The organism is Acidimicrobiales bacterium (genome assembly GCA_033344915.1).
Lineage (GTDB): Bacteria > Actinomycetota > Acidimicrobiia > Acidimicrobiales > Aldehydirespiratoraceae > JAJRXC01.
Genome location: JAWPML010000001.1, coordinates 4118491 through 4481363 on the forward strand (window position 1 = coordinate 4118491; position 362873 = coordinate 4481363).

374 protein-coding genes, 1 tRNA gene and 1 pseudogene (1 of these 376 running past the window's edge) are annotated in these 362873 nt (G+C 68.3%); 198 read left to right on the forward strand and 178 right to left on the reverse strand.

The genetic code is table 11. The features are described from left to right. Positions 1-431, forward strand: partial view of an NAD(P)/FAD-dependent oxidoreductase gene (locus R8F63_20010; GenBank protein ID MDW3220895.1) — the 3' portion only. The gene continues 850 nt to the left of window position 1, outside the view; the window shows 431 of its 1281 coding nt (coding positions 851-1281); the start codon falls outside the window, past its left edge; it ends in the stop codon at positions 429-431. Here R8F63_20010 and R8F63_20015 read toward each other — a convergent pair. From R8F63_20015 to R8F63_20025, 3 genes are read right to left on the reverse strand one after another with little or no spacing between them, the layout of a single operon-like run. Further along, positions 404-1501 (reverse strand): alcohol dehydrogenase catalytic domain-containing protein, encoded by a 1098-nt coding sequence (locus R8F63_20015; GenBank protein ID MDW3220896.1) that lies wholly within the window; start codon positions 1499-1501, stop codon positions 404-406. The two genes, R8F63_20010 and R8F63_20015, sit on opposite strands and share 28 nt — an antisense overlap. Beyond that, positions 1501-2760 (reverse strand): amidohydrolase family protein, encoded by a 1260-nt coding sequence (locus tag R8F63_20020; protein ID MDW3220897.1) that lies wholly within the window; start codon positions 2758-2760, stop codon positions 1501-1503. Before R8F63_20020 ends, R8F63_20015 begins: the two co-directional genes overlap by 1 nt. Positions 2761-2779: 19 nt before the next feature. After that, a complete protein-coding gene (locus tag R8F63_20025) occupies positions 2780-3583 on the reverse strand; it encodes a class II aldolase/adducin family protein (GenBank protein MDW3220898.1) in 804 nt (267 codons plus the stop codon). Positions 3584-3644: 61 nt separating this feature from the next. Here R8F63_20025 and R8F63_20030 point away from each other — a divergent pair, with 61 nt between their 5' ends. Further along, on the forward strand, positions 3645-4490 hold the full coding sequence (locus R8F63_20030) for a GntR family transcriptional regulator (GenBank protein ID MDW3220899.1): 846 nt from the start codon (positions 3645-3647) through the stop codon (positions 4488-4490). A gap of 19 nt (positions 4491-4509) precedes the next feature. On the opposite strand, the gene R8F63_20035 is transcribed toward R8F63_20030, so the two are convergent. After that, positions 4510-6183: a class I adenylate-forming enzyme family protein gene (locus R8F63_20035; protein ID MDW3220900.1), complete on the reverse strand. Its 1674-nt coding sequence runs from the start codon at positions 6181-6183 to the stop codon at positions 4510-4512. Between the two features lie 102 nt (positions 6184-6285). On the opposite strand from R8F63_20035, the gene R8F63_20040 reads away from it, so the two are divergent. Genes R8F63_20040 through R8F63_20055 form a run of 4 tightly spaced genes read left to right on the forward strand, consistent with a single transcriptional unit; the run spans position 6286 to position 10259 of the window. Then, the gene (locus tag R8F63_20040; GenBank protein ID MDW3220901.1) at positions 6286-6894 is read left to right on the forward strand and encodes a carboxymuconolactone decarboxylase family protein; all 609 of its coding nucleotides are present in this window, start codon (positions 6286-6288) and stop codon (positions 6892-6894) included. Further along, the gene (locus R8F63_20045; GenBank protein ID MDW3220902.1) at positions 6891-7802 is read left to right on the forward strand and encodes an SMP-30/gluconolactonase/LRE family protein; all 912 of its coding nucleotides are present in this window, start codon (positions 6891-6893) and stop codon (positions 7800-7802) included. The genes R8F63_20040 and R8F63_20045 overlap by 4 nt, the downstream gene beginning before the upstream one ends. Next, a complete protein-coding gene (locus R8F63_20050; protein MDW3220903.1) occupies positions 7802-9427 on the forward strand; it encodes a FadD3 family acyl-CoA ligase in 1626 nt (541 codons plus the stop codon). Before R8F63_20045 ends, R8F63_20050 begins: the two co-directional genes overlap by 1 nt. A gap of 10 nt (positions 9428-9437) precedes the next feature. After that, positions 9438-10259 (forward strand): thioesterase family protein, encoded by an 822-nt coding sequence (locus R8F63_20055; protein ID MDW3220904.1) that lies wholly within the window; start codon positions 9438-9440, stop codon positions 10257-10259. On the opposite strand, the gene R8F63_20060 is transcribed toward R8F63_20055, so the two are convergent. After that, the gene (locus tag R8F63_20060; GenBank protein MDW3220905.1) at positions 10220-10906 is read right to left on the reverse strand and encodes a TetR/AcrR family transcriptional regulator; all 687 of its coding nucleotides are present in this window, start codon (positions 10904-10906) and stop codon (positions 10220-10222) included. The two genes, R8F63_20055 and R8F63_20060, sit on opposite strands and share 40 nt — an antisense overlap. Positions 10907-10981: 75 nt before the next feature. Between R8F63_20060 and R8F63_20065 the strand changes: the two genes are divergently transcribed. From R8F63_20065 to R8F63_20100, 8 genes are all read left to right on the forward strand, one after another. Continuing rightward, positions 10982-11857 carry an SDR family oxidoreductase gene (locus tag R8F63_20065; GenBank protein ID MDW3220906.1) on the forward strand — a complete coding sequence of 292 codons (876 nt, stop codon included), beginning with the start codon at positions 10982-10984 and terminating at the stop codon, positions 11855-11857. Further along, positions 11854-12681, forward strand: coding sequence for an SDR family NAD(P)-dependent oxidoreductase (locus tag R8F63_20070; protein MDW3220907.1), 828 nt, complete (start codon positions 11854-11856; stop codon positions 12679-12681). The genes R8F63_20065 and R8F63_20070 overlap by 4 nt, the downstream gene beginning before the upstream one ends. A gap of 61 nt (positions 12682-12742) precedes the next feature. Continuing rightward, on the forward strand, positions 12743-13576 hold the full coding sequence (locus R8F63_20075) for a mycofactocin-coupled SDR family oxidoreductase (protein ID MDW3220908.1): 834 nt from the start codon (positions 12743-12745) through the stop codon (positions 13574-13576). Then, positions 13573-14571 (forward strand): Rid family hydrolase, encoded by a 999-nt coding sequence (locus tag R8F63_20080; GenBank protein MDW3220909.1) that lies wholly within the window; start codon positions 13573-13575, stop codon positions 14569-14571. The genes R8F63_20075 and R8F63_20080 overlap by 4 nt, the downstream gene beginning before the upstream one ends. After that, on the forward strand, positions 14568-15785 hold the full coding sequence (locus R8F63_20085) for a PLP-dependent aminotransferase family protein (GenBank protein MDW3220910.1): 1218 nt from the start codon (positions 14568-14570) through the stop codon (positions 15783-15785). Before R8F63_20080 ends, R8F63_20085 begins: the two co-directional genes overlap by 4 nt. Continuing rightward, positions 15782-16603, forward strand: coding sequence for an ABC transporter ATP-binding protein (locus tag R8F63_20090; GenBank protein MDW3220911.1), 822 nt, complete (start codon positions 15782-15784; stop codon positions 16601-16603). Before R8F63_20085 ends, R8F63_20090 begins: the two co-directional genes overlap by 4 nt. Beyond that, on the forward strand, positions 16600-17496 hold the full coding sequence (locus R8F63_20095) for an ABC transporter permease (protein MDW3220912.1): 897 nt from the start codon (positions 16600-16602) through the stop codon (positions 17494-17496). The genes R8F63_20090 and R8F63_20095 overlap by 4 nt, the downstream gene beginning before the upstream one ends. Positions 17497-17586: 90 nt before the next feature. Next, a complete protein-coding gene (locus R8F63_20100; protein ID MDW3220913.1) occupies positions 17587-18840 on the forward strand; it encodes a hypothetical protein in 1254 nt (417 codons plus the stop codon). A 71-nt stretch (positions 18841-18911) separates the two neighbouring features. Here the strand turns inward: R8F63_20100 and R8F63_20105 are convergent, their stop codons facing one another. Then, positions 18912-19664 (reverse strand): N-acyl homoserine lactonase family protein, encoded by a 753-nt coding sequence (locus R8F63_20105; protein MDW3220914.1) that lies wholly within the window; start codon positions 19662-19664, stop codon positions 18912-18914. 19 nt (positions 19665-19683) lie between these two features. On the opposite strand from R8F63_20105, the gene R8F63_20110 reads away from it, so the two are divergent. Continuing rightward, a complete protein-coding gene (locus R8F63_20110) occupies positions 19684-19989 on the forward strand; it encodes a DUF1905 domain-containing protein (GenBank protein ID MDW3220915.1) in 306 nt (101 codons plus the stop codon). After that, positions 19986-20366, forward strand: a complete 381-nt coding sequence (locus R8F63_20115; protein ID MDW3220916.1) for a nuclear transport factor 2 family protein — start codon at positions 19986-19988, stop codon at positions 20364-20366. Before R8F63_20110 ends, R8F63_20115 begins: the two co-directional genes overlap by 4 nt. 15 nt (positions 20367-20381) lie before the next feature. On the opposite strand, the gene R8F63_20120 is transcribed toward R8F63_20115, so the two are convergent. Both R8F63_20120 and R8F63_20125 read right to left on the reverse strand, forming a co-directional pair. Then, positions 20382-21680: an acetyl-CoA hydrolase/transferase C-terminal domain-containing protein gene (locus R8F63_20120; protein MDW3220917.1), complete on the reverse strand. Its 1299-nt coding sequence runs from the start codon at positions 21678-21680 to the stop codon at positions 20382-20384. Positions 21681-21690: 10 nt separating this feature from the next. After that, positions 21691-23061 (reverse strand): DUF222 domain-containing protein, encoded by a 1371-nt coding sequence (locus tag R8F63_20125; GenBank protein MDW3220918.1) that lies wholly within the window; start codon positions 23059-23061, stop codon positions 21691-21693. 142 nt (positions 23062-23203) lie between these two features. Between R8F63_20125 and R8F63_20130 the strand changes: the two genes are divergently transcribed. Then, positions 23204-23280, forward strand: a tRNA-Met gene (locus tag R8F63_20130). A gap of 115 nt (positions 23281-23395) precedes the next feature. Here R8F63_20130 and R8F63_20135 read toward each other — a convergent pair. Beyond that, positions 23396-24442 (reverse strand): serine/threonine-protein kinase, encoded by a 1047-nt coding sequence (locus R8F63_20135; GenBank protein MDW3220919.1) that lies wholly within the window; start codon positions 24440-24442, stop codon positions 23396-23398. An 18-nt stretch (positions 24443-24460) separates the two neighbouring features. Here R8F63_20135 and R8F63_20140 point away from each other — a divergent pair, with 18 nt between their 5' ends. Together R8F63_20140 and R8F63_20145 are read left to right on the forward strand one after the other, a co-directional pair. Further along, positions 24461-24925, forward strand: coding sequence for a hypothetical protein (locus R8F63_20140; GenBank protein MDW3220920.1), 465 nt, complete (start codon positions 24461-24463; stop codon positions 24923-24925). 124 nt (positions 24926-25049) lie between these two features. Then, positions 25050-25430 (forward strand): hypothetical protein, encoded by a 381-nt coding sequence (locus R8F63_20145; GenBank protein MDW3220921.1) that lies wholly within the window; start codon positions 25050-25052, stop codon positions 25428-25430. Between the two features lie 431 nt (positions 25431-25861). On the opposite strand, the gene R8F63_20150 is transcribed toward R8F63_20145, so the two are convergent. From R8F63_20150 to R8F63_20160, 3 genes are all read right to left on the reverse strand, one after another. Continuing rightward, positions 25862-27046, reverse strand: a complete 1185-nt coding sequence (locus tag R8F63_20150; protein ID MDW3220922.1) for a tyrosine-type recombinase/integrase — start codon at positions 27044-27046, stop codon at positions 25862-25864. A 69-nt stretch (positions 27047-27115) separates the two neighbouring features. After that, entirely contained in the window at positions 27116-27322 is a 207-nt protein-coding gene (locus R8F63_20155) for a helix-turn-helix domain-containing protein (protein ID MDW3220923.1), read from the reverse strand. 5 nt (positions 27323-27327) lie between these two features. Next, entirely contained in the window at positions 27328-28410 is a 1083-nt protein-coding gene (locus R8F63_20160; GenBank protein MDW3220924.1) for a peptidoglycan DD-metalloendopeptidase family protein, read from the reverse strand. A 569-nt stretch (positions 28411-28979) separates the two neighbouring features. Between R8F63_20160 and R8F63_20165 the strand changes: the two genes are divergently transcribed. The 12 genes from R8F63_20165 to R8F63_20220 all read left to right on the forward strand — a co-directional run bounded on the left by R8F63_20165 (position 28980) and on the right by R8F63_20220 (position 39440). Then, on the forward strand, positions 28980-29519 hold the full coding sequence (locus R8F63_20165) for a hypothetical protein (GenBank protein MDW3220925.1): 540 nt from the start codon (positions 28980-28982) through the stop codon (positions 29517-29519). Next, positions 29486-30325: a hypothetical protein gene (locus R8F63_20170; protein ID MDW3220926.1), complete on the forward strand. Its 840-nt coding sequence runs from the start codon at positions 29486-29488 to the stop codon at positions 30323-30325. Before R8F63_20165 ends, R8F63_20170 begins: the two co-directional genes overlap by 34 nt. After that, positions 30322-31020 (forward strand): SAF domain-containing protein, encoded by a 699-nt coding sequence (locus tag R8F63_20175; GenBank protein MDW3220927.1) that lies wholly within the window; start codon positions 30322-30324, stop codon positions 31018-31020. The genes R8F63_20170 and R8F63_20175 overlap by 4 nt, the downstream gene beginning before the upstream one ends. A gap of 1 nt (position 31021) precedes the next feature. Continuing rightward, positions 31022-31813, forward strand: a complete 792-nt coding sequence (locus R8F63_20180; protein MDW3220928.1) for a hypothetical protein — start codon at positions 31022-31024, stop codon at positions 31811-31813. After that, on the forward strand, positions 31810-33123 hold the full coding sequence (locus R8F63_20185; GenBank protein MDW3220929.1) for an ATPase, T2SS/T4P/T4SS family: 1314 nt from the start codon (positions 31810-31812) through the stop codon (positions 33121-33123). Before R8F63_20180 ends, R8F63_20185 begins: the two co-directional genes overlap by 4 nt. Next, positions 33120-33977 (forward strand): hypothetical protein, encoded by an 858-nt coding sequence (locus R8F63_20190; protein MDW3220930.1) that lies wholly within the window; start codon positions 33120-33122, stop codon positions 33975-33977. Before R8F63_20185 ends, R8F63_20190 begins: the two co-directional genes overlap by 4 nt. Further along, entirely contained in the window at positions 33974-34933 is a 960-nt protein-coding gene (locus R8F63_20195; protein ID MDW3220931.1) for a type II secretion system F family protein, read from the forward strand. Before R8F63_20190 ends, R8F63_20195 begins: the two co-directional genes overlap by 4 nt. Positions 34934-35013: 80 nt before the next feature. After that, a complete protein-coding gene (locus R8F63_20200; protein ID MDW3220932.1) occupies positions 35014-35229 on the forward strand; it encodes a hypothetical protein in 216 nt (71 codons plus the stop codon). Between the two features lie 2 nt (positions 35230-35231). After that, positions 35232-35639: a TadE/TadG family type IV pilus assembly protein gene (locus tag R8F63_20205; GenBank protein ID MDW3220933.1), complete on the forward strand. Its 408-nt coding sequence runs from the start codon at positions 35232-35234 to the stop codon at positions 35637-35639. Beyond that, positions 35636-36055 carry a TadE/TadG family type IV pilus assembly protein gene (locus R8F63_20210; protein MDW3220934.1) on the forward strand — a complete coding sequence of 140 codons (420 nt, stop codon included), beginning with the start codon at positions 35636-35638 and terminating at the stop codon, positions 36053-36055. Before R8F63_20205 ends, R8F63_20210 begins: the two co-directional genes overlap by 4 nt. Further along, on the forward strand, positions 36052-36468 hold the full coding sequence (locus R8F63_20215; protein MDW3220935.1) for a Tad domain-containing protein: 417 nt from the start codon (positions 36052-36054) through the stop codon (positions 36466-36468). The genes R8F63_20210 and R8F63_20215 overlap by 4 nt, the downstream gene beginning before the upstream one ends. Continuing rightward, positions 36465-39440, forward strand: coding sequence for a LysM peptidoglycan-binding domain-containing protein (locus tag R8F63_20220; protein MDW3220936.1), 2976 nt, complete (start codon positions 36465-36467; stop codon positions 39438-39440). The genes R8F63_20215 and R8F63_20220 overlap by 4 nt, the downstream gene beginning before the upstream one ends. A 115-nt stretch (positions 39441-39555) precedes the next feature. Here R8F63_20220 and R8F63_20225 read toward each other — a convergent pair whose 3' ends face one another. From R8F63_20225 to R8F63_20235, 3 genes are all read right to left on the reverse strand, one after another. Continuing rightward, on the reverse strand, positions 39556-44271 hold the full coding sequence (locus R8F63_20225; protein MDW3220937.1) for a type ISP restriction/modification enzyme: 4716 nt from the start codon (positions 44269-44271) through the stop codon (positions 39556-39558). A 230-nt stretch (positions 44272-44501) separates the two neighbouring features. Next, positions 44502-44807, reverse strand: a complete 306-nt coding sequence (gene ssb, locus R8F63_20230) for a single-stranded DNA-binding protein (GenBank protein MDW3220938.1) — start codon at positions 44805-44807, stop codon at positions 44502-44504. Beyond that, entirely contained in the window at positions 44804-45196 is a 393-nt protein-coding gene (locus R8F63_20235) for a hypothetical protein (protein MDW3220939.1), read from the reverse strand. The genes ssb and R8F63_20235 overlap by 4 nt, the downstream gene beginning before the upstream one ends. A gap of 147 nt (positions 45197-45343) precedes the next feature. On the opposite strand from R8F63_20235, the gene R8F63_20240 reads away from it, so the two are divergent. From R8F63_20240 to R8F63_20265, 6 genes are read left to right on the forward strand one after another with little or no spacing between them, the layout of a single operon-like run. Further along, positions 45344-45607 (forward strand): hypothetical protein, encoded by a 264-nt coding sequence (locus R8F63_20240; protein ID MDW3220940.1) that lies wholly within the window; start codon positions 45344-45346, stop codon positions 45605-45607. Then, the gene (locus R8F63_20245; GenBank protein MDW3220941.1) at positions 45607-46305 is read left to right on the forward strand and encodes a hypothetical protein; all 699 of its coding nucleotides are present in this window, start codon (positions 45607-45609) and stop codon (positions 46303-46305) included. The genes R8F63_20240 and R8F63_20245 overlap by 1 nt, the downstream gene beginning before the upstream one ends. Continuing rightward, complete coding sequence (locus R8F63_20250) at positions 46293-47573, forward strand: hypothetical protein (GenBank protein ID MDW3220942.1); 1281 nt, start codon at positions 46293-46295, stop codon at positions 47571-47573. Before R8F63_20245 ends, R8F63_20250 begins: the two co-directional genes overlap by 13 nt. Beyond that, positions 47570-49078 carry an SCO6880 family protein gene (locus tag R8F63_20255; GenBank protein ID MDW3220943.1) on the forward strand — a complete coding sequence of 503 codons (1509 nt, stop codon included), beginning with the start codon at positions 47570-47572 and terminating at the stop codon, positions 49076-49078. Before R8F63_20250 ends, R8F63_20255 begins: the two co-directional genes overlap by 4 nt. Then, complete coding sequence (locus R8F63_20260; protein ID MDW3220944.1) at positions 49075-50397, forward strand: DUF87 domain-containing protein; 1323 nt, start codon at positions 49075-49077, stop codon at positions 50395-50397. Before R8F63_20255 ends, R8F63_20260 begins: the two co-directional genes overlap by 4 nt. Beyond that, complete coding sequence (locus tag R8F63_20265; protein MDW3220945.1) at positions 50387-50686, forward strand: hypothetical protein; 300 nt, start codon at positions 50387-50389, stop codon at positions 50684-50686. The genes R8F63_20260 and R8F63_20265 overlap by 11 nt, the downstream gene beginning before the upstream one ends. On the opposite strand, the gene R8F63_20270 is transcribed toward R8F63_20265, so the two are convergent. Beyond that, entirely contained in the window at positions 50687-51082 is a 396-nt protein-coding gene (locus R8F63_20270; GenBank protein ID MDW3220946.1) for a DUF2510 domain-containing protein, read from the reverse strand. It abuts the gene before it with no gap. A gap of 356 nt (positions 51083-51438) precedes the next feature. Between R8F63_20270 and R8F63_20275 the strand changes: the two genes are divergently transcribed. The 4 genes from R8F63_20275 to R8F63_20290 all read left to right on the forward strand — a co-directional run bounded on the left by R8F63_20275 (position 51439) and on the right by R8F63_20290 (position 56296). Beyond that, a complete protein-coding gene (locus R8F63_20275) occupies positions 51439-52467 on the forward strand; it encodes a hypothetical protein (GenBank protein MDW3220947.1) in 1029 nt (342 codons plus the stop codon). A 235-nt stretch (positions 52468-52702) separates the two neighbouring features. After that, positions 52703-53446 (forward strand): hypothetical protein, encoded by a 744-nt coding sequence (locus R8F63_20280; protein ID MDW3220948.1) that lies wholly within the window; start codon positions 52703-52705, stop codon positions 53444-53446. After that, positions 53443-55545 (forward strand): type IV secretory system conjugative DNA transfer family protein, encoded by a 2103-nt coding sequence (locus R8F63_20285; GenBank protein MDW3220949.1) that lies wholly within the window; start codon positions 53443-53445, stop codon positions 55543-55545. Before R8F63_20280 ends, R8F63_20285 begins: the two co-directional genes overlap by 4 nt. A gap of 70 nt (positions 55546-55615) precedes the next feature. Beyond that, positions 55616-56296, forward strand: coding sequence for a hypothetical protein (locus tag R8F63_20290; protein ID MDW3220950.1), 681 nt, complete (start codon positions 55616-55618; stop codon positions 56294-56296). 74 nt (positions 56297-56370) lie between these two features. On the opposite strand, the gene mobF is transcribed toward R8F63_20290, so the two are convergent. The 5 genes from mobF to R8F63_20315 all read right to left on the reverse strand — a co-directional run bounded on the left by mobF (position 56371) and on the right by R8F63_20315 (position 62807). Beyond that, on the reverse strand, positions 56371-60309 hold the full coding sequence (gene mobF / locus R8F63_20295; GenBank protein MDW3220951.1) for a MobF family relaxase: 3939 nt from the start codon (positions 60307-60309) through the stop codon (positions 56371-56373). A gap of 199 nt (positions 60310-60508) precedes the next feature. Continuing rightward, positions 60509-60838 (reverse strand): hypothetical protein, encoded by a 330-nt coding sequence (locus R8F63_20300; protein MDW3220952.1) that lies wholly within the window; start codon positions 60836-60838, stop codon positions 60509-60511. A 316-nt stretch (positions 60839-61154) separates the two neighbouring features. Next, positions 61155-61496, reverse strand: a complete 342-nt coding sequence (locus tag R8F63_20305; protein ID MDW3220953.1) for a single-stranded DNA-binding protein — start codon at positions 61494-61496, stop codon at positions 61155-61157. Between the two features lie 538 nt (positions 61497-62034). Continuing rightward, positions 62035-62265, reverse strand: coding sequence for a helix-turn-helix domain-containing protein (locus tag R8F63_20310; GenBank protein ID MDW3220954.1), 231 nt, complete (start codon positions 62263-62265; stop codon positions 62035-62037). Next, the gene (locus R8F63_20315) at positions 62262-62807 is read right to left on the reverse strand and encodes a zincin-like metallopeptidase domain-containing protein (GenBank protein MDW3220955.1); all 546 of its coding nucleotides are present in this window, start codon (positions 62805-62807) and stop codon (positions 62262-62264) included. The genes R8F63_20310 and R8F63_20315 overlap by 4 nt, the downstream gene beginning before the upstream one ends. Positions 62808-62962: 155 nt before the next feature. Between R8F63_20315 and R8F63_20320 the strand changes: the two genes are divergently transcribed. Continuing rightward, the gene (locus R8F63_20320) at positions 62963-63763 is read left to right on the forward strand and encodes a DUF1883 domain-containing protein (GenBank protein ID MDW3220956.1); all 801 of its coding nucleotides are present in this window, start codon (positions 62963-62965) and stop codon (positions 63761-63763) included. A 246-nt stretch (positions 63764-64009) separates the two neighbouring features. Here the strand turns inward: R8F63_20320 and R8F63_20325 are convergent, their stop codons facing one another. From R8F63_20325 to R8F63_20345, 5 genes are all read right to left on the reverse strand, one after another. After that, the gene (locus R8F63_20325; GenBank protein ID MDW3220957.1) at positions 64010-64369 is read right to left on the reverse strand and encodes a single-stranded DNA-binding protein; all 360 of its coding nucleotides are present in this window, start codon (positions 64367-64369) and stop codon (positions 64010-64012) included. A gap of 545 nt (positions 64370-64914) precedes the next feature. Continuing rightward, entirely contained in the window at positions 64915-65136 is a 222-nt protein-coding gene (locus R8F63_20330) for a hypothetical protein (protein ID MDW3220958.1), read from the reverse strand. Further along, the gene (locus R8F63_20335) at positions 65133-66020 is read right to left on the reverse strand and encodes a zincin-like metallopeptidase domain-containing protein (protein ID MDW3220959.1); all 888 of its coding nucleotides are present in this window, start codon (positions 66018-66020) and stop codon (positions 65133-65135) included. Before R8F63_20335 ends, R8F63_20330 begins: the two co-directional genes overlap by 4 nt. A 269-nt stretch (positions 66021-66289) precedes the next feature. Continuing rightward, the gene (locus tag R8F63_20340) at positions 66290-66721 is read right to left on the reverse strand and encodes a hypothetical protein (protein MDW3220960.1); all 432 of its coding nucleotides are present in this window, start codon (positions 66719-66721) and stop codon (positions 66290-66292) included. Between the two features lie 427 nt (positions 66722-67148). Continuing rightward, the gene (locus tag R8F63_20345) at positions 67149-67697 is read right to left on the reverse strand and encodes a discoidin domain-containing protein (protein ID MDW3220961.1); all 549 of its coding nucleotides are present in this window, start codon (positions 67695-67697) and stop codon (positions 67149-67151) included. 349 nt (positions 67698-68046) lie between these two features. On the opposite strand from R8F63_20345, the gene R8F63_20350 reads away from it, so the two are divergent. The 5 genes from R8F63_20350 (at position 68047) to R8F63_20370 (ending at position 71919) form a co-directional block, all read left to right on the forward strand. Continuing rightward, entirely contained in the window at positions 68047-68700 is a 654-nt protein-coding gene (locus R8F63_20350) for a thioredoxin domain-containing protein (GenBank protein MDW3220962.1), read from the forward strand. A gap of 71 nt (positions 68701-68771) precedes the next feature. Continuing rightward, positions 68772-69371: a vitamin K epoxide reductase family protein gene (locus R8F63_20355; protein MDW3220963.1), complete on the forward strand. Its 600-nt coding sequence runs from the start codon at positions 68772-68774 to the stop codon at positions 69369-69371. Between the two features lie 408 nt (positions 69372-69779). Then, on the forward strand, positions 69780-70646 hold the full coding sequence (locus R8F63_20360; protein ID MDW3220964.1) for a cytochrome c oxidase assembly protein: 867 nt from the start codon (positions 69780-69782) through the stop codon (positions 70644-70646). 44 nt (positions 70647-70690) lie between these two features. Continuing rightward, the gene (locus tag R8F63_20365) at positions 70691-71035 is read left to right on the forward strand and encodes a BlaI/MecI/CopY family transcriptional regulator (GenBank protein ID MDW3220965.1); all 345 of its coding nucleotides are present in this window, start codon (positions 70691-70693) and stop codon (positions 71033-71035) included. Positions 71036-71037: 2 nt separating this feature from the next. Next, on the forward strand, positions 71038-71919 hold the full coding sequence (locus tag R8F63_20370) for a M48 family metalloprotease (GenBank protein ID MDW3220966.1): 882 nt from the start codon (positions 71038-71040) through the stop codon (positions 71917-71919). Between the two features lie 15 nt (positions 71920-71934). On the opposite strand, the gene R8F63_20375 is transcribed toward R8F63_20370, so the two are convergent. Then, positions 71935-72897 carry a hypothetical protein gene (locus tag R8F63_20375; protein ID MDW3220967.1) on the reverse strand — a complete coding sequence of 321 codons (963 nt, stop codon included), beginning with the start codon at positions 72895-72897 and terminating at the stop codon, positions 71935-71937. Positions 72898-72998: 101 nt separating this feature from the next. On the opposite strand from R8F63_20375, the gene R8F63_20380 reads away from it, so the two are divergent. Continuing rightward, positions 72999-73262, forward strand: a complete 264-nt coding sequence (locus R8F63_20380) for a hypothetical protein (protein MDW3220968.1) — start codon at positions 72999-73001, stop codon at positions 73260-73262. An 82-nt stretch (positions 73263-73344) separates the two neighbouring features. Here R8F63_20380 and R8F63_20385 read toward each other — a convergent pair whose 3' ends face one another. Further along, positions 73345-74001, reverse strand: coding sequence for a CPBP family intramembrane glutamic endopeptidase (locus tag R8F63_20385; GenBank protein MDW3220969.1), 657 nt, complete (start codon positions 73999-74001; stop codon positions 73345-73347). 127 nt (positions 74002-74128) lie between these two features. On the opposite strand from R8F63_20385, the gene R8F63_20390 reads away from it, so the two are divergent. Both R8F63_20390 and R8F63_20395 read left to right on the forward strand, forming a co-directional pair. Then, complete coding sequence (locus R8F63_20390; protein ID MDW3220970.1) at positions 74129-75160, forward strand: undecaprenyl-diphosphate phosphatase; 1032 nt, start codon at positions 74129-74131, stop codon at positions 75158-75160. Next, positions 75157-75681, forward strand: coding sequence for a hypothetical protein (locus tag R8F63_20395; protein MDW3220971.1), 525 nt, complete (start codon positions 75157-75159; stop codon positions 75679-75681). The genes R8F63_20390 and R8F63_20395 overlap by 4 nt, the downstream gene beginning before the upstream one ends. Before the next feature lie 21 nt (positions 75682-75702). Here R8F63_20395 and R8F63_20400 read toward each other — a convergent pair whose 3' ends face one another. Both R8F63_20400 and R8F63_20405 read right to left on the reverse strand, forming a co-directional pair. Continuing rightward, a complete protein-coding gene (locus R8F63_20400; GenBank protein MDW3220972.1) occupies positions 75703-76491 on the reverse strand; it encodes a DUF305 domain-containing protein in 789 nt (262 codons plus the stop codon). Positions 76492-76617: 126 nt separating this feature from the next. Then, entirely contained in the window at positions 76618-76881 is a 264-nt protein-coding gene (locus R8F63_20405; protein MDW3220973.1) for a hypothetical protein, read from the reverse strand. A gap of 155 nt (positions 76882-77036) precedes the next feature. On the opposite strand from R8F63_20405, the gene R8F63_20410 reads away from it, so the two are divergent. The 4 genes from R8F63_20410 (at position 77037) to R8F63_20425 (ending at position 81497) form a co-directional block, all read left to right on the forward strand. After that, a complete protein-coding gene (locus R8F63_20410) occupies positions 77037-77378 on the forward strand; it encodes a metalloregulator ArsR/SmtB family transcription factor (GenBank protein ID MDW3220974.1) in 342 nt (113 codons plus the stop codon). Between the two features lie 335 nt (positions 77379-77713). Continuing rightward, positions 77714-78415: a methyltransferase domain-containing protein gene (locus tag R8F63_20415; GenBank protein MDW3220975.1), complete on the forward strand. Its 702-nt coding sequence runs from the start codon at positions 77714-77716 to the stop codon at positions 78413-78415. Next, complete coding sequence (locus tag R8F63_20420) at positions 78412-80883, forward strand: heavy metal translocating P-type ATPase (GenBank protein ID MDW3220976.1); 2472 nt, start codon at positions 78412-78414, stop codon at positions 80881-80883. The genes R8F63_20415 and R8F63_20420 overlap by 4 nt, the downstream gene beginning before the upstream one ends. Further along, entirely contained in the window at positions 80880-81497 is a 618-nt protein-coding gene (locus R8F63_20425; protein ID MDW3220977.1) for an isoprenylcysteine carboxylmethyltransferase family protein, read from the forward strand. The genes R8F63_20420 and R8F63_20425 overlap by 4 nt, the downstream gene beginning before the upstream one ends. Before the next feature lie 459 nt (positions 81498-81956). Here R8F63_20425 and R8F63_20430 read toward each other — a convergent pair whose 3' ends face one another. Genes R8F63_20430 through R8F63_20440 form a run of 3 tightly spaced genes read right to left on the reverse strand, consistent with a single transcriptional unit; the run spans position 81957 to position 84759 of the window. Further along, positions 81957-82445 (reverse strand): signal peptidase II, encoded by a 489-nt coding sequence (locus R8F63_20430; protein MDW3220978.1) that lies wholly within the window; start codon positions 82443-82445, stop codon positions 81957-81959. Next, on the reverse strand, positions 82442-84376 hold the full coding sequence (locus R8F63_20435) for a cation-translocating P-type ATPase (GenBank protein MDW3220979.1): 1935 nt from the start codon (positions 84374-84376) through the stop codon (positions 82442-82444). The genes R8F63_20430 and R8F63_20435 overlap by 4 nt, the downstream gene beginning before the upstream one ends. Further along, on the reverse strand, positions 84373-84759 hold the full coding sequence (locus R8F63_20440; protein MDW3220980.1) for a metalloregulator ArsR/SmtB family transcription factor: 387 nt from the start codon (positions 84757-84759) through the stop codon (positions 84373-84375). The genes R8F63_20435 and R8F63_20440 overlap by 4 nt, the downstream gene beginning before the upstream one ends. A gap of 112 nt (positions 84760-84871) precedes the next feature. Here R8F63_20440 and R8F63_20445 point away from each other — a divergent pair, with 112 nt between their 5' ends. The 4 genes from R8F63_20445 (at position 84872) to R8F63_20460 (ending at position 88277) form a co-directional block, all read left to right on the forward strand. Next, positions 84872-85573, forward strand: coding sequence for a helix-turn-helix domain-containing protein (locus tag R8F63_20445; GenBank protein ID MDW3220981.1), 702 nt, complete (start codon positions 84872-84874; stop codon positions 85571-85573). Positions 85574-85626: 53 nt separating this feature from the next. Beyond that, entirely contained in the window at positions 85627-86511 is an 885-nt protein-coding gene (locus R8F63_20450; protein MDW3220982.1) for a sterol desaturase family protein, read from the forward strand. A gap of 113 nt (positions 86512-86624) precedes the next feature. After that, positions 86625-87647 carry a DMT family transporter gene (locus R8F63_20455; protein ID MDW3220983.1) on the forward strand — a complete coding sequence of 341 codons (1023 nt, stop codon included), beginning with the start codon at positions 86625-86627 and terminating at the stop codon, positions 87645-87647. 300 nt (positions 87648-87947) lie between these two features. Next, the gene (locus tag R8F63_20460) at positions 87948-88277 is read left to right on the forward strand and encodes a YnfA family protein (GenBank protein MDW3220984.1); all 330 of its coding nucleotides are present in this window, start codon (positions 87948-87950) and stop codon (positions 88275-88277) included. Between the two features lie 23 nt (positions 88278-88300). Here R8F63_20460 and R8F63_20465 read toward each other — a convergent pair whose 3' ends face one another. The 3 genes and pseudogenes from R8F63_20465 to R8F63_20475 all read right to left on the reverse strand — a co-directional run bounded on the left by R8F63_20465 (position 88301) and on the right by R8F63_20475 (position 90117). Further along, positions 88301-88723, reverse strand: coding sequence for a hypothetical protein (locus R8F63_20465; protein ID MDW3220985.1), 423 nt, complete (start codon positions 88721-88723; stop codon positions 88301-88303). Further along, positions 88703-89653, reverse strand: a pseudogene (locus R8F63_20470) (NAD(P)/FAD-dependent oxidoreductase). The gene R8F63_20465 and the pseudogene R8F63_20470 overlap by 21 nt, the downstream one beginning before the upstream one ends. A gap of 164 nt (positions 89654-89817) precedes the next feature. Then, positions 89818-90117, reverse strand: a complete 300-nt coding sequence (locus R8F63_20475) for a thioredoxin family protein (GenBank protein ID MDW3220986.1) — start codon at positions 90115-90117, stop codon at positions 89818-89820. 54 nt (positions 90118-90171) lie between these two features. Here R8F63_20475 and R8F63_20480 point away from each other — a divergent pair, with 54 nt between their 5' ends. Then, positions 90172-90606, forward strand: a complete 435-nt coding sequence (locus R8F63_20480; protein ID MDW3220987.1) for a heavy metal-responsive transcriptional regulator — start codon at positions 90172-90174, stop codon at positions 90604-90606. 484 nt (positions 90607-91090) lie between these two features. Here R8F63_20480 and R8F63_20485 read toward each other — a convergent pair whose 3' ends face one another. After that, a complete protein-coding gene (locus tag R8F63_20485; GenBank protein MDW3220988.1) occupies positions 91091-91717 on the reverse strand; it encodes a helix-turn-helix domain-containing protein in 627 nt (208 codons plus the stop codon). An 18-nt stretch (positions 91718-91735) separates the two neighbouring features. On the opposite strand from R8F63_20485, the gene R8F63_20490 reads away from it, so the two are divergent. From R8F63_20490 to R8F63_20500, 3 genes are all read left to right on the forward strand, one after another. Continuing rightward, a complete protein-coding gene (locus tag R8F63_20490) occupies positions 91736-92239 on the forward strand; it encodes a hypothetical protein (GenBank protein MDW3220989.1) in 504 nt (167 codons plus the stop codon). A 369-nt stretch (positions 92240-92608) separates the two neighbouring features. After that, a complete protein-coding gene (locus tag R8F63_20495) occupies positions 92609-93079 on the forward strand; it encodes a hypothetical protein (protein ID MDW3220990.1) in 471 nt (156 codons plus the stop codon). A gap of 17 nt (positions 93080-93096) precedes the next feature. Beyond that, positions 93097-93477, forward strand: coding sequence for an XRE family transcriptional regulator (locus tag R8F63_20500; GenBank protein MDW3220991.1), 381 nt, complete (start codon positions 93097-93099; stop codon positions 93475-93477). 636 nt (positions 93478-94113) lie between these two features. On the opposite strand, the gene R8F63_20505 is transcribed toward R8F63_20500, so the two are convergent. Continuing rightward, positions 94114-95232 carry a site-specific integrase gene (locus R8F63_20505; protein MDW3220992.1) on the reverse strand — a complete coding sequence of 373 codons (1119 nt, stop codon included), beginning with the start codon at positions 95230-95232 and terminating at the stop codon, positions 94114-94116. A gap of 225 nt (positions 95233-95457) precedes the next feature. Here R8F63_20505 and R8F63_20510 point away from each other — a divergent pair, with 225 nt between their 5' ends. From R8F63_20510 to R8F63_20520, 3 genes are all read left to right on the forward strand, one after another. Further along, on the forward strand, positions 95458-96120 hold the full coding sequence (locus R8F63_20510) for a hypothetical protein (protein MDW3220993.1): 663 nt from the start codon (positions 95458-95460) through the stop codon (positions 96118-96120). 50 nt (positions 96121-96170) lie between these two features. Continuing rightward, positions 96171-96692 carry a hypothetical protein gene (locus tag R8F63_20515; GenBank protein ID MDW3220994.1) on the forward strand — a complete coding sequence of 174 codons (522 nt, stop codon included), beginning with the start codon at positions 96171-96173 and terminating at the stop codon, positions 96690-96692. 94 nt (positions 96693-96786) lie between these two features. Continuing rightward, positions 96787-97116, forward strand: a complete 330-nt coding sequence (locus R8F63_20520) for a hypothetical protein (protein ID MDW3220995.1) — start codon at positions 96787-96789, stop codon at positions 97114-97116. A gap of 104 nt (positions 97117-97220) precedes the next feature. Here R8F63_20520 and R8F63_20525 read toward each other — a convergent pair whose 3' ends face one another. The 8 genes from R8F63_20525 to R8F63_20560 all read right to left on the reverse strand — a co-directional run bounded on the left by R8F63_20525 (position 97221) and on the right by R8F63_20560 (position 106099). After that, complete coding sequence (locus R8F63_20525) at positions 97221-98432, reverse strand: cytochrome P450 (protein MDW3220996.1); 1212 nt, start codon at positions 98430-98432, stop codon at positions 97221-97223. After that, positions 98429-99148 carry a PaaI family thioesterase gene (locus tag R8F63_20530; GenBank protein ID MDW3220997.1) on the reverse strand — a complete coding sequence of 240 codons (720 nt, stop codon included), beginning with the start codon at positions 99146-99148 and terminating at the stop codon, positions 98429-98431. The genes R8F63_20525 and R8F63_20530 overlap by 4 nt, the downstream gene beginning before the upstream one ends. Then, positions 99145-100035 carry an alpha/beta fold hydrolase gene (locus R8F63_20535; protein ID MDW3220998.1) on the reverse strand — a complete coding sequence of 297 codons (891 nt, stop codon included), beginning with the start codon at positions 100033-100035 and terminating at the stop codon, positions 99145-99147. The genes R8F63_20530 and R8F63_20535 overlap by 4 nt, the downstream gene beginning before the upstream one ends. Beyond that, positions 100032-102095: an MMPL family transporter gene (locus R8F63_20540; protein ID MDW3220999.1), complete on the reverse strand. Its 2064-nt coding sequence runs from the start codon at positions 102093-102095 to the stop codon at positions 100032-100034. Before R8F63_20540 ends, R8F63_20535 begins: the two co-directional genes overlap by 4 nt. Before the next feature lie 113 nt (positions 102096-102208). Further along, on the reverse strand, positions 102209-102769 hold the full coding sequence (locus tag R8F63_20545) for a TetR/AcrR family transcriptional regulator (GenBank protein MDW3221000.1): 561 nt from the start codon (positions 102767-102769) through the stop codon (positions 102209-102211). 32 nt (positions 102770-102801) lie between these two features. Continuing rightward, positions 102802-104442 carry an MDR family MFS transporter gene (locus tag R8F63_20550; protein ID MDW3221001.1) on the reverse strand — a complete coding sequence of 547 codons (1641 nt, stop codon included), beginning with the start codon at positions 104440-104442 and terminating at the stop codon, positions 102802-102804. Next, on the reverse strand, positions 104411-105643 hold the full coding sequence (locus tag R8F63_20555) for a cytochrome P450 (GenBank protein MDW3221002.1): 1233 nt from the start codon (positions 105641-105643) through the stop codon (positions 104411-104413). Before R8F63_20555 ends, R8F63_20550 begins: the two co-directional genes overlap by 32 nt. Before the next feature lie 39 nt (positions 105644-105682). Further along, entirely contained in the window at positions 105683-106099 is a 417-nt protein-coding gene (locus R8F63_20560; protein ID MDW3221003.1) for a hypothetical protein, read from the reverse strand. A gap of 101 nt (positions 106100-106200) precedes the next feature. On the opposite strand from R8F63_20560, the gene R8F63_20565 reads away from it, so the two are divergent. The 3 genes from R8F63_20565 to R8F63_20575 all read left to right on the forward strand — a co-directional run bounded on the left by R8F63_20565 (position 106201) and on the right by R8F63_20575 (position 107668). Then, positions 106201-106650 (forward strand): hypothetical protein, encoded by a 450-nt coding sequence (locus R8F63_20565; GenBank protein ID MDW3221004.1) that lies wholly within the window; start codon positions 106201-106203, stop codon positions 106648-106650. 349 nt (positions 106651-106999) lie between these two features. Further along, positions 107000-107332: a type II toxin-antitoxin system RelE/ParE family toxin gene (locus tag R8F63_20570; GenBank protein ID MDW3221005.1), complete on the forward strand. Its 333-nt coding sequence runs from the start codon at positions 107000-107002 to the stop codon at positions 107330-107332. Positions 107333-107347: 15 nt separating this feature from the next. Further along, positions 107348-107668, forward strand: coding sequence for a helix-turn-helix transcriptional regulator (locus tag R8F63_20575; protein MDW3221006.1), 321 nt, complete (start codon positions 107348-107350; stop codon positions 107666-107668). A gap of 296 nt (positions 107669-107964) precedes the next feature. On the opposite strand, the gene R8F63_20580 is transcribed toward R8F63_20575, so the two are convergent. The 3 genes from R8F63_20580 to R8F63_20590 all read right to left on the reverse strand — a co-directional run bounded on the left by R8F63_20580 (position 107965) and on the right by R8F63_20590 (position 111108). Next, positions 107965-109137, reverse strand: a complete 1173-nt coding sequence (locus R8F63_20580; protein ID MDW3221007.1) for a site-specific integrase — start codon at positions 109135-109137, stop codon at positions 107965-107967. Positions 109138-109323: 186 nt separating this feature from the next. Further along, positions 109324-110019: an ABC transporter ATP-binding protein gene (locus R8F63_20585; protein ID MDW3221008.1), complete on the reverse strand. Its 696-nt coding sequence runs from the start codon at positions 110017-110019 to the stop codon at positions 109324-109326. 6 nt (positions 110020-110025) lie between these two features. Next, positions 110026-111108, reverse strand: coding sequence for an FtsX-like permease family protein (locus R8F63_20590; protein MDW3221009.1), 1083 nt, complete (start codon positions 111106-111108; stop codon positions 110026-110028). 200 nt (positions 111109-111308) lie between these two features. Here R8F63_20590 and R8F63_20595 point away from each other — a divergent pair, with 200 nt between their 5' ends. The 7 genes from R8F63_20595 to R8F63_20625 all read left to right on the forward strand — a co-directional run bounded on the left by R8F63_20595 (position 111309) and on the right by R8F63_20625 (position 118307). Further along, on the forward strand, positions 111309-112463 hold the full coding sequence (locus tag R8F63_20595) for a sensor histidine kinase (GenBank protein ID MDW3221010.1): 1155 nt from the start codon (positions 111309-111311) through the stop codon (positions 112461-112463). Further along, a complete protein-coding gene (locus tag R8F63_20600) occupies positions 112460-113080 on the forward strand; it encodes a response regulator transcription factor (protein ID MDW3221011.1) in 621 nt (206 codons plus the stop codon). The genes R8F63_20595 and R8F63_20600 overlap by 4 nt, the downstream gene beginning before the upstream one ends. 278 nt (positions 113081-113358) lie before the next feature. Then, the gene (locus tag R8F63_20605) at positions 113359-114024 is read left to right on the forward strand and encodes a TetR/AcrR family transcriptional regulator C-terminal domain-containing protein (protein MDW3221012.1); all 666 of its coding nucleotides are present in this window, start codon (positions 113359-113361) and stop codon (positions 114022-114024) included. Position 114025: 1 nt separating this feature from the next. Next, positions 114026-115237 (forward strand): NADH:flavin oxidoreductase, encoded by a 1212-nt coding sequence (locus R8F63_20610; protein ID MDW3221013.1) that lies wholly within the window; start codon positions 114026-114028, stop codon positions 115235-115237. Further along, on the forward strand, positions 115234-116046 hold the full coding sequence (locus tag R8F63_20615) for an SDR family NAD(P)-dependent oxidoreductase (GenBank protein MDW3221014.1): 813 nt from the start codon (positions 115234-115236) through the stop codon (positions 116044-116046). The genes R8F63_20610 and R8F63_20615 overlap by 4 nt, the downstream gene beginning before the upstream one ends. A gap of 8 nt (positions 116047-116054) precedes the next feature. Continuing rightward, on the forward strand, positions 116055-117260 hold the full coding sequence (locus tag R8F63_20620) for a family 1 glycosylhydrolase (protein MDW3221015.1): 1206 nt from the start codon (positions 116055-116057) through the stop codon (positions 117258-117260). 21 nt (positions 117261-117281) lie between these two features. Next, complete coding sequence (locus tag R8F63_20625) at positions 117282-118307, forward strand: DUF2804 domain-containing protein (protein MDW3221016.1); 1026 nt, start codon at positions 117282-117284, stop codon at positions 118305-118307. A gap of 608 nt (positions 118308-118915) precedes the next feature. Here the strand turns inward: R8F63_20625 and R8F63_20630 are convergent. From R8F63_20630 to R8F63_20695, 14 genes are all read right to left on the reverse strand, one after another. Beyond that, positions 118916-120199 (reverse strand): IS256 family transposase, encoded by a 1284-nt coding sequence (locus R8F63_20630; GenBank protein MDW3221017.1) that lies wholly within the window; start codon positions 120197-120199, stop codon positions 118916-118918. Between the two features lie 28 nt (positions 120200-120227). After that, positions 120228-120701: a hypothetical protein gene (locus tag R8F63_20635; protein MDW3221018.1), complete on the reverse strand. Its 474-nt coding sequence runs from the start codon at positions 120699-120701 to the stop codon at positions 120228-120230. 577 nt (positions 120702-121278) lie between these two features. Continuing rightward, the gene (locus R8F63_20640) at positions 121279-122067 is read right to left on the reverse strand and encodes a discoidin domain-containing protein (GenBank protein ID MDW3221019.1); all 789 of its coding nucleotides are present in this window, start codon (positions 122065-122067) and stop codon (positions 121279-121281) included. Further along, entirely contained in the window at positions 122064-122264 is a 201-nt protein-coding gene (locus R8F63_20645) for a hypothetical protein (protein ID MDW3221020.1), read from the reverse strand. The genes R8F63_20640 and R8F63_20645 overlap by 4 nt, the downstream gene beginning before the upstream one ends. 23 nt (positions 122265-122287) lie before the next feature. Continuing rightward, a complete protein-coding gene (locus R8F63_20650; GenBank protein MDW3221021.1) occupies positions 122288-122494 on the reverse strand; it encodes a heavy metal-associated domain-containing protein in 207 nt (68 codons plus the stop codon). Continuing rightward, positions 122491-122931, reverse strand: a complete 441-nt coding sequence (locus R8F63_20655; GenBank protein MDW3221022.1) for a heavy metal-responsive transcriptional regulator — start codon at positions 122929-122931, stop codon at positions 122491-122493. Before R8F63_20655 ends, R8F63_20650 begins: the two co-directional genes overlap by 4 nt. Further along, entirely contained in the window at positions 122931-125069 is a 2139-nt protein-coding gene (locus R8F63_20660) for a copper-translocating P-type ATPase (GenBank protein ID MDW3221023.1), read from the reverse strand. The genes R8F63_20655 and R8F63_20660 overlap by 1 nt, the downstream gene beginning before the upstream one ends. A gap of 63 nt (positions 125070-125132) precedes the next feature. Further along, complete coding sequence (locus R8F63_20665) at positions 125133-125336, reverse strand: hypothetical protein (GenBank protein ID MDW3221024.1); 204 nt, start codon at positions 125334-125336, stop codon at positions 125133-125135. After that, a complete protein-coding gene (locus tag R8F63_20670; GenBank protein ID MDW3221025.1) occupies positions 125333-125854 on the reverse strand; it encodes a DUF305 domain-containing protein in 522 nt (173 codons plus the stop codon). Before R8F63_20670 ends, R8F63_20665 begins: the two co-directional genes overlap by 4 nt. A gap of 273 nt (positions 125855-126127) precedes the next feature. Beyond that, positions 126128-126409, reverse strand: a complete 282-nt coding sequence (locus R8F63_20675; protein ID MDW3221026.1) for a metal-sensitive transcriptional regulator — start codon at positions 126407-126409, stop codon at positions 126128-126130. A 430-nt stretch (positions 126410-126839) separates the two neighbouring features. Continuing rightward, positions 126840-128198, reverse strand: coding sequence for an MBL fold metallo-hydrolase (locus R8F63_20680; protein MDW3221027.1), 1359 nt, complete (start codon positions 128196-128198; stop codon positions 126840-126842). Then, a complete protein-coding gene (locus R8F63_20685) occupies positions 128195-128740 on the reverse strand; it encodes a signal peptidase II (protein ID MDW3221028.1) in 546 nt (181 codons plus the stop codon). Before R8F63_20685 ends, R8F63_20680 begins: the two co-directional genes overlap by 4 nt. Next, positions 128737-129126, reverse strand: coding sequence for a DUF302 domain-containing protein (locus tag R8F63_20690; protein ID MDW3221029.1), 390 nt, complete (start codon positions 129124-129126; stop codon positions 128737-128739). The genes R8F63_20685 and R8F63_20690 overlap by 4 nt, the downstream gene beginning before the upstream one ends. A gap of 17 nt (positions 129127-129143) precedes the next feature. Beyond that, on the reverse strand, positions 129144-132101 hold the full coding sequence (locus R8F63_20695) for a heavy metal translocating P-type ATPase (protein MDW3221030.1): 2958 nt from the start codon (positions 132099-132101) through the stop codon (positions 129144-129146). Positions 132102-132288: 187 nt separating this feature from the next. Between R8F63_20695 and R8F63_20700 the strand changes: the two genes are divergently transcribed. From R8F63_20700 to R8F63_20710, 3 genes are read left to right on the forward strand one after another with little or no spacing between them, the layout of a single operon-like run. Next, entirely contained in the window at positions 132289-133008 is a 720-nt protein-coding gene (locus R8F63_20700; protein MDW3221031.1) for an ABC transporter ATP-binding protein, read from the forward strand. Next, positions 133005-134489: an ABC transporter permease gene (locus tag R8F63_20705; protein ID MDW3221032.1), complete on the forward strand. Its 1485-nt coding sequence runs from the start codon at positions 133005-133007 to the stop codon at positions 134487-134489. The genes R8F63_20700 and R8F63_20705 overlap by 4 nt, the downstream gene beginning before the upstream one ends. Positions 134490-134491: 2 nt before the next feature. Beyond that, complete coding sequence (locus R8F63_20710) at positions 134492-134791, forward strand: hypothetical protein (GenBank protein MDW3221033.1); 300 nt, start codon at positions 134492-134494, stop codon at positions 134789-134791. Here R8F63_20710 and R8F63_20715 read toward each other — a convergent pair. Both R8F63_20715 and R8F63_20720 read right to left on the reverse strand, forming a co-directional pair. After that, positions 134763-135710 carry an alpha/beta hydrolase gene (locus R8F63_20715; GenBank protein MDW3221034.1) on the reverse strand — a complete coding sequence of 316 codons (948 nt, stop codon included), beginning with the start codon at positions 135708-135710 and terminating at the stop codon, positions 134763-134765. The two genes, R8F63_20710 and R8F63_20715, sit on opposite strands and share 29 nt — an antisense overlap. Then, positions 135686-136345 (reverse strand): ATP-binding protein, encoded by a 660-nt coding sequence (locus tag R8F63_20720; GenBank protein ID MDW3221035.1) that lies wholly within the window; start codon positions 136343-136345, stop codon positions 135686-135688. The genes R8F63_20715 and R8F63_20720 overlap by 25 nt, the downstream gene beginning before the upstream one ends. Before the next feature lie 82 nt (positions 136346-136427). Here R8F63_20720 and R8F63_20725 point away from each other — a divergent pair, with 82 nt between their 5' ends. Genes R8F63_20725 through R8F63_20735 form a run of 3 tightly spaced genes read left to right on the forward strand, consistent with a single transcriptional unit; the run spans position 136428 to position 137946 of the window. After that, positions 136428-136751 carry an SHOCT domain-containing protein gene (locus R8F63_20725; GenBank protein ID MDW3221036.1) on the forward strand — a complete coding sequence of 108 codons (324 nt, stop codon included), beginning with the start codon at positions 136428-136430 and terminating at the stop codon, positions 136749-136751. 29 nt (positions 136752-136780) lie between these two features. Continuing rightward, positions 136781-137398 (forward strand): class I SAM-dependent methyltransferase, encoded by a 618-nt coding sequence (locus R8F63_20730; GenBank protein ID MDW3221037.1) that lies wholly within the window; start codon positions 136781-136783, stop codon positions 137396-137398. After that, on the forward strand, positions 137395-137946 hold the full coding sequence (locus R8F63_20735) for a LemA family protein (GenBank protein ID MDW3221038.1): 552 nt from the start codon (positions 137395-137397) through the stop codon (positions 137944-137946). Before R8F63_20730 ends, R8F63_20735 begins: the two co-directional genes overlap by 4 nt. A 31-nt stretch (positions 137947-137977) precedes the next feature. On the opposite strand, the gene R8F63_20740 is transcribed toward R8F63_20735, so the two are convergent. From R8F63_20740 to R8F63_20765, 6 genes are all read right to left on the reverse strand, one after another. After that, a complete protein-coding gene (locus tag R8F63_20740) occupies positions 137978-139270 on the reverse strand; it encodes an APC family permease (GenBank protein ID MDW3221039.1) in 1293 nt (430 codons plus the stop codon). A 100-nt stretch (positions 139271-139370) separates the two neighbouring features. Continuing rightward, positions 139371-139556 carry a hypothetical protein gene (locus R8F63_20745; protein MDW3221040.1) on the reverse strand — a complete coding sequence of 62 codons (186 nt, stop codon included), beginning with the start codon at positions 139554-139556 and terminating at the stop codon, positions 139371-139373. Between the two features lie 162 nt (positions 139557-139718). Then, positions 139719-140549: a prolipoprotein diacylglyceryl transferase gene (gene lgt / locus R8F63_20750; protein ID MDW3221041.1), complete on the reverse strand. Its 831-nt coding sequence runs from the start codon at positions 140547-140549 to the stop codon at positions 139719-139721. 168 nt (positions 140550-140717) lie between these two features. Next, on the reverse strand, positions 140718-141614 hold the full coding sequence (locus R8F63_20755) for a hypothetical protein (protein MDW3221042.1): 897 nt from the start codon (positions 141612-141614) through the stop codon (positions 140718-140720). A gap of 21 nt (positions 141615-141635) precedes the next feature. Continuing rightward, positions 141636-141899, reverse strand: coding sequence for a hypothetical protein (locus R8F63_20760; GenBank protein MDW3221043.1), 264 nt, complete (start codon positions 141897-141899; stop codon positions 141636-141638). 36 nt (positions 141900-141935) lie between these two features. Further along, the gene (locus R8F63_20765; GenBank protein MDW3221044.1) at positions 141936-142118 is read right to left on the reverse strand and encodes a hypothetical protein; all 183 of its coding nucleotides are present in this window, start codon (positions 142116-142118) and stop codon (positions 141936-141938) included. Positions 142119-142184: 66 nt separating this feature from the next. Between R8F63_20765 and R8F63_20770 the strand changes: the two genes are divergently transcribed. From R8F63_20770 to R8F63_20790, 5 genes are all read left to right on the forward strand, one after another. Continuing rightward, entirely contained in the window at positions 142185-143585 is a 1401-nt protein-coding gene (locus R8F63_20770) for a multicopper oxidase family protein (protein MDW3221045.1), read from the forward strand. Between the two features lie 219 nt (positions 143586-143804). Continuing rightward, positions 143805-144973 (forward strand): IS3 family transposase gene (locus tag R8F63_20775; protein ID MDW3221046.1). Its coding sequence is split into 2 segments (ribosomal slippage): positions 143805-144077 and positions 144080-144973, totalling 1167 coding nucleotides; the frame shifts between segments, so codons are not numbered across the junction. Between the two features lie 80 nt (positions 144974-145053). Further along, the gene (locus R8F63_20780) at positions 145054-145356 is read left to right on the forward strand and encodes a ferric reductase-like transmembrane domain-containing protein (protein ID MDW3221047.1); all 303 of its coding nucleotides are present in this window, start codon (positions 145054-145056) and stop codon (positions 145354-145356) included. Between the two features lie 66 nt (positions 145357-145422). Continuing rightward, positions 145423-145686, forward strand: a complete 264-nt coding sequence (locus R8F63_20785; GenBank protein ID MDW3221048.1) for a type II toxin-antitoxin system prevent-host-death family antitoxin — start codon at positions 145423-145425, stop codon at positions 145684-145686. 1 nt (position 145687) lies between these two features. Next, on the forward strand, positions 145688-145936 hold the full coding sequence (locus R8F63_20790; GenBank protein ID MDW3221049.1) for a hypothetical protein: 249 nt from the start codon (positions 145688-145690) through the stop codon (positions 145934-145936). A 108-nt stretch (positions 145937-146044) separates the two neighbouring features. Here the strand turns inward: R8F63_20790 and R8F63_20795 are convergent, their stop codons facing one another. The 7 genes from R8F63_20795 to coxB form a co-directional block, all read right to left on the reverse strand. Then, on the reverse strand, positions 146045-146476 hold the full coding sequence (locus tag R8F63_20795) for a TlpA disulfide reductase family protein (GenBank protein MDW3221050.1): 432 nt from the start codon (positions 146474-146476) through the stop codon (positions 146045-146047). A 134-nt stretch (positions 146477-146610) separates the two neighbouring features. Continuing rightward, positions 146611-147480 (reverse strand): heme o synthase, encoded by an 870-nt coding sequence (locus R8F63_20800; protein ID MDW3221051.1) that lies wholly within the window; start codon positions 147478-147480, stop codon positions 146611-146613. 10 nt (positions 147481-147490) lie between these two features. Further along, the gene (locus R8F63_20805; protein MDW3221052.1) at positions 147491-148252 is read right to left on the reverse strand and encodes a pentapeptide repeat-containing protein; all 762 of its coding nucleotides are present in this window, start codon (positions 148250-148252) and stop codon (positions 147491-147493) included. A gap of 113 nt (positions 148253-148365) precedes the next feature. Then, complete coding sequence (locus R8F63_20810) at positions 148366-148926, reverse strand: heme-copper oxidase subunit III (GenBank protein ID MDW3221053.1); 561 nt, start codon at positions 148924-148926, stop codon at positions 148366-148368. Beyond that, on the reverse strand, positions 148927-149118 hold the full coding sequence (locus R8F63_20815; protein ID MDW3221054.1) for a hypothetical protein: 192 nt from the start codon (positions 149116-149118) through the stop codon (positions 148927-148929). It abuts the gene before it with no gap. Next, a complete protein-coding gene (locus R8F63_20820) occupies positions 149115-150944 on the reverse strand; it encodes a cbb3-type cytochrome c oxidase subunit I (GenBank protein MDW3221055.1) in 1830 nt (609 codons plus the stop codon). Before R8F63_20820 ends, R8F63_20815 begins: the two co-directional genes overlap by 4 nt. Positions 150945-150989: 45 nt before the next feature. Beyond that, entirely contained in the window at positions 150990-151706 is a 717-nt protein-coding gene (gene coxB / locus R8F63_20825) for a cytochrome c oxidase subunit II (GenBank protein ID MDW3221056.1), read from the reverse strand. Between the two features lie 243 nt (positions 151707-151949). Here coxB and R8F63_20830 point away from each other — a divergent pair, with 243 nt between their 5' ends. Continuing rightward, entirely contained in the window at positions 151950-152678 is a 729-nt protein-coding gene (locus tag R8F63_20830; protein ID MDW3221057.1) for a M56 family metallopeptidase, read from the forward strand. Then, complete coding sequence (locus tag R8F63_20835; protein ID MDW3221058.1) at positions 152675-153055, forward strand: BlaI/MecI/CopY family transcriptional regulator; 381 nt, start codon at positions 152675-152677, stop codon at positions 153053-153055. Before R8F63_20830 ends, R8F63_20835 begins: the two co-directional genes overlap by 4 nt. Before the next feature lie 38 nt (positions 153056-153093). On the opposite strand, the gene R8F63_20840 is transcribed toward R8F63_20835, so the two are convergent. Genes R8F63_20840 through R8F63_20850 form a run of 3 tightly spaced genes read right to left on the reverse strand, consistent with a single transcriptional unit; the run spans position 153094 to position 154583 of the window. Then, positions 153094-153399 (reverse strand): TlpA disulfide reductase family protein, encoded by a 306-nt coding sequence (locus R8F63_20840; protein ID MDW3221059.1) that lies wholly within the window; start codon positions 153397-153399, stop codon positions 153094-153096. Further along, positions 153400-153657: a redoxin domain-containing protein gene (locus R8F63_20845; protein MDW3221060.1), complete on the reverse strand. Its 258-nt coding sequence runs from the start codon at positions 153655-153657 to the stop codon at positions 153400-153402. A 23-nt stretch (positions 153658-153680) separates the two neighbouring features. Next, complete coding sequence (locus tag R8F63_20850) at positions 153681-154583, reverse strand: cytochrome c biogenesis CcdA family protein (GenBank protein MDW3221061.1); 903 nt, start codon at positions 154581-154583, stop codon at positions 153681-153683. A 44-nt stretch (positions 154584-154627) separates the two neighbouring features. On the opposite strand from R8F63_20850, the gene R8F63_20855 reads away from it, so the two are divergent. From R8F63_20855 to R8F63_20885, 7 genes are all read left to right on the forward strand, one after another. Then, a complete protein-coding gene (locus R8F63_20855) occupies positions 154628-155194 on the forward strand; it encodes a TlpA disulfide reductase family protein (GenBank protein ID MDW3221062.1) in 567 nt (188 codons plus the stop codon). Further along, positions 155191-155925 (forward strand): hypothetical protein, encoded by a 735-nt coding sequence (locus R8F63_20860; protein MDW3221063.1) that lies wholly within the window; start codon positions 155191-155193, stop codon positions 155923-155925. The genes R8F63_20855 and R8F63_20860 overlap by 4 nt, the downstream gene beginning before the upstream one ends. A gap of 86 nt (positions 155926-156011) precedes the next feature. Beyond that, positions 156012-156257: a hypothetical protein gene (locus tag R8F63_20865; GenBank protein MDW3221064.1), complete on the forward strand. Its 246-nt coding sequence runs from the start codon at positions 156012-156014 to the stop codon at positions 156255-156257. Positions 156258-156364: 107 nt separating this feature from the next. Continuing rightward, on the forward strand, positions 156365-157798 hold the full coding sequence (locus tag R8F63_20870) for a hypothetical protein (protein MDW3221065.1): 1434 nt from the start codon (positions 156365-156367) through the stop codon (positions 157796-157798). Positions 157799-158092: 294 nt separating this feature from the next. Next, positions 158093-158710 carry a ferric reductase-like transmembrane domain-containing protein gene (locus tag R8F63_20875; protein ID MDW3221066.1) on the forward strand — a complete coding sequence of 206 codons (618 nt, stop codon included), beginning with the start codon at positions 158093-158095 and terminating at the stop codon, positions 158708-158710. A 294-nt stretch (positions 158711-159004) separates the two neighbouring features. Further along, on the forward strand, positions 159005-159289 hold the full coding sequence (locus tag R8F63_20880) for a hypothetical protein (protein MDW3221067.1): 285 nt from the start codon (positions 159005-159007) through the stop codon (positions 159287-159289). 609 nt (positions 159290-159898) lie between these two features. Then, a complete protein-coding gene (locus R8F63_20885; GenBank protein ID MDW3221068.1) occupies positions 159899-160345 on the forward strand; it encodes a hypothetical protein in 447 nt (148 codons plus the stop codon). 28 nt (positions 160346-160373) lie between these two features. Here the strand turns inward: R8F63_20885 and R8F63_20890 are convergent, their stop codons facing one another. Genes R8F63_20890 through R8F63_20910 form a run of 5 tightly spaced genes read right to left on the reverse strand, consistent with a single transcriptional unit; the run spans position 160374 to position 165509 of the window. Continuing rightward, entirely contained in the window at positions 160374-161549 is a 1176-nt protein-coding gene (locus R8F63_20890) for a class I SAM-dependent methyltransferase (GenBank protein ID MDW3221069.1), read from the reverse strand. Position 161550: 1 nt separating this feature from the next. Beyond that, positions 161551-162786 (reverse strand): class I SAM-dependent methyltransferase, encoded by a 1236-nt coding sequence (locus R8F63_20895; GenBank protein MDW3221070.1) that lies wholly within the window; start codon positions 162784-162786, stop codon positions 161551-161553. A gap of 11 nt (positions 162787-162797) precedes the next feature. Beyond that, on the reverse strand, positions 162798-163823 hold the full coding sequence (locus R8F63_20900) for an SDR family oxidoreductase (GenBank protein ID MDW3221071.1): 1026 nt from the start codon (positions 163821-163823) through the stop codon (positions 162798-162800). 16 nt (positions 163824-163839) lie between these two features. After that, on the reverse strand, positions 163840-164616 hold the full coding sequence (rfbF, locus tag R8F63_20905) for a glucose-1-phosphate cytidylyltransferase (protein MDW3221072.1): 777 nt from the start codon (positions 164614-164616) through the stop codon (positions 163840-163842). After that, complete coding sequence (locus R8F63_20910; GenBank protein MDW3221073.1) at positions 164613-165509, reverse strand: glycosyltransferase family 2 protein; 897 nt, start codon at positions 165507-165509, stop codon at positions 164613-164615. The genes rfbF and R8F63_20910 overlap by 4 nt, the downstream gene beginning before the upstream one ends. Positions 165510-165701: 192 nt before the next feature. Between R8F63_20910 and R8F63_20915 the strand changes: the two genes are divergently transcribed. From R8F63_20915 to R8F63_20935, 5 genes are all read left to right on the forward strand, one after another. Further along, positions 165702-166061 (forward strand): BlaI/MecI/CopY family transcriptional regulator, encoded by a 360-nt coding sequence (locus R8F63_20915; GenBank protein MDW3221074.1) that lies wholly within the window; start codon positions 165702-165704, stop codon positions 166059-166061. Positions 166062-166169: 108 nt separating this feature from the next. Continuing rightward, entirely contained in the window at positions 166170-166943 is a 774-nt protein-coding gene (locus R8F63_20920) for a M56 family metallopeptidase (GenBank protein MDW3221075.1), read from the forward strand. Positions 166944-167125: 182 nt separating this feature from the next. Then, entirely contained in the window at positions 167126-168649 is a 1524-nt protein-coding gene (locus tag R8F63_20925; protein MDW3221076.1) for a CopD family protein, read from the forward strand. Beyond that, positions 168646-169032 carry a cytochrome c gene (locus R8F63_20930; GenBank protein ID MDW3221077.1) on the forward strand — a complete coding sequence of 129 codons (387 nt, stop codon included), beginning with the start codon at positions 168646-168648 and terminating at the stop codon, positions 169030-169032. Before R8F63_20925 ends, R8F63_20930 begins: the two co-directional genes overlap by 4 nt. A gap of 730 nt (positions 169033-169762) precedes the next feature. Continuing rightward, positions 169763-170422, forward strand: a complete 660-nt coding sequence (locus R8F63_20935) for a hypothetical protein (GenBank protein MDW3221078.1) — start codon at positions 169763-169765, stop codon at positions 170420-170422. 62 nt (positions 170423-170484) lie between these two features. On the opposite strand, the gene R8F63_20940 is transcribed toward R8F63_20935, so the two are convergent. From R8F63_20940 to R8F63_20950, 3 genes are all read right to left on the reverse strand, one after another. Beyond that, complete coding sequence (locus R8F63_20940; GenBank protein MDW3221079.1) at positions 170485-170964, reverse strand: DUF305 domain-containing protein; 480 nt, start codon at positions 170962-170964, stop codon at positions 170485-170487. Positions 170965-171262: 298 nt separating this feature from the next. Further along, a complete protein-coding gene (locus R8F63_20945; protein MDW3221080.1) occupies positions 171263-171445 on the reverse strand; it encodes a hypothetical protein in 183 nt (60 codons plus the stop codon). Positions 171446-171541: 96 nt separating this feature from the next. Next, positions 171542-172111, reverse strand: coding sequence for a cytochrome c biogenesis protein CcdA (locus tag R8F63_20950; GenBank protein MDW3221081.1), 570 nt, complete (start codon positions 172109-172111; stop codon positions 171542-171544). 64 nt (positions 172112-172175) lie between these two features. On the opposite strand from R8F63_20950, the gene R8F63_20955 reads away from it, so the two are divergent. After that, positions 172176-172556: a heavy metal-responsive transcriptional regulator gene (locus tag R8F63_20955; protein ID MDW3221082.1), complete on the forward strand. Its 381-nt coding sequence runs from the start codon at positions 172176-172178 to the stop codon at positions 172554-172556. A 61-nt stretch (positions 172557-172617) separates the two neighbouring features. Continuing rightward, on the forward strand, positions 172618-172929 hold the full coding sequence (locus tag R8F63_20960; GenBank protein MDW3221083.1) for a YnfA family protein: 312 nt from the start codon (positions 172618-172620) through the stop codon (positions 172927-172929). 108 nt (positions 172930-173037) lie between these two features. On the opposite strand, the gene R8F63_20965 is transcribed toward R8F63_20960, so the two are convergent. Both R8F63_20965 and R8F63_20970 read right to left on the reverse strand, forming a co-directional pair. Continuing rightward, positions 173038-174390, reverse strand: a complete 1353-nt coding sequence (locus R8F63_20965; GenBank protein ID MDW3221084.1) for an NAD(P)/FAD-dependent oxidoreductase — start codon at positions 174388-174390, stop codon at positions 173038-173040. A 252-nt stretch (positions 174391-174642) separates the two neighbouring features. Beyond that, positions 174643-174942 (reverse strand): thioredoxin family protein, encoded by a 300-nt coding sequence (locus R8F63_20970; protein ID MDW3221085.1) that lies wholly within the window; start codon positions 174940-174942, stop codon positions 174643-174645. Between the two features lie 54 nt (positions 174943-174996). Between R8F63_20970 and R8F63_20975 the strand changes: the two genes are divergently transcribed. From R8F63_20975 to R8F63_20995, 5 genes are all read left to right on the forward strand, one after another. After that, positions 174997-175437, forward strand: coding sequence for a heavy metal-responsive transcriptional regulator (locus R8F63_20975; GenBank protein ID MDW3221086.1), 441 nt, complete (start codon positions 174997-174999; stop codon positions 175435-175437). A 352-nt stretch (positions 175438-175789) separates the two neighbouring features. Then, the gene (locus R8F63_20980; protein ID MDW3221087.1) at positions 175790-176104 is read left to right on the forward strand and encodes a metalloregulator ArsR/SmtB family transcription factor; all 315 of its coding nucleotides are present in this window, start codon (positions 175790-175792) and stop codon (positions 176102-176104) included. Continuing rightward, the gene (locus R8F63_20985) at positions 176104-177030 is read left to right on the forward strand and encodes a cation diffusion facilitator family transporter (protein ID MDW3221088.1); all 927 of its coding nucleotides are present in this window, start codon (positions 176104-176106) and stop codon (positions 177028-177030) included. The genes R8F63_20980 and R8F63_20985 overlap by 1 nt, the downstream gene beginning before the upstream one ends. Next, positions 177027-177641 (forward strand): isoprenylcysteine carboxylmethyltransferase family protein, encoded by a 615-nt coding sequence (locus R8F63_20990; GenBank protein ID MDW3221089.1) that lies wholly within the window; start codon positions 177027-177029, stop codon positions 177639-177641. Before R8F63_20985 ends, R8F63_20990 begins: the two co-directional genes overlap by 4 nt. Further along, positions 177638-178426 (forward strand): cation transporter, encoded by a 789-nt coding sequence (locus R8F63_20995; GenBank protein ID MDW3221090.1) that lies wholly within the window; start codon positions 177638-177640, stop codon positions 178424-178426. The genes R8F63_20990 and R8F63_20995 overlap by 4 nt, the downstream gene beginning before the upstream one ends. A gap of 1096 nt (positions 178427-179522) precedes the next feature. On the opposite strand, the gene R8F63_21000 is transcribed toward R8F63_20995, so the two are convergent. The 3 genes from R8F63_21000 to R8F63_21010 form a co-directional block, all read right to left on the reverse strand. Beyond that, entirely contained in the window at positions 179523-180044 is a 522-nt protein-coding gene (locus R8F63_21000) for a VOC family protein (protein MDW3221091.1), read from the reverse strand. An 84-nt stretch (positions 180045-180128) separates the two neighbouring features. Further along, positions 180129-180908 (reverse strand): DUF981 family protein, encoded by a 780-nt coding sequence (locus tag R8F63_21005; GenBank protein ID MDW3221092.1) that lies wholly within the window; start codon positions 180906-180908, stop codon positions 180129-180131. An 11-nt stretch (positions 180909-180919) separates the two neighbouring features. Further along, positions 180920-181486, reverse strand: a complete 567-nt coding sequence (locus R8F63_21010) for a YceI family protein (GenBank protein ID MDW3221093.1) — start codon at positions 181484-181486, stop codon at positions 180920-180922. A gap of 101 nt (positions 181487-181587) precedes the next feature. On the opposite strand from R8F63_21010, the gene R8F63_21015 reads away from it, so the two are divergent. Continuing rightward, positions 181588-182073, forward strand: coding sequence for a MarR family transcriptional regulator (locus tag R8F63_21015; protein ID MDW3221094.1), 486 nt, complete (start codon positions 181588-181590; stop codon positions 182071-182073). A 213-nt stretch (positions 182074-182286) separates the two neighbouring features. On the opposite strand, the gene R8F63_21020 is transcribed toward R8F63_21015, so the two are convergent. Then, the gene (locus tag R8F63_21020; GenBank protein MDW3221095.1) at positions 182287-184464 is read right to left on the reverse strand and encodes a LuxR C-terminal-related transcriptional regulator; all 2178 of its coding nucleotides are present in this window, start codon (positions 184462-184464) and stop codon (positions 182287-182289) included. Positions 184465-184580: 116 nt separating this feature from the next. Here R8F63_21020 and R8F63_21025 point away from each other — a divergent pair, with 116 nt between their 5' ends. Genes R8F63_21025 through R8F63_21035 form a run of 3 tightly spaced genes read left to right on the forward strand, consistent with a single transcriptional unit; the run spans position 184581 to position 185919 of the window. Further along, positions 184581-184823 (forward strand): hypothetical protein, encoded by a 243-nt coding sequence (locus tag R8F63_21025; GenBank protein MDW3221096.1) that lies wholly within the window; start codon positions 184581-184583, stop codon positions 184821-184823. A gap of 9 nt (positions 184824-184832) precedes the next feature. Further along, positions 184833-185540, forward strand: coding sequence for a DUF4386 family protein (locus R8F63_21030; GenBank protein MDW3221097.1), 708 nt, complete (start codon positions 184833-184835; stop codon positions 185538-185540). A gap of 46 nt (positions 185541-185586) precedes the next feature. Next, entirely contained in the window at positions 185587-185919 is a 333-nt protein-coding gene (locus R8F63_21035) for a 2TM domain-containing protein (protein MDW3221098.1), read from the forward strand. Here R8F63_21035 and R8F63_21040 read toward each other — a convergent pair. Together R8F63_21040 and R8F63_21045 are read right to left on the reverse strand one after the other, a co-directional pair. Then, positions 185905-186726, reverse strand: coding sequence for an IS3 family transposase (locus R8F63_21040; GenBank protein MDW3221099.1), 822 nt, complete (start codon positions 186724-186726; stop codon positions 185905-185907). The genes R8F63_21035 and R8F63_21040 overlap by 15 nt on opposite strands. Positions 186727-186767: 41 nt before the next feature. Beyond that, positions 186768-187046: a transposase gene (locus R8F63_21045; GenBank protein MDW3221100.1), complete on the reverse strand. Its 279-nt coding sequence runs from the start codon at positions 187044-187046 to the stop codon at positions 186768-186770. A gap of 175 nt (positions 187047-187221) precedes the next feature. On the opposite strand from R8F63_21045, the gene R8F63_21050 reads away from it, so the two are divergent. From R8F63_21050 to R8F63_21070, 5 genes are all read left to right on the forward strand, one after another. After that, positions 187222-188214: an alpha/beta hydrolase gene (locus tag R8F63_21050; GenBank protein MDW3221101.1), complete on the forward strand. Its 993-nt coding sequence runs from the start codon at positions 187222-187224 to the stop codon at positions 188212-188214. 70 nt (positions 188215-188284) lie between these two features. After that, positions 188285-189019 carry a DUF4386 domain-containing protein gene (locus R8F63_21055; protein ID MDW3221102.1) on the forward strand — a complete coding sequence of 245 codons (735 nt, stop codon included), beginning with the start codon at positions 188285-188287 and terminating at the stop codon, positions 189017-189019. Between the two features lie 4 nt (positions 189020-189023). Beyond that, on the forward strand, positions 189024-189353 hold the full coding sequence (locus R8F63_21060; protein MDW3221103.1) for a 2TM domain-containing protein: 330 nt from the start codon (positions 189024-189026) through the stop codon (positions 189351-189353). Next, the gene (locus R8F63_21065; protein ID MDW3221104.1) at positions 189350-190087 is read left to right on the forward strand and encodes an SDR family oxidoreductase; all 738 of its coding nucleotides are present in this window, start codon (positions 189350-189352) and stop codon (positions 190085-190087) included. Before R8F63_21060 ends, R8F63_21065 begins: the two co-directional genes overlap by 4 nt. A gap of 134 nt (positions 190088-190221) precedes the next feature. Continuing rightward, entirely contained in the window at positions 190222-190692 is a 471-nt protein-coding gene (locus tag R8F63_21070; protein MDW3221105.1) for a DUF6328 family protein, read from the forward strand. 60 nt (positions 190693-190752) lie between these two features. Here the strand turns inward: R8F63_21070 and R8F63_21075 are convergent, their stop codons facing one another. After that, complete coding sequence (locus R8F63_21075) at positions 190753-191166, reverse strand: VOC family protein (protein MDW3221106.1); 414 nt, start codon at positions 191164-191166, stop codon at positions 190753-190755. Positions 191167-191241: 75 nt separating this feature from the next. On the opposite strand from R8F63_21075, the gene R8F63_21080 reads away from it, so the two are divergent. Beyond that, on the forward strand, positions 191242-191841 hold the full coding sequence (locus R8F63_21080) for a PadR family transcriptional regulator (GenBank protein ID MDW3221107.1): 600 nt from the start codon (positions 191242-191244) through the stop codon (positions 191839-191841). A 21-nt stretch (positions 191842-191862) separates the two neighbouring features. On the opposite strand, the gene R8F63_21085 is transcribed toward R8F63_21080, so the two are convergent. Further along, positions 191863-192663, reverse strand: coding sequence for a VOC family protein (locus R8F63_21085; GenBank protein MDW3221108.1), 801 nt, complete (start codon positions 192661-192663; stop codon positions 191863-191865). A gap of 111 nt (positions 192664-192774) precedes the next feature. Between R8F63_21085 and R8F63_21090 the strand changes: the two genes are divergently transcribed. The 4 genes from R8F63_21090 (at position 192775) to R8F63_21105 (ending at position 195644) form a co-directional block, all read left to right on the forward strand. Next, entirely contained in the window at positions 192775-193494 is a 720-nt protein-coding gene (locus tag R8F63_21090) for a DsbA family protein (protein ID MDW3221109.1), read from the forward strand. A gap of 41 nt (positions 193495-193535) precedes the next feature. Then, positions 193536-193793, forward strand: a complete 258-nt coding sequence (locus tag R8F63_21095) for a Rho termination factor (GenBank protein MDW3221110.1) — start codon at positions 193536-193538, stop codon at positions 193791-193793. A gap of 61 nt (positions 193794-193854) precedes the next feature. Beyond that, positions 193855-194733 (forward strand): hypothetical protein, encoded by an 879-nt coding sequence (locus tag R8F63_21100; GenBank protein ID MDW3221111.1) that lies wholly within the window; start codon positions 193855-193857, stop codon positions 194731-194733. 2 nt (positions 194734-194735) lie between these two features. After that, on the forward strand, positions 194736-195644 hold the full coding sequence (locus tag R8F63_21105) for a hypothetical protein (protein ID MDW3221112.1): 909 nt from the start codon (positions 194736-194738) through the stop codon (positions 195642-195644). A gap of 7 nt (positions 195645-195651) precedes the next feature. Here the strand turns inward: R8F63_21105 and R8F63_21110 are convergent, their stop codons facing one another. The 3 genes from R8F63_21110 to R8F63_21120 are packed head-to-tail and all read right to left on the reverse strand — an operon-like array spanning position 195652 to position 198407. Then, a complete protein-coding gene (locus R8F63_21110) occupies positions 195652-197709 on the reverse strand; it encodes a copper-translocating P-type ATPase (protein MDW3221113.1) in 2058 nt (685 codons plus the stop codon). A 60-nt stretch (positions 197710-197769) separates the two neighbouring features. Further along, positions 197770-198069, reverse strand: a complete 300-nt coding sequence (locus R8F63_21115; protein ID MDW3221114.1) for a hypothetical protein — start codon at positions 198067-198069, stop codon at positions 197770-197772. Between the two features lie 20 nt (positions 198070-198089). Next, positions 198090-198407: a ferredoxin gene (locus tag R8F63_21120; protein ID MDW3221115.1), complete on the reverse strand. Its 318-nt coding sequence runs from the start codon at positions 198405-198407 to the stop codon at positions 198090-198092. A 136-nt stretch (positions 198408-198543) separates the two neighbouring features. On the opposite strand from R8F63_21120, the gene R8F63_21125 reads away from it, so the two are divergent. Genes R8F63_21125 through R8F63_21135 form a run of 3 tightly spaced genes read left to right on the forward strand, consistent with a single transcriptional unit; the run spans position 198544 to position 201185 of the window. Next, positions 198544-198903 carry a hypothetical protein gene (locus R8F63_21125; protein MDW3221116.1) on the forward strand — a complete coding sequence of 120 codons (360 nt, stop codon included), beginning with the start codon at positions 198544-198546 and terminating at the stop codon, positions 198901-198903. A 15-nt stretch (positions 198904-198918) separates the two neighbouring features. Beyond that, positions 198919-200256, forward strand: coding sequence for a class II fumarate hydratase (locus tag R8F63_21130; protein ID MDW3221117.1), 1338 nt, complete (start codon positions 198919-198921; stop codon positions 200254-200256). Then, the gene (locus tag R8F63_21135) at positions 200253-201185 is read left to right on the forward strand and encodes a pseudouridine-5'-phosphate glycosidase (protein ID MDW3221118.1); all 933 of its coding nucleotides are present in this window, start codon (positions 200253-200255) and stop codon (positions 201183-201185) included. The genes R8F63_21130 and R8F63_21135 overlap by 4 nt, the downstream gene beginning before the upstream one ends. Before the next feature lie 112 nt (positions 201186-201297). Here R8F63_21135 and R8F63_21140 read toward each other — a convergent pair whose 3' ends face one another. Next, positions 201298-202176 carry a patatin-like phospholipase family protein gene (locus tag R8F63_21140; protein ID MDW3221119.1) on the reverse strand — a complete coding sequence of 293 codons (879 nt, stop codon included), beginning with the start codon at positions 202174-202176 and terminating at the stop codon, positions 201298-201300. 30 nt (positions 202177-202206) lie between these two features. Then, on the reverse strand, positions 202207-202671 hold the full coding sequence (locus R8F63_21145; GenBank protein MDW3221120.1) for a hypothetical protein: 465 nt from the start codon (positions 202669-202671) through the stop codon (positions 202207-202209). A 96-nt stretch (positions 202672-202767) separates the two neighbouring features. Between R8F63_21145 and R8F63_21150 the strand changes: the two genes are divergently transcribed. Continuing rightward, entirely contained in the window at positions 202768-203484 is a 717-nt protein-coding gene (locus tag R8F63_21150; GenBank protein ID MDW3221121.1) for a transcriptional regulator, read from the forward strand. Here R8F63_21150 and R8F63_21155 read toward each other — a convergent pair whose 3' ends face one another. The 3 genes from R8F63_21155 to R8F63_21165 form a co-directional block, all read right to left on the reverse strand. Beyond that, complete coding sequence (locus R8F63_21155) at positions 203485-204459, reverse strand: IS481 family transposase (protein MDW3221122.1); 975 nt, start codon at positions 204457-204459, stop codon at positions 203485-203487. It abuts the gene before it with no gap. 265 nt (positions 204460-204724) lie between these two features. Continuing rightward, positions 204725-205126: a group III truncated hemoglobin gene (locus R8F63_21160; protein ID MDW3221123.1), complete on the reverse strand. Its 402-nt coding sequence runs from the start codon at positions 205124-205126 to the stop codon at positions 204725-204727. Continuing rightward, positions 205123-205503, reverse strand: coding sequence for a VOC family protein (locus tag R8F63_21165; protein ID MDW3221124.1), 381 nt, complete (start codon positions 205501-205503; stop codon positions 205123-205125). The genes R8F63_21160 and R8F63_21165 overlap by 4 nt, the downstream gene beginning before the upstream one ends. A 193-nt stretch (positions 205504-205696) precedes the next feature. On the opposite strand from R8F63_21165, the gene R8F63_21170 reads away from it, so the two are divergent. From R8F63_21170 to R8F63_21225, 12 genes are read left to right on the forward strand one after another with little or no spacing between them, the layout of a single operon-like run. Then, a complete protein-coding gene (locus tag R8F63_21170) occupies positions 205697-206104 on the forward strand; it encodes an Rrf2 family transcriptional regulator (protein MDW3221125.1) in 408 nt (135 codons plus the stop codon). Further along, the gene (locus R8F63_21175; protein ID MDW3221126.1) at positions 206101-206934 is read left to right on the forward strand and encodes a YwiC-like family protein; all 834 of its coding nucleotides are present in this window, start codon (positions 206101-206103) and stop codon (positions 206932-206934) included. The genes R8F63_21170 and R8F63_21175 overlap by 4 nt, the downstream gene beginning before the upstream one ends. Before the next feature lie 24 nt (positions 206935-206958). Beyond that, positions 206959-207681: an iron-sulfur cluster repair di-iron protein gene (gene ric / locus R8F63_21180; protein MDW3221127.1), complete on the forward strand. Its 723-nt coding sequence runs from the start codon at positions 206959-206961 to the stop codon at positions 207679-207681. Then, positions 207678-208106, forward strand: a complete 429-nt coding sequence (locus R8F63_21185; GenBank protein MDW3221128.1) for a cupin domain-containing protein — start codon at positions 207678-207680, stop codon at positions 208104-208106. Before ric ends, R8F63_21185 begins: the two co-directional genes overlap by 4 nt. After that, positions 208096-208530: a PAS domain-containing protein gene (locus tag R8F63_21190; protein ID MDW3221129.1), complete on the forward strand. Its 435-nt coding sequence runs from the start codon at positions 208096-208098 to the stop codon at positions 208528-208530. The genes R8F63_21185 and R8F63_21190 overlap by 11 nt, the downstream gene beginning before the upstream one ends. Further along, a complete protein-coding gene (locus R8F63_21195; protein ID MDW3221130.1) occupies positions 208530-209639 on the forward strand; it encodes a hypothetical protein in 1110 nt (369 codons plus the stop codon). Before R8F63_21190 ends, R8F63_21195 begins: the two co-directional genes overlap by 1 nt. Beyond that, positions 209639-211891 (forward strand): molybdopterin oxidoreductase family protein, encoded by a 2253-nt coding sequence (locus R8F63_21200; protein MDW3221131.1) that lies wholly within the window; start codon positions 209639-209641, stop codon positions 211889-211891. The genes R8F63_21195 and R8F63_21200 overlap by 1 nt, the downstream gene beginning before the upstream one ends. Then, positions 211888-212496 carry a 4Fe-4S dicluster domain-containing protein gene (locus R8F63_21205; protein ID MDW3221132.1) on the forward strand — a complete coding sequence of 203 codons (609 nt, stop codon included), beginning with the start codon at positions 211888-211890 and terminating at the stop codon, positions 212494-212496. Before R8F63_21200 ends, R8F63_21205 begins: the two co-directional genes overlap by 4 nt. Positions 212497-212510: 14 nt before the next feature. After that, positions 212511-213032, forward strand: a complete 522-nt coding sequence (locus R8F63_21210; protein ID MDW3221133.1) for a Rieske 2Fe-2S domain-containing protein — start codon at positions 212511-212513, stop codon at positions 213030-213032. After that, on the forward strand, positions 213029-213238 hold the full coding sequence (locus R8F63_21215; protein ID MDW3221134.1) for a DUF6755 family protein: 210 nt from the start codon (positions 213029-213031) through the stop codon (positions 213236-213238). The genes R8F63_21210 and R8F63_21215 overlap by 4 nt, the downstream gene beginning before the upstream one ends. Beyond that, positions 213231-213863 carry an HPP family protein gene (locus R8F63_21220; GenBank protein MDW3221135.1) on the forward strand — a complete coding sequence of 211 codons (633 nt, stop codon included), beginning with the start codon at positions 213231-213233 and terminating at the stop codon, positions 213861-213863. The genes R8F63_21215 and R8F63_21220 overlap by 8 nt, the downstream gene beginning before the upstream one ends. Continuing rightward, entirely contained in the window at positions 213860-214279 is a 420-nt protein-coding gene (locus R8F63_21225) for a group III truncated hemoglobin (GenBank protein MDW3221136.1), read from the forward strand. The genes R8F63_21220 and R8F63_21225 overlap by 4 nt, the downstream gene beginning before the upstream one ends. Before the next feature lie 43 nt (positions 214280-214322). Here the strand turns inward: R8F63_21225 and R8F63_21230 are convergent, their stop codons facing one another. From R8F63_21230 to R8F63_21245, 4 genes are read right to left on the reverse strand one after another with little or no spacing between them, the layout of a single operon-like run. Next, positions 214323-214622 (reverse strand): putative quinol monooxygenase, encoded by a 300-nt coding sequence (locus R8F63_21230; GenBank protein ID MDW3221137.1) that lies wholly within the window; start codon positions 214620-214622, stop codon positions 214323-214325. Positions 214623-214680: 58 nt separating this feature from the next. After that, positions 214681-215451, reverse strand: a complete 771-nt coding sequence (locus R8F63_21235; GenBank protein ID MDW3221138.1) for an SDR family oxidoreductase — start codon at positions 215449-215451, stop codon at positions 214681-214683. A gap of 35 nt (positions 215452-215486) precedes the next feature. Beyond that, on the reverse strand, positions 215487-216065 hold the full coding sequence (locus R8F63_21240; GenBank protein MDW3221139.1) for a MarR family winged helix-turn-helix transcriptional regulator: 579 nt from the start codon (positions 216063-216065) through the stop codon (positions 215487-215489). A gap of 7 nt (positions 216066-216072) precedes the next feature. Further along, positions 216073-216618, reverse strand: a complete 546-nt coding sequence (locus R8F63_21245; GenBank protein ID MDW3221140.1) for a hypothetical protein — start codon at positions 216616-216618, stop codon at positions 216073-216075. 301 nt (positions 216619-216919) lie between these two features. On the opposite strand from R8F63_21245, the gene R8F63_21250 reads away from it, so the two are divergent. Next, entirely contained in the window at positions 216920-218479 is a 1560-nt protein-coding gene (locus R8F63_21250) for a long-chain-fatty-acid--CoA ligase (protein MDW3221141.1), read from the forward strand. 44 nt (positions 218480-218523) lie between these two features. Here the strand turns inward: R8F63_21250 and R8F63_21255 are convergent, their stop codons facing one another. Continuing rightward, the gene (locus tag R8F63_21255; protein ID MDW3221142.1) at positions 218524-220026 is read right to left on the reverse strand and encodes an alpha/beta hydrolase domain-containing protein; all 1503 of its coding nucleotides are present in this window, start codon (positions 220024-220026) and stop codon (positions 218524-218526) included. 113 nt (positions 220027-220139) lie between these two features. On the opposite strand from R8F63_21255, the gene R8F63_21260 reads away from it, so the two are divergent. The 3 genes from R8F63_21260 (at position 220140) to R8F63_21270 (ending at position 224564) form a co-directional block, all read left to right on the forward strand. Next, a complete protein-coding gene (locus R8F63_21260; GenBank protein ID MDW3221143.1) occupies positions 220140-220496 on the forward strand; it encodes a helix-turn-helix domain-containing protein in 357 nt (118 codons plus the stop codon). 122 nt (positions 220497-220618) lie between these two features. After that, positions 220619-221155: a hypothetical protein gene (locus R8F63_21265; GenBank protein MDW3221144.1), complete on the forward strand. Its 537-nt coding sequence runs from the start codon at positions 220619-220621 to the stop codon at positions 221153-221155. A 121-nt stretch (positions 221156-221276) separates the two neighbouring features. Next, positions 221277-224564: a bifunctional proline dehydrogenase/L-glutamate gamma-semialdehyde dehydrogenase gene (locus R8F63_21270; protein MDW3221145.1), complete on the forward strand. Its 3288-nt coding sequence runs from the start codon at positions 221277-221279 to the stop codon at positions 224562-224564. A gap of 90 nt (positions 224565-224654) precedes the next feature. Here R8F63_21270 and R8F63_21275 read toward each other — a convergent pair whose 3' ends face one another. The 3 genes from R8F63_21275 to R8F63_21285 all read right to left on the reverse strand — a co-directional run bounded on the left by R8F63_21275 (position 224655) and on the right by R8F63_21285 (position 227689). After that, a complete protein-coding gene (locus R8F63_21275; protein MDW3221146.1) occupies positions 224655-225134 on the reverse strand; it encodes a prepilin-type N-terminal cleavage/methylation domain-containing protein in 480 nt (159 codons plus the stop codon). A gap of 88 nt (positions 225135-225222) precedes the next feature. Next, the gene (locus tag R8F63_21280) at positions 225223-226479 is read right to left on the reverse strand and encodes a type II secretion system F family protein (protein MDW3221147.1); all 1257 of its coding nucleotides are present in this window, start codon (positions 226477-226479) and stop codon (positions 225223-225225) included. A gap of 1 nt (position 226480) precedes the next feature. Further along, positions 226481-227689 (reverse strand): PilT/PilU family type 4a pilus ATPase, encoded by a 1209-nt coding sequence (locus R8F63_21285; GenBank protein ID MDW3221148.1) that lies wholly within the window; start codon positions 227687-227689, stop codon positions 226481-226483. 45 nt (positions 227690-227734) lie between these two features. Between R8F63_21285 and R8F63_21290 the strand changes: the two genes are divergently transcribed. After that, on the forward strand, positions 227735-229453 hold the full coding sequence (locus tag R8F63_21290) for an ATPase, T2SS/T4P/T4SS family (GenBank protein ID MDW3221149.1): 1719 nt from the start codon (positions 227735-227737) through the stop codon (positions 229451-229453). Here R8F63_21290 and R8F63_21295 read toward each other — a convergent pair. Beyond that, positions 229446-230492, reverse strand: a complete 1047-nt coding sequence (locus tag R8F63_21295; protein ID MDW3221150.1) for a hypothetical protein — start codon at positions 230490-230492, stop codon at positions 229446-229448. The two genes, R8F63_21290 and R8F63_21295, sit on opposite strands and share 8 nt — an antisense overlap. Positions 230493-231064: 572 nt before the next feature. Further along, positions 231065-231568, reverse strand: coding sequence for a hypothetical protein (locus tag R8F63_21300; protein MDW3221151.1), 504 nt, complete (start codon positions 231566-231568; stop codon positions 231065-231067). Positions 231569-231712: 144 nt separating this feature from the next. Here R8F63_21300 and pilM point away from each other — a divergent pair, with 144 nt between their 5' ends. From pilM to R8F63_21315, 3 genes are read left to right on the forward strand one after another with little or no spacing between them, the layout of a single operon-like run. Beyond that, complete coding sequence (gene pilM, locus R8F63_21305; GenBank protein ID MDW3221152.1) at positions 231713-233344, forward strand: pilus assembly protein PilM; 1632 nt, start codon at positions 231713-231715, stop codon at positions 233342-233344. Then, a complete protein-coding gene (pilO, locus tag R8F63_21310) occupies positions 233341-233982 on the forward strand; it encodes a type 4a pilus biogenesis protein PilO (protein ID MDW3221153.1) in 642 nt (213 codons plus the stop codon). The genes pilM and pilO overlap by 4 nt, the downstream gene beginning before the upstream one ends. After that, positions 233982-234260 carry a hypothetical protein gene (locus tag R8F63_21315; protein MDW3221154.1) on the forward strand — a complete coding sequence of 93 codons (279 nt, stop codon included), beginning with the start codon at positions 233982-233984 and terminating at the stop codon, positions 234258-234260. The genes pilO and R8F63_21315 overlap by 1 nt, the downstream gene beginning before the upstream one ends. Before the next feature lie 19 nt (positions 234261-234279). Here the strand turns inward: R8F63_21315 and R8F63_21320 are convergent, their stop codons facing one another. The 3 genes from R8F63_21320 to R8F63_21330 form a co-directional block, all read right to left on the reverse strand. After that, positions 234280-235335, reverse strand: a complete 1056-nt coding sequence (locus tag R8F63_21320) for a hypothetical protein (protein ID MDW3221155.1) — start codon at positions 235333-235335, stop codon at positions 234280-234282. A 9-nt stretch (positions 235336-235344) separates the two neighbouring features. Beyond that, positions 235345-235794, reverse strand: a complete 450-nt coding sequence (locus R8F63_21325) for a universal stress protein (GenBank protein MDW3221156.1) — start codon at positions 235792-235794, stop codon at positions 235345-235347. 86 nt (positions 235795-235880) lie between these two features. After that, on the reverse strand, positions 235881-237638 hold the full coding sequence (locus R8F63_21330; protein ID MDW3221157.1) for a sodium:proton antiporter: 1758 nt from the start codon (positions 237636-237638) through the stop codon (positions 235881-235883). 132 nt (positions 237639-237770) lie between these two features. Between R8F63_21330 and R8F63_21335 the strand changes: the two genes are divergently transcribed. The 4 genes from R8F63_21335 to R8F63_21350 are packed head-to-tail and all read left to right on the forward strand — an operon-like array spanning position 237771 to position 240980. Further along, positions 237771-238181, forward strand: coding sequence for an Hsp20/alpha crystallin family protein (locus R8F63_21335; protein MDW3221158.1), 411 nt, complete (start codon positions 237771-237773; stop codon positions 238179-238181). A 52-nt stretch (positions 238182-238233) separates the two neighbouring features. Then, the gene (locus tag R8F63_21340; protein ID MDW3221159.1) at positions 238234-239553 is read left to right on the forward strand and encodes a hypothetical protein; all 1320 of its coding nucleotides are present in this window, start codon (positions 238234-238236) and stop codon (positions 239551-239553) included. 6 nt (positions 239554-239559) lie between these two features. After that, positions 239560-240510 carry a DUF808 domain-containing protein gene (locus tag R8F63_21345; protein MDW3221160.1) on the forward strand — a complete coding sequence of 317 codons (951 nt, stop codon included), beginning with the start codon at positions 239560-239562 and terminating at the stop codon, positions 240508-240510. A gap of 53 nt (positions 240511-240563) precedes the next feature. Beyond that, positions 240564-240980, forward strand: a complete 417-nt coding sequence (locus R8F63_21350) for a DUF1330 domain-containing protein (GenBank protein ID MDW3221161.1) — start codon at positions 240564-240566, stop codon at positions 240978-240980. Here R8F63_21350 and R8F63_21355 read toward each other — a convergent pair whose 3' ends face one another. From R8F63_21355 to R8F63_21365, 3 genes are read right to left on the reverse strand one after another with little or no spacing between them, the layout of a single operon-like run. Beyond that, positions 240981-242516: an AMP-binding protein gene (locus tag R8F63_21355; protein MDW3221162.1), complete on the reverse strand. Its 1536-nt coding sequence runs from the start codon at positions 242514-242516 to the stop codon at positions 240981-240983. Positions 242517-242541: 25 nt separating this feature from the next. Continuing rightward, positions 242542-243399 (reverse strand): TauD/TfdA family dioxygenase, encoded by an 858-nt coding sequence (locus R8F63_21360; protein ID MDW3221163.1) that lies wholly within the window; start codon positions 243397-243399, stop codon positions 242542-242544. 13 nt (positions 243400-243412) lie between these two features. Beyond that, entirely contained in the window at positions 243413-245413 is a 2001-nt protein-coding gene (locus R8F63_21365) for a hypothetical protein (protein MDW3221164.1), read from the reverse strand. A gap of 77 nt (positions 245414-245490) precedes the next feature. Between R8F63_21365 and R8F63_21370 the strand changes: the two genes are divergently transcribed. Beyond that, entirely contained in the window at positions 245491-246147 is a 657-nt protein-coding gene (locus tag R8F63_21370; GenBank protein ID MDW3221165.1) for a nitroreductase family protein, read from the forward strand. Further along, positions 246144-246644 (forward strand): PPOX class F420-dependent oxidoreductase, encoded by a 501-nt coding sequence (locus R8F63_21375; GenBank protein ID MDW3221166.1) that lies wholly within the window; start codon positions 246144-246146, stop codon positions 246642-246644. The genes R8F63_21370 and R8F63_21375 overlap by 4 nt, the downstream gene beginning before the upstream one ends. 21 nt (positions 246645-246665) lie before the next feature. On the opposite strand, the gene R8F63_21380 is transcribed toward R8F63_21375, so the two are convergent. The 3 genes from R8F63_21380 to R8F63_21390 are packed head-to-tail and all read right to left on the reverse strand — an operon-like array spanning position 246666 to position 249673. After that, the gene (locus R8F63_21380; GenBank protein ID MDW3221167.1) at positions 246666-247463 is read right to left on the reverse strand and encodes an enoyl-CoA hydratase/isomerase family protein; all 798 of its coding nucleotides are present in this window, start codon (positions 247461-247463) and stop codon (positions 246666-246668) included. Positions 247464-247482: 19 nt separating this feature from the next. Next, on the reverse strand, positions 247483-248280 hold the full coding sequence (locus tag R8F63_21385; protein MDW3221168.1) for an aldolase/citrate lyase family protein: 798 nt from the start codon (positions 248278-248280) through the stop codon (positions 247483-247485). 22 nt (positions 248281-248302) lie between these two features. Then, the gene (locus tag R8F63_21390) at positions 248303-249673 is read right to left on the reverse strand and encodes an MFS transporter (protein MDW3221169.1); all 1371 of its coding nucleotides are present in this window, start codon (positions 249671-249673) and stop codon (positions 248303-248305) included. Between the two features lie 60 nt (positions 249674-249733). Between R8F63_21390 and R8F63_21395 the strand changes: the two genes are divergently transcribed. Together R8F63_21395 and R8F63_21400 are read left to right on the forward strand one after the other, a co-directional pair. After that, positions 249734-250123, forward strand: coding sequence for a nuclear transport factor 2 family protein (locus R8F63_21395; protein ID MDW3221170.1), 390 nt, complete (start codon positions 249734-249736; stop codon positions 250121-250123). 42 nt (positions 250124-250165) lie between these two features. Beyond that, positions 250166-250966, forward strand: a complete 801-nt coding sequence (locus R8F63_21400) for an SDR family oxidoreductase (GenBank protein ID MDW3221171.1) — start codon at positions 250166-250168, stop codon at positions 250964-250966. A gap of 84 nt (positions 250967-251050) precedes the next feature. On the opposite strand, the gene R8F63_21405 is transcribed toward R8F63_21400, so the two are convergent. Further along, positions 251051-252142 carry a sulfotransferase gene (locus R8F63_21405; protein ID MDW3221172.1) on the reverse strand — a complete coding sequence of 364 codons (1092 nt, stop codon included), beginning with the start codon at positions 252140-252142 and terminating at the stop codon, positions 251051-251053. Positions 252143-252144: 2 nt separating this feature from the next. After that, on the reverse strand, positions 252145-253311 hold the full coding sequence (locus R8F63_21410; GenBank protein MDW3221173.1) for a DUF1214 domain-containing protein: 1167 nt from the start codon (positions 253309-253311) through the stop codon (positions 252145-252147). 19 nt (positions 253312-253330) lie between these two features. Between R8F63_21410 and R8F63_21415 the strand changes: the two genes are divergently transcribed. Together R8F63_21415 and R8F63_21420 are read left to right on the forward strand one after the other, a co-directional pair. Continuing rightward, positions 253331-254164: a TauD/TfdA family dioxygenase gene (locus R8F63_21415; GenBank protein ID MDW3221174.1), complete on the forward strand. Its 834-nt coding sequence runs from the start codon at positions 253331-253333 to the stop codon at positions 254162-254164. Then, a complete protein-coding gene (locus tag R8F63_21420; GenBank protein MDW3221175.1) occupies positions 254161-255147 on the forward strand; it encodes a pyridoxal-phosphate dependent enzyme in 987 nt (328 codons plus the stop codon). The genes R8F63_21415 and R8F63_21420 overlap by 4 nt, the downstream gene beginning before the upstream one ends. A gap of 20 nt (positions 255148-255167) precedes the next feature. Here R8F63_21420 and R8F63_21425 read toward each other — a convergent pair whose 3' ends face one another. After that, the gene (locus R8F63_21425; GenBank protein ID MDW3221176.1) at positions 255168-255752 is read right to left on the reverse strand and encodes an XRE family transcriptional regulator; all 585 of its coding nucleotides are present in this window, start codon (positions 255750-255752) and stop codon (positions 255168-255170) included. 80 nt (positions 255753-255832) lie between these two features. Between R8F63_21425 and R8F63_21430 the strand changes: the two genes are divergently transcribed. Continuing rightward, on the forward strand, positions 255833-257416 hold the full coding sequence (locus tag R8F63_21430) for a bifunctional NAD(P)/FAD-dependent oxidoreductase/class I SAM-dependent methyltransferase (protein MDW3221177.1): 1584 nt from the start codon (positions 255833-255835) through the stop codon (positions 257414-257416). 5 nt (positions 257417-257421) lie between these two features. Here the strand turns inward: R8F63_21430 and R8F63_21435 are convergent, their stop codons facing one another. The 3 genes from R8F63_21435 to R8F63_21445 are packed head-to-tail and all read right to left on the reverse strand — an operon-like array spanning position 257422 to position 259896. Continuing rightward, positions 257422-257919, reverse strand: coding sequence for an SRPBCC family protein (locus tag R8F63_21435; GenBank protein MDW3221178.1), 498 nt, complete (start codon positions 257917-257919; stop codon positions 257422-257424). Between the two features lie 5 nt (positions 257920-257924). Further along, the gene (locus tag R8F63_21440) at positions 257925-258263 is read right to left on the reverse strand and encodes a metalloregulator ArsR/SmtB family transcription factor (protein MDW3221179.1); all 339 of its coding nucleotides are present in this window, start codon (positions 258261-258263) and stop codon (positions 257925-257927) included. Between the two features lie 46 nt (positions 258264-258309). After that, on the reverse strand, positions 258310-259896 hold the full coding sequence (locus tag R8F63_21445; GenBank protein ID MDW3221180.1) for an MFS transporter: 1587 nt from the start codon (positions 259894-259896) through the stop codon (positions 258310-258312). 51 nt (positions 259897-259947) lie between these two features. Here R8F63_21445 and R8F63_21450 point away from each other — a divergent pair, with 51 nt between their 5' ends. Together R8F63_21450 and R8F63_21455 are read left to right on the forward strand one after the other, a co-directional pair. Beyond that, entirely contained in the window at positions 259948-260532 is a 585-nt protein-coding gene (locus tag R8F63_21450; GenBank protein MDW3221181.1) for a TetR/AcrR family transcriptional regulator, read from the forward strand. Positions 260533-260587: 55 nt separating this feature from the next. Further along, entirely contained in the window at positions 260588-262804 is a 2217-nt protein-coding gene (locus R8F63_21455) for an S-layer homology domain-containing protein (protein ID MDW3221182.1), read from the forward strand. Here the strand turns inward: R8F63_21455 and R8F63_21460 are convergent. Next, positions 262707-263726, reverse strand: a complete 1020-nt coding sequence (locus tag R8F63_21460) for a sterol desaturase family protein (GenBank protein ID MDW3221183.1) — start codon at positions 263724-263726, stop codon at positions 262707-262709. The two genes, R8F63_21455 and R8F63_21460, sit on opposite strands and share 98 nt — an antisense overlap. Before the next feature lie 60 nt (positions 263727-263786). On the opposite strand from R8F63_21460, the gene R8F63_21465 reads away from it, so the two are divergent. From R8F63_21465 to R8F63_21475, 3 genes are read left to right on the forward strand one after another with little or no spacing between them, the layout of a single operon-like run. Next, positions 263787-265259 (forward strand): FAD-linked oxidase C-terminal domain-containing protein, encoded by a 1473-nt coding sequence (locus tag R8F63_21465; GenBank protein MDW3221184.1) that lies wholly within the window; start codon positions 263787-263789, stop codon positions 265257-265259. Next, complete coding sequence (locus R8F63_21470) at positions 265256-266173, forward strand: FAD-binding protein (GenBank protein MDW3221185.1); 918 nt, start codon at positions 265256-265258, stop codon at positions 266171-266173. Before R8F63_21465 ends, R8F63_21470 begins: the two co-directional genes overlap by 4 nt. Next, on the forward strand, positions 266173-267327 hold the full coding sequence (locus tag R8F63_21475; protein ID MDW3221186.1) for a heterodisulfide reductase-related iron-sulfur binding cluster: 1155 nt from the start codon (positions 266173-266175) through the stop codon (positions 267325-267327). The genes R8F63_21470 and R8F63_21475 overlap by 1 nt, the downstream gene beginning before the upstream one ends. Here R8F63_21475 and R8F63_21480 read toward each other — a convergent pair. After that, on the reverse strand, positions 267315-268343 hold the full coding sequence (locus tag R8F63_21480) for a histone deacetylase family protein (protein ID MDW3221187.1): 1029 nt from the start codon (positions 268341-268343) through the stop codon (positions 267315-267317). The genes R8F63_21475 and R8F63_21480 overlap by 13 nt on opposite strands. An 18-nt stretch (positions 268344-268361) precedes the next feature. Further along, positions 268362-270704 (reverse strand): glycoside hydrolase family 3 N-terminal domain-containing protein, encoded by a 2343-nt coding sequence (locus R8F63_21485; protein ID MDW3221188.1) that lies wholly within the window; start codon positions 270702-270704, stop codon positions 268362-268364. Positions 270705-270838: 134 nt separating this feature from the next. On the opposite strand from R8F63_21485, the gene R8F63_21490 reads away from it, so the two are divergent. After that, positions 270839-273250 (forward strand): glycoside hydrolase family 3 C-terminal domain-containing protein, encoded by a 2412-nt coding sequence (locus R8F63_21490; protein MDW3221189.1) that lies wholly within the window; start codon positions 270839-270841, stop codon positions 273248-273250. Between the two features lie 4 nt (positions 273251-273254). Here the strand turns inward: R8F63_21490 and R8F63_21495 are convergent, their stop codons facing one another. The 3 genes from R8F63_21495 to R8F63_21505 all read right to left on the reverse strand — a co-directional run bounded on the left by R8F63_21495 (position 273255) and on the right by R8F63_21505 (position 276742). Next, positions 273255-273920 (reverse strand): response regulator transcription factor, encoded by a 666-nt coding sequence (locus R8F63_21495; protein MDW3221190.1) that lies wholly within the window; start codon positions 273918-273920, stop codon positions 273255-273257. A 9-nt stretch (positions 273921-273929) separates the two neighbouring features. After that, positions 273930-274337, reverse strand: a complete 408-nt coding sequence (locus R8F63_21500; GenBank protein ID MDW3221191.1) for a response regulator — start codon at positions 274335-274337, stop codon at positions 273930-273932. A gap of 80 nt (positions 274338-274417) precedes the next feature. Next, positions 274418-276742 (reverse strand): sulfatase-like hydrolase/transferase, encoded by a 2325-nt coding sequence (locus tag R8F63_21505; protein ID MDW3221192.1) that lies wholly within the window; start codon positions 276740-276742, stop codon positions 274418-274420. Between the two features lie 54 nt (positions 276743-276796). Between R8F63_21505 and R8F63_21510 the strand changes: the two genes are divergently transcribed. After that, the gene (locus R8F63_21510) at positions 276797-277252 is read left to right on the forward strand and encodes a YiiD C-terminal domain-containing protein (GenBank protein ID MDW3221193.1); all 456 of its coding nucleotides are present in this window, start codon (positions 276797-276799) and stop codon (positions 277250-277252) included. Here the strand turns inward: R8F63_21510 and R8F63_21515 are convergent. From R8F63_21515 to R8F63_21530, 4 genes are read right to left on the reverse strand one after another with little or no spacing between them, the layout of a single operon-like run. Continuing rightward, the gene (locus R8F63_21515; GenBank protein ID MDW3221194.1) at positions 277209-278501 is read right to left on the reverse strand and encodes an amidohydrolase family protein; all 1293 of its coding nucleotides are present in this window, start codon (positions 278499-278501) and stop codon (positions 277209-277211) included. The two genes, R8F63_21510 and R8F63_21515, sit on opposite strands and share 44 nt — an antisense overlap. Beyond that, complete coding sequence (locus tag R8F63_21520) at positions 278498-279292, reverse strand: methyltransferase domain-containing protein (protein MDW3221195.1); 795 nt, start codon at positions 279290-279292, stop codon at positions 278498-278500. Before R8F63_21520 ends, R8F63_21515 begins: the two co-directional genes overlap by 4 nt. Before the next feature lie 55 nt (positions 279293-279347). Further along, a complete protein-coding gene (locus R8F63_21525) occupies positions 279348-280712 on the reverse strand; it encodes an 8-oxoguanine deaminase (protein ID MDW3221196.1) in 1365 nt (454 codons plus the stop codon). After that, positions 280705-281202, reverse strand: a complete 498-nt coding sequence (locus R8F63_21530) for a helix-turn-helix domain-containing protein (GenBank protein ID MDW3221197.1) — start codon at positions 281200-281202, stop codon at positions 280705-280707. Before R8F63_21530 ends, R8F63_21525 begins: the two co-directional genes overlap by 8 nt. A gap of 69 nt (positions 281203-281271) precedes the next feature. On the opposite strand from R8F63_21530, the gene R8F63_21535 reads away from it, so the two are divergent. The 10 genes from R8F63_21535 (at position 281272) to R8F63_21580 (ending at position 296279) form a co-directional block, all read left to right on the forward strand. Then, positions 281272-282537: a M20 family metallo-hydrolase gene (locus R8F63_21535; GenBank protein MDW3221198.1), complete on the forward strand. Its 1266-nt coding sequence runs from the start codon at positions 281272-281274 to the stop codon at positions 282535-282537. Beyond that, positions 282530-284287 (forward strand): hypothetical protein, encoded by a 1758-nt coding sequence (locus R8F63_21540; protein ID MDW3221199.1) that lies wholly within the window; start codon positions 282530-282532, stop codon positions 284285-284287. The genes R8F63_21535 and R8F63_21540 overlap by 8 nt, the downstream gene beginning before the upstream one ends. After that, positions 284284-285270 carry an N-carbamoyl-D-amino-acid hydrolase gene (locus R8F63_21545; GenBank protein MDW3221200.1) on the forward strand — a complete coding sequence of 329 codons (987 nt, stop codon included), beginning with the start codon at positions 284284-284286 and terminating at the stop codon, positions 285268-285270. The genes R8F63_21540 and R8F63_21545 overlap by 4 nt, the downstream gene beginning before the upstream one ends. After that, positions 285267-287927: a molybdopterin cofactor-binding domain-containing protein gene (locus R8F63_21550; GenBank protein ID MDW3221201.1), complete on the forward strand. Its 2661-nt coding sequence runs from the start codon at positions 285267-285269 to the stop codon at positions 287925-287927. The genes R8F63_21545 and R8F63_21550 overlap by 4 nt, the downstream gene beginning before the upstream one ends. After that, the gene (locus R8F63_21555; protein MDW3221202.1) at positions 287906-288946 is read left to right on the forward strand and encodes an amidohydrolase family protein; all 1041 of its coding nucleotides are present in this window, start codon (positions 287906-287908) and stop codon (positions 288944-288946) included. The genes R8F63_21550 and R8F63_21555 overlap by 22 nt, the downstream gene beginning before the upstream one ends. Beyond that, a complete protein-coding gene (locus tag R8F63_21560) occupies positions 288946-290442 on the forward strand; it encodes a pyridoxal-phosphate dependent enzyme (protein ID MDW3221203.1) in 1497 nt (498 codons plus the stop codon). The genes R8F63_21555 and R8F63_21560 overlap by 1 nt, the downstream gene beginning before the upstream one ends. Before the next feature lie 12 nt (positions 290443-290454). Then, complete coding sequence (locus R8F63_21565; GenBank protein ID MDW3221204.1) at positions 290455-291537, forward strand: PLP-dependent lyase/thiolase; 1083 nt, start codon at positions 290455-290457, stop codon at positions 291535-291537. A 4-nt stretch (positions 291538-291541) separates the two neighbouring features. Further along, positions 291542-292999, forward strand: coding sequence for an FAD binding domain-containing protein (locus R8F63_21570; protein MDW3221205.1), 1458 nt, complete (start codon positions 291542-291544; stop codon positions 292997-292999). Then, complete coding sequence (locus tag R8F63_21575; protein ID MDW3221206.1) at positions 292996-295236, forward strand: xanthine dehydrogenase family protein molybdopterin-binding subunit; 2241 nt, start codon at positions 292996-292998, stop codon at positions 295234-295236. The genes R8F63_21570 and R8F63_21575 overlap by 4 nt, the downstream gene beginning before the upstream one ends. Before the next feature lie 155 nt (positions 295237-295391). Then, positions 295392-296279, forward strand: a complete 888-nt coding sequence (locus R8F63_21580; GenBank protein MDW3221207.1) for an AbiEi antitoxin N-terminal domain-containing protein — start codon at positions 295392-295394, stop codon at positions 296277-296279. A gap of 97 nt (positions 296280-296376) precedes the next feature. On the opposite strand, the gene R8F63_21585 is transcribed toward R8F63_21580, so the two are convergent. Genes R8F63_21585 through R8F63_21595 form a run of 3 tightly spaced genes read right to left on the reverse strand, consistent with a single transcriptional unit; the run spans position 296377 to position 299942 of the window. Next, positions 296377-297612, reverse strand: a complete 1236-nt coding sequence (locus R8F63_21585; GenBank protein MDW3221208.1) for an alcohol dehydrogenase catalytic domain-containing protein — start codon at positions 297610-297612, stop codon at positions 296377-296379. Positions 297613-297645: 33 nt separating this feature from the next. Next, positions 297646-298611, reverse strand: coding sequence for a sulfurtransferase (locus R8F63_21590; GenBank protein MDW3221209.1), 966 nt, complete (start codon positions 298609-298611; stop codon positions 297646-297648). A gap of 11 nt (positions 298612-298622) precedes the next feature. Continuing rightward, positions 298623-299942: an O-antigen ligase family protein gene (locus tag R8F63_21595; GenBank protein MDW3221210.1), complete on the reverse strand. Its 1320-nt coding sequence runs from the start codon at positions 299940-299942 to the stop codon at positions 298623-298625. A 97-nt stretch (positions 299943-300039) separates the two neighbouring features. Here R8F63_21595 and gnd point away from each other — a divergent pair, with 97 nt between their 5' ends. The 3 genes from gnd to R8F63_21610 are packed head-to-tail and all read left to right on the forward strand — an operon-like array spanning position 300040 to position 302838. Then, positions 300040-301062: a decarboxylating 6-phosphogluconate dehydrogenase gene (gnd, locus tag R8F63_21600; GenBank protein ID MDW3221211.1), complete on the forward strand. Its 1023-nt coding sequence runs from the start codon at positions 300040-300042 to the stop codon at positions 301060-301062. After that, positions 301062-302438, forward strand: a complete 1377-nt coding sequence (zwf, locus tag R8F63_21605; GenBank protein ID MDW3221212.1) for a glucose-6-phosphate dehydrogenase — start codon at positions 301062-301064, stop codon at positions 302436-302438. The genes gnd and zwf overlap by 1 nt, the downstream gene beginning before the upstream one ends. A gap of 19 nt (positions 302439-302457) precedes the next feature. Then, complete coding sequence (locus tag R8F63_21610; protein ID MDW3221213.1) at positions 302458-302838, forward strand: DUF6027 family protein; 381 nt, start codon at positions 302458-302460, stop codon at positions 302836-302838. Positions 302839-302856: 18 nt separating this feature from the next. Here the strand turns inward: R8F63_21610 and R8F63_21615 are convergent, their stop codons facing one another. Continuing rightward, positions 302857-304299, reverse strand: coding sequence for an ABC transporter substrate-binding protein (locus R8F63_21615; GenBank protein ID MDW3221214.1), 1443 nt, complete (start codon positions 304297-304299; stop codon positions 302857-302859). A 78-nt stretch (positions 304300-304377) separates the two neighbouring features. On the opposite strand from R8F63_21615, the gene R8F63_21620 reads away from it, so the two are divergent. After that, positions 304378-304992 (forward strand): TetR/AcrR family transcriptional regulator C-terminal ligand-binding domain-containing protein, encoded by a 615-nt coding sequence (locus R8F63_21620; GenBank protein MDW3221215.1) that lies wholly within the window; start codon positions 304378-304380, stop codon positions 304990-304992. Between the two features lie 70 nt (positions 304993-305062). Continuing rightward, positions 305063-306481 (forward strand): carotenoid oxygenase family protein, encoded by a 1419-nt coding sequence (locus tag R8F63_21625; protein ID MDW3221216.1) that lies wholly within the window; start codon positions 305063-305065, stop codon positions 306479-306481. Here the strand turns inward: R8F63_21625 and R8F63_21630 are convergent. Continuing rightward, a complete protein-coding gene (locus R8F63_21630) occupies positions 306473-307456 on the reverse strand; it encodes an LLM class flavin-dependent oxidoreductase (GenBank protein ID MDW3221217.1) in 984 nt (327 codons plus the stop codon). The two genes, R8F63_21625 and R8F63_21630, sit on opposite strands and share 9 nt — an antisense overlap. A gap of 122 nt (positions 307457-307578) precedes the next feature. On the opposite strand from R8F63_21630, the gene R8F63_21635 reads away from it, so the two are divergent. The 5 genes from R8F63_21635 (at position 307579) to R8F63_21655 (ending at position 312093) form a co-directional block, all read left to right on the forward strand. Beyond that, the gene (locus tag R8F63_21635) at positions 307579-308376 is read left to right on the forward strand and encodes an arylamine N-acetyltransferase (protein ID MDW3221218.1); all 798 of its coding nucleotides are present in this window, start codon (positions 307579-307581) and stop codon (positions 308374-308376) included. An 87-nt stretch (positions 308377-308463) separates the two neighbouring features. Next, positions 308464-309888 (forward strand): AlkA N-terminal domain-containing protein, encoded by a 1425-nt coding sequence (locus R8F63_21640; GenBank protein MDW3221219.1) that lies wholly within the window; start codon positions 308464-308466, stop codon positions 309886-309888. Beyond that, on the forward strand, positions 309885-310382 hold the full coding sequence (locus R8F63_21645) for a methylated-DNA--[protein]-cysteine S-methyltransferase (protein MDW3221220.1): 498 nt from the start codon (positions 309885-309887) through the stop codon (positions 310380-310382). The genes R8F63_21640 and R8F63_21645 overlap by 4 nt, the downstream gene beginning before the upstream one ends. Positions 310383-310403: 21 nt before the next feature. Next, positions 310404-311183: a class II aldolase/adducin family protein gene (locus R8F63_21650; protein MDW3221221.1), complete on the forward strand. Its 780-nt coding sequence runs from the start codon at positions 310404-310406 to the stop codon at positions 311181-311183. Position 311184: 1 nt separating this feature from the next. Continuing rightward, positions 311185-312093 (forward strand): alpha/beta hydrolase fold domain-containing protein, encoded by a 909-nt coding sequence (locus tag R8F63_21655; protein MDW3221222.1) that lies wholly within the window; start codon positions 311185-311187, stop codon positions 312091-312093. 82 nt (positions 312094-312175) lie between these two features. Here R8F63_21655 and R8F63_21660 read toward each other — a convergent pair whose 3' ends face one another. The 6 genes from R8F63_21660 to R8F63_21685 are packed head-to-tail and all read right to left on the reverse strand — an operon-like array spanning position 312176 to position 321612. Next, on the reverse strand, positions 312176-314344 hold the full coding sequence (locus tag R8F63_21660; protein ID MDW3221223.1) for a malate synthase G: 2169 nt from the start codon (positions 314342-314344) through the stop codon (positions 312176-312178). 60 nt (positions 314345-314404) lie between these two features. Next, the gene (locus R8F63_21665; GenBank protein ID MDW3221224.1) at positions 314405-316678 is read right to left on the reverse strand and encodes an arylsulfatase; all 2274 of its coding nucleotides are present in this window, start codon (positions 316676-316678) and stop codon (positions 314405-314407) included. 27 nt (positions 316679-316705) lie between these two features. Then, on the reverse strand, positions 316706-317209 hold the full coding sequence (locus R8F63_21670; protein ID MDW3221225.1) for a hypothetical protein: 504 nt from the start codon (positions 317207-317209) through the stop codon (positions 316706-316708). After that, the gene (locus tag R8F63_21675; GenBank protein ID MDW3221226.1) at positions 317202-320042 is read right to left on the reverse strand and encodes a 2Fe-2S iron-sulfur cluster-binding protein; all 2841 of its coding nucleotides are present in this window, start codon (positions 320040-320042) and stop codon (positions 317202-317204) included. Before R8F63_21675 ends, R8F63_21670 begins: the two co-directional genes overlap by 8 nt. Positions 320043-320044: 2 nt before the next feature. Continuing rightward, positions 320045-320317: a sarcosine oxidase subunit delta gene (locus R8F63_21680; GenBank protein ID MDW3221227.1), complete on the reverse strand. Its 273-nt coding sequence runs from the start codon at positions 320315-320317 to the stop codon at positions 320045-320047. Further along, entirely contained in the window at positions 320317-321612 is a 1296-nt protein-coding gene (locus R8F63_21685) for an FAD-dependent oxidoreductase (GenBank protein ID MDW3221228.1), read from the reverse strand. The genes R8F63_21680 and R8F63_21685 overlap by 1 nt, the downstream gene beginning before the upstream one ends. 148 nt (positions 321613-321760) lie before the next feature. Between R8F63_21685 and R8F63_21690 the strand changes: the two genes are divergently transcribed. Next, positions 321761-322459, forward strand: coding sequence for an HAD-IA family hydrolase (locus R8F63_21690; protein ID MDW3221229.1), 699 nt, complete (start codon positions 321761-321763; stop codon positions 322457-322459). Here R8F63_21690 and R8F63_21695 read toward each other — a convergent pair. Then, complete coding sequence (locus R8F63_21695; protein ID MDW3221230.1) at positions 322447-323487, reverse strand: TIGR03857 family LLM class F420-dependent oxidoreductase; 1041 nt, start codon at positions 323485-323487, stop codon at positions 322447-322449. The genes R8F63_21690 and R8F63_21695 overlap by 13 nt on opposite strands. Here R8F63_21695 and R8F63_21700 point away from each other — a divergent pair. Together R8F63_21700 and R8F63_21705 are read left to right on the forward strand one after the other, a co-directional pair. Continuing rightward, entirely contained in the window at positions 323486-324190 is a 705-nt protein-coding gene (locus tag R8F63_21700; GenBank protein MDW3221231.1) for a hypothetical protein, read from the forward strand. The two genes, R8F63_21695 and R8F63_21700, sit on opposite strands and share 2 nt — an antisense overlap. Before the next feature lie 3 nt (positions 324191-324193). Further along, complete coding sequence (locus R8F63_21705) at positions 324194-325402, forward strand: MFS transporter (GenBank protein MDW3221232.1); 1209 nt, start codon at positions 324194-324196, stop codon at positions 325400-325402. On the opposite strand, the gene R8F63_21710 is transcribed toward R8F63_21705, so the two are convergent. From R8F63_21710 to R8F63_21730, 5 genes are all read right to left on the reverse strand, one after another. Next, complete coding sequence (locus R8F63_21710; protein ID MDW3221233.1) at positions 325372-326217, reverse strand: ATP-binding cassette domain-containing protein; 846 nt, start codon at positions 326215-326217, stop codon at positions 325372-325374. The genes R8F63_21705 and R8F63_21710 overlap by 31 nt on opposite strands. Continuing rightward, positions 326214-326987 carry a hypothetical protein gene (locus R8F63_21715; GenBank protein ID MDW3221234.1) on the reverse strand — a complete coding sequence of 258 codons (774 nt, stop codon included), beginning with the start codon at positions 326985-326987 and terminating at the stop codon, positions 326214-326216. The genes R8F63_21710 and R8F63_21715 overlap by 4 nt, the downstream gene beginning before the upstream one ends. Beyond that, positions 326984-327541, reverse strand: coding sequence for an RNA polymerase sigma factor (locus R8F63_21720; protein ID MDW3221235.1), 558 nt, complete (start codon positions 327539-327541; stop codon positions 326984-326986). The genes R8F63_21715 and R8F63_21720 overlap by 4 nt, the downstream gene beginning before the upstream one ends. Position 327542: 1 nt before the next feature. Next, entirely contained in the window at positions 327543-328442 is a 900-nt protein-coding gene (locus tag R8F63_21725; GenBank protein ID MDW3221236.1) for a sterol desaturase family protein, read from the reverse strand. A 350-nt stretch (positions 328443-328792) separates the two neighbouring features. Then, on the reverse strand, positions 328793-330415 hold the full coding sequence (locus tag R8F63_21730) for an S-layer homology domain-containing protein (GenBank protein ID MDW3221237.1): 1623 nt from the start codon (positions 330413-330415) through the stop codon (positions 328793-328795). A gap of 118 nt (positions 330416-330533) precedes the next feature. Here R8F63_21730 and R8F63_21735 point away from each other — a divergent pair, with 118 nt between their 5' ends. Beyond that, on the forward strand, positions 330534-330989 hold the full coding sequence (locus R8F63_21735) for a nucleoside deaminase (GenBank protein MDW3221238.1): 456 nt from the start codon (positions 330534-330536) through the stop codon (positions 330987-330989). Between the two features lie 12 nt (positions 330990-331001). Here R8F63_21735 and R8F63_21740 read toward each other — a convergent pair whose 3' ends face one another. Together R8F63_21740 and R8F63_21745 are read right to left on the reverse strand one after the other, a co-directional pair. Then, positions 331002-332090 carry a glycerophosphodiester phosphodiesterase family protein gene (locus R8F63_21740; protein ID MDW3221239.1) on the reverse strand — a complete coding sequence of 363 codons (1089 nt, stop codon included), beginning with the start codon at positions 332088-332090 and terminating at the stop codon, positions 331002-331004. Positions 332091-332100: 10 nt separating this feature from the next. Further along, entirely contained in the window at positions 332101-332895 is a 795-nt protein-coding gene (locus tag R8F63_21745) for an exodeoxyribonuclease III (GenBank protein ID MDW3221240.1), read from the reverse strand. A 36-nt stretch (positions 332896-332931) separates the two neighbouring features. Between R8F63_21745 and R8F63_21750 the strand changes: the two genes are divergently transcribed. Next, entirely contained in the window at positions 332932-333744 is an 813-nt protein-coding gene (locus tag R8F63_21750; GenBank protein ID MDW3221241.1) for a class I SAM-dependent methyltransferase, read from the forward strand. Here the strand turns inward: R8F63_21750 and R8F63_21755 are convergent. Next, positions 333741-334226, reverse strand: a complete 486-nt coding sequence (locus R8F63_21755) for a proteasome activator (GenBank protein MDW3221242.1) — start codon at positions 334224-334226, stop codon at positions 333741-333743. The genes R8F63_21750 and R8F63_21755 overlap by 4 nt on opposite strands. Positions 334227-334292: 66 nt before the next feature. Here R8F63_21755 and R8F63_21760 point away from each other — a divergent pair, with 66 nt between their 5' ends. Continuing rightward, on the forward strand, positions 334293-334721 hold the full coding sequence (locus tag R8F63_21760; GenBank protein MDW3221243.1) for an SRPBCC family protein: 429 nt from the start codon (positions 334293-334295) through the stop codon (positions 334719-334721). Between the two features lie 2 nt (positions 334722-334723). On the opposite strand, the gene R8F63_21765 is transcribed toward R8F63_21760, so the two are convergent. After that, entirely contained in the window at positions 334724-336547 is a 1824-nt protein-coding gene (locus R8F63_21765; protein MDW3221244.1) for a hypothetical protein, read from the reverse strand. Then, a complete protein-coding gene (locus R8F63_21770; protein MDW3221245.1) occupies positions 336544-338586 on the reverse strand; it encodes an alpha/beta fold hydrolase in 2043 nt (680 codons plus the stop codon). The genes R8F63_21765 and R8F63_21770 overlap by 4 nt, the downstream gene beginning before the upstream one ends. Positions 338587-338620: 34 nt before the next feature. On the opposite strand from R8F63_21770, the gene typA reads away from it, so the two are divergent. Continuing rightward, entirely contained in the window at positions 338621-340477 is a 1857-nt protein-coding gene (typA, locus tag R8F63_21775) for a translational GTPase TypA (protein MDW3221246.1), read from the forward strand. Here the strand turns inward: typA and R8F63_21780 are convergent. From R8F63_21780 to R8F63_21795, 4 genes are read right to left on the reverse strand one after another with little or no spacing between them, the layout of a single operon-like run. Then, the gene (locus R8F63_21780) at positions 340474-341082 is read right to left on the reverse strand and encodes an RDD family protein (protein ID MDW3221247.1); all 609 of its coding nucleotides are present in this window, start codon (positions 341080-341082) and stop codon (positions 340474-340476) included. The two genes, typA and R8F63_21780, sit on opposite strands and share 4 nt — an antisense overlap. Continuing rightward, the gene (locus R8F63_21785) at positions 341079-341732 is read right to left on the reverse strand and encodes an RDD family protein (protein ID MDW3221248.1); all 654 of its coding nucleotides are present in this window, start codon (positions 341730-341732) and stop codon (positions 341079-341081) included. The genes R8F63_21780 and R8F63_21785 overlap by 4 nt, the downstream gene beginning before the upstream one ends. Beyond that, the gene (locus R8F63_21790) at positions 341729-342922 is read right to left on the reverse strand and encodes a cytochrome P450 (GenBank protein MDW3221249.1); all 1194 of its coding nucleotides are present in this window, start codon (positions 342920-342922) and stop codon (positions 341729-341731) included. The genes R8F63_21785 and R8F63_21790 overlap by 4 nt, the downstream gene beginning before the upstream one ends. A 6-nt stretch (positions 342923-342928) precedes the next feature. Further along, entirely contained in the window at positions 342929-343306 is a 378-nt protein-coding gene (locus R8F63_21795; GenBank protein ID MDW3221250.1) for an FKBP-type peptidyl-prolyl cis-trans isomerase, read from the reverse strand. Positions 343307-343460: 154 nt separating this feature from the next. Here R8F63_21795 and R8F63_21800 point away from each other — a divergent pair, with 154 nt between their 5' ends. Further along, positions 343461-343733, forward strand: a complete 273-nt coding sequence (locus tag R8F63_21800; GenBank protein MDW3221251.1) for a hypothetical protein — start codon at positions 343461-343463, stop codon at positions 343731-343733. Here R8F63_21800 and R8F63_21805 read toward each other — a convergent pair whose 3' ends face one another. The 4 genes from R8F63_21805 to R8F63_21820 are packed head-to-tail and all read right to left on the reverse strand — an operon-like array spanning position 343734 to position 347800. After that, the gene (locus R8F63_21805; protein ID MDW3221252.1) at positions 343734-344615 is read right to left on the reverse strand and encodes an aldo/keto reductase; all 882 of its coding nucleotides are present in this window, start codon (positions 344613-344615) and stop codon (positions 343734-343736) included. Between the two features lie 16 nt (positions 344616-344631). Further along, the gene (gene yihA, locus R8F63_21810; GenBank protein ID MDW3221253.1) at positions 344632-345228 is read right to left on the reverse strand and encodes a ribosome biogenesis GTP-binding protein YihA/YsxC; all 597 of its coding nucleotides are present in this window, start codon (positions 345226-345228) and stop codon (positions 344632-344634) included. A 16-nt stretch (positions 345229-345244) separates the two neighbouring features. After that, entirely contained in the window at positions 345245-346843 is a 1599-nt protein-coding gene (locus R8F63_21815; protein MDW3221254.1) for an alpha/beta hydrolase domain-containing protein, read from the reverse strand. 15 nt (positions 346844-346858) lie between these two features. Further along, on the reverse strand, positions 346859-347800 hold the full coding sequence (locus tag R8F63_21820; protein ID MDW3221255.1) for a haloalkane dehalogenase: 942 nt from the start codon (positions 347798-347800) through the stop codon (positions 346859-346861). Positions 347801-347836: 36 nt separating this feature from the next. On the opposite strand from R8F63_21820, the gene R8F63_21825 reads away from it, so the two are divergent. Next, entirely contained in the window at positions 347837-349090 is a 1254-nt protein-coding gene (locus R8F63_21825) for an aminotransferase class V-fold PLP-dependent enzyme (GenBank protein ID MDW3221256.1), read from the forward strand. Between the two features lie 18 nt (positions 349091-349108). Here the strand turns inward: R8F63_21825 and R8F63_21830 are convergent, their stop codons facing one another. The 5 genes from R8F63_21830 to R8F63_21850 form a co-directional block, all read right to left on the reverse strand. After that, positions 349109-350185, reverse strand: coding sequence for a DUF2855 family protein (locus R8F63_21830; protein ID MDW3221257.1), 1077 nt, complete (start codon positions 350183-350185; stop codon positions 349109-349111). A 34-nt stretch (positions 350186-350219) separates the two neighbouring features. Then, complete coding sequence (locus R8F63_21835) at positions 350220-350912, reverse strand: YceH family protein (protein ID MDW3221258.1); 693 nt, start codon at positions 350910-350912, stop codon at positions 350220-350222. A gap of 9 nt (positions 350913-350921) precedes the next feature. After that, the gene (locus tag R8F63_21840; GenBank protein MDW3221259.1) at positions 350922-352094 is read right to left on the reverse strand and encodes a DUF6596 domain-containing protein; all 1173 of its coding nucleotides are present in this window, start codon (positions 352092-352094) and stop codon (positions 350922-350924) included. A 74-nt stretch (positions 352095-352168) separates the two neighbouring features. After that, entirely contained in the window at positions 352169-352525 is a 357-nt protein-coding gene (locus R8F63_21845; protein ID MDW3221260.1) for a YciI family protein, read from the reverse strand. A gap of 94 nt (positions 352526-352619) precedes the next feature. After that, positions 352620-354650 carry an ATP-dependent helicase gene (locus tag R8F63_21850; protein MDW3221261.1) on the reverse strand — a complete coding sequence of 677 codons (2031 nt, stop codon included), beginning with the start codon at positions 354648-354650 and terminating at the stop codon, positions 352620-352622. 44 nt (positions 354651-354694) lie between these two features. Here R8F63_21850 and R8F63_21855 point away from each other — a divergent pair, with 44 nt between their 5' ends. Then, positions 354695-355339 carry a hypothetical protein gene (locus tag R8F63_21855; GenBank protein MDW3221262.1) on the forward strand — a complete coding sequence of 215 codons (645 nt, stop codon included), beginning with the start codon at positions 354695-354697 and terminating at the stop codon, positions 355337-355339. Between the two features lie 15 nt (positions 355340-355354). Here R8F63_21855 and R8F63_21860 read toward each other — a convergent pair whose 3' ends face one another. Further along, a complete protein-coding gene (locus R8F63_21860) occupies positions 355355-356782 on the reverse strand; it encodes a sigma-70 family RNA polymerase sigma factor (GenBank protein MDW3221263.1) in 1428 nt (475 codons plus the stop codon). Between the two features lie 184 nt (positions 356783-356966). On the opposite strand from R8F63_21860, the gene R8F63_21865 reads away from it, so the two are divergent. The 5 genes from R8F63_21865 to R8F63_21885 all read left to right on the forward strand — a co-directional run. After that, positions 356967-357224 carry a DUF1272 domain-containing protein gene (locus tag R8F63_21865; GenBank protein MDW3221264.1) on the forward strand — a complete coding sequence of 86 codons (258 nt, stop codon included), beginning with the start codon at positions 356967-356969 and terminating at the stop codon, positions 357222-357224. Positions 357225-357232: 8 nt separating this feature from the next. Next, the gene (locus tag R8F63_21870; protein ID MDW3221265.1) at positions 357233-359905 is read left to right on the forward strand and encodes an adenylate/guanylate cyclase domain-containing protein; all 2673 of its coding nucleotides are present in this window, start codon (positions 357233-357235) and stop codon (positions 359903-359905) included. Between the two features lie 57 nt (positions 359906-359962). After that, positions 359963-361999, forward strand: a complete 2037-nt coding sequence (locus tag R8F63_21875; GenBank protein MDW3221266.1) for a hypothetical protein — start codon at positions 359963-359965, stop codon at positions 361997-361999. Next, the gene (locus R8F63_21880) at positions 361992-362390 is read left to right on the forward strand and encodes a hypothetical protein (protein MDW3221267.1); all 399 of its coding nucleotides are present in this window, start codon (positions 361992-361994) and stop codon (positions 362388-362390) included. Before R8F63_21875 ends, R8F63_21880 begins: the two co-directional genes overlap by 8 nt. A 45-nt stretch (positions 362391-362435) precedes the next feature. Then, positions 362436-362873: hypothetical protein (locus R8F63_21885; protein ID MDW3221268.1), on the forward strand; the 438-nt coding region annotated here is incomplete at its 3' end.

Sequence of the window (362873 nt, forward strand, 5' to 3'; positions counted from 1 at the left end):
TGGTCGGCGACGATCTGGCGGTCGGTGCCCACCCGGATGTGTTCGTGATCGGGGACCTCGCCGCGAGCCCCACCCCCGACGACCGACCGCTGCCGCAGGTCGCCCCGGTCGCCATCCAGGGCGGTCGCCACGTGGCGGCCGTGATCGGTGCCCGGATCGGCGAGACCGACCCGCCGGGCCCGTTCGTCTATCGGGACAAGGGGTCGATGGCGACGATCGGCCGCCACGCCGCCGTGGCCGAGCTCCCGAACGGGATGCGGTTCAGCGGGCCGCTCGGGTGGCTCGCCTGGCTCGCGCTGCATCTCGTGATGCTGATCGGCTTCCGTAACCGAGCCAATGTGCTCGTCAACTGGGCGTGGAACTATGTCACCTACGACCGCGGCAGTCGCGTGGTCATCGGCCGTCAGGCCGTCGCGTCGACACCCACGTAGATGCGTTCGGGGTCGCCGGACGCGAGGACCCCGACTGCGGCGGCGGCGTCGTCGAGCCCGTACACGTGGGTGCGGAGCGCGCCGAGCCCGGGCTGGGCGGCCAGCAGCTCCAGGGCGCGGTGATAGGCGGGTCGGCCGGCGGAGCGGGCTCCCTGGATCCGGATGGCGCGCAGGACCACCTGGTCGACGTCGAGCGCCGCGGCGGTGCCGTGCTTGAGGCCGCCGAGCACGACGGTCCCGCCGTCGGTCACCGCGTCGATGCCCTGCATCACCGGCTCGACCGCGCCGGCGCTCGTGTCGACGACGACGTCGACGCCGTGTCCGTCGGTCACGTCCTTGACCACGGCGACGAGATCCTCGGCCTGGACGTCGACCGTGCGGTCCGCGCCCAGCTCGAGTGCGGTCTCCAGCCGGCGACGATCGTTCGCCGTGCCGGAGATGACGATCGTGCCGGCGCCTGCGGCCCGGGCGGCCACGACGCTGCCGAGGCCGCGCTGGCCGGCGCCGAGGATGAGGACGGTCTGGCCGGATTCCAGCCCTGACCGTCTGACCGTCCACTCGTAGGAGGTCCCCAGCGCGTTGAACAGCGTGGCGGTCCCCGGGTCGAGGTTCGCCGGCACGCGGTGGACGACCGAGAGTGGGTGCAGCGCCATCAGTTCGGACCACCCGCCCCACAGTCCGGGGGCGGCCGACATGGGTACGAAGCCGTAGGCCAGCGGTCGGGTGGGCCAGCCGCGACACGAGACGTACTCCCCGGAGAGGCACGGTGGACAGCTTCCGCACGGGATGCTCGGTTCGATCGCGACCCGATCGCCGGCCTCGACGCCCCATCGCGCGGCGGTGGCGTCGCCGATCTCGTCGATCACGCCGACGACCTCGTGGCCCGGGATCAACGGTCCGCTCGGCCAGGCCGACCCGGTGAACGACCCGTCGAACTGTTCGACGTCGGTGCCGCAGAGCCCGCAGGCCTCGACCCGCAGCCAGGCCCACTCGTCGGTGGGCAGGGCCGGCCGTTCGACGTCGAGCGTCTGGATCTCGTGCGGGCCGGTGAGGACGGCCGCGCGGACCATCACCAGCTCTCGGGATCGGCGACGACCGCGTCGGGCACCGGATGCCGGTACAGCTCCGACGCGTTCTCCCAGGTGATACGGCGTCGATCCGCCTCGGGCAGCCAACCGATCTCGTGCTCGACGACCTCCTGCGTTCGAGGCCAGGTGGAGTCACAGTGGGGATAGTCCGATTCGAGCAGGATGTGGTCGAGGCCGATCCGCTCGCGCTGCACGAAGGCCGACGGGTCCTCGACGGCGCAGAAGTAGAAGTTGCGGCGGAACACTTCGCTCGGGGTGAGTTCGTCGGTCCACGTGCCGTACATGTCGTGGTAGCTCAGCATGTGGTCGAGCCGGTCGATCAACCCGGCCACCCATCCGATCCCGCCCTCGGACAGGCAGATCTTGAGGTCCGGATGGCGCACCGGGGCGAGTGAGTAGAGCCAGTCCACGGCCGCATAGATCGCGTAGGCGAAGAACAGCACGCCGACGACGTCGGGTGGCGCGTCGTCGGAGGTCGACGGCGACGCGCCGGCCGAGCCGATGTGGAGGTTGATGACCGTCCCGGTCTCGGCGCACGCCTGCAGGAACGGCTCCCAGTGACCGGAGTGCAGGCTCGGGAATCCGAGCTTGTCCGGCGCCTCCGAGAAGGTGACCGCCTTGAAGCCCCGGTCCGCGTTCTCGCGAATCATGTCCGCGGCGACCTCGGGGTCGAGGAGCCACGGGATCTGGCACGGGATGATGCGGTCGGGGTAGGGCCCGGCCCAGGCTTCGAGGTGCCAGTCGTTCCAGGCGCGCACGGACGCCATCGCGAGCTCGCGATCGTTCGTCACGGTCTGGAGCCGCTGACCGGCGAAGCCGGGCAGGAACGAGGGGAAGTTGACCGAGGCGTACACCCCGTTGACGTCCATGTCCGCGATGCGGGCGTCGATGTCCCAGGCACCGCGGCGCATCTCGTCGAAGCGGGTCGGCTCGAAGCCGTACTCGGAAACGGGCCGCCCGACGACGGCGTTGAATCCGACGTTGGGAAGTTCGTTGCCGTCGTAGAGCCAGGTCTGTCTGCCGTCCTCGGTTTCGACGACGCGCGGGGCGCGCTCGGCGAGGTGGGCCGGGATCCGGCCCTCGAACGTGTCCGGTGGCTCGACCACATGGTCGTCGGCCGAGATGATCAGGTGACGGCGGGGGGCCGGCGCCGGCTCGGGGAGGAAGGTGACGCTGCGGTCCTCGCCGGTCGATGCCTGCGTGAACGAGAGGTCCTGGGCGAGATCGTCGATGCTGCGCATGGTTCGTGCTCCGATGCCGTCAGTCGAGAACGTCGGGTTCTTGTCGGATGAGTTGGCGGGCCAGTCCGTCGAAGTACAGATCGGCACCGCGTTCCATGAGCGAGACCTTCATCCCCGCGACGAGGCCCGGGTCGAGCGGAAGCGGCTCCCGGCCGCTGCGCATGACGTCGAGCGACATCCGGCAGGCCCGGTCGATGCTCGCGGCACGATAGGTGGCCTGCTCGATCGTCTCGCCGGTGATGATCACGCCATGACTGGCGAGGACCACGACGCTGGCGTCGCCGATGCGTTCGGCCAGGTCGGCGCCGAGTTCGGCACTGTCGATCTCGCCGGTGTATTCCGCGACGAGGCCCAGGTCGCCGTCGAACATGCTGGCGGTCTGGTTGACGAGATCGGGCAGGACGCCGATCGCGGCGAGCACGCACACGTGGTACGGGTGGTTGTGGATGACGACCCGCGCGTCGGGGCGGACGCGATGGAGTTCGGTGTGGATGTGGATGGCCGGGGTGACGTCCCACTTGCCGGCCACGATGTTGGCGTCGCCGTCGACCTCGCAGATGTCGCTCGCCGCGATCTCGCGCCACCACAGGCCCCACGGATTGACGAGCATCGTGTCCGTTCCCTCGCGCTGCCACGTGATGTGTCCGGCGAGGTTCTCGGCGAAGCCTTCGCGGGCGAGCCATCGGAAGGCCAGCGCCAGCTTCTGTTCATCCGTGAGGTCCCGCCCGATGCCGGGCGACACACTCGGTGACCACACGGCGTAGCCGCCCTCGCGCACGAGTGTCGGGTCGGAGGCGGGAGCGTCGTTCGTGGTGGATGTCATCTTCTATATGATTTGCGTTTAACATGGCGCTGTCAACTCCCGCCCGTCGAAGGCCAACCCGATGACCGATTCCGTCGCCGACTCCACCGGTTCCGAGCCGATTCTCGCGGTCCCCTCGATCCACGGCGATCGCGCCAACGGTGGTCGCTATCGCGCCCCGCACGTCGCCGACCTGGTCGTCGCCGAACTCCGTCGCCGGATCCTCGACGGCGAACTCGCCGACGGCGACGAGCTCCCTCGCCAGGAGGACCTGCTCGCGGAGTTCGGCGTCTCGAAGCCGTCGATGCGCGAGGCGTTGCGGATCCTCGAGTCCGAGGGGCTCCTCTCGGTCCGTCGGGGGAAGGTCGGCGGCGCCATCGTGCACCGACCCGGCGAGGACAACATCGCGTACGTCCTCGGCATGGTGCTGCGGAGCCTCGCCACCCCGGTCGACGACCTGTCGATGGCGCTCAACCTGCTCGAACCCCAGTGCGTCGCGCTCTGTGCCGCCCGCGAGGACCGCGCCGAGGCGGTGGTCCCGCAACTGCGGGCCGTGCAGGACGAGGCCGCGGCCTGCATCGAGGACATGAGTCGCTTCACCGTGGTCTCGCGGCGGTTCCACGAGGAGATCGTCCGGCTCTGCGGCAGTCGCACCCTGACCCTGGTGGTGGGGGCGCTCGAGTCGGTCTGGTCCGCGCATGCGGAGGCGTGGGTCGATCTCCATCAGCGCGATGGTGAGCTGCCGGACCTCGCGTATCGCCAACAGGGACTCGACGACCACGCGGTGCTGCTGGACCTGATCGAGGCCGGCGACGTGAACGGGGCGGTGGCCGAGGCGCAACGTCATCTGGCCTGGTCGCCCGTGTACACGATCGACGAGAACCACTCCGTCTTCCCGAGCCTGCTCAGCGGCCGCCGCGAGGCCTGACGAATCGGGGCCGCCCGATTCAGCCGAAGCGCGACTCGACGTCGGCTGCGATCTGACCCTTCGCGATCTTGCCGCCGCTCGAACGGGGCAGCGCATCGAGGACCACGAGGATCTCGGGCCGGATCTCCTTGGGCGTCGCCCGTTCGTCGAGATGAGCAAGGAGCTGATCGAGGGTCAGGTCGGCCCCCGACGTGAGCTCGACATAGACACCGACCCGCTCCCCGAACACCTCGTCGGGCACGGCGACGGCCGCGCTGAGCCCGATGTCGGGGTGGGTGTTGACCTCGTCCTCCACCTGCGACGCCGAGATGTTCTTCCCGCCGCGGATGATGAAGTCCGAGATGCGACCGGTGACGGACAGGTAGCCGTCGGCGTCGATCGAGCCGACGTCGCCCATCAGCATCCAGCCGTCGGCCGTGAAGAGGTCCCGGTTCGCCTCCGCATCGAGATACCCGAGGCAGGTCGCCGGCCCGCGACAGGCCGGACGCCCCTCGCCGGGAAGGTCCACGGGTTCGAGCGTGTCCCGGTCGAGCAGGCGCACCTGCATCTCCGGAACGATCCGACCCGCGGTGAGCAGCCGTCGGTCGAGCGGGTCCTCGGGGGTGGTGCCCGAGAGCACGCCGGTCTCGTTGGAGCCGTAGAACTGGAGGACCGTGCAGCCGCTGCGCGTCTCGAACTCCTCCGCCCGCTCCCGGGGGACGGCCTCGCCGCCGGTGTACATCGACCGCAGCGTGGTGAGATCCCGGGCGTCGAACGACTCGTCGTTGAGCATCATGAGGAACTGGGTGCTCACGCAACAGATGACCGTCACGCCGTGGCGCTCGATCATCTCCAGTGCGTGCGTCGTCGAGAAGCGGCGGGACACGACCGTGGTCGCGCCGAGCACCAGGGGTGTGTAGTGGGCCGTCCACAGGCCGAATCCGAACGGTGCGGGGACGAGCGACATCACCACCTCGCGGTGTCCGTCGCCGCTCCCGAGGCCGCCGAGCCGCGCCGCGAGATCGTGGAAGTAGAGCCATCGGTTCTGGAAGTGCAGCACGCACTTGGGAAGCCCGGTCGTGCCCGACGTCGAGTTGATGAACGACAGGTCGTCGGGGCCGATCCGCCGATCGTCGATGTCCGTCGCCCGGGGCGCGGTCGTCGCCGCGCCGTTCACGACGATCTCGCCGGCGGGCTCCGCCTCGAACACCGGGACCTCGATGTGGGTCGCGAGATCGAGGCCGTGGTCGGTGAGCGCACGGCGGAGTTCACCGCCCATCGCATCGCCGTGGCCCGCGAGGGTGACGAGGGTCCGGGATCCGGTCGATCGGAGGAGGTGGGCGACCTCGCGGGCGTTGGCCCGGGCGCCGATCCCGACGGTGATGACGCCGGCCTTCTCGAGCCCGAGGTACACGGCGTGCACGGTCGCCGAATCGGGGATGAACGCGCCGACGCGGGTGCCCGGTGCGAGCCCTTCGGCGATGATCACGTCCGCGACGCGGTCGCTTGCTGCGTCGAGGTCGGCCCAGGAGAGCCGGCCGTCGTCGCCGATGTAGGCGATGTCGTCGGGTCGTTCGGCCGCGTGACGGCGGAGATGGTCGACGAGCGTGACATCGCCCCACCACCCGGCGTCGCGGTAGGCGACGGCGTCCGCGGGATCCACGGCATTGCGAAACACCGGCTCGCCCCCCTTGTCCATCAATGATTTAATCATCTATATGATATTTGCATATCGGCCACGGGCTGGCGAGAATGACGCACCAGGGGGAACGATGAACGATCACAGGGAACGGCGCTAGTGGCTCGCCTCGACCCGATGGACTTCGACGACCTCGAGGACGAACACGCGGTCCTCTTCGACGCGTTGCGGGAGTCGTACGGACAGCTGCCGAGCAGTTTTCTCACGCTCGGTCGGATGCCGTTGCTCCTCGACGCCCTGTCGCGGATGGCGATCGCGACCCTCGGTGAGGGTCGGATCGACGTGGGCCTCAAGTGGATGGTCTCCCACGTGGCGAGCCGCGCCGCGGGGTGCAGCTACTGCTCCGCCCACACCGGCTATCACGCGGCCGAGACCGCCGGTGTCCCCGTCGAGAAGGTCGAGGCACTCTGGGGATTCGAGACGAGCGACCTGTTCGAGGAACGGGAGGTCGCCGCCCTACGGGTCGCCCGCGATGCCGCCCTCACGCCGAACCAGGTCACCGACGAGCACTTCGCGGACCTCAAGCGCCACTTCACCGACGACGAGATCGTGGAGTTGATCGCACCGGTCGCGATGTTCGGTTTCCTCAATCGCTGGAACGACACCTTCTCGACCGACCTCGAGCAGGAGCCCAGCTACTTCGCGGCCCAGCACCTCTCCGAGGGGGGCTGGGAGGCCAAGCCTCCGTCCGCGCCGGCGGCGCCCGATGATCGGGAGCGACCATGACGAGCGGTGTCGAGGTCGTCGCGACCGGATTCCGCTTCCCGGAGGGGCCGTCCGTCGCGCCCAACGGCGACATCGTCGTCGTGGAGCTCGCCGGTGGACGGGTCTCGCGGGTGACCCCCGACGGCGAGGTCTCGACCTTCGCCGTCCTCGGTGGGTCGCCCAACGGTTCGGCCTTCGGGCCGGACGGCAACCTCTACGTCTGCAATGGCGGCGGACGATGGGCCGCGGAGACGTCGACGGGCGGATCGGTCGGGCCGGCCGACGGTGACAGCCTCATCCAACGCGTCACCCCGGACGGCCGCGCGACCGCGCTCATCGCCGCCGTCGGGGATCGGCCCCTCAACGCCCCGAACGACATCTGCTTCGACGCGGACGGCGGGTTCTGGTTCACCGATCCCGCCTGGCCCGACCACACCGGCGAGACGCCACCCGGAACGATCTGCTGGAGCGACACGGATGGCCGGGTCGTCGACGCCCATACCGGGCTCGAATTCCCCAACGGGCTCGGCGTGACCCCCGATGGCGCGACCCTCATCGTCGCCGAATCGCGGACCAACCGGCTGGTGGCCATGGCGATCCTGGGCCCGGGCCGGCTGGGAGAGCCCCGCCATTTCGCCGACCTTCCCGGCGGGTTCCCGGACGGCTTGTGCTTCGACGCCGAGGGCAATGTGCTGTGCGCCGGTCACGGGGCGGGAAGCGTCGTGGTGTACCCCGCCGCGGGCGGCGCGGCGATCGAGACGATCACCTTCGATGATGCCGACATCACCAATGTGTGCTTCGGCGGGCCGGACATGACATCGCTCTTCGTCACCGAGTCCGACGGTGGGCGTCTGGTGCGCGTCGAGCGCGAGGTGCCCGGCATGGTCCTGTTCCCGGACCGGGTGCTGCGAGCAGGAGGTGGTGACTGATGCGTGGTGACCTCGAGTGGGGGACCATCCCGCGGATGCTGGCGGAGTCGGTCGAGCGTCATGGTGACCGCGAGGCGCTGGTCGACGGTGAACTCCGCCTGACCTATCGCGAGCTCGGCGATCGCGTCGACATGGCCGCGAAGGCCTTCCTCGCCGAGGGGCTCGAGGTCGGTGACCGCGTCGCGATCTGGGCGCCGAACATCCATCAGTGGATGGTGGCGGCGCTCGGCGCACTCTCGGCCGGCGGTGCGATCGTCCCCCTCAACACCCGGTACAAGGGCGAGGAGGCGGCCTACATCCTGGCGAAGTCCCGCTCGTCGGTGTTGTGCACCGTCAACGGCTTCCTCGGCACCGACTATGTGGCACAGCTGCGCGCCGCGATGGGCGCGGCGGCCGACGACCGCCCGGTCGAGGGCCTTCCGGAGCTGCGCCGGATCGTGCTCCTGTCCGGAGACCCGGTCGCCGACACGACGCCGTGGGACGCCTTCCTCGGCCAGGGTGACGGTGTCACCGACGAGCGACTCGCCGAGCGGCAGGCCGAGATCGGCCCGGACAGCCTCAGCGACATCCTCTTCACGGCCGGGACCACCGGCAAGCCGAAGGGGGCGATGCTCACCCACGGTTCGACGTTGCGTCAGTTCGCCGACTGGACCGAGATCATCGGTCTCGGGGCGGATGACCGCTACCTGATCGTGAACCCCTTCTTCCACGTGTTCGGGCTCAAGGCGGGGTTCACCTCGGCCCTGATGCGGGGCGCGACGGTCGTCCCCATGGCGACGTTCGACATCGACGAGGCACTGGCGATCGTCGAGCGGGAGCGGATCACCATGTTCCCCGGCCCGCCCACGATCCACCAGGCCGTGCTGAACCATCCGCGCCGCGACGAGTTCGACCTCTCCTCGCTGCGCCTGTCGACCACCGGCGCGGCGGATGTGCCCGAGGAGATGATCCGGCGCATGCGCGAAGAGCTCTCCTACGAGGTGGTCGTGACCGGCTACGGGCTGACCGAGTGCACGGGCGCCGCCACGATGTCGCGTCACGACGATCCGATCCCGAAGATCGCCCTGACGTCAGGTCGCCCGCTCCCCGGCCTGGAGGTGCAGATCGTCGACGACGACCTCAACGAACTGCCGCGGGGCACGCAGGGAGAGATCGTCATCCGGGGCTACGGCATCATGCTCGGCTACTTCGACGAGCCCGAGCAGACGGCGACCGCGATCGACCCGAGCGGCTGGCTCCGGTCGGGCGACCTGGGCGTCATGGACGACGAGGACTATGTCTCCATCACCGGGCGCAAGAAGGACATGTTCATCGTCGGGGGGTTCAACACCTATCCGGCGGAGGTCGAAGGCGTCCTCCTCACCCACGAGGCGATCGCCGAGGTCGCCGTCGTCGGCGCGCCCGACGAGCGCCTGGGTGAGGTCGGTATGGCGTGGGTGATCCTCCGCAAGGGCGCGGCGGTCGAACCCGAGGAGCTCATCGACTACGCCCGCGAGCGTCTCGCCAACTACAAGGTGCCCCGCTACGTCGAGTTCGTCGACGAGTTCCCCGTGAGCGCGGCGGGGAAGGTCCTCAAGCGGGATCTGGTCGAGCGTGCCGCCGAGCTGCTGGCGGATCGGGCCTGACGGGTACCACATGGGAACCGTGACCTTCGGCGAGGCAATCGCCGTGCGATCCGACGGCGACGGTCGGTTCACGGTGTCGGTGCCGCCGTCGTGGACGGCCGGCGACCTGGCCCCCGGGGGTCTCGTCGCCGCCCAGCTCCTCGCAGTCGGAACGGCGTTGGTGGACGACCCGGCGCTGCCGCCCCGCTCGTTCACGACCCAGTTCCTCCGCGCGGTGTGCCGGGGGTCGTACGAGGTCGAGGCGGAGGTGCTTCGCCGCGGCCGTTCCACCGCCAACGTCGGCTTTCGGGCGGTCCAGGACGGTGCCGTCGTCGCAACCGCCCACGGCGTGTTCGCCGGCCCCCGCTCCGGGCCCGAGTTCGCCGAGATCGCCATGCCCGATGTCGCGCCGCCCACCCCGGGCCGTCCGACAGAGGGCTACGTGCCGCCGTTCGCCCGCCCCTACGCCGACAATGTGGTGATCCAGGAGCGGCTGGGCCCACCGGCGCTGTCGGGTTCCGCCGGGCCGATGGAGAAGGCGGGCTGGGTCGGGTTCGCGGCCGCCCATCCCCTCGATGCCGCCGGGTTGGCCATGATGGCCGACGTCGGGATGATGCCCTGGTGGGGTCGACTCGAGGAGCCCTACGGAACCGCGGCGCTCGAATGCACGGTGCAGTTCCGCGGACACCCGCCCGACGGGGATCCCGGTGACCTCGTGCTCATGCACTCGCGAACCGGGCTCGTCCACGATGGCTATCTCGACTGGGACTCCTGGATGTGGAGCGATGACGGGACCCTGCTGTGTCAGGCCCGTCAGCTGCTCGTCGTGGTCGGAGCCGTGCCATCCGAGTAGCCGTGCTCGTCCATCCGCAACATGCGGCGCCAGACCATCGTGAGGCGCTCCGTGGCGCGTTCCAGATCGATCCCGTCGCCGAACACGAACCAGAGGTAGGCGCACCGCTCCGTCACCGCGCCGAGCGCTTCGGCGGTGAAGGGGATGTCGTCGATCTGGGGAATGAGGTCGGCCGCCATCCAGCGGCGCAGGGCCCGCTCGGTCCGCGCCCGGCTCTGCATCTGGCGGGAAATGATCACCTCGCGGGCGAGCGCGTTGCTCATGGCGGCTTCCTCGAGCATCGCCCAGAAGCGCGCGTTGCGGCGGAAGGCCTCCAGGTAGAGCCGGTTCGTCTCCTGGATGCTCTCCATCGGCGAGACGCCGCGCGGCCGCTGGGGCGAATCGAGCACTTCGGCCTCGACGGACTCGAGGACCACCTCGAACACCTCTTCCTTGGTGTCGAAGTAGGTGTAGAAGGTGCCGACCGCGACTTCGGCCGCGTCGGTGATGTCGGTGATCCGGGTGTTGTGGTAGCCCCGCTCGTTGAACACCACGAGGGCGGCATCGACGATCGCGGCACGGGTTCGTCGCGCTCGGTTGCTGAGGTTGGCCGGGTCGTCGCCGTCGCTTGTTCCGCTCGTCGACCCGTCCGAGGACTTCGGGTTCATGCGATTGACAGAGTAGCGCGAGTGAGGAATAGTTCAAGAGATGAATCTTTCTTCAGAAAAGGGGAGTGAGCCGCGTTGAGCCCACGAGTCGTGATCGTCACCGGTGCGTCGAAAGGCTTCGGCATGGCGGCGAGCCAGGAGCTCGCCCGGCGAGGCCACACCGTCGTGGCCACCATGCGTTCACCCGACCGGGACGGCCCTGCTGTTCGGGAGGGGTTCGAGGACCTCATCCATGTCGCACAGCTCGACGTGACGGACGGCGAGCAGACGACCGCGGTGGTCGACGACACGCTCGAACGCTTCGGCCGCATCGACGCGATCGTCAACAACGCCGGCTACGGCCTGTACGGCACCGTGGAGGATGTCGGCGTCGATGAGGTGATGCGCCTGATCGACACCAACCTGCTGGGCCAGCTGCGCCTGTGCCAGGCGGTCATCGGCCCGATGCGGGAGGCGGGCCGGGGCACGATCGTGAACGTGGCCTCGGCCGGCGTCTACATCGTGGCGCCGCTGACCGGTCTCTACTCGGCGTCGAAGATGGCCGTCGCGGCGATGACCGAGGCACTCCGCCTCGAAGTGAAGCAGTTCGGGATCCACGTGGTCTCGGTCGAGCCCGGGATGTATCGCAGCGACTGGCAGTACGGATCGCTCGACGTGTGCCGCCGCCTCGAGAACGAGGAGAGCGCCTACCAGGAGGCGTCGATGCGCGCCCTCGAAGCCTTCCGGGAGATGGGCGAGACCCGCCCGGGCACGGCGACCACGGGGGCCACGATCGCCGACATGGTCGAACTCGAGCAGGAGCCGCCGCTGCACGTGCCGGTCGGCGACGACGCCTACCGCCTGCGCGAACAGCGACGGATGCTGACGGACGAAGCATGGGAGCAGATGATGCTGCAGGGACCGTTCTTCCACGAGGGCTCCAGCGAGGGCTTCGCCGGGTACAGCGCATGAACGCCGAGGCAACGCCGTCGGTCGCCATCGTGCTCGGCGCGACGACCTCGGTCGGCCGCGCCGTCGCCGCCCGACTTGCCGAAGCGGGAGCGCGGCTCGCACTCGTCGGCGTGGCCGGTGTGGAGACCGCGTCGGACCTCGAGGAGGTCGCCTCCGGGTTGAAGGGGCTCTCGGGCGAGGCAATGACCACCGAGCTCGCGCCCCGCGACCGCGCCGGATTCGAGTCGTTCTTCGCCGCGGTCGCGGACCGACACGGACAGCTCGACGCACTCGTCACGGTGCCGGGCGCGCCCCGGCCCGTTCCGGCCGATCAGATGTCCGACGCCGACTGGGACGACGCGATCGACGGCTCGCTCAGTGCGACCTATTGCGCCTACCGGGCGCTGTTGCCCCACTTCGAGTCCACCGGCCGGGGCCGGGTGGTCAGCGTGGTGGGTGACGAAGGCCGACGCGGTGCGGGCGGCGCCAGCCACATCGCGGCGGGCCACTGGAGCATCATCGGCTTGGCGAAATCGGCGGCGCTCGAGATGGCCGAGTCCGATGTCGCCGTCAACGTCGTCACCTCCACGGCGCTCGACGATCCGCGCTGGCAGGACGATGCGTACCAGCGCTACGCCCACGCCACCGTGGGTGAAGACACCGCGACGACCGACCGCGACTCCACGGCCGCCGCACTGGGTCTGCGTCACCCCACGACGCGCCCCTTCGTGTCTCCGGAGGCGGTGGCGCGCGCCGTGATGATGTTCCTCACCCAGCCGGACAACACCATGACCGGCTCCGTGCTCGACCTGAGCCAGGGCATGGCTGCGCTCAACACCGCATGAGCACGACCCTCCACACCCGACAGCACCGCACCCGGCAGCACCGCACGAGGAGAGACGTTCGATGAGCCGATTCGACGACCAGGTCGTCGTCATCACTGGTGGCGCCAAGGGGCAGGGGCGCTCCCACGCGGTCGCCTTCGCCGAGCGGGGCGCCGACGTCGTGCTCTGCGACATCGCCGCGCAGATTCCGTGCGCGTCGGCCATGGGCACGATCGAGGACCTCAACCACACGCGTGACCTGGTGGAGGCGACGGGCCGTCGTTGCGTCGCCGTGCAGGCCGACACCCGCGATGCCGCTGCCATGCGCGACCTGGTCGGAAAGACGATCGCCGAGTTCGGCAAGATCGACGTCTTCGTGGCCAACGCCGGCATCGCCGCCTTCGGTCCCATCGCCTCGATGCCCGACGACATGTGGTTCGACGTCGTCGACGTCAACCTCAACGGTGTCGCCAACGCCGTGCGCGCGGTCGTCCCCCACATGATCGAACGGGAGCAGGGACGGATCATCGCCACTGCCTCGATCGTCGGTCGCGAGGGCGGGCCGAACAACGCCAACTACGCCGCGTCGAAGTGGGGCGTGATCGGGCTCGTGAAGTCGCTGGCGATCGAGCTCGCACCTCACGGGGTGACGATCAACGCCCTGTCGCCGATGTCGGTGTCCACCGACATGTGCCACAACGACAAGACCTACACACTGTTCCGTCCCGATCTCGCCGCGCCGACCACCGACGACGTGCGCGACACGTTCGCCGGGCTCAACCCGATGCGGGTCCCCTGGCTCGAACTCGAGGACAGCACCAACAGCGTGCTGTTCCTCGCGTCGGACGAGGCGCGCTACATCACCGGCACGTCGCTCGACGTCGCCGGCGGCTGGAACGCCAACCACTGCGCATGACGAGCACCTCCACGGCCGACCGCGGGGCCCGGATCCCGTACTGCAGCGACGAGATGCTCGCGCCCCACGCCGAACTGCTCCAGACGATCACGACCAACTTCGGCTTCGTTCCGTCCAGCTTCCGCACGCTCGCCTACAAGCCGAACCTGCTGCGCGCCGTCGGCGATCTCAGCGCCGCGGTCATGAGCTCCGACAGTCTCACGCCGGCACGGCTGCGCTGGATGGTGTCCTACGTCTCGAGCCGCGCCGCCGGATGCACGTACTGCTCGGCCCACACCGCCTACAACCTCGCGGAAGTGTGCGACGTCGACCACGAGACGCTCGACGAGCTGTGGACCTTCGAGGTCAGCAATCGCTTCACCGAAGCCGAGCGTGCCGCGCTGCGGGTGGCGGTGGCCGCCGGGGGCGTCGGCAACGTCACCGACGAGCAGATCTCGGCCCTCGCGGACCACTACGGACCCGAGGAGATCGTGGAACTCGTGGCCGCCATCTCGCTGTTCGGGTTCCTCAACCGGTGGAACGACACGCTCGGCACACCGCTGGAGGACGGGCCCGACCACATGGTCGAACTCCTCGGCGGCGGGACGTCGCGCGCCGCTCGAGGCTCGGCAGGCTCGGCGGCAACGGATCAGGCGCTTCGCTCCGGATCGTTCATCTTCGTCAACGGTCAGTTGGCGCTCGACGACGCCGGTGAGATCGTCGGCCCCGGGGATGCCCGGGCCCAGGCCGAACGGTGCCTGCAGAACATCGCCGATGCGCTCGCCGCCCACGGTGCGTCCCTCGGTGATCTGGTCAAGCTCACGTGCTTCGTCCTCGACGCCGACGACTTCCCGGGCTACGCGGCCGCGAAGGCGGCGCTTCTGCCCTCGGCGGAGGTCTCCAGCACGACCGTCGTCGTCCGCGATCTTCTGATCCCGGGTGCGCTGCTCGAGATCGACGCCATCGCGGCTGCCCCTTCCGCATCCGCGCCGTCCACCACCGGAGAACTTCCATGAGCCGTGACATCGCGAGCCTGTACGCGCCGGCCGCCGCCGGCGGACCCCCGCTCTTCTTCCCGACCCCCGAGCGTCCGATCTTCTTCAACTTCGATCAGGGCAATCCGGACCCGGCGACGTATCCGCTCGACCTGCTCGAGCGGCTCTCGCACGAGGTGCTCGAGGAGGCGGGCGGCGACGCGCTCAGCTACTTCGATCCGGACACCGGCTACGAGGAGCTCGTCTACGGCTTCCGGGGTCTGCGGACTGCTCTCGCCGACCGACTCAACGAGCGCGACGGCCGCGAGTTCGACGCCGACAACGTGATCCTCACCTCGGGTGCGGTCCAGGCGCTGTCGCTCGCGGCGCGGGCGTTCGCCGGGCCGGGCGACGCCGTCTTCGTCGAGGCCGTCACCTTCCCGTACGCGTCGTCGTTCCTGGCCGGCACCGGAGCCGACGTCGTGGCCGTCCCGGTCGACGCCGACGGTCTCGATGTCCACGCGCTCGCCGACGCGATCGACGCGGCGGCGGCTCGCGGTCTGCGCCCGAAGCTCGTCTACACGATCGCGACGTTCCAGCTGCCGACGGGGATGTCGATGCCCCCCTCGCGCCGCGAGCGCCTGCTCCAGCTGGCCGATCGCCACGACCTCGTCGTCATCGAGGACAACGTCTACTACGACCTGCGCTACGACGGAGAGCCCCCGCCGACGTTGCTCAGCATGGACGAGACGGGGCTCGTCATGCAGTCGGACAGCTTCTCCAAGACGGTGGCGCCCGGGTTGCGCCTCGGTTGGATGGTGGGGCACCCCGACGTGATCGGCGGTCTCGCCGCGGTGCGTGAGGACCTCGGCGTGAGTCAGTTCCTCGCCCGGGTCATGGCCCGCTATCTCGAAGGTGGCCACCACGGCCCCCAGGTGGCGACCCTCCGGGACGTCTACCGGGCCAAGCGGGACGCGGCGGTCACCGCCCTGCACGAGCACTGTTCGGAGTATCTGACGTTCCGGGTGCCCGAGGGCTCGTTCTTCCTCTGGCTCGAGCTCGGCGACGGCGTCGACTGGGACCGGGCGGCCGAGGCCGTGCAGCGCGAGGGGGTCTTCTGTCGCCCCGGTGAACGGTTCACCGACGACGGCTCGGGTCGCCAGTTCCTCCGCCTCGCCTTCAGCCTCCCGAGCGTCGACGAAATCACCCAGGGCATCGCCGCGCTGGGTCGAGCACTGCGAGACTCCTCCACATGACCGACATCACTCGCCCGAAGATCTCGGCTCGTTCCGTGGAACGGGTCTTCGCTGCGGAGACCGACAATCCGGTCCACGCGCTCGGACCGTTCGACCTCGACATCGCCGAGGGGGAGTTCTGCTGCATCGTCGGCCCGTCCGGCTGCGGGAAGTCCACCTTCCTGCGCATCGTCGCCGGCCTGCTCCGGCCGTCGGCCGGCGCCGTCGAGGTCGACCTCGCCGGCACGTCGAAGACCCCGATCGCCATGGTCTTCCAGGACTACGGCATCTACCCGTGGAAGACCGTGGAGGCCAACGTCCGCTTCGGGCTCGAGGTCGGCGGCATGTCCAAGAAGGAGGCGCGCGAGCGGGCGCTGTTCTGGCTCGGCCGGCTCGGGCTCACCGAGTTCCGCAATGCCTATCCCGACAAGCTCTCCGGCGGCATGCGCCAGCGCGTCGCCATCGCCCGGGCCCTCGCGGTCGAGCCCGAGATCCTCCTGATGGACGAACCCTTCGCCGCGCTCGACGCCCAGCTTCGCCAGATCCTCCAGGAAGAACTCCTCGCACTCTGGGAGGCGGACAAGCGCACGGTGCTGTTCATCACCCACAGCCTCGAGGAGGCGATCGTGTTGGGCGATCGCGTGCTCGTGATGACGGCTCGGCCGGGCCGCATGCTCGAGTCGGTCCAGGTGCCCTTCGATCGGCCCCGCACACCCGAGCTGCGGGCCGAGCCCGAGTTCAACGAGTTCAAGGCCGGCCTCTGGGACCACCTGAAGCTCCAGGTCGAGCAGTACCTCAACGAGTTGCGCACCGTCGAAGAGGAAGGTGACGAGCGATGACGAGCACGGACCCGAACACGCACGTCGACAAGCGGGGCCCGCGCGTCCTGCGGCGCGAGCCCGGCGTGGCCGAGATCAAGCCCCGCGCCCATGTGCGCAACCGCAAGGCCGCGGAACGCGCCCTCGCCGTCGGCGTGCCCGCCGTCCTCCTCCTCATCTGGCAGCTCGCCCACCACTACGAGTGGAACCTGCTCGGCTACTGGAAGATCGATCAGCGCTTCTACGCGTCCCCCTACGAGATCGTCACGTCGGAGAAGCTCCGCGAGGCCGACTTCTGGCGCGACGTGTGGACCAGCACCCGACGGATGCTCATCGGATTCGCGCTCGGCGCCGGTGCCGGGGTGTTCATCGGCCTGACCATGGGGATGTCCCGGCTCATCCGGGCGGCGCTCGATCCACTGCTCACCGCGCTGTACACCGTGCCGAAGCTCGCTCTGCTGCCCCTGTTCCTCACCATCTTCGGCTTCGACGAGCGCCCCCGGGTGATGCTCATCGCCGTGACGGTCTTCTTCTTCGTCTGGATCTCGACGATGGCCGCGATCATGGCGGTGCCCGAGGGCTACCGCGAGGCCGCCATGAGCTTCGGCGTGAGTCGATGGCAGATGTTCCGACACGTGCTGTTGCCGGGGTCGTTGCCCCAGATCTTCGTCGGGCTCCGTATCGCGGCCGGCGTCGCGGTGCTGATCCTCATCGGCGTGGAGCTCGTCATCCCGAGCCAGGGCGGCATCGGATCGTTGATCGAGCGGGGCCGCACACTCCTGATTCCCGAGCTCACCTACGTCGGCATCGCGCTCGCCGCCCTGCTCGGGCTGCTGTTCACCCTCGTGGTCCGATGGATCGGCCGACTGCTGATCCCCTGGGCCCCCGAGGACAACGCGCCGGGGCAGGGCTAGCGGCCCGGCGTCGACGACAAGGACTCGGTCCACCCGGACCGAACAAGACCGTGAAGTTCCACGGACACGAACCAAGAGAGGGAGAAAACCATGAGGGGAACGAGGAAGGACTGGTGGCTCAAGATTTTGGGCCTCCTACTTGTCTTCGCGGTCATCGCCAGCGCGTGTGGTGATGACGACGAGGGCTCGGATTCGGCATCCGGGGACGACGCATCGGATTCGTCCGGTGACGACTCTTCGGGGGATGACTCGTCCGACGACGGGACCGGCGACGGAACCGCTGACGACGGTGGCGACGATCCGCTGGCCGGCTGCGGCGAGGGTGCCGTCACCGACCTGAGTCCGGACCGCGAGGTCGCCCGCTGCGAGCCCGGCTACCCGGCTCCGCAGCCGTTGGAGGAGCGCGCCAGCGTTCGTCTGGCGACGAACTTCTGGGGGTTCGAGTTCACCGCGCCCTACGTCCTCGCCCTCGAGTTGGGTGAGTTCGAGAAGGAGAACCTCGACGTGGAGGTCGTGACCGGCGTTTCACTGGCCGACGGCATCGTCCAGATGGAGGATTGCACGGTCGACATCACCGTCGGTGGCACGGAGGCGTCGCTGCACAACGGCATCGCCGCCGGCCTCACCGTCAAGCAGGTGATCGGGAACTACTTCCCGCCGGACGCCGGTGACACCAGCATCGACCAGACGGGTCTCTGGGCCCGGGCCGACGCCTTCACGGACCCCGAGAACCCGGACCTCACGGAGCTGCGGGGCACGACCCTCGGCACCGCCGTGGCGCTCGGCTCGGTGATCAACTACCCGATCGGCCTCGCCTTCCAGGAGGCGGGTGTCAGCCTGCTCGACCTCGACATGGAAGTCATCCCGTCCGCCGACCTGCCGTTGGCGCTCGAGAACGGCGCCGTGCAGTCCGCCTGGGTGCTCGATCCGATCTGGCTCCAGCTGGCCGACAACCCGGACTACGTGCTCGTCGCGACCCAGCCTCCGGGCGAAGCGCTCGGTGGGCTCTATGCGTCTGCGTGCTTCCGTGAGGACCGCCGTGAGGTGGCCGTCGCGTTCATCCGGGCGCTGATCCGGACGATGAACACGTACCTCGCCGAGGGCTACAAGACGAACAACGTCGAAGAGCTCCAGGTGCTCGCCGATGTCGCCGACATCCCGCTCGAGTCGTTCACCGGTACGCCGGAGACGCTGATGGACTGGGAGATGGGCGAAGGGACGTCCGAACGAGCCCAGGGCTTCTTCATGGAGTACGGCGTGCTCGAGTACGACGAGATCATTCCCGAAGACCAGGTCTACGACCGGTCGATCTACCTCGAGGCCGTGCGAGGCCCCGAAGGCTGATCTGAATTCCCTCCACCGGATCGCCGCCCGGGCTTCGGCCCGGGCGGCGGTCTCGGCGGGTGTTCACACGATCAGCCGAGCCGCTCCGGGAGCTGGGCGAACGTCGCCGGGTCGTGCCCGGGAACGAGCATCGCGCCGCCCTGGCGGAGCGCCCGCAGCCGCTCGATGCTCGCCGCCTGTTGCGCATGATCGTGTCCGATCGGGGGCAGCGGGCCGCCGTCGATCGTGGTGCTGAAGTAGGCACAGTCGGCGCACAGCACCACCTCGTGGTCGCGGAGTCGGACCCGCAGTGACTGGTGGCCCGGCGTGTGGCCCGGCGTCGGGATGCACACCACCCGGCCGTCGCCGAACACATCGTGCTCGCCATCCAGGTGCACGATGTCGTGGCCGAGGTCGTAGTCCGACGGGTTGAACGAGTTCGCCGCGGCGAGGTCGTCGTCGAACCCGGCCTGCCACTCGTCGCGTTGCACGAGCACGCGGGCGTCGGGCAGCTGGGCCAGACCTCCGACATGGTCGAAGTGCAGGTGCGACAGGATGACGGTGCCGACGTCGGTCGGGTCGACGCCGGCCTCTTCGAGTCGTGCGCCGATCAGGTCGTCGGGGCCCACGCCGAGGCCGAAGAAGAGCTCCACGACCTCGCGGGCCGGTCCAGCGGCGGTCAGGTCGCGGTGCATACCGCAGTCGAAGAGGGCGAGATCGCCACCGTGACGGATGAGCCAGGCCGGCACCGGGATCTCGATCGGCGCGTCGTCGCCGCCCGCCTCGAACATCGATCGACCGGCTGTGAGGGTGCCGCAGGCGAGGGGTTCGATGGTCACGTCCATGCCCACTACCGTCCCACGGATGGACGCCACCTTCGAGTTCTCGGCGGAGCTCTACGAGTGGGACGCCCGCGACGATTCGTCGTGGGTGTTCGTCACCCTGCCCGCGGATCTCGGCGAGGACATCCGGGACATGGCCCTGCCTCGGCGAGGGTTCGGCTCGGTGAAGGTGCGGGTGCGGTGCGGGTCGAGTGAGTGGCGCACGTCGGTGTTCCCCGACTCGAAGTCCGGCTCCTACGTCCTACCGCTCAAGAAAGCGGTCCGGACAAAGGAGAAGATCGACGTGGGTGACACTGCGGCATTCGAGATCGACGTGGCGCCCGAATGAGCGCGACCGGTCGGGCGCGGCGCGAGGCCGTCGTCATCGAGCACATGGCGTCCGAGAACGTGCAGGACTGGGCCCGGACGATGGCCACCTTCGGTCACCCCCGCTACGAGCTGCCCGGGGGCGAGATCCACGACGGCGCCGAGGACGTCATGCGTTACTGGATCGAGGGGCGCACGCTCGTGCCCGATCAGCGCAACGAGCTCATCGAGCTGACCCATCTCGACGAGCGGCGGGTGCAGATCGAGTTCTGGCTGCGGGGCACGCCGACGGCGAGCGGTCGTCCCTTCGAACGGCGGCTCTGGGCCATCTTCGACTTCGGCGACGACGACCTGATGGTCAACGAGCGGGTGTTCCTCGAGCCGCCCGACGAAGCCTGAGCCGGCTCGGCTCGATCAGTTCGGCCAGTCAGCGGCCTGTTCGAGCAGGTCGTCCCGGAAGTCGGGGTGGGCGATCGCGGCAAGGGCGAGCGCCCGTTCCCGCACCGACTGTCCGGCCAGCTCGGCCGCCCCGTACTCGGTGATGACGACGTCGACCTGATGGCGGGGCGTGGTGACGATGCTGCCGGCGGCGGCGACGCCGGCGATCCGCGAAACCCGTCGGCCCTCGACCTCGGTGGTGGACGGCAGGCAGATCAGGGAGCGGTCCGAGAGCTCCAGTCCGGCTCCCGCGATGAAGTCCTCGTGTCCGCCGATGCCGGAGAACTGGCGACCGTCGATCGTGTCGGCGATGACCTGGCCGGCGAGATCGATGCTCATCGCGCCGTTGATCGTGATCATCTCGCGGTTGCGGCTGATGTTCTCCGGCGAGTTGACTACGTCGACCGGCAGGAAGCGCACGGCGTCGTTCCCGTCGAGCCACTCGTAGAGCTCGTCGGTGCCGGCGGCGAACGTGGTGACGGCGAAGCCGTCGAACTCGCCCTTGTGGTCGTTGGTGACCTTGCCGGCCTTGCACAGCCGCATCAGCCCTGTGGTGAACATCTCGGAGTGGATGCCGTAGCCGCCGCCGGGCCCGTCGGCGAGCAGCGCCGCCACCGTGTTGGGGATGCCGCCGATCCCGGTCTGGAGCGTGGCGCCATCGGGGATGTAGGCCGCCGCGATCCGGGCGATGGCGGCATCGACCTCGCTTGCCTCCTTGTCGGCGAGCACGAACGGATTCGCATCGCCGGCGATGACCACGTCGACCTCGTCGACATGCAGAGCGTGACGGTGCTCGGGCGGCAGCCCGATGGTGCGGGGGAACGCCGCGCTCGTCTCGACGACACAGAGCCGCTCCGGGTCGGCCGCGGCGCGACGGAGTTCCTCGACGGACGCGCCGGCGTGCAGCGAGAGGCTCATCCAGCCGTCGGCGTCGGGCTCGGTCGCCGCGGTGGCCATGACGCGGGGTCGGATCTGCTCGAGCAGGGGAGCGAAGCGCCGGAAGTCGGCCGGCACGAACTGCACGTCGGCCCCGGCGTCGAGCAGGAACCGCTCGGCCGGGCCGAAGAAACCGCTCCGCAGGCGCACGCCGGGGCGCAGGAACAGCTCGTAGAGGTCGGGGAGCAGGGCGCCCGACACCTCGAGGTCGGTCCACCCATCCCGGGCCGCGAGGGCGTGGAGGAACTGGCCGGGCACGCCGGGGCCCAGCGGCACCGCCAGGGTGTCGGTCGGTCGGATGAGTTCGACCGCGTCGGCCGGCGAAATGGGGTCAGGCATGACCCTCTGCCTACTCGGGACGCTGGTCGCGCGACAGGGACCTTCGTTCCTTTCGGGTCCGATCGGTGTGGCGGGGCGTGGACGCCGACGTCCCCGCGGGGACGCCGGCTCGGGCCCGCGCTCGCAGGCAATGTTCGGTCACGACCGCCACCGCGAAGTGGAAGTCGAGCCCGTCGCGGTGCCAGCGGCCCGCGGCCGGTGCGGTCGACGTCGGGGGGATGTCGGACGCCGAGCCGGCGAGTGGCGGGGTGATGAGCGACTCGCCGTCGGGGTCGCGCCACGCCACGCCGCCGGCGGTCAGTTCGACCGTCCACCCGCCCTCGTGCACGAGCCGGTGGTGGAAGCCGCACAGGCTCACGAGATTGGCCAGCTCGGTGGGGCCGTGGTCGGCCCAATGGATGATGTGGTGGGCGTGGAGCCACGAGTTCACCCCGCAGCCGGGAAAGCGGCAGCTGCCGTGGTCCCGGCGGAGCAGCGCCCGGCGGAGGCGACGGTTGAGCACCCGGGTCTCCCGGCCTTCGTCGCAGCCGTGTCCTTCGTGGTCGATCACCACCGAGGAGCGGATGTCGCATGCCCAGCGCCGGGCGATCTCGGGGTCGACCGCCTGACCGCCGAGGGTGCACACGCCGTCGCTCGGCTCGTCGGCGATCGCGGAGAGGGTCTCGGTGTCGACGACGAGGCTCAGCCGGCCGACGTCGCCGCGCTCTGCGGCAGCCGGCGCGGCGGCCAGGGCCTGCTCGGCGATCTGGAGCAGCGCGTCGACGCGGACGGCGGCGAGCCCGCCCCGTTCCGCGATCACCTCGGTCCGCCGCCGATCCGACCCCGACACCGCCTCGTCGATGATCCGGGTCGCGACGACCTCGACCGCGGCCGCGATCGTGTCGATCATGTCCCTCGGCGCCTCGATGCGCAGCGTGCCGGTGCCGCGGTTGCCATCGCCCCGCACGCACCGTCGGCGTTCGAGGGCGCCGCGCGGATCGTCCTCGTCCAGCGAGCGGATGACAGCCGACACCAGCCGGTCGAGTTGGGCGCCGGTGGCGTGGCGGGCCTGCTCGACCCAGTCGGCATCGTCCTCCCCGCAGGCCACCCGGGTGATGGCCCGCACCTTGCTGTAGGAGAGCTCGCCCGCCGAGAACGCCGAAGCGGCCACCGGAAGGGCCTGCAGCGCACGAGCGACCCGCACCTTTTCACGGGCCGTGTGGAGCGAATCGCCGCACTTCCACGACAGCCATTCGGCGCACGAGCGGGCGCCCCAGGTGCGCCAACCCTCCCGTTCGTCGTAGTCGGCGATCCAGCCGAGAAGCTGGGCGGTGGCCGCCGCCAGGTTGCCGCTCCACGAGGTGATCTCGGTCTCCAACCGCTCCAGTGGGATCTCGTCCATGACCGCTCCGTTTCATTGTCGTTGCAGTCGAAACTACCGACGGGGTGTGACACTCTCCGGCGGCGAAAACGTCCCCGCGGGGACGTCCCCGCGGGGACGTCGGAGGTTGTTGACCGTGCCCTTCGCCGGTATCTTCCTCAGTCGCGGGGTGGAGCAGTCTGGTAGCTCGTCGGGCTCATAACCCGAAGGTCGCAGGTTCAAATCCTGCCCCCGCCACCACTCAGAAGGCCCGGAAACTAGCGGTTTCCGGGCCTTTCACGTTCTTCGGTTCGGCGTGTGCCAATCGTAGATCTCACAGAAAGCTCACACCTCAGCAACTGGAGAGCCACACGAATCAATTCCCTAGCTTCTCGAAAATGCTCCTGAGCCGGCCTCCAGCGGCCCGCAAGTAGCCATCATCCGAACAGTGCTTGACGATCCGGTTGCCGGAAACGGCATGTCGGACATCGATGTTCGCTAGCGCAGCAGTCGTACCCGACGCCATGCAGACCGTGAGGTCAGACGGGTCATCGCTCGTCCAGCATCGAAGGTGGCCGGGGTGAGGCTGATTCTCCCTCCAGGATCGAGCAGGCGTTGCCCCGGCTCCGAGGTCGCTCTCAAATGACGTCATCGATGGGTAGCGGTCGCAGGGCATTTCCGCAAGCGCCCGCTCGATCCGAGACGCCAGTCGCTGACTGATGTGTGGCGCAAGGTCGCGGAGCGGCGTTGGGGGCCGCCCGGTTCGAGCGGGGTAGAGGTCTTGCCGCGTCCTGCTCGCGGCGAGGTCCTCGTGCGGATAGACCCCGGTAAGAAGCTGATAGGCCGTGGCTCCGAGCGACCATATGTCTGACTGGACGGTCGCCGGCCCGCCCGTGAGCAATTCTGGTGCCGCCGTTACAGGAGTTCCTTCCGGAGGAGCCTCGCCGTTCGCATCCAAGGGATGAGCGAAGCCGAAGTCTCCGACCATTGCCGAGCTCGTTGCGGACCAGAAGAGGTTCGCGGGCTTCACATCCCGGTGCACGATGCCGCCGTCGTGTGTACGAGCGAGTCCTCGCGCGGCGCCTCGAACGATAGCCACTACCTCCCGGACCGAGAGGCGAGGTAGGTGGCCCGCCCCCTCAAGGGACCCGCTTGTGGCCAACTGAGTGGCCAGGTACGGGATGCCAGCATCGACGTCCGCGTTGAAGATGCTCAATACATATTCGCTGTCGAGGCGAGTGAGCATTGTGGCCTCCTGCCATGGCCAGCTACCGAGTTTCGCTGGATTGAGAAGCTTGAGCGCAACCACACGGTCGTCCTGATGGGTATCAATGGCCTCGTAGACGTCGCCATACGTTCCACTGTCGATGTAGCGCGTCACCTCATACCGGTTGGCGAAGAGATGCCCCGTTGGAAGCGCCATGTGGACGACAATAGGACGGTGACAGTGGTCGTCGGTGCCTGGGTAGTGATGAAGAAGGTGCGCGGCGACAGATATCCCACTGTTGCCGTCGCCGTGTTGACCGGTGCCCGCAATGCTCCGACTCTCATCGAGGAGTTCGCCCTCGTCCCGCAGGGAGAGGACCTATCGGCGAGAGTCACTGATCTTGGTTCGGCTTTCTCGAACCGAGTCGAAGGCCTGAATGCGGACGTAGTCGTAGTTCGCCGAGCCGATCGTCCACAGCGGCCGTCCAACACCGAGGGTCCGCGTGAACGGCTCCTGGCGGAGGGTGCCCTGGCCTATGCCGCGGCCTCCTCCGGGGCAGACGTTGTCCTCTTGTGCGGTCGAGACCTTGCTTCGCAAGCGGGGACGTCGAAGGCATCGCTTGATGAGGAAGCAGAGGCCATGTTCGGAAGCGGACCCAAGGAGTCCGTTGCGGCTGCACTCGCCGTACTTGGCGTCTGACCTAGTCCGACCCCTGCCGAGTTGTAGCCGACGCCGACGCTATGTCCTGATCGTCGAGAAGAAGGGTGAGGATGATCTGGGACTGTTCGGCTAGAGCTGCTTCCAGTTCCTGGAGCGCCTGAGCATGGAGCTCGCTGGACCGTCGCTGCCGTTCGACGACTCCCTGCAACAAGATCGCGGCATCCCTGAAGCGCTCGGCCTTCACCTCGGCATCGCCTACCATCTCGAGATCTCGAACGCGGTTCTCGAGGCCACCAAGCCGAGACCGGAGCGAGCCATCCCCGATTGGGAGCGAATCGCCGTCGAGAGGTCGACCCTCGTTGTCAGCGTGGATGAGAATTCGAGGGCGATGGGGTTGTGGCCCGACTATGCCGCTGAGCTTTCCGGAATGGAACATCTGGCGGACGGTGCTCGGCGAGCATCCGAGCGCGTCAGCCGCCTCACGCACAGTGATGCAGGCCTGACTCTCTGCCATAAGCATGAGAATACGCTAGATAGCCACTGAACAACAATTCTATCGTGTGCGACTACGCTAAGGTCATGCTATGGCGACGATGGATCTACTCGAACTAGCAGATCACATCACCACGCGGAACGCTGATCTACTGAGTAGCGACGGTTGCGCTGCGGCACTCGACGGCGTGCTGTCTGCAGCTGCCGCAAGTGGGGCGCGGTGCCTTGCTGGGGCGACCTCGGCGGGCCATGCAATCTGCGGTGCAGCCGTTGTTCGGTCGAATGGTCGTCTTCGCCTCTGGAGGTCGGGAGATGCCGGGCCGGTACTCGTGGTCGACGGAGTCACTGCGTCAAGGATCGCGGTACAGGTCGTCCAGCGCCGGCTCGAGCATCGCGGACTGGCGACCTTCGCCCACGTGATTGGTCTAGTACAGCCCGTCGAGAGCTCAGCTAAATGCCCGGGATCGGAAGACGCTGGGCTCTTCACTGAGCACGATCGTTGGAGACGCGCGGAAACGGTTGCGTGACTGATCGCGTGGGCCCAGCGGCGATGAACCGCTGGCCGAGTGCCTCATCGAGCTGCTCGCCGATTGCGGGGAAGAGGTGGCCGTAGGTGCCGAGGGTGACGTTGATCGTCGAGTGGCCCATGCGTTCCATGATCGCTCTGGGGTGGGCGCCCTCTGCGATGAGGAAGGCGGCGTAGGTGTGGCGCAAGTCGTGAAACCTGGTGTCTCGGGGCAGGCCGGCGCGAACCACTGCGGGCTTGAAATGGCGGGGGTACCAGTTGGAGTGGCGGAGGGGTCCGCCGTCGGGCCCTTCGAACACGAGGTCGTTCTGCTTCCTGGCGGCGAGGTACGGGACGAGCATCTCGACCACCGGTGTGGGTATGCCGACTGAGCGCCGGGAGTAGGTCTTGGTGGGGCCGATGTTGAACTTTCCGTGCGCCTCGTCGGCTGACTCCGAGACCTCGACGCGGCGGCGTAGGAGGTTGATGCGGGACACCCGGAGCGCGCCGATCTCGCCGGCGCGGAGTCCGGTATAAGCGGCGAAGAGGATGAGGAGTGCGTAGTCGGGATACCCACCGTCGCGATGGGAGGCACCGCGCCGGAGCGGCGGTGGGTCCCTGATCTCCTCGGCGAGAGCCCACACCTGGTCTTCGTTGAGGAAGACCATCTCCGATTTGGCTTTCCTGGGCGCCTTGATGTCTTCGACCGGGTTGGTCTTCACTACGCCGTTGCGGATGGCGAGCTTGAACACGAGGCGCATCACGTCGCGGATGTTGCGGACGGTCCCGGCGCCCTTGCCTTGGTTCGTCAGGTTCGACATGAATGCCAGGACCTCGGCGTGATCGATCGATGCCATGGGCCGATTCCCGAACTCCGGGAGCAGGTGGTTCCGGACTATGGAGTCGTAGCTCTCACGCGTCTTGGGCTTCAGGTGGGTGGTCGTAGCACTCCACCTCTCGGCCCACTCGCCGAAGGATTGGCGACCGAGTTGAGGGTCGACCCAATCGTGACGGACCAGGTCCGCCTCGACGGTGTTGGCGTAGCGCTGGGCGTCGGTCTTGCGCTTGAACGTCTTCGTGCGCTGGCGGCGATCAGGCCCGCGGTAGACGACCTCGTACCGAGTGTGGCCGGCGGGTGTGGTTCGCTTCCGGATGCTCGCCATGGCTCTGGTCTCCTGCTGCTATCTGATCTGCGGAACGTACGTGAGGACTGTGACAGGCGGCTGAGGCGATCAGTCGAGGTGCTGCTGCTCGATGCGCTTGGTGGCGATCCACTCGGCCACGTCGTCCGGGTGGAAGCGGACGAACTTGCCGATCTTGTGGAAAGCGATCCGCCGCTCTTCGACGAGGCGACGCACGTAGCGCTCGGAGACGTCGAGCTGCTGAGCGAGGGTAGCGATATCGATCAGCGAGGTGACGCCGTCATCACTGGTCTGCATGGCCGTCACGGCTGGGCCTCCTCGGGTGCGTCGGTTGGTGTGATGCCGGCGCGGTCGAGCCAGGCCGGCCAGTCGGTCGTCGGGCGTCCTTGCACACAACCGGCTGCTGGGGCGACGGCGGGGTTGATCGGGGTCTGGCGTGCGATGGCGAGCAGGAGTGGTTGTGGGCAGACGGCAGCTCCGTCGACTCGGATGCCGAGGTGGAGGTGCGGTCCTGTCGTGTTGCCGGCCCCGAGGGTGCCCGGTTGACCGCCGGAGAGTCCGACGAGAGTGCCCGCGCCGACGACCTGGCCCGCTCGGACGGCGAGCTGTGAGATGTGGCAGTAGGTATAGACCGCGCCGTCTACCCCGGCGAGGTTGACCGTCGTGCCGCAACGGTTCGGGTCTGTTGGGTACACGCCGGCCGGTGCTGCGTTGGTGATCGTCCCTGCGGTCATGGCGAAGAGGGGAGTCCCAACCGGGAGACCGAGGTCCCATGCCGGGTAGTCGTGATGCGGTGAGACGAGCTGTTGGTTGTCGACGAGTTGTGGGTTGACCGGGAGGGCGTAGCCGGCGATGGGAAGCGCCGCCGAGGCGAGCGGCCCGGTGTAGGCGTCTGCCCACTCGAGGACCGCGTCCACGTACTCGTCGGACCTGTTGTAGTCGAGGATCGCTGCTTCGATGTCGACGATGCGGCCGTCGGGGCAGAGGTGACGGCGCATGGCGGCGACCGCGTCGTGGATGTTGTGGGGGTCGGCGATTCCGTCGCCGTTGCGGTCGGTTCCAAAGATTCGCCAGCTGGAGGGGATGAACTGGAACGGACCGACGGCGCGGTCCCACACGGTGTCGCCGTCCAAGCTGCCGTCGTCGGTGTCTGGGATGCGAGCGGTTCCGTTGCTGCCGTCGAGCGCGATGCCGATGATCAGCGGTCGGGCGACCCCTTCAGGACCGATCGACGCTCCCGCGAAGCGTCCGTGGTCGGACTCGACCTTGCTGATGCCGGCCATGACCGTCCAGGGCAGACCGTCGCACTGCTGTGCCTCGGCGATGAAGAGCTGGAGGAGCAGCGACGGTATGTCGGCGACCGCCTCATCGGAGGGGCTGGACACCGTCACCGACGCTGCTGCTGAACCAGCGCCGGCAGCGACAGTTACCAGGCCGACAAGGGCAAAGGCACCGATCATGAGGATCAATGCGAGGGCGGCGGCAACGCCGCCGATCAACTTCACCGCTGCTCTCCGCTGTTTTCCATGCCCACCCAGGGACACCTGACGAGAGCGAGCGCGACACGCGACCGGTCGTGATCTGGGCGGCGAGGTTCGAGAAGTCGTGAAGCGTTGTCGCGTTCGCGCTCATCCGATGTCCCTGGTCAAACGACAGGAGGTCGATAATGCAAGTTAAACTTGCGACCAGTAGTTGCGTTCACATACCGTGGCGATGTGACCGCTTCTCAACGCACTCCATCGATTCGTCCGAGAGTTCCGACGGCCAAGTCGATCGATGCTCTGCGGGCTCATCACGTTGGGTCTTGCCTCACGGCGGACCTTCTCTGATGCGGTGCCGCCCCTCGATTGTCGTCGTTCTTTGTGCCCTGGCGGTCGCCGCCTGCTCCTCCAGCGATCCGTCGGAGTCGTTGGCAACGTCGACGACGGAGGCGGTTACGACTACGGATCCCTCGGTGTCAACACCAGCGCCGACGGACGCGCCGACAACGACGCCAACAGTGGTGCCGACGCTCGCTCCTGAACCGACCGAAGCTCCCGAGGACGAACCGATCGAGACGGTCATTGCCGGCCGTATCCGTGGATTCTTCGATGCCCGTGAGGCAGCTAACGCCGGCCCGGTCCCCGATCCCGCCGACCCGGCGCTTGCAGAGGTCGCTGCGGGGGAGGCTTTGGCGTCGGCTGCCGCCGAGACGCAACGCCGCCTTGACGACGGGCGTGCTATCCGAGCGGGAGAGCAGGCGCTCGCCGAGATATGGGTGGGCTCGGTTCGGTTGGATGACGACACGGCCCAAGCCGCAGCCTGCTCGGTCGATGACGGTGTCATCTACGAGGTCGCGACGGGTGACGTGGTCAACGACGACGTCGTGACTCACAGCTACGTCGTTGATCTCCAGCTGTCTGGTGATGCCTGGAAGGTAATCAGAGTCGTGCGGCTCCAGCAGTGGGAGGGGGTGGCGGGATGCGCGTTGGCGCGCGGGGATTTCCCCTTCTGATTGCTGTGCTTCTGGTCGCCGTTGGCCCGGCGAACGCGGCCGACGAAGGCGAGGTCGGTGTTGTCGACAACGTCGTGCAGGTCATTGCTGTCGCCACGGTTGAAGGCGTCAGCTGGGGCAGTGACGACAGCTGTACGTACGAGGTGGTCATCGACGATGACCTTGCCGTAGGCGTCTACGGGATCGACTTGGAACGGCTCTACTCCGACACCGGACGTTGGCTACGTCTGACCTGTGACGGTGAGGTCGTCGTGGTCGACGGGCGGTTCGTAGTTCCAGAGGTGGATGCCTTCACCATTCCCGACCTGCTCGAGCAAGCGATGCGGACCCTCGACCCGCCGAGTCCGACCTGGAGGGCGAGCCCCGATGGAGTGACAGTGCCGATGGTCGCACAGCTCCCGACCTGGCTATGGGTCGACACTGCCTACTGGAATGGCACATTCACAGCACGCGCTGCGACACCGAGCGGGCGCATGTGGGCCGAAGCGCACGCCGTTCCGGCTGCCGCGACATGGTCGCCGGGTGATGGATCCACTGTGGTCTGCTCCGGACCCGGATCGCAGTGGACCGCCGCTAACGAGGAGCCGGAGTGCTCGCACACCTATCGGCACTCGACGGCTGGCACGAGCGGCTTCCGTGTCACCGCGACGGTCGAGTTCGAGGTCTGGGGATCGACGAGTCTCAACCCGACCGCAGCCCTACTGGGGACGATCGCTCGCACTGCGGCCCCGATCACGGTCGAAGTCGCCGAGATCCAAGCGCTCGAGACCAACGGGCGCCTAGTGGAAGAACAGGTAGACCGATGACGACGCAGCTCCGCGACCAGAAGTTGGCGAACGGACACGCAAGAGGCGAAGCCCACTTCGACCTCGCCCCAACGGTGGGGTCGGCGGGCCGGCGTCGCCTGCCCGAGATCGCCGGGGGCATCCTCGTCGTGGCCGTGTGCGCTCTCGCCGCTCTGTGGTGGCAGACAGCATCGACCGAACAGCACCCGGCGCTCGCACTGCGCAGCTCAGTGGAGCGGGGACAGGTGATCACGGGCGACGACCTCCAAATCGTCGGGATCGGCAGCGACGACACGCTCGCTGTTCTGACCGAACCCGAGGCCGGTCTGGTTGTCGGCAGAGTCGCACGCACCGACCTTCCGGCAGGAGCGCTCATCACTGCCGAGCAGTTCAGCGACGGGTCGCTCATCACTGCCGGTCAGGGCGTTGTCGGTCTCTCGCTGGAGCCCGGCCAGTTCCCATCACTGTCGCTGTCGGCCGGCGACGCCGTGGCCGTTGTCCTGACGCCGGCGGCGGGCGATCCAAGGGCCTTTGACGGCGTCACGGTCGAAGCCGCCGTGCTCGTCGATCGGGCCACCGTGGTAGAGGTCAGCCAGGTCGGGGTACAGGGGAACCTGTTCGCGGCCATTCAGGTCGGCGAGGACGATGCGGCACGCGTCGCCTCCGCGGCATCGGCCAACCGCGTCCGCCTCATCCAGGTCGCCGAGGAAGGATGAGATGAGTCTCATCTGTCTCGCCTCGGCCAAGGGATCGCCCGGCGTCACCACCACCGCGCTCGGACTCGCCGCCGCCCTACCCGTCGATGCTGCGCACCGCAAGCTCCTTCTCGAAGCCGACGCAGCAGGTGGCGCCCTCGCCATCCGGTACCAGCTCGGGCGCCTACCGGGCCTGGTGACCCTCGCGGCCGCGGGTCGACACGGGTTGAACCGGGAGGATCTGTGGAGCCATACCCAAGGGATCCCCGGCGGGCTCCCGGTCGTCGTCGCCCCGGAGCGTGCCGACCGCACGATGTCGATCCTGGACACGAGCGGCGCTCGTCTGGGGCACTGGCTCGCCGAGCTCCCCGACGTCACCACAGTCGCCGACGCCGGCCGGCTCGCACCGCAACCAGGCGGCTTGGTTGCCACCGCCGATCTGGTGCTGCTGGTGGCCCGTCCAACAGCCGAGCAGGTCCACCCCGGCGCCGCGCTCCTCGACGCGCTCACCGACGCCGGGTGCTCGGTCGCATGGCTACTGGTTGGATCATCCCCTCATCCAGCTGCCGAGGTCGAGCGCTTCACCGAACATGCGGTCGCCCGAGTTCTTCCCGACGACGCGCGAGGAGCAAGCGCACTGCTCGCCGGCAACGTGACCGGCAACGCCAGCCGTCGACCGCTACTTCGTGAAATCGCCGCGCTGGCCCGAGACCTCGCCCCGGTCCCCATCCCGGACGAGAAGTCCACGCCTACCGGCGAAGCGACGTCACCACGCAACGAGACCACGCCGCTGACGATGGAGGCAGTCGGATGAGTTTCGACTCCGCGCTGGTCAACCGTCTGCACTCAGGTGTTGGTGAAGCGCTCGACGAACGCGACGCCGCCGACGAGGTCGCCGGTCGGCGCCCGCTCGGCCACGACGACCGCCGCCAATTCGCCCGTCAGCTCATCAGTCGCCAGCTCGCCGAGCTCGATGCCGAGCGCCTCGGTGGCGGAACCGAACCAGTCACCGACGACGAGGCGCGACGCCTCACCACCGCAGTACTGAACCGTCTCTTCGGAATCGGACGCCTCCAGGCCTACATCGACGACCCGCAGTGGACCGACATCCATGCCAACGGCTTCGACGAGGTCTGGCTCACCGCTCAGGACGGCTCGGTTGTCGCCGGCGAACCGGTCGCCGATACCGACACCGAGCTGATCGAACTCATCCAAACCCAAGCCCGCAGGGGTCGTTCCGAGCAGCGCTGGGACCCTGCCTCGCCGGAACTCGACATGCGGCTCCCCTCGGGTGACCGCCTCCACGCCATCGCCTGGGTCTCGGGTCGGCCGTCGGTCTCGATCCGACGCCACAACTTCGATATCAGTCGCCTCAAGCAGCTGATAGGCCTGGGCACGATCTCCGAGTCGCTGTTCCACCTGTTGCAGGCGATGGTGCGGGCCCGCTTCAACGTGATCGTCGCCGGCGGCACCGGCGCCGGCAAGACGACCCTGTTGCGCTGCCTCCTCAACGAGGTTGCGCCGACCGAGAGAATCATCACCGTCGAGGACTCCCTCGAGATCGGTCTCGAGCACTTCGCCACCCTGCACCCGAACCGCGTCGACCTCGAGGCACGCGAAGCCAACCTCGAAGGCGTCGGCGAGTTTCCCATGCACCGCCTCGTGCGATCCGGTCTACGAATGCAGCCCGACCGGGTGATCGTCGGCGAGGTCCGCGGCGCCGAGGCCCTTCCGATGATGCTGGCCATGTCGCAGGGCAACGACGGCTCGATGTGCACCATCCACGCGGACTCCAGCCTCGGCGTGTTCACCCGACTCCAGATGTACATGGCAATGACGCCCGAGCGATTCGACGTCGAGGTCACCAACCTGATGATCGCCAACGCCGTGCATTTCGTGCTCCACCTCGGTCGCCTCGACAGCAACGAACGCGTGGTCACCAGCGTCCGTGAGATCACCGGCGCCGACGGCCCGATGGTCACGTCCAACGAGGTCTATGCACCCGACAACACGGGCCGGGCCATGCCTCGCTTCACGTTTCGTGACGCCAACCTCGGCCGCCTCGAACGGGTCGGTTTCGATTCTCGTTGGCTCAGCCCCGACATGGCCGGGTGGCAGCGATGAGCCTCCTGATGGCGGCCGCCGCCGGCACCGGCATAGGGCTCGGCGTCCTGTTGATCGTCGCCGGACTGCGAGGCCAGCGGATCCTGCCCGGCCTCGACCGGCTGTTCCCCTCGGCGACAAACGTCGAGACGGCTGCGGCATGGTGCGGGGCGGCGGCGATCACTGGCATCGTCGTCTACGCCCTCGTCGGTTGGCCGGTCGCCGCCGTCCTCGCCGCCGGAACCGTGATCTGGCTACCCCGACCGCTCGCCGCCCGCACGAACCGCGACACCGCAGTGGCCCGCACCGAAGCGATCGCCTCCTGGGCCGAAATGATCCGCGACAACATGGCTGGCTCGGCTGGCCTGGAACAGGCGCTCATTGCGTCCGCCCATGTCGCACCGGCGGCCATCGCCCCCGAGCTTCGGCGCTTCGCTGGCCGAATCGACCGGATGCCCCTGGTCGACGCCCTTGGCCGCCTCGGCGCCGAGGTCGATCACCCCTCGGCCGACCTGGTCGTCGTAGCCCTCGTCAACGCCGCTCGCATGGAAGCCCGCGAACTCGGACCGCTGCTCGGACGGCTGGCCGACACCATCCGTGCCGATGTTCGCATGCGTCTACGTGTCGAGGTCGGTCGGGCCCGCATCCGCACTTCGGCCCGGATCGTGGTCGCCACCTCGGTCGCGACGATCGGGTTCCTCTTCGTGTTCTCCCGCCAGCTCCTCGAGGCCTACGACTCCCTTGCGGGCCAACTCTGGTTGCTCGTCGTCGCCGGGGTCTTCGCGCTCGGAGGCTGGCTGCTGTCCAGCTACGGACAGCTCGAGATGCCAGAACGGTTCTCGGCCCGCACCTCCCGCACCGTGGCCAGGCAATGAGCGCCGTCGTCATCGCCGCCCTCGGTGCTGGCATCGGCGTCGGGCTACTGCTCGTCGTCCGCGGCCTGCAGCCGCACCCGGCGCCACTCGACCGCGTCACCGTTCACCTCGATCGGCCGGGAGTGTCGATCGCCACGCTGCGATCCGGCGAGCTGGACGAGCCTGAACTGTCGGGGATCCAGGCCGCCCTCGGCGCAGGTGGACTTGCCCTGATGCGCATGGTCGGCATGGCCGAGCGACCGAAGCTCACCGAAGCACTCCGCGTCCTCGACAAGTCGGTCGAACGACATGCCTACGAGAAGCTTCTTGCCGCCGGAGCGGGCTTCGCCCTTCCTGTCGTCGCGTCAGCCGCGCTGGCCACCAACGGCACCGGCCCATCACCTCTGGTCGTCGCAGTGATCGCCTTGGTACTGGCTGCCGGCGGCTTCTTCTACCCCGACCTCCCTCTGGCCGAACGTGTCGCCGCCCGCCGGCAGGCGTTCAAGCATGCCTTCAGCGCCTACCTCGATCTCGTCACAATCCTTCTCGCCGGCGGTGCCGGCATCGAGTCCGCTCTCGAAGGCGCCGCTGAGGCCGGCGACGGCTGGGCGTTCGCCGAGATCCGTCGCTCGCTCCGTCGGGCACGTCTCACCCGACGAAGTCCTTGGGAGTCCTTCGCCCAACTCGGCGATGAGCTCGGCGTCAACGAACTCAGCGAACTCGCCGCCACGGTCTCCCTCGCCGGCGACCACGGCGCCCGCGTGAAGCAGTCCCTCATTGCCAAGGCCGACGCGCTGCGCACGGCCCAGGCCGCCGACCTCGAAGCCAACGCCGAAGCTCGCACCGAGAAGATGATCGTTCCTGTCGTCGTCATGATCCTCGGTCTGGTCCTGTTCATCGCCTTCGGCGCCGTCGACGCCATATCCGACGGCGGCGCCAGCCAGTTCGCTCCCACCACCCCCACACAAGAGGGATGACCAGGAAGCGAGACCCAGCCACCCAACCTCGCCGACACCGTGTCGGCGACCCGCGAAAGGAAACAAGAACCATGCAGGCGATGCGTGACTACATCGATTTCATGCAACTGGCCGTCGAGTACAACATGACTCTCCTCGGCGTTGACATCCGCGACGAACGCGGTGCCATCTCCACTGAGATGGCGGTAGTGATCGCCGCCATGGTGGCCATTGCCGTCGTCCTCGGCGGGATCTTCATCGCCAAGGCGCAGAGCAACGCCAACAACATCCCCGACACCGTGCCGGCCCCCGCCTGACGGTGAACCGGAACCATGCCCGCATCAAACGGGTACGGCACAGCGAACGAGGGGCCACGGCCACCGAGCTGGCTGTCCTCATGCCTGTGCTGATACTGCTCGTCGTGCTCCCGGTGCAGGTCGGCCTCTGGTGGCACGCGAAACAAGCCGCCGAGACCGCCGCCGAGGAGGCCCTCGACGCGGCCCAGGTTGCCAACGCCACCACCGCCGACGGACAAGCCGGCGCGCACGCGATACTCGGCCAGGCAGGCAACCTCCGCAACGTCTCGGTCGACGTCAACCGCAGCACCGACACCGTGACCGTCGCCGTTCACGGCGACCTCGGCTTCAGCATCTTGCCCGGTGCCTGGTCGGTCACCGCCCGAGCCGTAGGCCCCGTCGAACGCTTCATCCCCGAGGACGAACGATGAGGCGCCGAGGCGAGCGCGGTGCCGTATCGACCGAGTTCGCCGTCGTCATGACCGGGTTCCTCACCGCGTTCATGCTCCTCATCGTGTTCGCCGGCCGGGTCGCCCAAGCCGAGAACGACGTCCGCAGCGCCGCACACGAAGCCGCTCGAGCCGCGAGCTTGGCCGGGTCTCCGGCGCAGGCCGATGCCGACGCCCGTCAGATGGCCGAGGCCAACCTCAGTAGCTCCGGGCTCAGCTGCAGCGACGGGCTCGACGTCGCTGTCGGGCTCGGCCAGTTCCAACCAGGTGGGTGGGTGAGCGTCACCATCACCTGCGGCGCGTCGTTCTCCGACCTCGCCAGCCTCTCGGTCCCCGGCACCCGCAACTTCACTAGCACTGCCACCGAAGTGATCGACACCTACCGGAGCCACCCATGACCTGCCACTCCCACCATGGCGATCGGGAGCGAGGGGCGGTCAGCATCTTCATCGCCGTCCTCGGTGTCGCGTTCCTCATTGTCGCCGGTCTCGCTGTTGACGGCGGCCGCAAACTCGGCGCCCTCTCCGAAGCCCGAGATATCGCCGACAACGCGGCCCGGGCCGGCGCCCAGCACATCGACACCGACGCCTACCGCAGCTCAGGCATCGCCTATCTCGATCCCGGACCCGCCAACCAGGCCGCGGGCGAGTACCTCGCCGCCATCGGCCACACCGGAACCATCACCGTCACCGACGACACCGTGACCGTCACCGTGCAGCTCCGGGTCGACACCCAATTCCTCCCCGGCCCTTGGACCGTGACCGCGACCGAATCTGCCACTGCCGTCCTCGGCGTCCAAGGAGCACCATGATCCGCCGAATTGCCGAACTCATCCGGGGCACTAGTTCGCTCGTCGCCATTGCAGCGCTCACGATCGGTATCCCGGCCGTGCTTTGGCAGCTCGGTGGACTACCTGGCGTCCGCATCCTCGGCACCCTTGGTGACCAGCTCGCCTCCGATACAAGCCGAACTGAAGCACTTCTGTCGGGAACCCTGCTGATCGTCGCTTGGGTCTGCTGGGCACAGCTCGCCTACGCCATCGCCATCGAGTTCGTTGCTGCCGCACGTGGCCAGACTTCACGACAAGCCGCCATACTCCCCGGACTCCAGGCGCTCGCCGCCAGACTCGTCACGTCACTGACCCTGATCTCGAGCTCGATGCTTCCGACCGTGCACGCGGTCGCCGCAGCTGCCCCCCTTCAGCCCGTGATGGCCAGCCCGAGCGAAGTGACGTGGGACGTCGGCACCATCGAGGAGCTCTGGCCGACCAGCGAGACCCGTCCCGCTGAGTCCGCCGTCGCGACCAAGTCCTTCGTCGCCGAGACCCGAGACACGTTCTGGAGTATTGCCGAAGCCACCCTCGGCGATGGGCTGCGCTGGACCGACATCCGAGACGCAAATCTCGGCCGCACCATGCCCGACGGCACGGTCATCACCCTCGGAAGCGAGACGGTCGAGGCTGGATGGGATCTCCGCCTGCCTACCGACGCGGTGCTGCCGCTCAGCGACGAGACGGACGTGGCCGCACCAGTCGAAGTCGACGTGGAACCCGGCGATCATTTCTGGGCCATCGCCGAGAAAGCCATGACCGACGCCTGGGGCCGCGAGCCCAGCGACACCGACGTTGCTCTCTACTGGGCCGACGTCGTCGAGCTCAACCACGACCAGCTCCTCCCACCCGACGACCCCAACTTCATCTACCCCGGCCAGGTCTTCGAGCTGCCCGCGGTGCCCGCCGACCCGTTGGCGCCCGAACAGTCAGCCGTGGAGCCGCTACCGCCGGAGGTCGAGGAGCCCGCGGCACCCGAACCGGCAATCGTCGAACCCGCGGCCCCGACACCAACGGCTCTCGAGGCGCCGACCACAGCTACGGCCGAAGAGGCGAGACCCTCACCGACAGCCCTCTCTGACATATCGATTGACCAGGGCTCGGAATCCTCGGCGCCGTTCGTTGCGCTCGGCGTCGGTGCTCTTGGCGTGAGCGCTGGCGCGTTGGCACTCACGCTTCGCCGACGTCGCGCTCACCAAGCCGCAAGACGCGAGCCGGGAACCCGAGTCGACGAAGCACCACTCGAAGCGGTGGAATACGAGGCTGCCATCCGACCGATCGCCGACACCGAGGCGGCACGCTGGGTCGAGGCAACCAACAAATTCCTCACCCACCGGTTGGCCCAGGCCGACGAGGCCGTGCTCCCCGCCATCATCGCAATGCGAGCCGGTCAGTTCGGCGTCGAGGTCCTGCTCGACGACCCGTGCGATCCACCGGTCGGATTCGTGCGTACGCCGGAAGGGCCGACCACGTGGCGGCTCGACGCTGATCTCAGCTTCGGCGACCTCGAAGCCGAAGCTGCGGGAGCACACCCCTACTCGCCCGGGTTGCTCCCCGTTGGGCGAACGACAGCCGGTGACCTCCTGGTCGACTTCGAACAGCTCGGCGCGCTCTCGCTCGCCGGCCAACCCGAGCGCATCGCAGCTTGGCAACGGGCACTGGCGGTCGCAGCGACTGCAACACCATGGAGCCACGACTGCGAGGTTGTGGCGATCGGCATGCCCGACGACATCTCGCACCTCCCTGACGTGACCGTCCCACCCGACCCGGCTGCGTGGACCCGTGCCTGCGTTGCGGAGATGACGAAGCTCAACGATCGACTCGCCGATTCCCCCTACCGCCAGCGAGTCGCAACCGGTGAAGTCTTCCACCCCCGAATCGTCCTCATTGGCCCCGACCATGACGACGTCGCCCGTCAACTTGGCGATGCGGCGGCGCTCGTGAACACGCCACTCGCCGTTCTCGCAGTCGCAGAACTGCCGGGGGCTGAGAAAGTCCACTTCACCGATGATGGCTGCGTACTCGAACCGTACGGCCTCGCCTTCGAGCCACTTGCCTCGCAGCCGTCGGAGCCAGTGTTGTTGGGCGAGCTGCTGGAGAATGCCGAGACGGAGCCGCAGGCTGCTGCGCCCGACGAGACCGAAGCTGTCCCGCCCGAGAACGGCGAGCTTGAGAGCAATACGGACATCGTCGAGCGGGTCATGGCGCCACGACCGATCGAGGTCGGGATCCTCACCCGACAGCCCAAGGTCCATGGGCTCGAGAAGGAGATCCCGACCAAGCAGCTCTCGGTGTTGTGCTACCTCGCCTACCACCGAGACGTCTCCTCGCAACGACTCCGAGACGCCTTCTGGCCAACGGCGACGAACCGCTCCACCGCTGACAACGCACTCAGCCAGCTCCGAACGGCTCTCGGCACCGGCGACGACGGCGAGCAGCGCCTCACGGCCGCCACCAACACGGGGAACTACGAGCTGAGTGATGAGGTCGGCTGCGACTGGACCCGAGCCTCCGCGCTCATCACTGAAGCCAAGAAGCGTTCCGACGAGGATGCCGCGGATCTCCTTGACGCGGCGCTCAGCGTCCTCAGCGGCAGCCCAGGCGCCGACTGCGCCCCAGGTTCATTCGACTGGCTGAATGAGGATCCGTCGGTGTACCGCCGAATCGAGAGCGAGGTCGTTGATGCCAGCCACAGGCTTGGAGAGATTCTCCTCGACCAAGGGAGGGCTGATCAGGCTGCCGAGGCGGCGGATCGCGGACTCATCCTCGTGCCCGGACACGAGGCGCTCTACCGGATCAAGCTTCGTGCCGCGACCGCCGAGAGAGCGTTCGACGAAGTCGAGTTGCTGTACAGCGAGCTCTGCGCTCGCCTCTCCGATGGGGGTTGCTGGGAAACGCCGGACAAGGAGACAGAAGCGATCATCGCCGCCGCCAGGCTTCAGCGAGCGAGTTGATCAGACGGTTCGGAGATGCCGCGACACCCCTCATCATCGGGTTGGTCCAGCGGAGGGTCTATGGGCACTCCGTCGGCCTCGCAAACCGTAGGGCGTAGGCAGGCAAGCGGGCGATTTACAGGGCCAGCTTGGGCAGAGCAGCGATGATGTCGAGTGTCTTCATCGAGACGGTGACGACCCGCCCGACGAGGTCGAGGATGTAGGTGGGGTCGTCGTGCTCGGTGGCCCAGTCGTTGGGGTCGTTGGTGATGCCGGATGCCTTGTCGGTCTTGATTCGCCACGACTCCATCACCCAGGCAATTGCGGAGCGCGATCCCAGTTCGTAGCCATACGCCGCCTCCGGGATGCCCTCGATCGTGATGCGGTCGTTGTAGACGATCCGGGTCCGGTCGTCGACCTTGGCCCCGGTCGCCGGGTCCGTGACCTTCGGGTGCTTCATCTTCGTGATCCGGTAGGCATCGGCGCTGGCGGGGTCGAACCCGTCGGCGGTCACGAAGGTCAGGTCGGGCCACACCTCAACGTCCTCGTACTCAGTGTGAAGCGTGGCCAGCCCGCGGCCAGCGTTCGAGAATCCCCAGAAGCCCTCGGCTGTCGGCACCTGCGGGATACGTGGAAGCGACTTCTTCAGGTCGGCAGCGAAAGCGGTGCGATAGGCAGGTGAGTGCAGGATGCCGTAGACGTAGAAGAAGATGTCGTCCTTCTCGATCGTCTGATCCAGTGCGCGGTACACGCCCAGGGCGTGGTCAGTGACGTTGTGCTGCCACCCAAGCTCTGGCGTGAAGAGCCCAGGGGGCTGGTCGGACGCCGAGCTAGGCGGATCGAAGACTCGGTGGGCGAGCATGAGAGTGGCGCTTGAGGCGTACAGCCCGGAATCGATCACGCGATTTGTCATCAGGGCGGAGAAGGGCGGGGCCATCGAGCCCGGCGGGGGAACACAGATCGCCAGGGTGGCGGCGGCTCGGTTGGGGTACAAGCGCCTTGCGAGCGACGAGCGGTTCACGAGGGCAGGAGCCGCGTTCACCGATCGCGGGTGGAACGGCCGGTAGAGTCCCTCCAGGACGTCGATGTCCGTGCGAGGGTCGTAGGGACGCCCACTTGCCAACCGGCGGTAGTCCCGATCGGTCCACTTGAACAGCCTCTCGGAGCGGAGCTCAGATGGGAGCGTCGCTTCGGTAAGTCCGGCGCGAACTGCGTCATTGAAGACGTCGATCATCGCGGCCTGCCGGATCAACAACTGGGACTCCGAGCTGCTGAAACTCCAGGCATCTCTCCCTGTCTTAAGCCCTGTCGACCGAAGACCGAACAGGGATGGCCCTCCGTCCTCCGGGAGTGCAGACAGGTGCTCGGTGAACGAGTCGGATCGCTGGTTGATCCAATCGCCGTACACGTTGGGTGCCAGCGTCTCCCATGGCTCCTCGGCGATCGAAGGAGGTCTATCGACGGCGGGCAGGATCGACTGTGCCAGGGTGCTGAGCTTCTCGTCTCTGGTGAGACGTTCCCCGATCTCTCGGTAGTGGAGCACAGCACCGGAATCGGCCGCTGCGCCGGGTTCCTTCACCATCAGCGAGATGGCCACCGTCGCTTGGCTCCCAGCATCGAAGATCTTCCCTCCCTCCTTCCGCCAGTCGCTCTTGCGCTGGTTGCCGCGAAGGTTGAAGACGTAGAGGTGGTGGAACTCTTGAGCGACGGATAGCCGAAAGCCATCGAACGTGTTGTCATCGATGAACCCGCCATTGGTCACGAAAGCGACGATGCCTCCGTGCGGCGACCTGAGCAGCCGGTCAGACGCCCACCGGAACGCGCGGACGTACGAGTCATAGAGGCTGTTCTTGAGCTTGGCTGTCGATCGGTTGGCATAGGTCGACGTGATCGAGGCGTCGAGCTGTGGGTACTTGAGGTTGGCGTTGTCATCGTTGGCTGATTCCTGCCCGGCTGAGTAGGGCGGGTTGCCGAGGATCACACGGATATCGAGCTTCCGTTGGGCGACGGCGCGCTCGTTGTTGACCGGGAATACGTCGAGCGCGCCAGACCCTTCCCCGGCTTCACCGAGCTGGAACGTGTCGGCGAGGACGATGCCGGGGAACGGCTCGTAGCCCGGATCGGTGCTGCCGAGGCGGGCGGCCTCCTGCCGGTAGGTGGCCTCGATATTCACTGCGGCGATGTAGTAGGCGAGGAGCAGGATCTCGTTGGCGTGCAGTTCGCCAGCGAACTTGCGGGCCAGGTCGTGGGGCTTGATGAAGCCGGACTGGATCAGTCGCGCAATGAAGGTCCCGGTGCCGGTGAAGGGGTCGAGGACATGCACCCCCTCGTCGGACAATGACGCTCCGTCGAAGTGCTCGTGTAGGGCGGCTTCGACGGCGCGGATTATAAAGTCGACGACCTCAATGGGCGTGTAGACGATGCCGAGAGAGTCGGCAACCTTGGGGAAGGCGATCTTGAAGAACCGGCCGTAGAGGTCCTTGATGATCTTCTGACGGGCTTCGCCATCGTCCGGATGGATGCCCTCGACCCGGCGCTGGATCGAGCGGTAGAAGCCGTCGAGCTTTTCCGTCTCGGCCTCGAGGTTGTGGGCGTCGAGCACCTCGGCGATCCCTGTCATTGCCTGCGAAACCGGGTTGGCGGTGGCGAAGGAGTCGTCGCCGAACAGAGCGGTGAAGATTGGGCGAGTGATGAGGTGTTGGGACACCATGCTGACGGCGTCGTCGTCGCTGATGCCGTCGTTCAGGGTGGCCCGCAGCTCCGTCACGAACTCGTCGAACGACGTTTTCGCCGCCGGCTGGGCCGCGAGGATCGAGCGGATCCGGGTCTCGTGGCTGGCGGCGATGGCGGCGACGTCGCGGGCCCAGTCTTCCCAGTAGGTGCGTGTGCCGACCTTGGCGACGATCTTCGAGTAGATCGCCCCGGTCCACTCCTCATAGGTGAACATCGACCCCTGCTCGATGTCGGGTCCGTCGACGGGGACGACCACGACCTTGCCGTCGGGATCGGGGCCACCTGTGCCGAGAGCGATCTGGTTGATGTAGGCGTTGAACCGCTCGTCGTGGGCGCGTAGCGCCTGGAGTACTTCCCAGACAGCGTCGTAGTCCTTGTTCTTGTCCAGCGCCGTCGCCGGGTCAAGACCTGCTGGAACTGCGACGGGGAGGATGACGTAGCCGAGCTGCTTGCCGGGCGGCTTGCGCATCACGCGCCCGACAGCTTGGACGATGTCGATTCGGGACTTGCGGGGGGTCAGGAACATCACCGCGTCGAGCGCCGGGACGTCAACACCTTCAGTGAGGCACTTGGCGTTGGTGAGCACGCGACACTCGCCCTCGGGCGGGGTCTCCTTGAGCCAGCGGATGTCGGCCCTACGGGACGAGATCTTGTCGGTGCCGTCGACGTGGCGAGTCGGGACTCGCAGAGGAGCGATGTCCTCGCCGTCAGACTCGAGCTGGTCGAAGTAGGCCTCGGCCACCTGGTCGAACTGGGAGGCGAACCGCTCGGATTCTTTGATGTTCGACCAGAACGCCACGGCTCGCTGCATCGGCATTTCACCTGGTCTGAATCCGGCGCCGCCCTGGCCCGGGAGCTTGGCCAGGGCCGAGAGGCAGCCGACGAAGCGGGCCACATCCGGCAAGGTCATGATGCCGTCTCCTTCGGAGAGGAGCTGCTGGAACGAGTTGGAGATCGCCGTTTCGTTGACGGCCAGGATGAGCACTCGGTAGTCAGCCAAGAGGCCCTGCTCGACGGCCTCGCCGAAGCCGAGCCGGTGGAGCTCGGGACCGAAGAAGTCAGCGTCGTCCATGCTCGCGAGCACGGCGTCGTGCTCCGCGGCGGCGTCTCTCGCGTTGGGCTTGAACAGGCGGGGCGTGGCGGTCATGTAGAGCCGTTTCGCTGCCGGTATGCGGGTGTCATCGTGGACGATCGAGAACACCTTGTTGGCCTCGCCCACCGATGCCACCCCAGCCGTGCGGTGGGCTTCGTCGCAAATCACCAAGTCGAAGACCAGGCCTGTCTCGCTCTGCAGGGTTTCGATGACCTCGATCGACTGGTAGGTGGAGAACACCACCGTCATCGTCCCGTCGTCGGGCTCGTGGACGTTCGCCTCGACCAGCGCCGAAGGGTCCGTCGTGGCCGGGATCACCACGTCGTGGGTCGTGGCGTTGTCAGCCGTGTCGGCCTTCCCCGCCGTCGCATCCGAACACACGGCGAACGGCCGAATCGCCACGGTCGCCTCGGCGGTCCACTCCTTGAGCGACTGGGCGACAAGCGCGATGGACGGAGCGAGGAACAGCACCGACTTGCCGGGACCCGCCACATCTTCTGCGATCCGCAGGGCGGTGAAGGTCTTTCCGGTGCCACAGGCCATGACCAGCTTGCCCCGGTCGTATTCGGCCAGGCCGGCCCGCACCTTCTCGACCGCGACCTCCTGGTGAGGGCGAAGGACGTGGCGGGCGGTGGCTTTCAGGCCCTTCGGGTTGGTGATGTCGTAGGTCGACCAGTCAACGGTCATCGCGTCGAGGTGGTCGACACCGAGCCGCTCGATTGGAATCGTGTGGCCCTCGAGGGCCTCTTCGGCGTGTTTCGACCACTTGTCGGTGGTCGATACGATGATCCGCCGTGCCCAGTGCGCTTTCGAGGACTCCGAGATGAACGAGTCGACGTCGCCCTTGTCGAGGGTCGCCTGGGGGTCGTAGCACTTGCACTGGATGGCGATGAGCCCGCCATCGGGCGCTCTGGCCACCAGGTCGACGCCGATGTCTACCGTGGTCTTCCCCGGCCACTCCTCCCACAGCCACACGTCGGTGAACTGCTTGGCGAAAGTCCGGTCGGTCCTGAACGCGTGGGCCATCAGCTCCTCAAACCGGTCCCCCTTTTGCTTCTCTGTCGTGGAGCTGGCCCTCAGCCGATCCAGTACCTCTTCAACCGGCGTCAACTGTCAAGCCCTCGGTTCGCACCATCGAACGAGTCTGGCACGGCTGGGAGTACTGAGCGTGCAGTCTCCAAGCGTGACAGAAGAGATCCGTCGGCCCTAGCGTCGCCTAAGCGACTTCCGTCCCCGATCGCCGCCGGGGCCGCAGGTCAGGGGCCTTCGAGGAAGTCGACCTCGGTGGCAGTGACGAGGTATCGAGTGCGCTTCTCGCCCGTCGTCGGGTCGGCCCACTGCTTCTGGGTGAGCCGGCCGGCGACGAGGACGTGACGGCCCTTGGCGAGGTGCTGGTAGCAGACGCCGGCGAGGTGGCCCCAGGTGTCGACGTCGATCCAGAGGCGGCCGGCCTTGGCGCCGCTGCGGCCTGAAGCGAGTCGGAACGAGCAAACGACGCTGCCGTTGGCTTCTTTGCGAACCGGATCGTCCTCGAGCCTGCCGGCGATGGTGATGTGGTTCATGGGGTGTTCCCTTCGTTGGAGATGCCGGGAAGTTCGAGCTGAACTGATGGCGATGGCGCCCCCTGGCGGCGTGTACGACGCCGTGTCGGCTCAGCTGCTTCAGGCGGTCGAGCGCCGAGCGAGCTGACTCGGCGGAGTCGTTCGATTGCAGCTACGACTTGGTCTCGTTCGAAGCCATCGCCGCCGCTGGCCAAGAGATCGAGGTCCGCGCCGAGCTGGCCCGGTGGCCTGGGTAGATCGCCGAGTAGTCCGAGGACCTTGTCGAGACGCCCGGGGACTGGCGGGTCGCCACGGCGGATGCCGTCATAGATGGCGACGAGCTGGCGGGCGGGCTCGGAGATCCTGGCGAGGTCGATGACCTTGGCGTCGAGGCTGTGTTCGGTGTCCATGTCGAGTCCAGGGACCTGGGATTTCGGCAAGCGCGACGAGATCGCAGGAGTTCTCTGTCGCGTTCGGGTCGGGTTGGTGTCCCTGGTGGGGTGTCTCAACGAGAAGGAGGTCTGCACGTGGCTCGATCATTCGGTGGCGTTGGCGGAGTGCTGGCGCAGGTGGATGCAACACCCGATAACGGATTCCCGGGGGCCGATCTGGCCCAGGATGTTCTGAACTGGCTGATGTGGCTCGGCCTGGCCGGGTCGCTCGCGTCGCTGCTGATCGGCGGTGCCGTATGGGGGCTGTCGCAGGTCACGGGCAACTCGATGCAGGGCGGTCGCGGTCGGGTGTTCGCCCTCGGCGGTGCAGCTGGTGCAATCGTCGTCGGACTCGCTCCGACGATCGTCGACGAGCTGTCGGGGCTGTGATGCGACGGCTCCTCCGCAGACTGCGCCTTCCTCTCGCACTCGCGATCGTGGGCTACCTCGGATACTTCTTCGGGCAGGAAGACTCGGTCACGCGCATCGAGAACAGCCCGCCGACATCGCTGGGCTCGGAGATATCGACGCAGTCGACCATGCCGTCTTCAGCATCCGCGGATGGAGTGCTGCAGGACGCTGGCGTCCCGACGCCGCCGGATTCCGAGTTCGCTCCAACGGAGGAAAGTACCGTCACCGCCGCGCTTCGGTTCCTCGAGCTGACCGAGGACGTTGTGGCGATGACGCCGGTCGAAGGGGCGGCACTGCAGCGGTCGATCTCGACCGAGGCATCGGCCGATCGTCTCGCTGCCCAGGTTGAGGCCACGCTCGCCGACGTCGAGCTCTCGGTGCCTGGCGGGTTGACCGCCCATGTGGCACCGCTCGGTACGTCGGCTCGTCCGGCAGGCGACGGGTGGGAGGTCTCGGTCTGGTACGTCGAGGTGCTCGTCTACGGCGACGAGTTGGCCGTCGAGCAGTGGCGCACAGCCACCTACACCGTCGAGTGGGAAGCGGGGGAGTGGCGCATGGCCGATCTCGTATCTCGTGATGGGCCCACGCCGGTCCGGCCAGCCTCGACCGTTGCGTCGCCCGCAGCGGAGCTCATCTCTGAAACCGCTGGGCTGAGCGACGAGGGGTGGGGCTCGTGATCCTGGCCATCGACCTCAACCCGATCGACGACGTGATCGACGGCGTCGGCGGCCTCATCGGTGGCGCCGCCGAGGCAGCCGGCGAGTCCGTCCTGAATCTCGTGGTCGAGTTCGTCTTCGGCCTCATCGCCGATGCCGTCACCGCGGTGACTGACTCGATCATCACGGCCATGAACGCCACAACCGGTGTCGACCTCGACGGCGGCTTCTTCAATGCGGTGACGCCGATCCGTCAGGTCGTGCTCGGCATGTCGATGGCGTTGCTCCTTGCCTTCTTCCTCGCCGCAGTGATCCGATCGCTTGCCGCCGGCGAGCCAGGCGCGATCATCCGCACCGCTCTCGTGGACGTGCCCGCCTCGATCCTGCTGATGGTGATGTCAGTAACGGTCGCCTGGATACTGATCAGGATCGTCGACGCCGCGTCGCTGGGCGTGACCGGCGATGTCGGTGAGGCGATGGGCGAGTTCTCGGCCTCGCTGGCCGCCGTCAACCTGCTCACCGGCGCGGGGCTGCTCGGGATCATCTTTGGTCTGCTGTTCGTGATCGGCGCCCTGCTGGTGTGGCTGCAACTCTTGGTGCGCTCGGCCCTGATCTACATCCTGATCGTGCTCGCCCCGCTCGGCTTCGCCACCCGGGCGCATCCCGGCACCCGACAGATCGCCCGCCGCACCATCGAGATGGGCGTGGCGCTGATCCTGTCGAAGTTCGGCGTCGCCGTGGCCTTCGGTGTTGGCGCAGCGGGGATCGAGTCGAGCAATGGGATCGGAGCAGGCGAGGAGGTCGACCTCGCGGGCATGATGACCGGAGTTGCCGTCATGTTGATGGCGGCGTTCATGCCCTGGTTGATCTGGAAGGCCTTCCCGCTCGTCGAAGCGGCAACCGCAGCGGCCGGTGTGGAACGTGCCCCCATGCGATCGGCAGTGGCCGGCGCATCGATGGCGGTTGCGGCGACGGTTGGGATCTCCAAGCTCGCCGGCACCGGAGGAGCCGGTGGAGCCTCGGGGGCAACGGGTGGCGTCGGAGGTGCTGGCAGCTCGCTCGGAGCGGTGCCTGTCATCGGCGGCGGAGGATCGAGTCCTGGATCTGCGGCGCCGTTCGGCTCTCCTCGCTCGGGCGGTCCCAGGTCGGGCGGTGGAGCGGCATCGGGCGGCGGGCCGGTGGTTGTGTCGGCGCGGCAGCCGCAGGAGTCGACGACTCCGGCATCCGGAGCCGGTGGATCGGATAGTGGACAGGCACCGCCCCTCGGCAGCGAGAGGCGTCAGGTATGACCACGACGTCGGTTCGCGAACCCCGCCGGTTTCGGCTGTCGCCGGTCGATCGCACCGGATGGATGTTCGGGCTCGGTCTGGTGCAACTGCTCGTTATCGCCGTCGGCGTGACACTGGGTGCGGTAGCGATGGTGCTCGTCTCGCCGCTGGCCGGAGTGCTGGTGCTGGCGGTCGCAGCGGGTCTTGGAGCAGCCCGAGTCGGCGGCGAGTCAGTCGTCGGCCAGCTCCCGCTCGGCGCGCAGTGGCTCAAGACGAGGACACGACCACCTGCCACCTGGTTCGAGCCGGTTCCCCTGTTGGGAGGCGATGGCGACGTGTCGCTTCCCCCACCGTTTGAGGATCTCGACGTCCTGATCGTTGACGTAGCCCACCTCAGCCTGGGGCCGCCCGGGACGCGGGCGGTGGTCACTCACGACACTCGGGCCGAGACGGTCGCCGCCACGCTGCGGGTGACGGGCCGGCAGTTCAGCCTCGTCGAGCCGATCGAGCAGGAGTGGCTCGTCGATGCTTGGGGCCGGTCGATCGGTGCGTTCGTGTCCGAACGCAACCCCGTGGTCAGCGTGCGCTGGGCGCAATGGGCCGCGCCGGCCGGGCTCGATGAGCACCGGACGTGGCTGGCCGAACAGATGGCCGCCGACCCGCTCGACGACGTGCGAGCCGCCTACGAACGACTGCTCCGAGAAGCCGGCTCGCACACCACGCGTCACGAAGTGCTCGTGACGGTGACCCTCGCCGTGGGCAAGGTGCGCAAGAAGCGGGACGAGACGGACCGACTCCACGCCGCCGTCGAGGCTCTCCTCACCGAACTGCGCCTCTTCGGGCACCGCCTCGAAGGCAGCGGGCTGACCGTCTCCGGAGTGCTGTCACCGTCGGAGTGGGCCCGGGCGATGCGACTCCGACTGGATCCTTCGCAGCGGATGGTGCTCGACACCCGATCCCGAAGCCTCGGCGAGACCGCAGGAGCGACAAGTCCCAGCAACGCGATGCCCTCGGCCACCACGAGCACCTGGTCTGCGTGGCAGACCGATGGCGTCTGGCATCGAGCGTTGCGGGTTACCGAATGGCCCCGCCTCGACGTCGACGCCGCGTGGTTGTCCGACCTCATGCTTTACGCCGGTTGTGTTCGGACCATGGCCGTCGTTCTCGAACCGCTCTCGCGGTCGAGAAGCCAGCGGACCGTCGTCCGCGACTCCGCCAAGATCGAATCCGATGCCATGCACCGAGCCGAGAAGGGGTTCCGGGTCGGCGCCCACCATCGGCGAGCACGCCAGGCCGTCGAGGAGCGAGAAGAGGAGCTCGTCAGCGGCTGGGGCGAATTCGTCTACGTCGGCATCCTGGTCGTCACCGCATCAACCCTGGAGGACCTCGACGACGCCGTTGCCGAGCTGACCCAGATCACTGGGTCACTCGGCATGGAAACCAAGCCGCTCCACGGCCGCCACGACCTGGCGATGGTCGTCACCTTGCCCGTTGCCCGAGGCGTCGTCCCGAAGGAGTGGCTGTGACCTCCCTGCTCAGCCGTTGGCGCACGCCCGGACTTCGGCTACCCCGGCACCGGGCCACCAACGCCCACGTCAGCGCCCTCTACCCGTTTCACGCCGGCGTCGGCCTCGGCCCGCGAGGCATCTACGTGGGCGAAGACGTCTCCGCAGGCGGCACCGCGTGGTGCTATGACCCGTTCCAGGCCTACACCGACGGGCTCATCACCTCGCCGAACATTCTCGTGCTCGGCATGGTCGGGTCGGGTAAGTCATCCGCGGTCAAGACCTTGCTCTACCGGTCGATCGGTCTGCTCGGATCCCCGGGCGGGCGTCCGCGTTGGTGCGCAGTTCTCGACCCCAAGGGCGAATACGGGCCGCTCGCCGACGCGCTCGGACTCGCCCGCATTCGTCTCCACCCCGGGGGACAGACCCGCCTCAACCCGCTCGACGCCGGCCCGGCCATGACCGACGTCGACGAACTGCGGACTCGACGCTCGCAGATGGTCGCTGCCCTCGCCGCTTCAGTGCTGCACCGGGAGCTGACCCCGCTCGAAGACGCTGCCCTCGGCTGGACGGTCGACGCCGTCACCAGCGAGCGGTCCGGGCCAGAGCCGACGCTCGCCGATGTTGTTGACCTGCTGGTCAACCCAACCGACGATATGACCCGACGAGCCCAGGCTGAAACGGCCCGGGACCTCGCACGCGACATCCAGAACGTCCGCCACGCCCTCGGCAAACTTCTCGACGGTCAGCTCCGTGGGATGTTCGACGGCCACAGCACCGAGCGGCTCGACTGGACCGGTCGAGGCGTGGTCATCGACCTTTCGGCCGTTCACCAGGACACAGCGGCACTCACCGCCGTGATGATCGCAGCGACGGGATGGCTGCAGTCGCTCCTCGCCGCTCCGGAGTCGGACCACGTTCCCCGGCGAGTCCAGGTGCTCGAGGAGATCTGGGCGCTGCTCGGCTCCGAGCGTGTGGCGAAGTACTACCAGTCGTGCCAGAAGCTGGCGAGGTCCTACGGGGTGGCCAACATCAGCGTCGCCCACCGGATCGCCGACCTCAGGGCCCAGTCCGACGACGGCACCTCGGCAGCGAAGGTGTCGATGGGAATCCTCGCCGACACCCAGACCCAGATCTTGTTCCGTCAATCCAGCGATCAGGTCTCGGAGGCGACCGAGATGCTCGGACTAAGCACGTACCAGGCCCAGCTGCTCCCCCAGCTCGTGCGGGGCCGGGCTCTGTGGCGGGTCGGAGACCGAACCGCCGTTGTCCAGCACCGCATCGGGTCGGCCGAATGGGCGATCTGCGACACAGACCAGAGGTTGAACCTTGATCGATGACCTTGCTCCCGACATGGTGCCGACCCGGCCGCTGCGCAACTGGCTCCTCGCCTGGCAGCTCTGGACCGGCGACCCGCCTCTGGTCATTGCTCGCGGGTTCGGGCTTGATGCAGTGCTCGTCTCCGAGCTACTCGCCGACGGGCATCCACGGATGCTGTCCGTCGATGTGGCCGATGCCGTCGCTGACGCCCTCGACGTGCCCGCCGATCGGGCTTTCGGTCGAGGCGGATGTGATGAAATGTGGTCCGAGCTGCCTGAGAGACTGGCCTCGGCGCTGCGTCACTTGTGATCAGCCGTCGACGTGCTCGGTCCACCGCAGGCCGTTCCACCACCGCCACTCATATAGTCCCGATGGATCGCTGGCCCATCCGGCACGAAGCCGGGAGGCCGCCCGTCGGCTGATCCGACGAGGCCGTCGACCCGCGACGATGTCGGCCGGAGCGAACCCGGCTCGGGTGAGCTGGTTGCGGTAGACCCGCACGAGCTGGCGCGCCGCTGCATGCGCTGCGGGCGTCCACCTGTCGAGCGGGAGTCCAGCGAGCCAGTGGCCGTAGGCCACGTGGTCCGAGCTGAAGCCGTGGCCATCGCGTCGGACGGCACCGTCGCACACGGACGCGAGATAGCGAACGGCGACAACGGCGGTGGCATGGCGTGGCGAGATGGGTCGGTAGGGAGTCATCGGCACGCGCACGTCCTCTTTTCCATCTGGGGATAGTTGCGAAGCACTGTGACAGGACTGGGATACGCACTCGTGCCGTGGCATTGAGCGACGAAGTAGTGATGCCGATCTGACCACCGAGCACGCCCCAAGGAAGCGTCGGTTTGGGTCGTTCTGGCGCCTTGGCATCCCGAGCGAGGGCTGGTGACTCGCTCGCAAGGGGGCTCATTGGCGTCACCGTCAGCACTCCGCAGCACCACGCCGCAGCGCCACACGTCCGAAGACCGCGCTGGGTCACGAACTGCAAGTTCGGCGTGAACCGCGTCGGTAGGATGTGGTCCCCCGCTGCCGAGCGAGGCGAGGGCACACGCCGAAGGAAACCAATGTCGGATCAGATCGAGGCTGCCTACTACTACCCCGCCCCGTACTGGCACCCAGACGAGAGCGGCTGGATCAAGACCCTGCTCCTCTTCTTCGACGAGATTGACATCCTCCTCCCTGGGTACATGTACGGGCGTCACCACGTTGCCGACCCGAGCATGGCTATTCCGCTCGAGGAGCTCGGTCTGCTGCGCGTCCTCGAGCCCAAGACTTGGGTCACGGGCGACATCGCCCTCAAGCTTGCAGAGGTGATGGTGGAGCTCCTTACCGCCGGCGTCTTCGACGACCTGCCCGAGACTCAGCACTTTGCTGAGCTGTCGCAATCCCGAATCGGCTACGGCGCTGACGTAGAGCTGGCGGACATGCTGGTCGAAGAGTTGGAGGCGAGGGCGCTGGCCAGGCCCAGCGAGGACGGGGTATCCATCCCGCTGCACCCTGTTGTTCGAACGACCATTCTCGTCCTACTCGGACAGCTGGCAAGACTGGCCTCTGCCTCGCAGAACGTCGTCATGAACCCCACGACAGGTCATGGCGCTGCCGTCGCGGATCTGGTGGCGCTCCTCTCACGTGAGCCGCTGCCGTCGGCCCACAGCGTTGTGTCGCTCGATCTGGAGCCGGTCACGTTCGATCTTGATCCAGTCCCGCTGGACGAAGTTCTCGAGTTTCGAGCGAGTCACGGGCCAGAGCACAAGACATACATGCGTGACCTCCGGCGGTTCCTCGCCGAGCTTTGCACCGTCCCCGAGAAGGGTGACCGGATGCAGCTTCTGCTCGAGCGTCGACAAGAGCTTGCCGATAACGCTCATGATCTCCAACGCAGCTCAAGGGCCGCACTTGGTCGGAATCTATCGTCGTGGTCTCTGGGCCTGGCGGGCGCCGCTTGGAGCGCCGCCTCCGGTGATCCGATTGGGATGGCGTTGGGCACCGCGGGCTTGGTCGTTCCGCAGGTCGTCGGTGCTGCCCTTCCCGAGCCTCAGCCCGTGGCCGCGTACTCGTATCTGTTCAGCGCCCAGCGGCAATTCGCCCGCTGACCGCCCGAGTCGCGGGAGCCGCGGCGAGATTTCGCCGGAATTCCTGGCGTTGATCGGACTAGTAGTTCCGCACTCCGTCTCGAGACAGCGAGTCGGGTTTCAGGTCGCAGATACCAACGAAGTAGGTGGACCGGTAGGTCGCTGACCAGTTTGTTCGCCGGAATCCCGAAGTGGTAGCCGGGCCGGTAGGAGGAGCCGTAGGTAGTCCGGGAGGTGGGTTTCGCACGGTTCGGTCATGGCCGAACGTGTGGATCTTCTGGGGTTGCTTGACACCGAGTGGGAGCAACTCGTCGAGTGCCCGTCGACCCGTCGGCGGCTTCGCCGCTGGCAGGTCGACCAGCCGCCGCTGCGGGGCGTCGTCGACCTACCGAACCTCCTCCAGCGGGTCGACGGAGCTGAGCTCGACGAGTCGACCGAGATGGTGTGGGCCCTGCTCGAAGTGGTCAGCCGGAGCGATGAACTTGCAGCCCGCACGGTGCTCCAGGTGATTGTCCCCGGCCTGGCAGGCGAGATGGGATGGTTGGTGTCATGGGCACGTCGAGTTGCTCCCGACATGCTTCGCGACGGCGAGATGGACCAGCTGGTCGTGATCGCTGGTGTCGAAGCTGTCCGGCACGCTGCGGGCACCCGGCGAGCATGGCCGATCTCATCGATGCTGCGCCGGGTCCATCGGACGTTGGTGAGGGAGACCCGTGCGATCGAGGCCTGGCTGCGGTCCACGACCGTCCTCGATGAGATGTGGGCTACCGCGTCGCCGGAGAATGGCGGGGTCTCTCCTGGGACGGCGCTGCTCGACGTCCTTGTCCGAGCCTGCGGCGCCGGGGTCGTGTCGACGGATGAGGTGCGGTTGCTTTGGCTGATGGACGTCGAGGGCTACACGACCGCCGAGCTCGCTCCGGACCTCGGGATCTCGCCTCGGGCGGTTGCTCAGCGTCGGCTTCGTGCCGAGCACCGCCTGATCGACCTCCTCGCGTCATGACCGAACGTTCCCGGTCGGCGCCGCTGGGAGGGGACGAAGCTGTCGTTGCGTTGATCGTCGTGGTCGGGGTCCTGTGCGCAGTCGTGTGGAGCGGTGCTCAGGTTGCTTCGTTGTTGTCGACCGGGCACTTCGTGCGCGCCGGCCTGGGTGATGCGATGAGCGCAGCGATCCGACTTCCGGACAACGCTGTTCAGCCGGCCGGTGCGTGGAGCGACCCGGCGGTCAGCGGGCACCTGCCCGGACCCTTGCTGTATTGGGCGTCCACCGCGCTTGTCGGGGTGGTTGAGCTGGCGGGGGCGGTGTGGATGTGGCTCAAGCTGTTCTCGTCGTCGATCGGTACCAAGCAGCGGACTCGCCTCGGCGTGCAGGTGGGGGCTCGGCTCGCCGCTCGCGCCGACCTAACGCCGCTGATTGTGGCCGGGCCTGAGGTCGGCCGCTTCGTGTTCGGGTGCCTCGACCAGCGCACGCTGCTCGCAACCGAGAACGGCCAGCCGAGCAAGCGGCGCCGACCCAACAAGCGCGTCGGCCGCCGCACTGCGGTAGCCATGATCGGCCCATCTCAGTCCGGGAAGACCAGCGCAGTGGTGGCCGGCATCCTCGACTGGAATGGACCGGCGCTGCTGTCATCGGTCAAGAACGATCTATTCGACGAGACCATCGCCCGCCGCCGGCAGCTCGGTGATGTCTACGTGTTCGACCCGATGCGGACCATCCCTCGCCTCCCCGATGGCGTGAAGCGGGTTGGATGGTCGCCCCTGCACGCCGCCCGCACGGTGTCCGGCGCGATCGAGATCTCGACAGCGCTTCTCGACGCCGCGCCCAAGGACGGTGTCACCAACGGCAGCTACTGGACCTCGAAGGGCCAAGCGCTGCTGTGGCCAATGCTGTTCGCAGCCGCGCACGACCCCGACCTCACCATGGCCGACGTCGTACGGTGGCTCTCATCTCAGGACGGCAACCCCCAGCCACCAACGGGTGGTCCCGGCGGGAACGGCGCCCCGCAGGTTGACCCTGACCAGTTTGGTGAGATCCGAACGATCCTGCGCCACTACGCGGCTACGGGCGAGGAGCGGGTCGCGATCCAGGCCAAGCACACCCTCGATCAGTTCGACGGATTCTTCCGCCTCGACCACCGCACCCGTTCCGACATCTACTCGACGTCCCAGACCCTCGTGCAGCCCTGGGAGGATCCGAACATCTCCTACGCCTCCTCGCCCGCCGTTGGTCCAGTTGCCGACCTCCGCCAGGTGCTCGAGGGCGCCAACACCCTCTACGTATGCACACCGCTCAAGGACGCGTCGAGGTACTCGGTCGTGTTCGGCGGTCTCCTCGGAGCGCTGTTGCGGGACCAGGCCTACGACGTCGCCAACCGATACGGCAAGCGGCTCCCTGGGCTGCTGTGCATCATCGACGAGGCCGGCAACACACCACTTCGGTGGTTGCCTGAGGTCGCTTCGACGTGTTCGGGGATCGGGGTGCAACTCGTCACGGTGTGGCAGTCGAAGGCACAGATCGACGCCACCTACCAGAACCAGGCCGACCCGATGCTCACCAACCACGCCACCAAGATCTTCTTCGCCGGCGCGTCGGACACCTCGACGCTGCGGTATGTCACCTACCTCGGTGGAGAAGAGGAGGTCACCCAGCGGACGGCGAACGCCGACGCCCACTTCGGCGGGTACAGGCGCGGTGTCGGCGACAGCACTGTGCATCGACCGCTGCTGCCAGCCGAGGTGCTCCGGCAGGCCGAACCCGGCCACGCGATCCTCTTCCATGCCACCCACCCGCCCGCACACATCCAAGGCAGATGGATCGGCGACGACGCTCGGCTGGCTCGTATTGCTGCAGGCGCGGAACCGAAGCCGGAGATCGTCTTGGACGACGAGCTGAAAGCGGCGCTCGAGCACGACGCGACACCGCCGATAGAGGTGCTCCGGCATCTCGTCTCGTCAAGGGCTGCGTCCCATGGAGGCAGTTCGCCGGAGCCCACTCGGGGCTTGCACCCCTGGCCGTCCAACGTCACAGCCACTGATTCCAGATCGGACCCGCCGCCGACCGCGTTGGCACGTAAGAGCCCCGAAGGCCGTCACGGTCGGTAGAGGAAGGGGACCGTCGCCCGACGCGCTACGTCGGCATCGCGGGGCTAGGTGCTGTGCGAACATGGTCGGCATGGATGACCAGCGGGCCCTTGATCAACTCGACGCCCTCATCGCCAAGGGCGAGGCCGTCCCCTTGCGCCCCGCGGGTGAGCAGTGGACGAGCGGAGAGCGGCGCGTGGAACCCCGGCCGTATGCCGAGTGGCGCTCGCAGAGCCTTGCCTTCGCTCGATCAATCCTCCGCGACGGTCACACCTACCTACTCGAACTTGAACGAGTTACCGAGCCCACGATCACGAATGACAATCAGGACCCGCAGGCGGACCAGCGCGAGAGCGGCGTCGGCGTCCTCCAGGCGATCCGGGAGGACGTGGCCAACGGTTACCTCTCCGACTTCCGGAGCCTTATCGCCGCTGAGGTCTTCACCGACTTCCTAGACATGGCCGACCATCTCCTTGGCGCCGGCTACCACCACGCTGCGGCGTCGCTGGCCGGCGCTGTGTTGGAGGACAGCCTTCGCCGAGAGCTGACCGCGCGGGGAGTCAAGGCCACGGGCAACCTCGAATCGATGAACCAGATCGCCCTCGACCAAAGGGTCTACGGACCGCTTGTCTTCAAGCAGGTCAAAGTTTGGATCGACATCCGCAATGACGCCGACCACGGCAACTGGGACAAGGTCGAGGCCGAGCGGGTCGAGTCGATGGTGCGGGATTTGCCCGGGTTCCTGACTCGCGACCTTGGCACGGCTGGCTGATCTATTTCGACTGTTCTTGAACCTCTACCGATCCCGGGGGAATACAGGGTGGCCCGAAGTGAAGCGACGGGGTACTAGCGATCTTGGGCGAGGTGTGTGCTCAGCGTGGGTTGGAGCGCTTGAGCTGCTTCGAGCCATGCGGCGCGAAGCGGTGCCTGGCCGGGTTCGGGTCCCAGTGCTGGGTTGAGCTGGCTGAGTGGCCCGTCGGCTGGTGTCTTGCCGAGCGCGGCATGGCGGAAGGTCTCGATGATCGTTGCCCGGTGGTCCCACAACGGGTTGCTGCCGGGGTGCTCGTCGAGGGCCTCGATGAGGTAGGGAGCGGGGTTCTCGACGGCGGCTCGGATGCGGGGCTCGAGGGCCGTGTCGGTGACAGCGATCTGGTGGCGGATGGTCGCGAGTGCTTCGGGAGTTCGGGCACTGGAGCTGGCGAGGTGTTCGAGGGAGGCGAGTCGCTCTCGGCTCGTGGCGTGTTGTCGTTCGGCGTCTGTGAGGCGTCGGCGGGCGAGCTCGAATCGGTCGGGGTCGTGTCGTCGCGACCGGGGTGTGCTGGCCGCCTGAACTTCTGCGCGGGCGGTTGCGAGGTCGATCTCGCTACGGCGGTGCGTGTAAACCGCAAGTTTGTAGTCGTGGCGGAGGAGTCGGGCGTCGGGTGCGGGTTTTTGGTGGGCTTGGGCGACGAGTTCGTTGCGTCGTCCTGCCAGCTCACTGGTGCGGATGTCGGCGAGGTGCGCTGCTTGAGCGTCGAGGAGCGCGCGACGGGTGTCGTCGTGGTCGGCTCGCTGCGAGGCTGGCGCCCCTGCTGTGGGCGGGTGGGACAGGAGTGTGCTGGCGTAGTCGGGATCCCAGCGCGCCCGGTAGAGGGCGTGGCGGGTGGCGGCGTCATCCCACAGGGCCGGGTCGGGGTGGTCGTGTCGCGGGCCGAGGGCTGCCTCCAGTGTTGGCGACGGGTCAACGGTGGCCAGCCGGGTGATGCGTGCGGTGACGATGGTGGCTGCTTGGCGAGAGATGGCGTCAGTAGTGGCTTCTAGCTGAGCGAGTGGGCGGTTGGTGGCCTCGAGGATGGCGGCGATGTCGGGTGCTCGGGTGGTGGCGACTTCGGAGGGTCGAGTCTTGTCGAGTTGATGAGTGAGGGCTTCGATTGGGTCGTCGTGTCTGGGGTCGATTCGGGGGAGCCGGGGGTCGGTGTCGGTAGTCGAGGGTTCTCGGGTGATGGTGTAGAGGCGGGCGTCGTGGGTGCCTCGGGTGAGTCCGACGTAGACGGCGTCGGGTTGGCTGGTCTCGGTGGCGAGCATGCGGCCGGCGGCGTAGGTGTCGCCCTGGGCGGCGTGACTGGTGAGGGCGTACGCAGGGGCGATGCCGCCGGTGACGCCGGGGCGGATCTCGGTGGTGAGCCAGTCGCTGGGCACGTTGATCGAGCCGCGGTGATCGAAGTCGACGGTGAGGTGGGTGTCGTCAATGGCGGTGATGGTGCCGGTAGTGCCGTTGCGGATGTAGTTCTTCGGGTCGCCTTCGGGGTGGAGGTGGCGGTTGGCGGCGCGGGCGATGACGTGGTCGCCGACGTGGAAGGTGGCTTCGCCGATGGTGACGCCGGGTCCGGTGAGCGTGCCGTCGGATCGGAGCAGGGCTTGGGCTCGCGCGTTGAGAGCGCGGCGTTCGGTGTGGTGTTCGGCGATCATGCGGCTGGGCCGGTCGGAGTGGATCTGTTGGTCGAGGTACCAGTCGGCGGCGAGGGCGTCGAGGAGCTCGCCGGTGTTGGGGGCGGTGACGATGCGTTGGTTGGCGTCGAGGCGGGCGATGGCATCGGCGACGCGGCCGTTGCGGTAGTCGGCGTTGGCGAGACGGACGTCGGTCATCTCAGGGGCGGATTGGCGGCGGTTCTCGACCAGGGTGGGGGTGCGGTTGGGGTGCCGGGCGACGAGCTCGGCCCACATCCCACCAGCGTCGACCGAGGAGTGTTGGTGGGGGTCGCCGATGGTGCGCATGGCGGCGCTGGCGGTGTCGACGTGGTGGGCGAGGCGGGCGTGGTGGCGGTTGCCGAGAGTGGAGGCTTCGTCGACGATCACAACGCTGCGCTCGCTGAGAATGGGGTCGGGGGCGGTGTCGAGTCGGGTGACGAGCCCGGCGACGGTGCGTGACGGGATGCCGGTGGCGCGTTGGAGCACCTCGGCGGCGGTGCCGTTCACGGCGGCGCCGATGACCTTGTAGCCGGCGGCTTCCCAGGCTCGGGCGGCGACTTCGAGAGCGGCGGTCTTGCCCGATCCCGCGGGGCCGACGACGGCTTGGTGGCGGTCGCCGGATCCGCAGATGGCATGGATCATGGCCTTCTGGTCGTCGCCGAGGGGGTGGCCGCTGGCGGTCTCCCACCTCGCGATCTCGGTGTCGATGGTGCGGGCTGGGACGACTGCGGTGTGGGTGTCGTGGCCGGACTGGTAGCTGTTGGCGATGGCTTTTTCGAGGCGGATCATGGTGGGGGTCGTGTAGAGCTGTCCGCCGACGCCGACCGGTTTGTGGTCGCCTGCTTCGAGGGGGATCGCTTCGACGGAGTGCAGCCAGGCGTCGGCGTGGTGTTCGACCTCGTCAGCTGAGAGGCGCCCACCGGCGTGGTCGACGGTGGTCTGGATGACGTCTCGGCGGTCGAAGATCGCCTTCTGTTCGGTGACGCCTTCAGGTCCGGCGAGGTGTCGGCGGAGCCGGTCGGTGTCGGCGGGGGTCCAGAGTCGTGTGGGCGGGGCGGTGGTGGCGGCGTGGAGTTCGGCGGGTCCGAAGCCGTGGGTGGCGAGGCGTTCGGCCCAGGCTTGGCGGAGGGCGGTGGGGTCGGTGCCGGTGGTCTTGCCGGCGCGGGTCATCAGGGCGGCTTGTTGGCGGGCGCGGGTGGAGTGGCTGCCGAGTTCGTTGGTGAGATTGAGGATCTGTTGGCGGCGGGTGGACATGGCCCGGATCGCTTCGTCGCTCACGCCTTCGACGTTGGCGATCCCTCGGTGGGTGGCGGTCCATGCGATTCCCTGCCGGTTGCAGGCGTGCTGCATCTCGGCCTCGGCGAGGTAGCCGGCGGTGGTGGCGTGCACGAATAGGCCGCGGCCGTCGAGGGCCTGGACGCGGCCGTCGGGGCCTGTGCCCATGTTGGCGATCACGACGTGTTCGTGGAGCTGGGGTTCGAGTTCTCGGTTGGTCGAGTGCCGGTAGGAGGCGGCGATCATCTCGCCAGCGGGTTCGGAGCCTCGGCCTCGGCGAATCCACACGGCGTTGGCCTCGAGGTATGCGAGCCCTCGGGCGACGCCGGCCTCGAAGGCCTCCTCGACGAGGGCCTGAACCTCGGGGCTGCCGGTGGCCCACAAGATCGACAGCGACTTCGGCGCCGAGAACGTGACGTCGTAGGCCATCACGACCTGGGGGACCTGCCGGTCGGCGATGAAACGCTCCACCTCGGCGCGAGTCGCCATCCACTGCCCATCGAGCTTCTCCGCCGACAAGTAGGTGCCCGACCGGGCACCAGTAGATGATCCTGAGCGGCCAGTAGATGGCGCCTCGGGCGCAGTAGATGGATCGTGTTCGGCCTGTTCAGCTGCGGTGCGACGAGCAACGCGCCGGAGGTAGGCGTCGGCGACGCCGACGAGCTTGGCGGCCTCGGTCATCGTCAAAAGCTCGGCCGGATCACCGTCGCGGTCGGCCCTCGGGTGATGCTTGGCTCGCCCGGCGGACCCGGTCGCCGCTACCAGCTGGTCGCCGGTGAACGGGTCCTGGCCGAGAAGGACGCGGCTGAACTGTTGCGGATCGACTGTGTCACCGAGGGCTTCGGCTCCGACGCCACGCCAGCGACCGGCCTGTTCGGGTGCATCCGAGTAGTAGCCGCCTTGGCCGGTGGCCGATCCGCTCAGTGCGGGTGCAGGGTCGCCTTTCGTGCCGGGGCGTGCGCGGTCGCCGTCGATCCCGCCTTCGAGGTAACTGACGATGTCTCTGGCGGCGCCCTTGGTGCGGTCGGCTCGAGCGCCGAGCGCCGTGACGCTCACCAGCACGGCGGCCGCCGACGAGCTGAGGTTTGCATGCCCTATCCAGGGACACCTCGACGGCATGAACGCGACAGCGAGCATCGCCGACTTCGAGCGTGGGAGTCACCTACTGGTACCCGGAGGTTCTCGGAACCTCCAGATGTGTCTCGGCGCTTTCTTGGAGGGCAGTAGATGCTGGGCCGGCGGCGGATGTGGGGGTCGGGCGCTACTCGCGCCCGTCGAGCGCGGTGACTCGCTCGGGTGGGTACTGGGGGGCGTCGGCGTCGGTGCGGATGAGGCGCACGATGTCCTTGCCGATCCGTCGGTCATACATCGGGGCTTGGCGAACGCCATGGCGTCGAGCGAACTCTTCTGCTTCCGCGACGCGGTGCGGCTGCTTCTCGAGTCGGTTGGGTTGACGGCGGAGGCACTCGGCGAGCGGTCCCCGGCGGAACGATGCGGCGACGTCGGCCTTCTCCAGGAGGTAGTGAACGGCGTCGTTGTCCCACGGATCGTCGCCCCGCGGGTTCGGGTAGGTCGTCGGCGCTTCGGGCATGGGTGTCTCCGTGGATCGGTTTGGTTGATGACGGGGGAGTTGGTTGCGTTCGACTACTGCCAGGGTTCGACCGCAGACCCACAGCAGTTCGTTGAAGAGGTCGACGGAGGGGGAGGACGAGCCGGATTCGATGCGGGCGATGGTTGAAACCGGCTTGTGGACGAGCGCGGCGAGTCGCCGCATCGAGAGGTTCGCCTGCTTTCGTGCTTTGGCAAGCTCATTCGCGGATCGGAACACTGTTGCATATTCGCCTACAGTTTCCGTACTGTCAATCGCGGATGAGAGCGGGCCCGAGCTGGCCCACCCCCGATCTTGGTCAGAAGGCTTCTTCGCCGGGCTTGGGGTCGTCGCTGGTGCGGCGGGGCCCGTCGAGGTAGGTGACCTGGTTGGCGATGACTTCGTAGCGTTCCCGGTTGTTGCCGTCGTTGTCGGTCCAGGTGTTGTGGTGGAGCCGGCCGGCGATGGCGACGTGTCGGCCCTTGGTGAGCCACTTGGCGTCGTTCTCGCCTCGGGTGCCGAAGCTGACGATGGTGATGAAGTCGGCGCCATCGGTGTTGATGCGGTCGACGGCGATCCGGAACCGGCAGATCGGGTTGCCCTTGGGGGCGGTGAGCTCGGGGTCGGCGGTGAGTCGGCCTATGAGGGTGATGTGGTTCATGGTGGGGTGTCTCTCCTTCGTTGGGTGGTGCCCTTGGTGGGCTTGTTGAGCCGGCCAAGGCCTCGGGGTGTTGAGCGGGCGGTCCAGGACGCCCGGAGGGCGAGCGAGGAGATTCCGGTGGACCTCGGAGCCGAGCGGAGACGTGTCGGAGCGTCCCCTTCAGGGGCGGTGAGAATGCTGGAGGCGGAATACCGCAGCGGTCCTTGACCGGCCGCGACCCCCGGGCAGCGTGTCGGATCACCCAAAGCCCACCTGAGGGCGTCCACCTCGAAGCGCACCAGACCTTCGGCGTGAAGCTCCATCCTGTTCGGTCGATGCTGCGCTGCTGAACGTTCGCGTTCGTTCTTGGGCGACCGCATGCTGGGGCTGGGCTATCGAACGCACGCGGTGAGGGCGTCGTCGCCCGGTGGCATCGTCGGGGGCCGTGCAGGAGCGCGGCTACGGGCTTGCGGGCACGGTCGTGGCATCGACGGCTGCCGACTCGCAGAAGCTGGGCCCGGCGCCATTCGGTGCGGGCGGTCGTTGACTGGCTTGTCGCCTACTGGTGGTCGGGCTGGTACCAGTGGTCCCAGATGTTGGCGGGGTGGAGGCCGAGGGCGACGGCGGCGCGGTCGGCTTGGGTGTCGGTGAGTCCTCGGAGCTGCCAGCGCCACACGGTGCGAGTGGCGACACCGACCTGGCGGGCGAGCTGGGCGACGGGCGGGTTGCCGGCGGAGGCGAGGAGCGGCGCGAGCGGCCACCGGACGAGGGTGAGGGTTTCGGCGGTCATGCGCTGACCTCTTCGAGCACGTCGCTGTCGACGGTGTCGGGCTGGGAGGCGTCGAGGTGGTCAACGGCGGCCAGGGCTCGGGCGGCGACGATGAACAGGGTCTCGGGATCGGCATCGAGGATGCGGAGCCAGTGGGCGAGGTAGGAGGCGTGGTCCTCCCGGGCGGTGGGGGTGATGCCGAGGTGTGCACATGCGATGGCTGCGCCGAGCTCGGCGACAAGTTCCTCTGCGGCACAGGCGTCGTCACCGAAGCGGCCGGTGAGGTCTCGGGCGAGTCGGGTCGGGTGTCCGGTCCAGTGGCACAGCCCGTGGGTGGAGGTGCTGTAGAAGCCGGCGGTGTCGACGAACTGGTGCCGGTCGGGGAGCTCGATCCGGTCAGGCTGGGGGAGGTAGGCAGCGTGGTTGTGGCCGTAGGTGATGGCGGCACCTGTCCCGGCGATCCAGGCGTCGGCTCGGGTGTCGCGGTCTGCGCTGGTGGTCAGCTGGTGGTGGGGTGGGGTCCAGCCGTCGACCTGGGCGCCGTTGAACACCGGGTACACCATGGGGACGAGCCGGCGGCCGGACTCGTCGACCTGGTCGGCGTCGACCTGGTTGCGGCGGGCGGGGACCCACTGACACAGCGGGCTCAGACGAGAAGTTGTTCGTGTGTGGAGCGAACGTCAGTTCGACTGTCGGTGGACGCCGGTACGATGGTCGGATGGGGAAGTTCATCTATCAGGATCTTGGTCAGCGGTCGCGTGGGGACGTCGTTGAGGTGACGCTGACGAAGGGTGCGAATGTTCGGCTGATGGATCCGGCTAACTATCGCAGCTTCCAACGTGGGGAGAAGCACCGATTTGTCGGTGGGCTTGCGAAGAAGTCGCCAGTTCGGCTCGAGATCCCGTCGAGCGGCCACTGGTATGTGACCGTAGATACGCAGGGCCTGCGCAACGGCACGCAGGCGAGTTTCAGGATCATCAAGGCCTCCGCGCTGAGACCGTTGTCCCCGATTCGGGATCGCCGCCAGCAACTTGCGGAGCTGGTCGACAACGCTGCCGATGTCGGGCCGGGTGGCGGCGGGCGAGAGTTCGACGTGTTCGTGTCGCATGCTGCTGAGGACAAGGAAACGGTCGTCCGGCCACTCGCTCACGCGCTCCAGGAACGTGGACTGTCCGTCTGGTACGACGAGTTCGAGTTGCGAATTGGAGACAGCCTGCGCCGGAAGATCGACAGCGGTATCGCTAGGAGTCGCTTCGGACTTGTTGTGCTGTCGAAGTCGTTCTTCGCCAAGGGCTGGCCGCAGTATGAGCTCGACGGCCTTGTCACGATGGCGGTCGGAGGGAAGCAGGTGCTCCTCCCGATCTGGCACGAGATCTCGAAGGACGAGGTCATTGATCGAAGCCCATCGTTGGCTGACAAGGTTGCTCTTCGCACCGCCGACTATGGAGTCGATGAGATCGCTGATGAAGTGGCTGCCGTGATCCTGAATAGCGCGATTGGCTCGGGAGACCCTGCGTGATCACTCAGTCCTCCGCCGGCCGGTTGGCCGTCGGGCAGATGCGGCGTAACTGACGGCGACCTGATCGATCACTGCCGTCTCAGCTGGGCGAGCACGGCGGATGGTGCGATGCGGGCGATCAGCGCAAGGAGCGTGGCGGAGTCGTAGGCGAGGTGTGTTTGAAGCGTTCGGTCGTTCATGGCATCTCGTTTCTGTGCGCGAGAGGGCCGGGCCCGAGGTGGTACTCGAGCCCGGCGCTGGCGCTGGCTAGAAAGGCTCCTGTCCTGGCTCGTACTCGGCCGGTTCGGCCGGCTCGGTGGAGGCTTTCGGGGCGTCCAAGTAGCCCACCAGCGCCGCCACGACTTCGTAACGCTCTCGGGGCTTGCCGGTGTCCTTGTCGGTCCACTGGGAGTGGGAGAGGCGTCCGGTGATCGAGACGAGTCGGCCCTTGGCGAGGTAGGTGTGGTGCTGTTCGGCTGGGGCGCCGAAGCACTTGATGGGGATGAAGTCGGCGCCTTCGGTGCGGCCTCGGTCGACGGCGAGTCGGAAGGTGCAGATGGGGTTGCCGTTGGTGGGTTCGAGTCGGGGGTCGGTGGCGAGTCGGCCGACGAGGGTGATGGTGTTCATGGTGTGTGCCTTTCGGGTTGGTGCCCCTTGGTCGGGGTGTTCGGGGTGGCACAACCGCCGGGTGTGAGCGGAGACGCAGCCCGAAGGGCCGGAGACCTTCTTCGTCGGGGCCTAGCGAGGCCGAGCGCAGTGAGGGGACCCGTCAGGGCCGAGTGGTTTCGGCGAAGGGGGTTGCGGTGCAGCGGTCCCGGCGGAGCATGACGCATCGATTTCTCCGGTCCGAGGAGGTTCCGGCCAGTGCGCGCACCGTTGGGCACGGTCTCGATCGGGTGTCTCGTTGGCTCCCGACTCGGTTCCATCAGCGGTGGGTGTCAGGCTGTTCGAGCGAAGGGCGGTTCGGCGCGCTGGTGGCGGCGGCGGTCCCTGGTCGGGTGCTTCGGTTCGGCGAACAGCATCACGGCTCGCATTTGGGTTTGGTGTTGATCGGCGGTGCCGTGGCCGCGCTGTGGGCAGACGGTGCCGGTGACCCCGAGGCGTGCGAGATCATGGCGGTCGTGGGTTGTACTGGGTGCCCGACCGGTGGGTGCCGGCCAGGTCCGACCAATTCAGGCGAGCGTGTACCAGTGGTCTGGCCAGAGGCATGCGGGGTGTGTGCCTATGGCGATGGCGGCCCGGTCTGCTTGGTCTGCGGGGATGCCGTGGATGATCCAGCGGTGCACGGTGCGGCGGCTGACGCCGATCTGTTGAGCGAGGCTCTCGATTGTGGAGGCTTGGGCCTCGATGGCGAGCGGTCGGAAGGGGAGGCGGGGGCTGGCGGGGCGGCTCATGCTGCCGCCTCGTCGGTGTCGGTCTTGGCGGGCTGGGCGGCGGTGTCGAGGTAGTCGACGGCTCGTTGTGCAGCGGCGGCGGTGCGGAACAGGATCCTGGGGTTCTCTCCGAGCAGGTCGATCCAGTGGGCGAGGTAGGCAGCGTGGTCTTGTCGGGGCTGGGTGCTGATCCCGAGGCGGGCAGCAGCGATGGCGGCGCCGAGCTCGGCGACGAGTTCCTCGGTCGCATACGCGGGGATTCCGAAGGCCGAACGGAGGTCGAGCCGGTCGAGGCGGGAGCGGTGGCCCGTCCAGTGAATGTGCTCATGCAATGACGTCGCCAGGAATGCCTCGGCGTCGTCGAACTGGTCGGGGTGGGGGAGGTAGATGCGGTCGGGTGTCGGGGCGTAGTAGGCGCGGTCGCCTCCGTAGACGACGTCGGCACCGATGGCCGCGAGCCAGGCATCGGCGGGGGTGGAGGTGGTGGGTTCGGGTTGGGGTTCGTGGCCGTCGACTTGGTGGGCGTTGAAGACGGCGTAGACCTTGGGGACGAGCCGCCGCTCGATGGTGTCGCCTTCGCCAGTGTCGGACTCGCTGCGCTTCTTGGGGGTGACCCATTTGATGACGTAGGCGGCACGTTCGCCTTTACGGACCTGGGCGCCTGTCTTGCGGTACTGGTTGAAGGTGGCGTAGTCGGCGGTCGGGAATCCTCGTTCGACGGCGTCGAGGAACAGGGCGATGGTGTTCGATCCCTTGTAGGGGGCGCCGGTGGTGGCGTTGCGGGCGTTGAGGAGTCCGGCGATGCCGTGGGTGTGCCAGGGCATGGACCATTGGCCGTGTGATCCGGTTTGGATCATGTCGACCAGTCGGGCCGTGACGGCGGTGGTGTGGTCGGTGTAGTTCATTGGTGATCGTCTCCGTTTGGTTCGTGATGCGGACGCAGCGCTGCGCTGCGTTCGCTGGAAGCGATCCCGCCGGGAGGGCCCGCGGTGTCAAGCCCTGGCCTTCGGCCGCCGGGCCGGAAGCTGGTGGCTTCGGTCCGTAGGGCCGGGTGATGGCGAATGGGCTTGATGCCAGAAGCGGGCCGTCACGGCAGCCGGCTACGGCGACCTGACACGGCTGTGACGCGTGGAAGCCGACGACCGATCCTCCGGTCGCCGACTCCGGCTGGTGGTTACGCCGCTGCCCGGTGGAGGGCTGCGAGGTCGACGGCGTGGGCTTGTTGCATCGACATCGGCCACTGACGGGTGATGCGCTCGGGTACCAGTCCGACGCTTGACCACAGGCTGATGCAGGGGTCGGAGTCGGGGTGGCTGGGCTCGATGTCGAAGGTTCCGAATCCGAATCGGTCGAGCCGGCTGAAAGTCCGGATCAGTGGTGACTGGATGCCGGTGCCCTTGCCGAGACCGATGGTGGTGCCGAGCTCGAGCGTGTTGTGGACCATCCATGCGTCGCTGGGCTCGGCAGCGAGGTGGTCGAGGAGGACGGTGGCGGTTGGTCCGACGGGGAGCCACCAGAGGCGCCGGTATGGGTGACCGATATGGACGTCGCCTGGTCGGGGGTCGGTGCGGTCGATGAATCGGGTGGCGATGTGCGGGATGTGCATTGGGTGGCTCCTTGCCGCTGTGGCCTCCGAGTGGAGAGGGCGAGCCCCGACTTCCCCGACGAGGCTCGCCCTCTGATCGGTCCCCGGTTCGATCCGGGGTTCGGCTGTGGAGCCGTCAAGCCGTGCGGAGTTGGCGGGCGGAGCAAGGTGGAGCCCCTGCAGCGCAGCGAAGCGGAACGACCTTCGCAGTCCGGGGGCCCGCATGGCAGGGTCCACCAACAGCCGAACCCAGCTGTTCGACCGGATGCCGTGGAGCACGTGCTCGCCGGGACGGCAACAGCCACCGAGCAGGCGTGCGCGTGTAGGAGTGTCCCTCGCGTCGTCGACCACGACGGCCGCCATGCAGCGACACCACTCCCGGCGGACCGGTCTGTCGGGTTGACCGCCGGCTCGAACCTGTCTGCTGCCTGGCGGCGACTGCGTACGGTCAGTCGGAGCCGTAGATCTCGATCTCGGTGGCGCCGGTGTTGCCGCCGGTGGTTTGCTCGGCGTCGAAGCGCAGGATTTGACCGGTTGTGGGTTCGTCGAGAACGACAGGATAGGGGCCCGCAGGGAAGGGTCCGAGGGTGGTGCCGTCGATCGTGACGGTGAAGGTCTCGGTGATGGCTGAGCCGTCGGTCATTTGGCGGGTGCGGTAGGCGACGGCAGTGATCGGTTCATCTTGACCGAGGTCCAGCTCGATCGAGGCGTTGTCGCCATCGCCCGCAGTGGACCATTCGGTGGCGGGGTTGCCGTCGATGGCGTTCGCAGCTGCGAACGTGTCGGAGAACTCCGAGCTGACGTCAGTGATGGTGGCTGACGTGGCGATGTTGGCGCCAAGACCGGAGTCGATAGCTGGCGGAGTTGTGAATGTCACAACGTCGCTTCGGTAGATCGCACCCGCAGCGTCGGAGCCTTGCAGGACGTAGCGGTACTCGGTTTCGGGGGCGAGGCCGGTGAGCAGCGGTCCGTGATCGTTGTGTGCTCCGCCCTGCATATCGTTGTCGACCGCGATGGAGCCGAAGGATTCGTCGACGCCGAAAATGACCGAGCAGGCAACGGGACGGTCGTGTCGACTGTGAGGGTCGCGGTTGTCGCTGATGGGTCGAAGTCGATTGCGATTTCGCTGGCGAGAATCGGTTCGATGGGTCGGACCGTGGCGGATGAGTCGTCGCTTCCGCAGCCGGCCTGCCTGTGGCGCAGCAGGGCGGTTCGGGGTCGTGATTCTTCGTCGGTGACGCCCGTTTCGCCGTCATGTCATACAGACTGTGCGACATGAATCGAATCCGACCCTTTGTATCGCTGGCGCACCGTGTTCGTTGTGAGTTCGACGGGGAGCTGGGTCGATGAAGAAGAACTTGGTGCTCCCTCTGTTGATGGTGGTTCTCGCTGTCGCTGCGTTGGTGGTGGCGGCGAACGCTGGAGGAGACGGCCCGTCCACTCAGGCGGGCGACGTGGTGATTGCTGGGGGCGACGCCCAGCTGGTCCGCGCCGACAGTCATCGAATCTCGGAGGCCCCGGTGGACTCGGTGGAGTTCGTGGAGTTCCTCGACTTCGAGTGCGAGGCGTGCCGCGCTGCTCACCCGGCGGTTACGGAGCTGCGTTCGCTGTATGGCGGTGAGGTCTCCTTCGTTGTGCGGAACTTTCCGTTGCACAACAACTCTGAGGCTGCGGCTCGTGCTGCGGAGGCTGCAGCTGCGCAGGACATGTTCGTCGAGATGATGGACTTGTTGTTCGAGACGCAGCCGGAGTGGGGGGAGAGCAGCAGCTCACAGGAGGAGGTGTTCGTCGGCTTTGCCGAACAGCTTGGTCTCGACATGACGCAGTTCCGCGAGGTATACGACGATCCTGCGACGCTCGAGAAGGTCCGACGCGACAAGGCTGACGGTCAGGCGCTGGGAGTGGAGGGAACCCCGACGTTCTTTCTGGATGGCGAGAAGCTCGAGCCGTCGAGCTTCGAGGATCTGGTAACGGCGGTTGAGCAGGCGATCGGCGCGTGACGGAAGCGGTCGTGGCCGACCGACCTTCCTCGGGTCCGGCGGCACGAGCCGTCGAGCCGGGACCAGCGCAGGTGGCGACGGCACACGAGAACGTTGGCCTGGCCTGGTTGTTGTCCGCCGGTGGGCTCGTTGGGTTGGTCGCGTCAGCGACGCTGTTGATCGAGAAGATCGAGCTCCTGGCGAACCCGGACTATGTGCCGAGCTGCAGTATCAACCCGATTCTCAGCTGTGGCTCGATCATGCGCACATCCCAGGCGGAGGTCTTCGGGTTCCCGAACCCGATCCTGGGCGTCGTCGGGTTCGCCGTCGTGGTGACGGTCGGAGTTTCGCTGCTCGCCGGCGTTGCGTACCCCAAGCGGTTCTGGCTCGGGCTGCAGGCCGGAGCAACCCTCGGGTTCGTGTTTGTGCACTGGTTGATTTACCAGAGCCTGTATCGGATCGGCGCGCTCTGCCCGTACTGCATGGTCGTGTGGTGTGTGACCGCTGCCATCTTCTGGTACGTCACCCTCCACAATCTTCGTACCGGTGATGCCACCCGACGCAGGTTCACCGGCCGGGTGGTCCGGGTCGGCGCCGAGTTCCATGCCGTGGTGCTGACAGGTTGGGTGCTGGTGGTGGCAGGCCTCATAACCGTCAGGTTCTGGGACTACTGGTCGACGTTGTTGCGCTGACTCGCGGCGAGGTCACCGCCCGATTCGGGTCGAGTGGGCATAGCGAATGACCCGGCGACATACTTGCAAAGTGCGACAGACTGTACGAGAAGTGCTGCGGGGTGTAACCGGGGTTCAGGCAGTGATAGCGCTTCTTGCGATCGCTGTCGTGTTCGTCGTCGCGGGCGTGGTCCTCAGCGCGTCGCGAGACGACGACCCGCCCGCGAGTCCCTCGGCGGCTGTACCGGTCGCGGAATTGCCGGCGGTGGAGCCCGAAGTGGGTGAAGGCGTTGCGGGTGACGGCTCAGGGAGCAGTGTGACCGCCATGGTCGCCGGGTTCGGCTTGATCGGGCTGTGGGTCGTTGGTGGAGGTGTGGCCTTGACCAGGGCTCGGCACCGTCGGGTCGGTGAGTCGGAACGGATGGCGAGATGACACCGGTGGTGGCAGTTGCGGACTCGCCGTGGGTTTGGGAAGCCCGTCCCGACGTGTGGCTGTTGGTCGCGGCGGCGGCCCTCGGCTATTGGTGGTCGCTGAGTCGGCTCCGCCCGCAGCTGCCGGGCCCGCCTGATTTGCCGGGCCGGGGGGTGCGGGCGAGGTTTGCCGCCGGGGTCGTGGTGTTGTGGGTCGCCGTCGACTGGCCCATGGATCGACTCGGTGATGACTATCTGTTCAGCGCTCACATGGTCCAGTTCGTCATGGTGACGCTGGTCGCGGCACCACTCTTGGTCTCCGGCGTCCCGACCTGGCTTCAGGTCGAGCTGGTGCGGCCCGTGGCCCGTGTGGTTCGTTTTCTGGGGAGAGGCCCGGTTGCTCTTGGATTGTTTCAAGTGGTGTTGGTCGCGACGCATCTGCCCAGCGTGGTGGAGCTCTACACCTCGAACTCGTTGGTGCATTTCTCGCTTCACGCGCTGTGGTTGCTGAGCGGATGCCTGTTCTGGCTACCGATCCTGGGTTCTGAACCGGTTGTCGAGCCGCTACGACCGCCACTCAAGATCGTGTATCTCATCGGGGCGACCATCGTCCCGACTGTCCCCGCTGGCTTCTTGACTTGGACCGAGACTGCGTTCTACGACTCGTACGCGACGGCACCACGGGTGTGGGGCATCTCTGCGGTGACCGACCTTCAGCTCGCGGGCGTCGTCATGAAGATCGGCGGTGGCACGATTCTTTGGCTGTTCATCCTCTGGCTGTTCGCATCTTGGGCGTCTGAGGAACGCAGCTCATCAACGTCGCGCACCTCCGCACCGGTGACCGACCAGGCGCCCACCCATCGACCCGACGCAAGCTGCGCCTAAACTCGCCACCTGATGGAACGAGGTGGACGATGAGCCGACGGCCCATGGGTAGTCTGGAGGCAGCGGTGCTCGACGTTCTCTGGAGCATCGACGACCCGCTCAAGCCGGGCGATGTCCTGGACCGACTCGACATCGATCCGCCGGTGGCGTACTCGACGGTGCTGACGATCTTGCGGCGCTTGTGGAAGAAGCGCCTGGTCACCCGGACCAAGGTCGGCAAAGCCTACCTATATCGGCCGACACGGTCTCGTGAGGAACAGGTCGCCGATGCAATGGCTGAGGCATTCGCCGCAGCGACCGATCCCTCCGTCGCCCTCGGCCATTTCGTCGAGCATCTGTCGCCCGATCAGACCACTGCGCTGAAGCGGCTCCTTGGTCGCCGCCGATGAGTTTGCTGGTTATCGGCATCGGTGTGGCCTTGTTGACGGTGCCCGCGCTCAGTGCGAGAAGTGCGCTCGGCCCCACGGCACGGGTGCGGACGGCATGTGTGTCTGCGACAATCGGCATCTCGCTACTCGGCGTCGGCACCCTGCTCACGGCCAGCCCTTTGCTGCTGTCGTGGCACGACCAGGGCGAGGTGTCCGCAGTCGGTCTCGGACATCTGTCGCCCGGTGGACCGTGGGCCTGGTCGGCCGCCGGTGTGCTCGGCGGCGTCGGAGCGAGCGGGCTCTTGTCGTTTCTTCGCCAGAGCGGACGCGCCCGACGTCGTGCGAAACTGCCGCCGTGGGCTGCGACCGCGCTGCTGCACGATGAGCTCGCTGGCGTCGAGGTGCGGGTCGCGCCGACGCTCGAGCCGGTCGCCTTCGCGGTTCCCGGCCGCGATCGCCATGTCGTGGTGTCCGAATCGGTTACCCGGCTGGCCGCACCCGAGCGCCGAGCAGTCCTGGCCCACGAAGGTTCCCACCTCCGGCTGCGCCACCATCGCCACCTGCTCGTGCTGGGGACCTACCAGCGGATCTGGGGCTGGGTGCCCGGCGTGCGAGCAGTGGTTGCCGCTCACCGGCATTCGATCGAGCAATGGGCCGACTTGGACGCCAGTCGCCATCCTCACGTCGACTCGCAGGCGATGTCGCGGGCCCGTGCCCAGCTGGGCGCCTGCGACGGCGTCGGGGGAGTCGACCACCAAACCGGGAGCGATGAGCTTTCACCCGAATCGTCGCGTCATGCCCTTGTTGGCGTCACGGGCTTCATCGCCGCCTTGGTCGCCGCCGGCGCATACAGCCTCACCCACACCGTCGGCGATATCACGGCAGTCATGGCCGCACTTCACTGACGACTACCTGGCCGGCTACCCGACGATCTCATCGAGCGCGGCCGTCAGCTCCTGCACCGAGGCGACGTTGTCCCACCGCGACGTGATCGTGCCGGTCGAGTCGACCAAGAACACCCACGGCTCAGCAGCACGTTCGGTGCCTTGGGGAGCGACCCAGTCCGCGGCCGCCTGATTGAGCACACCGCCTTCGAAGTCCTTCCAGACCTCGAGGTGCACGAACTCCACTCGGTCGCCATACTCGGTCTCCAACCGGGCGAGCTCGTCGGTGATCGGGCCGCAGAACCGGCTGACACAGAACACCGGCGTCGTCACGGTCACCATCACGGGGCGGCCCGCATCGAGGGCATCAGCGATGGTCGTCTTGTGCAGACCCGGGTCCGGGAGCTCCTCGTCGAAGCCGAGGCGAGAGTCGATCGACTCCGGAGCCACCGACGGGTCGCCCGGGAGGGGCTGCACGGTACGAGGCGCCGCATCTCCGGCCCCGGGCACCACGGAGTTGGCATACACCTCGAACAGCGTCGACGTCGTGAACACTTGACCGTCAACACTCGCGTCGACGGTCACCTCCCACACACCGGGAGCCGGGAACCGGATCGGCGTCGTGGCGTAGACACCGCGTACGCCGGCGGGAGGGGCGAAGGTCGGTTCGTCGCCGGTCACCTGCTCTGTGCCTGGAATCGGGAGGAACCGTGCAGAGGTGGGGGCGGGTGCTACGACAGGATCTGATCCGCTCGACGGCTCCGATTCGCCGGTCGGTCCGTCCCGGTGTGCGAAGCTCAGCTCGATGTCACCCAGAGCGACGTCGCCTCGATCACGGGCGAACAGCCCCACGATGAAGCGTTCGGTGCGCTCGGGGCTCACATCGAAGCTGGCCACAGCGGCGATCAGCTCCTGCGACGGACCGGGGCCGGATTCGGCACCGGTGCCGCACGCGACGCTGACCGCACAACACCCGACAAGCAGGGCGAGACGCTTCACGAGCCACACGATTCGTTGTGGGAAGTCGCCTTCTCTATCGCCACTAGCTCGCTTCGGGCCGCGCTCCGCTCAGAAGGACAGCCGGCGCGAGTGGCGATGTCGTGAAAGAAGTGGGCCCGATCGAGGGACAGCCGATCTACGGAGCCCTCGTCGGCACGTCGGGTCAGACGCACGATGATCGAGTCGCACTGCTGGTGCAGATCCCGCTCCTGCGCGGACTCACCCTCGGCAGCGACACGATCAGCACGGTTATCGGGGACCTGCCGCCATGCCCGCACTCCCAAGGCAGCCCCGACCGTGCTACCAACCGCTACCGCGAGCACGTCGAGACCCGTCACCGGAACCAGCCGGGAAGCGTGAACTGATGAGTGAACATGGAACCAAATCGTACAGTCTGTCGCAGTTTGGTACTCGGGGCTGTGGCGCTTGTGGCGCGATCGCCGTGACTCACCAGAGGAAAGCAACAGTGGTGGCGTTGAAGGCGGCGTGGGCCCAGATCGGTGCCGCCAAGCCGCCGGTGCGCCGAGCCAGCCACGCCAACGCCAACCCGATGGCCAACAGGCCCGGGAACTGCACCATCTGGAAGTGGCTCGCGGCAAACACGACCGCGCTCACCCACACTGCGCCCCGATCGCCGATGCTCTGGATCAGCCCACCCAGAAGGACACCGCGAAACAGCAGCTCCTCTGCTACCGGCGCAACGGCGATCACCCCTGCCGCAATGGCGAACTTCTCGAGACCCGAGACGTCTCGGAAGAGCGTCTCTGCGGGCCCGGAGATGTCCAGCTCCACACCCGCTGCAATCAGCGGGAGATAGATCCCGGGAACGACGAGAACCTGCACGGCCACACCGATCAGCATCGACTTCGCGATGTCGGCGAACGTGATAGCGAACCCGAAGTCGGCTCGGACGTCGCCCGAGCCGAAACGACGACTGGCCACGACCGCGGTTGCCACGAAACCGGTCCACAGTCCGACTTGGCTCAACAGCAGTGAGACGCTGCCGTCCGCAGTCGAACCAGCGACGATCGCGACCGTCGAGCCGAACGCGGCGAGCGACACGGCCGACACCCAGCCCACAAATGCCAGCCACGCCGGCCACATCCTCGCCCCTGTCGCGTGGTTGGGGTCCGAGACCGGCAAGAGGTGTCGCAGCGAGCGACTCACCACCGGCGGTCGCCGGCTGGAGCTCCGGCGTTCGATCGGAGGTCGAGAGCACACATCGCGCAACATGCTACAGTCAGTAGCACAACACCCCCTGCGTGGTAGACGGTCGGATCCTTTGGTACAGCAGCGAAACTCGATCGCGAGCAGAGCGCTGGCGCGACGTGAAGGCCCCGCCGGCCATCGAACGGTCCGGCGATGGTGCGTGGGAGCGTTGGTCATCGGTGTACTCGTGGCTGTAGCGGCGAGCGCGGCCGCCGAGGCCGGGGACGCGGAGCTCTCCACGAGCGAGGCGCTGGTGCTCGGGATGATCGAGGGGGTGACCGAGTACCTCCCTGTCAGCTCCACGGCTCACCTTGCGATCACCGAAGTTCTCCTTGGTCTCACCAGCACGCCGGAGGGCAAAACCGCCGCTGACTCGTATGCGATCGTCATCCAGGTCGGCGCGATTGCCGCCGTGCTCGGCTTGTATCGTCGCCGCGTCGTCACGCTCGCTCGAGGCGTGCTCGGATTCGACCGGGCAGGGCGGCGACTGGCGCTCGCGATCCTCACCGCGTTCGTGCCGGCCGCGGTGGTGGGGTTGGTGGCGGGTGATGCCATCAAGAACAATCTCTTCAGTACCTGGCCCATCTTGGCCGCGTGGGTTGTCGGCGGCTTGGCGCTCTTGTGGCCACGACTCACCACCACATCGGCCACCCGTCCGCTCGAGGAGCTGTCCATCGGGGCCGCGGCGATCATCGGTGCGGCCCAGGTCCTGGCGCTGTGGCCGGGAACGAGCCGCAGCCTGATCACGATCATCGCGGCGCTGGCGGTTGGCATGGGTCTTCCTGCCGCAGTGGAGTTCAGCTTCTTGTTGGGATTGGTCACACTCTCGGCCGCCACCGGCTATGAGTTGCTCAGCGGTGGCGACGCAATCACAGCCACCTTCGGGTGGCGTAGCAGTATTGTCGGGGTCGCTGCTGCGGCGGTCACCGCGTGGTTGGCGGTGACGTGGATGGTCGCCTACCTCCAACGTCGACCGCTGTCGATCTTCGGCTGGTACCGGATCTCGATCGCCTGTGTGGTCGCTGTCGTCGCGTTGGCCACGACACAGCTATGACCGTCGCGCTTCGCCGGTGCCTTGGCGCACTGGCCCTGGTCATCGGGGTCGGGCTCGGTGGTGCGTTGCCGGCCGCGGCCCACGGCGATCCGGAGTTCTCCGGCGACGTCGGGCCCTTTGCCGTGGAGGCGTTCGACGAGGAGATCGCGGGGACCGACCTGCTGTACACAGTCGTTGTCAACGATCCGTCCACTGGACTCCCGGTACGGGGGGCCAGGGTCGAGGTGAATGCCGTTAGCGAAACGAGACAAGTCGGACCGCTGGTCGGCAACGAACTCGGCGGTGCCTACCAGGTCCTCCTGCCCGAGCTGGGTGAGGAGGCGTGGTTGATCACGGTTCGCATCGTGGTCGCCGGCGACGCAGTCACCTTCGAACACGAGCTCAACTCTGGGGCCCAGAGCGAGCCCCGGTGGCGCACGGCCGTCGTCGCTGCGGGCATGGTGATCGCCGGCGTCGCCGTGCTGACCTTCGCCCGAGTGGTTCGTCGCAAGTCTGGCATCGTCGGGCCCCGCAGCTCGTGACGTCAGGCAGTGGGCGACAGCTCAGCCGCCGTCGTCGTTGTCCATGTCCGACTGCGATGGGTCCATGTCCATCTCACCCATGTCTGCTGCGTCGGGTCCGAAGTCGGCAACGAATCCGGCCGGTGACGAGGGCAGTCCGGCTGCTTCGCGGGCGAATTCCATCTCGGCGATCTCCGAGGCTTGGATGCGCGCCATCCGTTCTGCGGTGTCGACGACCCAGGCGTCTTCGGCACGGCTCGCAGCGTCCTGGGCCATGGCCACGCCGCCGGCATGGTGATCGCTCATCAAGGCCAAGAACAGCGCATCGGTCTCGGGGCCCTGGGCGTCGCGGAAGGTCTCGAGTTCTGCGGCATCGGCCATGCCGGGCATCGCGTCGGTGCTGGGAACCGACATCCCCATCCATGCCATTGGCTCTTGCTCGCGCGACGCGGGATCGAATCCCCACATGCCGAGTCGCATCTGCATAAGGCCGATCTCGTAGGACTGTGATCGGATGATCTCGCGGGCGAACGCATGGACCGACGGCTCGGACCCGTTGGCCAGCTGGATCATCGAGAGCTGCACCGCCTGTTCATGATGCGCCGACATGTCATAGAGGAACCCGACATCGGCGGAGTCGCCCGGCGGGGAGTCGCCCTCGCGTACTCCGATGAAGTAGCCGATACTGCCGGCGAGAAACATGAGCGCGATGACCCCGACCATGCGCTGACCGGGCGTCGTCGGCAGCAGCCGGCGCAGACCCGAGACGCGAGCTTCGTGATCGAGCGCCGGCGGCGATGCATCGGAGCGGTCAACGTCGGTTGTCGTCAATGTTTCTCCAGAGGGTCATGGCGGACCGGCCGAGGTCGACACCGGCGCGGCCACTACGAACACGACGAAGGATGCTCTCACGCATGGTGCTGCGTTCCTTCGTGACTTCGGCGATGCGGCCGGTCGTCACCGTGCATCGTCGAGGATCGCCAGCGCGGCCGCCAACCCGCAGTTTGTCAAGCGGACACGACCTGGCGCACCGTTGGAACCGACCCGTTCGACCGCCAACCCGGCGTCGATCAACTCCTGAACCCCGGCACCGAAGCCCGGATCGGCGACGAGGTGGTCCGGGCGTTCGGGCGACAGCAGCGAATCGAGAAGCCGGCGCTGGGTGCGAGCGACCCGCAACTGACCTTCCGAGGGGTGCTCCCGGTTCAGTGATGAACTCATCGCCGTCGCTCCATCCTTCCTTCGATGCTTCTCGACTACTATTACACAGTGTCGCAACAAGCTTCCCTCAGCCATCATTGACTTTCACCGGAAGACAACATACCTTCACAGATATGAAGGTAAATACGGACGTCGAGAGGTGTGCCGAGCGCCGTGTGGACGCCAGCCGGGTTGCGGCGGTGGCGGAATCGCTGGTGGACGTCGACGAAGCTGCCGCGTTGGCCGAGATGTTCCGACTGTTGGGCGATCCGACGCGGGTGCGGATCTTGTACGCCTTGTTGGAGGCCGGCGAATTGTGCGTGTGTGACATTGCCGCAGTGGTGGACACCTCCGAGACGAAGGTGTCTCAGGCGATGCGCTTGCTGCGGTCAGCAGCAGTGGTGCGGAATCGCCGAGATGGGCGCAACATCATTTACCGCCTCGACGACGCCCACGTCCGTCTGCTGTTGGATCTATCGCGCGAACACGTCGCCCATGGCGAGGACGGCGAACGGTGAGGTGGCGAGCACCGCAACCGATCGATCAACGTATCGACGAGCTCACCGCAGACGCACGCCATCGCGTGCGTGCGGGAGAGGTCGAGGCCGCGTGGGAGAGGCTCGGTGACGCGCACGTGCTGTCCCAGCCCTGGGCGCGGTCTCATCTGCGTGTGCACGGCTCGATGCTCGGTGTGGGCTGGCGGACCCGAGATGCCGGTGAGATCGCGGGGCAGCTCTTCCGGCTGCTGGTCGCCGTCCCGGGGTCACTGACGGGCCGCTATCCAGCCGGGAACTCGGGCCGATCCGATGTGTCGGCCTTTGCTCCGGTACCCGTTCGCGAGGATCTGGCCGACGTGCTCGCCAACGCCGATGCTGAACCGGCGGCGGAGGTACTGGAGCCGTCAGAGGTGCGCAGTCTCTATGACCGGCTGGCCCCGGTCTATGACTTGCTGTCGAGTCCCTACGGCTGGTTCGGGTCGAAAGGACTCGCCGAGCAGGCCATCGAGGAGCTTCGCCTCCAACCCGGCGACACGGTCGTGGACTTGGGTACCGGCACCGGCCGCAACCTGCCGAAGCTTGCCGCTGCGGTTGGCCAAGCCGGGACCGTGGTGGGGGTGGACCTGTCGCCCGGGATGCTCGAACGGGCCCGGCGGCGAGTCTCCGCCGTGGGCTCGAACAACGTGGAGCTGATCGAGGCCGACATGGCGGCCTTCGACCTGCCCTCTGGCACTGATGCGGTGGTGTCGTCGTATGCGATGGAGATGCTGCCCGACTACGACGAGGTGATCGCACGGCTTGCCGAGCAGCTGCCCCCCGGAGGCCGTATCGCCGTCAACGGCTTGCGCGATCCCGAGCGCTGGCCGGAGTGGGTGGTGCGGGTGGGATCGGCGCTGAGTCGCCCGTTCGGAGTCTCCGAGGCCTACCGGTCACTCCGGCCGTGGGAAGCCATCGATGCCCACGCCATCGACGTCGTGTACGAGGAAGCATGGGCGGGAGCCGTCTATCTGGCGGCCGGCTCCGCACCGGGCCAACGGAGCGGGGAGGACGTCGAGTGAGCGAGAACCTTCAGCTCGATCTCGATGTAGTGCTTCCGCACGCGCACGACGCGCAGGACCGCTGTGTGGCCGACCTGGTCAACTCGTTGCAGCGCCTCGACGGTGTCGACTCGGTGCACGTCATTGTCGACGACACCGCCGCTGATGGTTCCGCGCCCGTTGGCTCGGCGACGCTGTGTCTTCATCTCGCTTCGGGGGCGGTCTCGATCCAGCGCCTCACGGACCGAGTCCGCGCTACGGGCGCCAGCATCGACGGCCGATATGGGCATGTCGTCGGACGGGTGGATGGAGTGGGCAACACGAGCCGGGCGGCGGCGCTGACTGCGCAGCTCCGGTCGGCCGTCGGTGTGGTCGATGCCGCGGTGACAGTCGAAGGCTTGGCGCGCGTCGAGTACGACAAGGCAGCAACCGACGAAGCTGCCATCCACGTCGCGCTCCGACACTTGGCTCCACGCTCCCGGTCGGCTCCGCAGGGGCCCGATCCGGATCACGACGATGAAGATGACCATGACTCCGATGACGGGCATGACCATGGCCATGGCGCGAGTCGGGTCGAGTTGGGTGCTGCCCTGGTGTCGTTGGTGGTCTACCTGGTGGCGCGGGGCCTGGATTGGTTCAGCGACCTCGACGCCTCGGTCACGGTCCTCTATGTCGTAGCTGCGGTGGTGACCGGTCTCTTCGTTGCCCGCGATGCCTGGTTGTCGGTGCGATCTCGCGTGTTCGACATCGACCAGTTGATGCTGATCGCCGCGGTGGGGGCCGCGTTTATCGGGCACTGGTCGGACTCGGCGCTCCTGCTGGTGTTGTTTTCCTTGGGACATGCCCTCGAGGGCTACGCCATGAACCGGGCCCGCAGTGCCATCGAAGCGCTCGGCGACCTGGCCCCCGCAACGGCGCGCCGACGAGAGAACCCCGAAGCCGAAATCCCGGTCACTGATCTCGTCGTTGGGGATGTAGTGGTCGTGCGGCCCAACGAGCGGATCCCCGCCGATGGGGTGATCGTCGCCGGCGAGACGGCCATCGACGAGTCCCCGGTCACCGGCGAATCGGTCCCTGTCGACAAGACCGCCATCGCTGACCCCACCGACGCGCTCGCCGGGGTCGACACCATCGAAGCGCGGCATCGAACCTTTGCCGGGACCCTGAACGGGCCAGGCGCGATCGAAGTCATGGTGCTGCGTGTCGCCGCCGACTCGACGCTCGCCCGCGTGGTCCAACTCGTCGCAGAGGCCGAAACGCAGATCTCGCCCACCCAGCGGTTTACCAAACGCATCGTCCGAGTCTTCGTCCCCTCGGTTCTGGCCCTGGTCGCCGTGCTGTTGGTTGTGCCGCCGCTGGCCGGGGAGGCGTTCACTGATTCCTTCGCCCGGGCCATGGCCGTCCTGGTGGCCGCCAGCCCGTGCGCGCTCGCCATCGCCACCCCCAGCGCCGTGTTGGCCGCAATCGCCCGAGCCGCACGCGCCGGCATCCTGGTCAAGGGCGGCGGACCGCTCGAGGCGCTCGGCACCGTCGACGCCATCGCTTTCGACAAGACCGGCACCCTCACCGAAGGACGCCCACGCCTCACCGACATCAAACCCTCCGACCCCGAAGCCGAAGGCGATCTGCTGAGTATCGCGCTCGCGGTCGAGCGACTCAGCGATCACCCCATCGCTCGGGCCATCACCAACGGCATCGAACCCCGACTCGACGACGAGCGCATCCCAACCGCCACTGACGTCACCGCAGTCAACGGCAAGGGCATCACCGCCACCGTCGACGGCGAAACCGTCAAGATCGGCAACCTCGCGCTCTTCGAAGGCACGGATGTCCCCGACGGCATCCGCACCACCCAAGACGTGCTTGAATCACGCGGCCGCACCACCATGATCGTGGCCCACGGGCCCCGCTTCCTGGGGGTGTTGGGTGTTATGGACACGCCTCGCGACGACGCCGGGCGTGCGATCGAAGCGCTGCGAGCGCTTGGTATCGACCGGATCGTGATGCTGTCGGGCGACAACCAACGCGTCGCGACCGCCGTCGCGTCCCATGTCGGCATCACCGAAGCCAACGGGGGGCTCCTGCCTGCCGACAAAGTCGACGCCGTCAACGGACTCGCCGCCGCCGACGGGGTCGCCATGGTCGGCGACGGCGTAAACGACGCCCCCGCACTCGCGGCCGCCAACGTCGGCATCGCCATGGGCGCCGCCGGCAGCGACGTCGCCCTTGAAACCGCCGACATCGCTCTGCTCGCCGACCGCCTCGCCGGACTGCCCACCGCCGTCGGCCTCGCCCGCCGAGCCAGCCGCACCATCAAACAGAACCTCTACTTCAGCCTCGGCGTCGTCGCCGTCCTTATCCCGCTCACCATCGCCGGCGTCGGCATCAGCATCGCTGTCATCGCACACGAAGGCAGCACGCTCGTCGTCGTCGCCAACGCGCTACGCCTGCTGAACTACCGCGACCCTCAACAGGACCCGACGGCATGAACACCATTGCGCTTGCGCTCCTCGCCGTCTGGTTTGTGGTCGTATTCATCGTTCGCTCGGTCGTGCAGAAACGCGCGACGGGGGACTCGGGCATCCGACCCGGAGCGTTCGCCGAAGACGCATCCGGGATCGAGCGGGCCGCCTACCTGCTGCTGGTGGTTGCCTTTGCCGGAGCCATCGCCGCCCCAGTCGCGGCCATGGTCGGTATCGACCCGCTCACTGACAACGACCTCGTCCCGGTCGTGGGCCTCGTAGTCTCAATAGCCGGGATCGGGGCGACGTACCTGGCGCAGCTGGGCATGGGCAGTGAATGGCGGATCGGTATCGATCGGACCGAGGTCACCGGACTGGTAACAGGAGGCGTGTTCTCACTGGTCCGCAACCCGATCTTCACCGCCATGATCTTCACCGCTGCGGGCTTCACCGCCATGGTCCCCAACGTCATCGGGGTCTTGGCTGTGGTCTGCCTGGTGGTCGCGATCGAGCTCCAGGTCCGCTTCGTCGAGGAACCACACCTGCACCGACTTCATGGCGACGTCTACGGGGGCTACGCGTCTCGGGTCGGCCGCTTCGTCCCGGCGCTCGGCCGGACCCCCGGGCGGGAGCAGCGATGACGGTCAGCAGGTTCCGCGTCGAGGGCATGGACTGCGCCGCCGAAGAACAACTCATCCGGATGCGTCTGGCCCAACTCGACGGCATCGATCACGACTTCCTTGGCGTCTCTCGCGCCCTGTGCTCCCTGCGAACCCGGTGGGGATTTCGACCAGGGCCGAGACAGCCATCTTTGGCTCCCTGGGTCGATACGAGTTCGCATCGGAAGGGCGCACGCGTTGACTGATTGACCACGGCCGCGCTGAGCGTCGAGGGCCACGATCACATGAGACAGTCGTGATGGCGGTGTCGGCGTTTGGGGTGTTGTTCGCCGTTACGTTCGCGGTTGGATTCGGTGCCAGAACGTTGCTGCAGGAGCGGCGCGGGTGACAGCGGAATCCGGGCCGGGTCAGTGCGCTCGGCACTCGGATCGAATGGTTCGCCGGGTGGAAGCTCGTGGTAGCGCTGGTCGCAGCTGTCTGTCATGGGGTGTCCGCTGCTTCGTGTGGTGCGGCGCGCCAGTCGGTGATGGCGAGCGCGAGGGCTCCGCAGACGATTGCGATGTCGGCGACGTTGAAGGTGGGCCACCAGCCGGTGTGGAGCATGTCGACGACGGTGCCGGCTTCGGAGCGGTCGGCCACGTTGGCGAGCGCTCCGCCGATCACAACACCGGCGGCGATGGTGCTGGGGAAATGGCCGCGCCAGGCCGCGATGCCGATGGCGATGGCGAAGACTCCGGTGAGGGTGAGGATCAGCCATGCCGGCGCGGTGTTGCCCAACCCGAATGCGACGCCGGAGTTGTGAGAGAGACGGAGGTCGAGAGGGCCTGGCAGATCGATGTCACTGTCGGCGAGAACGATGCTGGCCGCAACCTTGGTGCCGATGTCGAGACCGAACACCACTGTGGCGGTGAGGATCAGAGCTGTGCGCTTATGGCGCCGTGCGGTGGGATCGAGAGTTGGGTGGGTCATTTTCGGGTGAGGCGGAGGCCGTTGGCGATCACGGCGAGCTCGGAGAGTTCGTGGGCGAGCACAGCGATTGGCAGCGTGAACACGCCGGCGAGGGCTCCGGGGACGAGGATGGCGAGGATGACGAGGCTGAGCGCGATGTTTTGGGCGACGACGCGGCGGGTGCGCCGTCCGATCCGGAGGGCTTCGGTGAGTTTGGACAGGTCGTCGGCCATGAGCGCGACGTCGGCGGTCTCGAGGGCGACGTCGCTGCCGGCGGTGCCCATCGCGATGCCGACTGACGCGGCGGCGAGCGCGGGGGCGTCGTTCACGCCGTCACCGACCATGCCGACGTGCCCATGACGGGCGAGTTCGGCGACGATGCGCGACTTGTCGTCTGGTTTCAGATGGGCTTGCACTTCGTCGATGCCGACCTGGTTGGCCACTGCGGCAGCGGTGCGGGCGTTGTCGCCGGTGAGCATCACGATGCGTTCCACGCCTTCGCTGTGGAGATCTCGCAAGGCGTCGCGGGCTTGGGGTCGGACCACATCGGCGATCCCGATCACACCTACCACCCGGTCGTCTACGGCGACGACGATGGCGGTCTGGCCGGCGGTCTCGAGCTCCTGAACCCGTTCTTGTAGCCCGTTGAGCGCGAGGCCTCGGTCCTGCATCAGGGTCGGTGAACCCACAAGGTAGCGGCGCCCGTCAGCGGAGGCTTGGGCGCCGGCACCGATCAGCGCTTCGAAGCTGTCGCCAGCCGACGGGGTGGCGAGGCCGAGCTCACGCGCTCGGATCATCACGGCCATGGCAAGGGGATGCTCGGACCGTTGCTCCACCACCGCGGCGGCGGCGAGCACCGACTCGTCGGTCTCGCCTGCGGCGGCCACGATCTCCACGACGCGGGGTTGGCCTTGGGTGAGGGTCCCGGTCTTGTCCAAGGCCAACACGGTGAGCCGGGCCAGTTCTTCGAGGTAGATGCCTCCCTTGATGAGGATGCCTTTGCGGCTGGCGTTGCCGATGGCGGCGACGTAGGTGACCGGGATCGAGATGACCAGCGCGCACGGTGCGGCGGCGACGATCACCGTCGCGGCCCGAGCGACCCACTCGGACCAGTCCGCGGTGAACGCCCCTCCGCCGACCGCCACCAGGACTCCGACGAGAAGCACCGAGGGGGAGTAGATCCGGGCGAAGCGGGTCATGAACTGCTCGCCGCGGCCCTTGGCTTCCTGCGCTTCGCTGACCAGGTCCACGATCTTGGCCAGGGTGTTGTCCGCCGATGTGGCGGTGGCGTCCACGACGAGCGCGCCGGTGGTGTTCAGCGTTCCGGCGAATACCTTGTCGCCGGTCTGTTTGTCGACTGGGACCGATTCGCCAGTGATGGCGGCTTCGTTGAGTGCGGAGCGGCCCTCGATGATGGTGCCGTCGGTGCCGATCCCTTCGCCGGGGCGGACCAGGAACCGGTCGCCCACGATGAGGTCGGCGACGTCGATCTGTTCCTCTGTGCCGTCGCGCAGCCGGGTGACCTGTTTGGGGGCGAGGTCCATCAGCGCCTTGATGGCGTTGCGGGTGCGGTCCTCGGTGAACTCTTCGAGCGCTTCGGAAATCGAGTATAGGAACGCCAACGTGGCGGCCTCGCCCCACTCGCCGAGCCCACCCGCGGCGAGGGTGCCGACGGTCATCAACAACTCGATGCCAATCGAGCGTTCGCGGATCAGGTCCTCGAGTGCCTCGAGCGCGAAGAACCGCAACCCAGCCACCGTCGCCGCGACATACAGCCCGGTGACTACCGCGGTCGACGCGTCGAAGCGGCCTGCGACGAAGCCGATGAGGAGCAGCAGCCCGGCCAGTGCCGACCAGCGCACCTCTCGGCTCTCCCACAAACGCTCGGCGCCGTCGTCATCGTCGTGGTCGTCGTCGACATCGACGACTGGCCCGGCGTCGGTGCCGTTCATCGTCGGTTCCGGTAGTTCGGGCACAACGAGATCTGCACACCCGAGCACGCCAACAGCTCTGAGCCGGCGCGCAACACGGCGACGACCTCGGGTCGGGCGATGCGGTAGAAGACCTGACGGCCCTCGGGCCGATCGGCTACCAACCCGCATCCTTTCAGACACTGCAAGTGCCCCGAAATATTGCCTTGGGATCCGTCCAACCGCTGGACCAGGTCGGTAACGCGCAGTTCGCCGTCGTCGAGCTGGTTCAGGATCGCCAGCCGCATCGGATCGGCGAATCCCCGAAACAGCTTGGCGGCCAGGTGTGCGTCAGCGGGGCTTTCGAGATCGGCGTCAGCCAATGGTGGCGTCGCGGTTTCGCCGTCTGAGTTAAGTATCGGCATAGAGCGATGATAACGGCTGCTACCGTTGAATATATGCGGCGCAGCGTAACGTCGATCACGCGCACGGTGCGCAATGTCTGAGGAGGGCGCCGGGTGGGGCGGTGTCGTCTCCATGGGGTCGTGGTGGCTGCTGTATCGCGGCGTGTACGGGCCGACTCGACGCCACGCCCATCACGCAGTGCAGATCATCTCTTCGAACGCCTCGGTAACTGTCCGCCACGGCGCCGGAGATGAGATCGCCGCCTCGACCGTCGTCGTTCCGTCCGATCTCGCCCACGAGATCAGCTCATCGGGCTTCGCAACGATGGTGTTCGTCGATGCCGACAGCACGGCGGGCCGCCAGCTCGGCGCCCGTTGTGAAGGCTCACCCATCAGCCTCGATCTGCCGGTGCCGTCTGGGTCCAAGCGCAGTGAAGCGATCGTCTCTGGTGTCCTCGCCCTCGTCGATGACGCGCCGAACCCCGCCCCAGGCGGCGCCGCCGTTGTGAGTAGCGGTGTCGCAGCCGCGCTCGCGGAGCTGGCCGACGCCCCGGGCGCGGGTTCGGTCGTCGAGTTCGCCGCCCGCAGCGGACTGTCGCCCAGCCGGTTCTCGCAGCGGTTCGCACGCGAGGTCGGCATCCCGATGCGCAGGTACCGGCGATGGGTGCGGATGCTGCATGCCATCGAGGCTCTCAGCACCGGCGCGTCACTGACCACCGCCGCGCACGAAGCGGGCTTCACCGACAGTGCTCACCTCACGCACACCTTCCGCGACCACTTCGGAATGGCCCCGTCTGACCTGCTGGCCTCGTCGCGCTTTGAGCCGCCCTCGTAGGCCGCGGCATCTGCGTACAAGACAATCTGGCAGCCGCGACTCATGCTCATTTCATGCATGCAACTCCGGCCACCGGCCATCCGCCGCTCGTCACCCTCGTTCGCCACGCTCATCTGCCGTTGCTTCTCGTCGGCGCGAACGGCGCAGTGCTGTGGGGCGCCGCCGGACGCGACCTGGTGGTCGTGGCTGTCGTCGCCGTCGCGCTCAGCTGGACGTTCGTCGCCGAACGCATCGCACCCTACGATCGAGCCTGGAACATCGACCGAGGCGACACCGGTCGTGATCTCGCATACGCCGCGCTCAACGAGACGCTCAACGCCGTGAGCGTCATTGCGCTGCCGCTCTTGGCCACTCGGGTGACCATCGTCGACTTGTGGCCCCGCGAGTTGCCCTTCGTGATCCAGGTCATCGCCGCCGTGCTCGTTCTCGACGCGGGCATCACCTTCGCCCACGCCGTCAGCCACCGGATCGGATGGCTCTGGCGGTTCCACGCTGTGCACCACAGCGTCAGCCGGTTCTACGGGTTGAACGGCCTCATGAAACATCCTCTTCACCAAGCGATCGAGATGACCGCCGGCATCGCACCGTTGCTGCTCGTCGGCATCCCCCAACCCGTCGCGGTGGCGCTCGCTGGCTGCGTCGCCATTCAACTCCTCGTCCAGCACGCCAACATCGACTACGCAACAGGGACCCTCGGGGAATGGCTCGCCGTCAACGCCGGACATCGTCTCCACCACCTTCGCTACCCCGGCGAGGGCGACGTCAACTTCGGACTCTTCACCCTCTTGTGGGACCGCGTCATGGGCACCTACCGGCCAGCCAGCTCGACGGGTGAGCTCACCTCCGACGATCTCGGCGTCGCCGGTCAACCCCACTACCCGAACGGCTTCAGAGACCAACTCGCCGAACCGTTCCGACGCACCGCGCCCACTTCGTGATCAATTGGGGTTCCTCCGATCACGCCCGCGGTACAACACTTCTGACAGACCCACCCGAGCTGACGGGCCGGCGAGGGCCACAGAGGCAGGATGCGAGGTGCGAGAATGCGGTCGTGAATCGGATCGGTGTGACTCGCTGCCTGCTCGCCGCAGCGTTGTTCGGAGCATCGGCACCAGCAGCATCGAAGTTGTCGGGAGACGTCCCGACCTTGGTGCTGGCCGGGCTGTTGTACCTCGGTGCTGGTTTGGCGGTCCTTCCGGCGGTTGTTCGCCGACCCCCGACCTGGCAGGCGGTGCAGCGTGATTGGCGGCCGGCGTCTGTAGCAGTGATCGCTGGCGGCGCAGTGGGGCCCGCACTTCTGATCGCAGGGCTGGCACGCACATCGGCAGCCACGGCGTCGATCCTGTTGAACCTGGAGCTGGCCGCCACGGTGTTGTTGGCGGCCACGATCTTTCGAGAGCATCTCGGGCGGCGTGTCGCTACCGGCGCAGCTCTCGTGACGGGGGCCGGGATGATTCTGGTTTGGGAACCCGGCGCTGAAGTGAGCGTCGGGGCCCTGCTCATTGCTGCGGCGTGCGTCGCCTGGGGTCTTGACAATGGCGTCACCGCCAAGATCGATCAGCTCGGCCCCGAACACGTCGTGCTGCTGAAAGGAGCGATCGCAGGCGCTGCCAACCTGATGCTCGGTCTTGCCTTCGCCGATGACACAGCCGGAATCAGCGCCGGTGCGGTGGTCGCGGCCCTGGCCGTGGGCGCGGCCGGCTACGGCGCATCGATCGTCTTGTGGGTGAAAGGCGCCCGCGACCTGGGCGCAGCCCGCGGGCAGGTCATCTTCGCCACCGCACCGTTCATCGGTGTGTTCATTGCGTGGGTTGCTCTCGGCGAGGCGGTGGCCTGGGTGCAACTGGTCGCGGTCGCGCTGGCCGCTTCAGGAGTTGCGATGTCCATTCAGTCATCGCATGAACACGGGCATTCCCATGAGAAGGTCGAGCACGAACATGAACACAGCCACGACGACGACCACCACGACCACTGTCATGACGACCCAGCCCAGGTACGCCACACCCATCAGCCGCGGATGCACACCCATCCGCACGTCCCAGATCTTCACCACCGCCACTCACACCACGAGTGAGTCGGTCGAGCGACTGGGGTTCATCAGGTCGGCCAAGTCGCTGGGTCTGACCTTCGCCGACATTCGTCGGGTGTTGCAGTTGTCTGACACCGGCGAGAGACCGTGCAGGCGGGTCGAGTCCATGGTGGCCGCCAAGGTCATGGAAATCGACCAGCGGATCGAGGAGCTGCAAGTACTGCGAGACCGACTGTGCTCGCTCGATACTGCGCCGGGGCGTCGAGGCGTCCGTGTGCCCGATCATCGAGCACGCCGCTTGACTCTCAGGGCGAGTTTGGACGCGACGGTCCGAGGAACGCGCCGGTGACGGTTGGACGATCGTTGGCGCTCTTCGCGCTCGCGGCGTTGGCCGAGATTGGGGGTGCCTGGTTGGTGTGGCAAGGTGTGCGCGAGGATCGCGGCCTCGTCTGGATTGGTGCAGGGATCGCTGCGTTGGGTGCGTATGGCTTCGTGGCCACTTTCCAATCCGAGAACAACTTTGGACGGATCCTGGCGGCCTACGGCGGGATCTTCGTCGCGGGTTCGCTGGCGTGGGGTATGGCTGTCGATGGTTTTCGCCCCGACCGCTTCGACCTGATCGGCGCTTTCGCATGCCTGCTGGGAGTCGCGGTCATCATGTACGCGCCACGATGAACTCGGTGGCAGAAATGGTTCTGTCAGAGCATTGAGCCGAGGTCGGCGGTGACGGTGGGGTAGGCGGCGGTCATGGATTTGAGTTGGCGGGTGGTCAGGTCGAGTTTCATGGCGAGGGCGCAGAAGTTGATGAGTTCGCCGTATTCGGGTCCGAACATGTGGGCGCCGACGATGGTGTTGGTGGTCTTGTTCACGAGGATCTTGACCGCGGCGATGGTTTCGCCGATGCGGTAGTTCGAGTACCAGCCGCTGGTATCGGAGTAGCGGACGTCGAGGTCGATGCCTTGGGCTCGGGCATCTTCTTCGAGGAGGCCGACGCGGGCGAGTTCGGGGATGGTGAATACCGCGGTGGGGACGCCGTCGTAGTCGGGCACGGTGGTCGTGCCCTTGAGCATGTTTGACGCGGCGACCTTGCCTTCGAACACAGCGACCGGCGTGAGCGCCATGCCGGGAGTGTCGGCCGCATCGCCGGCTGCGTACACGGCGGAGTTGGTAGTGCTCTGGAGATGGCCGGCCACGTCCACACCGTTTCCTCCGTAGGCGACGCCGGCCGCGTCAAGGGCCAGGCGAGACAGCTGAGGGACCCGTCCGGCGCCGTGGACAACGAGGTCGGTCTCGATGGTGGTCTCGGCTCCGGCTCGTTCGACGGTGACTCGCTACCCTGACGGCTGAGGCTCGATCACGGTGACGACGCTCTCACGTTGGACATCGATGCCGACCTTGGCGCCACGGGTGATGAGGAGTTCGACAAGGTCGGGGTCGAATCCCTTGAGGGGTCGCTCACCGCGATCGACGATGATGGGGCGGCTGCCGGCGCGGGCGGCGATGTGGGCGAACTCGAATGAGATGAAGCCGCCGCCGATGAAGAGGATGCGGGCGGGGAGTTCCTCGAGGTTCAAGAAGTCGGTGCTGTCGATGAGTTGGTCGGCGCCGGGGAATCCCAGTGGTTTGGGTCGGGCGCCGGTGGCGATCATGAAGTGTGACGAGTTATGCACAGCGCCGTCGATGTCGACGGTGTTGGTGCCGGTGAAGGTGGCGGTGCCATAGAGGGTCTCCACGCCGTTGCCGGTGAGGCCACGTTCCATGTTCTGGGGGACGGGGTCGGTGAAGCCGCGTTTGTGTTTCATGAGGTCGGCCCAGTTGATCGCCAGGCCGCTGTTGTCGATGCCCTTGCCTTGCATAAGTCGGGCGCTGTCGATGATCTCGGCGCCGCGTCGCAGGATCTTCTTGGGGTCACAGCCCCGGAGGGCGCAGGTGCCGCCGTAGGGGAGTTCGTCGACGATTGCGGTCCGCCAGCCGGCAGCCGCGCACTTGTTGGCCGCCTCGACGCCGGCCATGCCCGCCCCGATCACGATGAGGTCATAGGGAGTGGTCATGACAGGGTCCTTCGGTGAGAAGGATTGGATTCTTGGCCGTCAGCGCTCACACGAGGCACCGCGCGGCTGCGCTGGTGCGAGCGGCCGAGCCCGACAGCGGTGTCCCGCAGCAGACACCGAGCCCGGCCGCGCCAAGAGCAACAAGGCTCGCAGAGCTTTCTCTCTCAGCCACGAGACAACACTTCGCGCAGTTGTTCGATCGTCGGCGAGCCGGCCGGGCCGTCGGGCGTTTGGTACACGCGGCACGACAGCCCGACTGGTGCGTCAGCGTCGGCGAAGATGTCGTGGCCGTCGACGAGGATGCTGGGTGATCCGCGGAACCGGGTCTCCTTCGCTGCCTCGGGGGTGTCGACGATCCGGCGTGTGATGTGGAGATCGGGCCGTTCGGCCGCCAGGGTGCGTAGGTGGGCATCGGCCTTGAGCCAGTTCGGGCAGTCCTCGAAGTAGACCAGTGTCACGTCCATGTCTCGACGATAAACCTTGAACCACGGATCAAGGTCAAGGAGTATCGTGTGAGGATGTTGATCGGCGAGTTCGCGGAAGCACTCGGGGTCCCCACCCAGACAGTCAGGTTCTACGAACGGCGCGGCCTGCTGCCGCGGCCGGAGCGGGCGCCCAACGGTTACCGGCTCTACGACGAAGTCGCTCTCCAGCGCGGCAGTTTCATCAGATCGGCCCAAGCGGCAGGGCTGACCCTGGCTGAGATCGGCAGCATCATCGACATCCGCAACGAGGGGGCTGCGCCGTGCACCCACGTGGGTGCGCTGCTCGAAGCGAAACTGGCCGACGTGCGGGAACGGCAACGCCAACTCGCAGCCCTCGAAGGCGAGCTCAAGCACTTGTTGAACCGCAGCGAACTCCTCGACCCCGCCGACTGCGGCGACGACGACGTCTGCCACATCCTCAGTGCGAGAACCGGTCTCTCGTCACCAGATGTTGCATCGAGGCTATGAATCGCCATCTGTCGATGAATGAGTTGGCAGCGAATCGCTATCCAGCGTCACATCATTCGCCTCGGAGCTAACCGCCGTACATAGCGTCGCTCTTGGCGCCACTGGCTCCTGTTGTTCGTCGCCGCCGGGCACGTGGCAGGAGGTCGGGCGGCATCGATCCGGTCCCGGATCGCTACGGCTTCAGTGCGGGATGTGCCAGCCGGGTGCCAGCGGCGGCGTTCGGTGCCGCTGAGGGGGTCATAGCCGGCGTAGTCGACGATGTAGAAGCGGTGGTTGCGTTGCGCGAAGTAGGACATCGCCACCCATCGGCTCTTCGGGTCGCCAACCCGAAGATCACGACAGTGCTGCGGGCGGGATTATCGGGTGCCGGAGAGTTCTCACCCTCCACCCTTCGACCGATCGGTCTGCCGGATTCCGGATGGGTCTGGGGCGCTCGGCCCTGAGCAATACCGGGACGACTCGGCGCGTACCACGCTCGGTGCGGTCAGTCCGCGGCTGGCCCGAGGTAGGTGTGACACATACGAATGAGTTCGTCGGTGGCGTGCTCGTCGGCGATGAGTCGGCCGTCGTGCACGCACGCCTCGACGCTCGAGACGAGGATGCGGACCCTCGTGCCGACCTGGGGTGAGGTGTCGCCGAGTCGCTGTAGGTGCCACACCATCTCGTCGACCATGATCTTCCGGAGCTCGTCGAGGCGGGCATCGAGGGCAGCCGTGCGGGGCGCCCGCCACAGCAGCTCGTCGAGCTGCGGGTCGTCGTTCATCTCGGCAACGGCGGTGACCAGGATCCGACAGAGGTCGGCGAGATCCGGCTCCTCGGCCCGCAGCAGCGGAACGAGCTCGGCCAACTCGGCCATGGCCTCGTCGAGGTGCCGTTCGGCGACGGCGACGACCAGGGCGTCCTTGTTCGGGAAGTACTGGTACAACGATCCGACCGAGACTCCCGCGGCTTCGGCGACGTGATTCGTGGTGGTCGCGTGGTAGCCGCGCTCGGAGAAAAGGCGAGTGGCCTCGTCGAGGAGGCTGGCGACGAGGCGACGTGACCGCTCCTGGCGTGGGCGTTTTCGTGGTTCGGCGTTGCGCCACGAATGCGAGTTGTCACATACGAGCATTACTCACATAGTGTACTCATGCGAACCATCGTCGTCACCTCCGAGTTCAACGCCCCGGCCGAGGTCGTCTGGTCTGGCATCCAGACTCCCCACGCGTTCGTCCACATCGCCAACGGCATGCTCCGCTTTCCTGCGGCATCGCGCCTCGACGGCCCGTGGAAGGTTGGCCAGACCATCGTTGGCTGGACGTTTCTGTTCAACGTCATGCCGTTCTCCAAGCATCATCTCTCGGTCGCCTCGATCGACAACGAAACCCGGACGCTCGTATCTGACGAACACGGCGGCCTGCTCCGGCGCTGGCACCACTCGCTGCACGTCGAGTTCCTGGCCGATCAGCGGTGCCGCTACACCGACACCATCGAGATCGACGCCGGCCCGCTCACCCCCGTCGTCGCCGGCTACGCCCACGTCTTCTACCGCTACCGACATTGGCGTTGGAAGCGGCTGGCCCGCCTACTCGCAGCAGCCAATGCAGCGGCGACAAGGGCGTGTGGCTCGGAATCCGCAAACGCCACTGCTTGACGCTCGAGCGCCGATGACGGTGCCCGACGCCGGCATCGACGTCAAAGACTCGGCACATTGGCCGGCGCCGGGCAAACAGGCCGCATCGAACCATCGCCACCGACCGCCATGACCGGTCGCATCGCGCGTGGCACGCATATCGCTCACGCCACCGGCACCGGCCGACCCGTCCGGGTTCGGCACTTCTGCCGCTGCTGGGGTCGGGCGGTTGATTGGCGCCCATACCGTCCGGGCGGTGTTCGGGGGCGGCGGAGTTGCGGGCGCGGGTCGTGTTCGAGGCCGAAGGGCGGCACAGCGCCGGGCGGAACCCCACCTCCCGATCCCAACATAACCTTGACAGCATAATGTAGTCGACGTTATGTTTGTAGAGTGTCGCCTGTCCGGGTCGAGTTCCACCCAATGTTCGCGAGTCAATACGAACAGCTGGCTGGGCTCGCTTCGGATTCCGATACGCATCTCGAGTTGTTCGGCGACGTGACAGCGTTGCTTAACGCGCTCGAAGAGTTCGGTCACGACGTTGAGGAGGACAATCATCACCCCGACGCAATCAGCCATCCCATTGTCACTTCTCGCTATCGCACCTTCGCCTTGCGGCGAACTCCGCCGACGACGGCCACGCCGTATGCCGACTCGCCGCCGGTCCTGCGGATCCCGTACGTCTGGTTCATCGACCAGGCCACGGGCGACGAGGTTGCGGTCGTGATGCTGGTGGGTGACAAGACGACTTCGGGCAACGACTGGTATCCCGCAGTTGTCAACAAGATCGACAACGCAAGCATGGTCACCGACTGGGAACGGACCCACCCCGACCACAAGGCGACAATCAGGAGGACACGATGACTGCTACGAAACCACCGATGGTTCCCGACGCCGACGAAGACTTCACCGACGAAGACTTCGCAACCGCAACCGACCGAGTCAAGGCCACTCGAGACGCTGCTCTGGCCGACCCCAATGTCGCTGGCATGGTTGAGGCCAAGACGGCGGCTCTCGCACGCAGGGTTGACACCCTGGCGGCGCTCCGTAAGGCGCGTGGGCTCACCCAGGCACAGCTGACCGAGGAGCTGGGCATGACTCAAGGCGAGGTGTCGCGTCTGGAACGGCGAGAGAATCTGCACCTTGCGACGTTGGCCCGGTTCATCGAAGCGACCGGCGGCAAACTGAAGATCACCGCGGTCTACAACGACGACGAAGTCGAGGTCGGAATCGGCGACACAGTCGAGCCCGAACCGGCATGACCATGGCCGTACTGCCCGGACACACTTCGTGGAGCGAACTGCGGCATGGCCGAAGCGAACAGCCAACAGCGTCACCGGCTGCTCGATTCGATCTCGACCTCGGACAGCTCATCTACGACCTGCGGACCGAGGCAGGGTTGAGTCAGCGGGAGCTGGCTGAGCGGATGGGAACAACGCATCGATGATCTCGCGTCTGGAGGAGGGCGGTGACGCGAAGAACCGGATCGATACCCTCGCCCGAGTGGCCACAGCGTTGGATCGGCATCTCGTGCTGTCGACTGACGCTGTTCAGTTGGCGTGAGAAAAGCTCACAGAAAACTCACGGGACAGACGTAAACAGGAGGGAACGGCGGGTTGCAGCGGGGAACACCGACACCGCTCGAAACGGCCGCGGAGCTGGGCAAACGCCCGTTCTTGCAGGTCAGGCGCCCGATACGAGAATCTGTCTCAACGCTCATAACCCGAAGGTCGCAGGTTCAAATCCTGCCCCCGCCACCACTCAGAAGGCCCGGAAACCAGCGGTTTCCGGGCCTTTGTCGTTGTCTGGTCGAGGTGGGCGTCTACCGTGTCATCTACCGACGCTCGACCGCGTAGGCCTGTGACCTGCGTGTTTGCGAGGCTGGGGACGGTAGATGTCTACCGGCTGGTGGTGATGAGGTCAGCGAACGCGGCGGCGGCCGCGGCGCCCATGCCGGGTAGCAGGTGTTGGTAGGTGTGCATCGTGAACCCGGGGTGGGCGTGGCCGAGTCGTTCGGAGACGACCTTGATCGGGACACCGGCGGCGACGAGCAGCGACGCGTGGGTGTGGCGCAGGTCGTGGAACCGGATCCGTGGAAGGTCGGTCTTGGCGACGGTGCGGTTGAACAGCTGGCTGATCGATTCGGGTGACACCGCGATGTGGCGCTGGTTGAGGAACATCGCTGTCGCCGGGTGGATCTGTGCGCCCTCTTCGACAAGGCGTTGTCGCCAGTGTTTGAGCACGTCGAGCGTGCCGGTGTCGAGGTCGACGCGGCGCCGGCTCGTTCTCGTCTTCACGGGGGCTTCGATGGTGCGGCCGCCGGTCACTTGGCGGGTGCGAGCGATTGACACGGTGGCGGCGTGGGTGTCGAGGTCGCCCCAGTTGAGGCCGGCGAGCTCACCGCGGCGGAGTCCGGTGTGGGCGACGAGGTGCAGCGCCGGGAACAGTCGATGGCGCCTGACGATGTCGAGGTAGCTGGCGAGCTGGGATGCAGTCCAGATGGCGGGGATGGTGGAGCGGGTGTCGGGCCTCGGTGGCCGTGCCCGGTGGGCGGGGTTGGTGTCGAGGAGTTCTCGGTCGATGGCGAGGTCGAGCGCGTTGGCGAGTACCCGGTGGACTTCGAGCACGGTCTTGCGTGACAGGGCCTGCCCGTTCTTGCCGCCACGAACGGAGAGGTCGGTGTAGGTGGCGTCGAGGTCGGCGGGTCGGAGCCGGTCGAGTCGCTGCTGGCCGATGCGGGGGTTGATGTAGCGGTCGATCATCCACCGGTACCGGTTCCGGGTCGGATGGGTCAGGTCGCCTTTCGAGGGGAGCCACACGTCGGTGAGGAACCCGGCCACCGTCGAGGGACACGCGGCGGCTGGTCGGGCGGCGTCGATGCGGCTACGGATCGCTTCGGCATCGGATCGTGATGTGCCGGCGGGGTGCCAGCGTCGGCGTTCGCTGCCGCTGATGGGGTCGTGGCCGGTGTAGGCGACGACGTAGAAGCGGTGGTTGCGGTGCACGATGTAGGACATCGCCACCCATCGGCTCGTCGGGTCGCCAACCCGAAGAGGATGCTCGCCGGGCTTGGCTGGCAGACTGGGTTGGTGTCGGAGCCTGTGCGCAATCGCTGCCGTCCTGCGGAGTTGACCGAGGGTGATGTCGCTGCGGCCATCGAGCGTATTCGAGCGAGTGATGGCGACGTTGCGGCTGAGGCGGAGCATGTCGTTGATTCGTTGACGTGGGGCGAGGGTCCGGGCGTGATCCGTCAGTCGGGGCTGCAGGAGTGGCTCTGGTACGTGGTGCCGACGAAGTATCTGACTGATGAGGTCGGCTACATGGGTCGGTTCGCCGAAACGGCAGCCGTGCTCTTCGATGAGCTCGGACTCGACGGGTATGCGGCGATCTGTCGGTCGGAGGAGACCGCCAAGGTCCATGAGGCGTTCGACCGATCGGATGCGGCCGGCCGGTCGGCGCTGAGGAAGGCGATCGAGCGATCCGGTATCGACCCGCCTGATCTCGACGACTTCGCGTGGTCGTCGGTGATGCGGTCCGAAGATGCTCAGGCCCGGTCAGCGGTCGAGACCGCGTTGGAGGACGCGATAAACACCGGGGAGATGACGGTCGGGGCCAAGGGTTGGCGTGGCGTTCAGGCGCGGGTGTGCGCCGCCGTCCTCGAGGGCGACCACCCGGTGATCCCCGGTCAGTCGTGGCGCACGGCGATCGTGACCGAGCGCATCGAAGCGTGGGTGTCTGCTGCCGAGCGCCGCAGCCCCAAGCTCTTCGAGGCTCGAGCACAGATCGCGTACCGGCTTCTGCATCCCGTTGAGCAACCCCCTGAGGCGGACGCAGCGGTTCGCCCGTTGGTGTGGCTGTTGGAGCGGTGGGGTGATGAGCAGCCGTTGACCCAGGCCGGCTACTGAAGCCTGCCTTCGTCCAGTCGCTCCAGGCCGACCGCCCGTGGCAGGACCCGTTGCCGCTCGATCGGCCGGTCAAGAACGAACTCGATGACCGGGTGCTACTCGACCTTCGAGAGTGGCTGCAACGAATCGGCGCGGTCCGCAAACACAAGGCGAGCCTGCGCAGAACACCGTTCGGCCGGGAGATCGCCACCGATCCTGCGGGAGCCTGGCGGGCGTTGACCAGGAAGCTCGTGGGCGGCGACGAGTGGGAGAGATTCGTCGCCGAGACCGGCCTGCTCTTCTTCCTCGCCCAGACCGAACCGATCTCGGACAACGCGGCACCGGTCTTCATCCGCAACTGCGCAATCGAGATGGGCTGGCAGATCACCCGCGACGGAATCAGCGGACCCCCGCCGCTGCGCGACGTGTCCTGGACCTTCATCGACGCCCGACATGTCTGGGACGCCTGGGCACTCACCGTGACGTCCGGCGACTGGGGCAACCGCCGGATCTCGCTCACCGATGCCGGTCAGGCAGCAGCACTCGGCTACCTGCGTCATGTTGCTGCCGGTCCGAATGACACGCCATGGTGAGCAAGAACCGTGGCAGCCGGCTCGATTCGGTGCCGAGGTTTGGAAGGAACGGTTCAGGCGGGAGTGGTCGTTGTGGGATCTCTGGTATTGCATCGTGATCGAACTCGACCACGACGACGATCCCGACGGTCTCCGGGAGGTCTTCATCGATACGACCCGATCACCCGGGTACGGGTCGGGACGTGACGGCGAGGCGAAGCTCAACCATCTCGACGATCTCATACAGCGTCTGGCCGAGGTCAACCGTCGAGACCTTCCCGGCCCCGACGACTTCGCCGACACACGTGTCGTCAAGCGCGCTCGGGACCAGGTCGCCGGCCGGGTGCCGATCGGAATGGCGCGTCGAGACCGAACCGATGCCCAACACGCCCCGAATCCGGTTCGCAGCAGGGGCCCGTTTCGGTTGGGACGCCTTCCCGTGTGACCCGGCCCGCTTCTACGAACGCCTGCGACCGGTTGCCGATGGCAAGAGCCATGTGAACAAGTACACGAGTGAGCGGAGAGAGCTGTTGGTGGTCGGACGGACGCTCAGCCGACGGCGACGTTGAGTTGGTCGAGGCCGCGCAGCGTGAGTCGGTCTCGCCAGGCGGGTTCGGTGTCGAGGAGTTCGATCGTGTTGAAGCGGTTCAGGAGCTTGTTGAGAACGGCTTGGCCTTCCATGCGGGCGAGGTTCGCGCCGAGGCAGTAGTGGATGCCGGTGGCAAAGCTCATGAGCGGTATCTGGCTGCGGGTGATGTCGAATTCGTTCGGATGGTCGATCTTCGACGGGTCGCGGTTCGCGGCGGCGAGAAGAGTGATGACTGCGTCGCCCTCCCTGATCGTGTGGGAATGGAGCTGGACGTCTTCGAAGGCAACCCTGAGGTCGAGTTGCACCGGTGACTCGAATCTCAGGACCTCATCGATGGCCGACGGGATGAGTTCGGGGTCTTGCCGGAGTTTGGCGAGCTGGTCGGGTCGACGAAGCAGGGTGTTGACGGTGTTGCCGATGAGATTGGTCGTGGTCTCGAACCCTGCGGCGAAGATGAGGATCGCGGTCGCGATGAGCTCCGATTGAGACAGCCGGTCGCCGCCATCGCGGAGTTCGATGAGGGCGCTGAGGAGATCGTCGCCGGGGTCCTCCTGACGGCGAGCGATGAGGTCGGTGAAGTAGTCGGCTTGTTGCTGTCCTGCTGCGTTGGCGGTAACCATCTCTTCTTCGGTGACGTCGGGCTCGATCGACTTCGCCGCGGCGAGGGTGAGCGGGCGAAAGGCGTCGCGTTCGTCCTCGGGCACGCCGAGAAGTTCGCCTATCACGCGTACCGGCAGCGGGAACGCAAGGGTGTCCATGAGATCGACTTCGCCGGCTTCGGCGATGGCATCGAGGATGTCGTCGCACATTGTCTCGACGTTGTCGCGTAGGCGTTCGACGCGGCGAGGAGTGAACTCGCGAGCGACGAGCCCTCGCAGTCTCGTATGGTCCGGCGGGTTGAGCAGCAGCATGCTGTCGCGTGCGAACTTCAGGCGACTGCGGGGAGCACCGCCCGGGAGCAACGTCATGGGCTTGTCGGGGTCGCTCTTGCCGAAGCGTGGGTCTCGGAGCACGTTGTGGCAGTCGTCGTACCGGGCGAGAAACCAGATGTCGGCGAGTTCACTCCGGGCGATGGGCGCTTGTTCTTGGAGTTGGGCGTACAGCGGGTAGGGGTTTCTACGCCCCTCCGGCGTGGTCATGATCTCGAGGATGAGTTCGTCGGGCGTGCTCACGGTCGGGTGTCCTTTTCGATAGGGGGTTGGTCGATGAGGGCTGCGAGTTGGTCGAGTTGGACGGCGATGAACAGCGCGGTGGATTCGACGAAGAGACCTTCGGGGCTTGTGCCGGTGCACTCGATGTAGAGCTTTCGGCCGTCCCGTCGGTTCAGGCGAGCTCTGAATTCGAGCGGTGTGGCGAGTGGGCACGGCGCCCGGTATCTCAGGGTGAGCTCGCCGGTGAATGCCATGGTGCCGATGATCGGCAGAAGCCCACCGATGGTCTCGTCGACGCAGGCCGCGACGATGCCGCCGTGCCCACGCCCGGGGGCGCCTTCCCATCCGGGGCCAAGAACGATCGTGCCCACTGCCTCGTCACCGTCACGGCTGATCCGGAGACCCATGCCGAGCGGGTTCGCCGATCCCGACACCGGCGAGTCGTGGAACAGATCGACGAACGCGCCGTCCTCGACGGCCTGTCCCAGTGAGCCGCTGTCCAGCGCGGCCGCGAAGCGCGGACTGGCCATCATCTCGTCGAGACGACCTCTCGCGGGCTGCGCCTCGATCTGGGAAGAGAGTTCGTCGGCGGCTGCAGCGATCCGGTGCAGGTCCGAGATGTCCACGCGGTGCGACACGATGGCATGAGAGAGACGCCGCATGGCGGCTGCGGCTCCGATGCGGGCGGGGAGATCGGGATGATCGTCGGCGGAGGCATCCAGAGAAGAGGCGGTCATGGGCGCTCGGCTTTCGTGTCGGGGCTGAGGCCGGAAAGGAATTCGAGGACTGCATCGACGAAGTGGTCGTTCTGGTCGCCGGCGACCATGTGACCGGCGTCCGCGACGTCGACGAACCGCGAGCCCGGAACGATGTCGACGAACTCGCGTACGGCTTCGGGCGAAACCATGTCGCTTTGTGCGCCCCGCACGACCAGGGTCGGGACCCGCACCCGGGCAGCGGCGTCGAGCAGCATCGCTCGGATCGCGTCGCTCCGTTCGGTCCCTTCCTGTGAGCTGAGGATCTCGTCGGCTCGACCTTCGAGGAATCTGATGTCCCAATGCCAACGCCAGCGATCGTCCGGTCCATGGCGCAGGACCTGGCGCAGCCCGTCGGGGGAGTCTGGTTTGGGACGACCGGTGTAGTCGGCGATGACCTGCGAGGCGTCATCAAGGGTGTCGAAGCCTTCGGGATGCGCGGCCATGAACCCGACGATGCGTTTCACGCCGTCGAGTTCCATGCGCGGCGTCACGTCGACGAGTACCAACGCGCGGTAGAGCTGGGTGACTGAGCGTCCCTGAGCGATCAGGGCTGACATTCCGCCGAGCGATGCACCCACTACCACGGGAGGGCGGGAGAACCGGTCGATCAGTGCTTCGACGTCGTCGCCGAAGTGGTCCCAGTCATAGGAAGACTCAACGGGCCAGTCACTGTCACCGTGACCGCGGTGATCCACAGTCACGGCGTGCCAGCCGGCGCGGACGACCGCGCGGGCGGCCTCGTCCCAGGCCCGGCGGCTCTGACCGGCCCCGTGCAGAAACACCACCGGAGGGTCGTCAGGGTCGCCCCACAAATCAGCGGCCAGTTCGAGGCCGCCGCCGCTCAGCCGGATGGGTTCAGGGGTCATGACACCAGCTCCGGTTCAGGTGGGTCGACAGAGCTGAGCTCGGGATCCTGGTGGACAGCGCCTTCGATGTTGATCTGGGGGGTGAGCCGATCGAGCCACGACGGGTACCACCAGTTGGCTTTGCCCATCAGTTCCATCGTGGCGGGCACGAGAAGGGATCTGACCAGGGTGGCGTCGAAGAAGATGGCGGTCGCCAGGCCGATGCCGAACAGCTTCGTGGTGCGATCCTCAGCGAGGGCTGCCGATCCGAAGACGGCGACCATGATCGCGGCTGCGGCAGTGATGACCCGTGCGGTGGCGGCGAGGCCGTCGGCAACGGCGGTGGCGTTGTCGCCGCTGCGAACATACTCCTCACGGATCCGCGACAGGAGGAAGACTTCGTAGTCCATCGAGAGCCCGAACAGCACCGCGAACAACAGCATCGGGATGAACGACTGGATCGGGCCGGTGGCGTCGAGACCGATCAGATCCTTGCCCCACCCCCACTGGAAGATCGCGACCATCACTCCATAGGCGGCGCCGATCGACAGCAGGTTCATGACTGCGGCTTTGATGGGGATGACGATCGATCGAAACACCACCATCAACAACAGGAACGACAGGCCGATCACGGCGGCGATGAACACCGGCAGCCGGTCGGCGAGTGTCGTGCCGAGGTCCTCGAAGACGGCGGTCACCCCACCTACGTGGACCACCAAGCCGCTGCTGTCGATGCTGGGGATGACCCCAGAGCGCAACCGGTCGAGCAGTTCGCGGGTGGCTTCGTCCTGGGGCGATGTCGTCGGGAACACCGACGCGATCGCGGTGTCGCCGGCCGCGTTCACGGTGATCGGCGACACGGCAGCGACGCCACGCTCAGCCGCGATGGCATCCATCGTCGTTTCGAGCGGTGTCAGATCTCCGCCGGCGGGAAGTTCCGCAGCAACGAGGAACGGCCCGTTGAATCCGGGACCGAACCCCTCGGCAAGCAGGTCATAGGCCCGCCGCGAGGTTTGGGAGATCGGGTCGCTGCCCGCGTCGGCGCTGCCGAGCCGCATCGAGAAGACCGGAATCGTCAACGCGACAAGCAGCAGCGTGCCCACGATGGCGAATGGCCAGGGGCGGTGCTGAACCATCCGGCTCCATCGGAACCATCCCGAGTTTCGATGCGCGGACTCGTCCCGATGCAGCCCCGGGACGCGCCACGAGTCGATTCGGTGCGCGACCAGCCCCAGCGTGGCCGGAACCAGGGTGAGCGTTGCGGCGAGTACCACGACAACGGCGACGCCGACTCCGACCGCGAGGGCTTGCACGATCGGAACTCGCATCAACAACATTCCCGAGAGTGAGATCACGACGGTCAGCCCGGCGAACACGACGGCACGCCCGGACGTGTCCATGGCTCGACCGACTGCGTCGCCCACGGCGAGGCCTTCATGCAGAGCGGCGCGGAAGCGGGAGACGATGAAGAGGGCGTAGTCGATCCCGACGCCGAGACCGACCAGAGTCGCGAGCCGAGGACCGAAGTCGGAGAGCTCCATGGCGTTGGCCAACACGTCGAGGATCGACAGCGCGACACCGAGTGAGAACAGCGCTGTGATCAGCGGCAGGCCCATGGCGACGACCGACCCGAACGACACCAACAACACGATGACCGCGACCGCAAGACCGATTCGTTCCGAGCGACCGCCCGGCCCCTCGATCTCACTGAACTGGATCGCCCGTCCCCCCGCCTCGACCTGCAGCCCGTCGCGGTTTGCGTCGGCGACCAGAGCCTTGAGGTCGTCGATCACCTCGTCGGGAAGTTCGGTGCCGCGTTGATCGAACTGAACCGTCGCGAAGCCCACGGTGGCCTGCTGAGAGATCGTCCTGCTGTCGGTGGCGTAGGGGTCGCTGACCGAGTCGACATGATCCAGCAGTGCGAGAGCGGCGATCAGCGCGCCTACCTGCTGGGTGACGTCGGGCGCGCGAACATCCGCAGCGGCAAACACGATGTCGGTTGTGTCGCCGGAACGCTGGGGAAATCGATCCTCCAACAGATCGAACGCTTGCTGGGACTCGGCGCCGGGTACTTCGAACACCAAGCTCGTCTCGCCGCCCACGCTTCGCCCCAGAACGACCGCGACGATCAACACTGCGACCCACGTTCCGATCACGAGCCAGCGATGACGCGCGCACCACCGTCCAAGCCGGTTCATTCCTCGGATTCCAGGCCGTGGAGCACGAGATCCATCACCGACGCTGCGACCTCGGTGGCATCGAAGGCCGGGACCTCGTCTCGGGCATCGATGATGTGGTGGAGGCCGCTGATGATCACCGCCCCGTAGAGAACCGATGTGGCGACGTCGACATCGACTGACCTGAGGTGACGATCGGCCGCCCCATCGGCAAGCAGTTTTGCGACGGGCCGATGAAAGGCCGATTGCACGGCCTCTGCGATGTGGGGAAGACGATCGATCCGACCAAGTTCGGCCAACAGGACCTGGCAGGTCGCGGGGTCGTTCGCCATCGCGGTGAGCTGCGCCGCGACCAAGTCGCCCAGACGCTCCTTGGCGGTTCGTTCGGTTGCGATCGCCTCGGCAGCAGCGGCCGCGGTGCGGTCGAGCCAGTCTTCGAGAAGAAACGTGAGGACCTGCTCCTTCCCTTCGAAGTAGTAGTACAGCGTCGAGGTCGGAACGCCGGTGACCTCGCGCAGCGCTTCCATCGTTGTTCCGTCGAATCCCCGTTCGGCGAAGACCGCTGCCGCGCCTCGCATACTCGTTCGCATGTCATCGGAAATCGGTCGCATCACATCACCTCGTCGTTTGTGGTCTGTTTGGTGGGGCCACGCTCGCGGTCGACGAATGCCGACGCGCGAAGGGGGCGTTCCTCGAGAAGGAACGAAATCGCCAGCGCCAACAGCGCGACCGGCACGGCCGCGAGGAAGACTTCGCCGATCGTGTCAGCGAGCGCGGCACGCACATCGGCCCGCAGCGCAGGATTGAGCGCCTCTATCTGCTCGGGACTGTTGGCGAGTCGTCGAGCGCTGAGACCAGAAGGCAGACCGCCCGAGGCAACAGCCTCGAGACGTGGTCCGAGTCGGGACGCGAGGATCGTGCCGAAGATGGCCACACCGATCGACGCACCGAACGAACGCGAGAACGAGACCAGCGATGTCGTCACCCCGAGATCTCGAAAATCGACCGCGTTCTGGCTGGCCATGGACGTGATCGGCATGACCGTGCCCATCCCCGCACCGAGCAACGCCATCAGTGCACCGACCTGCCACCCGGAGGTTGCGGCGTCGAGGCGGCTGAGGGCCGCGACCACTGCGACAATGGCCGACGTGCCGACGATGAGGTAGCGCTTGTAGAGCCCGGTGCGGGACATGGCCCGGCCGGCCACGATGGACGCTGCGGTCACACCGCCCATCAAGGGGGCGAGGAGCAACCCCGAGTTCGTCGCGGACACGCCGGTGACGCCCTGCAGGAACAGAGGAAGAAACACGAGACCGCCGTACATCACAGCTCCCACGAGCAAAGCGATCACCACACTGACAGCAACCGGACTCTCGGCGAGCAGTCGAAGCGGCAACAACGGTGCCGGCACCCGTCGGCAGTGGATGGTGAAGAACCCGGCGAACAGCACGCCCACGACGAACATGCCGAGGATGGTGGAAGACGTCCAAGCGTACCGATCGCCACCCCACGCCGACACGAGTACCAGCGACGCGACGGACACCACCAACAGCGCCGCGCCGGCAAGGTCGAGCTTGGCCCCTTGGTCCTCCACGTCGTAGCGAAGGACCCGATCGGTGAGTATCAGTGCGACCGCACCCACCGGGACGTTCACGTAGAAGATCCAACGCCATGACGCGTTGTCGACGAAGAACCCGCCCAGCAGTGGACCCATCACTCCGGCGACTGCGAACACGGCGGTGAAGTAGCCCATGTAGCGGCCGCGTTCGCGCGGCGAGACGAGATCACCGATGATGACGAACGGCATGGACATGAGGCCGCCGCCGCCGAGACCCTGCACACCTCGAAACACGATCAGCTGCACCATCGACTGCGCCAGCCCCGACAGCACCGAGCCGATCAGGAACAACACGATCGCGGCCTGGAACGTGCGGCGGCGGCCGATGTGGTCGCTGATGCGTCCGTAGAGCGTGGTCCCGATCGTGGTCGTCAGCAGGTACGACAACACAACCCACGACAGCTGATCCACGTTGCCGAGATCGCCCACGATGGTCGGCAGCGCAGTCGCCACGATCGTCGAATCCACCGACGCGAGAAACATGCCCGCCATCAAGCCGCTGAAGGCGACCAGCACTCCCCGGTCGATGGCGCCCCCCGTCGGCGCGTCCGCCTCGGATCCGCTGATCACCATGAACGTCGGCCCCGGCGAGATCGGACGGTCACGCCGTGACCGGAATCGAAACGAAGCCACGGAGTATCGGGTTGTGCGTAGCCTCGGCCGGCCCGGTCGGCTGAAGTCGGAGTCCGTGGGCGAGTAGCGCCTCGAGCGCGGCGCGAGCCTCAAGTCGGGCGAGCTGAGCACCGAGGCAGTAGTGAATTCCGTGGCCCAGGGCCAGGTGCTCGGCGGTGTCGCGCTCGATCCGGTAGGCGTCCGGTTCCGAGAACACCGTGTCGTCCCGGTTCGCAGCCGCAAAGAGCAGGAAGACGTTTGCTGCCGCGGGAAGGTGAACGCCGCCCAGCCTGCATGCTCGCGTTGTCTGACGGAAGAGGCCCTGCACCGGGCCGCCGTGGCGCAGACCTTCTTCGACCGCAGCGGTGGCCAGATCAGGTCGGTGTCGAAGCAGTTCGAACTGATCGGGATGATCCCACAGCGAATGCTGCAGGTTGCCCAACAGATTCGTGGTGGTCTCGTTGCCGGCGACGAGAAGCAGAATGCAGAACATCACCACCTCGATGATGGAGAGCTCTTCTCCCTCAGGAGTGGCCTGAGCGATCGCGCTGATCAGGTCGTCGCCCGGGGCTCGGCGGCGTTGGTCGGTGACGTTGGTGAAGAACTCGAACATCTCGGCGAGGTCGCCGCTCACCGCGTCGACATCGACCTGTGCCGCGAGCGAGCCGACGAGGGCGTCGGACCAGCGCCGAAAATCTGCCTGTCGGTCGGTGGGAATGCCGAGCACCTCGGCGATGAGTCGCACCGGAAGCGGCACCGCCAGATCGCGAACGAGATCGGCGTCGCCGCTTGCGATGCTCACAGCGAGTTCACCCACGAGGTCATCGGCAAGCGCTCGGGCTCGCGATTCCCATGAAGCGATCGACTTCTTGGTGAATGGGCGCGACACGATCCGGCGCAACAGCGTGTGGTCCGGCGGGTCGCTCGCAATCAGCACACGCGAGCCGAAGAGCCGATCGAGCCCGATCGCAGTGGCCCGACCCTCGCTGCCCGCCGGCCCGACCCGACCCGACATGAACGCCTCGTAGCCGCGTTCCGACGAATACAACGATGGATGATGAAGCCCCTCGATCACATCGCGGTGACGAGCCACCAACCAGGTGTCGTTGCGTTCGTCGTAGGCAACACCAGTATTGCGGAGGTCGGCGTACGCCGAATACGGATCGCTGATCACCAACGGTGAGAACAGGTCTGGCAGATCTGGATGGGGTTGCGTTTGCATCGACGGCAATTTCCTCGTGTGGAGTGGTGAATCCGGCGGTCAGTCGGTGCTGTCGGGGCGTCCGCTGACAGGTTCCGCAATCGTTTCCACGATCGCCGTCGTGCGGTTCTGCAGCCGATGAGAGAGGTCCCGGTGGAACCACTGGGCGATGCGCGAGGGCGATGCCGACACCAAGATGCGATGCGCACCGAAGTGTGACAGCGCCGAGTCCACGGCTGCGGTCACATCGGAGCCGCCGACCTCCCCGCTGACCCCCACCCCCAACAACTCGAGCCGAGTCGTGGTCTCGGTTAGGCGAGCGTCCGCTTGATCTCCGCAAGCGACGATGAAGACCTCGACGGGCGGATCGCTGTGTACGTAGGCATTGACTCGCTGCGCCAACCCCTCCTGAACGAGTTGATCCGTCGACACGACAAGAAGCTTGATCACCTTCGCCAGCCCTTCTGGATCCGTCATCGAGAACTCGGTATTGGAAACATATTACAAGTTACAGTTCCGAGTCCTCGCGAGCAAGCGCTGCTTCTCGGATCCTGAGCAACCGCGCCAAGACCGTCCCGATGCTCAACACGCCCCGCATACGGTTCGAAACGCTGGCCCAGTTCGGTTGGGACGTCTTCCCGTCGGATCCGGCCCGCTTCTACGAGCGTCTGCGACCGATCGCCGATGGCAAGAGCCATGTGAACAAGTACAAGAGCTTCGACGTTGTCGACCGGCTCGTGACGCGGCTCGCTGATCTCGACGGTCCGCGCCGCAAGCTCGTCGACCGGGTCAGCCTCTACCGTGCGTTTCACACCGCCGTGCTCGTGCTCGCCGACCGCACTGACGACAGCCACGGAAACGTCGGCGAGGCCCGGACCACCGCATGGGAAACGTACCTCGCGCTCGACTGGCGCGGTGCCGGCGTCGAGCCGGCCGCATACTGGCGCGACATCTGCGCCCTGCTGATCTGGGACCCTACGCCCTCGACTACAAGGCCGAGACGACTGGTTCACCCAGGTCCACGGTGACGAGATCGGACTCATCGCTCAGATTCTCCAGGAGCTCGAAGGCGAGCTGCGCGCGGCGATCCTCGACTGGGAGGCTGACCGTGCCTTCGAAGCCGTGGCGCACCTCTAGCTCGCAACCGGACACTCCGACGGCTTCGTCTATGCAGCGAGAGGGCTCGGTTCGCGATCGTGGCAGCCGATCGTCGTCATGGCCGAACACGCAATCGGATCAGGTGACCGGGAGACGGCGGGAGCGGTCTTCGATGCGGCTGACCAGCCGGGTTTCCACCAGAGCCTACTCGTCGACCACCGCGCCAGCCTCGGACTCAACGTATGACCGCTCTTGCGTTATCATCGCTTTGATGCGATGATGGCGGTGGCCGGGGTCGAGGCACACGACGAGATTGTCGCGTGGCTCGACTCGCTCACCGAAGCTGATTGGCAACGCGTGTCGGTGATCATCGATCGACTCGCTGAGTTGGGATCGCGGGCTCGGATGCCGTTGTCGAGGAGTCTCGGTGACGGACCGTTCGAGCTGCGGTTCACCCTCGGTTCGGCAGCACGGCGAATCACCTACCGGTTCACCAAGGACGGCCGGATCATCTTGCTGGCCGCGTTTCGCAAGCAACGCAACAACGAACCGACCGGGGTAGCTCGAGCCCGCACGGTCGCCGAGGAATGCGCGAAGCGCTTCCCCTACTAGAAGAGGAGAACGACGATGGCCAACTACTCCCGATGGGAAGACATCAAGAACCGCAAGGGCACCCCGTCGGCCGAGACACGCGCTGGGGCCGAGCAGGACCTCGACCTTGGTCAGCTGATCTACGACCTGCGCACCGAAGCCGGCCTTTCCCAGCGGGAGCTCGCCGAGCGGATGGGGACGACCCAGTCGGTGATCTCCCGACTCGAGGAAGGCGGCGGGGCACGCAACCGGGTCGATACCCTCGCCCGCGTGGCCAAGGCGCTTGATCGGCACCTGGTGCTCTCGTTTCCGGCCGAGGTCCCCGACACGCTCACCGATGCCGTCCAGGTCTCCTGAGACGGCGTCGAAAAGCTCACAGAAAACTCACGAACCAGTGGGAAACAGCGGGGAACAGCGGGGAACACCGGGCACGACCGCCGGGGCTCGAGACCGCTCCTGAGCTGGGCAAACGCCCGAGTCGGCTGGTCAGGCGGTAGTTGCCCGAAGTAGTCCCAGCGTGCTCATAACCCGAAGGTCGCAGGTTCAAATCCTGCCCCCGCCACCAACTTGTGAGTGAAGGCCCAGGTCAGAGACCTGGGCCTTGCTCGTTGCTTGCGCCTTCTACCGGGTTCCGGGGGTGTTCTCCCGGGCGTTCAACCGGCTTTCACGATCTTGGGGTTTTCGCTGGCCCCGCCAGGGCTGAGGAGCGCTTCGAAGGTACGGGCCGCGTCAGCGCCCATGCTGGGGAAGGTGTGCTGGTAGGTCTCGACGGTGAACACGAACTGGGCATGACCCAGCCGTTCGGACACGACCTTCGGGTTGATGCCAGCGGCGAGGAGCAGGCTGCCGTGGGTGTGGCGTAGGTCGTGGAGCCGGATGACCGGTACGGGGGCACGGCGCACGATGCGGTCGAAGGTCTGGCTCAGCGAGTGCGGGTGGACGCGTCCACCGCTCGCGGTTGTGAACATCCAGTCGGGATCCTTGACGCCGGTGGCGGTGTACTCGGCGGCCTGGAGTGCCCGCCATCCGGCGAGGACCGTGAGGGTGGTGGGGTCGAGGTCGATGCAGCGGCGGGAGTTGGCGGTCTTGCCGCGCGTTTCGTGGAGCTCGTAGCCGACGGCGACGAGCCCGCGGTTGATCGACAGGCGGGCGTGCTTGAGGTCGAGGTCGCTCCAGCACAGGCCGAGCAGTTCGCTGCGCCGCAGACCGGTGTTGGCCGACAGCCACAGGGCGGGGAACAACCGGTGTCCGGCCGCAGCCCGCAGGAACGCTTGGAGCTCGTCGGAGGTCCAGGCGTGCTGTTCGATGCTGGGTATGGCCCGCAGCCTGGGCGCTGAGGCGGCGAGGGCGACGTTGCGGTTCACCAGTCCCCGTCGAACGGCGTGGTCGAGCGCTCCGCGGATGATCAGGTGCACCTCATAGACGGTCTTCGGTGAAAGGGGCCGGGTGCCGTCGCTGGGGTGCAGCATCGAGTCGTAGAGCCGTTCGAGGTCCTGGGGGCGGAGTCGGCGGAGCCGCTTGCGCCCGAGCGCCGGCAGGATGTGTCGCCGGGTCTTGTGGACGTAGCTGCGGTGGGTGCTCACCTTCAGCTCGAGACGCTTGACCGGGAGCCAGTGGCTGGTGAGATAGGCGCCGAAGGTGAGCGAGCGGACCTCATCGTTGCGGCCGTCGCGGTCTGCTGCGAGCCGGGCGACGAGCGCTTCGGCCTCGGTGCGATCGGTGCCGGCGGGATGCCAGCTGCGCCGTTCCTTGCCTGTGACAGGGTCGAGTCCTTCGTAGATGACCGCGTAGTAGCGGTCGCGCTTGCGGGCGATGTGTCCTTGCATGGCGGGGCCTCCTCGTTCTGCCGGATCCGGGCGGTCCGGACCCCGGTAGAACGATCGGTAGAACCATCGCGACCCCATGTCGAGAGGCAACGAAGGTTCACGTCAACCGGCGGGTGGGGCGTGCGAGTGCGTGGTTGCGCAGCGGTAGAACGCGCTTGCCGCACGACGCAGATGGAGGCGGTCCCGTTAGAGCGGCGCGGCGTCCCGGTCTGTGGCTGGGTGGAGCGCTCCGTCGGCCAGGCGCAGGGCATGGTCTGGGTCGTGGAGCTGGTGGGGAGCGTGGGTGACCACGACGGTCGCGGTTTGTCGGGTGGTGGTGAGCTCGGCGAGGAGAGCCATGATCTCCCGCCCGCGGGCATCGTCGAGCGCTGCGGTGGGTTCGTCGGCGAGCACGACTGAGGGGTTGCCCATGAGTGCTCGGGCGATCGCGACGCGTTGGCGTTCGCCGCCGGAGAGCTGTCCGGGTCGGTGGTGGAGCCGGTCGCTGAGCCCGACGGTGGCGAGCAGGTGGTGGGCCTGGTCGCGGTCGTCGGTGGTGATCTTGCCGTCGAGGTGGGCGACGAGCTCGAGCTGTTGGATGGCGGTGAGGGATGGGAACAGGTTGGCGCTCTGGAAGATGAGGCCGATGTGGTCGCGTCGGACGGTCGCTCGGCGCCGGTCGGGTGCTTCAGAGAGGTCCTCGCCGTCGATGAGCACCTGCCCCTGGTCGGGTAGGCGCAGGAGGCCGGCGACGGCGACGAGGGTGGACTTGCCGGACCCGGACACCCCGGTGACCGCGATGAGCTCGCCTGGCCCGACGGTGAGTTCGGTGTCGTTGAGGATCGTGAGCTGGTCGGGGCCGTCGGCGACGGTGACGTGGATGTCGTGCAGTTGGAGTGTCATGGGTCCTCAGGGCTGGGAGGTGAGGGCGATGGCGGGATCGACGCGGGTGATGCGTCGGAGCGCGACGAGGCTTCCGAGCATCCCGGCGACGATGAGCAGGACGGCGGAGGAGATCAGTGATCCGGCTTCGAGTCGGAACGGCACCTCGCCGCCGATGAGTGAACCGGCTGCGACCGCGACGGCCATCCCGAGCGCGGTGGCGGTGGTGATGATGATTGCGAGCTGGCCGAGCGCGTCTCGCACGACATAGCTCGTCGAGGCGCCGAGTGCCTTCAACAGGCCGATCTGGTGGGTGCGTTGCACGGTCCAGACGGTGAAGAACGCGCCGACCACCAGCGCGGAGATGAGGACGAGGAACGTCCGGATCAACGACATGGTGGCACTCTCGGCCGCGAAGCCTGGTGAGCCGTCGTAGGCACCGGCCTTGGTGTAGAGGTCCATGCCGCTCTCGTCGGCGATGGCTTGGAGATCGACGTCTCCCGGGTCGCGCAGCGCGACGGCGTTGAACCGGTCGCGGTGGTTCTCCCCGTAGACGAGGTTCTGCCAGGTGTCGAGCGAGGTGAACGCGAGCGACACGTGGCCGTAGGAGCCGCCATAGGTGAAGCCGAGCACCGGGAGCGTGATGTCGGGCCCGACCACGGTCAGCTCGTCTCCGATCTCGATGCCCTCGTCGGCGAACGCGTCGCTGAGCACCAGACCCCCTGCTTCGAGTGCGTCGTCGCCTCGTTCGTCGGCAGCGAGGAAGCTTCCCGGTGGGGTGCCGAGCAGTGCCAGGTCCACCGTTGCGCCGTCGGGGGTGCGGGCGTTAAAGAACGACAGGCCGACCGGCGCCGCATCGTCTCCGAGGCGGTCCTGCCAGGGTGCGAGCTGGTCGGGGCCGAGGCTGGACCGACTGAACTCCGAGCCTGAGCCCTCTTGGAACGCCACGTGGGTCAGAGGGAGTCGTCGCAGGCCCGAGATGCCGTCGTCGACGAGGCCGGTTGCCAGGCCGGACAGCAGGCCGGCCAGCAGCGACACCAGGGCGATGACCGCACCGACGAGCGCGAAGCGGCCACGGGCGACGAGCAGATCTCGCAGGGCGAGGTACACGGGCGAACCTTTCAGCGATAGGACGGAACGTGCTACGCATCGTGGCGGCGACCGCGGCAGATCGACATCAACCCGGGTGTTGGTCGCGAACCATCCGAAAGGATGACCCTGCGCAAGGCGTGGGGGGCTGGGCCGTTCGTAGGCTGGATCGAGTGGTTGACGACGAAGCTGGGGTCGCTGGGCAGAACAGGTCGCTGCGCATGCTGCGAGTGGTCCAGCACGTGCTGTTCACGGCCATGGTCGCGCTCGGATTGCTCCGGTCCGCGTTCGATACTGGGGTCACGGCGGGCGAAGCGACCATGGGTGCCGCCCTCCTCGGCTGGTACTGGGCGGGCTGGGCGGCGGCCCGGCGGTGGCGGCGACCCTCGCCACGGACGTGGCTCGCCACGGTGAGCGGCTTGTGCCTTGCTGCGGTGTGGGTCTCGCCTGACTTCGCCTGGGTGTCCTTCGCCGTGTTCGTCGCGTTCGCCACCACGCTCGCACCGGGCCCGGCGGTTGCCGCCATCGTGGCCATGGCAGCGGGGACCGGTGCGATCTTGGTCGGCCGCTGGCCCGATGATGGGCACTGGGCGGCGCAGATCGTCGGTCCGCTGGTCGGTGCTGCGGCTGCCGGCGCGCTCGTCGCCGTCGGCCGCGTCGCCGCCTCTGAGACTGCCGAGCGCCAACAGCTTCTCGATGAGCTCCTCGCCACCCGTGACGACCTGGCCCGAGCGAACCTCGCAGCTGGGGCCAGGGAGGAACGAGAGCGTCTCACGGGCGAGATCCACGACACCCTGGCCCAGGGATTCACCTCCGTGGTGATGGCCGCTCGGCGGGCACGCCGAGCGTTGGAGGACGACAAGGCCGCTGCCGCGGTCGCCGAGGTCGACCACATCGAGGAGTTGGGCCATGCCGGCATCGAGGCGGCTCGGCGTCTCATGGGCGCCATGGCACCCGTCGAGCTCGATGATCGCACTCTCCGTTCGGCCCTGGCGCTGCTGACAGTCCCCGACCCGCGAAGCGGTTCACCGGTCATCGACATCCGTTTCGACGGGGATGATGAGCCCCTGCCGGTCGAGATCGAAGGAGCGCTCCTGCGGATAGCCCAAGAAGCGCTGACCAACGCACGTCGTCACGCGCAGGCCCACCGGGTGGTCGTCACCCTCACCTGTCAACCCTCGACGGTGAGCCTCGACATCGTCGATGACGGCGCGGGGTTCGACGCGGATGCCGTCGCTGGCCGAGGGTTCGGGCTCTCCAGTATGCGCGCCCGGGCCCAACAGCTGGGCGGAACGCTGCACGTGGATGCTGAGCCGGGCCGCGGCTCGACCATCAACGCGACGATCCCGCTCCCACACGGGTCAGGAACACGATGATCCGCATCGTGGTTGTCGACGACCACCCTGTCGTGCGTGCCGGGCTGCGCACGGTCCTCGACGCAGCGGACGACATCGACGTCGTGGGCGAGGCGCACGACCACGACACTGCGGTCTCCACGATCACAGAGCTCGAACCCGACGTCGTGGTGCTCGACGTGCACCTTGGAGCCGGTCCGAGTGGACTCGACGTGCTGCGAGAGGTCCAACGATCCCAGGCCCGCCCGCGCGTGCTGGTCGTCACCGTCTTCGACAACGACATCGACATCGATGCGGCGATCGAGGGCGGTGCCGCCGGGTACGTCCTCAAAGATGCGCCCGAAGTCGACCTGATCAGCGCCGTTCGGGCCGTCGCCGCCGGCCACCAGCCCCTCGATCCCCGAGTAGCCGCCAGAGTCGTGACCAGGTCGGTGCGCAACCCCGACGTCCCCTCGCCACGAGAACTGGAAGTTCTCGCTGCGGTTGCCGACGGTCTTGACAACGCCACCATCGCCCGCGACCTCTACATCAGCCAGGCCACGGTCAAGACCCACCTGGCCAGCGTGTTCGCCAAGCTCGGTGTCGTCTCCCGCACCGGTGCGGTCGCCGAGGCACGCCGCCGGGGTCATTTGCGGTGAACCGCGCGCATCGACGCGGTGGGCACCGCCCGCGACCTGCACTTCGCCACCAACCCGAGAAAGTGCCGGCCATGCTGGGACTCAGTGGCAGATCCCGTTCGACAGTCTGACGTGAACCGCCTGGGTCTGATGGAGGCTCGGACGTGTGCGCATTGGGAGGGCCCTCTGGGGACGGCCGTCGGTGGGGCCGGGGAACGCCCGACCGGCCGAATGGGTCGCAAGCCGCTCCAGTCCGTCCGTCGCAATTTCCGAATGATGATTCGGATAAGATTGGCCTCATGAATGCGACGCATCCGATTGCAGCGCCGGCGCGACGGGGCCGGCCCCCGAAGGTGGGGCGCGATCAGATCGTGGATGCCGCAGCCCGAGCTGGCTTGGACTCGTTCACGATGCAGGGCCTGGCCGAGGACCTCGGAGTCTCGCCTGCCACCCTGTACTCCCACGTCGCTGGCCGCGACGAGGTCATCGGGTTGGTCGAGTCGAGGCTCGACCACGCGATCCGGGGGTTCGCGACCGAGGCTACGGAGTGGCGCGGCTGGCTTACCGACTTTGCAGGCCTGGTGCGCCGCGAGTTTGGTTCGTCAGCTTCGACGCTGCTGACCGCCAACCGTGACGAGGCGTCGATGCGCATCGACGTCGGCGAACCGGGCCTGCGGCTGTTGATGGCGGCCGGGTTCAGCTCGGTCGAAGCCGCCTACGCGGTGTGGCTCGTCGTTCGAGTCGCGGTCACCTCGTCGAGCGGTGCTGAGGCGAGCTTCTCCCGGTTCCTGGAGCCCACCGCCGAGCTGGTCGATGCCGCGGCAGACGCGGACACGTTCGCGGCGTTGCGTCAGGTGCACGACGACCTCACCACCTCCGACGTGCAGGACACCTTCGCGTTCGACCTGGAAGTCGTGTTGGACGGCATCGCCGCCCGCCTCGAACGAGCAGCAACAGGAGACTGACATGGACACCTCTACTCGCGCGCCCGCCGCCGACGCGTTCGCGCCGGCCCGGCTCGGCCCGCTGACGCTCCGCAACCGGATCATCAAGGCCGCGACCTTCGAGGGTGTGATGCCACGGGGCGCCGTCACCGACGAGCTGATCGATTTCCACACCGCCGTGGCCCGGGGCGGCGCCGCGCTCAGCACCGTGGCCTACTGCGCGGTGTCGATGGGGGGTCGGGTGAGCAGCGACACGATGGTGATGACCGAGTCGCTCATCGGTGACCTGCAGCGCCTCACCTCCGCGGTACACGCCGAGGGTGCGCTGGTGTCGGCACAACTCGGTCACGCCGGGCTCGTCGCCCAGTCCCAGTCGAGGCGCCACCCGAGCCTGGCCCCCTCTGGCCGGTTCAGCGCACCGGCGATGGGGTGGGTCAAGGGCGCGACCCGCCGGGACCTCGACGAGGTCGTGGCCGATTTCGAGCGCGCGGCCCGCGTCGCGATCGACGCCGGGTTCGACGCGCTCGAACTCCACCTCGCCCACAACTACCTGCTGAGCTCGTTCTTCAGCCCCAACCTGAACCGGCGCCGCGACGAGCTCGGCGGCAGCATCGAGAACCGCGCCACGTTTCCTCGACGGGTCGTCGACGCGGTACGAAGGGTTGCCGATGGCAAGGTGGCGGTGTTGGCGAAGTTCAACATGGCCGACGGCGTCGAGCGTGGCCTGTGGCTCGACGAGAGCCTGCAGTTCGCGCAGCTGCTCGAGCAGGACGGCGCGCTCGACGCGCTGGAGCTGACCGGCGGCAGCTCCCTGCTCAACGGCATGTACTACTTCCGCGGCGACGTTCCCCTCCGGGACTTCGCCGCCGCGCAGGGCCCCATCGTCGGGCTCGGCGTGCGCGCCTTCGGTCGCCGCATCCTCCCGGAGCTCCCGTTCGAGGAGGCGTTCTTCCTGCCGTTGGCGCGGCAGTTCCGTCGGGAGCTCGACATGCCGCTGATCCTGCTCGGTGGCATCAACGAACGGGCCACGATCGACGGTGCTCTCGCCGAGGGCTTCGAGTTCGTCGCCATGGCGCGGGCGCTCCTCCGGGAACCGGACCTGGTCAATCGGATGGCGACGTCGGCGAACGCGGTGGGGCTGTGCGTGCACTGCAACAAGTGCATGCCCACCATCTACGCCGGGACCCGCTGCGTCCTCGCGACCGATGCCAACCGGGAGGAATCGGCCCGATGAGGCGCCTCAGTGGACGCGTCGCAGTCGTCACCGGAGCGGGCAGCGGCATCGGCCGAGCCACCGCCATCGCGCTCGCCGAGCGAGGGTGCGCGATCGCGGCGATCGACGTGCGCCCCGACGGCGCCGAGGAAACCGCGGAGCAGGTCCGCTCGCTCGGCGCCCGGGCGAGCGTGCACCTCGCCGACGTGCGCGATCCGAAGCGCATGGACGAGCTCCCGACCGAGGTCGAGGGCTCGCTCGGTCCGTGCCAGATCCTGGTCAACAACGCCGGGGTGACCGCCGCCGGCGCGTTCACCGACGAGACCCTTGACGATCTGCGCTGGATCGTCGACATCAACGTGTGGGGCGTGGTGCACGGATGCCGTCCGTTCCTACCGATGCTGCAGCAGGCCAACGAGGCACACATCGTCAACATGTCGAGCATGGTCGGGCTCCTCGGTCTACCCCACAACGTGTCGTACTCGCTCACCAAGGGCGCGGTGCGTGCGTTCAGCGAGGCGCTGCGCGGGGAGCTGGTCACCACGCAGGTGGGGGTCACCGTGGTCTTCCCCGGCGCGATCCACACCAACATCACCGCCGGCGCGCGGGGCGGCCAGGCCGCTCGGCTCGCAGAGATGGGCCAGTCCCGTCTGGCGCCCTACGTCTTGCGGCCGCCGTCTGCGGTCGCTCGCAGGATCGTGTCGGCGATCGAACGTGACCGTGCACGTGTGGTGGTCGGGCCCGATGCCCACGTCGTGAGCGCACTCGCCCGGGTGCTGCCCGGCCGATCCGGCCTCGTCGGCCGTCTCACGAACCGTCTCGACCGATGATGTCGGACATGGACTTCCCCGCGTTCGCTGTCGCCTGCGGCGAGGAAGGCTCCGACCCGCTCGTCCTGCACGAGGGACAGGTCGTCCGCGTCGACCAGTACCGCGCCAGCGGACATCTCGAGCACCTGGATTCGGACCTCGCCGATGTCGCAGGACTCGGGGTTGAGGTGTGGCGCTACGGCATGCCGTGGCGCGAGACGGAGACCGCGCCTGGGGTCTTCGACTGGACGCTGTGGGACCGTGCGCTCGAGGGGTGTCGGCGCCACGGGCTCGACCCGGTGATCGACCTGTGCCACTTCGGGCTGCCCGACCACTACGGCGGGTTCTGCGACGACCGGTGGGTCGACGGCTTCGCCCGTTACGTCGAGGCGTTTCTGGCCCGCTATGCCGAGCCGCGCTGGTTCACGCCCGTAAACGAGCCGGGCATCACCGCCATGTTCTCCGCGCTGCTCGGCATGTGGAACGACCGCCGCGTCACCGCCGACGACTACTTCGTCGCGCTGGGCAACGTCGTGCTCGCGAACCTCGAGGCCCTGGCCCGCATCCGAGCCGACCGCGACGGCTGGTGGATCGGGTCCGAAGGGTTCGGCTGCGAGCTGTCCGACCCCGACGACGAGGCCGGCGTTCGCGCCGCTACCGGTGCCCGTGACCTGCAGCAGGCCGTCTGGGATCTGCACCTCGGCGTCGCACCGGGCGGTATCGCGGCGCGCCTGACCGATGTCGTGGCCGACTCGGTCCAGTCGCGCATCGAGGCCCTCGTCGGCGTCGTGCCGCCCGACCGGATCATCGCCGGCCACGACATCTACCCCGTCAGCGTCACCGCGCACGGAACACGTGCCGAGCGGCCGCTGTCGATCGCCGATCGCGTCGGCGCGTACGACGCCGAGGCCTCCGCTTGGTACGAGCGCTACCGGGTGCCGTTCTGGGTGTCGGAGACCTCCAACCTCGGCCTCCCGGTCGACCAGGCCAGCGAGTGGCTCGCCGCGCTCACCGCATCGCTCGACACCCTCGCAGCGCGCGGCCTGCCGGTGCGGGGGGTCTGCTGGTACAGCCGAGGCGACCAGTACGACTGGAACACGGCGCTGACCGTACCGATCGGAAGCGTGACCGAGGTCGGACTGTTCGACGCCCAACGGAACCCACGCCGAGTGGCGCAGCACTACGCCACGCTGGCCGGCCGACACCCCCGAAACGAACGGGCGAAGCAGCACTGAGCCCTTGAAAGGAATGGCGACGTGACCCACGAGAACGAGCTCACCACCGAGATCGACCTGTGCACGCCTGACGGCAGTCGGCTGAACCGTGCCGCGCTGGGTTGGTCTCGCCGACCGTTGCACCGGGCGAACCTGGACGGCTGCTTCGGCATCAACAAGCGCTGGGACTACTGGGCGATCCTGGCCGGTGAGCTCGTGGTGTCGTCGGTCTACGCGGACATCGACCACTTCGGCCTGGGCGACGTCTGGTGGGCCGACCTGGCCGCGGACGAGACGGGAGGAAACGGCATCATCACGACCGATCCCGGTGCGCTCGTCCTGCCCGACCGCCCCGGAACTGCTCCGCTACGCATCGAGCGGGACGGCTTCGCACTGGAGATCGTCGACGAACCCGGAGCGACACGCTTGCGCGGGTCGTGGACCGAACACGACGGGACGCCAGGCACGCTCGACGTGTCGATCGAACTACCCGAGCACCACGAGTCGCTCAACGTCGTGATCCCCTGGAACGACGAGCGATTCAACTACACCTCCAAGCACCAGGCCCGACCCGCTACAGGCGAGCTCTCGGTCGGTGACCGGCGCTGGGAGATCGGCGGCGATGGCTCGGACGCATGGGGTGTCCTCGACGTCGGGCGCGGCCGCTGGCCATCAGAGATCAAGTGGAACTGGGGTGGCGGCGCCGGCCGGTGCGGCGACCACGTCGTCGGGTTGCAGTTCGGCGCGAAGTGGACGGAGGGGTCGGGCTACACCGAGAACGGCCTGATCGTCGACGGCCGGCTCACCAAGCTCGGCCGCGAGCTCGACTGGACCTACGACTGGGACGAACCCCTCAACCCGTGGCGCGTCGTGGACCCCGGCGGGCAACTCGATGTGACGCTCCAGCCCCGCTACGACAAGCACACCAAGCTCCCCGGACGCGACCAGGGATCGGAGACCCACCAGGTCTTCGGCACCTGGTCGGGCCGCATTCGCACCGACGACGGCCTCGAGATCGAAGTCCACGACATCCAGGGCTTCGCAGAGGAAGCACGACAGGAGTGGTGATCGACTCTGGCAGGGGGGCCGTCGGGTTCACCTCCGATCCGCGGCGCACAATCGTGTGCCCGACTCGAGAGCCGCCCGCCGGAGCGAGTGGCGGCCGGAAGGCGAACCGGCGTGGGTGGCGCAACCAGAAACCCGGTTGACGGGCTCAACCCGAAGATCGACCAGCACGCGCCACAGTGCGTCCCCAGCTCGACCCAACGACCGACCACTCACCGGCGGCGGCGCCCATGCTCTTCATCCAAGCAGACCTCGAGCGATGGGCCTGCCCTTCTACTGTTCCTTCTACTGTGCGGCGCGGGACAGGGGTGTACGGGTTGGCACGACAGGGATAGAGTGAGCGGCGAAACGCCAGCTCAAGGGCACGATCTGGTACGCATCGGTACGGGATGAGATTTCGATCGGAAATCTCATAACCCGAAGGTCGCAGGTTCAAATCCTGCCCCCGCCACCAACGAAATGCCTGTTCAGAAGGGGTCTCGCTCCGGCGGGGCCCCTTCTGCGTTGGCGGCCATCTACCGAGGATCTACCGGGTGGCGATGTGCTGGCCCGGTTCATGCTTTCCAGGTTGGGGTCTGTCAGATTTTCTGTGTAAGCGGCCGTGATGGTGTTCATCGGATGTGGTCGGCGATGCGGTCGCCGTAGTGCACGGTGAGGGTGTTCAAGATGGCCTTCCAGCCGCTGATCCTTCCGGTCATGTTCTCACGGTTCTTCTTGCGGGTCGTGGCGACGAGGTAGAGGACCTTCATCGCGGCCTGTTCGTTGGGGAAATGCCCGCGGTGGCGGACAGCTCGTCGGAACCGGGCGTTGAGCGATTCGATGGCGTTGGTGGTGTAGACGACTTTGCGCAGATCGGCGGGGAACTCGAGGAGGGGCATGAACTCGGCCCAGCTGTTCTCCCACGCTCGGATCATGGCCGGATACTTCTCGCCCCACGTTTCGGCGAAGTCCGCGAACTCGGCCTCGGCTGCGGCGACGGTCGGCGCGGTGTAGATCGAGCGCATGGCTTTGGTGATCTTGGACCAGTCGGCCTTGGATGCGTAGCGGAGGCTGTTGCGGACCATGTGCACGACGCAGGTCTGCACGGTGGCGTCGGGCCAGGTCGTGCGAATCGACTCCGGCAGGCCTTTCAGCCCGTCGCAGCACACGATCAACGCGTCCGCGACGCCTCGGTTCTTGAGCTCGGTGAGCATCGTCGCCCACTGCTTCGCGCCCTCGCCGCCGGTGGGGCCGAGCCACAGACCGAGGACGTCGCGTTCGCCGGCGAGGTTGACGCCGATGGCGACGTAGACGGGGCGGTTGGCGACCTGGGCGTCGCGAACCTTGATCACGATCGCGTCGATCAGCAGCACCGGGTAGATCGGGTCGAGGGGCCGGTTCTGCCAGGCGGTGAGGTCCTCGACGATCTCATCGGTGATCTTGCTGATGGTCTCCCGGCTGACCGTGGTGTCGTAGATCTCCTCGAGATGGGCCTGGATCTCACCGGTCGTGAGCCCCTTCGCATAGAGCGAGATGACGTTGCCCGACAGGCCATCGAGGCGGCGTTGATGCTTGGGGATCGTGACCGGAGCGAACGTGCCCTCCCGATCACGCGGCACGTCGAGATCGACCTGGCCGATCTCGGTCGTCACCCGCTTCGGCGTCGTCCCGTTGCGACTGTTGCCCGACCCTCGGCCCTCCACGGCGTTACGTTCATAGCCAAGATGATCTGTCATCTCGACCTCGAGCCCCTTTTGGAGCACCTGACGGACAAGCCCGGTGAGCAGCCCGCCGTCGCCAGTGAGCTCCACTCCCTCGGCGCGGGCCCGTTGCACGAGCAGCTCGGCCCAGTCCTTCATCGCCGCCTCATCGGGCAACGCGTTCGCCGGCACCGCCGGCAGATTCTGATCAGTCATCGACATGATCCTTCCCCGCCCACAGCACTCAGCTGCGGACGCTCAGATCACGCCCGATACACAAAAGTCCTGACAGACCCTGGATGGCGGCCAGGTCGATGGCGTGGGCCTGCTGCAGCGTGGTGGGCCACTTGGCGACGCTGCGCCGGGGTACGAGGCCGACGGTGCGGTAGAAGCTGACGCAGGGGTCACAACCTGGACCGGGTTCGACATCCCAGTATCCGAAGCCGAAGCGGGTGAGCCGGTCGATGGAGCGGATGAGTGGGCTGTTCTTGCCGGTGCCCTTGCCGAGTCCCAGTGAGACTGCGAGTTCCGTTGCCGTGGTGACCTGCCAGCTCGAGGTGCCGTCGCTACCAGTGGTGAGGTGGTTGAGGACGCAGGTGGCGGTTGGCCCGATGACGGGCAGCCACCAGCGCCGCCGGTAGTTGCCGTCGATTGCTACGTCGCCGGGCGAGGACTCGGGTCGGTCGATGAACCGGGTGGCGATCTGGTCGATGTTCATGGTGGGGCTCCTTGGGGGTGTTGTGCCTCCGATGGGTTGAGGGCGAGCCCCGACTTCCCCGACGAGGCTCGCCCTCAGATTCGGTCCCCGGTTTCGGTTCCGGGGTTCGGCTGTGGAGCCGTTGAGCCGTGCGGTGTCGGTGGGCGGAGCAAGGTGGAGCCCTCGCAGCGCAGCGAGAAGGAACGACCTTCGCAGCCCGACGGCCCGTGGGGCAGGGTCCATCAACAGCCGAAGACCCGCACCGATGGACGGGGCGAGGGGAGCGGCTCGTTGTGGTGGTCGGGCGGGGTCCTCAGCGGTTAGGAGGTGCCTCGGCCGAGGCGACGTCCATGTCAGGCGGTTGTCCAGCGCCGCGCAGGTCCCCGGAGGGCTCGGACGACATGGAGCAGCAACACAGCCGACGACATCACTCCACGGCCAGCGACCGACACCAAGCAGGAATCGACAAGCCGGCTCACTCGACGCGGACTTGTGGGTGGGGCGAAGTCGGGAATGCCGAAGTCGGGGTATGCCGCGTCATCGAGACCGTCGGCCGGTACCTCTCGAATGGCCCACCTGCGGGACTGATTCGACGCGATCAGACCGAGGCGTAGATCTCGATCTCGGTCGCTCCGGTGTTGCCGCCGGTGGTTTGGTCGGCGTCGACGCGGACGATCTGTGCGGTGATGGGTTGATTGAGGACGGCGGGTTCGGTCCCGGCGGCGTACGGGCCGAAGGTCTGGTCGTCGATGGTGACCGTGAACGTGTCGGTGATGGCGGTGCCGTCGGTCATCTGGCGGGTGCGGAAGGCGATGGCGGTGATGGGTTGGGGCCGGCCGAGGTCGATCTCGATGTAGGCGTTGTCGCCGTCACCGTCGGTGGACCATTCGGTGCCGAGGTCGCCATCGACGGCGTTGGTTGCGGTGAATTCGTCGGAGAACTCGGAGCTGACATCGGTGACGGTGCCGGTGGGGGCGATGTTGGTGCCGAACGCGTTGTCGGCGGCGGGTGGGGTCCTGAACGTCATTGGGTCGCTGCGGTAGATGGTGCCGGCGGCGTCGGAGCCTTGCAGGACGTACTGGTATTCGGTGTCGGGTTCGAGCCCGGTGAGCAGGGGGCCGTGGTTGTGGTGGGCGCCGCCTTGCATGTCGTTGTCGACGGCGATGGAGCCGTAGGTGTCGTCGGTGCCGTAGATGACGGCACAGGCGACGGGGATGTTGGTGTCGACGCTGAGGGTGGCGGTGGTGCCGGAGGGGTCCACGGCGATGTCGATGTCGGAGTCGAGGATGGCTTCGATGGGTTGGATGCTGGCGGTGTCGTCAGTTCCGTTGCCGCAGCCGGCGAGGAGAAGTACCGCGGTGGCGAGGGCGATTGCTGGTCGGGTCATGTCACAGCCTTGCGGATGGTGGTGCGGGCAGCGTGGAGTGTCTTGGCGAAGCGCCTGGGGTTGGTGCCGTTCTCGGCGGCGGCATGGGCGTAGGTGAGCCCGCAGACATCGACGAGCCAGAGCGCGTGGGTTTGGTCAAGGGGGAGGGTCGAGCAGGCAGCCGATGTCGGTGAGATCGAGATGGCAGAGCTCAGCATTCATGGTCCGGTCCGGCTGGGGCTCATGTGATGGTGTAGCCGGCGTCGGCGATGGCGGCTTCGATGGCGCTGGGGTCGCCGCCGGTGATGGTGACGGTCTTGGTGTCGATGTCGATGGTGACGGTGTTGACACCGTCGAGGGGGGTGACGTGGTTTTCGATGGCGCGTTTGCAGTGGTCGCAGCTGATGTCGGGGACGGTGTAGGTGTAGGTGCGGGTGTCGGCGCTCATTGGCTGGGTTCTCCTGTGGGTGTCGGGGGGTGGGGGTGGCGGTGGGTGTGGATGACTTGGCATCGGTTGGGGTCGGTGCAGTCTCCGGGGTCGAGTCGGGCCGCTCGTTGGGCGAGGTCCAGGAGTTGTTTGCGGGCGGTGTGGAGTTGGTGGATCTGGTGGTCGATGCGGGCGAGGTGTTCGTCGAGCAGGGTCTGGGTGTGGTGGCAGGTGCGGGCGCCGGTGTCTTTGAGCTCGAGGATGGACTGGATCTCGGCCAGGGTGAGGCCGGTGGCTTGGCTGTCGCGGATGAACTGGAGGCGTTCGAGGGCGCTGGGCGTGTAGTCGCGGTAGCCCGACGGGGTGCGCTGCGGTTCGGGCATGAGGCCGATGGATTCGTAGTAGCGGACGGTCTTGGTGTTGACGCCGGCGGCGTCGGCGAGTTCTCCGATGCGCATCATCTCGTCCGAGGAGCTTCCAGCTGGGGCGGGTTGGTGGCGGGTGGGGTGGGGTCGGGGTCGGGGAGCGGTTGGGGGCGGAGGTCGAGACGGCGTAGCAGTTGGGCGTTGGCGGCCACGATGATCGTTGATGCGCTCATCGCGACGGCTGCGGCGGCTGGGGGGAGGGTGAGGCCGGCGAAGGCGAAGACGCCGGCGGCGATGGGGATGGCCAAAAGGTTGTAGCCGGTGGCCCAGACGAGGTTCTGGATCATCTTGGTGTAGGTGGCCTTGGAGAGGTCGATGACACCCGTGACGCCGCGGGGATCGCTGGAGGCGAGGACGACTCCGGCGGATTCGATGGCGACGTCGGTGCCGGCGCCGATGGCGATGCCCACGTCGGCCCTGGCCAGGGCGGGGGCGTCGTTGACGCCGTCGCCGACCATCGCCACGGTCAGACCCCGCGCTTGGAGCTCGGCGACTTTGGAGTCCTTGTCCTGGGGAAGGACTTCGGCGAACACCTCGTCGATGCCGAGCTGGGCGGCGACGCCGTCGGCGACCTGTTGGGCGTCGCCGGTGATCAAAACCACCTGCTTGCCCCGCTCGTGGAGGGCGTCGACCGCGACCTTGGACTCGGGGCGGATCTCATCGGCCAACGTGAGCGCACCGACCACGGCGCCGTCGCGGAATACGTAGAGAACCGAGCCCCCGGCGCGGCGCCACTGCTCGATGGTGGCCTTGAGCTCGCCGGGTTCGTCGGCCTCGAGGTACTCGAGCAGGGCGGGGCCCCCGACCGCGATCTGATGGCCGTCGACGGTGCCCTGAACGCCTCGCCCGGTCAGCGCGCTCAGGTCGGTCGCGGCGGGCACGTCGCCTCGTTCGTGGCCGGCGGTGACGATGGCCCGGGCAATGGGGTGTTCACTGTCGGCCTCGACGGCCGCGGCCAGCGCCAGTACCTCGTCGCTTTCCCAGCCATCGGCGGCGGCGTGGTCGACGACGGCGTGGTTCCCCTTGGTGAGTGTGCCGGTCTTGTCGAACAACACGGCGTCGACCGTGCGCATGCGCTCGAGGGCCAGCCGGTTCTTGACCAGGATCCCGGCCCGGGCCGAGGTGGCGGTCGAGATCGAGATCACCAGCGGTATCGCCAGACCGAGGGCGTGGGGGCAGGCGATCACCAACACGGTCACGGTCCGGATCACACCCTCGGAGCCGTCGCCGGCGAGCAGCCAGGCCACGAGGGTGACGACTGCGGCGGTGGTGGCCAGGTAGAACAGGGCTGCGGCGGCTCGGTCGGCCAGGGCCTGGGCCCGCGATTGTGAGGATTGGGCGTCGGCGACGAGGCGCTGAATGCCGGCCAAGGCGGTGTCGTCGCCGACGGCATCGATGCGCACTCGTACCGAGGAGTCCGTCGACACCGTGCCGGCCACGACCCGGTCGCCGTCGCTGCGGGTGACCGGGCGCGATTCCCCCGTGATCGTCGATTCATCGAACGCGGCCCGCCCGTCGATGATCACCCCATCGGCGGGGACCCGGCCGCCGGGGCGCACCAACACCACATCGTCGACCGCCAGGTCGACGATGGCCACCTCCTCGACGGAGTCGCCGGTGACCCGTTCGGCGGTGTCGGGCAACAACTCGGCCAGCGCCGCCAAGGCCCCTTGGGCCTGACCGATGGCCTTCATCTCCTGCCAATGGCCCAGCAACATGACCACGATGAGCGCCGCGAGCTCCCACCAGAAGTCCAGGTCGCCCCACCCGAGCGACGCCGCCAACGATGAGCCGTAGGCGACGGTGATGGCCAGCGCGATCAACAGCATCATCCCGGGCTGACGATTGCGGACCTCCGCGACGCCGCCGGCCAGGAACGGGTTACCGCCCCACAGGTAGATGACGGTTCCGAGCACCGGGGCGACCCAGGCGGCCCATGCGCCGGCGATCGAGTAGTCGAACCATTCCTGGATCTGCTCGGAGAACACCAGGACCGGCACCGCCAACATCAGGTTCCACCAGAACAAGCGCCGGAACATCTCCGGGTCATGGCCCGCGTGCTTGTCGTGCCCACCACGACCCTCATGGCCCGCCTGCCGGTCGCCGGTGTGGCTGTGACCGACGGCGTTGGATGCCTGTTTCTGGTGGTCGTGGTCGTCGGTACTGGCCATGAGAACCTCACCCCGGTAGAGGAACGGCGGGGCTACCTAGGTTGTTGTACACCTTCCACCGAACTAGAAGGTCAAGGCCAAGACTGCCTCGATGCCGAGGCGCTTACGTGGCCCGGTGGCCTCGGCATCGGTGGTGAGGGGTCGATCGGCCGCGTCGACGCCCGGGCGTCCGAGCAGGTCCGGCGATTCGAGCCTTGAATGACGGACGCGGTCGGGGGCAATGAGCCGGTAGCTCGTGGCCGGCTGGGTCGTGGTCTCGGTCGTCAACAGCTCCGGTCGCTCGCTCCCGCGAAGTCAGGGATCGGGCGGGCTTCCGCTTCGGTGGTGGTGGCTGCGGGGCCGTTGGCGTCGATGTCGGCGATGAGCCAATCCATTTCGTCGATCTCGCGTTGTTGGGCCTCGATGATGCTCACGGCGAGTTCGCACACCCGCAGATCAGTCAGTTCGGCTCGCTCGCTAGTGAGAATGGCGATGGAGTGGTGAGGGATCATGGCCCGCATCCACGACTCGTCCTGCACCGTTGTCTGGCTGCGGACCAGCCCGAGCGACCCGGCGAAGACGGCCACCGCAGCAACGGCGACGCCAATGTTGACTTTGGTGTCGCGATACATGGACAGCATGAAGCCGAGCATGATCACGGCCATCGCGGCGCCCATCAGCAGGGCCATGTAGGCCCTGGTCTCGCTCCAGCGGACGTGATCCCAGGCGTAGGTGTTCAGGTACATGAGCCCGAACATGACCACCGTGGAGGTGGCGATCATCGCCGCGAACCGCGCGTAGCTCATTGAAACCCCGCCTTGGTGACCCGTGTCGGAGTCGCCTCGGTCCGGGTGTTCTCCCTCTGACGGCTCGTGGGTGACGTTGATGGGGGTCGGTTGTTCGGTGGCGTCGGACATGGCAGCCTCCTGGATCGGCCGATTCTTCTAGCGACCCCGGCGGTCTACCCACAGAACCCCTTGGCGAAACGACATGCTGTAGAAGTTCGACGATCGGTCCACATGTGGTGGGTCAGAAACTGCGGCCGGTTGCTCGTGTGGGGTATCGCGAACGACGTCGGTTCAGCTTCGGAGGAGGCGTTCGATGGCGGCGGTTGCTTCGTTGATCTTGGCGTCGAAGGCGTCGTCGCTCTCGTTGGCGGCGTCGTGGACGCAGTGGCGGAGGTGTTCGTCGACGAGTCCGATGCCGACGCCTTGGAGGGCCTTGGTGACCGAGCTGATCTGGGTCAGGACATCGATGCAGTAGGTGTCCTCGTTGATCATGCGTTGGAGTCCTCGGACTTGGCCTTCTATGCGGCTGAGCCGATTCAGGTAGTCGTCTTTGGAAAGTGCGTAGCCCGGCATGACAGCGGAGACTTCCTAGGTGTTGGTGCGATAGGTCTGATGCGGCGTGCGTCGGGCGCGCCGCGGGGTGTGCGGGTGGCAGTGCCGGCGACGAGCGTTGTGAGCTCTCGGCGCTTGCGGCACAGGGTTTCGAGATGGGTGTCGATGCGGGCCATTGTGGCCTCGATGGGGGCGACGTCGGTGGAACACGGCGGGTTGATGTTTTCGAGGATGTGAATGACGGTGGCGATCTCGTCGAGGGTGAGAACCGCGGACTGGAGTGAGCGATGAGCCGGACGCGGCCGATGGCGGTGTCGGGATAGTCGCGATACCTGCCGCGGGTGCGTGGTGGTTCTGAGAGAACCCCTGAGGTTTCGTAGAAGCGGAGGGTCCGGGGGGTTTCGCCCGTGGCCGTGGCGAGGTCGGAGATCAACATGGCGGTGGCATCGGGTCAGGTGAGTTGGATGGTTTCGCCGTGGGTGGGGACGTGGGTGGCCCACTCGAGGTCGTCGTGGAGGGTGCGGCGGAAGGTGTCGGCGGCGGTGGGTTCGCCGTGCACGATGAAGGCCCGTTTGGGGGATCGGTGGGTGGAGGCGAGCCAGGTGGTGAGCTCGGTGGCGTCGGCGTGGGCGGAGAGGTTGTCGAGGCGGACGGTGCGGGCTCGGACGGGGATGTAGTCGCCGAAGATCTTGAGCCGGTCGGTGCCGTTGAGGAGGGCGTCGCCGCGTGTGCCGGCGGCCTGGTAGCCGACGAGGGCGATGGTGGATCGGTGGTTTGGGGCGACGGTTCGAAGGTGGTGCAGGATGCGGCCGCCGGTGAGCATGCCGCTGGCCGACAGGGCGATCATGGGCCCGCGTTGTGGGGTGAGTTCTTTGGATTCGTCGGCAGTGCGGATGTAGGTGACGCCGCCGCACATCTGCATGCATTGGGTGTCGGTGAGGCGGTGTTCGTCGGGGTGGGCGCAGAACAGTTCGGTGGCGTTGATGGCCATGGGGCTGTTGAGGTAGGTGGGGACCTCGGGGATCCGTCCCTCGGAGCGGAGCTGGCTGAGCAGGTGGAGGATGGTCTGGGCTCGGCCGACCGCGAAGACCGGTATCAGTAGGGTGCCGCCCCGGGCCATGGTGTCGGTCACGATCTCGGCGAGGTCGTCGGCGGGGTCAGTGTCGGCGTGGCGGCGGTTGCCGTAGGTCGACTCGGTGACGACGTAGTCAGCCGACGGAGGCGGGGCGGGCGGTTTCATGATCGGGTCGTCGGGACGGCCGACATCGCCGCTGAACGTGATCGAGGTGGTGCCGTCGTCGAGGCGAATGCTGGCCGAGCCGAGGATGTGACCGGCCGGGCTGAAGCGGGCTTCCACACCGGACGCGGGATGGAACGGTTCGTCGTAGGGGTGGGGGCGGAGGCGGCCGATCGCGGCCTGCGCGTCGGCGGTGGTGTAGAGGGGGAGGGCGGGGTCGTGGCGGCTGGTGCGGTGCTTGTTGTGATAGCGGGCGTCTTCTTCGTGGAGATGGGCCGAGTCCCGCAACAGAATCTCGGCGAGTCGGGCGGTGGCGGGGGTGCACCAGATCGCCCCGGTGAATCCGTCGCGCACCAAGGCGGGGAGGTAGCCGGAGTGGTCGATGTGGGCATGGGTCAACACCACGGCATCGATCGAGGCCGGGTCGACCGGAAATGCGTCCCAGTTGCGCTGTCGAAGCCGTTTGAGGCCCTGGAAGAGGCCACAGTCCACCAGGATCCGCTGGTCAGTGGCGTCGACGACGAAGCGTGACCCGGTGACGGTCTCGGCGGCGCCCCAGAAGGTGACTCTCACGTCGCGACCCTTGCGATGCGCGTGGACCGCTTCGAGCTCGCCGCGAGCGTGACCAGTCCGGCCACGATGGCGACATCGGCGAGGTTGAAGGTGGGCAGCACCGATGAAGCGATCCAGTCGACCACCGCATGGTCGGGGAATCGGGGTCGGTGCAGGAATCGGTCGGCGAGGTTGCCGAGCGCGCCCCCGACCACCAGCCCCCACCCCAACGCAGCCAGGCGGGAGCCCGGCTCGAGTAGCGAACGAACCGCCATCGCCACCACTGCCACCACGGCACCGATCAGAAGCCAGCCGGGAAGTGGGAATCCCATGAGCGCACCCCGGTTGGCGACCAGGCGGAACCACAACGGCCCCGGACCCTCGGCGGGGCCATCGAAGAGCGCGCCGACCGCGAGGTTCTTGGAAGCCTGATCGGCGATGACGACCATCAGCACCACGGCTGCGGCCATCACGGGCGGACGACCGACGGCTGTGCCGCGGGTCCAGGGATGGTTTCGATCCCCAGCTGCGAGCCCGAGTTCGGGGCGATGAGCGTCGTTCATGTGGCCGAGTCGCCGTTGACGGTCTCCAGCGCGGCGCGCAGCTTGTCGGCGGCGTTGTCGGCGAGGGCGCTGAGGGCGGGGTTGGTGATGATGTCGTGGGGATCCGCGGCCGAGATCGCGGTGCCGTGCTCGGTGGCTTCGAGGACGACGTTGCAGGGCAGGACGAGGGCGGCGCCGGGGTCGGCTTCGAGGGCTTGGTGGGCGAGGTGGGGGTTGCAGGCGCCGAGGATCTTCATCGGGGGTCGGTCGATGTCGAGCTTGGCCTTGAAGGTGGCGGCGATGTCGATCTCGGTCAGGACCCCGAAGCCCTTGGCGGCCAGGGCGGCACGCACCGCGGCCTCGGTCTCGGTGATGCCGTGGCGGCTGTGGGCGGTGATGGCGGGCATGGTGTCGTCCTCTGGGTTCAGTGGTGGGCGTGGTGATCGCCGGACTGGCCGGCTTGCCCTGCGTAAGCGTCGGGGTCGGCAGTGAAGGTGGCGTGGCAGTGCTGTGAGCAGAAGTGGTAGGTGTGCCCGTCGTGGTCGGCGGTGGCCGCAGCGGTGTTGGGGTCGATGGTCATGCCGCATACCGGGTCGGTGACCTGTTCGGTCGGTGCCGGCGTGGTGTCGTCGGTGCCGGTCTCGACGATCGGGTCGCCTGCGGCGGGGACCTTGGTGGTCTCGATGGGGTGGGGGTGCCAGCGACGGAGCCGGCTGGCGTTGCCGACCACGGAAAGGCTGGAGGCGGCCATGGCGGCGGCGGCGATCATGGGGCTGAGCTGGACGCCGATGACGGGGTAGAGGACGCCGGCCGCGATGGGGATGCCCACGCCGTTGTAGATGAAGGCCAGGAACAGGTTCTGGCGGATGTTGCGCATGGTGGCGCGGCTGAGGGTGATGGCGGTGACGACGCCGTCGAGGGCGCCCGAGATGAGGGTGATGTCGGACGATTCGATGGCGACGTCGGTGCCGGTGCCGATAGCGAAGCCGACGTCGGCTTGGGCCAGGGCGGGGGCGTCGTTGATGCCGTCGCCGACCATGGCCACGATGCCGCCTTCGTCTTGGAGGCGGCGAACCTCGAGCGCCTTGTGCTCGGGGAGCACTTCGGCGAGGACCCGTTCGACGCCGACCTGGCGGGCGATGGCGGCGGCGGTGCGTGCGTTGTCGCCGGTGATCATGGCCACCTTGATCCCGAGCGCCCGGAGGGAGGCGATCGCGGCGGCGGACTCTTCTTTGACGGTGTCGGCGACGGCGACCACGCCGCCGGGGGCGCCGTCGACGGCGACGAGCATCGGGGTGCGGCCGGCCTCGGCGAGACGATCCATCTCGGCGGTCAGTTCGGTGGTGTCGATGTGGGCGTCGTCGAGGAGGCGCTGGTTGCCGATCAGGAGCTCGTGGCCATCGACAATGGCGCGGATGCCTTTGCCGGTGATGGAGTCGAACTCAGCCGCGCCAACCAGGTCGAGCCCCCGGTCTCGAGCGCCGATGACGATGGCCTGAGCCAGGGGGTGCTCGGAGGACTGTTCGGCCGAGCCCACCAGCCGCAACAACTCGTCCTCGTCGATGGTGCCGGTGGTGACGATGTCGGTGAGGGCGGGTTCGCCTCGGGTGATGGTGCCGGTCTTGTCCAGCACGATGGTGTTGATCTTGTGCGCGGTCTCCAGCGCCTCGGCGGAGCGAATCAGGATGCCGTGCTCGGCGCCCTTGCCGGTGGAGACCATGATCGACAGCGGCGTTGCCAACCCGAGAGCACAGGGGCAGGCGATGATCAACACCGCCACCGCGGCCACGAGCGACAGGGTGAGCGCGGGTTCGGGTCCGACGGTGAACCACACGGTGAAGGTCGCCACCGCGATGAACATCACCGCGGGGACGAAGTAGGACGACACCAGATCGGCGAGGCGCTGGATGGGGGCCTTGGATCCCTGGGCCTGCTCCACGAGCTTGATGATCTGGGACAGCATGGTGTCCGCGCCGACCTTGGTGGCCTCGAACCGGAACGCGCCGGTCTGGTTGATGGTGGCCCCGATCACCACGTCGCCGGCCTCCTTGGTGACCGGGATGGACTCACCGGTGACCATGGATTCGTCGAGGGTGGAGCGGCCGTCGACGATGACCCCGTCGACGGGGACCTTCTCGCCGGGCCGGACCAGCACGATGTCACCGGGTAGGACCTCATCGATCGGGACCTCGACCTCGGCGCCGTCACGGATGAGCGTGGCGGTCTTGGCTTGGAGGCCGATCAGCTTGCGAATGGCCTCGCCGGTGCCGGCCTTGGCCCGCACCTCCAACAGCCGGCCGAGCAGGATCAGGGTGATGATGACCCCGACCGCTTCGTAGTAGACCTCGCGGACGTCCTCGGGCACGGCGGATGGGACCAGAGTCACGAGGAGGCTGTAACCGAACGCGGCGATCGTGCCGATCGTGATCAGGCTGTTCATGTCGGCGGTTCGGTGCCGTAGCGTCAGCCAGCCGGTCCGGTGGATCGGCCAGCCCGTGTAGAACATGACCGGGGTGATCGCCGCCAGCTGGAACCACCGGTTCAAGAGAAACTCGGGAACCCAGGTGGCGCCGAACAGATCGACGGTCATGACCGCGAACACCACCGGCGCCGACAGCACCGCGCCGAGAGCGACCCGCCACGAGAGGTCGCGGATCTCGGCCTGACGTTCAGCTGCTTCGGTGTCTTCGGTGTCGGCCGACCCCGGCGCGGGGCGGGGCACCAGCCGATAGCCGGCATCAGCGACGACAGCCTGCAGTTCGGCGGCGGTGACCTGGGTGGGGTCGTACTCGACGGTGGCTCGCTCGGTCCCGAAGCTGACGTCGACCCGGTCCACACCGGTCAACTCACCGAGCACCGACTCGATGTTGACCACGCACGACGCGCACGACATGCCTGACACCCGGAACTCGACCTGCTCGGTGGCCACCGTCGCCTCCGTCGACGGCCCGACGCCGACCGCGGCTGCGACCTCGTGGCTGCCGTTGGCAGGCGCGCCAGCCCCGTCGGACGGTTCGACGACCAGGGTGCCGTGAATCATGTTCATCCCACAGGCAAAGTCGAACTCTCCGACCTTGTCGGGGGTGAACTCGAGCGTCGCAGTCCCGAACGCAGGCAACGTCTTGGAAGCCCCGAAGTCAGCGAACACCACCCGCGAGGTGCAATCACCCGACTCCTGACGATCGAAGTTGAGTCGCAACGGGACGCCTTCGGTGACCCGGATCACATCAGGCGAGTAGCCGCCCTTCACCGATACATCGACCTCCTGCACCCCGCCGACCAGCTCGGCCCGACGGGCTGTCTTGGGCCCGAAGAAGAACCACCACAAGAACCCCGCGACCGCCACGGCACCGATGATCACACCGACTTCGGCGAGTCCCATGCCAATACCTCCTAATCGAACCAGCTAGTATACCCTATAGGGGTAGTGGGTATAATCTCCAGCGCGTTGGGTGATGGTCGCACCGTATTGGCGGCCGACCAGCCGAGGTAGAGCCTTTGGTCCCTACCCCTATGGGGTATTTGGGGAAAGACTGGGGGACGATGTGAGAGGCCGTGACCCGATGAACATGGATTCGACAGTCACCAGAACCGGTGCAGCCTCGTCGGTGCGGACCGCCGCTGACGCCGGCGTGGACCCATCGGTGGACCGAGAGGCGGGAGTGCTCGACGCGTCGGGGGTGTGGAAGGCGTATCGGCGGGGGTGGTGGCCTCGGCGGCGAACGTTGCAGGTGTTGAAGGGCGCTGACGTGCGACTCGAGGCGGGTGAGGTCGTGGGGTTGGTTGGGGAGAACGGGTCGGGCAAGTCCACGCTGATGAAGGTGCTGGTGGGTGACCTGGTGGCCGATGTCGGGGTGGTGGAGCGCGCAGCGAGCTTCGGCTACTGCCCACAGGTTCCGGTGCTCTACGAGCGGCTGACTTGTGACGAGCATCTCGACCTGTTCGGCGCCGCGTACGGGTTGGCGACGGGTGATCTGGCCCGGGCCCGCGAGCAAATGTACGACGATCTGGACTTCGCCCGATTCGCCGAAACCCGGGTAGAGGAGCTCTCCGGGGGGACGCGGTCGAAGCTGAACCTGGCGTTGGCGATCTTGCACGACCCCCAGCTGCTATTCCTGGATGAGCCCTACGCGGGGTTCGACTGGGACACCTATCAGCGCTTCTGGGACCTCACCGCGCAACGCCGTGACGCGGGCGCCAGCCTGTTGATCATCAGCCACTTCATCGCGGATGAGGAGCGCTTCGATCGGATCTATGACCTGATCGACGGGCGCACGGTGCCGCGATGACCACCACCGTCGGCTTCAGTAGCCGGTGGTTGGCCGAGTACTGGCGCCGACCCCTCAATGTCGTGTTGTTGGTCGCGGTGCCGGTCGTGTTCGTGACCCTGTCGGCCGGCGCGCTGGCGGACTTCGCCGACATCTTGGGCGGCGCTGCTGACGTGGGCGAGGTCGAGGCAGCCACCGCCGGCTGGGCGGCAGCCGTGTTAGCCGGCGTGGCCGGGTTCTTCCATGTCTCGCAGTCCCGGGACGCGGACCGGCGGCTGGCGGCGGCCGGCGCCGGGGCGGGCCGCGTGGTTGCATCTCGACTGGTATCGACGCTGACCCTGGCCGCGCTGGCCTCGGTCGGCGCGCTCATCGCGCTGGCCGCACGTACCGATGTGGCCGGCACCGGGCGAGTGATCGGCGCTACCGCACTGTTCGCGTTGACCTACACCGGGTTCGGGGTGCTGGTGGGGGCGCTGGTGCGCTCGGAGCTCAACGGCTCGTTGATCGTGGTCTTCGCTTGGATCTTCGACGTCTTCTTCGGCCCCGCCATGGGCGGCACGGCCACCGTGCTGAGGCTCTTCCCTCTCCACTTCCCGACGTTGGTTGTCACCGATGTCGCGTCGGGCCACAGCGGGGCACTGGGTGACCTGGGCCTGTCGCTGCTGTGGGCCGTGGCGGCCATGACCGCGGCCACGGTTGCGCTGGTGGCGACCACCCGTCCCCACGAGCAGGCCACCCGGCAGCGGAGCCCGGCCCGGCGGCGAGCGATGGCTGGGTTGGGTGCTGCGGGCCGTCAGCTGCAGCGCATGCCAGTGATGTGGATCCTCATCATCGGTCTGCCGGTCGCGTTCATCTCCGTCTCGATCGCCGTCACCCCCGAAGACCCGACCCCGGTCGAGCTCGTCGAGGGTGGCCGACGGGGGCTGTCGATCATCTCCATGGCCGATGTCCACGGGGCGATCATGGTCCCGATCACAATCGGATTCCTGGCCTCGCTGGCCGGGCTGTTCGTGATCCTGGACTCCGCGGAGGCCGACCGGCGCCTGTCCCTCACTCGGTTCCGGCCCGGTGAGATCCTGGGTGTCCGCATGACCGTCATCGGCGCCGCGGCGCTGGTGGCGACCGCGGTGTCGATCGCGGTCACCGCCGTCAGCTTCGATGCGGTGAGCTGGCCCATCTTCATCGGCGCCAACGTCCTGGTCGCGCTCACCTACGCCACCATCGGCGTCATCGTCGGGCCGGTCTTCGGTCGCCTCGGTGGCCTCTACCTGCTCTTGGTGTTGCCGTTCATCGACATCGGCCTCGCGCAGAACGCCATGTTCGACGCGGCCCCGCCCGCCTGGGGCGCCTACATGCCGGCTCACGGAGCCGTCCGGGTGATGATGGACGGTGCTTTCACCCCCACCTTCGACGAAACCGGGGCCCTGGTCGTCGCGCTGGCATGGCTCGGCGGGCTGGCCGCCATGGCTGCGTTGGTGTTCCGCCGGGTGACCGTGAGATGACGATGGAGACGCTGGTGGAGGCCATGGCCAGGCTCGAGACGGCCGGGTACCGCGGTGCGTTCTCGGCTACGCCCGACGGGCTGCGCTGCCCGAGCTGTGGGGATGCACATGACCCGGGCGACGTGGGGATCGATGAACTGGTGCGGTTCGAGGGTGAGAGCGACCCGGGCGATGAAGTGGCCCTGTTCGCGCTGCGCTGCGGGGGCTGTGGCGCCACCGGGACCTATGTCGTCGCGTACGGCCCGATGATCGAGCCCGACGAGGCCGAGGTCGTCAGTCGACTGGTCGATCGCCGCTGGTGAGCTGATCGATACAGGAGCCCGGGTCGGTAGTGGGGAGCTGGTGATCGGCTCCTGCGACGACGGTCATCTCGACGTCGGGGTGTGCGTGAAGGAGCCGGGCTACGTGGTGGCGATCGCCGACTGGATCGCGCTCGCCCCACACGAGCCGCAGTTGGGTGGGTCCGTGATCGAGGCGCGCGAGCAGTCGGGTCCAGTCGGTGTCGATGACGAGGTGGCGCATGGCGTCCCGGTAGGCGGGCCAGGTGTGGAGGGGAACCGCGCGGGCGACGGGGATCGGGAGGCGGGGTTCGGCGGCGACGGTGAGCCACCCGGCCGCGCGGCGGTGCCGGCAGCTGAGGGCGCACGCCCGTTTCGCCAGGTCCGTATCGAGCACGAACAGCCGAGCCATCGTGCTCCCCGAGATCCGAGTGCGAGCGGCACTCTGGGAGGGGTAGACCGGGGCACCCCAACACACCACCCGCACCACTCGGTCGGGGTGACGGGCCGCCCACCGCAACGCCAGTGACGACCCCATCGAGTGGGCCCCGACCATGACGCGGTCCGCCGAGAGCGCGCCCGTTGACTCGGCCAGCTCGTCGAGCGCATCGAGATGCGCCTCGACGCTGAATGCAGTCCGTGCCTCGTCGAGAGACCGGCCGAACCCCAACAGATCAGGCACCACCACCCGATGACGCTCGGCCAGGCGGTCGAACCCGGCGCCGAAGATGTCGCCGGTCGATACCAGGCCATGCAACAACATGATGGCGGTGGCACCGTCGCCGCCGCTGCGGGCCCAGAGGCGACCCCAACGCCGACCGGCAAGGGTCGGGGGTTCCCAGGTGCGCACAGCCGGCGAGGAGAGGTGCCGTGCCGTCCACGCGGTCATGCCGAGGACACCAGCGGTGCCGGCGGCGCTCAGGAGTATTCGGGGATGCAGCATGCAGGGAGCTCGGCGGCGATGGCGCCTAGGGCTCGTTGGGCCTTGGTCGGGAAGTCCACGGTGGCGTCGACGATGGTGCGGTTCGGGTGGTGGTGCCAGGCGTCGGCGATGCGGGCATCGATCTCGGCTGCGGTGTCGGGGTCCTCGGTCCGCAGTGGGTTCGAGTGGTCATAGCCCTTGTCCTGACCCGGCGTCCGCAGGTGGATCACGGCCGCATAACGCGCCCGCTCTGCGTCGACCGTGACGGCCATGTCGGTCTCGAAGTCGTTGCGTCCGCCGGGCCAATAGGCGATCCCGTCGAGCGTGCCCCGATCACACAGCACCACCGCTGCGGTCCGATGCTCGAGGTGGAGCCGTTCGAGCTGGCGCTGCACGCAGAAGATGGCGCGTTGCGCGGCGCGACGGGCCGGCAACGACGTCAGTCTCGGGAACCCGCCCCCGAAGACGATGCCTGCGGCCTCGGGCAGGATCACCACATGGCCGCACAAGCTGCGCCGCGCCATCTCCAACACCGCGGTCTTGCCCGCGCCGGGCCCACCGGTCACCACCACCAGGCGAGGGTCATGGCGCCGCGTTGCACACGGACACGAACCCGCACAAACGTCGACCGCATCGGACCCGGACCGCATGTTCATCCTGCCACCATTCCACCAGATAGGGGGTAGGGGTAGGGACCAAAGGCTCTGTCGGTTCGCGGGTTTCCCAATGAGAGTGATGGTGGAACTGCACTTCGCCTTCACGAAAGGAAAACGATTTCGAATGGTCACCCTGCTTGGAATTCTCGCCGATGCCGGCGATGGCTGGGATCACATGGGAGGTTGGGGAGGGGGGTGGATGTGGCTGTGGGGTGTGGCGATGATGGCCCTTTTCGCAATGCTGCTCGTGTGGCTCGTCCGGGTCTCGGGCGCCGGTCCGGCGTCGCAGGAAGGACCTCTACCGAGGGATCCTTCGGACCGTGCCCGCGAGATTCTGGCCGAGCGCTACGCCCGCGGTGAACTCTCGACCGAGGAATATCGCGAACGCGTCGGCGAGCTCCAATGAACGCCGGTGACTCACCCGCTCAGGACGCGGTGACTGCGCGCTATGACCGGATCGCCCGGTTCTACGACCTGTTCGACAAGCCGATGGACCTCCTCGGGGTCGGTCGCCGACGCAAACGCCTCCTCAGTCACGCCGAGGGCAACACACTGGAGGTGGGTGTTGGTACGGGCCGCAACCTGGGCCTGTACCCCGACGGAGTCGAGCTGACCGGGATCGACGTGTCGGCCAACATGATGGCTCGGGCACGAGGGGTCGCCGAGCGGCTGGACCGCCCCGTCGGCCTCGATGTGGCTGACGTTCAGGACCTGCCGTATGAGGATGCCTCCTTCGACACCGTGACAGCGACCTGTGTGTTCTGCTCGGTTGCCGACCCTGTCGCCGGGTTGCGCGAGGTGGCCAGGGTGGTGCGCCCTGAGGGGCAGGTACTACTGCTCGAACACGTCCGACCTCGCAACGCAGTGCTCGGCTGGTTGGCTGACCGGATCGCCCCGGTCGTCGCCCGGCTCATGGGTCCCGAGATCAACCGGCGAACCGAGGACAACGTCGCCGCGGCCGGGCTCGACATCGTCGAGGTTGGCCGCTGGGGCGTCTGGCGTGAGATCCATGCCAGGTCCACCGGGCGCCCCGAGGAGGTCGATCCGTCGTGATCGTCGCTGGTGTGGTCGTGGCTGTCGTCGTGGTGGCCGTCGTATGGGCGTGGGTCATGTACAACCGCATGATCCGGGGCCGTACTGGGGTTGATGGCACCTGGGCGCAGATCGAGGTGGAGCTGGCTCGGCGTCATGACCTGATTCCGAACCTGCTCGAGTCGGTCCGTGGCTACGCCGCCCATGAACGCTCCACATTCGACTCCGTCACTCGGGCGCGTGCGAATGCTCTTGGCGCGACAGGGCCGGTCGATCGAGCCGAGGCGGAGCAATCGGTGTCCGAGGCGCTGGGTCGCCTGCTCGCGGTGGCTGAGTCCTACCCCGACCTGCAAGCCGATCGGAGCTTCGCCGCGCTCCAAACCGAGTTGGCCGCCACGGAAGACCGCATCGCTGCGGCGAGGGCGGCGTACAACGACGCGGTGCTGGGATTCAACACCATGATCCAGCGGGTGCCGATGAATCTCATGTCTGGCGCGATGGGGATGGTGACCGTCGCATACTTCGATCTAGGCGCCGAGCCGCGCGACCCGATGGGCGTCCGGTTCTAGTTGTTGCCGACGTGATCTCTGCCGGGGCCGATCACATGTCCATGTGGCCGGATGCGTCGGTGTGTGAGCGCATGAAGAGCCGCTCGGCGGCGACGATCACGGCGATGGCGGCGAGTGAGACATAGATGATCAACATGTCGGCGCTGGCTTTCACCCACACGAACGCGGCCAGCACGACAACGTCGAGGACGATGGCGGTGGCGACGATGGCGGGGTTGACGTCGATGCGGCTTCGGAGGTGTCGCAAGATGCCCCAGTGGATGGCGATGTCCATGATCAGGTAGAAGATCGCGCCGAGCGCAGCGATTCGGCGTAGGTCGAACGCGACGGTGAGGGCCATCGCGAAGGCGATGGTGTACACCATCGTGTGGACCCGGATGGGGCCGGGCATGCCGAAGTGGCGATGGGGAACCTCCTTCATGCGCGAGAGCATGGCCAGCATGCGCGACGCGGCGAAAACGCTGGCGATGACGCCCGACGCGGTGGCCACTACGGCAATGCTGACGGTGAACCAGAGCCCGGCGTCGCCGAGTGCCGGTTCGGCGGCGCGGGCCAGGGCGAAGTCCTCGGCGTCGATGATCTCGGTGATGGTGAGGTTGCCGGCGACGGCGATGGACAGGACCAGGTAGAGGGCCGAGCAGATGGCGATCGAGATGACGATGGCGCGGCCGGTGTTGCGATGGGGGTCGACGATCTCGCCGCCGCTGTTGGTGATGGTGGTGAATCCCTTGTAGGCCAGGATGGTCAATGCGACTGCGGCGAGGAATCCGTCGAATGTCGCTGATCTCCCGCCCGTGGCGCTGCCGTTTGTGAAGTTCCCGCTGCTCGCGTACCAGAGGCCCACGATGGCGAAGACGGTGAGACCGATGACCTTGACGGCCGCCATGGCGCCTGCCGTGGTCTGGATGAGTCGGTTGCCGGCGATGTTGACGAGGAACGCGACGGCGAGCAGTCCAACGCCGAGCGCAGGTATCCAGAAATCCGTCGAACCGAGGTCGACGATCTGGAGGACGTACGCCGCGAACGTCCGGGCCACCAGACTCTCGTTGATGACCATGGATACGTACATGAAGAGTGCGAAGACGCCGGTTGCGGTCCCCAGCCCGTACTGCTCCTTGAGGAACATCGCGACGCCGCCGGAGGAGGGGAAGGCGTTGGAGAGCTTCACGTACGAATAGGCGCTGGACGCGGCGACGACTGCGGCCACCAGGAAGGCCAATGGGAACAGGTCACCGGCCAGACCGGCGGCCTGGCCGGTGAGTGCGAAGATGCCCGCGCCGATCATCACGCCGGTTCCCAGCGAGACCGCTCCGGTAAGGGTCAACGAGTCCGGCGCTGCGTCGTCGTGCCTGCCATGGTCTGTGGGACCCGGTTGTTCGGAAGGGTGGTCGTGGCTCATGGATCCCCGGTGATGCTCGGTGGGTCTATTGACGCTCCACGGCCTCGCCGGCATCCACTGGGCGGTCGGTGACCTGCTCCGCCGAGCTGCGCCCGAGCCAGAACACGGCCGCGACCATGGCCCCGCACCCGATCAACGCCAGAGCAAGGGCCCAACCGAGGCCCCAGCCCAAGATCAGCGCTGCTGTGGCGGCGGCTACCAGCAACCACATGTGGGTCGCACCTGTCATGTGTTTCACGATCTGTACCTCCTCGATTCGGGCGGACGGTTTCGCCCACAACACGACTGTAGATACCATTAGGGGGTAGGGGTAGAGACGAAGGTCCTTGTGGCGGATCCAAGGGCACTGGTTCGACGAGTTGCCATGCGCGTCTCAACCGGATCGAGAATCGGTCGCGGCCCGATTCGAGGCCGTGACCGGGTCTGCGGGCCGACCGTTTCGCAGCAGCCAGCCTCCGGCGACGATGATTCCCGCGACGCTCATCCAGATGTTGATTCGGATGCCGGCGAGCTCGGTTGCGGGATCGACGCGGATGGTCTCGAGCCAGAGTCGCGCCGTTAGATATCCGACGATGTAGACGGCGAGCAGCGCCCCCTTCCGCAGTCGGCCCGTCGCCCCGATCCAGATGAGAAGGGCGACGAGTCCGAGGTTCCAGAGAGACTCGTAGAGGAAGGTCGGATGGAACGCCTCTGAATTCGCGAACTCTGCCGGCCGGTGTTCTGGATCGATCTCCACGGCCCAGGGAAGGTCGGTTGGCCCGCCGAAGAGCTCTTGGTTGAACCAGTTCCCGATCCGACCGATCGCCTGCGCCAGTGGCAGAGCGGGCACGACCGCATCGAGCAGTGTTGGACGATCCCATCCCTCGCGACGGATGAAGTACAGCCCGACGAGAATGCCGGCGGCCATTCCCCCGGGGATTCCGAGGCCGCCCTCCCAGATCTTGAACGGCTCGGCGACACCCTCGTCGAATCGCCAGTCGGTGACCACGTGATACAGGCGGGCTCCGACGAGTCCTGCAGGAACCGCCCACATCGCGATGCGGGAGATGTCGTCGGGGTCCCCGCCGGCAGCGCTCCAGCGCCGTTGTGCGAGCCAGACCGCGGCGAGAACCCCGAGCGCGATCGCGAGTCCGTAGACACGCAGGGTGAGGGGTCCGAGCTCGAACGCCTCGCTGGGCGGACTCGGGAGCGAGGCGAAGATCATGAGGTCTGACTTTCAGGACTAGCCGCCGAGGAGGTCGGGGCGGACGACGCGCAACAATCGGACATGCTGGGACACTACGACACTGTGTCGTAGTTCAGTCGTCGGCCTCGGACGCGGTGGAGTACCTCCGATCCGCGTCTGAAGTCTGGGAGCCTCGGGTTGGAGCCTTCACGGTCGGTCCGGAGGGTCGTAGGCCTGCTCCCAGCTCCTGCCGCCATCGGAGCTGTGGAAGATCGCACCGCCGTGGACGGTTGCCCACCAGTCACCGTCGGGATCGACGTAGAACGTCTCCACCTCGTCGCCGGATTCGAGCTCTGCTGTCTCGGTCCAGGGGCCCTCGGGTCGTTCGGCGCTCCAGATTCGGCCGTCTTCGGCGGCGCCGATGATGTCTCCTGTGGAGGTCCATTCGATCTCGACGAGTGACGGCGCGGTGTCCAGGCGGGTCCAGGTCATTGCCCGGTCAGCGCTGGCCCAGACGACGCCGTCGTAGTCGGGGGCCAGCTGCTGGTCAGGGTCGTCAGGGTTGACCGCAAGGTCGCGGGCTTCGACTGCACCGAGCTCTGACCAGTCTCCGCTGGCCTGGTCGAGAAACCAGATCCGGCCGCCGGTCTCGGCCGCAAACAGACCGATGTCGGTCGGGACGAGCGCGTGGAAATCGGCTGCGCCGAGCAGGCCGACGATCTGCCAGCTCTGCCCGCTGTCGATGCTGCGGGCGAGACCGAGGAACGGCGGACGGCCCTCGACTCGGTAACGCTCGATCAAGAGGTTCGGATGACCCGAAGCGATCAGGGTGTCGGCCTCGGCCGCCATCGCCATGAGGTCGTGCTGTTCATCGCCGACCAAGACGGCGCGATTCTCACCCTCGATACGGTAGAGCCCCGTGTGGCTGGCGACCAACAGCTCGCCGTCCGGCTCGAGGACGAGGTCGTGGATGTGACCGAGGTCTCCAGCCTGGGCAACCCTGACCGGGTCGTCGGATCCGCAGCCGGCGGCGACGATCACCATGACCAGCACGAGAGGAACGAAACGGGCCGGCACGGGAACCGCCGGTCGACGAGAGGTCATGGGGCTGTGTCGTCCGTTGGATCAGGAGGTGAGATCATCGAGTCGCTCGGTCAGGCCGTCGACGCCGAGGGCGCCGACGTGCGTCGTCGTTGCGCCGTCGGCATCCATGAACACGAACGACGGCTGGGTCGAGATCTCGAAGTCTCGCCAGACCGATCCATCCGAGTCGACCGCGTGCTCGAATGCACCAACATCGAACGTGTCGATGAACTCGTCTATTGCGGACAGGTCATCTCGCCCTGCGACGCCGACGAAGTCGACCCGGTCTCCGTAGATTCTGTGCACCTCTGCGACCGCAGGGGCTTCCGCTCGACACGTCGGTCACCACGGAGCCCAGAACCACAAGAGGGTGTCGGTGCCTTCCAGGGAGTTGAAGTCGACCTGGCCGCCGGTCGCGGTGGAGACGAGACGCTCGGTCGCCGCCGCATCGCTCGGTTCGTCGGCGCCACATGCAGTCGCCGCGAGCAGTGCGAGGGCGGTGAGCAGGAACCAGGGTGATCGCACGGCGGTGATCCTAACGGCCTACTACAGCCAGTCGTAGGCGGCGCCGGAAGACATTAGGTTGGTGCCGTGAATCGATCGGGCGTTGCCGCTGTTGTCGCTGTCGCGCTCGGAGTGGCCGGAGCCGTCTACTACGCCCTCGGGGACCCGTCCGAGCCGGGAACTGGCGATCGCGCGGCTGTGCTGGCGGACTTCGCCGGAGCCTATCCGCTGTCGCTTTCGGCATCGGGGGAGATCAGGGAGTTCGACCTCGTCGCCGAGCCGACCACGCTCGCGCTGGCGGACGGCATGGATGTCGAGGCGTGGGCCTACAACGGCAGCGTTCCGGGCCCGGAGATTCGTGTCGAGTTGGGCGACACAGTGGTTGTCAACCTCGACAATCAACTCCCACAGGCCACGTCGATCCACTGGCACGGTGTTCGCGTCCCGAACGCGATGGACGGCGTCCCTGGAGTCAACCAGGCGGCGATCGAGCCGGGCGGTGCGTTCCGCTACGAGTTCGTGCCCAAAGACGCCGGCACGTTCTGGTTTCATTCGCACAACAGAGGGTCTGAGCAGATCGAGCGGGGGCTGTACGGAAGCCTCGTGGTGGTCGACCCGGACGAGCCTCACTACGACCAGGACCTCGTGTGGATGATCGACGATTGGTTGCTCAACCGCGATGGCTCTCTCTTCGAGGGATTCAACGAGATGCCCGACATCACCCACAACGGTCGGTGGGGCAACGTCGTCACGACGAACGGGGTCGTCTTCCCGACCCTGACAGCGCGGCCGGGCGAACGCATCCGGGTTCGGATGGTCAACGCCAGCAATGCGAGGGTGATGGCGCCCGTGTTCGACGGCGTGGCTCCCCGGGCCATAGCGGTCGACGGAATGCTGGCTCGCGAGCCCTTCGACGGAAACGGTGTTGTTCTTGCTCCTGGCAACCGGGTCGACATCGAGTTCGAGATGCCCGACGGGCCGGTCCGGGTGTCCGAGAGCTTCAACGGCGAAGGATTCGACATCGCAACGATCGATCCTCACGGTGCTCCGGTCGCAGCTGTCGGGCAGGTCGTGTCGCCGGTGAACCGGGAAGTCCCCGAGACCGCCGCGCTCGCTGACCTCGAAATCGACCACGAGTACTCGCTCGACTTCCTGGCCGGCATGATGTCGCCGCAGTGGGGATTCAACGGTCGCAGCTACGCCGACGCCGAGACGCTCACCATCGAGTCCGACCGCATCCACACCTTTCGGCTGAAGAACGACTCGCAGGCCCTCCACCCGATTCACTTCCATGGCCAGTTCTTCATGGTCACGGCGATCGACGGCGAACCCATCGACGAGGGGCACTTCCGTGACACCGTTCTCGTGTATTCGAACCAAACCGTCGACATCGCAATGCGGGCCACCGATGAAGGGCTGTGGGCAGTGCACTGCCACATCCAGGAGCACGCGGAAGCCGGGATGATGACTCTGCTCGAGGTCCAGTGAGGTCGTGCCCGACTCGATGTTCTGGGTTGGCGGTAGAGCGTGCTGATTTCCGGTCCGATCCATCAGGAATGGGTAGTCCAGCCGATGACGATGAACGCATCCACCTCTTCGTTGGTTCTCTTGGATGCTGACCGATAGCACTTCGAGGCGCTGGGGTCTGCCGCGGTTGGAGGTGACAACTGATCTGGCTTGCTTCGGCGGGCCTGGAAGGATGTCACTATGCCCAAGCCCTATCCGAAGGAGTTCCGCGACGACGTCGTGCGGGTCGCTCGCCAACGCGGTCCGGGAGTAACGCTCGAGTCGGTCGCCGAGGATTTCGGGATCCACGCGATGACGTTGTCGAAGTGGATCCGCCAAGCGGCGATCGATGCCGGCGAGAAGACCGGCGTCACCTCCGCGGAAGCGAAAGAGAATCGGGAGCTGCGCCGCCGGGTGAAGCTCCTCGAGCAAGAGAACGAGGTGCTGCGCCGTGCGGCTGCGTATCTCGGGCAGGCGAACCTGCCCCCAAAATGATGTTCCCGGTCGTTCGCGACCTTGCCGCTGACGGGATCCCCGTCACGGTGACGTGCCGGGTGTTGAAGCTGTGTCGCCAGCAGTACTACCGCTGGCTCGATCAGCCGTTCACCGATGCCGAGCTCGATGAGGCCTATGTGGCGAACGCGGTGTTCGACGCGCATCGCGACGACCCGGAGTTCGGGTATCGGTTCCTCGCCGATGAAGTCCGCGCCGCCGGCCACATCGACGTCGGTGACCGAACGGTGTGGCGCATCGCCAGCGAGAACGGCTGGTGGTGCAGCTTCGGCAAGAAGAAGACCCGCAAGAAGTCATCGCCAGCGACGGCTGCGCACGACGATCTGGTCCGCCGCGAGTTCTCAGCCGATGGCCCGAATCAGGTGTGGGTTGCGGACTTGACGGAGCATCGCAGCGCCGAAGGCAAGATCTACTGCTGCGCGATCAAGGACCTGTGGTCGAACCGGATCGTGGGCTGGGCCATCGACGAACGAATGAAGGCCCGCCTCGTGGTCGCTGCGATCGAGATGGCCGCCGCCCGGCGAGGCGATGTCGCCGGCTGCATTCTGCATTCGGACAGGGGTAGCCAATTTCATTCACGGAAGGTCCACCGGGCACTCACGAGGCATCGCATGGTCGGCTCGATGGGCCAAGTCGGCACTGCGGCCGACAACGCCGCTATGGAGTCCTTCTTCTCGCTACTGCAGAAGAACGTGCTCAACACCCGCCGCTGGGAAACTCGCGACGAGCTTCGCATCGCGATCGTCACCTGGATCGAACGCACCTACCACCGCCGCCGACGCCAACCCGCCCTCGGCCGATTGACCCCCGAAGAATACGAAACCATCATGACCCCACCCGCGGCCCTCGCCGCATAACCAACCTGTCACCTCCAACCGCGGCAGACCCCTGGGACGATCACCGCCGTGGCGGTCGCCCAGCGGATGCGCTGTGGGCGTTGCCGTGCGCGCCGGAGTCGGCCCGTGGTCTGCTGCGTTGGCGCCGCCAGCTCGCCATCTGGTTCGCCCTGACCGCGACACTACACGCAGTGTTGATTCTCGACGGCTGGGCTCGCTGGAGCCTCCGTCGCTTCCTTGGCTATGAGTTCATTCCCCAACTCGGCCGCGAGGCCCGCCTCGAACCCGGCTTCGGACTGGCCGACCTCGTCGGCTCGGTAGCCCTGCTCCTCGCTCTCGTCCTCGGAGCCACCTCCTCGGATTGGGCACTGCGACGAATGGGCCGACCCGCCTGGACCTGGTAGACGTCTCGTGCTTGGGCGTCTCGCTCGCGGGTTGCCTTCAACCCCACATGTGCTTCATTGAAGCACATGTCTGAAGTTGGGATCCGTGCGCTCAAGCAGAACGCGTCGGCGGTGGTCGCTCAGGCTGTAGCTGGGGAGACGGTGACGATCACGGATCGTGGCCGTCCTGTTGCTCGGATGTCGGCGATTCCGAAGTCGCGTATACGAGGGTTGATCGACGAAGGAAGTGCTCGACCGGCGCGCGACAGGTTGATCGATCTGGCGGCCCCCGAGCCCGGGCCCGCCATGTCGCGCGCGCTGTTGGAGATGAGAGACGACGAGCGGTACTGAGGTGGCGTTCTATGTTGATACGTCGGCGTTGGTCAAGTTGGTGGTAGCCGAGCCAGAGACAGTCCACGTCACGCCAGCGGTGTTCGAGAGTGCTGGCAGGCTTGATCCGTCCGGGCTGCGGTCGCTCGACGCGATTCATCTCGCTTCAGCGCTCGACCTTGGCGACGACCTCGACGGACTGATCACCTACGACGACAGCCTGGCAGATGCAGCGGTCTCGAACGGTGTCCCCGTCGTGGCGTCTCGATGACTAGTGCCAGGGATGTCGCGTTGTTCAATGGCATCCAGCACCCTGGAGCGGCTTTCCACAAGCACCCGAGGGCCGGTGGCGAGCCGTGCGCAACGGCCGCGCAATCGTTCAGCTCACCGCCGCGAGCAGCTCCTCAAGGCGGTCTTCGGTCAGGACGCCGTCGTGGCGGGCGACGAGTCGGCCGTCGCGCCCAACGATCAGAGTCGCAGGAAGGCCGACCAGGTCAACGAGCGCTCCGATGCTTCCGTCGGCATCGAGAAGATTCGGGTAGGGGACGGCGAACTCGCGGATGAACTCGTCAGCGTCTTCACGACGGTCTTCGCTTGCCACACCGAGAAACGCCACCGAGCCCTCAAGTTCGACGGCCGCAGCGACCAGGATCGGCATCTCGGACCGGCAAGGTGCACACCACGAGGCCCAGTAGTTCACCACGACCGGCATGCCGTCTAACGACGCAAGGATGCGACGGAACTCGTCGGCATCCGCGTCCGCCGGCGCGCCGGCTGGTGGCACGCTGCCGGCAACCGGCGCCGCGAGCATCCGCTGCGTGCCCGCCGCTTCGCCACAACCCGCCGCGACAAGACCCAAGCAGAGCGCAAGGCCGCACGCAGCCAGCCGGGAGCCCGCATCCCTCGGCCACGCCGCAGCATCGGTGGGCGAGGTGCGGGGATGGTTCAAATGCCCGACCAGACGCCCTGTGCCCCGACGGCCGCGAATACGACCGCGAGGTAGGTGATGCTGACCCGGAAGAAGCGCATGGCCCGCTCCTCATCGAGCTGATACGCGGCGGTGATGAACCACACGCCAGCGGCGATCGCACCGATGCCATATACGGCGCCAACGTCGTCTCCAGACATCGGGGTCAGTGACACGAGAACGGTCGCCCACGTGTAGAGGCGAATCTGGCTCAAGGTGCGGTCGATCCCCGCCACGACCGGGAGCATCGGTACACCGACCCCGCGATAGTCCTCGCGGTAGTGGATGGCCAACGCCCAGAAGTGTGGCGGCGTCCACAGACAGACGACGAGGAAGAGCGCGAATGCCGCCGAGGACAGTTCGCCAGTCACGGCGACCCAGCCGACCAACACCGGAACTGCGCCAGCAATGCCACCTATCACGATGTTCTGCGCGGTGCGACGCTTGAGGATCATGGTGTAGACCACGACATAGAAGCCGAGCGCACCCGTCGTCAGCCACGCGGCAGCGGCGCCGACCTGCCACCACAGTACGCCGTGACCAAGCGCCCCGAGCGCGAGTCCGAAGACAAGCGCGTTCGTGACCGGGATCGCGCCGGTCACGAGTGGTCGGCTCGCCGTGCGCTCCATCGCAGCGTCGATGTCGCGGTCCCAGACCATGTTCAACACGTTGGCGCCGCCCGCCGAGAGCGTCCCACCAAGTACCGTCGCGGCCACCAGAGCCGTCCCTGGCCAACCGGGGGCGGCCAAGACCATGACCGGGACCGTCGTCACAAGCAGCAGTTCGATGATTCTCGGTTTGGTCAGCGCGACATAGTCGCGGACGCTGGACGTGTGCGTGGCGGTCACGGCGTCCACCTCAGGCCGCCAGCACGACCAACTTCGCTCGCATGCCCGCGTCCCAGTGCGCGCCGCGTCCTTGGAAACATCCGATCTCCCATGTGCCGAGTGCGTCGTCAGGGATCGTGATGGTGACTCGTGCGATCTCCCCGGCGCGGCGCACCACCATGAAACCGGCGTGCGCTTCGCCGTCGTCGTCCGCGTGCTCCTCGCCGTCCATGTCCGTGTCGCTCATGTCCGTGTCGCTCATGTCCGTGTCGCTCATGTCCGTGTCGCTCATGTCCGTGTCGCTCATGTCCATGTCGTCCGCGTGCTCCTCGCCGTCCATGTCCGTGTCGCTCATGTCCATGTCGCTCATGTCCATGTCGTCCGCGTGCTCCTCGCCGTCCATGTCCGTGTCGCTCATGTCCGTGTCGCTCATGTCCATGTCGCTCATGTCCATGTCGCTCATGTCCATGTCGCTCATGTCCATGTCGCTCATGTCCATGTCGCTCATGTCCATTCCCGCGCCCATGAACATTCCCGCACCCGGTGGCTCCACCACTGGTGTCAATCCTTCGAAGAGATCGTGTTCGAATCCGTTGGGGTAACCGAGAGTGGTGGTCTGCAGATTGCGCCCGACCATGAACTCGTGCTCATTCGCACCCTCGTTCACCAACACGAACGTGATCGTCTCGCCGGCCACGACTTCGATGACGTCGAGACCGAAGTTGAACTCGGTGAGGTCGATCACGACCTCACCAGTCGCATCCGGACGGACGACGACCTCATCGCCGCCCATGCCACAGCCTGCTCCGAAGAGGGCAGACACTGTCGTCACTGCCGTTATCGCTCTCATACGCATCGAACCACTCCTCGGAATTATGCGCGGGAGTCAGATGCCCCCGTTCGTTGTCAGATCAGGTAGAGCGCGGGGTAGAAGAACACCCACACGACGTCGACGAAATGCCAGTACTTCACACCGGCCTCGACCGGCCACGGATCCTCGTCGTAGCGGCCACGGCGAGCTCCGCCGGCGACGATCCCCAAGAAGATCAGGCCCGTGACGACGTGAAACGCGTGAACTCCGGTCATCAGGAAGAAGATGGAGCCGTACTCGGTTCCCGGTGGGAACGCGTCGAAGGCCTCAGTCCACTCGATCGCGACACCGCCTAGGAACACGGCTCCGAGCAAGAGGGTCAGGCCGAGGTACCGGGTCGTACCGGCGCGGTCGCCGTGCGATGCCGCGTGCTCCGCCCGGAACGCGGTGTAACTGGAGGCAAGGAGGATCGACGTGATGACCAGCCCGATGGTCTGCGACACGTGTTCGTCGACTTCGGTGCCAAGCAGAGCGAATCGTGTGGCGAGAATTCCGGCGAAGAGCATCAGCTCGGATGCCATGAATAGCCAGAGTCCGACTCGGTTGAGCCGCAAGCGGCCATAGGTCGGCGCTGCGGGAACGACGGTGGAAGTCATTCAGCTCACCGCCCTGATGTTCATCAACTGCATGAACGAGCGAACGATCAGGCCGGCCTTTGCCAGACCGAGGACGGTGAGCCATACAAAGAGCCCGGACCACTCGCCCACGCTGGCGACGTACTCGATCAGCGTCAGCGCGGCGAGAAGCAGGACGGTCTGTGCGCCCGGTGACTCTCGAAGCCGGGTCATGAGAACTCACCTCCAGCGGCGCTTCCGGCCGCGTTCAGGTCGGCATGGACCGAGTCGGGCTCGCCGTAGCCGTAGGGATCGGCCAGTACGACGGGCTGCGTCTCGAAGTTCTCGTGCGGGGGCGGCGATGGGATCTGCCACTCGAGTGTTCGGGCACCCCACGGGTTCACAGGAGCGGACTCGCCGCGGCGCCAACTCATGATGAAATTCCACAGGAAGATGACAAAACTCGTTCCGAGGAAGAATCCGCCCAGAGAGACGGCACGGTTCGCATCCTCCAACTCGGGCGAGTAGTCGGCGACACGCCGGTTCATGCCTTGGATTCCCAACGTGAACATCGGGAGAAAGGTGGCGTTGAACCCAATGATCATCCACCAGAAGTGGACCTTGCCCAGCCGGGCGTTCATCATGCGCCCGGTCATCTTGGGGAACCAGTAGTAGATCGCACCGAACAGACCGAAGATGCCGCCGCCGAGAATCACGTAGTGGAAGTGGGCGACGACGAAGTACGTGTCCTGCAGTTGGATGTCGACAGGAACGTCGGCCAAGAAGACGCCGGTGACACCTCCGATCAGGAAGTTGAATAGAACGCCAAGCGAAAAGAGCATCGGCACGGTGAACCGGATACGACCCAACCACAGCGTGCCGAGGGCGCTTAGGAAAATCAGGCCGGTGGGTATCGAGATCAGCTCGGTCGTTGCGAGGAAGGGCTTTCGAAGCGCCTCAGGCATACCACTCGTGAACATGTGGTGGGCCCACACGATCGAACTCATTCCCATGATGCCCAGCAAGCCGCCCACTGCCCAGCGATAGCCGAACAGCGGCTTGCGGCTGAAATGCGAGATGGTTTCGAGTGTGATCCCGAACGCCGGGATGATCATTATGTAGACGGCCGGATGTGAATAGAACCAGAACACGTGTTGATACAACAACGGCTCGCCGCCCGATGCAGGGTCGAAAAATATCGTGCCTGCAGTACGGTCGAGAATCACCAGCAGCATAGCAAGGCCGATGAACTGGGTGAACACCAGAGCGAGAATCGCGGTGACGAAGATCGACCAGACAAAGATCGGCAGCCGGGTCCAGGTCATGCCCGGCGCGCGCATACCGACGACGGTGACGATGATGTTGAGGGCGCCGATGATCGAGGACAGCCCGAGCGTGAAGAACGCGAGGTTGAAGAAGAGCCCACCGGTGTCCGACTCAACCGACAGAGGGGCGTATCCAGTCCAGCCCGTGTCGTACCCGCCGGCAAGGAAGGAGGCGGTCAGGGCGACGAGTACGGGTGGCACGAGCCAGTACGACAGAGCGTTGAGTTTGGGGAACGCCATGTCGTCGGCGCCGATCATGATAGGGACGACGTAGTTGCCGAAGGCGCCCACCGTCGCGGCGACGGCCACGAACACCATCATTGTGCCGTGCAGGCTCATGATCGAGTTGTACTGGTCCGACCCAACCAGGTCTTCACCGGTGCTCATGAGTTCGTATCGCATGAGCATGGCGAAGAGACCCGCCAGAAAGAACATGAAGAGGAAGGTGATGAGGTACTGGATGCCGATCACCTTGTGGTCTGTGTCGAAGTCGAAATACCGATGTTTGCCAGCCGCCGTGTAGCTGGCCGGTTCTCGACCGAACCAGGTCCGGACCCAGTACCGCCATACTCCGACTCCGAGCAGCCAGCCGGCGACGCCGAAGAGCCAGGCCCCGGCGGTGACGGACTCGACCTCCCACGCGGCTGAACCAGACGCGGCCCGTACTGACATGATGAGGACCGCCCCAATGAGGAATCCAACGGCGCCGCCTACGACGCCCCATATCACTCTCATGTGCCGATTCCTCCCCCGGTCGGGTCCGGTGGCGGGGCCGGGTGACTAGCCATTGACGAACGCCTCGAACTCTTCTTGGGTGACGACTTCAACCTGGGTCCACATGCGAGCGTGGCCAACGCCACACAACTCGGCGCATTGGACCCGCAACAGGGACTCGTCAGAGAACGAGCCGAGCTTCTCGGCTGTGACCATCGTGGTGGTGATGGTGCCCGGGATGGCATCGATCTTGATACGCATGGCGGGAATCCAGAACGAATGGATGACGTCGGTCGAGGTGACCCGGAACATGACCCGCGTGTCGATCGGGAGGACCAGGGTGCCTCGGGTTCGGCGATCGGAGTCGACGTAGATGAACTCCCAGCTCCAGCGCTCGCCCTGGACGTCGATGATGACCTCCGGTTCGGGCTCGGCCCTCAGTTCGTCGAGTCCGGTGAAGCCCGGCGTGATGATGACGAGTACCGCCAGGGCGCTCGTGATGAGCACCCACGCCGAAACGAAGGGACGATTGTCGCGGATCGGCGCTCCATCCTCGTCGGCTCCTCGATCCCGGTCTCGGAAGACCGCATAGCCGCCCATGACGAGAACGAACGCCATGACGGGGATCGAGAGGTAGAGCAAGAAGTCGAAGGCGTCATCGGAGATCCGTGCTTCTCGCGAGGCACCAAAGGGATGGATCTCGGTGTTGCCGGCGACGACAAGCCCGATCACCGACAGGATGACCCACGACACGCCAACGATCAGGTTTCTGCGGGTCGCCATCGTTACCCCCCCTACGTGGAGCTAACCGCGGGGATGGCGCCACGTCAACTACAACCTGTAGTTGACGTGGCTCGAACCCCGGCCGGTCTTCCTCCTTGCCGCGAGTGAGGAGTCGGCTATCTTGACTTGTACCGCCGACGGGAGTGGACCGTGACCGTCCAGTTGATCACAGCGACCATGACGCTCCTACTGCTACCACGTCTCGCGCGGCGTGCAGGTGCGGCGGGAACCACGGTGCGACTGATGTCGGTCTGGGCGCTGATGCTTGGCGGCTTCCTCGCCGTCGTGACCCTGATGGCGTGTGCCAATGCGCTTCGGGGCGACTCCGGAGCCGGGGCAGCGCAGCGCCACCTCATTGGCGGCGTACCGGCGGTCGGCTGGGTGAGCCTCGCTATGGCCACGTCCGCGCTCGTATCGGCGCCCCGCACAATTGCGTTCGCGGCGAGGAGGCGCCGATGGATCCGACGCGAGCTTCACCACCTTCCGCGGCGGCGCATCGACGACATCTCGATCGCGCCCATCGACCGCAGCGATGTGTACGCGATGGCGGTGCCCGGCGACGACGAGTGCGTTCTCGTCTCGCAGGGGGCACTGGTCCAGCTGTGCGACGACGAGCTGCGGGCCCTCATTCACCATGAGCAGGCGCACCTGCGGATGGGCCACCACCGAGACCTTCTCCTCGCACGCGTCGCGGAGCGTTCGTGCTGGTTCGTGCCCGGAATCCACCGGGCTGCTGCGACGTTGCGCCTCTCGCTCGAGGTCTCGGCGGACGCAGCGAGTCGGCAACAGCTTGGCGTCGCCCCGATCTCCGGCGCGCTACGTCTCGCAGGGGAACCGTCGGGCTCTCCCCGACGGTTGGCCGTCGACGCGTCACGGAGTCGCTATTGGGGCGTACTTGCAATCGCTGTCATGATGGGAGTCTCGCTGTTTGCCATCAGTGCGGAATTCACTTGGTTGATGGGGGGCCCATGACTCGCGGCGCGAGCTCCAGGCGGCGGGGGAGTGGGGAGTTGGAGGCGTTGGTCTTGCGGTCGCTCTGGCGACTCGATTCGTGGGCGACTCCGGCACTGGTGCTCGATGCCATCCCCGACCCGTTGGCGCACACCACTGTGGTCACGGTCCTCCGCCGCCTTCACCAGAAGGGGGAGCTCGATCGTCGCGCTGTGGGGCGGACCCACGAGTACCGGCCACGACTGACGTCGGAAGAACGCACGGCCGGGGCGATGGCCGAGATTCTGCGGGCGGCCGACGATCCGGCACTAGCGCTCAACCATTTCGTCGCCGGCCTCGATGTCGGCAATCGATCGATCCTGCGCCGCCACCTCAGGTCGCGGCCTCCGGCCAGCTGACCTTGGCGGCGGCGTCGGTTCTTGCGCAGCAGTAGTGGTCAGGAACTGATGTAGTCGTCGATGTTTCCTTCGAGCCAGCTGCGGCTCACCACGCCTGTGGTGCTGTCGGCGATCGTGCCGTCGGGGGCGATGAAGAACGTGCTCGGGGTGCTCGTGACCTCGTAAGCGCTACTGATCTCGCCGGTGCGATCCATGAGGAACTGGTAGTCGAGGCCGTACCTGGCCACGAAGTCGTCGACTGCGGCGTCGGGTTCTTGGATACTGACCGAGAGAACTTCGAAACCGTGAGCGTTGTGGATGTCGTAGGCCGCCCGCAACTCGGGGGCACTGGCGTTGCACGCCACTCAATAGGTGTGCATGAAGGTGACGGCGACCGGTTGTCCTCGGTAGTCGCTGAGGCGGACCGTCTCGCCTTCGGGCGTTTCGAGCTCGAAGTCGGGCGCGAGCGCAGCGACCTGGTCGTCGGATCCTCCCGCGAAGAGGACGATCCCGGTCACCGCGAGGACGATCACGGCCGCGGCGGCCCAGCGGATGCGCTGTCGGCGTTGTCGTGCGCGTCGGGCGGCCTCCCGTCGTGCCCGTTTCGTTTGTTTGTTGGTCATGATGCTCCCATCGGGTCGCGTGGTCATGTGCGGCTTCGGGTCGCGCCGACGTCGGGATCGGTCGAGGCGGCGGGCGGCGCGGCCGCGGTGGTCTGGCTGCGGAGCCGGGTGAGCGCAACCACCGTGGCGATAGCGAGCGCGGCCAACAGGGCCAGCCGTTGGGAGCCGACGGACTGAATGGTCTCGACGAACCAGAGGCGGATGTCCTCTGCGGTCTCGATCACCGGGTCGGTGTCGAGGTTGCCGTCATAGACGGCGAGTTCCCATCGTCCGTACCAGATGGCGTATGCGCCGGCTGCCACCATGAGGATGCCGCCGACGCGTGGGGCGATGCGTGAGAGTCGTCGCATGTGGTTGGCCACGGTGCTGTGGGCGAGCGCGGAGGCGACGCTGAGCACCAGGATGATGATGCCCATGCCGAGGGCGTAGGCGATGTAGGTGGCCAGTCCCTCGGCGGTGGACTGAGAAAGCGCGGTGCCGGTGACGGCGAGGAATGGTCCGATCGTGCACGACAGTGACGCGACGGCGTAGGTGATCCCGTAGCCGACCATCACCTTCGGGCTGTTCGCGCCGGTCGAGAACCGTGGCCCGCGGATCGCAAGCGTCGGTTTCCAGCCCACCGCCATGGCCAACCCGGCAACGACGAGCAGCCCGCCGATGACGATCGTGACCCAGGGGAGCTGGCGCCGGGCCTCTCCCGCGATGCTGTCGATGATGAGCCCGACCGAGGCGAACACGACGATGAACCCGACCGAGACCGCGGCGGCGACACCGACCGCACGCAGGATTCGCTGGTCGAGGCGGTCGTGCACCTGGTCACCGGCAACGAACGCGCCGATGTAGGCGGGGAGCAGCGAGAACCCACACGGGTTGAACGTCGCGACCATGCCTGCCGTGAACGCCAGCGCGATCGGGCCGCTGATCATCGAGGTGACCTCTGCACCCGGCAAGACTACGACAAACTGTCGTAATGACGAGCGCGACCCCCGACGGCGAGGCCGAGAACCGATTGACGACGCGACGGCTTGCGGTGGTCGCGATCGTCGTCGCGATCGCGGCGTGGGCGGGCTGGACCGCGCTGCGTGAACCCGATCTGCCCGACTTCGTCGCGTCGGGCGACCCCATGGAGCTGCCAGCCGACGGTTCCTTCCCGTCGGTGGGCCTCGATGAATTCGAGGCGATCCTTGTCGGCCAGCGAGGCCGACCGGTGGTGGTCAACATCTGGGCGTCATGGTGCGCGCCATGCCGAACTGAAATGCCATTGCTGCAGTCGGCCGCCGACACCTACGCGGGTGAAGCCGTGATCCTGGGGATCGCGTCCAACGACGACCCCGACGCGGCACAGGACTTCCTCCGAGAGCTCGGGCTCAGCTACCCGAACGTCTACGACACGACCGGCGAGATCCGAGTCGCCCTGGGTCTGACCGCCTACCCCACCACCTATGTCTTCGACGCCGACGGAACCATTCGCGCCCGGGTCGACGGCGGTATCTCCGAACAGCGGCTCGCCGGCTTGATCGAGGATGCGCTCGGGTGATCGACTACGGCCTCCTCGTCAGTGTGATCATCGCCTTCGGCGTCCCGTCGCTGCTCATGTGGTGGTGGCCGTTGGACACTGCGCCGCTCGCCGCATCAGGCGCCGAGCCACCCGGGTTCCTCGACGTCGCCGTCGGCCCCGCGTTCGCCGGACTGGCAGTCGGGCGGCTGGTCACCCTTGCCCTGGACGACCCCAACTCGCTCGGCAGCCTCTCGGACATGCTGATCATCCGCAGTGGCGTGGAGTTCTGGCCCGGCGTCATTGGCGCGGCCGCGGTGATCGCTTGGACCGAGCACCGATCAGCTGTCCCGCGCCTGAGTCGCGTGGCCGCGATCGTGCCGCTGGCGATGGTCGGCTACGCCGCCTACGAGGCAGCCTGCATCTTCCGCGATGGCTGCTTCGGTCCCGCGAGCGATGTCGGGCTGAGCCCACCCGGAGTGTCGTCCACGATGTTTCCGATTGGATGGGTCATGGCCGCCGTGCTGATTGTCGCCGCGGTCGCCGTTCGAGAGCTCGCGGCTCGAGTTCGACCGCCGGCCGTCGTGGTCGCCGCAGCAACGGTCGCGGTTGCAGGTGTTCGTGCCGTTGGTTCGATCTGGCTCCCGCACGTCGGTGATGGCCTGACCCGCCAACACGTCACCTCGATCGTGGTCACCGTGACCGCTCTTGCCGCGCTTTGGGTCCTCACCGCGTCCGCTCGTCGCCACCAGCCGAGCACGCCGTCGAGTTGACGGTCTCGTGACTCGGCGATGACTCAAGGATGTGGGGCCGGCAGTCGATGGGACGGGCAGAAGGCTCGACACGGGAGGTTGATGCCATGTTGGACACGGTGAAAGGGAAGTTCGCCGCTGCGCTTGCGATGGTCGCCTGCTGTGGGCTGTCGATGGCCATCGCGCTCGGCCTCGTTGCCTTCAGCTCCACGCTTCTCATCAGCGGAGTGGCCGTTGCAGTGGCGGTCGGGTGCGTGCTCTTCATGATGGCGTTCGGCCACCGCCATCATCGACCCGCTCCCGACGTCGAGGCGCCGGTCAGCAACACCGAACTCGACGCGGCGAGCCGCTGATCCCGGCAGACCAAGCCGAAGACGCCCTTGACATTCCACCTGAGAGGTAGCTCTACGCTCCAGGCGTGAGGTCCGATGCAGAACAGCGCAGGTCCACACTGATTGTCGTGGGCGCTCTCGTGGGCTTTGCGACGGCGTTGTTCGGCGTCTACTGGGACGATGCCTGGCACACCGATCGCGGTCGCGACGATCTGTTCAGCCCGCCTCACCTCAGCCTCTATGCAGGCGTCGCCGTGGTCGTCGCGGTCGTCATCTGGTGGGCATGGCAGCGCCGCGGTGACCGCGCCGTGGCTTCGGGGCCGGTCGGGCTGGCTGTAGCAGGCGCGATGTTCACGCTGGCGTCTGCGCCGGTGGATGAGTGGTGGCACCAGGCCTTCGGGCGCGATGCGGTGCTGTGGAGTCCACCGCATCTCGCGGCTGTGGCAGGGACGATCGCCCTCGGTACGGGAGTGGCGTTCATTGCCACGGCGCGAACCGGTGTCGGCAACACTCTCGTCGGGGGAGCGGCGGGGGCCGCGGTGATCGGCGCCTGGCAGGTCCTGGTGTTGGAGTACGACACCGACGTCGCCCAGTTCTCGCCGCTGTGGTACCTGCCGGTGATGGCCACCGGCCTTGCCGCGGCGGCCATCACCGTGCAGGCCGCGGGATCGCACCGGGTTCGCTGGCCGGCGACGTGGGCCGGCGTGGTCTTCACGCTGGCCATGGCAGGGGTGTACGTCGGATTGGACTCGGCCGGGTTCTCCACGCCCGTCGTTCCGTTGGTCCTCCCTGCGCTCGCGGTCGCGGATCTCGGCCGACGCATGCAATGGGTGATGCCGCTCCGGACGGCGGTCTTCGTCGCCGCGCTGTTTGCCACCTATTGGCCCTACCTCGGTGCCGTGCCCGGCGGCGTGCAACCCACGCTCGGCGACGCGGCCGCGGGAGCCGTGCTCGCCGTCATCGGGGTGGCTGCCGTTCTCGTCGTGATGGATCCCGCGGCCCGTTTCGCCCTCCGCCGCGCCCCGGTCACCGTCCTGATGGCTCTCGCGGTTGTCGTCACCACGTCGACGGTCGGCCCTCCTCGCGCTGAAGCGCACGATCCCGGTCAAGGCGACGAGGTCACCGAGGTGACCCTGATCGCCGAGGTCACGGATCGAGTCGTCAGCGTCGAGGTTGTCCTTGCCGGAGACGGAGACGCCGGTGAACCGGTTCGCGTCGTTGCCCGTCGCGCCGGCCGCACGCTGACCGGACCGCTTGCGGCGACGCCGAACGGTTGGACGGGTCGGGTCGACGTCGATCAGGACGGCCGATGGTTCGTCTACGTCGAAGCACGACGGGGTCAACAAGATGTCGAGGCCTGGATACCCGTGGTCGCCGGATCGACGAGTACGGCATCCAAGGAAGCCGCGATGTACGTAGTGGACACTGACGACGCGGTCACCTCGGCGCAGACGATTGCCGGCCTGATACTGGTCGCGCTCACCGCCGCGTTGCTCGGCCGCATCGCTGCGGTGGTACGCGCGGCACTCTTCGCACGAGTGACGGTCGCAGGCTCGAGCTGAGCTGCCGGATGAATCGGCGGATCGGCGCAGATCGCCGAGAGGGGGCCATCGGTCCCCGGGAGCTACTACAGTCAGTCGTAGTGGGTGACGTTTCGTCGGGAGAAAGGACTCCGCAGGTTGTGCAAGACCAAGGGGAGACCCCGAGGCCGCGCCCGGGCGAGGTCGGGCGCACTCGACGCCCGGTCCAGCGGCTCGAGCCGACGGCGGCGCCTTGGCCGCCACGTCGTTGTCGCCGGTAGCTCAGCCGGCCTCGTCTGGATCTTCTGGACAACCCGACCGGACTGGGTTTCCGAGATGCGGCTGTGGAAGGCCGTGGGTGACGCCGCCTTCGTTCTGCTCGTCGCGGCACTAGCCGTCGGCCCCATCGCCACGCTCGCGCCCTCGGCCCGTGGTCTGCTGCGGTGGCGCCGCCAGCTCGGCATCTGGTTCGCCCTGACCGCAACACTGCACGCCGTGCTGATCCTCGACGGCTGGGCTCGCTGGAGCCTCCGTCGCTTCCTCGGCTACGAATTCATTCCCCAACTCGGCCGCGAGGCCCGCCTCGAACCCGGCTTCGGACTGGCCAACCTCGTCGGCTCGGTCGCCCTGCTCCTCGCTCTCGTCCTCGCAGCCACCTCCTCGGATTGGGCACTGCGACGAATGGGCCGACCCGCCTGGACCTGGCTCCACCGACTCGCCCACACCGTGCTGATTCTCTCACTCCTGCACGGCAGCTACTTCTTGTTCATCCACTTCACCGAGTCGTTCCACAAGGCGCCACCGCCCGACCTCGACTGGTTCCGCATCCCCTTCCTGTTGACCGGCGTCGCCGTCACCGGCCTCCACATTCTCTCGTTCGGTCGGAACGCGCAGCCGGAGCAAGACGCAGCACCCGTCATCGGCCGCAACGGACCCCAGCGACGCCGTTCATGAGCCCGACAACTGTGGGTCGGTCGACTGGGTGCGGCGCAGTCGTCTGGATCTCCGTCGTCGAGGTTACGTCGGTGCTCGCAGTGTCCGTCGACACCGCCGCCGCACAGGCGGGCGCAGAAGAGGCACGGGACCGTCCGGGTTCGTTGGCTCTGCTCATCGTGTCGTTGATGTTGCTGATCTGGGTGGTCGCTCTTGGGATTTCCATCCGTCGTGCCCGCAATCGGGGGTCCGGAGTGCCGCGCCGCACGCGTGACTAGCTTCGATCGGGACCGGCCAGACGGGGGATGGTGGGGGATGGAGGACAACAGCGAGCAGATCGAAGCCGCGGTGGCGTTCGTCGACCTCGTGAGCTTCACCGCGTTGACCGATGTGCACGGTGATCACGTCGGCGCCGATGCAGCGGTGGCCATCGAACAGTCCGCCGTTCGGCGGTCCGGTCCGCTCGTGAGGCTGGTCAAGGCTACAGGCGACGGCGTCCTGGTCGAGGCAACGAATCCGGCCGATGGGCTGCGAGTGGCCGGCGAGATCGTCGAGGACGTCCACGAGCTCGGTCTCGACGCCCGCGCCGGCGTTCACTAGGGACCAGTCGTGGCCCGCAACGGCGACATCTACGGCTCCACCGTCAACCTCGCATCTCGTCTGGCATCCCTCGCACAACCCGGCATGGTTATGGTGACGCGGGTGGTTGCACGAGCGGTCGGCGAAACGCCCTTCGCAGCTGTTCCGCGAGGCCCAACTCAGGTGAAGGGTCTCCATGACCCCGTCGAGACATTCCTGGTGGACCCGTGCAACCACGAGGGGAAGTGGGTCATCGATCCCGTGTGTGGCATGCGTCTCGACGCCGCGACTGCGCAAACGGGACCAGGGCCGACTCTGGACGGCTACGGATTCTGTTCGCCCGCGTGTGTCGCGCTCTTTGCGGAAGACCCGAGCCGCTACCCCTCGGTCGAAGCGACGAACCGAGCTGATTGAGTCCCATCGGCATCGTGGATTGAGCCAGCGCCGACTTCAGGACCAAAGGCCCGTGATCTTCCGCGTTCCACATGGTCTGCTCAGGGTATGAATCATGCACACGTCCGGATACTTCGAGTCGGCGCGGCGCTCGCGACGTTGGCTGTCCTGGCGGCAGCCTGCGGCGAGGACGATCCGCTCGCTGTCTCCGATGAGAACAGTTGTGAACTTCAAGCCGTGGATGATGCCACGGCCTCCACGGTCGATGACCATGAGGACGACGCTGTCGTCGATGACCACGACGCGGATGTGGTGGTGAGCGTCGACTATGTGGTGGAGATCGACATGCTGGAGTTCGGCTACAGCTGTGATCTCCCGAGACTCGATCTCGGGACTGTTCTCGAAGTGCGAATGACGAACATCGGTGCGGTGGAGCACGAGGCGGTGTTCGGCGATCTCGCTGCGCAGAACGCAGCCGAGGCCGAGATGGCCGATGCCTCGACTGCGGCGTCGGACCATGACGGGCACGGAGGCGATCACGGCTCACCCACGCTCGTGCTGGCACCCGGCGAATCCGGATCGATCGTCGTGACGATGGAGGAGCCCGGCGACATGATCATCGGTTGCCATGTGCCCGGGCATTGGGACGCAGGCATGCGAAGCGACTATGTCGTGTCCGCATGACATCTCATCGATGCCGGCCGGCTGCCGATCAGACGCCGATGAGTTCGGCGCTGAGTCCTCGTTCCTCGAGTTCCTGTTGGATCTCGTCGAGATAGATCGGGTTCATGGCAACGACGAGGTCGGGCTGGTAGGTCGCGAGGAAGTCAGGCGCCACGATCTCCTGTCCGGTTCCAGCCATGAAGAACCCGTGTTTCGCCGGGTTGATGTCCACGGCGAATTGGATGTCGTTTTCGCGCAGCCCTGTCAGGAACGACACACCCTTGGAGCCGGCCCCCCAGATCACCACTCGTTGGCCCTCGTCCACGGCAGCGCTCACTCGGTCGCGCCACTGTCTGCGGACGGTCGTCACTCGCCGGCCGTATTCCTCCGCGCTCGCGATCAGCTCGAGAAGTTCGGCCCCGCCCGACGGGGAGTGAGACGGGGGCCCATCGGGGGATGGCCGTGCTTCGATGACGACGTACTGGTCGTCGTACTCGTGGGTGATCTTGATCGGGTCGAATCCCGATGCGCGAAAGAGGCGGGCGAGTGAGCCCGCCGTGAAGTACGAGCAGTGCTCGTAGTACACGTCCCAGAATGCCACCTCGTCGAAGACACGCTGCACGTCCGGGAGTTCGAAGAGGACGATGACGTCGGTCCGAGCGCCGATGGTCTGTCGCAGTGAGCGCATGAAGTCACCGACGGAGGCGATGTGTTCCAGCGTGTGGCGACAGACGATTGCCGACACGTCGTCCGTGATGTCCGGCACCGGATAGAAGTCGGGTATCCATTCGAAGCGGTCCGGTTCGGCAACGTCGATGCGTCGGGGCTCGAGCGCCGGGTCCACGCCGACCGCCCGTCCGACTCCCGCCTCGACCATGAGTTGCAAGAACTCGCCCATCGAACCGCATCCGATCTCGAGCACGGTTCGATCAACGAGGTCGTAGTCCTCAACCCAGCGGGAGGCGAGTGCGCGGGCGAATTCGACGAACCGAGGTGAACACCCCTGCGTTTCCTCGTAGCGAGCTGAGTACTCCGACAACGTCGGATCAAATGTGGCGTTGAAGACGAACCCACAACCTTGACAGACGGTCAAGGTCATGTCGCCGGTGGGAAACGCCGCGGCGGCGGTTGCAGAGTCGAGGAGAAGGCAACTGTTGCCCGGGATACCGGACTGGGAGTCGATGAACCGGAGTTCAGTCGCCGCGCACGCAGGGCATGTCGTCATCTCAGTCGCCTCCGATGATCTGTGGTTGGGGAACGGGAAGGATGAACTGGCCTCCACCGGTCGTGTAGTCCCGTTGTTGCGCGATGATCTCGTCTCGGAAGTTCCAAGCAAGAAGTAGGACGAAGTCCGGTTTGTCCGCGACGAGGGTGCTGACGTCGCGAATCGGTTGGTGAGTGCCGGGCATGAAGAGGCCTTGCTTGTAGGTGTTCCGATCGACGACGTACTCGATGAGGTCGGTGCCGAGATCGGCGGTGTTCAGCAGCGTTGCGCCCTTTGCCGCGGCTCCGTACCCGGCGATTCGAGCACCGTTGGCGCGAAGTTCGATCAGCAGTTCTCGCAAGTCGCGAATCAGCGACGACACTCGCCTACCGAACTGCGCGTAATACTCAAATGAGCCTAGGCCCGCAGCTTCTTCACTCGCGACGCGGTCGAGAAGACGTGCAGTCGGCTCTTGATGGTGACCGATGTGCCAACGAAGTGTGCCGCCGTGCAGGTCGGGGAAGTACTCGACGTCGTTGAGCCAGAGACCATGACGACGCATCTGCCGGTCGATCGACATGCAGGAGTGGTAGTAGAAGTGCTCGTGGTACACGGTGTCGAATGCGCAGCGTTCGATGAGGTCCTGCACGTTCGGGTTCTCGATGTGGATCACGCCATCCTCGGCAAGGAGCAGCTTCATCCCCGCCGTGAAGTCATTGATGTCGGGAATGTGCGCGAACACGTTGTTCGCGATGATGACGTCCGCTCGCGGTCCACGCTCGACGAGCCGCGCGGCCAGCTCCCTCCCGAAGAACTCGGCCATGTTGGGTACGCCGGCCGCGGTGGCGGCTGCGGCCTGGTCCGGCGCGGGATCAATCCCGAGCGCAGAAACACCGGCATCGCAGAAGTTTCGGAGCAGATACCCGTCGTTGCTCCCGATTTCGACGACGAAGCTGCTCGAGTCGAGGTGGCGTTCTTCGATGAGCGCCTCGGCGTGGGAACGACTGTGTTCGAGGAGTTCGTCGCTGAAGGACGAGAAGTACAGGTAGTTGTCAACGAACATCGTTTGGGCCGGTACGTCTTCGGTGATCTGAACCAGGGCCGACTCGGGACAGAAGGCCAAGCGAAGTGGAAATCGAGGTTCCGGCTTCGCGAGGTCCTCCTGACGCAACAGTGCATCGGCCAATGGCGTGACGCCGAGGTCGAGAAACTCACGGAGGTCAGTGCTCCCGCTGCTGCGGCAGGCTTCGATCGGCACGGCGGTACTCCTCAACTCGTCTGTCTGCGGCGAAGATCGGGGCCCAGAGTCTGTGCCTCGAGCATCCCGGCGATGCGCTTCACCCTCATGAAGCGGTCGCCCTCGAGGTCGTCGAGGGACAGCCCGTACCGCCGGTATGCCCCAGCCAGTTCCTCGACACCGCGCCGAACCGTCCACTGTGGCTTGAACGATGGCACGAGGGCAGCGAGCTTCTCGCCGCTGACGCGATAGTTGCGTGGGTCGTCGAACGCATCGTTCGACAACTGCACTTCACTCCCGTTCACGACCTCGGCCACGATCTCCGCGACATCTCGTATCCGGTAGTTCTCGCTGCTCGCACAGACGTTGAAGGCCTCGTTGTGGACGACGTCGCGGGGAGCCGTCGCCAGCGCGAGAAAGGCCCGCACGATGTCTTCGATGTGCACGAGCGGCCGCCACGAGGTTCCGTCGCTCTTGAGGTAGACGTATCCGGTGGTGACCGCGAATCCGGTGAGGTTGTTGACGACGAGGTCACCGCGAAGCCGTGGTGATGCGCCGTACGCGGTCGCGTTTCTCAGGTAGACCGGACTGAACGTGTCGTCGGCGAGCTCCGCGAGGTCTCTCTCCGCCAGGACTTTCGATTCTCCGTAGGGCGTGACGGGGTTGAACGGTGCGGACTCGTCGATGAGCGTGTCACCCTGGGCGCCGTAGAGGCTGCACGAGGACGACTGCAAGAAGCGTGCGACGCCAGCCTCCTTCGCCATCTCTGCAACGGCGATCGTCGCGCGGTGGTTGATGGCGAACGTGGACTCCGGGTTCAGATCACCGAGCGGATCGTTGGAGATGGCCGCAAGGTGCACCACCACGTCGACGTCGGCGAACAACTCCAGATCAACATCGCGTGCATCGATGGAGAATTCACGAGGGGGGACCGGTTCGTCTCCGAGCGTGCAGCCGCGAAAGAGCATCGAGTCGACGCCGACGACGTCGTGACCGGCTGCCTCGAACATCGGCACGAGCACAGTGCCGATGTAGCCGTCGTGGCCGGTTACAAGCACCCTCATCGGGGGCCTCCTAGCGATCCCAGAGCTTCCACGGCGCGTCTCCCTGCCAGAGTTCCTCGAGCAACTTCTTGTCACGAAGGGTGTCCATGCACTGCCAGAAGCCTTCGTGGCGGTATGCCATCAGCTCACCGTCCGCAGCCAATCCCGACAGCGGCTCTCGTTCGAACATCGTTTCGTCGCCCGAGATGTAGTCGAACACTCCGGGTTCGAGTACGAAGAACGCTCCGTTGATCCAGCCTTCACCCGTCTGCGGCTTTTCGCTGAACTCGACGACCTTGTCGCCATCGATCTCCAGATGTCCGAACCGGGCCGAAGGCCGGGTCGCCGTCACCGTGCAGAGCCGTCCGTGCGACCGGTGAAAGGCCAGAAGGGCGTCGAGATCGATGTCGCTGACGCCGTCACCCCACGTGACCATGCAGGTCGACTGGCCGAGATGGGGTTCGAGCCGCTTGATTCTGCCGCCGGTCGCGGTGTGCAGACCGGTATCGACGAGATCGACGGTCCAGTCCAGACCAGGCGCGCTGTCGCCGTGCGAGACAACGGTCCCCGCACCGAGGTCGACGGTCACGTCACCCATGGTGGCGGCGGCATCACGGAACCACCGTTTGATGTAGTCGCCCTTGTAGCCGCACGCAACGACGAACTCGCGGTGTCCGTAGTGGGCGTAGTGCCGCATGATGTGCCAGAGGATCGGAACCCCTCCGATCTCGACCATGGGCTTCGGTCGCCATTGCGTCTCCTCCGAGAATCGGGTGCCGAGGCCACCGGCCAGGATGCCGACCTTCATCGGGACCCCCCGATCGATTGAGCGACCCACGACTTGACTTCCCCGCCCATGATGCGTGGGCGCCGATCTGACATCAGCCAGGCGATCAGTCGCCGCGCGACCGTGAGGCGATCGCGTGCCGGAATCGGCGCTCGGACGGTAGCCGCAAGCAGCGCGGCGGCGAGCCGCGCCACTGGCATCGGCGCCCCTCGTGCGCGGCGGTCGAACCAGTTGCGACGGGAGACGGCATCAGGGTTCGCCGGAACGGAGGATCTCGGGTGTCGACGACGAAGGAAGGCCTCGGGGACCTGTGTCAGTCTGCCTCGTAGAGCCAACTCGAAGATCAGTGCCTTGTCGGACCCACCGAAGCCGCGGATGAGTCCCGTGTCGAGAAGCAGACTCCGGCGGCAGAGACCGAAGACTGGGTGGCACACGTGGAAGTGACTTCTCACAGGATCTGCGAGTAGATCCGCTATGCGGTCGACCGGATTGGTGGCATCGCTCCATATGGCGGTTTCGGGAGCTCCCGCCCGGGCGCCCTCTTCGTCGATGTAGTACGAGGTGCCGTAGGCGACTGCGATGTCCTCGGTCTGATGGGCTCGTACGTATCCTGCGAGAAGATCTTCCGCCCAGACGTCATCGGCCGCCAGCCATGCGAACAGGTCACCGTCGCTCTCCGTAGCGAGGATGTTGAAGTTCGCAGCCGCTCCGAGGTTCTCCGGTTGGCGGATGACGCGGATGGACGGCTCTGCTGCCGCGATGCCACGCACAATGTCGAGCGACTTGTCCGTGGAGGCGTTGTCCGAGACCACGATCTCGTCGGGCCTGCGGCTTTGCCCAAGAAGGGACGCCAAGGCTTCCTCGACGTAGTCTTCGGCGTTCCATAGCGGTACCCCGATCGACACGGTGGGCATGACTCTCCTGGTTGGACTCGTGGGCAACGCCACGATCGATACTACGACAATGTGTCGTAGCGTCCTCGTCGGCACCGGGCGGATATTGTTGAGGTGCTCGAGTCGGGTTCGATGATCGTCGGTTGTCGCGTTGCTCGAGGCTGCGCCGATGATCGGAGGACCTGTAGCCTCGGCGTCGGATAGGAGGCTTGGATGACTCTCAGACGTCGCGCGATGGGCGCGCTCGAAGAGCACGTGATGGACTACCTGTGGGCAGTCGACGCTCCCGCGTCAGCGGCGGATGTGCAGCACGCCGTTGCTCCTGAACTCGCCTACACCACGATGACGACCGTGCTCACACGACTGGTGGACAAGGGCCGGTTGGAGCGCGCTCGTGTCGGACGCTCGTTCGTCTACTCGCCGGTGAGGTCGGAGGCAGAACACCGGGCCGCGACGATGACCGACACACTCGGAGCGGCCGTCGATCGCACCGCGGTGCTGAGCAGGTTCATCGACTCCCTCGCGACGGACGACGTTGATGTCTTGCGCCGAATCCTGGACGAGGACCACTAAGTGTCGGGGGCGCTCGTCCTGCCGACACTGGTCGCCGGAACCGGTGGGATCGTCGCCGGCCTGATCCGATGGCCCGTACGGCCGATGCTGGCGGTCAGACTGCTGACCATGGTGGCCGTTGTCGTATCGGTGACCGTCATGGGCGTGCTGGTCCTCGTTGCCGCGGGGTTTGCGGCTCGCGTGTCGCTGCTGGCTCCGGTTCTCTCATCGTGCCCGGTCATCCCGGACCACCACGAGATGGGTTACTTCGAGGGAATGTCGGCATTGATTCTGCTCCCTGCTGGACTTCTCCGGGCTCTCATGGTGCGGCGGCGCTGGCGTCGCGCCGTCAGTTCTGCCGACGGTCGCCGGTTCCGCATCGTCGACGATGCCGAGTTCATTGCGTTCGCGGTCCCAGGCGATCCGGGCTGTGTGGTCGTTTCGCGCGGACTGCTCGATCGGCTCGAGCCCCGAGAGCGAAAGGTCGTCTTCGCCCACGAGCGAGCTCACCTTCGGCTCGGCCACCACCGGTACCTGTACGCCAGCGAGCTCGCGGCGGCGCTGGTCCCGTTCCTCATTCCGCTCGCGGCACAGATACGTTTGGCGACTGAGCGAAGTGCCGACGAAGCCGCCGTCGATGCCCTCGAGGGCGATCGGCGGCTTGTCGCCCGTGCCCTCGCCCGGGTCGCACTCAGCCGTCCGAGTCATGACCGGCTCGTCGCTGCGTTCGGCGGAAGTTCGGTACCGCTGAGGGTGCAGGCGCTCATCGGGCCACCGCGGCACCCATCACTGGGGATCGTTGCGGCAGTGGCAGTGGCGACAGTAGCCATCGCCGCGGCGGTTGCAGGCGTCGTCCAGCTCCACCACTTCGCGGAGTTCGTCGGCCACCTCTGCGGGTTCTGAAGGCCTTGTCAGCCTCGGAGTGTTCGGTCGGCGGGTGACGCCGCGTTCACGACAGCCTGTCGTATCATTCCCGGGCACAGGCCAGGGGCGGAGTGCCTCCGAGACAGCCGGCCAACCTTCAATCTCTTGACGAGGTACTCGTGAAACTCTCCCTCCGCCTGCTCGGCGCATTGCTGCTCCCTGTGGCGGCCGTCATCGTTCTCGCAACTCCGGCGGCGGCTCACACCGGGTTCGAGTCGTCGGAGCCGAGCGACGGTTCGACGGTCGATCAGCCTGTCGAGATCATCACGCTCGTCTTCAGCGGCGAGGCCGAGCCGACCGGGGAGGGATTCCAGATCCTGGACTCGTCCGGCGTGGTGCGCGAGCCCACGCAGGCAACCACCGCCGACGGGCTCACATGGACACTTCGCTTCGATCCGGCGCTCGTGGATGGCACGGTAGGCGTTCGCTGGATGGTCAAGGCGCCGGACGCGCACCCGATCGAAGGGAGCTTCAGCTTCACGACCACAGCCCGCTCTGCCGCGAGCGAACTGGATGGAGGCGCCAACGACGAAACGGCGCAGGCCTCGACAGGCGCCTCGCTCGGTGAGGCGCCCGCTGAACCAGCCGAAGTGGACCTCGACAGCTTCTTGGCAACCGACGCCTCATCGTCCGCCGTTGCGCAGCAGGTGGGCGCCGCCGCTCGTGTGGTCACGCTGATCGGAACACTGATCGGCGTTGGCGCGCTGGTCTTCGCAGCGGTCGTCCTGCGCGGTCACCACCGCGATGTCGCCTACGTCCTCTACTGGGTGCGACGGGCGGGCGTCCTCGTCGTCCTCGGAGCAGCCGCTGAGCTCGTAGCCCAAGTAGCAGTTGAAGGCGGAGGCGAGTGGACCGCGCTGTCGTCGCCGTCCACCGTCGCCGCGGTGGTCACGGCGCCCTTCGGCATAGCCGTCGCGCTGCGCATCGCTGGCGGTCTCGCGCTGACATCGGGAGCCGACCTCTACATCGCCCCGGTCGAGTTCGCCCCGGATCCGGTCGTCGCGATAAAGGAACTCGTTGGCGTCGGGGCCGGATCCCGCAGCGCCGGGGGGACGATCGGTGACGATGCGACGCGACCCGCCCTGGCGTCCGGGATGTCCGAGCCGTACGTCCACCAGGGTGATCACGCGTGGCGGCCGACGATCGACTCCGGTTGGGCCGTTGTCGGAGCGCTCGCGCTGGTGGGTTCGCATCTGTTCGACGGCCACACCGTGACCACGGGGAGCCGGGTCTGGACCGGGTTTGCGGATGTGGTTCATGTCGCCGGTGGCGCGGTGTGGGCCGGCGGGGTGCTGATGCTGGTGGCCGTGCTCTGGCGGCGTCACCGCCGCGGCCATGCACCTCGTTCGCTGCAACTCGCGATGCGATTCTCGGTCGTCGCGACGTTGGCGCTCGTTGTGGTGGGGGTCGCCGGCTTGGCCCTGACCGTGATCGTGCTCGACTCACCGTCGGAGCTGTGGGCCACCGAATGGGGGCGGACCCTGCTGATCAAGACGCTTCTCGTGGCTGCTGCCGCATGTGCCGGCGGCTACAACCACAAGGTTCTGATCCCTGCGATGGAACGCGCCGGAGACCACCCCGATCTCGCGCACCGCTTCCGGCTCGTGGTCAGCGCCGAAGCCTTGGCGCTCGTGGGCGTGGTGATCGCCACCGCCCTGTTGATGGGCGCGGCCTCCACGCCATGAAGGCGCTTCTCCCCACCACGGTGATCGTGGCAGCGGCACTCGTTGTCGGTCTCGGCGGCTGTGGCTCGGGTGACGGCGATACGGCGGCGGTGGCGGGTCCGGGGTCCATCCAGTTGGGCGCGGAGGTCTACGCCCAGACGTGTGCATCGTGCCACGGAGCCGACCTCCAAGGCACCGACAAGGGCCCGTCACATCTGTCGATCGTGTACGAGCCCAATCATCACACTGACGCGTCCTTCCGCAACGCCATCGCCAACGGTGCCGCGCAACATCACTGGAACTTCGGCGACATGCCGTCGATCGACGGGCTGACGGGCGAGGAGGTCGACGCGGTCATCGCGTTCGTACGCGCCGAACAGGAACGGCAAGGTTTCGAGCAGTAGCCGTAGTGTGGCGACGTGCGCCGCCAAGATCCGGATCGCCTTGCGGGACTCGACCGATCGTCGCTCGTCGTGTTCGCAATGGCGATCGCAGTCTTCGCTGTGGTCCTCGTTGGTAGTTCGTGGGCTGACGGAGAGCACAGCGCCCTTCGGGATCCATTGAGCTACTTCGGCTCGGACGGCGCCCCTGCGCCAACGTTCTTCGCCGTGTCGCTGGGGGTGCTCGGTGCTGCGATCAGTTGGATGGGGTACCGATGGCTGCCGAGGGGCCTGGGCGTCGGGTTGGTTGTCGTCGGTGTGTGTGCAGCGCTGCTGGCGATCCTGCCCCTCGACTGTTCACCGGTTGACGACGTCTGCGAGGTGGTCATCAGAGCTGGCGCCGACTCCGCCTCTCACGACCTGCACGGGTACGTGGGCTTCGCTCTCCACCTCGCGGTTGTGGCGACCTCCGGCGCAGCCGCACGTTTGCGGCCGTTCGGAACCAGTCGCGTCGCCGCAGCTGGAGTGGTCGCTCTCCTCCTGGCGAGCTTGCTGCCGCTCGTTCTGATTGCGGTACGTCCCTTCGGAGCGGGTCTCGGTACCGCTCAGATCGTCGGATTCTCAGCAGCTGGCCTTCTCGCGTTGGTAGCCGGCACGAGATTTGAAGGTGATCCCGCTGGAGCGTAGGGTCGAAGGCGTGTCTAGAGGAGGCCCCGTGTTCCAACGCCGCAGTATCGTTGTTGTGCTCTCGCTCATGTTGTTCGCCTCAGGGTGCGAGTTGGCCGACTGGGACGTCGGGGGCGCTGAGCGGGAGTTCTACTGCGACCCGACCGACACGGAGATCAACGACGGCCACGGTGAGGGACACCAGGGCGGAGCTCACTTCCCCTACGACGAACCCAAGGGGCCGTTGACGTCGACCGAGTGTCTCGCACTCGACATCCATCTCACGAACGCCGTCGAGTTCGCAGAGCAGTTCCCGACGGCTGGCGACGCCGAAGATGCAGGTTGGTTCCGACTTGCTCCCTGGATCCCGGGCCAAGGAACCCATCATCTCGACCCGAGCTATGGCATCCCGACTTCCTTCGACTGGAGCCGCCCGACGATGTTGATGTATGACAGCAATCGCCGGAGCGGGCAGCTGACGGGGATGGTCTGGGCGGTCAACACAGGGAGCGGAAACCCGCCCCCCGAAGGCTTCGCCGGCAGCAACGATCACTGGCACGCGCACCAGACGCTGTGCTATCGCAACGGCACCATCGTCGGCGACAACACCACCGACGCCGAGTGCGCCGCTCTGGGTGGGACCAATGTGGACTCCTCGGGCATCTGGCTCCTCCACGTCTGGCTTCCGGAATACGACGGCTGGCAGGCCACGGACATTTTCAACAAGGAACACCCGGGCATCAACTGAGCCGAGCGGTCGGCGCCCGCGGAGGCCTGCAGTCGTTCGAGGACGCGGCCGTCTTTCCGACCTCAGTTCCCGAACTGGCCAGCGCAGGTCCGGCTACTCGATCCGGTGAAGTCGGGCACCGGTCGCGCTTCGGCTACCTCGACCGAGTCGGCCGGTCCGTTGCTCGCGATGTCGTCGATGAGCCAGTCCATTTCGGCGATCTCACGACGCTGGGCTTCGATGATCTCGACCGCCAACTCGCAGACCCGCAGATCCTCGAGCTCTGAACGTTCGCTCGTGAGAATCGCGATCGAGTGGTGGGGAATCATCGCTCGCATGTACGACTGGTCCTGCACGGTCTCCTGACTCCGGACCAGCCACAGAGCCCCGGCGAAGACCGCGATCGACGCCAAGACGATACCGATGTTGATTCTCGCGTCCTTGAACATCGACAACATGAATCCGAGCATGATCACCGCCATTGCGGCGCCCATCACGAAGGCCATGAAGAAGCGGGTCTCGCTCCAGCGGACGTGGTCCCATGCGTAAGTGTTCAGATACATCAGAGCGAACATCACTGCAGTCGACGTGGCGATCATCGCTCCGAAGCGCCAATAGCTCACGTGCACCCCAGATCCGGACTGCGCCGATTCGTTTTCCTCGGTATCGGCGCGTCGCTCGGCCGCGGCAGGTTGATTGTCGTCTCCGAAACGGGGCTGACCGTCGCTGGCTACGTCCATGATGACTCCTTCGTGTCGATTGAAGGAGGCAATACCCGGGCGGCCGTCGGCCTAAACGACACAATGTCGTAGTGGCAAACGGTCCTTCTTGCTTGTAGCGCGAGCCGTGAAGGTTCTCGCCTCAGACGGGGAAGAGGTCTTCGAATGTGTTGGAAAAGATCGAGAGGAGGACGAACCAGGTTCCAACGATGAGGAGGACCCAGCCTCCCCAGCGTTTGATGGTGGGTGTGGCGGCGCCGAGTCGCTCGACGGTGGCTACTTGGCTGATGGACACGGCGACCGCGGCGCCGAGGATGAGGATCACGAGGGTGGCGGCCGCGACGACGTAGGCGAGCAGGGCGGCGTCGAACCCACCGGCCGAGAGCGCTTGGACGGCCAGACCGGCCGTGATGGGACCCGTTCAACCGAACCCGGCAGCAAGATACGCGAACCCGAACACGAAGAATCCGGCGACCGGGCGTCGGCGCCGCAACGCCGCTTGTCGGCCGAGCAGGCGGTGAACAGCAGGTTCGAACCGGCGGAGGTTCGCTCTGATGATGCCGATCTGGATGAGGCCGAAGATGATCAGGCCCCCACCGACAACACCACGCAACGTTCGCCCAGCCAACGAGTCGAACGTGACCGAACTAGCCAGTCCGGCGCCACCGGCGGCGATGACCAGACCCAGCATGATCACGAAGGTCGCAGCGCCGCCGGCGATCCAGATGGCCCGTCCGACGGCGCGGCGGACCCGGACCGACCCGGGGTCGCCTGGTCGGCTCTCTCTGATCAGCAGGGTGGCGAGGAGCGGGAACGAGCAGGGCGAGAAGAATGATGCGACACCGGCGGCCGCCGCGAGGCCGACCAGGCCGATGCCGCTTCCTCTCGGGAGGTCGAAGCGGGGGTAGGCGACATAGCCGACGAACCCGGCCAACCCGACGGCGACGATGGCGAGCACGAGCAGTGAGTAGCGGATCGGAGATCTGTCCATGGGGCCAGCTTGCACCCCGCACCCAGGTGCCGGGTCAAGTGCTGTGCCCCCTAATGTCGACTGCATGTGGATCAGCGAACTGGCAGAACATGCAGGTGTCGCGGCTCGGACTGTTCGGTTCTATGAAGAGCAGGGCCTGCTGACGAAACCCGAACGAACGCACGCGGGCTACCGAGACTACGACGACGCAACGGTCGAGCGACTGCTGTTCATCAAGTCGGCCAAGTCGCTCGGGCTCACGCTCTTCGATATCGGTCGGGTGTTGGAGTTGGCCGACACCGACGAACGGCCATGCGGGCGCGTCGAAGCCATGGTCGACGCCAAGGTTGCCGAGATCGACCAGCGGATCGTGGAACTGCAAGTACTGCGGGCGCGGCTGTGCTCGCTGGATGCATCGCAGGGCGGCGAGGCGTCCGTCTGTCCGATCATCGAGCACGCGAGATGAGTTTCACGGCCAGCTTCGACGCGACGGTCCGAGGGTCACGCTCGTGACGGTTGGACGGTCCTTGGCGCTCTTCGCGATTGCTGCCCTGGCCGAGATCGGCGGTGCGTGGCTGGTGTGGCAAGGCGTTCGCGAGAATCGCGGGTTCATCTGGATTGGCGCAGGAATCGCTGCGTTGGGTGCCTACGGCTTCGTGGCCACCTTCCAGCCCGAGAACAACTTCGGACGAATCCTCGCGGCCTACGGTGGAGTATTCGTCGCCGGATCCCTGGCCTGGGGTATGGCTGTCGAGGGCTTCCGACCCGACCGCTTCGACGTGGCCGGCGCGACGGCGTGCCTGCTGGGAGTGGCGGTCATCATGTACGCGCCACGATGAACGCCGACGGGCCGGGGCTACCCAGCGGACCTCGATTGGACGAGGACGGGCGCCGGATCGTCGCGTCGACGTTCCTATTCGAACAGACCGCGCTCGCTTGCACGCTTGTCAGAGCATCGAGCCGAGGTCGGCGGTGACAGTGGGGTAGGCGGCGGTCATGGATTTGAGTTGGCGGGTGGTGAGGCCGAGTTTCATGGCGAGGGCGCAGAAGTTGATGAGTTCGCCGTACTCGGGTCCGAACATGTGAGCGCCGACGATGGTGTCGGTGGTCTTGTCGACGAGGATCTTGACCGCAGCGGCGGTTTCGCCGATCCGGTAGTTCGAGTACCAGCCGCTGGTATCGGAATAGCGGACGTCGAGGTCGATTCCCTCGGCGCTGGCGTCTGCCTCGAGGAGGCCAACGCGGGCGAGTTCGGGGATCGTGAACACGGCGGTGGGGACGCCGTTGTAGTCGGGCACCACGGCGGAGTCCGTGAGCATGTTCGACGCGGCGACCTTGCCTTCGAACACAGCGACCGGCGTGAGCGCCATGCCGGGAGAGTCGGCGGCATCGCCGCCGGCGTACACAGCTGGGTTGGTGGTGCTCTGGAGGTGGCCGGCAACGTCCACACCCTTTTCGCCGCAGGCCACGCCGGCCGCGTCGAGGCCCAGTCGGGACAGCTGCGGGATCCGGCCGGCGCCGTGGACAACGAGGTCGGTCTCGATGGTGGTCTCGGTTCCGGCTCGTTCGACGGTGACTCTCAAACCTGACGGTTGAGGCTCGATCGCGGTGACGACGCTCTCGCGTTGGACATTGATGCCGACCTCGGCGCCCCGGGTGATGAGGAGCTCGACGAGGTCGGGGTCGAACCCTTTGAGCGGTCTGTCGCCGCGGTCGACGATGACGGGGCGGCTGCCGGCACGGGCGGCGATGTGAGCGAACTCGAACGAGATGAAGCCGCCGCCGACGAAGAGGATGCGGGCGGGGAGTTCCTCGAGGTTCAAAAAGTCGGTGCTGTCGATGAGTTGATCGGCGCCGGGGAATCCCAGTGGTTTGGGTCGGGCGCCGGTGGCGATCATGAAATGTGACGACTCGTGCGCTGCGCCGTCGATGTCGACGAAGTTGGTGCCGGTGAAGGTGGCGGTGCCGTGGATGGTCTCCACGCCGTTGCCGGTAAGGCTCCGCTCCATGTTCTGGGGGACGGGGTCGGTGAAGCCGCGTTTGTGTTTCATGAGGTCGGCCCAGTTGATCGACAGGCCGTCGTCGTCGATGCCTCTGCCCTGCATCAGTCGGGCGCTGTCGATGAGCTCGGCGCCGCGTCGCAGGATCTTCTTGGGGTCACAGCCCCGGAGGGCGCAGGTGCCGCCGTAGGGGAGTTCGTCGACGATGGCGACTCGCCAGCCTTTCGAGGCGCATTTCTTGGCGGCCTCGACGCCGGCCATGCCCGCGCCGATCACGATCAGGTCATAGGGAGTGGTCATGGCAGGGTCTTTCGGTCAGAAGCAATGGATTCTTGGCTGTCAGCGCTCGCACGAGGCACGGCGCGGCTGCGCTGCTGCGAGCGGCCGAGCCCGACCGCGGCGACGGCGAGGCCGGCGATGATCAGAAGCCAACTGCCAAGGCCGGCGCCGGAGAGAGCTCCGAGAATGCCGGCCGACAACAACAGCGGTATTCCGCAGCAGACACCGAGCCCGACGGCGCCAAGGGCAACAAGGCTCGCAGAGCTTTCTCTCTCAGCCACGACACAACACTTCGCGCAGTTGTTCGATCGTCGGCGCGCCGGCCGTGCCGTCGGGCGTTTGGTACACCCGGCACGACAACCCGACCGGTGCGTCGGCGTCGGCGAAGATGTCGAGGCCGTCGACGAGGATGCTGGGTGATCCGCGGAACTGGGTCTCCTCGGCTGCCTCGGGGGTGTCGACGATCCGTCGCGTGATGTGAAGATCGCGCCGTTCGGCCGCCAGGGTGCGTAGGTGGGCATCGGCTTCGAGCCAGTTCGGGCAGTCGTCGAAGTAGAGCAGTGTCACGTCCATTTCTCGACGATAAACCTTGAACCACGGATCAAGGTCAAGGCGTATCGTGTGAGGATGTTGATCGGTGAGTTCTCGGACGCACTCGGGGTCCCTACCCAGACAGTCAGGTTCTACGAACGGCGTGGCTTGCTACCGCGCCCGGAGCGGGCGCCCAACGGTTACCGGCTCTACGACGAAGTCGCGCTCCAGCGCGGCCGTTTCATCAGATCGGCCCAGGCGGCAGGGCTGACACTGGCTGAGATCGGAAGCATCATCGACATCCGCAGCGATGGGGCTGCGCCGTGCACCCATGTCGGTGCGCTGCTCGAAGCGAAACTGGCCGAGGTGCGGGAACGCCAACGGCAACTCGGGGCACTCGAAGGCGAGCTTGAGCACTTGTTGGAGCGCAGCGAGGTCCTCGACCCCGCCGACTGTGACAACGACGATGTCTGCCACATCCTCCATGCGGGAATCGGTCTCCCGTCACCGGGTGTTGCCGGGAAGTCACAGCCATGACCGACGATGGTTCCGTCGTCGGCGAACGGCGACCCGGACGTGCTGGGCGACGCCGAATTTGTTTCAGCCGAGCAACGCCCTGATCGCAACACGGTCGCCCGAGTCGTCTCGGCACACTTCGGCCCATCGTGCCGGAGTTGCGTTCGTCAGCGCAGCCGAGCAGGCGGGGATGCCGGTTGCTTCGTTGACGCGGCTCAGCGCGATGTAGTCCATGGCGCTCGCGGGTTCGAGGTCCGGTGCGCCGTTGACGAACTAGGCGGAGCACTATACCTTCACACATATGCAGGTATCAGAGGTATCCGGGTTGGATGGGTGTGCAGTTGCGGTGACCGATGCGGCTCGGGTTGCGGTCGTGGCGGAATCGCTGATCGATGTCGACGTGGCGTCTGATCTGGCGGAGTTGTTCCGATTGCTCGGTGACCCCACACGGGTGCGGATCTTGTATGCGTTGTTGGAGGCGGGCGAGTTGTGTGTGTGCGACCTGGCCGAGGTGGTGGGCACGTCGGATACGAAGGTGTCGCAGGCGCTGCGCTTGCTGCGTAGCGCGGGGGCGGTTCGGAATCGTCGTGATGGCCGCAATGTCTTCTACCGGCTCGATGACGCCCATGTCCGCATGCTTCTCGACGTCTCGCGTGAGCACGTCTCCCACAAGCACGGGGGCGAATAGTGGGTGGCGATCACGACCACGGAACCGGGCTGGCTCGCGCGGGCGAACGTCATCGCGGCCGGCTGCTGGCGGCGTTCGTCATCATCGGCGGGTTCTTCGTCGTCGAGGCGGTTGCCGGGTTTCTGACGAACTCACTCGCGTTGTTGTCCGATGCCGGACACATGCTGACTGATGTGATCGGGATCGGTATGGCGCTGGCCGCGATCCAGTTGGCGTCGCGTTTCGAGGCCCGCTCGGCCACAGTCCGGTCGAGCCACACGTTCGGTTTGTACCGGTTGGAGATCTTGGCGGCGTTTGTCAATGCGCTGCTGCTGTTCGGTGTCGCGATCTGGGTGCTCATCGAGGCCGGCCGCCGGCTCTTCGACGAGCACGAGGTGCTCGGGGTGCAGATGCTCGTCGTCGCCATCCTCGGCCTCATCGCAAACCTGGTCGCGTTTGCGTTGCTGCGAGAGGGTTCGAAGGAGTCATTGAACGTCGAGGGCGCGTACCTCGAGGTGCTCGCCGACACCGTCGGATCGGTCGGCGTCATCATCGCCGCAGTGCTGCTGGAGGTATTCGGTTGGGGCTGGATCGACCCCGTCATCGGCGCGCTTATCGGACTCTGGATCCTCCCGCGCACCTGGCGCCTCGGACGCCGAGCCGTGCGAGTGCTGCTCCAGGCCGCGCCCGATCATGTCGACCTCGATGAGCTGGCCGACAGCCTCGAATCGATCGACGGAGTCGTCGATGTCCATGACCTTCACGTGTGGACCTTGACCTCGGAGATGGACGCCGGATCCGCCCATCTCGTCACCGTTAGCGGTGTTGAAAGTCATGGGGTGCTCGATCAGGCCCGTCATCTGCTCGAACACGACTTCGGGATCGTCCACGGAACGTTCCAGGTCGAGCCTGACAGTCATGTCGGCTGCGAGGAGGTGGCCTGGTGAACACTGCTGCCCTCGTTCTGTTCGGTGTCTGGTTCGTGGTGATCTTCGTGGTGCGGTCCTTGGTGCAGAAGCGTGACACCGGTGACTCCGGCATCCGACCGGGAGCGTTCGCTGCGGATGCATCGATAGTGGAACGGGTTGCGTACGTGTTGTTGCTCGTTGCGTTCGCTGGTGCGGTCGGCGCGCCGATCGCAGCGATGGCCGGTGTGGAGCCCCTGTGGGACAACGATGCGCTGCGGTGGGTTGGCGTGGTCGTCGCGGTCGCGGGTATCGGTTTGACCTATGCAGCTCAGGTCGGGATGGGGAGCGAGTGGCGGATCGGGATCGACCGCACCGAGGTCACCGGCCTGGTGACCTCTGGCGTCTTCGGTCTCGTCCGCAACCCGATCTTCACCGCGATGATCTTCACCGCGGTCGGTTTTGCGGTCATGGTGCCGAACGTGATCGCTGTCATTGCCGTGGTGTGTTTGGTGGTGGCGATCGAGATGCAGGTGCGCTTCGTCGAAGAGCCGCACCTCCGCCGGCTGCACGGGACTGGATATGGGCAGTACGCGGCGGAGGTGGGCCGGTTCGTCCCACTGATCGGCCGCGCCGCGGGGGCTCGTCGATGACGGTCAGCCGATTCCGCGTCGACGCCATGGATTGCACCGCTGAGGAGCAGCTCGTCCGTATGCGCCTGGGCGAACTGACCGGCATCGAGCAGGTCGCCGTCGATCTCGACGCCCGGCAGGTGGCAGTGCAGCATCGCATCGAAACCGACGCGGTCGATGCTGCGCTCCAGTCACTCGACCTGGGCACGACGCACCTCGGCGACGGCGGCGAGCTTGATGCTGTCGCCGACAGTGGCCGTGAGCGGCCGGCGCTCGTGTTTGCGTTGGTTGTGAACGCGCTGTTCTTCGTCGGCGAGCTCACCGCAGGGCTGGTGAGCCGGTCGATGGGTCTCGTGGCCGATGCCCTCGACATGGGTGCTGACGCTGCGGTCTATGCGTTGAGTCTTCTCGCTGTTGGCACGAGCACGGTTCGGAAGAACCGGCTCGCTCGAACAAGCGGCTACCTCCAGTTCGGCCTGGCCGTCGTCGGGCTCGGAGAAGTTGTCCGCAGGTTCGTGAGCGACGACGCGCTGCCCGAGGTCGGGCCGATGATCGTGGTGTCGCTTCTGGCGCTGGCAGGCAACGTCGCCACACTGGTGGTGTTGCGAAGAGTCCGCTCTAGCGAAGCTCACTTCCAAGCGAGCTGGATCTTCACGGCCAACGACATCAAGGTCAACGCCCTCGTCATCTTCGCCGCGATCGTCGTGGCGTTCACCGACAGCTCGGCACCCGACCTGATCGCAGGAGCAATCATCTTCACCATCGTCGCCAACGGCGCCCGTCGGATCCTGAAACTGGCGAACTGACCCTCACGAGCCAGGGGGACCCCCGCTGCGCCAGTCGGCCGAGTTCTCTTGGTCGCGAGCGTGATCAATCAGCTGCAGTTGGGCTTGCCCTTTCCGCGGACCGGAAGCGCACCGCCCGCGCTCACCTTCAAGCGTAGGACGCCGAGCGCCGCGGCGCCGTACGATGGCAGCGTGAAGGTGTCGCTGCTCACTTCGATGATTGTCCGACCTGGCGGACTGCGGCGGACCGCCTGGGCCAACTCGCTGACGAGATCCCCGGCTTCGACGTCGAGCGAGTTCTCGTGGATACACCCGAGGCGGCCGAGCGGACCCGTTTCCGGGGTTCGCCCAGCATCCACGTCAACGGAACTGACCTGTTCGCCGATCCCGAGGCGCCGGTCGGTCTGTCCTGCCGCATCTACCAGACGCCCGATGGAGCAGCCGGGTCACCCACGATCGATCAACTCCGACGGGCGCTCGAATCAGCCCGTCTTTCGATGACGCCGCCCGGCAGCGGTTGCGTCGACAGGGCTGCCGACGGGTGACCGATGCCGACTGACCTGGGCGACGCCCTCGCCGCGATCGAGCGCTGTTGGCACTCTGAGTGGCCGACACCTGGAAGTGGCGGCTTGCCGCCGAGAACGGCATCCATGCAACACAGATGCAACGGCATATCGGCAAACAGCGGAGAACAACGGTCACGGCCGCGCAGCAGCCCGAGCGTCACAAGCCCCGACCTGTCAGGCGAAACCCCGAAAATCGTTGATCTGGCAAGGGTTGTGGAGAACAGTCTCAGAGGGCTCATAACCCGAAGGTCGCAGGTTCAAATCCTGCCCCCGCCACCAAAGCTCCTGGTCAGAAGGGCCGCATCTCGGTGCGGCCCTTCGCCGCGTCCCGCGATCTCACACCCAGCCTGTTGAGATCCGTCGTCCGCACGGCTTCTGAACAGCAGATTCGTCCGCGACCTTCGGACTGGTTGCCCGACGAAACCGCGGCCCTCGGCTCTCCCAGCCACGTCGTCTGTCGTGGGCTGGGTCGCAGCGGGAGGGCGTCTACAGGAGCCCGGTGACGGGCGCCACCGTCGACGCCCAGGGGGATCCCGGTTCGATGAAGGCGGTCATGACGGTGCCTCCTCGATGTCGGCCACGACAGTGCTGGCGGTGGGCACGCCCGACCAGCGGGCGAGCTCGCCGGCGAGGTCGAGGTGCTCGACCGGGGCCGTGTGCTCGAACTCGCCCCAGGCGTCGCGGGGCAGCATCCACATCAGCTCGAACTCGTTGCCGTCAGGGTCGGCGCCGTAGATGCTCTTGGTGGCGCCGTGGCTGGACTCGCCGGTGTAGGCGCCGGCATCGAGCAGCGTTTGGCGGGCGGCGGCCAGCTCGTCGATGGTGTCGAGCTGCCAGGCCAGGTGGTAGAGGCCGTTGGCGCCGCGCCGCTTCGGACCGGACGCAGTGCCGACGCCGAACAGACCGAGGTCATGATGGTTCCCCGAACGCAAGGAACGAAGGAAAGCGGCGTTGGCGCGGGGCTCGCGGGCGATGACCTCCATCCCGAACACGTCGGTGTAGAAGCGCACCGACCGTTCGAGATCGGCGACGAAGAGCACTGCGTGGTTGAGGCGAACGGGGGAAACGGCCATCGGATGGCCCCTTTCTGTGGAGTTGGGTGGACCGGGTGTCAGCCGGTCCACCGCAGTTGCTGTCGGCTGTCGGTTGTGCGTGGATCACATGGTGTCGACCGCGAGACCGATGTGACTGAAGTAGTTGAATGCGCCGAAGAGCAGGAAGATCCACCCAGCGATGCTCAGCGTCCAGCCCGCGATGACGCGAGCTCGATCATTGCCTGCGATCGCGCTCGGTGTGGCGAGAGCGCCGACGCTGGTGAGGGCGTAGAGGCCCGAGATGAACGTCGGCTCGAGCCATGGGTGAAGCCCGGCGACCCAGCCGCTCACCGGCTCTTGGGGCGGCGCCGTGAAGAGCTGGTTCGACATTCCGGCCGCCGCGATGGCCAGGAGCGACAGGCCAGCGCCGATGATGACCGGCGCCATCGGCCGAGCGATGGCCGCGGCTCGCGCGATCACATCACCGTCGTCGAGAAGCTGTCTGCCGCGACGCCACGCGAAGGTCGCGACCGCGAGCAGCATGAAGCCGAACAGAAGGGCCGGTTCTCCGAAGATGATGTTGTCGAAGGAGAAGTCCGGCGCCAAGGGCCACGTCAGGGTCATGTGCAGACCCGTGGTGACAAGGATCGAGCCGAGCACGCCGAACGCCAGGGCATAGCCATCAGCGGAGGTGTCGGAGCGGTTGGTGAGCAGATCACGAGCGAGCCGGACGAGCAGGACGAGACCAGCCCCAGCGGCGAGCGCCATGATCGTGTTGTAGGTCGGGAGGTTCTCCCAGTCGATGACGAGGTCGGACTGCGCCAGGACCGAGCCGCCAGTGCCAATTTCGTACCTGTCAGTTCCTTTCTCGGGGGCGGCGGGTGGAGCGGAGGCTCGCTCCACCCGCCTGGTGGTCAGTTGGCGTCGCTGATGCGGATGGCGGACACCTCGAACTCGAGGGTGACCTTCTCGCTGACGAGGACGCCGCCGGCTTCGAGGGGGGCGTTCCAGCTGAGGCCCCAGTCCTTGCGGTTGACCTTGGTGGCACCTTCGAGGCCGATACGGGTGTTGCCGAAGGGGTCGACGGCGGTGCCGGTGTACTCGAAGTCCACGGTGACGGGCTTGGTGACGCCCTTGATCGTCAGGTCGCCGGTGACCTGGTAGTTCTCGGCGTCGACCTGCTCGACGGCAGTGGAGGTGAACCGGATCTCGGGGTGGTTCTCCATGTCGAAGAAGTCGTTGCTCTTGAGGTGGCCGTCGCGATCGGCGTTGCGGGTGTCGATGCTCTCGGCCTTGATGGTCAGCTCGACGGTGGAGTTCTCGGGGTGCTCGGCGTCGAAGTAGCCGGAGCCGTCGAACTCGTTGAAGTTGCCGCGGACCTTGGTGACCATGGCGTGGCGGGCGACGAACCCGATCCGGCTGTGGGTCGGATCGATCGTGTAGCTGCCGGTCAGGCTGGCCGGGGCGGTGGTGGTGCTCATTGTCGTGTTCTCCTCAGTTGGTTGATGTCTCACCTAATTGGTGGACACATCATCTACTAACTCGGATGACATGTCAACTATTCCGCGGTATGGTGATTTCCATGGACGACGTCAAGTGGCTGAGCGAGCGTGAGGAGCAGGCGTGGCGGGGCCTGCAGTTGATGCAGATGCGCCTCGAGCGCGAGCTCGCCCGTCAGCTCGCCGTCGACTCTGGGCTCTCCTACCCGGACTATCTGGTAATGGTCGCGCTCACCGACCGGCCCGACGGGCGGATGCGGCTCTTCGAGCTGGGCAGCTTCCTCGGCTGGGAGAAGAGCCGGCTGTCCCACCACGTCGCCCGCATGGTCAAGCGTGAACTCGTGGACAAGGAGCCCTGCGATGACGACCGCCGCGGCGCGTTCGTCGTGATCACCCACAAGGGCCGGGCAGAGATCGAAGCTGCCGCCCCCGGTCACCTCGCCACGGTTCGCCGTCTCTTCGTCGACCACCTCGACACAGATCAGCTCGACCAGATCGCCGACATCGCCGAGACCGTGCTCGCATCCCTCGACCTCGACGAGTGCGACCCCACCAAGCGTGCGCACTGAGAAGGGAGCAAGACGTGACCGGCACCGAACGATGGCCCTCGATCCTCGTCGGTGAGTGGCAGGACACTCGCGGCACGCTGCCGCTCTATCCCAGCAGGTGGTGGGCAAGATGTGACTTGCCAACGAGTCGCTCCTCAACGACTGGGTGGAACTCCAGCCGGTACCTGACCACCCGAGGGCTCTCGACGAGGTCGCTGCCGAGCTTGGGCGCGGTCAGAGGAGACCGGCGTCGCGGGCGGCTTGGACGGCGGCCTTGCGGTCGCCGGTGCCGAGCTTGCGGTAGATCGCCCTGCAGTGGGTCTTCACGGTGTTGAGCGAGACGTAGAGCTCGTCGGCGATCTCGCGTTGGGACATCGCGGAGGGGAGATAGCGCAGGACGGCGAGTTCCCGGTCGGTCAGGTCCTCGACGAGCGCGGGCGCGACCGGTTGCGGTGTGCTGACCTGGTGACGGGCCTCGACGCGGGCGAGGTACCGGCCGGCGATGCCGGGGTCGGGGCACTGGTCGATGACGCGTCTCGCCTCGGCGATGAGGTCGGCGCCGTCGGGATGGTCGTGGTGACAGAGCACGTCGCCGCCACTGGCGAGGGCGTAGGCGTGCGTGATGCGTTCGGGTGAGCGGCGGGCGAGTTCGACGCCCCGTCGGGCTGCGGTGACGGCGTCGTCGGCCTCGTCGGTGGTGCGGGCGACGACGCTGTGGGCGAGTGCGGTCTGGGTGAGATCGCCGAGCCCGTGTCGGGTGGCAACGTCGATGGCGCGTGCGGCCTCGGCATGCGCGGCCGAGGTGTCGTTGCGTTCGATGTGGGCGACGGCGGAAAGGACGGGGGCGACGGCTTGGACGAAGGAGTGCCCCTCGTCGGGCGCCGTGCGTTCGGCCTGCTCGAGGAATGGGCGGGCGCCGTCGAAGTCACCGGCCCAGACATAGGCCCCGCCGAGGGTCATGGCCTGGGTCGACTCGAACGGTTCGTCAGCGGCGCGAGCTTCGGCGAGCGCGTCGGCGACGTTGCCGGTCGCCAGGTTGGTCATGATCGCGAGCGCAACGATGAGCCCGGCTTCGTCATCGCCGGGGTCCAGGCTGCGGGCCCGCTCCAGGCACCGATGCGACTCGGCGAAGCGTCCGGTGAAGAACGCGATGTAGCCCTGGACCACGAGCGCGCCGGCGTGTTCTTCGGCAAGGGGTCCGAGCCGGGCGACCTGGTCGGCGACGGTGCGGAGCTGGCCTCGGTTCATCAGGTCGGTGGCCTCGTCGTAGATGAGGTCGGCCGCGATGGCCAGCTCCCCGGCGGCGAGGTAGTGCTCGACCGCGTCGTGGGCGTCGCCGTGCTCGTGATGCCATCGCGCGGCCTGCCGGTGGGCGTCGGTGAGGTCGAGGGACGATTGGTCGGCGTCGAGGCGGAGGACGTCGCCGAGGAGGTGGTGGTAGCGGAACCAGGTGCCGGTGCGGTCCAGGCTGATGAGCAACTGATTGTTCGCCGCCGTCTCGTGCAGCCATCGGGCGCCGTCGCTCGTGCCGCAGACGGCATCGATGAGCGGCCCGCACATGCGATCGAGAATCGCGGTGCGCATCATTCGCGTGCGGTCGCCTTCGTCGACCTGCGACAGGTACTCCTCGGTGAGGTAATCGACCACGAGACGGTCGTCGCCCTGGAACGCGTGCACGAAGTCGTCGTGGTCGTCGCTGGCCCGCAGCGACAGTCCGGCGAGCACCAGGCCGGCCGCCCAGCCTTCGGTGCGTTCACAGAGTGCGTCGGCGTGCTGAGCAGTGATGTCCGGGTCGGCGTCGCGGAGCAGCAGTTCGGCTTCGGTCGGCGCGAAGTTCAGCGCGTCGGCGCGCACTTCGACGAGCTGGGAACGCACCCGCAGCCTCGAGAGCCGGATCGAGGGATCGAGGCGGGTCGCCAGCACCAGCATGAACGTCGGTGGCGCCAGTTCGATCAGGGACTCGATCGCGTCGTCGATGGCCGGGTTCGCGACCAGGTGATAGTCGTCGATCACCAGGGTCGCCGGGTCTGCGCCGGCGAGGGCATTGACGAGCCGCTCCAGCAACGGCCCCGCGTCGCCGGCAGCGGACGCGACAGCTGGGCCGACCGTCTCGGCGATGTCGGGCACGAGGCCTGCGAGGGCACCGACAACGTGACCCCAGAAGCGGGCCGGATCCCGGTCGGCCGGGTCGGCCTGAAGCCACGCGCCGTCGTCTCTCGCCGCCTGCCAACCTGCGAGCAACGTCGACTTCCCGGATCCCGCCGGCGCACTGACCAGCACCACCCGAACCGCAGGATCGGCCACCGCAGCATCCAACACGGTGTGCAGCCGCGGCCGGGCGATCAGCTGCGCCGGCAAGGTCGGCGCGCTCAGCTTCGTCGCTACGAGATCGCTTCCACCGGCCGCCTCCATGACCGCAAGCGTATTGGGCGACAGGCGTGCGGAGCAGGCTCGGGGGTGGATCTCACCCGGGTGAGATCGAGCGACGAGCGAAGACCCATCACCCCCTCCTCCATGACAGTGGCGCCATGAACGAAACGATCACCTACGAGATCGTCATTCGAGGCAACGCCAGCGAACGAGTGCTCGGTGCCCTTCGGGACGACTTCACGATCGAAGCCACCGACGCCGGAACCACTCGGCTGACCGGCCCGATCCGTGATGCCGCCCACCTCCACGGCGTCGTCACCCATCTGACGTCGCTCGCGATCGACATCGTCAGCTTCTGGCCGACCGAACCCGACGTCCCCCAACCCGACCAATCCACCTGAAAGGAAACCATGACCACCACCACCACCCACAACCCGACGAGCGAGCAGCTCGACTCGTCCCGAGCCGGCGCGATCGGCGCTCTCATCGCCGCCGCGACCTTCGTGTTCGGCATCGCCCTGCTCGTCACGAGCCTGAGCGGCTACACCGAAGGCGCCACCACGCCGGCCGAGTCCGTCGACTTCCTCGTCGGCCATCAGTCGACGCTCTTCGTCTGGTACCTCGTGATCTTCCTGGTGTTCGGCGTCGCCATCATCCCGCTGGCCCGCACGCTGCATCGACGCCTCGCCGACATCAGCCCGCAACTCGCCGACATCGGCACCGTCTTCGCCTACATCTGGGCCGGCCTCATGTTCGCCACCGGCATGATCTCCAACATCGGCATCACCGCCGTCGCCGACCTCGACGAAACCGACCCCGCCGCAGCCGAAGCGCTGTGGTCGAGCATCGACACCGTCACCGACGGTCTCGGCGGCGGCAACGAGCTGGTCGGTGGGGTGTGGATTCTGCTGGTGAGCCTCGCTGCCTGGGGCACCAAGCGTCTCCCCACGGGACTCAACGTGCTGGGCATCGTCAGCGCCGCCGCCGGGCTCATCACGCTCGTCCCGGGCCTGTCCGATGTCGGGATTGTGTTCGGGCTCGGATCCATCGCATGGTTCGCCTGGACCGGCATCGTCCTGCTCCGCCAGCCGGAGCCAAGCCGGACCCTGACGGCCTGAGACGCGATCGTCCGCGATGCGAACTCCCAACGAGAGGAACGAACCCATGTCCACCGACGAACGAGAGGAAGCGGCCAGGCGGTACGTCGAGCAGCTTCTTGCGTTCCACGCCCACGCCGGCATGTTCGCCATCGGCGTGCTCGTCATGTTCGCCGTGAACCTCCTCACCAACCTCTCCGCCGGGCTCGCCGGTGACTGGTCGGCCTGGTGGTCCGCCTGGGCCCTCATCGGCTGGGGCGCCGGGATAGCTGTCCATGGTCTCGTCGTCCGGCTCAATCGACCGTCGCTTGCGTCATCGACCTGGGAGCAGCGACTGATCCAGAATGGCGTTCCCCCGCTACGTGAGACAGGGGTGGTTGTCAGTTCATGCTGCTCGTGAGGCAGCGTAGGTCTCAGCGGGGGTGCGGTGCTCGAGCCCGGCCTGGTGCCGGGCTCGGTTGTAGAAGGTCTCGATGTAGTCGAACAGGATCGTGCGCAGTTCGGAGCGGGTGATCTGGCGCCAGTCGCCGTGAAGGTGTCGGATCTCGCGCTTGAGTGCGGCCCAGACCGACTCCATCGCTGCGTTGTCGAAGCAATCGCCGGTCGAGGAGTACGAGGCGCGCAGGCCCCAGTCGGCGAGACGGTTGGAGAACTCCACCGCGGTGTATTGGGCGCCTCGGTCGGCGTGGTGGATCAGCTCGGCGTCGGGGTCTCTGCGGGCGAGCGCCATGACGAGTGCGTTGACGACGAGGTCGGTGGTTTGGCGTTCGCCCATCGACCAGCCGGCGATCCCTCGATCGTGCAGATCGACGATCCCCGCGAGGAACAGCTTGCCATCGAGGCAGCCGAACTCGGTGATGTCGGCGACCCAGCGCAGGTCTGACGCCTCGGCGGTGAAGTCCCGCTCGAGGAGATCTCCGGCCGGTGCCGTGTTCGCGCCGCGCCGCCACTTCTTGCGGCTGTGCGCGCCGACGAGGCCGAGCTCGGCCATGATCCGCGCGACCCGCTTCTCGCCGACGCGAATGCCGGCTCGGCGGAGCTGACCCCAGACTCTCGGTGAGCCGTAGGTGCCGCGGGACTGCCGGTAGATGTCGACGATCTCGTTGGCCAGGTAGGCGTCGTCAACGAGCCGATCCGACACGGCGCCGCCGGTCCAGCGATAGTAGGTCGCCCTCGGCAGCTCGACGAGCTCGCAGAGCTTGTTCACGTGATGGTCCGCTCGATGGTCGTCAACGAACCAGCAGCGGGTCACCGGTTCGTCTCTCTCGCGAAATACTGCGCCGCCTTGCGAAGGATCTCCTTCTCCTCCTCGACCTCGACGACGCGTTTGCGGAGCCGGATCAGCTCCGCGCGTTCGTCCTCATCGAGGCCGCCCGCGTCACGAGCTTCGAACTCGTTGACCCAGGCGGCCAACGACCCATCGGCGATGCCGAGCGATCGCGCGATCTCGACTCGTGGCCGATCCGAGCGGCGATACAGCTGCACCGCCTCGCGACGGAACTCCTCAGGATATCGATGTGTGCCCATCGTGGACTCCTTCCCGGGAACAGTCTCCCAGGCTCAGATGCCTCACGAAACGGGGGAACTCCAGAAGGTGCTCGACGAATGACCGCCTGACTCTCTCCCTTTCAGGACCGAACCTGTCCGCAATGGTTCGTACCTTGATCTGCAGTTACCCATCAAGCGAATGAAGAGGAATGTCATGACCGAACGAACCGATTTCCCCGCACCCACCATGATCCCGGTCAACGGGGTGGAACTCGAGGTCTTCGAAGCCGGCCGGGAGCACGCCGGCAACCCGATCGTGCTGTGTCACGGCTGGCCCGAGCACGCCTACTCGTGGCGCCATCAGATCCCCGCCCTCGCCGCCGCCGGCTACCACGTCATCGCCCCCAACCAGCGGGGCTACGGCAACTCGTCACGGCCGGCCGAGGTCACCGCCTACGACCTCGAGCACCTCACGGGCGATCTCGTCGCCCTGCTCGATCACTACGGGTATGACGACGCAACCTTCGTCGGCCACGACTGGGGCGCCAACGTCGTGTGGGGGCTCGCCCAGCTACACCCCAGCCGCGTCCGCAGGATGATCAACCTGAGCCTGCCCTACCAGGAACGGGGAGAGCAGCCCTGGATCGAGTTCATGGAGACGGTCTTCGGTGACGACTTCTACTTCGTCCACTTCAACCGCCAGCCCGGTGTCGCCGACGCCGTCCTCGACGACAACGTGGAGCGATTCCTGAGGAACCTGTATCGCAAGAACGTGCCGGTCGCGGAGCCCGAGCCCGGGATGATGATGATCAACCTCGCCCGAGCCGAAGCGCCGCTGGGCGACCCGGTGATGAGCGACGACGAGCTGGCCGTGTTCGTCGCCGCCTTCGACGTCGCCGGGTTCACGGGCAGCATCAACTGGTACCGGAACATGGACCGGAACTGGCACCGCTTCGCCGACGTCGATTCGGTCATGCATCAGCCGGCACTCATGATCTACGGGGACCGGGACTCGATTCCGCGGTCGGAGAACCTGTCCGACTTCGTACCGAACGTCGACATCATCGGCCTGGACTGCGGTCACTGGATCCAGCAGGAGATGCCGCAGGAGACGACGGACGCGATCCTGGGCTGGCTACGACGTCAGGAGGACCGTCCGGTCGTCGAACCGGTCGCCTCGGCCTCAGCGGCCGGCGGTGGTCGGTAGCGCGGTGGTTGACGTCGTACTTAGTACGGCTATAGTTGGTCGTACTAAGTACGACACGTGAGGAATGGCAATGACCACAACGATCTCCCCCTCGAAAGCGAGCGAAGGTTCGATCAGCCGTCGAGGCGCCGCACTGACCGCCGGAGTCGGCTACGTGCTCCTGTTCGGGCTCGCGATCTTCGCCAACTTCTTCGTCCGAGAGGGCCTGGTCGTCAGCGACGATGCTGCGGCGACGGCGGCCAACATCGCCGAGTCGAACACGTTGTTCCGATTCGGACTGCTGGCGTTCGTGGCCATCTTCCTGATCGACATCGTCGTCGCGTGGGCCATCCACATCGTGTTCCGGCGAACCCACCACGACCTGTCGCTCGTGGCTGCATGGTCACGCCTCGTCTACACCGTGTTCCTGGGCGTCGCGGCAATCTTCTTCTTCCAGGCACTCGCGTTCTACGACGCCACCGTCGTGGGCGATGTCATCGACGTTGCCGAACGCAACGCTCAGGCGCTCGTCGGACTCGAGCTGTTCAACGCCACCTGGCTCATCGGCCTCGCCGCCTTCGGGCTCCATCTCATCGTTCTCGGAACGCTCGTCGCCCGATCGACCGAGACGCCGCGCTGGCTCGGCCTCGTGATGATCGTCGCCGGCACCGCCTACATCGTCGACACCACCGCCTACACGGTGCTCGCCGATTACGCCGACCACGCCGACACCTTCCTCGCGATCGTGTCCGTGCCGTCGATCATCGCCGAAGGCTGGTTCGGTCTCTGGCTGCTCACCCGGGCCCGCCGAACCCTGACGGCCTGAACCGATGTCCGCCCAACCCCATGCATCGAGTCCCCTCGATCACGCCCCCGTCGAACGAGAGGAAGCGGCCAGGCGGTACGTCGAGCAGCTTCTTGCGTTCCACGCCCACGCCGGCATGTTCGCCATCGGCGTGCTCGTCATGTTCGCCGTGAACCTCCTCACCAACCTCTCCGCCGGGCTCGCCGGTGACTGGTCGGCCTGGTGGTCCGCCTGGGCCCTCATCGGCTGGGGCGCCGGGATAGCTGTCCATGGTCTCGTCGTCCGGCTCAATCGACCGTCGCTTGCGTCATCGACCTGGGAGCAGCGACTGATCGACAAGGTGCTCGGGCGATGACCGCCCCGCGCTCGCACGGGCAGCAGAGCCGCCGTGCCCTGGTCACCGGCGCGGCCAGTGGGATCGGCCTCGCCCTGGCGACATTGCTGTCCCAGCGCCACCACCAACTCCATCTCGTCGACATCGATGCGGATGGGCTGGCAGCCGCAGCGGCAGCGACCTCAGCCGCAACGGCCACTCCTGGCAACGTCGCTGACGCCGCGACGATGCAGGACCTCGCAGACGAGATCGGCCCGGTGGATCTCCTCGGTCTGAACGCGGGCGTGATCAGCACGACGATGGGGGCGCCGTGGGAAGCGCCACCCGACGAATGGGATCGCGTCCTCGGGGTGAACCTCCTCGGGGTCGTCAACGGCCTGCGTTCGTTCGTGCCGTCGATGCTCGAGCGAGATACGCGAAGCAACATCCTGATCACGGCGTCGCTCGCGGGCGCCGCAACCTGGCCCGGTGGCGGTCCGTACGCCGCCTCCAAGCATGCGGTCCTCGCGGTCGCCGAACAAGCCGCCCTCAACCTGGCCGGGACCAACATCTCGGTAACCGTGCTGTGCCCTGCCCTGGTGCGCACGGGTATGTCCGCCGGCGGCGCCGACCCGGCCGAGGTGGCTGCCGAGGCCCTGCAGGCGGTCGAACAGGAGCGGTTCGCCGTCGTCCCCCTCGAGTGGACATCGGCTATCGAGCGCCGGGCGAAGACGTTGGGCGACGGAAGCCGTCCCACCGCACCGGAACCGAGCTGACCGGTCTCGATCGAGAAGGCCTCGTCGTCCGCACGGGCGGCGGGTTTGGCGCGGTGCGAGCCGGGGTAGGCCGGGTGTCACCCGAACGAGGAGGCCGAGATGCGGACGTTCGCACGCAAGGCGATGGTGCGGCGATGAAGGCAAGCCGCGAGGACGCCACCGACGACGACGTCGACGAACAGTTCCTGGCGCTGCTGGAAGGTCTGCGAACGTCACTCCCCGGGGTGCAGGTGCTCTTTGCCTTCCTGCTCACGGCACCGCTTCAGGGCAAGTTCTCCGAGCTGTCGGACGGGCAACGTGGCGTTTTCGCCACGGCGTTCTACGCCGCGGGTCTCTCCTCGGTACTGCTCATCGCGCCGAGCGTGCACCAGCGCATGCGAGCGCCCATTTCCGGGATCCGGCGCCGCACCCGACGCCATGTGGTCGTCGCCACCTGGCTGACGATCGTCGGAACCGGGTTCATGGGTGTGGCGGTTGCCGCGACGACGTACCTCGTGTCGGATCTCGTCTTCGGGACAGCCACGAGCGTGCTCGCCACCACGGTTCTCAGCTCGACCCTGGTCTGGAGCTGGGTGTATCTGCCGCTCGTGGCGTTCCGCCGCTGATGCGTGCGCCGGACGCCAGCGCAGCGTCGTGATGGAGGACCGGATGGCCGTCGGCGCGGGTCAGCTCACGGACGCGACGAATTCGGGTGAGAGGTGGAAGAGTTCGAACTGGATGAGATCCGGATCCTTGAACGTGAGTACCGAGCCGTACTCGCGGTCGACGACGGGGGTGTGGGTGACGCCGAGCCGCGCGAAGTGCTCCTGCCACTCGACGAGTTGGTCGCGGCTGTCGACTTCGAGGCCCATGTGGTCGAACCCGGTCCGCACCGGGTCGAAGGTCTCGCCGGCGTTGGCGTCGTGTTGCTGGAACTCGATGGCGTTGCCGTCGGGGAGCTCGAGGAGCACGGCTCGCCAGGTGTCCTCTTCGAGGGTCGTGAGTTGTGGGAGTCCGAACACCTCCTTCCACCAGGCTGCGGTCTTCTCGCAGTCCCGGACCGAGAACGAGATGTGGGACACGCCGTTGAAGGTTGGCATCGGACCTCCGTGGTTGCAGACTTCCTCCGAATCGGAGCACCTGGGTAGTATGCTCCGAACCGGAGGAAAGAGCAAGTGGCTGAACTGACGACGACGTCCTACGCGATTCTCTCGCTGCTCGGGATCCGCGACTGGACGACGTATCAGCTCGCTCAGCAGATGGATCGCAGCGTCGGTCGCATGTGGCCGCGGGCGGCGAGCGTCGTCTACGAGGAACCGAAACGACTCGTCCGCCTCGGCCTGGCCGAGTCGCGCAAGGAGTACACCGGCAAGCGGGCGAGCACGGTCTACTCGATCACCGCCGACGGCCGCGACGCGCTCGCCGCGTGGCTGGCCTCTCCGGGTGCGGCGCCGAGCGTCGAGTTCGAAGCGTTGCTGAAGGTGGCCTTCGCCGACAACGGCTCGGTCGACGCCCTGCGCGCCAACCTCGCCGCGGTGCGAGCCCACGCCGAGGCCGAGGTCGAGTACGCCGACCAGCGTCGCCTGGAGTACCACGAGTCGGGGGGTCCGTTTCCGGACCGACTCCCCGTCATCGCGCTCGCCCATCGCTTCTTCCAGGAGCAGAACCTGGCCCTGCTGCGCTGGGTCGAGTGGGCGGAGACGGCGGTCGACGAGTGGTCGGGCGTCACGCCCGAGACCGGCGCGAGTGTGCCGCCGGGCGCGTTCGAGCGGTAGCGCGCCCCGGCGCTCGCGTGCTCAGAAGTCGGCGGGTGGGGTCTCCGGCTGCATCACCGAGAAATTGCCGCCGGCGGGGTCGTGGGCGACCACCATCGTGCCCACGCCGGGGATCGGCATGGCCGGCATGACGATGCTTCCGCCGGCCGCCTCGATCCGCCCGACCGTGGCGGCGACGTCGGCGACGCTGAAGTAGGTGGCCCAGTGGTTGGGCACCATCTCGGGCACCTCGGGGGCCATCTGCATGATGCCGCCGAGCCCCTCGTCGTTGGTGCCGCCCGCGATCAGGTGGTAGCCGGGCATGGCCGCGCCGGACTGGTACTCCCAACCGAAGACGGCGGCGTAGAACGGGAGTGCGGCATCGACATCGCGGGTGTTGAGCTCGGCCCAGCTGTAGGTGTTCTCGACATTGCCGACCTCGGCCCCGATGTGGTCGACGGGCTTCCACACGGAGAACGCGGCGCCTGTCGGGTCGGTGTAGATGGCCATCTCGCCGGCCGTCATCACCTGCATGCCCGGCATCATCACCGACCCGCCGTTGGCGGTGACCTTCTCGGTGGTTTCGGCGACGTCGGCGGTGGTGATGTAGGTGTTCCACACGGCGGGCATCTCGCCCATGCCGGGCGGCTGCCCGCCCAGCCCGGCGACGGCCTTCCCGTCCTTGCGGAACATCACGTAGACCCGATTGCCGTCATCGTCGAGCTGATCCTCGGACTCCCAGCCGAACACCGATGTGTAGAACTGCGCCGACGCGTCCACGTCGGGGCTCATCAGGTCGACCCACGACGGGGTACCGGGCTCGTGGGACGCGAAATCGACCATGGGGGTGCTCCTGGGTGAAGGGGGTGTGGCGTCAGCCTGCCGAAGGGGTGTGACATCCGCAAGGGCAACGCGCCGATGTTTCAGTCGGCGCATTCCGGGAACAACGAGAACATGGACGACATCACGCCCGACCCCGCTCGCCGCCCGGTCGACCACGCGATCGTGGTCTACAGCGACATCGCCTGCCCGTGGGCCCACGTTCTCGTCCACCGCCTCGACGAAGCACGTCGTGAACTCGGGGTCGACACCGAGGTCGCCGTCGACCATCGGGCGTTCCCGCTGGAGCTGTTCAACCGTCAACCGACGCAGAAGGCGCTGCTCGATGCCGAGATCCCCGTGCTGGCGGAGCTCGTGCCGGCCGCCGGGTGGTCGCCGGACGGCGCCGAGCCCTGGACCTATCCGGTGTCCACCCTGGCCGCGCTCGAGGCCGTGCAGGCCGCCAAGGCCCAGGGCCGTGAGCTCAGCGTCGCGCTCGATCTCGCCCTGCGCCGCGCCTTCTTCGAGGCGTGGGCGTGTGTCGGCGTCCACGGTGTCGTCATGGACATCGCGGCGGGCGTCGACGGCCTCGATCAGGAGAAACTCTGGTCCGACCTCGGTCGGCCGGGGCCGCGTTCGGAGGTCTGGGACAGCTTCCGGGTCGCCCGGGAGTCCGCTGACATCGCCGGCAGCCCGACGCTCGTCCTTCCCGACGGCACGATCCATCACAACCCCGGGATCGACTTCGAATGGGACGGCGAAGACCCCGATCGCGAACTGCGGATCCTCGAGCATGATCCCGACGCGGTGCGCCGGCTGGTGGAACAGGCCGCCGCCACGAGAACCGTCGACTGACCAGCGCGACAAGACACAAGCCACGAGCAAGGAGCACCCGCATGGCACCCCCGACCGATCACGGTCCCTCCATCAAGGACGACGAGCAGTACGAGAGTCTGCGTGAGGACGGCATGAGCAAGTCCAAGGCCGCGGCGATCGCGAACAGCGACCGTGAGGAGACGGCCCGCAAGGGCGGCGAATCGCCCCCGTACGAGGAGTGGACCAAGGAGGAGCTCTACGACCGAGCTCGCGAGCTCGACGTCGACGGACGGTCCGACATGACGAAGGACGAACTCATCGACGCGCTCAGGAGCTGATCGCGACGTCGCGCGCGGCGCGCGGTTGAAGCGGTCGACGGTCGCCCGGTACGTTCCGAGCGTGCCTCAGGCCCGCCGTGTCGCCACTGTCGTCGTCAGCTTCCTCGCCGTGGCGCTGATCGCGACGGCGTGTGACCCGAACCCGGAGCCCGAGACGGCGTGCACGGTCGGCGCGAACGGGGGCAACCCCGTGATCGTCGTCGGCGGCACGTTCAGCCCCGGCTTCGCCAACGAGGCGTTCCTCGGGAACAGCCTCGAGGCCGCAGGGTTCACCCATTGCATCTTCGAGCTCAAGGGCGACGACGACCTCGGCAATCTCCCGGGCACGATGCCGATCGAGATCTCCGGCTATGCGCTGAAGCTCTTCATCGAGGACGTGCTGGACTGGTCCGGTGCCGATCAGGTCGACCTCGTCGGCCATTCGCAGGGAGCGCTCGCGGCACGCGCCGCGGTCGCGCTCTACGGCGCGGAGGACGACGTCGACAAGCTGATCTCGTTGGCGGGGCCGAACACCGGCACCGACGCCGCCGCCCTCGTCGAGCTGCTCGTCGGCCCAGTCCTCGCGCCGTTCGGTGTCGACTGTGACGACGTGGCCCCCTGCCATCAGATGCAACAGGAGTCGGACTTCATCGAGATGCTCAACGCGGGCGGCCTCACGCCGGGCGATGTCGACTACTACGCGTTCACCACCGACAACGACGAGCTCGTCTGGTACTGGGGCACCGGCCCGCTCGGGCTCCCCGTGGTCCGTCACGACAATGCCGAGCTCGGCCCGGGGGCGACCAACCTCGACGTCGACGACATGTGCCTCGTCCGCGTCGTCGGGCACCTCGGGATGATCGTCGATCCTGTGCCGATCCACATGGTGATCGACGCGCTGAACGGTGACCCGATCGACGTCCCGCTCGCCACCTGCCTCCTGCCGCCGGTCGTGATCTGACCATGCCCGCCACGGGAGAGGCGGCGCGCGCGCGGCGGTTGGGAGCGGCGCTCGAACCGGTGATCGGGCAGGTCTACTTCTCTCCGGAATGTCATGCCCGGTACGGGCTGCTCGGCTTCGATCCGTCGCCGGGCGAGGCGAACGGCGTGGCGCTGCCCGATGGCCCGGCGTACTTCACGAGCCGGGGGTCGGTGATGGGGCAGGTGCGCGGCGAGGTCGTGGCGTCCGCGTTCGGGGTCTTCGACCCTCGTGTCGTGATCCCCGCCGTCGAGCGGGGCTGGTCACTCACCGACGCGGACACGATCTGTGAGGCCCGCGACGCCGGGGCGCTCGACCAGCTCGAGCGGATCCTCGGCCCGGACCCGGTCGGCCGCGAGCGCGTGGAGGTCCTTCTCCTCCGGGCGACGAACGACCTGCGGATCGGTGGCCGCCCGCTGGCCGCAGGCCTCGTGGGTCTCGCCGACCCCGACCATCCGCTGGGGACGGTGTGGCGCCGCGGCGACCTGCTGCGGGAGTTCCGGGGCGACAGTCATACGGCTGCGTGGGTGAGCGCCGGTCTCGATGCGGTTCAGATCGGGCTGCTGACGGAGCTCTACTGGGGGCTGCCGATGCGCAGCTACGCGCGCACCCGCGGGTGGGCCGACGCCGACTTCGACACCGCGTTCGACGCGCTCCGTTCGAGCGGCGACATCGACGCCGACGGGCGGTTCACCGACCGGGGACGTGAGCGACGCGAGGAGATCGAGCGCCGAACCGATGAGCAGATGGTCCCGGTGCTCGACGTGCTCGGCGACGACATCGACGAACTGATCGCGTTGCTCGAGCCGTGGGGTCGCGCGATCCGGGCGGCGGCGGGCTATCTGGCGGCGGGTCCCCACGATCTCGCCGCCCAGACCGGCGCGGCCGAGTAGACGACGGCTACGCGGGTCGGAGGTCGAGTCGGCGGAGAAGCTGCGCGTTGGCCGCGACGACGATCGTGGAGGCGCTCATCGCGAGGGCAGCCGCCGCCGGGGGCAAGCTGATTCCGGCGAACGAGAATGCGCCGGCGGCGATGGGGATGGCGAGCAGGTTGTAGGCGGTCGCCCAGACCAGGTTCTGGACCATCTTGCGGTAGCTGGCGGTCGAGAGGTCGATGACCCCGGTGACCCCGCGTGGGTCGTTGGAGGCGAGCACGACACCGGCCGATTCGATCGCGACGTCGGTTCCGGCGCCGATCGCGATCCCGACGTCGGCTCGGGCGAGCGCGGGGGCGTCGTTGACGCCGTCGCCCACCATGGCGACGGTCAATCCGCGGCTCTGGAGCTCGGCGACCTTGGAGTCCTTGTCCTGGGGCAGGACTTCGGCGAACACCTCGTCGATCTCGAGCTGGGCGGCAACGCCGTCGGCCACCTGTCGGGCGTCGCCGGTGATGAGCACGACGCGTTTGCCCTGTCGATGCAGCGTCTCGATCGCGATCCGCGACTCGGGCCGGATCTCGTCGGCGAGGGTCAGCGCGCCGGCGACGCGGCCGTCGTCCAGGACGTAGAGGACGGAGCCGCCGTCGTTTCGCCATCGGATGAGGGTCGGGCCGAGCTCCGGGGGTTCGGGAGCGCCGGACGACTCGAGCAGTGCCGGTCCCCCGACCTGGATCTCGTGGCCGTCGACCATTCCCCGCACGCCGCGCCCGCTCGACGCGGTGAGGTCGGTGGCTGCCGGCAGGTCTTCGCGGGCGGGCCCCGCCGTGATGATGGCTCGCGCGATCGGGTGCTCGCTCTCGATCTCCACCGCAGCCGCCAGGGCCAGGACCTGCTCTGCGCTCCAGCCGTCGGCTGCCGCGTGGTCGACGACCGCGTGGTTGCCCTTGGTCAACGTGCCCGTCTTGTCGAACAGGATGGCGTCGACCGTGCGCATCCGCTCCAGCGCCAGCCGGTTCTTGACCAGGATGCCGGCCCGTGCCGATGTCGCCGTCGAGATGGCGATCACCAGCGGGATCGCGAGTCCGAGCGCATGGGGGCAGGCGATGACCAGAACGGTGACGGTTCGGATCACACCCTCGGCGGGGTCGCCGGCCACGAGCCATGCGGCGAAGGTCACCACGGCGGAGCCGGCGGCGAGATAGAAGAGCGCCGCCGCGGCGCGATCGGCGAGGGCCTGGGTGCGGGATTGGGAGGACTGTGCGTCGGCGACGAGCCGCTGGATGCCGGCCAGGGCGGTGTCGTCACCCACCGCGTCGATGCGGACGCGTATCGACGAGTCCGTCGACACCGTGCCGGCCACGACTCGGTCTCCCTCGCCGCGGGCGGCGGGTCGGGACTCGCCGGTGATCATGGACTCGTCGAGCGCAGCGCGGCCGTCGACGATGATCCCGTCGGCCGGCACCCGGGATCCGGGCCGAACGAGGACGACGTCGTCGACGACCAGGTCGGCGATCGCCACCTCCTCGACCGCGTCGTCGGACACCCGCTCCGCTCGATCCGGTAGCAGTGCCGCGAGCGCGGCGAGCGCGCCCTGGGCCTGACCGATCGCCTTCATCTCCTGCCAATGGCCCAGCAGCATGACGACGATGAGGGCGGCGAGTTCCCACCAGAAATCGAGCTCGCCCCAGCCGAGCGACGACGCCAGCGACGACCCGTAGGCGACCGTGATCGCCAACGAGATCAGGAGCATCATCCCCGGCTGCCGGTTCCGGAGCTCCGCGACGCCACCGGTGAGGAAGGGTCGGCCGCCCTGGACGTAGATGACGGTGCCGATCAGCGGAGGTATCCACGATGCCCACGGCGCGTCGATCTCGTAGCCGAACCATTCCTGGATCTGAACGGAGAACACCAGCACGGGCACGGCCAGCGCGAGGTTCCGCCAGAACAGACGTCGGAACACGTCCGGATCGTGTCCGGCATGGCGGTCGTGGTGATGGTGATCGTGGTGGTCGTGGTCGTTCATGTCGCTCACCGCCCGATGGGTCTCGTCGCCGTTGTCTCCCGGTTGTACACCTTCCATCCAACTAGAAGGTCAAGCGCGGAGAAACGACGCCACGGTGGGCGCTGACGGACGAACGAGTCAGGTCGGCAGCGAACGGATGACGGCGATGTCGTCGGCCGACACCGCGGCTCCGTAGGCGGCGGCGTAGAGACCCCGGTGCCCGCCGCCGGCGTCGAGCGCATAGAGGATGGCTTCATCGCCGGGGTCACTCGCGCCCTCGAACCGGACGATCTCGTCGACGTGCATCGCCGACGGCTCGTAGACCGCGCCGCATTCGTCGCACTCCAGGAGCTGCTGGTCGTTGGCGCGATAGTCGATGTGGTACCCGGCGTCGCGCAGTCGGTCGATTGCCTGGCTCAGTGTCTCCATCGGTGCCATCGAGCCACCTCCTGGCGTGCTCAGACGCCGCGGGCGTCGATCGACGCCTGGTTGAACGGTTCGAGCATGATGCACTCGCCGGGGCATTCCTCCGCGGCCTCGACGGCATCGCCGATGAGCGCGTCCGGAACCCGCGCGACCCCCGCCGCCATGTCGGGGCCGTGCCCCTCGCCGGACTCGCCGTCGAACACGATCCGCTTGTCGAAGTGGGCGGCTTCCTCCTTCACGACCCACAGACCGTCGTCGCGCGCCTCGAACACATCGGGACAGATCTCCGAACAGATGCCGTCGCCGGTGCAGAGGTCCTGATCGATCCAGACCATCAAGGTGGTTTCCATGGTTCCTGTTCTGGTCGGCGTCGAGCGGCCGATCCGGTCCCATTCTGGTGCCGTTTCGGTGCATTGTCAGGCCGCGCCGCCGAGGACGCCGCTTCGGGCGGATCGGCCGTCGGCGGCGCCTTGGTAGTGTCGCCCCGTGAACGTCTTCTGGTCCGGCGCCCGTAGTGCGAGAGACGCACTGGTCGAGGACCAACACCGGCCGCTTCCGTGCCGGGCCCCGTTGTGGCGCCTGATCCTCGAGGAGATCGCCCTCCTCGCTCGGCGGATCGGCCGCTGGAAGGTGTGGTCGGCGGCGGGAGCGGTGTTCGTGGTGGTGCTGGTCGTCGAGGTCGCCCTGTCGAGCGAGACGCCCGGGCCGGAACTCGCCGACTGGTGGCGCTGGTCGCTCGCCGCGGCGCTCTCGGTGGTCACCCTGTGCGTGTGGGCTGTCGTCCACGCGGTCCGTCGGACGCGCTCGGCGCCGGTGACGCCCGCGGAGCGAACCGGTGGGCGTTGATCGGGAGGAGACGCGATGTCGGAACTCTGGGGCGGCGAAACGCGAAAGGCGATCAACAACTTCCCCATCTCGGGGGAGTCGGTGCCGACGGCGGTCGTCCGCTGGCTCGGGCGCCTGAAGTCCGCCGCCGCGACCGTCAACGCCGAGTTGGGCCTGCTGGACGGCGACATCGCGCGGCGGGTGTCCGCCGCGGCTGACGAGATCAGCGCCGGGCACCACGACGACCAGTTCCCCGTCGACGTCTTCCAGACCGGGTCGGGCACGTCGACGAACATGAACGTCAACGAGGTGATCGCAACGCTCGCCGGGCCGGACGTGCACCCGAACGACCACGTCAATCTGGGGCAGAGCTCGAACGACGTGTTCCCGACCGCCGTGCATCTCGCCGCAGTGGACGCGGCGACGACGGAACTGATTCCGGCCTTGCGTTCGCTCGAGCGATCGCTCGCCGCGAAGTCGGCGGAGTTCGGCGATCTCGCCAAGGCCGGGCGGACCCATCTCATGGACGCCGTGCCCATCACCCTCGGGCAGGAGTTCGGGGCGTTCGCCCAACAGATCCGGCTCGGCATCGACCGGGTCGAGGCCGTGCTCTCGCGCGTGGCCGCGGTCCCGTTGGGCGGCACCGCCGTCGGCACCGGGCTCAACACCCATCCTGATTTCGCCGCCCGGGTGCGAGAGACACTGGCGACCCGGACGGGGATCGAGTCGACCGAACCGGCCGATCGGTTCGAGGCGCAGAGCAGCCGGGATTCGCTGGTCGAGCTCTCCGGCGCGCTCAAGGTCGTGGCCGTCTCGCTGACCAAGATCGCGAACGATCTCGCCCTCCTGGCGAGCGGGCCGCGCGCCGGGCTCGGCGAGATCACGCTGCCCGAGCTCCAGAAGGGGTCATCGATCATGCCGGGCAAGGTGAACCCGGTGATTCCCGAGGTGGTGCTCCAGGTGGCGGCCCAGGTGATCGGCAACGACACCGCCATCTCGATCGGGGGCATGCAGGGGAACTTCCAGCTCAACGCCCGCGTTCCCCTGATCGCCCGGAACCTGTTGGGCTCGATGCGGATCCTGTCGAGCGCGTCGAGCATTCTCGCGTCGCGCTGCGTCGACGGGATCGTGGCCAACCCGGCGCGGCTGGAATGGCTGGCCGACCACACACTGGCATCGGCGACGGCGCTGAATCCGATCGTGGGGTACGACGTGGCGAGCGAGATCGTCGCCCTGGCCGAGCGGGATGACCTGTCACTGCGGGAGGCCGCGCTCGCGTTCGACCTGACCGCGGCGCAGGTCACCGATCTGCTGGACGCGCGCCGGATCGCTCGGGGCAACCAGGTCGACGAGCCGGGAGATGCGAACGAATGAACATCCCGATCGCCGGCCCCCACCCCGACCTCGTGATCGCCGACGAGGTGGCCGCAGCCCTGAAGGACGGCGCGCCGGTCGTCGCGCTCGAGAGCACCATCATCAGCCACGGCATGCCGTTCCCCCAGAACGTCGAGATGGCCACCGAGGTCGAGCGGATCATCCGCGCCGGCGGTGCCGTCCCCGCGACGATCGCCGTGCTCGACGGGCGGCCCCGGATCGGGCTGTCCGCCGACGACCTGCACCTCCTCGCCACGAGCGCCGACGTCGCCAAGGTCAGCACCCGTGACCTGCCCTATGCGATCGCCCGGGGCATCCATGGCGCCACGACCGTGGCCTCCACCATGCGGCTCGCGGCGCTCGCCGGCATCTCGGTGTTCGTGACCGGCGGCCTGGGCGGCGTGCACCGCGGCGCCGAGCGGACCTACGACGTCAGCGCCGATCTGACCGAGCTGTCGCGGACGAACGTCGCCGTGGTGTCGGCCGGCGTGAAGTCGATCCTCGACATCGGCCTCACCCTGGAGGCACTCGAGACGCTGGCGGTGCCGGTGGTGGCCTTCGGTACCGACGAGTTCCCGGCGTTCTTCTCGCGAGCCAGCGGCCACGCGGCACCGATGACCCTCGATTCGCCCGCCGATCTTGCCGCGCTCATGGCGGCCAAGTGGCGGCTCGGCCTCGACGGCGGCGTGGCGATCGTGAACCCGATCCCGGTCGCCGACGAGATCCCGGCCGAGGAGATCGGCGTGATCATCGAGCAGGCGCTGGTCGACATGGAGGCGAACGGCATCCACGGCAAGGATGCCACCCCCTTCCTGCTCGGCCGCATCGTCGAGATCACCGCAGGGGCGAGCCTCACCGCGAACATCGCGCTCGTCGACAACAACGCCCGCCTCGGCGCCCAGGTCGCCTGCGAGTACGCCGCCCTCTGACCCTCCCCCCTTGCGTTCTCCCCCCCTTGCGTTCTGGGTGAACGGGGGCGAATTCCAGCCCTCCGTTCACCCAGAACGCAAGGTTCCAACGCCAGAACGAGAGGGGAGGGCCTCAGGCGTTGGCGTCGCTCTTCGGCGCGTGATGGCGGTGCAGGGAGAGGAACCGCTCCGGATCAGGAAGGTGGTGGTTGCCGCTCTCGAACCAGTCGCGGGTGACGAACTGAGCGCGGGTGATCAGTTCGTCGGCGTGGCCGAAGTCCGTCGAACTCACGGTGAGCGGGCACAGGGGAGGGACGACGATCATCTCGACCCGGTCCGACAACTGAGCGACCTCGACGATGAGCCGCTGCTCGAGCATCAGGGTGAGGGCATGCGTCGCGGCCGTGAGCGGCGATCTCGGTGCATGGTCCAGGGCGCACGCGAATCCCGCCGGGACGATGACCACGCGGTCGGCACCCAACGCCACGGCCTGGGACACGGCGGTGTTGTCGGCCACCCCGCCGTCCATGAGCGTGCGCCCTTCCCGTTCGACTGGCGGAAACACTGCGGGCAGCGCCGCACTCGCCAGCACAGCGGACACCGCGTCACCGGTGGACAGCAAGACTTCTTCGCCGCTCAGTACGTCGGTCGCGATGACATGGATGGGCAGTGCCGCGTCCTCGAGGTGGCGGATCCGCAACTGGGTGTCGATCAGGCGGCGCAGTGGTCCTGCGGAGCAGAGCGATGCCCGTCGCCCGGCCAGCGCGAGCGCGTGCCGGAGCGGCGAGAGCGGGAACACGCTCGATCGATCGAGGTTGCGCCAGATGGCTCCGAGTCGGTCGATCGCCGAGGGGGTGAACCCCTCGGCGGCCACATAGGCGGCGTTCAGCGCGCCGGCCGACGTTCCGACGAGGAAGTCGGGGCGGATCCGTTGCTCGTGGAGGGCGGCCAGCATGCCGACCTGCACGGCGCCGAGACTGCCACCCCCGGAGAGGACGAATGCGGTGGGCATCGTCGGAGCTGCTCCCTCGTCGGTGCGGGCTCAGCGCCGAGCAGCCGCGGGGAACGCCTGAGCCAGGCGAGCCAGGGTGAGGGCGGCGAGCAGGAGGCCGAAGTCCCGCAGCGCGACGTCGTAGTGGTCGGCCAGCATCAACAGGTTGACGATGATGCCGCCGAGCCATGCCGCGACGAGGTAGCCGCCGAATCGCGGTCGCAGGGCCACGACGAGTCCGGCGACGATCTCGATCGCACCGACGACGTACATGAGGGTGTGCGCATCGGCGTTGAACAGGTCGGCGAACTCCGGCGCGAGGTACACGTCCCAGTCGACGAGCACGTGGGCGAACTTGTCGAGTCCGAACGCGATCGGGGCGACGATGAACCCGAGTCGGAGCAACCAGAACGCCTGATAGGCCGGATCGCTCAGCGCCCGGCTCCGCTCGGGCGGGCGGGCGTGATCGGCGGCGTTCCCGCCGCGTTCGTTGCTGGTGATGGTCGGGGTACTCATGGCGAATCCTCTCTATAACAAGTGACTGTTTGTGATAGTAGGCGGGTCGGAAATGTAAAGCAAGTAAATCTTCGTATTAGAAGCTACGCTGGCGGGGTGAACGAACACACCGATGACGTCGATCCGCTGTTCGCGCTGCGAGCGTTGGCTGAGCCGAAACGGCGGGCGCTCTACGACTATGTGGTTGCCGCGGGCACCTGGGTCGGCCGCGACGAAGCGGCTGATGCCACCGGTCTCCAGCGGGGTCTGTCGGCCCATCACCTCGATCGCCTGGCACTCGACGGTCTCCTGGAGGTCGACTACCAGCGCCTGAGCGGCCGCACCGGGCCGGGCGCCGGTCGACCCGCGAAGGTCTACCGCCGCACCCGCAGGGACTTCAGCGTCACGCTCCCGCCGCGCCACTACGAGTACGCCGGCCGCATCCTCGCCGACGCGATCGTCGAGGCCCAGACGTCGGGCCGTGATGTCTCCGACACCGTGGCGGCGGCAGCACGCGCGGCCGGCCGCCAACTCGGGGCTGCGATCCGACAGCGTGTCGACGAGACCGGGTCGTCAGGCGCGGGCAGGGCCGTCGTGCTCGACGTGCTTCGCGAACACGGCTTCGAGCCGGAGCAACAAGACGATGGCGTCGTGCGCCTCCGCAACTGTCCGTTCCATCAGCTCGCGCAGCGACAGACCGATCTCATCTGCGGCATGAACCATCTCCTCATCGACGCCGCGCTGACCGAGGCGAACGTCGGAGGCTTCAACGCCGTGCTCCAACCGGATCCCGACACGTGCTGCGTCCACCTCACCAACACCGCCAACGGCTGACTAGCTGTGCTCCGCGGGGAGGTTGTCCCTGAGGTTTGAGGCTGGGGTTGCCCAGCCGAGTGCTCCGTGGGATCGGTGGTGATTGTAGAAGTGGATGAACCCGCGGTAGTAGGTGGCGCGTTGGGTCTCTGAGGTCCAGGGCCGGATGTAGGCCCATTCCTCGAGCAGGATGCGGTGGAAGCGTTCGATCTTGCCGTTGGTTTGCGGTCGCCTTGGGCGCGTCTTCTTCACCGTGGTGCCGGTGGTGTCGCATGCGGTGTGCCAGAGCTGTGAGCGGTAGCAGGGTCCGTTGTCGGTGATGACGCGTTCGCATTCGATGCCGGCGCGGTTGAACCAGTGGTTGGCGCGCAGCCAGAACTCGGCGGCGGTGAGGGCTTGTTCGTCGTCGTGGATCTCGGAGTAGACGAGCCGGGTGCGGTCATCGATGGCGGAGTGGATGTAGCGGTAACCGACGCCGGAATGGCCGCGAGTGGTGTCGTTGCCTCGGCCGTGGATGCGCCAGCCGCCGCCGTCGGGGATCGCGGCGATCTTCTTGATGTCGACGTGGATGAGCTCGCCTGGCCGGTCGCGTTGATAGCGAATGACCGGTTCGGCGCTGGCTCGGTCGCCTCGATCGAGTCGGCCCAGCCCCTCAGCTCGCAGGATGTTCTGCACCGTTGACGCGGCCAGACCCGTCTCATGCGCTATGTGATCGGCGCCCCACCGCCGCTTCTTGCGAAGACGGATCACTTCACGACGTCCCCGCGGGGACGTTTTGTTCGGTGATCGGTGAGGTCGCGATGAACGGTCCCGCAGACCACCGGGTCCTTCGGTCAGGAACCGGTCGCGCCATTTGCGCACCGTCTTCGCGTCGACCTGGAACCGCTGCGCAGTCGCCTCGATCGACCAGCCCTCTTCAAGCACACAGCCGACCATTCGGCGCCGACCATTCGGGGTCATCACCGCGTTCGGGTGCTGGGTTCTAGCGTGACTCATAGAGCCCTCCGGTTGAGATGTGAGTGGTGGAACACCCACAGCCTCACTCGGAGGGCTCAACCCATCGGTGGATCACCCCACCCCATCAACCCAGGGACAACGTCCCCGGTCGTCACAACTAGCCACGGCAGTGGTCGTGGGTGGCCGTGCTCGTCCGGTGCGCGTGAGCGCGGCGCCATCGGACCGGGGTTGATCGAATGAGGGGGTCAGCGTCGTCGCCGGCCACGCTCTCCTCGGGTGGTGGTGGGTCCGGCGGCATGCTCGATCAGGCAACCGGGTCCTCAAGGGAGTCGCACACGCCGAGCTGGCTGGCATGGACGCGCGCGACGTTGCGGGCCAACGTGCGGGCCCGGTCGGTGTTGGGCCCGACCCACCCGGCGTCGAGCGTGTGTTCGAACAACGTGAGCCAGCGGGCGAAGTGGTCGGTGGAGAGGGGAGCGACCGAGTGGACGGTGGCGTGGCGGGCGAAGGGATTGCCGGTGTAGCCCTCGAGTCCGAGGAGGGCGCGGACCCAGAAGGCGGTGATCTTGGGGAGATGGTCGTCCCAGTCGACCCGAGCAACGTCGTTGAAGACGGGCCCCAGAAGATCGTCCCGATCGACGTCCCCGTAGAAGCGGCGGACCATCTCGGCGATCTGGCCGACGGTGTCGAGGTCGGGCGTGCTCATGTCGTGAGGCTCCAGAGTTCGATGCGGTTGCCCTCGGGGTCATGGAACTCGACATAGTCGGTGCCCCATCGCCGGGCGATGTCGCTGACGGGGATTTCGATCTTGCGGAGCGTCGCGCGGGCGGCTGCGAGATCGGGAACCTGCCAGCTGAGCGTGATGCCTGCGCCGTGACCGGCCTCGATGCTGGCCCGGGCGGCATCGGCGAGGCTGAGGTGGGCGGCGTCCCCGAGCGACACCTCGACGAACCAGTCGGTTCGGTGGGTGACGCTCAGGCCCAGCGTGTCGGCATAGAAGGCAACGGTGTCGGCCCACCGGTCGCAGTACAGGATCGTATTCGTCCTGACAATGGTCAGCGTCGACGTCGGGTCTCCTTGCATCGGCATTGCCTTCCGGGCTGGGGAGCAGTCTCATAGTATGGGACTGGAAGTTGTAGGCAAACGTGGTTCCCGAGGGTGGAGTCGGCGCGGCTGGCCTCAACGTTGCTCGCCGTCGCGCCGCGACCAGAACCGCTGATCGGAATCAATCGGCCCGGCTGCTTGCCTTCAGAACCGATCGGAGTAGTCTCATAGTATGCGACTAGAAGTTACCCGGAAGAGCGATCTCGCAGTGCGCTCGTTGCACGCGCTCGCGACGAGCCCCGACCGGCTGAAGGGTCCGGCCCTGGCCGAGGCGGTCGGATCCACACCCGGGTTCGTCTCGCAGGTGTTGACGCCGTTGGTGCGGGCGGGGTGGGTGCGTTCCGACCCCGGTCCGGCCGGGGGATACTCCCTGACCGCGGATCTCGACCAGGTCACGGTGCTGGACGTGATCGAGACGATCGAGGGCCCCACGGACTCGGGCCGGTGTGTGCTCGCCGACCGCCGCTGCAACGAGGGTGGGACCTGCGCGCTGCACTTCCCCTGGCTGCGGGCCCGGGCCCAGCTGTTGAGCCAGCTGGAGGCCGTGTCGGTCGCCGAGGCCTCGGTGCTCACGTCATGACCACGACCGAGTCCAGCGCGCCCGAATCTCTGGCGACGACGTCCGATCCCCCCAGTCGCCCGGGCCGTGTCTCGTGGAAGTCGGTCGCCCTGCCGACCGAACACGGTGGTTGGAGTCTGACAGCCGAGCCGGCGTTGCTCGGTCTCCTCGTGGCGTGGTCGTGGCCGGGAGTGGCGTTGGGTGTCGCCGCCATGGTCGCTTTCCTCGCCCGCACGCCGCTGAAGCTCGTCCTGGTCGACCGCTTCCGCAGGCGCTGGCTTCCCCGGACCCGGCTCGCGGCGCAGATCGCCGCCGTCGAGGTGCTGCTCCTCGCCGGCTTCGTGGGGTATGCCGCGTTCGCGGCCGAACCGTTCTGGCTGCCGCTCGCGGTGGCTGCGCCGCTGGTCGCACTGGAGTTGTGGTTCGACATGCGCAGCCGCGGTCGCCGCCTCATCCCCGAGTTGGCCGGATCGATCGGCATCGGGTCCGTCGCGACAGCGATCGCCCTCGCCGATGGCGCGTCGACACGTGTGGCATGGGGCCTGTGGGTCGTGATCGCGGCCCGATCTGCGGCCGCCATCCCCTACGTGCGCACCCAGGTCCTGCGGACGAGATCGTCCGGCGCGCCGAACTGGCACAGCGACGCCGCCCAACTCGCCGCGGCCGCGGCGACGACGGTCGGCTGGGCGTTCGATCTCTTGCCGACCGCTGCGCTCGTCACAATCGTGGTGCTGATCGGCGTCAATCTGGTGGCCCTCCGCCTGGCGCCCAAGCCCCCGGCGGTGATCGGTACGCAACAGATGATCTTCGGCATGGCCGTGATCCTCACCACCGCCCTCGCCCTGAGCTGACCCCCGAACCAAGGAGCCGTCCTGATGTCGACCATCGATTCCCACCTCACACTGGCCGAACTGGTCACCACCCACCCCGAGTTCGCCGCACCCCTCGACGCGCTCGGTCTCGATTTCTGCTGCGGCGGACAACAGCGCCTCGACGAGGCGGTCTTCGAGGCCGGACTCGATCTGGAAGCCGTCACGGCCGAGTTGGCCGCGACCGTTCCGACGACGGTGGCCGGAGCCGAACCCGAGTGGGAAGGCATGGCGGGACTGGTCGACCATCTCGAATCGACCCACCACGCCTACCTGCGTGTCGCGTTACCGCGGCTCGCCGCGTTGGCCGACAAGGTTGCCGGCGTGCACGGAGCGAACCATCCGGAGCTGGTCGAGGTCGTTTCTCTCGTCCGCGAGATACGCGCGGATCTGGAGCCACACCTCGGCAAGGAGGAGCAGGTGCTGTTCCCCATGATCCGGGAGCTCGCGGCGGCCACGACCGCACCGGCATTTCACTGCGGCTCGTTGGCCAACCCCGTGCGGGTGATGCTGGACGACCACGATCGAGTTGGTGACCTCCTGGCCGCGATCCGGGCCGCCACCGGTCAGTACCGGGTTCCCGACGATGGCTGCGGCAGCTATCACGCCCTCTACTCCGGACTCGCCGAGCTCGAAGCGGACACCCACATCCACGTCCACAAGGAGAACAACGAGCTGTTCCCGATGGTGCTCGAGGCCGAGAACGCGTTGACCGCGGCGGCCCGATGAGTGGCGGCGAGCTCGGCGGCGACCCGCCATGCTGGGCTCACCTCCTCGACGACGACGCCGGTGAGGACGCGCTGGTCGTAGATCTCGGAGCGGAACCCTCGCGCTCGGGCGGGGCGGTGTGGAGCCTGCCCCACGGCGGTGACCTGGACGCCAATCTCGTCCGGCTCGACGCCGGCGAGGAGATCGGTGCCCATGTGAACCGTGAGGTCGACGTGCTGATCGTCGTCCGAGGCGGTGACGGCGAACTCGTGGTGGACGGTCGGCGGCGGCGGCTGGGCCCCGACCATCTTGCCCTGGTCCCGAAGGGATCGATGCGGTCGATCGTGGCCGAGGACACCGGGATCGTGTATCTCAGCGTGCATCGACGACGCGGCCCGCTCGGCATCACACCGCGGCCCGAGAAGGAGGATCCTGATGAACCCTGAACCCTGGCCTGACGACCGAACGCTCGGGCAACTCGTCCACGGACTCGCCGATGCCGTGATCATCTGTGATCCCGATGGTGTGATCGTCTACTGGAACGATGCCGCCGAGCGGATCTTCGGTTGGCCGGCGAGCGAAGCGCTCGGCGAGTCCCTGGACCTCATCATCCCCGAGAAGCAACGTCGCGCCCATTGGGACGGCTACGAGCGGGTGATGGCCAGCGGCGAGACCCGCTACGGCGGTGATCTGCTGCGGGTGCCGTCGCTGCACGCCGATGGTGAGCGCCGCTCCATCGCGTTCACCGTCAGCCTGATGAAGAACGCGACGGGCGCCGTGACGGGGATCGCCGCCGTCGTGCGCGACGAGACCGAGCGATGGGCGGAGGAACGAGAACTCCGTCGGCAATTGCGCGAAGGTGGAGGCTGATGACCACCGTGGCGGACTCGCCGGCGAAACCGACCCACCGTGCCGGCCGATCCTCGCTGCTCGACGACGAGGTCGACGCCGGCTCGGTCGCCTGGGGTCTCGCGGCGGTGTCGCTCCTGCTGGTCGGCGTCTACTTCGGGTCCGGCGGGATGCGCTGGTTCGACGCTGCGCTGTCGGGCTATCTCCTCGGCGTGCTGTTGGCGACCTTCGCTGTGGTCTACCGGTACCGCGTCTGGCTGCAACGGCCACCGACGAGGTTGCTGAACCGGCGCGGATGGCAGGCCCTCACCCGCCGCGGCAAGCGAGCCTCCAACACTGCGGCACTCGGCGGGCTCGTCGCCACGAACCTGGCCGGCCAGCGGTTCATCCGTCATCGCTCGACCAGCCGGTGGATGGCTCACCAGCTGGTGTTCTGGGGATGCATCCTCGCCGGGCTGGTGACCTTTCCGCTGACGTTCGGGTGGCTGCATTTCGAGTCGGTCGGTCAGGACTCCGAGCGCTATCGGGCCTACGTCTTCGACATCGGCACGATGGACTTCGGCTCTCGGAGCCTTCTCGGGTTCGTGGTGTTCCACCTCCTCAACATCTCGGCTGTGTTGGTCATCGCCGGCGTCGTCGTGTTCCTCTACCGGCGGCTCAACGACCCTGGCGCAATCGCGGTGGAGCGCGCCGGTGACTTCGCGGCCCTCGCCGGACTGTTCGCGGTGTCGGTCACTGGCCTGTTCCTCACCGCGTCGAGCCTCTGGCTCGAAGGCCGGGGCTACGTCTTCTTGAACACGGTGCACGCCCTTACGGTGATCCTCGGGCTGATGTACATCCCGTTCGGCAAGCTGTTCCACATCTTCCAGCGCCCCGCGAACATCGGTGTGCACTTCTACCGACGAGAAGCCGAGGAGGGGGAGGCGCAGACCTGTCGTCGTTGTGGCGAGGGGTTCGCTTCGCAGCTGCAGATGGACGATCTCAAGCTCGTGCTGCCGCAGGTCGGGTTCGACTACTCCATCCCCGAGACGGCGGATCGTCCGGGCGGGAACTGGCAGGACACCTGTCCGCGCTGCCGCCGCCGCGATGTGGCGTTGACCCAGACGAGCAGAGTGGACGGATTCGGCTGATGGCCCGGCCACCCTCGAGCGAACAGCAGCTGATCGAGCGATTCGGCCCCCACCTCAACGAGGCCCCTCCGGGGGGATGGGACGCCGGGCTGAAGATCGACCGGGTGGTCGACACCCACTGTTGCTTCTGCGGCCAGCAGTGCGGCATCAAGCTCAAGGTCGCCGACAACGAGGTCGTCGGGTTCGAGCCGCGATACGACTTCCCGTTCAATGAGGGAAAGCTCTGTCCCAAAGGGGTGAAGCGCTACCTTCAGGGCAGCCATCCCGACCGCCTGCTGGAGCCGCTCGAACGTGACCCTTCGGCGGCCGGCGGGTTCCGACCGGTCTCCTGGGACCATGCCCTCGATCGCACGGTGGCCGAGGTGCGTCGCATCGGCGAACAGTTCGGCCCCGACGCCTTCGCCATGTTGTCGGGCGTCTCCCTTACCAACGAGAAGTCCTATCTCATCGGCAAGTTCGCCCGGCTCGCCCTGGGCACGGCCAACCTCGACTACAACGGTCGGCTGTGCATGGTTTCGGCCGGCGCCGCGTCGAAGCGGGCTCTGGGGGTGGATCGCGCCCCCAACCCGTGGTCCGACATCCCCCTCGCCGATGTGATCATCGTGGCCGGCGCGAACGTGGCCGAGTGTGCCCCCATCACCACCAGCTACATCTGGCGGGCGCGCGACCGCGGGGCGAAGCTCATCGTCGCCGATCCTCGCGTCACCCCGTTGGCTCGCACCGCCGACGTGTTCCTCGGTCTGCGGCCCGGCACCGATTCGGCGCTCTTCGGCGCGATTCTCCACGTCCTGATCGAGAACGACTGGCTCGACCACGCCTACATCGGCGCCCACACCAACGGCTTCGACGAAGCCGCCTCGGCCGTCGCCGACCACACGCCCCAGTGGGCCCAGGAGGTGACGGGGGTGCCGGCCGACCGGATCATCGAAGCTGCCCGGCTCTGGGGCACATCCGCCACGGGCATGTTGTTGCACGCCCGAGGCATCGAACATCACACGAAGGGTGTGGAGAACGTCAACGCCTGCATCAACCTCGGTCTGGCGACGGGGAAGTACGGGCGACCGGGATGCGGCGTGTGCACCATCACCGGCCAGGGCAACGGTCAGGGCGGGCGAGAGCACGGTCACAAGTGCGATCAGCTCCCGGGCAATCGTGACATCACGAATCCCGAACACCGGGCCCACGTCGCCGACGTGTGGGGTTGCGATGTCGACGAGATCCCCGGGAAAGGCATCACCGCCGAGGAGATCGTCGAGGCGATTCACGACGGGGAGATCAAAGGCCTGCTCTCGATCTGCTTCAATCCGTTGGTCTCGCTGCCTGACACGGCGTTCACCCGCGAAGCGCTCGACAAGCTGGAGTTCTACGCGGTGATCGACTTCTTCCTGTCGGAGACGGCTCACCACGCCGACATCGTGCTGCCCGGCAGCCTGCACGAAGAGGACGAGGGCACGGTCACCACGGTCGAGGGCCGGTGCGTCAAGATCAATGCGGCGGTCGACCCACCGGGCCGGGCCCGTCGAGATTGGGCCATCCTCCAGGACCTCGCCCGACGGCTCGGCAAGGGGCACTATTTCGACTTCGGCGGCACCGAGGACCTGTTCGACGAGATGTGCCGGGCATCGGCCGGCGGCAGCGCGGATTACGCCGGGATGACCTGGGACCGGATCGTCGCCGAACAGGGCATCTTCTGGCCCTGCCCCGAACCCGGCCATCCGGGCACCCCCCGCCTCTTCGAAGGTGGCAGGTTCTTCCATCCGGACGGCAGGGCGAAGTTCTTCCCCATCCGTTACCGCGACCCGGCAGAGGTGGTCGACGACGACTACCCGATCTGGTTGACCACCGGCCGGGTCGTCTCGCAATACCTGTCGGGCGCGCAGACGCGGCGTATCGGCCAGCTCGTCGACCAGTACCCCGAACCGTTGTGCGAGATCCACCCCCGCCTCGCGACCCAGCTCGGCATCGAGTCCGGCGATCCGGTGTCCGTCACGTCCCGACGGGGTTCGATCACGGTGCCGGCCAAGGTGGTCGAGTCGATCCGCCCCGACACCGTGTTCATCCCCTATCACTGGCCCGGCGACAAGGCGGCCAACACGCTCACGAATCGGGCGCTCGACCCGATCTCCAAGATCCCGGAGTACAAGGTGTCCGCCGTGCGGGTGGAGAAGGCGGCAGGCACGACGGCGGTCACGATCACCGACAGTCGAGACACCCGACTCCACGACGGCGAGAATCCGGAGGATGGACGATGATCGGCGGCCAGATGTTCGTCATCGACCAGAGCCGCTGTATCGGCTGCGAGGCTTGTGTGCACGCGTGCGCGGAGTGCGGCACCCACCGCGGCACCTCGTTGATCCATCTCGAGCCGGTCGACCCGGGCGTCTCGACCCAGACTGCACCGATGGTGTGCATGCACTGCGAGGACCCGACCTGCGCCAAGGTATGCCCGGCCGACGCGATCAAACAGAACGAAGCGGGAGTGGTGCAATCGGCGCTCAAGCCCCGCTGCATCGGCTGTTCGAATTGTGTCCTCGCCTGCCCGTTCGGGGTGCCGCGCTACTTCCCTGAACCCGACCAGATGATGAAATGCGACATGTGCTTCGACCGCACGTCGCAGGGGCTCGCCCCGATGTGTGCGTCCGTCTGTCCGTCCGAGGCGCTCTGGTACGGCACACCCGAGGAGTTCGCCGAGCGACGGCCGGGGCAGCTGACGAACGACTTCCGATTCGGCAACCAGGACGTCCGGACACACGTCGCCACCGTCGTCAACGACCGCAACCGGGGCCCGTTGGACGTCGCGACAATGACTGTGCGCGAGCGGTGGCAGGACGACCCGTTCGGGCTCGGAGCCGGGTAGGAGAGGAGACGCCGATGTCCACATCGCCACAACCGGGACCCGACGAACAGGACGCCGGCACCCCCGTCTGGCTGAACGACTTCCCGCACACCGCCGCAGGCGAGGAGGCGGTCACCCGCCGGGCGTTCACCCGCTACCTCGTCGCCGGTTCCGGCGTCTTCGCCGCGGCCACGGTCGGCGCAGCCGCCTGGACCTCGTTGCGTGACCTCGATGACGGCACGCCGCAAGCAATCGTCGAGCTCGACCAGGTCCCCGAGAACGGCGCCCATCTGTTCCGTTACCCCGGGCCCCACGACCCCGCGGTGCTGATCCGTCTTCCCGAGGGTGAGCTCGTCGCGTACAGCCAGAAATGCACCCACCTCGGTTGCGTCGTGTTTTATGAACCCGACGAGACCGAGCTCGTGTGCCCGTGTCACGAGGGGATCTTCGATGCCGCCACGGGCGCCGCGATCGCCGGGCCGCCCGAACGGGCCCTTCCGACCATCGAGGTCGAGGTTCGTGACGGCACCGTCTGGGCGATCGGAGTGACGCGATGACGAGCATCGGCACCGGGGAGACCAAACGCACCAGCGCCGTCTTCGTCTATGTCGTGCTGATCCTCGCGCTCCAGGTGTTCCTGCTTGTGGTGTCGCTCGAGGCGTTCCAGGCCGACGACGAGGCACTCGCCTGGCCGGCCGCGGCGCTCTCGGTCGGGCTGTTCGCCACCACCCTTGCCTTCGCTCGGCTGCTGCGGCGTGACTGAACCCGAGCGACCCGGACTCGGACCGGCCAGCCCCGGACCCATCGGTGGGGACATGGCGGCGATCCTGTGGGGCCTCGCCCGCCGGTTCCGCATCCCTGTGCTCACCGATCGCCACGACAACACGAAGGTCATGGGCCTGTTCGCCGGGGTCAACGGTCTGATCGCGATCGCGATCATGTCGGCGGTCGCGTTCGTCACCGGGCAACCCTTCATCTTCCCGTCGCTCGGCCCGACCGCGTTCCTGCTCTTCTACACGCCGACCAACCCGGCAGCGTCGCCCCGCAACACGATCATCGGGCATGCCGTGGGGGCCGCAGCGGGCTATGTCTCCCTCGTGGCTTTCGGCCTCACCGACGACGCGCCGGCGCTCGCGACCGAGGTCACCGGTGGCCGTATCGGTGCCGCGGCGCTGTCGCTCGCGCTGACGAGCGCGTTCATGGTCTGGCTGCGCGCTCCGCACCCACCGGCCGGCGCAACCACGCTCATCGTGTCGCTCGGGATCCTGCGCGAACCGGACCAGCTCGCCATCCTCATGCTCGCCGTCGCGGTCCTCACGCTCCAGGGTTTTGCGATCAACCGACTTGCCGGAATCGACTACCCGGCCTGGCGAACGGTCTCGTCATGAGCCGCACGCGCCCCAATACCCACCGCGGCCGTGATCTCGACACGCGGGCCGAGGTCGCCGAGTTCGTCACCCGCTTCTATCGGGAGATCGCGCAGGACGAACGCTTCCATCTGTACTTCGAGACCCTCGCCCGGGTCGACTGGCACGCGCACACGCTGGAGCTCACGGATTTCTGGGCCGGGTTGCTGCTCGGCGAGCCGTACGGCCCCGCCGAAGACGTCATCGAAGCCCACCGTTGGCTCCACGACAGCGAGGCGTTCGACGCGGATCTGTTCGGTCGATGGCTCGAGATCCTCTACTCGACGCTCGACGAGGGCTGGACCGGACCGGTGGCGGAGTTGGCCCGCAAGCGCGGCCGGGGCTTCGTCCGGGCGATGGCGAAACGGTTCGGCGATGTCGACCTCCAGGCCGGCTGAGCGGGTCTCGCGCCCTGGCGGGTGACGTCGTCGGCCGCCCTGTTCATCCGAACAGTGGTCGTACATCGGCGACCTCGTAGCGCGAGAACTCCGGTTGGCCGTCCAGGACATCGCCCAGCAGCTCCGAGAAGGCGAGGAAGTGAGGCGCTGCGAAGTGTCGCTCCAACGACTCGCTCGACTCCCAGTGCTCGAAGATCCGGACGGTATTCGGATCCTCGATGTCGATCGAGAAGCGATAGTCGACGCAGCCGGGTTCGTCGCGTGACGCCTCCGCCATGCGGCTCGCCGCTTCGAGCGCGGCGTCCAGCCGGTCGGCTCTGACTCGGGCACTTCCAGCGATCACGATCATCATCCACTGTTGCACAATCGTGCGCGGTCAAACCGAAGAGGACGGGGCGGCGCTACTGCCCCGCGGTGACCGGAAGGGCGACGCCCGTGATGCAGCGGGCCCGTTCGCTGCTGAGGAAGAGCGCCGCTTCCGCGATGTCGGCGGGGTCCACGTGTCGCTTCAGTGAGGCCGTCGATGCCATCCGTTCGGAGACGACGGCGGGGTCCTCGCCGGTGGTTTCCGCCGAATGGGCCACCAGCCTGTCGAGCCCCTCTCCGGTGATGTAGCCCGGAACGACGATGTTGACCCGCACACCGGACGGTCCGACCTCCTTCGCGAGGGTCATCGACGCGCTCTCCATGGCCTGTTTGGTGGAGGTGTAGGCGGCTTGTCGCTTCGGCAGCGAGCGGGCCCCGAGGGTGCTGATCTGCACGATGGTGCCGGCTCTACGATCGGCCATGCTCCGGGCCGCCGACCGGCTGAGTTCGAGGGTGCCGATCACGTTGGCTTCGAATGCCTGCCGCCACCCGTCGAGGTCCGCGGTGTCGAGGGCTCCGCCACCGCCGCCGGCCGCGGCGACGTTGACGAGATGGTCGACGCCCCCGATCGCCTCCTCGACATCGGCGATGAGGGCGCGGCACGACGACGCGTCGGTGAGATCAAAGCACCGGGTGTCGACCGTGGCACCGGGAAATGAGGCCCGGAGGTCGGCTGCCAGCGCGGCGAGCCGAGCTTCGTCGCGGGCGGCGATCACCACGTCCGCCCCCTCGCGGCAGAACGCCTCGGCGCAGGCGCGCCCCACCCCCGGACCGGTTCCGGTCACGACCGCGACATGTCCATGCATCCGTCGAGTATCCCTCTCTCGTCTGTCGTCTCTCGTCACGGTGCCGCAGGTTCGTATTCGGGGCAGTCGACTCGTAGGTCCTCGTCGCGGAGAGTCGTCTCGAGCAGGAGACACCACGCCGGGTCCGTCGCGTCGGTCGCGTCGTAGTGGCGACAGCCGAGGCAGCTGCGGTTGATCGTGATGACCCCCGCCCGCTGGAGGCGGGAGATCTCGGCGAGGAGGATCCGCAGGGTGACGGCGCGCTCCACCGTCGTGCCGCTCTCGACGGCAAGGAGAGGGCGGAGTTCACCTTCGACTGCGGTGGCGACAGCAGCGCCGCGGCCGCTCAGGGTAACGAGGGTGCTGCGGAGATCGACGGGGTCTCGTTCGCGCACGAGCAGGCCGCGGCGGTGAAGCGCCGTCACCGCGTCGCTGACAGTGGGTTGGGAGACGTGGAGTTCGGCTGCGAGCGCTCCGATACGCCGGGGGCGACCGTCGGAAAGGATCTCGATGGTGCTGAGTCCGAGCAGGGAGAGCCCGTGGTGGGTTGCGGACCGTTGACGCGCAGCGCGCAGCGCTCGGCCGAGTCGCTCGACGGCGGCGAGCACGCGACGGTCGAGGGTTTGGTCGCTCACCGGCCGTTCACTCGCCACCCGCCGGGACCGGACATCCCTGGTCGGGAGTGCATTCCAGGGACTCCGGCGGCTCGTCGACGAGGCGGGCGAGCGCCGCTCCCACCGCGAGATCGTCGGCTTGGCCGAACGCGTTGAGCCGCACTCGCCCCGCACGATCGATGAGGACCAGGCTCGGCGTGCCCCGCAGTCGAAAGCGGCGCATGGTGATCGGCATCCCGCCCGGCTCGTCGTGGGCGTCGACGCCGACCGGGAACGTGATGCGGTATTCGTGCAGGAACGCCTCGAGTGACACCGGACGCATCGCGTCATGGTGCTCGAACACCGTGTGGAGACCGAGAACGGTCACCTCGCCGGCGAAGTGCCGCTCGATGCGCTGGGCCTGGGGCAGCCCGTGGCTGACGCAACCCGGACACAACATCTGGAAGGCTTCGATCGCCAGGACCTGGCCCCGGAGGTGTTCGAGACTGAGCGGCAGGTCGGTGTTGAACCACTCCGAGACTTCCAACTCGGGTGCGGGTTGCACGTTCCCCGTCGGGAGGTGTGGATTTTGCATAGGAATACTATGTATAGGTCCGTCCCTTGGCTCTGTCAAGCGACGAACTGTTCGCTGAGGCCGGCGCCGCCCCCTCCGCGAGCCGGTGACCGACGACGCCTACCTCGCGACCTGTCGTGAGTCGCGCGGGCGCGGCGGCACCCCGTGAGGCCGACGCCTACCAGACGGACATGACCCACAACGTCCATCTGGTGTCGTTCTGTGCGGTGTGCTCGACATCGCCGAGATCCATGCGTAGGCGGATGCCTACGCGCTCGTGTGTCGCCGTGCATCGGCTCGTCGACTCTGCGACGATCAGATCGTGCGGTTCCACGATCTGATCGAGTTCCATGGCCGAGACCAACCCGACGCGGTCGCGTTGCGAGACGGTGAACGGTCCGTGACCTACGGGCAGCTGCTTGCGGAGTCACGTTCGGTTGCCGACGCGTTGACGGACTCCGGCCTCGGGCCGGGCGATCGCTTCGGTGTGCTCGCCGGCAACTGCCTCGAGTACTTCTCGTGCTACCTCGGTGCCGCGATGGCGAACGTGGTCACGGTGCCTCTCAACCCACGGCTGGCCCCGGCCGAGTGGCATTACATCGTCGGCGATGCCGGTTGTCGACTCGTTGTCGTCCGCAACGAGTTGATCGAGCCGTTCCTGACGGTGCGCGATGAACTCGACCGGGTCGGGACGTGCGTGGCCATCGGGGCCGCCCCGGATGGATGGACCAGCTGGGAGTCCTGGCTCGCCGATGCCCCTCCGCGCCCTGCGGGCGGGGCGCCGATCGAGCTGAGCGATGCAACCGTACAGATGTACACCAGCGGCACGACCGGGCGACCGAAAGGTGCCGTTCTGACGCACGGTTCGTTGACTGCGGCGATGGCTCAGAACCTCGCCCCGCTCGTCGAGGGAGCGAAGGGTTGCACCCACATCGTGGCGCCGCTGGCCCATATCGGTTCGGCGTTGGCCGGCATGCAGAACCTCTTCGCCGGCGGGAGCGTTTACGTGCAGGAGCATTTCGACCTGGAGGAGGTCGTACGGATTCTCGACGAGGAGGGGGTCAACCGCACGATGCTCGTACCGGCGATGATCCAGGCGCTGTTGGTGATGGTGCCCGGGATCGAGGATCGGAAGTTCGCGGACCTGGACCAGATCGGCTACGGGGCTTCACCGATCGCGGCGGCGACACTGCGCCAGGCCATCGATGTGTTCGGCTGCGAGTTCGTCCAGGGTTTCGGCCAGACGGAGTCATCCGGCGGTGTGACCATGCTGACCAGGGCCGATCATCGGCGAGCGCTCGACGGCCACGAGCATTTGCTGCGCTCGGCCGGCCGGGCCTGCTTCGGCACCGAGGTACGGGTGGTGGACCCCGACGGCAACGACTGTGCAGCGGGCGAGATCGGCCACATCATCGCCCGAGGACCGCAGCTGATGGCCGGTTACTGGAACCTTCCCGCCGAGACCGCCGAGGTGTTGCGGGACGGCTGGCTGTATCTCGGCGACGCCGGCACATTCGACGAGGAAGGCTACCTCTACGTGAAGGACCGCATAAAGGACATGGTTGTGTCGGGCGGCGAGAACGTGTACCCGGCCGAGGTCGAGCAGGTGTTGTTCGCCCACCCCGATGTCGCCGATGCGGCAGTGATCGGGGTGCCCGACGAGACATGGGGTGAAGCCGTGAAGGCCTGCGTCGTGCTTCGTGACGGCGCCGAGGTCGGCGAGGCCGGGCTCATCGAGTTCTGTCGCGAGAAGATCGCCGGCTTCAAGGTGCCCAAGTCGATCGACTGGTATGCCGAGTTGCCCCGCAACGCGTCGATGAAGGTACTCAAGACCGAGCTGCGCGCGCCGTACTGGGCCGACGAGGGGCGCTCGGTCAGCTGAGTCCGCCTGCCTGCCCCGCGCGGCGGAGCGGAGTCCGACGCCGTCTACCCGGGGAAAACGGCGTCGGCGAGTACCGCCTCGCGGTCGTCGGCCAGAATGAACCCGGATTCGACGGCACGGTCGAGGGCTGCCGCGAACGTGGCGAGATAGTCGTCCTCGGACGGGTAGAGCCGGGCGATCGTCTCGGGCGCGAACGGCGTCGTCGAACCAATCAACGACGTGCCTTCGCCGGTCAGCGTGGCGACGGGGACGTCGACATGGGGGGTACGAATTCCGCCCCGTGCGTTGCCGTGCTCGTCGCGGACGATGGCGCCGTCGGCGGTCGTGATCGGGTCGGCGGTCGGCGGCACGCTGGTACCCGACGCCCACGCTCGGAGCTCGCGGAGCGCCGCTTTGGCGATCCAGTGCTGGGGACCGTTGTTGGCGATGGGCACGACGCCTGTGAGGTCGAGGAAGGAGTCGAAGTTCTGGGTCCCCTGTTCGTAGAGGGATGCGAGATAGTGGGCGTCCGCGTGGGCGGTGCCGGCCATCTCCCAGGTGCGAATCGTGTCGGTGTCGGGCTGTCGTGCCTCCGGGAACGGCGCCGTCGGACGCAGGCCGTAGAGGTCGGTCTCCGACACCAGCTGCAGCACGGGAACGGTGAGGTCGTCGCGGACCGCGCTGACCCCCGGGACGTCGACGCCGGCGGCGAGCGGCGCGCCGCCGCCGTCGCGGCTGTGGATCAGGAACCCGTCGTAGACGTCGGCGAGCGGATGGACCGCGTTGACGTAGGTGAGCAGTCGGAACGCCGACTGGGACTCACCGATGGCGAGCACCTGCTCCACGTCGAAATCGGCGAGCAGATCGGACCCGGCGGGGTTGCGCACGGCCTCGCCGGCCCGGCTGAAGATGTCGTAGGAGAAGGCATCGCCGGGGTGTTCGAGCTCGCCGTAGCGCTCGGGGTCCCACGCGACGAGGCCGAGGGCATCCGCACCGAAGTCGCCCCCCTCGCTGCTCGTGATCCCGATCTCCTGGGCCGACACCCCGACCCAGACATCGCCGCTCCTGAGGATCTCCTCGGCAACGAACCCGAACTCGACGTCGACGTCGACGTTGGAGGAGACGTTGAACCACTCGACGAGCACGGTGCCGCTGAAACCGGTCGCGTCGGCGGGTCGGCGCACGAGCAGCCGCGTCGTGAAGGCGGCCTCCTCGTCCTGCTCCACGGTCCAGTCACCTTCCGGTCCGAACTCGCCGTCGGGGCGGTACGACACCGCCTCGCCGCTGAGCAGGAACTCCTCCTCGATGTAGCCGGCCCCCTCGAGATCGAACGGTGTCGCCGTCGACGGTCCGCCACGCGAACCCGCGGTGATCGGGCCGGTGATGACCAGGTCGCTGATCGGTGCCGTGCTCGTCGTGGTCGTCGAGACGGCCGCCGTCGTCGACGGCACGGTCGACGTGGATGGCGCGGCCGACGTCGAGGCGGTCGGTGCTGCGCCGTCATCGGAGCCGCTGCACGCAACGGCCAGAACGAGAACGACGCCAACGGGAAGGAGCTTCAACCACACGGGGCAGTGCCTAGCCGCGAATCCGGCCCAGGGGCAAAGAGCCGACTGTCCGAGGCATCACCCTTCTCGACATGGCTATTGACACCTCGTGGACATCGCGGTTTCACTCTGGCATGTCTGCTGATCGTCACCTCGGCCGGCTGAGGGCGGCGCTCGGTTCGATCGAGACCGCCGCGCAGGACAACGCCTCCCGCAGCCTCGAGGTCCAGCGCCGGGCCAGGGCGCAGCGGGAGCGGCTCGAGCGGGGCGAGTCGCTCGTGGATCTGGTGGAGCAGGAGGAGTCCCCACGGGTCGTGGAGCTCCTTTCGACGAACATGTCGATGCTCGAGACCGCGGGGTCGGAGCTGCGCGCCGCCCAGGCGCTGGCGCTCCGGGCGGAGGGGCTGACGATCGAGCGGATCGCCGAACTCTTCGGCGTGACCCGCCAGCGCATCTCGGCGCTGCTGCGGCAGAAGGCCGCCGAGGTCTGAGCTCGGGCCACGCTGTACGCATCAACAGCCGCTGCCGCAATAGCTATTGACAGAGAACCGTGCGGGCGTATGATGCGCACAGCGCGATCACCGTGACCGCCCCAAAAGGCGACGCCCAAGCCATGAACACAGCACTCGAAACCGCGACGCCTCCCTCGTCGGAGCAGTCCTCGAATCGGGGAGCCTCGCGCGGCAACGGTGGCGAAGGTCAGACCCTGCGATGGCTCCTGACCGCCATCCTCGTTGGTGTCATCGCCAGTGCCCTGTTCGCCGCGATCCTTGCCGCCTTCCTCGTTGCCGGTGACGACGCGGGCACGCTCGACCCCGGGGTCGTGAGCGCCGAGGGGCCCGCCGAGACCATGAGCAGCGCGGACCGCCTGGTGGCGTTCGGCGCGGCGTGGGACCACGGCGACTGGGATGCGCTGTCCGCGCTGGCGAGTCCTGCCGCCGTCGCAACGGCCCAGGAGTGGTTCGAGGCGGGCGGGAACGCCTCGGACGGCCTTGCGTTCGTGGCGGACAGTTGCGCCGATTCGGCGAGCTGCCAGATCGTCTACGCCCCGCCGGCCGGCTTCGGTCTGCTCTTCGATCTGACGCTCGGCACGAACGCGGAGGGGGCACTCGTCGTCACGGAACTCACCTTCGGCGGCGACACCGGCTGAGCCCCCCGGGTCGTTCTGGGTGAACGGAGGCGCGGTTTCCGTGCATATGTTCACCCAGAACGAGGAGGAGGAGGGGGGCGCTTGTCGGTGGCGGCCACCGCCGGTGTCGCATACTTGCGGGATGGCCGATCCCGCCGATGACTGCCTCGTGGCCGCAGAGCACGCGGTCGAGTTGGTCGCGAGGTGGGTGGGCGCAGCCGCCGAGCTGCAGACGGCGGAGGAGCGGCGGACCGCCGATCGCCTCGATGGGGTCGTCGCCGATCCCGACGGGGTGGCGTTCGCGATGGCGTTCGTGGACCGGGTGATCCGGGCCGAGGATCCGGTCGTCGCGGCCGGTCAGCTCGCCCACCTGGTCCGCGGCCGGCCGTTGCCGGCGTTCCTGTCGACGGTCGATCGCCTGTTGTTGCGGGCCGGCGCGCGGCTCGCCCCGCTGCTTCCGCGGGTCGTGGTCCCCCTCGCGCAGCGCCGGCTCCGCCAGCTCGTCGGGCACCTCGTCGTCGACGCGGAGATCGCCGGGCTCCGCAAGCATCTCGCCGCCCGCCGCGGTGCGGGGTTCGGTCTGAACGTCAACCTGCTCGGGGAGGCGGTGCTCGGTGAACGGGAGGCCCAACGCCGCTACGACGAGGCGCTTCGCCTCCTCGACGAGCCCGATGTCGACTATGTCTCCGTCAAGCTCTCCGCCCTCGTGCCCCACCTGAACTACTGGGACTACGACGGTTGTGTCGAGAAGGTGAGCGAACGACTTCGCAGCCTCTTCGAACATGCGGCGCACACGGCACCGCCGACGTTCGTCAATCTCGACATGGAGGAGTACCACGACCTCGAGCTGACCCTGACCGCGTTCATGGCGGTGCTCGACGAGCCGCCGCGGCGCGGGGTGAGCGCGGGGATCGTGCTCCAGGCGTATCTCCCCGACAGCTTCGAGGCGCTCCAGAAGCTGGTCGCCTGGGCGAGCGCACGACGGACGGCGGCTGGGGAGGGCGCGGCCGGCGAGATCAAGGTGCGGTTGGTGAAGGGCGCCAACCTCGCGATGGAGCGGGTCGAGGCAGCCATCCACGGCTGGGAGCAGGCGCCCTACGACACCAAGGCCGAGACGGACGCCAACTACAAGCGTTGTCTCGACTGGCTGCTCACGCCGGAGCACACGGCGGCCGTTCGGGTCGGCGTGGCGAGCCACAATCTGTTCGACGTGGCGTGGAGCCTCGCCCTCGCGGATCGGCGCGGCGTGAGCGACCGGGTCGAGGTCGAGATGCTCGAGGGCATGGCCCCCACCCATGCCCGGCTGCTCGGGCAACGCGGGCGGCACCCGTTGCTCTACACGCCGGTGGTCGCGGCGGCGGACTTCGACGTCGCGATCAGCTACCTGTTCCGGAGGCTGGAGGAGAACTCGTCGGAGGAGAACTTCATCCACCACCTGTTCGGGCTCCGGCCGGGCACGGCGGCGTTCGCCGCCGAGGCCGAGAAGTTCCGGCGGGCCGTCGCGGCGCGGGCCGAGGTCGCCTCGGGTCCGCATCGGACCCAGGACCGCACCGCACCCGAGCCCGGCGTCGACCCGGGAGCCCCGTTCCGCAACGAACCGGACTCCGACCCGGCGCTGCCCGCCGTCCGAGCATGGGCCCGCGACGTCGTCACCGGGCCCCTGCCCGGTGCGCTGCCGGAGATGGTCGACGCCGTCGATGCGGTCGACGCGGCGGTCGCGCGGGCCCGCAACGCGCAGACGTCCTGGGCGGCTCGCAGCACCGCGGATCGCCAGGCCGTTCTCCACGCCGTCGCCGACGAGTTGGCGCGACGGCGGGGCGATCTGATCGCGGTGATGGTGCACGAGGGTCGCAAGACGTTCGGTCAGGCCGATCCCGAAGTGTCCGAGGCGGTCGACTTCGCCCGCTGGTACGGCGATCGGGCCCGTGACCTCGACCGCAGCGACGGCGCGTCCTTCGAGCCGCTCGGCGTGATCACGGTGGCGCCGCCCTGGAACTTCCCGGTCGCGATCCCCGCCGGCGGCGTGCTGGCCGCGCTCGCCGCCGGCAACAGCGTCATCCTGAAGCCGGCGCCCGAGGTCCCGCGGTGCGCGGCGATCGTGGCCGAGTGCTGCTGGGCCGCCGGTGTGCCCACGGATGTCCTCCAGCTGGTGCGGGCGCCGGACACCGAGGTCGGACAGCGGCTCATCACCCACCCGCACGTCGACGCCGTCATCCTCACGGGGGGCTACGAGACCGCCGACCTCTTCCGGTCGTGGCGGCCCGATCTGCGGCTCTTCGCGGAGACATCGGGCAAGAACGCGCTGGTCATCACCCCGAGTGCCGACATCGATCTCGCGGTCGCGGATCTCGTCGCCTCCGCCTTCGGGCACTCCGGACAGAAGTGTTCGGCGGCGAGCCTGGCCATCTGTGTCGGGCAGGCCTACGAGTCCCCGAGGCTCCGCCGCCAACTCGTCGACGCCGTCACCAGCCTCGAGGTCGGCGGGCCGACGGATCTGGCGTCGGACACCGGACCGCTCATCGGCCGGCCGACCGGCAAGCTCGCCCGGGCCCTCGGCGACCCCGATCCGGGGGAGGACTGGCTGGTCGAACCCCAGCGGATCGCCGACGACGTGTGGCGACCCGGCGTCCGTCTGGGTGTCCGCCCCGAAAGCTGGTTCCACACCACCGAGTGTTTCGGACCGGTGCTCGGGCTCATGCACGCGGCGACGCTGGATGACGCCATCGAGATGCAGAACGCGACGCCGTTCGGCCTCACGGGCGGTATCCATTCCCTCGACACCGCGGAGACCGAGCGTTGGGTCGACGACGTGCAGGTCGGCAACGCCTACGTGAACCGGGGCACGACCGGCGCCATCGTCCGCCGCCAACCCTTCGGCGGATGGAAACGCTCGGTTATCGGTCCGGGGGCCAAGGCCGGCGGACCGAACTATGTCGCCCGCCTCGGCACCTGGCGCCCGGTCGACGAGCAGCGTGACGGCGACTGGCTCGCCGCGGCCGAACGGTCCGACCAGCGAGCCTGGGCCGAGGAGTTCGGGGTCGAGCACGACCCGACGGGCCTGTTCTGCGAGTCCAACGTGTTCCGCTACCGGCCGCTGGCGGCGATCGCCGTCCGGGCGGAGGCCGGAGCCGACGAGACGGAGCTCGCCCGGGTCCGTGCGGCCGCCCGGCGCTGTGGTGTGGCGGTCGTCGAGTCGGGTGCCTTGACGGAATCAGCAGAGGCGTTCGCGGCCCGGCTCCCGAGCCTCGGGGTCGACCGCGTCCGGGTGCTCGGTCCCGTCGACTCGGCGCTGCGCGCCGCCGCCAACGACCACAATCTCCACGTGGCCGACGATCCGGTCACCCGTGACGGACGGATCGAGTTGCAGCACTATGTGCGCGAACAGGCGGTCAGCACGACGCTGCACCGCTACGGCAACCTCATCACCTGACGCCCCAACGCGAAGAGCGTGGCATCCCGCCCGGATGCCACGCTCTCGCCGTTGTGTTCGACTCAGTGAGTTGGATCACTCAGGGTCGGATCACCAACCGGTCGACCGGGCCCGGCTCAGGGCCTGGTTGCCCGTGCAGGACGCCGACGACGAGCTGCCGTACAGCGTCGTGCCGCTCTCGCGGAGACGGATGTAGAAGCAGGTGCCCGAGTCGGACATCGCCGCGGCGCCCCACTCGGTGCCGTTGGACCGGGTGGCGACGCTGATGCGGTTGTCGTCGTTCGACGCCGAGTTGGCGGACAGCCAGGTGAAGCCCGGCTCCACGGTCCGCAGTTCGCGAACCGTCACGTCCCGGAAGTCGGCCTCGTCCGTGTAGATGACGAGTGCCGCCGACTGTGCGGTGCGCACGCTCGACTGAGCGGAGCGATCCTGCGCCCGCTCCCGCGCCCCGAGGTAGGTCGGGACGCCGATCGCGAGGAGAACGCCGATGATCAGGACGACGACCATGACCTCGATGAGGGTGAAGCCTCCGTCCCGCTTAGAGGTGTGTGCCTTCGTATTCCTGTTCATGATTCACTGTGCTCCTGGTATGCCGGGTGGCAGGTCTGTTGCCATTCCTTCGGCAGGGACCAAGTGCCTCACAAGATGCCGATGGTCACTATTGGACTAGGTCGATCACCCTGAACATCGGGAGATACAGGGCAATGACCATGCCTCCGACCAGCAGGCCGATCAGCGCCATCATCACGGGTTCGATGACCGCCGAGAAGCCGGAAACGGCGGTTTCGACCTCCTCCTCGAAGGAGGTCGCCACGATCTCGAACATCTGATCGAGGGCGCCGGTTTCCTCACCGACGGCGATCAGCTGGACGGCCATCGTCGGGAAGACGGGTGATTTGCCGAGATTCTGGGCGAGCGGCTCGCCGTCGCGCACGGCCTCCCGCGTGTCGAGCAGGGCCCGGGCGAACACGGCGTTGCCGACGGTGCCGGACGCGATACGCAGCGTCTCCAGCACGGGGACGCCCGACTTCGTGAGCACGGCCATGGTCCGGCCGAACCGCGCCACACTGCTCTTCAGCAGCAGGTTGCCGACGAGCGGAACCCGCAGCATCAGCCAGTCCCACCGATAGCGGCCCGACTCGGTCCGCTTCCACTGGCGGAGGGCGAACGCGGAGCCGACCCCCACGAGAATGATGAGCGGCAGATGGCCGGTGAGTGCGGCGGACACGTTGACGAGCGCCTGGGTCGGTGCCGGCAGCGGGCCACCGAGATCGTCGTAGATCCCGGCGAAGGTCGGCACCACGAAGAGCAGCATGATCGTGATCACACCGACGACCATCACCGACACGGCGATCGGGTAGGCGAGCGCGGAGCGGATCTTCTGGCGGGTCGAGACCGCCTGCTCGAGCGTGGCCGCGAGCTGGAGGAGGACGCTGTCGAGCGCGCCGGCGGTCTCGCCGGCTCGGACCATCGACACGAAGAGCGTGTCGAACACCTTCGGATGACGGCCGATCGCGTTGCTCAACGACTCGCCGCTCTCGACGTCGAAGCGCACCTGGCCGAGCGTCGACGCCAGCAGGGGACTGGTCGACTGCGAGGTCAGGACCTCGAGGGTGCGCAGCATGGGCACCCCGGCGTTGATCATCGTGGCGAACTGGCGGGCCATGACCGCGAGGTCACGACCCTTGACCCGGGGGCCGAAGCCGGGCATCGAATACTCACGCCCGAGGGCGGAGGCACGGGTCTCCTTGATCGACACCGGGCGCAGGCCGAGTCGGCGGAGGCGACTGATGGCCTCGTCCTTGGATCGGGACCCGAGTTCGCCCGTCTGCATCGTGCCCGTCTCGTCCAACGCCTTGTACGAGTACGTGGCGTCGGGCTGCGTATCGCTCCGGGGCTCGGCGATCGCGGTCATCTCATCGGCCCATCAACGATTCGAGGTTGGCGGCGCTGGAGGCCACGGTGCGGGCCACGAGCGGATCGACGGCGCCGCGGCGAACGAGGCCGGCGAGGGATTGGTCGAACGTGTGCATGCCGTCGTCGCCCCCGGTCTCGAGGATCGACGGCAGCTGGTGCACCTTGTCCGAGCGGATCAGGTTGCGAACGGCGGAGGTCGCCGTCATCACCTCGGTGGCGGGCACGAGGCTCTCTGACGTGGAGGGGACGAGACGCTGGCTGATCGAACCCTCCAGCGAGAGCGCGAGCTGGGAACGGATCTGCGCCTGTTGGTCGCCCGGGAAGACGTCGATGATGCGGTTGACCGCGCTGGTGGCGTCGCTGCTGTGGAGCGTGGCGAACACCACATGGCCGGTCTCCGCCGCGGTGAGTGCCACCCGGATGGTGTCGAGATCGCGGAGCTCGCCGATCAGGATCACGTCGGGGTCCTGGCGCAGCGCGCCCCGCAGGGCGGCCACATAGCTCTCCGTGTCGCCGCCGACCTCGCGCTGTTGGATGACGGACTGGAGCGGCACGTGGCGATACTCGATCGGATCCTCGATCGTGACGATGTGCGAGCGCGTCGACTGGTTGATCTCCTGGATCATGCTGGCGAGCGTCGTGGACTTGCCGCTGCCGGTCGGCCCGGTGACCAGGACGAGGCCGCTCGTGAGGGCGGTGAACCGGCGGACGGCGGCGGGGAGGCCGAGGTCGTCGAGGGCCGGGATCGTGTCGGGGACCAGCCGGATCGCCGCCGCGAGGCTGCCCGACTGACGGAAGATGCTCGCCCGGAACCGTCGGTTGCCGGGGTTGGTCCCGCTGAGGTCCAGGGCGGTGTCGAGGTCGCCGCGGGCGCTGAGCAGTTGCCGTTGGTCGAGCGAGAGCGGGGCGTTCAGCATCGTCGCCAGATCCGCCGCCGCGAGCGGCGTGCTTCCGGCCAGCGGGCGGAGTTCGCCGCGCACGCGCACGTGGGGCACGGTGCCCGCGCTGAGATGCAGGTCCGATGCGTCGGCCGCGAGCGCGGCGTCGAGCAGCTCGGTCAATCGGCCGTCCGTCGGTTCGCCGGTTCCCGCCAGGGCGTCGGCGAGAAAGGCTCGTCCGTCGTCGTCGAGCGTCCGCCAGTCTTCGTCGATGTCGTTGTGCACGGTGTGCCGGTCGGCCCCCTCGGGGAGGAGTTGAGCCTTCGTCACTCGACGTGACCTCAAGAGGAGCGACGCTCGGCCGATGGCTGGGGCATGGCACAGCTCGCGGTCGCCACGCGCCGCCGAATCGGCGAGATCCTCGTCGAACTCGAGATCGTCACCGAGGCGCAGATCTCCGCCGCGCTCGAAACCCAACGATCCAGCGGGAAGCGGCTCGGCGAGGTACTCCTCGAGGAAGGCCTCGTACGGCCGGGTGACCTCGTGCGGGCTCTGGCCGTCCAGTTCGATCTCGAGTTCGTCGACCTCAACGACCACCCGATCGACGTCGAGTTGGCGCAGCTCATCCCTCAGCAGATGGCGACCCGTCACCGGGCCCTCCCGGTCTGGCGTGCCGACGATCAAATCGTCGTGGCGATGGCCAACCCGGTCGACGTGCTCGCACTGGACGACATCCATGCCCTGGTCGGCCGGCAGGTCAAGCCGGTCATGGCTGAGGCGGCCCAGATCCTCAATGCCATCGAGCGCCTCGGCCACAGCGACTCGCGGGTACGCGAGACGATCCAGGCGGCGGTCGGAGAGAACCGGCAGTACGCCGAGATCGCCGACGTCTCGATCGCGTCGGACAACGACAGCGACGCCCCGATCGTGCAGTTCATCGATCTCCTGCTCGCCAAGGCGGTGCAGGAGAACGCGTCGGACATCCATGTCGAGCCGAGTTCCGACGATCTGCGCATCCGGTTCCGCGTCGACGGCGTGCTCCACGAGGCGATGTCACCGCCGAGTTCGCTGCGGGCCGGCATCATCAGCCGCATCAAGGTGATGGCGGACATCGACATCGCCGAGCGTCGCGTTCCCCAGGACGGTCGGTTGACCGCCCGGGTGAACGGCGAGGACTTCGACGTCCGTGTCGCGACGATTCCGACCGTGCACGGCGAGGCCGCCGTGCTCCGGATCCTGCACAGCACGGCCCGGGGCGGCGGTATCGGCACCATCGGTTTCCTTCCCGACCAGCTCGAACGCTTCAAGGAGGCCTACGAGCGTCCCTGGGGCGCCATCCTCGTGACGGGTCCGACCGGTTCGGGCAAGTCGACGACCCTCTACGCCACGATCGAGGAACTCCGCGACCCGACGCGCAACATCATCACCATCGAGGATCCCGTCGAGTACCGCATGGACGGCATCAAGCAGGTCCAGGTCAACCAGAAGTCGGGCATGACGTTCGCCCGGGCGCTGCGATCCTTCCTGCGGGCCGACCCCGACATCATGCTCGTCGGCGAGATCCGCGACGGCGAGACCGCGACGATCGCGATCGAAGCGTCCCTGACCGGTCACCTCGTCCTCTCGACGTTGCACACGAACAGCAGCGCGGCGGCGCCGATGAGGCTCGTCGAGATGGGCGTGGAACCCTTCCTCGTCGCGTCGTCGGTCTCCGCGGTCATGGCGCAGCGTCTTGCTCGCCGGCTCTGCGAGAAGTGTCGCGAACCCCGCGAAGTGCATCTCGACCAACTCGGTCTCGACGACAACGAGCTCTCGCTCCTGTCCCCCGACCTGCGGGCCGAGCAATCGTTCGAGGGTTTCCGGTCGGTGGGGTGCGAAGCCTGCTCGGACACCGGGTACCGCGGCCGGTTCGCCGTCCACGAGGTCATGCCGATGTCGAGCGAGATCTCGGATCTCGTCCTCGCTCATGCCCGGGCCGAGGAGGTCGAACGGGTCGCGGTCGATCACGGCATGGTGACGCTGCGCTCCGACGGTCTCCGCAAGGTCAAAATGGGGCTGACGACCGTCGAAGAGCTCTTCCGCGTCATCACCTGACGCGACGCAGGCTCACGATCCGCCAGGCCGTCGAGCCGAGCGACTCGAGCGACGTGTCCGGGCTGATGGCGACGCGGCCACGGCGGGGGACGGTAAGGGCGTCGACGGTGAGCGATCCGACGATGTCGAGGTCGTCGCTGCGGATCGACCGGCCCGGTGCGTAGACGAGCCCGTCGAGACGGGTGTCGGTGGCGCTGATGTCGGAGACGGCATCGGTGTTGGTGCCGTCGACGAAGAGCTGGAAGTCCGCCGCCGGCCCGGGCCGGTTGATGCGCGCGGTGTCGAGCACGAGCGGCACCTCGGCGCCGACGTGCACGATCAGGGGCGGGTTCACGATCGTGACGTCACCGACGAATTCGACGTCGGTACCCCGATCGTCACACACCACGGCGACCCCCGACCGACCGTCGACGACGCCGGTGAACGTGCCGTCGGTGGGGCACGGCTGGGTGGGCCCGGTCGGAGCCTCGACGGGCTCGACCGCCCGGGGGCCGTCGAGCGTCGTCGCGTTGGCGCAGCCGCGGCAGGTGCCGTCGGGTCGGTACAGCTCCTGTTGGCTGCCGGGGGACGGACCGGTGACGGTCATGGCGCCGTTGGTGCCGACCCGGCCGGTGATCCGGCCGGTGTTTCGGTCGAACGTCGAGTCGCCGACGACGAAGAGGCTGTGGGCGTGTTGGGGTTCGCGGCTGATGACCGCGGCGAGTGAACGGGTGAAATCGGTGCTCGTGGCCTCGGCCGCGATGTCCCACGAGGCGGCGCTGCGCGGGGAGGCGATGTACTCGTAGTCGGTGCCGTCCAGGGAGCCCGATCCGCTGAACCGGGTGGTCTCGCCCGCGTCGATGCGGGCGAAGGCCTCGTGCACGGCGAGCTCGGCGGCCGCGGTGGCCCGGGCGTCGTCGGTGTCGGTCCGGCTGCGGTCCAGGGCCAGGTGCGACCGGGCGAACATCGCGGCGGCGAGGAGGACGATGACCATGAGAACCGGCATCGTCAACAGCACGTTGCCGCGGTCCCTCGCCTGCGGGGTCGGTCGGGTCAGCATCCGTTCCCCCGGGGGCGCGGGACCGGATCGCCACGTCGGTCGACGCGACTTCGGTGTCGGTGCCGGTCGGCATCGCGAGCGTGATGCGAACGAGGGTCGTGCAGTTCGCGACCGTTGCCGCCGGGAGCGTGGTCGGATCGAGGGTCGATCCGTCCGCGCCGACATAGACGAACGGGGCGGTCGTGCCGTCCGCGGCGATGTCGGCGACGACGACCGACCGTCGACGCTGACGCAGCGTCGCGGGGTCGTAGGTGGTCCGTTCGAGTCCGCCCGAGGCGACCCGCCAATGGACCAGCTCTTCCGTGCCGAACTCGTCGACGACGGACAGCGGCAGGGTGTCGGTCATGCGGGCGCCGACGCGGGGCCGGTCGGTGGGTGTACCCGACCGAAGGTCCTCGGTGAGCAGCGTGAGCGCCCAGTCGAGCTCTGCGCGCGCGTCGACCCGGTTCGCCTGGGTTCGCTCGACCCGATTGGCGGTGCCGAGGATCGCGACGAGCGGCAGGGCGAGGACGCCCGTGATCGCCAGGACGACCATGACCTCCGTGATCGAGGTCCCTCGGTCGGTTCGGCGCTCAGCCATCGTCGGCGGGTCGGTAGAGACCCGTGTCCTGACGGATCGTGTGGTCGCCGACGCTGTCGTCCCACGTGACGGTGATCGTGACGAGCTTGTAGCCCTCGGGGATGCGGGTCGCGCCCACCGTGATGCTCGCCCAGGTCACGTCGCGCCGGATGTCGTAGGTGATCCCGTCGACGACGACGCTGGCCCGGGCCTCGACCCGTGCGCCGCCGCTGGTCACCGTCGGCCGGCCCTCGAACGAGCGACGAAAGCCGCGGCTTCCCGAGCTGATCCCGACGTCGTCGTAGGGCTGGGCCCGCATCGCCTCGATCTCGGAGCTGGCGACGCGCACGCCGGTGCTGCGGTTGTCGGCGACCGCGGTGGTCGTCGTCGCCGTGTTCATCGACACGAGCACGGCGAGGATTCCGACGCTCAGGAGCATGGTCGCGACGATCATTTCGACGACCGTCGTTCCCCGATCGGTCGTCGCACGGTCGCGGAGCGCGGGTGAGGACGTCATTGAGGTTCCTATCGGCGCCGATGCTCACCGGGTGAGAACTTTCGGCCCGAGGCTCAATCGCCGCTCCGGATCCCCGATAGGTGCTGATGGCATTGCGTCGTACGGACTTCGGTCCGTCCTCCCTCCGCCCCGGCGGGCAGTCCCGTGGCTGAACGAGTCGTCGGCCTCGCGCTCGATGACCGGGTGCTGCGCGGCGTCGAACTCCGCCCCGCCTCACGCCTGCGTCGACGGGGGCCCGAGGTGGTGCGCGCCGGCGAGCTGGAGATGCCGGTCGGCGTGGTCGACCATGGCGAGATCCTCGACGTCGAGGCCTTTTCCCGCCACATCAAGGACCTGTGGAAACGGGCCGGATTCCGGTCGAAGCAGCTCGCGATCGGCATCGACGCCCGATCTGCCGTGATCCGGCGAGCGACGCTGCCGGCTCTGGCGCCGACTGAACTCCGCCAGGCGGCGGCGTACGAGATCAGCGATCTGCTCAGCTACCCGCTCGACGACGCACTCGTCTCGTTCCAGGAGGTCGGCCGGACCACCGGCGAGGACGGCGAATCCGTCCATGCTCTCACCCTCGCGATCAGACAGCAGACCCTCGTCGACGTCCATGGCGCGATCCGCGGTGCCGGACTGCGGGTGGCGCACAGCCAGCTGACCCAGTCCGCCCTCGTCGCCGCGATCAACGAGCAGGGCCTGTGTCCCGACGACACGGTCGGCCTGATCGTGGACGTCAGCCAGGACGTGACCAATGTCGTCCTGCACGACAACGACGGTCTCCTGTTGTCGCGCGTCGTGACCGCGGGCGTCGGCACCGAGTCATCGCTGTCCGACCAGCTCCAGGTCGAGCTCGACATCCTGAGCGGCTATGGGAACAGCTCCGGCGATCCGGCCGCGACCACTGCGGGGTCGGCCGGCCTGACGACGCTGATGCAGGGCATCCGGCGCACTGTCGACTACTACCGCAGCGAGATCGACGACCGCCCCATCGATCGCGTCGTACTGTGCGGTGAGCAGTCGAGCGCCGCCGGCCTCGCCCAGGGCATCGCTGAGTCGTTTCCCGAGGCCGATGTGCTCCGTCACGAGCGGCCATCGGTCGGTGAGGAGGGCAGCGAATACGACGACTCCTACGCGGTCGCGCTGGCTGCGACGGGCCCGGCCGCGAAACGGCGTTTCGATCTCGTCCCGACGGTGCATCGTGAGCAGCGGGCGACGCGCGCCAGGGTTGCCGTCGGCGTCGTCGGTGCCCTCGCCATCGCACCCCTGCTGTACGCCGACATCGAGGACCGGCAGGGCATCGCCGACGAACAGGCGCAGATCGCCCTCGGTGTCGAACGCCGGGTCGACACGTTGCGTCTCGAGCTCGAAGCCTTCGACGATCAGCTGTCCGTCGAGAGTCTCGCCCGTCGCCAGACGGCGCGCGTCGAGGATCTCCTCGCCGCGGAGTACCCGGTCGCCACTGCGCTTCGCCAGCTCGCCGAGGCGATGCCGGCCGACACGTTCCTCATCTCGGCCCGGGTCCAGCGGGCCGCACCGGGCGAGACGTCCACCGGCTACGACGGCCCCGCCCCGCTCGCGATGCTGACCCTCACGGGTGTCGCGCCGGACATCGATGGTGTCGGACGATGGGTCGAGGCGGCCGAGACGGTTCCGCTGCTCGACGGTATCTGGCTCGCCCAGTCCGCGATCGGACCGTTCGACGCCACGGAGCGGGTCGGCGCGGTGTTCACCGTCGACGCCGTTCTCGTGGCCCCGACGTTCCCCGATGACACGGAGGCGGACGGATGACCCCGCGCTCCATCGCCCAGGTCCTCGCGCCGACCGCCGTGGCCATCGCCGCGTGGTTCGCGGTCGGTTGGCTTCCGTCGCAGTCCGCGTCCGCGCAGGACGCGGAGGCCGAGGCCCAGGCGGAGTTCGCCCTGCTGGCCGCCGAACTGGCCGACGCCCGCGCCCTCGGCGCGGAACTCGATGCCCTCGAAGCGGACATCGAAGCCGCGGAGAAGGCGGTGCCGGCCCAGCGGGAGGTCGGCACATTCGTTCGGTTCGCCCACTCGGCTGCGACCGAGTCGGGGGTCGTGCTCGATCAGATCGCACCGCTCGCGGTGTCCTCCGACACGGACCCGGACAGCGAAGCCCCGCTCCCGTCGGGCACCTCCTCGATCCTGATCAGCATCGGCGCGACCGGCAGCTACCTGGATCTCATGTCGTTCATCGACGCGCTGGTCGCGGCCGACCGCCTCGTGCTCGTCGACGGCGTGGAGATGCGGGCCGACGAGTCGGACTCGGCGATCGTGATCCTCGATGTCGAGGTTCGGATCTTCACCACGGAGAGCCTCGTCGGCGTTCCCGATCTCGGCTTCGACGACGAGTTCCTCGACGATCCGGTCGACGATCCGGTCGACGAGCCGATCGAGGGGGAGGCCTGATGCCCGCCACCGGCGCCACCGCACCCTCGCGCAAGCTGCTTGCCGTGCTCGCCATGACGCTCGTGTTGGCGGCGGCAACCGTCGGCCGGTCGTTCGTGAGTCCTGGGGACGACGGGGATCCGGACGACTACTTCGACACGTTCGACTTCGTCGACGACGGCACCGAACGGATCGTCCTCGATCCGTGGGAGCCGCCGACCGAGCCGCGCGACCCCTTCCTGCAGGTGGACCTCGGGTTCGCCACGCCCGAGGACGACCTCGGCGAGACCGCGCCCTGACCGCTCCGGGCGGCGGGGGTCACGAGCCGGTTCTGCCGACGTCCCCGTTGATGAGCCCCTGCGCATCCCGCGGCCGCAGCATCGCCCCCACATCGTCGGTCGGGCCGCGCTCGCCCGTCTTCGGCAGGATGACCGGAGCTCCGCCCTTCGCCAGGGTGGCGTGGATGAGGGCATCGACGACGCGCACGCCGCCCTCGGCGATCTCGTCGCCTTCCTCGGCGGTGTCGACCGGGACGATCGTCGTGTTGTCGCGCAGTTCGGCGCGGCGATGGTCGTCCGGGTCGGCGTTGGCGAGCAGCGTTGCGATGGCGCCGCGGTTCGCGGCGTCCACCACGTCGTCCACCCCGTCGACCGCGCGACCGTGCGACTTCTCGAAGCGGAACTCCGTGAGGAGTCGCACCTTCCGCTCGGCCACGACGCTGGCGGTGTGACGAACGACAGCGTCGGCGAGTGCGTCGTCGCCGTCGTCGGCAACGCGTTCGACGTGACAGCTCGACGGGAGCCGCTGGGCCAGGATCAGATCGAGGAGTCGAGCGTGGATGCCGTCCAGCTCGGCCCCGGCCACGAACACAGCGTGGGGCTGATGGCGCACCAGGAGCTCCTCGACGTCCGACGAATTGTCGCCGCCGGACATGCCGGCCCGCGCCGACGTGGAGCCGTCCGCGCCGAAGATCACGACGTCGACGCGACCGCTCACGCCTTCGCGCACGATGGCGTGGGTGATCATCTGTTGGCTCCACTCGATGATCGGGCCCAGGCGGGGTACGGGTTCGTAGGTGCCGACATCGCGGCGCAACGGTTCGGGCGAGGTGGAGACGACGTACCGTCCGTCGTTCGACGCGACGATGCCCATGGCCGAACGGTTGGGGGGCGGTGCGAGGAACGGCGTGGTGGTTCGCTCCACGAGGGCGGGAGGGGCACCGAGCTCCCGCAGGCCGTCGGCGATCGCGGCGATGCGGGCGACGAGCGTGTCGCGGCGCGTCGGCGCCATGTCGATGTAGATGGAGACGAATGGTCCATCGCCGGCGGCGAGGACCTGGAGTTCGTCGAGTGTGACGGGTGGTGGGTGCTGCACGGCCGCCCCTTACCGGGCGGAGCGGACGACGAGAACAGGGCAGGACGCGTCACGGAGGACGCCGGCGCTGACGGACGGGTTCAACAGGCGTGAGAGCCAGGAGCGGTCACCGGTACCCACGACGATGAGGTCCGCCCCGATCTCCTCGGCCACCTCGACGATCGTGGTCGCCGGATCGCCGGTGGCGGTGCGAGCGGCGCCGTCGGTGGTGGCCGCCGCCCGCGCCGCGATCTCGCGCGCCTCCCGGTAGATCCGCCCCTGTTCGGCGCGGAGGGCGGGGAGCGCCACGACGGGATAGCCGAGTCCGCCGATCACCGCCGGGGTGGCCGGGGCGGTGGACGGCGCGACGGCGCCGACGTGGAGGGCGACGACGGACGCGTCGTCCGGAAACCAGTCGGACACGATCAGAGCCGCCTCGTAGCTGGCGGCATCGTCGTCTGCAGCGAGGAGGATCTTCATCGGTCGGCCTTTCGTCGGAGGTTGCGTCTGTCGTGGGCGTACCCAGCGCGACGCCGGGACAAACACCCGGGTGCGGCGGGCCGGCGTCAGATGGGTTCCGGGGCGGGCTCGGGGAACATCCCGGGACCGACCTGCACCTCCACTTCGCCGGCCTTCTCGTCGGCGTCGGGATCGAACCCGACCGTGCCCTGCGGCCCGACGCGACAGACGGTCAACCAGCCGTCGCCGCGGGCCCGCTTCGGCCCGGTGATCCTGACCTGTGCGCCGTTGCGCACGGCTTCGCTCAGCCGTTCGGAGGTGTAGCCCACCGGGAGCACCGGTCGGGGCGCGACCGTCTGGGCGACGCCGGCTTCGGCGTCGAGGTCGGGATCATCGAGCCCGTAGATGTTCGCCGAGCCGACGATCTCCGCCAGTCTGGTCGTGGCGAACGCGTCGAGGTGATCGGTGCCGGAGAGGGCGAGCACGTGGGCGATCCCCACGGCCTCGACCGCTTCGGCGAACTCCTCGGTGTCCATCCGGCCCCGGAACGCCAGCTGGCCGACGGCGGCGGCGCGCTCCGCCTCGTGCTCGCTCAGCCCGACGTGCAGTGTCGGCACGTGCAGGCGGTTCAGGGCGTCGGCGATGGCGATGCCGAACTCCCCACCGCCGATCAGCGCGACCCCGGAGGGGTCGGGCTCCGCGACGCGTAGGCGGCTCGCGAGGAGGCGGGCGGTGGTGCCGGCGATGAGCACGGTGCCCGTCACGACCGTGAAGACGACCGGGACCAGCGGTCCGGGGTCGACCCCGGCGTGGTCGAGTTCGTGGGCGAAGAGACTGGCGACCGCGGCAGCCACGACGCCGCGCGGGGCGAGCGTCATGAGGAACAGACGGTCGCGTGGACCGACATCGCTTCCGAGCGTCGAGGCGAGGACACTGAGCGGCCGGGCGATCAGCACCAGGACGGCCACGATCACGAGGCTGGGGACGAGGTACTCCGTGACCTCCGCCAGCTCGACGCGGGCGCCCAGCACGAGGAAGAGAACGCCGAGCACCGACGTTCCGAGGTGCTCGTTGAAGGCGGCGATGTGCGCGGCCGGCGCGGCCCGTTGGTTGGCGAAGGCCATCCCGAGCACGGTCACGGCCAACAGGCCGGCCTCGGGGCGGACGGTGTTCGCCGCGGCGTAGGAGCCGACGACGGCGGCCAGCGTGACCGCGACCTGAAGATGATCCGCGACCAGCTGACGACGCAGGAGGACGATCAACGCGAGGCTGACGAGCAGGCCGACGGCGAGCCCGGCGCCGAACGTCGTCAGCACGCGGGCGACGATGGCGGAGCCGGCCCGGTCCTCGATGATCGCGTCGAGCACGACGATCGCGAGCGCCGCGCCGATCGGATCGATTACGATTCCCTCCCACCGGAGCACAGATCGGGTGGGTTCTCGGGGCCGGACGACGCGCAACAACGGGATGACGACGGTCGGGCCCGAGACGATCAGGATCGCGCCGAGCAGAACGGCGAGCTCCGTGTCGATGTCGAGGACCAGTCCGGAGACGACGGCGCCGGCGGCCCACGCGATCGCCGCGCCGATGGTGACCAGTCGGATGACGGTCGATCGTCCGGTGTGGAGTCGCCGCCACCGGAGGCTCGTGCCGCCTTCGAACAGGAGGATCGCGACCCCGAGCCCGATGCCGGCGAACAGCAGGTCCTCGCCGAACACCTCGTCGGGATCGATGACCGGACTGAGCGACACGCCGGCGACGAGCAGCAGGAGGACGGACGGAATCCGGATGCGATCAGCGGCCCATTGGCACGCGGCCGCGAGGACGAGGACGATCGCCAGCGCCTCGAGCGGATCCGTCACCATGCGGGAGGCCTACCCACCCGGCAGTGCCCCGAAACCACCATGTCGTCGGATCCCGATGTTTGGAACTCGGTCGCACGGGGTACGGACACGAGTACAGCACCTTCCGCAACTGCCTTGGAAAGGGTGATTCACGTGCTGTTCCGATTCGACCCCTTCGACCAGCTTCACCGCTCTGAGCGCACCCCTGGTCTGCTCGCCATGGACGCGGTCCGCAAGGACGACACGGTGTTCGTCTACTTCGACGCCCCCGGCGTCGAGCGCGACGACATCGAGCTCACCACCGAGAAGAACTCGATCACGGTCGAGACCACCCGCCGGTGGTACGACGTCGAGAGCGACACGCTGGTGAACGAACGTCCGCAGGGCACCTTCCGACGCCATGTCCAGTTCGGCGACGAGGTCGACATCGATTCCATCGACGCCGTCCTCGAGAACGGGGTGCTCACGCTCGCGCTCCCGTTGAAGGAGGACGCCACGGCACGCAGCATCGACATCCGGACGAGCTCGAACTCCGCCGAGGAGCTCGAGCCCGCGTCGAGCTGACGCCACCCGTCCTTCTCAAGGGCGGTGCGCGGCGGTGCTAGCTTCCGGGCCGATGCCTGGATCCGTCGCCCCCGACTGCTCGGCACCGTTCGACCCGGACTGGACGCTCGAACGGCTCTCGCGGGCCGGGCTCGCCCGGCTGTGCCGCGAGTACCAGATGCTGTCGATGTTCCACGACCGCGCCCTCATGCCCCACGTCGCCGGCGTGGGGGGCACCGAGGGCACCGTCACGCTGGCGGACGGCGAGTGGATGGGGTCCAGCCCGATCTACACCCGTCGGAACCTCGCCAACATCGGGGCGACCGGGGAGACGGTGTCCTCGATCGCGAAGGGTGTCCAGTTCGACATCGGCGGCCCGGATCACTTCCTCGACTTCCGTTTCGAGGTGGTGAGCGACACCGAGCTGTTCTTCTACACGGAGTTCTGCGGGCCCCATGATCACCTGGTGCGCATGACCGGCAACGACCACGACACGGTCAAGCTGATGTGTCACGACATGGAGGACCGCACGTTCGACGCCACCTTCTCGGCGACGAATCCGCGGGCGCGTTGCGAGCCGGTCTACCGTCCGCCCCGCCCCGACGACTTCACCGGACACCATTGTCGCTGGCGCCTCTGGGTCGACGAGGAGGCCGCCGGCGCGCCGCCACCGAACCCGAGCCTCGCGTTCATGGAGACGACCCGCGCCGCCGCAATGGACTTCGCGATCGGGGAGTCACACGAGCCGGGCGGACTCGTCGACTATTCGGGTCCGCTGCTCGACTGGTTCCGGCTCGAGGAGTTCGGCCACGCCTTCCTGGTCCGCCAGGCGAAGGAGTACGCCCTCGACGTGCACCTCCTCATGCGCGCGGCGTACTGGACGGTCGAGCAGCACTGGGGCGCCGACTTCCTCGCCGATGCCGCGCCCCAGCACCGCGCCGCGTTCGCCCCCGGTCTCGTCACTCGCCTCCGGGACGCGATGGGGATCGTCGGCGACGACATCGAGGCGATCGCGAAGATCATCCAGATCGACCCGGTCCACGTGCCCGACTACACCGCGTTCCGGGTGGAGGTCGAGGACGGAGAGATCCTCGTCGCGCTGGGGGAGTGCGAGGCGCTCCACGACGATCCCCGCAGCCCGCTCGGGCTGCTCACGTCCACACCGGACCGGCCCGGCTTCGAGCACATGGCCCAAGCGGTGAACCCGCGGGCGCAGGTGTGCGTCGACACGCCGCCGGACGGTGCGGTGGCCGCGTGGCGGGTGTGGATCGATCCCGCCGCCGATCCGGTCGAGCCCCACCCGTTGGTCGATATGGTCAACCTCAACGACATCACGACGTTCGACCTGTCGGCCCGGCCGGCGACCCCCGTCGAGATCACGCCGAGAGGGTAGGTAGCGATGGCAGGCGGACTGGTCGGGCTCCTCGACGACGTTGCGGCGCTCGCGAAACTCGCGGCGGCCTCGATCGATGACGTCGGCGCGGCCGCCGGGCGGGCGAGCATGAAGGCCGCCGGCGTGGTCGTCGACGACACCGCCGTCACGCCCACGTACGTGAAGGGCATCGCCGCGGACCGCGAGCTGCCGATCATCAAGCGGATCGCCACCGGATCGATCAGGAACAAGCTCCTGTTCATCCTCCCCGCCGCGCTGCTCCTCAGCGAGATCGCGCCGACCCTGGTCGAGATCATCCTGCTCGGCGGGGGCACGTTCCTCTGCTACGAGGGCGGCCACAAGATCCTCCACGCGATCAAGGGCGACGACCACGACCACGACGTGCCCGCCGCAGTGCTCGGGCCGGAGGCGGAGGAGGCAACGACCAAGGGGGCGATCCGGACCGACTTCATCCTGTCGGCGGAGATCATGGTGATCTCGCTCAAGGAAGTCATCGACGAGGGGCTGCTGCAGCGGGCGATCATCCTCGCGGTGGTCGCGGTGTTCATCACGATCGTCGTCTACGGGCTCGTTGCGCTGATCGTGAAGATGGACGACGTCGGCCTCTCGCTCGTCCAGTCGGGATCCGATGCGATGAAGCGGGTCGGCCGAGCTCTGGTGACCGGCATGCCGAAGCTCCTGACGGGTCTGTCGATCGTCGGCACCGCGGCGATGGTCTGGGTCGGCGGACACATCCTGCTCGTGGGCGCCGATGAACTCGGCTGGCACTGGCCCTATGACCTGGTGCACGACGCCGAGCACGCGGTGCACGACACCGGCTCGTTGTCGGGCGTGCTCGAGTGGCTGGTGAACACGGGGATCTCGGCCGTGGTCGGACTGGCGTGGGGCCTCATCGTCGTGACCGTGGTCGCGGCGTTGCCGTTCGGGTCCGACGACGAGGGCGCCGGCGCCCACTGAGTTCGCCGTCGGCGGCCTTGCTACGGTCGCGATCTCGTCCAGGAGGGATCCCGATGGAAGTCGTGAACGAAGTCATGCCGGCGAGCGCCGAGCGCGTGGAGCAGATGCTCGAGCCCGGCCCCGACGGGCCGATCTTCATGGTGAACCTCCTGAAGTTCAAGGAGAAGGCCGAGTACGAGGACGGACGCGAGACGGACCTGACCGGACGGGAGGCCTACCAGCTCTACGGCCGCGCCGTCTCGCAGCTCATCACGGAGTACGGCGGCGAGGTCACCTTCGTCGGCGACGTGACCTTCCTCGCGCTGGGGCAGGTCGAGGAGCTCTGGGACGAGATCGCGATCGCCAAGTACCCGACCCGCCGCGACCTGTTCGACATGTCCTCGTCCGCTGAGTGGCAGGAGGCCGCCGTGCACCGCGCCGCCGGTCTGGCCGGTCAGCTCAACATCGAGACGGTCGGCAACCCGTTCTGATCAGTCCAGCTCGCGGAACTGCTTGCGGAGCAGGTGGCGGCTGATCTTGCCGGCATCCGTGCGCGGAATCGCGTCGACGAACTCGACGCGACGGGGCACCTTGAACGCGGCGAGGCGCTCCCGACAGTGCGCCCGGATCTCGTCGGCCAGACCGTCGCTCGGGGCCACGCCGTCGCGGAGCTCGACCACCGCGAGCACGCGCTCGCCCCACTCGTCGTCGGGCACGCCGACCACGGAACCGTCGCCGACCGCGGGGTGGGTGAGGAGGACGGCATCGATCTCGGCGGGGTAGATGTTCACGCCGCCGGAGATGATCAGGTTCGACGACCGGTCCGTCAGGAACAGGAATCCATCGTCGTCCAGATAGCCGAGGTCGCCGAGCGTGAAGAACCCGGCCTTGCGGAACGTCGAGGCGGTCTTGTCGGGGTCGCCGTGGTAGGCGAACGCGCCGTCGGGTGCCTGGATGTAGATCAGGCCGATCTGGCCGGTGGGAAGGGGCTCCCCCTCCTCGGTGCCGATCGACACCGAGCCCGGCGGTGGCTGACCGACCGTGCCCGGGCGGGTGAGCCATGTCGCGCTGTCGACCCGGCTGCCACCGCCCTCCGTCGAGGCGTAGTACTCGATGATCACCGGCCCGAACCAGTCGATCATGGCGTGCTTCACATGCACCGGACACGGCGCCGCGCCATGGTGCACGGCCTTCAGTGAGCTGACGTCGGCGCTCGCCCGCACCTCCTCGGGAAGGGCGAGGAGCCGGTGGAACATGGTGGGGACGAAATGGGCGTGGGTGACACTGTGCTCCTCGATCAGGCGGAGCGCCTCGGCCGGGTCCCACGTCGGCATCACGACGACGGGTCCGCCCCACTGCAGCGAGAAGATCAGTCCGAAGGTGAGTGGCGCCGCGTGGTAGAGCGGTCCGGTGACCAGACATCGGTCGCCGGGCTCGACATTGTTCCCGTTGACCAGGTCGGCGAGCGAGTTCCCCGGTGCCTTGGCGACGCCTTTCGGATGGCCGGTCGTGCCGGACGTGTAGAGCATGAGCCGGCCGAGATGGGCGTCGACGGGGTCGTCGTCGGCGGCGTCGACGACCCGGCGGTAGTCGTCGAACCCGGCGATCGGACCGCCGGTCGCGAGGCGGACGAGATGGTCGCCCGCGGCACGATGGGATCCCTCCGCGGCGGCGTCACCGATGAACGCCTTCGCCTCGCAGTTCTCCACGATGTAGCCGGCTTCCTCGGCGGTCAGGTGCCAGTTGATCGGCGTGAGTCGAAGTCCTCCGCGCATGGCCGCGGCCCACGCCTCGATGAACTCCACGCGGTTGGTCACCATCATCGCCACCGCCGAGCCCGGGCCGACGCCGCGCTCGGCGAGGGCGCGGACCAGCTGGTTCGCACGACGATCGAGCGTGGCGTAGGTGGTCACCTCGTCGTCGATGATCACCGCTGGCATGTCCGGTGCCGTCGCGGCGTAGTACCCGATGGCCTCGCCCCGGCGGGCGAAGTCCTCACGGTCCAGCGATGGTGTGGCGTCGGCCATGTGGCCCTCCTCGTGCGACTGGACGTCAGTGGACGGCGAGTTCGGCGTTGTAGCCGATCGTCGAGCGGTGCAGGAGCCGCTCGTGACCGTCGTAGCCGCCGGTCGCCTTGTGCAGGACGCAACGGTTGTCCCACATCACGAGCATGTCCGGCTCCCACTGGTGCCGGTACTGGAACTCCTCGCGGGTCTGCCAGGCGTGGAGGTCCCCCAGGAGGGCGATCGCGTCGTCGTCGTCCATTCCCTCGATCCCGACGATGTAGCCGAGCGTGGAGTAGAGCGTCTCGGCGCCGGTCTCGGCGTGCACCCGGACCAGCGGGTGGACGTGCGTCTCGTAAGCCTCGTCGCTGATCACGATCCGCATGGCCCGCTCCTCGCCGGCGTCGGCGTCGCCGTAGAGCCCGTCCGGGGAGTAGGCGGTGCGGGCGGAATGGACGGCCATCCGACCGTCGATGCGCTGGCGGAGTTCGGGTGCCATCGCGTCGAGCGCGGCCTGCTGGTCCGCGTAGAGCGTGTCACCACCGACGGGCGGGACGACCTTCGCGAACAGGCAGGTGCCGTCGGGTGGATGGACCTGGAAGCTCCAGTCGGTGTGCCAGCTGTCGGCGAAGATCGGTGCGGTCTCGTCGGCGGCACGGGCGATGGCGGCGATGTGGTCGTGCCCGTCGATCGACTCGAAGAACGGGTCGTGGCCGAACGGCCCGAACCGGAGCGTGAACGCCTCGAGATCGTCGTCGCTGAGGGGCTGGTCGGGGAATGCGAGCACCTTGTGCTCGAGCCACGCGACCCGGATCTCGGCGACGGTGTCGTCGTCGAGGTCGCGCAGGTCGACACCGCGTACCGTCGCGCCGAGCGGGCGTCCGCTCGGGGTCACATCGAGGGGCATTGATCCTCCGTGCTCACTCGAGGGTCTGGCAGGGCTGTCCGGCGCAGGCGTCGATGATGGCGCCGTCGGGTTCGATGAACGCGGCCACGATGGCCAGGGCGGCGGGCACGTCGGCGAGCTTGCCGTGCGGGTCCTCGCCGGCGCGGGGTGGGATGTTGTCCGTCGGCGGCGCAGGGGTGCCGAAGTCCCACATCAGATAGCCGGAGCCCTGGTGGGGCAGCGAGTCGATGGGATCGATGAGGACGAACGGCTCCACGTCGGTCGAACGTCCGTCGGCGAGCGTCGGCGCGACCCGGCCGATGCCGAGCGTGCGGGCCAGCTTGTCCGTGCTCACGTTGGCCACCTGGTGGTCGCCGAAGGCCGCCAGGATCAGCACGTTCTTCGCCGGCGCACCGTCGTAGGGGTCCGTGGTCAGGTGCTGCGCCCAACCGGCGTTCTCGCCCCGGTCCCACAGCATCTCCATCATCTCCCGGGCGAGGCCGCGATCGAGGGGGTCCGGGTAGCTCCCCTCGAAGAGGGGCGAGAACTCGTCGAAGTCGATGCTGCGGGGAAGCAGGAGGTTGTAGCCGAGGCCGGGCACGGCCAGGATCACCTGCGTCCAGTCGCTGGCCAGCGCCGACGGGGCGCCGGCGAGGATGCCGCCCTGACTGGCGCCGAGGAACGACAGCCGGTCGTGGGCGATCGTTCCGCCCCCCGTGGCGTCCTGGAACGCCGGGTCGGTGACGAAGCCGTCCTCACCGGCCAGGAGGCGACCGAGCACCAGCCAGGCGAGGTGGCCCTGCTGCATGCGGTCCGGTTGGCTTCGGAAGGCCGAGAGTTCGCCGAGTGCGTCGATCACCGTGCCGACGTCGGCGGTGCTCATCCCGATCCAGTCGATGGCGCAGAAGCCGATGCCGGCCGTCGCCCCGACGGATCCGATGCCCAACGCCTCACCCCGGGATCCGAGCAGGCCGTGGCCGTAGAGGACGACCGGCGCCGGGTTGTCGGCCGATGCGGCGGCGGGCATGGTGCAGACGAACTCGGTGGTGAGCGAGCCGTTGCGGGTGGGGATGCCGTCCGGGTCGCCGTCGTTGTTCATGACCGAGCCGGTCGATCCGTCTCCGGTCAGATAGTTCGGCGTCTCGAACGTGCCGTTGATGACGATGCCGGAGCCGCTGGCCTCGGTGGAGGTGATCTCGAAGGGCACCGCGCCGTCGCCGATCTCCGCGGAGGTCTCCGCCCACATGTGGCGGAGGCGACCTGACAGCGAGTCGGCGCTGGCGACGGTGAACGTCCAGGCGACTGTCATGTCCTCGGCGTCGAATCCGGCCTCTGCCAGTCCGTCGATCAGTGACGCCGTGATGGTGTCAGGGGCCGCCAGCTGCTCAAGGTAGCCGGCGACCGCGGCGGGCTCGCCGTCGATCGTGACGAGATCGCGAAGCGCCACGATGTGGCGGTGCCCCTCCGTCAGCGCCACCGCGGGGACGATGAAGACCGGCGCTTCCCCGGGCGCGTGGTCGTCCTGGTCGAGCTCGGCCCACGCCGGCACCCGCTCACCGGTGTCGACGTCGAGGAGGACGAGCGTGGAGTCGTCGTCGAGCGATGCGCCGATGTCGGTCACCGGCGGCAGCGACGATGCGGCGGGGTCGAGGTCCGGGATCACCACCATCGGGATCGCCGCGGGGCTGAACCCGTCGTTGCGGTTCCACTCGGTCACGTCGATGGGCACGCCATCGGCGTTCGCCGGGCTGGACGGCAGGTCGACCCGGAGCCCGGTCGCGGTGGTGTCGTCGATCCTCGTGAACCGGTCGCTCGGCCAGGGGAGCAGGCAGTCGGCCGCGTCCGCGGTGTCACAGGTGCCCGACGCCGGGCGATCGGCGATGACGCCCGTCGTGGGCGGGGTCGTGGAGGTCGAGGTCGTCGTGGACGTGACCGAAGGATCCGGTTCGGCGGTCGGCGGGTCGTCGGTGTCCCCGCACGCGGTGGCGATGAGGGCCACGGCCACGGCAACGGCGAGGAAGTGTCTGCGAACCATGCTGCATTTGAGCACGGACGACTCGCGGGCGTCAGGTCGACGCGAGCCCGGGTTCGACCGCCGTGTCAGAGTGAGGCATGGAATTCGACCACGCCCAGACCGACGCGCTCCTCTCCACCACCCGCGCGGTGCGCAAACGCCTCGACTTCGATCGCGACGTGCCCGACGATGTTCTCCTCGAGTGCCTCCAGCTCGCGGTGCAGGCCCCGACCGGCTCGAACAAACAGGGCTGGCGGTGGATGGTGATCCGCGACGCCGAGAAGAAGGCCGCGCTCGCCGAGCTGTACCGGCGGGCCGGAGGCGACTATCTCGCCGCGGCGGCGGCCGACACGGAGACCGAGGGCCAGATGGGACGGGTCATGAGCTCCGCGGCCTACCTCGCGGCGAACCTGGAGCACGTGCCCGTGCACGTCATCCCGCTGATCATCGGCCGCCTCGACGAGCTTCCCGCCGAGTCGATCACCCAATCGGCCGCCGGGTTCATGGGCTCGATCCTTCCCGCGATGTGGAGCTTCCAGCTGGCCCTGCGCAGCCGCGGGCTCGGCACCTGCCTCACGACCATCCATCTCGGGTTGGAGAAGGAAGCCGCAGAGCTGCTCGGCATCCCACCGCACATGACGCAGGCCGGACTCCTGCCCGTCGCCTACACGAAGGGCACGGACTTCAAGGCGGCCGCCCGCCCGCCCGTGCACGAGATCACCTATCTCGACACCTACAAGAACCCGATCCGGTGAAGAAGATTCCGGCCGACGACCGGCGGGCCCGGTACCGGGCGAGCGACGAGAGCATCGACCGCGACGGCCTGCGGGACCATCTCGCCGGCAAGCACCAGTGGGTGCTCGCCACCACGCGGACCGATGGCCGCCCCCAGATGAGCCTCGTCACCGGTGGTCTCACGGCGGACGGGCGCCTGGCGATCGCCAGCTACCCGAGTCGGGCGAAGGTGAAGAACGCTCGCCGCAACCCCGACGTCTCCGTCCTCGTGATGGGGGACGGGTTCCAGGGAGCCTGGCTCCAGGTCGACGGCCGGGCGACCGTGCTCGACATGCCGGATCCGGCCGCGGCGGACGCGCTCGTCGCGTACTTCCGGTGCATCAGTGGTGAGCACGACGACTGGGACGACTACCGCCAGGCGATGGAGGATCAGGGGAAGTCGGCGATCATGATCGAACCGACGCGTTGGAGCCCGGTGAGCAAGGGTGGATTCCCGCCGGAGCTGTTCGAGGACTGACGTCTCCGCCGGAGCGGGCGCTCAGGCCGGCGGATCCTGGTTGAACACCGGGTCGCGCTTCTCCAGGAAGGCCATCATTCCCTCGCGGGCGTCGGCGGTGCCGTTCGTGAGGTGGACGGCGGCCCGTTCGCCGGCGAGCAGCTCGTCGAGCGTCTTGTGCTCGGCGTCGTGGAGGGCGTCGAGCATCCCCTTCACCGACAGGCGGGGTTGGCGGGCAAGTTCGGCGGCGAGCGCGATCGCCTGGTCCTTCAACTCCGCGAGCGGCCAGACCTCGCTGACCACACCGAGCTCGAGGGCCTCCGGACCGGTGAGCATCTTCGCCCGCAGGATCATGTCGAGCGCCTTCGTGCGGCCGATGAGCTTCGTGAGCCGAGCCGAGCCGCCCCAGGCGGGCGTCGATCCGAGATCCATCTCCGGTAGCCCGATCTTCGCGCCCTCCTCGGCCGCGAGCCGGAACGTGCAGCCGAGTGGCAGCTCGAGGCCGCCTCCGAGGCAGTAGCCGAACAGGGTCGCAACGGAGGGCTTGCCCATCGTCTCGATGCGGGAGATCAGGTCGAGCCGTTGGTCGAAGAACGCGTCGACACTGCCGGCCCGCTGGACCCCCTCGGGCAGCTGCTTGAGGTTCATGCCGACCGAGAAGTTGGTCGTGCCCTCCGCGGTGATCACGAACGCTCGGATCGAGTCGTCCGCCGCGATCTCCTCCACCACCTCGCCGAGGCGGTCGACGTACTCCAGCGTCATGCGGTTGAGGGGATCGTCGTTGGTGGAGATCACCGCGACCCCGTCGTCGCGCTTCTCGAACAGGAGCGGTTCGGTCATGGCCCGAGGGTAGCGATGGTCAGTAGACGGCGTCGTCGCCGTCGGCCGCGCCGCCCTCGACCGCGCCGCCCTCGACCGCATCGCGTAGCTCGCGCGCCAGCGTCGTCCGCAGGGCGACGGCGTCGGTGGCGACGGTGACCATCCGGTACCCCTGCTCGCGGCGTCGGGCCGCGAGGGACGCGTTCGCGTGGATGCCCGGGACCACGCCGGCCGCAGCCGCCGTCGCCGCGATGTGCTCGATGGTCTCGGTGAAGCGGGGCACGTCGTCGTTGTTCCCGGGCGCGAGCCCGAGTGAGAGCGAGAGGTCGGCCGGGCCGACATAGATCGCGTCGACGCCGTCGACGGCGAGGATGCCGTCGAGGTGTTCGACGGCGTCGATCGTCTCGATCATCGGGATGCAGATCACGCGATCGTTGGCCCGCGGGACATAGTCGGGGCCGTGCTGGGCGGCCGCCCGGATCGGTCCGTGGCTGCGGCCGCCCCGCGGCGGATAGCGGCAGGCGTGGGCGGCGGCCTCGGCGTCGGCGACGGAGTTCACCATCGGGACGATGACGCCGAGCGCACCGCCATCCAGCATGCGGCCGATGATGCCGGGCTCGTTCCACGGCACCCGGACGATCGGGGTCGCGTTCCCGAGCTCGAGCACCTGGAGCATCGCGATGGCGTCGGCATAGTCCGCCAGGCCGTGCTGCATGTCCACGCACGCGTAGTCGAACCCGGCGCGGGCGACCAGCTCGGTCGTGTGGGGACCGGGCAGCGAGACCCAGCAGCCGTGCGCCGTCTCCTGGCGGGCCCATGCATCGCGGAGCTGATCCATGGCGGCATTGAACCACGGCTGATCAGGGCGACGGGACCGACGGTGCCGATGGACGGCTCGACGCGGTGGAGATGACGAGCGCGGTGACGACGCCGGCGAGGACCACGACCACGAAGACGGGGGTGAAATCGCCTCGGGACGGGCTGTCGCCCAGGAGGGTGATGGCGACCGCGATGGCGAACGCGGAGCCGACGTTCTGCAGTGTCTGGTTGATGCCACCGGCGGCCGCGAATCGGGGACCGTCGAAACCTTCGACGGACAGGGTCGGCGCGGCCCCCCAGTACAGCCCGGACCCGACGCCGGCGGTCACGAGGAGGGCCAGCCATGCGCCGATGTTGCGTTCCTCGCCGATCGTGATCGCCAGCACGGTGATGACCGACGCCCACACGACGGTGCCGGTGAGCGCGACCGGGCGGGGACCGAACCGATCGACGAGCCGGCCGGCGAACGGGCCCGTGACCCCGGTGGCGAGGAAGAAGGGCGCGGCGAGCAGGCCAGCAGCATCGAGCTCGTAGTTCCAGACCTCGGTGAGATAGAGCACCGCGGCGAACGTCATCGAGAAGAAGCTCATGGCGAACAGGAGGAACGACGCGCTTCCGGCGCGAAAGGTGGGGTGCGTGAAGAGCGTGAGATCCAGGATGGGCCGCGGATGCCGAGCCGACCGGCGGAGCAGGGCGCCGACCAGGGCGAGTCCGGCCAGCGCACTCAGCGCCGTTCGCCCGTCGACCCATCCCCACGACTTGCTCTGGACGACCGCGAGCACGACGAGGGCGACGCCACTGAGGATCAACAGCGATCCGAGCGGATCGGGGAGGCGTTGGGTCTTGGCGTCCCGGCTCTCCTCCCAGACGGATGCGCCGATCGCGGCGGCGATGACCCCGATCGGCACCACGACGAGGAACGCCCACCGCCATCCGAGGTTGTCGACGATCACGCCGCCGAGCGCCGGGCCCGATCCGGCGGCGAAGGCGCCGCCCATCGTGAAGACCCCGATCGCGATGCCACGGCGTTCGAACGGGAACGCATCGAGCACGAGGGCGAGCGACGCCGGACCGAAGGCGGCTGCGCCGAGCGCCTGCACGCAGCGGCCGAGGATCAGGACGGCGATCCCGGGCGCGGTGCCGGCGATGACGGAGCCGAGCGCGAAGACCAGCGAGCCGGTGACCGCGACCCGCTTGCGTCCGTAGCGGTCGGCGATCGCGGAGCCGAGTACGACGGTCGACGCGAGCACGATCGAGAAGGCGTTGATCGCCCAGGAGAGTTGGGCGTTGCTCGCGTCGGGGAAGTAGTCGTCGAGGTCCACGAACACGACGAAGACGACGGAGAGCGTCATGGCGACCTGGAACGTCGCCATGACCACGACGGCGAGGGTCGACCACGGGCGGCGGCGCATCGGCGCACCGTAGGTCCGCGCGGCTGGCTCGGACGAAACGGGGATCGCTACGGTTCGGCCATGACCACCGCCGACGATCTTGTCCACATCCGCGCCCTCTACGACCGCTACAGCCACGGCATCGACACCGGCGACGGCGAGATGTTCGCCGGGTGCTTCACCGAGGACGGATCGCTCGACACCGGCGGCGGTCCCATGGTCGGTCACGACGCGATCGCGGCGTTCGGAACCGAGACCCACGCGGGGCTACCCGCCCTGCGCCATCAGGCGAACAACATCGTGGTGGACGTCGACGGCGACACGGCGACCGCCGCCGCCTTCATGAGCGCGTATCTGGTGGAACCCGCCTTCTCCGTCATCGTCACCGGTCGCTACGCCGACGAGTTCCGGCGAACCGCCGATGGCTGGCGCATCAGCAGCCGGGTCTTCACCGCCGACGCGACCGGCTGACCTGATCGGGCGGCCGCAGGGCCGACGTGCGATGCTCCGCTCATGAAACTCAACGACCTCTTCTCCGTCGACGGCAAGATCGCACTCGTGACCGGCGGGTCACGGGGGATCGGCGAGATGATCGCGGCCGGCTATCTCGCCAACGGGGCGAAGGTGTACATCTCGTCCCGCAAGGCCGAGGCCTGTGATGCGACCGCCGAGCGGCTGATGGCCGAGTACGGCGGGGAGTGCATTTCGCTGCCCGCCGACCTGTCCGGGGTCGAGGGTGCGACGGCGCTGGCCGAGCAGATCGGTGAGCGTGAGAACCATCTCGACATCCTCGTGAACAACGCCGGTGTGTCGTGGGGGGCGCCGATCGCCGAGTTCCCCGAGAAGGGCTGGGACAAGGTGATGGACACCAACGTGAAGGGCGTGTTCTTCCTGATCCAGCAGTTGCTGCCGTTGCTCGAGGCGAACGCCACCACCGACGACCCGGCCCGGGTCATCAACATCGGTTCGATCGACGGCATCAAGACACCGACGTTCGAGACGTTCTCCTACGGCCCCTCGAAGGCTGCCGTGCATGCGCTCACCCGCCAGCTCGGCGGGCAGCTCGCACCCCGCAACATCCTGGTGAACGCGATCGCGCCCGGTCCGTTCCCCACGTGGATGTTGAGCACCGGCGTCGGCACCGGTGGCGACGTGGAGGGCACGGACTGGGATGCCGTGGGCCGCACCAACCCCCGCGGTCGGGTCGGCACCCCCGAGGACATCGCCGGCCTCGCCATCTTCCTGAGCTCCCGCGCCGGCGCCTTCACCGTCGGCGAAGTCATCACCTGCGACGGCGGCTCCCTCGTCCAATAAGGATGAGACGCCGGGGGACGGCGGGGTCAGAGTCCCGTCCCACCTCGGCGCGAGAAGATGGGACGGGACTCTGACCCCGCCGTCTCAACTCGACAGGAAGCGGGTGCGGTAGGGGGCGAAGGTGCGGGTGACCTCGGTGGGGGTGGTGCCCTGGAGGGTGTAGTCGTGGCTGCCGGTCTCGACCGGGGGGCGGGCGTCGACGGTCGCGGTCGGGAGGCCGAAGCGCGCCGCGATCTCGTCCAGGGTCGCCTGCGGGTCGGCGATCAGGTCGGCCTGGCGGACGTGAACGACCCGGTCGGGAGCCACCACGCCGTCGTCCAGCCACGGGCCGAGCGACGAGAGCGTGCGTCCGTAGAGCTCCAGGTGGTAGCGCCCGGTCGCGGCCTCGTCGACCCGGTCGCTGAACGCCCGCCGCAGGTTGGCGACGAGGCTGGTGACCGATCCGAGGACCTCCGCGGGCTCGCGGTGGGTGATCACGATGCGGGCGTCGGGATAGACGGCCATGAGCGTCGGGAGATTGTTGAGATGGACCGGCGACTTCAGGACCCACCGCCCGGTGCGCTGCCGGCGCTGGAGGACCTGGAGCACGCGCCGATGGGTGTCGTACGCCGTCGTCATGTCGGCGGCGGCGAGCCAGTCGACATAGTTCGGAAGGTCGTAGCGGCTGATGAACTCCTCGCTGCGGAACGCGAACGACATCGCGGACAGGCATTCCTTGTGCATGCGACCGGCGTAGCGGTGGATCGCGAGCATCGGCTCGCTGATCCGCTGCGGAAAGGTCAACTCCTCGTCGGCCGCGCGGATCCGGGGATCGTCGTCGGCTTCGTCGCCCGTCGGAGGTGGGAGCGGCGAGAGCAGCTCCCAGCCCTGCGGTGCCCGGACGCCGGGAAGCTGGGCGAGCAGCCCGTGCAGGTAGGTCGTACCCGTCCGCGGCGCGCCGGCGACGACCACCGGCGCCTCGATCGTTTCGTCGACGACGCCGGGATCCGCGGTCGCCACGTCACGGAGGTCGGCGTGGCCCCGGAGGAGCCGGAGGAGCCAACGGCGGGTGAAGTCCGCGCCGACGTCGGTGAGCCGGGCCCGGTCGCGCAGATCGTCGACGATGATCCGGAACGGTTCGTCCGCCGCCGCGTCGAGGGCCACGCCCGCCTCGTCGAGGAGCTTGTCGGCGTGCATGGTCAGGTGCGGAAGCGCCAGGCGAGATGGCGGCGCCGGGCCGCCAGCTCAGCCGCTCGCTCGTCACTGCCGATCCGGGGAGTCGCCTCGCCCATGACGGCGTCGAGGTCGGTCGCCCGTACGACCTGCGTCGAGATCTCGGGGGCCACGTCGTCGTGGGGCCAGAACCAGCGGAACGTGCACAGGCCCGTGGCGCGCCCTCCGGTGTCGAGCCAGTTGGCCGCGCCGACGTCGGTGGGTCCGACGACGAGGCGGATGCGGCCGTCGGCCGAGACCGTCGTCTGGCGGTGGTTGCGGGAGCAGACGCGGTCCCACGGGTCGGTGAGCTCGAACGTTCCCATGCGGTAGAGCTGGAGCGCCCAGTAGTCGGCGTGGGGCACGTCGGCCTCCACGAAGATCGACTCGTCGGGGGCGAGGTCCCAGAAGTTGAACGCGTAGCGGGCGGCCGAGAGCCCTTTCGCGACCTCGAGCCCGCTCGCGAAGACGTTGGGTTCGCGCTCGTCGCGGTTCTCGATCAGATAGCGGTTCCAGTTCCGCACGGAGTCGTCGACCTGCATGAACGCCCGGTCCAGGAGTGGGGCGAGGTCGTCCGCGATCGGAGCGGCCACCGGACCGGGATCGTCCAGGCATTCGATCACGAACGTGGCGGGCTCATCGGCGGACCAGTCGTAGTAGTACTCGCGGATCGACACCATGATCGCCCCGTCGGGCAGCTCGACATGGGCGGGGCCGGTCCCGCCGCTCCCGAGCGTGATCTCGAAGTCGTCGCCGGGCCCGATCCCCAGATCCGAGGCGGTCAGTGTCGCGACGGTGCCCCAGACCTCGTTGTGCATGAACCCCTTGCGGATGGCGAGCAGCCACTGATCGCAGGAGTGCATACGGCCGGTGATGCGGTACCGGTGCTGCGGGCTGATCCGGGCGTGGCGGTACACGTTGTCGGCGTTGGGGCCGCCCCACTGGCTGACGAGATCGTTGTGGCGGTGAAAGGCCGGACGGGTCGGGTCGGCGTGGAAGACCTCCCACTCCACGAATCGCGTCATCTGCTCGAGCAGGTGCTCGATCTGCTCGCCCGGCGCGTCGGGGAACGGCGGACCGACCACGTCCGCGGCGAGCGCAGCGATGCGGTCGGTGAATCCCCGGACGAGTGCGGTGAGATCGGACATCGGCATGGAGATTAGGGTCTGCGCGATGCGCGACCTTCGCCTGCGGCCCATTTCCGGCGCACTCGGTGCCGAGGTGACCGGCATCGATCTCGGCGATCTCGATGCCGACGCCGTCGCCGCGATCCGCGACGCGTTCGTCGACCACCACGTCCTGGTCTTCCGCGACCAGGACCTCACCCCGGAGGACCAGGTCGCCTTCGGTCGCCACTTCGGCGAGCTCGACACCCATCCGTTCGTGGAGATGAACGAACAGCACGGTGAGATCCTCGACGTCGTCACGGAGCCGGACGACCGCAGCAACTTCGGCGGCGGGTGGCACACCGACCTGACGTTCCTCGACGAGCCCGATCTCGGGTCGATCCTCTACGCGGTCGAGGTGCCGGAGACCGGGGGCGACACCCTCTTCGCCAATCAGCACCTCGCCTACGACGCGCTGAGCGAGACGATGCGAGCCATCCTCGATGATCTCGAGGCGGTGCACAGCGCGGCCCCCCAGTACGGCGAGGGTGGCCTCTCGACGTACAGCAAGAGCATGGAGACGAAGGACTCCGAGCTCTCCTACAAGACGGTCGTGCATCCGGTCGTGCGGACCCATCCGGAGTCCGGTCGCAAGGCGCTCTACGTGAACGGCGCGTTCACGACCGGCATCGTCGGCATGCACGGCGCCGAGTCCCGCCACCTCCTCGAGTTCCTGCTGAAGCACGCCGTGCGCGAGCGCTTCACCTGTCGCGTTCGATGGGAACCGGGCACGCTGGTGATGTGGGACAACCGCAGCGTGCAGCACTACGCGCTCCACGACTACGCCGGGCAGCGCCGCCACATGCGGCGGGTCACGGTCAAGGGCGATCGCCCGGTATGACCGCACTCGACGCGCAGCCGCGCGTCACGCTCGGCCACTGGCCCACGCCGCTCGAACCCGCCGATCGGCTGCGGGCGATCCAGGGTGGGCCCCGCGTCTGGCTGAAGCGCGACGACTGTTCCGGTCTGGCGTTCGGCGGCAACAAGACCCGCAAGCTCGAGTTCCTACTGGGTCGGGCTCTCGCCGACGAGGCGACCGGTGTGGTCACGTTCGGTGCGCTCCAGTCGAACCACTGTCGCCAGGCCGCGGCGGCCTGCAACCGGGTCGGTCTGCCGTGCCACCTGATCCTCACGACCGCGGTGGACCGCGACGACGCCCACTACACCGGGTCCGGCAACCGGATGCTCGACGACGTCCTCGGCGCGACGGTCCACGTCGTGGCCGACAACGACGCGGCGCTCACCCGGTGCGGCGAGCTGCTCGCCGGCGACCCCGCGCTCGCGGTGATCGGCCCGGGCGGGTCCGACGCCACCGGCACACTCGGCTATGTCGCTGCGGCCCGCGAACTGGCGGACCAGCTCCACGCCGAGGGGGTCGTGCCGACCGAGGTGGTGGTCGCGGCGTCGACCGGCGGCACTGCGGCGGGTCTCCTGCTCGGCCTCGCCCTGGCGGGGATGCCCACGCCGGTACGTGCCGTCGCCGTCTACGCCGACGGGGCGACCACGAGCGGCGTCGTCGACCATCTCGTCACCGAGACCGCCGCGCTGCTCGGTGTCGACCCGCCGTCGCCGGAGCTGCTCCGCGTCGACGACTCCGGCCTCGGCGACGGCTACGGCATCGAAACCGCGGCGTCACACGGGGCGATCGACGTCCTCGCCCGGGCCGAGGGCGTGTTGCTCGACCCCGTCTACACGGCCAAGGCGTTCGCCGCGCTCCTCGCCGACCCCGGAGCCGCGGACGACGACGTCGTCTTCGTGCACACGGGCGGCCAGCCGGGCCTTTTCGCCTACGCAGCGGCGTTCGCGGTGGACGGCGACACCTGAGCGGCCCGCGTCGGCCGCCGTCACCCCGGTTCGGACGGGGCCGACTCGTCGTGGGTGTGGGCGCGGTGGCCGTCGCGGTCGAAGATCATGATGACCTCGGCCGGCTCGTCGACCGCGGCGAAGGCGTGGGGGGTCATCGTGGCGAACTCGGCGGCTTCGCCCCGCTCGACGAGGATCTCGCGGTCGCCGAGCAACAGGCGCACCCGACCCTCGAGCACGAAGAACCAATCGTGGCCGGGATGGACCCGCTGCTCCGGTCGGCGTGACGTCGGCTGCAACCGCTGCTTGAGCGCAACCGTCGAACCGGTCGGGCGGCTCAACATCCAGGTGGTGCGGTCGCCGGACCGGCTGGGTTGTGGGCGGATCACGACGTCCTCGTCGTTGGTGAGGTCGAGGAGCGAGTCGAGGTCGATCTGCAACGCGGTGGCGAGCGGCAACAAGATGTCGAGGCTGATGGTCCGGTTGCCGGTCTCCACCCGGCTTATCGTCGACGCGCTGAGGTTGGTCCGCTCGGCCAGGGCGTCGAGCGACAGCCCCATCGACGTCCGGAGGCTGCGCAATCTGCTCCGCACGAGATGCTCGATGTCCTCGAGGCGGGCGGTCATGGCCAAGTTTTCCTCGGCCGAGGCTTGCGAATTCTGCAAGACACCATCCAGTTCATGGGAAACACCGTACCGTCGTCGGCATGTCCGAACACACACCGCACTCCATCGAACGCCACGGCGACGTCCTCGTCGTCGGTGGTTCGGCCGCCGGACTCGCCGCGGCCCTCCAGCTCGGCCGGCAGCGGCGATCGGTGATGGTCGTCGACGCCGGTGAACCCCGCAACGCGCCCGCGGCGGCGATGCACGGCTTCCTCGGGCGCGACGCAACGCCGCCGTCGGAGCTCATCGGCGTCGGCCGTGAGGAGGTCCGCAGCTATGGCGGTGAGGTGCTCAGCGGGCGTGTGGTCGAGCTGACCCGACACGACCGCGGCTTTCGGGCCGACCTGGTCGGCGGCCACTCGGTCGTGGCCCGACACGTGGTGATCGCGACCGGCATCGTCGACGTCCTCCCCGACATCGACGGTGTGGCCGACCAGTGGGGGCGGGGCGTGATCCACTGCCCGTTCTGCCACGGCTACGAGGTCCGCGACCGCCGGATCGTCCAGATCGTGACCCATCCGATGGGGCTCCACTCCGCGCCGCTCTTCCGGCAGCTGTCCGACCGCTTGACCGTCGTCGTGCACGAGCCGGCCGATATCGACCGGGCCGACCTCGACGCCCTCGACGCCGCCGGCGTGGAGATCGTGGAGCGGTGGGTCGCCCGGGTCGTCACCGGCCCGACGGGCGAGATCTCGGGGGTCGAGCTCGCGTCGGGCGAGGTGCTCGACGCTGACGCGGTCGTGGTCGGGCCTCGCTTCGCCGCGGCGACCGCGCCGTTCGAGCGCGTGGGTGTCGCCGCTGCGCCTCACCCATCCGGCCTCGGGACGGCGGTCGAGGTCGACGAGCTCGGCGCGACCTCGGTGCCGGGCGTCTGGGCGGCCGGGAACGTGACCGACCCGAGCCAGCAGGTCATCCAGGCGGCCGCCGCCGGCGCCCGGGTCGGTGCGATGGTCGCGTTCGCGTTGGCGCAAGAGGACCTCGCCGCCGACGGGCGCCCGTCCTCGAACGAGGTCGACTGGGACCGGCGCTATGCCGGCGATCGTCTCTGGAGCGGCAACCCCAACGGGGCCCTCGTCACCGAGCTCGACGGGGTTGCGCCGGGGACCGCCCTCGACGTCGGCTCAGGTGAGGGCGGCGACGCGATCTGGCTCGCCGAGCAGGGATGGACGGTCACGGCGTCAGACATCTCGACGACCGCCCTCGCGGTCGTTGCGGCCGAGGCAGACCGGCGCGGTCTGCCGATCGAATGTCTCCACGCCGACGCCAACGCCATCGATGCCTACGGCTCGCGCCGGTTCGACCTCGTCTCCGCGCACTACGCCTCGATTCCCCGGACGGCCGACGATCGTGGGCTGCACAACCTGCTCGACGCCGTCGCTCCCGGGGGCACCCTGCTCGTGGTCAGCCACGACATCACGCCGATGCGGCACCCGGTCGACACCACCACGGTCAGCCGGGTCTTCGACCCTGACGCCTACCTGCGGGTCGAGGACGTGGAAGCGGTCGTCCGCAGCTCCCCGTCGTGGACGATCGAGGTCCATGAGACGCGACCCCGGCCCCCCGGAGCCGCGTCCGCCCACCATGTCGACGACGTCGTTCTTCGCGCCCGTCGCCACCCGCGTTGATCGGTTCAGGTTGCGTGCGTCATCAGCTCGACCAGCTGGTCGAGCACGGTGCCCCAGCCGTCGTGAAAGCCCATCTCCTCGTGTTGGGCACGGGAGTCGACGTCGTTGTGGACGGCGACCGCCCGGTAGCGGGTACCGCCCGTCGCGGTCGGCTCGAGTTCGATGATCGCCGTCATCGCCACGTCGCCGGCGGCGGTCGGTCGGGGCCGGTAGTCGGGGCCGAGCACCGAGGTCCACGAGAGCTTCTCGCCGGGGACGATCTCGAGATAGCAACCGGTGTTGTCGAACTCGTCGCCCTCCGGTGAGCGCATCACGGTGCGGAACACGCCGCCCGGCCGGAGATCGACCTCGGCGTCGGGGGTCTCCCACGGCCGGGGCGTGAAGAACTGCTTGAGGAGCTCGGGTTCGGTCCAGGCTCGCCAGACGAGCTCAGGCGGGACGGCGACCTCCCGCTCGAGCACGAGGTCGAGTTCGGGGTTGACGGGGTAGGGGGTGAAGCTCACGTGGGTTACTTCTCCTCTTCGTGGAGTCGGATGACCAGCTCGTCGAGTTGGTCGAGCCGTGTCTCCCACCGGAGGCGGTTGTCGTCGAGCCATTCGGCGACGAACTCCAGTCCCGTGGGGTCCAGGGCGTAGGTGCGGACCCGCCCGTTCTTCGTCGACGTCACCAAACCGACGTCGGACAGCACGCGCAGGTGTTGGAGAAACGACGGCAGGGCCATGTCGAACTCCTCGGCCAGGCTCGTCGTCGACGTCGGGCCGGCGGCGAGTCGCTCGATCACGCGGCAGCGGGTCGGGTCGGCGAGGGCCTGGAACACCCGGTGCGGCTCTGATCGATCGTTAGGCACGGACCTAACCATATGCGGTGATGATGGTTAGGTCAACCCCTAAGTGTCAGTCGGCGAGCACCGGCGCGGGCGCCACGGCGTCCGCCCGTCGGGGACCGTTGACGGCGAGATGCACGATGGCGACGGCCACGAGGCCGACCCCGATCCACATCGACTGGACCCAGCCGTCGACGAAGGCGTCCTTCGCGGCCTCGATGATCGCGGGACCGTACTCAGGGGTCGTGCTCGCCACGCCGAAGGCGCTCCCGATGCCCTCGCGGGCCGGTTCGGCGAACTGCTCGGGGATGCCCTCGAGGTGGGGGTCGATGCTCGATTCGTAGCGGGTGGTGAGGATCGAGCCGAGGAGGGCCACGCCGATCGCACCGCCCAGCTCGCGGGTGGTGTCGTTGAGCGCGGACGCCACGCCCTGTTTGTCCTCGGGCAGGGTCTCGGTGATCGCCGCCGTCGCCGGGGTCATGGTGAGGCCCATGCCGAGGCCGATGATGAGCAGCCCGGGAAGGATCGACCCGTAGCCGCCGTCGACCGACGCTCGCAGGGCGAGCGTCATGAGGCCGATCCCGGCGGTCGTCGCACCGAGCAGCATCGCGTTGCGGGTACCGAGTCGATCGGTGACCTTGGGGGAGAGCACGGCCGAGGTGGGCATCATCACGAAGGCCATCGGGAGGAGGGCGACGGCGGAGCGCAGTGCCGACCAGCCGATCACGGCCTGCATGAAGGGGAAGAGGACGAGGAAGATGCCGAACATCACGGCGAACAGCGCCATCAACGTCACCGCCCCGCCGGAGAGCGCACGGTTGCGGAAGACCCGGACGTCGAGCAGCGGATCGACATGACGGCGTTCCCAAGCGACGAAGGCGATGGATCCGATGATGCCGATGGCGATCGACCCGAGGGTGATCGGCGCGGTCCAGCCCTGTTCGGGTCCCTCATGGATGCCGAGGACGAGGCCGCCGATGGCGAGCATCGAGAACAGCGAGCCGACCACGTCGAACGGGTGCTCGCTGTGCTCCACCGAGTTCGGGATGTGACGCACCGTCATGTACGCGGAGTAGAGGACGAGCACGGCGGGGATGGCGAAGAGCCAGCGCCAGGTGAGCACGTCGACCATGAAGGAGGCGGCAAAGAGCCCGACGAGGCCGCCCGAGCCGGCGACGCCCGCCCACACCCCGATGGCCTGGGCCCGGTCCTCGTCGGCGAAGCTCGAGGTGATCACCGACAAGGTGACGGGCATGATCATCGCCGCGCCGACGCCGGCGAGGACGCGAGCGGCGATCATCATGGCCGTGGTGGTCGCCAGGCCGGCGGCGAGGCTGGCGACGACGAACACGGCGAGGCCCGCGAGGAGCACGTGCTTGCGGCCCCAGCGGTCACCGATGGCGCCGACCGGCATCAGTAGCGCGGCGAGCGCGACCGTGTAGCCGTTGATGATCCACAGGATCGCGTTCTGGGACGCGCCCAGGTCGATGGCGAGTTCCTGTTGGGCGACGTTCAGCCCGGAGACGGACGCCATGACGGCCATGAGGGCGGTGCAGGTGGCGAGGAGGATGTTGCGCTGGCGGCGCTTGTCGGCCACGACGGCGGGTTCGGGCGTCGCGGGATGAGATGATGGGGGGATCGAGGTGAGGGTGGTCATAACAGAACGAAACGGTATCGTAGTGTTACCGGACGCGGAAGGGTCATTCGCATGACATCCGACACAGCAGCGGGAACCGATCCCCGAGTGGCGCGAAGCCGCGAGAAGCTCCTCGACGCGGCGACCGAGCTGCTCGTCGAGTCCGGGGCTCGCGGCGTCACCGTCGATGCCGTGGCCGAGCGGTCCGGGGTGGCCAAGTCGACCCTCTACCGACACTGGAGCTCGCGCACCGAGCTGCTCACCGACGTGCTGCGCTCCAACGTCCCGGAGATCGACGTGCCCGACCTCGAGCTCGGCTTCCAAGGCGCACTCCGGGCGCTCGTCGCCCAGCTCGCCGGGTCGCTCGCCGATCCGCGCCAGGCCTGCATCCTCCCCGCGATCTTCGCGCTCCGGCAGCAGATCCCCGAGGTCGGTGAGTTGAGCGAGCGGGATCAGGACGAGAAGACCGAGGCGATCCGGGTCGTGCTCGAACTCGGGGTCGACGAGGGCGTGATCCCGGCCGGGCTCGACCCGACGCTCGTCGGATACCAGTTGCTGGGGCCCCTCGTGCTCGCCGCGCTCACCGGCAACCAGGTCGACACCGCCGCGTTGGCCGATCAGCTGGTCGATCGGTTCGTCGGCTCGATGGGGGCGTGATCCTCCGCAGGGCACGGGCCACTCAGAATCGGAGGCCGGCGGTCGACAGAAGTCCATGGCTCTCCCATCTCCTGTCTCGCCCGCGCCGTCCCGCCGTCGTTGCATCACGGGCCGGCTGGCCGTGCTCGCCGTCGCGGCGGTGTTCGCGCTGGCCGCCTCGGCGGTGGGTGCGGCGCCCGCCGGGCCGTCGCTCGACACCACGTTCTCGGACGACGGACTGCTCGCGTTCGGAAGCCAGTCCGACGGTGCGGACTCGGTCAAGCCGGTCGGTGTCGTGGTTCTCGACGACGGCAGCCTCGCCACCGTCGAGCACAGCAGCTCGGGGATGATCCGGCTGCGCCGCGTGTCGACGACCGGTGTGGTGCAAGACACGACCGAGTTCGAGATGATCGACGGGGTCGACGGTGACGAGTGGTCGCTGCCGTTGGCCGTCGGCCTGCACCCCGACGGTGACGTGCTGGTCAGCGGCGTGGAGAGCGACAGCGGGTATCACGGCGTTGTCGCGAAGATCGATCCGGACGACGGCAGCTTCGACACCGGCTTCGGTGGCAACGGCGTGGCTCGGCTTCCGGTCGGTCATTGGGCGTGGTCCGTGGCGGCCGCGTCCGACGGGACCGTCTACGTGGGTGGCGGTGACGGCACGAACGCCTTCGTCACGGCCCTCGACTCTTCAGGCTCGGTGGTGACCGGTTTCGACGGTGACGGCACGGTCGTTCTGAGCCACGATGCCGACCTCCAGACGAGCGGAACCCTCGACCTCGTGGTCGACGCCGACGACAACGTGTGGGCGTGCGGGACGTCCTTTCTCGGTGCCGCGCGTGGCGGCTTCGTCGACGTGATCGACCCGTCCGGCGCGCCGGTCGAGTCGTTCTCGGGCGGTGGGTCGTTCACGTCGACCGCGATGATCCGGGCCTGCGCGCTCGACGCCGGGTCCCACCTCTGGGTCGGCGGCGGAAGTGCGACGGTCACTGGAATCCCACTGGGTGGCGATGCCGCGGTCGTGGGGCGGATTGCATTGGATGGCACGCTCGACACGTCGATCGGCACCGCTGGGTGGGTCACGGTTGCCGACGTCGACACCGTCGATGCGGTGCACGACCTCGCGGTGCGGCGCGACGGTGGCGCTGTCGCGGTGGCCCTCGCCCACAGCAATGATGATTTCATCGGTGCCGACGGCACCGTCACCCTGAGCCACGTCGGTCCCGAGGGTGGCGTTGGCTCCGTGTCCTGGTCCCAGGACATCGGGTACTCCACGGCCGATGTCGTCGGCCTCGCGTCCGCTCCTGGTGGTCGGGTCCACGCGATGACGAACGTGTTCGACAACTGGATCTACGGCCAGCTGCGGACCTACCTGATCCCCGACGATCCGGGCGCGCCGACCGGACTGGGGGCCACGGCCGGTGTGGAGTCGGTGGACCTCACCTGGACCGCTCCGGACGACCTCGGCGGATCCGCGCTCACGGGGTGGGTCCTCGAGCAACGCACCGGAAGCGATCCGTGGACCGCTGCGACCGACACCGACGGTGATTCGGTCGACACCGCCGCCACGGTGACCGGACTCACGGCCGACGCGGAGGTCGAGTTCCGCGTCGCGGCCGTGACGAGCCACGGCACCGGCGACGCATCGGCCACCGCGACGGCGACGCCGACGGCCCCGGAGCCGGAGCCCGAGCCCGAACCGGATCCGGAACCGAGCTGCGCCCGGGCGCTCGCCGGCGGCACGATCGGATGCTGGAACGACGACGCGGCCGAGCATCCGTTCGGTGATGTGGTGTCGGGTTGGCAGCGGGTGCCGGTGGGGTGGATGTTCGCGAACGGGATCACGACGGGGACGTCGGCGTCGACGTATTCGCCCGATGACCCGGTGACCCGCGGCCAGTTGGCGGTGCTGTTGTGGCGTCTGGTCGGTGAGCCCGCGGTGGACTCGTCGCATCCGTTCGGTGATGTGGTGTCGGGTTGGCAGCAGGTGCCGGTGGCGTGGATGTTCGCGAACGGGATCACGACGGGGACGTCGGCGTCGACGTATTCGCCCGACGACCCGGTGACCCGCGGCCAGTTGGCAGCGCTGTTGTGGCGTCTGGTCGGTGAGCCCGCGGTGGACTCGTCGCATCCGTTCGGTGATGTGGTGTCGGGTTGGCAGCAGGTGCCGGTGGCGTGGATGTTCGCGAACGGGATCACGACGGGGACGTCGGCGTCGACGTATTCGCCCGATGACCCGGTGACCCGCGGCCAGGTCGCCGCCTTCCTGCACCGATTCGCGCAGATGCTCTGACCCGAGCCGGCACCGGCTGCCAGCCGGGGCGGCGGAAGATGTGGCCGAGCTTGTTGCGCCAGCCCCTGGCCCGCACGACGTCGCGGGCGATGTCGGCCATCTCGTGGTAGCCGATCCGGATCGGGTTGAACGTCTTGATGTTCTTCGTCAGCCCGTACTTCACCCGACGGAGCTCCGGCTCGAAGGTGCCGAAGAGCTTGTCCCACGTGATCAGGATGCCGGCGTAGTTCCGGTCGAGGTACTGCGGGTTGGCGCCGTGGTGGACGCGATGGTGCGACGGCGTGTTGAGCACCGACTCGCTCACGGGGTCCAGCCGGTCGATCGCCTCGGTGTGGATCCAGTACTGGTACAGCAGGTTGAGCTGGCCGGCCCGGGCGGTGCGATGCAGCGGCACCCCGAGCAGCGGCATCGGCAGGAAGACCCAGGACGTGAGATAGCCGGACCACGGCTGACGCAGCGCGGTCGAGAGGTTGTAGTGCTCGCTCGAGTGATGGGTGACATGGTTCGCCCAGAGGATGCGGCTCTCGTGCTGCCAGCGATGGCTCCAGTAGTAGAGGAAGTCCCACAGCACCATCGCGGTGATCCAGCCGGCGACCGGGCGGGTGCCGAGCTTGGCGATGCGGTGTTTGTAGAGGAACCGGTGGAGGCGGCCGTAGATCCCCGCGTAGGCGATGTTCACCGCCACGTTGCCGACGAGCATCGTGAGGCTCGCGGCGGTGTCGCGGCGTTCGTAGCCGACCGGCACGAGCTCGTCGCCCGGGAGTGAGGGATCGGCGAGCTCCTCCTTGGTCCAGCCGTCCAGATCGCCCATCTCCCGTTGTGGTCGATCCCGCAGGACCTTCGCCTCCCACAGCATCGTCGCGATGAAGACGGGCCCCGAGACGAGGTCGACCTTGTCGAGCGGGATGTTCGGGCGCTTCATCGGACCAGTGTGGTCCCCCATCGGGGCACTGTCGACGTGGGCAGCCCTACGCTGATGACGATGCGGCTCCTCGACCGACTGACCCGCCGCGGCGCGGCCGTCGTCGACCCGCTGGTCGCGGACCTCCGGGCAGCGCTCGCGCCCGAGCGGGTGCGCATGGACGGAGCCGAGCGGGCGCTCATGGCCAAGGACGCGTCGGTGTTCGGCGGCGGCGTCGCCGGACCGACGTGCTTCCCGACGAGCACCGCCGAGGTGCAGGCCATCATGCGGGTGGCGGCCCGTCACGACTCACCGATCGTTCCCCGCGGCGCCGGTACCGGGCTGGCGGGTGGCGCCATCCCGCTCGGCGCCCCGGTGGTCGTCTCCCTGCAGAAGATGAACCGCATCCTCGAGATCGACGAAGCGAACCGGATCGCGTGGGTCGAGCCCGGCCTCATCAATCTCGATCTGTCCCGCCATCTGCACCCCCACGGGTGGCACTTCGCGCCCGACCCGTCGAGCCAGTCGGTCTGCACGCTGGGCGGCAACGTCGCCAACAATTCGGGCGGTCCGCACTGTCTGGCCTATGGCGTCACCGATGCCCACATCGTCGCGCTCGAGGTCGTCCTGCCGGACGGCGAGGCGGTCATGCTCGGCGGGCTCGACGCGGAGCCGGCCGGACTCGACCTGCGGGGTGCCTTCGTCGGGGGCGAGGGCACCCTCGGCATCACGACCCGGATCGCGGTGCGGCTGACGCGCAACCCGCCCGCCGTGCGCACCCTGCTGCTCTCGTTCTCCTCGGTTCGCGCCGCAGCCCAGACGGTCAGCGACATCATCGCTGCGGGGATCGTGCCGGCTGCCCTCGAGGTCATGGACCAGCGCATCACCGTGGCCGTCGAGAACTTCGTTTCTGCCGGCTACCCGACCGACGCCGCGGCCGTGCTACTCGCCGAGATCGAGGGCTTGGAGGCGGGCGTCGACATCGACGCAGCCCGTATCGACGAGATCGGCCGGGCGAACGGGGCCACCGACGTGCGGCGGGCCGGCTCCGATGCGGAGCGCGAGCTGCTCTGGAAGGGGCGGAAGACCGCCTTCGGCGCCATCGCCCAGCTCGCGCCCGACTACTACCTCCACGACACGGTCGTGCCCCGCTCCGCGCTGGCCGACGTGCTCGAAGAGGTCTACGAGATCGCGGACCGCCACGACGTCGTGGTCATGAACGTCTTCCACGCCGGTGACGGCAACCTCCATCCGCTCCTGCTGTTCGACGCCCGCGAGGAAGGCACGCTCGAGCGGGTCCACGCCGCGGGAGCCGAGATCCTGCGGGCCTCGTTGGCGGCGGGCGGGGTGCTGTCGGGTGAGCACGGCATCGGTGTCGAGAAGCAGCGGTTCATGGGCGAGCTGTTCAGCGACGCCGACCTCGAACACCAGAACCGGCTCCGGCGCGCCTTCGATCCCCTGTGTCGGGCCAACCCCGGCAAGGTGCTGCCCGAGGGGCATTCGTGCGCCGACATCCAGCAACTGCGCGCCGTCCCGACCGGGGTGTGGGGATGACCGCCTCCCTCGCCGTCACCGATCCGGTGCTCCATGACTTCGCCGAGGACGTCGGCGCGGCCGACCCGGTGGCGGTGGCCGGCGGACGCACCCGCTGGGCCGTCGGCGGCGCCCTCGCCGACGACGCCCGGATCCTCGCCGCGCCCACCGGCATCGTGGCCTACGCCGCCCCGGAGATGACGGTGCAGGTCCGGGCGGGGACGACGGTCGCCGAACTCGACGCCGCCCTCGCTTCCCACGGCCAGCGGACCGCGTTGCCGGACCGGGGTGGCACGGTCGGCGGGGCGATCGCCGTGGGCGAGAACGCCGTCGAGACGCTCGGGCGGGGTCGGCTGCGCGACGCCGTTCTCCAGGTCCGCTATGTCAGCGCCGAGGGAGAGCTCGTCACCGGGGGTGGGCCGGTCGTGAAGAACGTCACCGGCTACAACCTGCCGAAACTGATGACCGGCTCGCTCGGCACGCTCGGTCTGATCGCCGAGGTGATCCTGCGGACCAACCCGATCCCGGCCGCGCGACAGTGGCTCGTGGCGTCGGAGGTTGATCCGATGGCGGTCGCCGACGCGGTCCACGCGCCGGGCGCGGTCCTGTTCGACGGCACCTCCACCTGGGTGCTGCTCGAAGGCCATGCACCGGATCTCGCCGCGGAGACCGCCGCGCTGGGCTCGGTCGGTTCGTTCGCCGAGGCCGACGGCCCGCCGACGCTGCCGCCGCATCGCTGGTCGCTGACGCCGGCGGCGGCCGCGGCGTTCCCTGACGGTCGCTTCGTCGCGTCGATCGGCGTGGGCACCGTGTGGGCCGACACGCCGCAACCGGCCCGGCCGGCCGATACCGGAGCGGCGGCGATCGCCGCACGGATGAAGCACAACTTCGATCCGACCGGGCGCCTCAACCCCGGCCGGCAAGCAGGGGCGTGATGGATCTCCGACTCGACGCCGACGACCTGAACACCTGTGTGCAGTGCGGGCTCTGCCTGCCCCACTGTCCGACGTTTCGCGTCACCGGCGACGAGACCCGCTCACCGCGGGGCCGGATCCAGCTCATGCGCGAGGTGCAGGAGGGTGCACCCGTCACCCTCGAGGTGCGCGAGTCGTTCGACACCTGCGTGCAGTGCCGTGCGTGCGAGCCGGCCTGCCCGAGCAGCGTGCCCTACGGCCATCTGATGGAGCGGACGCGCGAGACGCTGACCGCCGAGGGTGAGGGCACGCCGTGGTGGCAGCGGCTGGCGTTCCGGCCCCTCGCGATGCCGCGGCTGCTGAGGGTCGGCAGCTCGCTGCTCGCGATCGCGGCGCGGGCCCGGCTCGTCCCGAAGCGCTTCGGGGTGCCCCGGGATCTGCCGGTGCGTCGGGCGCCCCACACCACCTCGGGGTCGGACGTCTACCTGTTCACCGGCTGCGTGATGGACGCGTGGCAGCGAGACGTCCACCAGGCCGGCCAGCGGGTGATCGAGGCTGCCGGCTTCGGGGTCACGCCGACGGGCGACGCGGCGCCGTGCTGTGGCGCGCTCCAGGCCCACGCGGGCATCACCGACCAGACCCGTGCGCTCGCCGAGCAGATGATGCGGGCGCTGAGCGACGACGACCGCCCGATCCTCGTCGACTCCGCCGGGTGCGGTGCCGCGATGAAGGACTACGGCCACCTGCTCGGCACGCCCGAGGCGGCGGCCTTCGCCGCCCGGGTGTTCGACATCCAGGAATGGCTCGCCCGCCACGTCGACCGTCTTCCGTCGGTGCCGCCGCTGGACGTGCGCGTCGCCGTGCAGGACCCGTGCCATCTCCGCCACGTGCAGCGGGTCCATGCGGCCACCCGCACCGTGCTCGCGCCGTTCGTACGGGACCTCGTCGAGCTCGACGACGACGGGCTGTGTTGCGGCGCCGGCGGCGCCTACTCGGTGCTCCAACCCGACCTCGCCGGTGACATCCGGGACCGCAAGGTCGCGGCGATCGACCGGGCGACGCCCGACGTCGTGGCCAGCGCGAACCCGGGCTGCTCGATGCACCTCGCGGCCGCCGGCGTGCCGACCGAACACCCGATGACCCTCGTCGCCCGGGCCCTCGCTCAGCCGTCGTAGGCGGTGAGCACGCGACGGATGTTGTCGCCGAGTTCGTCGGTCGCGTAGCCCCCCTCCATCACGAACACGGTCGGCGTGGCGAGGTCGCGTAAGCGGGCGCCGAGTCGGTCGAAGTCGTCGGCCGTGAGCCGGAAGCGGCTGATCGGGTCGCGGATGAAGGTATCCACCCCGAGCGACACCACGTTGGCGGTGACGCCGTGTCCGTCCAGCCAGCCGAGCGCGTGATCGAGCGCCGTGAACCATGTGTCGGCGTCGGTGTCGTGCGGGAGGGGCAGATTCTTCGTGAAGCCCTCGCCGGGGCCGTCGCCGGTCTCGTCGGCGTGACCGAGGAAGTACGGGAACTCGACCAGCGGATCGGCGTGGATCGAAGCGAAGGCCACGTCGTCGCGGCGCCAGAAGATGTCCTGGGTGCCGTTGCCGTGGTGGTAATCGACGTCGAGCACGCCGACCCGGTCGTGGCCGCCGTCGCGGAGCCGCTGAGCGGCGATCGCCGCGTTGTTGAGGTAGCAGTAGCCGCCGAACTGGTCGCGAGAGGCGTGGTGGCCCGGCGGGCGGCAGCGGGCGAAGGCCGCTGCGGCACCGTCGAGCACGAGGTCGGCGGCGGTCTGGGCTGTGGCCGCGCTCGCCTCCACCGCCGGCCAGGTACCGGCCGTGATCGAGCAGTCGGCGGCGAAGGAGTACCAACCGAGCTGCGCCTCGATGGCGTCGGGCCGCCCGCCGGCCATCCGCCGGACGGGCCAGGCGTATGCCATCGCCGACGTCGCGTCGTGTCCGGCGGCCTCCCACCTGGTCCATGCGTTCTCGAGGAACGCGACGTAGTCGGGCGCGTGGATGCGCTCGACGAGCGCCTGATCGAGTGCATGCGGCTCGATCGTCGGGAAGCCGGCTTCGTCCAGCGCGGCGTCGACGATGTCGGCCCGACCGGGGTGTTCCCAGGACGGGATCAGCTCGGTGTCGTCGAGCTCGAGGCAGTGGTGGGACCGGTGAGCATCGGAACGAACGACGGTGAATGGCACGGGGAATGCTGACCCTGTCTAGGCGATGGTGCTTGTCGTCGCGACGATGGAATCTCGTCGGTACTCGGTGATCTCGCCGCCGATCTCGACCTGCGCGGTGCGGGCATCGGGGTCCATGGACGATCGACCGACATGGATGGTGAACGTGCCGGGCTCGGTCGCGAGCCGCAGGTCGAGCCCGTGGAACGCGAGTCGGCTCGCGTCGACGGTGAACGTGACGGTGCGGGTTTCGGCGGCCGGGATCGAGACCCGGCGGAACCCGACCAGTTCGCGGATCGGCCGGGCCACCGAGGCGACGTCGTCGGTGATGGAGAGCTGCACGACCTCGTCGCCGTCGCGGTCGCCCGAGTTGGTGACATCGACCGCGACCGTGGTGGGCGAGGTGGTGGAGCCCGCATCGATGCGGAGCTCGCTGTAGTCGAAGGTCGTGTAGGACAGGCCGTGGCCGAACCAGAAGCGGGCCTGCACGTCGCTGTCGACATAGTTGGCGTAGAACTCCGCCCGATCCCCGCGCCGGCGGCTGTCCGGATGCAACGGGATCTGGCCGACGTTCTTGGGCATCGTGACCGGCAGTCGTCCCGCAGGGTTGACCGCACCGGTGAGCACGTCGGCGATCGCCGCGCCGCCCTCCTCGCCCGGGAGAATCGACCAGAGCGCGGCATTGGTGTTCTCGACCTCGGCATCGAGGGTGTGGACCCGTCCGCTCACGACCACCACGACGGTCGGCGTGCCGGTGGCGGCGACGGCGGCCACGAGCTCGGACTGCACGCCGGGAAGATCGAGGCTCGTGGCGTCGCGGGCCTCGCCGACCGTCGCGTCGGGGATCAGACCCGAGCGGGCACCGACGAACACGATCGCGACCTCGGCCGCCTCGGCGGCCGCGACGGCGTCGTCGAAGCCGGACCGGTCGTCGCCCGTGTCGGCGCCGCCCGGGGCGAAGGTGATCTCGGTCGTCGGCAGCGCCTCGCGCAGCCCGGCGAGTGGTGTCACGTGGGGTGTGTAGTACGGGCCGGGCTCGAAGGCGCCCCCCGATTCCGGCAGCTGATCGACGTGCTCGTCGACGCCGGCCCGCTTGAAGATGATCTCGAGATGGGCCGGGTAGTGGTAGTCGCCCTGGAGGAGACGGGGGTCATCTGCGTGGGGGCCGATGACGGCCAGCGAGGATGGCGACTGGAGCGGCAGCACGCCGTCGTTGGTCAGCAGCACGACGCTCTCGGCGGCGGCGGTGCGGGCCAGCGCCCGCTGGTCGGGCGTGTCGAAGACGGCCAGTGCGGCGTCGGCATCCACGTAGGGGTTCTCGAACAGCCCGAGTTGGATCTTCTGGGCGAGGACCCTCTCGCAGGACACGTCCACGAGGGCCTCGTCGATCTGCCCGGCAGCGATCGCGTCGGGGATGAACTGGTAGCAGTCCAGCGACGGCAACTCGATGTCGAGTCCGGCCCGCAGCGACTGCACGCCGGACTCCTGCGGACCGGTCGACGTGTGATGGGCCTGATGCAGCTGCATGACGGCGAAGTAGTCGGCCACGACCGTGCCGTCGAAGCCGAGCTCACCGCGAAGGAGGTCGGTCAGGACAGCACGGCTCGCCGCGACGGGTTCGCCGTCGATGGACGAGTAGCTGTTCATGATCGACGCGAGACCTGCCTCGCGGATCGCGGCGGCGAACGGCTCGGCGTAGACCTCGCGGAGTTCGCGGTAGCCGAGCTGGACCGGTGCCTGGTTGCGACCCCCCTGCGACAGCGCGTAGCCGAGGAAGTGCTTGCCCGTGCAGACGACGCCGTTGGTGAGATCGTCGGTCCGCATGCCGGCCACGTAGGCGACCCCCATGCGGGCACACAGTTCGGGCGACTCGCCGTAGGTCTCCTCGACCCGACCCCAGCGCGGGTCGCGGGCGACGTCGAGCACGGGCGAGAGATTGTGGCGGGCGCCGACGGCGAGCATCTGCACGCGGATGACGTCGGCGACCTGGCGCATGAGCTCCGGGTTCCAGGTGGCGGCGAGGCCGAGGCCCTGCGGGAAGACGGTGGCGCCGCGGGACAGGAAGCCACCGCACCCTTCTTCGTGGATGACGGTCGGAATGCCGAGGCGAGTCCGTTCGACGAGCACCCGCTGGATGTCGTTCCCGAGCTTGGCGGACTGATTCGCGAGCAGGCCGGTCGAGGCGCCGATGCGGGTGACATGGCCGATGCCGTTCTTCAGCGCTTCGGCCACGGCGTCCTCGTCGAGGGTCTCCTCCTTCACCAGCGCGGTGAGCCAGATCGAGCCGAGCTGGGCGACCTTCTCGTCGAGCGTCATGCGCCCGAGGAGGTCGCTCACCCGCTCGCCGATCCCGGCGGTGGCGTCCTGGTAGAGATCGGTCACTTGCGGCTCCTTCGCTGCACACTGCGGCCCCGAACATACGGGGTACGACGCAGCGACGGCGATCTGCCACGCTCTGGCGGGGCCGGCGCAGGACGGGCAGTGGGATAGGTTCGCCCGACGAAAAGGGGGAACGCATGAACGCGACCGGTCAGCACGACGTGGAGGCTCTCGTCGGTCAGCTCACGTTGGAAGAGAAGTGCCGGATGGTTGTCGGGGAAGGCGCCTGGATCATCCCGGGCTGTGATCGGCTGGGCATTCCGGACTGGTGTGTGAGCGACGGGCCCGTCGGGGTGCGGGGGCGATCCCAGGGCCCCGGCATGGTGTTCCCGGGTCCGAGTGCGCTGGCCGCGACCTGGGACCCGGACCTCGTCCGATCCGTCGGCCGCGCGATCGGCGAGGAGTGCATCGATCGCAAGGTCGACATGCTCCTCGCGCCGACTGTGAACCTCCACCGCTCACCTCGCGGCGGCCGCCACTTCGAGTCGTACAGCGAGGACCCGGAGCTCAGCTCGCGGATCTGTGTCGGGTACATCGAGGGCGTGCAGTCGCACGGCGTCGGCGCCTGCGTGAAGCACTACATCGCCAACGACCAGGAGTTCGAGCGCCACACCATCGACGTGGACGTCGACGAGCGCAGCCTCCGCGAGATCTACATGCCGCCGTTCGAAGCGGCCGTGAAGGAGGCGAACGTCCAATCGGTCATGGGCGCCTACAACTTCGTCAACGGCGATCACGCGTGCGCCCACGAGGAACTGCTCATCGATGTGTTGAAGCGCGAATGGGGCTTCGACGGCTTCGTCGTGTCCGACTGGGGCGCAATCAAGGAGACGGTCGCGCCGGCGAAGTACGGGTTGGATCTCGAGATGCCCGGACCCGGGAAGTTCTGGGGCGAGGGACAGCTCCGGGCCGCCGTCGAGCGCGGCGACGTCGACGAGGCCGTGATCGACGACAAGGTTCGTCGGATCGTCGGTTTCCTCGCGTGGGCGGGCCGGCTCGGTACGGCGACGGACCACGAGGAAGCGTCGATCGAGCGCGACGAGCACCGCGCGATCGCTCGGCGGGCTGCTGCGTCGTCGATGGTGCTCGTGCGCAACGACGGAGGACTACCGCTGGCCGACACGTCCACGGTCGCCCTCATCGGCCCGGGCGGGGCGGAGACGGCGATTCTGGGGGGCGGGTCCGCGTCGCTCGTACCCCACCGGGCGTCGATGCTGGCGACGGCGCTGGCGGATCGAATCGGCGAGCGGTTGGTCGGCGTCGCCGAAGGCGTGGACATGCGCCGCCGGGCCGCGTCGGTCACCGCGGAGGAGACCGGCGATGACGGCGCGACGTTCGAGCTGTTCGACGGCATCGGCTTCGATGGTGAGGTCTTCGACACCGTGTCTCGCGGCACGCCGTTCAACATCTGGTTCGGCGACAGCTGGCCGAAGGGTCGCCAGGCGATGTCGGTGCGGGTCACCTTCCGCTACACCGCATCGGCGAGCGGACGCCATCGGCTCTGCGCACTGGGCTTCGCCCACGCCGAACTGTTCGTCGACGACGAGTTCGTGTGCGACAACCGCGACGGATTCAGCGCGGGGCTCGGACTCCACGGCGGCGACGGCTACCTCGATCTGGAAGCGGGCCGCACCTACGACGTCCGACTCGAACATCGTCCGCGCGAAATGGGGCAGTGGTTGTGCCTGGTCGACGTCGGCATCGAGCCGGCCGTGGACACGCGCGAAGCCGGCATCGCGGCCGCGGTGGAACTCGCGGCGCGAGCCGACACCGCCGTCGTCGTCGTCGGCTCCACGTCCGAGTGGGAGTCCGAGGGCGGCGACCGCGAGTCGATCGACCTGCCCAACGGCCAGAACGAGCTCGTCGAGCGGGTGGTCGCCGCAAACCCGAACACGATCGTCGTCCTCAATTGCGGTGCCCCGATGAACCTGCCGTGGTTCGACGACGTGAAGGCCACGCTGCTCGCCTGGTACCCGGGCCAGGAGGGCGGCGACGCGATCGCCGATGTACTGCTCGGCGACGCGGAGCCGAGCGGCCGGATGCCGACGACGTGGGCGATCGACGAGCGCGACACGCCGTCGTTCCTCAACTATCCGGGCGAGGCCGGGACGGTCCGCTACGGCGAAGGCGTCTTCGTCGGCTACCGCGGCTTCGACGCGCGGGGCGTGACACCGCGGATCCCGTTCGGTCATGGCGGCAGCTACACGAGTTTCGACTGGGGTCCGCCGACCGTGGCGGGTTCCGGCACCGAGCTGACCGTCGAGGTGCCTGTGACCAACACCGGCGAGCGCGCCGGCGCCGAGGTCGTGCAGGTCTATGTCGCGGCCGACGAGCATCTCGTGCCGCGGCCGGAGAAGGAGCTGGCGGGGTTCGCCAAGGCGGAGCTCGGGCCGGGGGAGTCGGGCGTCGCCCGGGTCACGCTGCGGGAGCGGGCCTTCTCTCGGTGGGATCTCGCATCGTCGGCCTGGGTGGTCGACCCCGGTCGGTACCGGCTCCTGGTCGGCGCGTCCGCGGGCGACATCCGCGCGACGGTCTCGGTCGAGCTCTGAGGGGTCAGGTCGCGGCCGCGAGCCACAGGAGCACGGCCTTCACCCGGCGGTGCACGGCCGGCTCCTCGCTCAGTTGCAGCTTCGAGAAGATGGCGTTGATGTGCTTCGCGACCGCCCCCTCGCTCAGGACGAGCCGCGCCGCGATGGACGCGTTGTTGTCGCCCTCGGCGATGAGGCTCAGGACCTCCCGTTCACGCGGTGACAGCTCGTCGATCGCGGACGGCGCGGACTGGCGGCTCGCGACCAGGACCGACACGACCGCCGGGTCGATCGACGACCCACCAGCGGCGACGGCCCGCAGGGCTCGCTCGACCTCGGCGAGGTCCGACACGTTCTCCTTGAGGAGATAGCCAACGCCCTCCGATCCGCCTTCGAGCACGGAGAGGACGTACTCGGGCTCCGCGTGCTGGCTCAGCACCACGACCCCGGTCGTCGGGTGGTCCTGGCGGATTCGGCGGGCGGCCTGAATGCCCTCGTCGGTCTGGCTCGGCGGCATCCGCACGTCGGTGATGACGACGTCCGGACGTTGCTCGTCGACGACCTCGAGGAGCTCCGACAGGTTGCCCGCCTGGCCGACGAGCTCGATGTCGTCGAGCGCGTCGATGACCGCGACGATGCCGGCTCGGACGAGGAGATCGTCGTCGGCGACGACGGCGCGCAGCGAAGGCATCGCCTTCTCCTAGCGCCTGCGATCGGGACCGACAACCCCGGTCCACGCCTCGCGAAGCGAATCCGTGGACAACTCGGCTTTCGGGAGAAAGGCGTGCAGCGGCGGGCGGAGGGCGCCGTCCGGCAGCGCATCGCGGTCGGCGGTCGACATGAGTACGAGCACGGCGTCGGTGCCGCCGGCCGCGAGCGCACGGGCCGTCTCCAGCCCGTCGCAACCCGGCATGTGCAGGTCGATGAGGATCAGGTCCGGGTCCGGGCCGTCGTCCGCGCCGATCAGCTCGATCGCGGTCTCGCCGTCCGGAGCGGCCCCCACGTCGCGAAATCCCTCACAGGCGGCGACCACCAGCGCGACGCTCGCGAGCACGTGGGGATGGTCGTCGATGGCGAAGACCCGGATCTCGTCGGTGGCGGGGGACATACCCTCAGGGTCGCGCCCGGGCGAGCCACGGGGCCAGGGTGCAACCGGGTGTCCGCGGGTGGTGCTGACACCACCCTCGATCAGCAGTGGCGGATCTCGTGGAGTTCGCCGTCGATGATCTCGTGGAGCGCGATGTCCGCCGGGTCCGCACCGGCGAACACGGTCGGGTCGCCGAGGGCGAAGACGCGGTGCGGCACCTCGTGGTGCAGGGTCGTGGAGGTGCCCGCCAGCACGTCGCCGACCGTGAGGGCGAGCGGAATGAAGACCGTGCGGTTGCTGACGACCTCGCCGAAGACGTAGCCGATCGCCCCGTCCTCCTCCGGAATCGCGGTCGGTTGATCCATGACCCAGCAGAGTCCGTTCCGGCCGACCATGAGATCGCTAACGTCGGTCGCGATGCGGTCGTGCAGGCCGGCCCGCCCGTAGAGGTTGCCGTCCGTGCCGGCGCCGAAGAGAGCGAGGATCTCGTCGGTCACCTCGTCGCGGGCCGCGGGGAACGGATCGGGGATCGTGATCCTGAACGGATGCAGCACCTCGCGGAAGCGGTCGACCTCGGGGCCGTGGAGGTCGTGCCCGTCGACCGGCCACGGCAGTTCGATGTCGAGCAGGGCCGCGATCGTCGGGACGATGTCGATCGTCTCCACCGCGTGGTCGAACGACGATCCGTCGGTCTGGCCGACCCGCTTCACGAAGATCGGGACGCCCGCGATGCCGCCTCCCGCGCCGCCCACCGAGCGGGCCTGCTCGCCGGGCACGAAGCCGATGCCGTGGTCGGCGGTGACGATCACAATGCTGTTCTCGAACGCCCCGGTCTCGACGAGCCGGTCGAGATACTCACCGATCAGCGCGTCGGTGTACTGGAGCTGGAGGAGGTGGCGCTGCAGCCCGGCCTCGGCGATCTGCGGATCGTTGTCCCATCGGTTGAAGTACCCGGGAAGTCGGACGTCGTCATAGATCTGGCCGTTCGGATGGAGCCGCCAGGGCACGTGGGGGAGCAGGGCGTGGATCACGCTGAGGCGCGGTGTGCCGGTCGGGCCGAGCGTGGTCAGGTCGCGCCGGAAGTCGGCGACGCGCGTGTCGGTGTCGACGAGGCTGTCGAGGAACTCGCGGTTGGCGGCGGCGATCGCCTCGGCATCCACCTCGCCGCCGCCGACGGCCGGTTCGCCCAGCGTCACGTCCAGCGCGGCGGTCGTCGTCGTGTCGTCCGGTGCGGTCGTGGACGTCGTGGTGGCTGTCGGGTCGGCGGTTGAGTCGGGCGTGCGGTCGGGCGCCAGATCGCTGCCGAAGTCGCCCCACGTGGCGCCGATCTCGGGAAGGCCGAGGTCGAGCCCGTCGGGCGCAACGAGGTGCCCGAAGACGATCCGGCTGTCGCGCAGCAGCTGGCCGAAGGAGCCGGATTCGTCGTCGGCCGCCGGCTGGGTCGTCGTCGTGGTGGTCGGACGCGTCGTCGTGGTCGTGGTGTCGGTCTCGTCGGCGGCCAGGAGCGCGACGATCTCGGCGGGGGGCTCACCGTTGCAGATCGAATCGGGGCACAGATCGACCAGCGGGTCCGACTCGGACGCGTCGTAAATGCTGCCGAGAAGGGTGAAGAGGTTCTCGGGATAGGTCGAGAAGACGGGCGCCGGATTGCTCTCGTAGCGGCCGGTGAGGATCGCAGGAACCGCTCGCTCGGTCGTGAAGCCCACGGTGGTTGCGTTGGTGAACAGGTCGGCGGTGTCGGCGAGGCGGGCGAGGTTCGGGAAGCGGGCCCGATCGACGGCGCCGGTCCCGTCGAGAATCGACGCGATCGGCAGCTCGTCCAGGATCAGCACATGGACGTCGGGGAAGCGATCGGCGAGACGCTCGGCCGTCGACAGAGGGGTGGCCTCCGTCGAGTCGGTGTCGTCCGTGAGTTCCCCGGCGTCGAACAGCTCGTCGAGTTCCACCGCGTCGACGTCGGCCGCGAACACGAGATCGCTCGTCGGCGAGAGGAAGAGGAAGGACGCCACGAAGAGAGCAGGCGCGATGGCGAGCACGGACGTGGCGCTGCGGACCGCGGGCTGGATCCGGTACGCGTGCACCAGACCGACCGCACCGCCGAGGGCGAGCAGCGTGGGAACGGGCCACGGGCCGGGCACCAGATCCACGACCTGGATGAGGAAGACGAACGCGAGCGCGCCCATGACGATCAGGTGGATCCGCCTCCCGGCCGTGGTGCCGATCGCCGCGGCGCCGGCGACGACGCCGGCCAGCACGAGTGATGGTCCGAGGGCGACGACGAGCGCGAACCACACGATCTCGGCGGGCGAGCTGCCGTGGGCGGTGAAGAAGGTCGGGTTGTCGCCGAGCAGGCTCAGCAGCGGCTGCGTGATCGCCAGCGCCGTCGCCGCGAGCAGGTGAAGAAGTCTCCATTGCAGCCCCGGCATCGCCGGAGTCTGTCACGAGTCGCATCGGCGGGGCACCTGCGTCAGGATGCCGGGATGACGGAATGGGACGCCGAGAGACTCACGCAGGGCAACTGGGACACGATCCCGTTCCTGAAACGCACGGGCGTGGTGGTGGACCACGCAGAGCGGGGGTTCGTGCGGCTGCGGATGCCGTTCGAGCCGAACGTCAACCATGTCGGGATGATGTACGCGGGCGCGCTCTTCACCCTCGCCGAGGTGCCGGGCGGCACGATCTTCATCACCACCTTCGACCCCAAGCGCTACTACCCGATCGTGAAGGACCTGAAGATCCGGTTCCGGCGACCGGCCACGACGGACATCACCGTCGAGGTCCGCATCAGCGACGAGGAGGCACAGCGGGTGATGGACGAGGCCGACGCCAACGGCAAGGCCGACTACTCGTGGGAGTGCGAGCTGAAGGACGCCACCGGCGAGGTCGTCGCCATCACCCAGAACGAGTATCAGCTGCGGGCCCACGACCTGGGCTGACGGCGACGCCGTCGACCCACACGTCGGTGATCGCGTCGGCGCCCCGCCGCACGATCTTCTCGAACACGCGGGCGTCGTCGTCCACCTCGGGCCAGACGCCGACCGCGTCGAGATCGATCGCCACGGCGTCGAAGTGGCGCCCCGGTTCGAGGACACCGGCGGGGATCCCGAGCAGCTCCGCCCCGCCCGCGGTCGCCATCCAGAACGCCCGGACGATGTCGATCGGGTCGCCGAGGTGACGGCTGCTCGTGACGGCGTGGGCGCACTGGGCGACGAGGGACGCCTCGGCGCCGCCGGCGATGTCGGTGCCGAGCCCCACGCGGAGACCCGCGTCGATCGCGGCCCGGGCGGGGAAGACGCGCTGCGAGAAGTAGGCGTTGCTCAACGGACAGTGGGCGACACCGGCGCCCCGGCCGATCAGTCGGGCGCGATCGTCGTCGGTGAGATGCGTTGCGTGGGCGAGCACCGTGTGGTCGGCGATCAAACCGAAGCGATCGAGTGCGGCGGCGTCCGTCATGCCGTGACGATCGAGCACGTAGGCGTGCTCCCAGTCGCTCTCGGAGCAGTGGGTCTGGATGCGGGTGGCCGTGGTCGCGGCGAGCTCGCCGAGGCCTTCCAGCGCGGCGTCGGTGCACGCGGGGATGAAGCGGGGCGTGACGATCGGCTCGACGAGGCCGGACCGCCCGCCCAGCCTTCGGATCGCCTCGATCGAGCGGGCACTCGCCGCCACGGCCTCGGTGGCGGTGGCGTCGCGATACCACTCGGGCGTGCCCTCCGGGTGGTCCATCGCGACCCGGCCGACGAAGGCGCGTTGGCCGTGTCGGTGACACGCTTCGGCCAACGCCGTGGTGGCCGGCTCGTGGATACTGGCGTGGTACACGGCGGTGGTCGTGCCGAGCCCGAGGAGCGTGGGCACCATCGACTCCCAGACCTGCTCGGCGAAGGCCGGGTCGGCGCAACGGGCCTCGAGCGGGAAGGTGTGGTCGAACAGCCATTCCTCGAGGGGTCGGTCGAGGGCGGTGCCGAGTTGGGGCCACTGGGGCGCGTGGATGTGGGTGTCGATCAGGCCGGGGAGGAGCACGCTCGTGGCCGGCAGCTCGACGTCTTCCGTGTCGTCCTCGGTGGCGGGCCGGATCGACTCGATACGGCCCGCCGCGTCGACGGCGATCACCTGGTCGCGTCGAACCGTGTGCGTGTCCGGGTGCGGCGTCTGGTGGATCGTCGCCCGGACCGTGAACGCCCCGCTCATGCGACGGCGACGATCTCGACGTGGGGGCAGAGGAAGAAGCCGTCGGGCCGGGTGGCCCAGTCCCGCCACGCGGCGGCGATCTCGTCGAGCTCGGGGCGCGTCGCCAGCCCGTCGCGCACGGCGATGTCGCCATAGCTCGACTGGAGGACGCGGTCGGCCCACACGCCGGACCACCACCCGCGGCTGTCGGGGTCGGCGAACTCCCAGGTGGACGAGCTGACGGTGATGTCGGTGAAGCCCGCCTGCTGCGCCCACCCGAGCAGATGACGACCGGCGTTGGCATCGTGATCCAGATCCGCGGTCATGCGCTGGTACAGGTCCATCCAGCGGTCCATGCCCTCGTTCGCCGGCGCCCACGTCATCGCGCCGTAGTCGGCGTCGCGGGCGGCGACGATCCCACCCGGGGTCGTGACCCGACGCATCTCGCGCAGTGCCTCGATCGGCCGGTCGAGATGCTGGAGCACCTGGTGGGCATGGACGAGATCGAAGCCGTCGTCGGGGTAGTCGAGCGCGTACACGTCGCCGAGCGCGAACGACGCCGCCTCGCCGTGGTCCCGCGCGGCCTCGGCCACGATCGTGTCCGACGCGTCGATCCCGATCACCTCGCCCGGCGCGACACGGCCGGCGATCTCGGCCGTGAGGTTGCCGGGGCCGCAGCCGACATCGAGCACCCGCATGCCCGGCTGGAGACGGGCGGCCACGTACGCCGCCGAGTTCGCGATCGTGCGGCTCTTGTGCGAGCGCAGCACCGACGCATGGTGGCCGTGGACGTACTCGGGCTCCGCCGTCATCGTCGGGACCCTAGTGCGTCCCCCTACTTCTCGAACTGGGGGAACGGGGTGGGGGTCAGATCGGCTGGAAGCGTCGGCTGGCGACGCGGTGGGCGGCGAGGTTGCCGCCGAGGTCGGGGGACACGAGGTGTCCGTCGCGCACGACGGCGCGGCCGTGGACGATCGTGTCGCGCGCGGCGGTCGGGCCACAGCGCAGCCAGCCTTCGATCGGATCGTCGAGCACGCCGGCGAACACGGGGCCGCTGAGGTCCCAGATGGCGACGTCGCCGACCGCGCCGACCGAGAGTTCGCCGATCTCGCCCGTGCGGCCGAGGCAGCCGGCACCACCGCGGGTGGCGACCTCGAGGGCGATGCGGGCGGTCATCGCGTCGGCACCGGACACGAGCTTGCCCTGGAGCATCGAGAGTCGGGCCTCCTGCCACAGCGATGCCGAGTCGGCCGACGAGGAGCCGTCGCAGCCGAGGCCGACGGGACAGCCGGCGTGGCGCAGGTCGATCACCGGGGCGATGCCGGACGACAGGATCATGTTGGAGCTCGGGCAGTGGGCGATGCCGACGCCGGCCGCACCGAGCCGGGCGACCTCGTCGGGATCCGGGCGGACCACGTGGGCGCCCCAGCTGCGATCGCTCATCCAGCCGACGTCCTCGTAGAGATCGACGGGGCGCATCCCGAAGGTCGCCAACGCGAACTCGTCGTCCTCGGCGTTCTCGGCGAGGTGGGTGTGGAGGCGGACGTCGAGCCGCTCGGCCAGCTCGGCGGTGCGCCGCATCAGGTCCGGGGTGACGGAGAACGGCGAACACGGCGCGAGCGCGATCCGCACCATGGCCCCGTGGGCCGGGTCGTGCCAGCGGGACACGTGGCGCTCGGACTCGGCGAGGATGTCGTCCTCGTCGCGGACTGCGTCGTCGGGCGGGAGGCCACCGTCCTTCTCCGACAGCGACATCGACCCGTAGGTCGGATGGAAGCGCAGGCCGAGATCGACGGCCGCCTCGATTTCGGCGCCGAGGAGATCGCCGGCTCGCGGCGGGTGGAGGTAGTGGTGATCGCTGGAGGTCGTGCAGCCCGAGAGCGCGAGCTCGGCGAGCCCCACCCACGCCGCCAGGTACTCGGACTCCTCGTCGATGGCCGCGGTCCACAGCGGGTAGAGCGACTGGAGCCAGCCGAAGAGCGGCGCCGCGGTCATGGGCGTGTAGGCCCGGGTCAGGTTCTGGAAGAGGTGGTGGTGGGTGTTGACGAGCCCCGGGGTGACGAGGCAGCCCTCGGCGGAGATGCGTTCGGTGGCCGACGGCGGTGCATCGTCCGGTCCGCCCACCCCGGACACGAGGCCGTCCGTGATCGCGACCCAGCCGCCGTCGAACTCGCGGCGGGTTGCGTCGACCGTCGCGACGGTCCAGGCGTCGTGGATGAGGAGGTCAGCCATCCGTGTCCGCCTCGATCGCGTTCAGATAGTTGTAGATCGTGATGCGGGACACACCCATGATCCGGGCGATGTCGTCCACCGCGCCGCGCAGCAGGAACGCGCCGCGCTCCTCGAGCATGCGCACGACTCGCTGCTTCTGATCGCGGTCCCATTCGGACGCCACCGTGCCGATCTCGCGCTCGGCCATGCGCAGGATGTCGTCGAGCGCATCGCGCAGGGTCGGGACCGGGATCTCCTCGGCCGTGGCCGCCACCCGCAGCTGGACCGAGGTCGCCCCGTTGGACATCGCGGCTCGGATCATCTCGGCGATCGCGTCGGCCATGGCGTCGACATCGCCTGCGGCGGACGAGGCGAACGGACCGAGCTCGACGTCGATCTCGTGAGCTGCGAACGCGTCGACCGCGGCGGTCACGTGGGCGCCGGGGGAGCCTTCGACGAACGGCTCAACGAGGAACTCTGCAGCGATGTCGCCCGGGTCCGTCGCGGCCATGGATGCGAGCGTACCCCACGACCCCAGCGACTTGTACATTTTGTAAAGGCCGTCTGGTACCGTCGTGTGATGCCCGCGCCCACCGCCGACCTCCGCGTCGACATCGACCGCCTCGTCGGTCGCCTGGCCGCGCTCGCGGAGATCGGCGCGATCGAGGGCACCGAGGGCTGCGCCCGGCTCGCCCTCACCGACGAGGACAAGGCCGGCCGCGACCTCGTCGTCACCTGGATGCGCGACCTGGGCCTCGATGTCGCGGTCGACGGCATCGGCAACGTGGTCGCCACCATGGCCGGCGCAACCGACGGCCCTCCCGTGATGTGCGGCTCCCACATCGACACGGTGCGCACGGGAGGCCGCTACGACGGCAACCTCGGCGTGCTCGCCGGGCTGGAGGTGATCGAGACCGTGCAGGCCGCCGGGATCACGCCTCAGCGCCCCCTCGCCGTCGCGTTCTTCACCGACGAGGAAGGCGCCCGCTTCCCGCCGGACATGCTCGGCAGCCTCGTCTACGTCGGCGGGATGCCGCTCGAGGAGGCACTCGACATCGAAGGCATCGACGGCGCGCAGGTCGGGGCCGAGCTCGAGCGGATCGGCTACGCCGGCGCCGCGCCGCTGCCGGGTCGCGCGCCGCATGCGTTCGTGGAGCTGCACGTGGAGCAGGGTCCGGTGCTCGAGGCCGAGGGCATCACCATCGGCGCGGTCGAGAGCGTGCAGGGCATCAGCTGGCAGGAGCTGACCATCACCGGCCAGTCGAACCATGCGGGCACCACCCCGATCGCGTTGCGTCGCGACCCCGGGCTCGTCGCCGCCCGCGTCGTCGCCTTCGCCCGCGAACTCGCCGACCGTTTCGGGCATCCCCAGGTGGCCACCGTGGGTGCCCTCGACTTCGCGCCCAACCTCGTGAACGTGGTGCCGGCGTCGGCCACGCTCACCGTCGATCTGCGCAACACCGACGAGGGCGTTCTCCAGAAGGCCGAGGCCGAACTGGCCGCGTTCGTCGCCGAGGCCGCGGCGGCGGAGCACTGCACCGTGGAGACCCGCACGCTCGCCCGCTTCGGGCCGGTCATCTTCGAGCCGACCGTCGTGGACCTGGTGGCGCGGGCGGCGTCGTCGCTCGGTCACACCGTTCGTCGCATGCCGTCGGGCGCAGGGCACGACGCCCAGATGCTCGCCCGCGTGTGCCCGACCGCGATGATCTTCACGCCGAGCAAGGACGGGCTGAGTCACAACCCCGCCGAGTACACCAGCCCCGCGGACCTCGAGGCGGGCGCGGACGTCCTCCTCCATGTGATGCTCTCGCTCGCGAGCGCCGACGAAGGGAACGCCGATGGCTGAGGCAACGCCCCCACTCACCCCGATGTCGCTCGCCGCCCTGCTGGGCCGCATCGAGCACGAGTGGGCGAGCCGCAAGAAGATCTTCGACCTCCCGAACGCCCGGATCTGGCGCCCCGATCCCGACATCGACCTGTCGTTCGAGTTCCTCGGCCGCCGGTGCGAGTCGCCGATCGGTCCCGCCGCCGGTCCCCACAGTCAGATGGCGCAGAACATCGTCCTCGCGTGGCTCGGCGGCGGCCGACTGTTCGAGCTGAAGACGGTGCAGGTGATGGACGACCTGGAGATCGGTCGGCCCTGCATCGACATGCAGACCATCGGCTACAACATCGAGTGGAGCCAGGAACTCGAGGTGCCGGCGAGCCTCGAGGAGTACGTGAAGGCGTGGGTGACGCTGGAGATGCTGCGCCGCTGGGAGCCGCTGCGGGAGTTCGTCGGCGATCCCGGCGCCCACGTGTTCGACATGTCGGTCGGCTACGACCTCGCCGGCATCACGACCGAGAAGGTCGCCGCGTTCATCCGGGGCATGCACGACGCGTCGGCGGCGATCGAGGCGCTCCGGCCCCAGATCCAGGGCTCGTTCGCCGAGTTCCGCGACCTCGACTTCGACCCCGTCATCTCGGACACGCTCACCCTGTCGACGTTCCACGGCTGCCCGCCCGAGGAGATCGAGTCGATCACGAAGCACCTGATCGACGAGCACGGGCTCGACGTGATCGTGAAGCTCAATCCCACGCTGCTGGGCTACGAGACGGTCGCCGGCATCGTGAACGACGAACTCGGTTACGACACGGTGAGCGTGAAGGAATCCGCCTTCGCCGAGGACCTCCAGTTCGAGCGGGGCATCGAGCTCATCGGCGAACTCAACCAGTACGCCAAGGACCGCGGGCGCACGTTCGGCATCAAGCTGACCAACACGCTGGTCGTCGACAACACCCGTGGCTTCATGCCGGACGACACGATGTACCTCTCCGGCGCGCCGCTCCACGTCATCTCCACGAGCCTGCTCGACCGGCTGGCGGCGGCGCTGCCCCACACGTTCATGATCCCGGGTCACGACGGCGACGTGATGGTGTCGTTCAGCGCCGGCGTCACCAAGGACAACCTCGCCGACACGCTGGCCACCGGTCTCAACCCGGCGACGATCTGCTCGGACCTGCTCAAGCCCGGCGGTTACGGGCGCATGGCCCCGATGCTGAAGGTGCTCACCGCCGCGGTCGCGGACGCCGGCGCCACGGATCTCGCCACCTATCGGGCCGGGCGGCAGGCCGCGGCCGAGGCGGCGGGCCACGGCTCCGTCATCCGCGAGTACGTTGCGTCGCTGCGCGGTGAGGGACGCGAGCCGTACCACTTCACCAGCAACGAGAAGCTGCCCCGCGCCGTCGACCACGAGCTCGAGATGTGGGGCTGTGTCGCCTGCAACTTCTGCATCACGGTGTGTCCCAACGACGCGTTCTTCAACATCAAGAGCCTCGAGGGGATGCCGGACCGTCAGCAGTACCTCGTGCTCGCCGAGCTGTGCAACGAGTGCGGCAACTGCATGGTCTTCTGCCCCGAGGAGGGTGACCCGGCCCAGATCAAGCCGAAGCTCTACACCGACCCGGCGGTGTTCGCCGGTCGTGACGGCCAGGGCTTCCTGCTCGACGAGCGGGGCACGGTGGTCGACGCCCGCGCCGACGACGAGACCGTCTCGCTCGTGCAGCAACTCCTCGCCAGCGAACAGGGGCTGCCGCTCCAGGAGGTCACCGAGTGACGGACGTCGAGAGGGCCGCCGACGGCCCGCTGGTCGAGAACGAAGGCCGGATTCTCCGCGTGGCCGCGGCCCAGGTCGGCCCGGTGGGGCGCCACGAACCGCGGGCGGCCGTGGTCGACCGACTGATCGCGCTGCTCGAACAGGCCGCGACCGGCGGCGTCGATCTCGTTGTCTACCCCGAGCTCGCGCTCACCACGTTCTTCCCCCGCTGGTACGTCGAGGACGAGGACGACCTCGAGCTCGACGACTTCTACGAGACCGAGATGCCCGGGCCCGAGACCCAGCGGCTCTTCGACGTCGCGGCCGAGCGCGGCGTCGGCTTCTGCCTCGGCTACGCCGAGCTCACGCCGGACGGCCATCGCTACAACACGCAGATCCTCGTCGAACGCGACGGTTCGATCGTGGGCAAGTACCGCAAGGTCCACCTCCCGGGCCATGCCGAGCACGAGCCCTGGCGTGAGTTCCAGCACCTCGAGCGGCGCTACTTCGAGGCGGGAGACGACTTCCCGACCTGGCGGGCGTTCGGTGGCGTCGTCGGCATGGCGATCTGCAACGATCGCCGTTGGCCGGAGACCTATCGCTGCCTGGCCCTGGGCGGCGCCGAGCTGATCCTGATCGGCTACAACACGCCGATGCACTATGCCCCCGACCCGAGTCAGGACATGCTGCAGTCGTTCCACAGCCACCTCGTGATGCAGGCGGGCGCCTATCAGAACGGCTGCTTCGTGGTCGGGGTCGCCAAGGGCGGCAACGAGGAGGGGGTCGAGTCGCTGGCCGACAGCTGCATCATCGCGCCGACCGGCCGCGTCATCGCGCTGACCGCGCACAACGGCGACGAGCTCGCCGTGGCCGACATCGACCTGGACCTCACCCGGAACTACAAGGAAACCCTGTTCCAGTTCGAGCGCTACCGCCGACCCGAGACCTACACCGCCATCACCACGCAGCGCGGGCCCGTCCCGCCCCCCGAGGAGTCGCCATGACCACGTTCAACCTCAACGGCGCGGCAACCGAAGCTTCCGCCGACCACGAGCACCTGCTCGCCGCGTTGCGTGACGAGCTGGGTGTGCTGTCGCCCAAGGACGGTTGTTCGCCCTCGGGCCAGTGCGGTTGCTGCACGGTGCTGGTCGACGGCAAGGCCCGCGTGTCGTGTCAGACGTCGATGGAGAAGACCGAGGGCGCCGAGGTCGTCACCCTGGAGGGCATCGACGCCGGCGAACGGGACCGGATGGCTGCCGCGTTCGCCGCCCACGGCGCGCTCCAGTGCGGCTTCTGCACGCCGGGCATCGTCGTCCGCACGAAGGCGATGCTCGACAAGAAGGGCAGTGAACTCACCCGCGACGGCGCGGCCCGCCTCCTGGGCGCCCACCTGTGTCGGTGCACCGGCTACACGAAGATCCTCGACGCGGTCGAGGCGCTCGCGGCCGACGAGATCCCCGTGGCGATCGCCCCGAAGGGCGTCGGCAGTCGCGGCGTGAAGTACGAGGCCGCCGAACTGTCGATGGGGGATCGCCCCTTCATCGACGACATGCAGCCGTCGGGCCTCCTCCATGGCGCGGTGCGTCTCACCGACCATGCCCGAGCCGACATCCTCGCGATCGACACCAGCGCGGCCGAAGCGGTGCCGGGCGTCGAGGCGGTCTTCACCGGCGCCGACGTGCCCGGTGAGCTCCGCGCCGGTCTGATCCACAAGGACTGGCCGGTCTTCATCCCCGTCGGCGGCCGCACCAGCTATCTCGGCGACGTCCTCGCCGTGGTGGTCGCGGCGGATCGGCCGACCGCGCGTCGCGCCGCCCAGCTGATCGACGTGCGGTACGACGTCCGCCCGCCGATCGTGAACCCAATCGAAGCCATCGCGCCCGGCGCGGAGGACGCGGTCTGGGAGCTGGACGGCAACATCCTCTCCACCTCCACCTACAACCGGGGAGACGCCGACGCCGCACTGGACTCGGCCGCCCACGTCGTGCGCGAGACCTTCCAGACCCAGCGCATCGACCACGCGTTCCTCGAACCGGAGTCCACCCTCGCCGTGCCGGTCCCCGCGGGTGAGCCGTTGCCCCTGACCGCCGGCGGCACCAACGGTGAGCCCGTCGACTTCGACCGGCTCATGGTCTTCTCCGGCGGACAGGGCATCTGGGACGACCGCAACGACATCGCCCGCATGCTCGACGTCTCGACCGACCGGATCGTCACCGAGCTGGTCAGCAACGGTGGCGCGTTCGGCGGCAAGGAGGACATGTCGAATCAGGCCCAGACGGCGCTCGCCGCGTGGCTCCTCGGACGGCCGGTGAAGATCACGTTCTCGCGTGAGGAGTCCTTCCTCGTCCACACCAAGCGCCACCCGATCCGGATGCACTACGAGGCGGGCTGCGACGACGAGGGTCGGTTGACGGCGCTGCGGATCCGCATGGTCGGCGACTCGGGCCCGTACGCGTCGGTCGGCATGAAGGTGCTGGAGCGGGCGGCGGGCCACGCCAGCGGCCCCTACGTCGTGCCGAACATCGACTGCGAAGCCATCGCGGCCCGCACGAACAACTCGGTGTGTGGCGCCTTCCGCGGGTTCGGGGCCAACCAGGCGCAGTTCGCCATGGAGGGCGTGATGGACCGGCTGGCCGAAAAGGTCGGCATCTCGGGTTGGGAGATCCGCAATCGCAACGTCATCTCACCCGGTGTCGTGTGGGGGCCCGGCCAGATCATGGACGACGGTTGCCTCGGCGCGCAGGCGTGTCTCGACGCGGTGAAGGTGCCGTACGAGGAGGCCGTGGCGGCCGGCAAGGCGGTCGGGGTCGGCCTCGGGCTCAAGAACTCGGGTCTCGGCAACGGCTTCAAGGAGATCGCCAGGGCGGTCGTGCACTTCCGGCCCGACGGCCCCGATGGAAGGAACATCGTCGAGGTGCGGCACTGCTGGACGGAGATGGGCCAGGGCGTCCACACCGTCGCGCTCCAGGTCGCGGTCGAGGAACTCGGCGTCGCCGCCGAGGACGTCGTGGTCATCGTCGACTCGACCCGCGAGCTCGGCGCCGGGCAGACCACCGGCAGTCGCGGCACGCTGATGGGTGCCGGATCGGTCGCCGATGCGTGTCGCATCGCGATGGCCGACGGCTGCAAGGTCGGCGTCGACTACGAGGGCGAGTACCGGGTCGACTGGACCAACTCGATGAACGACGGGGTCGAGAACCCGATCATCCACTCGACCTTCGGCTACGCCGCGCAGCTCGTGGTGATGGATCCCGAGACGGGTGTGGTCGAGAACGTGGTCGCCGCCCACGATGTCGGTCGCGCCGTCAACCCGTTGCTGTGCGAGGGCCAGATCGAGGGGGCGGTGCACATGGGCCTCGGCTATGCGCTGAGCGAGGGGTTCCCCTGCGACGACGACGGTCGGCCGAGGAACGACACCCTGCGCAGCCTCGACATCATCCGGCCGAAGGACATGCCGCCCGTGGACGTCATCCTCGTCGAGGCGCCCCAGCCGAACGCGCCCTACGGCATCAAGGGAGTCGGCGAGATCGGTCTCGTCCCCACCGCCGGCGCGGTGGCCGCGGCGATGCACGCACGGGACGGGGAGTGGCGCAACGAACTCCCACTCGTCAACGAGGCGAACCGGGAGAACGCCGCCTCATGGGTGGGGTCGTGGAGCTGAACCAGACGCCCGGCCTCGTCTGCGCGCATCACCACCTCTACTCCGCCCTGGCGAGGGGGATGCCCGCCCCGCCCCGCACGCCCACCGGGTTCCTCGAGATCCTCGAGCTGGTGTGGTGGCGTCTCGATCGTGCGCTCGACCTCGACACGATCGAGTGGTCGGCCAGGCTCGGCGCGCTCGAAGCACTCGAGCGGGGCTGCACGGCGATCATCGACCACCACGAGTCGCCGAACGCGATCGACGGCTCGCTGAGCGTCATCGCCGACGCGTGCGCCGAGCTCGGGGTGCGCGTGAACACGGCATACGGCGTGACCGACCGCCACGGCGCCGCCGGCGCGGCCGCGGGGCTCGCCGAGAACGACCGGTTCCTGGCCGCCGGTGGTCGGGGCATGGTCGGCCTCCACGCCGCGTTCACCTGCGAGGACGACACCCTCGCGGCCGCGGCCGAGATCGCCCTCCGTCACGGCGTGGGTGTCCACGTCCACGTGGCCGAGGGCGACCGCGACACCTGGGAGCGGTTGCGGCCCCATGCCCGCGACGACTGGTGGCTCGTCCACGGCGTCCACCTGCCGGACGACCACGGGCTGCCCGGAACGATCGTGCACAACCCGCGATCCAACATGAACAACGCGGTCGGCTATGCCCGCCCGACCCGGTTCGCGAACCCGACCGGCCTCGGCACCGACGGCATCGGGGCCGACATGCTCGACGAGTTCCGCGTCGCCTTCGTCAAGGCCCGCGAGCACGACGTCACCACCACGCCCGACGACGTCTGGGCGTGGCTGGAGCCGGGCTGGTCGCTGATGCCCGAGGCCCGCGACGACCGGGTCACCTGGAACTACGAGCCCATGGATCCCTGGCGCCTGGCCTACAGCCCGGGGGTGTCGCCGACACGCGTCGAGATCGACGGTGAGGTGGTGTTCGCCGACGGCGCCGCCACCCGTGTCGACGGCGCGGAGATCCGGGCCAAGGCGGCGGAGGCCGCACAACGTCTCTTCACGAAACTGGAGCAACTCTGATGACTGGTCTTGCGATCTTCGGCGACTTCGCCGACGACGGCCGCGCCGCCTACGACAACGCGATCACGCGCTTTCGGGAGAACAACATCGTCCTGCCGACCTTCGCCCAGCTGCGCGACCCCTCGACGATCCCCACCGCGATCACGGATTCGCTGGAGGGGGTCGACAAGAACTCGGCGGATCCCCGCAACCTGTTCCGGGTGCACTGGCACAACGCCCTGGACGGCTCGGGTCCGATCGGGGTGCCCGACCATGTCGAGCTCCCGCCGGAGATGACCGGAGTCGACGCTCGCATCGTGCTCGCGTTCGGCAACCGGTTCCCGATGATCGGGGCCCACAAGGTGCTCGCGGCCTACGCCTGCCTGGTCGCCCGCCTCGTGACCGGCCGCTTCGACCCGACCGCGGACCGGGCCATCTGGCCGTCCACCGGCAACTACGCACGGGGTGGCATCGCGATCTCGAGGATCATGGGTTGTCGGGGTGTGGCGGTGCTTCCCGAGGGGATGAGTCGGGAGCGTTTCGAGTGGCTCGACCGCTGGATCGACCATCCCGACGACGTCATCCGCACGCCGGGCACAGAGGCCAACGTCCGGGAGATCTACGACGAGTGCATGCGCCTCGAACAGGACCCGACGAACGTCATCCTCAACCAGTTCAGCGAGTTCTCGAACCACATGGGGCACTACGCGGTGACCGGCCCGTCGCTCGAGCGCGTGTTCCAGCACGTGACCGCCGATCGGCCGGGCAAGCTCGCCGCCTTCGTCTCCGCCTCCGGCTCCGCCGGCACGCTCGGGGCCGGTGACTACCTGAAGGACGAGCACGGCGCCCGGATCGTCGCGGTGGAGGCGCTCGAGGTGCCGACGATGCTCTACAACGGCTTCGGCGACCACAACATCCAGGGCATCGGCGACAAGCACATCCCGCTGATCCACAACGTGATGAACACCGACCTGATCGTGGGTGTGTCGGACCGATCGACCGATGAGCTCGACGTGCTCTTCAACACCCCGGCCGGCCTGCGGGTGCTGGAGCAGCGCGGCGTCGACCCGGCGCTCGCCACGGTCCTCACCCACATGGGCTACTCGTCGATCTGCAACGCCCTGGCCGCGATCACGACCGCCAAGCAATGGGGACTCGGCGCGGAGGACGTCGTCGTCACCGTCGCCACCGACGGCTCGGAGTTGTACAACTCCGAGCGCGAGAAGGTGATGTCCACCCACTTCGCCGGCGGGTTCGACGATGCCGAAGCCGGCGCGGTCTTCGACGAACACCTCGGCAACGTCGAGACGACCCACGCCATCGAGATGGACGAGGTCCATCGCAACCGGGTGTTCAACCTCGGCTACTTCACCTGGGTCGAGCAGCTCGGCGTGGAGATCGCCGATTTCGAGGCGCGGCGCGACCAGTCCTTCTGGCGGGGCCTGCGGTCGCTCCCGGACGCCTGGGACGAGATGATCGTCGAGTTCAACGCCGCCACCGGCGCCTCGCACGGCTGACGCCGCGCCGTCATGTCGGACAATCCGTTCCTCCGCTACCGCGACCGGCTCGACAGCCATGGCGCCGCGCTCGCCGGCGGGCTGAGCGACGGGTGGTTCGTCGAGACGGTCGAACGGCTCGATGCCGCGGTCGCCGAGGTCGACGGCCACGGGTTCCGGGTCACCCCGACGGAGGCGATGCCCGCGCTCGCGGCGGCAGCCGGGCTCGACGTCGACCTCCACGTGAAGATCGAGGTCGACAATGTCGGCGGCTCGCACAAGGCGCGGCACCTGTTCGGCGTCGCGCTCCGCATGCTGGTGGACGAGGCGCTCGGCGCGCCGCCGCCCGAGCGGCTGGCGATCGCGAGCTGCGGCAACGCGGCGCTCGGCGCGTCGGTCATCGCCCGGGCAATGGGCCGCGAGCTCGCCGTGTTCGTGCCGACGTGGGCCGATCCGCCGGTGGTCGAGACGCTCGCCGCGCAGGGGGCGGACCTGCGGGTCTGTGAGCGCCGGGAAGGCGAGGCGGGCGATCCGTGCTATCTCCGCTTCGGCGAGGAGGTCGCCGCGGGGGCCCGCCCGTTCAGCGTGCAGGGCACCGACACGCCATCGACCTTCGACGGCGGCCGCACCATCGGGTGGGAGCTGGCCGACCAGGTCGACGGTCTCGAAGGGATCTACGTGCAGGTCGGTGGCGGAGCGCTGGCCACCGCGACGTCGCTCGGTCTCGGCGCGGTCCCGCTCCATCCGGTGCAGGCGGCCGGATGCGCGCCGTTGCGGCGGGCGTGGGATCGGCTCGCTCCCGAGTTCGACTTCGACGCGGCCGCGGCGGCGCCGGAGGCGTTCATGTGGCCGTGGGCCGATCCCGCCAGTGAGGCATCCGGGATCCTCGACGACATCACCTATGACTGGCTGCCGCTACTGCGCCGCACCGTGGAGACGGGGGGCGAGCCGATCGTCGCCGACGAGGCGACCGTGATGCGGGCCCACGAGCTCGGTCTGGCCGCCGGCGTGCGCGTGTCGGCCACCGGGACGGCCGGCCTGGCGGGCCTCATGACATCGCCGCCGCCCCCGGGAACGAGGGTGGCTGTCCTGTTCACCGGAGTGGAGCGAGAATAGGGCGATGACGGTCATCGGCGAGCTCCACCACGTGCAACGGCCCGGGGCCCGCATCGAGCGCGTCCTCCGTCCCGTCGACTGGCCCGCCGCGCTGGCGGCGCTGCGCGACAACCCCGGGGCTCGCCCGGTCGCGGGCGGTACCGATCTCGTGCTGGACCTGGCCCGCACGCCGGGCCCCGCGGTCACGCTCGTCGACCTCAGCGCCGTCGCCGACGCCCACGACATCGCCGAGACCGACACCGCGTTCGTGCTCGGCGGTGGCGTCACCCACAATCAGATCGTCGGCGATCCCCGGTTCGTTCGCCATGCTCTGCCGCTCGCGCAGGCCTGCCTCGAGATCGGGTCGCCGCAGCTCCGGAATCGGGCGACGATCGCCGGGAACCTCGCCACGGCGAGTCCCGCGAACGACTCGATCAGCGCGCTGATGGCGCTCGATGCATCCGTGGTGCTCTCCCGGCTCGCCCGTGACGCCGTGGCCGAGCGCGAGGTGGCGGTCGCCGACTTCTTCACCGGGTTCCGCTCGACGGTCTGCGAACCCGGCGAGCTGATCACGGCGATCCACGTGCCCAAACTCACCGCCGACCAGACCGGGATCTGGGTCAAGCTCGGGCTCCGTAAGGCGCAGGCGATCTCTGTCGTGCACGCGGCCATGGTCGTCACCCGCGACGGTGGGACGGTGACGCAGGCGCGGCTCGCGCTCGGGTCGGTGGCGCCGACGGTCGTGCTGAGCGATGCCTTCCGCGACACCCTCGTCGGCACGCGGCTGGACTCCGCCGCCATCGCCGCCGCAGCCGCCGCGGTGGCGGCCGGGATCGAGCCGATCGACGACGTGCGGGCGACGGCCGACTACCGACGAGCCGTCACCGAGACGCTGATCGCACGCGCCCTGGCGGCGATCGCCGGCGGACAGGCCGGGGCCCACTGGCCGCCGGATCCACCGCTGCTCGGTGCCCGCACGCCGGTCACCTCGCCCCTCCGTGATGAAGTCACCGACGGCACGCCGATCGAAGTCCTCGTCGACGGTCGGCTCGCGGTCGGGGCGGGCGCAGCCGGCACCACGCTGCTCGACTGGCTGCGCGACGAACTGTCGCCGCCCGTACGCGGGGCCAAGGAAGGCTGCGCCGAGGGCGAGTGCGGTGCCTGCACCGTGCGCATGGACGGCGCCGCGGTGATGAGCTGCCTCGTCCCCGCCGCGCAGGCGGACGGCAGCGACGTGCGCACGGTCGAGGATCTCGCCGAGGGCGAGCGGCTCTCGGCGCTCCAGTCGGCGTTCGTCGACGAGTTCGCGGTCCAGTGCGGGTTCTGCATCCCCGGGTTCCTCGTCGCGGGATCGGCGCTACTGGACGAGGTCGCGGCGCCCACCGACGAGCAGATCGAGCTCGGGCTCGCCGGCAACCTCTGCCGGTGTACCGGCTACTACCCGATCGCCACCGCCGTGCGCGTGGCCGGAAGGTCCTCGTGAGCGCGGGCGGCGTCGGCGAATCGTCGGTCCGTTTCGACGCGGCGTCCAAGGTCACCGGCGCGGCGACCTACCCGGCGGATCGGGTGCCGCCCGACGCCCTGCACGCGGTCGTCGTGTTCACGAATCAGCCCCACGCCCGGCTCGTGGCGCTGGACGTGTCGGCGGCGGAGGCGACCGAAGGTGTCGTGGCGGTGGTGACGGCCGCGGACGTGCCGGTGAACGAGTACGGGCTCACCATGTTCGACCAGCCGGTGCTCATCGGTGTCGACCACACGGGCCGTTCGGACGTGCCCTGCGACGTGAGCCGGTGGGAGGCGGACCATCTCGCGGTGGTCGTCGCGGAGACCCGGGCGGCGGCCGACGCAGGCGCGGCGGCGATCCGGGCCGAGTGGGACGAGCTGCCCCTCGCCCCCGACGTCGAATCCGCCCGCACGGACGAGGTCCTCGTCCACGACGGTCGGGTGCCGTCGAACGTCTACTACGAACTGCCCATCCGCAAGGGCGACATCGAGGCGGGATGGGCCGCCGCGGACGTCATCGTCGAGGGCACCTACGGGCTGCCCCACCAGGAACACGCCTACCTCCAGGTCGAGGCCGCGACCGGGTGGGTCGACGACGAGGGACGCATCACCGTCGAGACCTCCGGCCAATGGACCCACGAGGACCGCGAGCAGATCGCCCACGCCCTCGACGTGCCCGACGACCGGGTCCGGGTCATCTACGCCGCGATCGGCGGCGCCTTCGGCGGCAAGGAGGACATGAGCCTCCAGATCGTGATCGCCCTCGCCGTGCGCAAGCTCCGATCGCTCGGCATCGACCGGCCGGTGCACTGTTCCTGGTCCCGTGAGGAGTCGATCGTCGGCCATCACAAGCGCCATCGTGCGGTGATCGAAGCGCGGCTCGGCGCCACGAACGACGGCCGCATCACCGCGGTCGAGGCGGACGTCTGGCTCGACGCCGGGGCCTACAACTACACGTCCAACAAGGTGCTCGGGAACGCCCACCTCTCCGTGGCGGGCGCCTACGTCGTGCCGAACGCGCGCATCAACAGTCGTGCCGTCTACACCACCTCGGTGCCGGGCGGTGCGTTCCGGGGATTCGGTGGACCCCAGGGTGCGTTCGTCGCGGAGACCCAGATGAACAAGCTCGCCGCGATCCTCGACATGGACCCGATCGAACTGCGGCGCCGCAACATGCTCCGCGAAGGCGACATCGGGATCACCCAGGTGCCGCTGCCGGCCGGCGTCGGACTGCCCGACGTGATCGAGGCGTGCGCGGCGCGGGCACCGAGTGATGGTCCGCCGGTCGAGGCCGCGCCGCTGCGGTCGGTCGCGTCACTCCCGGCGCCCGGGACCGCCATCCGGCGCGGTCGGGGATTCGCCGTCGGCATGAAGAACGTCGGCTTCTCGTTCGGCTTCCCGGAGCGGTGCGAGGCCGAGGTGCACTTCCACGGCGATGCGGAGGACGAGCGGCCCGCGACGGTCGACGTGTTCCACGGAGGTGCCGAGGTCGGCCAGGGCAACCACCAGGCGATCCTGCAGATGACCGCCGACGCATCCGGCGTGGACCTGGAACAGGTGCGCGGCCACTTCTCGGACACGGCGACCTCGGGCGACGCCGGCTCGGCGTCCGCGAGTCGGCTCACCTTCATGGCGGGGAACTCCGTCCTCGGCGCGGTCGAGGAGGCGGAGAAGGCATGGCAGGACGGTGAGCGGCCTGCGGTCGGGCGGTTCCGCTACACGCCGCCCCCGACGGAGACCCTCGATCCGGTCACCGGCGAGGGCCAGCCCAACTTCTCGTACGGCTACATGGCGATGTCGGCCGACGTGTCCGTGGACACCGGGACCGGTCACATCCGGGTCGACCGGGTGGTCTCCGCGCACGACGTCGGCCGGGTCATCAATCCGGCGCTGCTGCGCGGCCAGATCGAGGGGGCCGTCGTGCAGGCCCACGGCTACGTGATCAGCGAGAACCTCGTCGTCACCGACGGCCGGATCCGCAATCCTCGGCTGTCCCAGTACCTGATCCCCGGCATCGGCGACATCCCGACCGAGGTCGAAGCGGTGATCCTCGAGCTCGGCGACCCGGTTGGCCCCTGGGGCGCCCGCGGCGTCGCCGAGATGCCCTACATCACCTATGCCCCGGCCGTGATCGCCGCCGTCCACGACGCCACCGGCGTCTGGTTCGACACCTTCCCGCTCACCCCCTCCCGCGTCCTCGCCGCCCTCCGCCCCTGACCCTCCGCGGGCACAACGAGGGAATCTCTGGTCACGAAAGGGTCGCTCCGGGCCGGGAATTCGGCCCCCGGAAGCGATCTCTGGTCAGGAAAGGGTCGCTGTCACACCCGATTCATAGGGTGCAGTACATGCGAGACCATGACCGTCTCGTTCGGATGGCCACGAGTCATGAAGGCCTCCTCACAACCCAGCACCTCGAGACGCTCGGCGTCACGAAGGCCGCACGACGAACCCTGGTTCGAAACGGGGATCTCGTGCCCCTCCACCGGGGCGTCTTCGCCGTCGGCTCCGACCCCTTGTCGTGGGAGCAGATGGTGCGAGCCGCGCTGCTCGCTCCGGGAGCGCGTCGGGTGGCCACCCATCGCAGCGCGCTCCGCCTCCACGGCATGCGCTCTGTCGACGACGAGATCGAGGTTGCCGTCCGCCACCCCGCACGATCACGCCTCGACGGCGTCATCGTGCACCGGAGTGTGGATCTGATCGAGCGCGACATCATGGTCGTGCGCGGCATGGAGGTGACGACACCGGCGCGGTCCCTCGTCGATGCCGGCCTCGTCCTCGGGTCGGCTGAAGTGTCGCGCCTCGTCGACCACGCGCTCGCGATCGAGCAGGTCACGCGAGCCGAGCTGCAGGGGATCCGACGGCGGGTCGGCGAGCACGGCCGCACGGGAGTCGGAAGCCTCGATGCCGCGTTGGAGAGCTTGCCGACCGATGCCGAAGCCGCCGAATCGGGCCCGGAGATCGACCTCCTTCGGCTGATCCATCAGGCCGGGCTCCCGCTCCCGGTCTGCCAGTATCCGGTGCGGACCAGAGCCGGCCGCCAGCGGCGCATCGACATGGCCTATCCGCGGGAGATGCTCGCGCTCGAGTACGACGGACTCGAGCCGCACACGACGCCGGAGGCGTTTCGTGGTGATCGTGTGCGCCAGAACGAGCTCGTCGAGCTCGGCTGGCGGGTCCTCCGTTTCACATGGCACGACCTCAAGCACACGCCATGGGCGGTCACGGGTCAGATCCGCCGGATGCTCGTTTCGGTCGCGTGACCCTTTGGTGACCAGAGATTGCTGGTGGTGGCCGATTCGGTGCGTCTGGGCGACCCTTTTGTGACCAGAGATTTCTCTTCCGTGTGGCTGGGCGGGGTCAGCGCTGGTCGAAGGCCACCTTCACCGCGCCCGAGGCGGCCTGGTCGGCGAGCAGGCCGAAGGCGTCGCGCCAGGCCTCGAGCGGCCGGGTGTGGGTGAGCATCGGGCGCAGGTCGACGCGTCCCTCGGCGGTCAGGCGGAGGTAGTGGTCGATCGCGTGGGCCCGCTCGCCGTCGACCTCCTCGACGCCGAAGGCGTTGGACCCCACCCAGGCGAGCTCCTTGAAGTAGAGCGGCGTCCACTCCCAGGGGGTGTGACCGTGCACGCCGGACTTCACGATGGTGCCGCGGGCGCGCAGCACGCGGCTGGCCACCTCGAGGCTCTCGCGGCGACTGATGGTGTCGTAGACGACGTCGACACCGCCGGGGTGCGCCATCGGGAGTTCGTGGTCGCCGTGCAGCACGCCGCCGGACCACTCGGCGATCTCCTCGATGAGCGGCCCGAGCGGTTCGTGGGCGAACACCCGGTGCGCGCCGAGGCGGCGGGCGAGGTCGGCCTGCGCCTCGAAGCGGGCGACGACGCCGATCTCGGTGTTCGGGAACAGCGCCCGGAGCGCCACGATCGCGCTTGACCCCAGGGCGCCGGCGCCGTAGACGAGCGCCCGTCCGTTCTCCGGTGGCGGGTGGCGGGTGACGGAGTGCAGCGACACCGAGAAGGGGTCGGCAAGGACCGCGTGCTCGTCCGACACCGTGTCGGGTACCGGGTGCAGCATCGACGGGTGCGCGGGCATCAGCTCGGCGAAGCCGCCGCTCGCGTCGGACGACGTGCCGCTGTGGATACCCGGGGCGATCGGCCCGACCCGGAAGTTCCAGCACAGGGCGTTGTCGCCCGCCACGCAGGCCGGACACGGCTCGGCGACCCCGCGGGGAATGCATCCGAGCCAGGGGTCGAGGACCACCCGGTCGCCGACCTCCACGCCGGTCGCGTCCGGCCCCAGCGCCACGACGTCGGCCACCACCTCGTGGCCGAGCACATGGGGGAACGAGGTGAAGTCGATCATCGGGTTGTCGGCGCTCATGTCGCCCCAGTCCATGAAGACCTGCTTCGCGTCGGACCCGCAGATGCCGGTCAGCCGGGGTCGGATCACCGCCCAGTCGGGGCGCAGGAACGCGGGATCGGGCAGGTCGACCAGGTCCATCGGCGTCGATGCCAGCGCGACCTCCAGCGGGCTGGCCCCGGGCAGGGCGCGAGCCGGCTCCGGCGTCGTGCCGAACAGCAGGGCCCGCATCGTCATGCCGGCCCGTCGAGGACGAGGACGTTCATGCGTTCACCCTTCCACGTCGACGCCCGGCGTGTTCCCGTACTCCTGCCACGACCCGTCGTAGAGCGCCACCGACGGGTAGCCGAGGATCTCGGAGAGGACGAACCAGCTGTGGGCGGCCCGCGCGCCGACCAGGCAATAGGTGACCACGGGGTCGTCGGGTCCGAGGCCCGCCGCGTCGTAGATCGCCCGGAGCTCGTCCTCGGATCGGAACCGGCCGTCGTCGCCGATCGTCGTGAGGTAGTCGACGTTCGCCGCACCGGGGAGATGGCCGTTCTGGTCGGCGAGCTCGATCGAGCCGTCGAACTCGCCGGGCGAGCGAGCATCGGCAAAGGACACGAGCCCGCCGGCGAGAGCTTCGGTGACGTCGGGAAGCTCGAGCCGGAGCTCGGTGCGCTCCGTGGTGATCTCGTATGTCGTCGTCTCGATCGGGTCGGCCGGACCGGTCGCGATCTCACGGCCGTCGGCGGCCCAGACCGTCAGCCCGCCGTCCAGGATCCGGAGGTCGTCATGTCCGTAGTAGGTGAGCGCCCAGTAGACCCGCGCCGCGTAGAGGCTGCCGTCGGCGTCGTAGAGGACCAGCGTGTCGTCGGGCGTGATGCCGGCCGCGCCGAGCGCGGCACTGACCGTGTCGGCATCGCCGAGCTGGTAGGGCACGTCTCCGCCAGGGCGATTGAGGGCGGTTGCGGACAGGTTCCGAGCGCCCTCGATGTGGCCGGTCTCGAACTCCGCGGCGGTTCGGGTGTCGATCAGGACGTGGTCGTTTGCCCCGCCATCGAGCCACGCGAGGCCGACCAGCGGGTCGGGCGCTACCTCCGACGTGGTGGCGCCGGTCGTCGTGGGTTCCAGGGTGGAGGTCGGCGAGCCGGTCGAGGTGGTCGTGGCGTCCTGGCCCTCCGGTCCGGCATCGTCACCACACGCCGTGGCGAGCAGCGCGAGGCTGGTGACGAGGGCGACGAGTCGGCGGGCCATGGGAGGCGACGTTAGAGCGACGGTCGTCCGAGTGCCGACCGCGCTGCCACGCCGGAGACCGCACCGAGGAGGAGCCACGTGAGCCATGTCGTCGTGAAGTCTGCGGTGATGAACATCGACGCGGCGAAGCCGCCGACCAGTGCGGTGGCGAGCGCGAACCAGATGACCGGCGCGTCCGCTCCGCCCAACCCGCGGCGGACCGCGAGGGCGACCGCGGCCCCGAGCGCGACGAGCTGTGCGAACGCGGCCGGGATGCCTGACCCCTGCGCGGTCGCGAGCACGATGTTGTGCGGGCTCTCGACGCGGAAAACGCGCAGCCGCCGGGCCGAGGACTCGGAGAGCACGTCGTCGCGATGATCGCCGAACACCACGGGGTAGGTGTCCGGACCGGTGCCGACGATCGGCTGGTCGGCGATGATGTGCCCGGCGACGATCCAGAGATCCAGGTGGTTGCGGATCGAACCGGTCGACCATTCGTCCTCGTGGGTCGCCCGGTCGATCACCCGACTCGACACATCGTCGACGCCGGGAAGCAGGACGGCGGCGATTCCCGCGGCCATCGTGGCGGCGATGGCAACCGCCGCAGCCCCCTGCCACCGCCACCCGCGGTGGAGCAGCACGAAGAGCCCGAGCATGAGCGTGGCGATGACGAGGGCGAGGTACGCGCCCCGGCTCAGCGTCAGGCCGAGAGCGACGAGCTCCACGACGGCGGCCACCGCGTGGATCCGGGGGAGCACCCCGCCCGCCAGCGCCAGGCCGACCGAGAGGGGCAGCACGAGTGCGAGGGCCGCACCGAGGGAGTTCGTCTGGCCCACCGTGGAGAACACGCGATCGGCCGGGATGTCGTCCCAGATCGGGTCGGCGCCGAGTCGTTGGACGATCGCGTAGAGTCCGACGAGGAGACCGGCGAACGATGCGGCCCGCAGGACGAGCAGCACCCGGGTGGTGGTCACGAGTGCGGTGCGGGCGACGGCGAACGTGGCGCCGTAGACCAGCGCGGCGAACACGCCCTGCCGGTTGAATCGCTCGCCCCACCAGCTCTGCGACTGGTCGACGGACCCGAGGAAGCTGACGAGCACCAGCACGAGCCACGCCCCGACGGCGAGATCGATCGTGGTGGCTGACGAGTGACGCAGCGTCGCCCAGCCGGAGCGCCCCAACCGGACGGCGGCGATGAGCGCGGCGATCGATGCGGCCACGAGCTTCGGTGCGATGAACGACTCGTCGGTACCGATCCAGAAGATCAGGGGAACGACGAACGCGCCGGCCGCGAGCGTTCCCGCAGGCGACGGCGGCGCGAGCGTGGGATCAGGCGGTCGACTCGTGGTCATCCCTGCGAGTCTCGCTGCCGAGCGACACCGACGCGGAATTCGGTCGGACGAGAACGATCGCATCCCGCAGCGGACGGTGGGCTGCAAGGATGAGCCGATGCGCATCGGAATGGTCGGGCTGGGACGAATGGGCGGCGATCTCTCGCGTCGTCTGATGGCGGGGGGACACGAGGTCGTGGTCAACGACCTCGACGCGGCGGCCATCGCCGATCTCGCCGACGAGGGCGCGATCGCGGCGCCGAGCCTCGGCGCGCTCGCGGCCGCGCTCGGCGGGCCGCGTGTGGTGTGGATCATGGTGCCCGCCGCGGTGACGGGGGCGGTCGTCGATGCTGTCGCCGCCGTGCTCGACGAAGGCGACGTCATCATCGACGGCGGCAACTCGAACTGGAACGACGATCTCACCCGTTCGGCCGCCCTCGCCGCGCGCGGCATCGCGTACGTCGACATCGGTACGAGCGGTGGCGTGCACGGTCTCGAACGCGGCTACTGCCTGATGGTCGGCGGCACCGACGAGGCGGTGGCGCTTCTCACCCCGATCCTCGACACGATCTCGCCGGGCCCGGAGGCGGCGCCGCGGACGCCGGGGCGAACGGGAGCCCCGGTCCCCGCCGAGAAGGGGTGGCTCCACTGCGGGCCGAGCGGCGCCGGCCACTTCGTGAAGATGGTCCACAACGGGATCGAGTACGGGATGATGGCGGCGATCGCCGAGGGGTTGAACCTGCTCGACCATGCCGACCTCGGCCGCGAGGACCGAGAGGTGGATGCCGAGACTGCGCCGCTGCGCAATCCGACCGCGTACCGCTACGAGTTCGACCTCGGGGCGATCGCCGAGGTGTGGCGCCGAGGTTCGGTCATCGGCTCGTGGCTCCTCGATCTCACGGCGGGGGCGTTGGCCCGCGACCCGCAGCTCGACGCCTACGAGGGACACGTGAGCGACTCCGGGGAGGGGCGCTGGACGGCGCAGGCGGCGATCGACGTCGGCGTGCCCGCCTCCGTGCTCACCGCGGCGGTCCACCAGCGCTTCGCCAGTCGCGGGAACGACGAGACCGCGGGCAAGGTGCTGTCGGCCATGCGGCATGCGTTCGGCGGTCACCTCGAGAAGTCCGGCGGGGACGACTGATGGCGTCGCCCGGTGATGTCCTCGTCCTCTTCGGTGCGAGCGGTGACCTGTCGCGGCGCAAGCTCTTCCCCGCGCTGTACCAACTCGAGAAGGGCGGACGCCTCGACGTGCCCGTCGTCGGCGTCGGTCGCACGGACTTCGACGACGAGGGCTTCCGCGAGCACGGCCGCGCCGCGCTCGCCGAGTTCGGCGGCGAGGTGGACTCGGCGATCGTCGATCGGCTGCTCGCCCGGCTGCGTTTCGTCAGCGGCGACTATCGCGACGACGATCTGTTCGCCCGGCTCGCCGCGTCGCTCGACGGTGCCGAACGACCCGTGGCCTACCTCGCGATCCCGCCATCACTGTTCGACGATGTCGCCCGCGGGCTCGCCACGGTCGGCCTCAACCACGGTGGCCGGATCGTGGTGGAGAAGCCCTTCGGTCGCGACCAGGCATCGGCGATGGAGCTGAACGAGATCCTGCACCGTCATTTCGACGAGTCCCAGGTCTTCCGCATCGATCACTTCCTCGGGAAGGAGCCGGTGCAGAACCTCATGGTGTTCCGCTTCGCGAACGCGATCATGGAGCCGGTGTGGAACCGGAACCACATCGCGTCGGTCCAGGTCACGATGGCGGAGGCGTTCGGCATCGAGGGACGTGGCGGGTTCTACGACGACGTCGGGGCGCTGCGCGACGTCGTGCAGAACCACCTCCTGCAGATCGTCTCGTTGCTGGCCATGGAGCCGCCGGTGTCCGGCCATCCCGATGCGCTGCGCGACGAGAAGGTCAAGGTCATGCGGGCGACCCGGGCGTTGACCGCCGATGACATCGTCCGCGGCCAGTACGACGGCTATCTCGAGGAGGACGGCGTTGCCGAAGGCTCCGACACGGAGACCTTCGTGTGCGTCCGCTTGCACATCGACAACTGGCGCTGGGCCGGCGTCCCGTTCGTGATCCGCGCCGGCAAGGGCATGGCCAAGACTGTCACGGAGGCGGTCATCGAGTTCGAGGAGCCGCCGAGTGCGATCTTCGACGATGGTGGCGAGCCCAGCGCGAACCTCCTCCGTTTCCGGATGAAGCCCGACGAGATGATCAGCCTGACCATGCAGGCCAAGGTGCCCGGTCTCGGGATGATGGCTCGACCCGTGGACCTCGAGGTCGACTACGAGGAGGCGCTCGGCGGCGACGGAGCGGAGGCCTACGAGCGGCTGCTCGGCGACGCGCTCGCCGGCGATGCCCGCCTGTTCGCCCGCCAGGACGGCGTGGAGGAATCGTGGCGCGTGGTGGAGCCCGTCCTCACCGGTGCGCCGCCCGTCGCCACCTATCCCCGTGACTCCTGGGGCCCTGACGAAGCCGATCGACTCCTGCCCGATGGGGCATGCTGGTACGACTGCTGAAACCCGGCCCGGAGGGCGTGTGAGCGAGGATCGCGACGAGAACCTGCTTCGGCTCGAGGGGTGGACCGGCCCGTGGCCCGACGACGATCCGGACGCCAACTTCAAGGCGGACATCGCGGCATATGCGCATCTCGACCCGCTGCACACGATCCGGAACCTGAGCAACGCGATCGATGTCCCGGTGGGCGCCGTCGTGCACTACATCCTCGCCAAGTGGGCGAGCGAGGGGAGTGGTGGCCTGCTCGAGCTGGGTCCTCGCATGGCGAGGCGGCTGCGCGAGCCGTTCGTCGCGGCCGAGCAGGCCGACACCGCCGACGCGCGCGCCGAGGCATACGAGACCGTCCGCCAGATGGTGGAGTGGCTCAACGTCCCGCTCGACGACCCCGAGGTGTACCCGTAGCGCGGTGCGGTCCGGCGGTCAGCCGAAGATGTCGACGAGATCGTCGAGCGGCACGGCCTGGCCGTCGCCCGCGGTGCTGTCGTACGCCGCGAGGGCGAACATGTCGTCCGCGAACAGCTTGTCCGGACCGAGCGATGCGTTCGGCGAGCCCGGGAACGAGAAGTCCGTGAGCGACTCCGCCCCGGCGACGAAGGTCTCCGGGGTGAGGTCCTCACCGGCGGCCTCCGCGATGTCGACGAACAGATGGATCAGCCGACAGCCGTAGCGGATGCCGTTGAAGAGGTTCTCCTCCTCCTCGGCGTAGTCCAGCGGCGGACGGATGTCGGCGTCGGGAAGCGCAGCCGCGACGACATCACTGCACTCGGACTGATAGGCGGGGTCTTCCCAGATGAAGGTGTCGGTCGGACCGGAGACGGTGATGACCCCGTCGGCGACGGAGTTGTCGATGATCGTCTCACCGAGGTTGTTCAGACCGGACGGGTTGTTCGTCCAGATGTTCAGCTCGGTGTTGAGGCCGGCGTTGGCCAGTCCGCGGATGCTCGACGACGGGTTGCCGTGGATGTAGACGGCGGTGGCGCCGAGCTCCTTGATCCGCTCGGTCATGATGCCGAGTTCGGTGTCCTGGGCGGCGGTGTCGCCGTCGGGGGCGACGATGATGCCGTCACCGACCACCTCGACGCCGCGGTCCTGGAGCTGCTGGATCACCGAGTCGTGGCTCGCCTCGTCGGCGAGGCCGGCCATGACGAACACCGTCTGGCCGTCGAGGCGGCCGTCCTGCTCGAGCAGGTTGAGCAGGATCACGTTGGAGGCGTTGGCCGCCTGACCCGGCTGGTACCACGGGGCGTTCGACGCCTCGAGCTCGTCGTCGGTCTGGTCGCCGCCGACGAGGATCGTGTTGTTGAGACCGGTGATGCACGGATCGACGGTGCCGGCGAGGGGACCGACGAAGCCGCCGAGCACGGCGAAGACGTCGTTGTCCTCGGTGAGCGCCGAGCAGACACGGTCGGCGTCGGCCGGGTCGATCGCGGAGTACATCTCGTAGACGGGCACGATGTCACGGCCGAGGACGCCGCCGTTGGCGTTGACGTCCTCGATCATGATGTCCCAGTACGCGATCTGATCGCCCCAACCGGCGGCACTCAGGCCGAGGTCGACGAGGGCCTGGAAGTCCAGCAGGGACACGCCGACGTGGATCTCGGACTCGGTCACGCCCTTCGAGGACGCGGTCAGCCCGGTGGAGCCGTCGTCGGCGCCGTCGTCATCGGCGCCGTCGTCGGAGCCGTCATCGGTGGTGCCGGGGTCGGTGGTGCCGTCGTCGCCGTCGTCGTCACCATTGTCGACGATGACGCCGTCCGTGCCGTCGGTTCCGACCTCGGTGTCGTCACCGCACGCCGCGGCGACGAGTACGAAGCTGAGCAGGAGCGCGAGCAGCCCGAGCAGGCTGCGTCGTTGCGTGGTCATGTCTGTCCTCCAGGAAAGTGACCGGATCGGGAGAGTCTATGTCCCGCGGTGGGACATAATCCAGCTATGGTCGGAGAAGTGGGGGAACGAGCGCTCGACCCGGCCGACAGTGGGCGACCGACGAACCGCCGCGGACGTCCGCCCATCGATGCGAACCGACGAGCCGTGCTGGACGCCACTCGACGGGTCCTGATCCGCGACGGCTACGCGGACATGACGTTCGAGGCGGTCGCGACCGAAGCGGACTCGTACCGGAAGTACATCCATCGCACGTGGTCGTCGAAGGCCGCGTTGGTGCGCGACGCCATCTTCGAGGACGTCGTCGACTTCGAGCTCCCCGACACAGGCTCGTTCGAAGCGGATCTGCGATTGCTCATGGAGCAGCACGTGGAGCTGAACCTCCGCCCGGAGTTCCTCCGCGGCCTACCCGGGTTGCAGGAGGCCTTCCGCATCGACGCCGAACTCTGGAACGACACCCTCGAACGCCATGTGCAACCCCCCGAGGATGCGTTCGCGACGGTGCTCGCGGCGGCCCTCGCTCGAGGCGAGATCGGTGCGCACCCCGATCCCGCCGTGGTCTTGAACAGCATCTCCGGGGCCGTCCAGCAGCTCGCCCGCCTCGGGCTCATGTCGGCGGACGAGCTGGTCGATCACGCCGTGCGCATGGTGCGCGGCGGGATGGTCTCGCCCTGACGGTGGCGAGTTGCGTGTCTCCCACTCGCTGGTTAACACTGTTAACCACACTGCCCCCGAAAGGCCCAACATGACGCTCACCGGCCATGTCACCAACGCTGTCGATCAGCTCGATCTCCGCGGGGACATGTTCCCCGTCGACCGAGAGGTCGAGGCCGACGAGTGCGAGGTGATCGGTGAGATCCCCGAGGGCCTGCGAGGGTCCTTCGTGCGTAACGGGCCGAACCCGATGTTCGAGCCGATCGGCAAGTACCACATGTTCGACGGCGACGGCATGCTCCACGGGGTCGACTTCCTCGACGGCAAGGCGTCCTACCGCAACCGCTGGATCCGCTCACGCGGGCTCGTCGCGGAGATGAACCTCGGCCGCGCGGTCTACCCCGGCCTCAGCGACGTGATGAACTTCCCGCCGAAGGAACTGGTCGGTGACGCCGGACCGGTGAAGAACCCGGCGAACACCCACATCGTCCGCCATGCCGGGAAGATCCTGGCGTTGTGGGAGCAGGGCCTCCCGACCGAGATCGCGCCGGACCTCACGACCGTCGGCGAGTGGGACTTCCACGGCGCGCTCAGCGGAGCGATGACCGCCCACCCCCGCATCGACCCGTTCACCGGCGAGATGTTCTTCTTCGCGTACAACTTCTTCGCGCCGTACCTCACGTACTACGTGGTGGACGCGGCGGGCCGGATCGTGAAGACCGTCGGGATCGACATGCCGGCCCCCGTGATGATGCACGACATGTTGATCACCGAGAACTACGCGGTCTTCATGGACAGCCCCATCGTGTTCAACATGGAAGGCCTCGCGAACGGCGAGCCGATGGTGCAGTGGCGCCGCGAGAACGGCACCCGACTCGGGGTCATCCCCCGCCACGGCGACGCCGAGGACGTCCGCTGGTTCGAGGTGCCCACATCGCACGTCCAGCACTTCTGGAATGCCTGGGAGAACGGCAACCGCATCGAGCTCGCGGGCGTGCGTTTCGAGGAGGTCGACTTCGGTATCGAGGCCGAGACCTCGGAGAAGGGCAGCGGTGTCGAGAGCGGCGCCGGTTGTCCGGCGACCTACTGGATCGATCTCGAGAAGGGCACGGCCGGCAGCGAGTACTTCGACGACTTCAACGGTGAGTTCTGCCGTTTCAACGATGACCTCACCGGGCGAGAGACCAACTGTCTCTACATGTCCGGCTTCACCAGAGAGGGCGCGGCCGGCGACTTCGACACGGTGGTGAAGTACGACACCTCCACCGGGGCCCGGACGCTCTGGTACAGCGGCGACGACGGCCACGTCGGTGAGGGAGTGTTCGCCCCCGACCCCGACGGATCAGCCGAGGACGACGGCTGGATCGTCAACTCGATGCACGACAGTGGCACCGGTCAGAGCTCGGTCATCGTGCTCGACGCCCGCGACATCGAAGCGGGGCCGATCGCAACCGTGAAGGTGCCCCAACGGATGCCGTTCGGCTTCCACGCCAACTGGTTCTCAGCGTAGGAGCCGGTCGGCGAGCAGTTCGTAGCTGCGAACCCGCGCCTCGTGGTCCCAGGTGATGGTGACGGCCATGAACTCGTCGGCGCCGTAGCGGTCGGCCATCGCCCGCACGTTCGTCGCGACCGTCGACGGGTTGCCGACGATGATCGGCTTGCGGCTCGGGGGTACGGCGAGCGGGCCGTCGACATGGTCACGCACCTCCTGGGGTGAGGGGATCGGTCCCTGGAGACCGCGCTGGCGCCACAGCTTCACGCCGGCGGCGAGCTCCTCGGCCCCCTCGTGGGTGTCTGCGCAGATGACGCTCGCCGCCACGAGCACCTGGGGCTCCGGATGTCGTTCGCTCGGCCGGTAGTTCTCCCGGTAGGCCTCGACGATCGGCACGCCGTCGGTCTGGGCGATGAAGTCGGCGAACGCCAGCGGAAGCCCGAAGTGGGCCGCATAGGTGGCGCTGTCGGGGCTGGACGCGAGGAGCCACAACGCCGGGGCTTCCGGTGGCACCGGCGTTGCCTGGACGCGGCCGCGGAAGGGGCTGTCGGCGGGCAGGGAGTCGTGGAGGAAGCCGTCGAGCTCCGCGACCATCGAGGGGTACTTCTGGATCGAGATCGGCTGATGATCCGGGGCCAGCGCGTGCATGGTGACGGGATCGGATCCGGGGGCGCGGCCGATGCCCAGATCGATGCGGCCGGGGTGCAGGCTCGCGAGCATCCGGAAGTTCTCCGCGATCTTCAACGGCGCGTAGTGCGGCATCATCACGCCACCCGATCCGATGCGCATCGTCGACGTGGCGGCGGCGATGTGGCCGATGAGGATCTCCGGTGCAGACCCGGCGAGACCGCCCGTGTTGTGGTGCTCCGCGACCCAGTAGCGATGGCAGCCGAACGATTCGCAGCGCACCGCGAGGTCGATCGAGTTGCGCAGGGCGTCGCCCGCGGTGGAGCCCGCCGGCACCGGTGACTGGTCGAGGACGGAGAGACGCATCACCGGACCGGGAGAATGGCCTCGGCCGACATCTCGTTCTCGCCGGTGATGGGGTCGTGCACGGCGACATTCGTAGCAGCTGGGAGCGGACACACCCGGGCGCGGCGTGTCAGAGTTTCGCGATGGCAATCGTTCCCCTTACGGAGACAGCGATCGACGAGATCACCGAACGTCTCGGGTTCGCGTCCCGCCCGGGCGCCGATCTCGAAGGCCTCACGTCGCTCTACTCCGCGTGGTGCCGCAACGTGCCCTTCGACAATCTCCGCAAGCTCGTGGCGATGCACTTCGATCTTCCGCAACTCCCGGGGATCGAGCCGGCCGACTTCTTCGCCGCGTGGCAGCTCACCGGCGCCGGTGCCACCTGTTGGGGAAGCAACAACGCGCTGCACGCGCTGCTGGTCGGGCTCGGGTTCGACGCCCAGCTCACCGCGGCGTCCATGTTCGACGGGGAGAAGAACCACGGCACGACGATCGTCACGATCGACGGGCAGCGGTTCATCGTCGACACGGCCATCCACGGCGACGTGCCCGCGCCGATGGTCCACGGCGAAACGGCGGTCGTGTCGTACTTCGGCTACGAGACCACCGTGCGTTGCGACGAGAACGGTTGGCTGTTCGATCATCCGACGCCCGACCCGGCGTTTCGGATCCCGTGTCGGATCCTCGGCGACCTCGACTACGACGCCACCGAGGCGGCGAACGAGAAGACGCGGGGCTGGAGCCCGTTCAACACCGGCATCATGGCGGGGATCAACGACGACCGTGGCGTGTGGATGCTGCACGGCAACGGGCTTGCCCGTTTCGACGCCGACGGTCTCTCTGCGCGGGAGCTCACCGACGCCGAGGTCGACGAATTCCTGATCGACATCGCCGGCCACAACCCGCAGCTCGTCGCCGAGGTCCGCGCCATCCTCGCCTGAGATGGGACGCGGGGTCAGACACCTGTCCCTTCTCCCGGTTCCCACGGATGTCCGAATATGTCCGAGGACGTCGGGCATACTGCGGACATGGCAACGCGAGAAACGACGGTCAGCGCGGTGGCGACCACCGGCATCTACTGCCGGCCGAGCTGCAGCGCCCGTCCGGACCCGAAGAACGTCTCGCCGTTCGCCTCGCCGGTCGCGGCGGAGGCCGCCGGCTACCGGTCGTGCCTGCGGTGCCGCCCCGATCGACACCTCCCGCCGACGCCACCGGCCGGCGTGCCCGCGGCGGTCGCGACGGCGCTCGGGCTGATCAGCGACGGCTTCCTGGACCGCTTCGACGAGGCTGCCCTCGCCGACCGGGTCGGCTACTCGACCCGCCAGCTGCGCCGGCTCTTCGAGCTGCATGTCGGCGCGACGCCGGCGTTCGTCGGTCGGTCGCGGCGGGCCCATTTCGCCCGCCGGCTGCTGGACGAGACCGATCTCTCGATGCCGGTGATCGCCGGCGCGGCCGGGTTCGGCAGCGTCCGCCAGATGTCGCGCGTCGTCGAGGCGATCTTCCGGTTCACACCGAGCGAACTGCGCAAGAAGCGCCGCGGCGGTGATGTGATGACTGCGGATGGCGGACTCCGTCTCCGGCTCCCGTTCGTCGAGCCGCTCGACCGCGAAGCGGCGCTTCGGCACCTGCGGCCCCGGGTCACCCCGGGTGTCGAACTCGTGGACGGATCCGTGTATCGGCGGACGCTCGAGGTCTGCGGCAATCCCGGCGTCATCGAGGTGGACCTCGCCGGCACGGACGCCCATCTCGAGCTCACCGCCCACCTCCCCACGTTCGACTCGATCATCGACGACGTCGCCCGGGTCCGATCCATGTTCGGCCTCGACGACGATGTGCGGGCTGCGGAGGACCACCTCCTGGCGGACCCGCTGATCGCTCCGATCGTCCGGCGCCAGCGCGGGCTCCGGGTCGTCGGTGGCTGGGATCGGTTCGAGACCGCGGTGCGGGTCATCGTCGGTCAACAGGTGTCCGTCGTGGGTGCGACCACCGTCACCGGGCGCATCGTCGAACGTCACGGCGCTCGGCTGCCCGGCGCCGTGCTGGGCCTCGACCGGCTGTTCCCGACCGCGGACGCCCTGGTCGACCTCGACCCGGACGGCCTCGGCATGCCGGGATCGCGCGTCCGCACGATCGCCGCTCTCGCCGCCGCCGTCCTCGACGGCACCGTCGACCTGTCAGCCGGCCCCGCAGTGCGCGACCAGCTCCTCGGCGTGCCCGGTATCGGGCCGTGGACGGCCGATGTCGTCGCCATGCGGGCCACCCGCGACCCGGACGTTCTACCGTCGGGTGACCTCGGCATCCGTCACGCGGTCGGCGCTCTGCTGGACCGTGACGAGCCGCCGAGCGCCGACGAGGTCGACGACCTCGCGGCCGCGTGGAGTCCGCACCGATCGTTGGCCGCCCAGCACCTCTGGGCGAGCCTGTCCGACCCCCTCACCCGGGAGCAGTCATGAACATCCGTCACATCGAGAGTCCCATCGGTGAGCTCACCCTCGTCGCCTCGGAGGCCGGTCTGGCCTTCGTCCTCTTCGAGGGCCAGGAGCCCGCTGACGTCGGTCTGGCACCCGATCTGCCCGAGGTCACCGACGATCCGACGCTCGAGCGGGCCGCCACGCAGCTCGGTGAGTACTTCGCCGGCGAGCGGCGCGACTTCGACGTGCCCCTCGACCTGCAGGGCACCGACTTCCAGGTCGATGCCTGGCGGGCGTTGGCGACCGTGCCCTACGGCGAGACGCGGAGCTATGGCGAGCAGGCCGACGCGATCGGCCGTCCGGGGGCGTTCCGGGCGGTCGGCGCGGCGAACGGCCGCAACCCGATCCCCGTGATCCTCCCGTGCCATCGCATCGTCGGCGCCGACGGGTCCCTCACCGGATTCGCCGGCGGACTCGACACGAAGCGCTGGCTGTTGAACCACGAACAGGATCAGCAGGGACTACCCGGCATCTGAGCCGCGCTCTACGCTCGGGCGATGGCGCTCGCGCTCGACCGGTATCCGGACATCACCTACGACATGACGCCGCCCGAGATCGATGATCTCGACGAGTTGCGTCTTCTCCGGAAGTGGGAGGTCGCGATCGGCTACCGCATCTTCGCCCGGATGCGGTGGGGGCAGCTCGGCGACGGCCACATCACCGCCCGGGACCCGATCCTCACCGATCACTTCTGGGTGCTCGGCTACGGCATCCCGTTCTGGGCGGCGACGATCCACAACCTGACGCTGATCGGCCCCGATGGTTCGGGCGTGATGGGCCCGACGGAGAACGGCATCAACCACGCGGGCTACTGCATCCATCATCCGATCCTGGACACCCACCCCCACCTCGCGTCCGCCGCCCACACCCACACGGGCTTCGGCACGCCGTGGTCGGCCAACGTGCAGCCGTTCCGGGCCATCAGTCAGGAGTCGTGCGCGCTCGTGTTCGATCAGGCGCTCTACGAGGGTCAGGATCTCGAGGTGCTGACGACGGACGGCGGCTATCGGATCGCCGAGGCGCTCGGCACCAACAAGGTCTGCATCCTGCGCAACCACGGGCTGCTGACGGGTGGACACTCGCCGGCGGAGGCCGTCGGCTGGTTCGTGATGGCCGAGCGGGTCGCCGAGGTCCACGTGAAGGCACCGGACGCCCCGGCGATCAGCGACGAGGCGGCCAAGGAGGTCGAGGCCACGCTCGGCCCGTGGCATGTGGGATGGCGCCAGTTCCAGTGGCTGGCCCGGGATCTCGTGCCCGACCCGTCGGTCGTGCTCTGACATGGTGCGCGCCCGTGGGAGCGACGAGTACGAAGCGATCGTCGAGCTGATCCCCCCGGACTTCTCGAATCCGGCCGATTCGCTCGAGGAGATCCGCGCCAAGTTCGACTTCGTGCACGGTCAGCCGGTCGGTGACGGGGTGACCCTCGAACCGCACGACCTCGGGTTGTGGATCCGGCCCTCGGACGGCGGTGACGACCGTGTCGTCCTGTTCGCCCACTCCGGCGGGTTCGTCACGTCGACGGCCGAGATGTGCGCCTTCTGGGCCGCGAGCGTCGCCCTCGAGTGCGGCCTCGCGGTGTTCGTCGTCGAGTACTCACTCGCCCCCGAAACGCGGTTTCCGACCCAGCTCGACGAACTGGTCGCGGCCCACGAGATGTTGCTCGCCGAGGGTCACGACCCGACGCGCACGCTCTTCATGGGGGACAGCTGTGGCGGCGGCATGGCCGTGGCAACCATGGTCCGCCAGCGCGACGCGGGTCGGCCGTTGCCGGCCGGGTTCGTCGGCTTCGGGGGCTGGTACGACCTCGTCGCCGACGGTGTGACTGCCGCCGCCAACGAGGACCCGTTCGTGAACCCGGACTGGATGCGGCTGCGGGCGCGTGACTATGTCGGCCCGAGCGGCGACCCCGCCGACCCGCTGGTCTCGGTCGTCAATGCGGATCTCCGCGGGCTCCCGCCGATGCTCCTCCAGACAGGCGAGGTCGACCCCTGTCTGCCCGGTGCTCATGTGGTCGCAGCGCGGTCCGACGCGGCGACGGTCGACGTCGTCCCCGCCGTCGCCCAGGGCTTTCAGGGCATGGGGACGTACATCCCCGAGGTCGCTGCCGCGTGGGCGACCGTCCGCGCCTGGGTCGACAACGTCGCACCCCCACCCCCTGCAATCTCTGGTCACCAAAGGGTCGATTGATCGGCCGAAAACGGCGCCGGTTCGACCCTTTGGTGACCAGAGATTGCTTGTGTGGGCGGCCCGGGGGTCCGGGGCCCGGGGGTCAGGTGGTGGCGGCGGCCTTCATGGCGCGGCGGTTCTTGCGGAGGATGCGTTCGGTGTAGCCGTTGTGCTCGTCGCGGCCGCCGAGTACGAGTTCGAGCGCGGCGTTGAACGGGATCGAACCCGCCAGGTCTGCCGCCATCGCCGGGTACTCGGGGTCGTCGGCGTTCTGCTCGTCGACCTTTGCGGCCATGCGGCCCATCGCATCGCGCACCTGGTCCTCGGTGAGGACGCCGTGGTGCAGCCAGTTCGCGACGTGCTGGCTGGAGATCCGCAGCGTCGCCAGATCCTCCATCAACCCGACGTCCTCGATGTCGGGCACGGTCGAACATCCGACGCCGAGACCGACCCAGCGGACGATGTAGCCGAGGATCGACTGGCAGTTGTTCTCGAGCTCGATCTGGACCTGCTCGGGGGTGAGGTCGCGATCCAGCAACGGGATCGCGGTGAGGTCGTCGACCGCACGCGGTGTGCGCGACAGCAGCTCCTCCTGGCGAGCGGCGACGTTCACGTCGAAGTAGTGGGTGGCGTGCAGGGTCGCCGCGGTCGGCGACGGCACCCAGGCGCAGGTGGCGCCGGCCGACGGATGCCCGACCTTCGTCTCCACCATCTCGGCCATCTCGGACGGCTTGGCCCACATGCCCTTGCCGATCTGCGCCCGGTTCTGCAGCCCACAGGCGAGACCGGTGTCGACGTTGGCGTCTTCGTAGGCGAGCAGCCAGGTGGCACCCTTCATCTCGCCCTTCGGCAGGACGGGGCCGGCTTCCATATCGGTGTGGATCTCGTCGCCGGTGCGATCGAGGAAGCCGGTGTTGATGAAGACGATGCGGTCCTTGGCCTGCTCGATGGCAGCGGCGAGGTTGAGCGACGTGCGTCGCTCCTCGTCCATGATCCCCATCTTGAGCGTGTGGCGGTCGAGGCCGAGCGCGTCCTCGACCCGGCTGAAGAGGTCACACGCCCAGGCGACCTCGTCCGGGCCGTGCATCTTCGGCTTGACGATGTAGATCGAGCCCTGGCGGCTGTTGCGGAACGACCCGTTGCCGAGCAGGTCGTGCTTGCCGGCGAGGGCGGTGACCATCGCATCGAGGATCGTCTCGGGGATCGGCGCGCCCTCGTGGGTCACCGCGTCGGTGGTGAGGTGATGGCCGACGTTGCGCACGAGCATGAGCGACCGACCCTGGAGCGTGAGGTCGGAGCCGTCGGCCGCGGTGTAGTGGCGGTCTCCGTTGAGGGTGCGTTCCATCGTCTCGCCGCCCTTCTGGAACGTGCTCACCAGGTCGCCCCGCATCAGGCCGAGCCAGTTGCCGTAGACGACGACCTTGTCGTCGGCGTCCACGGCCGACACGGAGTCCTCGCAGTCCATGATCGTGGACACGGCGGACTCGAGATCGATGTCGGCGATGCCGGCAGCGTCGTCCTTCCCGATCGTGTCGGTGCGATCGATGCGGATGTCGGCGTGGAGCCCATGCTTGCGGACGAGAACCGAGCGGGGATCGGCGGCGTCTCCGGCGTGGCCGACGAACTGGGTCGGGTCGGCGAGGCCCGTGGTGTCGTCGCCGAGCGCGACGACCAGGGCGCCGTCGACGACCGAGTAGCCGGTCGCGTCGACATGGCTGCCCGTTGCGAGCGGGAAGTGCGTGTCGAGGAACGCCCGGGCGTGGGCGATCACCTTGGCCCCCCGCACGGGGTTGTAGCCGCGGCCCGCCTCGGCGCCGTCGTCGTCACTGATCACGTCGGTGCCGTAGAGCGCGTCGTAGAAGCTGCCCCAGCGGGCGTTGGCCGCGTTGAGGGCGTAGCGCGAGTTGTCGAGGGGCACGACGAGCTGGGGGCCGGCGACGGAGGTGATCTCGATGTCCACGTTCGTGGTCTGGATGGCGACGTCGGCCGGTGCGTCGTCGAGATAGCCGAGACCGCGGAGGAACTCGACGTAGGCGGCGTGGTCGTGGCTGTCGCGGTTGGCTCGGTGCCACTTGTCGATCCGGGCCTGGAGATCGTCGCGGCGGGCGAGCAGCGTCGCGTTGCGCGGGCCGAGGTCGGCGACGATTGCCTCCAGCGCGGCCCAGAAGTCGGGCGCGCTCACGCCGCTGTCGGGGGTGAGTCGGCTCTCGACGAAGTCGTGGAGAATCGGGGCGATCTCGAGGGCACCGAACTTGACGTGCGTTCCAACCATGGCCGTCGAGGGTACCGCTCGGTAACCGCCCGTGGCACAGCCGCCAGCCAGCGGTCGCTGCTATTGGGCGGCGATCGCGGTGGCCACGTCGGACTCCGGGTCCGCATGCGCCGTGCCGTCCACCTCGATCGTCACCGTGTCGATCGTGCCGGAGAAGACCCGCGCCGCGCCGGCGTCGTCGGCGGGTGGGAGCGGATCGACGGTCCCGACGCGCAGACCGGCGCCCGTCATCGACCAGCGGGTCAGACAGTGCCACGACACGTCGCCGGTCGCGACCTCCTCGCCGTCGACCAGCAGCGTGGCCCGGCCCCCGATGTCGGTCGTCTTGTCGTAGGCGAGCTCGATCCGGTGACGACCCGGTGTCAGGTCGACGGCGGCGTCGACCCGATGGATACGCCGTGACGCCACGTTGCAGTGCCACACCAACCGCCCGGCGTCGGCGAACAGGCACCACCCGCCGAGCAGGTTCCCCTGGCTGACGATGCTGCCGTCGGCCGCCGCGCCGTCGGCCACGACCACCTCCGCGATCACGCGATGCGTGCGATTGCGGACGTCCGCGGCGGTCTCCTCGGGCACCATCCCCGAGCTCGGTCGGTAGACATAGTGCTCGCGCGTCCCGGTCGAGATCGGGCGCTCGGTCGTCCATTCGCTGAACGGCCGGTTGTCGACCGGGAGCACCTGGTGCTTCTCGGCCTCGGCCCACCAGAGCTCGACCATCTCGGCGAGCTCGTCGGGTCGCTCGGCCGCGAGATCGTGGTTCTCGGCCGGGTCGGCCCGCACGTCGTAGAGCTCCCAGCGCTCGTCGCTCAGCCGGGGCTCCTCGGCCTGGATCTCGTGGTAGGTGACCGCCTTCATGCCGTCGCGGTACAGCGCCCGGCAGCCGAGCATCTCGTAGTACTGGAGCGTCCGGATCTCGTCGGCGTCGGCGTCGTCGAGCACCGCACGCAGCGACACGCCCTCGATCGGACGCTGGTCGACGCCGCCGATGGCGTCCGGCGCGGCGACGCCGCAGGCCTCGAGGACCGTGGGCGCCAGATCGATGGCGTGGACGTACTGGTGGCGGAGCTCACCGCGGTCCGCGATGCCGGCCGGCCAGTGGACGACGAGGGGGTCGGCGACGCCGCCTTCGTGGACCTCCCGCTTCCACCGCCGGAACGGGGTGTTGCCGGCCACCGTCCACCCCCACGGATAGTTGTTGTGGATCCGGGGACCGCCGATCTCGTCGATGCGTTCGACCGCCTCGCGCAACGACGTGCCGAGGCCGTTCCACTGGCGGATGTCGTTGAGCGATCCGCCGACGCCGCCCTCGGAGCTCGCGCCGTTGTCGCTGAGGACCATGATCAGCGTGTTGTCGAGATCCCCCGTCGTCTCGAGGTGGTCGACGAGGCGGCCGAGCTGCTCGTCGGTGTGGCTGAGCATGGCGGCGAACGCCTCCATGTAGCGGGCCGACACCCGGCGCTCGTCGTCGCTGAGGTCGTCCCACGCCGGGACCCAGTCGGGGCGGGCCGAGAGCTCGGCGTGGGCGGGCAGGATCCCCGTCTCGACCTGGCGCTCGAAGCAGGCCTCGCGCCAGGCGTCCCACCCGTCGTCGAACCGGCCGCGGTAGTGCTCGAGCCAGCGGGGCGGCGCCTGGTGCGGGGAGTGGCAGGCGCCGGGAGCGACATACAGCAGGAACGGCTTGTCGGGGTCGGCATTGCGCACGTCGGTCACATGGTCGATCGCGTGGTCGATCATGTCCTCGGTGAGGTGGTAGCCGTCGTCGTATCCGCCGGGCGGCGGCACCTGATGGTTGTCGTGCATCAACGACGGGCCGAACTGGTGGTTCTCGCCCTCGAAGAAGCCGTACCACCGTTGGAAGCCCCGGCCGAGGGGCCAGGTCGTGCGGTCGGCGCCGAGGTGCTGGAGGTCGCGCGGGGTCAGGTGCCACTTGCCCACCATCGTCGCCGCATAGCCCGCGGGGACGAGCATCTCGGGCAGGAAGCCGTTGGCCCGCGAGATGGTGGCGTCGTAGCCGGGAAACCCGGTGGCGAGATCGGTGATGCGGCCCATACCGACGGAATGGTGGTTGCGGCCCGTCAGCAGACAGGCCCGGGTGGGCGAGCACAGGGCAGTCGTGTGGAAGTTCGTGAACGTCAACCCGCCGGCGGCGAGCCGGTCGATCGTCGGCGTCTCGATGTCGGAGCCGTAGGGGCCGGTCTGGGCGAAGCCGACGTCGTCGAGGAGCACGACCACGACGTTCGGCGCGTCCTCGGCGGGCCGGACCGGGTCGGGCCACCACGGCTCGGCGTCGTAGCGCCAACGGCTGATGGTCCCCTCGAATTGTCCCGGTTCCATGGCGCGACCGTAGGGCAGCCGGTGGTGTCAGCGCACTCTGTGAAACTCCGTCATGGCGTCGTCGAGCGCGCCCCGCAGGTAGTCGCGGTACGAGGTGTCGGCGAGGATCAGATAGGAGCGGGTTCCCGCCGCATCTCCGAACGACACGTCATCGCGCACGATGTCGCAGGTCACCTTCGCGACCGATGCGCCGGCGCAGGCGCCGTCCGGCGTCATGTGGTCGGCGAAGTCGAGCGAGCACACCTTCTCCATCACCCGGGCGGCCTCCGCGCCGGTCAGCCGGAACAGCAGCCGCGAGTGGGTGGTGTCGATCCGGCTGACGAACCCGGAGAGATCGAGGGCGTCGACCGTCGCCGCCGAGCCGAGGATCAGCCACTCGTCGGGGCGGATGTGGACGACCAGGTCGCCGTTCTCCGTCCGCGCCGCCGACCCGAACGGCAGGCCGAGGGCGCTCGCCGCGCCGGTGCCGTCCGCGGCCCGGATGGTCGTCTTCGTGGTGGCGGTGAGGTCGGTCAGGGTGAGATCAGCCACGGAGCCGGTTCCCCTCCGGGTCGAAGTGGGCGTGGTGTTCCATCACCCGGGCGGTGACGCGCTCGCCACTCACGAGCAGCACCGTCAGCTCGGTTCCGGCGCCCGCGAACTCCGGGGCGACCTGGGCGAGGCAGATCGACCGGTCGAGCGTGGGCGAGAACCGCGACGACGTGATCCGGCCGACGATCTCGTTGGTCCCGTCGCGCAGGATCTGGCATGCCTCTTCGGGCACGACCGTCGGGTCGGTCGGCTGCACCGCGACGATGACCGGGTAGGGCTCGTCGAGCGACCAGGCGACCTCGGGCTTGCCGGCGAAGTCGTCCTTGTCGAGCTTCAGGAGGGGCGACATCGCGGTGGTCGGCGCCTTGCTCAGACCGTCGGTGTCCTGGCCCACGATGAAGTGGCCCTTCTCGAGCCGCATGATCCGCTGCGCCTCGAGGCCGAACGGTGACACGCCGAGGTCGGCGCCCCGGTCGAGCAACTGCTCCCACACGTGGAGCCCGTGCTGGGACGGTACGTGGATCTCGTAGGAGAGCTCCCCGGTGAAGCCGATCCGCCAGGTGATGCATTCGTCGACCCCGGCGATCGCGCCGGTGCGGACCTGCATGTAGCCGAACGCCTCCGGATCCAGGTCGATGTCGTCGGTCAGCCGGCCGAGCAGCTCGCGGGATCGGGGGCCGGCGATGTTGATCGACGTGAGCCCGGTGGTGACCGGAGTGACGTGGACCTGCCAGTCCGGACGCTCCGTCTGGAGCCACATCTCGATCCAGTTCCACACCGTCGCCGCGCCGGAGGAGGTGGTGGTCATCAGGTAGTGCTCGTCGCCCAGCCGACCGGTGACGCCGTCGTCGAGCACCACGCCGTCCTCGGCACACATGATCCCGTAGCGGACGCCCCCGACGGCGAGCTGCATCCACTTGTTCGTGTAGAGCAGGCTGAGCAGCTTCGCCACGTCGGGCCCCTGGAGGTCCAGCTTGCCGAGCGGCGTGACATCGGTGATCCCGACGTTGGTCCGGGTGTTGCGCACCTCCTCGGCGGGGTCGCCGTAGTGCTCCGGGCGGATCCACTGACCCGCGAGGATCGGTGTGGCCCCGTTGGCCTCGTGCCAGGGCTGGATGGATGACACCCGCACGGGTTCGAACACCCGACCTCCGAGGGCGCCGAGCGTGATCGGGGCGTAGGGCGGCCGCCACACCGTGGTGCCGACCTCGGCGATCGTCTCGCCCCGTGCCTCGGCGAGGACGGCGACCGTGTTGACCGTCTCGAGCTTCCCCTGCGACGGACCCATCGTCGCGGTGGTGAACCGCTTGAGGAGCTCGACGGAATCGAATCCCTCGTCGGCCGCGCCGACCAGGTCCTTCGACGAGACGTCCTCGGAGTAGTCGACGATCCCGTGGGTCGACGCCCGGTACAGCTCGGGGTGCGGGGCGCGCGCCAGCGGCGCACGATCGTCGTCCGGGAAGACCCGCTCGGGCCCGTCGACGGCGACGGCCCGGGCGGTCGTCGCCTGGAGTCGGTGGCGAACGACCGCGGCGCGGGCGGCGGCGAGCGCGCCCGTCGCCCGGCCGTGGGCGATCAGCTGGTCACGAGAGCCGTCGCCCGCGATGCCACCGGTCGCGAGCACGTTGTCGGGCGGCGTGCCCGGGAAGAAGCGGGCCGCGGCCGGGTCGTAAACCGGCCGGTCGCCGGCCATGTTGAGCAGTGTCGTCGGGGCCGTCCACCCAACCGCGGTGACGAGGAGGTCCGCCTCGATCGTGGTGCCGTCCGTGAGGTGGACCCGGCGCAGTGCCCGCTTCGAGCCGGTGGCCTTTGCCAGCGCGGCGGCATCGTCGGGTCGGATCACGTGGGCGACGTCGACGCCGGCGTCGGCCAGCGCGTCGATCGCGGCGTCGCCCGACGCGTTCGCACTGAGGACCACCGCGCGGCTCCCCGGCTTCACGCCGTACATCCGAATCAGCCGCAGGACCGCGCCGGAGGTCATCACGCCGGGGAGGTCGTTGCCGGCGAACACGTAGGGCCGCTCGATGGTGCCCGCGGCGACGACGAGCGTCTTCGCCCGCGCCTTGATCAGGCGTTCGACCGCGATCGGGTGACTGCGCTGGGCGATCGCGATCCAGTTGTCCTCGTAGCGGCCCGTGACCGTCGAGTCGGTCAGGATCTCGACCCCGAGCGTTTCGGCTTCGACGCGCAGCCGCGCCGCGACGGCCCGGTCGTCGTCCGTGCCCCAGCACAGATGACCACCGACCTGGTACTCGTGCTCGACGAGCATGACCGAGGCGCCACCCTCGACGGCCGCGATCGCGGCGGCGAGCCCGGCCGGCCCGCCCCCCGCCACCACCACGTCGGGGTGGGCGTAGCGCTTGTCGTGATAGCCGTGCGCGGTGTCGAGATCGACGCGGCCGCCGGGGGCGAACGTGGCCAGCACCTTCTCGTAGCGGGGCCACAGTGCGGCCGGCTTCATGAACGTCTTGTAGTAGAAGCCGGCGGTGAGGAACCGACCGACGAGCCCGTTCGCCGCCTTCGCGTCGACCCGCAGCGACGGCCACGTGTTCTGGGCCGTCACGGCCATTCCGGCCTCGAGCCGACGGTGAGCGGCCCGTACGTTGGGCTCGTCGCCGACCTGCACGGTCGCGTTCGGATCCCAGAAGTCAGCGGTCAAGACGCCGCGGGGACGGTGGTATTTCATCGACCGGCTCAGCACGGTCACGCCGTTGGCGAGGAGCGCCGACGCGATCGTGTCGCCCGCGAAGCCTTCGAGCTTCTTCCCGTTCCACGTGAACGCGAGGACCGTGGACCGGTCGATGATCTCGCCCGCGGTGGACGTCAGCCGCATCCTCATGTGCCGCCCGCCGTCTTCGAGCCGGGGAGTGGCGGCGTGCGGATCTCGCCGGTGAGCGTGTGGCGTTCGATCTGGAAGTGGGTGCGGCAGCCCGACGAGCAGTACCACGACTCCCGGAGCCACCCGGACGGGTTGTCCCGCAGGTAGAGGTAGGTGCGCCACTCGTGCTTGGTCGCGGTGCCGGGGTCGGGGCGGGGATGTGACTCGCCCCGGTAGGTGAGGTCGGCGGCGTTGCGGGGTCCGCAGTTCGGACAGGGGACGAGGAGCATCAGTGACCCACCGCCGCCGCGCCCTTCTCGCCGACCAGTGCGCCGTCCGTGAACCGGCTCAGTGCGAACGGCTCGATGAGCTCCGGCGTCCGGTTGGTCGCGACGCACGCGGCCATCTGTTCACCGGAGACGGGCCCCGCCTTGAAGCCGTAGGTGCCCCACCCGACATCGACGAAGAAGCCGTCGACCGGCGTCGGACCCATCACGGGCGAGTAGTCCGGCGTCATGTCGCACAGACCGGCCCACTGACGCAGCAGCCGCATCTTGGAGAGGCCGGGCATCAGCTCGAGGACGTGGCCGGCGAGCTCCTCGGTGAACTCGAGGGTGCCGCCCATGTTGTAGGTCGCGACGGGATCGACCGACGCGCCGAACACCAGCTCACCGCGATCGGTCTGGCTCACGTAGACATGGAGCGAGCCGGAGACGACGACCGTCGGGAGGAACATCTTCACCGGCTCGGTGACGGCGGCCTGGAGCGGATGGGTCGTGATCGGCAGCCGCACGCCCGCCATTCCGGCGATGGTGCTCGCCCAGCCGGCAGTGCAGTTCACGACGATCGGCGCAGTGATGTCGCCCCGGCTCGTGCGCACGCCGGTGACGCGGCCGCCGGGCCCCTTGCCGTCCGGGCCTTCGCCGCCTTCGCACAGGATGTCGAGCACCTCGGTCTTCTGATGGAGGTCGACGCCGTGTGCGTCCGCGCCCCGGGCGTACCCCCACACGACCGCGTCGTGGCGGATCGTGCCGCCCGGCGGATGGTAGAGGGCGCCGAGGATCGGATAGCGGGTGTCCGGCGACACGTCGAGCGACGGCGCGAGCTTCTTGATCTCGCGCGGCGCGATCACCGACGAGTCGATGCCCTGGAGCTTGTTGACCTCGGCCCGCCAGTTCATCGTCCGTAGGGCGCTGTCGGTGTGGGCCAGTGTCATGTGGCCGCGCTCGCTGAACATCACGTTGAGGTTCAGGTCGATCGACATCGAGTTGTAGAGGGTCAGCGAGCGGTCGTAGAACGCGACGCCCTCCGGGGTCAGGTAGTTGGACCGCACGATGGCCGTGTTGCGCCCGCTGCCGCCGGACCCGAGATACGCCTTGTCGACGACGGCCACGTTGGTGATGCCGTGGTTCGCCGCGAGGTAGTAGGCGGTGGCGAGGCCGTGGACACCGCCGCCGATGATCACGACGTCGTACGCGGACTTCCAGTCGGGCTCGCGCCAGACCCGCGGCCACGACTGCTTCGTGATGCCCCGGCGGACGAGACCGAACGCCGAGTATTTCGCGGGTCGGGTGCGTCGGGCCATGGTCCGACACTCTGCCTCAGACGGCGGGCCGAGAAAAGGTCCGCGATCGTCGCCATCCGCAGCCCGATCCCGGCGGGGTTCAGGCTGCGTCGCGGTGGGTTCGTGCCGCGGGCGGACGCAGCGTCCACGTGCCGCCTAGTGTCCACCGGTGCACTCCTCGCGGCGGATCAAGGGCGTCGTCCTCGACAAGGACGGAACCCTGCTCGACTTCCATGCCACCTGGGACGCGACGTTCGGCACGGTGCTCGCCGAGTTCGCCGACGCCGACGCCGACCTCACCGCCGTGCTGGACCGGGAGCTCGGATTCGACCGGGACGCCGGCCGCATCCTGGACGACTCGCCGTTCGTGGCCGACTCCAGCGCCCAGTTCGCAGACAAGCTCGCGGTGCTGATCGGGCGCCCGGTCGGCGACGCCGCGCTCGTCGACGAGATCGACGAGTCGATCACGCGCTACATGCCGGCGGTGCCCACACCGGAGGACGGGGCCGGCGAGCTCCTCGACGCACTCCGCGCCCGCGGCATCCCCATGGCAGTGGCGACGAACGACAACGCGGAGCGGGCGGCGATCCAGATGGCACAGCTCGGCTGGCGCGAGCACTTCACCGCGATCTACGGCGTCGAGTCCGGCCACGGCGAGAAGCCCGCACCCGGCATGGTCGTCGCCGCGGCCGCGGCCATGGGTCTGGATCCGAGCGATGTCGCGATGGTCGGCGATTCGAGCACCGACACGGGAGCCGGCGCCGCAGCCGGCGCAATCACGGTGCTCTACGGCGGCCGCGCCGACCTCGTGGATGTTGCCGACATCGTGATCGGCCCGCTCCACGAGCTACTGGATCACCTCGCGTAGGCGGCGACGATCGGCGCCAGTTCGTCGGGCGTGGCGCCGTGGAGGATCACGCCGTCGCAGCCGAGATCCAGCTGACCTCGGATCGCGGCGACGCACTGCTCCGGCGACCCGGCGGCCATCGGGGCGAGCCACTCGTCGGGGATCAGGGTGGCGACGTGCTCGAGGACATCGGTCGTCCCGGACACGTCGAGCCCGCCCTGATGGTTCGCCACGACCTCATCGGCCCGGAACCGTTCGAGGACGGCGGGATCCCACCCGTTGGTGCGGACGAGGAGATCGCCGTAGCCCTGCAGGTAGGTGGCGAGCCGTCCGACCGTCTTCATCAGCCGCTGCTCCTCGGGGATGTGGTCACCGATCGTCGCGAAGCACGACCACACCTGCACCTCGCCGGGGTCGCGGCCGGCCTGCTCGGCCGCGGTCTTGACGGTCTCGACCGCCCGGGCGGTGGTCTCGTCGGTGAAGAACGTGTGGAGCACGACCTGGTCGAAGCAGCGACCACCGAGGGCGAGCGAGTTCGGGCCGAACGCGGTGAGCCCCATCGGGAGGTGCTCGTCCAACTCCGAGGAGATGTGCAGCACCGGGTACTTTCCGGCCGGTCCGTCGTGGCCGATCACCGCCTCGCCGCGGAACAACCGGCGCATGATCCCGGCGAAGTCCTCCATCTGCGCGGTGGTGATCCGGTCGATGCCGAACGCATCCTGGAGACGGTCGATGCCGCGGCCCAACCCGAGCACGAATCGCCCGCCGGTGAGCGACTGCATGGTGCGGGCGTAGCCGGCGGTCACGATCGGGTGACGGGTGTTGTGGTTCGTGGCGGCCGTCGCGATGCCGATGCGCTCCGACACCGCGGCCGCGGCGCCGGACAGCGTGGCGGCCTCCTTCTTGTCGTAGCGCTCCGAGATGAACGCCCACCCGAAGCCCATCTCCTCGCCGGCCCGGACCTGATCGAGGAGATCGCGTGACGACTTCGCCTGGCCGGCGAGCGTGTAGAAGCCGAGTTCGGGGAACCGTTGATCCTGAGGAGCCATGGCCGCAGACCCTATGTGGCCGCGTCGGGTGCGTCTCCTTTGGCATGCTCTCGTGGTGGGGACGAGCGAGCGGGTGGTCGATGACGACGGTGTGGTGCGCATCGGTTCGGTGCTCTTCGCGCTGATCCGGCCGACCGACGGCCATGACCGCGCGTTCAACCACTGGTACGAGCGGGACCACTTCTACACGACCGCCGCGGCCGCGCCCGGCGTGTTCAGTGCGGCGCGGTTCATCGAGCCGGCCCAGCGACTCCATCTCGCGCTCTACTTCGTGCTGCCCGGCTTCGACGAGGCCCGCGAGGCGTTCGCGGTCGACCAGATGGTCGCGGCCCGGGAGGACGACCGGCTGTTCACCGAACGCGAGCACCTCCACACGTGGACCTACTCGGTCGAGTCGGCGTCCGCCGGGCCGGGTGGCGTTCCGCCGGCGCTGGTCCTCGACCGTCGCTACGCGTCGGTTGCCGTCGGTTGGGCTGACGCCGACGCACCCCGGCCCGACGCCGACGTGGTGCTCGTCCTGCGCACGGCCGCCCCGGTGATGCCGTCCGCCTGGGACGAGGGAATCGACCCGACGCAGCGCCGCATGGTGGTCGCCTTCGGCGATGCCCTCGACGGTGACCCGTTCGCCGACCTGGCGGGCTACCACTGGTCAGCCCGGTTCGAGCCGGCGGTGGTCGGGACCGACACACACGTGCCGGACTGACCCGTGAACCCGCCCCCATCGTTGCCGCGCGAGGTCCGACGCCTGCTCGTCCCCGTCTACCTGCCGTGGGGCATGGTGACCCTCGGCGCGGGCATCCTGCTCCCCATCTTCCCCGTCTATCTGGAGGAACAGGGACTGCGCCTGTCGCTGATCGGCCTCGTGACGGCGGCCGGCGGCATCGGGCTCGCCCTCGGCGGCCTCCCGGCGAGTTCGTTCGCCGAGCGTCGGGGCACGGACAAGCTGCTCGCGATCGGTGTGGTGCTGTGCGCGGTCACGACCGCGCTTCTCGGGATCTCCTCCGCCGTCATCGTGCTCGTCGTGCTCCGCATCGCCTGGGGCACTGGTTTCACCTCGATCACCCAGTCCCGCCAGGTGGTGGTCGCCCGCACCGTCGCCGTCGGGATGCGCGGCCGGGTCAACTCGCTCGTCGGAGGCATGCACCGGCTGACGTTCGTCATCGGGCCGATCATCGGCGGGTTCACCTACGACCGCTTCGGGGCGAACCCCACGTTCGTCCTCGCGGGCGGCCTGACGCTGCTCGGCACGCTTCCCCTCGTGCTGCCGGGAGGTCGGGACCCCCATCCGATCGCCGAGCGGGCCGACCGCATCAGCGTGCGCGACTCGCTGTGGCGCCATCGCCGGCTGCTGCTCGTCGCGTCGCTCGGCCCGCTGCTGGTCTCGTCCGCGCGCGACGGCCGCAACATCGTCGTGCCCCTGATCGGCGACGACCTCCAGCTCGATGCCGCGGCGATCGGCCTCCTCGTCGCGGTGGGGACGGCGGCGGACTTCCTGCTCTTCCCGGTGTCGGGATGGTTGATGGACCGGCGGGGTCGGCTCGCGTGCATGGTGCCGGCCTTCTCGCTGATGGCCGTCGGACTGATCGTGTTGTCGATGGCCGACACGGTCGCCGTGGCCGTCGTCGCCGGGATCGTGATGGGCATCGGCAACGGCCTCAGCTCCGGCACGATGCTGACCCTCAGCACCGACATGGCTCCGCCGGACGAGCCAGGGCCGTTCATCGCCGGCTTCCACACCCTGTCCGGGATCGGGCACATCGTCGGGCCGCTCATCGTGGGTTGGGTCGCCGACGCGATCGGGCTGAGCGCGTCGGCGTTCGTGCTCGCCGTCGTCCTTCTGAGCGGCGTGCTGTGGATCGCCCTGGTGATCGGGGAGACCGGGACTCAGGCGGATCGACGCACGGTCGCGAGATAGCCGTCGGCCACGGTCGGCACCACGGCCTGCTCACCCGCGGGGATGCGATCGGCCACGCAACGGAAGCGACCGGGCGCGACGGCCCGGCTGACTGCGCCGTGGTCCGGCGCCGTGGTCTCCCAAACGCGGCCGGCCGCCTGGTCGGCGAGCGTGGCCGGCGTGCCGACGAAGACCGGCTGGCCGCCGTCCACGACGATGACGCGATGGCACAGCGTCGCCAGCTCCTCGGCATGATGCGTCGCACAGATGATCGTGCTGGTCTCGGCCAGCGAGACGAACAGGTTGCTCACGGCGGCCCGCTGTTCGCTGTCGAGGCCGGCGAGCGGCTCGTCGAGGACGAGGAGATCGGGGCCGCCGAGCAGCGCCTGGGCGATGGAGAGGCGGCGCTGCATGCCGCCGCTGAGCGAGCCGATTCGCTCGCCGGCGACGTCCGCGAGATCCACCCGCTCGAGCGCCCACGCGGTCCATCGGCGCCGCAGCCGGGCCGAGTCGATCTCCTTGAGCGCGCCGACATAGTCGAGGAGCGCGCCGACCCGCATGCGCGGCGGCAGTCCGTCGCGTTGGGCCACGTAGCCGAGCCGGCGACGGATGGCGGTCCGCTGGAGCGCGTCGACCGGGTCGAGGTCGTCCACCCGGATGGTGCCGGTCTGGAGCTCGGCAACGGTCGCGAGCAATCGGAGCAGCGTGGTCTTCCCGGAGCCGTTGGGCCCGAGGACCGCGGTCGACCCGCCCTCGAACACCAGCCGTTCGACCGCGAGCGCGTCCTTGGTGCCGTAGCGATGGTGGATGCCGTCGACGGCGACGACCGGGCTCATCGGTCCGACATGACATCGAGGCGACGGCGCCGCTGGAACAGGCCGACGCCGGCGGCGGCGGTGACGAACATGCTCAGGACCTGCATGGTCGGGCCGAACGCGTCGGCCGTGTTCGTCGCCCCGACGGCAACGGTGACGATCGCGAGCCACGCGATGGCGACCCCGCCGGCCGCGAAGCGGGCGTCGAAGCGGGTGGCCAGCGCCATGGTGACCGACGTGGCGGCGAGCGCCGGGAGCAGCCACGCGATGCGATGGGCGCCGCCGGCGGGGACGAGCATCGACACGAGCACGAGCAGGAGCGTGCTCGCGGCCACGACCGTCATCGCCCGGACGAGGAACAGACGGAAGCCGTCGACCGGAGCGGCCAGGGCGACATCGTGGGTCGGGTCGACGGCCGGTCCGAAGGCCAGGGCGACACCGGCCAGCGGGATGAGCGGGGCCAGCGTGAGGAACGCCACGATCCGGTCGGCGCCGTCCGCGGTGTTGTTGCTCGCCGCGGAGAGGGCGAACAGCACCGCCACGAGGACCGAGATGATCCAGGACCGGCGCAGCGCCGGCGTGGCGGTGACGAGGGGGACGTTGCCCTCGCCCACGCCGAGCCGCAGGAGCAGACGAGCGAGGCGGGACGGGGCGGGCGCGTCGAGCTCGGCGGTGATGGCGGCGAAGTTCGCGGCCTGCCGGGCGGTGTCGGTCGGGGAGTCCGCGCCGGTGAGCAACCGGGGTCGCTCGGCCGCTCGGCGCATGGCGTCGTCGAAGTCGGTGATGGTCATCGCAGCTGCTCCTGGAGGATGTGGCGAGCCCGGGCGAGGCGGGACTTCACGGTGCCGGTGGGGATGCCGAGGAGGTGGGCGGCCTCCTTGTTGGTGAGCCCGTCGAGTGCGGTGGCCGCGAGGACGGCCTGGAGTTCGGGGTCGAGCGAGGCGAAGGCGGCGCCGAGTTCGGTGTGGCCGAGGGCGATCGGTACCTCGTGGACGATGACGTCGGCGAGCGGCGTGACGTCCTCGACCGGCTGCGGAGGTGGACGCTTGCGCAGCTGGTCGATGAGGCGGCGGATCGCGATCGTCCACAGCCAGGCGCCGACCGCGCCCGTCGGCTGGTAGCGATCGGCCTGCTTCCAGACCGCGAGGAACGTGTCCTGCAGTGCCGTGTCGACGAGATCACGGTTCCCACAGCGCCGCTCGAGCCGGATCGTGAGCCAGGACGCGTGCCGTTCGTAGAGCGCGGCGAGCGCGTCACGATCGCCGGTGCCGATGCGGCGGACGAGGTCGAGATCGTCCGGGCCCGGTGCGGCGGGCGCCGCGGGTTCGGTGGCCACCAGCGTCATGCTACGAAGCCGCCACGGTCCGGCGGCGGAAGGGCACGAAGCGCAGCAGCCGCGCCTTCCATGTCGGGGGGAACGGATAGCGGTCCCGGAGGGGGGCACGGAACGGTGCCAGCAGCTGTCCGGGCACGCTCGGCGGGGTGTTCTCGCCGTTGCCGTAGACCTCCGGGCGCCGGTCGGCGGGCATGTAGTACGTCCCCCACACCATGTCCCACAGCGGGAGGAAGACGGCGTAGTTCGAGTGGATCGACTCGGGGGTGTTCGAGTGGTGCCAGTGGTGGAACTCCGGCGTCATCACGATCCGGTGGAGGGGCCGCAGCCGCCAGCGCACGTTGGCGTGGGCGAACAGGCCGATCACGGCCTGGATGATCGCGGCGGCGCCGACGACCTCGAGCTGGAAGCCGGCGGCGACGAGCATGACGGCCGGCACCGCGATGATCACGCCGTCGAAGGGATGCACGCGGATCCCGGAGATCCAGTCCATGCGCTCGCTGCTGTGGTGGATCGAATGGAACCGCCAGAAGAAGCCGACCTCGTGGCTGAGCTTGTGCGCCCAGTAGATGAGGATGTCGAGCAGGATGATGCCCTCGATCGCCATCAGCCAGCCCGGCTGGCCCATGACGAGCGGCCGCAACAGCAGCATCGGGACCCAGAGCGGCACGATCAGCAGGGCGATGGCGATGCCGACGACGACCTGGGCGACGTTGAGGACCGGCGAGACCATCGCGTACGTGAGATCCGTGCGCAGACCCGGTCGGCGGATCTTCTGGTCGTGTCGTCGGAACAGCTTCTCGAGCGGCACGACGATGATGAACAGGGCGAGGATCGCGCCGGCACCCTCGAGGCCGAAGTAGATCCCCGCGGCGATGGCGACGATCAGGGCGACGATGTGCACCCAGCGCACCAACCGCCACCGGAACGGGCGCCGATCGGCACCCGGCCGGGGCGGCGGCGGGGGGAGCGTGGAGAGCGTGGAGCCGGCCGGCGGTCCGACCGGAGGTGGGGGTGGGGGAAGTGAGGACCGCATACCCCCTCTATCGAGACCGCCCCCCGATCCGGTTCACGGTCGCCCCCGAGCTGTCTCCCTCACGCTGGAATCTCTGGTCACGAAAGGGTCGCCAGAACGGCGAGCACGCCGTCGATTTCGACCCTTTCGTGACCAGAGATTCCTCTCGCGGGGGAGGTTCTTCTCGCGGGGGAGGTTCCTCTCGCGGGGGAGGTTCCTCTCGCGGGGGAGATTCCTCTTTCAGAAGGTCAGCTGACGGCGTCGGCGAAGCGGGCCAGGAGGGCGGCGGCCTGGCCGCGGGTGACCGTGGCGTCCGGTGCGAACGTGTTGGACGACGTGCCGGTGGTGATCGCCGTGTGGGCGGCCCAGCGCACGGCGCCGACCTGCCAGGTGGCGGTGAGGTCGCCGAACGGCATCGGCGCGTTCACGGTCGGCTCGTCGACGAGGCGCCACAGGAAGGTCACGAACTCCGCCCGGGTGGCGGGGGCGTTCGGCGAGAAGTGGTTCGCGGAGGTGCCGGTGGTGACGCCGTAGCGGGCCATCCAGCGCACCGCCTGCTCGTAGTACGCACCGGCGGGCACGTCGTCGAAGCGGGGCGCATCGTTCGGCGGCGGGGGCGAGCCCACGAGACGCCAGATCATGGTGGCGGCCTGGGCGCGGGTCAGCGCGGCGTCCGGGTCGAAGCGGGTGGGACTGACGCCGGTGGTGATGTCGTTGCCGACCAGCCAGGCAACGGCTTCGCGCTGCCAGGTGGCGGTCACGTCCGTGAAGTTGCCGAGGGTGTTGCCCTCGTCGGCCCAGCACGGCACGGTCCACACGTCGAAGTCGATGCCGTCACACGGTCCGTCGTTGTCGTTGTCGTTGTCGCCGGGCGGGTCGCTGGGGGCGGCGGACGGGTCGAAGTCGAGATCGAGGAGGCACGTCTCGTACATGAAGTCCGGCTGGGTGGCGCCGCCGACCTTCACGCCGCCGATCGTCACCGTGTAGCACTCGTCGCCGTTGGTCGGCTCCGGGAGCTGCGTCGAGTTGGTGTCACCACCGACCGCCCACACGATCGACGGCTCCGGGGCGATCCGACTGGCGGGGTTCTCGGGCTGGATGCGTTCGAGGACGTTGACCTGGATGGCGCCGAGCGAATCGGAGACGGTCACGGTCGCGGTGCTGAAGTCGCCGCCGTAGAGCGAGAACGACCAGCGTCCCCACGTGGTCTCGGCGGGGACGTACCCCGCCGGCGGCCACGCCACGAAGTCGCGGGCTTCGCGCACCTCGGGGCGGGCGCCCCAGAGGTTGTCGTCGAACACGTGGAGCGTGTTGGCCGCCCAGTGCCCGTTCTCGGTCTCGACGTCGCCGCTGCCGATTTCGCGCAACTGGGGGTAGAGGACGGTCCGGCGATGGCCGACGGCGTGGTTGTTGCTGCCGGGATCGCGGATGTACGCGTCGATGGCGCCGAGACCGTTCACGCCGAGCGCGAGGTTGCTCATGCCGGCCGTGGTCGCGCCGGTCGAGGTGTGGCAGGCCCAGCCGGATCCCGGCGAGTGGGAGAGGCTGCCCTCCGCCGACATCATCATCGAGGTCTGCTGGGTGGCCGTGCTGTAGGAGGCGCGCTCGGTGACCGTGTCGAGGCCGGCCATGCGGCGGTACCAGTTCACCCGCTGCACGATGCTGTCCCGATACGCCTGGGAGGTGGTGCCCGGCGTGCACGTGTCCACGTCGCCGCTGTAGCCGCTGGCCGGCTCCTCCCGCTCGAACTCGGCGAGGTACGACGCCAGCACCTCGGCCCGGTCGGAGGTGTCGATCCACGGTTCGTTCGCCGCGGCGGCCGGCGTGGTCTGCGAGAACGCGAGGAGGGGAGCGAGAATCGCTCCTGCCATCAATGCGCCACGCACACGCCCGTTTGCCATGGACCTGGCTACGGCATGTTGCCTGGATCACTTGACCCGAATCTCTGGGTCGTTCGACCCAAAAGGAGGTGGCGAATAGCATCGCGCCATGGCACTCAGTGAGGACGATCAGCGCGGTTTGGATGCGGCGATCGCCGAGGCCGAGGCGGGTCGGGCGGAAGGCGGGATCCCGATCGGGTCGGCGCTCATGGTCGGTGGCGAGATCGTCGGTCGCGGTCACAACCGCCGCGTCCAGCAGGGCAGCGTGGTGCTCCATGCCGAGATGGACTGCCTCGAGAACGCCGGTCGTCTGCCCGCGAGCACCTACGCCGAGGCGACCCTCTACACGACGTTGTCGCCGTGCGACATGTGCACCGGCGCCGCGTTGCTCTACGGCATTCCCCGGGTGGTCATCGGCGAGAACGTCACCTTCCTCGGGGGCGAGGAACTGCTGGCCTCACGCGGCGTCGAGGTGGTCCTCGCCGAGGACGATCGCTGCGTGTCGATGATGCGCACCTTCATCGCCGACGAGCCCGAGCTGTGGAACGAGGACATCGGCGTCTGAACGGCCACCGGCCTACGGGATGAAGCCCTCGGCCCGATAGCGCTCGACCGCGATCTCCGGATGGCCGGCGATGATGCCGTCGATCCCGTAGGTGGTGACGAGCGATGCGTAGTAGTCGGCGTTCTCCTGGGAACCCGCGTCGCTCGGCCACACCCACACGGCCAGGCCCTCGGCCTTCGCCTTGTCGAGGAGTCCCGGCACTTCGAGCACTTCGAGATCGCCGAAGAAGGGGGGCACCTGCAGGATGCGGTCGGTCGGCAGGAGCTCCCCGGCGCCGAGCCCCCAGGCGGTCATCTGGTCGGTGCCGGGACTCGTCGTGACCCCGGGGGCGAACTCGTGGAACGCGGCCATCACCTCGTCGCTGAAGCTGACCGCGATCACGGAATCGGTGCGGCCCAGGGCCGCGATCTCGTCGGCGAGCACCCGGGCGCCTTCGATGGCGAACGCGAGGTCGTCCTCGCCGTCGTCGCCGGACGGGATCTTGATCTCGACGTCGAGCACATGGTTCGGGAACGCGGTCGCGATCGCCTCGAACGTCTCGACCCGGAAATCGTCGCCGGTGTATCCGTCGGGCGGCGCGACCTCGCCGGTGCGGATCCCGCGGTGGATGTAGGCCTCGTCGGGACGCTCGTGGCTGCTCCACTCGTCGGACCACCAGTAGGCGTTGTCCAGCGCCTGGAGCTCGTCGTAGGTGAGGTCGCGGACCCGACCGGTGGTCTCGGTGGTGCGGTCGACGGTGTCGTCGTGCTGCACGACGAGGACGCCGTCGCCGGTGAGCTGCACGTCCATCTCGAGCACATCGGTGCCGGCGAGCGCCGCCTCGCGGAACGCATACATCGTCGAATGGGGCCACGACTGGTCGCCTCCGGCGTGGCCGATGACGACGGGCCGGTCGAGGGCCAACACGTCGTCGACGGTGCTCGCCTCCGGCACCGGAATCGCGATCGTCGGGAGCGTCGTGGTGGTTGTCGTCGTGCTCGTTGTCGTGCTGGTCGTTGTCGTGCTGGTCGTGGTCGTCGTGGGCGCGGCGTCGTCGGTGTCGTCGCTGCACGCGGCGGCGAGGACGGCGAGAACGACGAGCGGGACGAGAAGGCGACGCATGGGGGCGACGCTAATCCAGGCCGGTCAGATCGAGCACGAGCGGAGCATGGTCCGACGGACGGGCGCACGCCCGCGCCTCGCGGTCGACCCACACGTCGTCGGTGCGGCGCGCGACCGGGGCCGAACCCAGGGCGAGATCGATGCGCAGGCCGTGATCCTTCTCGAACTGGCCGGGTCGGTAGTTCCACCACGTGTAGAAGCCGGGCTCGGGGTGGTGCTCGCGGGTGACGTCTCGCAGTCCGATGTCGACGAGCGCCCGGATGCCGGCCCGCTCGGGTTCGCTCGCGTGCGTGCGGCGCCGCCATCGCGACGGCATGTAGATGTCGTCGTCGGTGGGCGCGACGTTGAAGTCGCCCGCCACGAGACTCGAGCCGGACGCCGCGTCGGCGAGCACCAGCTCGTGACGAAGCCGTTCGAGCCAGACGAGTTTGAAGGCGTAGTGCGGGTCCCACAGCTCGCGGCCGTTCGGCACGTACACGGACCAGCAGCGCACGCCGGCGCACGTCGCCGCGATCACCCGGGCCTCGTCGAACGGCGCCTCCTGCGGTCCGCTGAATCCGCGGACGATGTCGTCGATGCCGACCCGACTCACGATCGCCACGCCGTTCCAGTGGTCCACGCCGTGATGGGCGACCTCGTACCCCGCCGAGGCGAACGCCGGGAACGGGAAATCGCCGTCGCGGCACTTCGTCTCCTGGATGAGGGCGACGTCGACCTCATGGCGCACGAGCCACTCGATCACCTGGTCGGCGCGGACCCGGATCGAGTTCACGTTCCAGGTGGCGATGCGCAGCGAATCGGACACGGCCGCCGACGCTACTTGTGTCACCATGTCGATCCTGTGCCTGTCAGTGACCATGACCCGTCCGAATGGCGCGACCTGAACCACGCCTGGTGGGAGGAGCGCGCCCCGATCCATGCCGCATCGACGTTCTACGGCACCGGGGGCGTCGGACTCCTCTCGTTCGAGCGCGAGGATCTCGGCTCGGTCGACGGCTTGTCGGTCGTTCACCCGATGTGTCACATCGGTACGGACACCATCTCGCTCGCGGCGGCCGGCGCCCGCGTCGTCGGCCTCGATTTCTCGGCGAACGCAATCGACGCCGCTCGCGAACGCGCGGCCCAGGCCGGCGTGGACGATCGCTCCGAGTGGGTCGTCGCCGATGCCTACGACTCCTCGGCGGCACTCGACGGTCGCCAGTTCGACCTCGTCTACACCGGCATGGGGGCGCTCTGCTGGTTGCCGGACATGGGCCGGTGGGCCGAGCAGATGTGGGCGTTGTGTCGCCCCGGCGGTCGTCTCTACGTGAGTGAGTTCCACCCGATGCAGGATCAGCTGCACGACGACGAGACGGTGCTGGCGCGCGACTACTTCCCGGACGACGGCGAGCTGTTCGAGGACCCGGGCAGCTATGCGGATCCGGACGCGGAGACGACCGCGGACATCGTCGTCGCGTTCATCCACCCCATCAGCCAGGTCATCACCGCTCTGCTCGCGGTGGGCTTCGAACTCCGCGTCTTCCGGGAGTTCCCCTTCACCGTGTATCCGCGCTGGCCGTTCCTCGAGGAGCGCGAGCCCCGGGTGTGGTCCATGCCCGCCGATCGGCCCTCGATCCCGCTCATGTACTCGTTGCTGTTGGACCGCCCGGCCTAGAGGTAGTTGCCGGTGTGCTCCGGGAGCCCGGGTGCCTTTCCGGCCGGGCTCGGCGGGCGGCCGCCCGGGCGGCGGGCGGCGAGCATCTGGAGCTGTTGCTGGGCCGCGGCCTGTTGGGCGGCCATGGATGCCTGGAGTCCCTGGAGCAGTCCCTGTAACCAGCCGACGAGTTGGGCCTGCGCCACGCGGATCTCGGCTTCGGTCGGCACGCCCTGATCGTCGCAGCAGGCGACGAACTCGGTGAGTTCGTCCATCAGGTCGGACGACAACACGGTGCCGAGCTCCTCCATCGTCTCGGCGTGGATTCGAGCGAGCATCTGCCGGCTCTCCTCGTCGGTCGTCGCGTCGCGCACCTCGACCATCAGCGTCTGGAGCATCGTGCCCAGACGGATCAGCTTCGCCGGGTCGGAGACATCGGGCTCGGGGTCACTGGGTTCGGAGGCACTGGGTTCGGAGACACTGGGTTCGGCGGCATCGCTCATGTCCTCAATGTGGCACAGATCGCAACGGCACCGGCGGGCACGGGGGCCGACCACTAGCGTCGTCTCATGGAGATTCGGTCCGAGATCGACATCGACCGGCCGGTGGAGCAGGTGTTCGCCGTCGTTGCCGACATGTCGCGCAACCCGGAGTGGCAGACCGGCATGGTCTCGTGCAGCTGGACGACAGAACCGCCGATCCTCGTCGGATCGACCTACGACCAGGTCGCGTCGTTCATGGGGCGGGAGATCCTCACCACGTTCGAGGTCACGGAGTTCGACGCACCGTCGCGCATCCGGATCGAGAGCATCGTCTCGACGTTTCCCCTCGACATCACGCGCACCGTCGAGCCCCGCGGCGACGGCAGCCGGGTCGTGGCGGTCGTCCGCGGCGAACCGGGCGGTCTGATGAAGCTGTTCGCGCCATTGATGACGTTCCAGGCGCGGCGCTCGATCCGGGCCGACTACCAGCGGCTCAAGGAGCTGCTCGAGGGCTGAGCTCAGCTCACGGCGGCAGACGTCATGGCCGGGACGAGCACTGCGTCGACCAGGAGATCGATGTCGTCTGTCGTCGCCTGGAGCACCATGACGACGACGCTGTCCCCGAACCCACCGACGGCGATGGCCTGTCGCGTGTCGCCGGTGGTGTCGAAGTCGTCGCCACCTCTCGCCAGGAGCCAGAGACGCTCGTCGATCAGCTGCTCGGTCAGCTGCGGATCGGTCATGCCCCACTCGCTGACGAAGTCGTTGCGCGTCTGTTCCAACCCCGCGGCGTCGAAGAGGTAGACGTCGAGGTTGGTGAGGTCCACCGGGTCGGCGTCGCGCCACCAGGTGCCGAAGCCCGAGTCGGTCCAGCTGTCCGGCACGAGGAGACTCACGGCCCGATCGTCGAGGACGTACTCGCCAGGCACGAGCTCGACGCTCGTGCGATCGGCGATGCGCAACGGCTCGGCGCACGTCGGGTTGGGGCCGCCGTCGCCGAGATGGGAGGTGATGGCCTCGACGATGCACGAATGGGTGGGAGAGCCGACCGTCTGCTCCACGACGAGCGGATCGGCGAGCGCCCGGAGCCGCTCGCTGTCGGGCGTCGACGCCGTGACGATGATCAGGCCGGGCGTGTGGTCGTCGGCCTCCTCGGCCTCGCCGTCGTACCAGACCGGACAGTTGACGCGGAAGAAGTCCATCGAGTCGACGGCGTCGATGCGGAGCGCGTCGTGGAACCCGGCGAAGTCGGCCGGCTCCGTGGCCCACCGGGCGCACGCCTGGCCGAGCCACTCGACGGTGGCGTCGCCGCCCCCTCCGGCGGTGATGAACTGCGAGACGGTGTCGGCGTCGCGGTCGAGCAGTGCCTGGTGCAGGGTCGGCAGGAAGCCGACCGTCTCGGGGCGGTCGACCTCGCGATGCAGGGCGGAGACCATCCACTCGGTGTCGATCCGCCGCTCCTCACCGTTGAAGGGGTCGGTGAAGACGAGCGGCGCCGCGTCGAGCGTGCCGATCAGGTCGAGGAACTCGTCGATCGTGCCGATGCTGGCGCAGTTCGCACTCGACCGGCACGTCTCCCAGGCGTAGTCGAGCGACTGCACCGTGCGCCCGACGGACCGCAGGATCGGGTCCGACGGCGCCAGGCTGGGCTCGATCAGGATGTGGTGCCGGACGGTGAGTTCGCGCATGACCCCGGGCACCACGTCGGCTCGGATGTTGGCGGCGACGAGGTCGAGATCATCGATCCCCAGCGCCCGGAGCGCGAGGACGACGTCGTCGATCTGGCGGTTCCGCAGGGCGCCGTCCACGTCCACGCCGGCATCGGTGTGACGGTCGAGGCAGCCAGTCGTCGCGGCGACCACCTCGTCGTCGTCGGCTTCCGCGGCGAGCGCAAACCACTCCGGGCAGCTCATGGCGGGACCGCCGGGCCACATGGTGCGGCTGCCGAGGATCACGACCGGCCGACCGGGAAACTCGACGTCGGTGGGCGCGAAGTCGCCGAAGCCGGACTCGAGGAACACCAGCGGCGTGCCGGTGCCGTCGGCGCCGTGGACGCGGAACCCGATGGCGACGAGGTCCGGCGAGCCCGGCGTCTGGGGAACGAGCACCCGTCCGCAGCGGTCCTCCCCCTCGAAACAGTCGTCGTCGACGACTTCGACACCCGGTGGTGGCTCGATGGCGGGCTCGCTCGCGGGTTCGTCATCGTTCGTGACCGGCTCGGTCGTCGGGGCGGCGCCGGTCGTGGTGGTCTGCTCGATCGCCCAGGGGCTCTCCTGGGAGGCACCGCTGCACGCGGATGCGGCCAGGGCGATGGTGATGCAGAGCGCGCCGAGCCGGTTCATACGTCGTCCCCGATGGAGCGGGCGACCGGCGCGAGGATCTCGGCCTCCAGCCGCGGGTCGGCGCCGACCTGGAGGTGCAGGGTCACGTCCATCCCGGTCGTCGGGTTGCGGTAGCGGATCAGGTCACCGGCAGTGGAGAAGATGACCTCACGGACCCATCCGGGCGGGGTGACGCCACTCGGGAACTCCGCCCAGTCGGCATCGACCCATTCGTAGTTCAGGTGGGTCGTGACGTCGTAGGTGCTGCCGGGGTTGCGGACGATCACGGCCGTGAGGTCCCAGACGTCGAGATCGCGCCAGCGGATGTGTGCGTCCTCGCGCCAATCCCCCCACCAGTCCGGCAGCCGCAGGTCCAGGTACTCGCCGTCGCCGTCCAGGTCGAGCGATGCGTCGACGAGCTGCCACGGCTCGCGGAAGCGTTCGGCGAGATTCGGCATCGGGAGGTGGGTCGGGCTGCCCGCGCAGCTCGTGTCGAGGAGGAGATCCGGGTGCTCGACGAAGGCCGTCATCAGCCCGGTCGCGCACCACCCCTCGTCGCTGTCGTGGCCCATCTCGGCCCGGTGCACCAGCCGGGCCCGCGGCAGCCGGTCGGCGAGGATGTCGGCCCAGGCCGGGGGCGTGATCGGGTCCGTGGCGCCGGCGAAGATCAGCGTCGGGACGTCCCACGTGACCGGATCGTCCTCCCAGGGCGCAGCGACGTCGGTCGTCCATTCGTCGCAGATGGTGAGCGAGTCGATCCCGTTGATCGACGGGGCGAGGTCGACGGCACGGAGGAACTCGTGGGTCAACGGTCGTGCGAGTTGGTCGTCGGTCGTGAACGGTGCCTCGTCGGCGCACTGCACGAGGAGGAACGTGGCGGTGTCGACATAGTCGAAGACGCTGTTGCGGGCGAGGCGCTCGAGGCGTTCGGTGTGGCCGTCGGCGTAGTCGATCAGGAGGTCGGGGATGTCGGCGGCGTCGGCCCCGACGTAGAGCATGCTGTGGAGTCCGTTCAGCAGATCGGTGCCGTCGAAGAGGGTCGGCTGGACCTCGTCGAGGGTGTAGGCCAGGTCGATCGCGAGCGGGTTCGTGTCGAGCTCGGCCACGAGATCCTCGAGCGCCTGCCAGCCGTCCGGCAGCGCCGCCGCACACGTGTCGTCGTCGGCACACCCGGCGAACACCGCATCCAACGCGCCTTCCATCGAGGTCGGGATCGACCCCATCAGGTTGACCTCGACGGGGTAGGCGCCCGACAGGATGACCGAGCGAACGCCGGCCGGCTCGTCGCGCAGCACGGTCTGGGCGAGACGCGTGCCGTAGCTCGAACCGTAGATGTTGTACTGCTGGACCCCGAGCGCCCACATCAGGTCGACGAGGTCCTGGGCGTTGATCCGGCTGCTGAACGCGGACGGGTCCGTCGTCACGTCGTCGAACTTGGTCGCGCACGCCGCGAGGTCGGCGAGGTAGTCGGGCGCGAGGGCGTCGTGGGGTGTTGCCGTCGAGTGGAACCGCTCGCCGCTCGCGGAGACCTCGTGGCAACGCGGCGTCGTGGTCGATCGACCGCCGCCGCGTTGGTCGTAGAGGATCACGTCGCGGGTCTCGATGAAGGGGGCGACGATCGACTCGTACCAGACGTCGGCCTCGTCGAGGATCGCGCCGCCGGGACCGCCGTGGAGATACACGACGGGGTCCGACCTGACCGCTTCGGACTCACCCGTCGCGGTGAAACGGGCGAACGCGATCGAGACCTCGTACTCGGCGTCGAGACCCCGTCCGGGTAGGACGACGGTGCCGCACACCGCGTCGGCGAGATCCTCGCGTTCGAAGGGACAAGTGGTCCGACTGACGTCGGGACGTTCACCCGTTCGTTCGATGACGTCGACGTCGGGATCGAGCTCGATCGTGTCCGGGTCGGGCAGCACGAACGGTGCATCGTCGATCAGCGGCTCTCCCCGGGCCGCCGCGATGGCCTCCCGTTCGGAGGCGCTGGTCTCCGCACAACCGGCGGCGATCAGCCCGACGATCGCGCCGAATGCGAGGAATCGGGGAACGCGCCGCATCGGGTCAACCCTACGTGTCGGTACCCTTCCGCCGGTGACGCCCCCCACCACCGACGCGCTCGAGCGCGTCGAGACCCTCAGGAACGTGGCGATGATCGCCCACGTCGACCACGGGAAGACGACGCTCGTCGACGCCCTCCTCCGCCAGGCCGGTGCCTTCCGCGAGGGAGCCGAGCTCACCGATCGCGTCATGGACTCGATGGACCTCGAACGCGAGAAGGGGATCACCATTCTCGCCAAGAACACGGCGATTCGTTTCGGCGACGTGAAGATCAACATCGTCGACACGCCCGGCCACGCGGACTTCGGCGGCGAGGTCGAGCGCGCCCTGACCATGGTCGACGCCGTCGTGCTGCTCGTGGACGCATCCGAGGGTCCGCTTCCGCAGACGCGCTTCGTGCTCCGCAAGGCGCTGGCCCGCCGGCTCCCGGTCGTTTTGGTCATCAACAAGATCGATCGGCCCGACGCCCGCATCTCTGAGGTCGTCGACGAGGTGTACGAGCTGTTCCTCGACCTCGATGCGGACGAGGAGCAGATCGATTTCCCGATCGTGTACACCGTGGCCCGCGAGGGGCTGGCGACGCTCGACCCGGCGGTTCCGGGCACCGACATGCAGCCGCTGTTCGACGTGCTCCTGAACACCGTCCCCGCCCCGTTGCACGATCCGGCCCATCCCATGCGGGCGTGGGTCACCAACCTCGACTCGTCCCCCTACGTCGGCCGTATCGCCGTGTGCCGGGTCGAGCACGGCACGATCCGCAAGGGCCAGGCGCTCGCCTGGTGCCGCGAGGACGGCTCGATCGCGAGCGCCCGCGTCGGCACCCTGACGGTCACCGAAGCGCTCGACCGGGTCGACGTCGAATCGGCGGGCCCGGGTGAGCTGATCGGCGTCTCCGGGCTCGACGACGTGACGATCGGCGAGACGCTCGCCGATCCCGAGGATCCCCGCCCGTTTCCCGCGATCACCGTCGACGAGCCGACCCTCTCGATGACGATCGGTACGAACACGTCGCCGCTCGCCGGCGCCGACGGTTCGAAGCTGACCGCACGACTCATCAAGGCCCGCCTGGACGCGGAACTGATCGGCAACGTGTCGATCCGCGTCCTGGCCACCGAACGACCCGACACGTGGGAGGTGCAGGGCCGTGGTGAGCTCCAGCTCGCGATCCTCGTCGAGACCATGCGACGCGAAGGCTTCGAGCTGACGGTCGGCAAGCCGGAGGTGCTCACCCGCGAGATCGACGGCACCCTGCACGAACCGACCGAGCGGCTCACGATCGACGTTCCCGAGGAACACGTCGGCGCGGTCACCCAGCTCCTCGGCGAGCGCAAGGCCCGCATGGAGGACATGACCAACCACGGCACCGGGTGGGTCCGTCTCGACTACATCGTCCCGGCCCGCGCCCTCATCGGTTTCCGTACCGAGTTCCTGACCGAGACGAGGGGCACCGGGCTCCTGCACCACGTGTTCGAGGGGTGGGTCCCGTGGGCGGGCGAGATCCGCACCCGCACCCGCGGCAGCGTCGTCGCCGACCGCACCGGCGAGACCACCGGCTACGCGATCATCGCCCTCCAGGAGCGCACCGCCCTCTATGTCGGCCCTGGGGTCCGCGTCTACGAGGGGATGATCGTCGGTGAGAACGCACGGGCCGAGGACATGGACGTCAACATCTGCAAGGAGAAGAAGCAGACCAACATCCGCACCCAGTCCAGCGACGACACCGTGCGGCTCACCCCGCCCAAGCTGTTCTCCCTCGAGCAGGCGCTCGAGACCATCGCCGACGACGAGTGCGTCGAGGTGACGCCCGCCAACGTCCGCATGCGCAAGACGGTGCTCGACGCCGGCGACCGCGCCCGGATCGTCAAGAAGCTGAAGACGCCCCGCGACTAGCTGCGGTACACCCGGGTCGAGGCGATCCGGTCGAAGAGACTCCGGTTCAGGGGATCCGTGGCGATCATGATCGTGCCGGCGAGGGCGATGACGATCCACACGATCACGCCGAGGACGGGGATCAGGGTGACCAGCCAGGGAACGGATCGCAGCGTTGCGACACCGACGCTCGGGTTGGTCCCCGCCGCGGACCGGATGCGCATGCCGGTCGCCAGCTTGCCGGGCGAACCACCCTTGGTCGTGATGAGGGCGATCGAAATGGCGAGGAAGACGAGCCAGCCGAGATAGATGCCGGGGCCGTTGATCTCGAAACTGAAGTCGTCGCCGGTCCGATCCGACGTGTCCTCGAAGAACGGGATCGCGACGATGATCGAGATGGCGACGCCGATGACACCGTCGATCAGCACCGCAAGGATGCGCATGCCCACGTCGGCGCCGCCCGAATCGCTGACGGCGCCGGCCGGCCCGGCCGTGGGCGCGGGCGGCATCGCATCGCCGACCCATTGGGTGCCGTCCCAGTACCGCACGTAGCCGGGGGGATCGCCCTCGGCGTGGTAGTGGCCGGGCGCGATGTTGCCGGAGGGGTCGGGGGTCGGTGCGGTCATGCGGTCCTCGAGGAGAAGGGTGGTCGGTTGACGTAGTGCTTGTGGACGACCCGTGTGTCGGCGACGCGATCGTAGACGCTTCGCCGCTCGGGATCGTTGGACACCCAGACGAGGCAGGCGACGGCGACACCCAGGCTCACCAACATGCCGAGAAATGGGATCATCGCTGCGAGGTTCGGGATGACCCGCCTGAAGGCTGCGGCGAAGCCCGGTGGCGAGGTCACCGCGTCCGATCGGGTGATGCGGATGCCGACGATCAGCTTGCCCGGCGTGCCGCCGAGGCGCGCGATCATGAGCACGATCACGAGCGTCGAGATCGCGCCGACGGTGAGCGTCCCCCACTCGAACTGCTGGTCGAGGAACGAGTTCTCCCGGTTGTACGCGTCGGGGTCCTCGAACGCGACACGGAGATCATCCCAGAAGATGACGAAGGTGAGGATCATCCCGATCATCCCGTCGATGAGGGCCGCCCCGATCCGGATTCCGACCCCCGCGTAGCGCGCGTCGGGGACGGCAACCGGCGTCCGGTGGCCCGGTGGGGCGGGGATGGGGTCGCCGACCCACTGCGTGCCGTCCCAGTATCGGACGGTGCCGGGTGGATCGCCTTGTGCGTGGTGGTGCCCGGGCGGGGCGACGTCGCCGGTGCTCATGTCAGTCTGACGGGGAGCGACTTGAGCGAGTTGTTGAGGTTCGACTGCTGGCGCCGGGGCTCGCCGGTCAGCTCGATGGTCGGCCAACGGGCCAGGACCTCCTCGAAGAAGACGCGGCCTTCGAGCCGGGCGAGATGCACGCCGAGGCAGAAGTGGGTGGCGATCCCGAACGAGAGGTGGTGGTTGGGGCTGCGGGTGATGTCGAACCGCTGCGGGTCCTCGAACACGTCCTCGTCGCGGTTGGCGGACGTGTACATCATCGCGACCTTGTCGCCCGCCGCGATCGACGCGCCACCGAGTTCGGTGTCGGTGGTCGCCGTGCGCCGGAAGTAGTGGAGAGGATTCGCCCAACGCAGGATCTCCTCGACGGCTGAGGGGATGAGGGTGCGGTCGTCACGCAGCATCTGCAGCTGTTCGGGATGCTGGAGCAGCGCGAGCAGACCGCCGGAGAGCATGGTGCGGGTGGTGTCGTTGCCCGCCGTGACGAGCTGCACGAAGAAGCGGCCGAAGTCGATGTCGGTCATCTGCTTGCCGTCGAACTCGCCGCCGAGGAGCAGGTCGGTGAGGTCGCCCTGCTCGGGCATCTCGCGGCGCGTTGCGGCGAAGCCGATCCCGTACATCGCCATGTCGACGCTCGAGTTGCCGCGGTCGGCCGCGTCGGCGATGTCCGGGTCCTGTCCGCCACTGTTGCGCTCGGCCATGGCGTGGATGTCGGCCCAGTCCTCGCGGGGGATGCCCATGAGTTCGCCGACGACCTGGCTCGGCAGATGGGCGCACACGTCGTGCACGAACTCGACCTCGGGGCCGATGGCGTCGGCCCGGTCGAGGATCTCCCGGGTGATCGTGCGGATCCGATCCTCCATCCCGCCGATGACCCGAGCCTTGAACTCCGGTGCGATCGGTCGCCGGTAGGCCGTGTGGCGCGGGGGGTCCATCGCGAGGAGCATGTCGCGCATCTGTTCCAGGCTCGCCGGCTCGAGGTCCTCGAGCACGACCCCGCCGAGCGACGCCGAGAAGATCTCCGGATGCTTCGCGACGTGGACGACGTCGGCATGGCGCAGCACCGCCCAGTAGCCGGGTTCGCCGTCCATGTCCTGCCACACCACCGGCTGCTCGCGGCGGAGCCGGGTGAACAGCTCGTGGGGCGGGCCGTCGACGTAGGTCTCGGGGCGGTGGAGGTCGAGGTCCATGGCCGCTCAGCCCACGCGGCGGAGGTCGACCACGAAGATCAGTGTCTCGTTCGGCCCGATCACCCCACCGGCGCCGAACTGGCCGTAGCCCATGTCCGGCGGGATCGTGAGTCGGCGCCGACCGCCGACCTTCATGCCCTGGACGCCGAGATCCCATCCCTGGATGACCTCGCCACCGCCGAGGTTGAAGGCGAAGGTGTCGTTGCGGTTCCACGAGGCATCGAACTCGGCGCCTGTCGACCACGAGACGCCGACATAGTCGACCGTTGCGAGCATCCCCGCCGCGGCCTCCGGACCGTCGCCGGTCACCAGGTCCTCGACCTGCAGGCTGGTGGGTGGCTTGCCCTCGGGAACGCTCACGGTCGGCTTCTGATCGGTGCTCATGGAGCCGCAAGCTAGTCGGCACCGACCCGCCGGTCAGGCTGACGGGGGCGCTGTGGCAGGCGTCGCACCCACGTTGGGGAAGGGGGGTCACCCCCGTACCATCGATGGGCGGTCACAATCGGTGGTCGGTCGGCTCGAGCAGGAGGACCACGTCATGGCGACAGGACGATCCAGCTTCGCGAAGCGGCAGCGTGACATGGCCAAGAAGGCCAAGGCGCAGGCCAAGCGAGAGAGGAAGCTCGAAAAGGGCGACGACGAGCTCGAGGACGAGCTCGACGAGATCGTCGACGACGGCCCCAAGCTGTCCAACGACGTGATCATGGAGAAGGTGGCGGACCTGCACCGTCGCTACGACGACGGTCAGATGGACCTCGACACCTTCGACGAAGAACGGGCCAACCTCATGGCCCAGATCAGCGTCGACTGATCAGCCGACCGCTTCGAGCGCGCCGCCGTCGAACAGCGGCTCGATCCCCGCTTCGTCGCGGTCGGTCGCGAGTTGGGCCGGGTCGGGCACCTGGCGCGGCGCCGCCGCGATCTCGAGCGCCTCTTGCAGGAGGCGGGCGTCGCTCGACGTGTTCAGGAAGAAGTCCGGCTCGGCGAGTACGAACTCGATCGCTCGCGCCCGCACCTCGGCATCGTCGATCGGCTCGTACCAGCTGAAGCGGGCCGCGCCCGGATCCGTCCAGCGTCGACGGGCCACGGACTTGATGGTCTGCATGGCGACGCCCTGGGTCGTGCACATCTCCCGCAGCAGGGTGACGTCGGCGGCATAGTCGTCGATCTCGGCGAGCGAGTGGTTCCAGGGGAACAGCACCGAGGCGAAGGGTGCCTCGGCCAGGCTGCGCAGGTGCATCCGCGCGATGCGCAGCCCGTGGCCGGTGACGCCGACGTGTCGGCACAGACCCTCGTCGCGGGCGCGGAACAGGGCCTCGACCGCGCCGCCGGGGGAGAAGGCATCACGCCACTCGTCCTCCTCGACCAGGTTGTGCAGTTGGATGAGGTCGACATGGCCCACACCCATGCGTTCGAGACTGCGTTCGAGGCCGGCGCGCGCCTCCGGCCCGGTCCGTTCGCGGGTCTTGGTCGCCAGGAAGACGTCCTTGCGGTGGTCGGCGAGGAAGGGCGCGAGCCGCACCTCGGACTCCCCGTACATCGCGGCGGTGTCGATGTGGTTGACGCCGTGGTCCGTGACCGTGGCCATCGTCGCGTCGGCCCGTTCCTGGCTCATGCCGCCGAGCGCGGCAGCCCCGAAGATGATGCGGGTGCTGGCGTGACCGGTCTGGCCGAAGGGCAGTTCGTCGATCATGGGTGCTCCTGGCGGGTCAGCCGGCGTCGAGGGTCTGTTGCACGAGACTACGCAGTTCCGGGATCCCGGTTCCCTTCTCGGCGCTGACCCAGCGCACGTCGGACCGGTCGACGCCGAGGCGACTCGTCAGTTCCTTGCGCCGCTTCTGGCTCTTGGCCGGTCGCACCTTGTCCGCCTTGGTCGCCACGTAGAGGATCCGGTGACCGAGATGGTCGAGCCACTCCACGGTCTGGAGATCGAGCGGTGTCGGCCCGACCTCGCCGTCGACGAGGAGCAGGACGCCGACCAGCGGCTCGCGCTCCTCGACATAGCGGGTCAGCATCGTTGCCCACTTCGCCTGTTCGGCCTTCGAGACCTTCGCGTAGCCGTAGCCGGGGAGGTCCATGAGCCAGCGCCCGGAGTCCGGTGGGCCGACCTCGAACGCGTTGAGCAGCCGCGTCGCGCCCGGCGTCTTGGACGTCTTGGCCAGGCCCTTGTGCTGGGCGAGCGCGTTCAGCAGGGAGGACTTGCCCACGTTGGATCGACCCATGAGGGCCAGCTCGGCATTGACGTGGGGGAGCTCGTCGGGGTCTGCGTAGGACCGCAGGAAGCGGATGGGGAGCGGGCCGGCCACGGCGGTGACCCTACCGTCAGCCGATGATCGGGTTGCCCTGCACGTACTCCAGGATCAGGTCGGCATCGGCCTGCATCAAGAAGCCGTCGGCGACCGATTGCGCGAGGGAGGTCGCGGCGAGTTCGACATAGGTCTCGTTGTCCCCGTAGAGCTCGACGAGCTTCGCGTCGTCGAACAGCGATGTCGTGCCGAACAGTCGGCAGAAGCCACCACCGGCCGGTGGATTGCCGGTGAGCGTCGCGATGGGGACGTCGACCCAGGCGGTGCGAACCCCGCCGAGGATGTTGCCGTGTTCGTCCCTCACCGCATCGTTACTCGCATCGACCTCCGTCCGCGGTGCGCTCGGCGGCGGGTCACCGCCGGCCGCCCAGCGGAACAGGGCGTGGATCGCCGCGTTCATCACATAGTGCTGTGGCCCGGAGTTGATCGGTTCGCCGCATTCCAGGATCCCGGGAATGGGCGACGCCCGCTCGACGACGGCGGCGATGTCCGGATCGTCGCCAAGGTCCTGGGGGCCGACGTCGAGCGCGACCGAGTAGACGTCGCCGTGGGCGGTGCCGGCGACCTCCCACAGCACGATGTTGTCGCTGTCGGGCTGGCGGTCGGGAACCCACGCCAGCCCGCCGAGGTCGGTCTCGGTCTGGAACGTCAGAACCGGTACCCGCACGTCCTCACGGATCAGCACCTGACCCGGTGTCGGCACCGGCTCCTGTGGCTCCTGGGACAAGGACGCGCTGCCGCCGCCGCGGCTGTGGATCAGGAAGCCGTCGAACAGCTGGACGAGGGGATCGACCGCGTTCACGTAGGTGGTGAGCCGGAAGGCCGACTGTGAGTCGCCGGTTGCGATCATCGTCTCGACGCCGAGTCCGTCGAGGGGGTCGATGCCCTCCGGGCTGCGCACCGCCTGCGCAGCCTGATTGAAGATGTCGTAGGAGAAGGTGTCGCCGGGGTGGGACAGCGAGCCGTAGCGGTCGGGTGAGGCACCCTTGAGGAAGATCGGGAAGCCGATGTCGATCGTGCCCGGTGCCGCTTCGATGCCCCGGAACTGGGCGCTCACGCCCACGAAGGCGGCACCTTCGCGGAACTGCTGCACGTGCGACATCGTGAGGTTCGCGGCGGCATCGATACCGCCGGAGACGTTGAACCACTCCATCACCACGGTGCCGCCGAAGTCGGCGGGATCGGACGGGCGGACGACGACGATCCGACTCGTGTAGTCGGCCTCGTCGGGGCCGACCTCGGTCGCCCAGTGTCCGTCCGGCGTCAGCTCCTCGCTCGCCGCGAACGAGCGGGCGGTGCCGGAGATGAAGTACTCGTGCTGCTCGTAGCCGATAAGACCGAGGTCGAAACCGACGCCCTGGTAGAAGGGGCTGCCGACCTCGGGTGGCAGCGAGACCTCGGGGTTGGGCGTCGGGATCGCGTCGCCGATGGTGGGCCCGGGCTCCTCGGTGGTGGTGGTGGACGGTTCGGAGGTGGACGTGGTGATGGACGTCGTCGTGGTCGTGGAGTCCGCCGGTGGGTCGGCCGCCTCGCCGTCGTCCCCACATCCGGCGGCGAGCACGGCGAACGCCGCGACCAGGGAGAGAACGCGGGACAGGGACGAGCGGCGGCGCATGGGCGAGAGCCTCGCCTACGCCACCTGATTCAGCCAGTCCACCAGCGCCTGGGCCAGCGGTTCCCCGACGTCGTCCTGGATGAAGTGGCTCGCCTCCTCGAAGACCTGGTGCGGCTGCCCGTCGGTGCCCGGGATGAGTTCGCGCAGGTCCGCATCGAGATGGCCGAGCACGAAATCCGCGCGCCCCCACAACGTCAACACGGGCTTCTCCCAGCTCGACAGCACCGCGCGGGCGGCGATGTTCGCGGCCACGCCACCGTGCTCGGGAGTGATGGGGACGAGGCAGGGGAACTCACGCGCGCCGGCGAGGTAGGACTCGTCGGGGAACGGCGCGCGATAGGCGTCCTGTTCCGCCTGCGTCAGCTCGCGGGTGGCGATCGCGCCCTGAAGGAGTTGGCCGCAGTCGAACGGGTCGGCGGTCTGGGAGAGGTTCAGCCAGAAGTCGAAGCCGTCGCCCAGCGACTCGCCGATCGGCAGGCCCGTGTTGCCGGCGCAGAGGAAGGCGAAGTCGTCGGGTCGTTCGGCCGCGACCCGAAGCCCGATGAGCCCGCCCCAGTCCTGCACGAACGCGGCCAGCGGCCCGATCGACGGATCGCCCGCGAGGATCTGGTCGAGGAACTCGTGCATCCAGGCGACATGGCCGTCGTAGGTGTAGGCCGAGCGCTCGGTGGGCTTGTCGCTGCGTCCGAAGCCGATCAGGTCCGGCGCGATGATCCGGTGCCCCGCCGCCACGAGCGTGGGGATCATGCGGCGATACAGGAAGGACCAGGACGGTTCGCCGTGGAGCAACAGCACGGTGGGCTTCGCACCGTCTCGGGGCCCCTCGTCGAGGTATGCCATCCGGAAGCCGTCGACCTCCACGTCGTTCGGTTCGTACGGGAAGTCGGGGAGATCGGCGAATCGCTCGTCGGGCGTGCGCAGGAACGGCACACCGGCCGCAGTGGTCTGGATGCTCATGGGAGGGACCGTAGGTGTCGCGGCTACGGTCACGCCATGGCTGAGCTGAACCAGACGGGGCGCACGCCCGACGACGTGATCGCCGAACTCGAGGGCAAGCGGGTCGACGACGTGAAGTGGGAGGACGGTCGTGCCTTCGGCATGGTCTACGACGGCGGCCCCGGCGTCCACGAGGTTGCCGAACGGGCGGCGCGCATCTACCTCCACGAGAATGCGCTCAACACCCGCGCGTTCCCGTCGCTCGGCGCGATCCAGTCGGAGGTCGTCGGCTGGACGGCATCGCTGCTCAACGGCCCCACGGCGGCCGGGTTCCTCACCAGCGGTGGCACGGAATCGATCCTGTGCGCCGTGAAGGCGGCCCGTGAGCGGGCGAAGGCCGAACGCGGCATCGAGGCACCGGAGATGATCGTGGCCGAAAGCGCCCACGCCGCGTTCCACAAGGGCGCCCACCTCTTCGGGCTGACCCTGCACAAGACCCCGGTGCTCGACGACTGGACGGCCGACGTCGACGCGATGGCCGAGATGGTGAACGAGAACACGGCCCTGATCGTCGGTTCGGCCCCCCAGTACCCGCAGGGGGTCATCGACCCGATCCCCGAGATCGCCGCGCTGGCCGCCGACGCCGACGCGAACTGCCATGTCGACGCGTGCATGGGTGGGTTCGTGCTCCCGTTCGCCGAGCGGCTCGGACGCGACGTCGGCCTGTGGGACTTCCGGGTCGACGGAGTCACGTCGATCTCGGCCGACATCCACAAGCTCGGCTACGCGCCGAAGGGCGTCTCCGTCATCCTCCACCGCACCAAGGAGCTGCGCCGTTACCAGACCTTCGTGTTCGACGACTGGCTCGGCGGGTTCTACGCGTCGCCGAACCTCCAGGGCACGCGGTCCGGCCTGCCGATGGCCGCCGCCTGGGCCGTGATGCAGCACCTCGGCGTGGACGGCTACGTCGCCCTCACCGAGCAGGCGCTGCGCAACGCCGACGCGATGCGGGCCGGCGTGGATGCGATCGACGGCATCCGGGTCCTGGGCGACGGCGACTTCCATCTGGTCGCGATCGCGTCGGATCCGGCATCCGACGCGCCGATCGACGTGTTCGCCCTCGCCGACGCACTCGAGACCCGGGGCTGGTTCCACGACCGGCAGGGCCCACCCGACTCGCTCCACTCGACGGTGTCGAACTCCAACACCGGCGTGATGGACGACTATCTCGACGCGCTGCGCGCGTCGGTCGACGAGGTCCGCGGCACCTCGACCGACGACCGCTCGACCAACTACGCCACGCTCGAATAGCGGCGTCGGTCGGCTTCGTCAGCCGATCGAGACGATGTGGCCGACCGTCGGGTCGATCCGGCCGGGAAGCATCTCCGTCCAGAGCGCGGCGGCGGCGTCCGCGCCCTGATGGCGTTCGATCGTCATCCAGCCGTCCGTCCAGTCGCTGTAGGCGAAGAACGCGTCGGCCAGGCGCCGCTCCATCTCCTCGCGGCCCCACTCCTGGTTGCGCTTCGCGATCTGGGTCGGCGCGAAGAACAGTTCGGGCGACGGCCCGGGAAGCGGCTCGTCACCGCCGCCGCCCATGTCGCCCCAGTCCGTCGCGCCGACGGTGCTCGAGTACGTCAGGTCGGCGCCGAAGTGGTGGTGCACCGCCTGCTTGACGGTGCCCGAGCCGGAGATGTCGATGTACACGGCGGGCTCCGTGGCCAGCGAGCCGACCTCCTCGTAGGTGACGAGCTGATCCCAGCACCCGAGCGACCCGGCGAACGCGAGGTTGGCGGCCGAGGTCAGGCCGACGGTGCGGATGCCGTCGCGCTTCGCCATCAGATGGGCCACGCCGATCGCCGTCTTGCTCGACGCGCTGGAGACGATCGCCGTGGTCGCGCCGAAGTCGTCGTTGTCCTCGAAGAAGTCGTCGATCACGAACGCGGTCATGAACAGCGGATGCAACAGCATGCGCTGCTCTTCGCGGTCGTCTCGGTGGAGCGGATCGGCGGCGGTGCGGGTGTAGCGGTTGTAGACCTCGGCCATCGGTTGGCGGTGGGCGGCCATGTCGTGGAACGCGTGCTCGTTGATCCGACCCGGCTCGAGCACCACATGGCTGGCCATGGGGAAGTAGCCGTAGATGCGGGTGCCCTCGTCGACACCGGCGCAGCGGCTCTCGACGATGCGGGCGTGGGCGAAGGCCGGGACGCGACCCCACGACTCGTCGTCGGTGGGGAAGAAGTTCCAGTATCCCATCATGTGGCCGATGACGGCGTAGGTGATGTTGTTCGACGTCAGCGCGAAGTGGTCGATGCGGGCCAGGACCTGGCCCTCGGCGAGCGAGGCCTCGTCGTCGACGATCCGGGTCCGACTCTGGTCGGCGCGGTTGATCTCGAGCGTGGTGGTCATGGACGCGACGCTACTGCGATCGCGACCATGGGGATCAGCCGCCGAGCTGCCGCACCAGGTCGTCGATGCGTTGCGCCTGACGGGCGACCTCCGCCTCGAGGTCGGCGACGCGGGTTTCGAGCGGGGCCCGCTCGTCGGGCGGAGCGGGTTCCGGGGACGGCGGGACCGCCGGTTCGGTTGTCGTCGGCACGGGCGTCGTCGGCACCGCGGTCATCGGCACGGGCGCGTCCCCGCGCTGCGCCCAGCACTGGTCGATCCTCGGTTCCCGTTCGCCGGGCTGGCGGTCGAGTCGGACGACGAGCGGCTCGTCGCGCGCCGCGAGCCGAGCGATCGCGGCGTCGACCGCCTCCGCGTCCCCACCCGGTCCGTCGGCGTAGCGCTCGGTGCGGGTCACGATCTCGTTGCGCGTCTGCGCGCCCCGCAGGAGCAGCACGGCGAGAACGGCGACGTCGTGTCCGTTCAGGTGCATCGCCTCGTCCACGACGTGTTTGTGCTTGCCGACGCGGTGCCCGCTGCCCGTCACGGTGCGAGCGAGTTTCATCTCCCGCAGTTCGAGCATGAGTGCGTCGATCTGGCGCTCGCTGTAGTCGACGACCGGGTCGCGGTTCGTCGTCTGGTTGCAGGCGTTGGTCAACGCGTTGCTGGTGAGGGGGTAGCTGTCGGGCGTCGTCGCGGCCTTCTCGATGAGGCAGCCGAGCACCCGGGCCTGTTCGGCGGTGAGGTCCACGGCGCGACCCTAGGGGACCGGTCCGTCGAGCTCGGCGAGGCGACCCTGCAGGAAACGCCGGTCCGGTGCGTGGTCGGTGAGATCCAGCGCGATCCGGTACGCGTCGGCGGCCTCGTCGAGGCGGTCGAGGCGGCGCAGCAGGTCGGCGCGGGCCGCGTGGTAGTAGCGGTACTCCGCCAGCTCGGCGCGAAGCCAGTCGGTGTCGAGTCGCGCCAGCCCGAGCGCCGGTCCGTCGGCCTCGGCGACGGCGACCGCGAGGTTCAGCGCGACGATCGGCGTCGGCCGGTGGTGCCAGAGGCTCCGGTACAACGACACGATCTGGGGCCAGTCGGTCTCCTCCGCGGTCGTGGCCGTGTCGTGGAGCGCCTGGATGGCCGCTTCGATCTGGTACGGGCCCGGCCGATCGAGGCGCATCGCGTGCTCGAGTCGCCGTTCGCCCGCCTCGATGAGCGCCCGGTCCCACCGGGACCGGTCCTGGTGGGCGAGCAGGACGGTGTCGTCACCGTCGATCCGGGCGTCGCGACGGGCGTGGATCAACAGGCACAGGGCGTGCAGGCCGTGGGACTCGGCGTCATCGGTCATCAGGTCGGCCAGCAGCCCGGCCAGCCGGATCGCCTCCTCCGCGAGGTCGACCCGCGTCGGGTCGGCGCCCGAGGTCGGGTACGCCCCCTCGTTGAAGACGAGGTACAGCACATGGTGCACGGCCGCGAGGCGATCGACGACCTCCGCACCGTCGGGGATACGGAACGGGATCGTCGCGGCCGAGATCTTGCGCTTGGCCCGCACGAGCCGTTGCGCCATCGTCGCTTCGGGCACGAGGAAGGCCCGGGCGATCTCGGCCGTCGTGAGCCCCCCGAGGCTGCGGAGGGTGAGGGCGATCTGCGCTTCGACGTTCAGCGCCGGATGGCAGCAGCCGAAGAAGAGCCCGAGCTGGTCGTCGGAGGCCGCCTGCGCGTCCTGGAGCGGTTCTTCGAGGCGGGCGAGGAGCTCGGTCTTCTCGCGGCCGGTGCGCTCGCGGCGGATGCGGTCGACGGCCCGCCGGCGGGCGACGGTGGTGATCCACGCCCCGGGCCGGTCCGGAATCCCGTCGTCGAGCCAGCGCTCCAGCGCGATCGCGGCGGCCTCCTGGGCGGCGTCCTCCGCGGCGGCGAGGTCGCCGAGGTCGCGGTACAGGGTGGCCATGAGTCTCGGCCACTCGTCCTTGACGACCTGGGCGACTCGCGCGCCGACGGGATCGGGGGTCGCGGGCGTGGCGGTCAGCCCTCGCCGTAGTTCGGGACGGGGCGCACCTCGATGCGGCCGATCTCGGCGTGGGGGATCTTCGCGGCCCAGCCGAGCGCCTCGTCGAGGTCGGCGCAGTCGAGGATGTAGAACCCGCCGAGCTGCTCCTTGGTCTCCGCGAACGGGCCGTCGGTGGTGATGGTGTCGCCGTCGCGCACGCTCACGCAGGTGGCGGTGGCGATCGGTTCGAGCGGTTCACCGGCCACGAGTACGCCGGCCTCGGCCACGGCCTGGGTGAACTGCATGTAGCCGGCGAAGATCGCCTCCTGCTCGGGGGTGCCGGGGGCCGGCTCGACGCTCTCGTCGCCGTAGATCAGACATGCGTATTTCATGGTGGGGCTCCTGCCTCGGTGGTTGTTCGGTGGCACGACGAACGGGATCGACCCGGATCGACAGCTTCGCGGAGATTTCTCGATCGTGGGAGGGTCAATCCCACAGGCTCGCGAGCAGGGTGTCGACCTCGTCGGCCACCCCGACCGTCGCGCCGGCGAGCGCGGCATCCGCTTCGCGGAGGTCGATCTCGCGCCGGTCGGTCTCCTCGTCGAAGAGTTCGCGCACCGGATCGACGAAGCGGCTCAGCTGGGCGTAGACGTGGCGGTCGTCCGTCGCGTAGCGGTTCACGTGGAACCGGAGCGGGAAGTTGACCGTGAGCTCGTCCTTCGCCCGGGTGAGGGCCACGTACATGAGCCGCAGTTCCTCGGCGAGACCGTGTTCGTCGCCGAGCGCCATCTCGGAGGGCATGTTGCCGTCGGCCGCGTGGATGAGATGGACGCTGCGCCACTCCAGCCCCTTGGCCGAGTGGATGGTGGACAGGGTGAGCCAGTCGTCGTCGAGATGGGGCGGGCCGGCCTGGTCGCTGGTCTTGCTCGGCGGATCCAGGGTGAGCTCGGTGAGGAAGCGGCTCCGCGTGGTGTAGGCCGCGGCCGTGGAGGCCAGCTGATCGATGTCGGCGACGCGGGCCGCCGGGTCGTCGTAGCGATTGGGGAACACGAGCGCGCAGTACTGCTTGAGTCGGTCGACCTGCTGGGCCGGGGTGATGGCCGGCTCCGTGGCCGCGCACTCGGCGAACGCGGTGCGGAGCTCGAGCGCCTGCTCCTCGGCGGCCGACGGGGTGCGCCCGGCGCCGTCGATGAAGCGGGCGAGCGCGTCGTCGTCCTCGCGTTCGATGCCGAGCTCGTCGGACAGGCGGCGCACGGTCGCCGGGCCGACGCCCTCCATCGTCGCGAGCACGCGATGCCAGGCCAGCTGGTCCGCCGGGTTGTCGAGGATCCGGAGGAGCGCGAGCAGGTCCTTCACATGGGCGGACTCGAGATACTTCAGGCCCCCGTATTTCACGTAGGGGATGTCGCGGCGGGTCAGCTCCAGCTCGAGGCCGTCGGCGTGGTGGCCGGCGCGGAACAGCACCGCCTGCTCGCGCAGGTCCATGCCCCGCTCGCGGGCGTCGAGCACGGCGGTGGCGACCGACGCACTCTGCGCGCTCTCGTCGTGGTGGGTCCGCAGGACGGGAGTGACGCCCTGGGGGCGGGCCGACCACAGCTCCTTGGCGAAGTGTTCGTCGCTCTGGCCCAGCACGGCGTTGGCCACCGCGAGGATCGGCATCGTCGAGCGATAGTTCTGCTCGAGGGTGACCCGGGTGGCGCCGGGGAAGTGGTCGGCGAACTCCCACATGTTGGCGACCGTCGCGGCGCGAAAGCCGTAGATCGCCTGGGCGTCGTCGCCCACCGCGCACAGGTCGGTGTCGGGGCGGCACATCCCCCGCACGATGTCGGCCTGGATCGGATTCGTGTCCTGGTACTCGTCGATCAGGACGTGGTCGAACAGGTCACGCATCGCATCGCCGATGGTGCTGGCCGTGAGCCCCCGCCAGAAGAGCAGCAGATCGTCGTAGTCGAGCACCTGATGGGTGCGCTTGCGGGCCGTGTAGGCGGTGAAGATCGTCTTCAGTTCCTCGCCGTGATCGGCGCACCACGGGTAGTCGATCTCGAGCACGTCGGCGAGCTTGGCCTGGCTGCTGACCATGCGGGAGTAGATCCCGGCGACGGTCTCCTTGCGGGGGAAGCGCTTACCCCGTTCGCCGAACCCTTCGTCGGTGCGGACGATCCCCATCAGGTCGGTGGCGTCGGTTTGGTCGAGAACGGTGAAGCCGGGGGAGAGGCCGGCGCTCTGGCCGAAGTTCCGCAGGAGCCGGTTGGCCGTCGAGTGGAAGGTGCCGCCCCACACTCGCGATGCCGCCCGGTCGGTCGACACCGCGGCCACGCGGGCGAGCATCTCGGTCGCGGCGCGCCGGGTGAACGTGAGCAGCAGCACCCGACTCGGGTCGGCTCCGTCCTCGATGATGCGGCACACCCGGGCGGCGAGGGTCTTGGTCTTGCCCGTGCCGGCGCCGGCGACGATGAGCAGCGGCGACCCGGTGTGATCCACGGCGGCCTGCTGCTCGACATTGAGGGAGTCGAACATGCGTTCGACTGTAGCCGCGACCGGTGCGGCTAGCGTGACGCCACATGTCCTCCCGTCGCCGCCTGTCGTTCGCCCCGGTCGCCGCGACGGTCGCCGTCGCCGGCGTGTTGCTGCTCGGCTGCGGCGACGACGGCGGCTCGGCCGCGGACACGACCACGACGGATCCCGCTCCCTCTCCGTCCACCACGGTGTCCACCACCACGACCACCACCACGGTCGCGGCCTCGACCACGGTGCCGACGCCCGTCGTGATCGATGAATCCTCGTTCGTCAACATCAACGACATGACCGCCGTGCGCGGCTTCTTCGTCGACAACCTCCTCGGCGAGCTGAACGCGACCGTCGCGGTGGCGGAGAACCTCGAGGGTGGGATCTACCCGCCGGGGTCGGTCGTGCAACTCTTCCCCGGCGAGGCGATGGTGAAGCGCGAGGCCGGCTTCAGCCCCGAGACCAACGACTGGGAGTTCTTCGAGCTCGTCGTGTCGCCCGAGGGCACGACCATCAACGTGCGGGGCGGCGTCGAGGCGGTCAACCAGTTCGGCGGATCGTGTGCGGACTGTCACGCCCTCGCCGAGCCGCAGTTCGACTTCATCTGTGAGCAGACCAACGGCTGTGAGCCGTTGCCGATCAGTCGGGAGCTGATCGAGCTCGCCCAGGCGGGTGACCCGCGACCCCGCGTGGGGGGCTAGGGCGGACCTCGGCGGTCAGGGGCGGGGCGCGGCGACGAGCAGCGGGATCGCCACGTCGCCGGCGGTCGTGACGATGACGACCGATCCGGCGTGGTCACCGGGCGGCGCGGCGGTGTCGAAGCCGATCCGGAGGGTGATCGACGTGCCGCCGACGAGCGTCCCCGACACCGTCGGGCTGGGTGCCCCGAGGATCTGGAAGGCGAACGGAGGCGCCGTGATCGCCGCCCACGAGAGCGGCTGATCGCCGGCGTTCGTGATCGTGTGCTCGACCGTCGTCGCGCCGAGGGGGAAGACGATCGGGCCGGGGTCGCTCACGAACGGCACCGGCGCGGCCGGGATCGTCGTGGTCGTCGTCGTGGTCGAGGGCGTGGTCGTCGTGGTGGTCGCCGGCGGGGAGGTGGATGTCGAGTCGACCACGCGGACGCCGGCGACCTCGGTCACCACGACGTCGGGGCTGCTGCGGCTGAACACCGGCCAGGCGAGGGCGGTTCCGGTCAGCACGACGGCCACGAGGACGAACGACAAGGCCGTGCCCACGAGGTGCCCCGAGCGCGGTCGCGTGGTCGCCCGGGACGCGGCGTTCGCGTCGTCGCGATCAGGGGGGAGCGCGTCCACGGCTGCGGGCGCAGCGGGGGACGGTTCGCTCGGCGTGCGGGTCGTGAACTCGCGGTCACCGCGTCGGTTCGAGTCACCCCCGGCGATGACCGTCATGACGGCGGGCCGCACGGCCGGCGGTGCCGGCGGTGCGGGCATCGCGGCGGCCATCGACTCCCACGAGACGATGGTGCGGCGCGTCTCGTAGCAGGTGTCGCACGCCTCGACGTGGCGCGCGATCGTCGAGCGCACGGCGACGGAGAAGCGCCCGTCCCAGTCCGCCAGCAACGTGTCCAGATCCCGGCAGTGTTCGCGGCCGTCCCGGGCGACGAGGAGTGACCCGACGGCGGTGGACAGACGGGTCTTCATCCGCTTGATCATCACGGAGACGTGGGCGGGGTCGACGTCCAGGGCCATGGCCAGGTCCGCGCCGTCCAGGCCGGCCCGGAGGTGGAGTTCGATCAGCTCCTGGTCGCCGGGCTGGAGCCCGGCCGCCGCGTCCCACAGCAGCGCGGCAGGCGATGCGTTGGCCCGGCCTGCGATCGGGCCCCAGTCGCGGCGACGGTCGTGACCACCGCGCGCCCGGGCGAGGTCGACCACGGTCGTGCGGGCGATCGCGAAGAGCCACGGCCGGACCAGTGACGGGTCGGCCAGACGCGGCAGGCGGCGGTGGGCGCGCACGAACGTCTCCTCCAGCGCGTCGGCGGCGTCGGCGTCGTCGCGCAGGCGGCCGTAGCAGAACGTGTGGATGGCGTCCGCGTACCGGTCGTAGAGCGCGGCGAAGGACGCGGCGGGCTCGCCGGACGCGTCGTCGAGCGCGGCGATGACGAGTTGGGCGTCGGTTGGCACGTTGTCGACACCCCCTCTCCTCTCTCGTGGTGGCCGCGATCGGCCGCTCCGTCCGCCACCCAACGTGGGATGCAACCACGGACGGTGGTCGACTCCATGGTGCCCGGTTTCACCCTGCGTTGTAAACGCCGGGGCGGAATCGGCACGGTTTCCCACCGGCGACCGGGTCGGCGACACTGGGAGCGTGCTTGCTCTGCGACCCAACTGCGAATGGTGCGACCGCGACCTGCCTCCGGACTCGCCGGCGGCCCGCATCTGCACGTTCGAGTGCACCTGGTGCGCCGACTGCATCGACGGGCCCGACTCCGAGCACCGGGGCGTGTGCCCGAACTGTGGGGGCAATGTCGTACCCCGGCCGATACGCCCGGCCGCCTTGCTGGAGTCCGCGCCCGCCTCGACCGAGCGGGTGATCAACCCCGTCGGCCCGGCCGCGCGGGGCTGAACGGGAACATGGCGGACATCCCGGCGGGCATCGTCACGTTCCTCTTCACGGATGTCGAGGGTTCGACGCGCCTCTGGGCGGCCGACGCCGAGGCCACGGCCGCCAGCCTCGAGCAGCACGACGCCATCGTGCGCGAAGCGATCACCAGCCGGGGCGGCCATGTCTTCGGCTGGGCCGGTGACCACTTCCGTGGTGCGTTCGAGGATCCGAAGGCGGCCGTCGGCGCCGCGATGGCCGTGCAGCGTGCGCTCCAGGAGACGGACTGGGGATCGGGGCCACCCCTGCGGGTCCGCATGGGTCTGCATCGCGGGCGTGCGACCCAACGCGACGGGGACTACTTCGGCCCCGTCCCCAACACCGCGGCGCGTCTCGAAGCCGCCGCGTCGGGCGGACAGATCCTGCTGTCGCAGGCGGTCGCATCGGTGGTCGACGTCGAGGTCCTCGCGCTCGGCCAGCACCGACTCCGCGACGTGCCGGACCCCGTCGAGATCGCGCAGGTCGGCCTGGCGTCCTTCCCGCCGCTGCGGGTCATCGACCCGTCGCTCAGCACCCTGCCCCTGCCCGGGTCACCGCTCATCGGCCGTGAGGACGAAGTGGGTCGCGTGCGAACGCTGCTCGAACACTCGCCGATCGTGACGCTGACCGGCACGGGGGGTTGCGGCAAGACCCGGCTCGCCGTCGAGATCGCCCACCAGGAGCTGCCGAGCCGAGCGGACGGCTGCTACTTCGTCGACCTCTCGTCCGTGTCGGACGGGTCGGAGCTCCCGGCCGCGATCGCGAGCGCGGTGCGCCTCGAGTTCGGTGGGTCGACGGAGGACGCGCTCGGCCAGGTGATCGACCATCTCGCGGGGCGTGACGCGCTGCTGGTGCTCGACAACTGTGAGCACATCCTCGACGACTGTGCGGACTTCGCCGAGCGCCTGCTCGGTCGCAGCAACGCGACGGCGATGCTCGCCACCACCCGTCAGCGGCTCGAGGTGCCGGGTGAGCAGGTGGTCGCCGTGGGGTCGCTGGACGACGCGCTCCACGGCTCGGCGGTGCAGCTCTTCATCGAACGCGCCGAGTCGGCGAACCCGACCTTCACCGCGGCGGCGCTCGACGACGACACCCGGGCGGTGGTGCGCGAGATCTGCGCCCACCTCGACGGCATGCCGCTGTCGATCGAGCTCGCGGCGGCCCGGGCGGCCGTCCTCACGCCCCAGGAGATCCTCGACCGGATGGCGGACCGGTTCCGCCTGCTGTCCGGCGGCCGGGGTCGACAGAAGCGCCGCACCCTCCAGGCGACCCTCGACTGGTCCTATGACCTGCTCGACGAGGACGAGCAGGCCTTCTTCCGGCGCTGTGGCGTGTTCGTCGGTTCCTTCGACCTTCCCGCCGCGGTCGCCGTCAGCGGGTTCGACGACTACGAGGCGATGGACCTCCTCCAATCGCTCGTCGCCAAGTCGCTGCTGTCGATCGACGAGACGCCGGACAACCCCAACACCCGCTACCGCCTGCTCGAGACGATCCGTATCTACGCCGGCGATCTGCTCGCCCGGTCCGAGGACGTCGTCGCCGCCCGTGAAGCCCACCTCGAGTGGATACGCGGTCGCGTCGTCACGCCGGACTTCTCCGAGGGGGCCGATCTCCGTCGGGCGGTCGATCTCCGCCACGACTGGCCGAACATCGCGAGCGCGCTGGAGTGGGCGCTCGTCCGGGGGAGCGATCCGCGGACGGGCGAGGCCGGCGCCGAGGTGGCCGCCCAGATCGCCTTCGGCTGCCAGGCGCTCTGGGACTCCCAGGTGCCGGCCGTGGAGGGTCGCCGGTGGATCGAGCAGATCCTCACCGGGGTCGGCCCCGGCCCGTGTCGCGACTGGCTCGTCTACATCCACTCGGTTCTCGCCATGCAGCTCGACGACTTCGTCGTCACCCATCGCCAACTCGACGGACTCATCGCCGCACCCGACACCGATCCCCAGGTGCAGGCGCAGGCCATCGGCCTGATGGCCTTCCTCGCGTGCCGGGAGCATCCGGAACGGGCGCGACTGCTGGTGGAGCAGGGGGAGCGGATCTGCGAGGAACACGACCTCAGCGGTGAGTACCTGGTGCCGGCCCAGTGGGCGTCCGGATGCCTGGCGCTCTACGAGAACCGCATCGGCGACGCCCGCGCCCGGTTCGAGCGCGCCCATGGCCTGCTCTCGTCGGTCGAGGGCCGGACGAACCACTTCATGATGTCCGGCCTGTCGCTCGCCTCCGCGGAGATCCTGCACGGCGATGCGGCGCAGGCGCTCGACACGCTGGGCAGCTTCGACTGGGGCCTCAGCGTGTGGGACTCGTCGCCCGTCGTGCGCGCCGTCGCCCTGATCGATCTCGGGCGGGTGGCGGAGGCGGCGGACCTCGTCGTGGGCTACGGCTACGACGCCTTGCGGGGCCGGCTCAGCCGGATGCCCAACGACGCCCTCGTCGGGTTCGCCGCGCTCGCGATCAATCGAGGCGAGCGCGACCATGCGTGGCTGCTGCTCCAGCAGGCGGCGGCGCCCAAGACGCCCTTCACCATCGGGCTGGCCGAAGGTCTCGCCGACCGCATCGGCCACGGCGAGGAACTCCGGGCGGTTCACCGTGGTCGGGCCCGGCCGCTCAGCGAGTTGGACGCGACGCCGGCCCTGCGGGTCGAACTGGAGCGGATCCGCACCGCCCGGTGAGCGCTCCGTTCGGAGACGTCTTGACAAGAGACATTGAAACAGCATGAAATACATTCAATGTCATCTACGCACACCGGAGGGCCGGATGTCATCCGGCTCGACCTCGGCGGCGCCCGCCAGCTCGTCCACGTCCTGAGCGACGCGGCGGACGGTCTGCGCCGCGACCAGAGCGCACTCGCGGTCCTGCTCGACGACGCCAGCGCACTGCTGCGCCACGATCGGCGCGACGCCCTCACGTCCATCGCCTCGGCGACGACGCGCATGGACTCACTGGCCGACGACCTCGGGCTCCGGCTCGTGATCCTCGACCGGCAGACGGCCGCCACGGGGGCCGTCGACGCGTTGACCGCCCGACTCCGTGACTTCGACGGGCCGCCGAACGATCCGGCCCGGGCTGCGCTCCAGCGCGAGCGCTACGAGCTCGTCCTGCGTCTCGTCGACGGCGACGAGCGTGTCGCCATCCGGGTCGTCGGGGCGCTCGCCGGGTCGGGGTCGATGGAAGCCGCATCGCGTACCGTGCTCGACGCCCTGATCCGCGAGGCACGCGTGGATGACGTGATGCACGAGCTCGGACTGGACCTGAGCGCCGCCGAGGCGCTGATCGACCGCCACGACGCGGCCGTGGCCGAGCTCGTCCGCCGGGGCCATCGCCCGACCGACGCCGTCGCCGCGGTCGCGCTCGCCCAGGAGTACGGCCTCGACCCCGAGGTGCTCGGCGACCGTGCGTTCGCCCGCGGGATCGGTCTGCTCGATGCGACGGGACATGCCCTCCAGGCGCAGGGGTTCGGTCTCACCCTCGATGAATACGACGCGCTCACCGGCCTGTACGAGCACTTCGCGGTGTTCGACACGGCGAGCTTCACGGAGGCCGACGGCCGGGTCTCGGCCGCCGACCTCCGCTTCGTCGTCGAGGAGCCGTGCCACTTCACCGACGTCCAGGTGCGCGCGGCCGAACTCCTCCTGGCCAGTCCCGACCTGCTCGCCCGGCTCGACACCGCCAACGCCAACGACGACCTGTTCGGCGACGCCGAGGATGCGGCGCCCGTCGGCTTCGGGAGCGTGCGGCCCGGCGACGGCCTGATCGCCGACGTGGATCTCGAGGCCTTCATGCTGAAGTCGCAGCTCCACGCGATCCTCGGTCCGTACGCGGACGACATCGACATCGGCGACGACCCGAAGGCGATCGTCGACGGCTACCGGTCCGAAGCCGACGTCCGGGCGTTCCTCGCGGACAACCCCGAGCTTCCGCCCGTGGTGGTGACGGCAGCCGAGACGATGATCGCCGGCGGTTGGTTCGACGAGTCGTGGTGGCAGGAGCACAAGAACACCATCGCCATGGGTGCCGCGCTGGTGGCGGGTGGGCTCGTCGTGATCGCCACGTCCGGCGGGGCCTCCGTGCTGGTCGTCGGCGCCGTCGGGGCGACCGCGGCCGCCGCCACCACGGCGGCGATCAACGTCGGAACCGACGACGACCTCCTCGACGACATGGTCCGCAACACTGCCGGCGGATTCGTGGTCGCCCTCGGCGTCCACGGCCTGCATGCCGGGCTGGTCCGGGCGGGCTCGGGCGCCCAGGCCCTCGCTCGCGTCCACGGCGTGGCCGAGGCGACCGCCGGAGGGACGGACCTGATCCTCAGCGGCTCGCTGGACCCCCTCATCGCCGACGACTGGGAGCAGACCGTCAAGGACTGGGTCACCCCGGTGAACGCCGCGGCCACGGCGGTGGACATCGCGGCGGGCGGGATCATCGACCGCTTGCCGATGGCGAGCTACGACACCCTCGAGGAACAGCTCGAGGCGCTCACCGCACAGATCAGTCGCCAGAAGCAGCTTCGTCACCTGCATCCCACCGTCGAACACGGCGGCTACTTCCTCGACTCCGTCGACGCCCAACGTGTGCTCGACGCGGTTCACGACGGCAGCGCCGAGATCCTCGGCCGGCGCCGCGCCGGCCACATCGTCGTGCGGGTCGAGGACGTCCTCGGGACCCATGTCAGCGGCGACCGGGTGCTGACCACCGATGTGTTCCTGATCAAGGGAACGGCGCGCCCGAGCGTCGTCCCCACCAACCCCACCGGAGGAATCCTTGTCTGAGCCACCCTGGCGCGGCCCCCACTACCCGACGTCCGACGAATACGCCTTCTTCATCGACATGGCCGCGGCCTCTCGGAGCGGGCTCCAGGGTCGGTTCGACGCGAACCTCTGGGGCCTCGCCATCACCCCGGACTACGCGGCGCGACTGGTCCACTTCGAGTTCTCCTTCGAACACGAGCCCTCGGTGCTCGACCGCTTCGAGATGGGCGAGTTCTACGACACGTTCGCGGAGAAGACGCTCGACTGGATCGACTGGCGCCACCGCCGCATCGTCGCACCGCGGGCCGATCTCCGGATCGATCGAACGGATCCGAGACGCTGGATCCACCTGACGCGCGATCCCACGGTCGGCGCGCCGGACGGCATCGAGCCGCAGGAAATCGACTACTGACCCCACCCGGTGCGAGCATGGTCCACCCACCCGAAGGAGCGCCCCATGCCCGATGTCGCCAACGACCGCCGTCTCGACCCCCGCCTGCGGGCGATGCTCGCGGCGTTTCCGGAGATGACGCCGACGGACGCGGCCAGCTGGGAGGAGATCGTCGAGAACGCCGCCGCCAGCGAGATGGGTGCGTTGATCTCCCAGATGATGGACGCCAACGACACCGAGGAGATCGCGCCCTCCGCCGGTCTGCGGGTCACCGAGCACGAGTTCACCTCGTCGCCGGACGGCAACACCATCAAGTTGCGCTTCGTTCGTCCGGACAACGACGAGGTCGTGCCCGGGATCTACTACATCCACGGCGGCGGCATGGCCTCGATGTCCGCCTACGACGGGAACTATCGGGCGTGGGCGAGGATCATCGCCGCGAACGGCGTGGCGGTCACGATGGTCGACTTCCGCAACTCGGTGTCTCCGTCCTCGGCGCCCGAG

What these genes read in the sequence shown, in the direction of transcription:
- R8F63_21115 (MDW3221114.1), bottom strand. Translation starts at nt 198,069, where the DNA reads ATGGCACCGATGGAGACACTGAGCCAGGCAATCGACCGACTGCGCGAC.
- R8F63_21245 (MDW3221140.1), bottom strand. Translation starts at nt 216,618, where the DNA reads ATGCAAAATCCACACCTCCCGACGGGGAACGTGCAACCCGCACCCGAG.
- R8F63_20785 (MDW3221048.1), top strand. Translation starts at nt 145,423, where the DNA reads ATGTCTGAAGTTGGGATCCGTGCGCTCAAGCAGAACGCGTCGGCGGTG.
- R8F63_21210 (MDW3221133.1), top strand. Translation starts at nt 212,511, where the DNA reads ATGTCCACATCGCCACAACCGGGACCCGACGAACAGGACGCCGGCACC.
- R8F63_20060 (MDW3220905.1), bottom strand. Translation starts at nt 10,906, where the DNA reads ATGAACCCGAAGTCCTCGGACGGGTCGACGAGCGGAACAAGCGACGGC.
- R8F63_20150 (MDW3220922.1), bottom strand. Translation starts at nt 27,046, where the DNA reads ATGGCGAGCATCCGGAAGCGAACCACACCCGCCGGCCACACTCGGTAC.
- R8F63_21450 (MDW3221181.1), top strand. Translation starts at nt 259,948, where the DNA reads ATGACATCCGACACAGCAGCGGGAACCGATCCCCGAGTGGCGCGAAGC.
- R8F63_20655 (MDW3221022.1), bottom strand. Translation starts at nt 122,931, where the DNA reads ATGCGCATCGGAGAACTCGCCGACGCCGCCGGCGTCAACACCAAGACC.
- R8F63_21015 (MDW3221094.1), top strand. Translation starts at nt 181,588, where the DNA reads ATGGACGACGTCAAGTGGCTGAGCGAGCGTGAGGAGCAGGCGTGGCGG.
- lgt (MDW3221041.1), bottom strand. Translation starts at nt 140,549, where the DNA reads ATGATCTTCGCCTCGCTCCCGAGTCCGCCCAGCGAGGCGTTCGAGCTC.
- R8F63_20440 (MDW3220980.1), bottom strand. Translation starts at nt 84,759, where the DNA reads ATGCCGATACTTAACTCAGACGGCGAAACCGCGACGCCACCATTGGCT.
- R8F63_20025 (MDW3220898.1), bottom strand. Translation starts at nt 3,583, where the DNA reads ATGACATCCACCACGAACGACGCTCCCGCCTCCGACCCGACACTCGTG.
- R8F63_21470 (MDW3221185.1), top strand. Translation starts at nt 265,256, where the DNA reads ATGACCGCCTCCCTCGCCGTCACCGATCCGGTGCTCCATGACTTCGCC.
- R8F63_20450 (MDW3220982.1), top strand. Translation starts at nt 85,627, where the DNA reads ATGCATGCAACTCCGGCCACCGGCCATCCGCCGCTCGTCACCCTCGTT.
- R8F63_20115 (MDW3220916.1), top strand. Translation starts at nt 19,986, where the DNA reads ATGAGCGCGACCGGTCGGGCGCGGCGCGAGGCCGTCGTCATCGAGCAC.
- R8F63_21215 (MDW3221134.1), top strand. Translation starts at nt 213,029, where the DNA reads ATGACGAGCATCGGCACCGGGGAGACCAAACGCACCAGCGCCGTCTTC.
- R8F63_20080 (MDW3220909.1), top strand. Translation starts at nt 13,573, where the DNA reads ATGACGAGCACCTCCACGGCCGACCGCGGGGCCCGGATCCCGTACTGC.
- R8F63_21185 (MDW3221128.1), top strand. Translation starts at nt 207,678, where the DNA reads ATGAGTGGCGGCGAGCTCGGCGGCGACCCGCCATGCTGGGCTCACCTC.
- R8F63_20955 (MDW3221082.1), top strand. Translation starts at nt 172,176, where the DNA reads ATGTGGATCAGCGAACTGGCAGAACATGCAGGTGTCGCGGCTCGGACT.
- pilO (MDW3221153.1), top strand. Translation starts at nt 233,341, where the DNA reads ATGACCCCGCGCTCCATCGCCCAGGTCCTCGCGCCGACCGCCGTGGCC.
- R8F63_20445 (MDW3220981.1), top strand. Translation starts at nt 84,872, where the DNA reads ATGGGGTCGTGGTGGCTGCTGTATCGCGGCGTGTACGGGCCGACTCGA.
- R8F63_21380 (MDW3221167.1), bottom strand. Translation starts at nt 247,463, where the DNA reads ATGACCGAACCGCTCCTGTTCGAGAAGCGCGACGACGGGGTCGCGGTG.
- R8F63_21050 (MDW3221101.1), top strand. Translation starts at nt 187,222, where the DNA reads ATGACCGAACGAACCGATTTCCCCGCACCCACCATGATCCCGGTCAAC.
- R8F63_20965 (MDW3221084.1), bottom strand. Translation starts at nt 174,390, where the DNA reads ATGACCACTCCCTATGACCTGATCGTGATCGGCGCGGGCATGGCCGGC.
- R8F63_20335 (MDW3220959.1), bottom strand. Translation starts at nt 66,020, where the DNA reads ATGAACTACACCGACCACACCACCGCCGTCACGGCCCGACTGGTCGAC.
- R8F63_21190 (MDW3221129.1), top strand. Translation starts at nt 208,096, where the DNA reads ATGAACCCTGAACCCTGGCCTGACGACCGAACGCTCGGGCAACTCGTC.
- R8F63_21420 (MDW3221175.1), top strand. Translation starts at nt 254,161, where the DNA reads ATGACCGCACTCGACGCGCAGCCGCGCGTCACGCTCGGCCACTGGCCC.
- R8F63_20745 (MDW3221040.1), bottom strand. Translation starts at nt 139,556, where the DNA reads ATGTGGTTGCTGGTAGCCGCCGCCACAGCAGCGCTGATCTTGGGCTGG.
- R8F63_21495 (MDW3221190.1), bottom strand. Translation starts at nt 273,920, where the DNA reads ATGCCTTCGCTGCGCGCCGTCGTCGCCGACGACGATCTCCTCGTCCGA.
- R8F63_20340 (MDW3220960.1), bottom strand. Translation starts at nt 66,721, where the DNA reads ATGCACATCCCGCACATCGCCACCCGATTCATCGACCGCACCGACCCC.
- R8F63_20090 (MDW3220911.1), top strand. Translation starts at nt 15,782, where the DNA reads ATGACCGACATCACTCGCCCGAAGATCTCGGCTCGTTCCGTGGAACGG.
- R8F63_21105 (MDW3221112.1), top strand. Translation starts at nt 194,736, where the DNA reads ATGCCCGCCACGGGAGAGGCGGCGCGCGCGCGGCGGTTGGGAGCGGCG.
- R8F63_21350 (MDW3221161.1), top strand. Translation starts at nt 240,564, where the DNA reads ATGGAAGTCGTGAACGAAGTCATGCCGGCGAGCGCCGAGCGCGTGGAG.
- R8F63_20200 (MDW3220932.1), top strand. Translation starts at nt 35,014, where the DNA reads ATGCGTGACTACATCGATTTCATGCAACTGGCCGTCGAGTACAACATG.
- R8F63_20320 (MDW3220956.1), top strand. Translation starts at nt 62,963, where the DNA reads ATGGGGAAGTTCATCTATCAGGATCTTGGTCAGCGGTCGCGTGGGGAC.
- R8F63_21405 (MDW3221172.1), bottom strand. Translation starts at nt 252,142, where the DNA reads ATGCACGCCGACAAGCTCCTCGACGAGGCGGGCGTGGCCCTCGACGCG.
- R8F63_20930 (MDW3221077.1), top strand. Translation starts at nt 168,646, where the DNA reads ATGAAGGCGCTTCTCCCCACCACGGTGATCGTGGCAGCGGCACTCGTT.
- R8F63_20855 (MDW3221062.1), top strand. Translation starts at nt 154,628, where the DNA reads ATGACGAGCGCGACCCCCGACGGCGAGGCCGAGAACCGATTGACGACG.
- R8F63_21765 (MDW3221244.1), bottom strand. Translation starts at nt 336,547, where the DNA reads ATGAACCGGCTCGGCGCGCTCTGCATCACCATCGCCCTGGCCGCATCC.
- R8F63_20715 (MDW3221034.1), bottom strand. Translation starts at nt 135,710, where the DNA reads ATGCTGCATCCCCGAATACTCCTGAGCGCCGCCGGCACCGCTGGTGTC.
- R8F63_21615 (MDW3221214.1), bottom strand. Translation starts at nt 304,299, where the DNA reads ATGACCACGCAACGACGCAGCCTGCTCGGGCTGCTCGCGCTCCTGCTC.
- R8F63_20535 (MDW3220998.1), bottom strand. Translation starts at nt 100,035, where the DNA reads ATGACCCCTGAACCCATCCGGCTGAGCGGCGGCGGCCTCGAACTGGCC.
- R8F63_21330 (MDW3221157.1), bottom strand. Translation starts at nt 237,638, where the DNA reads ATGGTGACGGATCCGCTCGAGGCGCTGGCGATCGTCCTCGTCCTCGCG.
- R8F63_20210 (MDW3220934.1), top strand. Translation starts at nt 35,636, where the DNA reads ATGAGGCGCCGAGGCGAGCGCGGTGCCGTATCGACCGAGTTCGCCGTC.
- R8F63_20175 (MDW3220927.1), top strand. Translation starts at nt 30,322, where the DNA reads ATGACGACGCAGCTCCGCGACCAGAAGTTGGCGAACGGACACGCAAGA.
- R8F63_21260 (MDW3221143.1), top strand. Translation starts at nt 220,140, where the DNA reads ATGTCTGCTGATCGTCACCTCGGCCGGCTGAGGGCGGCGCTCGGTTCG.
- R8F63_21715 (MDW3221234.1), bottom strand. Translation starts at nt 326,987, where the DNA reads ATGACCATCACCGACTTCGACGACGCCATGCGCCGAGCGGCCGAGCGA.
- R8F63_21325 (MDW3221156.1), bottom strand. Translation starts at nt 235,794, where the DNA reads ATGAAGATCCTCCTCGCTGCAGACGACGATGCCGCCAGCTACGAGGCG.
- R8F63_21025 (MDW3221096.1), top strand. Translation starts at nt 184,581, where the DNA reads ATGAACGAAACGATCACCTACGAGATCGTCATTCGAGGCAACGCCAGC.
- R8F63_20365 (MDW3220965.1), top strand. Translation starts at nt 70,691, where the DNA reads ATGGGTAGTCTGGAGGCAGCGGTGCTCGACGTTCTCTGGAGCATCGAC.
- R8F63_20185 (MDW3220929.1), top strand. Translation starts at nt 31,810, where the DNA reads ATGAGTTTCGACTCCGCGCTGGTCAACCGTCTGCACTCAGGTGTTGGT.
- R8F63_21740 (MDW3221239.1), bottom strand. Translation starts at nt 332,090, where the DNA reads ATGCGTCGCCTTCTCGTCCCGCTCGTCGTTCTCGCCGTCCTCGCCGCC.
- R8F63_21755 (MDW3221242.1), bottom strand. Translation starts at nt 334,226, where the DNA reads ATGAGCGATGCCGCCGAACCCAGTGTCTCCGAACCCAGTGCCTCCGAA.
- R8F63_21130 (MDW3221117.1), top strand. Translation starts at nt 198,919, where the DNA reads ATGTCGGAACTCTGGGGCGGCGAAACGCGAAAGGCGATCAACAACTTC.
- R8F63_20070 (MDW3220907.1), top strand. Translation starts at nt 11,854, where the DNA reads ATGAACGCCGAGGCAACGCCGTCGGTCGCCATCGTGCTCGGCGCGACG.
- R8F63_21560 (MDW3221203.1), top strand. Translation starts at nt 288,946, where the DNA reads ATGACTGGTCTTGCGATCTTCGGCGACTTCGCCGACGACGGCCGCGCC.
- R8F63_20425 (MDW3220977.1), top strand. Translation starts at nt 80,880, where the DNA reads ATGAACACCATTGCGCTTGCGCTCCTCGCCGTCTGGTTTGTGGTCGTA.
- R8F63_21760 (MDW3221243.1), top strand. Translation starts at nt 334,293, where the DNA reads ATGGAGATTCGGTCCGAGATCGACATCGACCGGCCGGTGGAGCAGGTG.
- R8F63_21175 (MDW3221126.1), top strand. Translation starts at nt 206,101, where the DNA reads ATGACCACGACCGAGTCCAGCGCGCCCGAATCTCTGGCGACGACGTCC.
- R8F63_21805 (MDW3221252.1), bottom strand. Translation starts at nt 344,615, where the DNA reads ATGATCGACGAACTGCCCTTCGGCCAGACCGGTCACGCCAGCACCCGC.
- R8F63_20560 (MDW3221003.1), bottom strand. Translation starts at nt 106,099, where the DNA reads ATGACGGATCCAGAAGGGCTGGCGAAGGTGATCAAGCTTCTTGTCGTG.
- R8F63_21345 (MDW3221160.1), top strand. Translation starts at nt 239,560, where the DNA reads ATGGCAGGCGGACTGGTCGGGCTCCTCGACGACGTTGCGGCGCTCGCG.
- R8F63_21710 (MDW3221233.1), bottom strand. Translation starts at nt 326,217, where the DNA reads ATGAGCCCGGTCGTCGCCGTCGACGGCATCCACCATCGCTACGGCACC.
- R8F63_20695 (MDW3221030.1), bottom strand. Translation starts at nt 132,101, where the DNA reads ATGGGACTCGCCGAAGTCGGTGTGATCATCGGTGCCGTGGCGGTCGCG.
- R8F63_21340 (MDW3221159.1), top strand. Translation starts at nt 238,234, where the DNA reads ATGCCTGGATCCGTCGCCCCCGACTGCTCGGCACCGTTCGACCCGGAC.
- R8F63_20975 (MDW3221086.1), top strand. Translation starts at nt 174,997, where the DNA reads ATGTTGATCGGTGAGTTCTCGGACGCACTCGGGGTCCCTACCCAGACA.
- R8F63_21145 (MDW3221120.1), bottom strand. Translation starts at nt 202,671, where the DNA reads ATGAGTACCCCGACCATCACCAGCAACGAACGCGGCGGGAACGCCGCC.
- R8F63_20505 (MDW3220992.1), bottom strand. Translation starts at nt 95,232, where the DNA reads ATGTCCTACATCGTGCACCGCAACCACCGCTTCTACGTCGTCGCCTAC.
- R8F63_20720 (MDW3221035.1), bottom strand. Translation starts at nt 136,345, where the DNA reads ATGAACATGCGGTCCGGGTCCGATGCGGTCGACGTTTGTGCGGGTTCG.
- R8F63_21580 (MDW3221207.1), top strand. Translation starts at nt 295,392, where the DNA reads ATGGCCACGAGTCATGAAGGCCTCCTCACAACCCAGCACCTCGAGACG.
- R8F63_21845 (MDW3221260.1), bottom strand. Translation starts at nt 352,525, where the DNA reads ATGAAATACGCATGTCTGATCTACGGCGACGAGAGCGTCGAGCCGGCC.
- R8F63_20145 (MDW3220921.1), top strand. Translation starts at nt 25,050, where the DNA reads ATGGAGCTCGCTGGACCGTCGCTGCCGTTCGACGACTCCCTGCAACAA.
- R8F63_20620 (MDW3221015.1), top strand. Translation starts at nt 116,055, where the DNA reads ATGGACTTCCCCGCGTTCGCTGTCGCCTGCGGCGAGGAAGGCTCCGAC.
- R8F63_20220 (MDW3220936.1), top strand. Translation starts at nt 36,465, where the DNA reads ATGATCCGCCGAATTGCCGAACTCATCCGGGGCACTAGTTCGCTCGTC.
- R8F63_21460 (MDW3221183.1), bottom strand. Translation starts at nt 263,726, where the DNA reads ATGAAGCGCCCGAACATCCCGCTCGACAAGGTCGACCTCGTCTCGGGG.
- R8F63_20015 (MDW3220896.1), bottom strand. Translation starts at nt 1,501, where the DNA reads ATGGTCCGCGCGGCCGTCCTCACCGGCCCGCACGAGATCCAGACGCTC.
- R8F63_21120 (MDW3221115.1), bottom strand. Translation starts at nt 198,407, where the DNA reads ATGGAAACCACCTTGATGGTCTGGATCGATCAGGACCTCTGCACCGGC.
- R8F63_20585 (MDW3221008.1), bottom strand. Translation starts at nt 110,019, where the DNA reads ATGACACTCCAACTGCACGACATCCACGTCACCGTCGCCGACGGCCCC.
- R8F63_21030 (MDW3221097.1), top strand. Translation starts at nt 184,833, where the DNA reads ATGACCACCACCACCACCCACAACCCGACGAGCGAGCAGCTCGACTCG.
- gnd (MDW3221211.1), top strand. Translation starts at nt 300,040, where the DNA reads ATGCGCATCGGAATGGTCGGGCTGGGACGAATGGGCGGCGATCTCTCG.
- R8F63_20435 (MDW3220979.1), bottom strand. Translation starts at nt 84,376, where the DNA reads ATGAACGGCACCGACGCCGGGCCAGTCGTCGATGTCGACGACGACCAC.
- R8F63_20345 (MDW3220961.1), bottom strand. Translation starts at nt 67,697, where the DNA reads ATGCAGGGCGGAGCACACAACGATCACGGACCGCTGCTCACCGGCCTC.
- R8F63_21650 (MDW3221221.1), top strand. Translation starts at nt 310,404, where the DNA reads ATGGCGCTCGCGCTCGACCGGTATCCGGACATCACCTACGACATGACG.
- ric (MDW3221127.1), top strand. Translation starts at nt 206,959, where the DNA reads ATGTCGACCATCGATTCCCACCTCACACTGGCCGAACTGGTCACCACC.
- R8F63_21140 (MDW3221119.1), bottom strand. Translation starts at nt 202,176, where the DNA reads ATGCCCACCGCATTCGTCCTCTCCGGGGGTGGCAGTCTCGGCGCCGTG.
- R8F63_21855 (MDW3221262.1), top strand. Translation starts at nt 354,695, where the DNA reads ATGTCCTCCCGTCGCCGCCTGTCGTTCGCCCCGGTCGCCGCGACGGTC.
- rfbF (MDW3221072.1), bottom strand. Translation starts at nt 164,616, where the DNA reads ATGAAGGTCGGCATCCTGGCCGGTGGCCTCGGCACCCGATTCTCGGAG.
- zwf (MDW3221212.1), top strand. Translation starts at nt 301,062, where the DNA reads ATGGCGTCGCCCGGTGATGTCCTCGTCCTCTTCGGTGCGAGCGGTGAC.
- R8F63_21265 (MDW3221144.1), top strand. Translation starts at nt 220,619, where the DNA reads ATGAACACAGCACTCGAAACCGCGACGCCTCCCTCGTCGGAGCAGTCC.
- R8F63_21270 (MDW3221145.1), top strand. Translation starts at nt 221,277, where the DNA reads ATGGCCGATCCCGCCGATGACTGCCTCGTGGCCGCAGAGCACGCGGTC.
- R8F63_20915 (MDW3221074.1), top strand. Translation starts at nt 165,702, where the DNA reads ATGACTCTCAGACGTCGCGCGATGGGCGCGCTCGAAGAGCACGTGATG.
- R8F63_20940 (MDW3221079.1), bottom strand. Translation starts at nt 170,964, where the DNA reads ATGTATCTGAACACTTACGCATGGGACCACGTCCGCTGGAGCGAGACC.
- R8F63_21585 (MDW3221208.1), bottom strand. Translation starts at nt 297,612, where the DNA reads ATGACGATGCGGGCCCTGCTGTTCGGCACGACGCCGGAGCCGGCTCGC.
- R8F63_20325 (MDW3220957.1), bottom strand. Translation starts at nt 64,369, where the DNA reads ATGAACACCATCACCCTCGTCGGCCGACTCGCCACCGACCCCCGACTC.
- R8F63_20500 (MDW3220991.1), top strand. Translation starts at nt 93,097, where the DNA reads ATGGTTCCCGACGCCGACGAAGACTTCACCGACGAAGACTTCGCAACC.
- R8F63_21800 (MDW3221251.1), top strand. Translation starts at nt 343,461, where the DNA reads ATGGCGACAGGACGATCCAGCTTCGCGAAGCGGCAGCGTGACATGGCC.
- R8F63_21840 (MDW3221259.1), bottom strand. Translation starts at nt 352,094, where the DNA reads ATGGCCACCCTGTACCGCGACCTCGGCGACCTCGCCGCCGCGGAGGAC.
- R8F63_21850 (MDW3221261.1), bottom strand. Translation starts at nt 354,650, where the DNA reads ATGTTCGACTCCCTCAATGTCGAGCAGCAGGCCGCCGTGGATCACACC.
- R8F63_21360 (MDW3221163.1), bottom strand. Translation starts at nt 243,399, where the DNA reads ATGCCCCTCGATGTGACCCCGAGCGGACGCCCGCTCGGCGCGACGGTA.
- R8F63_20285 (MDW3220949.1), top strand. Translation starts at nt 53,443, where the DNA reads ATGACCGAACGTTCCCGGTCGGCGCCGCTGGGAGGGGACGAAGCTGTC.
- R8F63_21590 (MDW3221209.1), bottom strand. Translation starts at nt 298,611, where the DNA reads ATGGCCCGCCGACTCGTCGCCCTCGTCACCAGCCTCGCGCTGCTCGCC.
- R8F63_20920 (MDW3221075.1), top strand. Translation starts at nt 166,170, where the DNA reads ATGGTGGCCGTTGTCGTATCGGTGACCGTCATGGGCGTGCTGGTCCTC.
- R8F63_20810 (MDW3221053.1), bottom strand. Translation starts at nt 148,926, where the DNA reads ATGACTTCCACCGTCGTTCCCGCAGCGCCGACCTATGGCCGCTTGCGG.
- R8F63_21095 (MDW3221110.1), top strand. Translation starts at nt 193,536, where the DNA reads ATGGCACCCCCGACCGATCACGGTCCCTCCATCAAGGACGACGAGCAG.
- R8F63_20545 (MDW3221000.1), bottom strand. Translation starts at nt 102,769, where the DNA reads ATGCGAGGCGCGGCAGCGGTCTTCGCCGAACGGGGATTCGACGGAACA.
- R8F63_20705 (MDW3221032.1), top strand. Translation starts at nt 133,005, where the DNA reads ATGACCACCACCGTCGGCTTCAGTAGCCGGTGGTTGGCCGAGTACTGG.
- coxB (MDW3221056.1), bottom strand. Translation starts at nt 151,706, where the DNA reads ATGGCGACCCGCAGAAACCTGATCGTTGGCGTGTCGTGGGTCATCCTG.
- R8F63_21595 (MDW3221210.1), bottom strand. Translation starts at nt 299,942, where the DNA reads ATGACCACGAGTCGACCGCCTGATCCCACGCTCGCGCCGCCGTCGCCT.
- R8F63_20315 (MDW3220955.1), bottom strand. Translation starts at nt 62,807, where the DNA reads ATGGTGTACCCGGTGTTCAACGGCGCCCAGGTCGACGGCTGGACCCCA.
- R8F63_20195 (MDW3220931.1), top strand. Translation starts at nt 33,974, where the DNA reads ATGAGCGCCGTCGTCATCGCCGCCCTCGGTGCTGGCATCGGCGTCGGG.
- R8F63_21475 (MDW3221186.1), top strand. Translation starts at nt 266,173, where the DNA reads ATGGATCTCCGACTCGACGCCGACGACCTGAACACCTGTGTGCAGTGC.
- R8F63_20600 (MDW3221011.1), top strand. Translation starts at nt 112,460, where the DNA reads ATGATCCGCATCGTGGTTGTCGACGACCACCCTGTCGTGCGTGCCGGG.
- R8F63_21410 (MDW3221173.1), bottom strand. Translation starts at nt 253,311, where the DNA reads ATGCCGATGTCCGATCTCACCGCACTCGTCCGGGGATTCACCGACCGC.
- R8F63_20845 (MDW3221060.1), bottom strand. Translation starts at nt 153,657, where the DNA reads ATGACCAACAAACAAACGAAACGGGCACGACGGGAGGCCGCCCGACGC.
- R8F63_21640 (MDW3221219.1), top strand. Translation starts at nt 308,464, where the DNA reads ATGGCAACGCGAGAAACGACGGTCAGCGCGGTGGCGACCACCGGCATC.
- R8F63_20190 (MDW3220930.1), top strand. Translation starts at nt 33,120, where the DNA reads ATGAGCCTCCTGATGGCGGCCGCCGCCGGCACCGGCATAGGGCTCGGC.
- R8F63_21205 (MDW3221132.1), top strand. Translation starts at nt 211,888, where the DNA reads ATGATCGGCGGCCAGATGTTCGTCATCGACCAGAGCCGCTGTATCGGC.
- R8F63_20685 (MDW3221028.1), bottom strand. Translation starts at nt 128,740, where the DNA reads ATGAACGACGCTCATCGCCCCGAACTCGGGCTCGCAGCTGGGGATCGA.
- R8F63_21365 (MDW3221164.1), bottom strand. Translation starts at nt 245,413, where the DNA reads ATGGTTCGCAGACACTTCCTCGCCGTTGCCGTGGCCGTGGCCCTCATC.
- R8F63_21875 (MDW3221266.1), top strand. Translation starts at nt 359,963, where the DNA reads ATGTCATCTACGCACACCGGAGGGCCGGATGTCATCCGGCTCGACCTC.
- R8F63_21780 (MDW3221247.1), bottom strand. Translation starts at nt 341,082, where the DNA reads ATGACCGCACCGACCCCCGACCCCTCCGGCAACATCGCGCCCGGCCAC.
- R8F63_21790 (MDW3221249.1), bottom strand. Translation starts at nt 342,922, where the DNA reads ATGGACCTCGACCTCCACCGCCCCGAGACCTACGTCGACGGCCCGCCC.
- R8F63_21200 (MDW3221131.1), top strand. Translation starts at nt 209,639, where the DNA reads ATGGCCCGGCCACCCTCGAGCGAACAGCAGCTGATCGAGCGATTCGGC.
- R8F63_21675 (MDW3221226.1), bottom strand. Translation starts at nt 320,042, where the DNA reads ATGCGGCTGACGTCCACCGCGGGCGAGATCATCGACCGGTCCACGGTC.
- R8F63_21635 (MDW3221218.1), top strand. Translation starts at nt 307,579, where the DNA reads ATGGCAATCGTTCCCCTTACGGAGACAGCGATCGACGAGATCACCGAA.
- R8F63_20035 (MDW3220900.1), bottom strand. Translation starts at nt 6,183, where the DNA reads ATGATTAAATCATTGATGGACAAGGGGGGCGAGCCGGTGTTTCGCAAT.
- R8F63_21395 (MDW3221170.1), top strand. Translation starts at nt 249,734, where the DNA reads ATGACCACCGCCGACGATCTTGTCCACATCCGCGCCCTCTACGACCGC.
- R8F63_20480 (MDW3220987.1), top strand. Translation starts at nt 90,172, where the DNA reads ATGTTGATCGGCGAGTTCGCGGAAGCACTCGGGGTCCCCACCCAGACA.
- R8F63_20040 (MDW3220901.1), top strand. Translation starts at nt 6,286, where the DNA reads ATGGACTTCGACGACCTCGAGGACGAACACGCGGTCCTCTTCGACGCG.
- R8F63_20755 (MDW3221042.1), bottom strand. Translation starts at nt 141,614, where the DNA reads ATGACCTCTCGTCGACCGGCGGTTCCCGTGCCGGCCCGTTTCGTTCCT.
- R8F63_20570 (MDW3221005.1), top strand. Translation starts at nt 107,000, where the DNA reads ATGGCGGTGGCCGGGGTCGAGGCACACGACGAGATTGTCGCGTGGCTC.
- R8F63_21000 (MDW3221091.1), bottom strand. Translation starts at nt 180,044, where the DNA reads ATGGCCGTTTCCCCCGTTCGCCTCAACCACGCAGTGCTCTTCGTCGCC.
- R8F63_20710 (MDW3221033.1), top strand. Translation starts at nt 134,492, where the DNA reads ATGGAGACGCTGGTGGAGGCCATGGCCAGGCTCGAGACGGCCGGGTAC.
- R8F63_20245 (MDW3220941.1), top strand. Translation starts at nt 45,607, where the DNA reads ATGCGACGGCTCCTCCGCAGACTGCGCCTTCCTCTCGCACTCGCGATC.
- R8F63_21685 (MDW3221228.1), bottom strand. Translation starts at nt 321,612, where the DNA reads ATGGCCCGACGCACCCGACCCGCGAAATACTCGGCGTTCGGTCTCGTC.
- R8F63_21735 (MDW3221238.1), top strand. Translation starts at nt 330,534, where the DNA reads ATGGCACTCAGTGAGGACGATCAGCGCGGTTTGGATGCGGCGATCGCC.
- R8F63_20110 (MDW3220915.1), top strand. Translation starts at nt 19,684, where the DNA reads ATGGACGCCACCTTCGAGTTCTCGGCGGAGCTCTACGAGTGGGACGCC.
- R8F63_20530 (MDW3220997.1), bottom strand. Translation starts at nt 99,148, where the DNA reads ATGACCGCCTCTTCTCTGGATGCCTCCGCCGACGATCATCCCGATCTC.
- R8F63_20465 (MDW3220985.1), bottom strand. Translation starts at nt 88,723, where the DNA reads ATGGCGCTCACGCCGGTCGCTGTGTTCGAAGGCAAGGTCGCCGCGTCA.
- R8F63_20950 (MDW3221081.1), bottom strand. Translation starts at nt 172,111, where the DNA reads ATGGACAGATCTCCGATCCGCTACTCACTGCTCGTGCTCGCCATCGTC.
- R8F63_20180 (MDW3220928.1), top strand. Translation starts at nt 31,022, where the DNA reads ATGAGTCTCATCTGTCTCGCCTCGGCCAAGGGATCGCCCGGCGTCACC.
- R8F63_21425 (MDW3221176.1), bottom strand. Translation starts at nt 255,752, where the DNA reads ATGACCGCCCGCCTCGAGGACATCGAGCATCTCGTGCGGAGCAGATTG.
- R8F63_20555 (MDW3221002.1), bottom strand. Translation starts at nt 105,643, where the DNA reads ATGCAAACGCAACCCCATCCAGATCTGCCAGACCTGTTCTCACCGTTG.
- R8F63_20635 (MDW3221018.1), bottom strand. Translation starts at nt 120,701, where the DNA reads ATGAACATCGACCAGATCGCCACCCGGTTCATCGACCGACCCGAGTCC.
- R8F63_20630 (MDW3221017.1), bottom strand. Translation starts at nt 120,199, where the DNA reads ATGACTGATCAGAATCTGCCGGCGGTGCCGGCGAACGCGTTGCCCGAT.
- R8F63_20170 (MDW3220926.1), top strand. Translation starts at nt 29,486, where the DNA reads ATGCGCGTTGGCGCGCGGGGATTTCCCCTTCTGATTGCTGTGCTTCTG.
- R8F63_20575 (MDW3221006.1), top strand. Translation starts at nt 107,348, where the DNA reads ATGGCCAACTACTCCCGATGGGAAGACATCAAGAACCGCAAGGGCACC.
- R8F63_21065 (MDW3221104.1), top strand. Translation starts at nt 189,350, where the DNA reads ATGACCGCCCCGCGCTCGCACGGGCAGCAGAGCCGCCGTGCCCTGGTC.
- R8F63_20330 (MDW3220958.1), bottom strand. Translation starts at nt 65,136, where the DNA reads ATGAGCCGCCCCGCCAGCCCCCGCCTCCCCTTCCGACCGCTCGCCATC.
- R8F63_20430 (MDW3220978.1), bottom strand. Translation starts at nt 82,445, where the DNA reads ATGACCCACCCAACTCTCGATCCCACCGCACGGCGCCATAAGCGCACA.
- R8F63_21275 (MDW3221146.1), bottom strand. Translation starts at nt 225,134, where the DNA reads ATGAACAGGAATACGAAGGCACACACCTCTAAGCGGGACGGAGGCTTC.
- R8F63_21155 (MDW3221122.1), bottom strand. Translation starts at nt 204,459, where the DNA reads ATGAGTCACGCTAGAACCCAGCACCCGAACGCGGTGATGACCCCGAAT.
- R8F63_21660 (MDW3221223.1), bottom strand. Translation starts at nt 314,344, where the DNA reads ATGGTTGGAACGCACGTCAAGTTCGGTGCCCTCGAGATCGCCCCGATT.
- R8F63_20290 (MDW3220950.1), top strand. Translation starts at nt 55,616, where the DNA reads ATGGATGACCAGCGGGCCCTTGATCAACTCGACGCCCTCATCGCCAAG.
- R8F63_20820 (MDW3221055.1), bottom strand. Translation starts at nt 150,944, where the DNA reads ATGAGAGTGATATGGGGCGTCGTAGGCGGCGCCGTTGGATTCCTCATT.
- R8F63_20835 (MDW3221058.1), top strand. Translation starts at nt 152,675, where the DNA reads ATGACTCGCGGCGCGAGCTCCAGGCGGCGGGGGAGTGGGGAGTTGGAG.
- R8F63_21770 (MDW3221245.1), bottom strand. Translation starts at nt 338,586, where the DNA reads ATGCGGCGCGTTCCCCGATTCCTCGCATTCGGCGCGATCGTCGGGCTG.
- R8F63_21070 (MDW3221105.1), top strand. Translation starts at nt 190,222, where the DNA reads ATGAAGGCAAGCCGCGAGGACGCCACCGACGACGACGTCGACGAACAG.
- R8F63_21160 (MDW3221123.1), bottom strand. Translation starts at nt 205,126, where the DNA reads ATGAGCACGCCCGACCTCGACACCGTCGGCCAGATCGCCGAGATGGTC.
- R8F63_21445 (MDW3221180.1), bottom strand. Translation starts at nt 259,896, where the DNA reads ATGACCACCCTCACCTCGATCCCCCCATCATCTCATCCCGCGACGCCC.
- R8F63_20225 (MDW3220937.1), bottom strand. Translation starts at nt 44,271, where the DNA reads ATGGCCCACGCGTTCAGGACCGACCGGACTTTCGCCAAGCAGTTCACC.
- R8F63_20020 (MDW3220897.1), bottom strand. Translation starts at nt 2,760, where the DNA reads ATGCGCAGCATCGACGATCTCGCCCAGGACCTCTCGTTCACGCAGGCA.
- R8F63_20125 (MDW3220918.1), bottom strand. Translation starts at nt 23,061, where the DNA reads ATGGACGAGATCCCACTGGAGCGGTTGGAGACCGAGATCACCTCGTGG.
- R8F63_21290 (MDW3221149.1), top strand. Translation starts at nt 227,735, where the DNA reads ATGGCACAGCTCGCGGTCGCCACGCGCCGCCGAATCGGCGAGATCCTC.
- R8F63_21510 (MDW3221193.1), top strand. Translation starts at nt 276,797, where the DNA reads ATGACGGAATGGGACGCCGAGAGACTCACGCAGGGCAACTGGGACACG.
- R8F63_20085 (MDW3220910.1), top strand. Translation starts at nt 14,568, where the DNA reads ATGAGCCGTGACATCGCGAGCCTGTACGCGCCGGCCGCCGCCGGCGGA.
- R8F63_20815 (MDW3221054.1), bottom strand. Translation starts at nt 149,118, where the DNA reads ATGACCCGGCTTCGAGAGTCACCGGGCGCACAGACCGTCCTGCTTCTC.
- R8F63_20795 (MDW3221050.1), bottom strand. Translation starts at nt 146,476, where the DNA reads ATGCTCGCGGCGCCGGTTGCCGGCAGCGTGCCACCAGCCGGCGCGCCG.
- R8F63_21430 (MDW3221177.1), top strand. Translation starts at nt 255,833, where the DNA reads ATGTCCGAACACACACCGCACTCCATCGAACGCCACGGCGACGTCCTC.
- R8F63_21370 (MDW3221165.1), top strand. Translation starts at nt 245,491, where the DNA reads ATGGAATTCGACCACGCCCAGACCGACGCGCTCCTCTCCACCACCCGC.
- R8F63_20215 (MDW3220935.1), top strand. Translation starts at nt 36,052, where the DNA reads ATGACCTGCCACTCCCACCATGGCGATCGGGAGCGAGGGGCGGTCAGC.
- R8F63_20875 (MDW3221066.1), top strand. Translation starts at nt 158,093, where the DNA reads ATGCGGCTGTGGAAGGCCGTGGGTGACGCCGCCTTCGTTCTGCTCGTC.
- R8F63_21625 (MDW3221216.1), top strand. Translation starts at nt 305,063, where the DNA reads ATGACGCTCACCGGCCATGTCACCAACGCTGTCGATCAGCTCGATCTC.
- R8F63_21295 (MDW3221150.1), bottom strand. Translation starts at nt 230,492, where the DNA reads ATGCTGACCCGACCGACCCCGCAGGCGAGGGACCGCGGCAACGTGCTG.
- R8F63_21820 (MDW3221255.1), bottom strand. Translation starts at nt 347,800, where the DNA reads ATGAGCATCCAGACCACTGCGGCCGGTGTGCCGTTCCTGCGCACGCCC.
- R8F63_20595 (MDW3221010.1), top strand. Translation starts at nt 111,309, where the DNA reads ATGCTGCGAGTGGTCCAGCACGTGCTGTTCACGGCCATGGTCGCGCTC.
- R8F63_20610 (MDW3221013.1), top strand. Translation starts at nt 114,026, where the DNA reads ATGGACACCTCTACTCGCGCGCCCGCCGCCGACGCGTTCGCGCCGGCC.
- R8F63_20120 (MDW3220917.1), bottom strand. Translation starts at nt 21,680, where the DNA reads ATGCCTGACCCCATTTCGCCGGCCGACGCGGTCGAACTCATCCGACCG.
- R8F63_21570 (MDW3221205.1), top strand. Translation starts at nt 291,542, where the DNA reads ATGACGGTCATCGGCGAGCTCCACCACGTGCAACGGCCCGGGGCCCGC.
- R8F63_20100 (MDW3220913.1), top strand. Translation starts at nt 17,587, where the DNA reads ATGAGGGGAACGAGGAAGGACTGGTGGCTCAAGATTTTGGGCCTCCTA.
- R8F63_21870 (MDW3221265.1), top strand. Translation starts at nt 357,233, where the DNA reads ATGGCGGACATCCCGGCGGGCATCGTCACGTTCCTCTTCACGGATGTC.
- R8F63_21195 (MDW3221130.1), top strand. Translation starts at nt 208,530, where the DNA reads ATGACCACCGTGGCGGACTCGCCGGCGAAACCGACCCACCGTGCCGGC.
- R8F63_20305 (MDW3220953.1), bottom strand. Translation starts at nt 61,496, where the DNA reads ATGAACCACATCACCCTCATAGGCCGACTCACCGCCGACCCCGAGCTC.
- R8F63_20395 (MDW3220971.1), top strand. Translation starts at nt 75,157, where the DNA reads ATGACCGTCGCGCTTCGCCGGTGCCTTGGCGCACTGGCCCTGGTCATC.
- R8F63_21060 (MDW3221103.1), top strand. Translation starts at nt 189,024, where the DNA reads ATGTCCGCCCAACCCCATGCATCGAGTCCCCTCGATCACGCCCCCGTC.
- R8F63_21385 (MDW3221168.1), bottom strand. Translation starts at nt 248,280, where the DNA reads ATGGATCAGCTCCGCGATGCATGGGCCCGCCAGGAGACGGCGCACGGC.
- R8F63_21825 (MDW3221256.1), top strand. Translation starts at nt 347,837, where the DNA reads ATGGCTGAGCTGAACCAGACGGGGCGCACGCCCGACGACGTGATCGCC.
- R8F63_21135 (MDW3221118.1), top strand. Translation starts at nt 200,253, where the DNA reads ATGAACATCCCGATCGCCGGCCCCCACCCCGACCTCGTGATCGCCGAC.
- R8F63_21815 (MDW3221254.1), bottom strand. Translation starts at nt 346,843, where the DNA reads ATGCGCCGCCGCTCGTCCCTGTCCCGCGTTCTCTCCCTGGTCGCGGCG.
- R8F63_21525 (MDW3221196.1), bottom strand. Translation starts at nt 280,712, where the DNA reads ATGGCTGACCTCCTCATCCACGACGCCTGGACCGTCGCGACGGTCGAC.
- R8F63_20485 (MDW3220988.1), bottom strand. Translation starts at nt 91,717, where the DNA reads ATGCTCGTATGTGACAACTCGCATTCGTGGCGCAACGCCGAACCACGA.
- R8F63_21165 (MDW3221124.1), bottom strand. Translation starts at nt 205,503, where the DNA reads ATGCAAGGAGACCCGACGTCGACGCTGACCATTGTCAGGACGAATACG.
- R8F63_20235 (MDW3220939.1), bottom strand. Translation starts at nt 45,196, where the DNA reads ATGGACACCGAACACAGCCTCGACGCCAAGGTCATCGACCTCGCCAGG.
- R8F63_21500 (MDW3221191.1), bottom strand. Translation starts at nt 274,337, where the DNA reads ATGTCCCCCGCCACCGACGAGATCCGGGTCTTCGCCATCGACGACCAT.
- R8F63_20565 (MDW3221004.1), top strand. Translation starts at nt 106,201, where the DNA reads ATGCTCAACACGCCCCGCATACGGTTCGAAACGCTGGCCCAGTTCGGT.
- R8F63_20310 (MDW3220954.1), bottom strand. Translation starts at nt 62,265, where the DNA reads ATGACCGCCGAAACCCTCACCCTCGTCCGGTGGCCGCTCGCGCCGCTC.
- R8F63_20645 (MDW3221020.1), bottom strand. Translation starts at nt 122,264, where the DNA reads ATGCTGAGCTCTGCCATCTCGATCTCACCGACATCGGCTGCCTGCTCG.
- R8F63_21530 (MDW3221197.1), bottom strand. Translation starts at nt 281,202, where the DNA reads ATGGCCGCGACGGACCCGGGCGACATCGCTGCAGAGTTCCTCGTTGAG.
- R8F63_20910 (MDW3221073.1), bottom strand. Translation starts at nt 165,509, where the DNA reads ATGCCCACCGTGTCGATCGGGGTACCGCTATGGAACGCCGAAGACTAC.
- R8F63_20405 (MDW3220973.1), bottom strand. Translation starts at nt 76,881, where the DNA reads ATGAGTTCATCACTGAACCGGGAGCACCCCTCGGAAGGTCAGTTGCGG.
- R8F63_21045 (MDW3221100.1), bottom strand. Translation starts at nt 187,046, where the DNA reads ATGGGCACACATCGATATCCTGAGGAGTTCCGTCGCGAGGCGGTGCAG.
- R8F63_21830 (MDW3221257.1), bottom strand. Translation starts at nt 350,185, where the DNA reads ATGACCACCACGCTCGAGATCAACCGCGCCGACCAGAGTCGGACCCGG.
- R8F63_21055 (MDW3221102.1), top strand. Translation starts at nt 188,285, where the DNA reads ATGACCACAACGATCTCCCCCTCGAAAGCGAGCGAAGGTTCGATCAGC.
- R8F63_21555 (MDW3221202.1), top strand. Translation starts at nt 287,906, where the DNA reads ATGGGTGGGGTCGTGGAGCTGAACCAGACGCCCGGCCTCGTCTGCGCG.
- R8F63_20995 (MDW3221090.1), top strand. Translation starts at nt 177,638, where the DNA reads ATGACGGTCAGCCGATTCCGCGTCGACGCCATGGATTGCACCGCTGAG.
- R8F63_20360 (MDW3220964.1), top strand. Translation starts at nt 69,780, where the DNA reads ATGACACCGGTGGTGGCAGTTGCGGACTCGCCGTGGGTTTGGGAAGCC.
- R8F63_21455 (MDW3221182.1), top strand. Translation starts at nt 260,588, where the DNA reads ATGGCTCTCCCATCTCCTGTCTCGCCCGCGCCGTCCCGCCGTCGTTGC.
- R8F63_20275 (MDW3220947.1), top strand. Translation starts at nt 51,439, where the DNA reads ATGTCGGATCAGATCGAGGCTGCCTACTACTACCCCGCCCCGTACTGG.
- R8F63_21505 (MDW3221192.1), bottom strand. Translation starts at nt 276,742, where the DNA reads ATGCCGGGGCTGCAATGGAGACTTCTTCACCTGCTCGCGGCGACGGCG.
- R8F63_21465 (MDW3221184.1), top strand. Translation starts at nt 263,787, where the DNA reads ATGCGGCTCCTCGACCGACTGACCCGCCGCGGCGCGGCCGTCGTCGAC.
- R8F63_21315 (MDW3221154.1), top strand. Translation starts at nt 233,982, where the DNA reads ATGCCCGCCACCGGCGCCACCGCACCCTCGCGCAAGCTGCTTGCCGTG.
- R8F63_21010 (MDW3221093.1), bottom strand. Translation starts at nt 181,486, where the DNA reads ATGAGCACCACCACCGCCCCGGCCAGCCTGACCGGCAGCTACACGATC.
- R8F63_20890 (MDW3221069.1), bottom strand. Translation starts at nt 161,549, where the DNA reads ATGACGACATGCCCTGCGTGCGCGGCGACTGAACTCCGGTTCATCGAC.
- R8F63_21235 (MDW3221138.1), bottom strand. Translation starts at nt 215,451, where the DNA reads ATGCATGGACATGTCGCGGTCGTGACCGGAACCGGTCCGGGGGTGGGG.
- R8F63_21550 (MDW3221201.1), top strand. Translation starts at nt 285,267, where the DNA reads ATGACCACGTTCAACCTCAACGGCGCGGCAACCGAAGCTTCCGCCGAC.
- R8F63_20605 (MDW3221012.1), top strand. Translation starts at nt 113,359, where the DNA reads ATGAATGCGACGCATCCGATTGCAGCGCCGGCGCGACGGGGCCGGCCC.
- R8F63_20030 (MDW3220899.1), top strand. Translation starts at nt 3,645, where the DNA reads ATGACCGATTCCGTCGCCGACTCCACCGGTTCCGAGCCGATTCTCGCG.
- R8F63_21515 (MDW3221194.1), bottom strand. Translation starts at nt 278,501, where the DNA reads ATGAGCGGGGCGTTCACGGTCCGGGCGACGATCCACCAGACGCCGCAC.
- R8F63_20045 (MDW3220902.1), top strand. Translation starts at nt 6,891, where the DNA reads ATGACGAGCGGTGTCGAGGTCGTCGCGACCGGATTCCGCTTCCCGGAG.
- R8F63_21645 (MDW3221220.1), top strand. Translation starts at nt 309,885, where the DNA reads ATGAACATCCGTCACATCGAGAGTCCCATCGGTGAGCTCACCCTCGTC.
- R8F63_20850 (MDW3221061.1), bottom strand. Translation starts at nt 154,583, where the DNA reads ATGATCAGCGGCCCGATCGCGCTGGCGTTCACGGCAGGCATGGTCGCG.
- R8F63_20650 (MDW3221021.1), bottom strand. Translation starts at nt 122,494, where the DNA reads ATGAGCGCCGACACCCGCACCTACACCTACACCGTCCCCGACATCAGC.
- R8F63_20880 (MDW3221067.1), top strand. Translation starts at nt 159,005, where the DNA reads ATGGAGGACAACAGCGAGCAGATCGAAGCCGCGGTGGCGTTCGTCGAC.
- R8F63_20300 (MDW3220952.1), bottom strand. Translation starts at nt 60,838, where the DNA reads ATGCCCGAAGCGCCGACGACCTACCCGAACCCGCGGGGCGACGATCCG.
- R8F63_21280 (MDW3221147.1), bottom strand. Translation starts at nt 226,479, where the DNA reads ATGACCGCGATCGCCGAGCCCCGGAGCGATACGCAGCCCGACGCCACG.
- R8F63_21540 (MDW3221199.1), top strand. Translation starts at nt 282,530, where the DNA reads ATGGCTGAGGCAACGCCCCCACTCACCCCGATGTCGCTCGCCGCCCTG.
- R8F63_21075 (MDW3221106.1), bottom strand. Translation starts at nt 191,166, where the DNA reads ATGCCAACCTTCAACGGCGTGTCCCACATCTCGTTCTCGGTCCGGGAC.
- R8F63_20095 (MDW3220912.1), top strand. Translation starts at nt 16,600, where the DNA reads ATGACGAGCACGGACCCGAACACGCACGTCGACAAGCGGGGCCCGCGC.
- R8F63_21665 (MDW3221224.1), bottom strand. Translation starts at nt 316,678, where the DNA reads ATGGAACCGGGACAATTCGAGGGGACCATCAGCCGTTGGCGCTACGAC.
- R8F63_20970 (MDW3221085.1), bottom strand. Translation starts at nt 174,942, where the DNA reads ATGGACGTGACACTGCTCTACTTCGACGACTGCCCGAACTGGCTCGAA.
- ssb (MDW3220938.1), bottom strand. Translation starts at nt 44,807, where the DNA reads ATGAACCACATCACCATCGCCGGCAGGCTCGAGGACGATCCGGTTCGC.
- R8F63_20390 (MDW3220970.1), top strand. Translation starts at nt 74,129, where the DNA reads ATGCTACAGTCAGTAGCACAACACCCCCTGCGTGGTAGACGGTCGGAT.
- R8F63_21225 (MDW3221136.1), top strand. Translation starts at nt 213,860, where the DNA reads ATGAGCCGCACGCGCCCCAATACCCACCGCGGCCGTGATCTCGACACG.
- R8F63_20700 (MDW3221031.1), top strand. Translation starts at nt 132,289, where the DNA reads ATGGATTCGACAGTCACCAGAACCGGTGCAGCCTCGTCGGTGCGGACC.
- R8F63_20050 (MDW3220903.1), top strand. Translation starts at nt 7,802, where the DNA reads ATGCGTGGTGACCTCGAGTGGGGGACCATCCCGCGGATGCTGGCGGAG.
- R8F63_20490 (MDW3220989.1), top strand. Translation starts at nt 91,736, where the DNA reads ATGCGAACCATCGTCGTCACCTCCGAGTTCAACGCCCCGGCCGAGGTC.
- R8F63_21535 (MDW3221198.1), top strand. Translation starts at nt 281,272, where the DNA reads ATGCCCGCGCCCACCGCCGACCTCCGCGTCGACATCGACCGCCTCGTC.
- R8F63_21020 (MDW3221095.1), bottom strand. Translation starts at nt 184,464, where the DNA reads ATGGAGGCGGCCGGTGGAAGCGATCTCGTAGCGACGAAGCTGAGCGCG.
- R8F63_21390 (MDW3221169.1), bottom strand. Translation starts at nt 249,673, where the DNA reads ATGCGCCGCCGCCCGTGGTCGACCCTCGCCGTCGTGGTCATGGCGACG.
- R8F63_20640 (MDW3221019.1), bottom strand. Translation starts at nt 122,067, where the DNA reads ATGACCCGACCAGCAATCGCCCTCGCCACCGCGGTACTTCTCCTCGCC.
- R8F63_21630 (MDW3221217.1), bottom strand. Translation starts at nt 307,456, where the DNA reads ATGCGTCTCTCCGTCCTCGACCAGTCACCGGTGCCGGCGGGCTCCACC.
- R8F63_20280 (MDW3220948.1), top strand. Translation starts at nt 52,703, where the DNA reads ATGGCCGAACGTGTGGATCTTCTGGGGTTGCTTGACACCGAGTGGGAG.
- R8F63_20615 (MDW3221014.1), top strand. Translation starts at nt 115,234, where the DNA reads ATGAGGCGCCTCAGTGGACGCGTCGCAGTCGTCACCGGAGCGGGCAGC.
- R8F63_20475 (MDW3220986.1), bottom strand. Translation starts at nt 90,117, where the DNA reads ATGGACGTGACACTGGTCTACTTCGAGGACTGCCCGAACTGGCTCAAG.
- R8F63_21170 (MDW3221125.1), top strand. Translation starts at nt 205,697, where the DNA reads ATGCGACTAGAAGTTACCCGGAAGAGCGATCTCGCAGTGCGCTCGTTG.
- R8F63_20105 (MDW3220914.1), bottom strand. Translation starts at nt 19,664, where the DNA reads ATGGACGTGACCATCGAACCCCTCGCCTGCGGCACCCTCACAGCCGGT.
- R8F63_21400 (MDW3221171.1), top strand. Translation starts at nt 250,166, where the DNA reads ATGAAACTCAACGACCTCTTCTCCGTCGACGGCAAGATCGCACTCGTG.
- R8F63_21035 (MDW3221098.1), top strand. Translation starts at nt 185,587, where the DNA reads ATGTCCACCGACGAACGAGAGGAAGCGGCCAGGCGGTACGTCGAGCAG.
- R8F63_21415 (MDW3221174.1), top strand. Translation starts at nt 253,331, where the DNA reads ATGCGCGACCTTCGCCTGCGGCCCATTTCCGGCGCACTCGGTGCCGAG.
- R8F63_20255 (MDW3220943.1), top strand. Translation starts at nt 47,570, where the DNA reads ATGACCACGACGTCGGTTCGCGAACCCCGCCGGTTTCGGCTGTCGCCG.
- R8F63_21090 (MDW3221109.1), top strand. Translation starts at nt 192,775, where the DNA reads ATGGACGACATCACGCCCGACCCCGCTCGCCGCCCGGTCGACCACGCG.
- R8F63_21300 (MDW3221151.1), bottom strand. Translation starts at nt 231,568, where the DNA reads ATGACGTCCTCACCCGCGCTCCGCGACCGTGCGACGACCGATCGGGGA.
- R8F63_20830 (MDW3221057.1), top strand. Translation starts at nt 151,950, where the DNA reads ATGTCGGTCTGGGCGCTGATGCTTGGCGGCTTCCTCGCCGTCGTGACC.
- R8F63_20660 (MDW3221023.1), bottom strand. Translation starts at nt 125,069, where the DNA reads ATGGCCAGTACCGACGACCACGACCACCAGAAACAGGCATCCAACGCC.
- R8F63_21355 (MDW3221162.1), bottom strand. Translation starts at nt 242,516, where the DNA reads ATGGCCGACGCCACACCATCGCTGGACCGTGAGGACTTCGCCCGCCGG.
- R8F63_20350 (MDW3220962.1), top strand. Translation starts at nt 68,047, where the DNA reads ATGAAGAAGAACTTGGTGCTCCCTCTGTTGATGGTGGTTCTCGCTGTC.
- R8F63_21795 (MDW3221250.1), bottom strand. Translation starts at nt 343,306, where the DNA reads ATGAGCACCGATCAGAAGCCGACCGTGAGCGTTCCCGAGGGCAAGCCA.
- R8F63_21785 (MDW3221248.1), bottom strand. Translation starts at nt 341,732, where the DNA reads ATGAGCACCGGCGACGTCGCCCCGCCCGGGCACCACCACGCACAAGGC.
- R8F63_21730 (MDW3221237.1), bottom strand. Translation starts at nt 330,415, where the DNA reads ATGGCAGGAGCGATTCTCGCTCCCCTCCTCGCGTTCTCGCAGACCACG.
- R8F63_20135 (MDW3220919.1), bottom strand. Translation starts at nt 24,442, where the DNA reads ATGGCGCTTCCAACGGGGCATCTCTTCGCCAACCGGTATGAGGTGACG.
- R8F63_20155 (MDW3220923.1), bottom strand. Translation starts at nt 27,322, where the DNA reads ATGCAGACCAGTGATGACGGCGTCACCTCGCTGATCGATATCGCTACC.
- R8F63_20075 (MDW3220908.1), top strand. Translation starts at nt 12,743, where the DNA reads ATGAGCCGATTCGACGACCAGGTCGTCGTCATCACTGGTGGCGCCAAG.
- R8F63_21700 (MDW3221231.1), top strand. Translation starts at nt 323,486, where the DNA reads ATGGCCGCAGACCCTATGTGGCCGCGTCGGGTGCGTCTCCTTTGGCAT.
- R8F63_20580 (MDW3221007.1), bottom strand. Translation starts at nt 109,137, where the DNA reads ATGCAAGGACACATCGCCCGCAAGCGCGACCGCTACTACGCGGTCATC.
- R8F63_21490 (MDW3221189.1), top strand. Translation starts at nt 270,839, where the DNA reads ATGAACGCGACCGGTCAGCACGACGTGGAGGCTCTCGTCGGTCAGCTC.
- R8F63_21695 (MDW3221230.1), bottom strand. Translation starts at nt 323,487, where the DNA reads ATGGCTCCTCAGGATCAACGGTTCCCCGAACTCGGCTTCTACACGCTC.
- R8F63_20670 (MDW3221025.1), bottom strand. Translation starts at nt 125,854, where the DNA reads ATGAGCTACGCGCGGTTCGCGGCGATGATCGCCACCTCCACGGTGGTC.
- R8F63_20055 (MDW3220904.1), top strand. Translation starts at nt 9,438, where the DNA reads ATGGGAACCGTGACCTTCGGCGAGGCAATCGCCGTGCGATCCGACGGC.
- R8F63_21680 (MDW3221227.1), bottom strand. Translation starts at nt 320,317, where the DNA reads ATGCTCCTCGTCCCCTGTCCGAACTGCGGACCCCGCAACGCCGCCGAC.
- R8F63_21565 (MDW3221204.1), top strand. Translation starts at nt 290,455, where the DNA reads ATGTCGGACAATCCGTTCCTCCGCTACCGCGACCGGCTCGACAGCCAT.
- R8F63_20805 (MDW3221052.1), bottom strand. Translation starts at nt 148,252, where the DNA reads ATGGGCGGCGATGAGGTCGTCGTCCGTCCGGATGCGACTGGTGAGGTC.
- R8F63_20385 (MDW3220969.1), bottom strand. Translation starts at nt 74,001, where the DNA reads ATGTGGCCGGCGTGGCTGGCATTTGTGGGCTGGGTGTCGGCCGTGTCG.
- R8F63_20865 (MDW3221064.1), top strand. Translation starts at nt 156,012, where the DNA reads ATGTTGGACACGGTGAAAGGGAAGTTCGCCGCTGCGCTTGCGATGGTC.
- R8F63_20690 (MDW3221029.1), bottom strand. Translation starts at nt 129,126, where the DNA reads ATGCCCGCCATCACCGCCCACAGCCGCCACGGCATCACCGAGACCGAG.
- R8F63_21520 (MDW3221195.1), bottom strand. Translation starts at nt 279,292, where the DNA reads ATGACGGCGGAGCCCGAGTACGTCCACGGCCACCATGCGTCGGTGCTG.
- R8F63_21720 (MDW3221235.1), bottom strand. Translation starts at nt 327,541, where the DNA reads ATGACGCTGGTGGCCACCGAACCCGCGGCGCCCGCCGCACCGGGCCCG.
- R8F63_21655 (MDW3221222.1), top strand. Translation starts at nt 311,185, where the DNA reads ATGGTGCGCGCCCGTGGGAGCGACGAGTACGAAGCGATCGTCGAGCTG.
- R8F63_21110 (MDW3221113.1), bottom strand. Translation starts at nt 197,709, where the DNA reads ATGGAAGGTGTACAACCGGGAGACAACGGCGACGAGACCCATCGGGCG.
- R8F63_20675 (MDW3221026.1), bottom strand. Translation starts at nt 126,409, where the DNA reads ATGCCGGGCTACGCACTTTCCAAAGACGACTACCTGAATCGGCTCAGC.
- R8F63_20935 (MDW3221078.1), top strand. Translation starts at nt 169,763, where the DNA reads ATGTTGTTCGCCTCAGGGTGCGAGTTGGCCGACTGGGACGTCGGGGGC.
- R8F63_21085 (MDW3221108.1), bottom strand. Translation starts at nt 192,663, where the DNA reads ATGGTCGATTTCGCGTCCCACGAGCCCGGTACCCCGTCGTGGGTCGAC.